This is a genomic window from Thermodesulfovibrio sp. TK110 (genome assembly GCF_054658355.1).
On record NZ_BAAHNB010000001.1, the window covers coordinates 1,129,179 to 1,578,664 of the forward strand.

The following is a 449,486-nucleotide window of genomic DNA, read 5'->3' on the forward strand; positions in this document are numbered from 1 at the left end:
AAAGCGAACTCCAGATGGACATGCCATCATGCAGGATTTACAGACAAGGCAGTTAAAAATAAGTTTCACAAGGGTTTCATCGTCTATGTTAATTTTATCCTCAAGAACAGCCTCTCCAAGAGCAATTTTTCCACGGGCAACAGAGGACTCCTTTCTTTCCACATTGTAAATAGGACATGAGGACATACAGTTTCCACATTTCATACATCTGAGCAGCTCTTTTTTTAAAGTTTCTATGTCATCAAAGACTGTCTTAGTCACTTTACTCCTCCAGAGGAACAAGCTTTCCAGGATTTAATATATTGTCAGGATCAAGTGCCTGCTTGATTCTGCGCATTGTTTCAACACCTGAGCGTCCAATTTCGTTTTTAAGATACTTGAGCTTTGCCACTCCAATTCCGTGCTCTCCAGAAAGAGTTCCACCATAAGACAGTGCCACTTCAAATATTTCATCAACTGCTTTATGAAGCCTTTCCATCTCATCCTTATTAAGGGGATCTATCAGAATGGTTGGATGAAGATTACCATCACCTGCATGACCAAATGTTCCAATCATTAAATTGTATTTTTTTGCAATTTTTTGAATTGAAACCAGCATCTCAACAATCTTTGTTCTTGGAACAGTGGCATCTTCAAGCACTGTTGCAGGCTTTACCTGCGCAAGGGCTGGTAATGCTGCTCTACGGGCTGCCCATAGAGAGTCTCTCTCAGCATCAGTTTCTGCAATTTTATATTTACCATTGTTCTGTTTTATTATTTCAACACATTTTTCCGCTTCCCACTCAACAGAATCCTTACCCATACCATCAACTTCTATGAGTAACAAAGCTTCTACATCAGTGGGAAGCCCGACTTTTGCATAGTTTTCAACAGTCTGAATGGTAACTCTGTCCATTATTTCAAGAGTAGCAGGAATAACATGGGAACGCACAATATCTGTAACTGTTTTTCCAGCATCTTCAAGTTTATCAAAGAATGCAATCATTGATTTACGATATTTTGGTGCAGGAATGAGTTTACATATTATTTCAGTGATAATTCCAAGAGTTCCTTCAGATCCAACAAAAAGACTTGTGAAATCATAGGCTGTAACATTTTTTACTGTTTTTCCACCATAACGGAAAATCTCTCCTGTTGGAAGCACCACTTCCATTCCCATTATATAATGCTTTGTAACTCCGTATTTTAACCCACGAAGTCCTCCAGAGTTTTCAGCAACTGAGCCACCTACTGTGGCAGTAGTCATAGAACCAGGATCTGGTGGATAAAGAAGTCCGTATTTTGCAACAGCGTTATTTAAATCCGCGATAATAACCCCAGGCTGAACAGTTGCAGTGAGATTATCTGGGTCAATCTCCAGAATTCTATTCATTTTTTGAAAAGAAACGACAACTCCCTTGCTGAGAGGCACAGGTCCTCCACTGAGACAGGTTCCTGCACCTCTTGGATATATGGGTGTTTTTGTTTGCCTTGCGAGAAATATGAGTTCCTGAATTTGTTTTTTATTTTCAGGAAAAACAACCACCCCGGGAATCTCCCGAGGAATCCCGGGGGTGGCATCATAGCTGTAAGTTATTAGTTCTGCTTTGTCAGTGAGAACATTTTCATGACCGAAAATGTTTCTACACTTATTTATGAAATTGCTATCAATCATTTTACAGCTCCTTTTTTACCTGCTACTCTTGATAGAATAACTATAAAGATAGATACTGCAAAAGTTATCATAAGATAGTTAAGTCCCTCTGTAGAAGGAGTTCCTGCTGCTGGCTTTGCTGCCTGGGCAGCTGCCTGTACAACCTGTTCCCACTGAGGAATCATCCATGTAAATACATATGCCTGAAGCATTGCAATAATACCCATGAGGAAGGTAAGTATTATAGAGTGTTTGAGAGTAAATCTAAAGATATCACCTTCATGCCCAACATATCCAGTTGCTGCAGTTGCTACTGCTATTGACTGTGGTGAGATCATTTTTCCGAAAACACCACCTGAAGAGTTTGTGGCAACAGTGAGCACAGGGTCTATTCCAATCTGACGGGCAGTAACTTCCTGAAGCTTTCCAAATAGTGCGTTTGATGAAGTATCTGAACCAGTCATGAAAACTCCAAGCCAGCCAAGAAATGCTGCAAAGAATGGGAAAATTACTCCAGTTGATGCAAAGGCATAACCAAGAGTAATTGCCATTCCTGAGAAGTTATAAAGATAGGCAAATCCAAGAATTGTTCCAATTGTTATAATAGGCCACTTAAGCTGATTAAGAGTTCTTCCAGCAACTTTGAGTGCTGTTCCAATTGATGCTCCCATTACTGGAATTGAAAGAATTCCTGCAAAAAGAATTGCGGTTCCTGCTGCTGAGAGAATATTAAAGACATATACAGCAGCTTTAGGTTTTCCAAGATGATCTATTACTGCTTTGTCAAGACCTGTGATTGGGAATTTAAATGTAGCAATTTGATCAAGATAAGCTTTTACTGGCTTTATACCCCATGCAGCAACAAATATTGAAAGAAGAATAAAAGGTGCCCATGCACGGAATACCTGTCCTGCAGTAAATTCAAGTTTTGCTCTTCCTGTTGCTGCTGCTTCATGTTCAAATGTCCAGGATTCCTTTGGATGCCATATTTTAGCAAATATTACTGTTGCAATAATAGAAACAATGGATGAAAGAATGTCTGGTAGATAGGGACCAATATAATTGGATACTAAAAACTGTGTTAATGCAAAAGAACCACCACTTACTAAAAGAATAGGCCAGATTTCAACAGCTTTTTTCCATCCAGCCATAACAACTGCCATATAAAATGGAACAATGATACTGAAAAATGGAAGCTGTCTTCCAACCATCTTACTCATTGCCATCATGTCAACTCCAGAGACTGCAGAACCGACAACAATAGGAATTCCAATTGCACCGAAAGCAACAGGTGCTGTGTTTGCAATAAGGCAGATACCTGCAGCATAAATTGGATTGAATCCCAATCCTGCAAGCATGGCAGCTGAAATTGCCACAGGTGTTCCAAATCCTGCAGCACCCTCAAGAAATGCACCAAAAGAATAAGCAATAATTACTGCCTGAACTCTTCTGTCATCGGAGATTGCAGCAAGTGAGTTCTTGATTACTTCAAACTGTTTTGTTTCAACGGAAAGATTGTAGATATAAACTGCTGTAACAACAATCCAGCAAACAGGCCACAGACCAAAAAGAAAACCATTAAAAACTGAAAGTGCAGAAAGATTCACTGGCATGCCATAAGCAACAATTGAGATTAAAACAGCAATAGCTACAGCTGAGATTGCTGCCCAGTGCCCTTTCATTCTTTTGTAAGCAAGTGCCCAGAATAGATAAAGAATAGGCACTGCCGCAACCAGAGCACTCAAGGCAAGACTACCCAATGGATTAATGTCCATTTTCCATGGCATAGTTTAACCTCCTTAAAAAAGTTTTTAATAAATTATCCACAATTGAAAAAAAGCTGTAAATCAGAAAAATCTTACAGAGTTGTAGGAAAATTCCTACATGGTGAGCAAAAATTCAAGAATTGCCTTTGAAGTATGAAGTCTGTTTTCTGCCTGATCAAGGACAACACTCTGAGGTCCATCAAGCACTTCATCAGTAATTTCTTCTCCTCTGTGAGCTGGTAGACAGTGCATAATGATGGCATCTGGTTTTGCTTTTTTTAATAGCTCTTTGTTTACCTGAAAATTTCTTAGTTTTCTCTTCTTTTCAATATTTTCTTCTTCACCCATGCTAAGCCATACATCAGTATATATTGCATCAGCCATTTTAACAGCCTCTTCTGGATTGTTAAAGATCTTGACTTCAGTGTAAGATCTTGCTTTTTCAATTACTTCTTCTGAAGGTTCAAAACCTTCAGGCGTTGCCACATGAATTTTCACTTCTGTTAAAGCACTTGCTTCAATTAAAGAGTTTGCCACATTGTTGCCGTCTCCCAAATAGGCAAGCTTGATTCCTTCAAAACTTCCCTTTTTTTCAAAAATTGTCATCATATCTGCCATTGCCTGACAGGGATGATGTTCATCTGTTAAAGCATTTATCACTGGAACAGTTGACCACTTCGCAAACTCTTCAACTATGCTATGAGAAAATGTTCTGATTACTATGCAGTCAAGATATCTTGAAAGCACTTCTGCAGTGTCTTTTATTGTTTCTCCTCTTGAAAGCTGAAGCTCCTTTGAGCTTAAACATACTGGATGACCGCCAAGCTGATACACTGCAACTTCAAAGGAAACCCTTGTTCTGGTGGATGGTTTTTCAAAAATCATTCCTATACTTTTTCCAATGAGAGGACATTTTGAGAACTCCTTAATTGTTTTAAACTCAACTGCTCTATTTATCAATGAAATAAACTCAGCTCTGGTTAAGTCAAAAACTCTTAGATAATCCCTCTTCACTGTGTAATCTCCCTTAGTGCCTTATCAAAAATAGAAACTGCTTCATCTACATCATCTTTTTCAATTATCAAAGGAGGAGTAAATCTGATAACAGAGCCGTCTCCTGCCAGTCCTGTTAAAAGTCCTTTTTCCATGCATTTTTTAACAACCTGAGTTCCATTCTGTGTTAACTCTATACCAATTAAAAGTCCCATACCTCTTATTTCTTTAATCATTTCTGAATACTTTTCTTTTAATAAATTCAACTTTTTCATGAAATAGTTTGCAATTCGCTGGCAGTAGTCAAGAAGATAACCATCTTCAAGCAATGTCTCAAGAGTTGCCACTGCAGCTGCACAGGCAACAGGATTCCCACCAAATGTGGAAGCATGGGTTTTTGGAGCAAAAGCCTGAGCAATTTCTTCCCTTGCAAGTATTGCTCCAATCGGTATTCCACCACCAAGACCTTTTGCAAGAGTCATTATGTCAGGTTCTATTTCAAAGTGTTCATAAGCAAAGAGTTTACCTGTTCTTCCCATTCCTGTCTGAACCTCATCAAGAATAAGAATGATTTGATGTTTATCGCAAATCTCACGAACTTTTTTAAGATAGCTTTTATCAGGAATATTAACTCCTCCTTCTGCCTGAATCGGTTCAAGAATTACAGCGCAGGTTTTATCTGTAATTGCTTTTTCTATTGCTTCTGCGTCATTAAAGGGAACAAATTTTACTCCAGGCAGTAATGGTTCAAAGCCATGATGATATTTTTCCTGTCCTGTTACACTGAGGCTTCCAAAACTTCTTCCATGGAAAGAATTCTTTGCTGCAATGAATTCGTATCGTTGCTCACCAAATTTATTTTTCATGTATATTCTTGCAAGTTTTAATGCGCCCTCATTTGCTTCAGTTCCAGAATTGCAGAAGAAAACCCTATCTGCAAAGGAGTTTTCAATTAAAATTTTTGCAAGTTTTATCTGAGGCTCTGTGTAGTAAAGATTTGATACATGTATCAATCTCTGCACCTGTTTTTGAACTGCAACTACAACTTTTCTCGGACAGTGTCCAAGCACATTTACAGCAATACCGGCAAGACAATCAATATACTCTTTTCCATTAACATCCCATACTCTTACACCCCTGCCCTTTCTCAAAACAATCGGAAATCTTGTGTATGTTGGCATCAGAAATTTTTCAGTGAAATGTATGATTTCTCTGGCTTCCATAAAGCTTTATGATACCATAAAATAGCCTGTTAATGCTATAATTTTAAATTGATGAAAAAAGAAATCAGAAAAAAAATGCTTGAACTAAGAAACAAAATTGAGCCAGAGTTAAAAACCAGGAAGGATGAAAAGATTGCTTTAAAATTCATTAACTTTTTGAGAGAAAAACATGTGAAATCTGTGCTTCTTTATGCATCCTTTGGAAGTGAAGTTGATACATGGAGAATTTTTGACTACTGTAGGAAACTCTCAATAAAAACTGCTTTCCCAAAGGTAAAGGGAAAAAATTTAGAAATTTACTGGATAAAGGAACGCTCTCAGTTGGCTAAGGGTTACAAATCAATTCTTGAGCCCTGTAATGCTCAAAAGGCTCAGCTTGAAGATATTGAAGTTATTGCTGTTCCTGGATTGGCGTTTGACAAAAACTGCTTTAGAATTGGATATGGCGGAGGATTTTATGATAAACTTCTTTGCAGAAAAAAAGGGATAGCAGCAGGATTAGCATATGAAGAGCAGATATTAGACAAATTACCTGTAGAATCACACGATGTAAAGCTTGATTTAATTATAACTGATGAAAGGGTGATAAACTGTGTTTGACAGAGAAAAAATTAAAAAAGGTGTAAGACTCATTCTTGAGGGAATTGGTGAAAACCCTGAAAGGGAAGGACTCATTGAAACCCCTGAACGTATTGCAAGAATGTGTGAAGAAATCTTTAAAGGGCTTGAACCTCCAGAGGAAGAATTACTCAAATGCATTGAGGGAGCTACTCACGATGAAATGGTTCTTTTAAGAAATATACCTTTTTACTCAATTTGTGAACATCATTTTTTACCGTTTTTTGGATATGCTCATATTGCCTATATTCCAGATGGAAGAATTGTTGGATTGAGTGAACTTCCACGGGCACTGGATTACTTAGCAAAAAAACCACAGGTTCAGGAAAGACTGACTAAAGAACTGGCAGATTTGATAATAGAAAAATTAAAGCCAAAGGGATGTATGGTTGTTATTGAAGCAGAGCACCTGTGCATGAGTATGAGAGGAATAAAAAAACAAGGAGCAAAAACAATTACTTCTGCTGTTAGAGGTATTTTTAGAAAAAGCCAGACAACAAGACAGGAAGCACTTGAATTAATAAACAAGGATAAATAAATGAGTGCAGAGATTATTGATGGAAAACTCCTTGCCAGTAAGATTAAAGAAGAATTAAAAAAAGAGGTTCATAATCTGAAAGACAAAGGTATTAGACCATGCCTTGCTGTTGTGCTTGTTGGTGAGAATAAAGCAAGTCAAAAGTATGTCGCTTTTAAAGAAATGTCCTGCAATGAATTAGATATTGAGAGTATAGTTTACAGACTTCCTGAAAATACTGATGAAGCAAGCTTGATTAAACTAATTGATGAATTAAATGATAATCCTCAGGTTAATGGAATACTTGTTCAGTTACCTCTTCCAAAAAATTTAAATCAACAGAAAATTTTAGAAAAAATAAATCCATTTAAGGATGTTGATGGCTTTACTCCATACTGTCTTGGAAAGCTTTTAATGGATACTCCTCTGTTTATTCCATGCACGCCAAAAGGAGTTTTAAGAATGCTTGATGAATATAAAATCAATTTAGAAGGGAAAAATGCTGTTGTTATTGGAAGAAGTATTATAGTTGGTAAACCTCTTTCTTTGCTTTTATTAAAAAGAAATGCCACAGTTACTGTCTGCCACAGTAAAACAAAAGAGCTTCATGAGATAACAAAAAGAGCTGATATTTTATGTGTTGCCATAGGCAAAGAGAAATTTATCAATGCTTCAATGGTAAAGGAAGGTGCAGTTGTAGTTGACATAGGAATAAATGTGACAGCTAATGGAAAAGTTGCAGGAGATGTTGATTTTAATGAAGTAAAAGAGAAAGCCTCTTACATAACTCCTGTTCCAGGAGGAGTCGGACCAATGACAATAGCAATGCTTATGGAAAACACGGTTTATGCAACAAAGCTTCAGCGAGGTTTATTATGATTATAACCAGAAAAAAGGATCTGAAAGAAATTGAAAAATACATTGAAAATTTTGATAAATTTTTTCTTATTGGATGCTCAGAATGTGCAACTCTGTGCGGAACAGGCAATGAAGAGGCAATTTTAAATTTAAAACAATGGCTTGAAAGCAATAATAAAAAAGTAACAGGTTGGATGATTGCAAAAACAGGCTGTCAGATTCTTGGAACAAAAAGAGAACTTTCTCAATACAGAGACTCTATTGAGGAAGCTCAATGCATAATGGTTTTGTCCTGTGGTGCAGGAACTCAGAGTATTACAGAGCTTTTTGAAGAAAAGCCTGTTATTCCAATAAATGACACTCTTTTTATTGGGAATATGCGCAGATTCAGAGAATTTGAAGAAAGATGTCGTGCCTGTGGTGAATGTTTTCTTGCCATTACAGGAGTTTGCGTTGTAACCCTCTGTCCAAAATCAATGCTTAATGGTCCATGTGGAGGATATAAAGATGGTAAATGTGAGGTGAATCCCATGAGAAAATGTGCATGGATAGCTGCCTATGACATTCTTGAAAAAAGAGGATTCACAGATAAATTCTATGAAAATATCTTAGGTCCAAAGGACTGGTCAAAGGCTAACTCACCAAGAATGGTTAAGGAGAAATAAATTGAGCAATCTTAAGAAAAAATTAATAAATGGAGATTTTGTAATCACTGTAGAAATAACTCCACCAAAAGGACCTGAAATAACTCAGATGGTAAGTAAACTACAGGAATTAAAACTGCTGGTTGATGCTGTAAATTTTACTGACAATCCCTCTGGCAAAATGAGAATGTGTTCTCTGGCTGCATCTAAAATTTCTCTTGATTTAGGTTTTGAACCTGTGCTTCAGATGACCTGTAGAGACCGAAACAGAATTGGCATTCAATCAGACCTTCTTGGTGCACACGCATTGGGAATCAGAAATCTTCTGGTAATGACAGGAGATCATCCTGCACTTGGAGACCATAAGGAAGCAAAACCTGTTTATGATATAGATTCTTCAATTCTTTTAAAATTAGTAAGTAATCTTAACAATGGATTTGACCTTAACGGAAATAAACTAAATGGAAAAACAGAATTTTTTTATGGAGCTGTGGTAAATCCCAATGCAGAACCTCTAATGCCTCAGCTAAAAAGATTTGAACAAAAACTTAAAATGGGTGCAGAGTTCTTTCAAACACAGATGATATTTGAAACTGCATTGCTTGAGAAATTTATGGAATATGCAGCAAAGTTCAATACAAAAGTAATTGCAGGTATAGTTATTATAAGAAGTAAAAAAATGTTAAACTATCTTAACACTAAGGTGCCGGGTGTCAGTATTCCGAGATGGTTATTAGATAAAATTGAAGAATTAAAGGATGAGGATGTTGAAAAATTCGGAGTTGATCTCGCAGGAAAGCTGATGCTAAATATAATTGAGAAAAAGCTCTGTCACGGAATTCATATAATGGCATTTTCAAAAGTGGAAGAAGTGAAAAATTTACTGAATTTTATTAAAATCAAACTATAATGGGAATTGTTGGTATAACTTCCTTAGGAGAATATCTTGTTAAAAAAGGAGCTATCACAGAGGAACAGCTTCTTTATGCATTGAAAGTTCAAAAAACAGAAAAAATTAAGATTGGCGAGGCTCTTACTCGCTTAGGATATGCTTCTGAAGATCAGATCTTCTCTGCATTAAGTGAAATATATGGCTACCCACTGGTTCATCTTACAGCTCAATCAATAGACAAAAGCGCTTTTAAGTTAGTTCCTGAGGAGTTCATAAAAAAGTATAAATTTATTCCCTTCAGCAAAACAGAAAACACCATAAAAGTAGCAACTTCAGAAGTTGCAAATTTGAATTACATAAAATCCATTCTAACTGGATTTAATATACAGATTTATCTTATAAAAAACTCTGAATTAGCAGAACTTATATACAATCTAATTAAAACAGAGAGTGAGGAAAAAGCTGTTGTTAATTTAGTAGAAAGTGCTGTTACAGAAGTAGCTGAAGATGAACCAGAGCTAAAAGAGGAAACTGTTCAGACAGAAGCTCCCATTATAAAGCTTGCCGATAAAATAATTCTGGATGCATTAAAAATGAGAGCATCTGACATTCATATTGAACCCTATGAAAAAGGTGTTTTTGTAAGGTATAGGATAGATGGAGTTCTTCATAATGTCTTAAATCTTCCACTTCAAATAAAAAGTTCGCTAATTACAAGATTTAAAATAATGGCTCATCTTGATATTTCAGAAAGAAGACTTCCACAGGATGGCAGAATAAAGTTAAAAATTTCAGGAAAAGAGGTGGATTTCAGAGTTTCAACTCTTCCAGTTATGCATGGAGAAAAAGTGGTCTTAAGAATACTTGAAAAAGGAGCTCTTCAGCTTGATCTCACACGCCTTGGATTTGAAAAAAAATCCTTAGATTTTTTCCTTGAAGCTCTCAGCAAACCCTATGGAATGATTCTTGTTACAGGACCTACAGGCTCTGGAAAAACAACAACTCTTTATTCTGCTTTAATGAAACTTAACAAACCTGAGGTTAATATAATGACCGTTGAAGATCCTGTAGAGTATAGTTTTCCAGGAATAAATCAGGTTCAGGTAAAAGAAGATATTGGGCTTACCTTCGCATCTGCACTTAGAGCATTCCTGAGGCAGGACCCTGACATTATAATGGTAGGTGAGATAAGAGATTTTGAAACTGCAGAGATTGCTATAAAAGCAGCTTTGACAGGACATCTTGTTCTGAGCACACTTCATACAAACGATGCTGCAAGCACAATAACAAGACTCATAAATATGGGAATAGAGCCTTTTTTAATTTCCTCTTCAGTGATTTTAATTGTAGCTCAAAGACTTGTAAGAAAATTGTGTCCCCATTGCAAAAAAGAGGAAAACTATTCAAAAGAAAAACTTCTTAAGATAGGATTTCCAGAAGACGAAATTGAGCAGATTAAAATTTATGGACCACAAGGTTGCAACAGTTGCAATAACACAGGATACTCAGGACGAGTTGCTCTATATGAAGTAATGCCAGTTAAAGATGAAATAAAAGAGCTTATTTTAACAGGTGCTTCAGCATCAGAAATAAAAAAAGAAGCAGTAAGGCTTGGAATGATAACATTAAGACAGAGTGGAATATATAAGGTTTTGCAGGGTATTACATCAATTGAAGAAGTATTCAGAGTAACCTTTGAGGATTAATATGTCTGAAAAAATTTATACTGATTATCTCATTATTGGAAGTGGTGTAGCAGGACTGAGAGCAGCAATTGAACTTGGTAGTAAAGGAAATGTTATTGTGGCAACAAAGGATTTGCCCACTGAGAGTTCCACTGAATATGCTCAGGGTGGTGTGGCAGTTGCTTTGAGTGATGAAGATGAAATAGGAATCCATTTTGAGGATACAATCAAAGCTGGTGATGGATTATGCAATGAAGAAGCAGTTAAAATCCTTGTAAGTGAAGGTCCTGAAAGAATTATAGAGCTTATTAACTGGGGTGCTGAGTTTGATAAAGAAGGCTCTAAGCTTGCTTTTACCTTAGAGGCGGCTCATTCAAGAAAAAGAATTCTTCATGCTCATGGAGACTCCACAGGAAGAGAAATAGAAAGAGTTCTGATAAACAAAGCTTCAACCCTAAAAAGAGTTACTAAAGCCTCTTTTACAATGGCTGTTGATCTTATCATTGAAGAAGGCAGGTGTTACGGAGCATTGCTTTTAAAAGGTGATAAAATTATAAAATGTTTTTCCAGAGCAACTGTGCTTGCTACTGGTGGTGCAGGACAGGTTTATGCAAGAACAACCAATCCAAAGGTTTGCACTGCAGATGGGATGGCAATGGCTTTTCGGGCAGGTGCTTATCTAAAAGATATGGAATTTGTCCAATTTCATCCAACAGCACTTTATGCTCAGGGTGTTCCTGCCTTTCTTTTAAGTGAGGCCATGAGGGGAGAAGGAGCCCGTCTGAGAAATATTCATGGACAAGAATTCATGAAAAATTACCATCCCTCTGGAGAGCTTGCACCAAGAGATGTTGTTTCAAGGGCTATATTATCTGAGATGGTAAGAACACAGGCAACTCATGTATACCTTGATATGACCCATCTTAATGAGGAGTTCATTAAAAAAAGATTCCCCTCCATATACTCTACATGTTTGAGATTCAATTTTGATATAACAAAGCAATGGATTCCTGTTTCTCCAGCAGCTCACTTTATAATGGGAGGAGTTGAAACAGATATCTGGGGCAGAACAAATATTGAAGGATTATTTGCAGCAGGTGAAGTAGCATGCACAGGAGTTCATGGAGCTAACAGGCTTGCAAGCAATAGCCTTCTTGAAGGACTTGTTTATGGATACCGCGCTGCATGCGGAGCAATAGAATATGTTGAGGGTTCACAGGATAAATTCAGCTCCATTAATTTTGAGCCTTATATAGATAAACAGAGCATCAATAGGTCAGAAATAAACAAAATGAGAGAAGAATTAAGGCAAACAATGTGGGAAAAGGTAGGTGTAATAAGATGTGGTGAATCCCTAAGTGCAGCAAAGGCTAAAATTATTCCATTTTATGAAAAACTTGCTGAAAGATTTTTTATTGATCCCTATGCTATAGAGCTCAAAAATATGGTAATGGTTGGCTTAATAATTACAGAGGCAGCCTTAGAAAGAAAAAACAGTGTTGGTGCTCATTACAGAACTGATTATAAAGAAAAGCTTCCAGGATGGGAAAAACATCTGAGAATTAGAAAAAAAGATACAAAAGCTGAGGTATTTTAGTTTTATGAGAAAAGCCAAAATTGTCTGCACAATAGGACCTTCCTCTGAGCAGAGAAAAATAATCCATCAGATGATAGAAAATGGAATGGATGTGGCAAGGCTTAACTTTTCACATGGAAATTATGAATGTTTTAAAAATGTTGCAAATATAATTCGTGAAGAATCAAAAAAACTAAAAAAAGCAGTAGCAATTCTCGGTGACCTTCAGGGAATCAAAATCAGAATAAGTGATGTTGAAAATAATGAAGCTTTGCTGCAGGATGGGAAAATAGTGGAAATCTATCCTGGTAATGAACTTTCAAATAATAAAAGAATTTTCATTTCCTATCCGCTTTTGCTTGAGGATGTTAAACCTGGTGATGATATTTTAATAGATGACGGAATATTAAAAATCAAAATAATTGAAAAACTCAAAGATAGATTAATGGGTAGAGTCATTGAAGGAGGAGTTCTAAAATCAAGAAAGGGAGTAAATCTTCCATTTACAAAAACTTCTATAAGTTCATTTACTGAAAAGGATAAATCTGATCTTGCCTTTGCGATCAAGCTTGATGTTGATTATGTTGCTGTATCCTTTGTAAGAAATGCCCATGACATTGAATTAATTAAAAAATGGGCAAAGGAGCAAAATATTACGCTGCCACCATTGATTGCCAAAATAGAAAAAAAAGAAGCAGTTGAAAACATTCATGAAATTCTTGATGTTACTGAAGGAATTATGGTGGCAAGAGGAGACCTTGGAGTTGAATTGCCTCCGGAAGAAGTTCCTTTTTATCAAAAAATGCTTATAGATATTGCAAACCAGAGAAAAAAAATTGTTATAACAGCAACCCAGATGCTGGAATCAATGACAGAACATTCAAGACCAACAAGAGCAGAAGCAAGTGATGTAGCAAATGCTGTGCTTGACGGAACAGATGCTCTCATGTTGTCTGCAGAAACAGCCACTGGACGATATCCTGTTGAATCAGTTAAGACAATGAATTCAATTATAAGTTTTACTGAAAAAAATCTCTCAGATAAAATTATGACAGCCTTTAAAGTAACTAAATATTTCCCTGAAGCCATTGCTTCAGGTGCTGTTAAAGTCGCTCAGGACATAGAAGCAAAAGCTATTGTTGTTTTCACACACTCAGGATTTTCAGCATTGCTTATATCTAAACTTAGACCTTTAATGCCTGTGATAGCTTTTACTCCAGATGAAAAAGTATGGAGAAGACTTTCTCTTCTGTGGGGCATTATCCCCAAACACATACCTCAAAAAATTGATATGATAGACAATTTATTTTTAAAGAAAACTGAAACAGAATTAAAAAACCTAAATATTGTTAAAAATGGTGATGCAGTTGTGTTTGTGGCAAGTTCGCCTTTCTTAGGCAATAGAAATGTTGTGAGGCTTCATAAAGTAGGTGATCCTCTATAAAAGCAAGTCTGAATATGGATAGTTTTTAAGATAAGTAATAAATTCTTCAACTGCTGGAGAAAGAATTGTATTTTTAGGCAAGACAATATAAAAATCTCTGGTTATCTTACCCTCTTTTAGTTTAAGAATTCTCAGATTACCACAGGATACTTCTTTACGAACAGCCCATTTTGATATAATGGACAGACCTATACCTCTTTCAACTGCTTCTTTAATTGAACCTGTACTGCCAAGAATAAGTGATATATGCAAATCAGAAATACTGATACCGTGCTCTGCAAGAAATTTTTCAATTATAACCCTTGTGCTTGAGCCTTCCTCCCTTATTACAAAAGGCTCTTTCACCACATCATATATGGAGACTGATTTTTGATTATTTAAAGGATGATCTGAAGAGCAGATTACACATAACTCATCAGATATAATTGAGTCAACAATGAATTTGCTTTTTCCAGGCATCTCAGAAATAATTCCAAAATCTATCATGCTTGAATTGAGCATTTCCAGAACTTTTTTTGCATTACCGATTGAGACACTTACTCTGATTTTTGGATGTCTTTTTTTGAAGTCTACAGCTACAGCTGGCAGGATATAGTTTCCAACAGTTGTGCCAGCTCCTATTTTAACGCAGCCTTTTATTAATCCAGTTATCTTGCTTATTTCTTTTGCAGCCTCTGCATATAAACTTAAAATCTGTTTTGCATATTTATAAAGAATTTCACCTGCTGGAGTCAGAGTGATGCTACCTGAGGAACGGTCAAATAATTTGGTTTCATAAAGTTCTTCCAATGCCTGAATCTGAAGACTCACAGCCGGCTGTGTAAGATGAATAATCTCTGAAGTTTTTGAAAAACTCTTTGTTTCAGCTACTGTGCAGAATACTTTTAATTTATGATCTTCCATTAGCAAATTTATTCTATCATAAAAATTTTTAATATGCAAGATAAAATATACCTTTACACTTGACAATAATTACATACTTTATTTTATTATAAAAATAAAATAATAGGGGGGTTAGGTATAATGGAAAAAGATAAAACTAAACTTATCCAGAGATTTAGAAGAATTGAAGGACAGATCAGGGGACTGCAGAGAATGATAGAAAACGGAAGAGCCTGTGAAGAAATTATAACCCAGTTTGCCTCAATTAATGGAGCTTTAAAAAGTGCAGGATTTTTAATTGTAATGTATTATCTTAATGAATGTTTAATGCGTAATGCTGATTCAGTACAGAACCTTGAAAAAGAAATTGAAAAAGTTATTAAAACCTACATTTCTTCAATGTAAGGAGGAGGTGGGTTATGCCTTTTTATGAGTATAAGTGCAAAGAGTGCAATATAACTTTTCAGGTGTTAAAATCTATTAGTAAAAGAGATGAGCCTGAGAAATGTCCAAACTGCGGAAGCAGTCAAACAGAAAGACTAATTTCTCAATTTATGAGTAATACTCTATCTTGTAATACCCTCAATTATGCAGGCGGTTGAAAAATAAGATAAATGGCAGGTTGCCAGAGGAGGTATAAAATGAATATATCAAGGAGAGGATTTTTAGCTTTATCTGGAGCAATATGTAGCTCATTAATCTTAGGAAATGATGTAGAAGCACGGGAAGGCAAATATGCTATGCTTGTGGATCTTACAAAATGCGATGGTTGCAAAGATGAGCCCATTCCAAAATGTGTAAAAGCATGCAGGGAGTATAATAAAGAAAGATTTCCAGAACCCAAAAAGCCAATTCAGCCATACTGGCCCAGAAAAACCTATGAAGACTGGTCTGACAAAAGAGGGAAAATTGATACTTTAACTCCCTATAACTGGATTTTTGTTCAGAGGATTAGTATTGATGGACAGGAACTCTACATTCCAAGAAGATGTATGCACTGTGACAATCCACCATGCGTCAGAGAATGCCCTTTTGGAGCACTTACAAAACAACCAGAAGGCAATTCTGTAATCAATGATAAACTCTGCTTTGGTGGAGCAAAGTGCAGGGATGTATGTCCATGGCACATTCCGCAAAGGCAGGCTGGAGTTGGAATATATCTGAAAATTCTTCCAAAATATGCAGGTGGTGGTGTGATGTATAAATGCGATTTGTGTAAGGATAAAATAAAAAAAGGTGAAGAGCCAGCCTGTGTAGTTGCCTGTAGAGAAAGGTTAGGACAGCAGGCAGTTTTTACATTTGGTGAAAGAAAAAACATTTATGAACTTGCATACAGAAAAGTTAAAGAAGAAGGACTTTATATTTACGGAGACAAACAAAATGGAGGCACTTCAACCCTTTATCTTTCAAAAATCCCGTTTGAAAAAATAGATAAAGCATTAAAACAGAATAAAGAAAGATTTCAAATGCCTGTAAATGTGGAAAATAAAATAGAATCAAAATTTAACCCTATTGGTAAACTGGTTTTAGCTTCAGGATTCCTTTCAGCTGCTGTAGCCAGCATAGCAGCTTTCTCATCTAAAAAGACAAAAAAGGAGGACAACAATGAAAAATAAGATAAAAAGACACAGCATCATTGAATTAATTGAACACTGGAGCATTGCTTTGTCTGGCATAGTTTTACTCTTTACAGGACTTGGCTGTCTTCCTCTTTATAAAAGGTATTACATAACGGAAATTCCTGGATTTGCCTGGACTGCTGACTTTTACTATGTCACCACAGTTCATTATGCTGCCTCTATTGTTTTTGTTGCTGGTGTAATTTTTCACATTTTCTATCATGGTTTGAGAAAAGATTTTGCACTCTTACCAAAAAAGGGAGATTTATCAAAAAGTATTAAAGTTCTTGCAGCAATGATAGGAATTGGTAAAGAGCCTCCGTCAGACAAGTATTTACCTGAGCAGAGAATTGCATATCTGGGGATTGGAGCAATAATTTTAATTTTAACAGTGACTGGCATCATAAAAGTTCTTAAAAATCTTCAGTGGATTGTGCTTTCACCCACAATGGAGTCAATAAATACACTGATTCATACTCTTACAGGATTTTTATTTATGATAGCTTTTATTGTTCATGTAGGAACAGTTCTTTTATTTAAATCAAACTGGCCTCTTCTTAAAAGCATGTTTACAGGATGGATTGATGAAGAGTATATAAAGCACAGGCATTCATTATGGTATGAGAAAATTAAGATGCACTGATTTTAGGCAAAGAATAAATTTTTATGGTTTTATCTGAAGTTTCCTGAAAGATTAACAAAGTTTTTAACAAATTTTGTTTAAAACTGAAAATCTAATAAATTTCAAGAAATTTCTTTCTTATGACCTCTCTGATTTTTTCATCAGAGGGGTCTGGTTCTGATAAAAATAACTCAATTAGTCTCACAGAGTTATTTGAAAGACAATTTGGACATCTGTCCTGCATATGAATTGTAAAGCAGTCCATACAGAAACGAGCCAATCTAAAAGGTATAAGACATTTGCCAAATTTTTGTTTCAATGTGCATTTTTCTTCAATCTCGTAAACTTTTATTTCCATAAAACATTATAGCAGATATTGCAATAATACAATTAAAATTTTTAAAATATATTTATCTTGCGCCTGTAGCTCAGTCGGATAGAGCAACTGCCTTCTAAGCAGTGGGTCGGGGGTTCGAATCCCTCCAGGCGCGCTGGCGGATGTAGCTCAACGGTTAGAGCACTGGACTGTGGCTCCAGGTGCTGCGGGTTCGAGTCCCGTCATCCGCCCCATTTTTTTATTTCTGAGGGGGCTAATAGTTTTTCTTTCTATGAAAGTTAAAGAATTAATGACCTCTAATCCTATTACCTTAAATTTTTTTGATAAAATCCAAAACTTGGTAAAACTATATGTAAAACATAAAATAGGAAGTATTATTATTACAAATAATAACAATGAACCTGTGCAAATTATAACATTAAGGGACTTACCAAAAATTTTTTTCTTTCAACCTCCTCCTGAAACTATTGGTGAAACATTAGAAAAATTGAATAAAAATAAAACTTCTTTAATCACTATTTTTTCTTCAGCGTCTTTTCATGAAGCTCTCTATTTAATGAAAAAATTTGATATCAGCCATCTACCTGTTATTAATAAAAACAATAAATTAGTAGGAATTTTAAGCTTGAAAGACATAATAAAAAAATTTCCAGAAATTGTTTATATAGACCCTCTTACAGGCATTCATAATAGAGCCTATCTTAATTTTTTAAAAACTAAACTCAAAAGATTAAAAAGTTCCACTGCTGTTTTAATGATTGATTTAGATAATTTTAAAGATATAAATGATATATATGGACATTCAACAGGCGACATTGTTCTCAAAAAAGTTGCCCAGATTTTAAGAAATAATATCAAAACTACCGATGAATTAATAAGATACGGAGGAGAAGAATTTGTTATTATAGCTTACAGATGTGGCTTTATAGAAAGTAAAAATTTAGGAGAAAGATTAAGAAAAAGCATTGAAAAAATAAAACTTAAAAATATGCCTGAAATTATAATTACTGCGAGCATAGGAATAGCACCTTATAATCCGGAAGAAGAAATCTCAGAAATTATAGAAAAAGCTGATAGAGCAATGTATAAAGCTAAAAAACTCGGGAAAAATAGAGTGGAATTTTATAACAGTTAATCAGACTTGCATGATATTAATCGCCATGTCCTGCGTTAGCTTCACTGTTTTATCATACCAAAAATAAAGTGATAGATGCACTATTTCTGTTTTCATGTAAAATAAAATAATACTGAAATCGGAGTAAATATGTATAAAAAAGTTCTTGCTGAAATTGGCAGTGGTATTACTGCTTCAGTTTCTGCCCGATATGCATTAAAGTTTGCAAGGCTCAATAATTCCTCATTTTATCTATGTTTTATCCATAAAAAAGAGGACAAATTTGAAAAAGCTGAGGCTATACTGAAAAGAGTTTTCATTGAAGCAGAAAAAAACAATCTCAAAGCTGAATGCATTATAAAGGAAGGAGAAAGGCTTGAGCAACTGACAGATATTATAAAAAAAGAAAAAATTGAGATTGCTTTTTTGCTTTCCAATGAGTTTAAAAGACTCTCAAAACTTCCATGCTCAGTGGCGGTTGTAAAGATTATCAATATGGGGAAAATAACTCCCAGAAGAATTCTTTTCATTCTGAGAGGAAAGCTTGATTATTTAAAAGAAAAAACAGATTTTATAATGAATATTTCAAAAATTTTTCATGCAAAGGTCTTTATCAATTATTTTGGAAAGGATGAAAATATTGAGAAAATTTTTTCATCTTTAAGAAAACATGATATAAAGATTGAAAGCAAAGTCTTCTCAAAATTTTCTTATAAACTTATGATGTTTCAGGCTCTTTCAAAAAAAATTGAACTTCTTGTTGTTGAGCAGAAAAGAGAAGGATTTCTTAGAATTTTCAAGCCTGATTCAGTAAGCAAATTAATTGAAAATCCACCCTGCAATTTAATTGTTTTTAAACCATACCATAAAAAATGAAAATAACAGAGGCCACCAGAGAAGAAGTTTTTAAACTGCTTGATACATCTGAGGCAGGGCTTAAGGAAGATGAAGCAAAGCAAAGGCTTATTCATTTCGGTTACAATGAAATTAAAGAAATCAAAAAGATTCCCCTTATTTTAAAATTTCTTCGTCAGTTCACGCATTTTCTTGCAATAATTCTATGGGTTGCTGCTGTTTTAGCCTTTATTTCTGACTACCTACACCCTGGTGAAGGAATGAGGCATCTTGGATTTGCAATTATTGGAGTTATCTTTATAAACGCTGTTTTTGCCTTTGCACAGGAATACAAAGCTGAAAGGGCAATTGAAAAGCTTAGACTGATGCTGCCTTTTTATGTAAAAGTTTTAAGAAATGGTGCTCAGAAAGAGATTCCTGCAAGGGAGATTGTTCCTGGAGATTTGATTATTCTTTCAGAGGGAGACAAGGTTCCAGCAGATTCAAGAGTAATTGAGTCAAACTTTCTTACAGTTAATAATGCACCGCTTACAGGTGAATCTCAGCCTGTTACATTAACTCATGAACCTGTGCAGGAAGAGTTGATAGAAAGTAAAAACATTGCCTTTGCTGGTGCAACTGTTGTTTCAGGAAATGGCAGAGCAGTTGTTTTTGCAACAGGAATGAATACAGAGTTTGGAAGAATTGCCCATCTTACAGAAACTGTTCAGATTCAGGAAACTCCTCTTCAAAAAGAGATTGCAAGAACATCAAAGTTTGTGGCTACTTTTGCCACACTGGTTGGAGTTGTATTTTTTATTATCGGACATACAATTGGAAGAAGCTTCTGGGAAAATTTCATCTTTGCAATTGGCGTAATTGTTGCACTTGTTCCTGAAGGAATGCTTCCAACAGTAACACTTTCACTTGCCATAGGAAGTCAGAGAATGCTTAAAAGAAAAGCTCTTGTAAAAACTCTCACCGCAGTTGAGGCTCTTGGCTCAATCACAGTTATATGCACTGATAAAACTGGAACAATTACCCAGAACAAAATGGAAGTTAAAAAAATCTGGACAATTGACTCAGAGGCATTAGAGATGCTCTTGAAAATTGCATATCTATGCAATAATGCAAAATTTGTTGATAATCAATACAGGGGAGACCCCACTGAGGTAGCACTTCTAAGGTATGTAAGGGAGAATACTGGAGATTTTATAGCAGAAAGGCTTTCAGAAATTCCCTTTGATTTTGAGAGAAAAAGAATGACAACTGTAAACATCATAGATGGTGTTAAATTTTGCCTTACAAAAGGAGCAATAGAGACTGTTTTGCCTTTATGCAACTATGCAATGATAAAGGGAGAGAAAGTTGAACTGAATGAGGAGATAAAAGAAAAAATAAACAATGCCAGTCATTCACTGATGGATGAGGGATTGAGGGTTCTTTGTTTTGCCTTTAGTCATGATGAGCCTGAAAGAAAAATGATATTTACTGGACTCATCGGACTTGAAGATCCGCCAAGACCTGAAGTAAAAGATGCAATTAAAAAATGCCATGAAGCAGGAGTAAGGATAATCTTAATTACAGGAGATGCAAGCAGAACTGCGGTTGCAGTATCAAAAGAAACAGGACTTGTTAAAAATCCTCTGGTCATTGAAGCAGAAGAGTTCCATAAGATAAGTGATGCAGAGCTTAAGGAAAAGCTTAAAGAAAAAGAACTACTTTTTACAAGAATGACGCCAAAGGATAAGCTAAGGATTGTTACACTCCTTCAGGAAATGGGAGAAAGGGTTGCAGTTACAGGAGATGGAGTGAATGATGCACCTGCTCTTAAAAAAGCAGACATAGGAGTTGCTATGGGAAGCGGAACAGATGTTGCAAAAGAATCTGGAGAGATAATACTTCTTGATGACAACTTCGCAACAATTGTTAACGCTATTGAAGAAGGAAGAGCAATCTATGAAAATATAAGAAAATTCATATCATACTTTTTCACATCAAATGTTGCTGAGCTTGTCCCTTACATTGCCTATGCTATTTTAAAAATTCCTCTTCCTCTCACTGTTATGCAGATTCTTACCATTGATCTTGGAACAGACATACTTCCAGCACTTGCACTGGGAGCAGAAAAACCAACAGTAGAAGTAATGAAAAAACCACCAAGAAGCCATAAAGAGAGACTTTTAAATTTAAAGCTTCTTTTACGGGTATTTTTAGTTCTCGGACCAATTGAAGCAGCTGCAGGGCTTTTTGGATTCTTTTATGTTTTGCACTCTGGTGGATGGCAGTGGGGTCAGGCTCTTTCAGCAAAAAGCATTCTTTATATGCAGGCAACAACTGCATGTCTTACTGGAATAGTCATTACACAGGTTGCAAATGGTTTTGTATCACGCTCTTTCAGAGAATCACTCCTGAGCATAGGAATATTTTCAAACAAGTTTTTGCTCGTTGGAATAATCTTTGAAATTGCTTTACAGCTTTTTATTGTCTATCATCCACTGGGAAACAGTGTATTTTCAACATATCCAATCCCATTAACTGTATGGCTTGTTTTAATACCTTTTGCAATCTCTTTATTCATTGTAGAAGAAGCAAGAAAGAAATTTTTGAAAACAACATAAAATTGCGATCTTCTTCTTTTTTAAAGCTATTGAGCCTCTCAGACAAATAAAATATCATTTTTATTTAACAGCTAAATGCTTAAAAAATTTCAGATAATATGCACTTTTTCATGAAGAATTCAAACCGATCGGCTCATATTCTACGGATATATGAAATTGCAAAAGGCAATTTTTGGCGAAACGGAATGAAGCCTTTTATCTGGTGTTATTTACCCCTTTTCATTTTTTAATCGCCACCAAATATATCCGATAAAATATTAATTCAACAAATCCATTCTCTTTTGTTTGATTATTAAAAACTTCTTTAATAATCCTCTTGAAGTTTTCAATATATTCTTTATCAATGGGGATATCATAGAAATCTTGATTAAGATAACCCGCCGCTGCTCCGGACTCAAAAATTTTGAAAACTTCTTCTGGCGTATGCAATGTTTTTATTTCTTCTATTTTCGAAAAAGGAACACTAAACCCAACTTGTTCGAATAACAACTTATATTCTTCCTCAGTTTCAAGAAAAAACCAGGGGTCTTTAAAGTAAGCAAAGGTTTCTTTGGTAGTTGGATCATTCTTTACCAGTTATATTCCTTGAATAAAATTGGGACAATAAATCTTTTTAGCAGGTGCCTGAATTCCCATTCGTCCATTTTTTCTTAAAGCTCGATAACAGCTTTTAATTATAGGTTCTGGATTCTTAAACCATTGGAAAGAAGAATTACAAAATATTACATCAAAAAACTCTACGTAGTCTAATTCCTCTGCCTTCTTGATTTCAAATATTATATCAATCCCTGCGTTTCTTCTCTGTGCCTCTTTTATCATCCCTTCCGAAGAATCAATCCCAATGACTTTACCTTTCGTCATTTCTCTTATTCTCTTTGTCAGATGACCTGTCCCACATCCTAAGTCCAAAACATTATCATTTCTACTGATCCTGAGAAGATTAATAAGTTTTTCCGCAGCGGATTTTTGCACTAAAGAATCTCTCTCATATTTAGAAGCAATTTCTGAAAAATTGACATTGCTCATGTTTACCTTCCTGTGTGTCAATTTCCATATAACGCTCCGCGGCTATGCTTTAATTTTAATTAGATATAAACGCTGTTAGACAAAATATCGAGTAATTTAAAGCCTTTTCAAAACCTATAATGCCCATAGCCCCTTCGCACCATATAATATCAAATTCTTCATTTTGAAATGGTAAATCATCCATTGAACCGATAATTCCTTTTACTCTGCTCTGCAAGCCGAGCTTTTCAGCGTTCTTATTAAATTTTTCAATAAAATCTGGACAAATATCAAGCCCAATAATAGTGCTTTTTGTATTTTGTGCAAGAATCATTGTTTGTCCACCTGTTCCACAACCTAAATCAGCGATTTTTACTTCATTTGAAATACTGTCAATAAAACTTAATGCTCTAATAGTAGATTCGGCACTACCATGTCCCTGCCGTTCCAATCTTTCAAAATAATCACTAATTAAGCCGAAATCAAAATCGTGAATTAATGTTTTTTCGTTTTCCATTGATAAGCTCCTTTAATTTTTATCATTTTAGCCGCCAGTTCGCCTATCATCAACCAATAAATAGTTATCAAATAACCTTTTCCCATAAAGAAGAAACTACATTGGATACTTCAATCCCAACCAATATTTTACTCTCTGCGATTATCAAAGTATACTTTTTCACATTTCAAAATAGCAAGGTAAAATCTTAATACTGCAGCCTGCTCTTAAAATCATTTGAGCATATTGATGCAAAATTAAATAATTCATAGAAAAGACCTCACTTTTTTGCCGTGTAATGGCAGACAACTTTCCCAGCATAAAAGGTACTGCAAGACGAGATTTAAGTAAATGCCATAGGTGTCATAGTCAAGATTAAATCTGACATTTCCTGAATAAAATGTTATACTATGCAGAAAGAAAAAGAAGGAGGGAAAATTCATTACCATGATTTCTTTACGAAGGCATCATTTTATATGTCTACATTTCTTTACGGGAGAAGGATATAACAGAGAGTTTATTGAAAATCTCTATGCAGTTCTTGATAGGGCAAAGGATGAACCTGTAGTTGTCATTGTGCGACTAATAGCACCTTTGCAACATCTTCCATAAAAGAAAAATTAAGCTTATCAGGGGTATTCTGTGATGTATGATAATAGGGATTTCTGATCAAAAATTTCTTCAATATCCATATTAATCATGAAAAAGTAATAATCTTTGCTCCATGATTCTTGTTTTATGTTCATAAACCCTGTTTTTTTCAACAATATGTAACACTCTCCAGCCTCTCTCTGAAAGCACTTCTGAAATAAATCTTCTGTGACAGCGAAAGAAAAGCTTTTCAGCACAGAAAAACAAAGCTAAACTTTTATCAGCAATTTCTTCAAGCTTTTCAATGCTGCTTTTAAACTCCTCTGTGTTCATGTAGGCTTCATAGCCACCTTTTCTGAATCCACCAAGCTCTCTGCCAAGATAAATATACTCAAATCCTTCATTCTTTAAAATCTCGGATAGATTATCTTTACTGAAATGGGGAAACTTCTTTGAGATGGGAAAACTTCGCACATCAATTACAGTTTTTATCCTGTAAGTTTTTAAAATCTCAATGAATTCCTCAATTGAACGATTGCTTGTTCCAATTGTATAAATAAGTTTTTCAGACAATTTTTATGATGGCTTCATCAAGGGATTTTACTTTTTTGGGTGAGGGAGTCTCGTCAGGATAGCCTATGCCAATACATGAGATTATTCTTAAATTTTCAGGGATATTAAGAATTCCTCTTACATAGTTTTCCCTTTCTCTGTTTTCAGGATTGTAAATTGCACCCCAGCAAGCACCCAATCCAAGAGAGTGAGCTTCAAGCAAAAGAGCCATAATAGCACATCCCATGTCTTCAAGCCAGTGATTGCTTTTCTTTTCATCAGCAACTGCTACAATAACATAAGGGGCGGCTTCAAGAAACTTTGTAAAAGGCTGTGCTTTGCTTAATTTTTGAATTGTTTCTCTATCTTTAACAATAATAAAATACCATGGCTGGGAGTTTCTTGCAGATGGAGCATAAAGAGCTGCTTCAATGCATTTTTTAATTAACTCTTCTTCTGGAGCTTGTCTTTTGTATTTTCTTATGCTTCTTCTTGACTTTATTATTTCAAAAATGTCCTGCATAAAAATATTATATCATAACTCATCGCGAAGATTGGTAATTGAATCTTTAATCATCTTTAATTCATAATATGCAATTGTATGAATAATTTAATGAATTTAGTCATAGCAAGACTTGACGGGGATAAAATCAATGATTCCCAATACAGGCATTATATTGAAAAACTTGTCAAAGATGGAATTGGTGGATTTGTAGTATTTGGAGGAGACTATGAGGAAATAAAAAACTTCATTGCCCATCTTCAAAGCATGGCGTTAAAGCCTCTCATAGTTGCTTCTGACATTGAAAGAGGAGTTGGACAGCAAATAAAAGGTGGAAAATTGATTCCTTCTCAGATGGGAATTGCAGCAGGATTTGACTTAACTAAAGATAAAGCCTGGCTTGAAGCATTGTATTCAATAGTGATAAAAGAGGCACTGGATGTGGGAATAAATCTTGCACTTATTCCTGTGATGGATGTGAATACAGAGCCTGATAATCCAATAATTTGCACGAGAGCTTTTTCAGATAATTCTGAAGTTGTTTCAAAATATGGCAGTTTCTCTATAAAATTCTTTGAATCTCATGGATTATTAACATGTGCAAAACACTTTCCAGGTCATGGCGCAACACAAACAGACTCTCATCTTGCTTTGCCCTATATTGGAGATAACATTGAGACACACCTTAAACCCTTTGAAGAAGCAATTAAAGCTAAGGTTTCTTCAATTATGGTAGGGCATATAGTTGCATTTGATACAAAGCCTGCATCACTTTCAGAAAAAACAATTAATGAACTACTTAAACAGAAACTCGGATTTAAAGGAGCAGTTATTACAGATGCAATGAATATGAAAGCTTTAATGGAATATAAAAATCCTCATGTTCTTGCTTTTATAGCAGGAGCAGATATAATTCTACATCCTCAGGATCCATATGCTGCTTGGGAAGAAATAAAAACAGCATATAAACAGGGGGTGATTACTGATATAAGAATAAAAGATGCTCAAAGAAGAATTAGCAGATTAAGAAAAAAGATAAAGAGGAAACTCCCTATTGGGGTCCCCAAAAAATCTACGATTAGGGTACCCCAAAAAGTCTTTGACTTTTTGGGGACCCCGTTTGGGGGTGCCCCTATTGTTAATGATGAAAACATTTCTTTAATTCACAGGGCATTTAAAAAAACTGTTACTGTTATAAAAAATGAAATAGACAGTTTAAATTCCAGGCAAATCATTCCCTATCTTGTAGGAACCTATACTGAGGAGATTAAAAAGACATTTCAGAGTTATTTTGGTTTTGCCTTTGACTTAAAGGATTATAAACCATCAAATGCAATACCTTTAATTGCAGCATTCACAAACATCAAAGCAGCAGGAAGGGAATACTTATTAAAGGAAAATCAGAATACAATGATTAGGAAAATTATATCAAATAATGAAACAGTTGTTGTCTCGTTTGGTAATCCCTATGTTTTAAGACCTTTTAAAAAAGCAAAAGCAATAATCGCTGTTTATGATTCCCATGAACTTGCTGTGCTTGCTTTTCTTGATGCATTCAGTGAAGGTTTTAAAACCAGTGGGGGTCGCCCCACGAGTCCCCAAAAAGTCTATGACTTTTTGGGGTGCTCCAGTGGTAGACTACCTGTAAAAATTGAATGGATTGATGAATAAACGCTCAAAAGATATAGCAGTTGTAACAGTTCTTGGATTTGCTTCAGGACTTCCTTTTCCTCTCATAAGTGGAACACTTCAGGCATGGCTTACCACTGAAGGAATTGATATAAAAACAATTAGCTTTTTAACAATACTCACATTTCCATATAGTTTTAAGTTTCTATGGTCTGCCTTATTTGACAGATTCAGCATTGCAGGACTTGGAAGAAGGCGTGGATGGATTATTATTTGCCAGATTTTGATTTTAGTTGGAGTGTTTCTAATGATAGCATTCACTCCAGAGCATCTTTTAATTTTCAGTATAATGGCAGCAATGGTTGCATTTTTCTCCGCATCTCAGGACATCTCAATAGATGCTTACAGAACAGAAATCCTAAGAGCAGAAGACAGAGGAATTGGTGCATCTTTTGCAGTAACTGCATATAGAATTGCATTAATTGTTGGAGGAGGTCTTTGCCTTTTAGTTGCAGATCACCTTGGATGGCAGATGGCTTTGACAATAGTAAGTTCACTGTTAATTTTTGGAATAATTACAACTCTGTGGGCAGATGAACCAGATAATATAAAAAAACCAGCTACATTGAAAGAGTCATTTATTGAACCTTTCAGGGATTTAATACAAAGAGAAAAAAGCTTTATTTTGCTGTTATCAATTGTTCTATATAAAATTGGCGATGCCTATGCAACTTCACTGAGTACAGCATTTTTTATAAGAGGTGTTGGATTTTCTCTCACTGAGGTAGGAACAGTTAATAAAATTGGCGGACTTATTTCAGCAATTGCTGGTTCAATAATAGGTGGTTTTTTGCTTAGAAAAATAAGTCTTTATAAAGCATTAATTTCATTTGGAATACTTCAGGCAGCATCAAATCTCATGTTTATGGCTCTATCAATAGCAGGCAAAAACTTTATTTTATTTGTGTTAACAGTAATCATTGAAAACTTTACTGGTGGTATGGGAACAACAGCATTTTTAGCTCTTTTAATGGGATTGTGCAATCGCAGTTTTGCTGCAACACAGTATGCTCTTCTTTCATCCCTTGCATCTGCTGGAAGAGTAATCATAAGTCCAACAGCTGGTTTTGTTGTGGAAACCATTGGCTGGACAGCTTTTTATTTTCTAACCTTCCTTGTAGCAATTCCAGGAATTTTTTTAATTATTTTTTTAAAGAATGAGATTTTTCTATACGCTCAGAATGATAAAAAAATGAGATAAGCCTATGTTGGTTGTTTATTACCTTCCTTTAACAGGTATTTTTATTATAAATGTGCTGCCTTTTCCTGGTTCACTCTCAACAGATATAAAACCTCTGTAATACTGAATAATCGTAAGAGCCACTGTAAGTCCAAGACCTGGACCATATATTTTTGATGTGAAGAAGGGATCAAAAATCCTTTTAATCAGCTCTTTAGGGATTCCTTTACCTGTATCAGAAATCTTTATCAATATCTCATTGCCAGCCTGTTCAAGAGAAATCCTTAATAATCGCTTTTCTGACTTTTCCATTGCTTCTATGGCATTCTTTATTATATTGCGGAGGACAATTTTTAAATGTTCTTTATCTATATAAACATTTGCTACATCCCTGAAATCTGTTTCCACTTCAACTATTTTATCCTCTATTTCTCTACCAAATTCACCTAAAACCTCTTCTATAGCAACTTTTGGATCAACATTTTCCATAAAGCCAATTGCTATCATTTTTAGATTCAGAATTTCTCTTAAAAGCCTTTCCAGTCTTTCTGACTCCTGAAGTATGGTCATCAGATAGGGTTTATTTGGATCACCTGGAGGAAGATTGTCATATACTTTTTTGGCAAATCCTGCAATACTTACAATAGGATTTCTTATTTCATGCGAGAGACTGTCAATAAGTTTTCTTACTGCTTCTGTTCTTTTTTCTTCAATAGCTTTTTCAGAAGTCTCTTTTCTGGCAAGTAAAGAACGGATTCTTGCTGATAGTTCCCTGTAATCAAATGGTTTAGGTACATAATCATCTGCACCAATATCAAATCCTTTAACTTTGCTTTCCACATCAGTTTTAGCTGTAAGCATAATTACTGGAATAAACATAGTTTTTTCATCAGTTTTAAGTCTCTGACAGACCTCATATCCATCCATCTTTGGCATCATAACATCAAGAACTATCAGATCAGGAAAGCTTTCATATACCTTTTTTAAAGCTTCCTCACCATCATAGGCTTCTTCTGTATTGTAACCTTCTGCTCTTAATCTCTTTCTTAAAAGTTCCACAGTATCTATATTGTCATCAACAATTAAAATAGTTTGCTTCTGCTCTTTCATTTTTCCTTCAGATACATCTTTATTTGCTCAGGAAACTCTCTTACATTAATAGGTTTTGCAATATAACCATCACATCCAGCCTCCAGTGCCTTTTCCTGATCACCTCTCATTGCATGAGCAGTAAAAGCTATTATCGGAGTGTCTTTAAAATCAATTCTTGATTTAAGCCTTCTTGTGACTTCATAACCATCTATCTTTGGAATTGATATGTCCATAAGTATAAGGTCTGGTCTGTATGCTATAGCCTTAGCTAAAGCATCTTCGCCATCTACTGCTTCAATTATCTCAAACCCTTGTTTTTTCAAAATCTTTTTTACAAGCTCTCTTGAATCCTCATTATCGTCAACAACAAGAATTGTTTTCACATTAACCTCCTCCTACTACTTCGGTGATTCAACACCCTTTGGGTGATTCAAAGTTCAAGGTTCAAAGTTTATTTAAACTATTTTTCAGTTCTGTTATAAGTTCTTCTTCTGAAAAGAGATTCTTGTTTATTATTTCCTTTATTCTACCATTGAGAGCCTGTTTTTCTTCATCTGTTAATTCTTTATTTGTAAGAGCAATGATTGGCACTTCCTTTAATTCAGAAGATCCCTTTATAAAATCAAGAAAATCAAAGGCACTGCTGTCAGGATCTGTGATATTAACTATCAAAAGGTCTGGTTTCTGAAGTTTAACAAGGTTTATGGCTTCTTTGCTGTCTCTGGTAGCTGTAATATCATAGCCTGTTTCTTTTAGAATGCTAATCAAATCTTTTGAAGTTCTCTCATCTCTTTCAAGAACAAAAACTCGTCTCACAGGACGATATGCTTCAATTGATTTTATTTTTTTAAGTAGAGAATGCCCATCAAGAGGTTTTACAAAATAATCTGCTGCTCCAAGGCTGAATGCCAGTGTTTTATTGTCTATTATTGAAACAATAATTACAGGAATATCCTTTGTTTCTTCATTCTGTTTCAGCTCCTTTAAAACCTGCCAGCCGTCTTTCTTTGGCATCATTATGTCAAGAGTTATCGCAACTGGTTTAATTTCTTTTACCTTATTAACTGCTTCCTCACTACTGAGAATTCCTATAACTTTATAGTCCTTTTCAAGATATTTTCTAATTAAATCAATTGCATCAGGATTGTCATCAATGGCAACCACAACTTTTTCTTTTTCCGATGGTTTAGTCTCTATCATTACTGGCTCTTTATGTAAAACAAGATCACGAACAACCTCACAAATTCTGCAGGCTTCAACTTTTTCTGGCCATGAAGCTATTTTCATACCTTTACAATGAGTTCCAAGAACAAGCCAGCAACGCTTTTCAGGAGAACCATATTCAGGGCAGTTTACATGCCCGCATTGAGTATAATCCCAGCATCTTACTGATTTGCCTTCATAAGTGGGCTCCTGCAGAAAAACTTCCTTTGGAACTTCAAAATACTGAGCCAGAGCCTCAGCCATTTTCTCTTCTATAACAGGACCTGGAATTTCAAAAACTTCCTTTTTAAAAGGTAAAAGAACATAGAAAGTGCTTCCTTTTCCTACTTCGCTTTCAGCCCAGACCATTCCCTTATGAAGTGCCACAAGTCCTCTTACAATGCTCAGACCAAGACCTGTTCCCTCATATTGTCTTGTGGTAGATACATCAGCCTGGGCAAATTTATCAAAGATTTTGTCAAGGTCTTCTTTTTTAATACCAATTCCTGTATCAGCTACGGAGATCTCAACAAACTGCGGATTTCCCTGTCTATCTAATCCCTTTTCTGAAATTCTTGCTCTTAGTGTTATACCACCCTGATGTGTAAATTTGACAGCATTAGATATTAAATTTATAAGAATCTGTTTAGTTTTATCCTCATCAACATAGAGTTTTTCTGCTCCATCCTCTATATTCATAAAAAAGCTCAATCCTTTTTTAGCTATCAATGGTTCAAAACTAACCATAATGCTCTCAATTAATGCTCTCAAATCAACTTCCTTTGGTTTTAATTCAATCTTTCCTGATTCAATTTTTGAAATATCAAGAACATCATTTATCAATTGCAATAAATGTCTTGCGTTTGCAGCCACTTTTTTCAATGAAGCTTTCTGGTCCTCATTCAATGGACCGTCAACTTCATCAAGTAATAAATCTGTATATCCAATTATTGCATTCATTGGTGTTCTCAGTTCATGAGACATATTGGCTATAAAAGCAGATTTAAGAGTATCAAGCTCTTTTAATTGTTTATTTGCTTTCTGAAGCAATGCCACAAGCTCATCTCTCTCTTCAAGAAGTTTTGCTCTGCGTGTAAGTTCTTTTTCCAGTTCCATCTTTGATTTGGCTACTTCATTAACCATGTAATTGAATGTTTCACATAGACTTCCTATTTCATCCTTTGGATAGTTTACAATGGTAACCATCTCACCTTTTGCAAATTTGTGAGTGGCTTCAACTAAATTATTAAGAGGATTTTTAATCAACTTCTTCACCAATAAATTAACAGTAATTACAGCAAAAACAAATGCAAATATTGTGAGAATTAATGATCTTCTCATCTGGTATATGACAGTTTTATATACATCCTCCACATCTGTTTTCATTACCATAGCACCTAAAATTTTTCTTGAAGAACCATGACAGTGAAAGCATTCTGGTGAGTTTTTTATTGAAAAAATGGAGATTAAATTTCTTTTACCCTGAACTTTAAAAACTTTTGAAAAAACAGCCTCATTTTGCTCTTCTTTGAGAGATTTATTAATGCTTTTAGAAAAATCTTCGTTATCAATTACATAATCAATTTTCTTATTTATGCTTTTTTTATCCGTTGAAAAGGAAATCAGTTTATTAATGTCGCATAAATAAACATCTATTTTTTCGTATTTATTTCCAATTTCTTCAAGGTCTCTATGAATTGTTTCACTGTCTCCAACTGTAAGAGGATGTTTTATGGTTGCAAAAATCGTATCCATTACTTCTTTACTTCCTGCTTCTGCTATTTTAAGCCTGTCTGGCAGTCCAAAATAAATTCTGAAACTTATTTCAATGAACATGACTAAAAATAATATACCTACAAAGGCAACTAATAACTTATTTCCAATTTTTCTGGCTATAAAATCAAACATCAATGAGCTCCTCCATAAAGAAGAGGTTTAAATCTAAAGGCTCTGATTCTTTCCTCAGTATGACAGGATTCACAGATCTGGAGATTGATCTTTCTCTTAATAAATTCAGGATTTTTTGTCTCTGCGTGTTTCTTACCAGGACCGTGGCATACTTCACAACCTGTATTTTTAAGGTATGGTGTTTTTTCTATTGAAACAAATCCACCTTTTTTACCATATCCTGTTGTATGACATTGAAAACAGCTTTTCAACTCTTCTTGCGTAAGTTTATTCTTCATTTTTTCAATTGCATCAAAGGAACGGGACATTCTTGAATACTTTATAAAATTTTCATATTGCTTGATGTGGCATTTTTTACAAACTTCTGTTCCTACATACTCAGAAAATACAATGCTGGGAAAAATCAAGATCAAGATAGAGATGATTAAATTTTTCATAATTTAAGATTATCAAAAACAAAGAAAATTGTAAACTGCTACTGTCTTAATTTTAATCTTATAATGCTTTTTGCAGTTGCTGTGGCTTTATCAACCTTAACTACAACAGCAGAAAATATTGATGAAGTGGAAGGAACATCAAATTTTTTAGGCATCTGAGTTAGAAATTTATCTATAACTTCATCTTTCTTAAACCCTATTACAGAGTCTTCAGGACCTGTCATCCCAACATCAGTAATATAAGCAGTGCCTTCTGGAAGTATTCTTTCATCTGCAGTCTGAACATGGGTATGAGTTCCAATTATAGCACTTACTTTGCCATCAAAATAGTAGGCAAAGGCTATTTTTTCAGAGGTTGCCTCTGCATGAAAATCTATAAAAATGAATTTTGTTTGCTCTTTGATTCGCTTTATTTCTTCTTCTGTGCTTCTAAATGGACAATCAAGTAAATTCATAAACACTCTTCCTGAAACATTTATTACAGCTATAACATTGTTTTTTCTTGTTTTTATTACAGCACTGCCAAATCCTGGAACACCCGGTGGATAGTTCAATGGTCTAAGGATTCTTGACTCTTTTGCAATATATGGAATAGCTTCTTTTTTATCCCATACATGGTTTCCTGTTGTGATTAAATCAATTCCATATGAAAAAAGCTCCTGTGCAACTTTCTCTGTTATACCAAATCCACCGGCAGAATTTTCTGCATTTGCAATTACAAATTCAATCTGATGCTCTTCCACAAGCCTGGGCAGTATCGTTTTTACAATTTGTCTGCCTGACTTACCAACTATATCACCGATAAAAAGAACATTCAATGTTTCATTATTTTGCATATTCTATGAATCTTGATTCTCTTATTACAGTTACCTTTATCTGTCCAGGATAGCTAAGTTCCTTTTCTATTCTCTTGCTTAACTCCTTTGCAATTAAAGCACACTCCTCATCTGAAACCATATCAGGTCTTACAATTAACCTGACTTCTCTTCCTGCCTGAATTGCATAGCAATTCTGAACTCCCTGAAAAGACATGGCAAGTTCCTCAAGTTTTGTGAGTCTCTTAATGTAGCTTTCTATTGTTTCTCTTCTTACTCCTGGACGGGCTGCTGAAAGAGCATCTGCTGCTGCAACCAATGCAGATTCAACACAACTGAACTCCACATCTTCGTGGTGGCTGAGAATCGCATTTATTACTTCTTCGCTTTCACCATATTTTCTTGCAAGCATTGCACCTATTTCCTGGTGAGAGCCTTCCATCTCATGATCCACTGCCTTTCCAATGTCATGTAAAAGTCCTGCTCTTTTTGCAAGTTTTACATTTACTCCAAGTTCACCTGCCATAATTCCACTGAGCCATGCAACTTCTTTTGAATGTTGCAAAACATTCTGTCCATAAGAGGTTCTGTATTTTAATCTGCCTATGAGTTTTATAATTTCAGGATGAATTCCGCTAAGTCCAAATTCAAATACTGCTTTTTCTCCTTCCTCTTTTATTGCTATGTCTACATCTCTTCGGGCTTTTTCCACTACCTCTTCTATCCTTGCTGGATGAATTCTACCATCCATAATTAACCTTTCAAGAGCTATCCGTGCAACCTCTCTTCTTATTGGATCAAACGATGAGAGAATAACAAGTTCTGGTGTATCATCAACAACGAGATCAACACCTGTAAGCGCTTCAAAAGCTCTAATGTTTCTTCCTTCTCTACCAATTATTCTTCCTTTCATCTCATCATTTGGAAGGCTTACTGCAGTAACAGTAGCATCAACAACATAATCACTTGCATATCTTTGAACAGCAAGGCTCAAAATTTCTTTTGCCTTTTTATCAGCTTCCTGCCTTGCTTCATCTTCTATTTTCTTGATGAGTCTTGCTGCCTCAAAACGAGCTTCCTGTTCTATTTTTCTGAAAAGCTCCTGTTTTGCTTCTTCTTCTTTCATCCCTGCTATTTTTTCAAGAAGTTGTTGTTGCTCAGAGATGAGTTTGTTATAGTAATTCTCCTTTTCCTGTAAGAGTTTCTCTTTTGAAACTATATCCTTTTCTCTTTTATTTAGTTCAATTTCTCTTTTTTCAGCCTGCTCAATTTTGCGGTCAAGAAGTTCTTCCTTCTGCCTCAGTCTTTTTTCTTGATAGCTAATTTCCTTTGTTTTTTCTTTTATTTCTTTTTCAGCTTCAAATTTTAATTGATATACAACTTCTTTTGCTGCAAGATGGGCTTCTTTTTTTACTGTTTCTGCCTCTTTTTTAGCATCTTCAAGAATTCTCTGCGCTTCTTCTTGAATTTTTATCTTTTCTTCTTTAAGTTTATTTTTATGGACAAGATAAACTACATATCCAGAGACTGCACCAATGAGAATTGCAATGAAAATGTATAAAAACTCCATCAGGATACCTCCGAAGAATATATTTTAAAGGCTTGCAAGGGGTTATGATGATGGAATAGAGATTAGCTATAAAATCTATTTAAACTCACATTAAAAATTTAAATAACTTTACATCTATCTAAAGTGGAACTCTCCACCATCATCATAACCCCGCCCTGCCGTGTGATAAGGAAAGTTAGATCCCCCTCAGACAAGTGGGTGCCTTCTAGGTAGGTTAGGCTTCCTCCGAAGAGGCATGCACACCGCTACCTACGCTGGCTCCCTAACGGATCTAACTGCCGGATCCCCTTTCCCTTCCATCACGAGCAGGGCAGGAAGCCTTTAATTATTTTATAACAAAAACTAATCAACATATGCAATCTTTATTTTTTGAATGTAAATCCTTAACTTTTTCAGGTATAATTAAAAAAATGCTATTTTATCTCATAGACATAGACGATTCTTCTGATGGGATTCTTCTCTTTGGAATAACAGAGAATGGGAAAAGAGAAAAATTTATTGATTCATCATATCGTCCTTATTTTTTAGTGCTTCCATCAGATAAAAAAAAGGCTCTTGAAGAAATTGAAAAAATCATTAAGGAGAATTCTCTTCCAGTTACAGAAATAGCTGAGGATAAAAAAATTTTTTATGGTCAGGAAAAGGAGTTCATCAAAATTTATACAAAAAGACATCAGGATTTACAAAAGGTAAGGGATGCAATAAAAGTTCTTGAAGCAAAAAGAGGTGGCTCAGGTTCAATAATTGATGAGTTTGAATATCAAATGGGTGCATACAGAGTGTATCTTGCAGAAAAGCAATTGTCATGTCTACAGTGGCTTGAAATTGAAACTCATGGCAATCAGGTTAAATCAATTAAAAAGGCTGATGCAGCTTCACCAAAACTTAAAATTCTTGCCTTTGACATGGAAGTTCTTGAAGTACAAAGAGGAACTCCATCTATTGTGATGATTTCCCTATTCGGAGAAGATCTATCCAAGGTAATTACATATCAGGAAGCAAAATACACTGTAGAGACAGCAGTTGTTAAAAATGAAAAAGAACTTATAAAAAGCTTTATTGAAACTCTCAGGGATTATGATCCTGATATAATTGTTGGATACAATACAGATTTGTATGACATGCCAATACTGAGAGAAAGAGCAAGACAACTTAAAGTGGACATTGGTATTCTTTCAAGGGATAACTCTGGAATAACTCTTTCAAAAAGAGCACGATTTACAACTGCAAGACTTATTGGAAGAGTTCACATTGACATATTTAATTTCGTCTTTAATATTCTCTCTCCTATGCTTCAGAGTGAACAGCTTACTTTAAAAAATGTCGCCCAGGAGCTGCTTGGAGATACAAAGCTTGATATGGAGTATGAAGATATTTTGCACGCATGGGATAAGGGACATGAGCTTGACAAACTTGCAAGATACTGCTTAAAAGATAGTGAGCTTGTTTATGAACTTACAAAAATGCTTTTACCTGATATTGAGGAACTAACAAGAATTACAGGGCAGTCTCTTTTTGACACATCAAGAATGCCATATAGCCAGCTTGTTGAATGGTATTACATTAAAAAGGCAAAACAACAAAACAGAGTGATTCCAAATCAACCAAAGTTTGATGAAATAAAAGAACGCCAGAAGACCACTTATGAGGGAGGATTTGTGAAAGAGCCAGAAGTAGGTCTTCATAAAGGAATTGCTGTTGTTGACTTTGCTTCTCTTTATCCATCAATAATTGCAACATACAATATATCAATTGATACTCTTAATTGCAGTTGCTGTAAAGACAGTGGATACAAAATTCCTGATTTTCCTTACTGGTTCTGTAAAAATAATAAAGGCTTTGAATCTCAGGCAGTGGAAGAACTTTTAATTGAAAGACTTGAACTAAAAAAACAATTAAAGAAACTTAACCCTGAGTCTCATGAATACATAGAGCTTGATACAAAACAAAGAGCACTGAAAACAATCATAAATGCATCATATGGTTACTATGCCTATCCTGCAAGCAGATGGTATTCAAAGGAATGTGCTGAAGCAATTACAGCTCTTGGAAGATACTGGATTAAAGAAGTCTTAAAAAAAGCTTCTGAGAAAGGCTTTCATGCCATATATGGAGATACGGATTCAGCATTTTTGAAAATTGACAATAAAAAGGCAGTTGAAGAATTTATTAAAGAAATAAATCAAAGTCTTCCAGGACTTATGAGGCTTGACCTTGAGGATTTCTATGTTAAAGGGCTTTTTGTTCCAAGAGAAGCAGGAGGTGTGGCAAAGAAAAGATATGCCCTGCTTGATGAAAAGGGGAAACTAAAAATAAGAGGTCTTGAAGTGGTAAGAAGAGACCTCTGTAGATATGCAAGAACTACCCAGCAGGAGATTCTTAAAATATGCCTTATTGAGGAAGATATTGCAAAAGCCTTTAAATATCTTGATGAAAGAGTTAAAGCATTACGGGAAGGCAACTATGATTTAAAAGACCTAATCGTTTACGAGCAGCTTTCAAAGCCTGTTTCAGAGTATAAATTAATATCTCCCCATGTAGTAGCTGCTAAGAGATTGCTTGAAAAAGAGATTCCAGTGGGGGAAGGAAGCGTGATAGGATATATAATTCAGAAAGGCGCTGGCTCAATAAGTGAAAGAGCATATCCAGTAGAGCTTGCTGATCCTGCAAAAATTGACATTGATTATTACATTGAAAATCAGGTTTTACCTACTGCAATGCGAATTTTGAAGGTTTTTAAAAAAGAAAGCAAATTATTTTAGAGTTTGCAAGATTTCTTTTTTCAGTTTATCAATCTTTTCCTTATGCGTTCCCTCCCAGTAAATCTTACCACAGGACTTGCATATAATAAATGCCTGGCTGGAAAATAAAACATAATCAGGTACTTCTCCTTTAATTTCCTCTTTTTTAATACTCTCAGTCTCTCCATTACAAACAGGACATCTTGGTTCAAGATCTAAAAGATTTAATTCAGGATAAAAAGAAAGCAAAACCTCTCTAATCTGCTCTTTAACTTCTTCTGATTGGATCAGTAAAACTTTTTTTAGTAACTTTGATTTAGCAAGAGCGTTATCTCTGGTTAAAAGCACTCTGTCTTCCTGTAAAGAGAGCTTTATCAGCTGGCTATCTTTAAAATCATTCCTGTATAATGTATCAAAACCAAAAAGCCTGAGCCAGCGGCTCAGGCTTCCAAGCATTACATCTGCTATAAAACGAGGTAAATCAGTTTTCTTCAAGTTCTTCTTCACTTGTGTGTTCTATCTGCATACTGTAAAACTCACCTTTAATCAATGTATCTTTATACACTGGAGAGCCTGTTCCAGCAGGAATAATTCTTCCCATTATGACATTTTCCTTTAGTCCTCTCAACTCATCAATCCTTGCCTCAATTGCTGCGTCAGTAAGAACCCTGGTAGTTTCCTGGAATGAAGCTGCTGATACCCATGATTCAGTTGAAAGAGCTGCTTTTGTAATTCCCAATAAAAGTGGTCTTGCCTGAGCAGGTCTGCCTCCACGAGCTATGACTTTTTCATTTTCCTCCATAAATGTGATTCTATCAACCTCATCACCTATAAGAAAAGATGTATCTCCGGGGTCTTCTATCCTTACCTTTTTCATCATCTGCCTTACAATCACCTCAATGTGCTTGTCATGTATTGAAACACCCTGAAGTCTATATACTTTCTGAATTTCATCCACAAGATATCTCTGAAGTTCTGTAGGACCCAGGATCTCAAGTATACTATGAGGATTAATAGAGCCATCAATTAATGGCTCGCCTGCTTTAACCCAGTCTCCATCGTGAACTATTACATGTTTACCTTTTGGAATAAGATATTCTCTTGTTTCATCTGCTCCTCTTACAACTATAACTCTTGAGCCTTTCTGACTTCCCTTAAATTCCACTATACCATCTATTTCACTTACAATTGCTGCTTCTCTGGGTCTTCTTGCTTCAAAGAGTTCTGCTACTCTTGGCAGTCCTCCTGTTATATCCTTTGTTTTAATTGTTTCTCTTGGAATTTTTGCAAGGATATCTCCTGGCTCTACTATATCTCCTTTGTCAACTACTAAAATTGCTCCTGCTGGAAGAAGATACCTTGCAGGCGTTCCTGAGGGAAGCTTGGCTGTTTTTCCATCTTTATCTTTTATCGTGACACGAGGTCTGTAAGTTGCTGGATAATCAATTACTATTTTGTGAGAAAGACCTGTAGTAGGGTCTGTTTCTTCTTTAAATGTTACCCCCTCTAACATGTCACCAAGAGCTATCTTACCTCCGATTTCAGTAATAATTGGCGTTGTATAGGCATCCCACTCAGCCAGTCTTTGCCCTGCTTCAACCATCTGTCCTTCTTTAACAATAATTTTAGCACCGTATACGAGATTATATTTTTCTCGTTCCCTTCCTGAGGCATCTATGATAGCAATCATAGCATTTCTATTAAGAACAACCAGTGAGCCATCTTTTCTTTCTACATAATGAATATTTTTAAATACCACTGTTCCTGAAGTTTTGGCTTCAAGAACAGCCTGTTCAACTATTTTTGTTGCTGCTCCACCTATATGGAAGGTTCTCATTGTAAGCTGGGTACCTGGTTCTCCAATAGACTGTGCAGCAATAACTCCAATTGCCTCACCTATTTCAACAGGTTCACTCCTTGCAAGGTCCATTCCATAACACTTTGAGCAAACACCAAATTTTGTTCTACAAGTGAGAACTGAGCGAATTTTTACTCTATCAACTCCTGCATCTACAATTTTCTTTGCTACCATCTGATCTATTAAACTGTCTCTTTTTGCAATTATTTCACCTGTCAGAGGATCCTTAACATCTTCTGCCAGTGTTCTACCATATATTCTCTCTTCAAGGGGCATTACTATTTCGCCACCTTCTACCAAAGCAGTGATATATATTCCTTCTTTTGTTCCACAATCATGTTCTGTAAGGAATATGTCCTGAGCAACATCAACAAGCCTTCTTGTTAGATAACCAGCATTTGCTGTTTTCAGTGCTGTATCTGCCAGGCCTTTTCTTGCACCATGTGTGGAGATAAAGTATTGTAAGGGAGTGAGTCCTTCTCTGAAATTGGCTGTAATTGGCGTTTCTATAATTTCACCTGAAGGTTTTGCCATAAGTCCTCTCATACCAGCAAGTTGCCTTATCTGTGCAATACTACCACGAGCACCAGAATCAGCCATCATGAAAATACTATTAAATGACCTTCTTTCAGCAAGCTCTTCTGGAGTAAACTCTTTGCCTTTTTCTGCTCCCAGCTCTTTCATCATCTCATCAGCAACTTTTTCTGTAACATTTGCCCATATGTCTATAACTTTGTTATATCTTTCACCCTGCGTAATCAATCCTTCAGCATACTGTTTCTGGACTTCCATTACCTGAGCTTCTGCCTCTTTAATCAACTCTGCTTTCTTTGAAGGGATGTGCATATCATCAATACATATAGAAATTCCTGATTGCGTGGCGACTTCAAATCCTAATTTTTCAAGCTTATTCAAAAATAAAACCGTATCCCTTTTGCCAAAATTATAGTGAATATATTCAATTAGCTTTCCAAGTTCTTTTTTTGTTAACTCTTTATTAATCATCTGGAAAGGAACACCCTCTGGCACAATCTCTCTAAAAAGAATTCTTCCTACGGTAGTTTCAACAAGCTTTCCATTCAATTTGACTTTTATTGGAGCATGCTTTTCCACTGCTTTACTCTGATAAGCGAGAATAACTTCTTCAGGATCGGAAAAAACTTTACCAGCGCCTTTTGCTGCCTTCTTTTCCTTTGTAAGATAATAAATTCCTAATACCATATCCTGAGTTGGCACAACAATAGGTTTACCATTTGCAGGAGAAAGTAAATTTCCTACTGACATCATTAAAACTCTTGCTTCAATTTGAGCTTCATATGAAAGAGGAACATGAACAGCCATCTGGTCACCATCAAAATCTGCATTGAAAGCTGTACATACAAGAGGATGAAGCTTAATTGCCTTTCCTTCTACAAGAACAGGATCAAAAGCCTGAATGCCAAGTCTGTGAAGAGTTGGAGCTCTGTTTAAAAGCACAGGATGTTCCTGAATCACCTCTTCCAGAGCATCCCACACTTCAGGCTTTTCTTGCTCAACAAGTCTTTTTGCCTGTTTTATTGTGGTTGCATAACCCTTTTCTTCAAGTTTATTGAAAACAAATGGTTTAAAAAGCTCAAGAGCCATTGTTTTTGGCAATCCGCATTGATGCATATCAAGTTCAGGACCCACAACAATTACTGATCTACCAGAATAATCAACTCTTTTACCAAGAAGGTTCTGCCTGAATCTTCCCTGTTTCCCTTTTATCATATCACTTAAGGATTTAAGAGGCCTGCGGGTGCCTGCTTTCAAAGCTTTTGAACGCTTGGTGTTGTCAAAAAGTGTATCCACTGCTTCCTGAAGCATTCTCTTCTCATTTCTTATAATTACACTGGGAGCTTTAAGCTCCATCAATCTTTTTAATCTGTTATTTCTATTTATAACTCTTCTATAAAGATCATTTAAATCTGAAGAGGCAAATCTTCCACCATCAAGAGGCACCAGTGGTCTTAGCTCTGGAGGAAGCACTGGAATAATGTCAAGAACCATCCATTCAGGGCGATTACCTGAATTTTTAAAAGCTTCAACAACTTTGAGTCTTTTTGTAAGTTTTCTCTTAATTCCTGTGGATGTGGCAGTTTCTATCTTTTCTTTAAGTTCCTTTGCAAGGGCATCAAGATCAATTTTTTTAAGAAGTTCTCTGATAGCTTCTGCTCCCATTCCAGCTTTGAATTTGCTGCCATATTGGGAAACATACTTTTTGTATTCCTCTTCAGTGAGAATATCCTTTTCCTTTAAAGGCGTGTCTCCAGGATCTACAACAATGTAGTCTTCATAGTAAATAACTCTTTCAAGCTGCCTGACAGAAAGGTCAAGCAACAGTCCCATTTTGCTTGGAACGCCTCTGACAAACCATATATGCGCTACAGGAGCAGCAAGTTCAATATGTCCCATTCTTTCTCTTCTTACCTTACTCTGAATTACTTCAACTCCGCATTTGTCACATATAACACCTTTATGCTTCATTCGTTTGTATTTGCCACAAAGACATTCCCAGTCTTTTATAGGACCGAAAATTTTAGCACAGAAAAGTCCTTCAGGTTCTGGTTTAAATGTTCTATAATTAATAGTTTCAGGCTTCTTTACCTCTCCATAAGACCATTCCCTTATTTTTTCTGGTGAGGCAAGCTTTATCCTTATTGCATCAAAATCTCTTGGATTTTTAGGTTTTTGAAAAAGTGAATAAATATCTTCTGTCAAGGTTTATACCCCCTTTAAATTAATTCAAAGTTCAAAGTTTAAAGTTCAAAATAAAAAGTTCAAAGTTCATATTTTAAGTCTTTTTCTTTTTCTCCAGAAGATCAACATCAAGACAAAGACTCTGGAGTTCTTTTATTAAAACATTGAATGACTCAGGAACTCCTGGCTCCAGCACTGGATGTCCTTTAACAATAGCCTCATACATGCGGGTTCTACCTGTTATATCATCGCTTTTTACAGTTAAAAATTCCTGAAGTGTATAGGCTGCTCCATATGCTTCCAGTGCCCATACTTCCATTTCTCCAAGTCTCTGCCCACCAAACTGTGCTTTGCCTCCAAGAGGTTGCTGGGTTACAAGAGAATAAGGACCTATGGAACGAGCATGAATTTTATCTGCCACAAGATGATGCAGTTTGAGCATATACATATAGCCAACTGTAACAGGCCTTTCAAAAGGCTCGCCTGTTCTTCCATCATAAAGAGTTACCTGACCTGTGGTAGGAAATCCAGCTTTCTTGAGCATATCTTTTATCTCATCTTCTTTTGCACCTTCAAAAACAGGGCTTGCAACATAAAGACCAAGAGCCTTGGCAGCAAGTCCTAAATGAGTTTCAAGAATCTGTCCAACATTCATTCTGGAAGGAACGCCAAGAGGATTAAGCACAATATCAACAGGTGTTCCATCTTCAAGATACGGCATATCCTCTTCAGGCAGAACCATAGAAACAACACCTTTATTTCCATGTCTACCTGCCATTTTGTCTCCAACCTGAATTTTTCTTTTCATGGCAATGTAAACTTTAACTATCTGATTAACACCAGGAGGAAGCTCATCTCCTTTACGAATTCTTTCAATTTTTTCATTGTATTTTGCATAAATCTGCTTTATATTCTGCTCCACTTCTTTGTTAACTCTGCTTACTTCTGCCTTAACATCAGGGTCTTCTACCTTCAATTTGAGTAGTTGATTTACATCAAGAAGATTAACAATCTGTTCTGTAAGTGCTTTTCCTTTTGGGCAGAGTATTTTATCACCTTTTTTTACATCTTCAAGAACAACTTTACCCTGAAGTATTTTTCTGATTCTGCTTGCCTTTGTCTCTTTAAGAATCCTGATTTCATCTTCTCTATCTCTTTCTATTCTCTTTATCTCTTCCTCTTCTATAGCAAGAGCTCTTCTGGACTTTTCTTTTCCTTTTCTTGTTAAAATTTTTACATCAATAACAACTCCTTCAATTCCTGGTGGAACATAAAGACAGCTTTCCTTAACATCTTCTGCTTTTTCACCGAATATAGCATAAAGAAGCTTTTCTTCAGGCGTATAAACTTTTTCTCCTTTGGGCGTTACTTTCCCCACCAGGATATCGCCAGCTTTTACTTTTGCACCTATTCTTATAATTCCATCCTCATCAAGATTTCTAAGAAGCTCTTCATTTACATTCGGGATTTCTCTTGTAATCTCTTCAGGACCAAGCTTTGTGTCTCTACATTCAATCTCGAATTCGTCAATGTGAATGGATGTGTAAACATCTTCTTTCACAAGTCTTTCACTGATCAGTATAGCATCCTCAAAGTTATATCCACCCCATGGCATAAATGCTACAAGGACATTTCTACCCAAAGCAAGCTCACCTTTGTCCATACTTGGTCCATCAGCTAAAATTGTTCCTCTTTCTACAATCTGTCCCACTTTAACAATAGGCTTCTGAGTCATACATGTTCCCTGATTAGATTTGTGAAACTTTATAAGATTATATATATCAACTCCTCCACCTTCTTCAGTAACTCTCACAACGATTCTTGTAGCATCAACATTTTCTACTATTCCTGCTCTTTTTGCAATCACAAGCCAGCCACTGTCCCTTGCTGCATACAACTCCATTCCTGTACCCACTATGGGAGCTTCAGTTTGAATTAATGGAACAGCCTGCCTTTGCATGTTAGAACCCATGAGAGCTCTGTTAGCATCGTCATTTTCAAGAAATGGAATTAAAGAAGCAGATAAACTAACAATCTGTTTTGGAGAGACATCCATATATTCCACTTCATCGCGTGATACCATTTTGAAATCTCCCTTAACTCTTGCTGAAACTGTCTCTCCAATGATATTTCCATCTTTATCCACAGGGGTTGTTGCCTCTGCAATAACATAGTTTTCACTTTCAAGAGCGCTTAAATAATGAACCTCATTTGTAACTTTTCCATTAACCACTTTTCTGTAAGGAGATTCTATAAAACCAAACTCATTGATTCTTGCATAAGTGGCTAAAGAGGTTATAAGTCCGATGTTTGGTCCTTCTGGAGTCTCAATAGGGCATATTCTTCCATAATGAGTTGGATGAACATCTCTTACCTCAAATCCTGCTCTTTCACGTGTCAGTCCTCCAGGTCCTAAAGCACTGAGTCTGCGCTTGTGTGTAATTTCACTTAAAGGATTTGTCTGATCCATAAATTGACTGAGCTGACTAGTACTGAAAAATTCTTTAACTGCTGCCATTACAGGCTTTGTATTTATCACATCATGAGGCATTGCTGTTTCAACCTCTGTAATTGTCATCTTCTCTCTAATTGCCCTTTCCATTCTAACCAATCCTATACGGAACTGGTTTTCAAGAAGTTCACCAACCCCTCTTACTCTTCTGTTGCCAAGATGATCTATATCATCAACCTCTCCTTTGCCTGTTCTGAGATTGAGAAGATATTTAACAATTTCTATAATATCTTTGTCAGTAAGTACTCTCACATCAAGAGGAATGTCAACTCCCAATTTCTGATTCAATTTAAGTCTTCCAACTGCTGAAAGATCATATCTTTTTGGATCAAAAAACAATCCGTAAAATAGTTCCTCTGCTGCCTCTTCAGTAGCAGGCTCTCCAGGTCTTAATTTTTTGTATATTTCTCTTAAAGCATCCTTTTTGCTGGTAACTCTGTCAGTAAGTAATGTTTCCCGTAATGATGGAAGATAATTGACATTATCTATGAAAAGCAGGTCTAATTTCTGAATTCTGGCAGCTATAATTCTATGAAATACCTCTTCTGTAATCTCTTTATTACTGTCAACTATAACTTCTCCTGTTTCAGGATCAACAATATCTGAAAGAGTTATTCTCCCTATGATTTCACTTTTTGAAATCGGTATTTCCTGAATTCCAAGTTCTTTCATTTTCTTCAGTGCATACCTTGTAATTTTACTGCCTTCCTTTACTATAATCTCACCATCAGGACCAACAATATCTATTTTTGTTCTAACTCCTGCCAGAATATCACTTACCACTCTAGTGCAAGTTTCGTCTTTTATTCTTATTTCCTCTATTGGGTAAAAGATTCTCAACAGATCTTCATTTGTATATCCCAATGCTTTAAGAACAATGGTGGCTGGTAATTTTTTTCTCTTGTCAATTCTCACATAAAGAAGATCCTTTGAATCAAACTCAAAATCAAGCCAGGAGCCTCTTACAGGAATAACTCTTGCTGAATAGAGAAATCTTCCACTTATTCTGCTTTTACTTCTATCTGGTGCAAAATAAACACCAGGAGATCTGTGCAACTGGCTAACAATAACTCTCTCAACTCCGTTTATTATAAAGCTACCTGTCTCGGTCATCATTGGAAGGTCGCCAAGAAAAACTTCCTGTTGTCTTGATTCTTTAAGAAACTTTCTTCCCTCTTCATCCTTATCCCATATATTTAAACGAACCTTCATCTTTATAGGAACTGAATAAGTTAATCCTTTAACCATGCATTCATAAGGGCTTAGTTTAGGTTCTCCAACTGAGTAGGAAATAAACTCTATTGTAGTTGTTCCATTGTAATCACTTATTGGGAAAACACTGTTTAAAGCTGCCTGAAGTCCCTCATCAACTCTTTCTTCAGGTGGAACATCTTTCTGAAGAAACTTCTCAAAAGATTTTTTCTGAAACTCTAAAAGATAAGGTACCTCCACAAGTGGAGGTACCTTTCCGAAGTTTATTCTCTCTCTTAAAGGCTTTATCATGGTTCTCCTTCTTTTTTAAGATTTTTTACTGTATTTCTACAGTTGCTCCTTCAGCTTCAAGTTTTGCTTTGATTATCTCAGCTTCCTCCTTGGACACACCTGTTTTAACTGGCTTTGGAGCACCATCAACCAGATCTTTAGCCTCTTTAAGACCCAGTCCAGTAAGTTCTCTTACCACTTTAATTACTTGAATTTTCTTGTCTCCTGCTGCCTTTAAGATTACATCAAAACTTGTTTTCTCCTCAGCTGCTGGAGCTGCTGCTTGAGCTACTGGTGCACCGGGTGCTGCTGCTACTGCTACTGGTGCTGCTGCTACTACACCGTATCTTTCCTCAAACTCTTTAATGAACTGACTGAGTTCAAGAATTGTTAGATTGTCAAAAAATTGAAAGACTTCCTCTTTTGTAATTGCCATAATTCTTCCTCCTTTTATTGAGCTTTCTTATTTTTCAATGCTTCTAATGCATAAAGTAATTTAAGAGTAACTCCATGCATTGCATAAGCCATTTTTTGCAGTGGAGAACTCATTCCACCAACAAGCATACCAAGCAAGACATTCTTTGAAGGTAACTTTGAAATCTCTTTGAGTTCTGCTGGAGAGTATACTTTACCTTCAACAACACCCTGTTTAATTTTAAATTTTTCATTCTTTTCAGAAAAATCAAGGGCTTTTTTAACTATAACAACAGGGTCATCATAACCAAAAACAACGCCAGTACATCCCTTTAAAGAGCTTTCTAACTGCTGCCTTAAAGATGCATCTGTCATGGCGATCCTGAAAAGAGTATTTTTACATACCTTATACTCTCCACCAGAGTCTTTAATTGCCTGCCTTAATTCTGAAATTTCAGCAACAGTCAAGCCCTGAAAATCAGTTAAGATAAAAGACTTGGCTTTAGATAGCCTGTCAACAAGCTCTTCAACTCTTTTTTTCTTTGTTTCTTTTGTAGTGCTCAGATTATACCTCCTTTCCCAGACAGCGGTGCAACTGAAGGCTTCATAAATCTATTACTCCTCTAATCTCGGCAGGCGGTTGTACCATTAAGCCTCATGGCACCTGCTGTCTCAGATTATTAATAACAGGCAAAGCCTGTTTTAAAGTTTAAGCTTTGATATATCTATTTTCAAACCAGGTCCCATTGTAGAAGAAAGAACTACTTTCTTAATATATTTTCCCTTTGATGTTGGTGGTTTTGCTTTAATTACTGATTTCAAAACCGCTATAGCATTCTCAACAAGCTTTTCTTTATCAAAGGAGAGTTTACCTATAGGAACATGAACAACTCCGCCTTTATCAGTTCTGTATTCAATTTTTCCTGCCTTTGCTTCTTTAACTGCTTTTGCAATATCAAAAGTTACTGTACCAAGTTTTGGATTTGGCATTAATCCTCTTGGACCAAGGATTTTTCCAAGTTTACCAACCTGTCCCATCATATCAGGTGTTGCAATAGCTCTATCAAATTCAAGCCAGCCCTGCTGAATTCTCTCTATTAAATCTTCTGCTCCCACATAATCAGCTCCAGCCTGTTCTGCTTCTTTTTCTTTTTCACCTTTAGCAAAAACCAAAACCCTCACCTGTTTTCCTGTTCCATGGGGAAGAACTACAGTACTGCGAACAACCTGATCTGATTTTCTTGGATCTACTCCTAAATTTATTGCCATCTCAACAGTCTCATCAAATTTAGTAAAGCTGTTTTCTTTAAGAAAATCAATTGCTTCTTCAAGAGTATACTCTTTTGTGGTATCTAATTTTTCTTTCACAGCAGCTAATTTTTTACCCATTTATATTACCCCCTTATCTCCACACCCATACTTTTTGCAGTGCCAATAATCATTTTCATTGCTGCCTCTAAGGATTTTGTATTTAAATCTGGTAGTTTTGTTTTCGCTATTTCTTCAACCTGTTTCATTGTCAGGGTGCCTACCTTTTCCTTTCCTGTTGCACCAGAACCTTTTATAATTCCAGCAGCTTTTTTAATAAGCTCACTTGCAGGAGGGGTCTTAAGTATGAAAGTAAAGGACCTATCCTTATAGATAGTTAATACAACAGGAATGAGAGTGTCTCCCATATTCTGTGTTTGGGCATTGAACTGTTTACAAAATTCCATAATGTTAATACCATGTGGACCCAATGCTGGTCCTACCGGTGGAGCAGGATTTGCTTTACCTGCAGGTATTACAAGTTTTACCTGTGCTGTGACTTCCTTTTTTGCCATAATTTATTCCTCCTTTAAACCTTTTCAACCTGTGAAAAATTAAGTTCTACAGGTGTCTGTCTTCCAAAAATACTTACCATAACCTTGACTCTTTCATGTTCAGAATCTACTTCATCAATGTATCCTGTAAAATTAGTAAACGGACCATCGGTAATTCTAACTGTTTCTCCTTTTTCAAAATGAGTTTTTATCTGTGGAGACTTGCCTTTTTCAAGTTGCTGCAAAATCATTTCTACTTCTTCTTCTGGAATAGGTGCAGGTTTTTTACCACCCACAAATCCTGTTACTCTCTGAGTGGTTCTTATCAGATGCCATGTATCTTCATTTAGTTCCATCTCTACAAGAATATATCCTGGATAAAATTTCTTTTCCTGTTCCTTTTTCTTTTTCCCTTTGACTTCAATTATCTTTTCAGTGGGGATCAAGATTCTTGAGATTTTATCCTCAAGCCCTTTGTTTTTAACTCTTTCTTCAATGGAAGCTTTTACCTTTTCTTCAAACCCTGACATTGTATGAACTACATACCACTGTTTTGCCATTTTTTTCACCTGATAAATGCAGTTACAACTTTTGATAAAACAAAATCTATTAAACCGAGGAAAAAGGAAATTAAAAAAACTGTTACAATTACTACCCATGTAGAAGCTATCACCTCATGCTTTTTAGGATAGTTAACTTTTTTTGCCTCTATTTTTACTTCATTAAGAAAATTCTTAAGTTTTGATATCATTTCTCACCTCAAAAAAACATAATGAACAGGCCAGGAGGGATTTGAACCCCCATCCCCCGGATTTGGAGTCCGGTGCTCTATCCGTTGGAGCTACTGGCCTATTCTTAAGCTTTTGTTTCTTTATGTAATGTATGTCTTCTACAATGCTTACAGTATTTTTTTAATTGCAACTTATCAGGCGTAGTCTTTTTATTCTTTGTTGTGGAATAGTTTTTACTTTTACATTCAGTACACTGAAGTAGAATTATATCTCTCATTTTTTACTCCAGCACCTCTGTGACTACACCTGCACCTACTGTTCTTCCACCTTCTCTTATTGCAAACCTCAATCCCTCTTCCATAGCTATCGGCGCTATCAGCTCCACTGTCAGATTCACATTATCTCCAGGCATTACCATCTCCACTCCCTCTGGTAGCTTTATCACTCCTGTTACATCCGTTGTCCTGAAATAAAACTGAGGCCTGTAACCATTGAAAAAAGGTGTATGCCTCCCCCCTTCTTCCTTGGTCAATACATATACTTCTGCCTTAAACTTTGTATGCGGAGTAATACTCCCAGGTTTCGCCAGTACCATACCACGCTCTACTTCATCCTTGCCTATCCCCCTTAACAACACTCCTATGTTGTCTCCTGCTCTTCCTTCATCAAGTATCTTCCTGAACATCTCTACTCCAGTTGCTACTGTCTTCCTTGTCTCCCTTAATCCCACTATCTCTACTTCATCCCCTACTTTTATTATCCCTCTTTCTACTCTCCCTGTCACTACTGTCCCTCGCCCAGATATGCTAAATACATCCTCTATGGGCATTAAAAATGGCTTGTCTATAGGCCTTTCAGGCTCTGGTATGTAACTGTCCAGTGCATCAAGTAGTTCCTGTATAGGCTTGTACTCAGCTGCATTCGGATCCCTGCTACTGCTCTCTAATGCCTTCAATGCACTGCCCCTTATTATCGGTATCTCATCCCCAGGAAATCCATACTTGCTCAGTAACTCCCTCACTTCAAGCTCTACTAAGTCCAGTAACTCAGGATCATCTACCATGTCTGTCTTGTTCATGAATACTACTATGTATGGTACACCTACCTGCCTGGCAAGCAGTATGTGCTCTCTTGTCTGTGGCATCGGTCCATCATTCGCTGCTACTACAAGTATAGATCCATCCATCTGCGCTGCTCCTGTTATCATGTTCTTTATGTAGTCCGCATGCCCAGGACAGTCTACATGCGCATAATGCCTCCTGTCTGTCTCATACTCTACATGAGCTGTGTTTATTGTTATTCCCCTTGCTTTCTCCTCAGGTGCATTGTCTATCTGGTCATAACTTTTGTACTGAGCTAATCCCTTCAGTTCCAGATACTTCGTTATCGCTGCTGTAAGCGTGGTCTTGCCATGATCAATATGCCCAATTGTACCTACATTTACATGCGGCTTCTTCCTCTCAAACTTTGCCTTACCCATCGTCTCCTCCTTAAAATCTTTAAAACTTTATTTATTTCTTCTTAAAGCCCATGACCGGGATCGAACCGGTGGCCTCGTCCTTACCAAGGACGTGCTCTGCCAACTGAGCTACATGGGCATAAAAAAGCGGGAAACGGGATTTGAACCCGCGACCCTCAGCTTGGAAGGCTGACGCTCTACCGCTGAGCTATTCCCGCATCTATGGAGGGGGAAGGATTCGAACCTTCGAAGGCAAACGCCAACAGGTTTACAGCCTGTCCCCTTTGGCCACTCGGGTACCCCTCCGTTATTAATATTATATCTTTTTATTTTCAAGCAATTCAAGCCACCGAAGGGATTCGAACCCCCGACCCGCTGATTACAAATCAGCTGCTCTACCCGCTGAGCTACGGTGGCATCTATAACTTATAATATAAGAACTTTTAAACTGGATTGTCAACTTTTCATGAAAACTGTATAATAATTTTAACAAAATAATCTCGTGGAGGTAAAGTATGAATACAAAGGTAAAGGAAATAATGAACACTAAGCTGGAAACAATAAAACCTGAGGCAACTGTTTATGATGCTATTGAAAAACTTGTTGATAGAAGAATAAGGTCTTTGATAGTTCTGCCAAGGGATGAAAAGGATGTATATGGAGTAATAACTGTCAGAGACATTGTTTTTAAAGTAATTGCCAAAAACCTTGATCCGCACAAAATCAGAGTAGAAGAAATTGCATCAAAACCTATTATAAGCATTGATAAAGAAACAGAGCTGGAACATCTTATCAAACTTATGGAAAAGTTCAACATTGCAAGAGTTTTTGTTCATGAAGGCAAAGAAATTGTAGGAGTTGTATCCCTCCTTGATGTAATGGGTGCTTCTTTAATAGAAAGGGCAAGGAGACAGTAATGCTCAATAAAATTATTTCCGGTGGGAAATTAGAAAAGAAAGTAATAGAAGATATAAAAACACATATAAAAACTTTATGCTTGGCAACCGAATGTTTTAAAAATGCTATAACAACGACTAACAAAGAATCTACATTCTGCGTGGCAGACCTTGAAAGAGAGGCAGATTCAATTAGAAGAGATATAATCTCCACAATACATGAAGGAGCTTTTTTGCCATTCATAAGACCAAACATCTGCAGATTTGTAGAAATGGTAGATGAAGCATTTGATATTCTTGAGGATGCTGCATTTGAATTTAGATATATTAACATGGAAATTTACAAAATAATTGAACCAGAATGTGTAAAAATTGCTTCTATAAATGCTAATATATGTGAACTACTTTCAATTGCTTTTGATAGCCTTCTCACTAAAGGAGACCTTAAAGAGAAAAATCTCGCCATAAGAGTATATGAAAAGCAGGTTGATGACCTCAAATTGGATATAACGGAAAAATTAAGAAAGATTGAGATAAAAAACTTCTGGGAGGGGAAAATAATAACTGATTTTGTTGAGTATTTAACCAAAATAAGTGATTTAATAGAAGATGCAAGTGACTATTTATACATAATTGAGATAAGCCTGAGATAATTTTATGACAGAAATTGCAGTTGTAGCGAGTCTTCTTATTGCTTTTGGAATAGGTTCAAATGATGCATCAAATGCTCTTGGTATTTGCATAGGAGCAGGAATAATAAAATTAAAAAGAGCCATATTTCTCTTTGGATTTCTTGTTTTTCTTGGTATTCTTCTTCAGGGGCAAAAGGTCATGAAAACAGTAGGGAAAAACATTGTTGATGTTAATTCATCAATTATTATAGTTGCATTAACTATTTCTGCAATTTTGATTATTGTTTCAAACTGGCGCAGGCTTCCTCTTTCAACTCATCAAGTAATAATAGGCAGTCTCATAGGTGCTGCAGTTGCATCAGACAGCAGTGTCAACTTTTCATCTATCTTAAAAATTGTAGGTTCCTGGCTCATTTCACCTTTTGTAGCCATGGCTTTTTCATTCTTTTTATATAAACTCCTTGAAAAAACTCTATCAAAAATTCCTTTCTTTCAGATTGAAAAACTCTTAAGGATTTTTCTTCTCTTAAGTGCCTCTTTAATTTCCTACAACACAGGAGCAAATGAACTTGCAACTGTTGTTGGACCTGTGATGCATTCTGGAATTGAGATTAATAAAATACTGCTTTTCTTTATTGCTTCAATCATGGTTTTTTCTGGTGCTATTCTTCTTAGTCACAGGGTTATTGAAACCGTAGGAAAAGGAATTACCACTTTAGACCCTTACTCTGGTTTTGCTGCCCAATTTGGTGCAGGTGCATGTGTTTTATTCTTTACTTTCCTTGGTATGCCTATTTCAACCACTTACTGCATAATAGGTGGAATAAGTGGAGTTGGAATGACCAAAGGTATTGCTACAGTTAAACTCAACCTTTTAAAGAAAATTGCAATTAATTTCGTAATTACTCCTTCTGCTGCTTTTATAATAAGTTATCTTGCTTTAAAACTCTTTTATTCCTAAATATTCCTTAATTTTTGATATCACATCAGGTATTGCTGCCTCAACAGAAGGGCTCAACTGCCTGCTTAAGGTTTCCACATCCTCTACTTCTACACCAATAATTTTTATTTCCTTTGGCATTTCATCGGAAAAGAGGGAGTAACCAATTCTTAAAATCTCAAAAATTGAAAGATTATGTGTCCCGCTTGCGTATATATCTCCCCAGTAATCAGTATTAAATTCTAAGATACTTCCTGGTTCAGCTCCTGATTTAACTCCATCAACGATCACAGCTTTGTCATAACCAAGTATAGAATCAATAATTTGAAAACTTATGTTTAAAAGAGAAACTGTATCTACCAATCCATTAAGTTTTTCTACAATGTTAAGCCCAACTCCATCATCTTTAAAATTTGGATTACCAATTCCCACAACTATAGCTTTCATTTTTTGTCCATGGTTTTATATATTTGTATTTGAAAGCGGAGGCATACACCTCCGCTTGGACTGATAGCTTAAGATATTTCAAAATTTCTGAGGCTTTTTACAAGTTCACCGTGGTGATCAATGATGTCAATTCTTACAGGGATTCTTCCAGGAAGAGTATGAGTTGAACAGGCGAAGCAAAGGTCATAGGGACGATAAGCAATTTCAACAAGATTGAGAATTCCATCATCAACTTTGCCATTCTTTATAAAGTTCTGGGCAGCTCTCTTAACTGCAATGTTCATCGGACCTTTATTATGAGTTGTTGCAACTATAAGATTAGCATCAGTGACTATACCTTTTTCATCTGTCTTATAATGATGTATCAATGTGCCTCTTGCTGCTTCAACAATTCCCACACCTTCACCAACAGGAGTACCAAGTTCCTGACGAACATTGGGATCTGTAATGGATTCATCTGAGGCAATTTGTTTTACCTTCTCAGCTGCATGCATTAACTCAATAGCTCTTGTCCAGTGATAGGCAAGTGTGTTATGAACAGGTTTACCACCAAAGGCAGAAACCATCTTTTCATATGCTTCCTGTGCCAGAGGTGTATCAAATCCGCTTCCAACATTAAATCTTGCAAGAGGTCCTACACTATAAATGCTTGTTCCATCTCCATCTACGAGACCTTTCCAACCAATTTTCTTTAAATATGGAGCTTTCTGATAACTCCATGGAAGAGTCTTTTCTGCAATATAGTCCAGATATTGAATACCTTTAAATCTTCCTATTTCATTTCCTTTTGTATCAACAATCTTTTGAGTTCCATCATAATAGGTAACCTTATCGTTCTCATCAACTGTTCCAATATAATTGGTCACCACCTTATAAACATCGCCTGTGACCAAAGCCATGTATTCTTTATTTTGCAGTACAACTTTATCAAATACATCAAGAGTCAACTTTCCGAGTTCAATACAGTCATCAGCACATTTAAGAATCTCCTGCCTTTCTTCTTCTGTTATTCTCTTTGCCCATCCTCCTGGTAATGCAGCAACTGGATGGCTTGTTCTTCCACCAGTTATCTCAAAAATTCTTACAGCTGAAAATCTTTTCTTTAAAACAAGCTTACCAACATCTGCACCCACTTTCAAAATAAGTCCTATAAGATTTCTCTCAGCAGGTGAAGCTGTTGGACCACATACAAAATCTGGGAAGCCAAGAGCATAAAGAATTCCAGTGTGATCCTCTACATAATGGGCATTATAAAAAAGTTCTCTTATCTTTTTTGCAGTAGGAGTTGGTTCAACTCCATAAACTGCATCTGCAGCCTTCACTGAGGCTGTAAAATGCACACCCCTTCAAACTCCGCAGATAGTGCTAACAGTTCTTGGAACTTCCTCAATAGGCATACCTATGAGGAATTTTTCGTATCCCATAAATTCAACAACCTGCATAAAAGCATTCTCTACATTTCCCTGTTCATCAAGGAATATAGTTATTTTTCCATGGCCTTCAAGCCTTGTCATAGGATTAATTTCAATTTTCTTCATTCCCTTTCCCCCCTTCTGGGTTATTTTTCTTATTATATCCTTCAGGCTCATTTTTTCATCTCTTTATTCTCTTGCCAAGAAAAGAGCTTGGCAGTGTATATCTATAAAATAGATGCACTGGATCCGGAATCTTATCCACAAGTTCTTCATTGTCAAGCATGCTTGCAATAGCACTTATTGCTCTGAGACCAAAATCTTTGACTCCTGGAATTGGTCCTCCACAGCCTCTGCATGGAATATTTGCAGAAGGGCACTTTGCACCACAATCTCCCTGTGTTACAGGTCCAAGACATAGATATCCTTCCTCAAGAAGGCAACCATCTTCACTTGGTGCTCCATCAATAGTTCTTTTTACCTCAGTTGCAAGCTTCTTTGGTTTGCCTTTTAATACAGGATTTCTATCACATACCTCACAAACAGCCTTCCCCATAGTAATCCATGAACCTGGAGGTGGAAGCTGTCCTGAAAGTAAAGCTGTAAATGCCTTTGCTATATGTTCATGATAGGGAGGACATCCACCTATGTAATAATCTACCTTTACAACTTGATCAAGAGGTCTTGCATCCATCAGAGTTGGCAATGTTAATTCATATTTTCCATCCACTAAAACAGTTGTTTGAGGAAGTATCTTTTCTGGATTGTCTGTGCTGAATGTATTAATGTATGCTTTTTCAAGTAACTGTTCTGTTGTATGTAAATTTACAAGCCCTTTTATTCCACCACATGATGCACATATTCCAAAAGCAATAAGAACTTTACATTTCTGTCTTAACACCTTTGCGATATGCTCATGCTCTGAATTCCTTACATTACCACTAAAAAGCCCTACATCAATTGAACCGTCTGGCATTGCTTCAAGGTCTTTATATTTTGCGTCTGCCACTGTTGGTGCCCAAAATACTATATCTAATTGCAAGGCAACATCTACCAGTGCTTCAGATAAATCTACAACAGCAATATCACAGCCACCACAACCACCGGCAAGATAATATGCAAGTTTAGGTTTGCTCATTGTGCCCCTCCTTTCAATGGATTTGGTCCAAGCTCCCTTATCTTAGCGTCAAATTCTGTCATGGCTTCAGAAAATCTCTTTCCTTCACTTCCTGAGATCCATTCAAGCTGAATTCTTTCAGGCTCAATTCCAAGGTCTGTTGCAACTCTCTTAAAGAGCTTAAATCTTCTTATTGCTTTGTAATTGCCTTCTTTATAATGGCAGTCACCAAAGTGACATCCACCTATAAAAACTCCATCTGCTCCTCTTCTGAGGGCTTCTGCTATAAATTCAGGTTCAACTCTTCCACTACAGGGCACTCTCACAATATGCACTGTAGGAGGATAACTGTAACGCAGACTTCCTGCCAGGTCTGCCCCCTGATATGTACACCATTGGCAGGCAATAACAATAAGTCTTGGCTCCCATGCCATGTTAATTCCCTCCTTTTATCTTAGTTATTACTCCATTCAAAGGTATTGATGCCTGTGCAGTGGCTTTTTCCACATCTGCACCCATTGCTATAGCAGCAAGTTGAACAATATGAAGGGCTGGAATTTTATAGTCAAGCTTTTTCTGTTCTACTAAAAGCGCTTGTCCTGCATCAAACTGAAGTAAACAGGAACTACAGCCCATAACAGTGAGATCTGGGTTTAATTCCTCTTTTATTACATCAAGTTTCTTTTTAAACAATGCAAGAGATTTTTCAGAGGCAGCAGATCTCAATGCTCCCATTCCACAGCAGTCAGTTATTGTGCTGTAATGGGGTGCTACGCCTCCCATGGCTTCACAAATCTCTCTCAGTCTTGTTGGGAAGAATGTATTATCTTCATTTGTTGAATAAGCTTTACTGGGCCAGAGATTGTGACATCCTGTCTGGACAGCACACTTTAAGCCGTTGAGATTGTATTTTATTTTTGATTTAAGATTGCCAAGTCCGATTTCTTCATAGAGAAAATTAATAAAGTTCCATACCTTTGTAGTTCCTTTATATTCCTTACCAACCTTGGCAAGAATTTTATTAACCTGCTCCTTTATTTCAGGATGCTTTTCCATATGATATCTTGCTTCATTGAGAGAGCCATAGCATGAGCCACATCCAGTAATTATATCAACACCCTTTTCTTCAGCAATGCTTAAATTCCATGCTGATGCAGCTGCCCATCCTACAAGATCAACTGATGGCATTGTTCCAAAAGCAGGACAGCATGCAGCTCCTTCAAGCTCTACAATTTCCACACCCAGTTCATTTAACATATATCTTGCTGAATACTCAACATCTGGTCTATTAAAGGGTATATTACATCCAAGGAAAAATCCTATTTTCTTCATTTTTATCCTCCTTAATCAAGCGGGAATGGTGCTATTTCTTCCAGGATAGTTTGTTTTAAAACTTCCTGGTATTTCTTCCTTAACTCATCAAAACTCAATGCTGTTGGTGGTTTCTCTGGCAATCCTGCTTTCTTTCTTCTTTCTTCAAATCCTTTCGGAAATACTGCATGACCGAATCTGTATAAATTTCTCAATCCTTCATATGTGTTTGCAGGACAGGATTCAACCTTAATTGCTGCTCTTCTTACAGCCTGAATAACTTCATAGGGCTTTATATCCATCGGGCATATCTCTACACACCTGTTACAGGACTGACATCCCCAAACTGAAGAATCTTCAAGCAAAACATCCCTTAAGCCCAAGTTTGCAGCATGAACAATTCTTTTAATAAAAAACTCCAAACCTGCTAATGCCATTGGACAGGTTGCTCCGCATTTTCCACACTGAATGCATTCTCTAAGCTCATCAGCACCTAATGCTTCCAATTCCTTTACAAAACTTTCATCTCCCTGTGTAAGATCAATGACATTTACGCCACCCTCTTCCATTTTTCCCTCCTTTTATTTTTTATGCTTCGGCTAATGCATCAATCTGTGCCAGAATCTGCTCTGTTGTGAATCCATGGAATGTAATTGCCCTTGATGGACACGCACTGGCACAGACTCCACATCCTGCACACAATGCAGGCTCAATGTATGCTTTTTCTTTGCCTTTATATTCTTCAAGCCTTATTGCTCCATAAGGACAGAGCGGTACACAAACACCGCAGGAACTGCATTTTTCTCTATCAACTTCAGAAATAATTGCTTCAAATTTAATCTTACCAGGAATAACCAGAGCAGCTGCTGCAGAAGATGCTGCACGTGCCTGAGCAATGGACTCAGGAATATCCTTTGGACCCTGAACACATCCAGCAAGGAAAACTCCTTTTGAAGCTGTTTCAACAGGATAAAGTTTTGTATGAACTTCTCTTAAGAATCCTTCTCTTCCACAGGTTGCTGCAAAAAGTCTTCCAAGTTCTTCTGTTCCTGCTGGAGGTTCAATGGCTGTTGCAAGCACAACCATGTCTGCCTCAAGCTCAACAGGAGAGCAAAGATCAACATCAAAACCTCTTACTCTCAATTTTCCATTTGGCTTTACATCAACTGCTGAAACTCTTCCGCCCCTTATTACCTTTACGCCAAGTTCTCGTGTATAAACATAAAACTCTTCAAAGTCTTTACCAGCTGTTCTTACATCTATGAAGAAAAGATAAAGCTTGATATCTGGATATTTTTCCTTAAGAATTCTTGCATGTTTTAACATATACATACAGCATACCTTTGAACAATAAGAATGATATCTTTCATCACGGCTTCCAACGCAGGAGATAAAAGCAATTGTCTTTGGCTTTGTTCCATCAGAAGGTCTTTTGAGTTCTCCTTCTGTTGGACCTGTTGCTGAGAGAATTCTTTCAAACTCCATTGCCGTAACCACATCTGGACTATGAGGTGAGTATTCTTTGAAGTGAGTTTTTTCCATTACTTTATATCCTGTTGCAATAATCACTGCTCCAACTTTGAGATTTATATACTCATCTTTATCATCAAACTTAATTGCTCCTGCTGGGCATCCTTGTATTCCCTTGGGTGGTATTCCTTTTTCGCAGATCTGACAGGCAGGCTTTCCAGTTTTATCCATTGATTTAAAATACAGGCAGTTTGCTCTGTCAATAACTGCTTTTTTAGGCACTGCCTGTGGAAATTCAATATATGCTGCCCTTCTCTGGTTCATGCCAAAGTTATACTCATTTGGTACTCTTGATGGGCATATCTGTGTGCAAACACCGCAGCCTGTGCACTTATCCCAGTCTATATATCTTGCCTTTTTCTTTACTGTGATATCAAAATTACCAACATAACCTTTTACAGCATCAACTTCTGCATAGGTAATGAGCTCAATATTTGGATGCTGGGCTACTTCAACCATCTTTGGAGTGAGAATACAGGCAGAACAATCCATTGTTGGGAAGGTTTTGTCAAGCTTTATCATCTGACCACCAATAGAAGGCTGTCTTTCAACGAGATAAACCTTCAAGCCCATATTCGCAAGGTCTATAGCTGCAAACATTCCTGCAACTCCACCACCTATTACCATTACTGACTTTTCCATATCTCCATAACGATCCACAAGAGGTTCAGCCAATCTTACCTTAGCAACAGCACTGCGAATCAGTCTTTTTGCTTTTTCTGTAGCACCACTTTTATCATGCCAGTGTGCCCAGCTATCCTGGTCTCTTATGTTTGCCATTTCAAGAAAATATCTATTAAGCCCTGCTGACTCCACTGCATCTCTGAAGATTGGTTCATGAGTTCTTGGCGTACATGCAGCCACTACAACTCTATCAACTTTTCCTTCCTTAATATCCTGTTTAATAATATCCTGACCAGGATCAGAACACATAAATAAGTAATTCTTTACCACTACAACATCTTCAAGGGTTTCAGCATACTTCATAACTTCTTCAATGTTAACAGCGCCGGCAATATTCTCTCCACAGTGGCATACATAGACCCCTATCTTTGCCATTTTAAGACCTCCTTTGAATGGAATTTTTTAATGTGGTTTAACCCTTTATAGCATTTTTGACAAAATTTGTCAAGAGGTATTTTAAAATATTCACAAAGTATTGATTTTTTTTGATTTTTTATGGTATTGTTTTTTATAGCCGGTGTGGTGGAACGGCAGACGCGGCGGACTCAAAATTCGCTGGGAGCAATCCCGTGTGGGTTCAAATCCCACCACCGGCACTCTGGTTGGAGGTGATTGAAAATTAAAATGATTTATAGATTATTAATTCTCAAGAAAATGCGAATTTTTGAACAGTTGCATCTATATTTTTTTATAGGTGAAAGAGAGATATATCCGAAATCCTGTAATAGAAAGCTAAAATCATACTTACCCCCCCCCCCCCAAGAGTAGCAGGCATTTTCAATATTTGCATGAGTTCTTCAAATAATCTTATTTTTTTAATTCAATGAAATCACTGCAATTTAAATTAACAGAAGAATCTTTAGTTTCAATCTTTGAAAACATTGAATACAACATCTCTATTATGGATAAAGAGTTAAATGTTCTATGGAGTAACAAAGCCTATGCTGAAAGATTAGGCATGAATCCTGAGGATGTTAAAGGTAAAAAATGTTATAGCCTGTGGTATAAAAGAAGCAGTCCATGTGAAGGATGTCCATGCGTTAAAGCCTTGAAAACTGGTAATATTGAAAATGCTGAAAGAATATCAGATGAAGGAAGGCACTATATTTTAACTGGAATTCCTCTTAAGGAGAATGGAGAAATAAAGGCTGTATTTGAAATAGGGAAAGAAGTAACAGAGAAGAAAATAATTGATGAAAAAATTAAGGAAGCTATAAAACTTGAAGGAATTTATGAAGTTCTGGATAATCTCACACATCAGTTCAACAACATATTTAACGGTATTTACGGATTTGCCCAATTAGTGAAAGAAAAAGTTGCGAATAAAAATTATTCTTTATACATTGAAAAATTGATTGAATCTGTTGAAAAAGGAGCTAAATTGATTCAAGCTCTGCATGCTCTGTGGAAAATTCCTTCTATAGCAAAGGTTTTTGATCTGAATTTTCTTATTATTTCAACTAAAGAAGTGCTCAAAAATATAGCTGGTGAAAAAATAAATCTTGAGATTTATTTATCTAAGGAAACTCCTTTAATTAAAGGAGATCCCCAACAGCTGAGAGAAGTTCTCGTTGAGATTGTTCAAAATGCCAGGAATGCTATCCCTGAGCATGGAGTTATTTCAGTTTCCACTGAAAAAATCAGAACTGACTCAGAAGAAAAAATTGTTCTTACAATTTCTGATACAGGACATGGCATGGATAAAGAAACACTACAAAAATGCTTTGAACCTCTGTTTACTCAAGATCCAAGAAGATTTGGATTAGGACTATCAATTGTAAAAAATATAGTTCAAAAGCATAATGGCTTTATTGAAGTAAAAAGCTCTCCTGATGCAGGAACAACAGTAAAAATATTTTTCCCTTCTGCTACTTTACCACAAGAACAGGACATTTAGAATATTCAACAACCTTGGCTGATACGCTTCCAATAAGAAATTTTTTTGTTCCGTGTTTTCCATGAGAGCCTGTAACAATCAGATCAACTTTCATTTTATGAGCTGTCTCAAGTATTTTTTCAGCAGGATCTCCTTCTCTTACAAGAAACTTAATCTCAATCGGTTTTCCTGAAAGAGATTTTCTTATCCTTTCCATATTTTCTTCAGTTTCCCTTTTGAGCACCTCTGTAATTCTCTGTCTGTCAGCATCAGAAAGCTCTGTAAGATAAAGCTCTGGAACTACTGCAAGCACAGTGAGGGATGAATTCATGCTTAAAGCGATCTCCAATGCCTTTCTCAATGCTTTGTCTGATGCCTTTGAACCATCATGAGCTACTAAAATTCTCTGCATCTTTTCCTCCTTTATATCTTGATTGCCTTTAGTAAATCTCTATTTTTCTTAAACCACTCAACAGTAATCTGAATTCCCTCTTCTATTGAAACCTTTGGAGACCATCCTATGTATTTTTTTGCCTCAGAAATGTCTGCCCATGTTGCATAAATATCCGCTGGATGTCTTGGCTCCCACTGAATTTTTGCTTTTTTTTGAAGAAGTTCCTCTATTAAATTTATTACATAAATGAGTTCAACAGGTCTGTCATTACCAAGATTCATAATCTTATATCCTTCAAGATTAAGGCAGCGCACTGTTGCCTCTGCAATATCTTCAACAAATGTAAAATCTCGTTTCTGCTTTCCATCTCCATATACAGTTATTGGCTGTCCTGAGTCTATTTTCTTGATAAATCTAAAAATGCTCATATCAGGTCTTCCAAAAGGTCCATATACTGTAAAATATCTTGGAATTATTGTATTTATACCATAAAGATAGTGATAGCTATAGCAGAAAAGCTCTGAAGCCTTTTTTGAGGCAGGATAGGGAGCAAGAGGTTTATCTGTGGCATCAGAAACCTTAAAAGGTATCTTTTCTGTATTCCCATAAACGCTTGATGTGGAAGCAAAAACAAATGTTTTAATTCCATGCTCCTTAATGCATTCAAGAAGATTAATTGTTCCTTTAACATTTGTATCAAGATATCCCCAGGGATTTTCAACAGATGCTCTGACACCAGCTCTTGCTGCAAGATTAATAACTGCATCTATCTTATGAGTTTTAAAAATGTTTTTAAGTATTTCAAAATTCTCAATGTCTGCTTTGTAAAAAATAAAATTCTGGAAAATTCTAAGATCCTGAAGCCTTAATTCTTTAATTTTCGGATCATAATAGTCATTCACATTGTCAATCCCTATAACAGTAAAACCCCTGTTTAGAAGTAATCTGCACGTTGCCCATCCAATAAAACCAGCGCTTCCTGTTACAAAAATTGTCTGCATAGTTTTTTATTTTAACATAAAAAGTTATTTTCTTTGTTTGACTTTTATGCTTATGGGAGAAAACTCAAACTTGAATGTCTCTCGCAGAAGTTTTTCAATAAATTTGATATGATGCTGTTTAACTGCTGTTTGATCATTAACAAAAGCAACAAATGTAGGTGGTTCTACATCAACCTGAGTTATATAATAAAACTTTAACTCCTTTCCACCTGAAGAAAGCACCACATCTTTTAATTTTTGATTAAAAAGTTTATTCAACTCAGATGTGGAGACTCTTTTAGAGTATTCCTCTAAAATCTGGTCAATAAGTGGAAAAATTTTTGAAAGTCTTGTTTTATCTACTGCAGAAACAGTCAGATATGGAGCATAATCCACAAACCAGAGTTTGCGTTTTATTTCATCTGCAAAAAATTTTGCCTTTCTGTCTCTTTCATCCCGTGGAATTAAATCCCATTTATTGATTAAAACTATCAATCCTTTTTTCTGCTCAGCCACTATGCCTGCAATTTTCTGATCCTGATTAACAATGCCTTCTCGGGCATCTATAACAAGAACTGCCACATCAGCTCTCTCAATACTTCTTAATGCTTTAAAGTATGAAAGCTTTTCAACATAAGCTTGCCGGGATTCTTTTTTATAATAAGAAAGCCTTTTTATACCCGCTGTGTCTATCAATAAATATTTTTTACCGTAGTATGTGCATACTGCATCAATAGCATCTCTTGTGGTTCCAGGTAATGGACTTACTATCATTCTTTTTTTACCAAGCAACGCATTAATAATAGTTGATTTGCCCACATTTGGTCTGCCAACAATAGCTATTTTGGGCAGTTCTTCTTGTGATTTTATTGATTGAGTTACAGGAACTTTTTCAATAATTTTTTCAATCAGTTCTTCAAATCCATAACCTGTAAGGGCAGAAATCGGTATTAGATGTTCTGTGCCTATGCTATAAAAATCAAAGATTCTACTGAGTTTTGAAGGATCATCTATTTTGTTCACAACCCACAGAATCTCTTTTCCTGTTTGCCTTAACCATCTTGCTATTTCAATATCATCTGGAAGAACTCCTTCTTTTCCATCAAGAAGATGAATTATTAAATCTGCCTCTGATATTGCCATTTCAATCTGTTCAAGCATCTGTTTCTGAATTATGTCTTTTTCTTCAGGGAAAAAACCTCCTGTATCAACTACAGTAAATGCTTTATTATCCCATCTTGCAACTCCATAGTTTATATCTCGGGTTACTCCGGGAAGTTTATCTATAATTGCTTTAATTTTATTATCAGACTTAATCATTCTATTAAAAAGCGTTGACTTGCCAGCATTAGGACGACCAACAATAACTACTGTGAACATTTAAATCTCCTTTAGTTTTCTGAAAACTCTTTGGGAAGAATTATGCCAAGAGATTTGATTTTTTTATAGAGATTGCTTCTCTCTATTCCTATAATTTCTGCTGTTTTTGTCATATTCCAGTTATTCTCTTTAAGTTTTCGCAGAATAAATTCTCTTTCAAAGGCATCTCTTGCCTGTTTCAATGAAGTATAACTAAAACATGTTTCTTCTTTTGCCTTACTCATTATTATTCCAGTATTTTCAATATCTGAAATCTCTACCACATCTTTTGAAACCATTATCATAAGTCTTTCTACAGCATTCCTCAGTTCCCTCACATTTCCAGGCCAGTCGTAATTCTGAAGAATTTTCATTGCTTGATGCTCCACTGTCTTTTTCTTCCATCCTTTTTCCCTGTTAAATTCATCTATAAAGTAATTAATCAACTCTGGAATATCTTCTTTTCTCTCTCTTAAAGGAGGAATATAGATGGGAACAACATTGAGTCTCCAGTAAAGGTCCTCGCGGAAATTGCCTTTTTTAATCTCTTCTGTGAGATCTTTATTTGTTGCTGAAATAATTCTAACATTTACTGTTATATCCCTTGTCCCCCCCACTCTCTGAAACTTCTGTGTTTCAATTACCCTTAAAAGTTTTGCCTGCGTAAGTAAAGACATGTCCCCTATTTCATCAAGAAATAGAGTTCCTTCATTGGCAAGCTCAAACTTACCAATCTTTCTGTCTATTGCTCCTGTAAAAGCTCCTTTTTCATGACCAAACAGTTCGCTTTCTATAAGCTCCTGAGGAATTGCTGCACAGTTTACTTCAACAAAAGGAGCACTGGCTCTATGACTCAATAAATGAATCGTTCTTGCTACAAGTTCCTTACCTGTTCCAGATTCACCAAGTATTAAAACTCTGGAGTCTCCTCTGGCAATCATTTCAATTTGAGTTTTTATTTTTTTCATTGCCTGAGAACTTCCAATAAGTTCATACTTTTTAGTTGCACTGCTGCGAAGCTTTATGTTTTCTTTTTCAAGGCGTTTAAATTCTAATGCCCTCTCTGCAGTCAATATAATCCTTTCCATTGACAGAGGCTTTTCAAGAAAATCAAATGCTCCAAGCTTTACAGCCTGAACAGCAACCTCCACATTCCCATGCCCTGAAATCATAATAACTGGAATATGAAGATCCTTTTCTTTTATCTTTTTTATTGCTTCAATCCCGTTCATCTTAGGAAGCCAGACATCAAGAAAAATTAAATCTATCTCCTCTTTATCAAGGATATCCATAGCAGTCTCTGCATCCACTGCTGTAATGGTTTTATATCCCTCATCTTCTAAAATGCCAGAGACTGTGTCAAGAATTCCCATTTCATCATCAACTATTAAAACTTTTCCTTTCAAGCAGGCACCTCTATTTTAAAGATCGTTCCATGCGGTTGATTATCCATAACATATATCTTTCCACCATGTTCATTGACAATTTTTCTTGCAATAGTAAGACCAAGACCTGTGCCCTCCTTATTTTTTGAAAAATATGGCAAAAACAGCTTTTCTTTTATTTCATCATCCACACCAGGACCAGTATCAGCCACTTCTATCTCAAGGTTATTATTTAGTTTAACAGATATTGTTATTTCACCTTTAGCATTCATAGCTTTTATTGCATTGTCAATTATGTTTATCAAAACTCTTTTAAACTCCTGAGGATCAAGCAAAACAGGTTTCATCTCATCACACAATACAAGATTTATCTTCACATCTTTATATCCTCTATAAAGCTCTATCACATCTTCTATTAAATTTAGCGGATTTACAGACTCCTTTTTAATCTCAGGAAGTTTACCCAGTTTCTGAAAAGCATCAATTAAATTTTTAAGAGACTCTACTTCTGATATAATTGTCTGGGTTGATTTTTCAAAGACTCTGTCAAAATCCTCATCTTTATTTTTCCATTTTTTAATCAGTCTTTCAGTGGCAAGTTTAATTGGAGTAAGAGGATTTTTTATCTCATGGGCAAGTCTTCTTGCAACTTCTTCCCATGCAATTGCCTGTTGTGCCTTAACAATCTCTGTAATATCATCAAATACCACAAGAATTCCTGTAGCTTCGCTTTCCTGAGATTCTCTTAATGAGATAAATCTTGACTTGATTATTTTATTTCTACCTTTTATTTTAATGTTTAAATCTTTGGAAATCTCATAAATTTTCTCCTCAGAAAGCTTCTTTATAAATTGTTTTAATTCATCAGATTCAATAAATTCAAGAATTTCTTTATAGTGTTTGCCTTCTATTTTATCTTTTGGAATTTGAAGTATTTCCTCTCCTGCTTTGTTTATTTTGAAAATTTTACCACCCTGTCCAATAAAAATAATTCCCGAAGTAATATTGGAAAACATTCTTTCAAGTAAAATGTTTCTTTCTGATAGATCAAGATAAGCTCTGTCAAGCTTTGCTATCATTTCATTGAAAGAATTAACGAGAATTCCTATTTCATCAGAGCTTTTAGTGAGAATTTTCACCTTAAGGTCTCCCTTTGAGACAAGCTCAGTTGCCTGAACAAGCTCTTTAAGAGGATTTGTAATCTCCTGAGAGATTTTTAAGGATGCCCAGAGAGCTAAAAAAACAATAATAAGACTGAGAAATCCAAGAAACATGAAATAGTTTGACTTAATAGCTTTTCTCATAGAGCCCATCTTGAGATACTCTTCGTGATGAGTCTTAACCTCTTCAACTTTTTTTGTTATATAAGAAGGAATCCTCATCTTTAAAAGCAGAATTCCTTTTTCATCAGGTACTGCAGCAATGATTACATCTCCATCTGAAGAGGAAATAACCTGAGCTGATTTCTTACCATGAAAAGCATCTCTTACTGATTCTGGCATATCAGTAAGAGAAGTTTCTATTCTTTCAACAGAAATTCCATGGGGAACACCCTTTATTTTGCCATTTCTTAAATCTTCAGCAAGATTAAGCAGCTTTTCTTTTTCAAAATCGTAAAAAGCCTTAACTGTATTTACTGTTTTTGATATAATTTCTTTGTTTGATTTTGAAAAAATTCTCTCTATTGAATTTTCAAGAACTCCGCTAAAGGCAATAAATAAAAGAGCTGAAGGGATGAGCACCAATCCCACAAAGATTGTCACTATTTTTATCCTGAATCTGTATCCAGGAATTTCTCTATGCTTTTCAAGATAAAGCCTGAAGATACTTCTTATGACAAAAAATCCCAGAGTTATAATGGAGATTATGTTTATTACAAAAAGTGAAACAATTATAAATCTTGTAGGAATCTGTTCAGGTGGAAGTCTTAAAAGATATATTTCAAAACCAAGAACTATAAAAAGTAACGCTGTTAGAAAAACAGGAAAAAAGTATTTTTTCAGTCTCTCTTTCATGGCAATCTAAAGTTTTCTGATTCCTTTGTTATTTTTTTTTCATATGTGGGTATAAAAAACAAAATATGTTCAAGAACTGAAGGAAGCTTTTTTATGTTTGATTCAACCGTAATTTTTATATAATATTTACCTCTTTCAACATTATTAATATTCACAATTTTTAAAGGTTCTATATTCAACGCCCAGTCCAGAGCTTCCTGCCAGTTTTTAAACCTTTTTTCTGTTAAAGTCTCACCTTGCAAGGTTTTTACAATAAATTCATCTTTTATTGGATCAGAAACTAAAACTCTCTGTATCTGAACTCCACTTATAAACTCATCTGGAATAATTGACCACCTTCTGTAAAGCTCTATAAGTATAAAAATATTTTTACTCAAGCCATTTTTAAAATCTTCAATAAATTCTTGAGAAGGAATAATGCGAGCTTTTACTATGAGGAAAGAACTTTCTCTATGAATCTCCATGTTTATGTTTTCAATTGCCTGTGCATAAGCAGTAAGAAGTAAAAATCCTCCAATAATAATCAACCTTATCATGAATTTTTTCATCAGTTTTATTATATTATTTTTTCCTTTACTTTTTCTTAATCTTTGTGATAAAAAAACAAAATTAAAAGCTTTGGAGGTGAGCGATGAAAAAGTTTTTAATCATTGCGGGAGCAACATTTATTTTTTTGAGCGGTTGTGCAACAAAAGAGTATGTAAAGGAGCAAACAGACCCAATTTATCAGAAACTTGAAAAAATTGAAAAACAACTGGAAAACATGAACAAAGAGATTTCTTCCTTAAGAACAGATATTAAAACAGTTGACTCAAAAGTAGATTCTGTTCAGTGGACAGCAAAGGAGGCATTGAAAAAATCAGAAGAAGCTGTAAAAGAGTCTCAGGCTGCAGTGATACAGGCTCAGGATGCTGCAAGAAAAGCTCAGGCTGCAGCTGAAACATCTAAAAAAGCCTTTGAACTACAACAAAGAAAGTAAATTTGACATTTTAGCTTAATAAGTATTAAATTTTTTGATTGTGAAAAATCAGTTTATCCATTCGCTATGGATAGGAGTCGTTGCTGGCTGTTTTGGTGGACTTGTTGGAGTTGGTGGTGGAGTGGTCATGATTCCATTGATGGTCGCTGTACTCAGGCTTACCCAGCACAAAGCTCATGGAACAAGTCTGTTTGCACTGGTATTTACAGGCATTACAGGTGCTATTACTTATGGAATTAAAGGTTCTGTTGATGTTTTTGCTTCTTTGATTCTTGCTTTAACAGCAATATTTACTGCTCGGGCAGGTGCACGATTTGCCCATAGTCTTAGAGAGTGGAAGCTTAAAAGAAGTTTTGGTGCTTTCTTAATATTTGCTGCTTTAATTCTTGTTGCAAAACCTTATCTTACTGAATTATATCATTTTGAAATTACAGGCATTGCAAAGATTATCACACTTCTAATAATTGGAATTTTTGCAGGTTTTCTTGCTGGTATGATGGGTATAGGCGGAGGAACTGTTATGGTTCCTGCCCTGGTTATTATTCTCAATTATGGCCAACATATAGCTCAGGGAACATCTCTTTTATGCATGGTTCCTGCTGGAGCAGTTGGTGCTTATACACATTTAAAGCTTGGTAATGTTATTAAAAAGCTTCTTCCCGGATTGGTTTCTGGAATTATTGTTGGAACTTACATTGGATCTAATATTGCTCATGCTCTTGCTGATGCTTATTTAAGAGTCATATTTGCTTTAATTATAATATGGACAGGAATAAGATTCTTAAAAACACCAAAGCCTGTTAAATGATTAAAAGAATCGTAGTTTTTATTATTTTTTTCATTTTATCAACTGCCCTTGCACAAGAGGACATCCATAAAATAGTTTTAAAATATGGCAAGCATCAGGATTTTTATAGATTTGTCTTTGTATGCGAAAAACCCGAGATTACATACTCAATAAATGTAAATTTGCTTAATGATGGGAAAATAAAACTAACCTTTACATCACCCTTTGAGATTGAGTTTGAAGGAAAAGTACTGTCTCAACAAGATAGAATAAAGGATTTAAAAATTTTTAAGAATGAAAGCAGTTTTATTATCGGCACTTCAAACATAAGTAAAATAAAAGTCTCAAAATATGAATCTCCTTCAAGGCTTGTAATAGATGCTTTTTGGGGAGAGCCTTTAGAGGAGGAAAAAATTAAATCTGCATCAATACTAATTGATCCAGGACATGGTGGCCAGGATTCAGGCATAAAGGAAAAAGACAGCAGTGAAAAAGAGCTGGTTCTTTATGTCTCTAAGGAGATAGCATCAAGGCTTGCACAGAAAGGCATAAAAGCTTCTTTAACAAGGGCTACTGATGAAGATATTTCACTTAGAAAAAGATTAAAAATTCAAAATAGTCTGAACCCTGCCTTGTTCTTGAGTGTGCATCTATCAAGTGGAGATTTCTTTGTTATTTATACATCTCCAGAGAAAATAAATGTATCAAAACATGATCCATCAAAAATTTTTCTTAAAGAAGACAGCCTGGCAAAAATTTTTGTAAGAAAAATAAAAGAGAACTTTTCAGAAGCTGTTCATACTGAAAAGCTACCTGCCACTGTTCTTAAAGAAGCTTCTGCACCAGCTTTGATGATTGAAATTCCTAAAAGAGCTTTATTTTCTGATAAAAGCTATGTAAATAAAATTATAGACATGCTTGTTCAAGGAATTCTGGAAAACTTTAAAACAAAAGTGCAGAAAACCAGCAATGAATAAAAAATTTATCACAACCTTAGCTATATTTATATTACTGATTGCCATATCAGCAACTATAGCTTATTTCACTTTGTTTAAACATAAAGAGAAAACTTCTGGAAAAATTCAAACAGAGCAAACTATGGTAAACTTTAAAATATACCTGCCTTCTTCAAACTCTATAGTTGTTAAAGAAATATACCTGCAAAAAGAGAACTCAGAATTAAAAAATATTGAAAAAATTCTTGAAATTTTTTTATCAGAACTGCCCTTAAAGGAAACAAAAATTCTTGGCATATACAGAGACAGGGAAAATGTGGTTTATATAGATTTATCAAAAAATTTTGCCATACCTCAGAGCATGCGTGAGGAGTATTTTATGCTCAAATCTCTTTATAAAACATTAAAAGAGAACTTTCCATGGATAAAAGATATTAAAATATTGATAGAAAGCAAAGAAATTGAAACTATATCAGGACATATCTCAATTGCATCATCTTTAAAAGAAGCAGTGGAGGAAAATTAATGCGAGAAAAACCAATAGGAATTTTTGACTCAGGAATTGGAGGCTTAACAGTTTTAAGAGAAATTGCAAAGCTGCTTCCAAATGAAAACCTGATTTATCTTGGAGATACTGCGAGGGTGCCTTATGGAATTCGCTCTGCTGAAACTGTTATTAAGTATTCCCTTGAATGCGCAACATTTCTTTTTAAAAAAGAGATAAAAATGCTTGTCGTGGCTTGTAATACCTCTTCATCTGTAAGCCTTGAATTTCTGAGAGAAAAATTACCAGTACCTGTTATTGGTGTTATTGAACCTGGTGTGCGGGCAGCGTTAAAAGTTACAGAAAACGGAAAAATTGGTATAATTGGAACAGAAGCAACTATTCAGAGTGAAGCCTATCCTAAAAAAATTAAATCAATAAAACCCAATGCAGAGGTTATCTCAAAAGCCTGCCCCTTATTCGTTCCATTAGTGGAAGAGGGGATTTTAGAGGGCAGCATTGCAGAACTGGTGGTAGAAAGATATCTTAAAGATTTAAAAAACAGTGGTATTGACACTTTAATTCTCGGTTGCACCCATTATCCATTGCTTAAAAAAACCATTCAGAAATATATGGATGGTATAAGGCTTGTGGATTCTGCTCAGGAAATAGCACTGGAAGTAAAAAATCTACTTATTAATCAAGAGCTTATAAATAAAAGCACTAAGTTAGGTTTAAAAACGTTTTATGTAACTGATGCACCGGAGAGATTTAAAAAAATCGGTGAAATATTTTTAAACTATGAAATCAACAACATTTTTAAAGTATCTCTTGAGGGGGAAAACTAAATGAGACCTGATGGAAGAAAAAATGATGAAATGAGAAGTTTAAAAATTGAAAAGAATTTTATTAAAAATGCTGACGGCTCAGTTTTGATTGAACTTGGTAATACAAGAGTAATATGCACAGCATCAATAGAAAATAAAGTTCCACCTTTCTTAAAAGATCAGAAAAAAGGATGGATCACAGCTGAATATGGAATGCTTCCTCGGTCAACTCCTGTAAGAATGTTAAGGGAATCAACTGCTGGAAGGGTTGGAGGAAGAACTCATGAGATTCAGAGACTCATTGGAAGATCACTGAGAGCAGTTATTGACCTTGAAAAGCTTGGAGAGAGAACAATATGGATTGACTGCGATGTTATTGAGGCTGATGGAGGAACCCGAACAGCTTCAATAACCGGAGGTTATTTAGCTTTAAGAGAAGCTATTAAAAAAGCAATGAATGCTGGAATGATTACTGAAAATCCAATTAAAGATAGCATAGCTGCCATAAGCGTTGGAATAGTATCAGGTGAGCCCAGGCTTGACCTCTGCTATCAGGAAGACTCTCAAGCAGAGGTTGACATGAATATAGTAATGACGGGATCTGGAAAGTTTGTGGAAATTCAAGGAACAGCAGAATTAATGCCTTTCTCCAGGGAAAATCTGCTTCAACTAATTTCTCTGGCAGAAAAAGGAATAAGGGAGATAATAAGAGTTATAAATATTGAGTGAGTATGTATCATGTATTGATACTTCATTTTGATGATACATACTTTTATCAGCGCGATTTAAGAAAGAAAGCTTTTAGAGAGATAGATTTGCGATCTGTTAAAGAAACAAAATTCATGTGCTCTGAAGAGCGGTTGAAGTTTATTGAAAAAAGAGTTCCTTCTCATAAATCTTCAATAACTTTTATTGGTAAAGGAGATTATCATTACATCTCTTTGCTTTTTCTTAAAAGAATAAAAGAGCAGTTTGCCCTTATAGTAATTGACAATCATCTTGATATGAAAGCCTCTGATGGAAATTTTATAAGATGCGATTCATGGATTTACAGGGCAGGTTTTCTTAAAAACCTTAAAGAAATATTTTACATAAACTCTTCAAAGATTGAAACAAATCCTTATTTTATGCTTCCAGTATATCTGAGCATAGACAAAGACATTATTGATAAAAACTATTTAAAAACACAATGGACTCAGGGGAAAATAACACCGCAGCAACTTTTTAATTTTATTTCAAAGATTAATCTAATAACCAGAATAATCGGTGCAGACATTTGCGGAGAACCAGAGCTTGATATGGAAGAATTAAGAAAAAGTGAGGCAATAAATATCTCAATTGTTGAAATTCTACAGACAATGAGCATGAAAAAATCCGCATAATTTACTAAAATCAACCCAATCATATATAATACTCAACATGAAGGTTGCTATTGGTTCTGATCATGCAGGTTTTGAATTAAAAGAGATTATATCCCGTATGGTAAAAAATATGGGATACGAACTCATTGATATGGGAACAGGTTCTTCATGCTCTGTTGATTATCCAGACTATGCAGAGGCTGTTGCAAAAGCTGTATCTCAGGGTAGTGTGGAAAGAGGAATTTTGATATGTGGTACAGGCATAGGCATGTCAATTGTTGCAAACAAGTTTAAAAATGTTCGTGCAGCTTTGTGTAACGATCTTTTTACAGCAAAAATGTCAAGACTTCACAATGATGCCAATATTCTCTGCATTGGTGGAAGAGTTGTGGGAAAAGACCTTGCAATGGAGATAGTAAATGTCTGGTTTAATACACCTTTTGAAGGTGGAAGACATTCAAGAAGGATTGAAAAAATAAATCTTATAGAAAGAGAGGTTTTGATAAATGAAAACAAAATCATTAAAAGAAGTTGACCCTGAGATTTATTCATTGATACTTAAAGAAAAAAAGAGAGAGAGTAACAAAATCCTCATGATTGCTTCAGAAAACTATGCAAGCAGAGCAGTTATGCAAGCTCAGGGCAGTCTTTTTACAAATAAATATGCTGAAGGATATCCTGGCAGAAGATACTATGGTGGTTGCGAATATGCTGATGAGGTGGAAAGACTTGCTCAGGAAAGGTGTAAGCAGCTTTTTAATGCTGAGCATGTAAATGTTCAACCCCATTCTGGAACACAGGCAAATATGGCAGTTTACTTTGCTGTATTAAAGCCTGGAGATACAATAATGGGAATGAGTCTTCCTCATGGTGGGCACCTTTCTCATGGTTCTGCTGTAAACTTTACAGGTAAGCTTTACAAAACAGTATTTTACGGTGTAAATAAAGATACTGGATACATTGACATGGACGAAGTTCGTAGACTTGCCCATGAACACAAACCAAGAATTATCATCACAGGGGCGAGTGCTTATCCAAGGATCATTGATTTTAAAGCCTTTGCTGAAATAGCAAAAGAAGTAGGTGCATATTTAATGGCAGATATTGCCCATATTGCTGGACTTATTGCTACTGGAATTCATCCTTCTTGTGTTCCCTACTCTGATTTTATAACAACAACAACTCATAAAACTCTCAGAGGTCCAAGAGGCGGAGTCATAATGTGTAAAGCAGAGTTTGCAAAAGCCATTGATAAATCTGTTTTCCCTGGAATTCAGGGTGGGCCACTGGTTCATGTAATTGCAGCTAAAGCTGTTGCTTTTAAAGAAGCCCTGACAGAGGAATTTAAAGAATATCAGAAAAAAGTTGTAAAAAATGCAAAAACCCTTGCAGAGGCATTAAAAAGAAAAGGCTTTAGATTAGTCTCTGATGGAACAGATAATCATCTTATACTCGTTGATCTTACAAATTTTAACATCACTGGAAAAGAAGCTGAAGAAGCCCTTGATAAAGCTGGAATAACAGTAAACAAAAATACCATTCCATTTGATACAAAGCCTCCTACAGTGACTTCTGGCATAAGAATAGGAACTCCCTGTGTAACAACAAGGGGTATGGGTGAACAGGAGATGGAGGAAATTGCTGAGATTATTGAAAGAGTTATAAAAAACATATCAAATGAATCAGTGATAAAAGATATGAAGAAGAAAGTTCAGGCACTCTGTAAAAAATTTCCCATTTATTGATTTCTCAATTCCTTAAAAAATCTCTGCAAAACAGCACGGCATTCTTCCTCAAGAATGCCGGCTGTTATTTTGACTTGATGATTGAGTCTCGGGTCTTGAAGAATTCTGTAAAGACTTACTGCTCCTCCACCTTTTGGATCATTGCAACCATAAACAACTCTTTTTATTCTTGCATGAACTATGGCACCAGAACACATTATACACGGCTCTTTTGTTACATAAAGAGTTGCCTCTGTAAGTCTCCATGCACCAAGAGCAATTGCTGCCTGTCTGATCGCCAGTATCTCTGCATGGGCAGTAGGATCATTGGTTGTTTCTTTTATGTTATGAGCTCTTGCAACGATCTGACCATCCAAAACTATTACAGCACCAACAGGAACCTCACCCAATGCATATGCCTTTTCAGCTTCTTTTAATGCTTCTTTCATGAAATATTCATCAGAAGCCAGTTGGTCCACTCATCAATACCTTGCCCTGTTTTGCATGATACTTCAAATATTTTGATTTTGGGATTTAAAAATTGAGCATCCTTTTTGATTTTATCAATGCTTACATCAAGTAAATCCTTAAGATCAATTTTGTTAATAATCAACACAGAAGATTCCTGAAACATAAGAGGATACTTAAGAGGCTTATCATCTCCCTCAGTGAGACTTAAAATCATTACTTTAACATCTTCTCCCACTTTAAATTCTGCTGGACATACAAGATTACCCACATTTTCAATAAATAAAACATCCAGATCTTTAAGTGGTAGCTCTTTTGCTGCATCAGCTATCATATTTGCATCAAGATGGCATGCTCCTTCAGTATTAATTTGAACCACAGGAACACCAAGACGGTCTATTCTTTCAGCATCATTTGTTCCAGTAATATCACCTTCAATAACTCCCACTCTTAGTTTATCCTTGATTGCTGCAATTGTTTTCTCAAGTAAAGATGTTTTACCTGCACCTGGAGAACTCATAAGGTTTATTACATAAACTCCTGCTTCTTTAAACATTTTTTTGTTTTCTTCTGCTATTCTTTCATTGGCATCAAGAATTTTTGTTGTTAACTTCACCTTCATTGGCTAACCTCCATTTCAGTTATATTAAGTTCTTTTCCTGAAATCAAATTTACTGAGAAGCTTCCACAGTGCGGACACTCAAAAATAATATAATTTTCATTGCTTTCAAACTCTTTTCCACACTCCTTACAAACTCCTCTGACAGGAAGTTCCTCAATTATTAATCTGGCATTTTTTGCAATTGTCTCTTCTTTTAAAACATTAAATGCGAAGAGCAGAGCATCGGTCATTACACCTGTTGCTCTGCCTACTACAACTTTTATTGTGTCTATCCTACTGTATCCATTTTTAGAGCACTCATTAACTGCAATGTTGAGCAATTCATAGGCAATGGATGCCTCGTGCATTAGCTTTCTTGCTCCTTTTCCTTAGAAAGCTCCTTTTCATAAGCTTCTTTCCCTGCCAAGGCTGCCTTTGTAATGGCTGATTTTTTCTCTTCAAGAGTTTCTTTAGCTTTATCAAGAACGTCAGCTATTTTTTCCTTTGCTTCTTTCAGGTAACTTTCAGCTTTTTCTTTTACATCCTCTGCTGTCTCTTTAATCTTTGCTCTTGTTTCTTTCCCAGCCTGAGGAGCTAAAAGTAAAGCCAGTCCAGCTCCTACGATACCACCAAGTAAAAATGATAAAAATACTGATTTTGCGCTGAATCCTCTTTCTTCATCCATTTTTATTTACCTCCTTTCTTTAGATGTTCTAAAAAAACATTGACTGCCACACTTAATGCTGTTTTCAATGCACTGCTTCTTAAAGAAACAGAGCTTTTTATCCTTTCAACAGCATTTACAACCTCAGACATAAGAAAGCTGACTTTCTCCACAGCCTGCGAAAGTTCTTTAACTTTTCTGGTTACTTCATTTACATCATCCACCGATAATCTGACACCTTGAATAACTTTTTCAGCTTCAAAAATAGCAGGATCTAATTTTGATTTTGTTGAATCAATAAATTCTTTTAATGCATTAATGCCTCTTCTTAATTCAACTGCCACAACAATAAGAAAAATAAGTGCTGCGATAAGACTGAGTGTGGCAAGAAAATATCCAATACTCAGCAAAACTATCAATGTGTCACTCATTTTTGCCTCCTTTAGAAAAAGGATAACATTTTAAACTTCATTGAGGCAAATGTTTAATCTGTTTTCTGGCATAAAGAATTCTCTGAATCACTGTTATCCAGCTCAATACTGAAAGAATGATTAATACAGGATATATGAGAGTTGTTAAACAACCAAAAGCAAGAAAAATCAATCTTTCAGGCCTTTCTATTATGCCCACATTACAGGATACTCCTAAACCTTCTGCTCTTGCTCTCACATAGGAGATTAAATAAGAGGCTATCATGCATAAAATAGTGATAACAAGAGCAATATCATAATTGAGTCTTAAAAAATACCAGGCTATACCAAGAAATATAAATCCATCGGCAATTCTGTCAAAAGTAGAGTCAAGCAAAGCGCCAAATTTTGTTGCTCTTCCATTAACCCTTGCCACTATTCCGTCAACAAGGTCAAAAGCACCTCCAGCAAGAATAAAAATTCCACCCAGAAAAAGATTAAATGGAATAATAAATCCTGATAATGCTGTAACAAGCATTCCTATAAAAGTAATGATATTGGGATTAACAGGTAAGGCTTTTGCTAAAGGTGTTAATGGCTTGTCTAATAGATGACTGAATTTCTCACTGAGCAAGTTATCGTTCCCTCTTGCCTTCTATAAACTCCTCCACCATAGTTCTTGCCACTTCGTCAGGATATTGAACTCTTGGATGCTTCATAAAGTAAGCAGATGCTGATATGAGCAGTCCGCCAATTTTTCTGTCAAGTGCTAATTTACAGCATCTTATTGCATCAATTACAACCCCAGCACTATTAGGAGAATCCTCTACAGAAAGTCTGAGTTCAAGATTAATCGGAACATTTCCAAAAATTTCACCTTCTATTCTTAAAAAGCATATTTTATTGTCATTTAACCATGGAATGTAATCAGAAGGACCGATGTGGACATGCTCAGCAGTAATTTCATGCAAAATCTGACTTATTACAGCCTCTGTTTTTGAAATCTTTTTTGATGCAAGTCTTTCACGATTAAGCATATTAAGAAAGTCTGTGTTGCCTCCAACATTTAGTTGATAGGTATTTGTTATTCTTACTCCTCTATCCATGCAAAGCTTTGTAAGTACTCTATGAACAATTGTTGCACCGATCTGGCTTTTAATATCATCTCCTATTATTGGAAGATTTTTGCTTTCAAATTTCTTAATCCATTCATCATCAGACGCAATAAAAACAGGAATACAGTTTATAAAGGCAACACCTGCATCCAGGGCTGCTTGTGCATAAAAACGAGTGGCTTTTTCTGAACCAACAGGCAAATAACTTACCAAAATCTGAGCACCTGAATCTTTCAGAACCCTGACAACATCTACAGGCTCTTCGTTGGCTGGAATAAATCTTTTGTCTGGAGGATAATTATTCATGTGTTCAGCAAAACCATCAAGAACAGGTCCCATACATACTTTTACAGAATAGTCTGGCAAATCTGGATAAAATATCTTTGTGCAGTTTGGCTTTGCAAAAACAGCTTCCCTAAGAGGCTTGTTCACCTTTCTTTCATCTATATCAAAAGCTGCTACAACTTCTATGTCTCCTGGAACATAACCTCCTAAATTGAAATGCATAAGACCTGGAATCTGTTCCATAGTATTGTATTTTTTATAATACTCAATTCCTTGAATAAGAGCACTTGCACAGTTTCCCACTCCCACAATAGCAAGCTTTATTTTACCCATTCCCTGCTCCTTATTTTTTTCTTTAGAGAAATGCTAAAACAAATTTTTATAAACTAATAAATGCCTTTATGTCAAGCACAAAGCTGTTGATTTAATTTATCATCGGATTTTACAATATTTTTTAAAGATGAATAAAACTGACTCTTGTATAAATAATTTTTTAAATTACATAAGACTGCAAAAAGGAGACTCTGTGCATACCCTTAGAGCATACAAAAAGGATCTGGAAGAGTTTTTTAACTTTGCTAAAACAGAACCTGATCAGGTTGAACCTGTTACAATCCGAGGTTTTATTTCAGAGCAGATATTAAAAGGCAAATCAAAAACAACTGTGGCAAGAAAACTTTCCACATTGAGATCCTTTTTTTCCTATCTTTACTCAGAAGGAATTATAAAAATTAACCCTGCAAGGGTTGTTGCCTCAATTAAGACAAAAAGGAGCCTTCCAAAATTTCTTACTGTTGATGATGCCTTCAGGCTTGTTGAAGCAGCAGATGAGGATAAATTTACAGTTCAAAGAGACAGGGCAATTCTTGAACTTTTTTATTGCAGTGGAATAAGAGTAAGTGAGCTTTGTGGATTAAACATGGACGATGTAGATTTAAAAGAAGGATTGATAAAGGTTAAAGGAAAAGGAAACAAAGAAAGAATAGTTCCCATTGGACAGAAAGCAAAAGAAGCATTGAAAAAATATCTTGCAGTAAGACAGCTTTTGCGAATTAAGAAAAAATTGATTTCCGAGGAGCCTCCACTTTTTATAAACAACCGTGGTAAAAGAATTTCCGATAGACAGGTACGTAGAGTTGTTGAAAAATATGCAAAAGCCATTGGAATTCTTGAAAAAATCGGACCACACACCTTAAGGCACACCTTTGCCAGTCATTTGCTCATGGAAGGTGCTGATTTAAGAGTAATTCAGGAACTTCTCGGACATGCATCTCTTTCAACAACTCAGATCTATACTCACATTGATTTAAAACATCTAATGGATGTGTATGATAAATCGCATCCGCTTTCAAAGGAGGAAGAATAAATGGAATTTCATGGAACAACAGTGTTATGCGTGAAAAGAAATGATTCTGTAATTATGGCATCTGATGGACAAGTAACAATGGGAAATACTGTGCTAAAACATAATGCAAAAAAAATAAGAAAACTTTATAATGGTCAGGTTCTTACAGGTTTTGCAGGATCTACTGCAGATGCTTTCACACTTTTTGAAAGATTTGAAGGAAAGCTTGAAACATACAAGGGCAATCTTCTAAGAGCTGCTGTTGAGCTTGCAAAGGACTGGAGAACTGACAAAATCCTTAGAAGGCTTGAAGCACTTTTAATTGTTGCAGACAGACAGCACATCTTAATTATTTCCGGAAATGGTGATGTAATTGAACCAGAAGACCCTGTAGCAGCAATTGGCTCTGGAGGTCCATATGCATTTGCAGCAGCAAAAGCACTTTATGACAATACTGAGCTCACAGCAAGGGAAATTGCTTTAAAAGCAATGGAAATTGCTTCAAAAATCTGCATTTATACCAATAATCAAATAATACTGGAGGAATTAAGTTGATGGAAAATCTTACACCTAAAAAAATTGTTGAAGAGCTTGATAAATTTATTATTGGACAGGAACAGGCAAAGAAAGCAGTGGCAATAGCATTGAGAAACAGATTCCGCAGGCAGATGCTTCCGAAAGAGTTGAGAGATGAGATTTTACCTAAGAATATATTGATGATTGGTCCTACAGGAGTTGGGAAAACTGAAATCGCAAGAAGACTTGCAAGGCTTGTAAACGCTCCATTTGTAAAGGTTGAGGCATCAAAATTTACAGAAGTAGGATATGTCGGAAGAGATGTGGAGTCAATAATCAGAGACCTTACAGAAGTGGCAATGAATATGGTTAAACAGGAACATACTGAGCGTGTTCAGGAAAAGGCAAAACAGATGGCAGAAGAGAGAGTTCTTGACATACTTTTACCTCAGCCAAGATATTCAAGAGAGATGAATGAAGCAGCAGAAGAAAAAACAAGGTATAAAGAGACAAGGGAAAAACTCAGAAAACAACTAAGACAAGGGCTTCTTGATGACCGTTACATTGAGATTGATTTAAAAGAAAAAGTCGTGCCTTTCGGCATCATATCAAATGTTGCCATGGAAGAAATAGAGATAAATCTTAAAGAAATGCTTGGCAGTTTCTTGCCAGAGCGTGTAAAAAGAAAAAAGGTAAAAATTTCAGAAGCCTTACATTTATTCACTCAGGAAGAGGCAAATAAACTTATTGATATGGATAAGGTAACAAAGGAAGCAATTGAAAGAGTTGAACAAACAGGAATTGTCTTTATTGATGAAATTGACAAAATTGCTTCTCGTGGAAGCTCTTATGGTCCTGATGTATCCAGGGAAGGAGTTCAAAGAGACCTTCTTCCAATTGTTGAGGGCTCTACAGTAACAACAAAATATGGACCTGTGAGAACTGATCATATTCTTTTTATAGCTGCTGGAGCCTTCCATGTGGCAAAACCATCTGATCTTATACCGGAATTGCAGGGAAGATTTCCAATAAGAGTTGAGCTTAACTCCCTTGGTAAAGAAGAATTTGTAAAAATTCTTACAGAGCCTGACAACGCACTTATAAAGCAATACATAGCACTTTTAGAAACAGAAGATGTCCATCTTGAGTTTACAAGTGATGGAATTGAAGAAATTGCAGAAATAGCCCAGCAGGTAAATGAAAAAACTGAAAACATTGGAGCAAGAAGATTGCATACTGTAATGGAAAAACTTCTGGAAGATATTTCTTTTAATGCTACAGAGCTAAAAGGGCAGAAAATCGTGATTAATTCCAGATTTGTAAGAGAAAAACTGAGTGAAATAATCAAAAGTGAGGACCTTAGCAGATACATTTTATAGGTTAAAGATAATCCTGCTGGTATTTATACTGGTTTCCTGTGCTCCTAAGAAACCACCTGAAATAGAATATGTGCCACAGGGAGCACGGAAAGGTGTTGCATCGTGGTATGGAGCAGATTTTCATGGCAGACCTACAGCATCAGGAGAAATATACAACATGTATGATTACACATGTGCGCACAGAGAATATCCCTTTGGAACAAAGCTGAGAGTTTTAAATCTTCAAAATGGAAAAGATGTAGTATGCACAGTAAATGACAGAGGACCTTTTATTCCAGGAAGAGACATTGATTTATCCTATGCATCGGCAAAAAAAATTGGACTGATCGGACCTGGCACAGCAGAAGTTATGATGCAACCTATTGGAAGAGACACAAGCTATGTAAGATATGTAAAATATACTCCTTCATCTGGTGTATTAACAATTCAGGTTGGTGCTTTCCATGAAATTGAAAATGCAATGAGACTAAAGCAGGCTTTGAATCTTAAATATCAAAATGTTTACATAAATAAAGCAGTGCTCAAAGGAGAAACCTTTTACAGAGTCAGAGTTGGAAAGTTTACAAACTATGATGAAGCATACAATTTAGCAAAATTAATGGGACAGGAAGGATATAAGGTAATTATTACTAATTTTACTGGAGGGAAAGATGAAATTTGAAGATGTAGTAAAATTTCACGGGCATAGCTGCCCTGGACTTGCACTGGGATATAGAGTTGCCACTGCTGCAATGGAAGAACTGGGAGTTAAAGATCGCTCCAATGATGAAGAAGTTGTATGCATTGTAGAGAATGATTCCTGCGCTGTTGATGCCATTCAGGTTCTTACAGGATGCACCTTTGGAAAAGGAAATCTGATATTTAAAGATTATGGCAAACAGGTTTACACATTCTTTAACAGAAGAAATGGTAAAGCTGTAAGAATCTCAATTGATTTTGAATTCAAGGAAACTGAAGAAGAAAAAACACTGTGGCAGAGATTTATGCAAGGAGACAGATCCTCTCAGGTTGTTGAATTTGTCAATAAAAGAAAAGTAGAGAAAATAAAAGAGATTCTCAATGCAGAAAAAGAGAAAATTCTTAAAATAACCTATCCTCAGATTGCTCCACCAAAGGAAGCAAAAATTTTTAAAAGCTTAAGATGCGCAAACTGCGGAGAAAAAGTTGCTGAGGCAAAAGCAAGAATACTTGATGGAAAAATCCTTTGCATACCCTGCTTTGAGGCATATTTATGAAGGAGATAGAAATTCAGCTTACAGGCATAGCCCATCTTGGTGAAGCAATTGGTAAATATGATGGTAAAGTGGTATTTGTTCCCTATGGAATACCAGGAGAAACAGTCCGAGTTAAAATAATAAAAGATGAAGGAGACTATCTCAAAGCAGAGATAGTTGATGTAGTTACACCTTCATTTTTTAGAGAAGAACCACTGTGTAAACTCTTTGGAGTGTGTGGTGGCTGCAGTTTTCAACATGTGGCATACAGTTATCAGATAAAATTAAAAGAAATTGTTGTGATGGAGCAGCTTAAAAGAATTGGAGGTTTTGAAAATCCTGAAGAATTTACACTTCTTACAATAAAAGCAGAGTCTTTTTACAATTACCGCAATAGAGCTGATTTTTCCATAAACACTCAAAGACTTCTTGGATTTAAAATGCGAGCAAGTCATAAATTTATTCATGTAGATTACTGCTACCTAATGCATCAAAAAATAAATGAAATTCTTGGTGTTCTTCAGGGGAAAACACCCAGGAGAAAAACCCATAATGTTACAATACGATATGGAGTAAACACAGGGAAGTGGCTTGTTCAACCTGAAATGGATACTGAAGAAATTGAAACAGGTCAAAAAAATTATACGGAAAAACTTCTTGGACATGAATTCATCATATCAGCACCTTCGTTCTTTCAAGTAAATACCTACCAGGCTGAAAAACTTATTGAGACAGTTCTTAATTACATAAACAAGGATGATAGAGTAATTATAGATGCCTATGCTGGAGTGGGCACATTTACTGTGTTTTTGGCAAAAAAAGCAGAAAAAGTGATTGCCATTGAAGAGAGTCGCTCTGCGTGGAAAGATGCTCAGATAAATATCAAAAATTTTGACAACATCATTTATCTCTGCAAAAAAACAGAAGAAGCTTTATATGAACACAGCATTGTTGCAGATGCTATAGTTCTTGACCCGCCAAGAGCTGGATGTATGAAAGAAGTCCTTGAAGCCATTGCTGAAAAAAGAATTAAAAAAATAATCTATGTATCCTGTGAGCCCTCCACCTTTGCAAGAGACTTGAAATATTTAAAGGAAAAGGGATATAAACTCATAGAAGTTCAACCAGTTGACATGTTTCCGCAGACATATCACATTGAAAATGTGGCTTTAATGACAATTGAATAAAGGAGGAAGTAGTCATGGCATTAAAAATCAATTTAAGTGATGTTCAGATGCAACCCCATCCAAAATTTAATGGAGTAAGGATTGGCTATGTGGTTACAAAGGAGAGACACCCTGAGTTAAGCATCATAATACTTGAACTTGATTCTGGAGTTGAAATTCCCTTACATACCCATGAAAAAGAAATAGACAGCATTTTTATCATTGAAGGTAAAGGTGATATGTATATGAATAATGACTGGCAACCAGTAAAAAAAGGTGATATTATAGCCATTGGCAGTAAGGAACTGCATGGACTGAAGGCTAAAACAGCCTTAAAATGCTATGTTGTTCATGCTCCAGCGCTATGGTAGAATTTAAAAAATTATTTGAGAAGCTTTAATATAGCAGTTGCAAAGGCTTCTGCTGCATGTGGACCAGAAGCTGTAACAACTTTTCCATCCACTGTAACATCTTCGCCTGTATATATTGCTCCTTTTCTTTTCAAAGCAGAAGCCTCTGAACTCCAGACAGTGGATTTTCTATTTTGAAGAACACCTGCTTCAGCTAAAATTCTTGGTGCAATGCATATAGCTGCAAGAACTTTATTCTGTTTTATAGTTTCCTGAGCAATTTTTAATGCTACAGGATTATTAAAATACTCAGTAGCACCTGTCCCACCAACAAATACAACAGCATCATAATCTTTCACATTCACTTTATTAATCAATAAATTAGGAGTAATTTTTGCTCCAAGCATTCCCGTAGCAGTATTCAAGGAGGAAGAAGCAATTGTAACTTTAAAGCCTCTTTTTTCAAAAATTTCCTTAGGTTTTAAAAGTTCCTCATCTCTGAAATTTTGCGAGGCAATAATCATAAGAATGCTTTTATTTTTTTCAGCTGAGGCAAGATTAATTAGAATAAAAAGAAGTAAAAAAACTATGAAAAATTTTTTCATCATTGATTAAAAAATATCAAAAATTAACGAACTCTGTCAATTACCTGAAATTGCTTAAAAGTGGTATACTTACTAATTAGAGGGTAGTTATGCAAGAGTATAAGTTCAAGCCAATTGGTTATGTAAGGACAAAGGCAGATACTGTACCAAGACATTGGAGTGTCTCTGATTTAGAGGGAGAGATTGTCATTGAGCCAGAATATAAGCTTGGTTTAAGAGATATAAAGGCAGGAGATAAGATCATCGTCATTTTTTGCTTTCATAAGGCTCCTGCCTTTACTTCTGAAAAACTAATTCAAAAGCCTCCACATTTAAATGAAACAAAGGGAGTTTTCAGCACCTGTTCACCCCATAGACCAAACCCAATTGGGCTTTCAGTGCTTGAAGTTCTTGATGTAAGAGATAACATAATAAAAGTAAAAAGAGTTGATATGTATGACGGAACTCCTGTTCTTGATATAAAACCCTACGTTGAATACACACCTTAAGTTTGTGATAATATATTCAATATGATTGAAAAATGGATTAATGAAATAAAAGCACATCCTGAAAGCAGTTCTATTGGAATGATTCTTATCCATAATGGAGTTGTTAGAGCAACTTCCAAAAGTGGCAAACCTGTGAAAGGCATGCGTCTTTCTTATGATGCTCAAAAGTTAAATAAATTCATTGAAGAGATTAAAAAACGAGAAGGAATTGTAGAAGTTAAGGTCTGGATAAATGAAGGAGATTTGAAGATTGGTGATGATATAATGAAAGTGCTTGTAGCAGGCAGGCTTCGCACAGATGTTTTTCCTGCATTACAGGAGCTTGTAAGCAAAATCAAAAATGAAGTTGTCAATGAAGAAGAAATTTTTTAAATTTTTCATTCTTTTTCTACCTTTACTACTTTTTGCCTGTATTCAGGAGATAGACCCTCTTTCTGGAAAAAAAGTTTATACACTGCTTTCAACTGAACAGGAGATAGCTATTGGACAAAGAGTTGTTCCATCTGCAATAAATGAAAATGATGGTTTATATCCTGACAGAGAAGTTCAGAGCTATATAAGAGAGATTGGAGAAAAGATTGCTTCAGTTACGCCAAGAAAAGTTGATTACCGTTTTTATGTGGTTAATTCTTCTGAGATTAATGCTTTTGCCTTGCCTGGAGGACCTGTTTTTATAACAAGAGGAATTTTACTAAAAATGCAGAAAGAAAGCGAACTTGCAGGAGTCCTGGCACATGAACTTGGACATATCAATGCAAGACATCATGCCAAATTTCTGGAAAAAACTTATGGAATGAATATGCTTTTAAACATTCTTGGTATTGCATTGCATGACTCTAAATATGCTGGGGCAGTAATGAGTCTTGCTCAGGTTTCATCAGGACTTCTTCAACTCAAATTTAGCCGTGATCAGGAAAATGAAGCAGACTCCCTTGGAGTAAGATTCAGTTATCAGGCAGGATATGATCCAGAAGGTCTTATAAGTATGTTTAACAAGTTCAAAGCAATGGAAAGAGGTGGAACTGTTGAGTGGCTTAGGACCCATCCTCTGCCTGACACAAGAATAAAAAATGTTCAACAAATGATTTCAAGACAGTATCCTGATTCTTATAGACTTAAGCAGGACAGTGAAAGTTTTCACAGAATTCAATCAATTCTTAAATCCACTAAAGAATCCTATGATTATGTTGAAAGAGCAAAGAAATACATAAAATCCCGTAATTACTCAGAGGCTTTAACTCTCCTTGATAAAGCAATAGCAGTTTATGGAAGCAATCAGGCATACACTTACAGAGCAGTTGTGAACTTAAATTTAAAAAGATACTCTGATGCAATAAACGATGCCAATAAAGCTATACAACTTGACAGTCTTTATTTCTATCCAGTACTTATAAAAGGAGTAGCTTTGACTCAGATAGGAAGATGGAATGAAAGTATAAATACTCTTGAAAGAGCAAAAAAATTGATCAGTGAAAATCCTGATACTTATTACTATCTTGGTATTGATTATCAAGCAGTAGGGAACAGGACTAAAGCTATAGAAAATCTTTCCACAGCACTTGAACTTAGTGATGGATTGCGTGGATGGGAAGCAGATGCACAGAGAAGATTGAAAGTTTTAAGAGGATATTAAGGAGTAAAACTATGAAAAGAGCACATCTTTTTATAAGTGGAAGAGTTCAGGGAGTTTTTTACAGAGCATTCACTCAGGAAGTCGCCCAATCCTTAAAATTAAATGGCTGGGTAAGAAATTTAAGAGATGGAAGAGTGGAAGCAGTATTTGAAGGAGATGAGAATGCAATCTCTATTGCCATACAACGATGCAAGGAAGGACCACCTTATGCAAAGGTTGAAAATATTGAGGTAAAATGGGAAGATCCAGAGGGATTGAATGGATTTGAAATAAGAAAAACAGCTTGACTAAACTGAAGCTTAAAAGTTTTAATAAATGCTAAAGAACAAGAGGTATTCCAATGAAAACACTCATTAAATTGTTTATTTTAATTTTTGTCTTTTCTTTAGTTGTGAGTTGCGGAGGAAAAGAAGCTGTTAAAAAAGAAGAGTTTGATCCTGTAGTGTATCTTAAAAAAGCAGATGAACTTATAAGCAAAAAAGAGTATGAAGAAGCAAGAAAACTTCTTCTTGAAATAAAAAACAGAGAATCAGCAAAGGAGTATGCTCCAGTTGCTCAGCTTAAGATAGCAGATTCCTATTTAAAAGAAGACGAACCTGAGCTTGCAATTACTGAATACAGAAGATTTCTGGAGCTTTACCCTGAATCTACCTATGCTCCTTATGCCCAATACAGCATTGCAATGGCATATTTCAGACAGATAGAAAGTCCTGAAAGAGGAGCGGGGACAGCCCAAAAAGCACTGAATGAATTTTTAAAGCTTGAAAAGATGTATCCAAGACATCCGTATGGAGAAATTCTTCCTTTGAGAATTCAGAAATGCAGAAACATTATTGCAGAGGGAGAGCTTTTAATTGGCAAATTTTATTACAAAAAAGGCTCTTATAAAGCTGCTATTGGAAGATTTGAGGGAATTGTGAAAAACTATCCAGATTTTAAAAATCTTGATGAAACTCTTTACTTGCTTGCAGATTCATATAAAAATCTTAATATGATAGACCTGGCAAAACAATATATCCAGCTTTTAAAGGAAAAATTTCCAGACAGTCATTTCACAAAAAAAGCAGAAGGATTTAAAATTCAATAAATGGCTAAGCTTTTCCCTGCTTTTATTAATATAAAAGGTAAAAAGTGCGTTGTAGTAGGTGGTGGTAGAGTTGCTGAAAGAAAGATAAAGACACTGCTTCAATATGGTGCTAAGATAACATTAATAAGTCCTGAAATTAACGAAAACATCCGAAGAATCATTGAAAAAGGCCAAATAGAATATATAAAAAAGCAATTCAGTAAAGAAGACATTAAAGATGCATTTTTAGTTGTGGCAGCTACATCAGATGAGAAACTTAATGCTGAGATAGCAAAGAATGCTAAATTTTTGATAAACTGTGTAACTGCTTTACCTGGCTTAGAAATTAGCGGTTTGTTGTATAATGTTCCTGCAGTTTTTCATAATGCAGATTTAACCATAGCTATTTCCACTGAATTTCCCGCATTAAGTAAACTCCTCAAGAATGAAATTTCAAAATCATATGGCAAAGAATTTGCATCGTATTTGAAATATCTTAAAAAGCTTAGAATAGAAATTCAGAAGAAAATCCCTGAAACTAAAAGAAGGCAGGAAATTTTTAGAAAAATTGCTTCAAAAGAAATTGTGTCAATTTTGAAACAGTATGGTTTTAAAAAAGCAAAACAGGAGGTGGAAAAAATCCTGAATGAAACTTAAAGTGGCGGTGATAGGTGCTGGATATTTTGGACAAAGACATATAAAAATGCTTACTCAGATGCCTGATGTGGAGATTGTTGGCATTGTGGATAAAGATATAGAAAAAGCTAAAGAAGTTGCAAGACAGTATAAATTAAAATATTATGTTGATTATGCAGAGTTATTGAAATTTACTCCTGTTTTTTTTGTTGTAACTCCAACAATTACCCATTTTGATATTGGAATGGATTTAATAAAACATAGCAAAGCAATTTTTATAGAAAAGCCTTTAACTGAAAGACATGCCTTTGCTGAAATACTTCTTGATGAGGCAAAAAAAAGAAATGTAATAATTCAGGCTGGATTGATAGAAAGATACAATCCTGTAGTAAAAGCTCTTTTTGAGTATTTGAAAGAGCCTCTTTTTATTCAAACAAAAAGAGTATCGCCTTTTCTTGGAAGGGCAACTGATACAGATGTTACTTATGATCTTATGATACATGACCTTGATTTAATATGGATGATGCTTAAAAAATCTGGAGATTTTGAATTAAGGAATCTAAAAGTCTTCACACAAAGTATTATAACTTCAAGAATTGATTATGCCTCTGCCTGGATGGAGTTTAAAACAGGGAAAGGAATTATTAAAGCACATCTTACAGCAAGTAGAGTTTCCTCTGAGTTTTGCAGAGAAATATCAGTAGTGCAGCAAAAAAGTATAGTTTATGCTGATCTGATGAATAAAAAATTAAAAGAAGTGGATGAAAATGGCAAGATTAATGAAATTCCTGTACAGAATATAGAGAGTCAGCCTCTGTATGAGGAAATAAGAGATTTTTTAAACTCAGTAAAACAGAAAAAGCTTTCTCAACAGGCACCATCTCCGCAGGAAATAATTGAAGTGCTGAGAATAATAGATAAAATAAACGAAGGGAAACAGAATGAGACCATTTGTTGACTTGCAAAAACAATACAAAAATATCAAGGATGAGGTCATCACATGCATAAATGAAATCCTTGAAAGTTCCCATTATATACTTGGTAAAAATGTAAAAGCCTTTGAAGAAGAAGTTAAATCATATCTTGATGTAGCAGATGCAATTGGAGTTGCCTCAGGCACAGATGCCCTTCATCTTGCTCTTAAAGCTTTAGACATAGGGTATGCTGATGAAGTAATAACAACTCCTTTTACTTTTTTTGCCACAGTTGAAGCAATTCTTTATGTGGGAGCAAAGCCTGTTTTTGTTGACATTGAAGAGGATACTTACAATATTGACCCTGAAAAAATTGAAGAAAAGATTACTCCAAAAACAAAGGCAATTATTCCAGTTCATATATTCGGTGCTCCAGCAGATATGATAAAAATAAATGAAATTGCCAGAAGATATAACTTAAAAGTAATTGAAGATGCTGCACAGGCTTTTGGTGCAAGAATTGGCAATAAAAAGGTAGGAAGTTTTGGTGATGCTGGTTGTTTTAGTTTTTATCCAAGCAAAAATCTTGGATGTTTTGGTGATGGTGGAATTGTTGTTACAAATGATTTAAAAGTTGCAGAAAGAATAAGGATACTCAGAAATCATGGTTCAAGAGGAAGATATCTCCATGAAACTATTGGGTTCAATTCAAGGCTTGATGAAATTCAAGCAGGAATTTTAAGAATTAAAATGAAACATATAGAAGAATATAACGAGCAAAGAAGAAAAAAAGCATCTCTTTACACCAAACTTTTAAGTGATGCTGTAATAACTCCAAGGGAAAAGAATAATACCTATCATGTATATCATCTTTATAGTATTCGCTCTTCAAAAAGAGAGAAAATAAAAGAAACTCTATCAAATCATGGAATTCCCTCTGTTGTTTACTATCCTCAACCAATGCATTTACAGAAAGCTGTCAGTTTTCTTGGCTATAAGAAAGGAGATTTTCCTGTTGCAGAGTCTGTAGCAGAAGAGATTCTCTCTTTGCCCATGTATCCTGAACTTGCCGATGAGGAAGTTTATGAAATATCACAGATTATAATAAGATGTCTAAGAAACTCCTGATAGTTGCAGGTGAATCATCAGGAGAGCTTTACGGCTCTCTTCTTGCTTCATATCTGAAAGAAGATTTTGAACTTATCGGAATAGGCGGTAAATACATGGCTCAGTCAGGAATCAAGCTTATCGGAGAGATTACCCATTCTTTTGGTGGCTTTGAAGTAGTCGGGCAGATAAAAAAATTAAGAAAAAATATGAAATCAGCCACAAAATCTCTGAAGGAAGTTCAGGGAGTTATACTAATTGATTTTCCTGATTTTAATCTCGCTCTTGCAAAGAAAGCTAAGGAAATGGGGAAAAAGGTTCTTTATTATGTAAGTCCTCAGATCTGGGCATGGAGACAGAAAAGAATAAATATCATCAAGAAAGTTGTTGATTTTATGGCTGTTGTTTTACCCTTTGAAGAAGAAATATACAAAAAAGCAGGTGTTCCTGTGAAATTTGTTGGTCATCCCATGTTTGAAGCCATGATAGAGGAATTGCCAGGTGAGGAATCTACAAACTATAAAAGATTTTTAAGAGAAAAATACAGAATTAATCAGGATACAGTGATCACATTAATGCCTGGCAGCAGACCTTCTGAAATAAAAAGAAAGATGCCTTTAATGTTAGAATTGATAAAAATTTTTCCTTCCTATCATTTCATAATTCCAAAAGCACCAAATATTGAATTCAGCGAAAGCATTCTTAAGAATATCACATCTTTAGGAAATGTAACGATTTTGAAAGAAAAAGCCTTTACTGCACTGGCAATGAGCGATGTTGCAGTAATTACATCAGGCACATCCACACTTCAGGCAACTTTGCTTAAAACTCCCATGGTTGTTGTTTACAGGTTAAATCCTTTATCCTACATTATTGGCAAAGCCATTATTAAAGGTGTAAAACACATTAGTTTGCCCAATGTAATTGCTGATTTCATGAATCTGGGCGATGTTAGAGTGCCTGAATTTATTCAGAAACTTGATTTGAAAAAAATCGCAGAACAGGTTAATCTTTTAGTTTATGATAATGATTACAGGGAAAAAATTATTAACTTCCTTGACAGTATAAGAGAATATTTCGTGGGGGAAAAAGCTTCTCAGGAAGTTGCAGAGATATGCAAGCGACTTTTTTAATTTATAGCTTTTTATATTTAATCGTTCTAATATTTCTGCTTCCCTTTGAATACTTTAAAAGACCTGCTTCGTTAAGAAAAAGATGGATAAGAGAAAAATTTGGCTTTTTTAAAAAAAATAGTCAGACTGAAACATGCTGCTGTAAAATATGGATTCATGCTGTCTCAGTGGGAGAGGTAGTGGCTGTATCAAGGATGATTAAAGAGCTTTCCAGTAAATATGAGATAGTTCTAAGCACCATCACTGACACTGGACAGAAGATAGCTAAAGAGAGATTTAGGAACTACAATGTGAAAGTCATTTATATCCCTTTTGATATACCCTTTGCAATTAATAAAACTTTAAAACATTTTAAACCTGTTGCATTGATTCTCACTGAAACAGAGCTCTGGCCTAATTTGATAAGAATCGCTTCAAAAAAAATGGCTGTAATCCTCGTAAATGGAAGGATGAGTAATAAATCCTTTAAAGGTTACAGCAAGATCAAGTTTTTCATTAAGCCTTTACTTAAAAGATTTAGTCTACTGTGTGTTCAGGAAGAGCAATATAAAGAAAAATTTTTATATCTTGGCGCAGAGAAACAAAAAATCCATGTTACTGGAAATATGAAGTTTGACATTGAGTTAAGAGAAATTCACTTTCCCTGGGAAAATGCTATTACACAACCTGTTATCCTTGCAGGAAGCACCCATGAACCAGAAGAGGAGATTATTTTAGATGCTTTCCTCAAACTTAATATGACTGGCACGCTGATGATTGCACCAAGACATCCAGAAAGATTTGAAGAAGTTGAAAATCTTATAAAGAGAAAAATTGCTGAATCAAATAGAGAAATCTCTTTTTCAAAATTAACTAAAATGAATTCTGCTTTCAGTCTTCACCCTTCAGCATATGTTGTTCTTGTTGACCAGATGGGAATACTTGGTAGCCTTTACCGCATCTGTGATATTGCGATTATAGGAGGAAGCTTTATTCCACATGGAGGACAAAATCCACTGGAGCCAGCTTACTGGAGGAAACCCATAATCTCGGGTCCCTATATGCATAATTTTCCGTTTATAGAAGAATTTTTAAAACACAAAGCATGCATAATGATTGATAAAGCTTCTTTGCCAGAAATTTTGAAAGAATTAGCAGAAAATTCAGAACTCAGACAAATAACAGGAAGTAAAGCCTATCAGCTTTTCTTAAGTAAATCAGGTGCTACAGAAAAAACTCTTAGACTACTTGAAACTCTCATCCCTTAGCAAGTTTTTCAAGCAAAGAGAGTTTATCAATCTGTCCTATTACAATCAATGTATCTCCTTCTTTAATCATAGTTTGCGATGTGGGATTGAATTTCATTCTTCCATCTGCTCTTTTTATTCCAACTATGATTACTCCAATGTCCCTTCCTATACCGCTCTGCGCAATTGTTTTTCCAACAAGACTTGAGCTTGGGGAAACTTCTATCTCCTCTATTTGAATTTCAATGTGTTCAGAACGGGTTGCAAATTCAAGAAAATCTACTACAGTAGGTCTTAAAACTGTATGTGCAATTCTAAGTCCACCTATAAAATATGGAGATACTACTTTGTTTGCTCCAGCTCTCTTAAGTTTAGGTTCTGCCTCCTTATCAACTGCCCTTGCTACTATGAATAGCTGAGGATTTAGTTCCCTTGCACTTAAAACTACATAAAGATTTTCCGCATCTGATGGCAATACTGTAATAAGCCCCTTAGCTTTTTCTATACCTGCAGATTTTAAAACATCATCATGAGTGGCATCACCCTCAACATATACAAACTCTTCATCTTCAGGGAGATTATTTTTATTTTTTTCAATAACCACAACAGGCATATTGTTAGCTTTAAGTTCTTTAACTATAATACTTCCCATTCTTCCATATCCACATACAATATAGTGTTGTGCCAACCCCTCAATTTTTTTTCTCATTTTTCTTTTTTTGAAAACCTCCTTTATTTCTCCTTCAATTATTATTTTAGCTCCTGTGGTAAGAGTATAAGTAAAGACTCCGAAACCACTCAATATAAGAATGATTGTAAAGATTTTACCAGGCTCATCAAGCTCTTTAACTTCTTTAAATCCCACTGTTGCAAGAGTAATTACAGTCATATAAACTGCATCAATAAACTTCATATCTTCAATAATCATGTATCCTGCTGTTCCGAAAGCAAGAACACCCATAAGAAGAAAAAAAATCAAAATAAATTTCCTTTGTATAAGATTCATTATAACTACATGAAATAAAGGTATCATAGCCTGAGTTTTACCTCCACAATACTGCAATTATATCACAATTTGGATATTTTAACTTCAGGTTATAATATAGAATGTCATTACATGAGTTAATCAACTCACAGATAAAAAATTTTCAAGGATTAAAAACCCTTTGTGATCGCTGTTTAAATTCTCAGCGATGGAGTGGAAATGTTGCCTTAATGATTCTTGATGTAGCATTCACATCTGTTGGAGTCAACTACTTTCAGGTTGTGGTGCCCAAGGTTAAAACCTTTGAATCTGAATTTGTAAAAACAGGAAAAGTAAGCACGCTTTCTTGTCTTGCTCATTTTGAGTTTAAAGAGGCTTTCCATATATGGAAAAACTTAAGAGCATGGAATGTGGCAAAGGAGATAGCAAAATACCTTTCAAAGCTTTCTCCTAATGATAGAAAATCGCTAAGACTCTGGGCAGAAACCTCATCTCTTGATGACTGGAAAAAAGATCCAATCGGAAGAATCAAAGGTGTTGGACTGATTACCTATCAATATTTAAGGATGATGGCAGGCATTGATACAGTAATGCCTGATAAAATTGTTAAAAAAGTGATAAATGAGATTCTCATTAAAGCAGGAGATTTACCTGTCTATGATGATATGGAATTCATAAAAAAAGTTGAAATCCTTGCTAAGCAGATAGGCTACCGTCCTATAGAACTCTGCTTTATGACATGGTTTATTGGAAACAGTGAGAGAATCCATCAAATGCCCTGATAACCGTTGTAAAAATATAAGGATTTTTGGTGGAGGCGGCGGGAATCGAACCCTCCTCAATAATGTCTAACTTATTGATTTTATTAGACTTAATTTTTAGCTCGGATAGACTCCGGATAGAATTGAAAAAAACTAAATATTTATCTCAAAAAATTCTTTTGGCTTTAATATCATTGTTTTAATAATTTTCTTGCCATATAAGTGTTTAAAATCTTTGGTATTGCCTGTTATAAAAAAATCCATTTTGTTATATATTGCAGTTGACAAAATAATTTTATCAGCTTCAGGTAAGTTTTGTATTTCGTTTAATGGTACATAGATATCTCTTAATTTATGAAAATATTTCAAGACTTCTTCCAACAGAGGCAATTTTTCAGGTTTTTTTATTAATAAATTCTTTCTAACCTCTATCTCTACAAGATTGGAGATATACAGTTCAAAAAATTTTGAGTTTCCAAAATTTATAATTAAAGAAGGATACGAACCTTTAAGCTCTGTAAATATGGCAGCAAGTAGAATATTGCTGTCAATGAAAACTTTATGCATTTTTATTCCATTTGTTCATTATTTTTTGTTCCTCCTCTGGAGTGAGTTTATTTTCCTTGATTATTTGTTCTAAAACCTCATCAGAAAACTCTCTTGCATACTTTTCAAGTTCTTTTTTAGGAATGACAATTACAGGTTTTATTACTATTTCTCCATCTCTGTCCTCAATGATAACTGGCTGTTTTGCTTTTATGTTGTATTTTTTTCTCAGGGATTTTGGAATTGTAACCTGCCCTCTTTCTCCAACAATTATTGTCTCCATTTATTTCCCCCTGATTTTTCTATATTTTATACATATTTTCTGAAAATATGTCAAATTTTAAAAATGAAGGTTGTTGAAATTGCGTTAGTTTCTATCGTCAATAAATTTAAAAGGTTTTGAAAAATACCTCTTTATAAATGGGCAGGATTTTTTGGTGGAGGCGGCGGGAATCGAACCCGCGTCCGAAGGTGCTACTTCTAAGCTTCTACATGCTTAGTGGAAGTTTTAAGTTTCGGAACTTAGCTCGCCCTTCCACAGGCTTTCCAAGTTCCTACAACCCTGAGAATTCCTCTTAAGCATCGGGTTCAATGCTTAAGAGTAGCTCTGATGTATGACGCCTTTCCCAAGCCTCAGAGCAGAACTCAGGAAGACGGCTGCTTTTAATTAAGCAGCGAGTGCCAATTCTGAGTTGGCAGTTGTGTTTTCCCCACCTGTTTTACGTGGTGATGGGAACCACGGCATGCAGCTTAGCCCTCACTACCTCCGTCGAGTCCTTTCGCCCCCTTGTTAAAGATCATTTATTCTTAAGGGCACGCTCAATCTCTCTTTGAGCTTCTTTCTTTTTAATTATATCTCTTTTTTCATACTTCTTTCTACCCCTTGCAAGAGCGATCTCAACTTTCACATAAGGACCTTTAAAGTATAGCTTTAATGGTATAAGAGTATAACCCTGTTGCTGTATCTTGCCTCTAAGTCTTTCAATCTCTTTTTTGTGAAGCAGTAATTTCCTCGTTCTCAATGGGTCATGATTATAAATATTTCCGTGACTGTAAGGACTAATGTGACAGTTAAGAAGTAAAGCTTCTCCATCCTTAATTATTACATAACTGTCTTTTAAATTAGCTTTGCCTTCCCTTAAAGACTTTACTTCAGTTCCTGTAAGAACAATTCCAGCTTCAAGTGTCTCTTCAATATTGTAATCAGCGTATGCTTTTTTATTCTGAGAGATTATTTTCATTTAAATTTTCTCTGCTTACAGCAGAGGATTTCTTCTTCAGGCAACTACTTTATTAGCCTCAAGGATACACTTTTCAGTAACCACTCCATCAGGCGTAAAAATTTGGAATTTACTGTCTTCAACATATTCAGAAACCTTTAATGCATGCAGAATCTCAATAAGTATTTTCTGAATTTTTTCTACAGGCAAATCTTTAAACTCTATTTCAACAATCGCTTTCATAAAAATATATTATACCAGAAGTTTGCCCTGTTCAAGAATTTTTATTTTTTCTCCCTTCTCATTAATGCCATATAAAGTGGGGTTGAAAAATATAAAATCCTGATGAAATGGTGTTCTTATCTTGCCACCAAAGGATGAATTATCACCCAGAGCAATATGTATCGTACCAAGAATTTTTTCTGACTCAAGAATGTTGTCAGGCTTAGTCGCTTTATCATTAATGCCTATGCCAAGCTCTGCTATATTTTTATTTTCATCTGTTTTATTTAATTTTTCTTCAAGTTCTCTCCTGTAAGGCTCATTCCCTTCTATGGATGTAACTTTACCGTGCTTAACATTTAAAATCAAAGGTGAATTAAGCTTTCTCGTAGGTGCCCATTCTATGACAACTCTTCCTTCTGTTAAACCTTCCAGAGGAGCAAAAAACACTTCTCCAGCAGGTAAATTTCCAAAGGAACCTTTTCTGCTTAAAATTCCTGAATCAATATAAACTTTTCTTTTTCCTTTAAATAATGCAACTTCTGTTCCATTTGGTGTTTCTACATGGAGTTTTGAAATGCTGTCAAGAATTTTCTTTATTGCACGCCCTCTTTTATTGAGTTTTATCCAGTCAGTGCACATAGCTCCATCAAGCATTGAAACATCAAAAAGTGGCATGCTTGCATATCTTGCACCACAAACTTTTGTAAGCAAGTCTCTGAAGTTTGTGTGACTCGTTGAAAAATTGGAAAGAGCAATCACTGCATTGACAACTCTGCAATGCTCTTTGAGTATTTTTTTAATCTCACTTAGTTCTTTTCTGGAAATATCTTTCTTAAGGAGTTTCTCAAATAAACTCATCTTTTTAAGATTATCTATTGCTTTCTCTCCAAAAGCAAGTCTCCATATTTTTTCTGGTGGCTCCATACCATGAACTCCCAGTGCTGGATATTCTGCATAAAGAACTTCTTTACAAAAAGTTTTACCAATTTCTTCAAGATTTTTTGCAACAGCGACTAAAGCATTTCTTCTTGCCTTTTCATTTTCTGGAATAACTTCATCTTCTCTTATAGTGTCAGTAAAGATAAGAACTCTCTCATCTTTTTTGATTTTAAGATTTATTCTGTAAATGTTTATAAGAGGCTGTGTATTCATGAAAAAAGCTCCATCTGGCTTACTTTTCTGGATTCAAACTCAATGGGATATTTACAATTAAAACATGCCATACAGTAAAGCTCTGAATTGGGAATAATCTTTTTCAATCCTTCAATGCTTAAATACCCAAGTGAGTCTGCTGTTATGTATTTTCTTATTTCCTCAATTTTATGGGAAGAAGCAATTAATTCCTGCCTTGTTGGTGTATCAATTCCATAAAAGCATGGTCCTATTGTTGGCGGTGAACTTATTCTCATATGAACTTCCTTTGCTCCACCAACCTCCCTTATCATTTTTACAATTTTTTTTGAAGTGGTACCTCTTACAATTGAGTCATCAATTACAACAACTTTTTTCCCCTGTAAAACTTCTCTTACTGGATTAAGCTTTATTTTAACACCAAAATGTCGGATGCTCTGTTTTGGCTCTATAAATGTTCTTCCCACATAGTGATTTCTGATCAAGCCAAATTCAAAGGGAATTCCGCTTTGCTCAGCATATCCCAGTGCAGCAGGAACTCCTGAGTCTGGAACAGGAATAACTATATCTGCTTTAATAGGATGTTCTCTTGCAAGCTGTCTGCCGAGCTCTTTTCTTATTGTATTTACACAGATATGGTCAAATATATAACTATCAGGTCTTGCAAAATAAATAAATTCAAATACACAATGAGCTTTTGGAGCAGAATTAAATATTTTTAAGGATTTTACTCCTTCTTCACTTATTATCAGCATTTCTCCCGGTTCAATGTCTCTTATATACGTTGCCCCAATTAAATCAAAAGCACATGTCTCAGAAGCTATTACATAGGCATCTCTCAGCTGTCCCAGTGACAATGGTCTAATTCCATAAGGATCCCTGATAGCCATTAATTCTGTTTCATTCATCAAAAGCAATGAAAAAGCACCTCTTACCTGTCTTACTGCATTTGCAATTCTTTCGTGTATCTCACCATCCCTGGCTCTTGCAATAAGATGCAAAATTATTTCACTATCCGAGGTTGTTTGAAATATTGCTCCATCTTTTTCAAGTCTGCTTTTCAATTTATCTATGTCCACGAGATTTCCATTATGGGCAATTGCAATGCTTCCAAGAGAGTAGGTAGCCATAAGTGGTTGAACATTTTCTATGGTGCTTGAACCTGTTGTTGAATATCTATTATGTCCGATTGCAATGTGTCCTGGTAGATTTCTTAAAACTTTTTCATTGAATATTTCAGCAACAAGTCCAAGGGATTTTTCAAGATAAAGTTTTGTTCCATCGGATGAGCAAATTCCAGCACCTTCCTGTCCGCGATGCTGAAGAGCATAAAGTCCCAAATAGGTAAGATTGGCAGCTTCAGGATGACCGAAGATACCAAAAATTCCGCACTCTTCACGAATTTCATAAAAAAGGTTATTGCTCATCTTTATGTAAAGTCTTTATTAATTTTAACACAGGAGTGCTTCTGATTACTATAAAATTTTGATATAATTAAAATGTAAATGAGGCTGATTGTGGAAAAAGATTTTGATAAAATCACTGCTATTTTTTCCTCTTATCCTGGAATCTTAAAAAATGCTATTGCCTTGGTTGAAAAACTGAAATATTCTCCTTATACTTCAGAGATAGCTCAGGAAATAGAAAGCCATTATATAAAATATGCAAGTTACTATCTTAAAGATACTCATGGACATGAGGCAACCTCTGCCTTAATTCACTATCTCATTGAAGGCTTTCAGCAGAGTGAGCAAAAGAACGCATTTTTAAAGACTATTTTAAAAATTATTCTCAAGCTTTTTGAAGAAGGTGATGCTGCTGAAAACTATTTCTATATAAACACTGTTTCAGAGGTTTTTGAATATTTCTATACAATCCCTCTTGACCGCTACATTGCTCAGCTTGGAGTTCTAAAAAACATAGGAAGAGAAATTTTAAAAAAAGGCATTAAAGAGTCTCAACTGATAAATTCCTTTACAGCTCTTTATAAGAAATATCTCTACATATTTTATTCGTCCTTTCTTTCAATCCCACGAGTTGATGAATATTTTAAAAAATTCTTTCCACAGGGAATGAGCTTCATAAAGCATGCTTATGAATCTTTATTCAATGAAGTAAAAATAATGGTTCATGAAATTTCAAAAACCAATGACCTTAGTAGCCTGCTTGGTATTCCTTCAGATACAGAATTTTTCAATAAATTGAGAGAGTTACCAAAAAATTTCTCCGATTCTACTGATTCATGGATTAATCTGCAAGTTATGGTTTACTACTATTTCTGGATACTGGATACAGAAGATTTAGAAGAGCTTCATGAGTTTTCTTTACGCGAACTCGGGCGTGCTGTAAGGAATTTTTTATTGCAGTTCAAAAATATTGATGTTAAAAAATTCATTCATCTTTTAGATGCTGTTTTTTCTAAATTTGATAAGTTTTTCTATATCCTGCCTGCAGCGGTAATGTTTTGTCTTGAGGAAATTGGCAGTGCTGTTTATAAATTGAAAATACCTGAAATTTTAAACTCCTATATAGAAGATTTAATTTTGCTGGGTTTTCATGCCCCTCAGTTTAAAGGATTCTATAGAGATTACACTATAAATGTTAATCAATACCATGTAAGTAACCTCAGGTTATATTTTGATTTGATTTCCCAAAATCCTTCAGAGTCAAAAGAGCTTATTGCAGCACTCAGTATTTATCTATTTTTTGGTGGTATTCATATAAAAGATACTGATCTTTTTCAGAGAGATATAACAAAGCTTCTTAATTCAGATATTTCTCAGGTATTTTATCTTGTTAAACCGCTTCTCAGAAAAATTCCTGTTTACTTTAATGAAATAAATGCAGAAGGTCAATTAAGAACAGTTTCTACTCAGGTTGATGAAATCTTTAAGAGAAAAGATCCTCTTATGCATTTTATAAGAAAACAGATTCATGTAGAAAGCAGTCCCATTTTGCTTGATTTAGTGGAGAAAACAATACAATTCTGGATTACTGGTGATAGAAAAATTCTGGAGCCTTATCTTTCTGAAGAAATCTTGAAAGATTTTGATTTAATTGAGCAACATCTGAAAGAGCTTCAATACTTATTTCAAAGGCTTTTACAGGATTCCTCCTTAGTGAGAGTTCTTGCCACTCCATTAGATGTGCTTGTAAGTAAGGTTGAATCCTTTCCTGGAAGTGAGATTGTTAAAAACAAAGCGATGTTAACAATAAGGCTGTATCAACTACTTCATGCAAAATACAAAACAGAAATTGTTGAAATTGAAAGTTTTTTAAAAGAGGCTTTTTATCATGGTTTGCCAGATGCAAGTTTTTTAATTGATGTTTTGAGAGATAGTTCTTTATCCAGAAAGGTTGAATCCCTTGTAACATATCTTGAGAGTCTCAAAAAAATTATACTTTCACAGGAAAAATATGAGGCTTTTGAGGATATAACACATAAAAGACATATTGTTGCTGGAATTCCCTCTGTATCAGGAAGATACAGTGAGAGAAAATTTAATGCTCTTTCTGTTTTTCTGAGACTTGAAAGTTTGCTTAACAGTCTTCTTGATGAAATTGAACAATCCATAGACCTGAGTTTTATTACACGGGCAACTCTTTTCAGAATAGAGAAGTATCTTAAACTTTTTGGTAGGATTCTTGAACTCAATGGAATTTCCTCCCAAAAATACATTAATACTCTCTCAATGCTTTCTGTTGCTCTGGAGATAAGAAGATTTACATTCTCACAGTACATGGATATCTTCAGAAATCTTGCAGAATCTGTAAGTGATATTGTAAATACATACTGCACAGCACCTTATAAAAAATGGCTAAAAAAGATAATAATGAAGTTTTCAAATAATATTGAAGGTACAGAACTGAAAGACTTTGAAGTTGTCAATGCCCAATCAGAAAGATTTTTAAGAGAAATGGTTATTCAATATCCTGGATTAAGCCAGCTTGACAGACTAATCAGTAGAATTATTAAGGCTTCTTATAATCAGGCAGAAAAGTTAACTTACAGAGACCTTGACCTTTTAATGACCTATGACCCAAAGAAAATTCTGTGCGATATCTATCATCCCAGAGAAGAAATTAATGACAGAATTCATCTTGGGAATAAAGGACACAATTTAATAAGGCTTACAAATAAAGGGATACCTGTCCCTCCAGGATTTATTCTGACAACAGAGGTTTTCCGCTGCAGAGAAGCAATAAACAATTTTGAAGCAGTTAAAGAACATTTAAGCAGAGAGATTCATTCAGCCATGAAAAGACTTGAATCAATTACAAAAAAAACCTTTGGAGATGTAACAAATCCTTTACTGGTTTCTGTAAGAAGTGGTGGCGCTTTATCAATGCCTGGCATGATGAATTCTTTTTTAAATGTTGGAATAAATGAAAAAATCATAGAAGGACTTATAAAACAAACAGGCAAGCCCTGGTTTGTATGGGACAGTTACAGAAGATTTCTACAGTGCTGGGGAATGTCCTTTGGAGTTGATAGAGATGATTTTGACAATATTATCAATGATTTTAAGAAAAGATACAAAGCAGAACTTAAAATTCAGTTCACACCTTTACAGATGAAAGAAGTAGCAATGGCATATAAAGAGTTTATTCTATCAAAAGGTATCTACATAGAGGAAGATCCATGGAGGCAACTGGAGATAGCAATCTCACAGGTTTTTAATTCATGGTATTCAGGTAAGGCAAGGGCTTACAGAGAAATTCTCGGAATTTCTGAAGACTGGGGCACAGCTGCCATTGTTCAGAAGATGGTATTTGGAAATCTTGATACAAATTCTGGCTCCGGTGTTCTGTTTACAAGAAATCCTAAAGAATCCACAGATACGCTCGTATTGTGGGGGGATTATACTCCAGGAGCTCAGGGTGAAGACATTGTTTCTGGACTGGTAAAAACTTATCCTGTTTCAGTGGAGCAGAAAATTATTGAAGGAAGAGAGAGTGAAAAATCGCTTGAAGAGGCTTTCCCTGAAATTTACGAATCTCTGCTTGAAATTGCTGAAAAGTTGATTTACAAAGAAAGATGGGATCATCAGGAAATTGAGTTTACCTTTGAGGGAAGGGGCAAAAATGATTTATACATTCTTCAGACAAGAGAGATGAGTTATGCTAAAAGACAGCTTATGACCGTATTCATTCCAGGAGAATCTTTGACGGAAAGCAAACTCGGAACAGGTATAGGTGTAAGTGGTGGAGCTCTTTCTGGTAGAATTGTTTTTGATATTGATGACATAAAGGAGTTTAAAGAAAAAGATCCGCTTGCCTCTGTTATTCTTGTTAGAGCAGATACTGTTCCTGATGATATTGTTCATATCGCTTCAGCAGATGGAATACTTACAGCAAAAGGCGGCTCTACATCCCATGCCTCCATAATTGCTACAAAACTTGGTAAAACCTGTGTTGTTGGTTTTTCAAGAATGATTGTTTATCAAAACGAGAAAAAATGCAGGATCGGGAAAAAGATAATCAAAAAGGGAGATTTTATAAGCATTGATGGAAGAAATGGACTTGTGTATCTTGGAAAGCATCCAACACAAACAATTTATCTTTCATCTGATTACTTTTAAAACTAAAAGGGAGGTTTAAAAATGATTCTGGGAATTAATGGTTTAGGAAGAATTGGTAAGCTTACTTTATGGCATCATTTGGGAAGAAAGCAGTTTTCTCAGATTGTTGTTAATCTTGGCAGAAAAGTTGGACAATCTCTAAGAGATGTTGCCTTTTATATTGAGCACGACTCCACTTATGGCAGACTTCATAATTATCTTTACGGTTATCGTTCAAAATCAGTTATAGAAAAAATTGATGAAGCAAATTCTACAATTGTTATTGACGGAATCCCGGTAAAAATTCTTACAGAAAGTAGAAATCCTAAAGACATTGGATGGGAAAAACACGGTGTAAGGCTTGTTGTTGATACAACTGGAAAATTCCTTGATCCTACTTTGCCTTCTGATGCTAAAGATGGTTCAGTAAGAGGACATATTGAATCAGGAGCTTACAAAGTACTGGTTAGCGCACCTTTTAAAATAAAGGATAAAGCTAAAGAGATTCCAGAAGACTCTGTTACAATAATAATGGGGATTAATGAGGAAATGTATGACAGCAAAAAACACATTATTATTTCAGGTGCATCGTGCACTACCACATGTTTAGCTCATATGATGAAACCTCTTCTTGATTATTTTGGAGCTGAAAGAATCCTCAGTGTTTCAATGGCAACTGTTCATGCAGTAACAGCTTCTCAACAAGTTCTTGACAGAGTTCCAAAAACAGATGCAAAGGATTTTAGAAAAATTCGCTCTGCCATGAACAACATAATTCTTACAAGCACAGGAGCTGCAAAAACTCTTGCACTTGTTTTACCAGAAATGAAAAATATAGGATTTATTGCCCAATCTGTAAGAGTGCCTGTTGTAACAGGTTCTTTAATAATACTTGTTGTGGCTTTTAGAGATGAAGAGAACAATATAATTGATGGAGATCTTATAAACAAAATTTACAAGGAAGCTCAAGAAAGGGAAAAAAGAGGATATCTGCTTTTTACAGAAGATCAGAAAGTATCGACTGATATAATTGGATTTTTTGGTCCTGCCGCAATAATTGAAGGAAGTGAAACTCACACAAGAACAGCAATGATTACTCTGGATATATCAAAAATGTGCAACATTGGTGCACCAGTTACTGACAAATTACAGATTCCTGTGACTCAGGCAGTTATCTATGGCTGGTATGACAATGAGCTTGGTAGTTACACAAATATGCTCGGTGATCTTACAGTAAAAGTTGCTGAAGATGTTTACTGAAAGGAGGTAATATGCTTGCACAATTCAGCATAGTTCCCTTAGGAGCTGGCGTAAGTGTAAGTGAATATGTGGCAAAGGTAATCAAAATTGTTGATGACAGTGGAATTCCCTATAAACTTCATGCAATGGGAACAATCATAGAGGGAGATTGGGATGAAATAATGGATCTTATAAAAAAATGTAGAGATGCATTAATGGAAGAAGTAGAAAGAGTAGTAATTGATATTAAAATTGATGACAGAAAAGATGCCAGAGGAAGAATTGAGGCAAAGGTTAAGTCTGTTGAAGAAAAACTTGGAAAATCGGTGAAAAAATGAATCCAGAAAAAATTTATGTTGCTATAGATTTTAAACCTGCTACCTGGAGTGTGCTATCATATGCAGTGTGGCTTAAGGACACATTTGATTGTGAAAACCTCTGTCTCTTTCATATCATGGAGTATACCCTTACTCCACCTGCTTATTTAATGCCTTATATTAGCAAAGAAAAAAAGAAGATTGAAGAAAAACTGAAATCACTTGGGGAAAAGCTTGGCAGATACCGGTTAAATGTGGATTTTAAAGTTGTTTTTGGAAGGCTCATTGAAAGCATAAAAGAAGTTATAAAAGATGAAAAAGCCTGTGCAGTAATGGGATTTAAAACACACATTACAAGACCTTCCACTTCTGAGAGAATTCTTAAAGGATTGAAAGTGCCTGTTTTGATTGTGAAAGGAGTGGATTTTAATGAAATCAGTCCTGAAGCTATAAAAATAAAAAAAATTCTATGCCCTTTGGATTTTTCTTCCTATTCTCTAAGAGCTTTAAAAATTGCTCAAAAAATAGCAGAAAAATGGAATTGTGAATTAAAAATTTTACATGTCGTGCCAGAGCAAAAGATAAGAGGGATCATTGAAGAACCTTCAGAGATAGAAAAATATATTGACAACCTGAAAGAAGAAGCTTGCCAGCAGATTCAAAAAATTGATAAAACCCTGGATTATGAGGTTGTATCAGGCAGTGCAGCAGAAGAGATTCTTAAAAAATCAAAAGATGTAGATTTGATTGTAATGGGTTCTAAAGGAAGATCATATACAGAGGCAGTAATAATTGGAAGTGTTGCTGAAAGTGTGATAAAAAATTCATGGAAACCTGTTTTGCTTATTCCTTAATTTTGTTTTATAATGCTATTATGATTGGTAAGGTGGTTTCAATAAACATAAGCAAAAACAAAGGAACAACAAAAAAGGCTACCTTAGAAGCAATGGTTATTGAAAACTTTGGAATTGAAGGAGATGCTCATGCAGGCTCGCACTCATACAGGCAGATTAGTCTTCTATCTGTTGAAAGCATTAAGAAAATGCGAGCAAAAGATTTAAATCTCAACTATGGAGATTTTGCAGAAAACATCACAACTCAGGGAATTGATTTGCTAAGCCTTCCTGTTGGAACAAAGCTAAAGATTGGAGAATGTATCCTTGAGATTACTCAGCATGGTAAAAGCTGTCATAGTAAATGTGAGATTTTTAAAGCTGTTGGTGACTGCATTATGCCAAAAGAAGGAGTTTTTGCAAAGGTTTTAAAGGGAGGAAAAATTAAAGTAGGAGATGAAATATTAAGGCTATGAAATACAGAGTTGCTATAATTACTGTTTCTGATAAAGGTTCGAAGGGAGAAAGGGAAGACAGAAGCGGAAAAGTTATTGAAGAAATGGTCTCTTCCTGGGCAGATGTTGTTTTTTACAAAATAGTTCCTGATGAAAAGGAAGAGATAAAACAGGCAATTCTGGAAGCTTCATCCACAGCAGATTTAGTTTTCACAAATGGTGGAACAGGGCTTCATCCAAGAGATGTTACTCCTGATGCAACTCGTGAAGTTATTGAAAAGGAAGTATCAGGAATTGCAGAGGCTATGAGATGGGAAGGATATAAAAAAACAAAGACCGCAATTTTATCAAGAGCAATTGCTGGTATAAGAGGAAAAACCTTAATAATAAATCTTCCCGGAAGCCCTAAGGCTGTAAAAGAATCCCTGGAAATAATAATGGATGCACTTCCCCATGGAATAGACAAACTCAAGGGAGATCCTTCTGAGTGCAGTAGATGAATGAGATAACATTAACTGCAGCTTTTGCAGGAGGATTTTTAAGCTTTTTTTCTCCCTGCATTTTGCCCTTACTTCCAGTATATATTTCACTATTTTCAGGGCTTTCAGTAACTGAATTTTCTCAAGGTGGATCTAAGCTTCGTATTTTATTTCACACTCTCGTATTTATTGCTGGTTTTTCCACTGTATATCTTGCTCTTGGTGCTGGAAGTTCTCTTATTGGAAGCATTTTTTTTGATTATCAGGATTATCTGAGGATAATTGGTGGAGTTTTCTTAATTTTATTTGGTTTGCTTCTTATTGGGTTGATAAGAACAGGTTTATTGATGAGAGAATTCAGGCTTAACATAAAATTACAAAAATTTGGCACACCTCTTGGAGCTTTCCTTATCGGAGTTGGTTTTGCAGCAGGATGGTCACCCTGCATAGGAGCTGTGCTTGGAAGTATTTTAATTTATTCAAGCATAAGTGGCAATATATTAACTGGTATAAAAATGCTCGGAGCTTACTCCCTTGGAATAGCAATACCATTTTTAATTTCTTCTCTCTTAATTGATACAGCGATGAGATATCTGAAAAAGTTTATGAAGCTTTTCAAATGCCTCAATTACATAATTGGATTTTTATTAATAATTTTAGGACTTATAATGATTTTAGGAATGGCAACGGTCTGAGTTTCTGGCTTTTTTCTAAGAATAATTTAAAGACTGTTCAATAAAATTTTTCATTCTGAGAGACTGAATGTCTGTAGGAATCTGAGATGAAAGGGGCATTCAAAGGAGATATATGTTATAATTACATATAATTTCACAGGGAGGCGCACACAATGGAATGGTCACAGGTACTGGCAATAGTATTACCCATATTTTTTGCAATAGTCATAGGAATTTTTTACCAGAACAAACGCTTTGAAGATGTAAACAAAAGCATAGATGATTTAAGGGATGAAGTAAAAGAATTGAAAAACGATGTGAGAGAACTGAAAACTATTGTTATACTCTTAATTCAAAGGGATGCAGGACTAAAGAGCCGAGAAGAAGTAGAAAAAACAATCTCCTCAATGAAGTAAATTTTTAAGATGAAGACGATGGAGTCCAAATACTGACAATTTTCAGAAACACAGAGATTGCCACACCCGAGCTTATGGGGCTTGCAATGGCAGGAAAATAATTAACAAAAACGGGAGGCATTATGAATCAAAACTATGATTTTAAAAGCATAGAAACAAAATGGCAGAATGAATGGCTTAAAAACAGAGTGTTTGAAGTAAATGAAGAGCCTTCAAAAAAGAAGTTTTACTGCCTTGAGATGTTTCCCTATCCATCAGGAAAAATTCACATGGGACATGTTCGTAACTATGCAATTGGCGATGTTATTGCAAGATATAAGAAAATGAAAGGTTTCAGTGTGCTTCATCCAATGGGTTGGGATGCTTTTGGACTTCCTGCGGAAAATGCTGCCATAAAACACGGAGTGCATCCTGCAAAATGGACCTATGAGAACATAGACTACATGAAATCACAGCTTATAAAGCTTGGTTTAAGCTATGACTGGAGGCGTGAGGTAACCACATGCACTCCTGAATACTACAGATGGAATCAATGGATATTTTTGAAGCTTTACGAAAAAGGGCTTGCATACAGGAAATCATCCTTTGTTAACTGGTGTCCTTCCTGTGCCACAGTTCTTGCCAATGAGCAGGTAATTAATGGAGCCTGCTGGAGATGCGATTCTCCTGTTGAGCAGAAAGAGCTTGAGCAGTGGTTTTTAAGGATTACTGCCTATGCTGAAGAGTTGCTCAAAGACTGTGACACACTCACAGGCTGGCCTGAAAAAGTTCTCACAATGCAGCGTAACTGGATTGGAAAAAGTGAAGGCGTTGAGGTTGATTTTCCCATTGAGGGAATGAATGAAGCATTAAGAATCTTTACAACCCGTCCTGATACAATATTTGGAGTAACTTTCATGTGTATCTCACCAGACCATCCTCTTGCAGAAAAGCTCTGTGAGGACAAGGAGGCTTTAAAAAGAATAAGAAAAATTCAGCGTGAACCAGAGATTAAAGAAGGCGTATTCACTGGAAGATATGCAATAAATCCTCTTAACAGCGAAAAAGTTCCAATATGGATTGCCAACTTTGTTCTTATGGAATATGGAACAGGTGCAATAATGAGTGTTCCAGCCCATGACCAGAGGGATTTTGAATTTGCCGTAAGATATGGAATCCCCATAAAAGTGGTTATAAAGCCTTTTGACAGAGATTTGCCTGAGCCTTTAAAAGAGGCATACGAAGAAGAAGGAGTTATGATTAATTCAGGAGCATTTTCAGGAGTTCCATCATCAGAGGGTAAGAAAGCAGTTGCAGACTACATTGAGGAAAAAGGCATTGGCAAGAAAACAGTCAATTACAGGCTTCGTGATTGGGGAATCTCAAGACAGCGCTACTGGGGAACACCTATTCCCATAATCTATTGCGACCACTGCGGCATTGTTCCAGTGCCTGAAAAGGATTTACCAGTGATACTTCCTGAAAATGTAAGCTTAACAGGCAAGGGTGAGTCCCCTCTTAAATATGTTGATGAATTTTACAGAACAAAATGTCCTCTATGTGGTGATGATGCTTGGAGAGAAACAGACACAATGGATACCTTTGTGGATTCCTCATGGTATTTTATAAGATACTGCTCCCTTCATAATGAAGAGGCATTTCACAGGGAGAAAATAAAATACTGGATGCCAGTAGATCAATACATAGGTGGAATTGAGCATGCAGTGCTACATCTTCTTTATGCAAGATTTTTTACAAAGGTGCTTCGTGACCTGGGAATTGTTTGCTTTGATGAGCCATTTAAAAGGCTTCTTACACAGGGAATGGTTTGCATGGAAAGCTACCGCTGTCCAGAGCATGACTGGCTCTTTCCAAAGGAAGTGAAGGATGGAAAATGCATTCACTGTGGAAAGCCTGTTCAGACTGGAAGGGTGGAAAAAATGTCCAAGTCAAAGAAAAACATCGTTGATCCTGATGAGATGATTGAAACTTATGGAACAGACACAGTAAGGGTCTTCACACTCTTTGCAGCACCACCTGAAAAAGACCTTGAATGGTCTTCTCAGGGCGTTGAAGGTGCTCATAGATTTTTAAAAAGAGTTTATGCCCTTTTTTATAAACATCACGGCTGGCTGAAAGATGAGCATGACACTGAAACCATTGATCCCTTAAGCCTTCAGCCTAAAGCCTATAGCCTCCTAAGCCTTATTCACCGCACAATAAAAAAAGTTACCCTTGACATAGAAAAGGAATACCAGTTTAACACAGCCATTGCAAGGCTCATGGAGTTTGTTAATGAGGTTTACAGCTATGAACCAAAAACCGATGAAGAACGCAAAATATTCAAGTTTGCACTTAAAAACTTCCTCCTTCTTCTAAGTCCCTTTGCACCTCACATTGCTGAGGAACTCTGGCATGAAATAGGTGAAAAAGACTTTATTCTCAATGAACCATGGCCTTGTTATGATGAAGAGCTTGCAAAAGAGCAGATGATAGAGCTTGTTGTTCAGATAAATGGAAAAGTTCGTTCAAAGATAATGATTCCACAGGGATTGAGTGATGAAGAAGCGGTAAAAATTGCCCTTGATGACGAAAAGGTAAAGCAATGGATAAACGGTAAAGAAATCCTTAAAGTAATACCTGTCAAAGGTAAGCTTGTCAACATTGTGGTTAAGGGATGATTTAAAAATCCTGAAGGAGTTCTTCAGCATGAAAAAGGGAGCTTTCTGTGATCCGTCCGCTCAGCATACGGGCAATTTCTTCTTTTCTCTTTGCTTTATTTAGCAATTCAACCTTTACAACTGTCTTTTCATCCCATATAATTTTTTCTACCTTCAAATGATGCTGAGCCTTTGCTGCAATCTGGGGAAGATGAGTTACGCAGAGCACCTGATGATGCCTTGCAAGCTCACGAAGTCTTCTGCCAACATTTTCTGCCACACTTCCTCCAATCCCTGCATCAATTTCATCAAATATCAAGGCACAGGATTTTATATCCTTTTTTGCCTCCTTAAGCTCAACACACTTTAGAGCAAGCATTAAACGGGATAGCTCTCCTCCAGAAGCAACTTTGTTTAAAGGTTTTGGAGGCTCTCCTGGATTTGCTGAAAAATAAAACTCCACATCATCTTTACCTTTTGATGAAATCTCTTTTTCCCTGATTTTTATTTCAAATTGAGGATTACTGAATCCAACTCCTTTAAGCTCTTCATTAATTTGAGCTTCAATTCTTTTTGCCAGCAGTTTTCTTTTTTGTGAAAGCTCCTCTGCTCTTTTGTGCATCTCAACCTGAGCAGTGTTAAGCTCTTCCTCAAGTCTTTTAACTTCTTCCTCTGAAATACTGAGAATACTAAGTTGTTTCTCAATGTTTTTTGCGTATTCAAGAATTTCTTTTATTGAGCTTCCATATTTTGATTTGAGTCTGTTTATTAGCGTAAGCCTTTCCTCTATCTTTTCAAGAGTAAATGGATCTGGTTCATAGCTTTCCTTCAGTTTTCTTAAGGAGTAAATAGCTTCATCAATCTGGGCAAGACCTGATTCAACAAGATTTTTTATCTCCTCTGTTTTTGAGTCAAAGCGGACAAGCTCCTTAAGAGCTACAACTGTTTGAGACAGATTTTCATGAACTGAGTTTTTTCCATCATAAAGAAGACTGAAAGCATTTTCAGCAAGCTCTTTAAGCTTTAAAACATTTTTAAGTATCTTTCTTTGTTCATTCAGTTCCTCTTCCTCTCCTTCTTTAAGTTGAGCAGATTCAATCTCTCTCAGTTGAAACTCCATAAGCTCCTTTTTCTGCCTTTTTGTTATAAGTTCCTGCTGAAGTAACTCCATTTTTTTTCTTACTGTCAGAACTTTTTCATAAATTTCAGCAAAGCCATTTACTTCTTCATTTAATCCTGCAATTGTATCAAGAAACTCAATATGATTTTCCTTTCTTAAAAGATAGGTATGCTCATGTTGACCATGAATGTTTATAAACTGAGAGGCGATTTTTACGAACTCCTGAGATGTGTAAAGTGAATCATTTATGTATGACTTTACCTTTCCCTGAACTGGAAGAACCCTTTTAAGAATTATTAGCTCATTATCTGAGTCTGAAAGCTTTACATCACTGAGTGCTACTTCTATGACAGCCTCATTTTTACCGTGTTTTACAAAATCAGAGGCTGATACTCTTTCCTTAAGTAAAACTCCTATAGCATCAACAATTATTGATTTTCCTGCTCCTGTTTCACCTGTAAGAACATTAAACCCCTCTGCCAGCGGAATTGAAAGACTGTCAATAATTGCAAAGTTTTTAATTCTTAGCTCTTCAATCATTTAATAAGACCTGCGCTACGCAAAACCTCCGCAAGTTTTTGTTTATTCGTTTCAGACATCTCACATAGAGGAAGTCTGAATTCCTCTTTTATTTTACCCATCATTGCAAGAGCAGTTTTAACAGGGATTGGATTCGTTTCAATAAACATTGCTTTATTAAGAGGCTCAAGCTTGTAATGAAGTTGTCTTGCACGGTTAATGTCTCCTCTTTCCCATGAATTAAATAGCTCTGCCATGTCTTTTGGACAGATGTTTGCCGTTACCGAAATAAAGCCTTTTCCACCAAGCGACAAAAGAGGAAGATTTGTAAAATCATCTCCTGAAATAACAGCAAACTCTGGTCCGCAGAGTCTTATAAGTTCGCTTACCTGCTTCATATCTCCTGTAGCCTCTTTAATTCCAACAATTCTCGGATGCTCAGCAAGCCGAGCCACTGTTTGCGGCAACATATTCACTGAAGTTCTTCCAGGAACATTGTAAAGAATCATTGGCAGTCCTGTTTTGTCTGCGATTTCTTTAAAATGTCTGTAAAGTCCTTCCTGAGTAGGTTTATTATAATAAGGAGTTACAGAAAGAGAGCCGTCTGCACCGAGTTTTTCTGCTTTACGAGCAATCATTATTGCCTCTTCTGTTGAGTTTGAACCTGTTCCTGCAATAACAGGAATTCGTTTGTTTACAACTTTTACAGTAATTTCAATAACTCTGTAATGCTCTTCATAATCAAGAGTTGATGCTTCACCAGTTGTACCGCATGGAACAATAGCATGAGTACCTTCCTTTATATGCCATTCTATAAGCTTTTCAAGTGCCTCCTCATCCACTTTACCATTCTTAAAAGGTGTTACGATTGCAACCATTGAACCTTTAAACATCTTGGTCCTCCTTATTTAATTTGTTTTTGTCTAATTCTTTTCTATCTGACCTGAGTTTGTCAAGTGAGATCTTTTCATTACTTTGAATAGCTATGGTTTTGAAAGCTTCCCTTTTCCTTCAGTGAAAATTATCTTCCCAATCTTAGTTTGCCATTTATTGTTTTCATCTGCTAACATTAAATAATGAAACTCTGGAAAGCTGTGGCAGTTGTTTTTGCTGGCTATTTTTTGTTTTTTACGATTTACATAACAATAGAACTTACAAAACCAATAAACATCTCCGAGGATACAGAAGTTTATATTCCTAAGGGCACGAGTTTTTCGTCAATAGCCAGAATTTTTAAGGAAAAAGGCATCATTAGAAATGAAACGATTTTTATTATTATGGGAAGAATTTACGGAATTGAGAAAAAAGCAAGAGCTGGATATTATTTGTTCACTAAAGAAGAGACTCTTCTTGATGTTATTAAAAAGCTTCTTCAGGGAAAAATCACAGAATATACTATTACAGTTGTTGAAGGTGATAGTCTATACGAGATTGCTGACAAGCTTTCAAAAATTAATCCGGATTTTAAAAATCAACTATTTCAACTGGCATATGACAAAACATTTCTTAGTTCTTTAAAAATTAATGCGCCTTCACTGGAAGGATATCTTTTCCCCGATACTTACAACATTCCGAAAGGACTGGAACTTGAAGAGATTGTGAGAGTTATGGTAAAGAGATTCTGGGATGTTTATGACTCAAAATTAATGGAAAAAACGAAAAAAATTGGCTGGACTGTAAATGAAGTGATTACCCTTGCATCAATAATTGAAAAAGAAGCAAAGGTTGATGAAGAAAAGCCTTTAATTTCAGCAGTTTATCACAATAGATTGAAACTTGGAATGCCTCTTCAGGCTGATCCAACAGCAATTTATGGAATTAAAAGATATAAAGATGGAGTAACAAAAAAGGATCTTAAAAATCGATCTCCCTACAATACCTATTTAATAAAAGGACTTCCTCCAGGACCAATTGCTTCACCGGGATTGAAATCAATTTTAGCTGCTCTGAATCCGGCCAAGGCTTCCTATCTTTATTTTGTTTCTCGTGGAGATGGAACTCATGAATTTTCCTCTGATTACAAAACACATATTTCAGCAATAAATCAAATAAGAGGAAACAGAGTTGATTGAAAGAAAGAAAACAAGAAGAATTTATGTAGGAAATGTCTCAATCGGAGATGGTGCTCCTGTCAGGGTTCAGTCTATGACAAAAACAGATACCCGAAATATTCAGACAACAGTAAAGGAGATAAGAAGGCTTGAAAAAGCAGGCTGTGAAATAGTAAGAGTTGCAGTTCCTGATGAAACCGCTGCAAAAGCCTTAGGAGAAATAAAAAAGAGAATAAAAATTCCATTGATTGCAGACATACATTTTAATTATAAACTTGCAGTTGAAGCAATTGCTCAGGGAGTTGATGGATTAAGAATAAATCCAGGAAACATCGGAGCAAAATGGAAGGTTAAAGAAGTTGTCATCGCTGCAAAGGACAGAAAGATACCAATAAGAATAGGAGTTAATGCTGGATCTTTGCCAAAAGATTTGGTTGAAAAACATAATGGTCCCACCCCTCAAGCAATGGTTGAGGCAGCGGAAAGGCATATAGAGATTCTTGAAGAACTTGATTTCCATGATATTAAAGTTTCCCTTAAAGCATCTGATGTTATGAAAACAGTTGAAGCCTACCGAGCTTTTAGCAGTAAATATGATTATCCACTCCATGTAGGAATTACAGAAACAGGACCCATACCAGAAGGTGTTGTAAAGAGCTCTATTGGATTGGGGCTTCTTCTTCTTGAAGGAATTGGAGACACAATAAGAGTTTCTCTCACAGATTCTTCAGTTGTTGAAGTTGATGTAGCCTATGAAATATTGAGAGTAGTAGGATTAAGAAATGTTGGAGTTGAGATAATTAGCTGCCCTACTTGTGGAAGATGTGAAGTGAATATTAAGAAGATGGTAATGCAGGTAAAAAGAGCACTTAAGAACGTAAAAGAACCCATAAAAATAGCTGTAATGGGATGCGCAGTGAATGGTCCTGGAGAGGCAAAAGAAGCAGACTTTGGAATTGCAGGTGGACGAACTCAGGGAATAGTTTTTGCAAAAGGAAAAATTATAAAAACTGTAAAGGAATCCGAACTTGTCAATGCTTTAATAGAGGAGATTAAGAAAGCAATTGCTTGATAAAAAAATATTTTTCAAGATAAAATTAAATATTAAACTTTTACGGAGGGAAAAATGAAGGAGAAAATTCATCCTGAATACAAAGAAGCAAAGGTAATATGTGCCTGTGGTGAAACTTTTATTACTCGTTCAACAAAGCCTTTAATTAAAGTGGATATTTGCTCAAAATGTCATCCTTTTTATACAGGAAAACAGAAAATTGTAGACACAGAGGGCAGAGTAGAGAAGTTCATGAAAAAATACAGTAAAAAGTAGATTCAAAAAGTTCTTTAAGGGGTTAGAACTGAATTTTAATTTTTCTAACCCCTTTTTATTTGTAATAAAGGAGAAATTCAGAGATGAAAGATATTACCATTGGTGGACAGGCTGTAATTGAGGGTGTGATGATGAAATCTAAAAATGGATGGGCAGTAGCTGTAAGAAACCCTCAGGGAGAAATTGTTCTGAAATCAGAAAGCTTTAAAAAACAGAGCATCTTTTCAAAAATACTCATAATAAGAGGTTTTTTTATTCTTCTTGAAACTCTATGGCTTGGTATGAAGGCAATAGATTTTAGCAGCAGGATAGTGTTTAAAGAAGAAAAATCAACTCCATGGAGTCTCACTTTATCACTACTTATTGCCTCTGTTATTGGAGTATTTCTTTTTATCCTTTTACCACTATATCTAACAAAATTGTCTGCCTATTTTATTGAGATGATATCAACAAATTCATTTGTTTTTAATCTTATTGATGGTATTTTAAGAGTCTTTATTTTCATATTTTATGTGCTTGCAGTAAGCAAGTTCTCCATGATGAAAAGAATTTTTGCCTATCACGGAGCTGAACACAAAACAATAAATGCCTTTGAAGCTGGTGAGGCTCTGATTCCTGAAAATATTAAAAACTATTCAAGACTGCATGTAAGATGTGGAACAAGCTTTATTTTTATCGTGCTTGTAATAAGCATCCTTGTATTTTCCATGATTCCCTCTTCATGGAATTTTATTTTAAAGGCTATATCAAGAGTGATACTTCTTCCATTAATAGCAGGTCTGTCTTATGAGATATTAAAAATTTCTGCCAGATGGCGTAATAATATAGTCATTAGGATTATTACATTTCCTGGCTTGATTTTTCAAAAAATAACAACCCGTGAGCCAGATATTGCACAGATAGAAGTTGCCTGTGAATCATTAAAGGCAGTGCTAAATCTTTCCGACAAGGAGGTGAGACTAAATGCTTGAAAAATTAATGGAAGTGGAGAATAAATATGAGAGAATAACGCATGCACTTTCAGATCCAAAAGTGCTTTCAAATAAAGATGAATATATGAAATATTCCAAAGAACAGGCAGAGCTTGAGCCTATTGTTACAAAATTCAGAGAATACAAAAAAATTATTACACAAATACAGGAAGCTGAGGAGATAATTAAAGGTGGGGAGTCTGATTTAAAAGAACTTGCTGAAGAAGAATTACAGAAACTTAAAAAAATAAAGCCTCAGATTGAACAGGAACTCAAAATCCTGCTTTTACCAAAAGATCCAAGAGATGAAAAAAATGTAATTCTTGAAATCAGGGCAGGCACAGGTGGTGAAGAAGCAGCACTTTTTGCAGCAGACCTTTTCAGAATGTATGTAAAGTATGCTGAATCAAAGGGATGGAAAGTAGAGATTATTGACAGCCATCCTACAGGATTAGGAGGATTCAAAGAAATAATTGCTTCTATATCTGGCAAAGGAGCTTTTAGTAAACTAAAATACGAAAGCGGAGTGCATAGAGTTCAAAGAATTCCTGTAACAGAAGCCTCAGGAAGAATTCATACATCTACTGCAACGGTAGCTGTGCTTCCTGAAGCAGAAGAAGTTGATATAAAAATTGATGAAAAGGACTTAAGAATAGATACTTTTTGCTCTTCAGGTCCTGGAGGACAGTCTGTAAATACAGCTTATTCAGCAGTAAGAATTGTTCATATTCCAACAGGAATAGTTGTTCAATGTCAGGACGAAAGATCACAGATTAAAAACAGAGAAAAAGCCATGAAGGTTCTGAGAGCTCGTTTACTTGAGATGGAAAGGCAGAAAAAGGAAGCTGAAAGGGCAGCTGAAAGAAAAGGACAGGTTGGAACAGGTGAAAGAAGCGAGAGAATAAGAACTTATAATTTCCCGCAGAACAGAGTTACAGACCATAGAATAGGACTCACTCTTTATAAACTTGAGCAGATTTTAAATGGAGAGATTGATGAGATAATTGATGCCCTGATTGCCCACTGTCAGGCTGAAAAACTAAAAGAAATGTGAAAGCCCTTGAAAAAATAAGAAATCTTACCGATAAATTTTCTATTAATATTAAAGAAGCACAGGAAATTGTCTGCCATGTTTTAAAAATTGGAAAAACTCAACTTTACACTGAAAATCCAGAAATAGCTCCTGATAAAGATCAACTCATTGACTGTCTTGCTGAAAGAAGGCTCAAAAAAGAACCTCTTCAGTATATTCTTGGAGAATGCTTTTTTTATAATATCAAAATAAAAGTGGGTTCTGGCGTGCTAATCCCAAGACCAGAAACGGAAATCCTTGTTGAAGAAGTTATAAAAAGAAAAAACCTAATTGCAGATACAGGACACAAAATAGTTGATTTATGCACAGGTTCAGGATGTATTGCCTTGTCTATAGCCAAGAATATTCCTGAATTTCATGTTTTTGGTATTGATATTTCAGAAAAAGCAATAAGATATGCCATTGTAAACAAAGCATTAAATAATATAAAAAATGCTGATTTTCTTGTGGGTAATTTATTTGAACCCTTCAGGGGAAAAATATTTTCCTGTATTACTGCAAATCCTCCTTATGTGAAGACAGAGGACATCTCTAAATTGCAGCCAGAGATTAAAAATTATGAACCCTTTGAAGCACTGGATGGAGGAGAAGATGGACTCAGGTTTTACAGAGAGATTATAAAAGAGGCAATGAAATATCTTTTAAATAATGGATTAATTTTTCTGGAAATTGGAGCAGGTCAGTCAGATGCAGTTCATACTGAAGCAATTATGAAAGGTTTTGAAGTAATTGATGTGGTGAAAGACCTTGCAGGAATTGAAAGAGTTATGATATTAAAAAGTGAGAGGTAAAATGTGAAAAGGAATAAAAGCATACTTTTATTGGTTATTTTAGTTGTCTTAATCTCTACTGCTTATGCTCAGGAGTATATAATAAACTCTGTTGTTTTTTTCCCTTCAGAGGATTTTCAATGCGGTCCTGCATCCTTAGCCATGGTTTTAAATTTCTTGGGTTTGAGAATTACTCCAGAAGAAATAGCAAAAGATATTTACAGCAAAACTGCTCGCGGAACAGCAGATTTTGACATGCTCATGTTTGCAGAAAAAAAAGGATTTAAAGCCATCCAGTACAGTGGAAGCATTGAAGATATAAAAGAAAAAATAAAGGCTCATAAACCTTTAATAGTGATGACTGATGAGGGTTTCTGGTTTTATAAAAAGTATCATTACATGGTAGTTGTTGGATTTGATAATCATGGTGTTATAGTAAATTCAGGCACAGAGCAACACAAAAGAATAGATTTTGAAAGCTTTATAAAAAAATGGAAAAAAACAGACTTCTGGACAATGTTAATAGAGAAATAGGGAGGAGTTATGGCAAAGGTCTTAGCAATAGTTCTTGCAGGAGGAAAGGGTGAAAGACTTTTTCCTTTAACTTCGTTTAGATCAAAACCTTCTGTTCCCTTTGGTGCAAGATATAGAATTGTTGATTTTGTTTTAAGCAATCTTGTCAATTCTCAGATTTATTCAATCTATCTTCTTGTTCAGTATAAATCTCAATCACTTATAGAACACATCAGGCAGAACTGGTTTTTTTCTTCTGTTGGACGAGATCACTTTGTTACTGTTGTTCCGCCTCAGATGCGAATGGGACCTGAATGGTTTCAGGGAACTGCTGATGCAGTTTTTCAGAACATAGGATTAATAAAAGAACATAAGCCAGATATTGTTCTGATTTTCGGTGCTGACCACATTTACAGAATGGATATAAGACAGATGATAAGATTTCATATGGAAAACAATGCTCAGGTTACTGTAGCTGCAAGACCTGTTTCATTAAAACAAGCTTCAGCATTCGGAGTAATTGTTACAGATTCACAGCAGAGAATTACAGGATTTCAGGAAAAACCAAAACAACCTCAACCAATGCCTGACAATCCTGACATGGCTTATGTTTCAATGGGAAATTATATTTTTAATACTGATATTTTAATTGATGCTTTAATCCGTGCTGAAAAGAAAAAACAGCATGATTTTGGTGCTCATGTTATACCTGATCTTGTTGAAAGAGGCTCAAGGGTTTATGCCTATGATTTTGCTAAGAATGAAGTCCCTGGTATAAAATCCTATGAAGAACCTGGTTACTGGAGAGATGTGGGAACAATAAAAACATATTTTGATGCCCATATGGATATGCTTGGAGAAACTCCGGTTTTTGAAATTTACAATAAAATGTGGCCTATCTATCCTGCAAGATATGAAGGACCACCTGTAAAAATTCTTGATGGAGAAATAAAAAACAGTGTTATTGCTGATGGAGCATTAATCTATGGAGGTAAAATAGAAAACTCTTTCATAAGAAGTGGTTGCATAATAGAAAAAGGAGCAGAGGTAAGAGATTCTCTCATTATGGATGATGTTATTGTAAAAAGAAATAGTAAACTTTACAGGGTAATAGTGGATAAAAAAAATGTGGTTTATGAAGGAGAACAGATAGGTTTTTCACCTGAAAAAGATCGTTTTCGCTGTCATATTGACTCTTCAGGAATATGCATTATTCCAAGAGCAGCAAGATATAATGACTGGATTAAAGAATTTACCAATGTTTAGAAATTGTTTGATTTTTATATTTTTATTCATCTTTTGTCTTTCAACTACTGCTCAAACCCGGGATAAGAAAAAGATCTTGATTCTTAACTCCTATCATCAAGGATTAAGCTGGACAGACAATATAGTTAAGGGAATTAGAGAATCATTGGAGCCTGCGGAAAATTATATTGATTACTATATTGAGTACATGGATACCAAACGTTTTTATGGTGAAAAATACTTTGAGAAAATTTTTAATCTTTTTGAACAAAAATACCGTGGGATTAAATTTGATTTGATAATTGTTTCAGATAATGATGCTCTTTTGTTTACTATGAAAAACTATCACAGATTGTTTAAAGGAGTGCCTGTAGTTTTCTGTGGAATCAATAATTACAGGGATAGCATGATAGAAAAGTATAGAAAATGGTTTACAGGAGTTGCCGAGGAAACAGATGTGGAAGGAACAATTGATATAGCCCTTAAGCTTCATCCAGATACCAGGAGAGTCTATGTTATCAATGACATTACAACCACTGGACTTGCTATGAAAAAGGGGCTCCTTGAAATAGTTCCTAAATTTGCCAATAAAGTCACTTTCATAATGCTTGAAAATCCTGACATGAAGGAACTTGAGAGAGAAGTTGAGAAAATTCCCTCAAAAAGTATCATACTCCTTTTACTTGTAAATCGAGACAAAACAGGTAATTTCTTTGCCTATGAGGAAAGTCTTGATTTGCTATATCCCCATACTAATGCTCCCATATACAGTGTCTGGGATTTTTACCTTGGCAGAGGTATTGTTGGTGGCAAACTAACAAGCGCATATTTACAGGGCAAAAAAGCTGGTGAACTGGCATTGCAAGTTTTGCATGGCAAATCTCCTTCAGAAATTCCAGTTGTTAAAGAAAGCCCAAATGAATTCATGTTTGATTATAATGAACTCAAAAGATTTAATGTTTCTTTAAACAAGCTTCCAAAAGAAAGTAGGGTTATAAATCTTCCTGAAAGCTTCTGGATAAAATACAGAAAAACTTTGATAGGAATTATTTTAATTTTTATTGGATTATCCTTTGTAATAGTTGTTCTTTCAATAAACATTTCAAAGAGAAAAAAATTTGAAAAAGAGTTAAGAATCTCAGAAGAAAAATACAGAGACCTCTATGATAATGCTCCTGATATGTATCACTCTGTTGATAAAAACGGAATTATAATTGAATGCAATGAAACAGAAGCAAAAATTCTGGGATACAAAAAAGAAGAAATAATTGGTAAACCAATAACCTATTTTATGACAGAAGAATCAAGAAAAGCACAGGAAGAATTTTTCCCAAACATAGGGAAATACAGTTTTATTCAAGTGGAAAGAGACTTTGTCCGAAAGGATGGCTCAGTTTTTACTGCTGCTTTAAATGTGTATGTGGAAGTGGATGAAAAGGGAAATTTTGTTAAGACGAAAACAATAGGAAGAGATATTACATACAGAAAAAAAATTGAAGAAGAACTCAGAAAATCAAAAGAAGCTCTGAGAAAACTTTCTGTATATTTACAGAATGTGAGAGAAAAAGAAAGAAAAGAAATTGCCAAGGAAATTCATGATGAAATGGGACAGACTCTTACTGCATTAAAACTGTCTCTGTCATGGATTAGAAAAAGGGTTGAAGATAAACTGTTACATGAAAAATTTGATGAAACATTAAGCATAGTAAATGCCCTGATAAGACAGGTTCAGAATATATCAAATAGACTTCGTCCTTCTTTAATTGACCATTTAACCCTGGAGGATGCTATAATGTGGCAGGTTAAAGAATTTGAAAGAAATACTTCAATCCCATGCAATGTTGAGCTTTCAGAAGACAGCGCCAAATTATCAAGAAACATATCTTTAAACATTTTCAGAATATTCCAGGAAGCACTTACAAATATAGCAAGACATGCCAATGCAACCCTTGTGAATATTAAAATGTTTCGTTCAAATGGAAGTATTTTGCTAATCATTAAAGACAATGGCATAGGTATATCAGAAGAAAAAATCAAAAGTCCTGAATCATTTGGTTTAATGGCAATGAGAGAGAGGGCTTATTCCATAAATGCAACCTTTGACATACGAAGAATTCCAGAGGGAGGAACTGAGATAATTCTCTCAGTTCCCTTAAAAGATAATGAATAAAAAACTAAAAATTTTAATTGTTGATGACCATACTCTCTTTAGAAAAGGCTTAAAAGAAATTCTTCTTGATACTCTTTATATCAAAGAATGCAAAGAAGCTAAAACCGGTTACGAAGCCCTTGATATTCTTTCAAAAGAAAGTTTTGATATAGTATTTCTTGATATAGCAATGCCTGATATGGATGGAATAGAGACCCTGAAAAAAATTAAAACTGAGTATCCTGAAACAAAAATACTCATGCTCAGTATGTATCCTGAAGAGCAATATGCCATAAGATCATTAAAATTTGGAGCTTCAGGTTATTTAACAAAATCAGCTGATCCTGAAGAGCTATTAAAAGCTATCATTAAGATAATGAAAGGGGGGAAATATGTACCACAGGCTTTTTCAGAAAAATTGATTCATTATATTGATAAATCCAGGGAAATTCCACCTCATGAAAAGTTATCAGAAAGAGAATTTCAGGTTTTTCTTATGATAGCCAGAGGCAAAAGTCTCATAGAAATTGCTAAGGAGCTTTCCATAAGCATTAAAACTGTAAGCACATACAGAGCAAGAATTCTTGAAAAACTTGGATGCGAAAATAATGCTGAGATTATAAATTATGCTATTAAGCATGGTCTGATAGTTTAGTGACCATAAAAAAACCAGCAACTACCAGAATAAATAAACTGATTATAAAACTCTGCCATCCAAAATTTTTATATACAATTCCAGGTAAATAAGAACCTACAACACCACCTGAATAATAAAATGCTATATATGCTCCATTTACAAGGCTTTTCTGCATTGTTGTGATTTTATTTAAATAACCAGAAGCCACTGAATGAACAAGAAACATGCCTGAGCAAAAACCAAACATTGTAATAAATATCAAAAATATATCTGGCAGACTCATTATTAAAAGAAAAAAACCATAGGCAGAAAAACCAACAAGCATTGTTTTTCTCTCGTTTCCTATTAATTTTATGATTTTTGTCGCAATAAAGGACATGAAAATCCCTGTAATGTAACCTGAATAAATAAACCCTATAAGCATTTCACTGGCTTCTTTGTGAATGCTTTTTATTCTAAAAGGTAGAAAGTTTGTTATTCCTGAAAAAACAAAAAAAAGACTGAAAACTGCAGTGTAAATACAAAAGTTTCTTTTATCAAAAACAACAGATTTAAAGTTTTTGAAACTGAAATAATTTCTTTGTTGTATTTTTGGCAACTTCAAATCCTCCATAAGATAATAAACTATGGGAAGCACCAGAAGAAGACTTATTGACATAATCTGGAAACAGATTTTCCATCCAAAATAATTGGCAATTATACTGCCAAAAATTCTTCCAGAAAGCCCACCAATTGTTGTGAAAGCAATATAATAGGACATAAAAACAGGAATTCGCTCCTTAACAGATTTTAACGAAATATATGTTGTATTTGAAGTAAGAATTGCAGAGATTAAAAAACCCTCTATAAACCTGAAAACTATAACCAGATAAACATTTTCTGCCATAGATATTGAAAATACAACAAAAGAGTGCAGGGTAGCTGCAACAAGAATCATCTTTTTTGGAGGTAAAAAATTAAGTAAAATTCCTGAAATAACAGGAATTACTGTAAGAGGAATAAATGTAGCACTCATAATAAGAGATATTGTATCCATTTCAACTTTAAAAGAATTTCCCATTAAAGGCAGAAGAGGCTGAGGCATGTGCAATGCTGAAATTGTAAGTATTGTAGTATAAATTATGGTAAGAAAATCCTTAATTGGCATGTATCAGAGTTCTTTTAGAAAAAATCCTCTTCCCCTATTTATTTTTAATCCAGCTTTATCGCTCAAGGTGGCAAAAATAATAAAAGCTACAATGTTATTTTTACCAGTTTATCAAAAATGTGAATTGTATCAACAAATCTTACAATTCTCTGATATGATTCTATTACAATTGAATGGGTTCTTGCACCTCCACCAAAAAATCTTACTCCATTAAGAAGATCACCTTTTGTTACACCTGTGGCAACAAAAATTATATTATCACTTGGAACAAGATCATCAAGAGTATAAACTTTGTCTTCATCAATATTCATTCCATAGGTTATAGCACGTTTTTTTTCTTCCTCATTTCTCCAGCGCATTCTTGCCTGCATCTCTCCACCAAGACACTTAACTGCTGCTGCAGAAAGCACTCCTTCCGGTGCTCCACCAATTCCCATCAGGGCATGAATACCTGTTCCTTCCACTGTTGCTGCAATTGCTGGAGTAATATCACCATCTGAGATAAGTTTTATTCTTGCACCTGCAGCTCTGATTTCTTTAATTAAATTTTCATGACGGGGTCTGTCAAGAACAACCACTACAAGGTCATCAATATCTCTTCCAAGAGCTTTTGCAAGGGCTTGAAGATTTTCTTTCACAGGCTTTCTTATGTCAACCATTCCCTTTGCCTGAGGACGAACTACAAGCTTTTCCATATAGGTATCAGGGCAGTGAAGAAGTCCCCTTCTCTCTGTAACAGCCATAACAGTCAATGCATTTGGCATTCCTGTAGCACATAAATTTGTTCCCTCAAGAGGATCAACAGCTATATCAACTTCAGGACCAGTTCCATTACCAACTTCCTCACCTATATAAAGCATGGGAGCTTCATCTCTTTCACCCTCACCTATTACTATTCTTCCTTTAATCGGTAAATCATTCAGTGATTTTCTCATTGCTGTTACAGCTGCCTGATCTGCTTCTTTTCTATTCCCCTTTCCCATAAGCCTTGCAGCCTCAATTGCTGCAAGCTCGCAAACTCTTAAAATTGCCGGAGTTAATGAGCTGTTCATTTTAATTTCCTCCTAAGATTTTTTTGACGTTATTGAATAAAATCCTGAAATAACCTTTTTTACCTTCTGAGATTTACACTTTGGACATTTTACCTTTGTTTTTTCCATTTCGCTTATGCTCATCTTCTTTGTAAAAGTTTCATTGCACTTTTGACATTGAAACTCATACAAAGGCATAAGCCACCTCCTAAATTATTTTATTTTCCTTCATGCTAAAATATCTTCCATTTCCTATAATTACATGGTCTAAAAGAGAAATTTCAAGTATCTCTGAAGCTTTTTTGAGCTTTTTTGTTATCTCCACATCCTGCTCTGATGGAGCAGGATCTCCACTTGGATGATTATGAACAACTATTACTGCATAAGCTGACTCCTTTACTGCTTCTTTAAAAATCTCTCTCGGATGAATCAGTGTCTGTGTTAATATACCTTCTGAAACTTTAATCTCCTTTATAAGCTTTAATTTTGTATCCAGTAAAAGAGTGATAAAAACTTCTTTTTTCAAACCATTAAGTTTTGGATATAGATAATTATAAACCAAATTTGCAGAATTAAATATTTTTTCTTGTGCCGGCTGACTTAAAAGCCTTCTACCAAGTTCAAAGGATGCTTTAATTTGAGCAATCTTTGCAATTCCTACTCCAGCTATAGACTGAAGTGCATTAATTGATGCCTCCTCAATTCCCTTTAATCCGCCAAATTTATTTAAAAGTTCAATAGCTGTTTCCATTACTGTTTTTCCATTACTGCCTGTTCTGAGAATAATTGCAAGCAACTGGGCATCAGTCAGGCTCTGAGCACCATGTTTTAAAAGTCTTTCTCTTGGTCTTTCAGTTTCTGGCCATTCCTTAACGGATTTCATTTTATACTTGCACCAGGATTAACTTCTCTGTCAACAGTAAGTATTGATATTGTTCCATCAGAACCAGTTGCTGCAAGAAGCATTCCCTGAGATTCAACTCCCATAAGTTTTGCAGGTTTAAGATTACTTACTACAACAATTGACCTGCCAACAAGCTCTTCAGGACAGTAGGACTTCCCAATGCCTGCCACAATCTGTCTTTTCTCTCCAATATCTACAATAATCTTTATAAGTTTTTCTGAACCCTTTATTCTTTCAGCTTCTAAAACTCTGCCCACTTTGAGTTTTATCCTTGCAAAATCTTCAATACTTATAAGCTCTTCCATTTTGTTCTCCTTAGTTAATGTTTCAGTTTTAGCCTCTATTCTTGGGAAAATTTGTTCAATCTTTTCAGTTCTTACCTCTTTTGTCTCTATGTTCCAATTTAACATATTACAGTTAATTTTGAAAGAGCTTAGTCCTAAAGCATTCCAAATTTTCAATGCTGTCTGAGGCATAAATGGATAAAGAAAAACTGTAATAATTCTAAGCACATTCCATATATTAAAAAGTATCAGAGAAAGCTCTTCAGAGTTTTCCTTTGCTACTCTCCAAGGTTCTGTCTTTGCAATGTAGGTGTTCGTAAGGGATATAATCCCCCAAATTTTTTCAAGAACAATATTAAATTTGAATTCATTCCAGAGGTTTTCATTATCAATCTCCTGAATTAAATTTTTAACTTCCTCTGTCCATTCATCATTTGCCATGGCAGGTTTTATCTGACCATTCATATATTTTTCATTCATAACAAGGAAACGATTTACAAGATTACCTAAGTCATTGGCAAGATCATTGTTTATCCTTCTTATAATTGCCTCTTCTGAGAAATCTCCATCAAGACCAAAGGAAACCTCTCTGAATAAAAAGTATCTGAAAGCATCTACTCCATATTTTTTTATAACTTCATAGGGATTTACAACATTGCCAAGAGATTTTGACATTTTAGCACCCTGCACAGTCCACCATCCATGAGCAAATATGTTTTTAGGAAGTGGCATTCCCAGAGCCATAAGCATTGTTGACCAGTAAACCGCATGAGTTATAAGAATGTCTTTGCCAATTAAATGATGATCAGGAGGCCACCAATCAATGTCTTTTGGTGCAAGATAATTCAATGCTGAGTAATAATTAACCAGTGCATCAAACCATACATAGGTTGTATAATTTTCATCAAAAGGAAGAGGAATTCCCCACTGAAGTCTTTGCCGAGGACGGGAAATGCAAAGATCACCAAGAGGTTTATTTTTAAGAAATGACAAAACCTCATTCCTTCTCGTTTCAGGTAGAATGTAGCCAGGATTTTTCTCAATGTAATCAATGAGAGAGTTTTGATATTTGGACATAAGAAAAAAATAGTTTTCCTCTTCAATGCACTCAACTTCTCTTCCGCAGTCAGGGCATTTTCCTTCTATTAAGTCTTTCGCTGTCCAGAATCTCTCACAGGGAGTACAATACATTCCACAGTATCTTCTTTTTTCAATCTCACCTTTATCATAAAGCTTCTGAAGTATAGCACTAACAACTTTTTTGTGTTCTTCATCAGTGGTTCGTATAAAAGCATCATTGCTTATATTTAATTCCTTCCATAATGCTTTAAAGTTTTCAACCATTTCATCCGCATGTTCCTTAGGAGCTCTGCCACGCTCACGAGCTGCTTTTTCAACCTTCTGCCCATGTTCATCTGTTCCTGTAAGAAAAAAAACTTTTCTGCCTTTAAGCCTCATATATCTTGCAAGTATGTCAGCAGCCACAGTGGTATAGGCATGTCCAATATGGGGTATGTCGTTAACATAATATATGGGGGTTGTAATGTAAAATCCCTTATTTTGATTCATCTTTTCCTCCAGAACTTTCCTCTGTTAATTCTTCTGTCTCCCTTATAATAAAAGACAGCTTTTTGATTTCAGGCTCCTTTTCTTCCTGAACAATAATTTCTTCATCCATAGTAATTTCTTCTGGTTCACCATAGTATTCATGTCTGAGGCAACATTTCAATCTTCCGCAAATACCTGAAAGCTTGGAAACATTAAGCACAATTTCCTGATCTTTAGCCATCTTTAAAGAGACTGGCTTAAAGAAACTAACAAATCTTTTACAGCATATCTCAAAACCACAAACTCCAATACCACCAAGGAATTTTGCTTCATCCCTTACTCCTATCTGCCTCATTTCTATTCTTGTTTTAAATTTTGCTGCAAGATCTTTTACCAGTTCTCTGAAATCAATCCTTCCTTCTGCAGTAAAATAAAAGATGATTCTTTTTCTGTCAAGGCAGGATTCAACTACTAAAAGTTTCATTGGTAACTGTCTTTCATTTATTCTTTGAAGACAAAAATTCCATGCTTCTTTTTCCAGAGAAAGATTTTTTTGAAATGTCTCCATATCTTCCTGAGTTGCTTTTCTGAGCACTGGCTTAAAGGTGTTTTCACTCTGAGAAGAAGTTTTCAAAACATATCCTAAGGTTAATCCAAAATCACCTTCTACAACAACAAAATCACCTTTTTTTAATTCTATACCAAGATTGTTTAAATAACGATAAACCTTACCAAAAGGTCTGATTCTTACATATACTGTATTGTTCATCCTGTGTCTCCCTATTGTTCAAACTCAGTTTTTTGCTTGTTTGCAGTTATCAAATTATTAAGCATACACACCATATAATTCCATACAATTGACTTGTTTAAATTTAAATCAATGCTTTTTTTGATGTTTTGCACCTCTTCATACAGATTAAACAATTCCTCTATAGATACATTCTCTTTTAGTTTAAAATCTGATGGTAAAATAGGGCAATATGGAGTTTTAAGAAAAAATCCAACAAGGCAGTCTCTAAGAAAAATACATAAAAAATCTATCCACCATTTCACATCTTCATTGTCTTTCCATAGAGATTTTTTATTTTTTTCTTTCATACTTTTTAATGTGGTATTAAACCACTTAATTTCTTTTAATATATCCATTGATATAAGAAGTCCTGGCTTTCCCATAATAATTCTGATTAAACTGTCTTCAATATGAGGGAGTATCTTTTTTACAGCTTGATCTGAAAGAGGTGTAAAATATATTTTAAAACATCTTGAAATTAAAGGTTCAGGTAGATTATAAATATTTTCGCAGATAAGAATTATCACTGTATTAACAGGAGGTTCTTCAACTGTTTTAAGAAAGGCATTCGCTGCTGCATGATTCATTTTATGTGCTTCTTTTATAATAACAACTTTATATCTTCCTTCAAGAGGACGAAAAGAAACAAACTCTTCAACCTCTCTTATGCTGTTCACTGTGATTATGTCCTTTTCAGGAGCTACTATTTTAATATCTGGATGCACACCCTGCTCAATTTTTTTACATGATGTGCACATATCACAGGCATCTTCTTCAGAGTTTAAACAATTTAAAGCTTTAGCATAGACAATAGCTGCCTTTGTCTTTCCAATATAAGCATCTCCAAGAAATAATAAAGCACTGGGAATCTTTTTTGTTCTCAATGTGCCTTTGAGTAGTTTTACTGCTTTCTGCTGAGATATGATTTCATTAAAACCCATTTTAATGTATTACAGAACCGTATTCAATAATATAGGCAGCCCAAAAACTTTGCGAGTTTTTTGGGACCCCTGATAGATTTAACTTTTTTATATATTTTTTCAGCTATTTCATTTATTGGCTTGATGGCATCCAGAACAAAAAATCTTTCTTTATTTATTCTTGCAAGTTCAAGATAACCATGCCTTACTTTTTCATGAAAAGATAAATTTTCCATCTCAAATCTATCTTTCTTATCAGCTTTCTTATTTCTTTCCAGTCCGATTCTTGCTGGACAGTCAAGCAATACTGTCAAATCAGGCATGAATTCACTGAAAACTTCTTTGTTCAATTTTTCAATTAAATCAATTGATATGCCTCTTGCATATCCCTGATAAACTACAGTTGAATCAGTAAATCTGTCGCATATTACAATGAAACCTTCTTCAAGATATGGCTTTATTTTCTCATCAATGTGTTGAATCCTGTCTGCAAAATAAAGAAAGAGTTCGCATAAAGGATTTATTTTAATTTCTGAATTAAGAAGAATCTCTCTGATATACTTTCCAGCTTCTGTATCTCCTGGCTCGTAAGTATAAACAACTTTAAATCCTTCATTCTTCAGCCTCTGAGCAAGCAGTCTTGCCTGAGTTGTTTTACCAGAACCTTCTATGCCTTCAAAAGTTATAAAAATTCCTTTATTCATCTACCAGTCTATTTTTTAATTTTTTAAGAAGTTCGCAGACTCTTTCAGAGTTTGAAACATCAAGAGAGCCCATTCCACATGATGGAGTAATCAGTGAGTTTTTAATAGTTAAAGGTAAAATTTTTGATATTTCCTCAATTTTTCTTATTGCCTGTTTTATTATTTCTTCATCACTCAGAGCATTCAAATCATCTGTTGTTGGAATAAAACCCCATGCAATATAGCCATTTCTGCTCAGAAATTCTGAAATTTCATCCCTGTAAATTTTGAAAAAATCAAAAAAGGAAAAAGCATCAAAGCTTAAAATGTCTATATCAAGAGCTAAAACCTCTTTCCAGTCAGTTCTTCCACAACAGTGAATTCCTGCTTTGACATCAAGAGATTTAATAAAAGAAACAATTTCCTTTATTAACCTTATTGCTTCAGCTTGCTCAACAGAGATATATGCAGATGTGCCAACTGCCTGAAGTATGGGCTCATCAATAAAAATTATTATATTTTCAGCAAAATTTTTTAAAAAATTAATCTGCCACCTTACTTTTGCTTTAATATGCATGAGAGAAACTTCCCTTAGAGTTTCATCAAAATAAATAAGTTTACCCTCATCATCTTTAAGAGATAAGGTAAATGTAACAGGTCCTGTAATCTGTCCTTTAAAAATCTTTATTTTTTTGTTTTTTATCAATCTTTGCATGCTGTAAAGACCAATTGCAAATTCTTCACTTACATGAGATAACATTTCATCATGATAATTACTTAACCATTCAGTAATAACTTCTTCATTTTTTTTGATGTAAACTTTCCCTGATTCAAAGGTTACTCCAGGAAATCCCTCACAGAACTGTGCAATCATCTGTTCATTAACTGAATATTTTGGCATCTGAGGCCAGAATGGGATATCAAAATATTTCAAAATAAGTTCACATGCAGGCAAAACCTCTTTATGAGGCATGCTTCCTATGCCTGTGGTGCTAAATGGTTCAAACATAATTACTCCATTGAGCTGAGTTTTTTCAGAATATCAGGGTACTCTTTCTTAAAATCAGGGAAAACTCTCTTTAAAAACATTTTAATTGCCTTGATTTCAATGGCAATCTCATTGACTTTCTCTAACTTTTTATCAATTTCATCAATCTTTTCTGAAATTACTTTTATTTCAGCTTCTATCAAGGCAATGTTTTCTTTTAAACTCATTAAGTCTTTCATAAAAACTACCTCTTATTTATTTTTTCTTTGAGCTCTCATTTTCTTGCGAAGCTTTCTATATTTGTGTTTTTTTATCTTTTTCTTCCTCCACTTAAGAACACTTCCCACTCAATTCACCTCCTTTTTTTGATTGTTTCTATAAAAGCTTCCAGCCACAGTTCATTCACAGTTGATTTTGTGCCATCATAGGCAAGTGATATAACAGGAATATTATAATCCCTTTGGATAAATCTCAATAAAGCAGTAACTATAGCACCAGGCATGCATCCAAAGGGCATTGCATTAACAATGCCACTTACTCCTTTTTTAATCAAATCAACAGTTTTACCAATACTCAAAACAGTCTCTCCTTCAAAGCTATCAGGAACATATGGTGATGCGAACTTAAAAATTTCATTTATGGAGGGCTCATGTAAAAGCTTTATTGCTCCTTTAAAACCATAAGAAAACTTTCTTTCAACCCTCCACTGGAAAAATTTATTAATAAGAATTTTTATAATAGCAGATTTATCCTTTTTTATCAAGGCTTTTCTTAAAGCCATTTTATTAACATAGTGAATCCATTCTTCAATTGGCGTAAGATAAACCTCTGCGCCTAATGCCTCAAGTCTTCTTATCAGATTCTCATTGGAAAACGAATGAGAACGCACAAATATCTCTCCTACAATTCCAACAAGAGGTTTTTTCTCTTTATATTTTGGGATATTTTCAAAATCCCTCCTCATGCTCTTTAATAGGCTATCAATACAGCCGTTTCTACTCTTTAATGTATCATAAATTTTTGCAAGATATTTTTCATACAAAGCATCTGTTTCACCTTTATTTTTTTCATAAGGTCTTGTCTGTAAAAGCAATTTTGTAAGTAAGCCATAAGCAACAACTCCCTGCCATGCCCTGAGGGAAAACTCTCCTCCTGCAATGTTTAAATCTCTGTAAAACTGAGCATCCTGCTGGGGTGAATAAACAGGAACAGTTTCAAATCCCAATTTTTTAAGCATCATCCTGTGAGAAACATTATACTGACCAAATCTACAAGGACCTGCTCCAGAGGGCATGAAAAATGCTGCCCTCTGAGGATTGAAATCTTTTGAAAAAACGATCTTTAGCATATCACCAAGTGTTACAACATAGGGAAAACATTCTCCTCCTGATACATATTTTCTTGCAAGCTCAACTGACTGCCTGTCAGAAGGAGGCATTACTTCTGCATCAATTCCACAGTAGTTAAAGGCTGCCTTTAAAGCAAAGGCATGTTCAGACATTCTTGGAATGTATATAGTTTTTTTTGACAGGTCTGAACTCTTAATCAATAATGGAATGAATCTTTTTGCTGAATCCTGTTTTTCTATATCTTTTAAACTATCTATAAAAGCCTCAAGTCTTGTAACAACTCCAGCATCAGCACTGTGTTCATCAATTTCAAGTATTAAGTAGGGCTTTTGAGCCATTTCTTCTCTGAAATAATTTATAATGAAGGAGTCAGGTCCGCAGGAAAAGTTGGTTATAAATACAGGATATACTTTGTCCAGCTTATGAATAAATCTTGAAGCTCTTATAATTCTCTGTCCTGAACGCCAGTATAAATTGCTCCAATCATCCTTTATGTTTATTCCCTCAAGTGGAAGCATATCCATTGGAATGGGAAGAACATTAAGACAAGTGAGCTTTCCTGAGATATCAAGGCTAACTGCCTGATCAAAGGAGTTATATGCCCTGCCTAAAATAACTACAGTAGCTTGCTGACCAAGGGATCTGTCCTTTGCTGTCTCAAGAAGCTTTAACCCTTCCTTCTGAAGAGAACTAACAAATTCTCTCTGCTTCTGCTTTGCACTGGCTATTTTTTCATCAATGTTTTTTATTTTTATAATACCCTTAAAAGCCTCAATCAGTTCCTTCTTAAGGTAATCAAATCCCCTTGAGAAATCTATTCTCGGTATAACTATTTTTGCTTCTTTAAATAGCTGTTTGCTTACATAGGGAATTGTCTGCACAAGAGGACACGCAAGACCTCTTTCGTACTCATCATAAAGATTAAGATTTATAAAGCTCGGGAGAAAGATCAAATCAACTCCTTTTTCAATTAAGTCTGCTATGTGTCCATAGGCAACCTTAAGAGGAAAACATGCCTCAGATAAAACCTTTTCAACGCCTTTATTAATAATCTCTTTGTTCGTTTTATCTGAAACCTTTACATTAAAACCAAGCTCCCATAGAAGTGTACTCCAGAAAGGAAGATGGTCATGAAAGAAAAATATGTAAGGTATTCCAATTACAGGTGCTTTTCTATCTTTGTATTGAGTCTCATATTCTTTATGTGCCTTCCATAGTAATTCCTCTCTCAGTTTTACAGGGTCTGGAAGTCTTGAAGCCACATTCTTTTTTTCATATTTCTCGCATCGTCCGCCATAAAAAAAATAGTTTTCTTCACCCTCTATCTTAACCTTGTTTATTTCACAGTAGTTGGCACATCCTTTACATTCAAAGGAAGAGATACTGTAAACTCTATCCTTTAAAGAAAAGCCTTTGAATTTGCTTTCTTTACCGTTTTTCATAAAATCTTTTGCAATCAGTGCTACACCTATTGCACCCATGACTTCATGATGAGGTGGAACAATTAGTTCCAATTCACTATCAACTCTCTCTTTTAAAAAATTCTCAAAGGCTGCAACAACTGCCTTATTAAAAGCAACACCACCCTGAAAGAATATTTTTTTACCAAACTGTTTTCCAGCTAAAACTCTGTTTATGTAGTTTTCCACAATACTGTAACAAAGACCTGCCACAATGTCTTCTTTGCGAGCACCTTTATGAAGGTTTATGACAAGGGAGTTTTCCATAAATACAGTGCATCTTTCACCGAGTTTACAGGGAGTTTTAGAGCTAAAGGCAAGGTTCTGGAACTCCTCAAGGGTTATACCAAGTTTGTCAGCCTGTTCTTCAATAAATGAACCTGTTCCTGCTGCACAGGCTTTATTCATCTCAAAATCAACAACTTTGCCATCTTGAAGCCTTATATATTTTGAATCCTGTCCACCAATCTCAAAAATTGTGTCAATGCTTGGATCAAAATGAATTGCACCTCTGGCATGGGCTGTTATTTCATTTTTTACCACATCTGCGCCTACAAAATCTGCAATCATATAACGACCCGAACCTGTAACACCAACACCTTTTATATGGATATTCTGAATTTCTTTGCTTATCTCACTTAAGCCTCTTTTTACTGCATCAATTGGTTTTCCTGCTGTGGCAAGATATTTTTTTGTGATAATCCTGCCCTGTTCATCTATGAGAACAATGTTTGTGCTTACAGAACCAACATCAATACCAAGATAGGCATGCTGAGGATGATAGCTGAGGGATGATGGCTGAAGGCTGAAGTGAGAAAAGAAAGTTTTAAGTGGAGCAAGACCGTATTCAATATCTGCTTTTATCTGACTGATTTTTTCAATAATTGCCTCACTTAGATAAACTCCATCTTTTTGAGCCTTAATTGCTGCACCAATTGCACCTGTCACCTCAAAGTGCTCTGGTATGAGTATTTCATCTATTCCAAGCACCTTTTTAAAAGCCATTATCATTCCCTTGTTTGCTGCAACTCCACCCTGAAATGAAACCTCTTTTTCAATGCTTCTACCCTTAAACATCGTTGCCTTGAAGTTTCTTGCAAGGGCAAAACACAATCCTGCAATTATGTCTTCCACTGGAGTTGCAATCTGCTGAAGATGAATCATGTCTGACTTGGCAAAAACACTGCAACGACCAGCGATCTTTGATGGTCTTTTTGATTTTGTGGCAAGCTCACTGAACTCTTCTATTGTAAGCCCCATTCTTTCTGCCTGCTGTTCAAGAAAAGAGCCTGTTCCTGCTGCACATATGCTGTTAAGAGAGAAATCCTTTATTCTTCCTCCTTTATCAAGAAAGATAAGCTTTGAATCCTCTCCACCGATTTCAATAATAGTTCTTACTTGAGGATAGAAAAATGATGTTGCCGTTGCCTGTGACACAATCTCATTTACATAAGGTGCACCAGAAGTTTTTGCAATAAATCTTCCTGAGACCCCTGTAAAACATAGCTTTAAATTACTGTATCTAAAGATAATCTCGCTTAAAATACGGGATACTATATCAGCAGGCTTTCCAAAATGTTTCAGATATAACTTTTCAAGAATTTTAAAATCCCTATCAACAACTGCTATCTTGGCTGTCTCACTTCCTATGTCAATACCAAGATAAAAGTCAGAACCCATACTCATGCCATCTTTTAGTAACAAGCTCTTTTATTTCTTCTGCCTGAGTAATCTCTTCTGGCCAGTCTCTCATCATTCCTTCTTCACGGGTTTTGCGGGTTGCATCAATGCCCATTTTACCGCCAAATCTTGCCATACTTGATGCATGGTCAAGCTCATCAACAGGACCTTCTGAGATTATTACATCTCTTCTCCAGTCCACATTATTAAGAACCTTCCATGCAGTAGTTGATAAATCCTGAACATTAACATCTTCATCCACGACAATTATAAGCTTTGAAAACATCATTTGTCCCATTCCCCATAATCCGTGAATTATTTTTTTTCCATGCCCTGGATACTGCTTTTTTATTGAAACTATGGCAGCATTATGAAAGACTCCTTCCATGGGAAGATTCATATCTACAATCTCGGGAAATTGCATCCTGAGCAAAGGCAAGAAAATTCTTTCAGTAGCCTTTCCCATATAACAGTCTTCCATAGGAGGCTTTCCAACAACTGTTGCAGGATATATGGGCGATTTTCTATGAGTAATGCAGGTTACATGAAAAACAGGGAATTTATCTACCGGAGAGTAAAAACCTGTATGATCGCCAAAAGGTCCTTCATCCCTTAATTCATCAGGCTCTACATAACCTTCAAGGACTATCTCAGAATTTGCAGGCACTTCTATATCAGAAGTTATACACTTAACCATCTCAACAGGGCTTTTTCTTAAAAATCCAGCAAAAACCATTTCATCAACTCCATAGGGAAGAGGTGCTGTAGCAGAATAAATAACTGCTGGGTCAGAACCAATGGCAACAGCAACTGGCATTGTCCTGCCAAGTTCTTTATATTTTCTGAAATGTACTGCTCCATCTTTATGAATATGCCAGTGCATGCCTGTTGTTTTTTCATCATAAACATGCATGCGATACATTCCGCAGTTCTGTTTGCCTGTTTCAGGATCACGGGTAAAGACCATGGGAAATGTAATAAATCTTCCTCCATCCTTAGGCCAGGTTTTAAGAATAGGAAGCTTGCTTAAGTCAGCATCATGATTGATAACCTCCTGACATGGTGCTTTGTTTACTCTTTTTGGCAGGTATTTGCTAATCTCAATCAGTTCAAAAACTGCTTTTATCTTTTCTTTCAAAGTCTTTGGTGGAGTCTGATTGAGAAGTTTTTCAATTCTTTTACCAACATCATCAAGGTTTTCAACCTCAAGGGCAAGACACATTCTCTCAAAGGAGCCGAAAATATTGGTTACTACAGGTATGGATGAGCCTTTAACCCTTTCAAAAAACAAAGCCTTTCCACCGTTTGCAGATTTGCACATTCTATCAGTAATCTCAGCAATCTCAAGAACAGGATCAACCTCTACCTTAACTCTATGAAGCAATCCTTTTTTTTCAAGCACGTGCAGAAATTCTCTTAAATCTCTATAAGCCATATAAAGTTATTATCCATACTCATGTAAAATTCTGTCAATCATTGACAGAGTCAGTTATAAATTTATACAATTAATTAATCCCTGGGGGAGGTCAAAGGACCTGAGAGTTCCCGATGAGGGAAGACCCCTTGAACCTGATCCGGGTAATGCCGGCGTAGGGAAAGGGAGAGACTGAGCTAAAACCAGCCTCTATCCTTCAGGGATAGAGGTTTTTTGTTTTGGAGGTTTTATGAAGGTAAGGGTAAATGGCAGTGAGATGGATGTGAAAGCAACTACAATAGCAGAGCTTTTAGAAGAGCTTGAAATAAATCCTCAGAGGGTTGTTGTTGAGGTTAATCTTGAAATAATTAAAAGAGACAGATTCAGTGAGCACAAAATAAAAGAAGGCGACTCAATTGAGATCGTCAATTTTGTGGGAGGAGGATAAAATGAATGACCCATTAATTATCAGAGGAATTGAGTTTAAGTCAAGGCTATGGGTTGGAACAGGCAAATACAAAAATTTTGAGGAAACTGCCCGTGCAATTGAAGCTTCTGGAACAGATGTGGTAACAGTGGCAGTAAGAAGAGTAAATATAATAGACAGAACAAAGGAAAATCTTCTTGACTACATTGATCCAAAAAAATACAAAATTCTTCCCAATACTGCAGGTTGTTACACAGTGGAAGATGCCCTGAGATATGCAAGACTGGCAAGAGAAGCAGGGGTTTCAGATATGGTTAAGCTTGAGGTAATTGGTGATGAAAAAACACTTTTCCCTGATGTATGCGGGCTTCTTAAGGCAACGGAGATTCTTGCAAAGGAAGGCTTTATTGTTTTTCCATACACAAATGATGATCCTATTACAGCAAAAAGACTTGTTGATGCAGGTGCTGCAGCAGTTATGCCTCTTGGTGCGCCCATTGGCTCAGGGCTTGGAATAAGAAATCCCTACAATATAAAGATAATTCTTGAAACTGTAAATGTTCCTGTAATTGTTGATGCAGGAGTGGGTACAGCCTCTGATGTATCCATTGCTATGGAGCTTGGCTGTGATGCAGTTTTGGTAAACACTGCCATTGCAGGTGCTAAAGATCCAATTATGATGGCTCAAGCACTGAAACATGCTTGTATTGCTGGAAGGCTTGCATACAAGGCAGGAAGAATTCCAAAGAAGCTCTATGCCTCTGCAAGTTCGCCAATTGAAGGAATGCTTATATGAAGCATAAGCTTTATCTCATAGGTGACAGAAAGCTCTTTTCCCATGAAGAAGCCTTTTTAGATGCAGTTGAAAGGGCTGTTAAGGCAGGTGTTAAAGCTTTTCAGCTAAGGGAAAAGGATTTGACTGCAAAGGAGCTTTATTTTCTTGCAAAAAAAATGCGTGAGATAACAAAAAGAAATGATGCTTTGCTATTTATAAATGACAGGATTGACATAGCTCTTAGTGTGGATGCTGATGGAGTGCATCTCCCTCAAAGTGGTTTTCCTGCTCATGTTGTAAGAAAGGTATGGAAGGATAGATTTATCATAGGTGTATCAACCCATTCAGTTGAGGAAGCAAGAGAAGCCTCAGAGTGGGCTAATTTTATAACCTTTAGCCCAGTTTTTTATACTCCGATGAAGGGAAAACCACAGGGAGTGGAGAAGTTAAAAGAGATAAAAGAGGCTGTTAAATGCAAAGTTTTTGCTCTTGGAGGAATTAAGCTTGAAAATCTCCATGAAGTAATGCCTTACTGCGATGGGATTGCCATGATTAGCGGAATTTTAGGACAGAAGGACATTGAAGGAACAGTGAAAAAATTAAATGAAATTTTAGGAGAAAAGCCATGACAAGAATTGAGTTAGCAAAAAAGGGAATAATCACCGATGAAGTAAAGGAAGTTGCAAAAGAGGAAGGCATCTTGCCTGAAATGCTTTCTCAGAATATAGCAGAAGGAAAGGCAGTTATAACAAGAAATGCTCTTCATAATATAAAGCCTCTTGGAATAGGAAAGGGACTAAGAACTAAGATAAATGTCAATATTGGAACGTCCAAAGATAAAACAGACATCAATGAAGAGCTTGAAAAGCTTGAAATAGCTGTCAAATACGGTGCTGATGCAGTAATGGATCTTTCCACAGGAGGTCCTCTTACAGAGATAAGAAGAGCAGTTATAAAGCATTCTCCTGTAAGCATTGGAACTGTTCCAGTTTATGAAGTTGCTGTAAGAGCAATTGAAAAGTATGGAAGCATAGTAAAAATGACTGTTGATGATATATTTGAAGTAATTGAGGAGCATGCAAAAGATGGAGTAGATTTTGTAACAGTTCACTGCGGTGTCACCATGAAGATTGTTGAGATGCTTAAATCTGGTGAGAGAATTTTACCAATTGTAAGCAGAGGAGGCTCAATCCTTGCGGACTGGATGTGTTATCATGGAAGAGAAAATCCCCTTTATGAGCAGTTTGACAGACTTCTTGAGATTGCTAAAAAATATGACCTTACACTTAGTCTTGGAGATGGATTAAGACCTGGATGCCTTGCTGATGCAACAGACAAATATCAGTTAATGGAACTTATAACAATTGGCAAACTGAAGGAAATAGCTGTATCAGAAGGAGTTCAATGCATAATTGAAGGACCTGGACATCTTCCTTTGAATCATGTGGAGACAAACATTAAACTTCAGAAAAGCATATGCAGGGAAGCACCTTTTTATGTTCTTGGTCCTCTTGTAACAGACTCTGCAATGGGTTATGACCATATTGCAGCAGCAATTGGCGGAGCTGTTGCAGGAATGTATGGTGCTGATTTTCTATGCTATGTTACTCCTTCAGAGCATATAAGGCTTCCTGATAAGGAAGATGTAAAAGAAGGTGTTATTGCATCAAAGATTGCTGCCCATGCAGCAGACCTTGCAAAGGGTTTACCTCAAGCATGGCAGAGAGACAACAAAATGGCAGAGGCAAGAAGAAACTTTGACTGGCAGACTCAGATTGCTCTGTCCTTTGATCCTGAAAAAGTAAGCTCCATGCGCTCTGAAAGACCACCTTTTGAGGATGAAAGGGTCTGTAGCATGTGCGGTGAGTTCTGTGCAATAAAGATTTCACGGAGGGCTGTGGAACTTTAAACTTTGAGCTTTGAACTTTGAATTATACTTATAAATAAGCGTGATACTTCTCAATAATTCTTTTTACAGCCTTATGAGCTGAATTAAATGCATGAATTATACTTCCTCTCTTTACTGCTATATCACCAATAAGGAATACTCTTTCAAGATTGCTTTCTCCAAATTCATCAATCTCCGGGATTGAATCTTTAAATTTTATCCCCATTTTCTCAAGAAAGTTTCTTGGTGTGCTTCCTCCAAGACAGTAAAAAATCTTTGAAAATACATCAGTATGTCCATCAGTGAAAATTACTTTTACTCCTTCCTTTTCAGACTCCAGTGCTTTTATCTCTGAACCCAAAAAAAAGGTTATTTTATCTTTTCTTTTTTCAAGCTCTCTAAGGTTTTCTTCATTTATCCTGAAAAATTCAGGTCTTCGGTATGATAAATATACCTCACATTTTCCTGATAAAATACAGGCAAGTTCAGCTGCTGTATTACCTCCTCCCACCACTAATATTTTTTCTCCTTCAGGCAACTCTCCTGGAAGTTCAAAAAAAACTCTGTTTTTTACTTCTTCAGGAATTGGATATGATGGCTTTTTAGGCTTATCAAAAACTCCTGTAGCAATAACCACCACATACGCTCTGGCAACAGGATATAGTGCAGCTTTAATAATATAAAATTCTCCATCCTTGTGCAACCCATTAACTTCTGTGTTATAAACAATTTCTACCTGATAATCTCTGATGTATTTTTCCATCCGTTCAAGAAATTTCTCTTTAGTTTCTGTTTCAAAAAAACAGACTCCCTCTGAATTTATGCTCATGCCTTTATAATTCCTATCCACTCTTTTACCTTCAGGATAAAGCCTTCGTATTGTGTAACAAAAATTACTAGCTTTCTCAAAAACTGCAATATTTTTTATGCCTGCAGTTTTCAATTCTACTGCTGCAGCAATACCTGCAGGACCTGCGCCAATTATCGCAACTGATACCTCTTTCATAAGTTTTTATTATACCTTAAAAAACCTGCTTCTTTACAGATGTGAAAAGTTTTTTCCAGGTTCATTTTAAAATTTTAAAATATTGACTTTTTTATAATTATTATTTTATAATTATTTTAAAATAAAATTTGGAGGTGGAAAAAATGGATGTAAGAATGCCTTTATTAGGCGAGAAAATTGAAAACAGAAAAGTGAAAACAACACATGGAATCATTAATTTCCCTGATGATTATGCAGGAAAATGGGTAGTTTTGTTCAGTCATCCAGCGGATTTTACACCTGTTTGCACAACAGAGTTTGTTGCTTTCCAGAAGCGAATTGATGAATTCAAAGGATTAAATTGTGAACTTGTTGGACTTTCAATTGATCAGGTATTTTCTCACATCAAATGGATTGAATGGATCAAAGAAAAACTCGGAGTGGAAATAACCTTTCCAATTATTGCAGATGACATGGGAGAAACAGCAAAATCTTTTGGAATGATTTCACCGGCAAAAGGGACAAATACAATCAGAGCTGTCTTTGTTATTGATCCTCAGGGTGTTTTAAGACTTGTGCTTTATTATCCTCAGGAAGTGGGCAGAAACATTGATGAGATTGTTAGAGCAGTAAAGGCTTTACAAACATCTGATGCTAACAAGGTTGCAATACCTGCAGGATGGCCTAATAATGAGTTAATTGGAGACAAGGTGATCATTCCACCAGCTTCTGATGTGAAAACAGCTCAAGAAAGAGTTAAGCAGTATGAAAATTTTGATTGGTGGTTTTGCTATAAAAAATTATAGAATCATTGAGCCTGCTTATGCAGGCTCTTTCTTAAAAATTCTTACCTGATTTTTATTATTTATCCTCTGAAAAATTCACAACAACAAACAGAAAAAGTTTAATTTAAACTATTAAAAAAAATGATAAAATAAAAAAACATATCAAAAGGAGAGAAAAAATGAAGAAGATGAAAATATTTATTGAAGGAATGAGTTGTGAACATTGTATTAAAAGAGTTTCTCAGGCACTTGAAAAAGCAGGGGTTGCAGAAGCAGATGTAAAAATCGGAGAAGCTACGATTGTTTTTGATGAAAACAAAACAAATCTTGCAAGGATTGCAAAAGCTATTGAGGAAGCAGGTTATAAGCTTAAAAATTAGGCTCTGACAGTAGCTCCTGTTTCAGCAATAATTTTTTCTATTAACTGACCATGAAGTCGTTCAATCTCCTCTGCAGTTAATGTCCTGTCAAAGGCTCTATAAGTTATCCTGAAGGCTATACTTTTACAGCCTTCAGGAATTCCTTTACCTTGATATACATCAAAGATAAAGACATCCTCAATAAGTTCACTGCCATAAGAACTTACAACATCAAGTATTTTCTGTGATTCAAAATCAATGGGTAGTATTAATGCCACATCTCTTTTAACTGGAGGATATGTGGAAAAAGGTTTATATTTTATTTCTGTCTGAACAAATGAAAACAGCTTATCAAGGTCAAGCTCTGTCATGCATATGAATGGCTTTGTCTTAAAATCAAGTTTTGATAAAACCATTGGAGAAATAACTCCCATGAATCCAATTTTTTCACCCTTTACAAAAATATCCGCTGATTGTCCAGTATGTAAAAATGTCTCTTTAGATCTGATATATTGAACATTGTTTATTTTGAAATACCTGAAAACTCCGTCAATTAAACCCTTCATAGCATAAAAATCATAGGGATCATCTTTAAAGGGAGATTTAAAATCCTCTTTCTTGGTTATTATGGCAAGATGAATAGGTTCTTCAGGAAGAGAGGAGCTGTCCTGAGCTATAAATACTTTTCCTATCTCAAAAAGTTTTAGATTTTCTATACCACGGGCAGTATTTTTTTCAGTATTCTTCAATAAATTTGGAAGAAGCATGGTTCGCATTATTGATTCTTCCTGCCTTAAAGGATTAAGAAGTGAGATAAACTTTCTTCTTCTGTCATTTTCTGGAATTTCAAATAAATCAAGATCATTAGTTGACATAAAGCTGAAATTAACAGCCTCGCTGAAACCAAGAGAAATCATGTAATTTCTTAAAAGATTTAAAAACTTTCTTTTTTTTGAAAGTTCATAGTTTTCTTCAACATATTTAAATACCTGAGGTAGCTCAGCAGGAATTCTATCATAGCCATAAATTCTTGCTACTTCCTCTGCAATATCTTCTTCAATTAATATATCCTGTCTGTGAGATGGAATTTTAGCGATATAAAGCTCTGAGTCCTTTTTTCTAACTTCTATTTCAAGAAGTTCAAGGATTTTTAAGATTTCCTCGTCTGAAAGATTGAGACCTAAAAAGTTACGAATTTTTTCTGTGTTAAACAGAACTTCTCTCACTGGAATTTTTACTGGATAAACATCTATGGGCTCATAGATTTCACCACCTGCAATCTGCTGAATTAAAAAAGCTGCCCTGTCAAGAGCTTCCTTAAGAGCCTCTATATCAGTGCCTCTTTCAAATCTATAAGAGGCTTCAGTGGAAAGTCCGAGTTTTTTTGATGTCTTTCTTATTCTTTCAGGCTTAAAATAAGCACTCTCAAGAAGAATATTGACAGTTTTATCACTAACCTCAGTATTTGCACCACCCATAATTCCTGCAATTGCAACAGGTTTTACTCCATCCCAGATTAAAAGGTCATACAAGCCAAGCTTTCTTTTTACTCCATCAAGAGTGGTAATTTCAACAGAATCCATACCAAAATCTTCCGCAGTTCCAACTCTGATTTGCTTTCCTTCAAGAAGGTCAAGATCAAAAGCATGAAGAGGATGACCATATTCGAGAAGAACATAGTTTGTAACATCAACAACATTGTTTATTGAACGAATTCCTGATGCCTCAAGCCGTTTTTTTAACCAATCAGGTGAGGAAGCAATCTTTACATTCCTGATAATTCTTCCTGCATATCTGAAACAGAGGTTTTGATTAGCAATAGAAATTTTAAAATTCGGTTCTTTCAACTCCTTTTGAATTTTAAAATTTGGTTTTTTGAGTTTTAATCCGAAGATGGCTTTAATCTCTCTTGCTATTCCAATGAGACTAAGACAGTCTGCTCTATTAGGTGTTATTTCAAGATCAAGAACCGCATCTCCTTGAAAATCTTCAACTGCTCCCACTTCAACTCCTGCCATTGTAAGGGAATCAATAACTTTTTTTAATTCTATCTCTCCCTCAATGTATTCTTTTAACCAGCTAAATAGAACTTTCATCAGAATTGCCTCAAAAATCTTATGTCATTTTCAAAGAATAATCTTATATCATCTATTCCATATTTAAGCATTGTAAGCCTTTCAACGCCCATTCCAAAAGCAAAGCCTTTGTATTTTCCTTCAGGATATCCTGCAAACTTAAATACATTGGGATGAACCATTCCAGCACCAAGAACTTCAAGCCATCCACTGCCCTTACAAACCCTGCATCCAACTCCACCGCAAATAATACAGCCAATGTCTATCTCTGTTGAAGGCTCTGTAAAAGGGAAAAAACTTGGTCTAAATCTTATGGGAATGTTTCCAAAAAGTCTTCTTAAAAAATAAACAAGTACGCCTTTTAAATGGGAAAAGGAGACATTTTCGTCAACCATTAAACCTTCAACCTGATGAAACATTGGAGTATGTGTTACATCTGAGTCACAACGATAAACCTTTCCAGGAGAAATAAACCTGAGCGGAGGCTTTTTCTTTTCCATAACTCTTACCTGAACAGGTGAAGTATGAGTTCTTAAAACAACATCTTCACTTACATAAAAAGTATCTTGCATGTCTCTGGCAGGATGGTTCTTTGGAATGTTTAATGCTTCAAAGTTATAATAATCAAGCTCTACTTCAGGACCTTCTTCAACAGTAAAACCCAGTTCCATGAAGATGTCTATGATTTCCAGAAGAGTTTTGTTGACTGGATGACTTCCACCAGAGTAAAAATCCTTTCCTGGTAGTGTGATATCAATGAATTCTCTTTTTAAAACCTCTGATATTTCCCTGCGTTTAAGTTCTTCTTCTTTGTTTTTAATAGTTTCTTCAATAAAATTTTTAAGTTCATTGAGGATTTTTCCCTGTGATTTTCTTTCTTCCGGTGGAAGTTTTCCTAAATTTTTGATTTTTTCTGTAATTATACCCTTTTTACCAATATATTTTGCTTTTAGATTAAAAAGTTCAACAGCAGAATTAACCTCATTTATTTCTTTTACAAAGGCTTGTGCTAAAGGATCTTGCATTTATGCTACTTTTACAAAGGGTTTTACCTTTTCTACAAGTGCTCCAAAAGCATTTATATCATTGTAAGCAATATCAGCAAGAGCTTTTCTGTTAAGTAAAATATTAGCCTTTTTAAGTCCATTAATGAATTGATTATAGGTAAGACCAAACATTCTTGCAGCGGCATTTATTCTTGTAATCCAGAGAGCTCTGAAATCTCTCTTTTTAAGTCTTCTGTCTTTATATGCATGTTCTAATGCCTTTTCTACTGCTTTGGCAGCCACTTTATATGAGCGATGTCTGCCACTGTAGTATCCTTTAGCCATTGAAAGCACTTTTTTATGATATCTTCTTGTTTTAAATCCACCTTTTGCTCTTGGCATCTATTCCTCCATTAATTTTAATTAATTAAGAATATTCAAAAAATAAAATTTAAACTCCTGGGGAGGGATTCGAACCCCCGACCAAGTGGTTAACAGCCACCCGCTCTGCCGGCTGAGCTACCCAGGAATTATTTAAAGTTATCAAATTTTGCTAAGTTATGTCAAATTTCAAAAGCTCTGTTATTCTGATTTTTTCTCTTCTTTTTCAGGTTTCTTATAATCTACAAATTCCAGTATTGCCATTGGTGCACTGTCTTTAATTCTAAATCCTGTTCTTACAACTCTTACATATCCACCATTTCGGTCTGCGAAGCGAGGTGCAATCTCTGTAAAAAGCTTTCTTATTAAATCTTTATCCGGCAAATAACTGAGTGCAAGCCTTCTTGAGTGCAGATCCCCTCTTTTCCCAAAGGTAACAAGTCTATCAGCAAGCTCTTTAACAGCTTTTGCCTTGGCAACAGTTGTTTCAATTCTTTCATATTTAATAAGAGAAGCCAGAAGTCCTCTAAGAAGAGCCTTTCTCTGATTTGCTGTTCTTCCAAAATGTCTTCCATCAACTCTATGTCTCATCCATTACCCCCTCTGAGCTTTTTCCTTAAATTTTTCAAGTAAATCTTGATTTATTCTCATTCCCAGCTTTAAACCTAATTTGCTCAATACTTCCTTTATTTCCTCCAGTGAGCGCTTACCAAAGTTTTTTGTTTTTAACAACTCATTTTCATTCTTCTGAACAAGTTCAGCAATAGTGTTTATTCCTGCGCTCTTTAAACAATTATACGCTCTCACAGATAATTCAAGATCTTCAATTGGTTTAAAAATATTTTCATTTAGTGTATCAAATGTTAAACTTTCTTCTATATCAGTAACATCCTCTTCTGACTGTTCATTTTGAATTTCAGATTCTTTGAAAAAAATTAGATACTCAAAATGTTTGATCAATATGTTAGATGCCTCGCTGATTGCTCTCTCAGGAGTTATACTTCCATCAGTCCATATCTCTAAAATCAATCTATCATAATCTGTAAGTTCTCCAACTCTGGTCTTTTCCACTCTAAAATTGACTTTTTTAATGGGGCTGAATATAGCATCAACAGTAATCGCATCTACAGGCAAATCCTCATCTTTAATTATCTCTGAAGGAACATATCCCCTGCCTCTACTCAAATAAAGAGTCATCTCCAGTGAAGCATCCTGGTCAAGGGAACAAATATATTGGGATTTATTCAAAACTTCATATGTTCCATCTGTTTGAATAGCTTCTGCAGTAACTTCAGCTGGTCCTTTTACATTAAGGGTAGCTATTTTTTTATCAGCACTCTGAGAATAGTATTTAAATCTTAATTTTTTAACATTTAAAACAATATCTAATATGTCTTCCTTTACCCCTTTTATTGAGCTAAACTCATGTAGAACACCATTTATTCTTATGGCATAAACTGCTGCTCCTTCCAAAGAAGAAAGCAACACTCTTCTTAATGAATTGCCCAGTGTTATTCCATATCCTCTTTCAAGGGGCTCTATTATAAGCTTTCCATATGTATTGGTCAAAGTTTCCTGCTCAAATGCAACTTTTTTGGGCATTTGAAATTCTTTATATAAATTCATTTACTGCCTCCCAATTTTTATGTAAATTATTTTGAATAAAACTCTACAATTAACTGTTCCTGCACTGGAAGCTGTATTTCATCTCTTTCTGGAAGTCTCACAAATTTGCCTTTCATTTCTTCAATATTCACTTCCACCCATTCAGGGAATCCTCTCTGCTCAGCTAAAGCAAGGCTTTCTTTGATTATCTCTAATTCTTTACCTGACTGAATGATTTCAATTATATCTCCAGGTCTTACCAAATAAGAGGGAATATCAACTTTTCTGCCATTAACTATAAAATATCCATGGTTTACTAACTGCCTTGCCTGTCTTCTGTTTAAAGCAAATCCCATCCTGTAAACCACATTATCAAGTCTTCTTTCAAGAAGTTTCAATAGATTTTCACCAGTAACACCCTTCATTTTAGTGGCTTTTTCAAAGTAGTTCTTAAACTGCCTTTCCATAACACCATAAATTCTCTTGACTTTCTGTTTTTCTCTCAACTGTAATCCATAATCTGACAGTTTACCTCTGTTATGTCCGTGTTGCCCAGGAGGATATTTTCTTCTTTCAAAGGCACATTTTTCTGTATAGCATCGTGTACCTTTTAGAAATAGCTTCATACCTTCTCTTCTGCAAAGTCTACAAAGAGGACCTGTATATCTTGCCATTTTTAAACCCTCCTTCTTTTTGGAGGTCTGCACCCATTATGAGGCACAGGGGTTACATCTTTAATTAAGTTAATTTCAAGCCCTGCTGCCTGTAGTGCTCTTATTGCTGTTTCTCTTCCTGCTCCAGGACCCTTAATTAAAACATCTATCTGCTTCATTCCCATCTCTATAGCTCTCTTTGCGACTGTCTCTGCTGCTATCTGAGCTGCATAAGGAGTTCCTTTTCTTGAACCCTTAAAGCCACAACTACCTGCAGAAGCCCATGCTACAACATTACCGTTTGGATCTGTGATTGTTATTATTGTATTATTAAAACTCGTCTGAACATGAGCCACTCCATATGGAACATTCTTTTTAACTTTTTTTATACCTTTTCTTTTCTGTGCCATTAATTTATATAACCTCCTTTAATTTTTTATTTTTTCTTCATAATCTTTCTTCTTGGACCTTTGCGAGTTCTTGCATTTGTGCGTGTCCTCTGTCCCCTTACAGGCAAATTAGCCATATGTCTCAGTCCTCTATAACAGCCTATATCCATTAATCTTTTTATATTCATGGATATTTCTTTTCTGAGCTCACCTTCAACCTTGTAGTTTCTCTCTATCTCACCTCTGATTTTTACTATTTCTTCATCTGTAAGGTCTTTTACTCTTTTGTCAGGATCCACTCCTGTTTCTTTCAATATTTTATTTGACAAGCTTCTGCCTATGCCGAAAATTCTTGTTAATCCGATTTCAACCCTTTCATTTTTTGGTATATCAACGCCTGCTATTCTTGCCATATTACGCTCCTTTCTTATCCCTGTCTTTGTTTATGCTTTGGATTTTCACAGATAACTCTAATAACTCCTTTTCTTTTAATTATCTTACACTTTGAACAAATCTTTTTTACTGAGGCTCTTACTTTCAATTGACACCTCCTATTTAAATCTATAAATTATTCTACCTTTGGTAAGGTCATAGGGAGATATTTCAACCAGGACTTTATCGCCTGGTAAAATTTTTATAAAATGCATTCTCATTTTCCCAGAAACATAAGCAAGTATAACATGGCCATTTTCAAGCCTTACCCTGAACATAGCATTAGGTAAAGCTTCCTCAATGATTCCTTGCATTTCTATATGTTCTTCTTTCGGCATATAACTTGTTAATATATCTATATTTTTATAGTTTAGTCAAGATTTCTGGTTCACCTTCAGTAATTGCAATAGTATGCTCAAAGTGAGCAGAAAGAGAACCATCTTTGGTAACAGCTGTCCAGCCATCTGAAAGAATTTCTACTTCATATGTCCCTGCATTGACCATTGGTTCAATAGCAAGAGTCATACCTTTTTTCAGTTTTGGACCAACTCCTTTTGCGCCAAAATTTGGAATCTGAGGCTCTTCATGAAGAGACCTTCCTATCCCATGACCTACAAAGGCTCGCACAACTGAAAATCCATTAGATTCAACATGCATCTGTATAGCATTAGATATATCACCAATTCTTTTGCCAGGAATTGCTTCAGCAATTCCTTTATATAATGCTTCTTCTGTAATTTTAAGTAGTTTCTGAGCCTCCTCTGAAATCCTGCCAACAGGATAGGTATATGCAGCATCACCATAAAAGCTTTCACACAAAACTCCTACATCAACGCTTATGATATCTCCTTCTTTAACAAAAACTTTTTCTGATGGTATTCCATGAACAACCTGCTCATTTATTGAAATACAAGCACTGGCAGGATAACCTCTGTAACCTTTAAATGCAGGAATTCCTCCCATCTTAATTATCAAATTTTCAATAAATTGCTCTATATGCTTTGTTGTCAATCCTTCTTTAATATATGTTTTAAGCTCATCAAGAACTGTTGCCACTATCCGGCAGGATTTCCGCATTTTTTGTAGTTCTTCAGGGCTTTTTATTATAATCACTCCTTGATTAGTCCTTCCTGCCCTTTATTCTGAATCTTTTGAAGAATCCTTCATAGGATCTGCTTATCATGTGAGTTTCAATTTGAGAAACTGTATCAAGAGCTACACCAACAGCAATGAGAAGTGAAGTCCCTCCAAAATAAAAGGGAACTTTAAATTTAGCAATAAGAATCTCAGGTAAAACACAAACAGCACTCAGATAAAGAGCACCAATGAAAGTAAGGCGTGAAAGCACACGATAAATATACTCAGATGTTTTCTGCCCTGGTCTTACTCCTGTAATATATCCTCCATTTTTCTGAAGGTTTTCAGCAATTTCCACTGGATTGTAAATTACAGCTGTGTAAAAATATGTGAAAAAGATTATCAACCCAACATAAAGTATGATATGAAGAAAACTTCCTGGAGAAAGCTGTTTTGCCAGTGCTTGAACCCATGGAACAGCTATAAATCCTGCTACAGTAGCAGGAAACATCAATACTGAAGAAGCAAAAATCGGTGGAATAACTCCTGCTGAATTAATCTTCAATGGAAGATATGTGGTATATCCACCATACATCTTTCTTCCAACAACTCTTTTTGCATATTGAATGGGAATTCTTCTTTGTCCTCTTTCAATAAATATAATTCCTGCCACAACTCCGACCATAACAACAATTAGAATTAAAACAAAAAATATTGATAATTCACCTGTTCTGACAAGATTATATGTATAAAAACAGGCATTGGGAAATCTGGCAACAATTCCTGCAAATATTATTAAAGAGATACCATTACCTATTCCTTTTTCTGTTATCTGCTCTCCAAGCCACATAAGAAAGGCTGTTCCTGCTGTAAGAGTAATCATTGTTACAAGTCTAAATGACCATCCTGGCTCTTGAATAAACTGCCCACCACCCATACCTTCAAGTCCAATAGCTATGCCAAATCCCTGAATTGCAGCAATTACAATTGTTGCGTATCTTGTATATCTTGTTATCTTTTTTCTGCCTTCCTCTCCTTCTTTTGCAAGTTTTGCCAAAGAAGGAATAACAACAGTCAAAAGCTGAAAAATAATTGATGCACTGATATAAGGCATTACACCGAGAGCAAATATGGTAACCTTAGAAAGTGCTCCGCCTGTAAAAATATCAAAAAAGCCCATAACAGCTCCACCGCGCTCAAGCAAAAACTTGCTCAATGCTTCACCATCTATGCCTGGTGTTGGGATATGAGCTCCAATTCTGAATACAGCAAGCATGGCAAGAGTAAATAAAACTCTTGCCCTTAATTCTGGTATCTTGAGAATGTTTCTGAAGGCTGTTATAAGTCCCACTATATGACCTCTACTTTGCCACCAATTGATTCAATTTTTTGAAGAGCTGTTTTGCTTATAGCATGAGCTTTAATTGTGACAGGCTTTTTTATTTCACCATTTCCAAGAATTTTCAATCCATCTTTTAATCTTTTCAAAACACCTTTCTGTAAAAGAATCTCTGGAGTGATAACATCAACTTCATCAATAATTTTATTTAAATCTCTAAGATTTACTATTGCATACTCTCTCCGAAAAGGTGCATTGGAAAAACCTCTTTTGGGAACTCTCCTTTGAAGTGGCATCTGTCCGCCTTCAAATCCTGCTCCTTTAGCACCTCCAGAACGGGATTTCTGTCCTTTAATTCCCTTTGTTGAGTATCTGCCATGTCCAGAACCCAGTCCTCTTCCAATTCTTTTTTCTCTTTTTTTGCTTCCAGGAGCTGGTTTTAAATCATTTATTTTCATAAAACTTTTTCCTCCTCAACTGCTTGATTTTCTTCAGGGACTTCTATTTCAGAAGGCTTTACTCTGAGTTTTACCACTGAAGAAGGCTCTTTTAAACTGCTTAATGCTCCTATTGTTGCCTTAACTGAATTAAAAGGATTATGACTTCCAAGAACTTTTGCAACTACATCTTGAACTCCTGCAACTTCAAAAACCGCTCTTGCAGGACCGCCAGCTATTATACCAGTTCCTTTTGGAGCAGGGTTTATTACAATCTTTGTAGCACCATATTTGTATTCCACACGATGTGGAATTGTAGTATCTTTCAAGGGAAAACTTATAAGATTTTTTTTAGCTTTATCTATTGCCTTTCTTATTGCATCAGGAACTTCTGCTGCTTTCCCTTTACCAACTCCAACAATACCTGCTTCATTACCCACCACAACCAGAGCACTGAAAGAAAATCGTCTGCCACCTTTTACAACCTTAGCAACTCTATTTATGTAGACTACTTTGTCCTTTAAATTCAGTTCCTGAGCATTTATTCTCTCCTGCTTCATTACTCCTCCCTAAAATTGTAATCCCTTCTGTCTTGCAGCATCTGCAAGAGCTTTAACACATCCATGATATTTATAGCCTGCTCTGTCAAAAACAACTTTTGTTATACCAGCCTTAAGAGCTCTTTCTGCAATCAGTTCTCCTACCTTTGCAGCAAATTCTTTATTACCCTTATGACCTGGTAAATCTCTTAATTCTTTATCAATAGTTGAAGCAGATACAAGTGTATGTCCCTTTGTATCATCAATAATTTGTGCATATATATGATTGAGACTTCTAAATACACAAAGTCTTGGTCTCTGAGGAGTGCCAAAAACCTTTTTTCTGATTCTTCTGCGTCTTCTTTCTCTTAATTCAGTTTTATCTCGCAATGCTGAACCTCCTTATTTCTTTCCAGTCTTTCCAGGTTTTAATTTTAAAACTTCATCAGCATATCTAATTCCTTTGCCTTTGTAAGCATCTGGAGGTCTGATAGCCCTTATGTTAGCAGCTACCTGTCCAACAAGCTGTTTGTCTATTCCATACAGTGTAATAGTTGTTTGTTTCTCATCAACAGTAGCTTTAATCCCCTCTGGAAGAGGAAACTCCACTGGATGAGAATATCCTACATGAAGTATAAGTTTATTTCCACTTACCTGAGCCCTGTAACCCACACCATAGATCTGAAGAGTCTTTGTAAATCCCTGAGAAACTCCTGTAACCATATTTGATATCAAGCTTCTTACAAGTCCATGCATGGCTTTTTGTTTAGCAATATCAGAATCTCTTGTAATAGTTACAGCTTTACTGTCTAAGGTTACTCCTATCCCCTCAGGTAGTTCATAGCTTAACTGTCCTTTTGGACCTTTAACAATGATTTTTCTATTTTCTACTGCTACACTCACTCCTTCTGGCATCTGAATTGGCTTTCTTCCTATTCTTGACATCCTTTCACCTCTTACCATACATAACATATTACTTCTCCACCGACTCCTCTATGTCGGCACTCTTTATCAGTCATAACACCCTGAGATGTGGTCAATATAGCTATACCAAGTCCTCCCATGACATGAGGAACTTCATCTTTACTGACATATACTCTTCTACCAGGTTTACTGATTCTCTGAAGATTTGTAATCACTGAATCACCTTCTGGTGTATATTTCAAATTTATTCTTATGATACCCTGCTTTTTATCTTTTACAATCTTGTAAGATTTGATGAAGCCTTCCTCCTTAAGTATCTTTGAGATTTCAATCTTCATTCTTGAAGCAGGAATATCAACTTTATCTGCCTTTACTTTTATTGCATTTCTAATCCGAGTTAGCATGTCTGCAATTGGATCTGTCATCATAATTACCACCTCTTACCAGCTTGCTTTTACAACTCCAGGGATTTTCCCTGAGTTGGCTAAAAATCTGAAGCAAATTCTACATAGCCCAAAGTCTCTCAAGTATCCTCTTGGTCTGCCGCATATTTTACAACGATTTCTCACTCTCACCTTAAATTTTGGTGGATAATTTGCTCTTTCTATTTTACTCTTCCTTGCCACAGCTCCTCCTTATCTTATTGGCATTCCAAAGGCTTTCAATAATGCTAAAGCCTCTTCATCGGACTTAGCTGTTGTACATATGGTTATATCAAGTCCGTGTATCATTTCAACTTTATCATAATCTATTTCAGGAAATATGAACTGCTCTTTAATTCCAAAGGAATAATTTCCTCTGCCATCAAAAGACTTCGGTGAAATTCCTCTGAAATCCCTTATTCTTGGTAAAGAAAGGGAAATTAATCTATCTAAAAATTCATACATTCTGTCTCTTCTTAATGTAACCTTACAGCCTATAGGCATACCCTTTTTAAGTTTAAAAGCTGCCAGTGCTCTTTTAGCCTTTGTTATAACAGGTTTCTGTCCTGTTATCATGGCAAGCTGTTTTTCAGCAGCATCAAGAAGCTTTATATTCTGAATTGCTTCTCCTAAGGTAACATGCACAACTATTTTATCAAGGCGTGGTACTTGCATCACATTTTTATAATTAAACTTTTTCATTAATGCTGGAACGATTTCTCTGTCATATTTTTCTTTGAGACGAGGAATATATTTTTTAACTTCAGCATTCATCAGTCAATAACCTCCTTACACTTCTTGCAAATCCTCACCTTTCTACCATCTTCTAAGATTCTCGCACCTATCCGCGTAGGTTTATCACACTTTGGGCAGATGAGCATTGCCTTTGATATATGAATAGGATGCTCTCTTTCAATAATTCCACCCTGTGGATATTTGCGCGAAGGTTTTTGATGCTTTTTGACAATATTAACTCCCTCTACTACAACTTTTTCATCCCTGGGAATAACCCTTAGAACTCTTCCCTTTTTATCCTTATCTTTTCCTGATAAAACTAAAACAGTATCTCCTTTTTTAATCCTTAAACTCACTTTCCTCCTCCACCTAAATAACTTCTGGAGCAAGAGATACTATTTTTGTAAACTCTTTCCATCTCAGTTCCCTTGCCACAGGCCCAAATATTCTTGTACCAATTGGTTCAAGTTGATTATTTACCAGCACAACAGCATTCTGATCAAACCTTATATAAGAACCATCAGGTCTCCTGACAGATCTGCGCAATCTAACAATAACAGCTTTCACCACAGAACCTTTTTTTATATTACTATCTGGTAAGGCTTCTTTAACACTAACAACAATAACATCTCCTAAGCTTGCATATTTTCTATTTGAACCTCCAAGAACTCTTATGCACTGCACTCTTTTTGCACCAGAATTATCAGCAACCTCAAGAATACTTCTTGGCTGAATCATTGAGTATCACCCTCCTTAATAATTCTTAAGATCCTCCATCTTTTTGTTTTGCTTATAGGCCTGCTTTCAATTATTTCCACCATATCTCCAAGTTTGCACTTATTCTCTTCATCATGGGCTTTATACTTCTTTTTTGTTTTAATAGTTTTTTTGTAAAGAGGATGCTGAAAAATTCTTTCCACAGAAACCACCACTGTTTTATCCATTTTATCGCTTACAACTGTGCCTTTTAATATCTTTTTCGGCATATCACTAACTCCTTATTCCTCTTTGTTTCTCTGTAATAATAGTTAAAATTCTTGCAATGTCTTTCTTTACTGCCCTAATTCTTTTTACATTCTGAAGTTCACCTTTGGCAAGTTGAAATCTTAAATTAAACAACTCCTTGCGTAACTCCTGCTCTTTTTTCTTTAACTCTTCTATTGAAAAATTTCTAAGCTCTACAATCTTCATACAAAACTCTCCTGCCTTTTTACAAATTTCGTCTTCACTGGTAGTTTATGGGATGCCAGTTCAAAAGCTTCCTTTGCAATTTCCTCTGAAACTCCTGATAGTTCAAAAAGAATTCTGCCTGGTTTAACCACTGCAACCCAGAATTCAGGGTTACCCTTTCCTTTACCCATTCTGGTTTCAGCAGGTTTACGAGTAACTGGCTTATCAGGGAAAATTCTTATCCAGAGCTTACAGCCTTTTTTAGCATGCCTCATTATGGCAACTCTTGCTGCTTCAATCTGCCTTGCTGTAATCCATGCTGGCTCTAAAGCCTTAAGTCCATATTCACCAAAGGATATTGTACTGCCTCTGTAGGCAATTCCCTTCATTCTGCCTTTTTGCATCTTACGAAATTTCACTTTCTTTGGAGCTAACATAATTTATTCCTCTCTGTTTCTAAATTATAAGTTTATATATTGCCCTGGTTGAACTTCACCTTTAAAAATCCATACCTTTACACCAATCACTCCATAGGTAGTTCTTGCCTCTGCAAAACCGTAATCAATATCTGCTCTGAAAGTGCTTAAAGGAACTCTTCCTTCTCTATACCATTCAGTTCGTGCTATTTCTGCTCCTGCCAATCTTCCTGCGCAGGATACCTTAATACCCTTAGCACCAAACCTCATTGAAGAGGCTACAGCTCTTTTCATTGCTCTTCTGTAGGCAACTCTTTTTTCTATCTGAAGAGCTATGTTTTCAGCAACAAGCTGTGCATCAAGCTCTGGTCGTCTTACTTCCTGTACATCAACATGTGCCTGTTTATGAGTTATTGCTTCAACTTCTTTTTTTAGTTTGTCCACTTCTGCACCTTTTTTACCTATGATTATCCCGGGTCTGGCTGCAAATATTAAAACCTTTATTTTTTCTCCAACTCTCTCTATCTCAATTCTGGATATTCCAGCATGATAAAGCTTTTCTTTTAACATTTTTCTAAGCTTCAGATCCTCTATTAACTGATCAGCATATCTTTTTTTAGCAAACCATCTACTTTCCCATGTTCTTATTATTCCCAGCCTGTTACCTATTGGATTTGTTTTCTGTCCCAAATCAACACCCCCGGTTTAATTTTCTTCAACTCCAACATATATTGTAATATGCGAAGTTTTTTTCTTAATAATATTTGCTCTTCCCATAGCTCTATGTTCAATCCTTTTCATCATAGGACCCTGATCCACAAAAGCCTTAACTACTTTTAATGCATCAATATCTATTTTTGGGTTTTTCTGCTCAGCATTTGCCAGTGCAGATCTTAAAACTTTTTCAATTATTTTAGCTCCTCTGTGAGGCATATATTTCAGCATCAGTAAAGCCTCACCTGCTTTTTTACCACGAATTAAATTTATAACTCTTCTTGCTTTAGTTGGAGTTATCCGAGCATATCTTAATATAGCCCTTGCTTCCATTTTTTATTTCCCCTTAGCCTTTTTCTTTTCTTCAGAGCCTGCATGCCCTTTAAAAGTTCTTGTTGGAGCAAATTCTCCAAGTTTGTGTCCGATCATGTTTTCAGTTACATATACAGGAATAAACTTTTTGCCATTGTGAACTGCAAATGTAAGACCAATAAATTCAGGAATAATTGTAGACCTTCTTGACCATGTCTTTATAGGCTTTTTATCTCCTGTTAAGACTGCTTTTTTTACCTTTTCCATAAGTTTAGCATCAACAAATGGACCTTTTTTAAGCGATCTTGGCACGTTTAACCCCCTTTACTTCCGCCTCTTTATTATAAACTTATCAGTTCTTTTGTTTTTCCTTGTTTTAACTCCTTCAGGTTTACCCCATGGTGTGCATGCAGGTCTTCCTCCAGAGGATTTACCTTCTCCACCTCCAAGAGGATGATCCACAGGATTCATAGCAACTCCTCTAACAGAAGGTCTTCTTCCCATATGCCTCATTCTGCCTGCTTTTCCAATTATGATATTTTCATGTTCAAGGTTGCTTACCTGTCCTATGGTAGCAAAGCAGTTTACATTTATCAGCCTTACTTCTCCTGATGGTAGTTTAACATGAGCATATTTCCCCTCTTTTGCCATAAGTTGTGCTGCAGTTCCTGCACTTCTGACAAGTTTTCCTCCTCCACCAGGATAGAGTTCAATATTATGTATCATTGTCCCAAGGGGGATCTCCTTAAGAGGCAAACTATTACCAACTTTTATATCAACGCCTGAGCCACTTATTATTTTATCGCTCACATTTAATCCATCGGGTGCAAGAATGTATCTGTATTCACCATCCACATACTTCAAAAGAGCTATCCTAGCTGATCTGTTTGGATCATATTCAATGCTCACAACTGTTGCTGGAATACCGTGTTTATCCCTTTTAAAATCTATAATTCTATAAAGCTTTCTGTTACCTCCTCCTTTAAGCCATGATGTGATTCTACCCTGATTATTTCTTCCCTTTCTCTTTTTAATGCATACAGTTAAAGGCTTATAAGGCTCTTGCTTTGTTATTTCACTAAAATCAGAATATGTTACAAATCTTCTACCTGCTGATGTTGGTTTACATCTTCTTATAGCCATTTATACACCCTCTATCAAATCTAATTTTTCCCCTGGTTTCAGGGTGACTATTGCTTTTTTTATCTTCCTGGTTTTTGTAAAGCGAAGCCCCACTCTTTTTAATTTAGGTTTAACATTGATAACATCAACGCTGTCAACTTTTACTTTAAAAATTTGCTCAAAAGCCCTCTTAATCTGAACCTTGTTTGCATCTGGATCAACTTCCACAATGACTTTATTCTGAGTTTCTTTAAGATTCAAAGCTTTTTCTGTAAAAATAGGCTTTCTTATTATACTGTAAATATCCATCAGGAAACCCCCTTAATGCTGAGCAACTTATCAAGCCCAGCAACTGTGAATATTACTTTATCAAACATTGCCACATGATAAGCATTAAGATCCTCTGCTCTTACTACGCCTACATATGGAATGTTCCTTGCCGAAAGAAGTATTTTTTCATCCTTCTCTGCAAGAGCTATAAGAACAGATTTTCCATTGAGCTGCAACTTCTTTAAAATTTCTACCATATCTCTGGTCTTTATTCTATCAAGAGATAGATTATCAACCAACAAAATCTCACTATCTCTGTATTTCATTGTCAAGGCTTTAAATAAAGCTGTATCTTTCATCTGCTTTGGTAGCTGCACATAGTAGTCTTTTGGTTTAGGACCAAATACTATTCCACCTTTTCTCCATAAAGGTGAGCGTATACTTCCATGCCTTGCCCTTCCTGTATGCTTCTGTCTCCATGGCTTTCTTCCACCGCCAGAGACTTCAGCTCTTGTTTTTGTAGAATGTGTGCCCTGTCTTTGATTTGCCATATAGGCAACCACCACTGTATGAACAATAGATTCATGGGCTGGATTGTTAAAAACAATTTCTGGAACTTCTTTTTTACCAACTATGTTGTTATTAATATCTCTTATCTCAATCTCCATCATGCTTCTACCTTCCATATTTCTAAGATTCCATTTTCACCGCCCGGAACAGCACCTTTCAGAAGAACTAAATTCTGTTCCGGAATAATATCCACAATTGTTAAATTTTTCACAGTAACTGTCTCATTTCCCATATGACCTGCCATTCTTTTACCTTTCCATACTCTTGAAGGAAAGGAACTTGCACCAATAGAACCAGGTGCCCTGTTAAACATAGAACCATGACTGTCAGGACCACCTGCAAAGTTATGCCTTTTCATAACACCCTGAAATCCTTTTCCCTTTGAAGTCCCTCTCACGCTTACCACATCACCTTTTGAGAATATCTCCACAGTAACTTTATCTCCCACACTGTATCCTGTCATTCTAAATTCCCTTAAGACTCTACATGGAGGAACCCCGGCTTTTTTAAAAACTCCAAGCAAGGGCTTAGGTATATTTTTTTCTTTTCTTATTTCCTTAAAACCAAGCTGAACTGCTTCATACCCATCTTTCTCAGGAGTTCTTACCTGCACAACCCAGCAAGGTCCTGCTTCTATAACAGTTACAGGAATAATTCTACCTTCTTCATCAAATATTTGAGTCATTCCTACTTTTCTACCTAAGATTCCCTTCATAGCTTTATCTCCACATCTACCCCTGCAGAAAGCTCTAATTTCATAAGAGCCTCCACTGTTTCGGGGGTGGGATCATGTATATCTATTAATCTTTTATGCACTCTTATTTCAAATTGTTCCCTTGATTTTTTATCCTGATTTGTTGACCTTAAAACCGTATATCTGCTTATCTTTGTGGGCAATGGCACAGGTCCAGCGATCCTTGCACCGGTTCTTTTAACTGTATCAACTATTTCCTTAACAGATTGATCCAGAACTCTGTGATCATAAGCTCTTAATTTTATTCTAATTTTTTGGTCCATTTTACTCCAGCACCTCTGTGACTACACCTGCACCTACTGTTCTTCCACCTTCTCTTATTGCAAACCTCAATCCCTCTTCCATAGCTATCGGCGCTATCAGCTCCACTGTCAGATTCACATTATCTCCAGGCATTACCATCTCCACTCCCTCTGGTAGCTTTATCACTCCTGTTACATCCGTTGTCCTGAAATAAAACTGAGGCCTGTAACCATTGAAAAAAGGTGTATGCCTCCCCCCTTCTTCCTTGGTCAATACATATACTTCTGCCTTAAACTTTGTATGCGGAGTAATGCTCCCAGGTTTCGCCAGTACCATACCACGCTCTACTTCATCCTTGCCTATCCCCCTTAACAACACTCCTATGTTGTCTCCTGCTCTTCCTTCATCAAGTATCTTCCTGAACATCTCTACTCCAGTTGCTACTGTCTTCCTTGTCTCCCTTAATCCCACTATCTCTACTTCATCCCCTACTTTTATTATCCCTCTTTCTACTCTCCCTGTCACTACTGTCCCTCGCCCAGATATGCTAAATACATCCTCTATGGGCATTAAAAATGGCTTGTCTATAGGCCTTTCAGGCTCTGGTATGTAACTGTCCAGTGCATCAAGTAGTTCCTGTATAGGCTTGTACTCAGCTGCATTCGGATCCCTGCTACTGCTCTCTAATGCCTTCAATGCACTGCCCCTTATTATCGGTATCTCATCCCCAGGAAATCCATACTTGCTCAGTAACTCCCTCACTTCAAGCTCTACTAAGTCCAGTAACTCAGGATCATCTACCATGTCTGTCTTGTTCATGAATACTACTATGTATGGTACACCTACCTGCCTGGCAAGCAGTATGTGCTCTCTTGTCTGTGGCATCGGTCCATCATTCGCTGCTACTACAAGTATAGATCCATCCATCTGCGCTGCTCCTGTTATCATGTTCTTTATGTAGTCCGCATGCCCAGGACAGTCTACATGCGCATAATGCCTCCTGTCTGTCTCATACTCTACATGAGCTGTGTTTATTGTTATTCCCCTTGCTTTCTCCTCAGGTGCATTGTCTATCTGGTCATAACTTTTGTACTGAGCTAATCCCTTCAGTTCCAGATACTTCGTTATCGCTGCTGTAAGCGTGGTCTTGCCATGATCAATATGCCCAATTGTACCTACATTTACATGCGGCTTCTTCCTCTCAAATTTTGCCTTACCCATCGTCTCCTCCTTAAAATCTTTAAAACTTTATTTATTATTACCCTTTATCTTGGCAATTATCTGCTCTGTAAGATTTTTTGGGACCTCGTCATAATGGGAAAACTGCATTGTGTATGTACCTCTACCCTGCGTTTTTGACCTTAAATCAGTTGCATACCCAAACATTTCTGATAGAGGAACCATTGCTCGTATAACCTGTGCTTTACCTCTTTTTTCCATAGACTGAATTTTACCACGTCTTGAATTCAAATCTCCTATTACTTCACCCATGTAGTCTTCAGGAACTACCACTTCAACATCCATAATTGGTTCCAGTAAAACAAGTTCAGCCTTTTTACATGCATCTTTAAATGCCATTGATGCAGCAATTTTGAATGCAAGCTCTGAAGAGTCAACCTCATGATAGGAACCATCAAAAAGCGTTACTTTCACATCAACAACAGGATATCCAGCAAGAACTCCTCCCTCCATAGCTTCAATAATCCCTTTTTCAACAGCTGGAATGAACTCCCTGGGAATAGTGCCTCCAACAATCTTGTTCACAAACTCAAAACCCTTTCCTCTCTCAAGTGGCTCCACTTCAATCCATACATGTCCATACTGACCTCGTCCACCAGTTTGCCTTATAAATTTTCCTTCAGCCTTTGCTGGCATTTTAATTGTTTCTTTATATGCAACCTGTGGCTTTCCAACATTTGCTCCCACTTTAAATTCTCTTGTAAGTCTATCAACAATTATTTCAAGGTGAAGCTCTCCCATTCCAGAAATAATTGTCTGACCTGTCTCTTCATTAAAGCTTACCCTGAAAGATGGGTCTTCCTGAGAAATTTTCTGCAATGAAAGAGATAACTTTTCCTGATCTGCCTTTGTTTTTGGCTCTATGGCAACAGAGATAACAGGCTCAGGAAACTCTATGGATTCAAGAACAACAGGATTGTTTTCATCACAAAGAGTATCTCCTGTTAAAGTATTCTTTAAACCTACAACAGCAGCAATATCTCCTGCACAGATTTCCTTTATTTCTTCTCTTCTATTTGAATGCATTCTGAAAATTCTTGCAACTCTTTCCTTTATGTTTCTTGTAGAATTGTACACATAACTGCCAGAAGTTAAAATACCTGAATATACTCTCACATAAGTAAGACTGCCCATATATGGGTCTGCCATAATCTTGAATGCAAGAGCTGTCAATGGTTCATCTATACTTGCTCTTCTAAAAACTTCTGTTCCATCCAGAGGATTAACTCCTTTAACTGGAGGAATATCAAGTGGAGATGGCAAATAATAAACAATGGCATCAAGAAGCATCTGAACTCCTTTATTTTTAAATGCAGAACCACATAAAACAGGAGTAATCTTCATCTGTATTGTTCCTTTTCTCAGTGCAGCCCTTATTTCCTCAGAAGTAATCTCCTCGCCGGAAAGATATTTTTCCATAATTCTGTCATCTATATCGCATAGAGCTTCTATCATTTTTTCTCTGTATTTTTTTGCCTGGTCAAGATACTCAGAGGGGATCTCATCTTCTACAAATTTAGCACCAAGTGTTTCATCGTCAAAATAGTAAGCTTTCATCTCAATCAGATCTATAGGACCTCTGAATGTATCTTCCTTGCCAATTGGAATCTGTACTGCAACAGGATTTGCACCAAGTTTTTCTATCATGCTTTCAATGGACATAAAAAAATCTGCTCCTATTTTATCCATCTTGTTCATGAAAGCAATTCTTGGCACCTTGTATTTATCAGCCTGTCTCCAGACAGTTTCACTCTGTGGCTCAACTCCTGCTGAGGCATCAAAAACAGCAATGGCTCCATCAAGAACCCTTAAAGATCTTTCCACCTCAATTGTAAAGTCCACATGGCCTGGAGTGTCTATTATATTAATTTTATGCTCCTTCCACATACAGCTTGTAGATGCTGCTGTTATTGTTATTCCTCGTTCCTGCTCCTGTGGCATCCAGTCCATTACAGCAGTGCCTTCATGAACTTCTCCTATTTTATAGGTCACGCCGGTATAATACAGAATTCGCTCAGTAGTTGTTGTTTTACCGGCATCAATATGAGCCATAATACCAATATTTCTCGTTTTTTCAAGCGGAAATCTTTCCATAATACTCCTCTAATAGATTACCACCTATAATGGGCAAATGCCCTGTTGGCTTCTGCCATTTTGTGGGTTTCTTCTTTTTTCTTTATTGAAGAACCTACATTATTGTAGGCATCAAGTATTTCCCCAGCAAGTCTTTCTTTCATTGTTTTTTCTTTTCTTTGCCTTGCATATGTTTTAAGCCATCTTAATGCAAGACTTAATCTCCTGTTAGGTCTTACCTCCATAGGAACCTGATATGTAGCACCTCCTACTCTGCGAGGCCTTACTTCAAGAACAGGCTTAATGTTTTCAATTGCCTGCTTAAAAACTTTTAATGGGTCCTGACCTGTTTTTTCTTTAATTATTTCAAATGCACCATAGCATATCTTTTCACTTATGGATTTTTTGCCATCTTCCATAATCACATTTATTAATTTAGATACCAGCTTACTCTGATATTTTGGATCAGGCAAAACTTCTCTTTTTGGCACATAACCTCTTCTTGGCATCTTATACTCCTAAGTTATTTTGGTCTTTTAGTACCATATTTTGAGCGACTCTGTCTTCTATTATTAACACCTGCACAGTCCAGTGTTCCTCTTACAATATGGTATCTCACACCTGGCAGATCCTTCACTCTTCCACCTCTTACAAGAACTATGGAGTGCTCCTGTAAATTGTGTCCTTCTCCTGGTATATAAGCTATTACCTCAACTCCATTTGTGAGCCTCACCTTTGCCACTTTTCTTAAGGCAGAATTAGGCTTTTTGGGAGTTGTAGTATATACCCTTACACAAACCCCTCTTCTCTGAGGACATGATTGCAGAGCAGGTGATTTTGTTTTCTTTTCAACCTTTTCCCTGCCCTTCTTTACTAACTGTGAAATTGTCGGCACCTTTTCACCTCAATAATAAAATTAGTTTAACAAAACTTTAACATTTGCAGACAAGACTTTTTAGTTTATCAAAAAATAAAAAGTCTGTCAAGTAAGTATCTATGAAAAATTTTGGAATATATAAAAAATAATTTAACTAATTTCCTGTAAAAAAAGCAACAAAAGTTAGAATTTTAACCTGGTAAATTTCTGTGATATTTGGTTTTTCTCTTTTTTATTTTTTCAATTTCTTTAGGGATGCCTAAATATTCTTTTAATTTTTCCACAAGCATTCTACGTGCAAAAAAGCGATTTAATCCCTGAGATCTTTCCTTTGTGCATTTTACCTCAATCCCTGTAGGTTTATGCTTTAAATAAACTCCAGTAGAAGCTTTATTAAGCTTTTGTCCTCCGTGTCCTGAGCATCTGATAAACTTTTCATCTATATCTGATTCCTTTATCCCAAGCTTTTGCATTTCACTTAAAAGCTCTTTTTCTTTCTTTTCAGTTACTGGAAATTTTCCCATATCAGGAAAGAAGTGGTAAAATTTTATTGATTTCTGCAAGAGTTTCAACAACAATGTCTGCCTCTGTATCTTGTAATTTTTCAACACTGTAAGGACCTGTTGCAACAGCAATTACTCTGGCTCCATATGGCTTTGCGCAGGCTACATCTCTTGGAGTATCGCCGATAACAATACAGTGATGGAAATCCAGATAATTATTGAATATTCTTAAAAATCTCTTAACAGCTATTGGCAGAAGCTGATTTCTATCCTCATGGTCACTACCAAAAGCACCAGTTGGGAAAAAAGAATTTAAACCAAAAGGATCAAGCTTAATTCTTGCACCTTTTTCAAGATTTCCTGTAAGAAGTCCCATTGGGTATTTTAATTCGTAATGGATAAATTCTATAAAATCCTTTACTCCTGGTTTTAAGTGCTTTGAGTTATTATTGATCTGGACTGTGAGATTTTTAAGATAACTTTCAATCAGTTCATTAACCAGAGAAATTGAAGGCTCAATTCCATTAAGCATGAGTCCTTCTTTTATTATCTGGACATCAGTTTTACCAGCCATTTCAAAGTCTTTAAATGCATCTTTAATTCCAAGAACTTCTTCAAAAGCTCTATTAAGAGAACGAGTTCCTGCTCCACCAGCGCTGATCAATGTTCCATCAATATCAAAAAGAATTAGCTTCATAAATCCTCCTGGGAATTAACTTTTCTTTTAAAAATTTTGCAGTTTTTGATGTAGGCTTCGGCTCTTGGTTCCATTCTGTTGAATCCTTTTTATTTAAAGCTTCATCAAGCAAAACAAGAAAAACTCTTCGTGGCAGTTCATAGGCTCCAAGACTTAATAAGTGTCTGTTTGTAATCTGGCAGTCAATGAAATGAAAATCATTTTTAATTAGATGTTCCACAAGGCAGGCAAGAGCTACCTTTGATGCATCCTTCATAAGTGTAAACATTGACTCACCAAAAAAAGCTTTACCAATGGAGACTCCATATAGTCCTCCTACTATTTTACCCTCAAACCAGACTTCCACTGAATGAGCATATCCAAGTTTATGAAGCTTTATATAAGCCTCCATCATTTCTGGCAGTATCCATGTCCCCACAGAACCCTTTCTTGGAGCTGTAGCACATCCCTTAATAACAGAAATGAAATCTCTATCAAAGCTAACTCTGTAAATGTCTTTTTTTAAAATCTGATAAAGACTTCTTGACATTTTAAAAAGCATGGGAAATATCAGAGGTCTCTCTGGAGGTGACCACCATAGAATTGGTTTATGATTGTACCATGGAAATATTCCTGATCTGTAAGCAACTATAAGTCTTTCAGGACTAAGGTCTCCACCAATTGCAAGCAGTCCATCAGGCTCAGCAAATTCTGGATGGGGAAAAACCAGTTTCTCACAAAGCAAATACACTGTCATCTATCTCAAAGGAAAGGCTTCCTTCATGTAGATTTACAATAACTTTTCCACCGTTTTTAAGTCTTCCAAATAAAATTTCTTCAACAAGCGGTACTTTTATTTCCTTTTGAATAATTCTCTGAAGAGGCCTTGCTCCAAATTTTGGGTCAAAACCCTTTTGAGCAAGCCATCTTCTTGTTTCCTCTGTAATTTCAACGAAAATATTTTTTGATGCAAGCTGTTCATTAAGTTCCTTTATAAATTTATCCACAATCCTGAAGACAATCTCTTCTGGTAAAGGATTAAAGGTAACTATTGCATCAAGTCTGTTGCGAAACTCTGGGCTAAAAACTCTTTCAACTGCCTCTTTAGTTTTTCTGAGTTGATCAGAACTTCTGTCCCCAAAACCAATTACAGGTCTTTCCATTTCTCTTGCACCAATGTTTGATGTCATAATAAGAATAACATTCCTCATATCTGCCTTTCTTCCTGTATTGTCTGTAAGAGTTCCATAGTCCATTACCTGAAGAAGCACATTAAATATATCTTCATGGGCTTTTTCTATCTCATCAAGTAAAAGCACGCAATGAGGATTTTTTCTTATCTGTTCAGTAAGAAGCCCACCCTGTTCAAACCCGATATATCCTGGAGGAGCACCAATAAGCTTTGCAACAGAGTGTTTTTCCATATACTCACTCATGTCAAATCTTATAAAATTGATTCCCAGTATGTTTGCCAGCTGTCTTGAAAGTTCTGTTTTACCAACTCCTGTAGGACCTGTAAAAAGAAAGCAACCTATTGGTCTCTGAGGCTCTTTAAGTCCTGCTTTAGCAAGTTTTATTACTCTTGAAACCGCCTCTATTGCTTCATCCTGCCCAAAAATTACAGATTTTAATTCTGATTCAAGATTTTTAAGTCTATCAGCATCACTGGATGTTATCTCCTGAGAAGGTATTCTTGCTATCTTTGCCACTGTCTGCTCAATTACTTTTTCAGTAACAACAGGATTATCACTTTGGTAAAGTCTTACAACAGCACCTGCCTCATCAATAACATCAATAGCTTTATCTGGTAAAAATCTCTCAGTTATGTATTTTGCTGAAAGATGAACTGCTGAGCGTAATGCCTCTGGAGTATAGATTACACCATGATATTGCTCATAGTAGGATTTGAGACCTTTAAGAATCTCAATTGTTTGTTCCTCAGAAGGCTCAGAAATATCTATTTTCTGAAATCTTCTTGAAAGTGCCCTGTCTTTTTCAAAATAGTTTCTGTATTCCTCATAGGTTGTAGCACCTATGCAGCGAATTTTCCCTTCAATTAAAACAGGTTTTAAAAGATTTGAAGCATCCACAGTACTTCCACTTGCAGAGCCAGCACCAACAACTGTATGAATCTCATCTATAAAAAGTATGCAATCTTTGATTTTGTAAAGAGAGTTTATCAAAGCCTTCATTCTTGCTTCAAAATCTCCTCTATATTTTGTCCCAGCAAGTAGTGAACCCATATCAAGAGCAAAAATTTTAACAGTTTTAAGATGCTCTGGCACCTCACCATGAGCAACTTTTAATGCCAGTCCTTCAACAATTGCTGTTTTTCCAACCCCAGGTTCTCCTACTAAAATTACATTGTTCTTTCTTCTTCTTGATAAAACCTGAATAACTCTTTCAAGCTCATTTTCACGACCAATTATTGGATCAATCTCTCCTCTTCGTGCTTTTTCAACCAGTTCTATTGTAAATGTTTTAAGAGGATCGCCCCGTTTTTCCTCTGTTTTTACAGTTTCTTCAGAGCCTGTTTTAGTAATACCATGAGAAATATAATTTAAAATATCAATTCTTGTAATTCCATATGACCTGAGTAGATTTACCGCGTAAGTGTCTTCTTCAAGAAAAAGGGATGCGAGAAAATCTCCTGCATCAGCCTCTTTTTTCTCTGCACTTTTTATATGATTGAGAGTTCTTTCCATTACTCTCTGAAAACTTACTGTGGGATATGTCTGTCCTTTGGTTTTTCTCTTTGGAACCTGTTCTTCAAGAAATCTTTCAAGATTTCTTTTAATCTGTTCAGGATCTCCACCGCAGTTTTTAATTATCTCCATACCAAAATCATCATGAAGAATAGCATAAAGAAGATGTTCAACTGTAAGATATTGATGACCTCTTTCAATGGCATCTTCAACAGTGGCGGATATAATAATCTGTAAATCTTTATTGATCATCTCTTTCTATACTGCATTTTAACGGAAAACCATTGGCTCTTGCAAGGCTTTCCACCTGAGCTACCTTTGTTTCAGCAATCTCCTTTGGATAAATGCCTGCAAGACCTTTTCCGTGTCTATGAACATAAAGCATTATTCTGGTGGCTTCTACCTTTGATTTGTCAAAAATTGTCATTAAAACATGCACGACAAAATCCATTGTAGTATAATCATCATTAAGAAGATAAACTCTGTAAAGTGCAGGTTTGTCAATTGAGATTTCCTCTTCTTCTTCAAAAAAGATTTTCTCTTTCATGTTTAGAGAAATTACTTAATGTCTGATTAATCCAAAGATAGCAATAAGAATGCTTATGAATGTAAAGCCTACTCCCATAAACCACTGTAAAAATTGAAATCTTTTCTCTATTGCGTCAAATCTCTTATCTATTGCCTCAAATCTCTTCTCTGTTGATTCAAATCGTGCATTTTCAATTTCTCTTAATGCCTTAATTTCTTCTTCTACTCTGATTACTCTTTCAATAATGGACAATTCCCTTGCCTTTTGTTCATTCTGACGAACAAAGTTTTCAATAATTTCCTTTACAAGGATTTCCAGTTCTTCTTTTGAGATTTTTTCTATAATTTCAGGCATAATCAATTATATCATAATTTATTTTATGTTGTGTATGCAGAGTTTATTCGCACATATTCTTCTGATAGATCAGTTGTGAAGATAGTTGCTTTTGCTGTGCCAAGATTTAAGTTTATCAAAATCTCAATCTCACGCTGTTTAAGAAATTCCTTGAGTTCCTCCTGTCTCATTGTAGGAGAGCCTCTATCAAAAAGGCAGATACCATTTATATAAATCTCAACTTTTTCTTCCTTTAGTGAAACTCCAGAGTATCCCACAGCAGCAATCACTCTGCCCCAGTTCGGATCACATCCATAAAAGGCTGTTTTAACAAGAAGAGAATTTGCTACAGCCCTGGCAACTCTTTTTGCATCCTGAGCTGTTTTAGCTCCTTTAACATTAATTGTTATAAATTTTGTTGCTCCCTCTCCATCTTTCACTATCATTCTTGAAAGCTCAATGCAGAGGTCAGTGAGAGCATCTTTAAACTGCTTCCATAGAGCAGTCTTTCTTTCAATCTTCATATTAGATTCTCCATTTGCAAGCATCAAAACTGTATCATTTGTTGACATGTCTCCATCAACTGTAATTGAGTTAAAGCTCTGTGCCACAGCATCTCTTAAAATCTCTTTCATTAAATCCGAATCTATCTTTGCATCTGTAAGTATTGAACACAGCATTGTTGCCATATTTGGAGAAATCATTCCAGCACCTTTACATATTCCAAGAATTGTTACTGCAGTATCCTGTCCAATCTGCCTGTATGTAAGCTTTGGAAAAGTATCGGTTGTCATTATTGCTTCTGCAACCTGTAATGGCTGAGCATTGCCAAGACTGCTTACAAGTTCATCAACTGCTTTAATGATCTTTTCAACAGGCAAGGGCAGTCCGATAACTCCTGTTGAAAGTGGTAAAACATGTTCTTTATTGATGTTAAGTTTGTCTGCCAGATAATCAGTTATCTTTAATGCATCCTCTATTCCTCTCTGTCCTGTGCAGGCATTAGCATTTCCGCTGTTTAAAATCAATGCCTGAGCCTGTCCTGAGCGTATTCTTTTCATACAAATTTTTACAGGAGCAGCCTTTATCTGATTTGTAGTGAAAACCCCTGCAACATGAGCAGGCTTTTTAGAATAAATTAATGCGATATCATACCTGTCTGGATACTTAATCCCTGCTTTTGCAACTGAATAAAGAAATCCTTCAGGTGAAACAATATCCATTACTGCTCACCTAACTTAAATGTATCATGAAGGACTCTTACAGCAAGCTCAGTATATTTAGCATCAATAAGGCATGAAATCTTTATCTCTGATGTGCTTATCGCCATTATGTTTATTCCATGATTTGCAAGAGCCTCAAACATCTGAGCTGCCACTCCTGAATGTGTTCTCATACCAACGCCTACAATGGAAATTTTCGCTATTGTCTCATTTAATAGAACTCCCTCAGCTCCCAGGTCTCTGGAAATTTTCTCAGTAAGCTCAAGAGCTTTCTTAGCATCAGTTTTTGGAACTGTAAAAGAAATATCAGTTGCCTTGCCGTCACTACTTATGTTTTGAACAATCATGTCAACAACAATGTTGGCATCTGCCACTGCTTTGAAAAGTTTTGCTGCTATCCCGGGTCTGTCAGGAACTTTAAGAATTGTGATTTTTGCCTGATTTTTGTCATGAGCAATGCCTGATACTACGACTTTTTCCATATCTTTATCCTCCTTTGTAACTAATGTTCCAGGGTTCCAGTTAAAGCTTGAACGAACTACTACTGGAACATTGTATTTCATTGCAAACTCTACAGATCGACTCTGCAAAACCTTTGCTCCCAGTGAAGCAAGTTCAAGCATTTCTTCATAAGAAATCTTATCAAGCTTACGGGCATTGGGGACAATATTTGGATCAGCTGTAAATACACCATCAACATCTGTGTAAATCTCACATAAATCAGCATTTAATGCAGCTGCTATGGCAACTGCTGTAAGATCAGAACCACCTCTGCCAAGTGTTGTTACATCCTCTGTTTCTGTAATCCCCTGAAAACCTGCAACCACTACAATATAACCATCTTCAAGAGCTTTCAAAGCCCTGGTTGCAATAATCTTTTCAATTCTTGCCTTTGTATGCACTGCATCGGTAATTATTCCCATCTGTCTGCCAGTAAAAGCAATTGACTTATGTCCCAGTTCGCATAAAGCCATTGCTGTAAGCGCAGAAGTAATTCTTTCTCCAGAGGAAAGAAGTAAATCCATCTCCCTTTCTGGAGGATTTGAACATACCTGATGAGCAAGCCCAATAAGTTTATCTGTTTCTCCAGCCATTGCAGAAACAACTACAACCACTTTATTGCCTTCTTTAACAGTTTTTGAAACCCTTTCTGCAACAGCTTTTATTCTTTCAATGTTTGCAACAGAAGTTCCACCATATTTTTGAACAATAAGCATAGACGCCTCCATCTGTAAATTTGAGTTTTTCTATTATGTAAAAATTCTTTAGCTTTTTACAATTCCCTAAATTTTTGCCTCCTGTATGGTATAATTTTGATATGAAAGTCGTCACATCCAGTGAAATGGCAGAAATTGATAGATTAACAATTGAGCACTACGGCATTCCTTCAATGCTCTTAATGGAAAGAGCTGCTTTAGCTGTTAGTGAGCATGTGCTTGAACTTAATCCAGAAAATGTGATTGTTCTTGCAGGACCGGGAAACAATGGTGGCGACGGAATTGCCTGTGCAAGAATACTTAAAAATAAAATTAAAAATGTAAAAATTTTCCAGCTTTTCTCAGATGAAAAACTTTCAAGTGATTGCAAGACTCAGCTTGATATAGCAAAAAAATTTAAACTACCAGTAATTGAAGGTTATCCCATAGAAAATGAGATAATGCAGGCAGATGCAATTATTGATGCAATCTTTGGAACAGGACTTAAAAGAGCAATTGAAGGTGATATTGCTCGGTTCATTGAAAATCTCAATTCTTTTAAAAAGCCAGTTTTAGCTGTTGATATTCCATCCGGAATATCTTCAGATACAGGAGAAGTTATGGGAGTTGCTATTAAAGCAAAAATAACAGTCACCTTCGGACTTCCAAAAAGAGGACATTTAGTTTTCCCTGGCAAGGAATATACAGGTAAGCTTTTTATTGAAGATATTGGATTTCCAAAAGAATTAACAGAGTCTGAAAATTTAAAGATTTCCACAATTGAAAAACATTTTGCCTGTTGCCTTATTCCACCAAGACCAGCGTATTCTCATAAAACAAGATACGGGCATGTTCTTGTAATTGCAGGTTCTACAGGAAAAACAGGTGCAGCAGTCTTAGCAGCAAAGGCTGCTTTGCGGGCAGGTTCTGGACTTGTAACAATGGCAGTTCCTGCAGCACTTAAAGTTGTTTTTCAAAGTAAGGTTCTTGAAGAGATGATTCTTCCTCTTCCATGCACAATGAATACTCTTTCAAGAGATGCTTTACCTGAAATTATGGAATTTATAAATGAAAGGGCAAACTCTGTTGCCTTTGGTCCAGGAGTTGGAGTTAATGAAGATATTGAGATTATCTTAAAAGAGCTTATTTTAAACTGTCCATCTCCAATTGTAATTGATGCTGATGGAATAACAGTTCTTGGAAGAATCTCAGATGTACTTAAAAATGCTCGTTCTGAAATTGTTCTTACACCTCATCCTGGTGAGTTAAGCAGGCTTATAAAAATATCAGTAAAAGATATTGAAAAACAGAGAATTGATATTGCTCAAAAAGTAGCAAAAGACCTGGGAGTCATCCTTGTTTTAAAGGGTGTTCCAACAGTGATTGCTGAGCCTCAGGGCAAAGTATATTTAAATACAACAGGAAATCCAGGAATGGCAACAGGAGGTTCTGGAGATGTTCTTACAGGAATAATTGCTTCCCTGATCGGACAGGGACTTACTCCTTTTCATGCTTCTGTGCTTGGTTGTTTTATTCATGGATTAAGTGGAGATATAGCTGCTAAGAAAAGAGGATATCATGGTCTTATTGCAGGAGATTTGATTGAAAGTCTTCCAGAAGCTTTTATTGAGCTTACTCAATGAAATGGATTCAAAGTACAGAAAATCCATTAATAAAAGAGATAAAAAAAATCATCAAAAAACCAGAGAAAATCTTTATTGAGGGAGTCAATCTTGTTGAAGCAGCTCTTAATTCAGAGTATTTTCAGCCTGAGGAAGTGCTTGTAACAGAAGATTTTATTGAAAAACAAAAGGAGTTTTTTAAAAATCTTCAAACTAAAATCTCAGTTACAGGTATTTCTGAAAAGATTGCAAAGACAATCTCTGAAACAGTGACTCCTCAGGGCATATTTGCAGTTGTAAAATTTAAAAATAAAAATATCAATGAAATCAAAGATCCTTCTTTAATCGTTATTGCAGATAGAATTCAGGATCCTGGAAATCTTGGAACAATCATTCGTGCTTCTGAGGCTTTGGGCGCAGAAGCTCTGCTGATTACTTCTGGAACATGCAATCCTCTTTCAGGCAAGGTTTTAAGAGCATCCGCAGGAAGCATATTTTTTATTCCAGTGATAAAAGCTTCTGTAAAAGATATTAAACACTTCATCTTGAAAAATAAGCTTACCTTTGTAGTAACAGATTTAAAAGCAAAACTGCCCTGTTTTAATATAGATTTTACTGGCTCAGTTGCAGTAGCCTTTGGAAATGAATCTTATGGAGTAAGTGAAGAACTAAAAACAATAAAACATATAAGTTGCAGAATTCCTCATAAAGGTAAAACAGAAAGCTTGAATGTGGCTATGAGTGCTACTGTGCTGCTTTATGAAATTCTTCGTCAACGCTCTTTAAAGCCTCTTTAAACTGCTGAATATAAAAAGGTTTAGCAAGACAGAAAGCATTGTGTTTTAAAATTTCTTCTTCCGGACAGTTTAGAGTAGATAAAATTATCACAGGCTTATGAAAAACTATCTTTGCTATTTCTTCTAAGAGATTTAATTCCTTTATTGTTGTATAATCAGCTATAATAAATTTATAGTCTGAAAATGATTTTACAGTTGATGTAGCAAGTTCACCTTCGTAGCCAAAGAATCGTAAATATTCTATTAGGACCTCTCTCACAAGTTGATTATTTTCAATTACCAGAACTTTTTTCATAGTTATAAATTTTACACAACTTTTAATATATAAAGTCAAGATTTTTACAACTAAATATTGATAGATTTTAAAGGGGTTGAAGATTTAATGTTTTAAGTTGATGAAAATAGGTGAAACAATAAAGAAGTTGAGAAAGGCAAAAGGCATTTCTCAGATGGAACTTGCCGATAAGATTGGAATAACCTATCAGCAGCTTCAGAAATATGAAAAGGGAAAAGCAAAAATTACAATAGAAAGGCTTATTGATATAGCAAAAGCCCTTGATGTTCCTGTAAGCGTATTTTTCCCTGAACTATATGAAAAGGAAAGCAAATTTTACTCTGAAGATGAGGTTATTCTAATAGAATTTTACAGAAAAATTTCTGATGCTGAAATAAAAAAGGCATTATTGAGAATCATTAAAGAACTGAGCTCAAAATAGGCAGACTTCCTATAGTTGTTTGCATATGGTATGATATATTTAAGTGAAAATTTTTGAGAGGAGGCAGTAATGAAACTAATTCTCAAAGAAGATGTTCATGGATTGGGCAAAGCAGGACAGATTATCAATGTAAAAGATGGATATGCAAGAAACTATCTTCTTCCAAGAGGGCTTGCATTAATTGCTGATGAAAAAAATTTAAAAGCCCTTGAGTATCAAAAGAAAAAATTTGAAGAAGAAGCAAAGAAAAAGCGCCAGGATGCAGAATCAGTAGCAGAAAGACTCACTGCCCTTGAGCTTACAATTAAAGCAAAGGCTGGTGAGGATCAGAAACTTTTTGGCTCCATTACAGCAAAAGATGTAGCAGAAGCCTTGCAAAATCAGGGTTTTTCAATTGACAAAAAGCAAATCAATATTTTAGAGCCCATAAAAAGATTAGGAGAGCATGAAGTAGAAGTTAAACTTCATTCAAATGTGAATGCAAAATTAAAGATTAATGTTGTAGGAGAATAATGGCTTATTTAAAAGAAATAGATACTACTGCTCTAAGGCTTCCACCTCAGAGCCTTGAGGCTGAACAGGCTGTACTGGGTGCAATAATTCTTGAAGGAGAATCAATAACTAAAGTAATTGAAATAGTTTCACCAGAAGATTTCTACAGTGACAGACACAGAAAAATCTATCATGCAATGCTTGAACTTTTTGATAAAAATGAGCCAATTGACCTCATCACTCTTACAGAACATTTAAAAGACAAAGGTGAACTTGAAGAAGTGGGAGGAGTTGGCTATTTAGGAAATCTTACAACAGTAGTCCCTACAGCAGCAAATATAAAATATCATGCAAAATTGGTCAGGGAAAAGGCTTTACTGAGAGCTGTTATTCGTGCTTGCACAGAAATTGTTACAAAAGTTTATGAAGAGCCTGAGGATGCTGAGGAAATGATTGATTATGCTGAGAGATTAATTTTTGAAATTTCAGAAAAACGAACAAATACAAGCTTTTATCATATGAAAGATGTTGTTAAACATACTTTCAAGATAATAGAAAACATGTATGAGAAAAAAGCAGTAATAACAGGCATTCCTTCAGGTTTCAAAGACCTTGACGAGTTAACCTCAGGTTTTCAGCCAGGTGATTTGATAATTATTGGTGGCAGACCGGGAATGGGAAAAACAGCTTTTTCATTGAATATTGCCCAGCATGTGGGAGTAGAGCTTGGAGAGCCTGTTGCCTTTTTCAGTCTTGAGATGTCAAAAGAGCAAATTGCAATGAGACTTCTTAGCAGCATTGCAATGGTAAATTCTACAAGCCTGAGGAAAGGATTTATCAGTAAAAAAGACTGGGAAAGAATTACTGATGCTGCAGTCAAGCTCAGTGAAGCTCCGATTTATATAGATGATTCCTCTCAGATGAGCGTTCTTGAAATAAGAGCAAAAGCAAGAAGGCTTAAAATGGAAAAAGGAAGACTCGGACTGGTTATCATAGATTATTTGCAGCTTATGAGAAGCAGAAACACATATGATGTAAGAGAACAGGAAATAGCTGATATATCTCGTTCACTTAAAGCCATGGCAAAAGAACTAAAAGTTCCTGTTATTGCTTTAAGTCAGCTTAATCGCTCAGTAGAAAAAACTTCTGATAAAAGACCTACTCTGGCAAATTTAAGAGAATCAGGTGCAATTGAACAGGATGCAGATGTAATAATCTTCCTTTATAGAGATGAAGTATACAACAGGAAAAATTCTGCAAATAAAGGAAAAGCTGAAGTAATAGTGGCAAAGCAGAGAAATGGTCCTACTGACACTGTGTATCTTACTTTTCTGGATGATTATACAAGATTCCTTGATTATACTGATAAATACACAGGCACAGAGATAGAAGAGGAAGTGTAAAATGCTTAGAAGAAAACCAGCAGTTTCAGGATATTTTTATCCATCAAATCCTGAGGAACTTTTATATGAAATTGAAGAATACATGCCTTCACAGGTAAAACTAAGGGCTTTTGGCGCAATATGCCCTCATGCAGGATATGTTTATTCAGGTCATGTAGCAGGTGCAGTATACTCAAAAATTATCCCTGTTGAGACTTTTATTCTTCTTGGACCAAATCATACAGGTTATGGAGCAGATATTTCTCTGATGACTGAAGGACAGTGGGAAATCCCTCTTGGAAGTTTAAAGATAAATGAAAAGCTTGCAAAAAAAATCATAGAAAACTCTTCAGCTAAAGAAGACATTCAGGCTCATGTTTATGAGCATTCACTGGAAGTTCAGCTTCCTTTTATTTATAAGTTAAATCCTCAGGCTCAGATTATACCTATAACATTAAAAATGCTTTCACTTAAAGACTGTCTCAGTTTAGCACAGAGTATTGCCAGAGCAATAGAAGAACTTGCTCTTATGGATAAAGTTATTATTATTGCAAGCACAGATATGAGCCATTACTTACCCGATGACATGGCAAGAAAGCTTGACTCCCTGGCAGTTGAAAAAATCAAAGCCTTTGATCCAGAGGGAGTTTATAATACTGTATTAGAGCATAGAATATCTATGTGCGGAGTAATTCCCACCACAGTTATGCTTCAGGCAACAAAGCTTCTTGGTGCAAAGGAAGTTCAGATTATTAAATATGCAACCTCTGCTGAGGTTAACAGAGACTATAATAAAGTTGTAGGATATCTCGGTGCAATTGTCATCTAAATTGCCTCTTACATGTGTAATACTTGCTGGTGGAAAATCTTCACGAATGAAAACTAACAAGTGTTTGCTTTCTTTGAATAACAGGAAGCTTATTGAAATTCTTATCATAAACTTGAAAGAAATATTTGAAGAGCTTTTCATTGTTACAAACTTTCCTGAAGCATATTTTTATACTGGTGTTCCTCTGCTTGGAGACATTTATGCTTTTAAAGGACCTATGGCAGCAATTCATGTTTCTTTGAAAAATTCAAAATACGATGTCTTTGCCTTTGCCTGCGATATGCCATTTGTAAAAAAGGAAATCATTTATCTTCTTGGCGAAAAACATCTTAATCAAAAAAACAATATAACTGTTGCCTGTTATAAAGAAAAAATTTATCCTTTACCTGGGATTTACTCAAAGCATATACTGAATGAGTTAGAAAATTTACTTAAAGAGGACAAACTGAGCATGATGAAACTTATTAAAGATTTTCATGCTCAGGTCATTGATGTTGCAAATTTAGATGAAGAAGGGTTATCTTTTATTAATGTAAACACAGAAGAGGATTTAAAATTGCTTAAAAAAGGAGGCAAAAAATGTTTGGATTAGGAACACAGGAATTAATGCTTATTCTTATAATAGTGGTTATTCTTTTTGGAGCAACAAGACTACCCCAGATTGGTAAAGGGATTGGAGAGGCTATAAGGAACTTTAAAAAAGCAACATCTGAAAAAGATGAGATTGATGTAACTCCAAAAAAGGATGAAGAGAAAAAATAAATGTGAGACTTCTTGAAGCAGAGATAGATCTAAAAGCATTAATTCACAACTTTTATATAGTTAAAACTGTTCTGAAACCAATTAATCCATCCTGTAGAACAATAGCAATTATAAAAGCAGATGCCTATGGACATGGAGCAAGAGAAGTTGCACTTGCGCTTGAAAAAAGATGCTTTGCCTTTGGAGTAGCTTTTTTTGAAGAAGCTGTTGCATTACGAGAAGCAGGAATAAAATCAAAAATTATTGTTCTCTTTGATAGAGAAGTTGAAGGCTTATTTAAATACAATCTTACTCCAGTAGTATTTGACTTAAAACATGCTCAGGCTCTTTCAAAACATGCTCAGAAAAAAGGAGTGAATCTCTCTATTCATGTTAAAGTTGAGACAGGTATGGGAAGACTTGGAATTTATAATGCACCATGCGAAACAATTAAAAAAATAGCTCAGCTACCAAATATAAAAATTGAGGGCATCATGAGTCATCTTTCAGAAGCAGAAAACAAAGAATGGACAACAGAACAGATAAGGAGATTTAAAGAGATTCAAAGATGCGTGATTAATCTTGGAATTAATCCTGCTTTCCACATCTCAAACTCTCAAGGAATCATATATCCAGAGGCTTTATTTGATGCAGTAAGACCAGGATTAATACTTTATGGATACACTCAAAACTTTGAAAAAGAATTAAAACCCTGCATGAAAGTTAAAACGAAAATTATTGATATAAGAAAGCTTCCAAAGGGCTCACCAATAAGTTATGGAAGAACCTTTATAACAAAAAGAGATAGCCTTATTGGAGTTATTCCTGTTGGATATGCTGATGGATATTTCAGAAAATTAACTAACAGAGCAAAGGTTATTGTAAGGGGCAAAAAAGTGCCTGTTGTTGGAACTGTTTGCATGGATCTTACAATGATAGACCTTACAGATATTACAGAAGCTGAAATTGACGATGAAGTAATCTTGCTTGGAGAATCAGGAAATGAAAAAATCACAGCTCAGGATATTGCAGAATGGGCAGAAACTATAACCTATGAAGTATTAACATCCTTAGGAAGCCGAGCAAAAAGAAAATATATTAAGGAGGAGACATGATAGCAGAGAGAACAAAAAGAATTAAACCTTCAGCAACTCTTGCTGTTGACAGCCGTGCAAAAGAGTTAAAAGCAAAAGGAATGGATGTTGTAAACTTTGGAGTTGGAGAGCCAGACTTTGATACTCCTGAACATATTAAAGAGGCTGCAATAAAGGCAATCAAAGAAGGTTTTACAAAGTATACTCCTGTTGGTGGAATTGATGAGCTTAAAGAGGCAATAATTGAAAAACTTGAAAGAGATAATGGATTAAACTATGAAAAAGCAAACATTTTAGTATCCTCAGGTGCAAAGCATTCTTTATATAACATTGCCCAAGCATTATTTGGTCCAGGAGATGAAGTAATAATTCCTTCACCTTACTGGGTTTCTTATCCTGATCAGGTTTTACTTAATGATGCCCAGCCAGTAATTATTGAAACAAGACAAGAAGATGATTTTATGCTTCGTCCTGAAGTTTTAAAAGAAAAGATTACTTCTCGCACAAAGGCAATTATTATTAACTCACCATCAAATCCAACAGGCTTTATTTACACAAAAAAAGCTTTGGAAGAAATTGCAGAAATTGCTTTAAAACACAATCTTTACATTATTTCTGATGAGATATATGAAAAACTGATTTATGATGGTGAAAAGCACATAAGTATTGCCTCTTTAAGTGAAGAGATTAAAAATAAAACCATTGTTGTAAATGGATTGAGTAAATCCCATGCAATGACTGGCTGGAGAATTGGATACGCAGCAGGACCTGAAGAGATTATAAAAACCATGACAAAAATACAGAGTCAGTCCACATCAAATCCAACCTCTATTGCCCAGAAAGCAGCAGTTGCAGCTCTAAGAGGACCTCAGGATTGTGTGGAACAGATGCGTCAGGAGTTTGAAAAAAGAAGAAACTATCTTGTGAAAGAGTTAAACAGCATTCCTCAAATTTCCTGCAAAATGCCAAAGGGTGCTTTTTATGTTTTCCCGAACATAGGAAAAATTCTTGGCAAAAACGGAATAAATTCATCAGTGGATCTAAGCATCTACCTTCTTGAGAAAGCTCTTGTAGCTGTGGTTCCAGGCTCTGCCTTTGGTGCTGAAGAATATATAAGAATATCCTATGCAACAAGTATGGAAAATCTATCAAAAGGTATTGATAGAATACGTAAGGCATTGGAAGAACTTAGATGAAATGTGGATATGTGGCATTAGTTGGAAGACCAAATGTTGGTAAATCAACACTTCTTAATGCAGTTGTGGGAGAGAAAATTGCCATAGTAACTGAAAAACCTCAGACAACAAGAAATAGAATCATTGGAATAAAAAATCTTCCTCATGCTCAAATTATTTTTGTTGACACTCCGGGAATTCATAAGCCAAGACATAAACTTGGTGAATTCATGGTTAAAGAAGCTCATCAGGCAATGGATATGGTTGACTTAATAGTTTTTATGGTAGAACCATGCAATCCCTTGGAAATTGAATTTTCAATTATTGAAAAACTAAAAAATCTCAATAAACCTATTATTCTTGCAATTAACAAAATAGATACAGTCTCAAAGCAGAGCCTTCTTCCATTAATAGATCTGTATAAAGATTTACACTCATTCATGGAAATAATTCCTATTTCTGCCCTTAAAAACGATGGAGTTGAACGGCTGGTTGAAAGAATTATTTTTTATCTTCCAGAGTCTCCAAAGCTTTACCCAGAAGATATGCTTACTGATCAGGCAGAAAGATTTATGGTTGGTGAGCTAATTAGAGAAAAAATTATGAAATACACCTATGATGAAATTCCATACTCAGTGGCTGTTGAGATAGAAAAATGGGAAGAAACTGGGAAACTCCTGAATATTGGAGCAAATATTTATGTTGAAAGAGAAGGTCAAAAAATTATTATAATAGGGAAAAAGGGTGAAAGATTGAAAAGAATTGCTCAAGAGGCAAGGCTTGATATTGAAAGATTTCTGGGAACAAAGGTTTTTCTTGAAGTTTGGGTAAAGGTTAGAAAAAAGTGGAGACAAAGAGATATAATATTAAAATCACTGGGGTATTGAGATGTTAATTGAGATGAAAGTAGAAGGACTGTTATTTGATCCAAGAAGTGGAATGTATATTCTACTACTGCAACAAATAGATGGAGATGAGACCCTTCCCATCTGGATTGGTAAACCAGAGGCTGACTCAATTGCGCTGGCACTTGGTAAGGTGCTTACTCCAAGACCTTTAACACACGATCTGATAAAAAACATTCTTGAGGAGCTTGAAGTTCGCATTACTAAGGTTGTTATAACTGACTTAATTGACAATACCTACTATGCTCTAATCTATGCTCACGATGGAGTAAGGGAAAAAGCAATTGACTCTCGTCCTTCTGATGCTGTTGCTATTGCTTTAAGGGTTCAGGCACCAATATTTGTTGAGGAAGGAATATTTGAGTTGAGAAAAGCAGATGAGCTTGAAGAATGGCTCAAAAATCTTAAACCTGAAGATTTTGGCAATATAATGTAGTGATTTATTCCACTGAAGGAATTGTCCTCAAAAATACAGATTACTTAGAAGCAGATTTAATTGTTACATATCTCAGTAAAGATTTTGGATTAATAAATCTCTTTGCAAAAAGCCCTCGCAAAATAAAAAGCAGATGGGGAAGTTCTTTTGAACCTCTGACCTATGCAAGAATCTCATTTATTGGAAGAGAAGACAAACTTCAGAAAATAATTCAATCCGATATTATACAGAGCTTTCAAACAATAAGGGAAAACTATAAAATCTTTTTAAAGCTTTCAGAGGTTTTAAGACTTTTTTTAGATATTCTTCCAAAAAGAGAGCCAAATAATGAACTTTTTTCTCTTTTTTTAGAAACTCTTTTTTTTATGCAAAAAACTCAAAAGGCAGAAAACTATATTGTTTTTCTTAAAATAAAAACACTAAAAATTCTTGGCTATCTTCCTGACTTCAACCATTGTGGAGTCTGCCATGATGCTTTAAATGGAGAATCCTTTTATTCAGATGGTTTTGTAATGTGTAGGAAATGTGCATCAAAAAAAGAGTTTTATATACTGCCCGAGGGAGTTTTAAAGCTTCTCAATAAAATCTCTCAATGGAAGTTATCATATCTGGAAAGGGTTAAAATTGCAGAAAAATTAATAGATGATATGGAAAAGTTTTTAAAAAATCATATTTCAAGCACTGTTAAGGTATAATAGAAACATGGGATACAGGCAAAAATATTACAATTTTATTGAAAAGCTCTCAAAAGCAATAATGAATTTTTACTGTGATAGACTTATCAGCATAGTTATTTTCGGTTCTGTTGCTTCTGATACTTTTAGACCTGACAGCGATATTGATATTTTAATCATAGCAAAAGAGTTACCAAAAGGCAGAGTAAAAAGAGTAGAAGAATTTATGAAAAACATAGAAAGCAAACTTGAGCAAGATATGATGAAACTTTCCAAGGAAGGCATTTATATAACACTTTCTCCAGTTTTTAAAACTCCTGAGGAGGTTCATACTGGAAGCCTTCTATTTCTTGATATGACAGAAAATGTAAAAATTTTGTTTGACAGAGATGATTTTTTTAAAAAATATCTGGAAACACTAAAGATAAAATTAAAAAATCTTGGTGCAAGGAAAATCTACAGCAAAGGTGGGTATTATTGGGAATTAAAGCCTGATTACAAATTTGGAGAGATAATTGAATTATGACCACTCATCAGCTTGCAAAAGAATATATGAAAAAAGCTATAACGAGGTTAGATGTATTAGAGATCTTTTTACAAAAAGAGGATTACTCTGATGTCATAAGGGAAGCACAGGAGGTTGTTGAACTTGCACAAAAGGCAATGTTAAGACAGGTAGGCATTGATCCACCAAAGTGGCATGATGTGGGAGGAATAATTCTTGAGCACATAGAAAAATTTCCTGAGGAGATTCATCAGAGCCTACTAGAAATAGCTGAAATATCAAAGTGGTTAAGAAAAGAAAGAGAGCTATCTTTTTATGGCGATATAGATTTTATCCCTTCTGAAGAGTATACTCGGGCTGATGCATTAAAAGCTATAGAAGGTGCAAGAAACAAGAAAAGTAGTTGAAATTGCTAAAAAGTAATAAAACTTTAGGAGGTAGCAATGGCAGAGCAAAAACCAATGTGTATTATCTGTGCATGGAGAGCAACATGCCAGAAGCAGTTTTCCCTTAAAGCAGGGCAGAGATGTCCTGACTTTGTAAAAGATGTAACAGTGAAAACTGAAGAGGAAGAAAAACAAAAGGAAAAAGAAGAAAAAGAATAAGTGGAAATAATAAAAACATTTTTACTCACTTTTATACCTCTTTTTGTGGCAATTGATGCTCCTGGAATTTTGCCTCTTTATATTTCTCTTGTTGAAGGAGTCCCTGATGCTCAAAGAAAACAAATTGCAAGGCAGTCAGTAATTACAGCCTTTCTTGTGGCAATCTCTTTCCTTTTTCTTGGAAATTTTATATTTTCTTTGCTTGGAATAAAGCTTGAAGACTTCATGATTGCTGGAGGAATTCTGCTTTTAATACTTTCAATCTCAGATATTCTCACAGTAAAAAAAGAGCTTTCAATTAGTGAAACTCTTGGAGTCGTTCCCATTGGAACCCCTCTACTTGCAGGTCCTGCAACCCTTACAACTTTAATTATTCTTTCAGGAAGTTACGGATATCCAGTGGTGATTTTTTCCCTTTCTCTTAATCTTTTAATTGCATTGATAATGCTTGAAAAAGCAGATTTTGTGATAAAGGTAATGGGAATTCATGGAATAAAAGCCTTTGCCAAAGTAATGGCTTTACTTCTGAGTGCCATTGCTGTAAGCCTCATTAAAAAGGGATTGACAAAAATCTTAGGAGTCAGTTAATGATACATCTTTATACAGGTGATGGAAAAGGTAAAACAACAGCAGCAGTGGGAGCTACAGTAAGGGCAATTGGAAATGGTTTTAAAGTGTTGTTTGTCCAGTTTATGAAAGGTGCCCACACTGGTGAGATTGAAGTATTTCAGAAATTTCCAGATTTGATTAAAGTTTACCGCTGTAGCACTGGCTTTGTTTATGAAAAGCCTAAGCCATCTCAGATAGATTTTGCAGTTGAATGCATTAAAGACATTGAAACTCTTATTAAAAGAGACCACTATGACTTGATTGTTCTTGATGAACTTTCTGTGGCATTAAACACAGGTTTAATATCAAAGGAGCAGGCACAAAAGCTAATTGACCTTGCCCAAGATGCAGAGCTTATAATTACAGGAAGAAATGCGCCAGAATGGCTCATTGAAAAGGCAGACCTTGTTACAGAGATGAAAAAAATTAAACACTACTTTGACAGAGGAATAAAAGCAAGAAGGGGAATTGAATACTGATGGAACCAACAGTTGTTATTTATCTTCTGAGACATGGACAGACAGAAGGAGCAAAAAAAGTCTATAAAGGTCATATTGATGTTCCTTTAAGCAAGGAAGGAGAGGCTCAGATTGAAAAAACTGCCATTTTTTTAAAAGAGTATGTAAAAAAATACAGTCTAAAGCCTGAAATCATTTATTCATCTCCCCTTAAAAGATCCATTGCATCAGCAGAAATCTTAAGCAAAACTCTTTCATTGAAACTAAAACCAGAGGAGATTTTAAAAGAAAGAAGCTTTGGAAAATGGGAAGGTTTAAGTATAAATGAGATTATATCCCTTTATCCCGATGATTTTGAAAGATGGAGGCTCAACCCAGCAGAGTTTTCACCTCCAGAAGGTGAATCCACCATAGAAGTAAGCAAGAGAGCTACTGAGGCATTGAAAAAAATTATTAAAAATCATAAAAACAGCCAGATTTTTATCACAGCCCATGGAGGAATAAACAGAGTAATTTTATGCAATCTCTTAGGAATGCCACTTGAAAACATATTTAGAATTGAGCAGGATTTTGCCTGTGTAAATATAATTGAATTTTACGAAACTCAGCCTGTCCTTAAACTCATAAATGGCGTTTTCTGGAAAGATGAATATTTTTGAAAGATTATATCTATTTTTTTACCTTCTTAAAAAAAAGAAAGCCTTAGAGTGTCAGAAAAAGCTTCCATTTCCTGTAATCAGTGTGGGAAATCTGACAGTTGGAGGAACAGGAAAAACTCCTTTTACAATTGCCCTTTCAAAGGAATTAAAAAAAGCAGGCTATGAGCCTGTTATTCTTACCCGTGGATACAAAGGAAGCCTTAAAGGACCTGTAATTGTCTCTGAACATATGAATGCAGAACATACTGGAGATGAGCCAGTGATGATGGCTATGGAAGGGCTTAAAGTAGTAAAAGGTGCTGACAGATACACTGCTGGATTATATGCCATTGAAAAACTCAGACTTAATGAGCATGAAAAAGTAGTATTTATTCTTGATGATGGATTTCAGCACTGGAGGCTTTACAGAGATTTAAATATCTTACTCATTGATGGATATAAAGGTTTTGGCAACTGCTGTTTTATCCCATTTGGACCTTTAAGATCTCCTTTAAGTGAAATCACTGAAGCAGACATTATATTTATAACAAAAAAGGAAAATGAAAAATTGAAAGAGATACTTAAGGCATATGAAGTTAAAGAAATATATTTTACACCATTAAAAATTGAAGGGATAAAAGACAGCGAGGGACAATACATTGAACCATATGGTAAAAAAGCTTTTGCCTTTGCAGGGATTGGCAATTTTCAAAGCTTCATAGACTGTCTTAGAAAGCTTAATCTTAAAATTATCGGGCAGAAAAAATTTATTGACCATAAGAGATACACTGAAAAAACCATAAAAAAAATTGAAAAACTCTCTAAAGATGCAGAACTCCTTATCACAACAAAAAAGGATTTCGTAAAAATAAAAGATAAAACTTTAAAACCCAACCTGTGCTATCTTGAAATATCTTTAAAAATCAATGAAAAATTTATTGCCAACTTAGTTGATTTTTTATTAAAATTGAAACATGAAAGAAAAAATCTCCAGAGTTGAAGCAGTCATGACAATTTTATTAATTTTTCTGATTTTTACTGGCTCAGCAGTTTTTGCAAAGGATTTTTCTCAGGAAGACAAAGAAAGACTGATAAGGCTTGAAGAAGGACTTAAGGCTGTAAATCAGAGAATTGACTCTCTTGATAAAAGAATTGACGATTTAAAAAATCTTATGTATGTTTTAATTGGTGCTGTATTTGCTCAAACAATTGGTGTTGTTGGCTTTGTTTTATGGGATCGTGGGGGCACCCCAAAAAGTTTGCAACTTTTTGGGGACCCGTGTAGAACAGCACTTCAGCCTGCATTGAGAAAGAATAAGGAGCTTGAAGAAAGGCAGGACAGAATTGAAAGAACACTCAGGGAGCTTGCGAAAATTGATAAGAAAGTTGAAGAAGTGCTAAAAAATACTGGTTTACTATAGGAGAATTTTCAAATGTTTGGCAGACTGACCAGAATCTTAGTCATAGTTTTAGCTGTTCTGGTAGCAACTTCACTTATTTATGCTGAGGACAAATCTTTCACTCAGGAAGACAAAGAAAGGCTGATAAGGATTGAGACAACTTTAAAGGAGTTCAAAGAATCTGTTGACAAAAGATTTGAACAGATTGACAAACGTCTTGAGTTCATTCAGAATATTATGATAGGAATGCTTGGAGTATTTGGAGGACTTTGCGGAGTATTTGTTGGATTACTTTTATGGGATAGAAAAACTTTTAAAGAGAAAGCAAAAGAAGAAGCAATGAAAGAGATTGAGGCAAAATACAGGATAGGAGACTGGATTACTGCATTAAGGGAGTATTCAAAGAAAAAAAAAGGAGCTGCTGGTCCCAAAAAAGTCATGGACTTTTTGGGGTGCCCCTATCAGATATTTTAAGGAAACTAAACTTATTGTAGAAAGGAGGTGAGAGAGAAATTTCTGGAGGAAGGAGGGGTCCCAAAAAGTCATGGACTTTTTGGGGTGCCCGATGTCATAACTGCCAACATGGGCGTCATGGTAGTTATGACAGATTCCGAGTGACGCAACCGGCCTCCTCTGTATGTAACTTTATTTTTACTGTTTTTCCGAAAACCTTGAATCGGAAGTAGGGGAAATGGTATCAATCCCTACAGAACTTGATGTGGCATTTAGTTTGCATTATGAAAATTAAAAAAACAAAGGAGGTCAGGTTATGAAGCATTTAAAAAGTAACAGAGGTTTTACCCTTATTGAATTAGCAATTGTTCTTGTAATCATTGGAATCATTCTCGGTGCTGTGCTAAAAGGTCAGGAGCTGATTCAGAATGCAAGACATAAGAAGTTTATCAATGATGCTGGTAGAAAATTTGAAGTTGCAACATGGACATTTTTTGACAGAAATGGAAGATTCCCTGGAGATCCAGACAGAAATGGAGTCATAAATGATGGCTCAGGAACACCTAATGTCTATGCAGACCTTGTTACAAACTCAAAATTGCTCAGTGATAGTGATAATCCAGTAACTCTTGGAGGCTTCAGCTTTTATGTTGGTTTAGGAAATGATGGTACTCCTAAGAGAAATGTTCTTGTAATATGTCCAGTAGGCACTGGTGGTAATTGCAACGACAGCATTACATATGATGAGTTAGAATTCTTTAAATCCTTTGATGCAGCAATTGATGGAACAACTGATGCTGGTTCTGGCGTAGTAAGAGGTGCAACAAGTGCTGATTTTACTTCAGGTACCTGGATAATGGCACCCAGCGGTATACAAAACACTCCTAATACTGACTGGACTTCTACAACTAAAGCACTTGTTTACTACTTTGATAGAAAACCGTAAACAGCAGAGGGAGGCTTAATGCCTCACGGGCATCCCAAAAAAGTCTACGACTTTTTGGGGTGCCCCTAACCTTTTATAAAATGCTTTTAAATAAGCTTTCACCTGAAAAAATCCTGCTTTTTATTCTGAGCTTTATTTTTCTATTTATGATGCATATATTTCTTCCAAATATTGGAGGAGTTATTGCAAAGCAGGTTGAGCAAGGCATTTGGTTCTTTTCAGGAGCAATTGTTTTTATTGCAGCACTTAAGGCAATTGAGAGAAAAGCTCTAAAAGAGTCTCCGCTAAAAATATACATTCTTCTTTTTATTGCTTTATGGATTGGTAGCATAGTTTTCAATCCAATAAGAAATCTTGATTATTTTCTAATAAGCTCAGCATGGCTTTTTGGCGGGTTTATTCTCTGGTTCGCTATGCTTCAATATGAAATCTCAGGAAAGCAGAAGCTTTTTATTATTTTTTTGATATTTTTATCTGCTTTAATTGAATCCATTATAGGAATAATTCAGTTTTTTGGAGTTTACAGATACATTCCTGTTACTCCATCACCTGAGGTAGGAATGGTTGGAGGAGTATTTCAACAAAAGAATCTTTTTGCATCATGGATAGCAACAGGGCTTATTATAAGTCTTTACCTTATTTCAACAGCATGGTTTAGAGGCTTTTCAAAATTTAAAAAAATATTATTTCTTTCAGGAGTCTTTATTTTATCAGTAAGCCTCATCATTGCTCAATCAAGAACAGGACTTCTTGGTGTCACATCTGCAATAACTTTAATGTTTATATTTAGATGGAAAAATTACAGAGCAATAAAAAAGAGCGTTTTTGTCTGGCTGATGATTTTCATTGCAGGGTTTTCAACAGGATTTTTCCTTCTTTCTATTCAAGACCAGCTTGGTATAGAAAAACTTGCATTGAAAAAAATAAAGTGGTTTTCTGATCCTGAGCAGATCTCTTATAAGGAAAGAATTCTCATGTATGAAACATCATTTGAGATGTTTAAGGAAAAACCGATCACTGGGCATGGATTTTCCAACTTCGGTAGTCTTTACATGTATTATCAAGCAAAGGTTAAAAAACTGCATCCTCAGTATTATAAAGCAACTGGAAATCAGTATACCCATCATCCTCACAATGAGCTTTCTTTGATAATAGCTGAAAGCGGAATTATGGGAATTGGAGGATTTTTAATTTTTTTATACGGGTTATTGAAATTCCTGAGTAAAATGGGAAAAAAAGCAGGAGTTTATCTCTCTTTGCTTGCACCTTTTTCAATTCATATGATGCTTGAGTATCCTCTTCATCTTTCAGTTGCTCACTGGTTTGCCTTTATTCTTATTGGAGCAATTGCAACATCTCACTTTTTAAAGAAAACTGAATTCAGAATCAAAAAGCCTTTAAAAGTTTTTCTAATGGCAATAGTTTCACTCTTATTTATTCTATTTTCGGTTTTTATAGTGAAAACCTTTATTGCCTATAATCAGCTTGTTATATGGTACATAGATTACACTGAAGGAAAACAGGCTTCCATTAAAAACCTCACTGCTGCAAAAGAAAATATTTATCTGAGAAACTGGGCTATGCCAATGTATATGTTTTACAGTGCTGAGAATGCATTGAAGGATATTGATAAAAACAAAAAATTTTTGCTTGATTTTTTAGATTGGTCAGAGGCTGAAAAAAGAAGAATTCCCATACCTCAGGTTTTTCAGTATGATGCCCTTGTTTTATTTAATCTTGGTAAACATTTTGATAGGCTTGAATACTTAAATGAAGCAGTAAAATCAACTGAAGAAGGACTCAAGCTGTATCCTGATAATGAGGAACTTAAAAATCTGCGCAAGATTATTTTAGTTGAGGCATTTAAGGAGATATTCAAAAATTTTAAAAATAACCCGAATGAGAAACAATATTGACTTAAGCTTAATAGCATAGTAGTATAGATTATGCCAGAGGTAAAAGAAAAACCAGAAGAAATTATTTATCGTGCTGATCCTTTTACTTTTGTTTTCAGGGAACTTGATCTTCTTCATGCTGAAATAAGAGAGATAAAACTTATAAAGACTATCTTTTTTTAATATTATGCTTCTTGCAGCCATTATTCTTATTTTAATTGGTTACTTTCTTTTATTTTCAGTCCCTTCAGAGGTATCAGTAGAAAGAGTTATGAATCAGGCAATAGCTGGCATGGGATTAAGCATTGCAGGTGCTATTTTTTTAATGATTTACATTTATAGAAAAACCTGAACTTATTATAAAATCCTGCAAAATCTCTTGACTTTTCAACCTCATCTATGTTTTTAATAAATAAATTTTCAGAGCAATGAGTAGATATAAAGAAGTCCTCGTTTGTGTCATAGGCGGAACTCCGCAGATTATTACTGAGACTCTTTATGCTCTTGCCAATAAAGAGCCTCCAGTTTATATTGATGAAATATTCATAATAACAACATCCATCGGCAAAAAACAGATAGAGAATGCGTTGATTAAAAAAGAGATTTTAAAACAGTTTCTTGTGGAATACAATCTTCCTTATATTGAGATCAAGCCTTCGCAGATCATTGTAATAAAGGATAAAAATAATAATGAAATTGACGACATAAGAGATTCTTCGCAGAGTGAAGCAACGGCAGATACAATCATATCTTTAATAAAAGAGCTCACAAATGACAGTTCTATAAGGCTTCATTGCTGTCTTACAGGAGGAAGAAAAACAATGAGTTTTTATCTTGGATCTGCTATGGAGCTCTTTGGACGCCAGCAGGACAGGCTTTATCATGTGCTTGTCTCTCCAGAGTTTGAATCAAATCCTGAGTTTTTCTATAAACCGAAAAAAGAAAAATTTATAAACTGCAGGCTTCCTGATGGAACGGTAAAAGAAATAAGCACAGAGAATGCAAAAATTGAGCTTATGGAACTTCCTTTTGTAAGGCTTTCAGGAAAAATTCAGATTCATGGAGAAAGCTTTAAAGAACTCATAAAAGAAACTCAATCAGAAATTAATCTTGTAGTGTCCCAGCCTGAAATAATCCTTTATATAAAAGAGCGAAAGATAGAGATTGCAGAAGTTTGTTTTAACATGAATCCAGCTTTAATTGCTCTGTATGCCATATTTTTACAACAAAAACTCTCATGCACCAGAGAGAGAGTTTGTGGTAATTGTACTGACTGCTATGTATCTCTTAGTCAGATTACAGAGGAGCCTCTGGTAAAAAGATTTGCTCAGTTTTATTCAGTAGCTTATAAACCTTTAGCAGTTTCAGAAGAAGAAATAGAGGAAAAAATTAGAAGAAAAATAAGTCCATACACTATAAGAAGTTACATAAGCAAAATAAATAATGCAATTTTTCAGGCTTTAAATGATAAAGCAATGCAGTGCAAAATTAACTCTGTCAGACGATATGGTGCAACAACTTATGGTATTGCTGTTGACAAAAGAAAAATAAAAATCATCAAATGAAATATTGCAGCAATATTGTTTTTAAAAAGATTGAAAAAATTTAAGATATAATAAATTTAAACTTTGAAGCTTGAATTTTAAATACCCCTCGTGGTGGGTGCGATAAAGGAGACCAGAACCATGGATACTAAAACCTTAAAAATCGCATTAGCAGGCTTACTTCATGACATTGGAAAATTCATGGAAAGAGCAGGATTGGATATTCCCCGGGAATATATAAATAATAATCAGGCAATATATCAACCAAAAACTCACTCGCGCTATACTCACAAGCATGCTCTCTATACAGCTTACTTTATTGATGAAATGAACAAATACTTTCCTCGCCAATTTATAGAACATTCCTCTCCAGAAGATTCAATAATCAATTTATCTGCAAAACATCATAGACCCGATTCTGCTCTACAACTAATAATTCAGGAAGCTGACCGCATAAGCAGTGGCATTGAAAGGAGAGAGTTTGAAGAAAAGGAAGAAAGCCTGAGAAAAGCAAAGGAAATTCCTTTACTCTCAATATTTGAGGACATTTCTATCAGTGAAAACTGGAAAGAAAATAAACCTGAAGAATTTCGTTTTTCCTATCCTGTAAAAGAAATTTCTCCCATAAACATTTTTCCAATAGAAAAGCAGAGTTCTACAGAGCAAATTTATTCTGAGTTATATCAGAAATTTGTTAGAGTTTTTAAAAATCTCCCTCATAAAGATTCTCCCAGACTCTGGATGGAACATCTTGACTCTGCACTTTTTGTTTTCACCACATTAATCCCTTCAGCCACACTAAAAGAGGCTTATGGCAGGTTTGAAGAGATTATCTCAGACATCTCTCTTTATGATCATGGAAGACTTACTTCTGCTATAGCAGTTGCTCTGTATCTTTATCATCTGTCAACAAATTCAATGGATAAAAACTCAATACAGGCAAGAGATACAAAGAAATTTCTTTTGATTGAGGGAAATTTCTATGGAATTCAGGATTTTATATTTTCAGAAGGTGGCTCTACTGCTAAACATGCAGCAAAACTACTTAGAGGAAGATCTTTTTATGTATCCCTATTAAGTGAGCTTTCTGCAGATATTATCCTTGACAAACTCAACTTACCTTTTACATCCGTTGTTACAAATGCAGCAGGAAAATTCAAAATTTTAGCTCCCAACACCGAAAAACACATTAATGAAATTAAAAATGCAGAAGATGAGATAAATAACTGGCTTGTAAAAAACTTTTATGGAGAGGTAAGCATTGGTTTCAGCTGGATTGAAGCATCACCAGATGACTTTATTTGCAGCGGAGACAGTCTTAGCAGACTTTTAAGAGCTATAGGAAGAGCTTCTGAGGAAAGAAAATTCAGGAAAATAGATCTTAATCAATATGGAGGCACTAAATCTACTGCAGGATATCTTGATACATTTTCCCATGCTGGAGTATGTCCCCTTTGCAATCGGAGAGCAGCAAAGCTTGAGAATCAAATGAAAGAAGACTACCTTTGTGATATTTGTTACGACCATATAAAAATAGGAGAGAATCTCGTTAAAAAAGACCTTCTTGTTGTAGCAACAGCTGATGCAGAACTTCATGAAAAACTCAGAATGCCAGTTTTTGATAAATATCAGGTAAGTTTTGTCACAGGAAAACTCTCAGAACTTGTAAAACAAGACAAAATAATTCATTACTGGAACATTAATTCTCTGTGGAAAAATGAAAATATTCTTGATAATTTTGCTTCAGTTAAACTTATAAACAGCTATGTTCCGAAATTTACACCAGAGTATGAAAAAGAGATTGAAAAAATAACTTATAGTGAATCAGATAAAGATGAAACCATTGAAGCTGTTAAAGAAGGAACAATTCTTAGTTTTCATCACATTGCAAGGCTTGCACTACAAAAAACAGAACAGGGATTTACAGGAATAGACGCTCTGGGAGTTTTTAAGGCAGATGTTGATAATCTTGGAACCATATTTGTAAGAGGATTAAGACCAGAGAAGAGAACTTTTTCAAGATATGCAACACTTTCACGACAGCTTAACCTATTTTTTACACTTTATCTATCATACATCTGTAAAACAGAATTTAAAAACATTTATACAATTTTTGCAGGAGGAGACGACCTCTTTCTCATTGCTCCATGGAATGAAATAATTAAATTTTCAAGGAAACTTTCAGAGGATTTTTACAAATATTGCTGTAACAACAGTGAAATTACTCTCTCAGCAGGAGTGTATATCACTCAACCTGATACACCTGTGCTTAGAATGGCTGAGGCTTCAGAGAAAGCATTGGAAAACGCCAAAATTAGAGGAAAAAACCGAATAACAATATTTGGTTGTCCTATTGAATGGAGCAGTATAGAAGAATTGGAAGAAATTAGAAAAGAATTGGAAAGCTGGCTTAATGAAGAGATCATAACCAGTTCATTTCTATATAAATTGAATGAGCTTAGAGAGCTTGCAGAAGAGGAAAAAGAGATATTAAAAAGACAATTACTCCATGAAAGACTTAATCCTCTTACATGGAGAGCTAAACTTCATTACTTTGCCATAAGAAACATTGCAAAGGGAACAAACAAAGAGGAGAGAATTAAAACTGCAGAGAAAATCTTATCAAAACTCGTAAGCTGGATAGAAACATACAGGGAATCTTTCAGGATTCCTTTATGGCAAACAATTTACATGAGGAGGAAAGCATGAACAGCAAATTACCAGAAATCAAATTCTGGAAAGATGAAGCTAAAGGCATTGTTAATCCAGAACTATTCTCAGAAGTAGCGAATAAATGGGCGGAGCAAATTAAAACTTCGGGTAAAAACAACAGAGACAGAAACAAAATTTCTCAGCTAAGAAAGTTTTATGATGAAGTTTTATTATTTCATGGAAGAGTAAAAAGCGAGGAAGAATTCCAGAAAATGCTTCCTTACATTAAAATTCTCAATGCCAAAGCTTATTATGCTGAAGGTAGAAGACTCATCACAAAGGATTTCAGGGAGTTTATACAAAAAAGCTTAAGTCAGATTAATAACAAAAAAGACTTTGATGTTTTTGTAAAATTTTTTGAAGCATTCATGGGTTTTTACAAATACTACGATGAAATGATGAAAGGAGGAGTTCAATGAAGCTCAGAGAGATTAAAACAATAAAAGGCAAAATAATTCTTAAAACAGGACTGCATATTGGTTCTGGCAACATGGAAATGCAAATAGGTGGCACAGACAATCCAGTGATAAAACACCCCCATACACATGAGCCCTATATTCCTGGCTCATCATTAAAAGGCAAAATGAGAAGTCTTCTTGAATACTACTACGGGATTGTTGCAGAATCAGCAAAGTCTGAGGATTTTAAAAAATCAGGTGGTCTTGCCACCTGCGAACTTTATAAGAAAGTAGATAGCGATGTTAAGGAGCACATAAAAAACATACTCAAAGTATTTGGTTCAGGTGCAGGAGAAACTGATGAAGAATTACTTGTAGAGCTTGGACCAACCAGAGTCTCTTTCAGTGACTGTAGCCTAAGCGAAGACTTTAAAAAAGAAGCTGAGGAGAAACAGTACAGTTACATAGAAGTTAAATCAGAAAACAGAATAAATCGCATTACAGGAACAGCAGAGCATCCAAGATTTATTGAAAGAGTTCCAGCGGGTACGAGATTTGATTTTGAGGTTTATTTCAAAATTCTTGACGATGAAGATGAAAAGCTTTTTGAGCAGTATTTGCTTACTGGACTCAAACTTCTTGAGATGGACTCCATTGGAGGTTCAGGAAGTCGTGGATATGGAAAAATTGAGTTTCAGTTTGACGATAAACAATTAAGAGAAAAAATCAACTCTTTAAAGCTCTGGGGGTAACTTTGAAAACTTACATTTTTAAGATAAAACCTCTCACTGGTTTTGGAAGTTTGATTAAAGGAGACAGTCTCTTTGGACATCTATGCTGGCAGGCTCTTTATGATCCTCAACTTTTTGGGAAATCTCTTGAGGAGCTTCTCAAAGACTATGACGAAAATCCATTTATAATTGTCTCCTCTGCATTCCCTGTTATTGACGAAAAAATCTATCTAAAACGTCCGTCATTGCCTTTGTATAGGCTTTTTAAAATTGCAGAGGAAGAATTTGTACAAAAAAGAAAGGAATTAAAAAGCAGAAACTACTTTGCCTTTGAAATACCTCTTAAGCCACTTAATGAGATTAACTATGAAAAAATAAACTTCATTGAAGAAGATACTCAGACAAGATGCACAATAAATAGAATCAGTGGAACAACAGGCGAACCTCCATTTACTCCATATACAATTGACAAAATTTATTTCACCTGTGAACTTGCAATATTTGCAGGAATAAGAGAAGATATAAATATTGATTCCTTCAAAGAAGCTCTGTCAAGAGTTGGAAAATATGGATATGGTAAAGATGCAACTGTTGGATATGGCAAATTTGAAGTAGGAGATGTAAGAGAAATACAGCTTTCAAAAACTTCTAATAACTGCAATGCCCTGTATACCCTTTCTCCTTCAGTCCCTAAAAAAGAACAAATAAAAGATATTTACTTTACCCCTTTTATACGGTTTGGAAGACATGGTAGTATTTTTGCAAAGTCAAAAAATCCATTCAAAAATCCTGTTATATTTGCCGATGAAGCAGCAGTAATAATTCCCGGCCAATATAATCAGAAGCCTTATATTGGTATGAGTGTGAAAAATCTTTCAAAGGCAGTCCCTGAAACAGTAACACAGGGATACTCATTGGTTTTACCTGTGGAGGTGCAAAGTGTATGAAGTAAAACTCCATCTTTTAAGTCCCGTTCATATTGGCTGTGATGAAAGTTACAAACCTACAGAGTTTGTAATAGATGTAGACTCCAGCACGATGATTCACTTTAATCTATGGCAATTCATAGAAAGCCTTAATGATAAAGAATCGCAGGAACTAAAAAAGATATCTGAAAAGCCTTCAGCTACAGCTCTTATTGAATTATACAGATTTTATACAAATTGTAAAGGAAAAATAAAGGGCAGAGTTATTCCAGTTCCAAAGCAATTAGCTGAAAGATACAGAGAGGTAAAACAATTAAGAGATGAAAGAGAGATTTTAAGGAATTTCAATGAATTTGATATTCCAAGAACTTTTTACAATCCCCATACACAAACCCCTCTAATTCCTGGAAGTTCTTTAAAGGGTTCTCTGAGAACTGGTTATCTTGAAGGATTACTTAAAGAATCCCAGGACAAAGACAATTTCAGAGAAACTGCTGATCCCAAAAAACCGGAAGAACTGGAAGAAAAACTTCTTAAAGGGAAAATGTCCACAGATCCTTTCAGGCTTTTGAAAATTTCAGATTTTGAACCTGTAAATGATGTCAAGACAGAGATTATCTATCAGATAAATGTAAATAAGCTTAGAAACAACATTCGTTCAACACTTTCAATTCCTCTGGAAGTTATCCCAGAGGGAAGTATTTTCAGAGGCACTGTAAGATTAGACAGCCCAGTAGAGAACTCTGGCATAAGAGAGCCTCTTGAGTTTCATAATCTCCTTCTTAAAGTGCATGCTCATTATGCTGGTATATTTAACCGTGAAATTGATTTGCGAAAGGATAAAGGCTTTAGAATGCCTACTTTAACGCAATTTAAAGAAGCACTTAAAACCAGATACTTTATAATTCGTATAGGGAAACACTCTGGTGCAGAGGCTGTTACAATAGAAAACGTAAGAAAGATTAGAATAAGAACTGCAAAAGGTTGGGAATACAGTTCAAAAGCAACCACTATCTGGCTTGCCAGTGCTGATAAAAGACCAACAAATCTCAGTCAAACAATACCATTTGGGTGGGTTATGCTTGAGGTTGTAAATGCAGATAAACTATAAAGTTCTTGATTTTACCATAAAAGCTGAAACTGAGATAAAACTACCAGATTTCAAAGGCTCTGCTTTCAGAGGAGGCTTTGGGAATGTGTTCAGACAGATTACATGCGTTCTTAAAAGATATAACTGCGTAGAATGTCCTCTCAAGGCAAAATGCATCTATGCCTATGTATTTGAAACCGTATCTGATGGAACAGCTGATTTTTTTAACATGCATAAATACGAGAAAGTTCCTCATCCTTTTGTTTTTGAACCTCCATTAAATAGAAAAAAAATATTTCAGACAGAAGAAGAGCTTAACTTCAGGGTAATACTCATTGGAAATGCCATACAGTATGCTCCATATTTTGCTTTTACATTTAAAGAACTCGGCAACTTAGGCATTGGCAAAAATATGGGTAAATTCAGCATTTCAAAAATTTTATCAACCAATGAGAAAACAATATCGCTGCAACCTCAAGAAATGTCTAAAAGAAGTTTTACAAAGTTATCTTTAAATATCCTTACTCCTATCAGAATAAAGTATGAGCGAACACTTGTACAGAGACTTGATTTTCACATTCTTATTCGTTCACTTATAAGAAGACTTACTCTACTTTATTACTTTCACTGTGGAAAGCAGCCACCTCAACTTGATGTAAAATCACTTATTGAAAAAGCAAAAAAAGTAAAAATTTTAAACGACAATACCCGCTGGTATGATTGGGAAAGATACTCATCAAGGCAAAATACAAGAATGAAACTTGGTGGAGTCATTGGTGAGATTACCTATGAAGGAGAGATCATTCCCTTTATGCCCTTTGTTAAAGCTGGTGAAATTCTTCATGTAGGCAAAGGAACAAGCTTTGGATTGGGCAAGTATGAAATAGTTGATAGCAGCCTATTTCAATAACTTGTGAGTTTTTCCACAGTCTTACAAAATTAAATCCGAAAAAGAAATATTGCTGAAATATTGTTTTCAAACAAATTTTCCCAGTGCAGCTTTTAAAATTAATTATGAGGGTTCTTTTTATAATAGCCTATGATATAACTGATGAGCGAAGGCTGGCACAGGTAAGATATTTCTTGAAAGGTTATAGTACTGGTGGTCAACGATCTGTTTATGAATGTTTCTTACTGCCTGAAGAGGTTAGATTCATTATAAGTAAACTTAAAAGATTAATAAATCCATATGAAGACAGAGTTCATATATTCAGGATTGATGGACACTGCATAGTACATACACTTGGAAGAGCAGTCTTACCCAAAAATCCATCTTACTTTTACATAGGTTAAAATGGGCACAGTTTTCATAGATAGAAAAGATATTTATTTAAAAACTGATGGAAACTCAATTGATTTTTACTCAAAAGGCAAAAAACAAGGCAGTCTTCCTATTTCTCCACTTAAAAGAGTTGTAATAATCGGAAATATTAAACTTCAGACAAGTGTAATTCATAAATTAATAAAAAATGATGTCACAGTGGTTTTCTTTACTGGCAAACTTAAATACACTGGCATAATTTACGGACCTATGCATAATAATGGACATTTAAGAGTAAAACAGTATGAAAAATCAATCAATCCATCTGCTCTTCAGTTAGCAAAAGAAATTGTAGCGAGAAAAATCCATAGTCAGATTGAATTTTTAAAAGACTTTGTATATATTAAACCTATTCTTTCAATGAACTCTCAAGAAATTAAAGAGAAGTTATTGAATAAAATTGAAACACTAAAAACTGTATCATCCATGGACTCATTAAGAGGAATTGAAGGCACTGCTCAGGCATTGTATTTTTCCATATACACAAAACTATATCCTGATTCATACGGCTTTAACAAAAGAACCCGCAGACCTCCACAAGACCCTGTAAATGCTATGCTTAGTTTTTGCTATACTTTGCTTCATTATGAAACAGTAAGAGAGATTCAATTTATAGGGCTTGACCCAACAATTGGTTTTTATCATCAGTTTGAATATGGGCGTGAATCTCTTGCCTGTGACATTGTAGAAATGTTCAGAGTGGATGTTGACAGATTCGTATATGAACTTTTCAAAGAAAGGCATATTACTGTGCGAGATTTCATGAAGGATATAACTCAGGGTGGAGTTTATCTAAAAAAATCAGGAAGGAAAAAATTTTATCCTCTTTATGAACAATGGGCACAGCCAATAAGGCAAAAATTAAGAGACTCTGTAAGAGAGCTGGCAAAGAGGATAATCAATGAAAAAGACATTGTATTTGATTGAACAAGGAAATAGAATAAATTTACATGCTGATGGTCCTTCATTTTTAATAACTTCCCGAAATAAGGCAGCACGAAGAATTCCTGTAAGTGCAATTGATAAAGTTGTAATAATCGGAAATATAAGAATTGATGCTGATTCAATTACTCTTTGTGCTGACAATAACATTCCAGTGCTATTTATTTCACAGAGAAACACAGAAAAAGCATTTATTTTACCTTACAATCATAAACTCCCCAGACATTACAAAGAGCAGAGAATAATTATTCAATCAGAAGATACTCAGAGGCGATACAAAAATTGGATTCAAACAAGAAGAGCCATGATGCAGATAGAGATTTTCAAAGAAATATTTAAAAAATACAGTCTTCCCAATGAAATTGGCGAGGGAAATTATCAGTTTATTATCAATAAAATTAGCCAGAGCTATTCTTCCTGGAGCATGATAAAAGACATAATTGAAAACTTTATTAGAGCAATAATTTTAGGAAGAATTCTACATGCAGGGTTAGATCCTCATTTTGGAATAATCAACAAAAGATTTAATTTTGGTTTATTACTTGATTTTTCCTTAATTTTTGAGCCAGAGGCTGATTTCCAGACAATAAAATTTTTTCAATCCCACAAAGTAGAGATTGAAAATTTTGAGCTTTCAGAAAACAACATAAAAAGCATTATTGACAGATTTGAATCAAGAAGGCAGAGAATATCTCAGCAGGTTGAAACTGTTATTGATGAACTTTTTGAAATCATAAAAGATTTAAGAAAATGAAAGTACCATATCTTGTCTGTTATGACATTGCCGATGAAAAAAGACTTGCCAGAATATACAGATTCATGAAAGGAAAAGGACTTCATCTGCAATATTCTGTTTTTTATTGTGTTCTTACTCCGCAACAACTTAAAAGTTTAAAAAATGAAATAAGAAAACTTATTAATCCACGCTATGATGATGTGAGGATTTATCCACTTTCTAAGGATTCTTGTGTAGCAGTTTTGGGCTGTGGAGCCAGAATTCCCGAAGGAGTAGAAGTTTTTATATAATTTATGGAATTCATTCTAAGCCCTTTAGCTACGCTCAGGTTAAACTTCACGAAATGTTTGATAGTTCTATCGGCAATGTCAGGAATGGATTTAAGGTTGACTTTTTTACTCATTATTTGATTTAATTTTAAAAATTAGGATCTTTGACAAGTCAGTAATTAAGATTAAAGATCGGTGATGAAAATTTATTAAAAAATCTGCACAATCTTGCTTATAACTTATTGAAAAACAAGAGAAAAACTAATGGAGTCCGTAGGAATCGTGACCTCATTTAAAAGGGATTGCGACAGAATAGCGTATTCTTCTTTATTTTCTATGAAGTTTGTAGGAATCGTGACCTCATTTAAAAGGGATTGCGACCTTTTCTTGAAACATACATATTTCTAACCACACCCGTAGGAATCGTGACCTCATTTAAAAGGGATTGCGACTTAAAAGAACCACAACATTCTATATCTATGCCTTTATGTAGGAATCGTGACCTCATTTAAAAGGGATTGCGACCCACTATATTGCCATAGGCATCCATAGCTATGGCATTGTTGGAATCGTGACCTCATTTAAAAGGGATTGCGACCTTCTTCCATTTTTTAATCTTTCCCATCCTAAATTGTTGGAATCGTGACCTCATTTAAAAGGGATTGCGACCCGCCTGACCTTCTTCATCTTGTAACAAAATTTGGTTGGAATCGTGACCTCATTTAAAAGGGATTACGACACTTTTCCGTATTTTTCCGTATCCACTATCATCTGAGCAAGGTTGGAATCGTGACCTCATTTAAAAGGGATTGCGACATCCGGTGAAAGCTTTGTATTAATTACTAATGCAGGAAGTTGGAATCGTGACCTCATTTAAAAGGGATTGCGACACTGTCGCCTCGGCAGCTTTGCCGAAGACAATAGTGTGTTGGAATCGTGACCTCATTTAAAAGGGATTGCGACAGGGTGGTGCTCCACTGGGCCTGCAGGGATATCTTTGTTGGAATCGTGACCTCATTTAAAAGGGATTGCGACGCTGCCCTCATTTTTAAGCTCCTCCTTGAGCTTAAAAATGTTGGAATCGTGACCTCATTTAAAAGGGATTGCGACATATGGATAAAAACTTAGATTTTTTGAAAAATTTTGTTGGAATCGTGACCTCATTTAAAAGGGATTGCGACAGTCTCAGGGATGATGTCTATCATTTTCGTAATTAAGTTGGAATCGTGACCTCATTTAAAAGGGATTGCGACGCTGATACAAGGCATCAATTATTCTTCTTTTAATAGTTGGAATCGTGACCTCATTTAAAAGGGATTGCGACATCTATATGAAACAATCTGTTATTCAATGGTGAGGGGTTGGAATCGTGACCTCATTTAAAAGGGATTGCGACTTCCAAAATATCCAGCTAACCAGTGGCTTATACGTCGTAGGAATCGTGACCTCATTTAAAAGGGATTGCGACGCAAAGGACTGAATATTAACCACGCTGGCATGTGCAGATTCAAGTAGGAATCGTGACCTCATTTAAAAGGGATTGCGACGGGCATCCTTGTCAAGCTTTTTAAGCCTACGGTATATACCGTGTAGGAATCGTGACCTCATTTAAAAGGGATTGCGACCTTACTTCGCCGTCCACGAGGTTCCTAATGTGGTATTGTAGGAAACGTGATCTCATTTAAAAGGGATTGCGACAGCACGCTTTTGCCGGGAATGGAGTTGGTGAATTAATTAATTAGGAAATCAGGATTGAGTCAGGTTTTACTGTTTAGTCAACAATGCCAGAAAATTTTTTGAAATCAGAACAGCCATTTATCCCCCAAACATGCTAAGCAAGCATTGAGCATTTTTGATAGCTTTGAAATAGGTGACGCAGTTGAGATTTTTTAAGAATATGTCATGTAGTGTAAACCCTTGATTTTACTATGGGCGATAAGGGATTTGAACCCAGACCTCTTCCGTGTGAGAGAAAAACTATATCAAGAAATGGCTTGCATACTTGATCTGTCAGATTGTAGTAAAACAGGAACTATCAATGCTTTGTTACAGTAATCCGACATTCTTTAAAGCTTCAGCTACTTTGGAGTCAACCTTTGCTATTTCTTTTAGAGCTTTTTCTACCTTATCCTGTCTTTCCTCAAGTTCTTTGTTTTTCCTTAAAGCTGGCTGAAGTGCTGTTCTACGATCCCATAAAACAAAGCCAATAACACCAATGGTTTGAGCAACTACCACGCCAATCAGTATATATATCAACTGTTGCAGGCTATCAATTCTTTGATTTAAAGCTTTACTGCTTTCTTCAACTTTAACTTCAAGCCTTATAAGCCTATCTCTGTCTTCCTGAGTAAAGGAAACATCTTTTGCAAATGAAAATGTTGATATAAATAGAACCATCAGAATTGATGCTATAACCAGTGGTGTTTTCATGTTTAATTTTACTCTACCAGTAGTAAGAAAATCAATTGTCTCATTCAGGTTAGGACATAGTAGCCAGGGTAAGAATAAGCCATGGAATAGCAGATATATTAAGCCAACCATTACCAACGATCAAAGTTAATCAGGTAAAAAATATCGTCTTTACTCAAAATAAAATCTCTTCGAAATAGAATTATGCTTGTTCACTGTTAATCCTCCTGAGTTTTTTCTCATAGGCATTAGATAGTTCGTCTGAAAGCCTCTCTATCTCTTCTGCAAGCCTTACTATATCTATGGAGCGTCTTAATTTTACCAGTTTATCCTTAGTGGATGCATCTGCATCAGGAAGGTTTAAAACCCTTCTAAATAGTATCTCCATCTCATGTGTCCTTGTGACATGGCTACCTTCTCCATGCCTTGAGATTAGCTTCATCTGGGGCATAAAGAGTTTTGTGGAAGTTAAAATAATTTTGTGTCTATGGATAAAATATATGAATTTGAAAACTAAATAAAAAGGAGGAAAGAGGATATGGAAAATCAAAAGGAGATGTATGAGGCAGTAAAAGAGGAGCTATTCAGGGAAGCAGCCATGAAAGTACTTGGAGATGATGTTTTAACAGGTAAACATCTGGGACTAAAGAAGCTTTTTGAAGAAACATTAAACCAGATAATGAAATCTGAAAGAGAGATATATCTAAAAAATAGCCCTGGCAATAAGGGCAATGGCTATTATCATCGTCAGTTCTCTGAAGGCTCATTCTGCCTTGACCTCACTGTTCCAAGAGACAGACATGGTGAGTTTCGGCCTTACATTTTACCTCAGCCATACCAGAGAGTAGGTGCATCTTATACAGATGTCCTTTATTCTTTAATAATAAACGGATACAGTCCCGCTCAGCTTCACAGGACACTCAGTGAGTTAGGACTTCCTTATACTCAGGATGAGATGAAAAAGATAATTGAAGACCTGAGGGAAAGACTTGAGGATTTTAAGACAAGGCAATTACCCTCTGAAGTATTTGCCCTTTTCATAGATGGCTATCACACGGATATAAAGCAATCAAAAAAGGTAAGACGAGCCTGTGTATATACAGTGCTGGGCATAGACCTGACTGGAAAGAAGGACATCTATGGATTTTATGAATTTTTTGGTTCAGAGAGCAAGGAAGGCTGGCTGCAGGTGTTGAACGATCTACTTGACAGGGGACTACAGAAGGTAGTTGTGGTAGTAAGCGATGATTTCCCAGGGCTAAGTGAGGCTCTTGAGGCACTTTATCCACTTACAGAGCATCAACTCTGTTTTGTACATTTAAAAAGAAACATCAGAAAAAACATGGGGAAACTGGCTTCTCAGGAATTTCTTAAAATGCTTAATCAAATAAAACAGCTAAGCTCAGGATTTGAGGATGCATTAGAGAGGTTTAAATCTCTCTGTGATAGATACGAGAAAAACTATTCTTATTTTATGAAGGAACTAAAGAAAAAGGCAGAGAAGTATTTTAATTTTCTCAAATATCCCGAAGAGATAAGAAAATATATATACACAACTAATGCAGCAGAGAACTTTAACAGAAGAATAGAGGAAATAAGACTGAGGCTTGGAGGATATTTTCAATCAATTGAAATACTTGAGACAAATCTGTTTTTGCAGAGAGAAAGGTTGTTACAAGGCAGATGGAAAAATCCTGTACCTATACTGAAAGCTAATACCTATGAACTTAGACAAATTTTTAATAGAAAATTCTATGCCCAAACACAAAATTCTTGACAAATGCCATAACCTCTGTCCTTGACTTTCTTATTAACTTCTTGCCTGAGTTCCTTAAAAGACTGGAAATATATTGTTTGTTCATGTGAAGTATAAGGGAAAGTTCCTTAAGTAGCTGGGACTTCTGTTTCTTGTTAGCCTTTCTGTATAGCTCTGCATTGTTAAGGATGATGACTAATTTGTTCTTCATGGTGTATACTCCTTTAGGTATACTGGCAAGCATCCTGTAAACCTCCTTTTTGTAAGATTTTTGCTTAAACCATAAAGGTTTAAAGGATGCTTGCCCTTTTTGTCAATTTTGAGGAAACAACACCTCTTCAAAGAGATTATTTTTGAGGAAACGCGCAAAGTTGACAAAATTAATTCTCAAACACTATAATTGACTACTTTTGTTTTTTTGGGGCAAAGAATGAAAGTGGAACAATATAAAATAATTGAAAAAACAAAAATTAATGATTTCATAAACTTTTTAATTTCTTTTTCCAAAGTAGTTGCTCCTGTATACAAAGGTTATAACAATTATGTGTTTCAGGAGATAAAATCTGCTGATGAAGTAAGTCTTAAATATATTCCGACCATAATTCCTCCAAAAAAATATTTTATGCCGCAAAAGGAAACTTTGCTAAAGTTTGATTTAAAAGAAGATTTAACAATTGAACCTGTGGTTGAATACGAAAATTTAATCCTTTTCGGTGCCCATACCTGTGATATAGCAGGAATAAAATGCTTGAATATGGTTCTTTCAGATAAACCAAAAGACACAGCATATCTTATAAGAAAAAAACATATAACAATAATCGGGCTTGAGTGTAATGATTACTGCGATGAGTATGCAAGCTGTTCATTTGTAGGTGCTCATATCCCTACAACAGGATATGACTTGATGTTCACAGAACTTGATGATTATTTTATAGTTCATATTCATTCTTCAAAAGGCTCTGATATTGTTGAAAAAACTGATTTATTTAAACCTGCTAAAGCTGCTCATATTGAAGAACTTAAGGCATTGCGAAATAATAAACTGAAAATATTTAATAATGAAGTTCCCACAGAAAGAAGATATCTTCCAGACCTGTTTGACCGTTCCTTTAATGCATCTGTATGGAAAGAGCTTGAGAGTAAGTGTCTTAGTTGTGGAAACTGCACAGCAGTGTGTCCAACATGTTACTGCTTTGATATAAAAGAAGATGTGGATTTAACTCTTAATGCAGGTGAAAGATACAGAGTTTGGTTTTCCTGTCAGCTTGATCCATTTGCAAAAGTTGCAGGAGGCATTGATTTCCGAAGAGAGCGTTCAGCAAGACAGAGACATAGATTTTATAGAAAATTCAGATATCACATTGACCGTTACGGTATGGTTTTTTGCACAGGTTGTGGAAGATGCTCTAGAACATGCATGGCAAAAATTAATCTTAAAGAAGTTTTAACATCCCTCATAAAGGAGTCAGAGACAAAAATATGGCGCAAGTGGTTATAAAGGATTCACCCTATAATCTAAAAAAAGCAAAAATTCTGGATATCAAACCTCTCACAGAAAAAGAAAAACTTTTCAAATTAGTTTTTGAAGATAGCACATGGCTTGATTTTGAACCCGGACAGTTCATAATGGTTTCTTTAATGGGAATTGGAGAAATTCCGGTTTCTATATGCTCTTCTCCTTTAAACAGACATTATTTTGAAATATGCGTAAGAGCAGTTGGAAAAGTTACTAACTCACTTCATAAATTAAATGTCGGAAGCCTTATCGGAGTTAGAGGACCATACGGAAATGGTTTCCCGATTAAATTAATTGAAGGGCATGATCTCTTAATAATAGCTGGTGGATTAGGACTTGCACCTCTTAGGTCATTGATACTCTATGCTATTGATAATAGAAGAGATTTTGGCGAAATACACATACTTTTTGGATGCAAAACTCCTGCAGAAATTCTTTTTGCCGATGAAATTGAAGAATGGGGTAAAAGGCTTGATTTACACTTTGCCTGTACCGTTGATAGAGCAGACCCTGATTGGAAGGGAAATGTGGGACTTATTACCTCTTTAATCCCTGGAGTTGATATTGATCCTCTGAGAACTTATGCTGCAGTAGTAGGACCTCCTGTTATGTATAAGTTTGTTATAAAAGAGCTCATTGCAAAAGGATTGCCGGTGGATCAGATTCTTCTAAGCTTTGAAAGACACATGAAATGCGGGATGGGTAAATGTGGAAGATGCCAGATTCAAAATCTTTATTGCTGCAAAGATGGTCCAGTTTTCACATTTAAAGAAATAATGGATATGGCAGAGGCACTTTGATGAGTAAACCAAAGGTTGCATTTTTTGATTTTGCCTGCTGTGAAGGATGTCAGCTTCAGGTGGCAAACATAGGTGAGCCACTTATTGATGTGCTTGATATTGTTCAGGTTGTTGAATTCAGAGAGGTAATGTCTGAAAAGTGGAATGGAGAGTTTGATGTAGCCTTTGTTGAAGGAAGCATTACAGACGAGCATGCTGTGGAAAGAGTTAAAAAAATAAGAGAAAAAAGTAAAATCCTTGTTGCTCTTGGTTCCTGTGCTACAATTGGTGGTGTTAATGGTATGAAAAACTCCTTTGACCTTGAAGAAGTAGGCAAATATGTTTATGGAGAGTCATATAAATTTTTCCCGACACTGCTAACAAAAGCAGTGCATCAGGTGGTGAAGGTGGATTACTTTATTAATGGTTGTCCAATCTATCAGCCAGAATTTCTTAATGTTGTTAAATGCATACTTCAGGGAATACCCTATTATGTGCCTGAGTATCCTGTTTGCGTTGAATGTAAACTAAATGAAAATGTTTGCATGTATGACAGAGGACTTACATGCATGGGACCTGTCACAAAGGCAGGATGTAACTCATGGTGCATAAATAATGGGAATATATGCTATGGTTGTAGAGGACTTACAATCAATCCCAACATTGATGGATTTAAAGAAGTTCTTAAAAAATATAACATACCTGAAGACTTTTTAATGAAAAAAATAGAGATGTATAACAAGTGCAAGGAGCTGGATAAGTCGTGAGTCAAAACCTTAGCATTAATGTTAATTATCTAACAAGAGTTGAAGGACATGGCAACATTGTAGTGGAAGTTAAAGATGGAAGGCTTGAAATTTGCAGGCTTGAAATCGTTGAGTCTCCACGATTTTTTGAAGCATTCCTGAGAGGTCGTTCCATTTATGAAGCTCCTCACATAACCTGTAGAATCTGTGGAATTTGTTCATGTGGACACACACTTGCATCAATTCAGGCAGCTGAGGACGCCTTAGGAATAAAGCCAACTGAGCAAACCATTCTTTTAAGAAAGCTCCTCCTTCACTATGAACAACTTGATAGCCACCTTCTCCATATATATCTTCTTGTTGCACCAGACTTAGTCGGAGTTCCGAGCTTTGTTCCTCTTATAAAATCTAACCCTGATGTTGTTAGACGTGCACTTAGAATGAAAAGGCTCTGCAATGAACTCTGTGATATACTCGTTGGAAGGCATGTTCATCCCATTAGTGCAGTTATCGGTGGATTTACAAAGCTTCCTCACCCTGGTGAGCTTGAGGAAATGCATAAAAGGCTTCTGGAACTAAAGCATGATATAGAAGCAACTGTTGAACTTTTCAGTAAACTTACTTTTCCTGAGTTTGAAAGAGATACAGAATATGTAGCACTGGTTAACGATGAAGATGAGTATCCCTTTCTTTACGGAGATATTGGTTCAACAGATGGATACAGAGTGAGCAAATATGAATATAAAAATGTCACAAATGAATTCATAGTTCCTTATGCCTCTGCTAAAAGAACAAAGTGGCATAGAGATTCATACGCTGTAGGTGCACTTGCAAGGTTTAATCTAAATCATGAAAAGCTTCATCCAAAAGCAAAAGAAGCCGCCACATTTTTAAATCTGAAACCAAAATGTATAAATCCTTATTTTAATACCGTTGCTCAGATTGTTGAGTGTGTTCACTGTGTTGAAGATGCCATAAGAATTGTAGAGAATGTCTGGCAAAAGGGAATAAACTATGATGAGATAGTTGTTCCTGATATAAATGAACTTGGCAAACTTCCCCAGCGTGCTGGAGAGGGAGTTGGTGCAGTTGAAGTTCCCAGAGGGTTATTGATTCATCACTATGAGTGTGATGAAAGAGGAATATTCAGAAATGCAAACTGTGTAATTCCCACAAATCAAAACACACACAACATAGAGCTTGACATGTTAAAGCTTGTTCCAGAAATTATAAATCAATCTCAGGAAGAGATAACCCTTGCCCTTGAAATGCTCGTAAGAGCCTATGATCCCTGTATATCCTGCTCAGTGCACATGGTTAAGGTTAATTTTAAATAATCTTACCTATCAATCCTTCAATCTCCTTTGCTAAACTGTTTTTTGTAAACTCCAAAAATGGCTTTCCTGTCTTCACTGAAGTTAAAATATCTTCTGAGAAAGGAATTTTACCACAAACTTCAATGCCTGAACTCTCAATAGCCTTTACAATCTCTGAACTCATCTCAATATTCAGGTCATACTTATTTATCACAACTTTTACAGGTATATTGAAATATCTTGCAAGCTCAATGACTCTACTGAGGTCATGCATTCCTGAAAGAGTTGGCTCTGTTACTGCAACAACAAGGTCAACACCTGTCATTGAAGCCATCACAGGGCATCCAACACCTGGAGGTCCATCAATTACTACATAGTCACAGCCCTTTTCTTGAGCAGTCTCCTTTGCAAGCTCTCTCAGCTTTGTAACAAGCTTTCCAGAGTTCTCCTGAGCAATTCCGAGCCTTGCATGAATCAGTGTTCCATATCTGGTTTCAGAGATAAAATACTGCCCTGAAATCCTGTCATTGAGAGTTATGGCTTTCTCAGGGCATACATAGCTACAGATTGTGCAGCCTTCACAGGACAGTTCATCAACCTGAAAACTATCAATTATTGCGTTAAACTTGCAAGCCTCTTTACATGCTCCACATTGAATGCATTTAGTCTCATCTATTGATGCGATTTTACCTCCTATAAAATCGTGCGTTTCTATTATCTTTGGATGCAAAAGCAGATGAAGATTTGCAGCATCAACATCGCAATCAACAAGGATTTTATTATTTAATGCAACCGCAAGACATCCTGTAAAAAATGTCTTTCCTGTTCCGCCTTTTCCACTTATTATCAAAATCTGTTTCATATGATTTCCTTTATATCTTTGCAAATCTTCTGAAAAATTTCTTTATACTCAGGCATTGCTTTTACAAGGGGAATGCCTTTTGAATAAGCTTCTGCTATTTCTCTGTGAAATGGAATTTTCAATAAAACAGGGATTCTATTTTTACTGCAAAACTCCTCTATAAGCCCATCATCTCCACTTTTGTTTATAATAACGCCTGATTTAATTCTGACTGCCTTTGTTACTTCATAGGCAAGCTCAAGGTCATGAAGTCCAAAAGGAGTTGGCTCTGTAACAAGAATGCAAAAATCAGAGCCTTTAATAGCAGCCACAGCAGGGCATGATGTTCCAGGAGGTGCATCAATTATTGTAATTTTATCCTTTTTTGCGTATGTTTTTGCTTCTTCAATAACCTTTGGAGCAAGCACTTCTGAAATATTAAGCCTTCCCTCAATAAATTCAACACCTTTAAAGTTGCCGATTTTTATCATTCCAATGCTTCTATGAGCAGGCTTCATTGCTTTTTCAGGACACAGCAAAATACATCCCTCACATCCATGACACAGATGTGGAAATAGTAGAACATCGCCTGAACTGTCAAGCTTAATTACACTTAAAGCATTATAAGCGCAAATTGTGCTACAGTAACCACAAAGATTACACTTTTCTTTATCAACCTCGGGAATAACAGAGGTTACCTCAATCTCCTGCTTTATTTCAGGATTTAAAAAAAGATGAACATTCGGCTCTTCCACGTCACAGTCAATTATCTGAGAGTTTTCAAGGCTTAATGCTAAAGATACAGCAACTGTTGTCTTTCCTGTTCCGCCTTTTCCACTTGCCACTGAGATTACCATTTTTTTATCTCCATGCAGACAAACCCAGGCAATTCTTTAAAATTTTTAGCTATTTCCTCAGGTTCTTCAGGCTCAGAATTCTGAGATGAAATATTTTTCAGTGTTCCAAAGAGTTTCTTAATTTTTAAACCGCATTGAGAGAGTATTTGCTGAAATTCCTTAAAATGATAAAATTTTGCAAATCTATAAAAGAGATGTCCCTGTTTTTTCTTTTCTTCATATAGTCTTCCAAGATGGGAATCAAGAAAAATTTCTCCAACAATTATACTGCCTTCATCTTTTAAGACCCTTTTTGCTTCGTTCATTGTAAGGAAAATATCCTCAACAAAAGGTAGAGTTACAATAAACATTACACAGGAAAAAGTTTTATCTCTGAAAGGTAAAAACTCTGCCTTTGCTCTTACCACTGGAATTCCTCTTAGTTTTGCTATTTTAAGAGGAGAAAAAGCTTTATCAACTCCTATAAATTTTTCAGATAAAACCGCAAATCTTCCTGTTCCAACTCCTACTTCAAGAATTCTATCTTTACAACTGTCAAGAAGCTTTTTAATACATTTTAGTTCGTTTTCATATATAGTTTTCCCTTTTTCCGATTCATACCATTGATCGTACTCAGTGACATACGATTCAAAGGGATCAAACATAGTCACAGGAGCCTCCAATGTAAATATGACTTCCTACCCCTGCCTCTATAAAACCTTTACCAAAAGCTTGTTTAAATAGCTCTCTTGCAGTATCTCCTGTGCAATGCGAAGGAGCAATGTATTTTACTCCTTCATTTTTAAGAAATTCAATCAAATCAGCTATTTCTTTCTCTTTTTTATCTTTAAGATGTAGACCTCCCACAACAGCAAATATTTTATCATTTACTATCTTGTGAGCTTTTTCTATGATTTCCTTTATTCCTGGATGAGCACAACCTGTTATGATAACCAGACCTCCACCTGTATCCATAATAAGAGAGATTTCCTTTATTCTGTCACCAAGCTCACCAGTAAGATAAACTCCATTCATTATCTCAAGAGGCTCAGATGCTACTTTATGAATTCTTGCTGAAGGAAGAGATTTTTTTATTTCCTCATACTGGGATGCACCGACATAGATTTTAGCTTTATTGTTAATTGCTACAATTTCTTTTAAACCACCTGAATGGTCCCTATGAAAATGAGAGATAACAACTTTTAAGATTCTGTCTGGCCTTATCTCTGCTTTGTGGATATTTCTGAGTAGTTTCTCTCCATCTGCTCCTGTATCAAAAAGAATTCCACCATAGCCTTTTTTTACAAAGCAGCTATACCCCCAGCCTGTTTCAAACCCTTCCTCTGCAGGATAGTTGTCAAAAAGCACAGTCAGGTCAATAATCATAATTTTAAAGCTTCCGTAATTTTGTTGATTATATTTGAGAAAGCCTCTGCTGGTTTGCTATGGGGGTAGTAAATCATTAAAGGTTTTCCATCATCTCCAGCCTGCACAATTGCTGGATCAATGGGAATTTTACCGAGGAAAGGAACTTTGTATTCCTGAGCAAGTCTTTCAGCTCCACCTGATTTAAATATTTCAACAGTATTTCCACAATGAGGACATACAAAGCCGCTCATGTTTTCAACTATTCCAAGCACAGGGATTGAGCCTTCAATACAAAATTTAATACTCCTGCGAACATCAGCTAAGGCAACATCCTGTGGTGTAGCAACAATCACTGCTCCGTCAACCTTATCAAGAAGCTGAACAATTGATATTATTTCATCTCCTGTTCCAGGAGGGGAGTCAACAACTAAATAATCAAGCTCTCCCCACCGAACATCGCTCAAAAATTGCTCAATCATCCTGTGTTTTAGAGGTCCACGCCATACAACAGGAGTATCCCTTTGTTCAAGAAAAAAGCCTATTGAAATCACCTGAAGATTATCATACACTTTAATCGGAAAAACACCCATATCAGTTATCATCGGAGGAAATCCCTCAAGTCCGAGCATATTTGGAATATTTGGTCCGTGAATATCAATATCAAGAAGTCCAACATGATATCCTTTTTGAGATAATCCTACAGCAAGATTTGTTGATACAGTGCTTTTTCCCACTCCACCTTTCCCTGATAAAACAAGAATTTTTTTCTTGATTGCTGAAACAGTTGCTTTTAATGCAATTTCTTTTTTAATAGCTTGTCTCTCATCGCACTGGCAGCTTTCCTTTTTCTCTGTCATCTAACCTCCTCCTGAAGTTTATTTATTACATCTGTTATTTTACCATGAGCTTCAAAAATTTTTATTCCTGCTGCTTTTATAACTCGCTCTGCACCTGGTCCAATTTTCCCAGTGATTAAAGTCTTCACGCCTTTTGATGCCACAAACTGTCCAGCCTGAGTACCTGCTCCCTGCTGAGCATCTCTCCATGGATTTTCAACTACTTCATACTGCATTGTATCTGTATCAAGAAAAATAAAATACTTACAACGACCAAATCTTGGGTCAATCTCTGAATTTAAATCTTTACCCTGTGATGTAATGCATATTTTCATGATTTTTTTCTCCCTTCAATGTTGACAGTGATGTTCACCATGTTCACAAAGGCTTTCTCCACCAGTGAGGGTGCCGCTCAGAAATTGAGTAATAACATCTTCCACTTTTCCTGTAACTCCAACAATTACCTTTATACCAGATGCCTGAAGATTCATTACAGCATTTGGACCCATTCCACCTGCTATAACACAATCAACATTCTGATTTCTCAAAAACATTGGAACAGCTCCTGGCTGGTGAGCTTTATAACCGGGATTTTCAATTAAATTTTTACTGATAACCTTTCCATCTTCAATATCTACTATTGTAAAGCCAGGACATCTTCCAAAATGTTGAGCTACATATTTATCTTCTGTTGCTATCGCTAATCTCATTTTAACCTCCTATTTACCAAAAATTGTTGGTGGGGCATATTTATGTGTTCCTTCAATTACTTCTATACCTGCCTTTTCTTTTATAGCGGATATTATATCTTCTTTTCTCGGACAAAACTTCATTATGCATGTTCCAATGTGTAAAACATCAACATTTTCACCAAAAGCAGCAAGCTGCAACTTTAAAAGAAGAAGGCTACATATTGCTCTTGTTTTATTACCTTCACAGCCACCGCAATCCATAATTCCAACAATAGCAGCATCCTCATTTTTATAACGCTCAAACTCTCCTTCTTTACGCATAAAAGCAACGAGACATTTTGCATCACCAGGACATAAATTTTTCTCCCCAATCATTGAACATTTAAGTATGGCTATCTTTTTCATATAAAAACCTCCAAAAAAATTTAACCGGAGGCAAAGCCTCCGGTTTAGTTTGTTTCACCTTTTTCAAGCTCGCTCAGACGCTTCTCGACTGCCTCAAGATTTTTTCTAAGTATTTCTGCCTCTTCTCTGAGTAAATCCACCTCCTCTCTTGAAGAACCTCCGAAAAAAGGCCATCTCCAAAACCATCTAAATCTAAATCCTCTTCCAAAACCTCCAAACCAACCAAAGCATCTCCATCCTCTGCCTCTTCCAAATCCCCTTCCTGGTGCAGGATTCATATATCCTGGAGTTGCAAATCCACTACAAAATCCAAGACCTCTACCTGTTCTTGGACCCTGTCCTAAAGGTCCTGTTCTGTCACCCCATGGCATAATTATCACCTCCAAAAATTTATTCTATTTTCATATTAATGAAAATCATTCTCATTTGTCAAGAGAAATTGAGAATAATTTAAACTTTACCTGTTTTTCTTACAGGAATATATTCCACAGACTGTCTTACAGGTTGAGGATAAAGATTCATAAGAAGCATAATTTCTTTTGGCATATCAATGCTTACAGGAAGCCCTATCTGTTTTGCCTCTTCTGTGCTTATTGGATAATCATGAGTCCATTTTCCAGAGACAAGTTTTTCTGCAATATCTTGAGCTTTTTCAATCGGATGCTTATGGGAGAGAATCTCTATTATTGTTTCTTTCATCTGCCTTATTGCTTTTTCAGCCTGGTCAGCTAAAATTAGAGTATTATCATCAATCTCGCTTAAAGGTTTTTTCTGAAGAACACTTAAAACTGAAACAGCAGGTTGACCTCCAATCTGCGGATCAAGCGGACCAAGCACTGCATGTTCACACATTACAATCTCATCTGCTGAAAGGGCAATCAAAGTTCCACCTGACATTGCATAGTGAGGCACAAAAACTGTAACTTTACCTTTCTGCCTTGAAAGAGCTCTTGCAATCTGTGTTGCAGCAATAGCAAGACCTCCTGGGGTATGAACAACAAGATCAATTGGAGTTTCATCATCAGTTAAATGAATTGCTCTTAAGACTTCTTCAGAGTCATTAATGTCTATGTACCTCATTATTGGAAAACCAAGAAAACTCATTGTTTCCTGTCTGTGAACAAGAAGGATTACCCGACTACCACGTTGTTTCTCAATTTCAGCAATAAGTCTCATTCTTGCATTTTCAAGAAGTTTTTGCCTGATAATTGGTTGAATTGCTACTATTATGAGAAAAATCCAGAAAAATATGGTTGGATCAAAATGCACTTTTTTCCTCCTTTAATTAGATAATTGGGTTATTCAACTGCCTTCAGCAATTCAAATTTTAAGAAATTTTATCACTTCTTCCCCAGATTATTTCAACTGCTGAGTATTTAATAGCTTTTTTGATTAGTTCTTCAAGGTTAATTTTGTTTTTTCCCTTTACTGCAATGGCATACTGAAAGTTGCCAAGTAAACGGGAGTTAAAATAAAGAGGTTTAAGAGTTTCTAAGACAATTGCTTTTGTCACATTTGCATCAATGTTTATAGTTTTTCCATCAGGAAGTTTAAGATCAATACCGAAGGGAGTTACTCCTTCAAGAACTGTTCCCGGGATTAAAGGCTCTGTAAATAGGTGCACTTCATCAAATCCTGCTTTTTTAAGGGCATAATGAAGTGTCCAAGGCTTCCATCTTGTTACATGATGTGGTGGATAGTCATTATACCACCATTTATACTTTCTATATCCTTTAGCTGTATTTTCAAATTTGTAAAAAGGTGGACAGCTTAAAATAAGAATACCATCTTCTTTAAGAAGCAAGTATATATCACTTAAAAATTTCATGGGCTCATGAACATGCTCTAAAACTTCAAATGCAGTTATAATGTCATATGGATTTTTGAACTCCTCAGGAAGCTCATCAAAAGATAAAGCCTGAATAACATTAAGATTGAATTTATCCTTTGCTATTTTTACTGTCTTTCCCGAAGCTTCCATTCCATAAACTTCATAGCCGAGTTTTCTTGCAATAAGCATAAAAAATCCAGTGGAACAGCCAACATCAAGAAGTCTTCCTTTTGGAAGAATTGAAAGAATTGGAAGCAATAAATTAAATCTTGGTAGTCTACTCCATCTTTCTATTTCAGTTTTCCCATCTTCCAAATTAAGAAACGATTCATAAGAAGTATTTGCAAATCTTAACAAGTCTTCATAATGTTTTGCATAAGCCTCTTCATAATCCATAACCTTCATTGGATATGTAAACTGTAAACCGCAGGAAGGACACTCAAATACTCTTGAGCCATTTATTACTTCAAATAAAGGTATATCTCCTTTAAAATCACATACAATGCATTTCTCAGGCTTTTCATATTCTTTCTGAAGAGTAAGTTCAGCATCTTTCAGGGCAAAGTAAATTACTTTTGGTGGAATACTTTCAATGCAGGGACTGTAAAACTGCCCCTTTATCTGAGCTTCAATGCAGGGTTCTGTAGTGGCATGCTTCATACAGGGAGAAATACATGTCTGGCCTTTATAGTTTGGTGAAACAGGTATGACAGTAGGATAATTTGAAACTCTTAGCTCTACATCAATGGCTCCTGAAATAAGCACAGTAGGCTTATTCAGTCCTGCAGCTATATGTAGTGTTGCTGTATCAGCTGTAATAACAGCATCTGACAAAGCAACAGAAGCAATAAGATATTTAATATTCTTCATGAAAACTGAAAAGTTCGCAGCCCTTATCCCATATACATCAAGAGCTGTCTCAACAGTTATGTCTTCTTCAGGAAGAGCGCATATTACAGGAACATACTCATTCCAGATAAGATCTTCAATCTCTTTAAGAAGTTTAGGCGGCAATGTTCTATGCACAGATGAAGCAAGGTAGTGAAAAAGCAAAACCTTTTTGCTACCTGAGGCTTCCCTTATTCTGTCAAATCGCTCTTTCATCTCATTTAAAATTGCTTTGTCCACAATTACATCAGGAGTCTCTTTTTCTGCCTTATAAATGTAAAGCTTCCATAAATAGTAATCAACCAAAGAGAGATTGTCAAACTGAGGTGTATTAACCATCTCAACAACTTTAACTATATAGTCAGCTCTTGATACTTCTTTAAAAGGAACAGGCATTGGAAAAAGATTATCAATATAAGACAGTCCTTCCAAAACAGGCTTTGCTCTTTGTGAAATTGTTACATTAAGTGTCATATCTGGATACTTCTTTTTTATCTCTCTTAATGCAGGCGTCATACATAAAGCATCACCAATGGCAGCGTGAGCTATTACAAGGAGAGTTTTGCCATTGAGGGGCTCACCTCTGTAAAAAGGTGGAAGCACGCTATGTGCCTGCTCAAAGGCTGATTTAACATTTTCAGGAAGAAGGTTAAACACATCATCAGCAAAAAGAAATTTGTCTCCAGGTTTGATGTGAAAATCATACCCATTGAAATTAAGCTCAATCTTTCCTTTTGCCTTCCAGATCTTCATTCAATCTTCGTACAAAGCCTTTTTAATAAATGTTTTAAACTTTTCTGCTTTCTCCAAATAATATTTTATATCAACAGTTTCTTCCATTATTAAACCATATCTGAACTCAACTGCAAAAGGAGTTAAATCTATAAAATCATCAACATAATCAGGAAGTTGAATATTATTTTCATTACAAATCTCAATTAGTTTTTCAATATCATGCACTTTTGGGAATTTAATATTGTTTCTCGATAGAAGTGCCTTTAAAAACTTCTCTATAGCTTGTTGAAGATGAAAGAGTAAAAGTTGCTGACGAATTTCTTCATCATTTAAGTTTTTCTCTACTAATTTAAGATCTGATTTTCCAAGTTCAAAAAAATTTTCAAATTCAGGAATTTCTTTCATATACTATTTTCCCTTTTTCATTCGCTTCTGCTATGACACTATTTTGCCATCTTAAGGAGTAAAAATTAAATTCTTCAGGGGAAATTACAATTATGTCAAATGGATATTTAAGTCCTTTCAAGCTTTTTCTGATTTTTCTGTATTCCTCAATTTTTGATTTAATGTCTGATTTTATAACGATTATATCAATATCACTGTCTAAATGAGGCTTCCCATATATGTAGGAGCCAAAAAAAATAATTTTGTCAGGAGAGATTACAGATAGAATTCTTTTGACGATTTCCTGAATTAATAAACTATTTATCTTTGAAGAATCATTTTTCATATTTTATTATATCAAACTTCATTTTCTTATTGGCTCCTTAAAACTGTAACGCTCATCTTCAAGGAGAATCTGAACCCCTATTTTTTTATTTTTGTTTATTACAAAAGGAGACTTAAGATTGGCTGCTACACCGTCATTGTATTTTAACAGAGCCACATAAACCTCCATATCTTCTTCCTTTTCTGCTTCAAGGATTGATGCAATCTCCTCACTGAGCTCAAATCCATATGTGGGGAAATACTTAAAGGGAGATACAACAAGCATTGCCACATCAGGATCATCCACGGCAATAAGCCATTTTACAGGCTCTATAAGCTCTTTTAAAATAAATCTCTCAAAGGGAACTCCAGGAATCCCGTAGGGGAAGTTAATTATCTCATCTTCATCAATCTGAAGTTCACCAAATCTTTCTGTCTTAATCTTTATCACTTTATTAAGTCCTCCGCTTTTAATTCTTTTGAAGATTTTAATGCCTCTATGTTACTTTCTTTAAGTTTTTCATATAGTTCTTCTCTAAAAATGGGAATGCCTTTTGGTGCTTCAATACCAATTCTTACCTGTGAACCATCAACATCAATAATTTTGATAACAACATTATCACCAATTCTAATAGACTGACCTGTTTTTCGTGTAAGTACTAACAAAACTACCTCAGAAAATCAAAGAGATTGCTACGGAAAAACTCAGTTAGTGTGACTCTTAATGCCTGTAGCACTGTCATTCTCTGATTGAGCTCTGAAATAACCTGAACAGCATCTACATCCCTATCATTTGAAAGAGACTGTTTTGTGTTTGTTTCCATATCAAGGTTATAGTCTGAAATGCTTTCAATTTTGCTAAGCCTTGCTCCAATTTGAGACTGCTGTGTGTAAACTCTGTCTGCAATCTTGTCAAGATATCCAACTGCTTTCTGAATTCTTCCCTGATCATTGTTTTCAAGGGCTACTTTAAGAAAATGAAGAGCTCTGAGATAGTAATTTTCATTGAGATAATTATTGTTAAAGCTGTAGTAGTTGGGATCAGCTGGATCAGTTATGTAGTTGTATCCATTTATGTTTTCTTTAATGCTCATCTCTGCATTTCCAGCTTCTGGATCATAGGAGATTAAATTAAGCCCTGTGTTTGGAGCATCTGTTGTATTTACATCAATTCTTATCTTGTCTGCCTTTCCATTGGGAACGCTTGATATAACCAGTCGGTAGTCAGGAGAGCTTGAAGTTCCTGTATTCACAACCCATGCTTTCACGTATCTGGAAGCCTGCGGATCATTGTTTATTGCATCTCTAATATCATTTAAAGAAGCATTAGCTGAAATATTAACAGCTATAGCCGGATTATCAGCAAACCTGATTGTGAGAGTGCCTCCGTTTGTTGTAAAAGCTGAAGTTGGGTCAGTAATTGCTCCAGCTGAGGGCTTTGGCATGAGCAAAGCAGAAAGAGGGTCTGCATCATAGGGTGCATTAGGGTCTGAACTAAAATTATAATTGTATGGAGTGAAGACCTTTATATTTCTATTAGGATCTGTTGAGTCTATTTCGTAAGTAAAAAACTCTGTTGCTGGAAGATTTACTGGCACATCAAGGAAAAAGCTTATGTCAACATGTTGGAGATTTGTATCTGATTGATAAAGCCCTGTCTGAGAATTAACAGGAGCAATATCTGCTTTATAACCTGCAAAAATATACCTTCCTGCCACTTTTGTGTTTATTGTTTCAATGCTTCGCTGAATTAATGTATTAACTTCCTGTGCCAGTGCTACTCTATTAGTGGCTGAAAGAGTGTCTGTTGAACCCTGAACAGCATATTGTTTTGCCTTTATCAGCATATTTTTAAGGTCATCAATCGCTGTTTCAATTAAGGAGTTGTAGTTTTTTGCAGTATCCATCACTCTTTTGTATTCATCAAGTGCAGAGATTTCAGAGTTATATTTGACAATTCTTGATACAGCTACAGGATCATCCCCTGGTGAAAGCACTCTTTTGCCTGTGGAAAGCTTCTCTTGAGCTTTAAACATTGCATCAAGCTGTTTATTAAGGTCATTCAAAAATGTTTTGTAAAAAAAGCTTGTTGTAACTTTCATGGTTACCTCACCATATCAAAAAGTGTTGAAAGTATTTCATCGGCAACTCTTATAACCCTTGCTGAGGCTTCATACATCTTTTGATATTTAACAAGATTTACAGCTTCTTCATCAAGGCTTACTCCTGAAAGATTTTGCCTTCTTTTTTCCATCTCCTGAACCAGAGCATCCTGAAATTTTTTTTGAGTTTGAGCACTTGAAGAGTAAACACCAATTTCTGAAACAATTGACCTGTAGAAATCTATTGGCTTTGCATTTCCGATTATTTGCGCATCAAGCAATCCATATATTGCCCTTGCATTTTCATTGTCCATTGGTCCGCTATTTGAACCTGTTGGATCACCCTTAGCAGCAGCGATTTTAGCTGTATCTTTAATTGCAACATCAAAGTAAAAAGCTGTGTTTGGCTTTATCTGAAAGGTGAAATCAAGATTATTTGAAGGATTTTTTAAGGTTATCTCCATATCATTAAAGCTTAACTTATAGTATGTGTCTGTTCCTTCTGTCCATGAAGTTACTGTAGGAGTAATAGAAGAACCAGTTGTGTTGTCTGTAACAGTCCAGTTAGTTCCATTAAATTGAATTCTATATTCATCATAGGTGTTTTTGTTCATGCTATTTATTTTAAAGCTAACATCATCATATGAACCTGCTGTTAAAGTTAAATCATAAAGCTTAGCAAAAAAATTATTTCCCGTTGAACCATCCACTCCATATCCCTGCCTGTGCTGGGCATTTAATGCTTCTGTTAGATCAAAAACAAACATGTTAAGCTTATTCATATACTCAGGAATTACATTATCCCTTAAATCAATCTCAGCTTTAAGTTTTCCTCCTTTAATTAATTCTGTTGCATCAATACTGCCTGAGGCTGTCTCAACTCTGAACTGCATTTTCTGGTTACTGTCAAGTCCAACACTCATGTGATAAACCTTTCCACCATCAACAAGAGGCATTCCACCAACTAAAATTGAGTATCTTCCTGCATTATCTTCAAAGTATGTTATTTGGACGATGTCATTAAGCTGTTTTACAAGGTTTTCTCTTTGGTCTTTAGCATCAAGAGAGCCAGGGCTTGCAGCAATCTTTTCATTAAGTTCATTTATCTGGTCAAGATACTGATTTATCTGATTAACAAGATTCTGACTGTCCTGATATATTTCGTATCTTTCATCAATCAGTGATTTATAGGATACATTAACTCTCTGTACAAGATAATTTGCTTTGTCAAGAAGCAGTGAGCGCTCTGCTGTTCCCTGTGGATTCTGGCTCAGTTCCTGCCATGCATTAAAAAAGTCATTTATTACATTGCTGAAAGCTACATCTGAAGTATCGTTAAATATGTTTTCAAGTCTGAGCATTCCATTCTGAAGAATATCCCAGTAAGCAGAACGAGAACTTTCTGTTTTAAGCTGAAGCTCTATAAAGGAATCATACATTCTTCGTATATCTGAAAGTTTTACTCCTCTACCTGAAACTCCCTGAGCAGTTATCACGCCTGATGGCATATTTTCAAATATCACATCCTGCCTGGTATAACCCTCTGTTGTTGCATTTGCAATATTATGGGATACAACTTCAAGAGCTTTCTGATATGTTAAAACACCTGTTTTCCCGATATCAAAAAGAGCAGTGAGTGCCATTTTATGCCTCCCTTGAAAGGCTCTGCATTGGTTCTATGCCGAAAGTTTCAAGAAATTTGATTGCTGTTGCAATCTGAATTGTTGAGCGATCAATAAGCTGCTCGTTTATTTTCTGAATTTCTCCAATAGCAGTTAAAAGAGTCTTCATTGCTGAATATATTTCCTTCAGGCTTTGAGCATCCTTAATGTTTTCAATCTGCAAGATTATCTCAGAGAGAGATTTGTCAGATAAATCATGCTTTGCAAGAAGCTTTTTTCTTTCATGTTCCCATAAAGAAAGTTTTGTTAAAACTGTTTCTTTCTCTCTCACTATTCTTTCCAGCTCATTAGAGCTTAATGCTACAATAGCATCTCTTTCTTTTGAGACAATTTTATAAAGAGATTCAAGCAGGTTTTTTTCTTCCTGAAGAATTTTTAAAAGCTCTTCATGCAAGTTTATCAATTAAAGCCTCCTTAATCATCTTTCCTGCAATTTCACTTCCTTTAACTTCATAGGTGCCTGAATTTATTGCATTTTTAATCTCTTCAACTTTATCAGTTCTTATATCTGGAATGTTGCTTACTTCTACCATAAGCCTTGCAATATTTTTGGCTGCTTCAGAGAGAGTAACTTGATCTTTTGTAAGAACCTCTTCGCCTCTTTCTGCAGTCTTTCCTTGTGCTTTTTCAGATGCAATCGGAGCATTCGGTGCTATTCCATCTATTCTTATTGGTCCTCCTATCATTTAAAACACCTCCTCTCCGCCCTGCGGGCAGCAGCCCTTCGGGCTATTCAAACGTCTTCGGCTAATTCAAAGTTCAACCGCCCTACGGGGCTTAGCCCTGCGGGCTATTCAAAGTTCAAAGTTCAAGGCTCAAATAGTCTTTTTTTATGAAATCGGCGATTTTTCAGAATTATTTAACATAGCCACAGGATTCACAGCCACTCCATCTTTGCGAACTTCAAAGTGAAGATGAGGACCTGTTGTTCTTCCTGTTGAACCTGATAAAGCAATAACGCTCTGAGAGGTAACAGTATCTCCAGTTTTAACAAGATTTTTTGAATTATGGGCATAAACTGTCTGAATTCCATTTTCATGTTCCACTATAACACAGTTTCCATATCCACCCATCCATCCAGAATAAATAACCTTTCCAGATAAAACAGGTTTAACAGGTGTGCCTTCAGGAACTGCTATGTCTATTCCATTATGATGCCTTAGTTTCCCATCTATTGGGTCAATTCTTAATCCAAAGGATGATGTTATTCTGCCTGACACTGGTAAAGAGAGCTTATCAGGCAAATTATTGTGTTTTTCTGAAGGAGGTTTAAGTTCAATTTTCTGGTTTTTTGAAATACTGTTTAAAAAGGTTGGATTCTCAGTTAAAAATCTACCAATTCCTGCATTACCAGCCATCATTTCTGCTATCTGGGGGATAATAACTGTCATATAGGTTGAAGTTGTTCTACCTTCAGAAAAAGATGTATTTTCAAACATAACCTTTAACAGCTCAGTAAGAAAAACTGTTTCAATTTTTTTTGAAAGTTCTTTTGCATCCTGCGATGTATTCAATGTTTGATTATTAACTCTGCTTATCACAGTAACCTCACATTATGACTAAATCTGCTTTCAATGCACCGGATGTTTTTAATGCCTGAAGTATTGATATTAAATCCTTAGGTGTCACTCCCAGTGCATTTAATGCTTTTACTAATTCTCCTACTGTGGAACCCTGCACTTCTAACAGAGATGCCTGCTTTTCTTCAGTTTTTATTTCAGTTCTCGGCTGAGTCTCTGTTATTGCTCCTCTTGGAGCTAAAGGAGGTGGCTGAATAACTTCAGGAGTTTCCTTAATTGTAATTGTTAAACCACCATGAGCCAGTGCTACAGGAGTTATTTTTACATGAGAACCAATAACAACAGTGCCTGTTCTTTCATTTATAACAACGCGTGCTGGTAAATCAGTGGAAACTTCAACTTTCTCAACTTCAGCCATAAAATCAAGCACATCTCCTCTGTAATTTGATGGAACATTAACTGCCACAGTGCCTGGATCTAGGGCTTTTGCAATACCTGCTTTAAAAGTTTCATTTATTTTTTCTGCAATATTTCTTGCAGTAGTTATATCAGGAAATTGAAGGAGAAGCTGAAGTTCGTTCTTTGCATTTAAATTAACAGAAACAGTCTTCTCAACAATAGCTCCTTCAGGAATATATCCAACATTTTGATGATTTTTTATAGTCTGGGCAGCTCTTCCTGCAGCAATAAAACCACCTATTGAAATAGGTCCCTGCGCCAGTGCATAAACTTCTCCATCAGGACCTATAAGAGGAGTCATAAGAAGTGTTCCACCCTGAAGAGATTTAGCATCACCAATAGAGGATACCTGAACATCTATCTTTGCACCTGGCTTAACATTTGTAGGAAGCTTTGCAGTAACCATTACAGCTGCAACATTTTTAACTTTACCTTTTAAATCCTTTACATTTATTGTGATTCCCATTCTGCTGAGCATATTGGCAATTGGCTGATAAAGATATGTTCCATCCTTGTCTCCTGTGCCGTTTAATCCTACCACAAGACCATAGCCAACAAGCTGATTTTCCCTTATTCCAGCCCAGTTTGCTATATCCTTTATTCTTTCAGCAAAGGAGGTGGATACAAGAAAAAGAATTAAAAATATAGTGAGAAAACTTCTTCTGACTAACACTCTCTACCTCCTTTAAAATGGCCAGATTTTATCAAGTAATCTTACAAGCCAGCCTTGAGACTGTTTGTCTCCAACTGTGCCTTCACCAACAAGATATATCTGAGCATCTGCCACATACTGACTGAGAATCGTGTTATTCTGACTTATATCGTCAGGTCTTATAATACCTCTCAAGACAAGAATCTCCTTTTCATTGTTAACGATGATCTCTTTTCTTGATTCAATAACAAGATTTCCATTTGGCAAAACCTCAACTACCTTTGCTGTAATTGTTCCAGTAATGCTGCCTGCTCTTTCTGTATCTCCATTTCCTTTAAAATCGCTATTTGCAGAGCCTTTAACAGATGGTGAAAAAACATTCCCTGCCTTATAAAATCCGTTTATAAGTGGAAGATTCTGTATGTTAAAATCTGTGTTCATACCAAAAAATGTATCAACTCCGTAGTTGGTAGAAGAGTTTCTTGATGCAGTGGTTGAAGCCTTTTTCTGTGCTGATGTTGATTCATTTATTAAGATTGTTACAAGGTCATTTACTCTTCGTGCTTTTTTATCTTCATAAAGGGAAGCCCTGTTTTTCCATAAAGAGCCTTCGTTTGTTATCTGAGCCTGTGGAGGTTCTGGATAATACTTTGGAGGCATACCAGCATTTTTGATCTCTCTTACCTCTTTAAGCTCTGAACAGGATGTAAGAAAAACTATAAAAAGGCTTGCTAAAATTAATTTTCTCATAATGACACCCTCACTTTGTCTTTATCTATGAGTTTACCTACAATTTCCTTGCCAGTTTGAATGCAAATAATACGAGCATTCCCTCCAACTACAGCGTCAGATTTTAAAACACCTTCTGTCACTATGGTGACCTTTCCAGCATTTATTATTACATTTACCTTACTTCCTTTTTTAACTGGAGTGTTAGGATAAAGATAGTCTTCTTTAATAATTAAACCTCTGGCAAGACTTCTTTTTACAACCTTTCCTATTATTAACTCACGCTCTGTAATAGCTCCAGAAGGAATTCTGCTCAAAGGTTGCTTTATTTCTATGATGTCTTCTTCTGTAACAGGCTCACCTCTTTTTAATGACCTTTGAGTCACATAAACTGTGGTTAAAATTTCATAATTTGCCAGAGCTCTATGCTGTCTCTTCCCACAATTAAATGTGAACTCTACAGAGCTTGGTCTTTTTATTTCCCGAATTTTTACATTTTCAGGGATGCAGCTTCTCTCAGGTTCAAATCCTATAAATTTTATCTGTCCAATCTGAACTTCTTTGCTGAATGATAATTTTTTCATCTCTTTTGCAAGAAGTTGAGACAAAACAGCAGTATCAAAGGCAAAGCCTGAGAAACTCATTAAAAAAGAGAGGGAAATTATTAATAATGTTAAAACCTTACGCATTTTTACCTCTTAAGTGCTGCTACAGTTTGTAACATTTCATCAGATGTCTGCACTGCTTTTGAGTTGATATCAAAGGCTCTCTGAGCAATTATCATATTTGCAAGCTCTTCAACGATGTTTACATTTGACATCTCAAGAAAACCCTGAACAATTCTTCCTCTTCCTTCTGTTCCAGGAGCTCCAGTTGTTGGAGTTCCAGAGGCATCTGTTTCAATAAAAAGATTTTTACCAATTGCCTGTAAGCCCCCTGGATTTATAAATCTTGCAAGTTCTATAGTTCCGATCTGAACAGGTGCAACTGTTCCAGGCTGTAGCACAGTAACGGTTCCATCTGCTCCTACTGTTATTTTTAAAGCATCAGAGGGCACTGTAATTCCTGGTTCAATTGGATATCCATCATTTGTCACAATCCTTCCATCTTTGTCAATTCTGAAATTACCTGCTCTTGTATAGGCAATTGTTCCATCAGGAAGTGTGACCTGAAAAAATCCATCTCCATCAATTGCCAGATCAAGGTCATTACCTGTGTTCACAAGATCACCTGGAGTGAAAAACTTTGCCACTGCAACAGGTTTTACACCAAGACCAATCTGAATTCCAGTGGGATACTGTGTTCCATCATCAGATGGTGCACCTGGATTGATAATGTTTTGATAAAGTAAGTCTTGAAACTCTGCTCTTCCTTTTTTGAATCCTGTAGTATTAACATTAGCAAGATTATGGGAAATCACATCCAAATTCAACTGCTGAGCATACATTCCTGTTGCTGCTGTAAAAAGAGACCTTAACATGGTTTACCTCCTTTCAGATTCTTGCAATTTCACTTACAGCTCTCTGTGCAAGCTGATCAAAATTCATGGTAACTCTCTGAGTTATATCAAAGTTTCTTATAGCCTGAATCATCTGAACCATCTCACTCATTGGATTTACATTTGAAGACTCTATCCAGCCCTGCAAAATCTGACCACTTGCTTGACCAGATTCTATTCCTTCATAAAGGGACTGCCCAATGTGTCTCAGACTATTTAGTCTCACAATTTTAATGCGTCCAGCAGGATTTCCATCAATAAAGAGACTGCCGTCCTTTGCAATCTCTATTTTTGTTCCATCTATTACTATTGGATTGTTGTTTTCATCAAGAACCCTTAATCCTGCCTGTGTGACAAGATAGTTTTCCCTGTCTCGTGTAAATGAGCCTTCACGAGTGTATAAAATTTTATTACCCTGTCTTACAGTAAAAAATCCCTCTCCCTGTATGGCAAGGTCAAAGGGATTTTGTGTTTGTTTTAAAACACCCTGAGATGTATCAATGTATTGAGTTCCAAAATATGTTTGAGCTCTTGCATCCTGATAAATAGCATTAGGCTCATAAGGTTTTCCTGAAAGCAATGGATAAAGCCTGCTTGCAAACTGCTGTCTTTTATATCCTGTGGTATTAATGTTGGCAAGATTATTGGCTACAGCATCAAGTTCATACTGCCTCATGCTCATTCCAGTCATTGTTATGTAAATTCCTTTGTACATTCTAACACTTGTAAAAGCAATAAATATGCCAGGGCAATGCTTTTGAGAATTTTTATTTTACTTAGAAGTGAAAAATGCTGGAGTGGGAAATTTTTTCCTGAATGGAATTTTATGCTTCTATATCTATTTTATGTTCTGAAGATTCTTTATGTGTAGTTTTTTCTTCAGGCTGTGCTTCTTTCTTTTTAAACTTTTTCCTCAGTTTGTATTTTGCAAAAACAGAACCCTCCCTTACAGGTTTTATGCCTCTGTAAGGTCCAAGAGGATCTATTCTGTCTTCAGGGCTCATTTTTTTAGCTCAATAAATAATCTTTTTGCTGTTCAAACTTAATTTTAAAAAGTCCTATAAGTTCATTTATAGAATCTTCTGTCATACCGAGGGATTCAAAATCTATTTTAGTCAGGAAAGGTTCTTTTAATCCTATTCCGAGATTGAGACATATCTGATCTGCAACCCTTACAATATTGCAGATATCGGCAAATGCCTGATCTTCGTAATCTGGATAGGGATATGTATGATGATAGGTTATAACTATTTCAAGTTTTTCTGGAAGTCTCCATTTCTTCGCAATGAGATTGCCTATAATTGTATGGTTAAATCCCAGTATTTCATCCTCAATTTCTATTATTGGACGATTTTCCTTATACATTTTTTCATAAATTTGAATGTAGATTTCAGGCATAGTATTGTTTATAACTGTTTTACCCACATCATGGATTAATCCACATACCAAAGCCTCATCTGAAGTTGCCATATGAGTTACCATGGCAATCAAACTTGAACAGAGAGCTACTCCAAGACTGTGCTCCCAGAGTCTTTGCTCAAAAACACCGAAATTTCTGTGTAAATCTTTTAATGAGGTGGCAATAACAAGGGATTTAAGAGTTTCAAACCCGATAAGAAGTATTGCCTGTGGAATATCTTCAATTTTTCTGTCACGGCCATAATAGGGAGAATTTGCTATCCTCAAAAGTCTTGTGGCAAATCCCTGATCGCGGGATATTATTTCCTCAAGAGCCCTTAAAGAAGCATAATCATCATGAATAAGATTCATAACTTTCATAGCAATTGGTGGTAAAGAAGGAATATCAACTGTCTTAAGAATTATTCTTTCTATAATCTCTTCCTGCAAAAATACCTCCTATACTGCGTTTATTATTTCACCTGCCATTTCTTCAAGGGGCACTACTTTGTCAGCAATTCCAGCATCCACAACTGCTTTTGGCATACCATATACTACACAACTGTCTTCACTTTGTGCAAATACTCTTCCGCCTGTTTCCTTAATTTTCTTACATCCCTTTGCTCCATCATTACCCATTCCTGTAAGTATTACTCCAAGACTTCTACCAGGAAAACATTCTGCAACAGATAACATTAAAACATCAACGCTTGGACGATATATGAATTCTTCTTTGTCTTCTGAAATGGAAACAAAGATTTCAATCCCTCTTCTTTTAAGTCTCATATGTCCTCTGCCTGGAGCAATGTATACAATACCAGGTTTTACAGTTTCTCCTTCTTCTGCTTCTTTTACTGAAAGCTGACTTAATTGATCAAGTCTTTCTGCAAAGGGCTTTGTAAAATTAGGTGGCATGTGCTGGGCAATAACTACTGGAACTGGAAAATCCTTTGGCAGATTTGGAATAATCTCCTGAAGTGCCTTTGGACCTCCTGTGGAAGTTCCAATGGATACTATTCCAACTTTTCTTTCCGTAGTTATTCTCGTTTTAGGAACCTCCACCTTAGGAACTTCAATTTTAGGCTCTGTGGTTTTGACTGCTGGTTTTCTTTTTGCAATTCCTCGTCTGCCAATTGTTTTAATTTTGTCAATCAGCATTCCTTTAATCTTAACAATGTTGACAGAAAGTTCAGCAAGATTTTTAGGTATAAAATCTATTGCGCCAAGTTCCAGTGCTTCAAGAGTTACCTTTGCTCCTTCTGTTGTAAGGGAGCTAACCATAAGAACAGGAACAGGGCATTTTTGCATTATCTCTTTTAATGCAGTTATGCCATCCATTCTTGGCATTTCCACATCCATTGTTACAATATCAGGCTTGAGTTCCTGAACCATCTGAACAGCTTCAACTCCATCCCTTGCTGTTCCAACTACTTTAATTTCAGGGTCTTCCTGTAACATGGCTGTTATTGCCTTTCGCATAAATGCAGAATCATCAACAACCAAAACTTTAATCATAATTGAATCTCCTTAAAAACCAAATTCTTTAAGAAGCTCATCAACATCTTCCTGGGAAACTTTCTCAACTTCCTTTTTAGCTGCTTCCTTTTCCTCAATTTTCAGTCCAAAGGTGGTTATAAGACGAATAAGCTCTATCTCAAGGTCTCCTACAAGAGTAATCACCTTTTTGAGAACCTGCCCTGTCAAATCCTGGAAAGATTGAGTTGTAAGAATTTCTGTTAAATCATCTTCAAGAGAGTTTTTAAACTCTCTAAGGAATTCTACACTTTCTGAAGGTCCCTGAAGTCCTCTTATATGATTTGCAAGGTCATCCATTTTTAAAATATATTTTTCAACAATTTCCATCGTCTTATTTGCTGCTTCCTCTGTTTTGTCAATGACCATCTGAAGCTGATCAACTGCTCTCGGCATCTGCTGAGTAGCAATTTCTCTAAGTCTTGGATCAAGTGCTTCTCTAAAACTCTTTAAAGAATCATGAAGCTTTCTTGCAACTTTTCCCACTTCTTTAAATAAATCACTCTGACTTTTCTGAATTATGTTATTCATTATTCTGTCTGCCTGCTCATAATCTCCCTGAGTTACTGCATTCATAAAATTTGTTATTTCTTCCAGCAATATATATTTTGGGTCATCCTTTGCTATACCCTTTTGTTCATAAAATTTTACAGGATCTATAACCTCAGTAACTGTTACTTCTCCTCCAATTCCACTGACTTTTTTCACAACCTCAACTCTATCTCCTTCATTATGAACCTCTACAATTTCCTCTTCAAAAAGGCTCTGGTCTTCTGAAGGAATTAATTTCTTCGTATCAAGCAAAATAAACAGTCTATCATTTAAACGGGCAACACCTTCTATCTGAGTCTGTCCATGCTGCATAAACTCTTCAGCAGGTTCAATATTTGTTTCATCTATGTTTACCACTCCAGTAATATCATCTACCAGTGCGCCAAAGGTTATCTTTCCTGAGGAAATAACAATCACTTTTCCTCCATTTTTTTCTTCTGCAATCCCAAGAATTCTTTTCAGGTTTACAATAGGAATGACTCTACCACGAAGATTTGTAACTCCTTCAACATAAAACGGCACTCCAGGCATTTTTGTAATTTGAGGCAGTTTAATAATCTCCTGAACTTTAAGAATAGGGACTGTGTATTCGTTTTTTTCCAGAATAAATCCAATGTACTGTTTCATTTTCTCTCTCTCCCTTTAATTTATTTTACAGTTAAAACTTTTCTTGAAAGCACAGCAAGGTCAAGAATTAATACAACCTTGCCATCTCCTGTTATTGTGGCACCCATTATTCCACATTCTTCAGAATCTACACCATTTATGGTTTTTATAACAATTTCTTCCTGTCCTAAAACAGAGTCCACAGAGATACAGAATCTTCTGTCTCCCACACTTGCTACAAGAATATATTTTCTATCACCTTCAGCACTACCTGTTGCTCCAAGAATTTCATTTAACATGAAAAGGGGTAAAACTCTGTTTCTTATTGTAAGAACTTTCTGTCCTGTTACCTCTTTTATTTCATTGATGTTTATTCTTAATGTCTCTTCAATCATGGATTGAGGTATGGCATATGTTTCTTCTCCCACTTGCACCATCATAGCCTGAATTATTGCCAGCGTAAGAGGCAAGCTTATTCTGAAAGTTGTTCCCTTATCTCTTTCAGTAAATATTTCCACATATCCATTTAGTTTTGCTACATTTGATTTAACAACATCCATTCCCACTCCTCTGCCACTCAGCTCTGTTGAAACATCCTTTGTGGAAAAACCTGGCAGAAAGATTAAATTTATTATTGCCTCTTCAGACATTTTTTCAGCTTCTTCAAGTGTGATAAGCCCTTTTGTAATTGCCTTTGCTTTAACAGCCTCAACATCTATTCCTTTACCATCATCTGAGATATCTATAACAATCTGAGTTCCCTTCTGATATGCATTTATGACAATTTTACCTTTTGATGGCTTTCCCTTTGAGATTCTCTCTTCAGGAGACTCTATTCCGTGATCTATTGAATTCCTTATGATATGAACAAGAGGATCTCCAATATGTTCAATAACTGATTTGTCAACCTCTGTATCTTCACCAATAATCTCAAGGTCAACTTCTTTTCCAAGAGTTCTTGCAAGGTCTCTTACCATTCTCGGGAATTTTACAAATACTTTTTGAAGAGGCTGCATTCTCATCTTCATTACAGCAAGCTGAAGATCTGAAGTAACTCTGTCAAGAAATGCAGTTGTTTCAATAAGTCCTTCTATATGCTCATCGCCTCCATATTTTGCTTCAAGTTTGTTTGAAAGATTAAGAAGCCTGTTACGAGCAAGAACTATCTCTCCTGCAAGGTCCATAACCTTGTCTATTCTTTCAACATCAACCCTGAGAGTGGATACCTCTTTTTCCTTTTCTTTTGGAGCCTGTGCAGTTGGTTCTAAAGTTTTTGTTTCAACCTCCTGAGGTTCAATTTTTTCAACCTTTTCAATAACTTCACCGGTTTCTGAAGCCTCTTTCTTTGAAGCTTTCTGAAGAGCGATGTCAAGTAAGTCAAGAACTGGCTTAATATCTTCTTTAGGTTCTTCTTTTGCTTTAATATGAGAAATCAACATTTTTAATGTATCTACCGCTTTAAGAATTGCATCAGTGAGTTCTGAAGAAATTGAGATTTCACCTTCCCGAACTTTTTTCAGAATTGTCTCAGCTCTGTGAGCAACATCTACAACATTCTGAAATCCAAGAAATCCTGCAGCTCCTTTAAGAGTATGCATTCCTCTGAATATCTCGTTTATAATTTCAGGATCTTCACCCTTACTTTCAAGTTCTACAAAAAGAGGATCAATCTGTTCAAGGATCTCCTCAGCTTCCACTATAAATTCATTTATTATCTCATCCATCTCATCAGCCATTATTGTCCTCCTTTAAGAGATGGTTTTTTCTGAGCAATTTTTTCAAGCTTTTCTTTGAGAACCTCTCCTGTAAAAGGTTTTACTATGTAGTTGTCAACTCCTGCTTTAATAGCCTCAATGACCTTTTCTTTTTCTGCCTCTGCTGTAACCATCAAAAAGGGAATATCCTTAAGTTGAGGGTCACTTCTTATATGTTTCAAAAGCTCTAATCCTTCCATTACAGGCATGTTCCAGTCTGAAACCACAAGCCCATAATCACCACTTCTTAACTTTCTTAAAGCATCTTCTCCATTTTCTGCTTCTTCTATATTTTCAAACCCAAGCTGTTTTAAAAGATTTTTTACAATTCTTCTCATTGTAGGAAAATCATCCACTACAAGAACTTTTATTTTAAAGTTAAACATATCAAATCCTCCTCATTTATTGAAGATTTTTTTTATTATTCTTTTCATGCTCTCTGTAATCTGCTCAGCATTCGTTGGCTTTACAAGATAGTCATCAACTCCTGCTTCAAAGGCTCTCTTTTTTTCATCTTCATCAGCTTCTGTTGTTATCATAACCACAGGAATATTAGAAAAATCAGGATTTGCTCTTACCTGTCTTGTTAGCTCTATTCCATCCATGTATGGCATATTCATATCTGTAAGAATTAAGTTTATTTTCTCAAGCCCGAGTTTCTGCAATGCTTCAAGTCCATTTTCAGCAGTAACCACTTCATATCCTTTGTTTTTCAGAATTAGAGATATCATTTTTCTTGTTGTTTTATCATCATCCACTACAAGAATTTTCATAAAACCCTCCTTACTAAACTTTTTGATATACAACAACTTTATTAATCACAACAGGACGAAATGCTCTTGTTATGTTGTGAAGACTCTCTGATGTTCCCACAAAAAGATAACCCTTTGGACGCAAAACATCATAAATAAGGGAAACTGCTTTCTTTTTTGCTTTATCATCAAAATAAATTAAGACATTTCTGCAAAATACAACATCTATGCCTTTAAGTTGCTTGACTTCTTTTTCTTCTATAAGATTTATGTTCATAAATTTTACCATTGATTTTACTGTTTCAGAGAGAACATAAATGCCACCTGAGTCTTTAAAATACTTTGCCATATACTGTGGTGGAACGTTTCTTACAGAATACGAGCCATACATAGCTTTTCTTGCAGACATTAAAACCGATTCACTTATATCAGATGCATATATCTCTTTTCTAAAAGAAACTAACTCAGGTTTATCAAGCAGTATCATTGCAATTGTATAAGCTTCTTCTCCTGTTGAACAGGCAGCAGACCATATCTTTATATCCCTTCTTCCCATCTGATTATTCTCTTTAATTATCTGCGGAATAAGATTATTTGAAAATACTTCAAACTGTTGAGGTTCTCTGAAGAAAAAGGTTTCATTTGTTGTGACCGCATCAAAAAGCCTCGCTATATCATTTCTGTTTGCACTGTATTTTAAAAAATAAAGATAGTCTTCAAAATTACGCAAATTTTTTTCCTTTAAAATTCTGCTCAGTCTGTTTTCAAGAAAGTATTTTTTATTGTCAGGAACATATATTCCTGTTTTTTCATAGATAAAATCTCTCAACTGTTTAAAAACTTCATCATTTATTGTGATGGAAGAGGAAGTAGTTATCATATTCTTTGTAAAACCTCCTCTATTTTTTCTTTAACTTCCCTCTGAGGATGCTCCCTCTTAGATGCAAGAATGTCATAAACCTGAGCACCACCTATCTCTCCCAAAGCCTCAACCGTAGCAATTACAACAGGAGGAAATGGATCATCTAAGAGAGGAGTGAGTTTTTCAAGCAAGATTTCAGGTTCACAGGCTTTACTAATGGATTTTACAGCATAGTATCTTATCCATGGGTCTTCATCTTCAAGGCATTGAAACAATACATCAGAGCAGAAACTGGCTTCTCCAAGAGCTAAAATCGCTGCCTTTTTTAGATCTTTATCATTAGATTTAATAAATTCAAGAATCCTATTTATAGCTTCTTCTGTAGCAACTCTGCCAAGTCCATATATGGCTGCTTTTTGCACATCCCTGTCTTCGCACTGAGAAAGCATATTTAAAATATCCATTGAATAAGTCATTCCTGCCAGAGCCTGCTTTACTTCTTTTTTGTAAGACTTTAAATTTTTTAAAAACTTCTCCTGATCAATTGATATGAGAGCTGAAACAATTGCTTCAATAATGTCTGGATATGCTTCTCTTTCAAGCAAATGATAAAGAGGTTCATAGGCTTCTGGAGCTCTTATCATTCCAAGAGCTTGTATTGCTGCCTTTCTGACATTTGCATCCTGATCTTCATTGCTTTTTTTAATAAGAGGTTGAATAATTTCAGTGCCTCCAATTTCGCCAAGTGCCTTTGCTGATGCGATTCTTATGTCTCTTTTTATATCTTCAAGAAGTCTGATGAGAATAGGAATGGCTTTTTTACTTCTTAATTTACCAAGCAGTTTTATAACAAAAGCTTTTGCTCTATATTTAAGTTTATTTTTTTCAATCATAGAGATTAGCTCATCTTCTGAATCTATTGAAAGTAAGACTTCCTCTAAAGCCTCTATTTTTTCTTCATAATCAAAACAGCCCGGATCAAGAGCTCCTGCTTCTTCCACAACTAAAGGAACTGCTTCTACAAGATTCAATAGTTTCACTCCTTTCAGAGCTATAAGTTTATCCTCCCATTCCTGTTCTTTAAAAATTGAAAGAATTTCTTCCTTTATTTCCTGTCCATCAGGGATTATTCCTATTCTTATTAAAGCTTTAACGATCTCTTTCTTTTCATCCTTTGTACCAACAGGAAAATATTTTAAAAGAGGCTCTGCAACCTTTTCAGTTCCAATTTTCCCGAGAGTATCAATTGCTTCTGATTTAATTAAAAGCGAGTCTGTGCTTAAAAGAAGCTCACCAATTTTATCTATAGCCTCTTCTGCATGAAGTTGAGCAAGAGCCTGTAAAACATAAAATACAACCCATTCTTCATCCTGCAGATTTTCTATTAATGCAGGAATAGCCTCTTTATATCCAAGTTCTCCCAATGCATGAGCAGCAGCAGCTCTTACATTTCCATTTGGATCTTTAAGCAGAGGGAGTATCTCACTTCCATCAAATCCTTTTTTAATGTCTGCAATTAGATCAAGTGCAAACTTTCTTATATCAGGGTCTTTATCCTTAAGAAGTTTGTAAATAAGCTGGGGTGCTCTGTATCCAATTTCTTTAACTATCAAAATTGCCGTATTTCTTAAATATGCTTCTTCTTCTCTTAATAAAGGAATCACCATATATGTAACAACTTCTCCAGAATTTATTAAAAATCTGTTTTCACTGCCAAGAAAAATTAGAGACTGAGTTGCTGCTTCCTGAACTGCTGTGCTTTCATCTTTTAATGCCTTAATTAATGGATAAACTGCTCTTTCATCACCATTGCCAAGCTCTTCTGCTGCCTGCCTGCGAACTGAAGGATCAGGATCATTAAGTAGCTTAAAAACTATCTGCTTTATGTTTTTCATTATTAAACCTCCAGAAGCAATTGATAATATTATACAAAATTTTTTCTTTAATCAACCTATTTTTCAAGAAAATTTTTCAATTTTAACAATGTCTTTCCGTGAATTTGACTCACTCTTGATAGAGAAACTCCAAGAATCTGTGCAATTTCTTTCATGTTTAACTCTTCATAATAATACAGAGAGATAACAACTTTTTCAATTTCTGAAAGACTCTCAATAGCAGTAGTAAGCTTTTCTTTAAGTTCACGAAGATTTATCTCTTCAAAAATATCTTTTTCATCAGATATAACTTCAAGAAGATTTAATCTGTCTCCGTTTTGAGTGATTAAAGAATTATCCAGACTTATAACATCAGAGGCTGTGATACTCTGATAAACCTGCTGTAATTCCTCAGAAGTAATATTTAAAGAAGCTGCCAGCTGCTCATCTGTTGGCTCTCTGCCAGATTGTTTAAGAGTTTTCCATGCTTTTTTTACATCCTCTACTTTTTTCCGAAATTCCTTTGAAAAAACATCAAGACAGCGAATTTCATCAAGTATAGCTCCTCTTATCCTGTATTCTACAAAAGAATGAAGGGGAACATTTAATGAAGGATTATATTTATTTAATGCTTCAAGCAATCCCTTTATGCCAGCAGAAATTAAATCGTCCAGTTCAAGAACAGATTGAACAATATGATGGTATCTTAAAGCATGGTGCTTTATTTTTGGCAAAAACTCTCTGATAAGTTTTTCTTTTTCATCATCAGAATAAAACATACATTTATTCAGTTAAAGCTTTTTTGAGGAAAAACTGCATGCCTCCTTTTAATAGGTCAACCTCTCTTTTCAGAAACTGTTTTGCAATTTCTGTAAGTTTCTTTGAAAAATCAGATGTTGGGTAAAGGGTTATGTATGGTTTCTGTGCAATTACAGCTTCTTTTATTTTTTCATCATAGGGAAGTTCTCCAAGCCAATCAATGGATATTCCAAGAAATCTTTCAGTAACCATGGATAGTTTTCTGAATGTTTCTTTTGCCTCCTTATGATTTTTTGTATTATTAACAACTATCCGAAAGTTCATTTCCCCATGTTCTTTATAAAGCACCTTAATTAATGCATAGGCATCGGCAATTGAAGTTGGCTCAGGAGTAACAATTACAATTGTGTCATGGGCAGCAGAACAGAAAAATGTCACATTATCTGAAATGCCTGCTCCTGTATCAATAAGAAAGATATCATAGTCTTTATCAAAATTTTCAAGCTCTTCAATAATTCTCATTTTATGACCATAAGTAAGCTGGGTAAGCTCTCTTATTCCAGAACTGGCAGGAATAATATCAATTCCTTCAGGAGTTTTAACAACTATATCTTTCATTGATTTTTCACCTGAAAGCAGATGTTTTATGTTAAATTTTGGAGCTATTCCGAACATTATATCAATATTGCTTAAACCAACATCAGCATCCATAAGAAGCACTTTCTTCTGCATGCTTCTGAAAACCAGAGCAATGTTTGTTACAAAGTTGGTTTTTCCCACACCTCCTTTACCGCTTGAAACAGCCACAATTCTTGGTATATTAGTTTTCACAGACTCCTCCTACAATAAGATTTGGTATTGTACATGGAGGAAGTAGTCGAGCCTGAGGCTCTCCATAGGCTCCTGAGGTAATAAAACTTACAGGTTTACCTGATAAAACTGACAGGTTATATAAAGAACCATAGTTTTGCGCTAAATCAATTTTGCTGAAGCCTATACAATCCACTGAAGCAGTATCCATTGTTTTTAACACTCTGATACTTGAGTGTGTTGCCATTGATGCGTCCATAATAAGACATTTTTTTACAGGCATATCCTTTAATATATCTTTAATTTCTTCTGCTATGCTTATGTTTGCATCTCCAGGAGTATCAACAAATATTTTTTTTCTGTCAATCTCTTTGTGCATTATTTTATAAAGTTCTCCTAATTCACTTACAAATTTTGCTTCACATTTTAACTTTAATGCTATTTCTTTTATATAAGCAACAGAGGAAATTCTTGAATCAAGAGAAAGAATCATAATTTTTTGATTATTTGCCCTTAAAATCTGCCCTAATTTAAAAATTGTTGTTGTTTTGCCAACGCCTGGCAGTCCATAAAAAACAAATCCCCTTTCCTCATCAAAATTATTTTTACAGATTTTTAAATCCTTTTCAATTGCCTTCCTTAACTCATTCATATCATTAGCTTTTTCTATAAGCATCAAAGCAAGATATGGTTCCACATTATTTTTAATGAGAAAATTATAAAGTCCTCTTTTTGAGAGATCATCAAGTGAGGGAAATAGTTTTATAACACTTTCTCTTAAAAGGCTTACTTCAGCTTTAAGCCTTTCTATTTCCTTAAACACTCCAGAGTCAAATTCATTATGCAGTCTGTTACCCAGAACATCCTGAACAGAGTCTATTCCATCATCTATTGCAGCAGTAACCTCTATATAAGAATGGTTTGAAAGAGGCTCTTTTTTAGAAGAACTTGAAAGAATCACTGCATCTGGACCCATTTCTTTTTTAACTGTTTCTAAAACCTCCTTAAAGCTTTTACCCTGAAATTTTTTTATTTTCATAGTTCCCTCCTGCTTAATCAGGCTTTACTGTAGCAAGCATAACTATTTTTACTCCTTGAGATATTTCCTGCGGCGATAGCACAGGCAAATAAGGAGCAATTCTTTCCATTGCCCTTTTTACAAACCTTCTTATTGCCTGCGAACATATTAAAACTGGTTGATACCCTTTAATTGTTGCTTCATCTGCCAGTGCCTTTACCTTTTCAATTGTTTTTTCCACTAATACTGGATCAGGAGCAAAAATTGTGCCTTGAGGTGTTGTTTGCAAAGACTCAATAAATGTTCTTTCAAGGGAAGGTTCAAGTAAAATTGCAGTTATTGAACCGTCAGGATTCTGAACACTTTTTGTTATTCTTCTTGACAGTGCCTGTCTAACATATTCTGTTAAAATATCTGGATCCTTTGTAATACTGGCGTACTCTGCAAGGCTTTCAAGTATAGTCTGTAAATCCTTTATTGAAACTCTTTCTCTTAAAAGATTCTGAAGAACTTTCTGAACCTGTGAAAGAGTTAAAAGATTAGGGATTAAATCATCAACTACTCTTGGATGGGTTTTTGCAAGATTGTCAAGAAGTCTCTGAGTTTCCTGTTTCCCAAGAAGTTCATAACCATAATTTTTAAGAATTTCTCTAAGATGGGTAACAATAACAGAGGGTGCATCAACAACTGTAAATCCAAGCATCTGTGCCTTTGATATATCCTTTTCCTCAATCCACAGAGCATCCACTCCAAAAGCTGGATCCTTTGTTGGAATTCCTTCAATTTCCTGTGAAGGTTTAGCACCAATTGCAAGAAATCTTCCAGGAATTATCTCTGAAGTGGCTATCTCAACTCCTTTTATGAGAATACTGTATTGAGAAGGCTTAAGCATTAAATTGTCTTTTATATGAATAGATGGAACTATGTAACCCATCTCCATAGCAATCTGTTTTCTCAGAGAGCGAATTCTTTCAACAAGAGAGCTTTCTCCTTCAACAAGCGGGATAAGAGTATATCCTATTTCAAGGGAAATTGGATCAACTCTCAGAAAACTTTCAAGCTGAGCCTCCATTGTAGGAGGTTTTTCCTCTGGTAAAGCAGATGGAATCACTTCTTTTTCTTTTCTCTCTCTGGTTATCATCAGATATGCAATTGCGCCCGAGACCACTGCAATAATTATAAAAGGAAGATGGGGAAGCCCTGGAATTAAACCAAGCAAAAGAAGCACTCCTGATGCTGTGGCAAGAGTCTTTGGATTTTTAAAAAGTTGATTTAAAATATCCTGTCCAAGATTTGACTCAGTAGCTGCTCTACTTACTACAATACCTGCTGCAGTTGATGTAATAAGTGCAGGAACCTGAGCTGCCAATCCATCACCAATTGTGAGAATCACATATGTTTGAACAGCATCTCCTATTGCCATTCCCTTCTGTAACACTCCAATCAAAATTCCACCAATGATGTTTATAATCATGATAATTATCGCTGCAATAGCATCACCACGAATGAACTTACTCGCACCATCCATTGCTCCATAAAAGTCTGCTTCTCTGCTTATCTCTTCTCTTCTACGCCTTGCCTCCTTTTCATCAATAAGCCCAGCATTAAGGTCTGCATCTATGCTCATCTGTTTACCTGGCATTGCATCAAGGGTAAAACGGGCTGAAACCTCTGCAATTCTTCCAGCACCTTTTGTAATTACAATGAAGTTGATTATTACAAGAATTAAAAAGACAATTAATCCAACCACAAAGTTTCCGCTTACAACAAACTCTCCAAATGCTTTAATAACTTTTCCTGCTGCTTCAGTCCCCATTTCACCCCTTGTAAGAATAAGCCTAGTTGATGCGATATTCAGGGATAGTCTCAGTAGTGTGGCAATTAACAAAACAGAGGGAAATACTGAAAAATCAAGGGGTTTTCTCACATAGGATGCCACAAGAATAATAAGGATTGAAAGCGTTATGCTCATTGTAAGAGAAAGGTCAAGTATAAAGGGAGGAACTGGCACAATCATGAAAATGAGTATTAAAATTATGCCTACTGCCACTAAAATATCACTTCTTATGTAATTCATTATATTCATGCAATCTTTCTTCCTTTAAGCTTATAAACTGTTGCTAAAATTGTGGCAACTGCCTTATAAAGTGCTTCAGGAATTTCTTCTCCAACAGGAATTCTGTACAATGCTCTTGCAAGTGGTTTATTTTCATAGATTGGTACACCTGCTGTCCTTGCAATCTCTTTTATTCTTTCAGCAAGAATATTTGCTCCCTTTGCAACAACTTTTGGAGCATTCATAGTTTGAGAATCATATTTTATACATACAGCAATATGAAGAGGGTTTGTTATTACCACATCTGCCTTCGGAACTTCCTGCATCATTCTTCTTCGTGCAATTTCTCTCTGTAAGCTTCTTATTCTTGCTCTTACCATTGGAGAACCTTCTGTTTCTTTAAATTCTTCCTTTATTTCCTGCTTGGTCATTCTCAAATTTCTCTCATACTGCCATCTCTGATAAGCAAAATCTATACCTGCAAAAACTGTAAGCATTATAAGGCATGCAAGAAAAAACTGATAAATCTTTTGAAATGAAACTCCTGCAATAGCTTTTATATCCATGTCTACTAAAAGTGGCATAATATTGACATCTTTTTCTAAAACAAAGTATATCACAGCACCAAGAGCTATCAGCTTTAAAATACCCTTTATTGTTTCAAACAAAGCATTAAGGGAAAACATTCTTTTTATACCCTTTATTGGACTTATTCTTGAAATATCAGGAACCAATGGAGCAGTTGTAAAAAGAAAACCTGTTTGAACAAAGTGAACGACTAAAACGCCAAAAATAAGTAACGCTCCAACTGGAGCAAACTGAAGAAAAAACCATTTTATCTCATCTTTTATTATGGCAAGGATAGCACTACTTACAAAATCAGGATTCAGTCTTGTAAATGCTTCTTTTAAGTGTTTTTCTGCTGCGATTAAAAAAGTACCGAAGAAAACAAAATAAAGAAAAATCATCCATGGACTAACTATACCTGTAAGTTCTCTGCTTCTTGGAACTTCACCTTTCTGCCGAGCCTTTTCCCTCCTTCGCGGGGTAGCCTGCTCTGTTCGTTCCTGAAGTTCCTCTGGCATCTTTTACCTCAATAAACCAGACAGAGCATCTTTAAGATTAATAAATACCTTTGATAAAACCATTGTGAAAATTGGAACGCTCAACCAGATCACAGCAATTCCTGTGGCAAGTAAAAGAGGGAATCCAACGAAAAAAACATTTGCCTGAGGCATAATTCTTGATAAAAATCCGAGCCCCATATTCATTAAAACCTGAACAAGGAGCACAGGAGCTGAAAGCTTCAATGCCAGAGGGAACAAAAGATAGGAAAACTCTATTACATTTTTTGCAAAGGAAAACTTTGCTGGTACTTCAAATGTTTTAACCATAACTTCAACAAGACTGAGATGCAGATCAAGAGAAAAAAATAGAGCAATCATAAACATTTCATAAAAAACTGTGAGTGGTCCCATAAGTTCACCAAATTGAGGATTAAAGATGTTTGCTACTGCAAAACCTATCTGCATGCTCATCCATTGAGATGCTGTCTCAACTGCTGCAATTATAACCCTTACCATCAAACCAATGGCTAATCCAAAAAGCACAGCATTGAAGAGAGAGAGCAAAAAGTTTTCTTCTCTCTGAGGTATAAAAGACATTATTGCAAAAGATACTGAAAGGGCAAAAAAGAATCTGAAAATTAAAGGAATGGTTCTACTTCCAATGTATGGCAGAAAAAAAAGAATTACAGAAACTCTGATAAAAACAGGAATAAATTTATAAATCTGCGTTGTAAGCAACTCTAAGTAGTTCATTTCACATACAATGGAAGATTTTCAAAAATTCCTCTTGTAAACTTTGTCATTATATTGACCATCCATGGAATTGTAAGAAGAAGTGTTAAAAATACAGCAATTACCTTTGGAACAAAGCTTATAGTCATCTCCTGTAGCTGAGTTATTGCCTGAAATAAACCTATCAGAACTCCTACAATAAGGCTTACAAAAAGAACAGGACCACCAACCAGAAGTATTGTTTCCAAGGTCTGTTTTGATATGTAGTTTAAAAACTCCACTGTCATTTAAATCCTCCTGCCAGTGAACCAATTATTAACTGCCATCCATCAACTAAAACAAAAAGCAATAATTTAAAAGGCATTGATATCATAACAGGCGGTACCATAAACATACCCATTGATAGCAATATGCTTGCCACAACAATGTCAATAACAAGAAAAGGCAAAAAGATTAAAAATCCTATTTCAAAAGCTCTTTTTAACTCTCCAAGAGCAAAGGCAGGGACAACAATCTTCATTGGTAAATCCATAGGAGTTGCAGGTTTTACTTCAGTTTTTGAAAGTTTAAGAAACAGTGCAAGGTCTTTCTCCCTTGTCTGTTTTAACATGAATTCTTTAAATGGAACTGATGCTCTATTGATTGCCTCTTGCATTGTGATTTCTTTTTTTGAAAGAGGGATATAAGCTTCATTGTAAACTCTATCAATGGTTGGAGACATAATAAAAAGTGTAAGAAACAATGCAAGTCCTATTATCACCTGATTTGGTGGAACAGCTGGTGTTCCAAGAGCCTGTCTTAAAAGGGATAAAACTATCACAATTCTTGTAAAAGAAGTCATCATAATCAAAATTGCAGGTAAAAAGCTAAGTAAAGTGATAAATACAAGGATATCAACTGCAGAGGAAAATCCAAAAATTCCACCTCCAGCATCTCTCTGAGGTGCTGCAAAGCAAATGGCAGGAATCATGACAAAAGCAAGACAGAACACTCCACCTTTAAATATTCTCTGCCATACAGGTTTTTTTTCTTCTTGTTGTGTCTCAAAAATTGCCTTAATCTTTGAAGAATCCAGTTTAGTTATGAGATTAATTCCATTTTCTGATATTCCCACTAAGAGATATTCATCAAAAGCTTTTACAACTCCTATACCTTTTTTATAACCTACTGGTTGATAGTAAACAATCTGAATAAATCCTTTGCCTGGATTTATCTTATTTTTCATCAATCTGACAACTATGTAAAGGGCTACAATAATAAAAATTAAGGATGCTATTAGTTTAAAATACTCCACTGCACACCTCATCCAAGCTGTTTTACTCTTTCCTGCGGACTTATAATATCTGTGATTCTAATTCCAAACTTTTCATTAACCACAACCACTTCTCCTCTTCCAATAAGCTTTCCATTAACATAGACTTCCATTGGTTCTCCTGCAAGTTTATCAAGTGCTACCACAGACCCCTGTGTTAACTGAAGAAGTTCCTGAACGAGAATCCTTGTAGAACCAATAATAACTGTTAATTCAAGCGGAATATCAAGAATAAATTCAATATCTCTTATCCTGGGTTTTTCAGCAGTTGGAGTAAATTCATCTATCTGTGGAGTTTGCACTGCCTGCTGCTTCATTGCTTTCTCCATTTCAAGAGCTTTTGCCATGTCAAGATCTTCTTCTAAGTTTTCCTGTTGTTTAACTTCTTTTTCTTCCATTCTATGCCTCCCCTGATATTTTTATTGCATAGTTTCCTTTATAGGTGCCAAGTTTGCCTTTAAACTTTGGCACACCTTCTACAAGCACATCCAGATCCTCATCTATTCTTTTTTGAAGAGTTATAATGTCACCTGCTTTAAGGTCTATTAGAGTTTTAAAATCTATTGTTACCTTGCCTAAAACTGCCTCTATCTTAACAGGAGATTGTTTTATCTGTGCCTTAAGTCTTCCTATCCATTTCATGTCTATTTCATCTCTGTCAGCAAGAAATGCACTGTAAAGTTTTTCTTTTATAGGTTCCACAGAGGAATAGGGAATACAGACCATAATTTTACATTCCCTTGTTTCAATCTCAAGGGTAAACTCCGTTTCTATGACCACATCTACAGGTGTAACAATTGTAACGAACTGGGGATTCATCTCACTGCGGATGTATTGAGGTTTTACAGGAAATACTGGCTTCCAAGCCTCTTCCATAGATTCAAGAAACATCATTACAACTTTGTGAATAATTCTTTGCTCTATAGGAGTAAACTCCCTTCCCTCAGGCTTATAATATCCTTTGCCAGAGCCTCCAAAATAAAACTCTATAAGAGAGAAAATCATTGATGCATCAAAAACTACAAGGCTGAAGCCTCTTAAAGGCTCAAGTTTTATGATATTTAAACTTGAAGGGAAAGGAACAGAACGAAGAAAATCGTAAAACTTTGTTATGTTTACATTCACATTGACAATTTCTACAATTTTTCTTATATCTGAAGAAAGAGAGATTCTAAAGGCTCTTGCAAGCCTCTCATTAATGATATCAAGAGAAGGCATTTTACCACGAACAATCTTCTCCTGTGACGTAAAATCATAAGGTCTTATTCCAGAAGGAGCTTCTGCTGTCTCGGTTTCAACTTCTCCTCCTGAAATACCTTTTAGCAGGGCATCTATTTCTTCTTGAGATAGGATTTCGTCGTCTGGCATGGCTACTGCATTACAAAATCTGTAAGATAAACATTTGTAACAGTGTTTTCACCAAGAATCTGGCTTACCCTTTGCTTTATCTCGTCCTTAAGAATAAGTTTCCCCTCAGGAGTAATCAATTCATCGGATGTTTTATTTGTTAAAAGAGTTATAATGGCATCTCTTATCTGAGGTGTTTTATTTTTTGCCTGTTCTGTAAGTTTTACATCAGAAAGCTCAAGCTGAATAGTAACCTTAAGATACTTCGTTCCACCCTGATCCATTAAGTTTACCACAAAAGGTTCAAGAGAAAAATTTACACCCTGAGATTCCTTTGCAGTGGAGCTTTTAGTATGCTGAGTGCCTTTGCCAAGCAGGAAAAAGTAAGCTCCTGCTGCAGCAGCTATAAGAACTACTGCAGCAATAATAATCATTAATGGAAGCTTGCCTTTTTTCTTAGATTTTTCTGGTTGTTCCTTTGGCTCAGCTTCATCATTCTGTAATTTTGCTGTTTCTTTTGGCATATCTTACCTCCTTCAGCTCTTTTCTAAGTTTAAAACATTTAGCATAATTTATGCCAAATAGCAGAAAAAAGGAGATTACTCACCTGCTTTGCGGATTCAGAATAACATTACGCCAAATTTTTGACAATCTACAGTGTCTTTTTGACAGTACTACCTTAAAAACCACTTTTTTATTTCATCAATTGCAAAATACCTTTTTACTGGTCTTCCGTGAGGACAGTGTTCAGGATCAGAGGTTTTTTCAAGCTCCTGCAATAAGGTCTTTATTTCCACATAATTAACTTTATCATTTGCTCTGAGAGACCTGTGACAGGCAATAGTAGCTGCAATTTTTCTTTTTATCTCAACAAAATCTGGTTTGCCAATCTCTTCTTTAATGGTTTTAGCAATGCTTTCAATTATTCCTGCCACATCACCATGCTGGATAAATTCAGGCAATGCTCTTATTATTATTGAGTTTTTACCAAAATCATCAGCTTCAATGCCAAGCTCATGAAGAATTGGCAGATTTTCTTTTATTAAAATATAATCATCAGAGCTAAGATTTACAATAACAGGAAAGACAAGATTTATAACCACTTCATTCATTTTATTTAAAATTTTTTCAAAATTTACTCTCTCATGCGCAGCATGATAGTCAAGAAATACCACACCATTAGACTCCTTAATAACCACAATAGAATCACCAAGAGTTAAAAACTCTGGCTCTTTACTAAAAACTGGCTCTGTATGAAATACAGAAATTTGCTCTAGAGCCTCTCTGTGAAACTCCCACTGAGATGGCTTTTCTGCAATTATGTTTTCTGCAACTTTAGACGATACAGGCTTTTCTTCTGCCATGCTAAAAATAAGCTGATGAATTTTCTGCGGGTTACAGAATCTAACTTGAGTTTTAGCTGGATGAACATTGAAATCTGCCTCTTGTGGAGGAATGGTTATGAAAATAATAAACTGCGGATAACTGAGCTGGAAAGCTTTATATATACTGCCCAGAATAGATTGTTCTTTCACAGGTCTTCGGTTCACAAAAATTTTAGATTTTCCTTTAAGCCCCTCACCTAAAAAAATTTCAATTTTGTAGCCATCCTTTGAAATCGTCTTAATCTTAAGGTTTTCAGCCAATTCCATACCAAAAACCTGGCATACTCTTTTATAAATGCTATCTGCTTGTGGAATATTTAAAATCTCTTCTTCATCAATAAATAAGGAAAAAGAAATTTCTGGAAAGGCAAGACAGTAATTTTGAAAGGTTTCAATAATATGTGCTTTTTCAGTATAGGGAGATTTAAGAAACTTTCTTCTTACAGGCGTGTTAAAGAAGAGGTCTGAAACCTGTATTGTTGTTCCCTTGGTAATTGCTGGTTTCTGCCATTTTAGAGTGCCAGCAACAAAATAGGTTTCTGTGCCTGTATTTTCTGTTACATGCTGAGTAATTATTTTTATTTTGCTTACCTGTGCAATAGAGTAAAGAGCTTCACCTCTGAAACCAAGAGAGGAAATTCTCATAAGGTCTTTTTCATCCTTTATCTTGCTCGTTGCATGTCTTTGAAAGGCAGTCAAAACATCCTCAGAACTGATACCCTCTCCGTCATCAATTATTTTTATTTCAGCAACTCCTGATTTTTTAATAAAAACAGAGATTGAACTTGCACCAGCATCTATTGAGTTTTCAATAAGTTCTTTCACAACACTGGCAGGTCTTTCAACAACTTCTCCTGCGGCAATTTTTCCTACAATACTTTCAGAAAGTATCTGAATTTTTCCCATTATTTTGTAAGTTTACCACCATTAAGGTCCATATTCAAAATACCATGGAGGATAACTAAGACAACTTTGAAAGAGTTTCTTTAAAAAGTTTGTATGTTTTTTGGTGTTCCACATAGGCTCTCTTAAAAATTGCTGGAAAATTATTTATATCTTTAACATTTACGATAAAATCAACACCCTTTACAAAAGCAGAAAGCCTGTCCATTGTGGGAATTGATAGAGATAACAAAATAGCAATAAGATCTCTTCTTTGATACATTGGCAGGGAAGATGTAGCTTCAATTATTTCATTGAATTGTTCTGCTATTATAATTAAAGATGCATCTTCCATTGCATTAAGAGCTTCCTTAGAATTGGAAAAAGTGAAACATTCAAATCCTGCTGATTTTAAATAATCAGCTAAAAATTTCTGAACTTCCTCGTTTGGTTCACATATAATCGCCTTTGGCATGTTTTATCCTTTTACCATAATCAATGTCAAGTTTTAGTCCCTCAATATCTGTTGTTTTTTCTCCCTTTGCCGCCTTCATTTTGTCAATCTCCATAATCACATAGGACCTTCTTGATGCATAGGCTACTGCAGTTTCCTCTGTAATTAATCCCTGTTTATAAAGTTCAAGTATGGACTGGTCAAAGGTATGCATACCAACTGCTCCACTTGTAGCAATTACATCATAAAAGGTTTTCTCAGCAGTTTCTCCATTTATAATTAACTCTCTTATTCTGAGATTTTTCCTCATAATTTCTGTTGCTACTATTCTTCCTCCGCCAATTTTCGGTAAAAGTCTCTGGCTAACAACCCATTTAAGTGTATCAGAAACTCTAAGTCTTATGTAATTTTCATCCTGTGGTGGAAACATTCCAATCATTCTTCCAATTGTTTGTCCTGCATCAGTTGTATGAAGTGTGCCAAGAACAAGATGACCTGTCTCTGCTGCTTGAATTGCTATTTCAAGGGTTTCTCTATCTCTTATTTCTCCAACAAGTATTACATGAGGAGCCTGCCTTAATGCAGCCCTGAGCCCGTCTGCAAAGTTATGGAAATCTATGCCAAGCTCTCTTTGGTTAAATGTAGATTTTTTATGCTGATGAACAAATTCAACAGGATCTTCAAGAGTTATAACATGACATGCTCTTGTTTCATTAATAATATTTAAAATTGCTGCAAGAGTGGATGATTTACCAGAGCCTGTTGCTCCTGTAACTAAAACAAGCCCCATTCTTTCATTGGCTATTTCTTTAACAATCGGAGGAAGTTTTAATTCCTCAACTGTTGGTATCTTCACTGGAAGCTTTCTCATTACAATTGAGTAATTTCCTCTTTGAGAAAAGATATTCACTCTGAATCTTGCTTTTTGGATAGCATAACTGGTATCGCAATATCCTTCTTTTATAAGATTTTCAATGAGCCTTTTTTGATTCATCAATGCTAAAGCTATTTTTTCTGTATGATAGGGTGTAAGAGACTGAATAGGAATATTCTGCAGATAAACAGGCTTTATTTCACCCCAAATAAGCACCTGAAAGGGCCTTCCCACTGTAAAGACAATATCTGAAAGATCAGGATAGGTCTCACAGATTCTGTCAAGTATGTAGTCAAGCTCCTGTTTTCTCATGCAATAGCTTCCTGAGGAACTTCTTTAAGAAATTTAGCGAATTTTTGTTTGTCTGTTGCCCTTTCATAGGCATCCTCTGGTGTGATTTTGCCTTCTTGAAGAAGTTGCAGTAAAGCATCATCCATTGTCTGCATACCTATTTTTTTGCTTGTCTGCATTATTGAAAGTATCTGATGGATTTTTCCCTCCCTTATAAGATTTGAAACAGCATAGGTATTAATCAGAATCTCACAGGCTGCAACTCTTCCTTTTCCATCTACTCTTCTTAAAAGTGTTTGAGCAATAACTGCCTGTAAAGACTCACTCAGTGAGGTTCTTACCTGTGCCTGCTGTTCAGGCGGGAAAACATCAATAATTCTATCAACTGTTTTAATTGCTGATGATGTATGAAGGGTGCTAAAAACAAGATGCCCTGTTGCAGCAGCCTCCAAAGCAAGTTGAATTGTCTCAATGTCACGCATCTCACCAACGAGAATTATGTCAGGATCCTCTCTTAAGGCTGCTCTCAGAGCTTTTGCAAAGGACTCTGTATGAGTTCCCACTTCTCTGTAGGATATAACGCATCCTTTATTTGGGTGAACAAACTCAATTGGATCTTCAATGGTGATTATTCTTTCTTTTCTATTGGTGTTTGCATAATCAATAATTGAAGCCAGGGTTGTAGACTTTCCAGAACCAGTAGGTCCTGTAACAAGAACAATTCCTTTTTTGAGCATTGCAAAGCGTTTTAGCACCTGTGGCAAGCCAAGCTCATCAATTGTTTTTATTTCATTGGGAATGTGTCTAAATGCCGCACCAATTCCTTCTTTATGCATAAAATAGTTAACACGAAAACGGGCAACACCTGGAATTTCATGGGCAAAATCAAGATCACCTGTTTCTTCAAATATTTTGATTTTTTCCTCCGGTGTGATTTCATAAAGAAGAGACCTTAATTCCTGATTATCAAGAATCTTATACTGAACCCTTACAAGCTCACCATGAATTCTTAATACAGGCTGACTTCCAGCAACAAGATGAAGGTCACTGGCTTTATTTTCAAGCATGAGTTTAAAAAAAGCATCTATCCGAGCCATGTTTAAATTATAGCACGATTCAATGAAGAAGTGAAGTCATGTTATACTAAAAACTACCATGATTGAGCTTATTATTTTTGATTTGGATGGCACGCTTGTTGATTCCTGTGAGGACATAACTCAGGCATTGAATTACTGTTTTGAAAAATTAGGAATTTCAGAATTTTCAAAGGAAGAAGTGAAAAAAATGGTTGGAGAAGGGGTTAATCGTCTTATAGAAAAAGCTTTGCAGGCAAGAGGTGTTAATTTTCCATCTCAAGAAATTATTAAGTGCTTTGTAAACTATTACAGAGAGCATATAACAGATTTTTCAAAAGCTTATCCTGAGGTAAAAGAAACACTTGAAGAATTAAAGAATATTAAAAAAGCCGTAATTTCCAATAAACTTACTGAATTGAGCATTAAAACTCTTGAAAATCTAAGTCTTTTAAAATACTTTGATTTTGTAGCTGGAAGCGATCTCTTCTCAGAGAGAAAACCTTCAGCAATACCCATTACTGAAACAGTTAAAAGATTTTATACTACCCCGGATAAAACATTAATTGTTGGAGACAGCGAACTTGACATCATGGCAGGTAAACAGGCAGGTGTTAAGACTGTAGCGGTTACATACGGATACAGGGAAAGAGAACTATTAAAGGACGCTGATTTTATAATTGATAAATTCAGCGAATTACTAAAAATTGCGAAAGCTCAATGAGTTATTTTATAGTTTTTGCAGGAAAAGGAGGAACAGGAAAAAGCACCCTTGCTGCCTTCACAGTAAAATATCTTTCAGAGAGGAAACTCAGCCCTGTTTTAGTTGTTGATGCAGATCCCAATTACTGTCTTCCAGAACTTTTAGGAGTGGAAATCAAAGAGACAGTGGCATCAATAAGGGATAATGCATTGAAACAAAAACCTGAGGGAATGAGTCTTGATGAATGGCTTGAAATTCAGATAAATAGAGTTATTGAAGAAGCTAAAGGATTTGACCTTATTGTCATGGGAAGGCCTGAAGGAAGTGGATGTTACTGTGCTGTAAACAATGTTTTAAAGAGAATTTTACAGGAGATTGCAGAACATTACAGATATATTGTTGTTGATAACGAGGCTGGCATGGAACACATAAGTAGAGGAATTCTTAATAAAGTTGACCTTTTATTCATAGTAAGCACATTTACTAAAACCAGTATTCAGGCTGCTTTAAGAATAAATGAACTGATTAAAGAGCTTAACATAACTCCTAAAAAGAAAGTTTTAATTATAAACATGGCTTTCAGAGAGTTTGAAGAATCTGAAGAAGAAGAGCTTTTAAAACACTTTGACAGCATCTATTATGTTTTCTTTGATAAAGATTTTCTTAAACTCAGTGAAAAAGGTAGAAATGTATTCAGTCTTCCTAAGGCAGAGGCAATATGGGTAAACTTTGAATGGATTCTGGAGGAGATAATTGAGCAAAAAATTTGATGAACTTGTCAAAATAATGGAAACCCTTCGCTCTGAAAAGGGATGTCCCTGGGATAGAGTTCAAACCCATGATACTCTTAAAAGATACCTTCTTGAAGAGGCTTATGAACTTATTGAAGCCATTGAAAATAAAGAGCCAGAAGCAATCAAAGAAGAGCTCGGAGATTTGCTTCTTCAGATTGTCTTTCACAGTCAGATAGCAAAGGAAGAAGGAAATTTTGATATAAACGATGTAATAAAAAGCATAATTCAGAAAATGATAAGCAGGCATCCCCATGTATTTGGAGAGGCTGAGTTTAAAACTCCAGAAGAAGTTTTAAATCAATGGGATGAAAGAAAGAAAGAAGAAGGTAAGCTTAGTAGTTCAATTCTTGAAGGAATTCCATTGGCATTGCCAGCCTTGCTGAGAGCATACAAAATTCAGTCAAGAGTATCAAAAGTAGGATTTGACTGGGATAATGCTCAAGGAGTTATTGAAAAAATCAAAGAAGAGCTGAAAGAGGTTGAAGAAGCAGTTGAAACTAAGGAAAAAGATAGAATAGAAGAAGAAATCGGAGACTTACTATTCAGTATTGTGAATCTTGCGCGTTTTCTAAGAATTGATCCAGAGACTGCTTTGAGAAAAACAAACAGAAAATTTGAAAAAAGATTTAAAAGCATGGAAAAACTTGTCAGAAAAAAGGGTAAAAGCCTTAAAGATATGAGTCTTCAGGAGATGGACAACCTATGGGATGAGATAAAAAAGGATATAATATAGAAAAAATTGAGGATTCAAAGATGCGACTTAAAATTAAGTTCCATCATGCAGAAAAACCCTTCATAACCTTACCATGCCATTATAATGAAGCTGTTCAGGGATTTATTTATCATCACCTTGAAGCTCACATTGCAAAAAAGATTCATGACAGAGGCTTTAAAGATCCTGAAACAGAAAGAAGATTTAAATTTTTCACATTCTCAAGACTTATACCTGATGATGGAGCTCAGATTAAAGATGGAAAAATAAAGCTACATGGTCCTTTAAACCTTGTCATTTCATCTCCAATAAACGATTTTATCCAGTCCTTTGCAATGAACTTAATGAAAGCTGGAGAATTTGTGTTCGCTGAAGAGAAAATGATTCTTACCTCTGTTCAGGTTGAAGCAATACCTGAATACAGAGAAAAAATCTATGTTAAAACTCTTTCACCAATAACTGTTTACAGCACCCTTAAAACATCCGATGGCAGAAAGAAAACCTACTACTACAGCCCCTTTGAAAGAGAGTTTGAAAAGCTTGTTATTGATAACTTAAACAAAAAACTGAGAGCATTAACAGGGAAGGAAGCTCAGGAAGGCTCTATAAAGCCATTCAGAGTAAACTCCAGAAATCAGAGAATTGTAATATATAAAAATACTGTAATCAAAGGCTGGGATGGAGTTTTTGAGATGACCCTGCCACCTGAACTATTTACCATTGCCTTTGATACAGGAGTTGGAGCAAAAAACTCCCAGGGCTTTGGATGTATAGAGGTTTGGAGGATTGAAGAGAAGATGAATATTTGATATAATTCAGGAAAATATTGAAATCAGGTTTTAGTAGATGAAGGAAAAACAAGAATTTTACAAAAAATATTTTAATATTCCCAATCCCTATAAGCATCAAATAAAGATATGGGAAAATATTGAGAATTTCAAATTTCCAGTTCTTCTCAGAGTTCCAACAGGTTCAGGAAAAACAGAAGCAGTTTTAGCTCCCTTTTTTGCACAGTTCATTAAAAATGAATTTTTCATTGCTCCAAGACTGATTTATGTCCTACCCATGAGAGTGCTTGTTAATTCAATTGCTGAAAGAATAGAGAAATATGCAAAGAAAGTCTCTCCCTATATAAGTATAAAAATTCAGCATGGCGATTTACCAGGATCACCCTTTTTTATAGGTGATATAATTGTAACCACTTTAGATCAATTTGTTTATGGATTTGCAAGGGCAAGTAAAGAGGTTGGGCACCATATTGATATGCCAGCTGGTGCTATTGCTTCATCTATGGTGGTATTTGACGAAGCCCATATGTATAGGGATGGATTTACATTTTCAATAATGAGAGCAGTTATGGAAATTCTATATCATACTAACATTCCTTTTGTAGTAATGACCGCCACTATGCCCGAAAGCCTTGAAAACAGCCTTTTTGAAAATATTAAAGATTATAGAAAAATCATAGGCAAAAATGTTGTAAACTCGAAAATAAAAATAAAAATTAGTAAAAAACCAATTTATTGTGATGGAAAAGTAAATATTTCAAAAGATCTTTTGAAAAAAATAAAAAATAAAAAAACTCTTATAGTTTTAAATCAAGTTAAAAGAGCACAAGAGGTTTATAATGAAATTAAGAGGCGTTTAAAATTATCAAGTGAAGAGATAGTTTTACTACATTCAAGATTCACGAGAATAGATAGAGCGGAACATGAGAGAAAGGCTCTTTCATTAATTCCTCATAAAGAAAATGGGAAAATAAAAATTCCAAAGGGCATAGGGATTGTTGTATCAACTCAAGTTCTTGAGGCAGGCATAGATTTTTCAGCAAAACTTCTTTTAACAGAACTTGCTCCCGCAGATGCATTGGTTCAAAGAGCTGGAAGATGTGCAAGGTATAAAGGGGAGGCAGGGGAGATGATAATCTTTCCTGTAGAAGATGATGGATATAAACCTTATGAAAAAAGACATTTAGAGAAAACTTTAGAATGGTTAAAGAAGCATACAAAGTTCAATATAAAAAACTTCAAAGAAGTTTCTCAATTTGTAAATGAGACCCTTGATTATTCCGCCAAAGACTACGAGGCAGTAGATACCTTAATTGATCTTTATGAGTGTGTCCTCTATGCAGATACAAACCCAGAGAATATCCAGATAAGAAAGGATAAATCAGCAAAAGTTATAGTAGTTGAACCCAAAATTGGTGAAAGAAGAAGGGAAAGCAAGGAAGAACAGCTTAAAAACGGTGTTAGAGATATTCTTAAAAATCATAAACTAAATGATTTTTCCTTTGATGTAGACATCAAAACACTGTGGAAATGGTTTAAGGATGGGATTTTGAAATATGAACTCAGGTGGAACGAGAATGAAAAAGGTAAATATGAGCCAGATGTTGTTAATCTAAAAGAAAGAGAGGGTGAGATTACAGAGGAAGATAGGAGAATCTCACCTTTTAAGACCTATATTATTGAAAGTTCTTATTACACCACAGATTTAGGAGTAACAAAAGATGAATCACAGTTTATTTAGTGCTCCGGAAGAAGATTACTCAGAGCATATTTTAAAGTGTAAGGAAAAACTTGAAATAATTCTACCCCAATTTTTGGTTGTAACTAAGCGCATTTTTGATAATTCAATAGATGAAACATGCTTAAAAAGAAGTTTTTCAGATATGCTTTTATACCATGATCTTGGTAAACTCACCAAAAAATGGCAGGAAAACATTGGTAAAGGTAAGAGTTTACCATCCCATGCCCCTATAGGAGCCGGGTTTGTTTATAAAAAATTATCAGAAGAAAGTGTTCCAGAAGATTTACGAAATGCCACAGCTTTTGCAATAGCTATCCACCACACTGATAAAGGACTTCTTGGAGACAATATTGAAAGACCGGATGTTCAAGCAATAATAGATGGGATTGTGGGTTATGATGGAAAAATTATTTGGCATGAGAATATTAATGAACTTAATGCGGAACTTTTTCCTGAAGATGCTAAAAATTTAAATGTCAACGACTTAAAAGATATGGCAAGGACCTTAAGAATATGGTCAAGGGGTGGAGGCATCCTTGAACAGCACAAAAGAAGGCTTCAGGCAATGCTCTGTCATCATATTTTAAAATTATGTGATATTTCCGCAGCAGTAGAGAGAAAAGAATACCAGAAAGAGAGCGATAGGGATTTTTATGGTGGCTGGCTTATGGTAGAGGAAATAAGAAGATATATGGAAGATTTTCAAAAAATAAGAGGGTGAAAAAATGACGGCACTAAAGTTAAATTGTAAACTTATAACTCCCATGTTTATGTATGGAGCTGATGGAATGACTCCAGAGTTGAGACCATCAGAATTCAAAGGCATGATAAGATTTTGGTGGAGAGCAATAAAAGCGGAAGATAATATAGAAAAGTTAAAAAAAGAAGAGTCTGAAATATTTGGAGGAAGTGGTGAGGGACAAGGAAAAAGTAAAATAAAAATAAGATTTTTAACCGAATTAAATGAATCTGATATAATGGATTATCAACCACTACCACATCACCAAGAAAATAATTGCCCTATTGATTCCCAAAAAAGATGCAGAAAAGCATTTAAAATAAAAGCAATAAAACCTGGAAAAGAAATAAAAATTATTTTTTTTGTAACACAAATGGAATTTAACATGATAAGAAACTTTGTCTATTTAATGTTTATTTTAGGAGGTTTTGGAAAGCGATCAAGAAGAGGTTTTGGAAGTTTAGAAATAATCGAACCAAAAATAAATATTGGGAATTTAGATAATATTTTAAATTTATTAAACGATATAAGTAATGGAAGATACAAAATAGATAATTCACGAATTCTCGATAATGTGCAATCAATAATAAACAAAAATCCAAAGGGAGGACCCTATCCTTGGATTAAGGAAATTATTATAAGTAAAAAAGAATTTAATAATTATGATGATATTCTTAAATTTATTGGTAATACCTCACACAAATATAGTGATCCTTCATTAGGTAATGCAAATCCGAGAATGGCTTCCCCAGTTTATGTTTCTGTAATTAAAACTGAAAATAAATTAAAACCCATAATTACTTTATTGAACTCGAATTTTCCTTCTTCTAATTATCCCAGATGGGATTTTGGCAAACAAAAAGATTTCATAAAGGAGTTAATAATATGAGTGGAAATAGTAAGTTTTCTAATTTTTCAGAAAAACTCAAATTATTTTTTCACGACCCTATTGATAAATGTTTTGATATTAAAAATCATGAAGAAAGAGCAAAAAAATATGCTAATAAACTTGGCATAAGCGGGCTTGAAGATGCAAAAGGGTCGGACTGGATTGCTTCCTGTATGGAAAGAAGTTTTCTTCCAAATGAAAAAATATATCAAAAGTTTAATGAAGTAAAACATCCTCTATGTGAAGGAAAATTAAATACTTCCAAATCTATTAATGAAAATGAAATCTTTAATCTCATAGAATCTGTATTCTCAAATCTTAATGTTCTTGAAGATGACGATAAAAAGAAGTTCTTTTATCTATGGAGAAATCTAGAGGATGAAATCCTTGAACCTTTAAAGGAGGAGAAATATAAAGACTGGATTAAATATCTTTCAATACTGCCAGCAGATACAAGAATTCCGGATCACTCTATCTGGGAACATTTGAAAGTTACTTCAGCAGTGAATGCATTTTGGGATAATAAAAATAAAATATTGCATCAAAGTAACTCTCTTTTTCTCTTTACAATTGGGCCAGTTCAATCCTTTATCTCTCAAGCAAGAAAAACTCAAGACTTCTTTATGGGCAGTTTTATGCTCTCTTATCTAACTTTTGTAGCAATGAAGGAAATTATAAATGATTTTGGACCAACCTCAATAATTTATCCAGACCTTTATAAACAGCCACTTGTGGATTGGTTTCTGAAAAATGAGTTAAATATAACAATTAAAAATTCTTACTCTTCTTATGTTGATTTACCGACTATTCCAAATAGATTTGTGGCAATTATTTCATTAACTAATGAAAAAGAGTTAAAAGAAACTGCTGAAAAAATGAAAGACAAAATAAAAAATGAGATAAAACAAGCAAAAGAGCAAATTTTGAAAGGATTACAAATAAATTTATCTGAAAAGCAAAAATCTCTCTTTGAAAATCAGTTGGCTAATTTTTCAGAAATATATTGGGTTGCAGTTCCTTGGAAGCTTGAAAATAAAGATATAACAATTGATGACTTAAAGGACTTTTTTGAAGAGAATGAAATTAAAAAATTGCAAGAAATATGTGATTTTGCTCAACAAAACGAAAAAAATCCCCCAAATATAGGACTTCTGTATCAGCTTCTTTATACAGCCCTTGAAAAATCTCTTGGTGCAAGAAAGAACTTAAGAGAATTTAGTTGTTTTGAAGAAAAAGGAAGAAAATGTTCTCTATGTGGAGAAAGAAATGTTTTATTTTTTAGAGAAGAAAAAAATCCACAAAAGTTTTTGCGGTATAATCCAGAAGCTATTAATGTAAAAGATATTAAAAATTTTCCTTTAAAATATTTAGCTGACGGTGAAGGATTATGTGGGTTATGTTTCATAAAGAGGACTTTTGAGATTTATCTTAAATCATTAAAAGGAGAAATGCAAGAAAAATTTAAAGACTTTGGATTCCCTTCAACTGCTGAAATTGCAGTATCAGATTTTAAAGAGAATGCTTTAGAAAATGCTAAAGATGAGTTTAAGAAATATCAGGAAATTATGTTAGAAAAAGAATTTCCTGAAGGGACTCCTATTCCTAAAGTAAAAGCCATGTTAGTTAAATCACTTGAAGGGGAATGGTTCTTTGAAGAAAACTTAAGAAGAGATTTTATAAAAAAAGAGTTAGGATTAGATATTGATGAAAAAGATTTAAAAGAGATAAAAAAACGCTTAGAAGATATAACAAACAAAATTGGTAAGCCTAATCCTTATTATGCCATCATTCATCTTGATGGGGACAATATGGGAAAATGGCTTTCAGGAGAACTTCTACCAGAAATTGAACATGCTTATAACAGTGAAACATGGGATCAATTACCTGATGAATTTAAAAATGAGCTGAATCAAAAAATCACAAAAAAATTCTTAACACCTGCAATACATTCTGCTATCTCCAAAGCCTTAAGAAACTATGCTATTGAATTTGTTAGAAAAATTGTGGAAGATGAGCATCTTGGAAAACTTGTTTATGCAGGTGGTGATGATGTTCTGGCTTTTGTCAATTTAAAGGACTTATTAGATGTAATGGAAAAATTAAGATTGGCTTTTTCAGGTCATATAAAGTTTGAAAACGGAAATATTAAGGTTGATTTAAAAAATGATAATGGTTTTGTTGAGAAAGATGGAACTTATCTTTTGACAATGGGAAAAAAAGCAACTGCATCTATGGGTATTGTTATAGCTCATTATAAAGAGCCCTTAAAAATTGTAATTGATAAAGTGTTTAAGATGGAGAAATTGGCAAAAAAAGATGAAAAAAATAGGTTTGCTATATCTTTAATGAAAAAGTCAGGAGAAGAGAGAATTTCAGTTTTTGAATGGTTATATGAAGATAAATTATTAACAGATATTATGAAAAATATAAAAGAAAAGATGAAAGAAAGTGAGGAGGGATATATTTCTGACAGTTTTATTCAGAAATTTAAGATAGAATTTATGAAGCTTAAAGATGAAAAAGATCAAAAAGGTCATTTTTCAGGTTCTGAAGGAATTGCAAAAACAGAACTCAAAAGGCTAATAGAAAGGGCTTACAACGGAGACAATGATAAAGAAAAAAAAGTAAAAGTATGTAATAGTTTTTTTGACAATGCATGGGCATTGTTTACCGCTTCAGGAATGAACATTGATAATTTTGCTAATATGATTGAAATTTTATCTTTTATGAACAAGGGAGACTGATATGTGGTATGAAATAATTCCAAATGATACTTTATTTTTTAGAGATGGAAAACCATTTACCATGGGATCAGAAACTTGGGCAGATTCAATATTCCCACCTTATCCGTCCACTGTTTATGGAGCTATAAGAAGCTGGTTAATTTTTGAAAAAGGTGGCTTGAGGAAGTTTAAAGAAGGAGAGTTTAAAGAAGAATTAGGAACAGAGAATGAAAAAGGTTCCTTGTTAATTAAAGGTCCTTTTCTGAAAAAAAATGATGAGGTGTTTCTACCATGTCCACTTGATTTAGTTAAAATTAAAGATAAAAAGGCCCGAGATGAGAAAAATAAATTATATCAATTACCGTTAATAGAGAAACCACCAATTTTTATTTCAGATTACCCGTTTGATAATGTTTTATTGTGGCAGAGACAAGAACAAGTAGAAGATGCAGAAGGTTATTTGAGTTTAACTTATTTGAAAGATTATTTAAAGGGGGAAGGTGATATTAAATTATTAATGCGAGAAAAGTTTTTTAAGTCTGAACATAAAATAGGCATTGCAAGAGAAAGAAATACTTTTGTTTCAAAAGAAGGACATTTATACAGGATTCCATTGATACGATTAAAAAAGGGAGTTTCTATTTTAGTAAAAATTGAAGGTGTTAAAGATATTCCAGAAAGTGGAATATTACAAATTGGAGGGGAAGGCAAGACTGCAAAAATTCAAAAAATTTCCAATCCAATAGACGATTTTGAAAACTTTGATGTGGAGTTAAAGGACAAAATATTTAAAATTTACTTTGCAACACCTTGTATTTTTAAAAAAGGTTGGCTTCCAAGCTGGATAGACGAGAATTCTTTTGAGGGAGAATATAAAGGAATAAAACTAAAACTTATTTGTGCTTGTATAGGAAAATATAAAGCTATTGGAGGGTGGAATATGGCCAGTAATGAACCAAAGCCACTGCAAAGAGCTGTTCCACCTGGTAGTGTGTATTATTTTCAGATACTTGATGACGGCAATATAGACAAAATTAAAGATGCCTTTCATTTTAAAAATATTTCAGATGTATTTCCTGAAGAAGGTTTTGGATTAACTTTTATAGGAGGGGTTAGTGATGAAAGTAGTAACAATGGTTGGAACTTCTATTTTTGAAAATTTTTTTGAAAATAATGATAACTCAACAGTTAGAAATTATTACGAGGATTTAAAAAATAAAAGGGAAAACGAATATGCAAGAAATGAAACAAAAATTAACGCTATTAAAAAAGCAATTACAAATTGGATAAATAAAGAAAAAGAAAAATTTAATATAAGTGCAGAAATTAAAAGTCTTACAAAAATATCAGAGGAACTAAATGAATATTTAGAGGTTTATCTTTTGGCATCAGATACTGTATTAAGTAGAATTGGTGGTGAAATATTGCAGGAATGGATACCTAATATAGTATCCAAATGTGAGATTAAAAAGCTGGAAGTAATTAAAGACCTTCAAATCTGGAACAGAAAAGACTTTAATAAAGGAATGAGTGAACTAATCGGCAAAATTTATAAGATATCTAATGAATATTGGGATAATGTTATAATAAATATAACAGGTGGATATAAAGCAACGATCCCTTATCTTACGATATTAGCTCAAGTTAATCAATGCCCAATATACTATATATTTGAAGATACTGATGCTATAATAGAAATTCCTCACATTCCCATAGATATAAAATGGGAAATATTTGAAAAATATAAACATTTTTTTTACAAACTTGAAAGGGAAGGTATTATAGAGTTTAAAGATGTGAACAATAAAGATTATCAAGAGGTTAAAAGTATTTTAGAACATGCAGACAGTTTATTTTCTCTCAATCCACTTGGAGTTACTCTATGGGAAAGGTATAAAAGAAAATTTGACTTATTTTATGTTTCAAAAGAGTATGATGAATATATAAAAAATAACAAACAATATCAGAAAATAGCTGAAAAATCGTTGCTTGAATTGAAAAGACGTCTTAAAGAAAATCCTTCTAACCCAGACCTTGACCATAAATTAAAAAATGTAAACTTTAAAGAATTTAAATGCTTTAAGCATAAAGAAGAAGATTTACAAGTTAGAATTTTGTATAAAGCAATTCCAAGAGAAACAAGATATGGCACTCGGGAATTTGATATTTATATTGGTTCATTAAGAATAGGAAGAGATGTCCACAATGCGGAAAGCGAATACGTAGAAGATTTTAATAGAATTTTTGAAAAAATTAAAGATACTCAAAATTATAAACTACTTAGTATCCAAAAAAAGGAGGTCCAAAATGTTTAAAAAAATTCAACCATTCTTCATAATTGTAGAGACACCCCTTCATGCAGGGAGTGGTTCTGAATTAGGGCTGGTAGACTTGCCAATTCAGAGGGAAAGACATACAGATTATCCAAAGATTGAAGCATCTGGATTAAAAGGAAGCCTAAGAGAGGTTTTTGAATTTAGAAGTCCTGAAATAGAAATAAACTCTCAAAAAATAAATGCAACAGATAAAATTAAATATAAAGAGAATGATAAAGAAAAAGAAATAGATTATCTCTCGCTTGTTTTTGGACCTGAGGGAAACGATATCCATGCAAGTGCTATAGCCTTTACTGATGCAAGAATTTTACTTTTCCCTGTTAAATCTTTGAAAGGTATTTTTGGATGGATAACCTGCCCTGATGTTTTAGAGAGATTTAAAGAGGATTTAAAATTAGCTAATGTAAACCCTCCAGTAGAAGATTTTTCAACTCTGAAAAACACATATCCTCAAAACTCAAACTTAATAGTATCTTCAAAAGTTGTTTTTGAAGAATACACTTTTGAAGTAAAACCTGATGAACAAACAACAAAACTTGCTCAATGGCTTTCTGAAAAGATATTCCCCAAAAAAGGAAATAATGATCCTTATAAATACTGGAGGGAAAAGATTGAGAAAGATCTTGTTATTTTATCTAATGACGATTTTAAAGAGTTTGTTACATCATCAACAGAGGTTATTACACGAACAAAAATTGACTCAAAAACTGGAACTGTTGCATCTGGAGCACTCTGGACAGAGGAGTATCTGCCCACGGATACCATTCTTTACTCACTTGCAATGGCATCACCTTTAAGGGTTGATAAAGATGAAAAAAAGGGTGTGTTAAAGGCTGCCAATTCAGAACAAGAAGCAGAAAACATTATGGAGTTCTTCAAGCAGGGATGTCCTGAAGTCCTTCAAATAGGTGGCAATCAAACTATTGGAAAAGGAATTGTTAGAATTGAATTTTTGAAGGAGGGCAAAGATGAACAGAGAAAGTGAAATAAGAAAACTTGAAAGAGGAAGGGCTGAATTTGCTTATAGATGTGTTGAAGAAGTAATAGAACTTCGTTCATTAAACAATTTGGGATTTGTTGAAAAAGTAGTAGAAAATTTTAAGAATAAAGTTTTTGAAGAATTAAAAAAAGAAATTGAGAAAGGAAGTATAAAAAAAGAAAGAATAGAAGAAATATTAAGTTTTCCTCGCAAGATTGAAGAAAAAAGATTAAATGATCATGAGAAAAAAGTTTTCGAAAAATATAAAAAATATAAAGAAAATTATAGTTCTTATACCAAGAAACTACCCACTATGATTCTTTCCAATGGACTTGGTCAAACCCTTGCTTTTGTTAAATCTAAAGCAAAAGATGGAAATGCTTATGAATTATTATATGCTCAAATGAGTGAGTATATGAAAAGCAATTCAGTGATACGAATTCAAATGCCACCTGATAAAAATGAACTTATTGAATGGGTTATAAGCTGTAATAGTAAAGAGTATCGCTGGATAACTCAGGAATTGCTTGCCTTTTTAAACTGGCTCAAAAGATTTACAGAAGGAATGATTGAGGAGGAAGGAGAATGAAAATAAAGAATGAACAACCAGGAAAGGATTACAGGTTATTAAATCCGTCAGATACATTAAGAATTTTGTATTCAGAAGTTTTAAAACAAGGGAAGTGGGAGTTTAATAAAAAAAATGAAGAAGTAAAGACAGATTGGTGGTATCAAAGTCATAATAACTATGAAAAAAATATAGCATTACTTTTTGGAAAATTTATACCTGAAACATTAATATCAAAAGAAGTAGAAGAAAATAAAGGCAAATTTTTGGAATTTATAGTAAAAGAATTTGATAACTTTCAAAAGAAAAGTAATTTAACTAATCTTTTTTTAGAGAGAAATAAATATATCCTTGAAGTTATAAAAAAAGATTATTTCATTGAAAATTTTTCTGCAACATTATCTTGGCGAATGGTTATTGGGCTTGGGGCATCTCATCCTCAAGAGACATCAATGACACTTCACCATATATATGGTATTCCTTATATACCAGCAAGTGCAGTAAAAGGTGTAACAAGACATTGGATGATTTTAAAGTTTGCTGGTGAATTGGCTAAAAGTAACGATTATGATATAAAAAAGGCAATTGAAGAACTTCAAAAAAAATTAGAAAATGGAGATAAAAGTTTTAATTTTTCAGTAAATAATATAAATTTTCAAGATTTAATTAATATATTTGGAACTCAAAAAGAAGCAGGGAAAATTATTTTCTTTGATGCATACCCTGTAGGTGAAATAAAATTAAAACTTGACATTATGAACCCTCACTATCCTGATTATTATAGTGGGAATACTCCCCCTGCGGATTGGCAAAGTCCAGTGCCAATAAAATTTCTTACTGTTGAAAAAACAAAATTTTCTTTTTATCTTGCTGCTAAAAAAGATGCTCAGGACTTACTAAACACTGCTGCAACCTGGTTAAAAGAGGCTTTAGAAAATTACGGTATAGGTGCAAAAACATCTCTTGGTTATGGAATTTTCAACCATTTGGAGGGATAACCATGAAAGAGTTCCACATTATAAATGTTGGTGCAAGCATAATAACGAATTATCAAAAAAGTTTGCCCGAGGGTGACGAAACAAAAAATAAACTGCTTTCTGACAATAACTTTTGGGAATCAAAATTAAATGATAGTGAATTTTTAAAATCAATTTATACCTTTGTTAAGGAAAAACCAATGGAAAGATCTGCTGAGTTAAATAGTTTTCTCAGAAAAGTAGAAGGGTCAAATAATCAAATAGAGGTCTATTTTGTTGGGACAAAAACACCGGTTAATGAAATATGTGTAAGAACCCTTGAAAGATTTATGAAGGAAAGGGGCTATACTGTATATATGGCAAAAGAGGTTCCGGGTTATTTCATGGAAACAAGCTACGGTGGGGACAGAGTAAAAAGCTTCATTGAAGGTATTTCAGACATGCTGGATCACCTCATAAAAATTGCTGAAAAGAAAAAAGAAGAGGCATACAAAGTTTATTTCAATCCAACAGGTGGTTTTAAGGTCCATGTAGCGACAATGGCTCTTGCCGGCTTTATGACAGGATGTGAAGTTTATTATATTCATGAGGAATTTCAAGATCTAATAACTTTCCCGCCTCTTTTTTATATTCCAAAGGGGAAGGAGCGAGAGGTTTTAGAAATTCTTATGGGGAAATCTGAAAGATATGTTACAGGCGAAGAATTTGATCAGTTAATTGATAAATTTAATGAAGAAATGGACAGATTAGCATTTTATGGTCTTGCAGAATATGAATTTGATGAAAATAATAGACCTTTCCGATTTAGAATTACATATAAAGGCAAGCTTATTTTTAAACAATTAAAGGAAGGAAAATGATTCTTTTATATACCCCCTCAACAGGCTTTCCTGATTTAGAAGTGAAGATTGCCTATGGGCTTGCAAGGGTAGGGATTGAGTCGGGAATCAATTTTGAAATAACACCACAAGCAGGTTTTTATATTATTAATTTTGAGACTAACTCCCTGGATAAAATTCATGAAACTTTATTGATGCTTCTAAAAAGGCTTTTAACGAGCAACAGATTTTACGAACTCGGTGTTAAAGCAAAAGATAAAGGGAAGTACACTGCTGATGAAGAAACAATAAAAAAAATCTCAAAAAATTTAAACTTTGCTTCTATATATTCACCAAGAACAATAATAAACTTAAACTTTAAAAAAGACACATTTTGTGGTCATGAAGAATTACCAAAATTTGGAGGGAGAACAGGTTTAATCCTTTTATCATCCTTTCATGCAGGTAAGCCTTATGAAAGAGATAAAAGGTTTTCTACTTTTAATCAATCCCTCTGTTCAGTTTGTGGGTATCTTGCAGTTCTTGGTTTGTATTCTTTTGGATTTATAATCCAGCTTGGCACAGGTAAAAATAAAAAATATGTTTTAGTTTTACCCCTACCTAAAAAAACACTTAATAAAGAGTCATTTATCAGATTACTTTCTTTACAGAAAACCCTTCATAATTTCTGGCTCTCAAATATTTTGCCACTTCGCACTTTTACTATAGGATTATTAGCAAAGGTTCCATCGCTGTGCGAGATTGTAAATGAGCTGGAATTATCTTTTTACCTGATGATGTTGTCAAAGGACAACAGGGGTGATACTGCAGTAGAGCAAAATTCTCTTGTTGAAACTTTTCCTTTCTCAAGATTTATTGCCCAATCTTCTTATAATTCTGCTACCGTTGAAAAGTTATTAGGAAGTGTTAGAAAAGATGATTTGCCTAAAATAACTACACTTTTAGAATTAGTTGAGTTAATCGAAAATAGAAGCAAAGATTCACTTTTAAAATTCCCTCGCCTTTATGTTCAGGAGACATCACCAAAAAATGGGAGTTATGTTAACCTTTTATATCCTGAAACAGCAAAATACCTTTTAAAGGAGGTGGCTATGATAAGCCAAAATATTATTGAAAATCCCTCATTGAGTAGTCTTGCAAAGACTTTGAGATATTTTATAAGAGAGAGAAAATATGGCTATGCTGATGATATTAGGAATGCAAGGGAAGATTCAAGAGATTTTGAAGAGACGATAGCAAAGATGTTAAGAGAAGGACGATTGAGGCTTGAACAAAAAGAGATGATACATTTGCCAACGGATAGTGAAATTCAAGAAGTCTTCAGACTTGCCAATCAGGATTTTGAGGCAACCAAAACAGCCCTTGTAATACTTGCCTTTTCATTCCCATCAGGAACAAAGGAAGAGGTTATTGAAACCACAGAGGGGTGATAAATGAAGAATAAGATAACTGATAAATTAAAAAAGCACCTACCAGAGATAAAGACAAGATTTAAGGTTAAAGAGATAGGTATCTTTGGTTCTCAAATAAGAAATGAAGCTAAAAGAAAAAGCGATGTAGATATCCTTATTGAATTTGAAGAAGGCGGTGAAACATTTGACAATTATATGGACCTTAAATTTTATCTGGAAGATATTTTTCAAACAAAGGTTGATTTAGTTATAAAAGATACCTTAAGGGAAGAAATAAAAGAAGATATACTCTCAGAGGTTAAATATGTCTAAAAGAAAGTATATCCACTTTTTACACGATATTTTAACAAGTTCAGAAAAGATCATATTTCTTATTGAGAACAAATCTTTTGATAAATTTGTTCAGGATTGGGTTATTGTTGATGCTACTATAAGGAATCTTGAAATAATAGGAGAGGCTGTAAAGAACTTACCCGATGAAATAAAGCGAAAATATCCATTTGTTGAATGGAAAAAGATTGCTGGATTAAGAGATATATTGATTCATAAATACTTTGGGGTAAACTACAATATTTTGTGGGATATTGTGAAAAATAAAATTCCAGAGTTAAAAAACCAAATTACAAAAATTATAAAAGAACACAATAAAAAAGATAAGGAGGAGTAAAATGCTTAGGTTTGTAACTTTTGCAGTAAAGACCCAGATGAATGTCCATGACTTAAATAATGAAACTGTGGCAGGCAATGTGACGGACATCAGGATTATGGAGTTTCTTGATGAAGATGGCAAAAGGGTTGAGGCTCCAGCAGTATCAGGAAGAATGCTGAAACATTGGCATTTTGAAGGGATGAGGAAGTTGATATTGAATGGTACATATTCATCCATTCCATTATGTGATGGCTGTAAAGCAGGTGAACCAATTAGACCAGGTGAAATTAAAAATGGAAATTTAACTCAAGTTGCAAAGCCAGAGCAAGATGCAATTTTATCTTGTGCTGTCTGTGATATTCACGGATATCTTATAGCGAAGGGAGCTGAAGGCGAAAAAGGAGTTTCTGCACGCCGAACATCACGGACAATGTTTTCCTGGCTTATGCCTGTTTTAGGAGTAGATACTGCCCAAAAACAGGTCCTTCATACCCGTGTTTCACAACAGCAGGAAATGGCAGAAGGAGAAGGTGCTGCTCAGATGATTTTCAATAAATCCTATGCCTCTGGCATCTATGCCTTTGTCTCTGCCCTTGATGTAGATAGAATTGGTCTTGTCGAGCTAAATCTCGGAAGCCCTAATCCATATGCAGTTGATGATAATAATGGACGAAAAGACAGAATAAAAGTTGCCATAGAAGCCTATCGTTTAATGCTTTCTGGTCAAATTGGGGCTTCTCTTTCTCATGCTCTTCCTCATCAAAATCCAGAAGAAATTCTTGTAGCTTATTCAGAGGAAGGACCTTTGCCGTTTCCAGTCTCTCCGATGTATAAGGATTACATAGAAAAAACAATTGGCTTAATGCCAAAGGGTACAAACTTTTTATACTGGGGATCCGAGTCGCCCTCCGGAGTTAGTAAGAAAAATACAATTGATGATATATTTCAAGAAGTTTTGAGTAAGGTTTAATATGAAAGCCCTAATATTCAAACTCGGATTAAACTCTCTTTATTCCATCAGAATTCCTTTTACATGGCAGTCTGCCCTCACATATCCTATATTACCGCCTTCTGCTGTAATTGGTCTTATCGCAAATGCCTTACAAAGATACAAGAACGACAAACATCCAATTGAGTATCTTAAAATAATAGAGGGAAAAGTTATCTGGGCTGGATCAAGACTTCTAACCCCATGTGTAATAAAAAGTTATATAACATCAGCTATAGTTAAATGGGAAGACATCTTAGGTGGGAAATTTACCAATGCCCTTGGAAGAGAATATGCCTATACAAGAGAATTAGAATGCCTTATAATATTCAGTGATGAATCTCTTATTAAAGATTTAGAAGTAGCCCTTATCAGTTCACCTTTAACTTGCGGAGATAGTGAATCTCCAGCATATGTTGATGGTGAGCCTAAAACTTTAAATGTGTCAGAACCACAGGTGGATAAAGTAGAAACCTCGTTCCCTGTTCCTTTTAATCCAACTATCCAGATTACCGAAGGTAGGGGTAAGATATATCTTATGCATGAGAGATGCCACAAAAAGGATGAATCATTCCCTTTAAAAAGTTTTATAGTACCTATTGAAGAAAAAGGCAGGATACTTTATCCAACCACTATTAAAGTTCCTGTTGAAAATTTAATAGTATTGAACACTGAAAATGGTTTATCTGTGTTAATCGATGTTGTCCATGAAGAATCACTGGTTAAAAAGACAAAACATAAAAAGAAAAGAAAAAAACGCTAAATGCATCCCATCCCCACTCTCATCTGGTATTACTACATCTGTCCACGAGAAGTTTGGCTTATGAGTAGACAGCTTGAGCCATATCAGGCAAATCCATTTATAGAGATTGGACGGCTTCTTTCTGAGGAGGCATACAAAAGAGAAAGAAAAGAGATAATGCTTCAAACTCCTGAACAGGCTGGTGGAATGGTTATAGACCTCCTTAAAGCAGAAGGAGAAGATGTAGTTGTTGGCGAGATAAAGAAAAGCTCTCGTTTTGAGAAATCTGCCAGAATGCAGCTTGCCTATTACCTGATGAGGCTTAAAAAGCTTGGCATTCATGCGAAAGGCATATTACTGTTTCCTAAAGAAAAGAAAAAAATTGAGGTAACACTCACAGAAAAGCTTGAACATGAACTTATTGAAGCACAGAAGGAGATAAAGCGAATCATTGCACTTCCCATGCCACCAGAGGCAAAAATGATAAAATTCTGCAAAAAATGTGGCTATCAGGAGTTTTGCTGGTCTTAATTTATACGATAATTTTGGCATTGATATTTTAAAATTCTCGTGCTAAAATTTAAAGATGATAAAAAGAAAACTTATTAATGAATTAAGAAAGCATATCAAAAAGCCTGAAATTACTCTTATTGTTGGTCCAAGACAGGCAGGGAAAACAACTATAATGAAGGCTCTTGAGGAAGAGCTAAGAAAAGCTGGGGAACGAACACTCTTTCTCAATCTTGACATTGAATATGACAAAGAACATTTTAAATCTCAAGCCTCATTACTCAGGAGAATCAAGCTTGAGTTTGGAGAAAATAGGGGAATTGTATTTATTGACGAGATACAGCGAAAGGAAGATGCAGGAGTATTTCTTAAGGGCATCTATGACATGGGGCTTCCTTATAAGTTTATTGTGTCTGGTTCAGGAAGTGTTGAATTAAAAGAACGAATTCATGAGTCTCTTACTGGAAGAAAGAGGATTTTTGAACTCTTAACATTAAGCTTTGAAGAATTTTTTAATTATAAAACTGCTTATAAATACGAAAATAACCTTGTTGAATACTTTGAAGTTGAAAAGACAAAAGCCATGAGTCTTTTCGAAGAATATTTAAACTTTGGAGGTTATCCTCGTGTTGTCCTTGAAGAAGAACTGTCTGAAAAGTTGAGCCTTATGAATGAAATTTACCAAAGCTACATTGAAAGGGATATTTACTATTTATTAAAAATTCAAAAACTACCAGAATTCAGTAAACTTGTAAAAATTCTTGCTGACTCAGCAGGAAAAATATTGAGTTTTAATGAAATATCAACTACTGTCATGCTTTCAGTGAAAACACTTAAAGAGTATCTATGGTATCTTGAAAAAACCTTTATAGTATCAAAGGTAACACCCTTTTACAGAAACATAAGAAAAGAGTTAAGTAAATCACCGGTTTACTACTTTAATGACCTTGGTTTAAGGAATTTTTCCATTGGAGAGTTTGGCAGGATAAGAGAATATAGCTTCCTGTTTCAAAATTTTGTCTATCTAATTCTCCTTGAAAAGATCAAAAACACCTCTTACCAGATTAATTTCTGGAGGACAAAAGATAAGGCAGAGATAGATTTTATCATTGATACAGGCACTTCTTTAATACCTGTAGAAGTAAAATATAAAGAGTTAAAAACTCCTGAAATACCCCGTGCTTTGCAAAGCTTCATTAAAAGATATGCTCCTGACAGAGCGCTAATTATCAATCTCTCCCTTTATGAAAAAAGCAGGATAAATAATACCGATGTTATTACAATGCCATTTTACAGGCTTTTTGAGTATAATTTAGCATAATGAAAAACTCAATTTACATATTTTCCGACGGTGAACTTAAAAGAAAAGACAACACCCTGTATTTTGAGACAGAGGAAGGTAAAAAATACATCCCGGTAGAAAACACTCAGGAGATATTGATATTTGGCGAGGTAACAATAAACAAGCGTTTGCTTGAATTTCTTACAGAATCAGAGATAATACTTCACTTCTTTAACTACTATGGCTACTATGTGGGCTCATTCTATCCAAGAGAACATCTTAATTCAGGATATATGATTCTCAAGCAGGCAGAGCACTACCTTGACCATGAAAAAAGGCTTATCATTGCAGAAAAGTTTGTATCTGGTGCTATTGAAAACATCAAACGGGTGCTCATCTATTATGCAAACAGAGGAAAACCTCTCAATGAAACAATTGATAAAATAAATTCAATAGCCCAATCAATTAAAGACTGTGAAAGCACAGAAGAATTGATGGCAGTTGAAGGCAATATCCGTGAACTGTATTATCAAGCCTTTGACACTATCCTTGACAGTGAACACTTTGTATTTGAAGCAAGAACAAAGAGACCACCTAAAAACAGGCTTAACGCACTCATCAGCTTTGCAAATTCACTTGTCTACACAACAGTCTTAAGTGAGATTTATCATACCCATCTTGACCCAAGAATAGGATACTTACATGCAACCAACTTCAGGAGATTCACCCTTAATCTTGATGTTGCTGAAATCTTTAAGCCTATAATTGCAGACAGAATTATATTCAACCTTGTAAACAAAGCCATTATAAAACCTCAACACTTTGAGAAAAAGCTTGATGGAATTGTTTTGAATGCCTTAGGGAAACAGCTCCTTATTCAGCAGATGGATGAAAGACTTCGCAGCACAATTCAACATAAAAAGCTTGGCAGACACGTATCTTATCGGCAGTTAATAAGGCTTGAGCTTTACAAAATTCAAAAACATCTAATTGGCGAGGAAGAATACAAACCATTTCAGAGTGGCTGGTAATGAAAGTCATACTGGTATACGATATAAATGAAAAAAGAGTGGCAAAGGTGCTTAAGACCTGCAGAAAATATCTTAACTGGGTTCAGAACTCTGTTTTTGAGGGAGAAATTACTGAGGCAAAGCTTGTAAAACTTAAGATGGAATTAAAAAAAATAATTAACGAAGAGGAGGATTCAGTAATAATCTACACATTTAGGTCTGCATGGTATACCAACAGGGAGACAATAGGAATTAAAAAAGGAGGAGAGGAGTTGATAATTTAAACTTTGAACTTTGAACTTTGAATTTTGAATCTTGAATCTTGAACCTTAAACTTTAAACCTTGAATATTAAATACTCCAAATGCTTTGTGATTCAGTCAAAGCCTTCTGAGCAGGCGAGAAATCTCCTCCTTATAGAAACATTAAATTTTCGTCTACCTCCAATAATGTAAAAATCCTTGAGGTACGACGACAAAATTTTTCTTGCAAAATCAATAAAATTTTGATAAAATTGATAAAAATTCAAACGATCATTGACAAGGCAATTTCCTTGATTTTATTATATTTTTATAGGGTTGCGAGCCTACCTATGAGGAATTGAAACACCTTTTTACCTATACCCTTACGTCTGGAAGAGAATGTTGCGAGCCTACCTATGAGGAATTGAAACTTTCTTCTCGTGACTACAATAGGATTCAGAAGTCCCTGGTTGCGAGCCTACCTATGAGGAATTGAAACTTTTAGCAGGAAAGCAGGAACCACGCTAAGCTTAAAAGTTGCGAGCCTACCTATGAGGAATTGAAACGAAAGTATAAGTAAGAATAAAAAAGCAGAAAGGAGGTGAGTTGCGAGCCTACCTATGAGGAATTGAAACTTTTAGTCACGAAGATATACACGACAGCATACTAAAGTTGCGAGCCTACCTATGAGGAATTGAAACCTTCACCACCATATGCCCATTCTAACCTACCAAGATAGTTGTTGCGAGCCTACCTATGAGGAATTGAAACAAACATCAAACAAAGAATGGCGAGCCTTTGATACTTAGTTGTTGCGAGCCTACCTATGAGGAATTGAAACTTCCACTTTTGTTCCAGAAGCTACAGGGAAAAAACAGTTGTTGCGAGCCTACCTATGAGGAATTGAAACCCTTCTTCCGGTAGCTGTAAAAGCAGGTCCTTTCTGGTTGTTGCGAGCCTACCTATGAGGAATTGAAACAAACTGTTGGAAAAACAGAAAAAGCCAAAACAATAAGGTTGTTGCGAGCCTACCTATGAGGAATTGAAACATCACCAAATTAAAGAGGCTGAAAGGAGAGTAGAGCAGTTGTTGCGAGCCTACCTATGAGGAATTGAAACGGTCTAATCTCAATCTGATCCCCCGCTCCATCAGCCCAGTTGCGAGCCTACCTATGAGGAATTGAAACCTGCAAGATAAATTAATTTTTACAACACAGAATAGAGTTGCGAGCCTACCTATGAGGAATTGAAACCCAAAAGACCCATTTGCACATGGAATAAGTGAGTGCAAAGTTGCGAGCCTACCTATGAGGAATTGAAACTAAAAATGTCTATTGCTCTAAACCCATGCTTGTCAAGCGTTGCGAGCCTACCTATGAGGAATTGAAACAATCTTCTTGCAATAAAAGATGAAATGTTTTTGTTGTCCAGTTGCGAGCCTACCTATGAGGAATTGAAACTAGTTTTCCAGTGTAATATATTCATGTGTGTTGTATTTTTGTTGCGAGCCTACCTATGAGGAATTGAAACCTGGTGTAAAAAACCAATAAGAAGTGGGTCAACCTTGTTGCGAGCCTACCTATGAGGAATTGAAACCCTATAAGGAAACCCGACCTCTCCAGAGTCTGCTTTGCGTTGCGAGCCTACCTATGAGGAATTGAAACATTCTTGAAGGTTCCAAAAAGTAATTCAATGCCTTTTGAGTTGCGAGCCTACCTATGAGGAATTGAAACCCAAAAAGCATGTTTGGAACGCCTCTGATAAGAAAGTTGTTGCGAGCCTACCTATGAGGAATTGAAACTTCTCCTATTTGGACAATATATGGCATCTTGATTCGGTTGCGAGCCTACCTATGAGGAATTGAAACTACACTTTTAACTACAACTAAAAAAGAGGTAATTTTGACGTTGCGAGCCTACCTATGAGGAATTGAAACATCTCATGAACATTTGCAATTTGATTATTTCTGTTACTTGTTGCGAGCCTACCTATGAGGAATTGAAACCTTTTATAGGATGCACATCTTTTACTGAGATCAGGTTGCGAGCCTACCTATGAGGAATTGAAACGTTTAGTCACGAAGATATACACGACAGCATACTGAGTTGCGAGCCTACCTATGAGGAATTGAAACCTTTATCACAAGATTTTTAGGATTCACAAGCAATGAGTTGCGAGCCTACCTATGAGGAATTGAAACTGAAATGTGGACGGAAGGTATCATCTTCTTTAATCCAGTTGCGAGCCTACCTATGAGGAATTGAAACAATACTGGATACAGCAACCTGCTTTTGTTCTGCAAAGTTGCGAGCCTACCTATGAGGAATTGAAACTATCTTCTGAATATTTTTCTTCATCGGCTAACTTAGAATCAGGTTGCGAGCCTACCTATGAGGAATTGAAACTATTGAATAGAAATTCTTGCATGCATTGTTTTACTTGGTTGCGAGCCTACCTATGAGGAATTGAAACTATTGAATAGAAATTCTTGCATGCATTGTTTTACTTGGTTGCGAGCCTACCTATGAGGAATTGAAACGTTATTTCTGTTGATTACAATAGGTTTATAGCTTTAAGTGTTGCGAGCCTACCTATGAGGAATTGAAACTTTGCAAAACTAAAAAGACTTTTTCCAATCTTTTTAGTTGTTGCGAGCCTACCTATGAGGAATTGAAACTTGTTCTTGTGTCCTTTGTCGTAAGAGCTTCAGGAAAGGTTGCGAGCCTACCTATGAGGAATTGAAACCTCGGAGCATATTTTTATTACCTTGCGTCTATGTTGTGTTGCGAGCCTACCTATGAGGAATTGAAACTCTTATCTCAGGAGTTATTACAGGAATAATTACACGTTGCGAGCCTACCTATGAGGAATTGAAACTCTTTAAAAGCAATTGCCAGAGGATAATTTGCTTTATCAGGTTGCGAGCCTACCTATGAGGAATTGAAACAACTTCTCCACTGCTTCAATCACCTCTCTCGCCAAGTTGCGAGCCTACCTATGAGGAATTGAAACAGAATATTATAACTGGTAACGGCAATCAATTGCCATCGTTGCGAGCCTACCTATGAGGAATTGAAACAGGTTTTCAAAGTCAATCATTTTTTTTCTTCTTCTGCAAGTTGCGAGCCTACCTATGAGGAATTGAAACATGTAAAATTCTACTTCAGATGTCATGTTGAGTCTGCGTTGCGAGCCTACCTATGAGGAATTGAAACGATAAAATTGATAAACTTGCCATATTCTCTCTCTTTAGTTGCGAGCCTACCTATGAGGAATTGAAACCATGCTTGGAATTCTCATAATCAAGATATAAAGTTGTAGTTGCGAGCCTACCTATGAGGAATTGAAACTTAGATAAAGCTAAGACAATTAGATTTGAAAATTTTGTTGCGAGCCTACCTATGAGGAATTGAAACTCTTCTGCACATGCTACAATGAGAGCAATGAGAAGCACGTTGCGAGCCTACCTATGAGGAATTGAAACAAGGAACATGTGCATGAGGTAGTGGAGAGCATTATCGGTTGCGAGCCTACCTATGAGGAATTGAAACAAATATTGCAAGATATATATGAAAATATTACAAAAAACGTTGCGAGCCTACCTATGAGGAATTGAAACCAGCAAAAACAATATGCTTACCGCTTTCGTTCTTTACTAGTTGCGAGCCTACCTATGAGGAATTGAAACTCTTTTTCTTGCCACTATCTTTCCCTACTGTCCCATCGTTGCGAGCCTACCTATGAGGAATTGAAACCATTAAGGGTCTCTCGGACAATGAGATTAGAAAAATCGTTGCGAGCCTACCTATGAGGAATTGAAACATAAAACAGTTGCCTCTTCTTTTCCTATCATTCCTCTTTGTTGCGAGCCTACCTATGAGGAATTGAAACCATAAAATGTTATTTGATAAAAACATTAAAAAGTCAGTGTTGCGAGCCTACCTATGAGGAATTGAAACAAAAAACAACTCCACCACCAACTTTAAAAAAGCCAGGGTTGCGAGCCTACCTATGAGGAATTGAAACTTCAAGTTTTTGTCAAGATGCTGCATTTTGTTTTTCTGTAGTTGCGAGCCTACCTATGAGGAATTGAAACGGATTTCATTTGAAGGCACCGACTGTTATTCTGCCACAGTTGCGAGCCTACCTATGAGGAATTGAAACATGTCTCAGCTTTTACGATATGGGATAAGAGATGTTCCTGTTGAGTTGCGAGCCTACCTATGAGGAATTGAAACAGTATGAAAGTGTTGGCGTTTCCTTGGGACCTAAGCAAGTTGCGAGCCTACCTATGAGGAATTGAAACCATTTTAAACGAGCGCGTTTCCTCAAAAATAATCTCTTCGAAGAGGTGTTGTTTCCTCAAAATTGACAAAAAGGGCAAGCATCCTTTAAACCTTTATGGTTTAAGCAAAAATCTTACAAAAAGGAGGTTTAAAGAATGATTGCCAGGATACCTGAAGGAGTATACACCATGAAGAACAAATTAGTCATCATCCTTAACAATGCAGAGCTATACAGAAAGGCTAACAAGAAACAGAAGTCCCAGCTACTTAAGGAACTTTCCCTTATACTTCACATGAACAAACAATATATTTCCAGTCTTTTAAGGAACTCAGGCAAGAAGGTAATAAGAAAGTCAAGGACAGTGGTTATAGCTGACCCTACCCTTTCTTGCGTATCAAAAAGGGGCAGAAAGAAGGTCTATGATGACTCTGTAGAGAAGGCATTAAGGATAAAGGCACTACTGTTAAAGATATCTCATAGCACAGTAGACAGACTTCTTAAACCCTACAGGGACAGGATAAAACTGAAGCAGAAATATCGTAGCAATCCCTTTAGCAGCAACCTTAAGAAATCTATAATGGTAGAATCCTGGTTTGACAAACCAAAACAACCAGGTTATCTTGAGATAGACCTTGTCCATCATTCAGGGGCATCAGGGAAGGGAGAATTCATCTATACCCTTACAGCAACAGAGGTATCAACAGGATGGACAGAACTGAGACCGATAAAGAACAAGGCAATGATATGGACAGTTCAGGCTCTTGAGGAGATACTTAAGGTTATGCCAGTGCCTGTGAGGGCAATACATTCTGACAATGGCTCTGAATTCATAAATGCCCATATGGAGAGATTCTGCAAGGAAAGGGGTATAAGATTTACAAGGTCGAGGCCTTACAGGAAGAATGACGCACCCTATGTAGAGAGCAAAAACTGGTCAATGGTGAGGGCATATACAGGATAGAGGAGGTATGATACAGAGGAAGAATTAAAGATCCTTAGGAGGCTTGAGATGCTGATAAGCATAAGGCAAAATCTGGCACTTGTCAATAATTTTGTGTTTGGGCATAGAATTTTCTATTAAAAATTTGTCTAAGTTCATAGGTATTAGCTTTCAGTATAGGTACAGGATTTTTCCATCTGCCTTGTAACAACCTTTCCCTCTGCAAAAACAGATTTGTCTCAAGTATTTCAATTGATTGAAAATATCCTCCAAGCCTCAGTCTTATTTCCTCTATTCTTCTGTTAAAGTTCTCTGCTGCATTAGTTGTGTATATATATTTTCTTATCTCTTCGGGATATTTGAGAAAATTAAAATACTTCTCTGCCTTTTTCTTTAGTTCCTTCATAAAATAAGAATAGTTTTTCTCGTATCTATCACAGAGAGATTTAAACCTCTCTAATGCATCCTCAAATCCTGAGCTTAGCTGTTTTATTTGATTAAGCATTTTAAGAAATTCCTGAGAAGCCAGTTTCCCCATGTTTTTTCTGATGTTTCTTTTTAAATGTACAAAACAGAGTTGATGCTCTGTAAATGGATAAAGTGCCTTAAGAGCCTCACTTAACCCTGGGAAATCATCGCTTACTACCACAACTACCTTCTGTAATCCCCTGTCAAGTAGATCGTTCAACACCTGCAGCCAGCCTTCCTTGCTCTCTGAACCAAAAAATTCATAAAATCCATAGATGTCCTTCTTTCCCGTCAGGTCTATGCCCAGCACTGTATATACACAGGCTCGTCTTACTTTTTTGATTGCTTTATATCCGTGTGATAGCCATCTATGAAAAGGGCAAATACTTCAGAGGGTAATTGCCTTGTTTTAAAATCCTCAAGCCTTTCCCTCAGGTCTTCAATTATCTTTTTCATCTCATCCTGAGTATAAGGAAGTCCTAACTCACTGAGTGTCCTGTGAAGCTGAGCGGGACTGTATCCGTTTATTATTAAAGAATAAAGGACATCTGTATAAGATGCACCTACTCTCTGGTATGGCTGAGGTAAAATGTAAGGCCGAAACTCACCATGTCTGTCTCTTGGAACAGTAAGGTCAAGGCAGAATGAGCCTTCAGAGAACTGACGATGATAATAGCCATTGCCCTTATTGCCAGGGCTATTTTTTAGATATATCTCTCTTTCAGATTTCATTATCTGGTTTAATGTTTCTTCAAAAAGCTTCTTTAGTCTTACCTGTTAAAACATCATCTCAAAGTACTTTCATGGCTGCTTCCCTGAATAGCTCCTCTTTTACTGCCTCATACATCTCCTTTTGATTTTCCATATCCTCTTTCCTCCTCTTTATTTAGTTTTCAAATTCACATATTTTATCCATAGACACAAAATTATTTTAACTTCCTGCCTGTGGGTATAAGACAAAGAGTAGGCGATTAGCATTGGATTTTTTGAAGAAGTTTCAGGAGGTAAGAGCAATGGGTTTATCAAAATATTATAATGAGCTGATTGAAGATTGGGCATTAGGCATTGACATAGAAGAAGCAGATGGACAAGCCTTTTTTATCTTGGTGAAAACATAAATTAGAAACAATACTGCCATGATGGGCATGAGAAATAAAATAAATTCACTAAGGGCATATCCAATTATTTAAGGATAACAAATGAACTTTAAAATTGCAATAAGGATCAAAGAATGCCGAAGGCGGGATTTGAACCCGCACGGCGTTGCCACCACCAGATCCTGAATCTGGCGCGTCTGCCAGTTCCGCCACTTCGGCTTAACATCTTAATTTTATCTTTATTGTATAATTCTTAGCAAGTCCAGAATGTTACATACTTGAAAGTTGATAAATTCAATAATTTTTGCTATACTATATTAGCATTCTTTATGATTAGCTGCTACTAAGAGTTTTCTTAGGAGGTGGCTAATGAGGAATGCGGGCTGGTGTTTTCACTCCAAATTTCTTTATTTCTCAATTATTTCTGGATATGTTTTTTATATATTTCATCTGAATTTTTTTGAAGCAATCATAAACTCCATTTCTTTATTCCTTTTGTCTTTTGAACTTTTTCTCATTTTTGATACTACAAAGAAACAAAGATTGAGGAAAACGGATTTTATTGAGTTACCACCTGATTATAAACCTTTTGTTTCTATTCTTGTCCCCATATGTAGAGAACCAGCAAGAGTAGTTAAATCCACGTTAACCTCTTTGAGTAATCTTGATTATGAAAACTATGAAATATATGCATTAGTTAACAATACTCCTTACAATAAAGATGTAGAAAGTATTAAAAAAATCTGTAATGCTCTTGGTGAGAAAGTAAAATTTTTTTACATTCCAAAAATTGAGGGATTTAAAGCAGGAATTCTAAATTACGCTTTAAAACTCATATCGCCTCAGACAGAAATAATCGGAATTATAGATTCTGATTATGTAGTGGAAAGAGATTTTCTCAAAAAAACAGTGGGATACTTTAAAGATCCAGAAATAGCAGTTGTCCAGCTTCCTCAGGACTATTTCCTGGATAATACTCCTTTATCAAAGGGAATGTATTATGCTTACAGATACTTTTTTAGCACTGTAATGAATACATGCAATGAATACAATGCCGCCTCTTTTATGGGAACAATGGGTCTCATAAGAAAAAATGTTCTTGAGAAAATCGGAGGATTTTCAGAGGAAGTCATAACAGAAGACAGTGAAATTGGGATGAGAATTCATGAGCTTGGTTATAAAACAGTTTATATTGATCATTCAAAAGGTAAAGGACTTATGCCCTATAGCTACAAAGCTTACAAGAAACAAAGAGCAAGATGGGTATTTGGGAACATGCAAACCATAATGAAAAACTTTAAATCTTTTATCTGGGGTAAACTCAATTTCATGCAAAAGCTCTGTTATTTAGCACAAAATACAATATGGTTTAACAATTTATTTATACCTTTCTTGATTATAGTTTCCAGCAGTATTGGTCTATTTTCATTCAGCTTTGCTTTTGTAGTTCCCTATTTTGCATTCCTTTTAAGCAGGATTCTTGGTTTATTTTTTGCAATGCCTGTTAATACTGTTGTAAGTTTAAAAGAGCGTATCTATGCATTTATCTCTTTTCTTTCCCTGAGCCTGCCAATGGCAACTGAATGGATTAAGTGCTTGATTTATCCCAAAAAAGGATTCTGGAGAACCCCTAAATTTAAGGAAAACTCTGGAATGCTGGGATATATTCAGGAAGGCTTCTCAGAGTTTTTAGTATTGCTCTTGAGTGGGTTTGCCTTTATATCAGGAATCTCAAAAAATCAAATTATATTAGCTATGGGAGCTCTTATAAATGCCTTGATATACTCTTCAGCAGTGTGGCAGATATATGGATTTTTTAAACTCTCAAGGAAAGAGAAAGATGAAAATTGGATTAATTTCGCCACTGTGGAAGAAACTGCCTCCTGAAAAATACGGAGGAACAGAACTTGTTGTTTATGACCTTGCATGCGCATTAACTGAAAAGGGTCATGAAGTAACTGTTTTTGCTTCAGGAGATTCAAATCTTCCATGCAAATTAATACCGATTATAGAAAAAAATCTTTATGAGATGCTTGGACAGTTTAAATGGGATTTCTATGACTATGATATTTTACAAACTGAAATAGTAGGGAAAATGAGTGATGAGTTTGATGTTCTTCATAATCATAATGGATTTATCCCTTTGACTATTAGTCCTCTAACAAAAACTCCAATATTAACAACAATCCACAGTTCTTTACCACCAGAGCCTGCTGTGCTCAGAAAAGCATTTAAAGACAGATTCTATGTCTCCATAAGTAATGCTCAAAGAGAGCTTGCACCAGAGCTCAACTGGATAGCAACAGTTTATCATGGAATAGATGTAAAAAAATATCCCTTTTCAGAGGAAAAAGGAGAGTATATTGTTTTTCTTGGCACTTTTTCTCCTCACAAAGGTCCTGATATAGCTATTGAAATAAGCAAAAAAGCTGGAATTCCTATTATTCTTGCTGGAGAAATAAGAAAAGAGTTTGAAGAGTTTTACAGAGAAAAAATTCTTCTCAAGCAGGACGGAAAGCAGATTAAAGTATTTGGAGAGCTTACATTTCAAGAAAAGGCAGAACTTTTAAAAAATGCTTTAGCACTGATATTACCTGTAAGATGGAAAGAAGCCTTTGGACTTGTAATGATTGAAGCAATGGCTTGCGGAACTCCTGTTATTGCTTTCAGAAAAGGCTCTACACAGGAAGTTGTAGAGCACGGTATTACAGGATTTTTAGTTGATTCTGTTGATGAAGCATGTGAGGCTTTACAGCAAATTGAAAAAATTGACAGAAACGTTTGCAGAGAAACCGTTCAGCAGAAGTTTTCAAGAGATACAATGGCTGAAAATTATTTAAAAATTTATAAAATTCTGGAGGCAAACCGATGAAAATAGCCCAAGTTGCACCACTTATTGAAAGAGTTCCACCACCAATGTATGGAGGAGTGGAACTAATTGTAGGAGAACTCGTGGAAGGATTACACAACAAGGGATATGAAGTAACGCTTTTTGCAACAGGAGATTCTATCTGCCCTCAAAAACTTGTTTCTGTTGTAGCTTCTGCAATGAGAGGAAAACCAAGAAGAGAAATATGGAAGTACGAGTTTTTGCAGGCTGCAAAACTAATTGAAATGAGTGATGATTTTGATATAATTCACTGTCATTTTGGTCCAAATATTTTTCCCTGGGGATGGATTGTGGATTTAATAGAAAAACCCATAGTTTTTACTCTTCATTGTAGACTTGATCTTCCTGAACTTAAAAAAATATATAATGAAACAGATTTGTTTAAAAGATGTTATCACGTTTCTATCAGTAATGACCAGAGAACACCGCTTCCAGAAGCCCACTATGTGGCAACTGTTTACAATGGGATAGAAGTTGAAAAATATCCATTTAATGATAAAAAAGAAGACTTTTTAATATTTCTTGGAAGGTCTTCTCCTGAAAAAGGAATTGTTGAAGCAATTAAAATTGCTAAAAAAGCAAAACAGAAACTTATGGTTTTAACAAAGGTTGATCCTGTTGATGAGGAATACTTCACGAAAGAAGTAAAACCATTGATTGATGGTAATGATATAGTTTTAATTGGAGAAGTTCCATTTAAAGAAAAGGTGTCATGGTTAAGTAAAGCAAAGGCAATGCTTTTTCCAATCCAATGGAAGGAACCTTTTGGACTTGTAATGATTGAAGCAATGGCTTGCGGAACTCCTGTTATTGCTCCAAGAAGAGCTTCTGTCCCTGAAATAGTAGTTGATGGGACTACAGGTTTCATTGTTTCAGTGGAAAACATGATTGATGAGATGGTTGAAAAAATTAAAGAGATTAAAAAAATAAATCCTATGGATTGCAGATTGCATGTGGAAAAAAATTTCACTGCAGATAAGATGGTAAATGAATATTTAAAAGTATATGAAAAAATTCTTAAGCTACATAAGCCCTTTTCTTTAATAGAAAAAATCTGGTAAATCTGAAAGCCTCATCTTCTTCAGAATAAACACAGGAGTTTTGTCAACTCTATAGAAAAATTGATATAATCAAATCAACTAATTCTCTGGAGGGGTCAATTATGGTTATCTTAGGAGTAAATGTTGACCATGTTGCCACTGTAAGGCAGGCAAGAAAAACTTTTGAACCAGACCCTGTAATGGCTGCAACTCTGGCAATAGTTGGTGGAGCTGATGGAATAACGGTTCATCTAAGAGAGGATCGCAGGCACATACAGGACAGAGACCTTAGAGTTCTAAGAGAAGTTGTTCCTTGTGAGCTAAATCTTGAAATGGCTGCAACTGAAGAGATGATTAACATAGCACTTGATGTAAAACCTGATATGGTAACACTTGTTCCAGAAAAAAGACAGGAACTTACAACAGAAGGTGGCTTAAATGTTATTGAACGTAAAGATTCTCTTAAAGAAGCAATTAAAAAAATCAAAGAAGGTGGAATTCCAGTAAGTCTTTTTATAAATCCTGATAGAGCTTCTATTGAGTGCTCCAAAGAAGTGGGAGCAGACATGGTAGAAATTCACACAGGATATTACTCTGAAACAAAAGGAGAGAGTCAGCTTAAAGAACTTGAAAGAATTAAAGATGCTGTTTCCTTTTCTTTAAGTCTTGGACTTAAAACAAATGCAGGACATGGATTAAATTATTACAATGTAAAACCTGTTGCAGCAATAAAAGGATTAAGAGGACTTTATATTGGACACAGCATAATTGCAAGAGCTGTTTTAGTTGGAATTGAAAGAGCAGTAAGAGAAATGAAAAATCTTATTAAAGAGGCTTGTATGAATGCTTAAAGTAGATGTAACTTATCAAACTCTTTCACAATACTTAATTGAAATAAGAGAATATATTCAGGAAATCTCTGATTATCAATGGATTGTTGCTGAGATAGCAAAAATAGATCTTGATAAAAACGGAAACTACTGGATTGAACTTGTTGAGAAAACGAACAATGAAATTGTTGCAAAATGTGATGCTGTAGTATGGAGCAGGAATGCTGATACTGTTTTGAACTTCTATATGAAAACAGGTATGGAGATTCAAAAGGGTATAAAAATTCTTTTTCTCGGCAAAGCAACTTTTCACGAAAAGCACGGTTTTAAGATAAGTATTTATCAAATTGATCCCTCCTTCAGTCTTGGAGAGATGGCTTTAAAAAAGAAAGAGACAATAGAAAGGCTCACAAAAGAGGGACTTATTGAAAGAAATAAACATCTTGAAGTTCCTGTTATAATTCAAAGGATTGCAATTGTATCCAGCGAATCTGCAGCTGGATACGAGGATTTTTTAAAAATTCTGATGGGCAATAGATACGGTTTTAAGTTCTATACAAAACTTTTTGATGCCTTTGTTCAGGGAGACTCTGCTGTAAATTCTTTAATAGAGGCTTTTCAAAGATGTGCGTTTGAAGCCAAAGCTTTTGATGCTGTTGTTTTAATTCGTGGTGGTGGTTCGGTTGCTGATCTTGCAATTTTTAATGACTATGAACTGGCAAAAACAATGGCTTTAATGCCAATACCTGTATTTACAGGAATAGGACATACAAGAGATGAAACTGTTGCAGACTTTGTTGCCTCAATGTCTTTTAAAACTCCTTCTGAGGTTGCTAAATTTATACTTGACAGAGCACTGGATTTTGACTCAAGGCTTGACACCCTGAGGCAGAGAATTATTCACAGGATTGAGAGTTTTCTTAATGTTGAGACTTCAAGGAATCAAAGCCTTGAGGAAAGATTCCAGCTGGTTGTGAAAAACTCAAGAGAGAAAATTTTACAGAAAATGAATCTGATCATAAGCGAAGTTCATAATAGTGTTTTAAAAAAGGTTCACGGTCAAAAAGAGCTACTTTTCAAAGTTAAACAGCAGCTTTATAAAAAGACAAATACAGTACTGACAACAGAGGAAGTAGAGCTCACAAACATAAACAATAAGGTAAAAATGAAAATTAACGAAAACTTGACAAAACAGAATTTCAGAATAAGTTCTTACATGGAGAGCCTTTTTACAAAGTTGAAAAACGTGATCTCATTGAAAAATATTCAGATAGAAAGAGTAAATGAAAAGCTTCGTCTTCTCAGTCCTGAAAATATTTTAAAAAGAGGTTACAGTATTACCTATTTAAATGGAAAGGTTTTGAAAAATTCTCAGGAAGTTCCTCTGAGGGCTAATATACAGATTCAGCTTTATAAAGGAAATCTTACAGCAGAAGTAACGCAAAAGGAGGAAAACAATGGAGAACTTAAGCTATTCTAAGGCAATGAAAGAGATTGAAGAAATTCTTAAGTTTATAGAATCACAGGAAGTTGATGTGGATGTTCTTGTTGAAAAGGTAAAAAGGGCAACAGAACTTATCCGTTTTTGCAAAAGCAAGCTAAAAACTGCAGAAGAAGAACTTCATAAAACCTTAATTGCTCTTGAAGAACCAGATTCTACAGAGGTTGAACCATTTTAAATGAGTTTATGGAAAGAAAATGTCTATTTTGTTTTAGTTGAGCCAAAAGAGCCTGGAAACATTGGCTCTTCTGCAAGAGCAATAAAAAACATGGGTTTCAGGAAACTCACCCTTGTAAATCCTTCTGCACTAACAGATGAAGCTTATTGGATGGCATGGGCAAGCAAGGATGTTCTTGAAAAAGCTGAAGTTTATAAAAAACTTGAAGATGCGCTTATAGATAAAGCACTTGTGGTGGGTGTAACTCGTAGAAGAGGCTCAAAAAGAGGAGCAATTCTTGATGTAAAGGATGGAGTAAAAAGAATTTTTGAAGTAGCTCAGAATAACAGGGTTGCCATACTTTTTGGAAGAGAGGACAAAGGACTTTTTAATGAAGAAGTGGAAAAATGCGGATATCTTATGACAATCCCCTCATCAGAACTACAACCTTCATTAAATCTTGCTCAGGCAGTTTTAATAGTTGCCTATGAACTCATGAGATGTGAAGAAATAAAAGATTTTCACATGCACAGGCAGTTTTATGTGGATCAGCAGGAACTTAACAAACTTTATGAAAGACTTTTTACAGTTCTAAAACAAATTGGATACATGCCTGATAATCCTGATCTTGAAAAAAGAATAATGAACAATTTCAGGCATCTTTTTGGAAGAACAGGTCTTACTTTCTGGGAACTAAAACTCCTTCATGGAATCTGCACACATATAGAGGAAAAGCTTGAAAATTCAGGTTGAAATCCAGCAGATTATCTGATATAATTTTAGCAAAATGGATATTAAAAATCTTATTCCATATACTGAAAGCATTCCAGCACCTGCACAAATTTTTATTCTGCTTGAACAGTTATTTTTTCTGATTCACATTGTGCTTATAAATTCTATATTTGGTTTGAGTTTTATAACAGTTTACAAACTATTAAAATCCTCTGACATGATTGAAAGCCTGCAAAGGGATAAATCAATTGCAAAGCAAATCCCGATTCTTTTTGCCCTTGCAATAAACATGGCTATTCCAGCACTTTTATTCATTCAGGTTGTTTTTGGACATTTCTTTTATACAAGTTCTGTTCTTTTAGGAACTTTCTGGATACTGATTATTCCCCTGCTTATAATCGCTTACTATGCATCATATTTTCATTACAGAAAATTTGAGAACCTCAGATTAGCAAGGCTTTCTCTTTTAACTGTAATTTTTATAATGCTTTACATTGCCTTTATTCTTGTTAACAATCTATCTCTTATGGAAGAGCCTGAACAGTGGAAAAAATACTTTGAAAACAGAAGTGGAACAATTCTTATGTGGAATACATTGAGCATATACCCAAGATATTTACATTTTATAGTTGGTAGTATTGCCATAGGCGGCTTCTTTTATAGCCTCTATTACAATTTCAGAAAAGATATGGAGCAAAAATTGCAATACCTGAAAATTAAAGAGGGCTTAAAAATTTTCAGTTATGCCACCATGTTGCAGATTTTTGTTGGAATTCTATTTCTTATGAGTCTTCCTGAAAAAGTTATGCGTAACTATGTTGGTGGTGATTTTCTGGCAACCACAATATTTGTTTCTGGAGTAATATTTGCTATAATTACACTATTTTCAGGGCTAAAGGAGAAATTGACTACTACAGCTTTTTTTCTTCTTTTAACCCTATTTACCATGATAATAAATCGTTACTACCTAAGAGTATTTCAGCTTGGCGAGAACTTCCGTATCTCTGAGCTTAAAATTATGCCTCAGTGGGATGTTTTTGTTACCTTTCTTCTAATTTTTGGTGCTGGCATAGCAGTTATATTTTACATGATTAGAATTGCCTTTTATAAAGAGGTCAAAAAATGAACTATCCTGTCTGGGAACTTTACTATCTTAACTCTGGTACACTGATAGCAATAATTGCTGTGCTTCATGTGTTTATCTCCCACTTTGCCGTAGGTGGTGGCATATTTCTCTGGCTTACAGACCTTAAAAGCGTAAAAGAGAGCAATATTGCTTTAAGACAGTATGTGCGGAAACATATATGGTTTTTCCTGCTTCTTACAATGGTTTTTGGTGGAGTCTCAGGTGTTGGAATATGGTTTATAATTGCTCTTTCAAATCCATGGGCTACTTCTGTGCTCATTCATACATTTGTTTTCGCATGGGCAATTGAGTGGGTTTTCTTTCTTGTGGAGATTGTATCACTGCTTATATATCACTATAAATTTGATAAACTTTCAGAGAAAAAGCGCCTGAGAATTGCCTTTATCTATGCAGCTTCTGCATGGTTAAGCCTTTTCATAATCAATGGAATTATAACATTTATGCTCACACCAGGGCAGTGGCTTAAAACTTACAATTTCTGGGACGGTTTTTTCAATCCCACCAATCTTCCAGGACTTTTTTTCAGAACTGCTATCTGCATAATGTTTGCAGGACTTTTTGGTTTTGTTACAGCAGTATTTGAAAAGAATGATAATTTGAGACAAACACTTCTTAGATACTGTGCAAAATGGCTTTATGTTCCCCTTCCCTTCCTCATGTTTTCAGGTTTATGGTATTTTTATTCAGTCCCAGAAAATGCAAGACTTACAAACTTTGTCCTTAATCAACAAACTGCCTCTGCTTTAAATGTATTCATAGCTACTTCTGTCTTACTCTATCTTTTTGCGTTAATCATGATAATGAAAACCTCCAGGGCATTGAATCGTGCTGCTGTTTTTTTGCTATTAGTTATTGGACTTTTATGGATTGGTGGATTTGAATACATGAGAGAGTATGCAAGAAAACCTTATGTTATATATGGATATATGTATTCTCCTTCTATTTTGGTTTCCAATGAAGAAAGACTTAACAAAGAAGGATTTCTCAAAAACGCAAAATGGAGTCCTGTTAAAGAAGTAACAGAAGAAAATAAACTTCTTGCAGGTAGAGAACTCTTTAATTTTCAGTGTCTCAGTTGCCATACAATCAGAGGTGTTAAGAACGATATAGTTGAAAAAACAAAAGGACTTACAAAACTTGGAATACTTTCCCAGCTTTATGGTCAGGGTAAAGTCCGTGATTACATGCCTAAGTTTATTGGAACAGAAAAGGAGATGGAGGCTCTGGCAGAGTTTATAGCAAGCCTTCATGTTAAAGGAGACAGTAAAACAGCTGATTTCAAACCCATCCAGGAGGAAATATCCATTCCATCTTTCAATCCTGAAAAGGATGATTATGTATTGCTTGCATGGAGCACACTTGGTGAAAAATGCATAACCGATTCAGATAGATGGTTTTCATTTCTTTATCCGGGAAGCTCCTTTCAGGCAATACTCATAAAAAGAGGGCTTAAGCCAGAGATTGTATCACAGGACATAGAAATTCATTATGAGGTTCAGAAAGGCTATGAAAACCCTTCTAAACAAATTGAATTTTGGAAATATTCAGAGTATTTGAAAGGTAAAAAGCTTCCTGAAAATACAGGAGTTACTGGTAAAACTCTCAGCGGAATCTTTGATTATAACAGAGAGAAAAACATATTCTCAGTTGAAGGCGTTCCAGTCTTACCTTACAGAGATGACGGAACATTCAATCCCTATCCAGTTTTTGAAGCAAAGGCAATACAGAAATCTACAGGCATGGTTCTGCAGAGCACAAAGTTTGTTGCTCCTGTCTCAACAGAGCTCAGATGCTTTGAGTGTCATGGTGGCACTCCACGATGGAAAGGCATTTCAGGTATTTCCGATGAGACTGCCATAAACATCTTAAGAGTTCATGATAGAAATCATAGAACAAAGCTCCTTGAAAGTGCCCTTAAAGGAAAACCAATGATGTGTCAGAAATGCCATGAGGATTTTATTGTAAAATCAAAGGGAATAAAGGGACACAATAGTTTCTCAGCCTCAATGCATGGCTGGCATGCCAACTACATACCATGGAAAGATGAAAGAGCCTGTAACTACTGCCATCCCAATGATGCAAAAGGCAATACAAGATGTAATAGAGACATCCATGCAAAACTTGGAATTGGCTGCACACAATGTCATGGAAGGCTTGATGAGCATGCCTCAGCAGTTTTACTATCTCAGCAAGGAACAAAAACTGCCCAACTTCTTCTTAGAAATCTAAAGCCTGAAACACCAATATCAAATATAAATCCAAGAAAGCCATGGATACAGCAGCCAGATTGCCTTAATTGTCATGTGGGATTTCAGAAGCCTGAGAAAAATGTAAGAGCCTTCAATAGATGGACAACTGATGCTGAAAGTCTTTACAGAAACAGAAAAGAAAACACAGGGAAAATTCCCTGCATAGCCTGTCACAGCTCTCCCCATGCAATTTATCCATCTTTCAATGAATTCGGAAGAAATAGAGATAACATTCAGCCCATGCAGTATCAGGAAAAGCCTCTTCCAATCTCATCGGAGATGAAGTGTGAAGTCTGCCATAAAGTTAAAATGCAGGGTTCTCCTCATCATGCAAACATGTTAAGAATCTTCAGAAATAAAAAAGCTTTACAGTAATAAGTGAATTTGATAAAATGAAATTAAAATAATTCTAATCTGGAGGATAAAATATGCCTGCATTGAACAAAGAAGTTGATATTGTAAGAGGAGACACAATTTATGATGATGGCACTCACAAGTTTATCTGGCTTGGATGGGAAGAACATGAAGAGGAAGGGCTTGTTCAGGTCAATCAATATCTCATAGAAAACAGAGGCGTGGGAGTTATTCTTGATCCTGGAGGAGTTCATGTATTTCCAAGGGTTGTGGCTAATGTTTCAAGATATGTTGATCTTGAAAGAATTGAACATCTCTTTTTCTCCCATCAAGATCCTGATGTTTCATCAGGTGTAGCTTTGTGGCTAAGTGTGACCAATGCAAAGGTTTACATATCAAAGTGGTGGGTAAGATTTCTTCCCCATTACGGAATTTTTGACATGTCAAAAATTGTTCCTCTTGAAGAAGGTGGTGGAAGAATTCAGCTTCCTTCAGGTGATTACCTTGAAATAATACCAGCTCATTTTCTTCACTCAGTGGCTAATTTCCATGTCTATGATTCCCGCTCTAAAACTCTTTTTACAGGAGACCTTGGCGCTGCTATCTTTCCCAAAGGACAAAGATATACCTATGTGGAGGATTTTGACAGTCATTTAAAGCTCATGGAAGGATTTCATAGAAGATACCTTGCTTCAAACAGTGTGGTTAAAAAATATCTTGAGAGAGTAAGCAAGCTTAACATTGATGTTATAGCTCCACAACATGGAGCAATAATTTACAAAAAAGACCATATACAGAGATTCTTTAACTGGCTAAGTGGATTAAGATGCGGTGTTGACATTGCTGATGAATTCTATAAATAGGAGGACTGAATATGTTTTTTAGAAAAAAGAAAGCAAGCATTGATAATAAAAAAATGGTTGACATCAATCTTTCACTGATTAAAACCCTTTCATCTGGAATTATAAAGTCAAATCTTGTGGGTTCAACTATATCAAATACAATGGGGCTAATTGATTCCAACTTCACGAGAATAAAGGATGAGGTATCCTCAATAGCAACAGCAATGGAAGAGATAGATACAACAATCAGAGATATGTCAAGAAGTGTGGCATCCATAAATGAAGAAGTCAAAACAATGGTTACCCAGAATGAGACAATGGATGAGGAACTGGAAAAAAGAGTAAAGGACATAGAGTCTCATAACAGTAAAATTATTGAAGTGGTTAACAACATAAAGGACCTTGGACATGCCACAGAAAACATTGGTAATGTGGTAACTGCCATATCAGATGTGGCTGATCAGACAAATCTGCTTGCATTGAATGCGTCAATTGAGGCAGCAAGGGTTGGAGAGGCAGGAAGAGGTTTTGCTGTAGTTGCTGATGAAATAAGAAAGCTTTCGCAGAAAACAGAAGCTCTGACAAAGGATATTGGAAAAATTCTCGGAAATCTTAAAGATCGTGTAATTTCTGCAGTGGGAGAGGTTGAAAAAATTAGAGAATTATTTTCAAGCATAGAGGAAGACATGAAAAATATAAGAAAATCCTTTGAAAAGACAAAGATAATGTCTGATACAGTAGGTGATGCTGTTAACACTCTTTCAACAGCCATTGAAGAACAAAGTCAGGTTCTCACAGATGTCTCAAAAAGAATCACAAACACCGCCTCCATGCTAAATGAAACCTATAAGGTTTTCTCCACAGTGATTAAAGTTAATGATGAGATTTCAAAGCTGACAAAGTTCTGATAGGGATAAAGAAACTTTATTTTTTGCTTTATGTCCGCATGTGGGAGAAAAGGAACTTCTAAAATGGCAGTTGATAAAATGCTCTCAGAATGGGCTTATTATGACATCTTAGAGACTTTGATAGCTTCGCCCAATATGGGTGTTATTATTTATCACGAAAAAATACTCTTTTTCAATGAATATGCAAAAAATTTCCTTGGATATTCAGAACATGAACTTTACACCATGAGCAGCATTGATATTGTTTATCCTGAAGACAGGAAATTGATAATTGAAAACAGGGAAAGAAGATTGAAAGGTGAAAAATTTTCAAAAATTTATGAGATTCGTTTTCAGAAAAAGGATGGCTCTGTAGCTTTTGTTGAGTGTATTATACATACCATACTTTTCAGAGGAGTTTATTCAGAACTTATAGTTTTCTATGACATCAGCTCAAAAAAATATTCTGAAAACATTAAAGCAATTCTCCAGGAGATAAACAGAATAATAACTAAATCATTAACTGAAGAAGAAATATACATGGGAATCTGCAACTGCCTTGTGAAAAATTTAAATTTTAAACTTGCATGGATAGGAGTTATAGATGAAAAAAGCAATAAAATTATTCCAGCATACTATTCAGGAGATGATAAAGGGCTTTTCCAAATATATGATTATGAAATACATACAGATACTCTCTCATATGAGGCTTTACTTAGAGGAGAAATCACTATTAATCCAGACTCAAGAGAGTATGCTAAAAAGAATCAATTTGCTCTGGAACTGATAAAAAGAGGTTTTATTTCCTCCTGCACCATTCCTCTTTTTAAGAATGGAAAGGTTGTTTCTTTGTTAAAAATTTATTCAGAATTTCCAAATTATATTAATGATACCGTCATTGATATACTTAAAGAGATTCAGCATGACATATCCTTTGCTATTGAAAGAGTTGATACACTAAGACATAACATAATTATTTCAGAGGCAGTTAAACACTCTGATATGTGGATACTGGTTACAGATGAAAAAGGTGATATTCTTTATGTAAATGAGACAGTTGAAAGAATTAGTGGATACAAAAAAGAAGAACTCATTGGAAAAAATCCGAGAATATTTAAATCCGGGCTCAATCCTCCAGAATTTTACAAAGAAATGTGGGATACAATTCTTTCAGGGAAAATATTCAATGCAATAACTCCAAATAGAAAAAAAGATGGAGAAATTTTTCATGTTGACCTAAAAATTATTCCTGTGAGGCTTCCGGGAAATATCTTAAGATTTATTGCTGTTGCAAGGGATGTAACAGAAAAAATAAGACTTTCCGAAAGAATACAGAGGCTTCAGAATTATGATGCCCTTACAGGATTATTGAATATGAATGGATTTGCAGCAACTGTATCCCAGAAATTAAATGAAACTTCAGGTTTAGGCTTGTTTATTATGATAGATATTTATGATATGAGCTATATAAACAAAGTCTATGGTATCAATATTGGAGACCAGCTTCTATTCAAATTTGCAGAAAGAATTAAAAAATCCTTTAAAAACACCGATACCGTAGCAAGAATCTCCTCTGATACTTTTGGAGTTTATATGATACTGGAAAGTTCTGATGAGATATACAAAGCTTACTCCAAGCTACACGAACTTAATAACTCTGTTTTTAACTTTAATGATAGAACAATTTCTATCAATATCAATGCAGCATTTTCAGTTTATCCAAAGGATGGAGGGAATTATAACACTCTTTATGAAAAGGCAGACATTGCCCTGCAGAAAGCTAAAAAAGCAGGAGCTGGAGCAATTCTGTTTTTTGACTCTGAAATTGAAAAGGAAGCTGAAAAACGATTGCAAGTATTTACTCTCCTTAAAAAAGCCTCTGAAGAAAAACTTTTTACCTTCTATTATCAACCCTATTTTTATACAGAGTCATTAAAATTTGCAGCAGCTGAAGCTCTTGTAAGAATTATTGACAGAAACGGTAAGATATATACGCCAGATTTTTTTATTGATTATCTAGAAAATAGTCATTATCTTAGTAGTTTTGAAAATTGGGCAATTAGTGAAATTGTTGAGAAAATTAAAAAATGGAGAATAAGTCTTTCTCTTAACATTTCGGGACAAACATTCAGTAATCCCATTATTCTGTCCCTTTTATCAGCGATTCCATCTGATATAAGAGATAAACTTATTATAGAGATTACTGAAAGAACTTTCATCAATGACCCTGAATATGCCATGGAGATACTCAGACAGATAAAATCAATGGATAATCCACCTAAAATTGCCATAGATGACTTTGGAACAGGTTATTCATCAATGATTTATCTAAGAGATTTACCTGTTGATATTATAAAAATAGATAAAATCTTTATTAAAGACATGGTTAAAGATAAAAAAAGCCTTGCCATTGTTCAGACAATAATAGAACTTGCCAGAAGACTTGACAAGAAAATCTTAGCTGAGGGGGTTGAAACTCGGGAACAGTTTGAAATTTTAAAATCAATGGGATGTGACTTTGTTCAGGGATTTTTATTTTCAAAGCCTGTCCCAGAAGACAATCTCGTCTCTTTTATTGCTTAAAAAAGCCAATCTCTGTTTTAATTAAATAATGAATCTTCTTTATTTTGAAAAACCCACAAGATACATAAATCACGAGATTAATGCTGTTTACAAAGAAGGTAACCTTATCAGGTTTGCCCTCTGTTTCCCTGATGTTTATGAAATAGGAATGTCTCATCTTGGCTTAAAAATTCTTTATCACATTTTAAATAGCCATCCAGAGGTTTATGCTGAAAGGGTTTTCTCTCCATGGATTGATATGCAGGATTATATGGTAAAAAACAATATCGCACTCAGCTCTCTTGAGACAAAAACTCCTCTTAAAAATTTTGATATTATAGGTTTTTCCCTTCAATATGAACTTGCCTATACAGCTGTCCTGAACATGCTTGAACTTGGTAGGATTCCTTTAAAATGGCAGGATAGAATGAACAATAGGTATCCTCTTGTAATTGCTGGAGGTCCATGCACTGTTAATCCTTTGCCACTCAGTGAATTCATAGATGCTTTCCTGATCGGAGAGGCAGAAGAGGCAATTGTGGAATTTATAAAGGTGTTTTGTGAATGGAAGGAGTCAAATTCTTCTAAGGAATCGCTTCTAAAGGCATTATCAGGGATAGAAGGTTTTTATGTTCCCTATGCAGGCAAAAAAACTGTTAAAAGAAGATTTGTCAATGACTTAGAAACTGCTCCTTTTCCAGATGCTCCTGTTGTTCCCTATGCAAAAATTGTTCATGATAGAGTCTCCATTGAGGTCTCCCGAGGATGTCCTTCAGGATGCAGATTCTGTCAAGCAGGTTTTATTTACAGACCTTTGAGATTCAGAAGCCCTCAGAAAGTCTTTGAAATTGCAGAAAATTTAATAAAAAATACAGGTTATGAAGAACTATCTCTTCTTTCATTCAGTATAGGACATTATCCATGTTTAACTGAGCTTGTTAAAGATCTAAATAAATGTTTTTCAAAAAAAGCAGTTGCTGTCTCCCTTCCTTCAATAAGAGCTGATAAGGTAACAAAGGATTTACTTCAGGCAATCAAGTCAGCAAGAAAAACAGGATTTACAATTGCACCTGAGGCTGCCACTCACAGACTTCGCAGTGTTATCAATAAAAATATATCTGATGAAGATATTGATAAAGCCTGCAGTTTTCTCTTTGAAGAAGGCTGGCAGAATATAAAGCTTTACTTCATGATAGGACTCCCAACTGAGACAGCTGAGGACATAGAAGAAATTGTTAATCTAACAAGAAAAATAATAAAAACTGCAAAAAAATTCACAAAAAAATTTATTGAAATAAATGTTACTGTATCTCCCTTTGTTCCAAAACCTCATACACCCTTTCAATGGCTTGGACAGATTAATTTTGATGAAATGGTTAAAAAACTTGATTTTATAAAAAAAGCTTTCCATAAAAGTAAAATCCATTATAAAGGACACAATCCACAGATGAGTGTTCTTGAGGCTGCTTTATCAAGGGGAGATGAAAAAACTGGTGAGGTATTATACAGGGCATGGCTTAATGGAGAAAGGCTAAGTGCATGGTCTGATTTATTTGACTTTAACAGATGGCTCAAAGCAATGGACGAAACAGGAATTGATTTATTTAATTATGCAAAGAAAGAGTTTTCTCTTGATGAGGCTCTGCCATGGGACTTCGTTGATACAGGAGTAAAAAAGGAGTTTCTTAAAAGAGAGTTCAAGAGAGCATTTAATTCTGAATTCTCAAAGGAATGCACCTTGAAATGTGAAGGATGTGGATTGAAGTGCTCTTCCATAGGAGCTAATGAGGAAGGAATTTCCTACCCTCGGATTGGAATAACTGAAAAATCTCTGGATGAGAAATTTTCTGCCACAATGAACGATAGCAAACTATCTCAGGCTAACTTTACAGTAAGATTTTCTCATAGAAAAACAGGACTGATGAAGTATCTTTCTCAGCTTGAAATGAGCAATCTTCTTACAAGAGCATTGAGAATAGCAGAGATTCCTTTCATTGTTTCAAAGGGATTCCATCCAAAGCCTGAGATTTCCTTTGGTCCTTCTCTGCCTGTAGGAGTAGAAAGCGAAAAGGAGTATTTTGATTTAAAGATTTCTGGTGAGTTTAAGCAGGAATACATTGAAAGATTAAATAAAGTTTTGCCTGAAGGCTTAGAAATAATTGAGGCAAAAACAATTCCACAGGGAAGTCCTTCACTCAGTTCCTTTATTCAACGATACAGATATCTTGTTCAACTTGAAGAGAAGTTTATCTTTGACAAAATAGAGAATTTAACCATAAAAAGAGAAGGCAAACAGCTTCCTGTCAAGGATTTTTTAGAGGAAATTCAAATAAATGGTAATCAAGTATGTATAATAATAAAAGATTCTGTTGATAAAGCAAGAATTTCTGAGATAGTAGAGATTGTTTTTCATAAGCCTCTTAAGGAGTTAAACATAAAAAGAATTGCCATGTATGGCTTTAAAGGAAGGTGGATAGAGCCTTGAGCAATGAATTATTAATAAATGTAACAAAACAGGAATGCAGAGTTGCTCTTCTTGAGGGTGGTCAGGTCGTTGAGTTTTATATTGAAAGAAAGGGTGATTCAAGCTATGTTGGAAACATCTATAAAGGCAGAGTTGTAAAGGTTTTGAAAGGTATGCAGGCATGTTTTATTGATATAGGACTTGATAAAGCAGCATTTCTTTATGTTGATGATATAAAAGGTGGAATTAAAGATCTTTATCCTTTTCTTGAAAGTGATGAAGAAACAGAGATTGCAAAAATTGATTTTAAAGATATTTCCATAGAAGAACTTGTTCAGGAAGGACAAGAAATACTTGTTCAGGTTGCAAAGGATCCAATGGGAACAAAAGGAGCAAGGGTTACCTCAAGAATTACTCTTCCTGGTAGATATGTGGTGCTTATGCCTGGAATGGAACATATTGGAGTATCAAGAAAAATAGAAGATGAAGAGAAAAGAAAACAACTGAAAGAACTGGCAGCAAAAATTAAACCATCAGGGTTTGGATTAATTATGAGAACTGTAAGTGAAAATGCTACTGAAGAAGAGATTCAGAAAGATATAGATTTTCTTTTCCTTTTGTGGGATAACATTCAAAAGAAAAAAGATAAGGCTCATGCTCCTTCATTAATTCACAGTGAGTTTGATCTTGTCTTAAGAAGTCTTAGAGATTTTATGAGCCAGGATGTGGATCGCATGATAATTGACAGTTATGTGGAATGGCAAAGACTCAAAGAGTTTGCGCAGGTTTATTTTCCAAGAATTGCAGATAAAATTGAACTTTATGAAGGAGAAGAGCCAATATTTGATGCCTTTGGAATAGAGGTTGACCTTGAAAGAGCACTTCACCGCAAAGTATGGCTTAAGTCTGGAGGATATATTGTTATTGATCAGACAGAAGCAATGACAGTAATAGATGTAAACACAGGCAAATTCGTTGGTAAGGAAAATCTTGAAGATACAATTCTCAGAACAAATCTTGAAGCAGTTAAAGAAATTGCATATCAAATCAGGCTGAGGAATCTCGGTGGTATTATATTGATTGATTTTATAGACATGGAAAAAGAGGAAAATAAACAGAAAATCATAAATGCCATGATAGAGGCTATGAAGAAAGACAGAGCAAAAACGACAATTTACAACATTACAGAATTAGGAATAGTTCAGATGACAAGAAAAAGGACAAGAGAAAGCCTTGAACACATTCTTTGTGACAGCTGCCCATATTGCGAAGGAAAAGGAAGAGTAAAAAGCATAAGAACTGTAGCATATGAAATTCTGAGAAAACTCAGATTCATGTCAGTTCCGCAAGGAACAGAGCTCACAGTAATTGCAAACACTGCTGTTGCTGATCTGCTTACTGATGAAGAAAGAGACTCAATAGAGGAGATTGAAAATACCAGAAAATTAAGAATTACAATAAAAAAAGATCCAATGCTACATCAGGAAAACTACTCAATTCATAAAAACTTACCATAAAATGGATTTTCTCACTGAATGCAATAAATGCGGAAAATGTAAAGAGTCATGCCCCAGTTATCAGGTTTTCCTTAACGAATCCTTCTGCCCAAGAGGAAGGCTGAGGCTTATTAAAGCCTTACATGAAAATGAAATAATCTGTGAGGAATCTTTTACGCAAAGAATCTTTAGCTGCCTTCTTTGCGGAAACTGCGAAACTTCCTGTCCTTTGAATGTAAATGTAACGAGTATGATATATAAAACAAGAGCAAAGGTAAAAAAAGGGATTTTTCAATATTTATTCAAGTATTTTTCCCTTTATCCTGGTATATTTTTCTCAATTTTTTCCATCATAAATCGTTTTAAAAACTTTTTAAATATAAAAAATTTGCCTTACCTCAACAGATTTCCAACTCTTAATATTAAACAGCAATCCAATTCTCTTCAGGTTTACAGCAGATTAAAATCAAAAGGAAGAATAGCACTATTTTCAGGATGCTCATCAAACTATTTGATGCCATCAATCACTGAAGCTCTAATTTACATTCTGAACTGGTTAAACTATGAAGTTATTGTGCCAAAACAGCACTGCTGTGGTGCACCACTTTTAAGTGCAGGTTTTGAAAAAGAGGCAAAAAAACTTGCCATAAAAAACCTAAAAATTTATAAATCTTTCAATATTGACGGTATAATTACACCATGTCCAACCTGTGCTCATTTTATTGGAGATGTTTATAAAGAACTTACTGGAGATGGACTCAATGTATTGAAGTTTCCAGATTTATTTGAAGAAAATCTTGAGGAGTTCAAAGGAAAAAGCAGGGATAATGTTTTTTTTCATGTTTCCTGCCATACCTCTAACTATGTGAAAGATTCGGATAACACTTTGAAATTGCTGAAAAAATTCGGAATTGATGCTGAGAAAAAAACAGGTTGCTGTGGTTTTGGAGGAGTTTTTTCTTTTTTATTTGAAAAACAATCTATGGATATTCTAAGAAGAAAAGTTTTAGAATATGAAAAAGCAGATATGATAATAAGTTCTTGTCCAAATTGCATAATTCAGTTTAAATCATCTATGAAGGATAAAAAAATACTTCATTATGCAGAGGTAATTCAAAAAATTTTATTGAAAGGAGAAAAAGATGGAAGATCCCTTTGAAATAATCTTACCTGATGGAACAGTTTACAAGCCAAAGAAAGAGTCTGTTGTGCAGGGTTATGATTCTTATGGGAATCCAAAGAAAATGAAATTTTCCTTAAAAACAAAATGTGAACGATGCGGAGAATGCTGTAGAAGAGACACTCCTGTAATTCTTAAGGAAGATATTGAGCTTCTTAAAAAAGGTGTCATATCTGAAAAAGAGATTTACACAATAAGAGAAGGTGAAAAGATTCGCTCTTTTATTGATGGTGATATCTATTATTCATCAATGGAACTGATAAAACTGCGTCCCATCTTTGGAAGTTCTACATGCATTTTTTATGATCCTCAATCTGGATGCACAATTTATGAGATGCGACCCACTGTATGCAGAGAGTTTGAATGCTGGAGCCAGAACATTACAATTACAGGTATTGAGGCAAGAAGACTGACAAGAGATAATCTTTTTGGAAGTATTGATATTATTAGAGAAGCCATAAACAAACATGAAGAAAAATGCTCTCTCAATAAATTTAATACCTTGGTAGAAGAATTCACACCTGGTAAAGAAGAAAACTTTGAAAAAATTGTTGAGATGATTTTGTATGATAATGCTATAAGGGAGTGGGCAAAAGAAAAACTGGAGATTGAGGATGATCTTTTGCCTTTGATTTTTGGCAGATCCCTTTTGGAACTTGCTCCACTTTATGGAGTTTTAATAGAGAAAGAAGGAGAAAATTTTATAATTAAAGTTATGAAGGAGGCAGAAGAATGAAATTCTTCATTGACACAGCCAATATTGAAGAGATCAAAAAAGCATGGGAAGCTGGAGTTATTGATGGCGTGACAACAAATCCTTCACTCATCGCAAAAGAAAATCGAGAGCCAACTTCTCTTCTTAAAGAAATATGTCAGATAGTAGATGGTCCTGTGAGCGCTGAGGCAGTATCTCTTAAATTTGATGATATGGTGAAAGAAGCTTATGAATTAAGTAAAATTCATCCAAATATTGTTATTAAAATTCCCATGACTGAAGATGGACTTAAGGCAGTAAGAAAGCTTTCTCAGGAAGGGATAAAAACTAATGTAACTTTGGTTTTTTCACCAATGCAGGCAGTTTTGGCTGCAAAAGCTGGTGCTACCTATGTAAGTCCTTTTGTTGGAAGACTTGATGACATAAGTCACTTTGGAATGGAGCTTATAAGAGACATTCAGATTATCTTTGAAAACTATGATTTTGAAACTCAGGTAATTGTTGCAAGCATTCGCAATCCTTTGCATGTTCTTGAGGCTGCAAGAATTGGTGCAGATATTGCAACTATTCCATATTCTGTAATAAAACAGCTTATCAAACATCCATTAACTGACATTGGTATTGAGAGATTTCTCAAGGATTGGGAAAAAATCAAAAGATAAAGGAGGAGAAAAATGAGAAAAAATAAAAAGATTCTTCTTTCTGCTATCTTTTTTCTTTTGATAGGTATTACAATCGGACTGGTAATTGCTTCAAGATTTGACCTGCAGACTAAAGGATTTTCAGAGGATTACCAGATTTCAAAGGAATCTCAGGAACTTTTATCAAAAATTAGCAATGCAATGGCAGAAGTTATTCAGGCTGTAAGACCTTCTGTGGTAAATATTTACACAACAAAAAAAATCAAAAGACCAGGAATTCCTTTTCCTTTTGATGATCCCTTTTTCAGAAGATTCTTTGGTGAAGAGTTTGGCGATATATTTGAAAGACCCAGAGAATACACTCAAACCTCACTTGGTTCAGGAGTAATTGTTGATCCTTCAGGATACATTCTTACAAACTATCATGTCATTAAAGGAGCTGATGAAATCAAGGTAAAGCTTTATGATAAAAGGGTTTTTGATGGAACAGTAATTGGTTATGATGCAAAAACCGATATTGCAGTGATAAAAATAAAAGCAGATGGCTTACGTGCCATAAAATGGGGAGACTCTGACAAACTTAAAGTTGGTGAGACAGTAATTGCAATTGGCAATCCCTATGGACTAAATCTTACTGTAACAAGTGGAATTGTAAGTGCTACTGGAAGAGCCAATGTGGGAATATCTGATTATGAAGACTTCATCCAGACAGATGCAGCAATTAACCCTGGAAATTCAGGAGGTCCTCTGGTTAATGTTAGAGGCGAGCTTGTTGGCATAAACACTGCTATATTCAGCACCACAGGAGGATATCAGGGAATAGGATTTGCAATTCCAAGCAATATGGCAAAAACAGTTATGGATAGCCTTATCAAACATAAAAAGGTAATTCGTGGATGGCTTGGAGTAACAGTTCAAGATTTAGATAGTGAAATGGCAAAGGTAGCAAAACTTAAAGAGATAAAAGGTGCTGTTGTTACAGATGTTCAGGAAGGAAGCCCTGCTGAAAAAGCTGGACTTATGAGAAAAGACATTATAATTAGCTTTGATGGTAAGGAAGTTGAAGATTCTGCCCATCTAAGAAACATGGTGGTAAACACTCCTCCTGGAAAAACAGTTCAAATAGAGATCATAAGAAACGGAAACCGTTATACAAAAACTGTTACCATAGGTGAGCTTCCACCAACACAGCAGCTATCTCGGGCAGAATCTGTCCTGGCAGGTATTACTGTTGATAATCTAACAAATAAACTAAGAAGTGAGCTTAATATTCCTAAGAAAATCAATGGAGTTGTTATAATATCAATTGATCCTGATTCGCCTGCTGAAGGACTGCTCAAGAAAGGAGATGTGATTATAGAGATTAACAATGAAAAAATCAACAGTGTTAAAGACTTTCTGAGAGTAGCAAAAAAATCTCAGAGTGAGGCTATTGTGTGGTTTTACAGAAACGGAAGAGTATCATACATCACTCTTAGTATAAGAGAGTGATTGAAAGAAGGAGTTCAGCATCTGCTGTCTTAAGTGAAGCATTTTGTTGAAGGTATTTGAAAATTCTCTAAAGGCACGAGGAGGTGCTGTTTCCATCTCCTGTAAAAAGTCTTTACAAAAATACCAGTTGCATCTAAGAGGTCTTAAGTAGCGGGGAATTTTACACCCCTTTTCTGTAAGAAGATAACATGGTTCTTTTTCCTTAAGATTTCTTTCAGGAACAGGAAATTTTTCTCTTAGAGCCAGAATATAAATAAGGTCATCATATTCATAGCGACTGTTTTTGTTAAGACAGCAGATGTTAACACACTTTGAACAAACTTTTTTAGCATAAATATCAACAAAGGGATCAATTTTTAAAATGAGATTTTTAACCTCATTTGCCTGAACCTTTGTTTGATTAAAAACTTCAGGAAACTTTATAAAAAGCGAATCAAGCTCTTCTATAAGTTTTTTTAATTCATCAATGTTATTCCAGAGAAGTTCTATTTTCTCACCCAAAGAAAAGTTTTGCATTTTACAGATGAAGATGCTTTAAAGCAATTTTTACATAGGATTTTTTTATTTTATACGAATTCTTAATATATCCCACCATCAATGCTCTTGAACATATGAGATTTATAACTCTTGGAATTCCCTTTGATGCTTTATATATTCGCCTTATAGCTGATTTTTTAAAATAAACAGGGGTTTCTACTGCCCTCTTAAGCCTGTAGTTTATGTACTCACTAACTTCTTCCTTTGTAAGAGGATACAGTCTAACTTTAAGGCTTATCCTCTGATTTATCTGTGAATACCTGGGTTTTAAGAGAAGATCTTCAAAATATGGTTGAGCAAAGAGAATAATCTGAAGAAGTTTTTCCTTTTCTGTTTCAATATTTGAAAGATGTTTTATCTCAGTAAGGGTTTCCTCGGGCATATCCTGTGCTTCATCAATTATAAGAAGATTTTTATATCCTGAAAGCTTTTTATTTTTAAGATATTCTGATAAAAACTCAACCATTGAAAGCTTGCTTTGAAACCTGCTTAAATCAATTGATCTATCCTCGGTCTTCTCAATTATTCCTCTAAGCAATTCCTGAGGAGTAAGTGAAGAGTTATAAATAACAATTGGTAGAATATTTTCTTCCTTAAAGTTTCTTAAAACTTTTCTTATAAGTGTTGTTTTTCCTGTTCCTGGAGAGCCTGTAACAAGCATAAAACCCTCACCTTTCTGAATAAGATATCTAATGGATTCAAGAGCTTCCATATGACTTTTTGAAGGATAAAAGAAATCAGGATCAGGGGTAATTCCAAAGGGATCTTCTTTAAACTTATAAAAATCAAAATACTCCATTGCTATCTCCCGAGTTTTGATATTAAATCATAAAGAGGAGTTAAAAGACTTATAAAGACTACAGCAAAGAAAAGCCCAATAAATAAAATCATTACAGGTTCTATTATTTTGCCAAGCCTTGTAGAGTATTCCTGAAGTTTTGATGTATAGTAATTATTCAAAAATCCAAGCTGCTCATCAAGATTTCCGGAAGTCTCTCCAATATCTATTAGCCTTATTGCCATTGGAGGAAAAATCCGCTGTTCTTTAAGAGACTGTGAGATTCTTTCTCCTGTAATGATTTTTTCTTTTGCATTATTTATTGCCTTTTTCATGATTTCATTATTAACAACTTCTGCTGTCATTTCCAGAGCATTATCTATGGGCACACCTGCTGCTGTAAGAATACGTAACTGCTCTGCAAACAGAGCAACGGCTCTATTGTAAAATATCTCTTTTATTATTGGCAGTTTAAAAAAAAGAAAGTCTCTTGTCCATCTCAATTTTTTATTTTTTTTAATCACAGGCATGAAGAGAATAAAAATTAAAGGAAAAACAGGCAAAAGATAAAAAAACTTTGTTAGTAACCCTCCTGCTTGAACCAGAATTTGCGTAATAAAAGGAATCTTAACTCCCATACCCTGCATAGCATTTACAATTTTTGGTAGAACATAAACAAGCCAGAAACAAACAGCACCAAAGGAAACCACTGTAGCAAATATGGGATAAATAAGGGCTCTTTTTATTGCTGTTCTTAAATCTTCAATTCTTTGAAAATAATCTGCTATTTCACTGAGGCTACTGTCAAGCCTACCTGTTTCCTCTCCAATTTTTATGAGATACTGAACCACAGGAGGAAAAACTTCCCTGTGCATTGATATTGCCTCATTAAAAGACATTCCTTTTTCAATCATGTCTTTCAAATCCAGGACAATTCTTTTAAATCTCTCCTTTGTTATATTTTCAGCAATATCTGCCAAAGCTACAGTAAGAGGTACTCCTGCTTTAAGCATTATTGAGAGGTTTTTGGCAAACTCAATTAATTGAACATTTTTTATCCTGCCTGAGAAAAAATTTATAAGAGGTGAAAAAATTCTGGGTATTTCTGATACAGAAAGAATATAAATGTTTTTCATTGCAAGCATATTCATGGCATCTGTGTAACTGTCTGCCTTAACAAAACCTTTAAAAACTTTGCCTTCTTCAGTAACTGCCCTGTATATAAAAATGCTCATCCTACCACCCTTTCAACTTCTTCAAGTGTGGAGAAGCCTTCTGCAACCTTTGTTAATCCATCAATTTTAAGTGGAATCATGCCCTGCTGAACTGCAGCCTCTGTGAGAGCATTGAATGAAGCTCCTTCATAAATCATATCTCTTATTTTTTCATTTACTGTCATAAGCTCTCCTATGGCTATTCTTCCTAAAAAGCCTGTGTTTCTACACATTTTGCAGCCCTTGCCATAATAAATCCTCTCTATCTTCATTTGAAAAGAAGCAAAAAGATTCTTTTCTCTTTCGTTTAAATCTCTTGATGTTTTACAGAAAGGGCATATTTTCCTTATAAGTCTCTGGCTGAGCACAGCAAGAAGGGATGAACTAAGAAGAAATCTATCAGCACCAAGATCAAAAAGTCTTGGAATAGCACTTACTGCATCAGAAGTATGAAGCGTGCTTAAAACAAGATGTCCTGTAATTGATGCTCTTATTGCAATGCGTGCTGTTTCTTCATCACGAATCTCTCCAAGAAGAATTATATCAGGGTCATGCCTCATAAAGTTTCTTCCAGCAAGAGCAAAGTCATAGCCAATTTTTTCATTCACTTCGCTTTGTTTAACAAAAGAGATTCTATATTCAACAGGATCTTCAATTGTGATAACACTTCTCTGAAGCCTATCTATTTCTCTTATTAATGCATAAAGAGTTGTACTTTTTCCAGAACCTGTAGGTCCTGTAACGAGAATTATGCCACTTGGTTTCTTAATAAGAGCTTTAAGGCTTGAAAAAAGTGCTTTGCTGAAGCCAAGTTTTGAAAGGCTATAGAACTCCTCTGAACCTCCAAAAAGCAATCTAAGGACAACGCTTTCTCCTTCCACAGTTGGGATAGTTGATACTCTTACTTCATATTTTTTCCCTATAAAAGAGAAAATAAATGAACCATCCTGAGGGAGTCTCTGCTCAGCTATATCAAGCCTTGAAAGAATCTTTATTCTTGATACAACTCCTGTATGCATTGACCTTGGAAGAAAATAACCTTCAGTCAGAATTCCATCAACTCTGTAACAGATGGTTAAAACACCAGCATTAATATTTATATGTATGTCTGTTGCACCTCTTCTTATTCCTTCTGCTAAAACAGCATCAACAATCCGTGGAAAATAATCAGGAGGAGTTACTCCTGTTGTTAAAGTTGTATTTATTGCTTCTTCTATAATCTTTTCTGTTGGATTTTCCAGAAAATAATAAGCTTTCTCAAGTGTATCTATGAAACTATCCTCATCTGTAAGATAAGGCTTTGCTCTTTTTCCTGTGATTGATTTTACTTTATCAAGAGCAACAACATTGCTTGGATCAGTAACAGCTATTTTAACAACTCCATCTGCTTCTTCAATGGGAAGAAATCTTGCTGTTTCAGTAACATTTTTTGGAAATTTTTTAAGAACAGATGAGTCAATGGGATACTGCCTGATATCTATATATTCAATTCCATGCTGAACTGCAAGAACCTCTGCAAGCTCTGAAGATGTAATGAATCCAAGTGATGTTAAACATTTTCCAAGAACCTGACCTGTGATTTTTTGAACATTAAGAGCAATGCTTAGTTGCTGTTCAGTTATTAATTTTCTTTCTAATAAAATATCACCAAGTCTCATTGGGGAATAATCCTTGGCTGTAAAAGTATTACAAGTTCAGTATTTGTTTCTTCCTTGTCTTTACTTTTAAAAAGTTCACCTACCACAGGAATATCTCCTAAAAGGGGCATTTTATTTTCTGAGAGACTCTCTTCTTTTTTAATCATTCCACCAATTATTATAATCTCTCCATCCTTTACTTTAACTGTTGTGCTAAGTTCTCTTAAATCAACACTTGGAAGCTGAATTATTGTCTGGGCATCTGAAGAACCAAAAGTTGCAGACCTCATTTCTATAAGCTTTGAAACTATTGGAGTAATTGTAAGGGAAATCTCTCCATTGTCATCAATGTAAGGGACTATACCGATTATCAGTCCTGACAGAAGATTGCCTGTTTCCACTGTATAGGTTATAATTGGTGAACCTGTGGCAGATGTTGTAACATTGCTCTGAGCTTTTGATATAAATGAGTAATTTCTTCCCACTGTAAAAAGAGAGGTCTGTCCATTCATTATACTTACCCTGGGATTTGAAAGGGTTCTTACATCTCCAAACTCAGAAAGAGCCTTAATTAAAGCTGAAAAATCCTTTATAGCCGTTGTTGTTAATGAAAACTTTCCAGTGGAATAGGGACTATCAGGACTTATTACATTGGTAAAGCCTGATGTTTGAGCACCAATGCTCCAGGTATGTGTACCATGACTCCACTCTCTTAAAAAGGACCAGTCAATTCCGTATTTTAAAGATTTTGAGAGTGCTACTTCTATAACTTTGGCTTCTATAAGAACTTGCCTTGCCATGACCTTTTTCACTGTTTCAAGATACTCTTCAACCTTTTTCATATTTTTCTTTGTTGCTGTAACCATCACTGTTCCTGTCATTCTATTTATTACATAGTTTTCACGACTGCCTCCCACAATGGGTTGAACTTGCCCACCTGCTACAGAAGAAACTGTTTTAGGTGCAGATGTTCCAAGAATTGAAGAAAGTGCTTTTTCTATGGAATCCCAGAATTTATATGCTATATCATCTGTTTTTTCGGATTTTGATACATTTCCTTTAAGAACAGTCGTTCCTGTTGTTCCTGTGGTGCCTGTGGTTGTAGTCATTCCCGGCAGTTGACCTATTACTCCACCAAGAATGTCTCCTCCCACATCTGTTGAATAGTTCTGCTGAATGGGAATTGTGCTTAGATGAAATATTCTTGTATCTGTGTCTTTTACAAGAAGCATGTTTCTTTCAATTTTATAGAAATAATCAGTGGAGGAAAAAACTGCATCAAGAGCATCTTTTAGCGTTACATTACTTAAAACCATTGTTATTGGAACATTTGGATCCACGTCTTTTTCAATAACAAGATTTAAACCAGCATCTTTACATAAAACAAGCAAAATATCCCTCATCGGAGTCTGCCTTGCATTTACAGAAACCCTTTTCATCTTAAGAGGTGTTATATCTTCTGTTTCTATTCTGAAGTCTGGAGGAACTTCTTTTTTTACTGCTTCTTCTTTTTTGGGAAACTCAATCTGGGGAATCTTTATCTCTCCTTTCATCTCCATGCTGCTACAGGCATTTAGCATTAAAAGAAGCAGTATTAATAATTTTCCAGTTTTAACCATCTTAATTCTCCTTTTTTGTCTTTGATCAAAACCCTGTTTTTATAAATGCCCTTTATCTGATATCCATTGATAATGTCACCTTCTCTCACAATTGAGTTTCCTATCACAGCATATTTATTCCTGCCTTCATAGATAAATGATAGCACAGGAAGAGGAGTTTCTGTAACTGTTGATTCTTTAAGCTTTTTTTCATTCTCTGCTATTTTTAATGTTTCAAAAAGATTATTTAAACTGTACTCAGGAAAACGAATTTTCTCCTTAACTGTTATCTCTGGTAAGGCATACTCTGAGATATTTTTTTCAAAGGGAGTAATAAATGATGGTGGTTTGATTTTTAGAGAAAGCCCGAAAAATAAAAGAGAAACTATAAAAATGACAGCAGATATCTTAAACTCTTTTGTCATCTTCCTGATAAATTAACCTTAATTCTGTTTTGATATCAATACTTATTAAATTGCCCTTCTGAGAAACTGAAATTGATTTAATGAAAACAAAGGGATATCCTGTTTCCTCAAGAAAGCTTAACAGATCGGTGAATCTTTCCCACGAGGCTTCAGCTTTCAAAGCCATATCAAGACTTAATTGATTTTGTTCCTTTTTCATCTTTGATATCTCTATGTTAATTTCAGGAAATTTTGTTTTTAACTCATCAATAAATTGGGCTACGAGGATTTCTGAGTTTTTCTTTTCAGGTATACTGATGCTTTCAACTGTTTTCTTTAATCTAATGCTCTGGTTTATCTTATGCTCTAATTTTTTTATAAATGCCGCCTCTTCTGTGATAGACTTTTCTGTTTTATTAAAATAAATTAAAATAGACAAAAGAAGCATAACAATAGCATAAAGGCAAGATATAAAAATAACTTTTTTACCTATTTTTTTACTGTAAAACTCTCGGATGCTCATAAACCGCATTTATGATCAGCTCTCCTTTTGTAATATCCCAGTTTTCACTGGTAATTTTAAAACCTTGCTTAGAAAGAGATGATTTAAAATTCAAATAAGAAAACTGTCTCTGAGAAAAAGTTTTGCCTGTGCTTTTACCTTTTATTTTTATTTCAGGCCTTTCATAGTTCAATATCTCTAAGGAATCCAGTTGAATCAAGCCTGTTTTAGCCTGAGAAACATTCATAATAATATATCTTGTATCAAGCATGGAGTTTCTTTTGTTTTGCAATTCAACAAAGGGTTTTAACTCTGTTTCAAATTTTTTCATAATTTGTTGAATATTGATAAACTCTTGCTCATGCTGCAGTATATATTGCTTTTGAGAGGCTAATGAGTTGTAAAGGGATTTTAACCTATAAAAGGACTCCAGATTATAGCCTGATAAAAACAGAAGCGTTATTGTAAGAAGAGAAACTGCATAGTTTAAATATTTAACTGTTTTTTTAAATCTTCTGTAATCCTCAGGTAGAATGCTACTATTTTTTAAGTTATCTTCAAACAATACCATGCTCAAAGGCAATGTATATTTCTCCTTTTCTGGTAATACTGATAAAAATCTATGAGGAAGAATAAGTCCTGAAATCTCTTTATGTTTTGTCCCGGTAAAAATAATCTCCTCAGGAGTTATCCTGAGATTCTGAATTGCATAGTTCACTGTCATATTGATATTTATTGTATCTTCCTCTGTTAAATCCTCGCTTACTTCAAACTCTCTCATAAGAATCATCTCAGATTTTTCAAAAATGAATAAAAATCTTGATTTTCCGGAAACAAAGCATACTATTTTGTTTTTTTCTGCAAGATCTGAGTCAGAGTTTATGAAAGAAATTAAAGGAATATGCGTTGGATAAAGAGCTTTTATATTAACCTTTGCCTCTATAAACTCCTCAATAAACTGATAAGAGGCTTCAGGTATCACATAACATCTTATATAGCTTCTTGCCTCACTCATGTATTTTTCATAGATAAATGAAAACTGCTCAGATGATGGATATCTTTTTCTTATTTCATTAAATACCAGCTTTTCAAGAGTTTTTTTCTTTTCAGGGATTTGAAAAGGTAGAGAAAATTTAAATGTGTAGAGATCTGAGAAGAAAACTGAAATATACAGCTCTTTTATTGAATTTTGTTTAATAAACTTGAGAATCTCATCCCTGGGAAATTCTAAAAATTCAGCATCTTCAATGCCTTTTTTAGCTATAATAGCTTTTACAATTTCTGCTTCTATACTTAGATAAGCCTTTTTCATTATTAAAAATTATACCATAGTTTAAAAAATTTCAGGGTTTTTCTTTAAATCTCGCAAAAACTTTTCAAATTTTGATATATTAAAAATTAATCCTTAAAGGAGGTCATAGAAATGACAACAAAAAAAGAAACATTCAAATTCAATACAATAGAAGAAGTTCTTGAAGATGTGGCTCAGGGAAAGATGATTATACTTGTTGATGACGAGGATAGAGAAAATGAAGGAGACCTTTTTATTGCAGCTGAGAAAGTAACTCCTCAGGCAATAAACTTTATGGCAAAATATGCAAGAGGCTTGATATGCCTGGCTTTAACTCCTGAACGGGTTGAAGAACTGAAACTTCCCATGATGGTGGATATAAATGAAACACCCCATCAAACAGCCTTTACAGTATCAATTGAAGCAAGAAAAGGTGTAACAACAGGAATTTCAGCTCATGACAGAGCTCACACAATTCTTACTGCAATTGATCCAAAAACAAAACCTGAAGATCTTGTAAAGCCAGGTCATGTGTTTCCATTAAGAGCTCAAAGAGGCGGAGTATTAAAAAGAGCAGGTCATACTGAAGGAGCTGTTGATCTTGCACGTCTCGCAGGGCTTTATCCAGCAGGTGTTATATGTGAGATTATGAACGAAGATGGAACAATGGCAAGAGTTCCCCAATTGATGGAGTTTGCCAAAAAGCATGGATTAAAAATTACAACGATTAAAGACTTAATTAGATACAGAATGCGGAATGAAACTCTTGTAAGAAGAGTTGCAACAGTTCAGCTTCCAACAGACTATGGAGAGTTTAAAGCAATAGCATATACTACATTGATTGATGACAAGGTTCATCTTGCATTGGTAAAAGGAGAGATTAAACCAGGAGATGAAGTCCTTGTAAGGGTTCACTCAGAATGCTTAACTGGTGATGTATTTCTTTCAAAAAGATGTGACTGTGGTGCACAGCTTCATAGAGCTTTGGAAATGATTGAAGAAGCAGGTAAAGGAGTTCTTCTTTATATGAGGCAGGAAGGAAGAGGAATTGGTTTACTGAATAAACTTAAAGCCTATGAGTTACAGGAAAAAGGCTTAGATACTGTTGAAGCAAACATAAAACTTGGTTTTAAACCTGATTTAAGAGACTACGGTGTGGGAGCTCAGATTTTGGTTGATCTCGGTATAAGAAAAATGAGACTCATGACAAATAATCCCCGTAAAATTGTGGGATTGGAAGGTTATGGACTTAAAGTTGTTGAAAGAGTTCCAATTGAAATAAAACCAAATGAAAAAAATCTCTGCTATCTCAAGACAAAAAAACAGAAACTTGGACACCTGCTTAAAGAAGTATGACGCGCCTGAGAGGATTTGAACCTCCGACCCTCGGCTCCGGAGGCCGATGCTCTGTCCACTGAGCTACAGGCGCATCTTAAATTGATTATAGCAAAACTGATATAATTTATAATACAACATTAACAAAGGAGATATATAATGAAAGAGCTTGAAATTCCATTAGGATTAACCTTTGATGATGTATTACTACTTCCGGCAAAATCTGATATAGTTCCTGCAGAAGTTGATGTAACAACTTATCTTACTCCAAATATAAAGCTCAACATTCCATTAGTCAGCGCTGCAATGGACACAGTTACAGAGGCAAATCTTGCAATTGCTATTGCAAGAGAAGGAGGCATTGGAGTAATTCATAGAAATATGCCTCCTGAAAAGCAGGCATCAGAAGTTGATAAGGTAAAAAAATCAGAAAGTGGCATGATAGTAGATCCAATAACAATTTCTCCAGACGCTCCAATTTCAGAAGCTCTGGCATTGATGGAGCGATATAGAATTTCAGGTGTTCCAGTTACAGTTAATGGAAAGCTCGTTGGAATAATAACCAATAGAGACCTGAGATTTGAAAGAGATTTCACAAAAAAAGTAGAACAGGTAATGACAAAGGAAAGGCTCATAACTGCCCCTGTTGGTACAACACTTGAAGAGGCACAGGAGATTCTTCATAAATATAAGATTGAAAAATTACCAATTGTTGATGATGAGTTTAATCTCAAGGGTTTAATAACAATAAAAGATATTGAAAAAAGAAGAAAATATCCAAATGCATGCAAAGACCATCTTGGAAGGTTAAGAGTTGCTGCAGCTGTTGGAGTTGGTGAACCTGCTATTTATAGAGCAGAATTGCTCGTGAAAGCAGGAGTTGATGCAATTGTAATTGATACAGCCCATGGACACAGCAAAGCTGTGATTGAAACACTGAAAGAGCTTAAAAGGAGATTTGATATAGATGTAGTTGCAGGTAACATTGCAACAGCAGAGGCTGCTGAAGAACTTATTAAGGCAGGTGCTGATGCAGTAAAAGTAGGAATCGGACCAGGATCTATATGCACAACCAGAATTGTTGCTGGTGCAGGAGTTCCACAGCTTACGGCAATTATGAACTGTTATGCAGTAACATTAAAATATAACATACCTCTTATTGCTGATGGTGGCATAAAATACTCAGGAGATATTACAAAAGCTCTTGCAGCAGGTGCTCACTGTGTTATGATAGGAAGCCTTTTTGCAGGAACAGATGAAGCACCAGGTGAAATCATACTTTATCAGGGAAGAAGTTATAAAACATACAGAGGAATGGGCTCTATTGGTGCTATGCAAGGAGGCTCCCGTGACAGATATAGACAGGAAACTACATCTCCTGAAAAGCTTGTCCCTGAAGGTGTTGAAGGAAGAGTTCCTTACAGAGGACCTCTTTCAAAGAGTGTTCATCAACTTGTTGGTGGACTTAAATCAGGAATGGGATATTGCGGTTGTAGAAACCTTGAGGAATTAAGAACTAAAGCAAGATTTATCAAAATCACCAATGCTGGATTAAGGGAAAGCCATGTTCACGATGTAACAATAACAAGAGAATCACCAAACTACTGGGTTGAAGACTAAATGGAAAAAATTATAGTAATTGACTTTGGATCTCAATATACTCAGCTTATAGCAAGAAGAATTCGTGAGTTTAATGTATATTCTGAAATAATTCCCTGTAACGCATCTTTTATTGAGATCAAAAAAAGAAAACCAGCTGGAATTATTCTTTCTGGTGGACCTGCAAGTGTTTATGAAGAAGGTGCTCCATCCATTGATAAAGAATTATTCAGTCTTGGCATACCAGTTCTTGGAATATGCTATGGAATGCAGCTTATTACCTATATTCTTGGTGGAAAGGTTTCAAGAGCTCAGAAAAGAGAATATGGTAAAGCTGTTTTAAAAATTGATGATTTTTCTGATATTTTCAGTGATGTTTCTCAGGAAACAGTTGTCTGGATGAGTCATGCTGATAAAATTACAGAAATGCCTGAAGGCTTTATAAGGCTTGCTCATACTGAAAACTCTCCCTATGCAGCAATGGCTCACAGAGACAAAAAAATATACGCATTACAGTTTCATCCTGAGGTTGTGCATACTGAGGAAGGCAAAAAAATACTTCATAACTTTGTATTCAAGGTATGTGGCTGTGGCCCCTCATGGAACATGCATTCCTTTGTGGAAAGACAGATAGAGGAAATAAGGAAAAAAGTGGGCTCATATAAAGTTGTCTGTGCTTTAAGTGGAGGAGTTGATTCAACTGTCACAGCAGTTTTGGTTCATAGGGCTATAGGAGATGCTTTAACCTGCATTTTCGTTGATAATGGACTTTTAAGGGCTGGTGAGAGACAAAAGGTTGAGAAGATGCTAAGAAGTAATTTTCATATAAATTTAAAAGTAATTGATGCATCAGAGAGATTCCTTAAAAGGCTTAAAGGAGTGCGTGATCCTGAAAGAAAAAGAAAAATAATCGGTGGAGAGTTTATAAAGATATTTGAAGAAGAAGCTAAAAAAATTGAAGGAGTTAAATTCTTAGCACAGGGAACTCTTTATCCTGATGTAATAGAAAGTGTCTCATTTAAAGGTCCTTCTGCAACCATAAAGAGTCATCACAATGTGGGTGGCTTGCTTAAAAGAATGAAGCTTAGATTGATTGAGCCTTTAAGAGAGCTTTTTAAGGATGAGGTAAGAGAGCTTGGCAGGGAACTTGGAATACCTGAAGAGATTCTATACAGGCATCCTTTTCCTGGACCAGGTCTTGCCATAAGATGCGTTGGAGAAGTTACGCGTGAAAGACTTGAAATATTGAGGCAGGCTGACAAAATTGTTCTTGAAGAGATTAAAAACTCAGACTGGTATAAAAAAGTATGGCAGTCCTTTGCAGTTCTTCTTCCAATAAAAACAGTGGGAGTTATGGGAGATGAAAGAACATACGAGCATGTTATTGCTGTAAGAGTGGTCCACAGTGTGGATGGAATGACAGCAGACTGGGTAAGGCTTCCATATGAATTACTTGAGAGAATTTCCAATAGAATAATCAATGAAGTAAAGGGAGTAAACAGGGTTGTCTATGATATAACTTCAAAACCGCCAGGAACAATTGAGTGGGAGTAAAATGTTTGATCTAAAAAAATACATTGCTGAAAAAAAAGAGAAAGTTGAAGAATTTATCAAATCCTATTTCACTCCATCTATAAAACCTTCTATACTTCATAACTCTGTCCTTTATTCTTTAACTGCTGGTGGAAAAAGACTTAGACCAGTTCTCTGTATTGCCTCCTATGAAGCCTGTGAAGGTAAAAAAGATATAACTCCATACGCCACTGCTATAGAGTTCATTCATACTTATTCTTTAATTCATGATGACCTTCCTTCAATGGATAATGATGATCTAAGACGAGGTAAACCAACAAATCATAAAGTCTTTGGAGAAGGAATTGCAATACTTGCAGGTGATGGCTTGCTTACAGAGGCTTTTAGAATTCTATCAAATCCAGCATATGCAGATGTTGAGCCATCAAATCTTATAAAAGTCATTCATGAATTAAGCAGTTCAGCAGGTGTTTACGGAATGGTAGGAGGTCAGGCAATGGATTTAATCTCAGAGGGGAAAGAGCCTGACAGAGACAGCGTTGAATTCATTCACTTAAATAAAACTGCAAAGCTTATTTCTGCATCCGTTAAATCAGGAGCAATACTTGCCAGTGCTGATGAGGAGAAAATAAAAAGAATTGAAAAATATGGGTTAAGCATTGGTCTTGCCTTTCAAATAATTGATGACATCCTTGATATAGAAGGCAGTACTGAGGAGATAGGAAAACCTAAAGGCTCTGATATTGAAAGAGGAAAGATGACATATCCAAGAGTATACGGAATTGCTCAATCAAAGAAAAAGGCAGAAGAACTGATTGATAAAGCCTTAAATGCTCTTGAAACATTTGATCACAAAGCAGAACCACTAAGAGAGATTGCAAGATACATAATAAAGCGCACATCGTGAAGCTTCGTCTGGATCAATTACTTTGTAAAAAAGGCATCACAGAAAGCAGAGAAAAAGCCCGTGCACTTATAATTGAAGGGAAAGTCATTGTAAATGGAAATAAAATTGAAAAGCCAGGCACACAGGTTGATGAAAATGCAAAAATAGAGCTTTGTGGTGAGACTCTTCCATATGTAAGCAGAGGTGGATTAAAGCTTGAGGCAGCATTAAAAGCTTTTTCTATAGATGTGAAAGATAAAGTAGCAATGGATGTGGGTGCAAGCACAGGAGGATTTACTGACTGTCTTTTGCAGCATGGTGCAAAGCGTGTTTATGCAATAGATGTGGGATATGGTCAGCTTGCATGGAAACTTAGAACAGATCCAAGAGTTATTCCAATAGAGAAAACAAATATAAGATATATGAATAGAGACAGAATCCAAGAGGATATTGATATAGCAACAGTTGATGTATCTTTCATATCTTTAAAGCTTGTAATTCCGAAAGTTATAGAGTTTTTGAAATCAAAAGGAGAAATTATAGCATTAATTAAGCCACAGTTTGAAGTTGGTCGTAGGGAAGTTGAAAGAGGAGGAATAGTAAAGGCTACAGAAAAAAGAAAAAAAGCAGTAGAGGAAATCAAAGGATTCTTTGAACTTATGAATCTCAAAGTAATTGGCATTATAGAGTCTCCCATTAAAGGGCAAAAAGGCAATATTGAATATTTAATTTATGCTAAGGTCAATCAACAATAGCACCAAAAACCATGCCTGTAATTGTTGCCATTATGATAACAAGGGATACATAGACTGCGGTTTTTTTGAATCCTATTGTTCTCATTATAACAATCATGCTTGGAAGACTCAGAGCAGGTCCTGCAAGCAAAAGCGCAAGAGCAGGTCCTTTTCCCATTCCTGCACCGAGCAAGCCCTGAATTATGGGAACTTCTGTAAGGGTTGCAAAATACATAAAAGCTCCCACAATACTTGCAATAAAGTTTGCCTGAAAAGAGTTTCCACCTACCACTGAGTCTACCCACTCTGATGGAATAATTCCTTCGTGTCCTACTCTGCCAAAGAAAAATCCAGCAACAAGAACACCGATAAAAAGAAGAGGAATTATAAGATAGGCATAATACCATGTCTGATAAATCCACTGAGTAAGTTCATCTTTATTGAACCATTTAAGGCTAAACAAAACTACCAGTGTAAAAAATAATATAGCAAGAACCCACTTTATATTATAAACAGTCCACCAGAAAGCAATTGTGCCTTCCTGAGGTTTCCCCCAGTTTGCAAAAATTAAAAATCCTATCATAAAAAATAAATGTAATGCTGTTTGATAAAGAGGTTTAGATGGAATTCCTGAAACATCAAAATCTTCGTCTGCCTGTCTTTTTTTCTCTTCTTTTATAAAAATAAGATGCATCAGCAACCCGATAATTATACTGAACATCACTGCTCCTACTGCCCTTGCAACTCCAATCTCCCATCCAAGAATTCTTGCAGTCAGAATTATTGCCAGAACATTTATTGCAGGACCAGAATAAAGAAAAGCAATAGCTGGACCAAGCCCTGCTCCTCTTTGATAGATACTCATAAACAGGGGCAAGATTGTGCAGGAGCATACAGCTAAAATTGAACCAGATACAGATGCCACGCCATAGGAAAGAAACTTATTTGCCTTTGCACCGAAGTATTTCATTACAGCAGCTTTATTTACAAAAACAGCAATTGCACCTGCAATGAAAAAAGCTGGAATAAGGCATAAAAGCACATGCTCCTGAGCATACCATTTGGCAAGAGCTAAGGATTCAAAAATCGCATTGGTAAATCTTTGATTCTCTACTGGGAGGAAATAAAATACAAGAAAAATAAGAACAATCCATACAAACTTAGTTCTTTCCTTCAATTTTGTCCTCCTGAATTTTTAGTTAAGTTTTACAAAAGCGAGGATCCTGACTATCTTTAAAATTTTTTAAACTTTCAAGCTCTTTTCTGATTTCCTCATCTGAAATCTTTTCAAGCACAGAAAGAATTAAAAATCTCTTAAACAGGTCTGTGTCATCAAGGCTGTAAAGAATCCATTTTCCCTTTCTTTTTATTTTTACTATACCTGCTTCCTTTAAAACTCCAAGATGAAACGAAACTTTTGGCTGAATCATATCAAGCGCATTAACTATCTCACATACGCAAAGTTCACCTTTTTCAAGAAGTTTGAGAATTTTAAGTCTCGTTTCATCAGATAAAGCATGAAATATCTTTGCAAGCTCAGATGTAGTTAAATTTTTCATAAAAAAGTATAAAAAAATTTTTATATGTTTGTCAACTTATTTTGGGTTACAGAATAAAGCCAAATTTTGGTAGAATAAAAAATTAAACTACTTTGGAGGTAAGATGTGGGTTACATAATTGTCACTGGCGGAGCTGGATTTATCGGTTCAAATGTGGTAAAAAGACTTAATGAACTTGGGGAAGGAAAAATAGTTATAGTTGACAATTTAAATATATCTGAAAAATGGAAAAATCTTGTAGAACTCAATTTTGAAGACTACATTCACAAAGATGAGTTTATTGAAAAAATAGAAGAATTTAAAAATTCAACTAAAGCAATAATCCATCTTGGTGCAAGAAGCAGCACCACTGAAAAAGATGTTGATTTTCTTATGAAAAACAACTATGAATACACTAAAAAGCTTGCTAAATGGTCATTACAAAACAATGTTAGATTCATATATGCATCAACTGCAGCCACCTATGGAGATGGTTCTAAAGGATTTTCTGATGAACACAGTTTAATCCCTTTTTTAAGACCTTTAAATGCTTATGGTTATTCAAAACAGATCTTTGACCTGTGGGCATTAAAAAATGGAATTCTTGATAAAATAGCTGGCATAAAATACTTTAATGTTTATGGTCCAGGAGAGGCTCATAAAGGTGAAATGAGAAGCATGGTTTTGAAAGCCTATGAGCAGATTAAAAGAGATGGCAAAATAAGACTTTTTAAGTCCTATCATCCAGATTACAGAGATGGCGAACAACTGCGAGATTTTATTTATGTAAAGGATGCTGTAGAGATGACTTTGTTTTTCCTTGAAAAGCCTGAAATAAATGGAGTTTTCAATGCTGGAACAGGTATACCCCGTTCATGGAATGACTTAGCAAATGCAGTTTTTTCAGTATTGAGGCTTAAACCCCAGATTGAATACATTGAGATGCCAGAGGAAATCAAAGGAAAATATCAATATTTTACAAAAGCTGATATAACTAAACTTAAAAAAGCTGGCTACAATAAACCCACTTTATCTCTTGAAGAAGGAATAAAGGACTATGTTGTTAACTATCTTGAAAAGGCTTAAATTATTTCTGAATTAATCTCATTAGAATATAAATTTTACAAAGTTTTTCAAGAACTTCACAAACTGAAAAAGCTTCGTCAAGATTAGAACCTACACTAACAGCTCCATGCCTTGATAAAAAAACAGCTTTTTTATTACCTAAGGTTTTTACAGCTTCCTTAGCAAGCTCTCTTGTACCTGAAGGGGCATATCTTGTAACATCTATCTCACCACCAAGAACATCCAGCTGTTCATCAAGAATTAAAGGAAGAGAAAGACTCAAAGCAGCCATTGTGCATGCAAAAGTAGAATGAGTGTGAATAACTGCATTTACATCCTTTCTTGCTTTATAAATTTCTATGTGAAGCTTCCTTTCAGATGAAGGTTCTCTGTGTCCTTCTATGACATTTTCATTAAAATCAATAATTACAACATCAGATGCTTTAAGTTTATTATAAGATTTGGAGCTTGCCGTAATAGCAATAAAATTTTCCTTCAATCTCATACTGATGTTACCACTACATCCAGTAACGAATCCTTTCTTATAAATTTTTTTTGCTATATTTAAAATTTTTTCTCTTTCTTTTTTCCATTGCATATTTTTATTATAAAATAATAAGAAGTGTTAGGGAGGATTTTATGAAAAATTTTTTGAAATTTCTGATTTTAATCTTTCTGCTTTTGCCCTTTACCAATGTTTACAGTCTTACAATTAATGAACTTCTTCAAGAGCTTGATACTCCCCAATGGAGAGACAAGATTGTAGAACCAGCATTTGTTGAAAAATTCAAAAATCCTGAAATGCTTTCAACGGTTATAAAACTCGCAAATGCCAATGGTTATGACTGGAGATACAGAATTCGTGCCATAAGATTTCTTGGAAGCATCGGCACTCCTGAGGCTCAGGAGGCTTTATTGGGAATGTTTCAAGATCCTTTTTTTCATCATGAATGTCCTTCTTTAAAATCCTATGTAGCAGATGCATTAGGAGACTTTAAACCCAGTATGAGACTTCTTGAAATTCTGAAAGAAGGCTTAAATGATCCAGAAACTCTTGTAAGAGAAGCTACTGCAAGATCACTGGGTAGAATTAAGATGGCTGAAGCAGTTAAATACTTAAAGGAAGCTTTTCTATCAGAAAAAACTCTGGCAGTCAGAATAGCAATTATCAATGCATTAAAATCAATAGGAACACCAGAGGCAAAAAATTTTATAAAGGAAATAGCCTCTGACGGAAACCATAGAGAATTGATAGATGCTTTTGGAGGTTCTTTATAATCCTGATTTATTACGTGATTTCGGAGTTCAGGATATTATTGAGATTTTCAAAAATGTATCTGAGGTTATGGCAAAAGAGCCTGCCTTTATAAAACTGAACATTCAGCAAGGTGAAGCAATGTTTGTAGGAGATACTCATGGAGATTTTTCAACTACAAAATATATTGTTAAAAAATTTTTAAATGCTTCAGGCAATCAATATCTTATATTTCTTGGAGACTATGTGGATAGAGAACCTGAACCTGAAGGTTCTCTCTGGAATCTTGTTTATCTGTGCTTGCTGAAAATAAACTTTCAAGCCAGGGTTTTTCTCTTAAAGGGTAACCATGAAGCAAACTATGCAGTGGAATGTTTCCCATATGAATTTAATGAAGAACTCATTGAACTCTTCGGTAGCAGAGGAACAAAAATTCACGATGCCGCTGTATCTGTTTTTCAGGAGATGCCTTTGATGCTTCAGACACTAAATGGAGTTGTAGCTGCTCATGCTGGATTTCCTATGAGAGGACAAAAAATAGATGATAAATCCCGTAAAGATTTAATTATAGACATTTTATGGGCAGACCCTGATGTTTCTCCCATGTTTAGAGGATACGAAATTCCTAAATTCACAGAAGATCAACTCATTAATTTTTTAAATTCCTCAGGTGCTTCATGCTTTATAAGAGGACATGACTACAATGTGGCAGGTAAAGCTATATATTCAAATAAGTGTATAACTGTATTTACCTGCCGTAGATATGCTTTCAGGGCAGGTATGACTGTAGCAAAAGTTGATTTATCCAGAAAAGTTAAAGATGCAACAGATATTGTTTTAGAAGATCTTACTTTTTACCTTGATACATTAAGATAAATCTTTTTATGCTTCTGTCATAGGTAGCTTCCACTTCTGGAGTAAAATAACATGCTGGCAGCTCTCCTCTTTTTCTATGGTAATGTAAGCACTCACAGCATATGCCTTTTTTCTCACAGGGTTCATAACTGCAGCTACAGATTTTTTTGTTTCTGTCAATTTTGCATTCCATAACTCTACCTCCTTAATTAAAGTTTATTTTTTAAGCAATTCCGAAAGCCCTTCTATATCTTTTACGATAATTTTACGTTTTTGTTCAGTTATATAGCCTTCTTTTTTTAATCTGCCTATTATTCTTATTGCTGTTTCAGTGGTTGTGCCTGCCATTTCTGCAATCTCCTGCTTGGTAAGTTTTAAATCTATTAAAATACCTTCTGCCAACTTTTTACCATACTTTGTGGCAAGCTTGAGGATTTGATAAACAATCCTTGATAAAACATCTTCCAGTGCAACACTTTTAAGGCTCTCAATTCCTCCTCTAAGCCTCATAGTAATATGATGAAGAATCTTATTGTTTAAACCAGGATAGTTATTGAATACTTCTAAAAAAATATCCCTTCCAATCTTTCCAATCTCGCAATCTTCTATAGCTATTGCAGTAGCTGGATAAGAAAAATTTTTTATTACTGCAAGGGCACCAAAGAAATCAGGTGCATCAATTATTTCAAGAACTATTTCTCTGCCATCAGCTGAAAATTTTGATATTTTAACCTTACCTTTTAAAAGAATATAAAACCACTCTGGCTTGTCTCCCTCATAAAAAATTACCTGACGTCTTTTTAATCTTTGGATTATTAAGTTTTTTTCAAGATTTCTTATGTCATCATTGCTCAGCTCATTAAAAATGACAACTTCTGTAAGCATTAATAATTTTAACAAAAATTCATGGTTTCTATCTCATTCTTCCATCTCCTTAAAGTTAAAGAATTGAGGAACATCTGCCATAGCATTAACGACTAAATCCACTAATCCAGAGTAATTAATCTTGAATTTCTCAAAAAGTCCGTAAGTTTTTATCATATCTCTTAATGCTCCCTTACAGTTAGAGCATGTGGCAACAACAAGTTTAGGAATATCCTGATTTAGAACATCACTAAAAGTATCAAGAATCTGTCTGGTTTTTAATCTGAAAGAGACTTTATTTCTCCAAACAGGAAAATTAAGTGATCTTATTATTGCAAAACCGCTTCCACCACCACAACAATAGTTATAAGGACCATGAGGATTCATCTCTCTAAATGTTCCAGGAGAAACTGCTTTTATAATCTCTCTTTGAGGATTTACAATTCCCATTAATCTAACAATATTACAGGAATCATGGAATGTTATTGGAAAATTGTTTCTCATTGGATCTAATTTAATTCTTCCACTTCTTATAATCTCCCACACTAAAGGTATACAGCTTTCTCTTTTAATATTCCACAGCGGAGAACTTGCAGGAAGAATTCTATCAAAAATTATAGAATAAACCTTATGAGAATGACCGCATTCTCCTATTACCAGCTTTTTTGCTCCAAGCTCATGGGCAATCTGTAAATGCCTTAATCCAACTCTTGCCAGTTCAATATCATCATACCACGCACCATAATTAACTCCATCATATCCGAGGGTTTCACTGCTTAAGGTATAATTAACTCCTGCAGCATCTAAAAGTATTGCAAAAGCCGCTATGTGATCAGGCCAGGAAAGATATTCTCCACCATTATGTAATAACATAATATCAGCTCCCTTTTTATCTACGGGAATGGTGATTTTTCTTCCAGTTCTTTCATGAATATCTTCTTCAATGAATCTTATTATATCTTTAAACGCATCAGTTCCCATTCCAGTTGATGAGCCAGCTTTTAAATGAAGTCTTGTTCCTTTTTGATAAACCTCTACAGGAGCCATACCAAGTTCCTGGCTGAACAGTTTTCTTAATTCTCTTGCAATTAGTCCATTATCAACTCCAACAGGGCAGTATAAAGCACATCTTCTACAAAGAGTACATCTATAAGAAAGTTCTAATAGTCTTCTTATCAGAGAATAAGTAATTTCTATATCTGCTCCGATAAAAGATCTTAACATTTTACCACTTGAAGTGAAATATCTTTTATGAATTCTACGAAGTATTTCTGAACGAAAATTGGGTCTATATATTTCTTTCTTGCCACTGCCAATATATACATGGCAAGCTTCTGCACAGGTATTACACTTCACACAGTGGTTCAGGGAAAGATAAAATGGTTTATAAAAAGTCCAGTTGGATTGATAATTCAGGAGTTTTCTAATGCCATTAAGAAATTTTTTTACAACTTCTTTTTTCTGTTCTTCTGAAGGATTTAGAATCTGAAAACCAGAGAAACCATCAAGAGAAAGGTCATATTTATTAAACCAATCATCAGGAGCTTTGTAATTGTCTTTTTTTTCATCAATATAAGGAGATAAGGATAAAAGTTCATTTTCATTTATATCAATAATTGGCTGTTTTGACTCCTTTGCAATTTCTTTTAGTTCTCTCATTGCTCTACCTCCTATATTTTTTCATGAAGATTGATGTTTTGGGCATTTTCAAGCCAGGTTTGATCAGGAAGTATATGCGGACCTGCCCAGACAACTTTGTAATTAAGTTGTTCAGAAATTTTTTTCTCTTCTGCAGAACCTTTTATCTGATACATATCGTTCCATAAGATTCCGTGAAAGGTTGCATATTTTACAGGACCATGAAAGAATCTTGAAAAGGGAATGTAAATCAAAAATAATTCAAAAATAACAAAGTGAACAATTGTAATTACAGATAACTCATCAACTGGAATACTTCCTCTTAATAATCCTGTTAGATAGGCTGAGAATTCTTTAACTCCATTGTCCTTCATTATTGCAAATAAACCTGTGGTAAAAAGAAATAGAAGAAATAAAAGATTTATATAATCAATGCTTGATGTGTATATTTTTAAATCATGAGTGGAAATTCTTTTGATGATTAATCCAGTAACTCCCAAGATTCCAAAGACATAGGAAAAATAAGCTATAAAATTAAGCTTTGAAGCAATCTCCCAATTAAAAATGCCATTAATTAAAAGAATTCCCATCCATAGGAATATTAACCAGATTCCCCAATGTAAAGCCATTGACCAGAACCATATCCCGTAGGGATTGAATTTTTTTACTCTGTGTAGATAAAAAATTTCTTTAAGAGGTTCTAATATTTCACCCATAAAGTATTTCTCTGGCTTTTTATCCTGCCAGTCAATTTCTTCTAAATAGGAACCGCCGTATTTTCTTTTTTCTCCTGCTTCATGAGGCACTGGATAAATCTCCCATCTAAGATTAACTGGCATTTTTGATATTCTGTAAAACTTTATTAAAATGCCAAAAACCATTATAATAGGAGAAGCTAAGGCGATGATAAATAATAAATTTCCCATCTTTCCCTCCATAAAAATTTTTTATAAAAATATAAATTTTTTTATAATATAACAAGGGTTTTGAAAGAGTCAATATTTGATTGAGATTCTTTTAAAATTATTGAAGATTTTTTAAGATTCTAAATTATCCATTCTTCTTGCCAGTTCAATCCATGGATAGGTTTGAATAACTCTGACAAGTGAATTAAGTCTGCCAGAGTTTATAAAATCAATTCTTTCATCATCATTATAAACATTGTAAAATGGTGTTGTCTCATAAAGGGCTTTACCAAGATAGTGCTCTGAAGGCTTTAAAACATCATCAGGTCTTGTATAAAAAGGATCTTCACCAGGACTGCAAGATTTATTAAATACATTGAATTGTCTGCATGCAAGAGGCCTCATCGGATAAATTGCACATACCTCATCAATTAAAAAAGGGCAGGATTCGCCTTTTTTATGGGATATGAGTGAGGCTTTTATTTTTGCTCGTAAGGGTTCTTTTACTTTTTCAATTACATACCAGTAAATTCCTACAATTTCAATAGGATAAACAGGAATGTCACGATGGGTTTTACAGCAAAAGCTACATCCACGATAACATGCCAGATTTTTACCCTTTTTTTTATATTTATCAATATCTTTTTTAACTCCTTCATCCATTATTGCATAAGCATTAAGAAGCAAGCGTAGCCAGCTGTGAAGTTTTTCATCTTCAGGAAAGCTAAGCCTTGATTTATTCTTTTTCAATTCTGATTTTTTTTGCTCCCTTCAGAGTTTTTAAAATGGCAGGATCATCAATCACTTTTCCCACTATATTTACTTCACTGGCTGCAACAGGATCCTCTCCTGTGCTTAAAGGAGTTTTTCCAAAAAATACTGCCAGAGCCTTACCTGGAGGCCAGTAACCAATGTCTCCTACTGCTACACAAGTTGTTGCTGTGCTGTCAAGAGGCATAGTTATACCTATTGAAAAGTAAAATTCCTCTCCCCATTCATTGATTTTGCTTTCTATTGGAAGTGCTTCAAGAATTTTTTTAGCACATTCAGTATCATATAATTCTGCTTTTATTTCTTTTCCATCAATAATTAATCTTACTTTTGTATTCATGCCTGTTTTACTTTCTTTTCTCTATAAATTAAAAGTGGAGATGTCTTTTTATTTACCACATCCTCATTTATAATGCACTCTGAAATACCCTTTTCAGAAGGAATAAGATACATTACATCAAGCATTATGTCTTCAAGTATGCTTCTTAAAGCACGTGCACCTGTTTTTCTCTCAATTGCTTTTTTTGCAATGGTCCGTAAAGCATCTTCAGTGAATGTAAGTTTTACTCCATCAATGCTAAACAGTTTCTGATACTGCTTTACAAGGGCATTCTTTGGTTTGGTAAGTATTTCTACAAGAGCATTCTCATCAAGTTCATTTAATGTGGCTACAACAGGAAATCTTCCTACAAACTCTGGGATCATCCCATATTTTATCAAATCCTCTGGCTCAACATAACTTAAAACATTTTCCTTATCCATCTTAGCTGTCTCTGAAAGAAATCCAATTGTTCTTTTACCAATCCTCTTTTTTATAATTTCTTCAAGCCCTACAAAGGCTCCACCACATATAAAAAGTATGTTCGTAGTATCCATCTGAATGTAATCCTGTTGAGGATGTTTTCTCCCTCCTTGAGGTGGTATGTTTGCCATTGTTCCTTCCACTATTTTTAAAAGAGCCTGTTGCACTCCTTCTCCTGATACATCACGAGTAATAGAGGGACTGTCAGATTTTCTGCTTATTTTATCAATTTCATCAATATAAATTATTCCTATTTGAGCACGCTGTATATCATAATTGGCATTCTGAAGCAGTTTAAGAAGAATATTTTCCACATCCTCGCCAACATATCCAGCCTCTGTAAGCGTTGTAGCATCAGCAATTGCAAAGGGAACATCAAGAAACTTTGCAAGAGTTTGTGCTAAAAGAGTTTTCCCTGTTCCTGTAGGACCAATAAGCATTATATTGCTTTTCTGAATCTCATCAGAGGAACTGCCTTTAAAAATTCTTTTGTAATGATTGTAAACAGCAACTGAAAGAATTTTCTTTGCTCTTTCCTGCCCGATAACATAGTCATTCAAAAATTTGTGAATTTCCTGAGGAGTTGGCAAATCTGTTTTTATTCCTTCAAGGCTGTTAAATCTTTCCTCTTCAAGAATCTCATTACACAGGGTGATACATTCATCACATATGTAAACTCCATTGCCTGCAATAAGTTTTTTTACCTCTTTCTGTGACTTACCACAGAAAGAACATCTCAGTATCTCTTCATTCTTTTTTGCCATGCTCACACCTTATTACTTTTTTATTGATGTAATAACTTCGTCAACAATTCCGTAGTCTTTCGCTTCTTCAGCAGACATAAAAAAGTCTCTTTCCGTATCTTTCTGTATTTTTTCAATTGGCTGTCCTGTGTGCTTTGCCAGGATATTATTTAGTAAATCCTTCATTTTTAAAATCTCCCTTGCATGAATCTCCACATCAGTTGCCTGACCATAAAATCCACCAATTGGCTGATGAATCATAACTCTTGAATGAGGAAGAGCAAACCTTTTACCTTTTTTGCCTGCTGCAAGAAGAACACATGCCATTGAAGAAGCCTGCCCAATGCAGTAAGTGGCAATATCAGGTTTTACATACTGCATTGTGTCATAAATTGCAAGCCCACTTGATACCATACCTCCTGGTGAGTTTATGTAAATATGAATATCTTTTTCAGGATCCTCAGTCTGAAGGAAAAGCAACTGTGCTATTACAACATTAGCAACCTGGTCATTTATTTCTGTACCAATAAAAATAATTCTATCCTTTAAAAGTCTTGAATATATATCATAAACTCTCTCAGTTCTTCCTGTCTGTTCTATTACTATTGGAACAATACTCATACTTCCTCCTGTTTTTTAATCTTATTTGATTTCTGTAAAAGTATGTCAAAAACCTTTCTTTCAAAAATACTGTTCTGCAAAGCCTCCAGAGAACCATCCCTTGACATGTAGTACTGTAAAACTGCCTGGGGAGTTATGCTGTATCTCTTTGAAATATTTATAATTTCTTGTTTAATCTCTTCTTCTGAAACAGTAACTCCCTCTTTCTCACCTATAGCTTCAAGAAGAATATAGGCTTTAACATTTCTTTTTGCTCTTTCTGAAATTTTATCCATATGTTGTGTTATATCAAATCCCAATGATTCGTATTCTTCTGAGATTCTTTTCATTTCCATTTCAACCAGACCTTCTGGAAGTTCAAATTCATGTGTATCAAGAAGTTTCTTAAGTATATCATACTTTTGTTTTTCAAGAGCCTGTTCTTTTTTATTAGTTTCAAGTCTTTGTCTTATATGATTTTTAAATTCCTCAGAGTTGTCAAAGCCAAACTCTTTATGAATTTCTTCATATGGAATGTTCTGTTTTCTTTTGACTTCTTTTAAGGTAATCTCAAAATTAACTTTTTTCCCTGCAAAATCAGCAATAGAGTCTTGTGGAAAATCAATGGTTAAATTGAAAGTTTCTCCTTTTTTCTTGCCTTCCAATGCTTTTGAAAAATCCTCTGGAAAAGGTCCTGCACCAACTTTATAGACATAGTCTTTTGCTTCTTTTCCAATGTCTGTTTTATAATCAATAACTACAAGATCTTCTTCCCGGACAGGTTCTTCTGTTGGTTCATAACTGCCTCTTTCTTCACATAATTTTTTAATTACCTCTTCAATCTCTTCATCTTTCACTTCTGTTGATATTTCTTCTATCTCTATATTTTCGTAATTAAGATTTTTAATTTCAGGGCTTACCTCAACAATTAATTCAAAAGAAAGAGGCTCTTTCCTCTTTATATCAATGGCATCTTCAGCCATTGGAGGAAGAAGAGGTTTTAAATTAGCCTCTTTAATTGCCTTTTTGTAAGATTCTGAAACAAGCCTTTCAAGCACCTCTGATGTAGCATTTTGACCGAACTTTTTCTCAATAATTGAAAGTGGTGCCTTTCCAGGTCTGAAACCAGGAATTTTTGCATCCCTTTGAATTTCCTTTAATGCCTTTTGAATTTCTTCTTCCACTACATCTGCTGGTATTTCAAATTTCAGTCTTTTTTTGGTAGCTGAAATCTCTTCAATTCCTTTTAACACATTCCCTCCTTCGTATGATTTTAATTTAAGTTTAAAAGTCAAGGTGAATTTTTGTCAATTTTTCTTAAGTAACAAATCCTTATAAATAGCTCTTGCAAGATTAAAAAGTTTTATGTATTCCTCTTCTGCATAATCTCTGTATGTGTTTATGTTTGGTCTGAAGGAATTATCTTTAAAAATCAAGGTAACTTCTGCATAAATTCCATCCCCTATATAAATCCTGTGTGAGTAGTCCTTTGTGGTTGCAAGAACAAGCTTTGCAAGCCCTATGTAACCAGGGTCAAGATTAATTGAGCGTTTTCCATCTCGTGAAAGTTTTTCTTCAATCTGATTTGTTTGAATTTTTATCTGCGCAATATCACCTTCAGAAATCAAATTTTTAAAAAATATGAATCTCCTCACTATAGGGCTACCAAGTTCTGCAGTATAGTAATCTGAATAATTCCAGTATCTCGGACTTGATTCTAAAACTATTTCGCCGAATTTTTCTTCCAGGATTTTTCTTGCAGTGTAGTATGCTTCTTTATCCTTGAAAAGCGTTCCAATAAATAGTAAAACCTTTTTTGGTTGCCCTATCTTACCCATTAAGATAATACTTGTCTTAGATGAGGAACTATATGAGGATTACTCCAATCAACAGGTCCTATGATTTTGTGCCTTAATACTCCTTTTTTATCTATAAGAAATGTTTCAGGAACTCCTTTTATTCCATAAATGGTTGATACAACTCCATCATCAACAAGCACAGGGAAAGTAAAACCCTCTTTTTTTGCCATTTCATAAGCAGTCAGAGGATTATCCTTGTAAAGAACTGTAAGAAATAGGAGGTCATCAGAAGCTCCATTTTTATTTAAATAAGCCTGTATTGACTTTTTTTCTACTTTACAATCATTGCACCATGATGCCCAGAAGTTGAGAATAACAATTTTACCTTTTAAATCTTTAAGACTCCATTTTTTACCATTAATATCCTTGAGTTCAAAATCAGGAGCAGGAAGTCCAATCTCTGCATTTTCTTTTATAGAAGTCTTGCCTTTTTTTAACAAAATACTTCCTGCAACAATCAAAGCAAGCAAAACAAATAAAATTAAAAATACATTCTTTTTCATCACTCACCTCAATTAACAGATGCTGTTACTTCTTCACTAACTTCCTTAAACTCTATCTGATTGTTATTCAGCTCAATTTTTATAAAGCTTGCTCCTTTAAAATTACCCTTCAGAATTTCTTCTGAGAGAGGATCTTCTATTTCTTTTGCAATAGCTCTTCTCATTGGTCTTGCTCCATAAGCTGGCTGATAATATTTGTTCAAAATCCAGTGTTTTACTTCATCAGAAACAGCAATAACAAAACCGTATTCTGCAAGTTTTTTATTTGTTTCAGCAATCAAAAGATCAATAATAGCAAGTAAATGAGACTCTTCAAGAGGGTGGAATACAACAATGTCATCAACTCGGTTCAGAAATTCAGGATTAAAGGTTTTTTTAAGTTCATCAAAGACACTGTCTTTGATTTTCTGATATATATCAGTAGTTTGAGATTTGTGAAAACCAAGAGGTGTTGATTTTTCAATCAATCTTGCTCCGATATTGGATGTCATTATTATAATCGTATTTCTGAAATCTACTTTTCTTCCAAAACTATCAGTAAGTACACCTTCATCAAGTATCTGCAAGAGCAGATTAAATACATCAGGATGAGCTTTTTCAATTTCATCAAATAAAACAACAGAATAAGGTCTTTTACGAATTCTTTCTGTAAGTTGACCTCCTTCTTCATAACCAACATAACCAGGAGGTGCTCCTATTAGTTTTGATACATTGAATTTTTCCATATACTCAGACATATCAAATTTTACTAACGCATTCTCATCATTGAACATGAACTCTGCAAGAACCTTTGCAAGTTCTGTTTTCCCAACTCCTGTAGGACCTAAAAAGAAAAATGAACCAATTGGTCTGTTTTTTGTTTTCAATCCTGCACGAGAACGTCTTATTGCCTTACAGACACTTTTTATTGCCTCATCCTGCCCGACAATTCTTTGATGTAAAATTTCCTCCATATGAAGCAGTTTTTCAGACTCTGTCTGTTCAAGCTTATAAAGTGGAATTCCTGTCATCTTGGAAACAGTATATGAAACATCCTCTGCTGTAACAAGGGGGACTTCCTTATACATTGAGTCTTTCCATTTTTTGTAGTTAGCTTCATAAATTCTTTTTAATTTATCCTCTTCATATTTTACCTTCTGTGCTGCAGGCAAATCGTGAAGTTTTATGTATAAAGACTTTTCCTTAGCAATTCTGGCAAGCTCAAACTCAAGATCTTTGAGCTCCTGAGGCATTACAGATCTTCTCAGTTTAATTCTTGAAGCTGTCTCATCAATAACATCTATTGCTTTGTCTGGTAAGAATCTATCTGTGATATATCTGTCTGAAAGTTTTACAGCAGCTTCTACTGCCTCATCTGTGATTTTTACCTTATGATGGGATTCATATTTTTCTCTTATTCCTTTTAAAATCTCAATTGTTACTTCAACAGTTGTTGGTTGAATATATACAGGTTGAAATCTTCTTTCAAGAGCTCCATCTTTTTCTATATATTTTCTATATTCCTGCGGAGTTGTCGCACCTATACACTGCATTTCTCCTCTTGCCAGAGCAGGTTTTAACATATTTGATGCATCCACAGAGCCTTCTGCTGCACCTGCTCCAATTATTGTATGAAGCTCATCTATGAATAAAATAATATTGTCTGATTGAGTCGCTTCTCTTATTACTGCTTTAAGCCGCTCTTCAAACTGTCCTCTGTATTTTGTTCCAGCAATCAATGCTCCAAGGTCAAGAGCAATAATTCTTTTCCCAAGTAAAATATCAGGCACATTCCCCTCAATAATTTTCTGAGCAAGACCTTCTACTATTGCTGTTTTTCCAACTCCTGGTTCACCAATTATTACAGGATTATTTTTTATTCTTCTTCCAAGAATCTGAATTACTCTTTCTATCTCATCTTCTCTTCCAATCACAGGATCAAGTTTGCCTTCCATAGCAAGCAAAGTGAGATCCCTTCCAAATTCATCAAGAGCTGGAGTATTTGTCCTTCTTTTTTCTTTTTGAGGTGTAGTCTGAAAATGAGGTCTTATGGAAAAGTTAATTGTCAATTGCCTGGCAGCTAAAAGATTAATCCCAAAACTTCTTAAAATTTTACCTGCAATTCCTTCTTCTTCTTTAATTAAACCAAGAAAAAGATGCTCACTGCCAATATATGGATGTCCTAAAAGTCTTGCCTCCTCCACTGCATTTTCAAGAACCTTTTTAGCTCTTGGAGAAAATGGTATTTCTCCATAGGTAAGGAGATTGCCCTCGGTATTTACTCTTTTTTCAATTTCATATCTTACATTTTCTGGAGGAATCCCGATTTTTCTAAGTATAGCCACTGGAATGGAATCTTCTTCTCTTAAAATTGCAAGAAGTAAATGTTCTGTATCAAGAAACTCGCTATTTCTTTTTTCTGCTTCTTCTCTGGCATAAAGAATTATTTTACGCCCTTTTTCTGTAAACTTCTCAAACATTTTAAAGCTCCTGTAAAAGTTTTTTAGTTTCTAAAATCAATATTAATTTTTTTGCTTGTTTTGTGTCAACCAGAAGGGATAAATCCTTTACATCAAATAAAACAAATATACTGCAGAGACAAACTGAATAAACTTATAAAAATTTTGTGAAAGCTCTTCAGGAGTTGATTCAAGAAATAACTCTTCTTCTTTAATTTCTATACCCAATCTCTTTGCAGCAAAAATCACCCTTTCTCTCTGCCCTCTTTCATGGGGACGAAAACTTCTGAGTATCAATCCATCATCACTGAAAAAATAGTCTCCTGTGTCCTTTTTTCTTAATACTACTTTTATTATTTTTGATTCTTTCCCAGCTATTGGAATAGTCAGAACATAGGCACCTTCAGCTGTTATTCTGTATTGAAATGATGAAGCAAAAAATTCTACGAAATCATGAAAAATTTTTTCAGCTTCCTCAGCTTCTATAGGTTCTGTTGTAGCTAATAGAGTACCAAATAAAAATTCTTTAATAAAATTTTCTGTCTCTTCTTTTATCTGACTGTCCTCTGGAGCATCACTCCACAGGATTCTACACGAGCGGAATACAGGACTGTAAACTATTTCTCCTAAGGCTACCTTTTCATTCAGTTGAAGATCAAATGGTAAAGAGATTGTTGTTTTATCTTTTGTAATTTTTCTTCTGTCACGGTAAAATGTTATTCTCGTTTTTCCAATTTTTGGAAGAAAAACTGTTTTTGTAATCAGATTCATGAAAAACAATATAACACATTTTACTACTGTTGAGCTACAATAACTGTAAATGTTATCATAAAACCTATATGAGCGTAATCAAACCTTTTAAGGGAATTGTTTACAATCCTGAAAAAGTATGTGGAGATGATGTAATGTGCCCTCCTTATGATATCATCTCCGATGAACTTAAAGATTTTTTCTATAATAAAAGTCCATATAACATAATAAGAATTGATTATGGAAAAAATTCACCGGGAATAAATAAATACAGTCTCGCAAAAGAGTATCTGGATAGATGGCTTGAAGAAGGTATTCTTGTACAGGAAAAAAAACCCTGTTTTTATGGTTATGAAATTCAGTATTCTTATAAAAATAAAACTAAAATATTGAGAGGAATCATAGGCACTGTAAAGCTTGAAGAGCCTGGCAAAGGAATTTATCCTCATGAACAGACTTATTCAAAACCCAAAGCAGACAGATTAAATCTCATGAAAGCCTGTATGGCAAATACATCATTGATATTTTCTATCTATCGCTCAAAAGAAAGAATAACATCGCAAATACTTGAAAATCTTCAAAATCCTTATATTCAGGCAAAGGATTTTGATGGAAACATTCACAGGCTTTTTAAAATCAATGATCAATCTCAAGTAAAAAAAATAGTGGAAGAGTTCAATAACAAAGCCATATTTATTGCTGATGGTCATCATAGATATGAAGTTGCCCTTGAGTTTAAAAAACAGATGACAGAAGCCTATCCACACATTGAGAACCCTCCGTGGAATTATGTTCTTATGTTTTTGACCAATATTGAAGATGATGGTTATTTAATTCTGCCAACTCACAGACTTCTAAGCACTCCTTTACCTGTCAAGCATCAGCTTGAAAAACAAAATCAGTTTTATTTATTTGAATTCAACAAAAATGAAGATATTCAGGAAGCAATTGAAAAAATGGGAACTAAAAATATTGGAGTTTATCTAAAGGATAACAAATTCTATATTCTTCAATACAAAGGACAATCCCTTAAGCATTTACCTGAAGAGTTAAGAGACCTTGATGTTACAATTCTTGAAGAAATAGTTCTAAAAGAAATCTTTCCTCAGAAAGAAGTCTGTTATGATATAGATATAGAAAAAGGTATAAAAATGGTTAAAGAAGGAAAATGTGATGCAATTTTTATATTGAGGGCAACAAAAGTAGAGGAAATAGAACGAGTTGCACTTGCAGGTCTAAGGATGCCTCCAAAATCCACATATTTCTATCCAAAACTTCTTACAGGAATGATTATTAACAGTTTTAGAGAAAATTTTTAATGGAGGTTTAATATGGCATTAAAAGTTGCCATTAACGGTTTTGGCAGAATTGGAAGACTTTTTTTCCGTGCTTCCTATGGGTATCCAGATATTGAAATCATTGCAATTAATGATCTTACAGATGCATATACTCTTGCTCATCTGCTTCAGTATGACTCTGTGCATGGAAAGTTTAAGGGAAATGTTAAATCTCAAGGAAATAATATTGTAGTTGATGGAAGAGAAATTCAGGTTTTTGCTGAAACAGATCCTCAAAAACTTCCATGGCAAGATTTAAAAATTGATGTTGTTATTGAATCAACAGGAAGATTTACAGACAGAGCAGGAGCATCAAGACACATCCAGGCTGGTGCAAAATGGGTGATAATCACAGCGCCTGCCAAAGAAGAAGATATTACAGTTGTGATGGGTGTTAATCATCATCTTCTTGATCCTGCACAGCATAAAATAATCTCAAATGCTTCATGTACCACCAACTGTCTTGCTCCTGTGGCAAAGGTTCTTCATGAAAACTTCGGGATTGAAAAAGGCTTTGCAACAACTGTTCATGCCTACACAAATGACCAGAGAATCCTTGATCTTCCTCATAAGGATCTAAGAAGAGCAAGAGCTGCTGCTGTTTCAATGATTCCTACCACAACAGGTGCTGCAAAAGCTGTAGGAAAAGTTCTTCCAGAACTTAAAGGAAAGCTTGATGGACTGGCAATAAGAGTTCCAACTCCTAATGTTTCAATGGTTGATTTTGTGGCTCTTCTGAGTAAAGATGCTACAGAGTCTGATATTAATGAAACATTGAAAAAGGCTTCCCAGGAGCATCTTAAAGGAATTTTGCACTATGTTGAGGAGCCTCTTGTTTCTATTGATTTCAACGATTCACCATATTCATCAATAGTTGATGGACTTCTCACAAAGGTTATAGAAGGAACACTTGCAAAGGTAATCTCCTGGTATGACAATGAATATGGATATAGTTGCAGAGTAAGAGACCTTATTCTTTATTTAATGGAAAAAATTTAGGAGGACAGCATGGCACCATTTAATAACTCTTTTGATAAAATGACGATTGAGGATTTGCCTGTAAAAGGGAAAAGAGTTTTTATCAGGGCTGACTTCAATGTTCCCCTTGATGCAAATTTAATGATAACTGATGACAGAAGAATTCGTTCTACTCTGCCAACTATAAACTATGCAATTGATGAAGGAGCAAAAGTAATTTTAGCTTCTCATCTTGGCAGACCAAAAGGAAAAGTTGATCCAAAGCTTTCTCTTGCACCTGTAGCAAGAAGACTTCAAAGACTACTTAACAAAGAAGTAATTTTTGCACCTGACTGCATTGGTCCTCAGGTAGAACAACTTGTCTCAAAAATGAAGGAAGGAGATGTGCTATTACTTGAAAATCTTAGATTTCACATTGAAGAGGAGAAAAATGATGAAAAATTTGCCAGAGCTTTAGCATCATTAGCTGATTTTTATGTAAATGATGCCTTTGGTGCATCACACAGATCCCATGCTTCAATTGTGGGTATCCCAAAATTCATTCCATCTGCTGCTGGGTTTTTACTTAAAAAAGAGATTGAATACCTGAAAGGTGCAGTGGAATCTCCAATAAGACCCTTTGTTGTAATACTTGGTGGAGCAAAGGTTGGAGGCAAAATTGGAGTACTTGAAAATCTTGCAGATAAAGCAGATAAAGTCATAGTTGGTGGAGGTATGGCTTTTACATTTATAAAAGCCATGGGATATGAAGTCGGAGACAGTCTTGTTGAGCCAGATATGATAGATTTTGCTCTTAAAATTATGGAAAAACTCCGCAATAATAAAGTTAAATTTTATTTACCCGTTGATGTTGTTATTGCTCAAAGTATAGAGCATGGAGCAGAAACAAAAATTGTTCCTATTCAGGAAATACCACACGGCTGGAGAGCACTTGATATAGGTCCTGCCTCAGTAAAGCTTTTTACTGAAGCACTACAGGATGCAAAAACAATTCTTTGGAATGGACCAATGGGAGTTTTTGAAATAGATGCATTCTCAAGGGGAACTTTTGCAATTGCCCATGCAGTTGCTGATTCCTATGCTTTTACAATAGTTGGTGGTGGAGATACAGATTATGCAGTACATAAAGCAGGTGTAAGTGATGCTATTTCATTTATCTCAACTGGTGGTGGTGCTGCTTTACAACTTCTTGAAGGTAAAGAGTTACCAGGACTTGCTGTACTGCCTTCTAAGAAGAAAGATTAATAAAAAGAAAGAGGGGAGTCATCATGGATGACTACCCCTTGTTTTTCAAGAGCTTTTTTAATATGTTTTGGAAGACAAAACATTGCAGTATGTGCATCTATATCATAAAACTTTAAACTATCCTCAATGAAAATAATTTTTTCATTTATTTTACTCATGGAATCTTCAGGATTTATTTTTTTGGAAACAAGAACAAAACCCCATGGAGCAAAAAAAGAAGGAATATAAGCAATGTAAGGTTTTACATATGGGAATACTTGCTTGAGAGTAGTAACAATTGAGACAAATACTCTTAGATTATTCACAGAGGTAGAAGCAGATTGGGTAACCATCATTCCATTTTCTGTTAAAGCTTCATTAACTTTTTCATAAAACTCTTTTGTATAAAGAAGATAAGCAGGTCCTCCTTCTGCTGGTTCTGGCAAGTCTATTATTATTACATCAAAATAGTTTTTCGTTCTCTCAATATAAACTCTTGCATCATCTATAACCAACCTGACCCTCGGATCATCAAAAGCGCCATTATGCCATTCTGGAAGATATCTCTTAGCAGTTTTAATAACTGATTCATCAAGCTCAACCATTACAACTTCTTTAACAGGATATTTTAAAACCTCTCTCAAAGTAGCTCCTTCTCCTCCACCTGCTATAAGAACCCTATCTACTGTCTCACTTAAAAGCATCACAGGATGAACCAGTGCTTCATGATAAATAAATTCATCAGCCTCAGCAGACTGCATCTTACCATCAAGAAGAAGACATCTGCCAAGATTGCCAGAATAAATTACTTCAATTCTCTGATAAGGAGATGTTTCAGAATATATAATCTCCTTCAGAGAATGAAGTATAATCTCATCCTCTGATGTTTGCTCAATATACCATTTGCAATTCTTCATAACATACCTTATGTGGCAATTTCTCGTTTTTATAAGAAATTATACCTCTTTTCATTTCAACAATTGATGGAGATTTACATTCAAAGGCTTCAATAATATATTGAGCTGCAACCTCTGGCTTTAAAGTGTCTCCACAGGTAAATACATCCACTGCAGCAAAACCATACTCTGGCCATGTATGAATTGTAAGATGAGACTCAGCAATAACTATTACTCCACTAATACCAAAAGGATTAAATTCATGGAAATTTACATTAATGATTGTTGCATTTGCTTTTTTTGCAGCATCTACAAGAATTTTTTTGACGCTTTCGAGATCTTTGAGGATCTCGGGATTGCAATTTTTTAATTCAATTAAAAGATGGGTCCCTAAAGCATACAATTTTTCGACCTCCTCCCACAGAGATGAAAACAGGGACAAAGCCCCTGCAAACTTTATATATTAAAGCAAAAAAAATTTTTTTGTCAAACAAATTTTTTATCTCCTCTTTTTAAAGCTTCTCATTAATTCAAAAAGTTTTTGACTTCATTGTTACCAAAAAGTAACAGAAATGATATAAAAAATGTTACTTAAAAGTAACTTAGATATAAAAATTCTTTGATTTTTCTTTATTTTTATTTGGTATGTAATTTGCATATGTAATATGCAAAAAACCTTAAGAGGAGGTGATAAAACAGTTCTATATTTTTTCAACAAAAAAATTTTTTAAAAAGGAGGTTGAAGTATGGAGGAAAAAAAGAAAGGTGTTAGTGAGGACTGGTTAGCGTTCTGGTTAGCAATTGTTATCTTTCTCATCTCTCTTCTTTCATACACAGGATTTGATCCTCTGGGCTGGGTTGTAAGTACAAAAGAATGGACAGACTCAAGCAAGGCAATAGCTCCGACAGGAAAATTTTATCAAACTCTGAAGGGTGAAATTACCAAGATTGATGGTAACAAGCTCACCATTAAAAAAGCTGATGGAAAGGAAGAAACTGTAACTGTAGCAGATCCAACAAAGTATAAAGTGGGTGATATTTACGAAAAGAAAGGGCTTTCTGGATTTGCTTCCTTGGTACTTACCTATATCTTCATGGCTGTGGTTTTCTCAATTGGTGCAGCATTAATGCGAGCTAATATAGTAAAGTTCAATATAGGATTCTTCTTTGTCTTCTGGCTAAGTTATCTGTGCTGGTTTATTGGTCACTATGCCTATTTTGCAGCAACAGATACTAAAAAGTTCAACATTCCATGGTCATTAAAACTTACAGGTGAAGGTGGATTTATATTTGCACTTTTATTTGGTTTGATAGTTGGCAACTTCTTCAGAGGCTTTGCAAAGTTCATTGGTGAGGCATTAAAGCCAGAGTTTTACATTAAAACAGCCATTGGTTTAATGGGTGCATTGTTGGGATTGAAATCTGCACAGGCATTTGGACTTGCCTCAGCAGTTCTTTTCAGAGGACTCTGTGCTATAATTGAAGCCTACCTCATTTACTGGGCACTGGTTTACTGGATTGCAAGAAAGTGGTTTAAATTCAGTAAAGAATGGGCAGCTCCACTGGCATCAGGAATTTCCATCTGTGGCGTGTCTGCAGCCATTGCAACAGGTGGAGCAATCAAGGCAAGACCTGTTGTTCCAATTATGGTAAGCTCTCTTGTTGTTATATTTGCCGTTGTTGAGCTCATTATTCTTCCATTTTTTGCACAGGCTTTCCTCTGGAAAGAGCCAATGGTTGCTGGTGCATGGATGGGATTAGCAGTAAAGACAGATGGTGCAGCCTTTGCATCCGGTGCTGTTGTTGATGCACTTATAAGAGCAAAGGCTGAGACAGCTGCTGGAATTAAGTATGAACCGGGATGGATGTTAATGGCAGCATCTACAACAAAGCTCTTTATTGATATATTCATAAGCATTTGGGCATTTATTCTTGCTTATATCTGGTGTGCAAGAATTGAGTGCAGACCAGGTGAAAGAGTTTCTGCAGCAGAAATATGGAGAAGATTTCCAAAATTTGTTATGGCTTACGCTGTAACATTTATTGTAATTCTTCTTATTTCTGCTCCCCATGCTCCAAAGATTGAACCGGTGGAAGCTCAGATTAAAAATGTAAATAAAGAAATAACAGCAATTGAAAAACAACTTGCCACTGTTACTGATGAAACACAAAAAGCTCAGCTTGTAGCCAAAATTGATGAGAAAAAGAAACAGATTAAAGACCTTGAAGCAAGCATTAAAGATTCAAAGAAAATAATCTCACAAACAAGTACTGCTACAGCAGGAACAAATGCCTTAAGAGTGCTATTCTTCTTGATTACATTCTTCACAATTGGAGTAATGTCTGACTTCAGAAAACTCTGGGAAGAGGGAATTGGAAAACTTGCACTTGTATATCTAATATGTCTGTTTGGATTCATTCTCTGGATTGGTCTATTGATATCTTATATATTCTTCCACGGAGTAAAACCTCCGGTAATAACTGGATAAAGGAGGAAGGAGCATGGCTGAAGAAGCAAAACTTAAAGAAGAACTTGAAAAAATGGAGTATGAGCCTTTACTTCCAATTGAGAAAAAGCTTATTGTATGGAGCGTAGGGCTTGGTATAGTTTTGTTGATTGTCCTTGTATGGATTAGCTACACATTCTTTCCAGCATCCCACGGATAAAAAAAAGGGGGATAATCCCCCTTTTTTTTAAAACTTTATTTTTTCTCTTTAGCTTTTTATCTTGGGATAAGTTTTGTAGCCAGTTGAATTCTTATGGTTGCTCTTTCCAGGGCTGCCTGGGCTCTTGCAAGGTCAATGTCTGTTTCTCCAGCCTGGGCTTTGCGAATTCTTTCCTCTGCACGGGCTAATGCTGCCTTTGCTCTTTCAATATCAATCTCTTCAACTCTCTCAGCACTTCCAACCAGCACCAGAACTCTGTCATTAAGCACTTCACAATATCCTCTATTAACAAAAAGATAATGCATCTGCCCATCTTTCTTGTAAGAGAGAGAACCAATCCTTATGGCTGTCATGAAAGCACAATGACCTGGAAATACTCCAAAATCTCCTTCTACGCCAGTAGTATATACTTCATCAACTTCTTCGTTTATTAGTTCTCCATAGGGAGTTATAACTTCTAACTTCAATTTATCCGCCATTCTTCACTCCTTTAATTTATACCTGTCTTGTATATCCCATCTTCTTTGCTTTTTCCTCAACTTCTTCAATTGGACCAACCATGTAGAATGCCTGCTCTGGCAGGTCATCATATTTACCATCAAGAATTGCTTTGAAACCCTTTATTGTGTCTTCAAGCTTTACATATTTTCCTGGTGTTCCTGTAAATGTTTCAGCAACATGGAATGGCTGACTTAGAAATCTCTGAAGCTTTCTTGCTCTTGCAACAATAAGTTTATCATCTTCAGAAAGTTCTTCAATTCCGAGAATTGCTATAATGTCCTGCAATTCTTTATATCTCTGAAGAACTGCCTGAACACCTCTTGCAACCTGATAATGCTCCTCACCAATTATTCTTGGATCAAGAATTCGGCTTGTTGAATCCAGAGGGTCAACAGCAGGATAAATTCCTAACTCTGCAATCTGACGGGAAAGAACAACAGTTCCGTCAAGGTGAGCAAAAACTGCTGCAACTGCAGGGTCTGTTAAGTCGTCTGCAGGAACATAAATTGCCTGCATAGAGGTAATTGATCCTTTTGCTGTTGTTGTAATTCTTTCCTGAAGGGCTCCCATTTCTGTGGAAAGCGTTGGCTGATAACCAACTGCAGATGGCATTCTTCCAAGAAGTGCTGAAACCTCAGAACCTGCAAGAGTATACCTGAAAATGTTATCTATAAAGATAAGAACATCCTGTCCTTGATCTCTGAAGTATTCTGCAACTGTAAGTGCTGTAAGAGCAACACGTGCTCTAACTCCTGGAGGCTCATTCATCTGCCCGTAAACAAGAGCAACCTGAGGCAAAACTCCTGAATGCTTCATTTCAAGATAAAGGTCATTTCCTTCACGTGTTCTCTCTCCAACACCTGCAAAAACTGAAACACCACCGTGTTTCATTGCAATATTATGAATCATCTCCATAATGATAACTGTTTTCCCAACTCCTGCACCACCAAACATTCCCATTTTACCACCTCTGACAAATGGAACAAGGAGGTCAAAAACTTTAACACCTGTTTCAAACTGCTGGGTTGTTGGTGACTGGGCTGTAAACTCAGGAGCTGGTATATGAATTGGATAATACTCATTAGCCTGAATTGGACCTATTTCATCAACAGGTTCACCAATAACATTTATAATTCTTCCAAGAACAGGCTTACCAACAGGAACTTTAATTGGTGCGCCTGTGTCAACAACCTTCATCCCTCTGACAAGTCCGTCTGTGGAACCCATAGCTATTGTTCTAACTCTATTTTCACCGAGATGCATGGCAACTTCCAGCGTTAGATGAATCTCTGGAATACCTTTCTGAGGATCACCAGGTTCATCTATTCTTAGAGCATTCAAAACTTCAGGTAACTGCCCTTCAAATTCACAGTCAACCACTGTTCCAATGACCTGTACTACTTTGCCTACGTTCATAATCTTTAAACCTCCTTTTATTCTTTTTTTAAATTTTTATCCTTCACTTTGTTTTAAAGCTTCCACACCACCAACAATATCCATAAGCTCTTTTGTGATTGATGCCTGTCTGACTTTGTTTGCTAATAGAGTTGTTTTCTTAATCAACTCATCACAGTTCTTTGTGGCATTATCCATTGCAGTCATTCTTGCTGCCTCTTCTGCTGCCTGAGATTCTAAAAGAGCTCTGTAAATCTGGATTTCTATATAAATCGGAAGAAGCATGGCAAATAACTCAGGTGCACGTGGCTCGTATGTAAAGGGAATAAATGCAGGCTGTTCTGAAGGCTCAGATGCTATTCGTCCAATGGGTAAAATTCTATTAACTACAACCCTTTGAGATATTACAGATTTAAATTCATTATAAATAATCAACACTTCATCAACTGCTTCGGTAACATAGGCATTAATCATCTCCTGTGCTATTATCTGAGCGTGAGTGTATTGAAGTTTTCCAGAAATTCCTGTCCATATATTTTTAAGCGGAATCTCTCTTCTTTTGAAATAATCCCTTGCTTTTCTACCAACCACTGAAATTGTGGTATTCAAACCTTCTTTCTTTAACCTGTCTATCTCTTTTGTGGCAACTCTTAAAATATTCGTATTAAATGCTCCACAGAGTCCTTTGTCAGATGTAATAACAAGTACTTCTACTGTCTTAATAGGTCTTCTTAAAAGCAAGGGAGGAAGATCACTTCTTGTTTCAACTGCTCCAGCCAGATCAGATAAAACCTGTTGCATTTTTGTAGCATATGGTCTGTATCTGAGCATGCTATCCTGAACCTTACGAAGCTTAGCTGCTGCCACCATCTTCATAGCAGAAGTGATCTTTTTTGTTCCTTGTATTGCCTTTATTTTTTTCCTTATATCTCTTAATGTTGGCATTTAACTGCTCCTACCTTCAGATTTTAGTTATTAAGGCTGAAATGTCTTTTTAAACTCTAAGATAGCATCTGTAATCTTCTGTTTTAATGTATCATCAAGCTCTTTCTTTTCTCTAATTTCCTTTCTCAGGTCTTCTTTCTGACTTCTGATAAAGCTCAAAAATCCCTGTTCAAATGCTTTAATTGAAGAAACGGGTAAATCATCAAGATGTCCCTGAGTTCCAGCGAAAATTAACATGATCTGATCTTCTACAGGCATTGGAACATACTGGTCTTGCTTGAGAAGCTCAACCATTCTCTGTCCTCTTTCAAGTAATGCTCTTGTAGCTTTATCAAGGTCTGCAGCAAACTGTGCAAATGCTGCCAATTCTCTGTACTGTGCAAGGTCAAGTCTTAACATTCCTGCAACCTGCTTCATTGCTTTAATCTGCGCTGCACCACCAACACGGCTGACTGATAGACCAACATTAATAGCAGGACGAACACCTGCATAGAAAAGCTCAGGCTCAAGATATATCTGACCATCTGTAATGGAAATAACGTTTGTTGGAATATATCCTGAGACATCACCAGCCTGAGTCTCAATAACTGGAAGTGCAGTAAGAGAACCTCCGCCTTCTGCATCTGAAAGCTTAGCTGCTCTTTCAAGCAATCTTGAATGCAGATAAAATACATCACCAGGATATGCTTCTCTTCCTGGTGGTCTTCTCAGAATCAATGAAATCTGTCTGTATGCATAAGCCTGCTTTGTAAGATCATCATAACATACAAGAGCATGCATACCTTTGTCTCTGAAATACTCACCCATTGCACAACCAACATACGGAGCTATATACTGCATTGCAGCAGGTTCTGAAGCAGTAGCTGCAACAACAATTGTATGATCCATTGCCCCATATTTCCTCAAAGTTTCAACAACCTGGACAACGCTCTGACGCCTCTGACCGCATGCAACATATATACATATACAATTCTGACCTTTTTGATTGATTATTGTGTCAAGCAGAATTGCTGTTTTACCAGTCTGACGGTCACCAATGACAAGCTCTCTCTGACCTCTTCCTATTGGAATCATTGCATCTATTGCCTTAATACCTGTCTGTAGTGGCTCCTTAACAGGTTGTCTTTTAATAATTCCAGGAGCAATTACATCAACTTTTCTAAAGTGTTTTGCATTAATTGGACCTTTACCATCAATTGGCATTCCAACTGCATTAACAACTCTTCCAATAAGCTCTTCTCCAACTGGTGTTTCCATAACCCTTCCAGTTCTTTTAACAATATCTCCTTCCTTTATCAGTTTGTCATCACCGAACAGAATTGCTCCTACATTGTCTTCTTCAAGGTTGAGAGCCATTCCATAAACACCATTTGGAAGCTCAAGCATTTCAGAAGCCATACAGTTGTCCAGCCCATAAATTCTTACAACACCGTCACCAACAGAGGTAACAATTCCTACTTCGCTGACATCAGCTTTCTTTTCAAAGTCAGCAATCTGCTTTTTAAGGTACTCGCTAATTTCTTCCATCTTAAGTTCCATAGTTTTTCACCCCTTTATAAGCTTATCTCTTAAAAGACCTAACTGGCCTTTTATGCTCAAATCATACATTGTACTGCCCACCTTAACCCTGACTCCACCAAGTAATGATGGATCAACCTCATACTGTAATTCTATATCTCTTCCAGTAATTGTCTTGAGAGCCTCAATAATCTTTTGCTTAATATTTTCAGGAAGCTCTACAGCAGATGTAACAATGCCTTTTGCCTTTTTCTTGGCTTCCAGATAAAGTGCATTAATATACTTTACAATCTCTCCCAATCCAACAAGCACTCCTTCAATACTCAGGAAGGTAAGAAATTTCTTTGCTTCTTCTGGAAGTGCCAATTTCTCACAGAGATAATTAATTACTCCAATTCTTTCTTCCTCATTAAATGAGGGTGAAGTAAGCATGTTTCTGAACTGCTTTTCTTTCTGCATGAGCACTGCTATTGATTCTAATTTGCCTGCAATTTCAGGAACCTGGTCAAGATTCACCAGGCTTAAAAATTTTTTTGCATATTTTTTTGCCTTAGCTCCTCTTACCTTTCTCAATTTTTCCGCCCCTCTATTATTTTTATTGATTCCTGAAGAAGCTTTTCCTGCTCTTCAGGTGTTATTTTCTCTTTCAGTTTTTGCTCGCTGAGCTGGATTGCAAGCTCTGCTGCCTCAAGTCTTAACGCATCCTTAGCCATTTTAACCTCAAATTCAATGTTTGTTTTAGCCTGCTCAAGAATTTTTTCCTTTAATTTATCAGTTTCCTGCATAATCTGTAATTTTTCTTGCTCACCTATTTTTTTAGCTGTATCTAAAATATCCTGAATCTCTCTGTCCTTTAGTTTAAGCTTTTCTTCTACTTCCTGAAGAGCTTTCTGGGCAAGCTCTTTAGCTTCCTGTGATTCTTTTATACTTTTTTCAATTAATTCTCTTCTCTGAGCAAAGAATTTTTTAAGGGGTTTACCTAAAAATTTAACAATAAGAAAGACAAGTATAGCAAAGTTAATGAATTGAAAAATCCAACTTTTTAAACTTCCTCCTGCATGCTCTGCTTCTGCTGCCATTGCTGAAGAGGCAAACATTACTATCATTAATATCAAAATCATTAATCTCTTCATATTACCTCCAATCAAACTTTTATCAGTTTATTCACGATCTCTTCAGAGAGTCTTTCAACTTCCTGCCTGAGCGCTGCCCTTATTTTTTCTGTTTCTGCTTTGATTTCTGCTCTTGCTTTTTCAATCATCTGAACAGCTTCTTTTTCAGCATTTGAGACAACCTCTCTCTGATAAGAAAGCCCTTCCTCTCTTAAAGCATTGATGATACTTTTTGCCTGAGCCTTTGCCTGAGCCAGATCTGCATTCATTTGAGCAATGGCTTTTTCTTTCTTTTCATTCATAGCTTGAGCTTCTTCCAGAGCACCTTTAATTGTCTGCTCCCTCTGTCTGAAAAGCTCCATCATGGGTTTGAACAGAATAGTATTAAGAATAAACATCAATACAAAAAATTGAATCATTAAGACAAAAAACCAATTGTTAAACTCTAACATACCCCACCTTCTTTCTGTTAGATTTTTGTGGCTATAAAAAACAACTGCACAAAAGAATACCATACAAACTCTATTTTGTCAAGAAATTGTTAATTTTAAATTTTTATGGATTTCTTAAAATTTACTTATAAATCTCTGTGAATCACTACAGGACTAAGAGAAAGGCTCTTTATATACTTGGCTATTTCTTCTGCTAAAACCACTGACCTGTGCCTACCTCCAGTACATCCAATTGCTATTGTTATATAAGCTCTGCCTTCTTTTTTATATCCTGAAAATGCAAAACTCAGAAAATTCTTAATATATTTCAAAAATTCAATTGTTTCCTTTTGCTTCAATACAAAATCTTTTACTGGTTCATCTTTTCCGCTTAGTTCTGTTAAAGAAGGTACAAAATAAGGATTTGGCAAAAATCTTGCATCAAAAACAAGATCAGCATTCATGGGAATGCCTTTTTTATAACCAAATGAAATAATGGTTACTGAAGGCAATATTTCTTCTTCTGCATAAATTGAACGAATTAATGATCTTAATTGATGGGGATTAAAATTTGATGTATCAATTATTCTTTCAGAAAAACTTCTGAGAGAATAAAGTAGAGCTCTTTCCTTTTTGATCGCTCCAATTAAATCACTGCTATAACTTGAAAGCGGATGAGGTCTTCTTGTTTCTTTATACCTTAAAAGAATTGCCTCATCATCAGCCTCAAGAAATAAAATTTCTATTTTGTATATGCTTTTGAGTTTCTCAATAACTTTTGTTGCTTCTTCTAAAAACTGCTGAACTCTTATGTCAATTCCTATTGCAATATTCTTAAAGGTGGTGTATCTCTCAAGCAACTTTAAAAATTCCAGTACAACAGGAGGCGGAAGATTATCTACACAGAAAAATCCGATATCCTCCAGTGTCCTCAGAGTTACGGTTTTACCTGCACCAGAAAGCCCTGTTACTATTACTATAAATTTTTCAGATTTTAACTTATCTGGCTGGCTCAATTAAACCAAAATTGCCATCCTTTCTTCTGTAGACAACATTAACATCTCCAGTAAATGAATTAAGAAAAATAAAGAAATCTTTATCTAAAAGCTCCATCTGATCAACTGCTTCCTCAGGAGACATAGGTCTTAAATCAAATTTTTTATATTTAACGATTCTCTTTGGCTCCTCTTTCTCTTCAAAAGATGCGGAGGGATATTTGATTGCTTCTTTTTTATTTTTATTTTGAACTTTCTCTTTATACTTCAACACCTGTTTTTCAAGTTTTTCCACAACCTGATCCACTGCTGAATAAAGGTCTTCTGTTTTACCTTCAGCCTGAATTAAATGCCCATTTACTTTTAACAAAACATCTATTTTGTGAGTAAACTTTTCTGTACTTATTGTTACTATTGCCTCTGAGGCGTCATTTAAAAATCTTTCAAATTTGCTCACCCTTTTCTCAATATACTGTTTTAATGCTTCTGTAACATCAATGTTTTTCCCTCTGATTGTTATTTTCATTCTGTGTCCTCCTTAATAATTTTTTAGTTTTCTCAATGACTTTGGTGGTATTTTAAGCTCTTCTCTATACTTTGCAACAGTTCTTCTCGCAACATCAATACCCTGTTTTTTTAATATCTCTGAAATCTCATGATCAGAAAGAGGCTTTGCTGGATTTTCTTCACTTATAATTTTTTGAATTAAATCTTTTACAAAAGTAGTGGAAACACTTCCATGATTTGATGGTAAAGCATTACTGAAAAAAAATCTGAAGTTAAATACACCATGTTCGCAAGCAAGATACTTATTTGAAGTTACCCTACTTATTGTGCTTTCATGAAGTCCAAGATCAGTTGCCACATCCTTCAAATTAAGAGGCTTTAAATAGCTTATGCCTTTATCAAAAAACTCTCTCTGAAACTTGATCAGACTTTCAGTTACTCTGTAAATGGTCCTGTTTCTCTGCTCTATGCTTTTTAAAAGTTCTACAGCATTTTTAAACTTTTCTTTAAGATATTTCTTCTCATCAGAAGATAAAGCTTTTTCTGTGAAAAGCTTTCTGTAAAGTTTGCTTAATCTGAGCTTTGGAATTCCTTCGTCATTCAATATAATTTGATATTCACCTTCAACCCTGTTTACATAAACATCAGGAACTGGAATCTGCACATGTGTTTTAGAAAAGTTTCTACCTGGTCTTGGCTCAAGCTTTTCTATATTTTTTACTGCTTTAATAACCTCATCAACGGAAACATTAAATTTCTTCGCAATGGCTTCATATCTCTTCTTTCTTATATCTTCAAGATGCTCTTCAACAATAGATTGAACAAGTGTATTTTCCAGAGCAAACGCTTTTATCTGCAAGATTAAGCATTCTTTAATATCCCTTGCACCAACTCCTGGAGGATCAAAGCCCTGAACAAGTTCAATTGCTTTCTTTACAGTTTCCATATCTGTAGCTGAGATTTTTGCTATTTCTTCTTCTGTTGCCTTAAGATATCCATCTTCATCAATGTTTCCAATAATTATCTCAGCCACTGCTCTTATTTCATCTGGAGCTCTGCTTAATCTTAATTGCCACAGAAGATATTCCCATAGGTCAGAAGTTGTTGAGTAAAAGAGTTCAAAGGAAGGCTTTTCTTCTATACCAGGATTAAAATAGCCAAGATCTCTGCCGTCATCAGCTCTCTCAGCAAAATATTCATCTATCATTATCTTTTCTAATTTATCAACTGCTATGGGCTCTTCATATTCTTCTAAAATTTCCTTTTCGTGATTGTTTTCCGTTTCTTCATCCAGTTCAAGCATAGGATTTTCCATTAACTGAAGCTCAATGAACTGACTGAGCTCAAGCTGTGGCAACTGTAAAAGCTTAAGCTGAAGCTGAAGCTGTGGAGTAAGTGCCAATTTCTGTGTAAGCCTTAGTTCAGTTCTCTGTTCAAGTGCCATTATAGTTTAAAATCCTCCCCTAAGTAAGCTTCTCTTACCACAGGATCATTGATCAATGTATCAGGACAACCCTCGGCAAGCAATTTACCGCTGTGTATTATAAATGCTCTATCAGTTATGGAAAGAGTTTCCCTCACATTATGGTCTGTTATTATTACTCCAATTCCTTTATCCTTGAGATGCTTTATCGTTTTTTTTAATTCAACCACAGCCAGAGGATCTATACCTGCGAATGGTTCATCAAAAAGCATAAAAATAGGTTTTAAAGCAATTGCTCTTGCAATCTCAGCTCTTCTACGCTCTCCACCAGAAAGCTTATACCCCTCTCTATCAGCAAACTCTGTTAAATTGAATTCTTTAAGAATTAAATCAACTTCCTCATCAATTCTGCTTAAAGCAGATTTATCATCTTCATATTTAATTTCAAGAACAGCTTTCAGATTGTCCCTGACTGTTAGTTTCCTGAATATAGAAGGCTCTTGAGGGAGATATCCCAATCCAAGTCTTGCTCTTTCGTAAATTGGCATTGATGAGATATTTTTATCATCAAGAAAAATACTGCCACTGTCTGGTTTTATTATTCCTGTTATCATATAAAAAGTGGTTGTTTTTCCAGCTCCATTGGGACCCAATAAACCCACAACTTCTCCACTTTCTACATTGAAGCTGATACCTTTAACAGCCTCTTTCTTGCCAAAGCTTTTTTTTAAATTTTCCACTTTAAGAATGCTCATTTTCCTGTTTTTTTCTCTTTTAAATAAACTTTGCTTTTTTCCACCAGTGATCTGTCATCTTTCAAAAAATATGTTATCTTTTCACCTGTTACAAGATTTTTGCCCTCTGTTGCTCTTGGTTCACCTGTGAAAATCACTCTTTCCTCTGGCTCAGGAAGATATGTTGCCTTATGTGAAGTAATAACTCTATCTGCCTTTACAAGCTTTACATCTCCTATTGCCTCTATCATCTTTATGTTCCCACCTTTTTGTTCATCTTCATAATAAACAATCATTTTATTTGCATACAATGTAACCTCTCCTCTTTTAGCAACCACATTCCCTTCAAAGGTAGCTGTTTTTGTTTTACTATCATTTATAAGCGTTCTTGAGGTTATTATTATAGGCTCTGGCATTTCTTTTTTTTCTTGAGCTAAAACTGGGTTAATAAAAAGAAACAGAGCTATTAAAACTATAAGACTACTTTTTAGAATAAACAATTGCTGTCACCCCTTTCTTTAATTCTATCAAATTTTCACTGGCTTTACCAGAGTTCCCCTCTATAAGAAATCTGCTTCCTTCAATCTTAAGTGGATTATCGGAATAAAGAGTTTTATCCTTTGCACTGTAGTATGCCTCTGTGCCATAAATTTTATAGTCCTTTGAAATTCCTTCTATTCCTTCACTTAAAATAAGGTCACCTGATTCTGTCCAGTAAAATCCCTTTTTCGCTTTTACAGTAAAATTTTTTTCAGGAAAAAACATTGTAAGCTCTCGTAAATCCATTAACTTGCCATCATCACTCATTAAAGCTTCTTTTGAGAAAAGTTGTAGTTTTAACTGTCCATCTTTTTTCTGAATAAACTGAGCATCTCTAAAAAAAGAACCTTCCATTGAAACCTTTACCTTAACAGAAGATTCTCTTTCCAGATAATTAAGAACTACGAGTAAAATTATAACAATAATTATGCCAGCAAAAACTAATACCAGTTTTTTCATCTATGATTAAATATACCATAAAAAAGCTTTCAGGTGCGATTATGGTAAACCTGAAATTGCTGTTAGAACTCACCTTTATAAACTTTCTATTGAATTCAACAGAAACTTTTGACTTGTAAAAGCAATTTAGTTTAAACTTTAAAATGCATTTTATAAAAAATGGAGTGATGCTATTTTTTGTGCTATGTTTAATCTATGCGAAACCATGTTATGCAGAAGCTGACTATTTTAAAAATTTTAAAGAAACTCTTTTATCCTATTTCCCTATCATTTCTGGTAAAGTTGTAAAACTGGAAAACAACAAACTTACTCTTGATAAAGGATCTAAAGATGGAGTAAAAAAGGGACAGAGGATAGTTATTTTTGAAGAGACTGTTCCTTTAATTCACCCTGTAACAAGACAGGTTATAGGTAAATCAGAAAAAATAGTTGGTTCTGCTGAAGTTATAAGCGTTGAAGAAAATTCTTCAGTAGCTGAAGTTTTAGAAGGAAATATTCCCTCAGCAAATTCCCTTTTATTTAAGATACCGAAATCAAAAATTAAAATTTTATATGCCCAGACAGATACTGAATGGGCAGTTGGCGAAGGTTATTACAGAGAGCTGAAAGATACTGAAAGATTTGAACTTATTGATGCTCCTGTAAATGTAACAGAAGTGGAAAAACTTTTAAAACAGTCAGGGAATGCTGATGTTTTACTTTTAGTTAAACAATCAAAACAGAATGGAAACCTGAAGCTTTCTCAAGAGCTTTACTGGATTAAAGATAAAAAACTTTTTTCTCGCTCAGAAATTGAACTGCCTGCATTAGCTTTGAATGAGTTAAGAAAAAAATATGCTTCATTAATAGTTCCTGAAGGGCACACTCTTCTTTCTTTCAGACTTTCAAGAAGCATTAACAGGATTGCTGTGGGCAATTTTGATGGAATAAGCTCAAATCAAATTTTAATTGCCTCAGACAGTGAGATAAGCCTCTACAGTATAGATGTTGACCTGAAACTAAAGAGCAACTACTCAGTTTCAGTAAGTGGTGATGTTCTATGGTTTGATACAGGTGATATTGATGGGGATGGTAAAGATGAGATAGTGATAACAATAAAAAAGGATGATAGAGTTATCTCATTAATAATAAAGTGGGCTAAAGATGGATTCAATGAAATTGCCAGACTTAATGATATATTCTTAAGAATCTATGAAGGAAAATTAATTGCCCAGAGGTATTCTCCTTCCTCTGGTTTTGATGGAGAAATCTTTTATATAAATCCTCAAAACTTAGGTTATCAGGCTCAGGGTGTATTGAAACTTCCAGTTAAAGCAAATATTTACGATTTTTATCTTTTCGGCAATATTATGTTCAAATGGGAAGATGACGGCTTCCTTGCAGTATACAACAACAAGGGTGTTTCTCTGTGGCGCTCACAGGAACCTCTTGGATATGGACTTCAATATGAAAAACAAACTGGAATTGCCATGTTAAGTCTTGGAAAATGGAAAGTTCAAAGCAGAATAAAGCCTTTGAGTAATGGAATAATAGTTATAGAGAAAAAACCCCTTTTAGGAGTTGTAAATGTTTCAACACTGGGATACAAAAGCTCTACATTACATCTGCTTCAATGGACAGGAATGGGAATTGAAGATACATCCATTACAGAAGAGATGTCAGGAGAAATAATTGACTATGCTGTTTCATCAGATAAATTGTTTGTTCTTGTAAAGCCTCCTTTTGGCTTCAATCCTAAGAGGCTTCTTCAGGGAGAAAGCCCTTTTGAGACAATTCTACATATTCTTTCCTTCAAATATTAAAAATGGGTAGATTTATAAGGCATGTTGGAATAATAATGGATGGAAATGGAAGATGGGCACAGATGAGAGGACTGCCCCGTTATGAAGGACATAAAAGAGGAGTTGAAAAAGTAAAAGAAATTATCAATGCTGCAATAAGATTGAATATTGATGTTGTTACCTTCTATGCTTTTTCAATAGAAAACTGGCAAAGACCAAAAAAGGAAGTTGAAATAATTATGGAGTTACTACAAAATCATCTAAAAAAGGAAACTCAACTGTTTCTCTCTCAAGGAATCAGGTTCAAAATGATAGGAAATCGTCAGTTGATACCCTCACATATACTTAAAATAATTGAAGAAACAGAGCAAATAACAGAGCATTGCACTAAGCTTACCGCACAGTTTGCCATAAGTTATAGTGGAAGGGATGAAATCTTAAGAGCAGTAAAAAAAATAATTGAAAATCAAATCAAATCTGAGGAACTCAATGAAAGCCTATTCTCATCAATGCTTGATACAGCCGGGACTATAGAACCTGACCTTATAATCAGAACTTCAGGGGAACAAAGACTCAGTAATTTTCTGATATGGCAGTCTGCCTATTCAGAGTTTTACTTTACGCAAACTCTCTGGCCAGATTTCACTGAAGAGGAGTTTACAGAGGCAATTCTTGATTTTCAAAAAAGACAGAGGAGATTTGGAAAAGTAAGTGAGTTTACAAGGTCATAAAAAAAGAATTCTTGTTGCACTGATTGCTTTACCTCTTCTGGTTCTACTTATTGTAAAGCTACCGGCATACTTCTTTTTAGCACTTCTCACAGTAGTGTGTGCAGTGGGAATGTGGGAATTTTTAAAAATGTATAAGACTCACTATTTCTGGATTGGTTTTGGAGTTTTATCCTCTGTAATCCTTTTTTTACTTAACTGTTTTTATCCCCAGCTTGCATTGCATTATTATGCTACAGCCTTTGTAGTAATAACTACCACTCGTTTAATAACAAAAAAAAACCCTCAGCATGCCCTGTCTGAAATTTCTTCTATTATGATCGGGCTTTTATACATTCCTGCTTTACTTGCTTTCCAGTGGTTTTTAAGAAATCATGGCTGGCAATGGATTATATATCTTTATGCTGTTGTGTGGTCAGCAGACTCCTTTGCCTATTACATTGGAAAGGGATTCGGGAAAAAGAAGCTTTATCCAGAAGTAAGCCCAAAAAAAACATGGGCTGGTGCTTATGGTTCTTTAATAGGTGGAATGATTGCTTCTTTATTATTTGGACATTTTTTACTGTCAAAGCCTCTTATTAAACTTCTAATAGCTGGCTTCTTAATCGGCTTTATCAGTATATTTGGTGACCTTGTGGAGTCAATGTTTAAAAGAGAGGCTCAGGTAAAGGATTCAAGCTTTCTCTTTCCAGAGCATGGTGGAGTTCTTGATAAAATAGATAGTATGCTTTTTGCAGGAGTTTTAGTCTATTTTTTTATGAAGCTTATGTAGGAGAAGGCATTGAAAAAAGTTGTAATACTTGGTAGCACAGGCTCTATAGGAAAAAATGCTCTTCAGGTAATACGACAATTTCCTGAAAAATTTAAGGTTTTAGGAGTTGCTGCCAAAAGCAGTATTAACCTTCTTAAAGAGCAAATTAAGGAGTTTAAACCAGAGTATGTGGCAGTTTATGATAAAAAAGCCTGCGAAAAATTAAAGAAAGAAATAAAATCATCAAACATACTCTGCGGAGCTCAAGGAGTATGCGAAATCGCTGCACTTAAAGAGGCAGATATTGTTCTTTCAGCCATTGTGGGTGCAGAAGGTCTTTTGCCCACATTTGAAGCAGTAAAGGCTGGCAAAGTAATTGCTCTTGCAAACAAGGAAAGCCTTGTAATGGCTGGTGATTTAATAAAAAAACAAGCCAACCAAAGCAAAGCTCAGATAATTCCTGTTGATAGCGAACACAGTGCTGTTTTTCAATGCATTAATGGATGCAATAAACCTTACATAAAAAAAATATGGCTTACTGCCTCTGGAGGACCATTTAGAGGAAAGAAATCCTATGAAATAGAAAATGTAACTCCTCAGGAAGCATTAAATCATCCAAAATGGAAGATGGGAAAGAGAATTACCATAGATTCAGCAACTCTTATGAATAAAGGATTTGAAGTTATTGAAGCTCATTTTCTTTTTGACATACCTGTTGAAAACATTGCAGTATTGATTCATCCTCAAAGTATTGTGCACTGTCTTGTTGAATTTATTGATGGAACCTACCTTGCTCAGATAAGCAATCCTGATATGAAAGCACCCATTGCCCTGGCACTTTCCTTTCCAGAGAGACTTCCAGATATAATTTCTCCAATAGATTGGAACACCTTAGGCAAGCTTAATTTTGAATTACCTGATACAGAAGTTTTTCCATGTCTTAGCCTTGCCTACGAAGCAGCCAGGCTTGGAGGCAGTATGCCAGTAGTTTTAAATGCTGCTGATGAAATTGCTGTTGAAGCTTTTCTTTCAGGAAGGTTAAAATTTAATGAAATACCCAAATTGATTAAAAATGTTATGGATGCTCACAGGGTTTCTCATCCTGACAGTATAGAAGAAATCCTTGAAATTGATAACTGGGCGAGAAAAAAAGCAATGGAGGAAATAAAAGAATGAATTTAATTTATGCAATAATTCTTTTTGGTTTTTTAATTTTCATTCATGAAATCGGCCATTTCCTGGCTGCTAAAATATGTGGAGTAAGGGTTCTTAAATTCTCAATTGGCTTTGGTCCAAAACTAATTGGTAAAAGAATTGGAGAAACAGAGTATCTTCTGAGCGCTGTTCCTCTTGGTGGATATGTAAAGATGTATGGTGAAGAGTTGACCGATGAAGTAATTGATGAAAGATACTCTTTTAAACATCAACCGGTTTATAAAAAAATCTTCATTGTTTTTTCAGGTCCTCTTTTTAACATAATTGGCGCAGTCTTTCTCTTCTGGATTGTATTTGTTCACGGAGTTCCTGTACTTAAACCTGTAATAGGAGAGGTTATGGAAAAATCACCTGCATACATGGCAGGATTAAAGAAAGGTGATAAAATCTTAGAGATTGAAGGACAAAAAATCTCAAACTGGTTTGATATGGCTCAGTTTATACAGCAGAATCCAGATAAAAATCTCAATTTTAAAATTGAAAGAAACGGTGAAATCATTCAACTTCAGATAACACCTCAGGGAAAGAAAGCTAAAAATATCTTTGGAGAAAACATTTTTGTTGGGCAAATTGGAATAAAGCCAGATGAAAAAGCAGTCTTTATAAAAAAGGAAGATCCTTTCAATGCTCTTAACAAATCTATTCAGAAATGCTATGAAATTGTAGAGCTTACCTATCTTACCATTGTAAAAATCTTTCAAAGAGTTGTTTCAACAGAGGTAATAGGAGGTCCTATTCTTATATTCCAGGCTGCGGGGAAAACAGCTGAGCAGGGATTTGTAAGTTTCTTAAGCTTTGCAGCAATAATCAGCATAAATCTTGGAGTGCTTAACTTGCTTCCAATTCCTGTCTTAGATGGTGGTCATATTTTATTTTTCTTAATTGAGGCAATAAGAAGGAAACCATTAAGTGAAAAATTTATTGCTGTTTCACAAAAAATTGGCATAGCCTTTTTAGTTGCCTTAATGATGCTCGCTTTTTACAATGATATTTTAAGAGTTTTAACTGGAAGGATGCCCTGATGAAAAGGATTTTTTCTGCTGGTGGAGTTGTTTATAGATTTGAAAATGGAGATTTAAAAATATTGCTAATTTCAACAAAAGAAGGTAAAGCATGGGCTTTACCAAAGGGATTGATAGAAAAAGGAGAGACCTCTGAAGAAACTGCCTTAAGAGAAATAAAAGAAGAAACAGGCATAAGTGGTAAAATAGTTGATAAAATTGGAGAAACTTCTTACTGGTTTGTCATGGAGGGAGAAAAATACTTTAAGACTGTAAAATATTTTCTTGTGGAATACACAGGTGGTGAAATAACTCCTCAATGGGAGATTAATTCCGCAGAATGGTTCAAAGCTGAAGAAGCAATCAAGAAAATTACTTACAAGACTGACAGGGAAATTTTAAAAAAAGCCCTAGAGAAAATTTATGGGCAAAATATTAACTCCTGAAAAACTGAAAAAAGAGATAGAGAAATTAAAAAAAAAGGGTAAAAAAATTGTTTTTACAAATGGATGCTTTGATATAATCCATGTTGGACATGTAAGATATTTAAAGGAAGCAAAAAAACTTGGAAATGTACTGATAGTTGCCATAAACTCTGATAGCTCTGTAAGAAAAATCAAACCACTCAGACCAATTAATGTAGAAAATGAGAGAGCAGAAGTGCTTTCTGCAATGCAATTCGTTGATTTTGTTACATTTTTTAATGAAGACACACCCTATGAACTTATTAAATATATTCAGCCAGATGTTCTTGTTAAAGGAGGAGACTGGAAGATTCAGGATATTGTAGGAGCAGACCTTGTAAAGGAAGTTTACAGTCTTCCCTATGTTGAAGGAGTTTCAACAACTGAAATAATCAATAAAATTTTAAATAAATACAAAACTTCCACTATTCAGCCTTCAGATGAAATTATTGAAAAGGCAAAAAAGGTAAGATTTCTTATTCTTGATGTGGATGGAGTTTTAACTCGTGGAGACATCATTCTTGATGATGAAAATAATGAATTTAAAATTTTCAATGTAAAAGATGGACACGGGCTTGTAATGCTTCATAAAGCAGGAATAAACATTGCTGTAATAACAGGAAGACACTCAAAAGCGCTTCAGAGAAGAATGAAAGAATTGGGGATTACAGAGGTTCATCAGGGTACAAGAGAAAAACTCAAAATTTTCAATGAAATAGTTGAAAAATTTGATCTTAAAAAAGATGAAATTGCAGCAATCGGAGATGATATAATTGATTTATCTATTTTAATGAGGGCAGGACTATCAATTGCTCCACAGGATGCTCATGAAGAGGTGAAAAAAAGAGTTGACATGGTAACTCAATGTAAAGCTGGGCAGGGTGCTGTAAGAGAAATCTGTGATATAATTTTAAAAGCAAAAGGACTCTGGGATAAATTTATAGATGAATACTCAAATCTTTAATCTTCCTACAACATTAACGATTATACGCATACTTATTATTCCGATTTTTATAATAGAGGCACCAACAAATCCACAATTTGGTGCATTTCTATTTTTTATAGCCTCTGTAACGGATTTTCTTGATGGATATCTGGCAAGAAAATTTCGTCAGATAACAAAATTAGGAATTATATTAGACCCTATTGCTGACAAGCTTCTTGTAATATCTGCCCTGATCATTCTCGTTGATATAGCAAGAGTTCCTGCATGGATAGCCACTGTTATTATTTTAAGAGAATTTATAATCACAACAATGCGATTTTATGCTTTATCCCGTGGAGTTGTTATTCCTGCTGAAACTGCTGGTAAGGCAAAAACTGTGCTTCAGATGGTATCAATTTTGCTTCTTCTCATTGCAGAGGAGATATATGGAGTAGATCTTTACGATTTAGGAGTTATTTTAATATACATTGCCACATTTGTGGCTGTATTTTCTGGGATTCAATATATCTTCCACTTCTGGAGGAATATAAAATGAGTCTTCTTTTCTGTGTATTAGCCTTTTTTCTTGGCTCCATTCCATGGGGATATCTCATCGGTAAATCAAAGGGTATTGATCTTAGAAAAACTGGAAGTGGAAATATCGGAGCAACAAATGTAATGAGAGTTATTGGTAAAAAAGAGGCATTGATCACTTTATTGCTTGATATAGCAAAGGGTATTATTCCTGTTTTGATTGTAAAAGCCACTTTCTATGGAGAAAATTCAATTTTAGCTGGTGCAGTGGGAGTGTTTGCCATACTTGGACACTGTTTTACACCTTTTCTTAAGTTTAAAGGAGGCAAAGGAGTAGCTACCTCTATAGGAGTCCTTTTAGCCTATATGCCTTTAGCTGGACTTATTACAGTTGTTATCTGGATAATGACTGTTAAAATCAGCAGAATCTCTTCTATGGGAGCTCTTGTCTCCTTTGCTTTACTTCCTTTGAATGTGAGCATTATAAATTATCCAAAGGAGTTTTTGGTTTTTGCATGGCTCTTTACAATTCTCATTTATACAAGGCATATTTCAAATATAAAAAGATTGATCAAAGGAACTGAACCAAGAATTGGAGAAAAGAAATGAAAGCTGTTGTACTTTTAAGTGGAGGAATTGACTCCTCAACCACTCTTGCCATAGCAAAGCATGAAGGATTTGCCTGTTATGCTCTTTCCTTTGATTATGGACAGAGACATAAAGTAGAGCTTGAATCTGCTAAAAAGGTGGCAAAACATATAGGAGTAAAGGAACATTTAATTATTTCCTTTGATTTAAGAAAAATCGGAGGATCAGCATTAACATCAGAGCTTGATATGCCATCTGGAACACAGGAAGGAATCCCTGTTACCTATGTTCCAGCCCGTAATACCATATTCCTAAGTTTTGCCCTTGCATGGGCTGAGGTTTTAAAGGCATCGCATATCTTTATTGGTGCCAATGTTGTTGATTATTCAGGATATCCTGATTGCAGACCCGAATATCTTCAAGCTTTTGAATGCATGGCAAATCTTGCAACAAAAATCTCAATAGAAGGTAAATTGCAATTTAAAATTCATGCTCCTCTTCTTTATCTTACAAAAGCAGAGATAATTAAAAAAGGAGTTGAACTCGGAGTTGATTATTCTCTTACATGGAGCTGCTACAACCCTCAGGGTGAACCTCCAAAACCATGCCTTACATGCCCCAGTTGCATATATAGATTGAAAGGCTTTGAAGAAGCTAACTTAAAAGATCCTCTAATAAAATGATTACAATAAAACTTCACACGAATGTCATAAAAAAAATAATTCTCAGTGCAATTAAAGCCAATAAAGGTAAGTATACATATGAAGAACTGGTAATTGACGGCTTGAAAATTCTTGACATGATGAGAGATGTGGGTTGCAGAATTATAATTAAAGGAAAAGAAAACCTTAAAGATCTAAAGCCTCCATGCGTTTTTATAGCAAACCATATGAGTACCCTTGAAACACTGGTTCTTCCTGGTGTAATTGGGAAAGAATTCAGAGTAACCTTCGTAGTGAAGAAATCTCTACTTAAATATCCATTTTTTGGAAGGATTCTGTCTGCTCTGAATCCAATTCCTGTTACAAGAAAAAATCCCAGGGAAGACTACAAAGTAGTAATAACTGAAGGATTAAAAAGGCTTCATGAAGGAATATCTGTAATAGTTTTTCCTCAAGCAACACGTGAGATTATTTTTGATCCTGCGAAATTCAACACTCTTGGAATAAAGCTTGCAAAAAAGGCTCAGACACCTGTTGTGCCAATAGCGTTAAGAACAGATGCATGGGGAATAGGCAAAATCTTTAAGGATTTCGGTAAAATTGATTCTTCAAAACCTATTTGTTTTTTTATCGGTAGCCCTCTTTATATTGAAAATAAAGGACTTAATGAGCATATTCAGATTATTCAATTCATAGAAAACTCTCTTAAAAAATGTTATAATTAGATATGCAAGTTAAAGCCAATGACAGAATTGAAACTTTTCATGATCTTGTCAGAGTTCTCAAAACTCATCCTGAATGGCTTGAGGAACTGAGACAACTTATTTTAACTACCGAGCTCATTGAACTACCGAAAAAATTTGAGGAATTTATAGAAAATGAATTTAAACCTTTAAAGAAAAAGGTAGATAAATTAGAAGAAGATGTGGCTGTGCTTAAACAAGATGTGGCTGTGCTTAAACAGGATGTGGCTGTGCTTAAACAGGATGTGGCTGTGCTTAAACAGGATGTGGCTGTGCTTAAACAGGATGTAAAAATATTAAAGGATGATGTGGGAATGCTTAAAGGTGATATGTTTGAAATGAAATTAAAGGATAAGGCACCTTCTCGTTTTGGTTATATTATCAGAAGATGTAAGGTTTTAAGTGCTGAAAAATATGTAGAAATCTTAGATGATGCCCTTGATGAAAACAAAATTACCTTTGATGAAAGAGAAGATGCTCTTGATGTTGACCTTGTTGCAACCGGTGTTCTGACAAAGGATCCTTCAAAAAAAGTCCTCCTCGTTGCTGAAGCTTCTGTAAAAGCTGATAAAAGAGATGTAGAAAGGGCTTATAGAAGAGCCCAGATTTTTAAAAAAGCTACTGATACTGAAACACTGGCTGTTGTAGTCTGTAAAGAAAAAACACAGGGTGCCATAAAAAAAGCTAAAGAACTTGATGTTATTCTAATAAATGTTCTACGCTGATCTTCATATTCATTCCAGATTCTCCAGAGCAACAAGCAAAGAGATGACCCCTGAGGTAATTGAGCAGTGGGCTCAGCTCAAAGGTATAAAACTAATTGGAACAGGTGATTTTACCCATCCAGAATGGCTCAGGGAAATAGAAAAAAAATTAAACGAGGAAGGAAACGGACTTTTCACCTTAAAAAAACAATATTGCCTTGATGTGCCTGATTCCTGCAAAGAGAAGATATTTTTTATTCTCTCCTCTGAAATAAGCTGCATTTATCAAAAAAATAATAAATTAAGAAAAATCCATCTCGTAATTTTATCTCCTTCAATAAAGGATGTTACAAAAATAAATCACGCTTTATCTCAAATTGGAAGTCTTGGCTCAGATGGTAGACCCATTCTTGGAATAGATGCAAAAGAAGTTATGAAAATAATTCTTGATATTTCACCATCTTCAATGATAATTCCAGCCCATGCATGGACTCCTCATTTTTCTGTGTTTGGTTCTCAGTCAGGTTTTGACAGTCTAACTGAATGCTTTGAAGAACTTACTCCTTACATCTATGCAATTGAAACAGGTTTGAGTTCTGATCCACCAATGAACTGGCGTCTCAGTGAACTTGACAGAGTAGTTCTTGTTTCAAATTCTGATGCCCATTCACCAGGAAAAATTGGCAGAGAAGCAAACATCTTTGATACAGCAATGGATTACAATGCCATTATTCAGGCAATAAAAACAGGTAAAGGATTTCTTGGCACAGTAGAGTTTTTCCCTGAAGAAGGAAAATATCATTATGATGGACACAGAGCATGTGGAGTAAGACTTTCACCTAAGGAGACAATAAAAAGAAATTATCTATGTCCTGTATGTGGTAAAAAAGTTACTGTTGGAGTAATGCATAGAGTTGAACTCCTTTCCGATAGACCTGAAGGATTTAAACCTCCCCAATCCCTTCCTTTTCAATCCATTATTCCTTTACCTGAGATAATTGCAGAAATAAAAAATAGCTCTGTGCAGTCTAAATCAGTATTTGATACATACATGAAAGCCCTTTATAAATTAGGAAATGAATATGATATACTTTTGAAAAAAGATTTATCGGAGATTGAAAAATTTGATTCAAAACTGGCAGAAGCAATTAAAAGAATGAGAGATGGAAAAGTTTATGTAGAAGCTGGATATGACGGAGAATATGGCAAAATAAGAGTTTTTGGTGAATCTATTGAAACAGAGATTAAAGGGCAGGCAATCCTTTTTTAAATGAATCTTAATAAAAATCAAAAAATAGCAGCAGAAACCTCAGATAGAATATGCTGTGTTCTGGCAGGTCCTGGTACTGGTAAAACTCTCACAATAACTGCAAAAATCATTCATCTACTGCAAAAGGGGATAAATCCACAAGAAATTGCTGCTCTCACATTCACACAAAAAGCAGCTATTGAAATGAAACAGAGAGTTATAAATAGCCTGAGACAAAAAGAAAACATACCTTTTATAGGAACCTTTCATCTTTTGTCTCTAAAACTTTTAAGAGAATTTTTACCAGATAAGGAAAAACATTTTCAATTATGTACCAGAACAAAACAGAAAGAAATAATCTCTGCTTTATATGGAGAAAATGCGGACAAAATAATTGAAAAAATAACAAAATTCAAAAACACAGGTGTTCCACTTGATGAAAAAATCTTACCATTGTACGAAAAATATGAAGAAAAAAAGAGCGAGCTTAATCTTCTTGATTTTGACGACCTATTGCTAAAAACTCTTCAGTTAATCAATAAAAAACAGATTCCAGCTCTTTTTTCTTATATAATCATTGATGAATTTCAGGACATAAATAAGATTCAGTATGAACTTATAAGAGGATTGCTTAAAGAGAATGGCTTTCTTGCAGTATTTGGTGATCCTGATCAGGCTATTTATTCTTTTAGAGGCTCAGAAATTGAACTTTTTTTAAAACTCCCAGAAGATTTTCCAGATTTAACTCTTATAAATCTTTCTCTTAATTATCGTTCTCAGAAAAATATAATAGAAGCTTCAAATAAGTTTATCACAGCCAACACCAGGAGATTTTCCAAAAGAGTTGAACCTACAAGAGAAACAAATTCTCCTGTAATGGTTTTTGAAGTTGAAGATGAATATGAAGAAGCAAAAACCATTCTTAAAGAAATAAAACTAAGGCTTGGTGCAACAGATTTTACAGAACTATATAAAAATAAAGAAGAAACACCTTATAGTTTTTCAAGTTTTGCAGTTCTTACAAGAACAAATAATCAGTTAAAAATCATTAGAGATTTTTTAAAAAGAGAAGGAATTCCTGTAAAAACAATTAAGAAAGATATAGAACACTGGATATCTTCTATTATAAAAAAACTTACCGAAGCAATAACTAAGTTGTCGGAAAAACTTTTTACAAATATGCCGTTAAACGATTTTCTTGAATTATCTGGAATCTATGAAGGATTATCAGACATAGAAATCTTTATGTTGAGCAACATGACAAAAACATATAAAAATAGCAAACTTATAGATCAGATTCATGCATTCATTGATGAACTTTCAGCAATGACGCCTCTTGATCTATTTCCAGAAAGCCTTAATGCAGTAAGCCTTCTTACTCTTCACACTTCAAAAGGTCTTGAATTTCCTGTTGTTTTCATTGCAGGTTTTGATGAAGGTCTGATCCCGTATACTCTGGCATCTGATACTGATTTAGAGGAAGAAAGAAGGCTCTTTTATGTAGGAATGACCCGGGCAATGGATGACTTAATACTTATTCATTCAAGGCAAAGAGTCATAAATGGGAAAAAATTAAATATGTCTGTTTCTTCTTTTCTTAAAGATATACCAGCAGAATACATAAGAATAAAAAAGATCCGGTCAGACAGAACCGGACCAAAGCAAAAAGATCTTTTTTAAGCTTTTATTTCTGTACCAAGAAGCTCAAGAAACTTTCTTATCCATTCTGGATGAGCTGGCCAGGCAGGTGCAGTTACAATATTTCCATCTACACAAGCATTTGAAAATGTTGCATTTACTTCACACCATTTTCCACCGGCAAGTAAAATTTCTGCCTTTACTGCTGGATAGGCAGTAAGAGTTCTGCCTTTTATAACATTTGTCGCAGTTAAAAGCTGAATTCCATGACATATGGCAGCAACAGGTTTACCTGATTCAACAAAATGTTTTACTATTTCTAATACTTTATCATTAAGTCTCAGATATTCAGGAGCTCTCCCGCCTGGAATTACAAGGGCATCATAATTTTCAGGTTTAATTTTTTCAAAATCAGCATTTAACATAAAATTATGACCTCTTTTTTCTGTATATGTCTGATCTCCTTCAAAATCGTGCACAGCAGTTTTTACAGTCTCACCTGCTTTTTTCCCTGGACAAACTGCATGAACAGTATGTCCCACCATCTTGAGCATCTGAAATGGCACCATTGCCTCATAGTCTTCCACAAAATCTCCTATAAGCATTAAAATTTTTTTAGACATACTACCCCTCCTCTGATTTTGTTTATTTTATTATAAACCTTTTATGTTAAGATATTGTTACGCCTTATGAGTAAAGACAGCAAGTTAAAAAAAACAGTGGCAGACTTACAGGACTTTTACTTTCTTTCTATAAACTCATTTTTAAAACTTTTTAAAAGACCTCTATACTTTGATGACATAATTGAGCAGATGGAATATGCTGGTTCTGCCTCTGTTTTTATTGTATCTCTGGTCTGTCTTTTTGTAGGAATGGCTCTCAGTCTTCAACTCAGTGCTGAACTCAGCAGACTTGGATTAAAAATGTACACAGGTAAAATTGTCGGGATCGCGGTGATAAGAGAAATTGGTCCTCTTGTAACAGCATTGGTTTTTATAGGCAGAGTTGGTGCTGGACAGACTGCTGAAATTGGCTCAATGATTCTTGGGCATCAGATAGACACCTTAAGGGTTTACGGAATTGATCCTGTTAAAAAAGTGGTAATTCCAAGAGTAATTGCCTCAGTTGTAATGCTTCCATGTCTTACAATAATAGGAGACCTTGTATGTCTTATTGGAGGCTACTACATAGCAGTTTTTGTAAGTAATCAGAGTGGCTCATTTTATTGGTCAAGCATTATTAGAGAATTAAATTTTCAAAATGTCTTTTCCGGTTCACTAAAACCCTTTATATTTGGATATCTTATATCTTGCATAAGCTGTTTTTACGGACTTAAAACCCATGGTGGAGCAAAAGGCTTAAGAACCTCAACAACAAAAGCAGTGGTTACATCAATTGTTGTTGTAATCGCTACTGATTTCATACTAACAAGAATTTTACTTTATGCATTGGGGTTTACTGTATGATAATATTTAATGACGTATGGTTTTCTTACGGAGATAGAGAAGTCCTTAAAAATATAAGCTTTACTGCAAAATTTGATGAACGAATAGCTGTTCTTGGCGAAAGTGGTGGAGGGAAAACTACAATCTTAAAATTAATTCTGGGTTTAATCACACCTGACAGAGGAAAAATTATCATTGATGGTATTGATATAACCAAACTAAGCGAAGAAGAACTTATTCCTGTAAGAAGAAAGTTTAGCATTGTTTTTCAGGAAGGGGCTCTTTTTGATTCTTTGCCTGTAAAAGAAAATGTAGCTTTTTTCATGAGGGAACTTTTAAAACTTCCTGATGAAGAAGTTTATCGCAGAGTAAAAGAATTGCTTAAACGTGTTGGAGTGGAAGATGCAGAGGAACTTATGCCAGAGGAACTCAGTGGAGGTATGCACCGAAGAGTAGCCATTGCCCGTGCTCTGGCAGTTGGGAAAACAAAGATGTTTCTTTATGATGAACCAACTGCAGGACTTGATCCTATCAATTCTGAACGAATTATCCAGCTAATTAGAGATTTAGCAGATAGGGAAAATATAGGTTTTATGATAATAACTCATGTGGTTTATGTAGCATGGCAACTATGCAATAGATTTATTTTTCTTAAAGATGGAAAGATTGTGTTTGATGGTGGTAAAGAGGAACTTATTAAAACCAAAATCCCAGCTGTAAAAGATTTCATTAAAGAGTTATTTTTTAAAGTTTAGCAATATCTATTGCAAGAATTTAAAAAACTTGAGATTTTTGGCTCAGGCTTGCTACTATAAAAAGATTTAAAAATTTTGGAGGTGGATTATGAGCTTTTTAAATTTAATATCAGATGCTTATGCAATGGGACCTGCACCACAGGGAGGAGCACAAGGCGATCCAATTATGAGCCTTATTGCCAGCATTTTACCATTAGTTTTGATTATAGTTGTTTTCTACTTTCTGCTTATCAGACCCCAGCAGAAAAGAGCAAAAGAACACAGGCAGATGCTTGAAAATCTTAAAAAAGGAGACAAGGTAATCACAGTGGGTGGAATATATGGAGTTGTTGAAGCTGTAAATCCAAATACAGTGGTTTTAAAAATTGCTGAAAATGTAAAGGTTAAATTTTCAAAACAGTCAGTTGCTGCATTGAGACCACCAACAGATGAGGATTAACAAGGATTTATGAGAAAAAGCATTTACCTGAGAATTGCACTGATACTGGCAACGGTCATTATAGCATTCATTTTCTTTTTGCCAAATACTCCTTTTTTTGATTCTTTGCCTGATTGGTGGAAAAAGAGTATGCCTCATAAAGGAATTGTTCTGGGACTTGATTTAAGAGGAGGTTCTCATCTTGTTTTTGAAGTAGACCTCAAAAGAGCACGTGATATAACTATTGAAAGAATTGGCATGCATCTTCAAACTCTTCTTGAAAAAAAGGGGATAAAAGCAACAGTAAAAACAGAAGTTGAAAAAATCTTTATCCAGCCATTAAACGATGAAGTAAAAAAGCTTGTAAAAGAAAACTATCCTGACCTTTCTATTTCCGCTCAGGGTAATAATCTTGTATGCGAACTTCCAGAAACTGCATTTAAAAGGATTGAGACTACATCAGTTGAGCAGGCAATTGAAGTAATTCGTAACAGAATTGACCAGCTTGGAGTTTCTGAACCAACAATACATCGTCAGGGAGAAAATGAGATAGTGGTTCAGCTTCCAGGAGTAAAGGATCCTAAAAAAGCCCTTGAAATTATAGGCAAAACAGCACAGCTTGAGTTTAAACTTCTTGATGAAGAAACTCCTCTGTGGAAAGAACTTCCATCACTTATAAAAGCTAAAGAAGAAGAAACATTTTTAAATCAGTGGAAAAACAGGCTTCCTGAAAGTGATGAGATAGTTTTTCAGAAAATTGTCAATAAGGAAACTGGAGAAGTTTATAAAAGACCATATATTGTTAAAAAAGAAACTCTGCTTACAGGAGACCTTCTTAGTGAAGCTCATGTAAGTATTGACCAGAGATTTAATGAACCATATGTATCTCTGAGATTCAATGATGCAGGAGCAAAAATTTTTGAAGAAATAACAGCAAAATATGTTAAACACAGACTCGCCATAATACTTGATGGAAACCTCTATTCAGCACCTGTAATTCAGGAAAGAATTGAAGGCGGTAATGCCCAGATTACAGGAAGCTTTACTCTTGAGGAAGCAAAGGATCTGGCAATTGTTCTCAGAGCTGGTGCTCTTCCAGCACCTGTTAAATTGATTCAAAATGTAACAGTTGGTCCTACACTTGGAAAAGACTCAATTGAAGCAGGTAAAATGGCTGTAATCGTTGCAGCGGTATTTGTTTCATTGTTCATGGTTTTTTATTATCGCTTAAGTGGAGTTATTGCTGACCTTGCCTTAATTTTAAATATTATTCTTCTTATCGGTGCTCTTGCAGCTTTAAATGCAACCCTTACATTACCTGGAATTGCAGGAATTGCTCTTGCAATCGGAATGGCTGTGGATTCTAATGTTCTCATGTTTGAAAGAATAAGAGAAGAACTAAGACTTGGAAAAACTCCAAAAGCTGCGATTGAGTCTGGATACAAAAAAGCATTCTGGACCATATTTGACTCCCATATTACAACTCTTATAACAGCAGTCGTGCTCTTTCATTTTGGTTCTGGACCTATTAAAGGATTTGCAGTAACGCTGTCATTGGGTGTTGCAATAAATCTTTTTACAGCTTTAATCGGAACAAAAACAGTTTTTGACTTTATATACACTGGAAAAGAGCGCAGGAGCTTGAGCATATGATACAGATACTGGGTAAAACAAATATTGATTTTCTCGGTAAAAGATACATTGCACTTGGTTTGTCTTGCATAATGATAATTCTTGGAGTATTTGCAATTTTTCAGATTTATTCTGGCAGAGCAAATCTTGGTGTGGACTTTGCAGGAGGATTAAGTCTTCAGGTAAGATTTTCTCAACCTGTAAGTCTTGCTGAAGTTAGAGCAGTAGTTGATAAAACAGGAGTAAAAGATGCTGATATACAAGAACTTCCAGCAGAGAGAAAGATTCTTATAAAGCTAAAAAAACAACAGGAAGGTGCTCAGGAAGTAGTTGAAAAAGCCCTTAAAGAAAATTTACAGGACAAAGAACCCTTAATAGAGTCAATTACTGAAATTGGACCAAAAATTGGAGAAAGAACAAAAAGAGACGCTCTCCTTGCAATTGCTGCTGCCACTGCGGGAATCCTTTTATACATTGCCATAAGATTTAGATTCCATTTTTCAATTGGAGCAACAGTGGCAACATTTCATGATGTTATGGCTGTGCTTGGAATTTTTTACATTCTTAACAAAGAGATAAATCTAATTTTTATAAGTGCTCTTTTAACAATCGCTGGATACTCTCTTACTGATACTGTTGTTGTCTTTGATAGAATTCGTGAAAATCTTGGTAAAGTGGCAAAAGGCACAATGACTCTTGAAGCATTGATGAATAAAAGCATAAATGAGGTTTTATCAAGGACAATCATAACTTCTCTTACCACATTTCTGTCAGCAGCAGCACTCTTTTTCTTTGGAGGAGAGGTTTTGCATGACTTCGCCCTTGCAATGATGATTGGAATAGTGATTGGAACTTATTCATCCATATTTGTGGCAAGCCCCATAGTTTTATTGCTTGGCAAAAATTCTTTATTAAAAAGATAAAATGCAATACAGCGATTGGATTGTTGTCAAAACAAATCAGGATTATCTTCACTATCTGTCTAAGTCTTTAAATATATCAATTCCTATTGCACAGGTTCTTGTATCAAGGGGGCTTAAAGATGTGGATGAAATTTATTCCTTTTTAAATCCCTCAATTGATTCAATTGATCCTTTTAGCATTTCAGGAGTTTATGAAGCTGTAAAAATAATAAAGGAGGCAGTAAAATCAGGCATAAAAATTTTTATAAATGGAGATTATGATGCTGATGGATTGACTGGTACTGCAATTCTCTATGATATTTTGAAAAAGATGAAAGCTCAGGTTTTTTATCACATTCCCCATAGAATTCATCATGGATACGGTTTAACCATTACAAGCATTGAAGAGGCAAAAAAAATAGGGGCAAAGCTCATCATAACTGTTGACTGTGGAATAAGGGACTTTGAAATGGTTCAATATGCAAAAAAAGAAGGAATTGAAACAATCATCACAGACCATCATGAACCATTGAGAATAGATGGGAACATAATGCTTCCTCAGGCTCTAACCATAATCAATCCTAAAATTGATGAAAATTCACCATATATATCTCTGGCAGGCGTTGGAGTTGCTTTTATGCTCGCAATGGCTTTAAATCCTGAAGAAGCTATACAGTATCTTGATCTTGTAACACTTGGAACATATGCTGATATGGTGCCTCTTAATACTACAAACAGAGCATTAATAAAACATGGCTGGGAGCTTATTGAAAATCCACACAGAGCTTCAATTAAGATATTGAAAGAAATATCAGGAGTCAATTCAACCAGTCTCAAAAACTTTCATTTAAGTTATTGTCTTATACCAAGAATCAATGCGCCTGGAAGAATTGACCATGCTCAAAATGTGGTAAAATTTTTCACCTCAGAGGATATCGGAGAAATTGAACACATAGGACAGTGGATAAATCAGATAAATTCTTTAAGACAGAAAACAGAAGAGAAAATTATGGAGGAAATTGAAAAAAAACTGTCAGAAGAGTTTAATGATGACTCTGTTGTTGTACTATGGGGAGACTGGCATCTTGGAGTTGTTGGAACAGTGGCAAGCAAACTTCTTGAAAGATTTAATAGACCTGTATTTATAATGGCAATATACGAAAACAAAGCAAAGGGTTCTGCAAGAGCTCCCAATGGTTTTGATTTACAGAAAATGCTCGGTAGTTGTAAAGACCTGCTTATACGCTTTGGAGGACATAAGCAGGCAGCAGGAGTTATGCTTTACAAAGAAAAGCTTAATGAATTCAAAGAAAGAGTTTGCAAATTAGTAGAAAGCATGGATACAGAGCGAAAAAATATACTTCAACTGGATGCTGCTGTCAGTCTATCGGAGGTTAATGAAAAACTAACAGAAGAAATAAAGCTTCTTGAACCCTTTGGAGAAGGCAATCGTGAACCACTTTTTGGAGCAAAAGAGCTTACTGTGGTAAATTTAAGAAAGGTGGGCAGTAATCATCTTAAAATGTCATTAAAGCAAAACGGAAAATATATTCCAGCAATAGGTTTTGATATGGCAGAAGAACCAATAGTTGAAGGATGCCTTATTGATGCAGCATTCACTCCTGTAATAAATGAGTGGGAGGGAATAAAAAGCCTTCAACTGCAACTTAAAGCAATTAGAAGGACACAAAAATGAGGTTTACTGTTACTGACTTACTTGCCAAAAAAAAGCAAAAACAAAAAATTACTATGCTTACAGCATATGACTATCCCTTTGCCCATATTATTGATGAAGCGGGAATAGATATGATTCTTGTGGGAGACTCTCTTTCAATGGTGGTTCAGGGCAATGAAACTACACTGCCTGTAACAATGGAAGAGATGCTCTATCACACAAAAATCGTTGTAAAATCAACAAAAAGAGCAATGATTGTGGCTGACATGCCGTTTATGTCCTATCAGGTAAGTGTTGAAGAAGCTGTAAGGAATGCGGGAAAACTTATAAAAGAAGCTGGTGCACAAGCTGTCAAACTTGAAGGTGGAAGGGAAATTCTTTCTCAGGTAAAAGCTATTACAGAAGCAGAGATTCCTGTTATTGGTCATCTCGGGCTTACTCCTCAGGCAGTGCTCAGAATGGGAGGATACAGGCTTCAGGGCAAAACAGAGGAACAAGCAAAGAGAATAAAGGAAGATGCATTAAGACTCCAGGACAAGGGTGCAGTGGCAATAGTCCTTGAAGTAATTCCTTCAGAGCTTGCACAAGAAATTACTGAAAATCTTGAAATTCCAACAATAGGCATTGGCGCTGGTCCATATTGTGATGGACAGGTTTTAGTAATACACGATATACTTGGACTTTTTGAGAGATTTACACCAAAATTTGTGAAAAAATACGCCAGTTTAAAAGATGAAATTCTGAAAGCAGTAAAACAATTTAAAGAAGAAGTTGAAAAGGGAGTATTCCCTGACAGAGAGCATTCTTTTTGAACTTTGAATCATTTGTTAAGTGCAGAATTGCATGAAAGGTAAGGGAGGACAAATGATGATACCTGAAAAACAGCTTGAAATAATAAAAAGAGGCATTGTTGAGATAATTCTTGAAGAAGACCTCAAAAAAAAGCTTGAACGCTCATATAAAGAAGGAAAACCCTTAAGAGTAAAAGCTGGATTTGATCCAACTGCACCAGACATACATCTTGGACATACTGTGTTACTTGAGAAAATGAGACAGTTTCAGGAACTTGGTCATGAAGTTATATTTCTTATCGGCGATTTTACTGGAATGATAGGAGATCCATCAGGTAAAACAGAGACAAGAAAGCCTCTTACAAGAGAGGAAGTTTTGAAAAATGCTGAAACATACAAAGAGCAGGTTTTCAAAATTCTTGATCCAGAAAAAACAGTAATAATGTTTAACAGTGAATGGTTTAACAAAATGACAGCACTTGATATGTGCAGGCTTGCAGGTGCAGAAACTGTTGCAAGAATGCTTGAAAGAGAAGACTTTAAAAAACGCTTTACAGAAGGCCGTCCTATAACAATTCTTGAGTTTCTCTATCCTCTGCTTCAGGCTTATGACTCCGTTTACTTGAAAGCAGATATAGAGCTCGGAGGCAATGATCAGAAGTTCAATCTTCTTATGGGAAGACAGTTAATGAAGATTTTTGGAATGGAAGAACAAGTAATAATCACAATGCCACTTCTTGAAGGGCTTGATGGTGTGCATAAGATGTCAAAAAGTCTTGGTAACTACATTGGAATAAATGAAGCACCTGATGAGATGTTTGGAAAAATAATGTCCATCAATGATGAATTAATGCTTAAGTATTACGAACTCCTCAGTCACATATCCCTGGAAGAGCTCAATGCGCTTAAAAATGGTATAAAGGAAGGAAAAATTAATCCAAGAGATGCTAAGGAAGCTCTTGCAGTGGAAATTGTTACAAGATATCACAGTAAAGAGCTTGCAGAAAAGGCAAGGGAAAACTTTGTTAAACTTTTCAGAAAAAAAGAAATTCCTGAAGACATTGAAACTGTAGAGGTAAAAGATGAAGGAGAAGGAGTATGGCTTCCAAAAATAATGAAAGAATATAGACTTACAACAAGCACCTCAGAGGCAATAAGGCTCATCAAACAAGGTGCTTTGAGAATTAACAATGAGCATATAATGAATCCCGATATAAAACTTAAAGCTGGCGAATATATTGTAAAAGTGGGCAAAAGAAGATTTATCAGAATAAAAGTAAGCTGAAAGACTTAACCTTGAACTTTAAACCTTGAATAGCCCCCAGGGTGTTTGAATCACAGGAAAGCGAAAACAGAGAAAATCCCAGGTATCACCGGGGATAACATAATAATTAGTAATGACCCCATCACGGTTATATTCTTCTGAATATTGAGCCCAGCCAACATTTATAAAGTTCAAAGTTCAAAATTCAAAAGAAATATTATCTCACTATATTCATTAATTCATTTAACATATTGTCAGTTGTTGTAATTACTCTTACATTTGCCTGATAAGCTCTCTGTGCTGCAATCATTCTGATAAACTCCTCTGCAAGATCAACATTGCTTGATTCCAGTGAATTTGCATAAACAGAGCCAACCCCCACTGTTCCAGGAGCTCCATAAGTAGGTCCACCAGAACTATAGGATTCAAGAAATAAATTTTTTCCAACTTTTGTAAGATTATGAGCTGCAACAAATTTTGCAAGAACAACCTGAGCAACTTTTTTTACCTGCCCGTTTGTAAATACACCTGATATAACTCCATCCTGATCAACAGTAATAGCAATCAGATTTCCTGCTGAATAACCGTTCTGTGTTTGAAATACAACAGCATTTGGAGAACCATACTGAGTTGAGTTCGTGAAATCAAAAGTAATATTCTGAGCTGCTGTAGCTCCCCATGCAGTAAAATTAAAAGTTGCTGTAGGATTAGCAGGTGAAACTGAAGTGAGCTTCCCATCTGTATCAAATGTTAAAGTAATGGGCTGTGTTCCTGCAGTGCCAGAATCAAAATCTATTTCTTGATAATTGGGGGTTCCTGTTGCATTTGTATTATAAATTACATGAGCTTCCCATTGATTTGGCGTTGAAGTTTTTACAAAATATGTATAAACAAGATGAGGATTCCCAAGACTGTCATAAATTGTTATTGCTGTTGAAAAATTATATACTGCTGAATTTGGCAGGTTTGCTCCTGGAGTGAAACTCCATGTTCTGGTATCATCCCTTGAATCAAGATTTACCTGCATGTTTATTTTATTGGTTGCTGAAGGCTCACTCATTAATCCTGCGAGATATACATCATTAATCTCACCTGTAACATTTCCATTTGCATCCATCTGATATGCCTGAAGTCTATATCCATTAGGATCTACGACATAGCCGGCTTTGTCAAGTCTAAACTGTCCTGCTCTGGTATAATAGGTTGGTCCATTAAGTTGCTTTACAACAAAGAATCCGTCTCCCTCTATTGCCAGATCAAGAGGATTTGATGTGGTTTCAAGAGTTCCCTGTGTAAACATCTTCTGAATATCTATAATCATGGTTCCACGACCAACCTGCATTGCAGATGCTCCACCAAGTGTCTGACTGAGAATGTCTCCAAAGTTAGCTCTGCTTGCTTTAAAACCAACAGTATTTGCATTGGCAATATTATCTCCTATAACAGAAAGGGCAAGTCCATTTGCGTTCAGTCCACTTATTCCTGTAAAGAGTGATGTTAACATAGTATCACCTCCTTAAGCTTTTATACCATTTATTTCATCAATCGTTAAGCTTTTACTTCCTACATCAACTTTAAGCTTTCCATCCTCATAGCTTACTCCTTTTACTGTGAATTCTTCTGAAGAGGTGGTTGTGATAGTTTTGCCAATTAGAGTTGCTCCAAGCAGAATGGCATCATTCTTTGTTTTAGTAGAGACAAAACTATTTAATGTGTCTCCAATATTAATAACTTGCTCAAGTGCTGAAAACATTGCAAGCTGTCCCACAAATTCTACATTATCTATTGGATTAAGAGGATCCTGATATTTCAGCTGTGCTGTAAGAAGCTTTAAAAATGCTTCTTTGTCTATCTGATTGTTTCCAGTTCCAGTTGTTTTTTGCTGTACTGTGTAAAGTGGATTATCAAATATAGTTGTTATCTCTGCCATTTTTATTCCTCCTTATCATACAAAGTATTCAAAAAATTTATGATTACCTCTGTATTTTCTCTGTCCCTGACTATTGTAAGAATCAGAGTATCCGTGATTGTCTTTCATTAAATCAAGAAGAAAATCCGAAACCTTTAGTCCTGTTGCCTCAAGATTGTTTTTAATTTCTGGAATAAGTGCTGAAAGAGCTTCTTTTACATGAGGATAATCAACCCTCATATCAGCTCTTAGACCTGCATTATCCATAGAAAGCTTAATCAGTATTTTACCAAGCTCTGGTGGTTCAAGCTGCACTATTATAGTTTTTTGAGAACTGGATAATGCCTTGAAAACTATATCTGAGACTTCCCTTAACTGAGTAAAGGGAAGATCAATTTTGTGCTGTATATATTGAATCCCATTGTTTTTTTCTTGAGTACTGTGAAAAATATTTAATGGTAATGATATTTCTTCGTTATTTAGAACTTTCTTTATTATGGGAGCATTTGGAAACTCTGAGTTATTACCATTGCTTTCTGAATAGGCTTTAACAATATCTAAAAGAAAAGTAGAAGGAAACTCTTCACTGAGCTTACCCTGACTGTAAAGCTTGGAATTAAAGAGAAGTTGCTCGGAATGACCTTTGTTTGAATAATTTTGAACCACTTCTGGTAGTTTTGAACTATACAAGTTGGGATTTTCTTTGTTTAAAAGAATTTTTCCATCAAAATCTTCAATAAGACTCTGAATTTCATTCTTATTATTCTGGGATTTAAGATTTTGCAAAAGACTGGCCAATTCATTTATATCTATCTGCCCTGACTGCAAAAGGGCTTTTACTTCAGGAGAAAGCTCTGCAGATTGAAAATTTTTAATCTCCTGAAATAAGAAGTTCTGGAAAGAGGCAAAAGGGAAAATAAAGAGAGTGTTATCTGCAGAAGCATTAGTTGAGGTATCTTTATTTTCAAAGAGAAGCTTTAAAAGTTCATTAAAAATCTCATCAAATCCTGTAAATTGACCTGTTACCGATACCTGATTTTTGATTATGTTTAATGAATCCAGATTTATATTTCCTATTAACATCATGCCAGAAATAATTCAATCTTTATGCCAGTTTTAGTTTATTGATTTTGAAGGATTTTTATATTGAAAAAGCAGAATTATGAAGGGAAAAAATTTCCTACCTGGATGGCTTTTCCTTTATGGAAACAATTCTTTTGGAAAGAGTTGCTGCTTTGTCAGGAGTTATATTGGCAAGAATTTTCCCTGCCTGACGGGGCTTTATTGCAAGAAGAAGCGTTACAGCAGTATCTTCATCAAGCTTTTCAATTCTTGATGCAGCTTCCTCTGGAGGCATTGCTTCGTATATTTTAGCAAGTCTTTGATAGTTTTCTTGCTGAGCTTTTTCAAGCTGTGCTTTAAGTTCCTCCTGTTGTTTAATTTTCGCATCAATTTCACTTTTAAGTTTTTTCAACTCCTCTGTCTTTTTAGCAAGGTCTTCGTGAAGAATCTTCAGTCTGTCTTCTTCTATAGTTGTAGACTGTTTATTTGAGGTCTGCTGGCCAATTAAACTGCCCGCTGCCAGTCCTAAAATGAGAATTAATATTGAAAAAATAATCGCTCTCTTAAACATCATTGTCTCCTTAACCGACTTATAAAACTCTCGGAGATTAATTTTTCTTCAAGTTTTTGCCGATCTGCTTTTATTTTGTTAATCAGTTTATCATAAAACTGCTCAATCTTTTTTCTTTCTTTGAAAGCCTCTTCATAAACCTGCCTCTGCGCTTGCAGTTTTTCATCTATTTTTTGCATGATTTGTTGAGTTTCCTTTAACTTTGTTAAAAGATACTGCATTTTATTATAGATTGAAAGAAGTTCCTCTGAACTTGCCTCATTAAAAAAACTAACAGAGATGAATCTTTCCTCAAGCTCTTTCAAGTATATTTCTATTTTTTGCCTTTCAGAGAGAATCCTGATAAAATTCTGTTTTTCAAGCTCCTCCTGCCATTCTCTTAATTTAAATATCATATTTAAAGTGTTCGTATTCATTGCTCTTCAAATAAGCTGTAAAGCTGTCTTAGACTTTCCTGAAAAGTAGCCTTTTCATTTATATCCTGCCTTAAAAAGCCATTTATTCTATCCATCATCTTAATGGCAAGATCAACCTGCGCGTTTGTTCCTTCTTTATATGCACCAATATTTATGATGTCCTCATATCTTGCATAGGTTGCAAGAAGTTCAAGAAGCCTTTGAGCATACTTAAGCTGCTTATTGTCTACAATATCTTTCATTAGTCTGCTTATACTTTTTAGTGGATCAATTGCTGGATAATGATTTCTATTAGCAAGCTCTCTACTGAGAACTATATGTCCATCAAGAATTGCTCTTGATGCATCAGCAACAGGATCTGTAAGGTCATCTCCTTCAACAAGCACTGTGTATATTCCTGTTATGGAGCCACCATTTTTTGTAACTCCAACTCTTTCAAGAAGCTTTGGCATTAAATTGAAAACACTTGGTGGATATCCTTTCATTGTGGGAGGTTCACCTGCTGCAAGCCCTATTTCTCTCTGTGCCATTGCAAAACGGGTAAGAGAATCCATAAGTAAAAGCACATGTTTGCCCTTTAATCTGAAATACTCTGCTATGGCAGTTGCTAAAAAGGCACCTCTAATGCGAGCAAGGGCTGGAGTATCAGAGGTTGAAACAACAACAACTGACTTCTTTAATCCTTCTTCTCCCAGGTCATTTTCAATAAATTCTCTTACTTCTCTACCACGCTCACCAATCAGTGCTATTATATTTACATCTGCTGAAGTATATTTTGCAATCATTCCAAGAAGAACACTTTTTCCAACTCCGCTTCCTGCCATAATTCCAATTTTCTGTCCCTTACCGCAAGTTATAAGAGCATTTATAGCTCTAATACCGAGGTCAAGTGGTTCCTTAATGATTTCTCTTTCAAGAGGATTAATAGCATCTCTGTATATTGGGAAAGGCTTTCCTCTTAGTGGTTCTTTCCCATCAATGGGATTTCCTGCTCCATCAATTATTCTTCCAAGAATTTCATCACTCAGAGGAACATAACTCTGCTTACCCTTTACAGTAATTTTTGCTCCTGTTCTTATTCCATAAATCTCACCCAGTGGAGAAAGCAATATGTTTCCATTTTTAAAACCTACAACCTCAGCTTCAATCCTGTTTTCTTCACTAATAATTTCACAGATATCTCCAATGCTTGCATTTATTCCGATACTTTCAACAATGAGTCCAACAGCCTTTGTTACTTTACCGTAAATCTTTACAGGTTTTATTTGTTCCAGAGCTCTTTCAGCTTCACTGAGAAAGGACTGAATTGAGAGCATTCTCTATCTCCTTAAACCTCTGCTCAATTGTTGATACAATATACTGAGATTGGGTTTCAATTGAACAACCTCCTTGGGTAATCTCAGTGGAAGGCTCTATCTGAAAGTGAATAGCTTCAATTTCAAGTTCTTCAATTTTTTGAGAGATAAAACCATAATCCTCTGGATTAACTTTTATAATAATTTTTTCCTCATTCAAAGGAACGGCTTTCAAAGCTTCTTTAACAATTGAAAGAGTTACTTCTTTGTCAAGGGAAATTTTTGTAGCCACGATTTTCTCTGCTATCTGAAAGGCAAGCTTTAAAATTTGAGGAAGGAAAAATTCTACCTGCTTTTGCTTAAATTCTGTTAATTCTTTTATAAGATTTTTAAAGATTTCTGCGGCTTTTACAAATTCATAGGATTTTTCCTTTATTTCCTTCTGACTTTTTTCAAAACCCTCCTCATAGCCTTTTTTTAAACCTTCATTAAATCCAGCTTCATAGCCTTTTTTTAAACCTTCTTCATAACCTTTTTTTATAAATTCTTCACTAAACTCCTGCCTTTCAACAACTTTTTTATTTTCATCAAAGCATAGAAAGTTGTAAGGTTTTATTTCTTTAGGTAACAATTGCCTCTCCTCCTCGTTTGCCCACTACAATTTTGCCTTCTTCCTCAAGTCTTCTTGCAACTCTTACAATGTTCATCTGAGCTTTTTCCACATCACTTACCCTAACTGGTCCTTTTGCCTCCATTTCTTCTTTAAGTATCTCAACTGCCCTGCTTGACATATTTTTAAATATCTTTTCCTTTAATTCTTCAGAAGCCATCTTAAGTGCAAGTGCAAGGTCATCAGTGGAAATTTCTTTAAGAATTGTCTGAATTCCTCTGTCATCAACATAAAGAAGATCTTCAAAAGTAAACATGAGCTTTCTTATTTCATCAGCAAGAATTGGGTCTTTTTCTTCAATGTTTTTAAGAATTAACTCTTCACTTGTTCTGTCCATCTGATTAAGAATCTCAGCAACTGTTTTTACTCCACCAATCCTTCTTGATTGTGTGTATGAGCGAAGTTGATTCTGCAGGACATCTTCAAGCTCAGTGAGAATTGCAGGAGAAATCTGGTCAAGATTGGCAATTCTTTGAGAAACTTCTATTTTAAGCTGCTCAGGGAATCTGCTTAAAACCTCCGCTGCCTGAGTTGGTTCTAAATGAGCCAGAACTATTGCAATTGTTTGAGGATGTTCTCTCTGAAGCATTGTTGCTATTGCTGATGAATCAAGCCACCTTAAAATATCAAAAGCACTTGCTCCACTTTCAATCTTACTTATGAGCTTTGCTGCCTGTTCCTCTCCAAAAGCTTTTGTAAGAATTGTTTTTATGTACTCTTCATCAACCATAACAGGAGCAGTACCCACTTTCTCTGAAAATTCTTTAAGTATTGCTTCAGCTTCCTCTGGAGTAAGTTTTATTCTTGACATCATTGGAATAATTCTGGCAAGTTCAATAGGATCAAAATGTTTAAACAACTCTGTTGCTGCATCTTCACCAATTAAAGAAAGAAGAGCTGCAACTTTTTCTATGCCTGAAAATTTTCTCATTTATTCGCTTATCCACTCTCTAAGAATGGCAACAACTTTTTTAGGATTTGTTTTTGCTATTTGCCTTATTTCTTCTTTTATATCTCTTTCTGGCACAGGAGGAACAGCTTCCTCAGAGATAATGACTTCCTTCTTTTTGATTTTCTCTTCCACAGGTCTTTTAAGCAATTCAATTATCGGTTTTACAATAAAAAGAATTATAAGGGCAACAATAATAAGAGGTATCAGGTATTTAAGAACTGTTTTTGCTATACCAATATAATCAATCCCTGGTTTTTCTTCAGGTATCACTTCAAAGGGCATACTTTCCACTATCACATAATCACCTCTTTCTTTATTATATCCTATGGCTGCCTGAACAAGCTCTTGATATTTTTTAATTTCCTCGTCAGTTCTTGGAACATAAACTTTTTTGCCCTTTTCTTCTTTATAAGTTCCATCAACCAGAACAGCCACAGATATTTTCTTTATCTGACCTGTAGACTGCAGAATTTTACTTATACTTTTACTCACCTCATAGTTTATGCTTTCCTGCTGTCTCTGAGATTGCACATTCTGAGAAGTTGTTGCAGGTGGTGTACCTGGTTGATTTGAAAGAACTCCTGGAATTCCTCCTGTCTGAGGTCCCATTGTTTTTTCCTGTGTACGCTGTTCCTGTCTGATTGCTATGGTGTCAGGATCATATTTTTCTTCCACCTTTTCAACCTTTGAAAAATCTATATCTGCAGAAACCCTTACTATTGCTTTTCCTTTGCCAACAATATTTTCAAGCATGCTCTGAATATTTTTCTCATAGGTTTTTTCAATGTTTCTTTTGTATTCAATCTGAGAAGCCTCAACAAGCTGTGTTGGATCTTTTGGTGCAGAAAGAAGATTGCCATACTGGTCAACAACAGTTACATACTGAGGAGAAAGACCTTCCACACTGCTTGATACGAGATGAACTATGCTTGTTACCTGCTCCTTTGTAAGAGTTCTTCCTGGCTTGAGTTTGAGCACAACAGATGCTGTTGGATGGTCTTCCTTTTCTGTAAATATTGTTTTTTCCGGGATAGCTATGTGAACCCTTGCCTCAGCAACTTCCTGAAGCTGTTTTATTGTTCTTTGAAGTTCACCCTGCAAAGCTCTTATATAGTTTATACGCTGAGAAAACTCTGTAAGTCCTATCTGAGTTTTATCAAATATTTCAAAACCAACGCCACCTCCTGAAGGAATTCCCTGAGCAGCCAGTTCAAGCCTCAGTTCATAAACTTTCCCTGAAGGAACATATATGGCATTGTCCTTAACCTGATAGGGCACCTTTTTCTCTTTCAGTTTATTTATTACATTTCCTGCATCTTCTGCTGAGAGATTGCTGTATAAGACCTGATAATCCTCCTTTGGTAGCCATAAAATTAGTGTTAAAATAAGTGCAAAAACAATAACAACAAGACCACCAAACGCCAGCTTTCTATTGAGAGGCATGTTTTTAATGTTTTCTATAGCTGTCTTTATTCTGTCTGTAATTGGCATCTTTTATTAAACCTGCATGCGAGAGATTTCCTCATATGCTGTTATTACCTTGTTTCTGACCTGTATTAGTGTTTGAAGTGTAAGGTCAGCCTTTTGCATTGCCATAACAACCTGATTAATACTTAATTCACCTTTTGCAAAAGCTTCAATTGCATTTTGAGCCTCCTGCTCTACCTCAGATGCTTCTTTTATGGCATCTTTTAAAGCCTTTTCAAAGGATTCCTTCTGAGCTCCCTTTAGATTCTTTATCTCTTCCAGGCTTTTTCCTAAAACTTCGCTTATGTTCTTTATCTCTGTCATTTAAAACCTCCTAAATCCTCAATATATCAATGGTTTTCATAAACATATCCTTGTATGAGTTTATCATCGTAAGATTTGCTTCATAGGCACGGGATGCAGAAATGAGATTGATCATTTCTTCCATCGGATTTACATTTGGATATTTCACATATCCATTTTTATCTGCATCAGGATGTGATGGATCATAGACAACTCTCAGAGGTCTCTGGTCTTCCACAACTTTAACTACATCAACACCCTGAGAAATCTGGTCATATATGTATGTCATGAATATAACATCTTTTCTGCGATAGGGACCTCCTTCAGGAGTTCTCGTTGAATTAATGTTTGCAAGGTTTGAAGCAATTACATTGAGCCTTATTTTTTGCGCTTCAAGCCCTGTTGCTGATACCTTGAGAGGTAAAAATATATCCTTCATCATCTACCTCCTTTGATTGCGTCTTTGAGCATGCGAATTCTTGTTGAAATAAGTTGCGTTGCAGTATTATACATAAGCATTGTCTCTGCAACTTTTGTCATTTCCAGTTCTATATTCACTGTATTTCCATCTCTGTTTGGCATAGTTGTTGATGCCTCAATAACCTTATAATTATTCTCCGTATCATTTTCAATTGCTCTTTTCAATTCATCCTGAAAATTTATGTCCCTTGCTTTGTAACCTGGAGTGTCAGCATTTGCAATATTTGAAGCAAGAATTTTTTGCCTGTAGGCACATATATCCATTACTTTTTCAAGAATTTTTATTGCCCTATTCATAGTTTTATTCCTTCCTTAAGATATAATGCAAAATGAATGCCAGAATCATAAGTATTTAAGTCCATATTCATTTATTTTGTTCCTCAATGTTCTCACACTTATTCCAAGAATCTTTGCAGCTTTTGTGCGATTTCCTTGAGTTTTTTTAAGAGCGTCAATTATTAAATCCTTTTCTATATCTTTTATTTTGCCAATTTTTACTGATTTTTTCTCCTCAAAAAAAACTTCATCATCAGGAATCCTTAACTGTCCATCTGTACTAAGAACAGCAGACCTGTATATGAAATTTTCAAGTTCACGAACATTGCCCTGCCAAGAGTTACTGAGCAGGTATTTTTTCATTTCTTCTGTAATTGTAAAATTTTTTGACATCTTATTTGAAAGTCTTTTTACAAAAAACTCTGCAAGTGGAACTATATCTTCAGTTCTTTCCCTTAAAGGTGGAATTCTCAATGGAAACACATTTATTCTGTAAAAAAGGTCTTCCCTGAAATTGCCTTTTTTCACTTCTTCCCAAAGATCTCTATTTGTTGTAGCAATTATTCTTACATCCACCAGGATAGGTTTCGTACCACCAACTCTGTCAACTTCTTTTTCCTGAATAACTCTTAAAAGTTTTGCTTGAAGTCTGTATGCCATTTCACTTATCTCGTCAAGAAGAATTGTTCCTTTGTTTGCAAGTTCAAACTTACCAGGCTTTCTTTCCGTTGCTCCTGTGAAAGCTCCTTTTTCATGACCAAAAAGCTCTGCTTCAAGAAGTGTTTCAGTAATGGCTGCACAGTTTATTGCCACAAAAGGTTTATTTGCCCTTGGGCTATGTTTGTGAATGTATCTTGCAATAACTTCTTTACCAACACCGCTTTCTCCTGTGAGCAATACTGTAATGTCTGTTTTTGCTATTTCTCTTGCAATTTCAAGGAGTCTTCTCATCTGAGGCGATTCTGCAACAATTTCATCCTCTTCAGGGATGAGTCTAAAAACAAGAGATTTTAAACTATCCATTGAAAAGGGTTTCATAATGTAGTCCACTGCACCAAGCTTCATTGCTTTCACAGCATCTTCAACAGAACCATATCCTGTGATTACGATTACAGGAGTGAAAATGCCTCTTTTTCTTATCTCAGCAAGAAACTCAATGCCATTCATCCTGGGCATCTTTACATCAGTTATGATCAAGGAAAAATCACTTAAGTTAACTGTGGAAAGAACATGGCAAGGATCTCTATAATAATGAGGAGCAAAGCCAAAACGAGACATTGCTTCCTTAAGAGCAAAGCCCATGTCAGGTTCATCATCTATTATCAGAACAGACTTCATTTCATAGGTAAATATATTGCAAATTCTGTGCCTTCATTAATTTCACTTTTTACTTCAATTCTTCCTGAATGAGCAGAAATTATACTTCCTGTAATGCTAAGCCCAAGCCCTGTACCTCTGTCTTTTGTGGAGAAAAAGGGATCAAAGATTTTATCTATTATTTTACTGTCAATTCCATGACCTGTATCTTTAATACTAAGCCTGATAAAATCACCATCATTACATGCATCAATAGTAATTCTTCCGCCCTCTGGCATTGCCTGATAGGCATTAACAATAAGATTTATTAATGCCTGCCTCATAAGAGCATGATCAAGATGTAGAAAAATTCTTTCTTTTATTCTATTCTCAATTTCTATCCCTACTCTGCTAAACAGTTCCTGAAACTCCTTTATTATTTCATCTATCAATTCATTAAGGCATATAAAAGTTTTTTTCGGAGTTATTCCCCTTGTAAAACTCAGCATGTTTTCAAGAGTATTTCTTAACATCTTTACAGAGCTTGAGATTCTTCTTGCATAATCTCCATGAATTCCTTCTTTAAGGTCTTCAGATATCATATTGGCAAAAAGTTCAATGCTTCCAAGAGGATTTCTTATTTCATGTGCTATTTTCATAACAAGACTGCCCATTGCACTGAGTCTTCTGTTTTTTTCATTTTCTGCTTCAAGTTCTTTTATTCTCGTAATGTCTTTGCAGAGAAAAACATGCCCAATTTTGTTTCCTTCAGAATCAACAACCTCTGATTTTGAAACTATTGCATAAAAAGGCTTCCCGGATACTGGATAAATCATGTCTTCTTGAACTTTTATTGGTAAATCTTTTTTACCAATAACATCTTCTGCTTTTATATTAAAGAGATTCTCACATGCCCTATTGATTAATCTGATGACACCTTCGCTGTCAAAAAATACAACAGCTATGTCAATGCTTTCAATTATGCTACTAAGCAGCCTTTTCTTCTGCTCAACTTCCTCGGTAAGAAGTTTTACTTTTTCTTCAAGAAGGCTGTAATATTTAATCAAAGCCTCAGAGGCTGTGTTAAATCTTAGTATTGCTTCTTTTAAAAGTTCTTCCTTCATTGCTAATGAAGAAGCTCTTTTGCTGCTTCAGAGAGCTCTCCCTTTGAAGCAGCAACCTTTTCAAGATATGTTTTATCATGAGCAAGTTTACCATACTGATAATATGCCCACATCAAAGAATCATTGTCCTTTATTCCTGCATCTATAGCTTTTTTATAATATTGAATCGCCTCTTTTATTTTTTTTGAAAGATAAAAGTAGTCAGCAGCCTTAAGTGCTGCTTCTGCATTACCAAGCCTTGAGGCTTCAAGCCAGTAATGAATAGCTTTTTTTCTGTCTCCATTTGAGTATTCAAGATCTCCTAATAAAGTTAAAATCTCAGTGTCCTTTATTGTTTTTGATATGTTTCTTAAATAAGAAAGTGCAGTAAGTTTATCTCCTTCCTGAGCAAGAATCTGAGCATACAGAGCAGTTGCCTCAGAATTTTTATCTTTAAGAGGCTCTAAGATTCTTTTAGCTTCTTTATACTTGCCCTCTTTTATCAGAATCTTTGAATATGGAATCACTGCCTCTTTTCTTCTTGGGCCTGTTTGAACTTTCCTCAATAGATTTTTAGCCTCATTGTATCTGCCCTGAGAAATGAGAAATTGAGCTGATTGAAGTAATAGAGATGAATCTGCTGGCAAAAAGGGATATAGTTTAACAATGTAAGCTGAAGCTTTTTCTGGAGCTTCATTAGTAATGGTTTTTAAAAATTCCTCAATTTTCTTATTTTTAAGCTCTTTATCTCTGAATACGAAAAGCATTCTCAATGCTTCATCATAGTTCTTACTATTCATGTAAATTGAGTAAATTTTTAGTCTCACATCATCTGTGGGAATATAAAAATAAATCTCTTTTCCTATTCTTAGAGCTTCCTGTGTTCTTCCCTGAGTAAGATACATATCAAAGAGCATTTTTTTTGCCTTTATTGTATCGGAAAGTTTATTTGATTTTTCAATGAACTTTTTCAAAATATTTTCCGCTTCTGTAAATTTACTAGCTCTTATTAAAACATCAGCTCTATCAAGGTCATAAAGAGTTTTTCTCAGTTTCAGATTTTTATTAAACTCCTTTAAAGCTTGGTGAGCTTTGTCTGTCATGGCAAGATATTTTATCCTTAACAAATCAGTTTCCGGATCTTCAAAATCTTTTCTATCAAGCCTCTGCAAAACTGCTTGTACGGTTCTTAAATCACCTTTATAAAAGGCGATCCAGCCTTTGCCAATCATTGCCTGCTTTTCAAGAGGTTGTTGAACTTTTTCAAAATAATACTCTGCATCCCTTAGTCTTCCAATTTTTAAATATGTTAATCCCATGTAAAGATTTGCCTCGTTTAAGGTAGAAGAATTTTTAAAGTCTCTTAAAACTCTCTTAAGAGGAATTGTGGCTTCATAGTAATTTCCAAGGAAGTATTCTGCCTTTGCAAGACCTAAAAGTGCTCTGTCAGCAACTTTTGCATCTTCAGTAAATTTTTTAAAAAACTCCTTAGCCTGTAAATAATTTCCATTTTTTAATAACTCCTCACCCTTTTTAAGAACATCATCAGCACAGGCAATGCTGAAAAATAAAACAATGGCAATGATATTAATCAGAGTTTTCATTGTCTTTAATGCCGAGTCTTTTCATTTTTTCAATAAGTGTTGTTCTATTTATATTCAAATATCTGGCTGCTCTGCTTTTAATCCAACCGTGCAGGTTTAATGCATGCAAAATTAATTTTTTCTCATACTCCTTTAAAACCTCATTAAGGTCTATGCCTGCACTAAAAGGATTTAAATCCTCAGAAATCTCCTTTGGCAGTAAACTTTCTCTAAGCCTTATTCTTTCAGGAATATCCTCTACATCTATAACTCCACCATCATTTAAAACATAAAGTCTTTCAATTAAATTTTCAAGTTCACGAACATTTCCAGGCCAGTGATAGTTTAAAAGAATATCCATAACTTCTGATTTAATTTTCAATGAATAGCCAAATTTTTTTGAAAACTTATCAATAAAATACTCACAAAGAAGCGGTATATCTTCTTTTCTTTCTCTCAATGGAGGAATTACCACAGGAACAACATTCAGTCTCCAGAAAAGGTCTTCTCTGAATCTTCCTTCCCTTACTTCATTTTCTAAGTCTTTATTTGTGGCTGCTATAATTCTCACATTTACATGAATGGACTTTGTCCCTCCTATTCTTTCAAAGGCTTTGTCCTGTAAAACTCTCAATATTTTTACCTGAAGATGAAGGGGCATGTCACCTATTTCATCAAGAAAAATTGTTCCTTCATTAGCAATTTCAAATCTTCCAAGACGCTGAGCTTGTGCTCCTGTGAAAGCTCCTTTTTCATGACCAAAAAGCTCAGATTCAAGAAGCTCAGAAGGTATGGCAGCACAGTTAACAGGAATAAATGGCTTTTCTGCTCTCAGACTTTTCTGATGAATCATCTTTGCAACAAGCTCCTTACCTGTTCCAGACTCTCCCATTATCAAACAAGTGCTATCAGTTCTGGAGAGTTTATCAATAAGTGTCAAAATTTTCTGAATTTGCATTGATTGACCTACAATCACAATTTTATCCTTCATGTCATAAATATGACATATGGAAAAACAAAATTTCAATAAAAAATTGAAGTTTCAGAAGTCTTTTTGAAAAAATATGATTTAAATCATAGTTATCTACTGATTAAACATAGTAAAATTAATGCATAAAAATACTTTTAAGGAGGTTTAACTATGTTTTGTAGACAGTGTGAACAAACAGCAAATCAGTTAGCATGCACAAAACTGGGTGTATGCGGGAAACAGCCAGATACAGCATATCTTCAAGATCTGTTAATCTACTGTCTTCAGGGACTTTCTACCTATGCAAAGGAAGCACTCAGGGAAAACAGGCTGGATAATAAAATCAAAAGATTTACAGTTGAAGCTCTCTTTGCAACCCTAACAAATGTTAATTTTGATTCTGAAGCAATAAGAAATTTTATTTATGAAGCAGTAAAAATCAGAGAAGAACTCAAAAAACGAGGTTACACTGTTAAGGAGACAGATGCCTGCCACATAGTCCCTTCTGATTCAATGGAAGAACTGATAAAGCAGGGTGAAGAGGCAAATAAAAATTTATTTCAGAATTCTCCGGATCCTGATATTCAATCTCTTAAAGAGATTACCCTTTATGCAATAAAAGGAATTGCAGCCTATGCTGACCATGCAGCAATTCTTGGCAAAGAAGATGACTCTATTTATGCCTTCATTTATGATGCCATTGATGCCATGCAAAGAGATGGAGACATGAATTACTGGCTCAATATGGTTTTAAAAGCTGGAGAGGTTAATCTCAAAACAATGGAACTTCTTGACGCAGCCAACACAGGCAAATACGGACATCCTGTTCCTACAGCAGTTCCACTGGGTTATAAAAAAGGCAAGGCAATTGTTGTCTCCGGTCATGACCTTAGAGACCTTGAGATTCTTTTACAGCAAACAGAAGGAAAGGGCATATATGTTTATACGCACGGAGAAATGCTTCCCTGTCATGGATATCCTGAACTAAAAAAATATAAGCATTTTTATGGACATTACGGCACAGCATGGCAAAATCAGCAAAAGGAGTTTGCTCAGTTTCCTGGAGCAATTTTAATGACAACAAACTGTATAATTAAACCGCAGGATTCTTACAAAGACAGAATCTTCACAACAGGAGTTGTTGGCTGGCATGGAGTAAGACATATTAAAGATAAAGATTTTACAGCAGTAATTGAAAAAGCACTTGAACTGCCAGGCTTTCCAGAGGACCAAGAAGGAAAAACAGTCATGGTAGGCTTTGCAAGAAACACTGTTTTAAGCATAGCTGACAAGATAGTTGAGCTCGTTAAAGCTGGTAAAATCCGCCATTTCTTCCTTGTAGGAGGCTGTGACGGAGCAAGACCCGGGAGAAGTTACTACACAGAGTTTGTTGAAAAAGCACCAAAAGACACTGTCATTCTTACCCTTGCCTGTGGGAAATTCAGGTTTTTTGATAAAGAGCTTGGCTCAATTGATGGAATTCCAAGACTTCTGGATATAGGTCAGTGCAATGATGCCTATTCAGCAATTCAAATAGCTCTGGCACTTTCAAAGGCTTTCAATGTAAGTGTAAACGAGCTTCCACTCTCTTTAATCCTTTCTTGGTTTGAGCAGAAGGCAGTTGCAATTCTTACTACATTGCTTTATCTCGGCATTAAAAACATCCGTCTTGGACCAAGTCTCCCTGCTTTTGTAAGTCCTAATGTTCTGAAAGTTCTTGTTGACAATTTTAATATAAAACCAATCAAAACAGCAGATGAAGATCTAAGAGAAATACTGGGATAAAGCATGTAGATAAAAAGCATTTTTTGAGGAATCTCCTCTTTAATGCATCTGGGGAGATTCCTCGCAAAGCTTACCCTGAGCGTAGCTAAAGAGAGTGAATGGGAGATAGAGGTTCAAAATTCAAAGTTCAAATAACATTTCAATTTTTAATGTCAGAGGAAAAGTGGCAGGTTCGGAAAACTGCGGAGGTTTGTTAAAATATTTAGATGCAATTTAAAATTCTCAGAAAAGACGGATTTGCCCGCAGTGCAATAATTGAAACTCAAAGAGGAATTATTCATACACCTGCATTTATGCCTGTAGGGACAAATGGAACAGTTAAAGCAATGACTCCTGAGGAGATTAAAGAAATCGGTTATGAAATAATACTTTCAAATACCTATCATCTTTACTTAAGACCAGGGCATGAAACAATTAAAAAACTTGGAGGAATTCATAAATTTATCAACTGGAATGGACCTATACTTACTGACAGTGGAGGATTTCAGATTTACAGCCTTGCGGCTTTAAGAAAAATAAATACTGAAGGAGTTGAATTTCGTTCTCACATTGATGGCTCCCTTCATTTTATAACCCCTGAAAAAGCTATTGAGATTCAGCTTGCTCTGGGCTCAGACATAATAATGGTTTTAGATGAATGTGTTCCCTATCCATCAGAAAAAGATTATGTTGAAAAATCTCTCAAGCTCACAGCAGATTGGGCAAAAAGATGTAAAGATTATTTTGAAAAACATCACAATTATCCCTCACTTTTTGGTATTATTCAAGGAGGCATTTATGATGACCTAAGACAAAAGGCAATAGAGGAAACTGTGAAAATAGGCTTTGACGGATATGCTCTTGGAGGTTTAAGTGTTGGAGAACCAAAGCAAGACATGTATAGGGTGATAAAAAACATTGTTCCTCTAATGCCTGAAGACAAACCTCGTTATCTCATGGGAGTTGGTGATTTGATGGATGTGCTTTATGCAGTTGAGCATGGAATTGATATGTTTGACTGTGTAATACCAACAAGAAATGCAAGAAATGGAACACTTTTTACATCTCAAGGAAGAATCAGTATTAAAAAAAGTGAGTTTAAAGAAGATGACTCTCCCCTTGATCCAGAGTGTGCCTGTTATACATGTAGAAACTATACAAAAGCTTTTTTAAGACATCTTTACATGTGCAGAGAAATTCTTTCAATGCGGCTTAATACAATTCATAATCTTTACTTTTACTGCAGATTCTTTGAAAAAATGAGACAGGCTATAGCTGAGGGAAGATTTCAAGATTTTAAAAAACTCTGGATACCTCTGCTTGAGAAAAACTTTTCTCCCCAATGAGATAACTTCCATCACAGCTTGAAGAACTATTAAGCTCTGGGAAACCCTCTCTGCATGAAGAAAAGGTTAAAGAAAAGGCATCACAACTTTTTCTTATTTTAAGCATCAGAGCTTTTCTTAATGACTCTGGTAAATACCAGGAGTTTGAAATCTTTGTTCCTTCTCTGAAATAAAGGTTTTTAATTTTTTTAGCTATCTCAGGAAAGACCATTGAAAACCTTTTCCAGCTATCCCATCTTGGTTTAAAGGTGCTTGCTGTGATGTGTCGTACACCACAGTTTTTTGCCTCCTTTAAAATTGCTTCAATTTCCTCTTCATTAAGAAACGGAATAACAGGGTCAAGTCTCAAACCAGCAGGAATGCCTTCTTTACTCAATCTTTCAATTGCTTTAAATCTATCAAATGATGAAGGAGCATTTGGCTCAAGTTTTCTATCATGTTTAAAAGTGGTTACAGTAAAGGTTACACATGCTGGCATTTCTCTTAGTAAATCCATATCTCTTAAAACTATATCACTTTTAGTTATGATAAGTACTCGCATATGGTGTTCTTTAAAAATTTCAAGACATTTTCTCGTAATTTTTTTGCTCTTTTCTATTGGTGGATAGGGATCTGAAGTGTTGCATAGGGAAATTAGTGATTTCTCAGGGATTTTTTTTATATCCCTTTTAAGGCTTTCAATGAGGTTGTTTTTTTCTCTTAAATGAAAAAAATCCTTTATGTATGAAGAGGCATAACAGTAAAGGCATCCATGAGCACATCCTGTATACGGATTAAGTGAATACTTTGGCGGACATGTGCAAAGCTCATTCTTCCACGGATCAAAGGAGCGAAGATACATAGTTTTATTATGAAATATTTTGGTTAAAAATATTAAAGCTAAATCCTGAAATTTGCAGAGATTGTATAAACTCTATTAAAATTTAAAAGATGAAGCTTAAAAATCTTTCACTGAATACAAAATTCACTCTTTCAATCAGTTTGATAATTTTTGCTTTTTGTGTAATGTTTTCCTTTCTTATTTATTACCACCTTAAGCAAAAGGTAATAGAGGATGCAAATGAAAAAACAAGAATAATCATTACTCAGATTGATGCACTGGGTAATTATGTTAAAGAAGAACTAAGACCTGCCATTTTTAAACTTCTTCATGAAACAGGGAAAAAAGATGAATTTATCGTTGAAGGAATGTCAACAACCCATGTGAGACTAAGTGTAATGAAAAGATTTAATAATAAAATAGGAAATTATATTTATAAAAGAGTCTCTCTTGAGCCTATAAATCCATTGCATAAAGCGGATGCACTGCACATTAAGCTGATTGAGTATTTTCAGAGAAATCCAGATAAGGAATCCTGGAGTGGAATAGTGAAATCACAGGGGCAGGAACTTCTTATAATGGCAAAACCGATTTTAGTTGAAAAAGGATGTTTAATCTGTCATGGAAAGATTAAAGATGCACCAAAGGCTTTACTCAAGATGTTTCCTCGCAACAGGGACTTTACATGGAAAGATGGAGAAATAATGGGAGTGGAGTCAGTATCTCTTCCTATTGCATCAACATTAGGTGAAATAAAAGGGGTTGCTATCTCTACATTTCTTTTTGGTGTGGTGTCTTTAATCTTTCTTTTTGTTGCCCTTCAAGGTGCTTTCTGGAGCTTTGTAATTAAACCGCTGAAAAGATTGAGTTCATTATTCAGGGGAATTGTCAATGGAACAGAGCCCCTTAATCAAACAATTGAAGTAAAAACAAAGGATGAAATTGGTGAACTAATTTTTTCATTTAATCAGATGTCAAAATATTTGTTTGAAGCTCAGGAAGCCACTAAAAAATACGCTGAAACTCTTCAAACAATATTTGAAGGTATAACAGACCCTCTTGCGCTTGTTAATCCTGATTGCACAGTAGAGATGACAAATCATGCTTATAGAACATGGATGATAGAAGGAAGAGCTGCTGTATTTAATGAAAAATGTGATCCTGAAAAAGTTGATCCAGATAAATTCTGTCCTGTTTATTTTCTTAAGAAGGTAATAGATATAAAAAAACCATTTTCAGAATACTGGGAAGGTGAAGATCAAAAACATTATTTTATTCATCTCTATCCAATTTTTGATGATAAAGGAAATGTGATAAAAGTGGTTCATTATGTTAAGGATATTACAGAAAAAAGAAAGATTGAGGAACAGATGAGAATTACTGAAAAACTTGCAGCCATTGGACAGCTTTCAGCAGGATTAGCTCATGAAATCAATAACCCTCTTGGAGGGATCAGACTTTGTTTTAATAATTTGATCAGCACAGAGATGGATGAAGAAACAAAAAACAAACACATTGAGGTAATAAATCAGGGTCTTACAAAAATTCAGGAAATAATAAAACAACTCCTTGATTTTTCAAAGCAAAGCGAGCTTATCATTTCTCTGGTTTCTATTAATAGCCTTATAGAAAATGTTTTAAAATTAACCGATTATTTAATATCAAAGAAGAGAATAAAAGTTATAAAAAAGCTTTCTCCAGATATACCAGAAATCATGGTTGATTCAAATAAAATAGAACAGGTATTTTTAAACATTGTTCTTAATGCCATTCAAGCAATGGATGGTAAAGAAGGAACTTTAACTGTACATAGTTACTTAAAAGATGGCTATTGTTACATTTCTTTCACTGATACAGGTCCTGGAATTCCTGATGAAATCTTGCCAAAAATTTTTGATCCTTTCTTTACCACAAAGCCTGTTGGACAGGGAACAGGGCTTGGGCTTTCAGTAAGCAAATCTATTGTAGAGCAACACAATGGAAGAATTCTCGTTGAAACTTCTAATAATGGCACTACCTTTACAGTAGAGTTGCCAGTTAAATGAAAGAGAAAATTCTCATAGTTGAAGATGATCCTGCAATGAATCTTGGAATGAATCATTTTCTCAGAGCCTGTGGCTATGAAGTAAAATCTTGCGAAGATGGCAATAAAGCTCTTACCATACTTGATTCAGAAAGATTTGATATTGCCATAATTGATCTTAAGCTTCCAGGAGTGGATGGTCTCACCATACTTAAACAAATAAAAAATAAAACTCCACAAACAGGAGTAATAATCATAACTGCTTTTGCTGAGGTAAAAACTGCTGTTACAGCAATAAAGGATGGTGCATTTGATTACATTGCAAAACCATTTACAAATGAAGAACTTTTTTTAGTAATAGAAAGATTTTTAAAGTTTCGTGACCTTGAAAAGGAAGTAAAACACCTTACTGAGCTTGTCAAAAGAAAAGAGGAATTTGAAGAAATAGTTTGTAACAGTCCTGCAATGAAAGAAATTCTTGATAAAATTGAAGCAGTGGCAAAAACTGATGTGCCTGTTTTAATTCAGGGTGAGAGCGGAACTGGAAAAGAACTTATAGCAAATGCAATCCAGAGAAGAAGTTTAAGAAAAGATAAACCCTATATCAAAATAAACTGTGCTGCAATTCCTGAGAGTCTTTTTGAATCTGAGCTTTTTGGTCATGAAAAAGGAGCTTTCACAGGAGCAACGGAAAGAAAGCCTGGTAAGTTTGAACTTGCAAACGGAGGTACCATATTTTTTGATGAAATCGGTGATATGCCAATGTCTTTACAGGCAAAACTCTTAAGAGTAATTGAAGATGGAACTGTATATCCTCTTGGAGGCAAAGAACCAATAACAATTAATGTAAGATGTATTTATGCAACAAGCAAAAATCTTAAAGAATTGATAAAAAATGAAAGATTCAGAGAAGACCTTTTTTACAGAATAAATGTTATTCCTGTGGTAATACCACCTTTAAGAGAAAGGAAAGAAGATATTTCCGCTCTCATTGAACATTTTTTGAAAATTTTTTCAGAAAAATACGGCAAAAAAAATATTACTATCTCTCCTTCAGCCTATGAAGCTTTATTGAGTTATGATTATCCTGGAAATGTGAGAGAACTAAAGCACGCAATTGAAAGAGCTGTGCTTCTTTCAAAGGATGGCGTAATTGATATTAAACATCTTCCAGAAGAGTTTTCTCCAATTGCGTCATTTCAAAAACAGTGTCTGATAAGTAGTTTTTCCCTTAAAGAATGTCTTGAAAACTTTGAAAGAAATCTTATAATAAAAGCTCTTGAAGAATGTGGCTGGAAAAAATCAGAAGCAGCAAAAAAACTCGGAATAAGCAGAAAAGCTTTATGGGAAAAAATTAAGTTTTACAGAATTGGACAACCCTGATTATAAACTAACGGAGGGGGAGGGATTCGAACCCCCGGTAGGGTGTAACCCTACAGCGGTTTTCAAGACCGCCGCCTTAATCCACTCGGCCACCCCTCCAGATTTTTTATTATAACAAATTACTCATACCTCAATGCATCAATGGGATTAAGCATGGAAGCTTTATAGGCAGGATAAAAACCAAAGAAAATACCTACAAAGGCTGAGAAAGAAAAGGCTATTAAGGCTGAAAAAGGTGAGATACTTACAGGCCATTTCATTAAATCAGAAACAATTAGAGACCCTGCAATTCCTAAAAGAAGTCCAAAAACTCCTCCTATCATCGTTAAAAAAACAGATTCAATGAGAAATTGCATTCTTATGTCCTTTGGCTTTGCTCCCACTGCCATTCTTATTCCAATTTCCCTTGTTCTTTCAGTAACTGATACAAGCATAATATTCATAATTCCTATCCCTCCTACAATTAAGGATACAGAGGCAATTGCACCAAGAAGGATTGACATGGTTCTGGTTGATTCTTCAGCAGTTTTAAGTATCTGTGTCAGATCCATTACTGTGAAGTCATCTTCCTGACCCTGTCCAATTCTATGCCTTTGTCTCAAAAGTGATTTAATCTCATCTGTTGCCAGAGGAATTGACTCAATAGATTGAGCTTTCGCATATATTAATCTTACTCTGCCTGGCAAAATGTTACCAAAAAGTGTTCTCTGGGCTGTTGTAATGGGAACATATATTATGTCATCCTGATCCTGACCTGTTAGGGATTGTCCTTTTTTCTCAAGAACTCCAACAACTTCAAAGGGTATTTTTTTTATTCTTATTAACTTTCCAATGGGCTCAAGGTCACCAAAAAGTCTTTCACTAACAGTCTGTCCTATTACTGCCACCTTTGTTCCGCTTCTTACATCCTGTTCTGTTATAAATCTTCCTGAAACAACTTCCCATTCTCTAACAGTAGCCATCTCAGAGGTTGTTCCAAGCACAGCAGTTGACCAGTTCTGATTTCCAAATACAACTTGTGCTGTGCCAGATATTACAGAAGCAACTGCAGAAACATGGGAACACTCTTTTGCTATAGCCTGAGCATCTGCCATTGTAAGTGTTTGCTGAGTACCTGCTCCCATTCTTATGCCACCCTGTGTTGTTGCTCCTGGAAGAATAAGTATTAAATTGCTTCCTATGCTTGAAATTTGAGCTGAAATTTTTTCACTTGCACCCTGACCAATTGCAATCATTGTAACAACAGCACCAACACCTATGATAATTCCAAGTATGGCAAGGAAAGAACGCATGGCATTAGCTATGAGGGAACGGACTGCAATGTTAATTATGGATGAAATCGCTATCATGACTTTGTATCACTTACAATTTTACCATCAAGAAATCTTATTTGCCTTTTTCCAAAAGCTGCTATATCTGGCTCATGGGTGACAATAATTGTTGTAAGTTTCTGCTCTTCATTAAGTCTTTTGAAAATCTCCATTATCTCCATGCTTGACTTAGAATCAAGATTTCCTGTTGGTTCATCAGCAAGCATTATTGATGGATTGTTCACAAGTGCACGGGCAATTGCAACTCTCTGTTGTTGTCCTCCGCTTAGCTGTCTTGGATAATAATTTGCTTTTTCTTTAAGACCAACCCAGGAAAGAGTCTTCATTGCTCTTTCTTTTCTTTCTTTTGCAGGAACTCCTGCATAAATAAGTGGAAGTTCAACATTTTCTAATACTGTAGCTCTTGAAAGAAGATTGAATTGTTGAAAAACAAAACCTATTTTTTTATTTCTTATCTCTGCAAGTTCGTTTACATCCATTGTTGAAACATCTACCTCTTCAAGGTAATACTTTCCAGTTGTTGGAGTATCAAGGCATCCAACAATATTCATAAATGTTGATTTTCCAGACCCACTTGGTCCCATGATGCAAACAAATTCACCTTTTTCAATGAGAACAGAAATTCCGTCAAGAACAACCAAATCCTGTTCACCAACTTTGTAAATCTTCGTTACATTTTCAAGCTTTATAACTGGCATATTTAAAATCTTGGCGGAGGATGTCCTGTTGGAGTAGTAGATGTTTTTTTAACAGTTTGAATCTCAACAATCACATCATCACCTTCCTTTATATCTCCCTGTAGAACTTCACTCCATTCACCATCACTTATCCCTGTTTTTATTTTAACTCTCACAGGTTTACCTCCTCTTAAGACCCATACTCCCTGTTCCTTTGAAGGTGCTGTATTGGGCATTCTAAATCTTAAAGCAGCATTTGGAATTTTGAGAATATTTTTCTTTTCTTGGGTAATAAATGTAACATTTGCAGTCATACCTGGTTTAAGAAGCAGGTGAGAGTTATCCACTGCTATTACAACATCATAAGTTACAACATTCTGAGTAACTGTAGGAGAAAGCCTTATCTGAGCTACAACTCCTTTAAACTTTCTCTCAGGATAAGCATCTACTGTAAAGCTTGCCTCCATTCCATTTTTGATTTTTGATATATCTGCTTCATCCACATTTGTATCAACCTGCATTTTTGTAAGGTCAGGAGCTATTGTGAAAAGTGTGGGAGTTTGAAAGCTTGCTGCTACTGTCTGACCAACCTCAACATTTTTTGCAATAACAACACCATTAACAGGTGAAACTATTCTTGTATATCCAAGATTTGTTTTTGCTTGTTTGACTCCTGCCTGAGCTTTTTTAACCTGTGCAAGAGCAATCTCATACTGAGCTCTGGCAGTATTATACGCTGTCTCAGCGTCATCAAGCTCACTGCGAGCAATAAGATCACGCTTCCATAGCTCTTGTTTTCTTTTAAAAGTCCTTTCTGCATCTTTCAATGTAACATCAGCCTTGAAAAGATTTGCCTTTGCATTGTAAAGATCTGCTTCAGCTTGTTTTAGATCATTTTCAAAAGGGGTTGGATCAATCTGAGCAATGAGCTGTCCCTTTTTAACAAGAGAGTTATAATCAGCATAAAGGGCTACAATTGTTCCAGAGACCCTTGTTCCAACAAGAATCATTGTTACAGGATTTACATTTCCTGTAGCAGTAACTGTCTGAACAATGTCTCCTCTCTGAACCTTAACAGTTTTAAACTCTGTTTTTTTTGAGCCTGACAGAAGAGTAATTAAAACAACTGCTAAAATAATTAAAAATCCAGCTGAAATCAATACTATTTTTTTCATTCTAACCATCCCACAGTCTTTTGTATTTGTGCATAGGTTATATTATAGTCATAAATTGCTTGCCAGTATTGAGTATTTGTCTGTTCATAAAGAACTATGGCATCAACAACTTCTATTGAGCTTCCAATACCAACTTCATATCTTCCCATTGCAAGGTCAAGATTTTCTTTTGCCTGTTTTAAAGCAATCTTGAGGGTTTCTATCTTCTGCGAAGCTTCTTTAAGCTGAACAAAAAGATTTTTTATCTGTGATGTAATCTGCTGTTTTAAAGATTCTTCTTTGTATGAATAGTATGCTATATCTGCTTTTGCCTGTTTAAGTTTATATGTTGTTGACCACCCACTAAACAGTGGAAGAGAGAGCTGAAAAAACACTGTCCATTTTTTATTGAGAGGAAATTCTTCATTGATGTATCCATAATTTGCTGAACCTGTAAAGAGAGGAAAATATTCCTTTTTTACCAATTCTTCTGTGGAAATTGAAGCCTGTTTATTAAACTTTATTGCCTGAAGTTGAGAATTTCTTTCAATGGCTATTTGAATAGCCTCATTTTCATTAAGTTTTCTCACAACATAGTCTTCTTCTTTAATGTCAAACTCTGGCATATCCACTGTTCCCATTGCCACTTTAAGATTCAACAATGCTTGAGAAAGCTGTTTTTCAGCTGTGATTAAGTTAAGCTTTGCATTGCTCAGCTCAACTTCTGCTTTTGTCACTTCAATTTTTGGCTTAACTCCAACCTCATAAAATCCTCTTGCAAGGTCAAGATGTCTTTGAGCCTGTCTGAGCACTTCCTGAGCTGTTTCCTTTTGTTTTTTTGCCTTAAGAACTCCATAATAAGCTTCTTTAACATTATAAATTGTTTGTAAAACTGTGTCTCTTTCCTGCCACTGTGTTGCTTTGTATAACTGCTGTTGTACTTCTACCTGTTTAGAAGTTTTTCCAAAATCAAAAATAGTTTGAGTGAGGCTTATCTGGGCTGAATACTGTTTTGAGTATTCTTCACCTATTCTGTTTTCCAGATAACTTCTTTGATATCCTAAGGATAAATCTATTTGAGGAAAATAGCCTGAATGGGCCTCTCCAATTTTAAAAAAGCTTTTGTTAACATTAGCCTTAGATGCAAGAATCTCAGGATTTTTCTTTAATGCAATATTAATACAGTCCTGAAGACTGTAAACAGGCTGAATGCTTAATGCTGAAGAAATAAGACTGAAAAAAACAAACAGGGAAATTAACAGTACTCTGAAGATCATTGCTTACCCATAATATCTTTCAACTTTGCGCCTGTATTTACTGTAACATCCACATAGGGAATTACTGACATGCCTGGCCAGAGAGGGTAATCAGGATCAAAGGGTGTATCAATTATTATTCTAACAGGAATTCTTTGAACAACTTTAACAAAGTTTCCAGTGGCATTTTCAGGTGGAAAAAGGCTGAAAACAGCACCTGTTCCTGGCTGAAAACTCGCAACATGACCTTTAAAGATCTTGCCAGGATAGGCATCAACTTTGATTTTTACCGGCTGTCCCACTCTCATTTTTTCTATCTGTGTTTCTTTAAAGTTAGCACCTACCCATATATCCTGTTCATCAACAACTGCCATGAGAAGCTGTCCTGGTCTGACATACTGTCCTACTTCAACGGACTTTTTCGCAACTCTTCCATCTCTTGGAGAAACAATCAAAGTCCTTTTTAAGTTTATCTCTGCAATCTTTAGTTCCTCTTGAGCTTTTCCTATCTGATACTGCTGAGTCTTTAATTTTACTGTAAGAGTATTTATTAATGATTTAATCTCCTTTATCTGACTTTCTACAGCTTTCTCCTGGGCTATTGCTACTTTCAGAGCTGCTTCCTGAGAATCAAACCTGCTTTTTGAAACAAGGTCTTCCTCATAAAGTCCTTTAATTCTCTGAAACTCCTTTTCAGCAAGCACTTTCTGGGCATGGGCTGCCTGAAGATTAGCTTCCATTGTTTTAAGTTTTGCCATTGCTTCATTCAATTGACAGTTCAGTTCTTTTAATTGATTGGACAATGTGTTTACATTTTCTTTTTTTGCTCTTACATCTGCTAAATAGTCATCAGGTTCTATTTCAACAAGGGGTTCACCTTTTTTTACTCTCTGGTTATAATCAACATAAACCTTGATAACTTTTCCTGAGACCTGAGGAGATATGGGCACTATTGTTCCTTCAATGTATGCATCGTCTGTTCTTTCATAAACAATGTAGTAATAAATTTCTTTTGCCATAAAAATCAAAACACCAATGGCAATAATAATCAACAGGCTTATTTTAATTTTTTTGGAATTTTTGAATTTCTCCCTAAAGCCTTTAAGATTCATTTGCTTCCGCCCTGAGCAACAAGCTCATTGCTTATAAATGCTTTAAGCAATGCTCCTATTGCCTGTCTAAGCCTCAGAATAGCAAGCTGATAATTATACTGAGCTTCCATAAGCTTTTTTTCAGCAGTCACCAAAAATGTGTTTGCATCAGTGACATCAAGACTTGAAGCAAGACCAAATTGATACTGTTTGAATATGGAGTTAAAGTTATCTTTTGCATAGGTCACTTCATCCTGAAGAGATTTAATGGTCTCTCTAAAGGTTACATAATCATGATAGGCTGACTCCACATCAATAAAAACTTCTTTAACTGTATCTTCATATTGAAGTTCAGCCTGTCTTAGTTTTGCTTTGGCTTCTGCAACTTCTGCTCTTCTCAGTCCTCCTTCAAAAATTGGAAAGTTAATTGAGGCAATTGCATAACTTGATTCTTTATTTGTCATCTGGTTTGAAGGGTTCTGATCAAGTTTTTGATAGGTAGCAGAAAGACTGAAATAGGGGAAAAAGGAGCTTATTGCATAATTTACATTTTTTTTAGCTATTTCCTTTGCAACTAAAGCAACCTTTATCTCTGGTCTTAACTCCTTTGCAAGAGCTTTAACATGCTCAACAGTAAGACTTAGATAAGGATCGTAAAGCTTGCTTTCTATGATTTCAAAATCTCCTTCAATTCCTGCATCCCTTGCTAAAACAGCCTTTGCAATCTTTAAATTATTTTTCGCTGATATTAAATCAGCTTCTGCTCCACTAAGCTCAGCTTCTGCTCTTAAAAGGTCAGTTTTTGTCACCTCTCCTACCTTAAGCCTTATCTTTGCTGCATCTCTGTGCTTTCTTAATCTCTCCACATTGCTCTCAGCAATCTCTAATGCTCTTTTTGCTTTAAGATAGCTATAAAAGTCTTGAGCAACCCTGAGAAGATACTGCTCTTTAAAGGAATTCACATCAAATTCTGTTTTTGTAAGAGTATCCTTTGATATTGCATAATTTATAAATTCTTTGCCTCCAAGAGAAAGCTTTTGTTCAATTGTTACAGCCCACAGTGTGGTTTTATCTGGCTGAATTATCTGATTGTTGAAAACTTTTTCTCTGCTGTAGTCAGTATACTTACCAGAAGCTGTTAAAGTTGGAAGAAGCCCTGCCAGTGCTTTATATTTTCCTTCCTTTGATATGATTATATTTTCCTCAGCGATTCTAATTTTTTCAGCTTTTTTTAGAGCAAGGGAAAAGACATCTGAAATTGTTAAACTTTGTTCTGCAAATGTTTGCTCAGTAAAAATGAAAAACAACAAAAAAAGTAATATTTTAATTTTCATTCATTCCTCCTGGTCCCTTCATAGAATATCTCAATGTAAGTTTGTAAGGCTTTTTTTGAATCTATTTTTTTCCTGAGAAGCTCTTTTTTAATGAAAAGATTAAAGAGCATTCCAAAGTATGCAAGTGAAGCATATGTGGTGTTTAAATCTTTTCTTATTATTCCATTCTTTTTAAGCTCATCAAGATAGGAAGCAAAAACAAGATATACTTCATGAATCATTTTGCTGTGAATTGCTCTTATCTCAGCAGGATATTGAAAAATTTCACTATGCATTATGCATATCAGATCTCTCTTTTTTTTCAGCAAATTAAAATAATACTTGGCAGTGGTATTCAATGCTTCTTTATAATCCATATTTTTCAATCTTGGAAGAAGGTCTTTAAGTGTGGGCAAGAAAGATTGATTTTTAAGAACCTCAATAAAAAGTTTTTCCTTGGATATAAAATATCTAAAAAGGGTTACTTCAGCAACATTTGCTTCCTTTGCTATCTCTTTTGTAGTTGTTCCAAGATATCCTTTCTGGGAAAAAAGCTTGAGTGCAGATTTGAGTATTTTCCCTTTTGTATCTCTCATGGTAGTAATTACTAACATACACCAACAAAAAATACAATGTCAAGACGAATTTTAAAAAGTAGTTGATTACTATTTGATTTATACAGTAAAATTATAAATTATTTTAATACAAGGAGATGCTTATGAAAATAAGAGGAAGAATCTGGAAATTTGGTGACAACATTGACACAGATGCGATTATTCCTGCCAGATACCTTAATACATCTGATCCGAAAGAGCTTGCAAAGCATGTTATGGAGGATGCTGATAAGGAGTTTCCATCAAAAGTTAAACAAGGAGATATAATAATTGCAGGGAAAAATTTCGGGTGTGGCTCATCCCGTGAACATGCTCCAATTGCAATTAAGGCAGCTGGAATTCAGGCAGTTGTTGCAAAAAGCTTTGCGAGGATTTTTTTTAGAAATGCCTTCAATATCGGACTTCCAATCTTTGAAGTCCCTGAACTCATTGATGAATCAAGCGAAGGAGATGAAATAGAGATTGATATGGATAGTGGTGAGATTGTTAATTTAACAAAGGGAAAAAAATACAGAACCAAGCCTATTCCTTCATTCATGCAGGAATTAATTAAAGCAGGTGGGCTTGTTGAATGGACAAAAAAGAGATTAACAATGGAGGGCATAAAATGAAAAATTACAGAATTGCTGTAATCCCGGGAGATGGTACAGGACCTGAAGTTATCCGTGAAGGAGTAAAAGTTCTTGATGCAGTAAGCAGTCGGATAGGATTTAAACTTGACTACACCTACTACGATTTTGGCGGTGAAAGATACCTTCGTACTAGTGAGACTCTTCCAGATGGTGCAATTGAAGAATTAAAAAAATTTAATGCCATATATCTTGGTGCAATTGGTCACCCTCAGGTTAAACCAGGGATTCTTGAAAAAGGAATTCTTTTGAGACTCAGATTTGAGCTTGACCAGTATGTAAATTTGCGTCCTGTAAAGCTTTATCCAGGAGTTGATTGCCCCCTTAAAGATAAAAAACCTGAAGACATAGATTTTGTTGTTGTGAGGGAAAACACTGAAGGTTTATATACAGGTTCTGGTGGATTTCTTAAAAAGGGCACACCCGATGAAGTGGCAATTCAGGTTTCAATAAACACCCGTAAAGGTGTTGAAAGATGCATAAGGTTTGCCTTTGAATACTGTAAAAAAAGAAATAAAAAGAAGAAACTTACTTTATGTGGAAAAACAAATGTTTTAACCTTTGCCTTTGATTTGTGGGAAAGAACTTTTTATGAAGTGGCAAAGGAATACCCGGACATCACAACAGATTATGCCCATGTGGATGCTATAACAATGTGGTTTGTGAAAAATCCTGAATGGTTTGATGTTATTGTTACTGATAACATGTTTGGAGACATAATCACTGACCTTGGTGCAATGATTCAGGGAGGTATGGGAATAGCTGCTGGTGGGAACATAAATCCAGAAGGTGTGTCAATGTTTGAGCCAATTGGAGGCTCTGCACCAAAATATACAGGCAAAAATGTAATAAATCCTCTTGCTGCCATATGCGCTGGAGGAATGATGCTTGAATATCTTGGTGAGGAGAACGCTTCCAGATTAATTGAACAAGCAGTTATTGAAGTAACAAGCAAGCATCTTAAAAGTCTTGCAGCTGGTAAGATGGGATATACAACAACAGAAGTTGGTGATCTGGTTGCAAAATATGTAACAGAACTACCATTGAACTTTGAACTTTGAATAACCCGGAGGGTTTTAGGAGGGATAAAAATGCTTAAAAAGAAAGAAAAATATGTGGTAGCAGTGGTTGGAGCAACAGGTGCTGTTGGAAATGAGATGATAGCAGTCTTAGAGGAAAGAGATTTTCCTGTTGAAACTCTCAGACTTTTTGCTTCAGAAAGAAGTGAGGGAGTGAGACTTAACTTTAAAGGACAGGAAATTGCAGTAGAGACTTTAAAAGAGGACTCCTTTAAGGGTATAGATATAGCTCTTTTTTCAGCAGGTGCAGAAAGATCTAAGATTTGGGCACCAATAGCAGTTAAAAGCGGTTGTGTAGTTATTGACAACTCAAGTCAGTGGAGAATGGATCCTCAAGTTCCTCTTGTTGTTCCTGAAGTAAATCCCAATGATTTAAAATGGCATAAAGGAATTATTGCCAATCCCAACTGTTCCACCATTCAGATGGTGGTTGCATTAAAGCCAATTCATGATGTAGCAAAGATTAAAAGAGTGGTGGTTACAACCTTTCAGGCAGTATCAGGAACAGGTAAAAAAGCAATGGATGAGCTGCTTCAGCAAACAGTGGCTTTACTTAATTTTAAAGATATAGAGATAAAGGTTTATCCTCACCAGATTGCCTTTAATGTTTTACCCCACATAGATAAATTCCTTGAAAATGGCTATACAAAGGAAGAGATGAAAATGGTTAATGAAACAAAAAAGATTATGGGAGACCCTTCAATAAGAGTTACTGCAACAACAGTAAGGGTACCTGTATTTAGAGGGCATAGTGAAAGCGTAAATATAGAAACTGAAAAGAAAATCACAGCACAACAGGTAAGAGAACTTCTTAGCAAAGCACCAGGTGTGGTCGTCATAGACAATCCTGAGAAAAATGAATATCCTCTGCCAATCTATGCATCAGGCAGAGATGAAGTCTTTGTTGGAAGAATTCGTGAGGATGAATCCATTGAAAATGGAATAAATATGTGGATTGTATCAGACAACCTCAGAAAAGGTGCGGCACTGAATGCTGTTCAGATTGCAGAAGAATTAATAAAGATGCTTTAGGAGGAGAAAATGTTAGGAGACAGGAAGGATTATATTTTCACATCAGAATCAGTAACAGAAGGGCATCCAGATAAAGTGGCTGACCAGATTTCCGATGCTATACTTGATGCAATGATTGCAAAAGACCCTTATTCAAGGGTTGCCTGCGAGACTCTGGTTACCACTGGACTTGTAATGGTTGCAGGAGAGATTACAACAGAATGTTATGTTGATATCCCTTCAGTAATAAGAGAGACAGTAAAAGAAATTGGTTATACCCGTGCAAAATATGGATTTGACTATGAAACCTGCGCTGTTATCACATCAATTCATGAACAATCTCCTGATATTGCCATGGGAGTTGATCCTGGTGGGGCAGGAGACCAGGGACTTATGTTTGGATTTGCCTGCAATGAAACAGAAGAACTTATGCCAATGCCGATAATGCTTGCCCATAAGCTTGCAATGAAGCTTGCTGAGGTGAGAAAAAAAGATATTCTTACATACTTAAGACCTGATGGAAAAACTCAGGTTACAGTAGAATATAGAGATGGTAAACCCTATCAGGTTCGCAGTGTGGTTGTTTCAGCCCAGCATGCACCAGACATCACTCTGAGAGAATTAAGAGAAGATATAGTTGAAAAGGTTATAAAACCTGTTATACCAAAGGAACTGCTTGATGAAGAGGCAGTTCAGTATTTTATAAATCCCACAGGCAGATTTGTAATTGGTGGTCCAATGGGTGATACAGGACTTACAGGAAGAAAAATAATAGTTGATACCTATGGAGGAGTTGCAAGACATGGTGGAGGATGTTTTTCAGGTAAAGATCCTACAAAAGTAGACCGGTCAGGTTCATATATGGCAAGATACATCGCAAAAAATCTTGTTGCTGCAGGATTGTGCTCAAGGGTGGAGATTCAGATTGCCTATGTAATTGGTGTTCCTGAGCCTGTATCAGTTTATGTCAATACATTTGGAACAGGTAAAATTGAAGACATCAAAATAGAGGAAATAGTAAAGAAAGTCTTTGATTTAACACCAAAGGGAATTATTGAAAAACTTAAACTTCGCAGACCAATATACAAAAAAACCGCTGCCTATGGTCACTTTGGAAGACTTGATCCTGATTTTACATGGGAACAGACTGACATGGCAGAAACACTCAGAAAGGAGGCAGAGCTTTGTTAAAGCACCACATAAAGGATATAAAACTTGCTCAAAAAGGCAAACTTAGAATTGAATGGGCAGAGATGGACATGCCTGTTTTAAGGATGATAAGAGAGAGATTTAAAAAACAAAAACCACTTAAAGGAGCAAAAATTGCAGCATGTCTGCATGTAACCACAGAAACAGCCAATTTAATGATAACCCTTAAAGAAGCGGGAGCAGAAATCGCCCTATGTGCATCAAATCCATTAAGCACCCAGGATGATGTAGCAGCTGCACTTGTTAAATTCTACAAAATCCCTGTTTTTGCAATTAAAGGTGAAGATAGAGACACATATTATAAACACATTTATCAAGTTCTTGAGCTGAACCCACATATAACAATGGATGATGGAGCAGACTTAATATCAACGCTTCATAAGGAAAAAAGAGAGCTTCTTAAAAATGTGCTTGGAGGAACAGAGGAAACAACTACAGGAGTAATTCGCCTGAGAGCAATGGCAGATGACAAAGCTCTAAACTATCCTGTAATTGCTGTAAATGATGCATATACAAAGCATCTTTTTGATAACCGCTATGGAACAGGGCAAAGCACCATAGATGGAATTCTCAGGGCAACAAACAGACTTCTTGCTGGAAGCATATTTGTAGTCTGTGGTTACGGATGGTGTGGTAGAGGAGTTGCAATGAGAGCAAAGGGAATGGGTGCAAGGGTAATTGTTACAGAGGTTGATCCCCTTAAAGCACTTGAAGCAGTTATGGATGGATTTGATGTAATGCCTGCTCTGGAAGCAGCAAAATCAGGAGATATTTTTGTAACTGTAACGGGGAACATTAATGTGCTTACAGATAAACATTTTCTTAAAATGAAAGAAGGTGCAATAATAGCAAATACAGGACATTTTAATGTGGAGATAAACATTGAAAGCCTTGAAAAAATTTCAAAATCAAAAAGAACAGTAAGAGATTTCGTTGAAGAGTACACTCTCAAGAATGGAAAAAGAATTTATCTTCTTGCGCAGGGTCGTCTGGTAAACCTATCTGCTGCAGAAGGACATCCCGCAGCAGTTATGGACATGAGCTTTGCAAATCAGGCTCTTTCTGCTGAATATATCTATAAAAATGCAAAAAAACTTGAAAAAAAGGTGTATCCTGTTCCTGAAGAGATTGACAGAGAGATTGCCAGATTAAAACTTGAATCTATGGGTATAGAGATTGATACTCTGACTAAAGAGCAGTATAACTATTTACACAGCTGGCAGATGGGCACATGAATTTTCCTGAAAGACTATCTGTAGAAATTACGACAAAATGTAATCTTAATTGTGAAATCTGCCCCAAGCAAAGTCCCAATTATCACCAGCCTGACACTGATATGGATTTTGAGATCTTTAAAAAACTTAAAACAGTCTTCCCTCATTTAAAAAGTCTTGTGTTAAATGGAATTGGAGAGCCTCTTTTACATCCAGACATTGAAAAATTTATTGCCTTTGCAAAAAATTATATGCCTGAGAATTCTTTTATCGGGTTTCAAACCAATGGAGTATTTTTAAGTGATGAAAAATTAAAAGAGCTTATTAAGGCAGGTTTGAATAGAGTCTTTGTTTCTATTGATAGCCTTGTGCCTCTTAGAGGACTCCATATTCCAGAATTTGGAGAAAAAGCCCTTGAAGTTATTGCCCGGGCAAAATCAAATGGAGCAAAGAATCTTAAAAGCGGGATAGAGATTGTAATAACTACTGATAACCTTGATCAGATTGTTCCTACAGTAAAAGAGTCTTTAAAATACAGAATTGATTTCGTAATTCTTTCGCATCTTATTCCTTACTCTCCTGAAAATTCAAAGAAAGTTGCCTATGAAACGAACAATGTAGAAGCAGTAAAAATATTCAAGAAGTGGGTTAGTTACCTTGAAAGCGCAGGATATACAATAAATGACTGGCTTGAACTTATGAAAAAGAAAGCCCTGCCAGAATTTTTCCCGGATGAAAACGAGCCAATGAAACTTTTTAAAGCTATGTATGACGAAGCTGCGGCAAAGGGACTTACTCTTCACATGCAGAATCTTATAGCCAGAAATGATGAGTTAATCAATACTGTCAGAGCAGTGCTTGAAGAGGTAGAACATCTATGCAGAAAAATGAATATTTTCTTTCAGATTCCAGGAACAAATCCAGCATCACTTAGAAAATGTGATTTTCTTGAAGAAAAATGCATGTATGTTGGAGTTGATGGAGAAGTCTCGCCATGTTACTTTTTATGGCACAGTTTTACATGTTACATTGGTGGCTTGAAAAAGGCAGTTAAAAGATGGAGCTTTGGAAATGTAATAGAAAAGGAACCTATAGAGATTTTTAATTCTCCTTCATATCGTCAATTTATTGAATCTGTTTTAAAATATGATTTCCCCTACTGCTATGACTGCAACTTTGCCCTCTGTGACCTTATGGAATTTGAAGAATTTCTTTATGACTGCTACACAAACACTGTTCCCTGTGGAGCATGCCTGTGGTGTGGCGGATTGTTTTACTGTATGATATAATTGAACAAAAATTTTAAAACCAGGGAGGTGTAGCATGAAGATTTTAAGAATTAACATGGCTGGAAATCCCACTGCAAAGTTTGAGGAATTGGGTGATTATGAAGGACTTGGTGGAAGAGCTCTTACCTCTGCAATTATTTCAAAGGAAGTTGACCCACTGTGTCATCCATTAAGTGCTGACAATAAGCTTGTAATTGCCTGTGGACTTCTTGGTGGAACAGCAGCTGCCATGTCTGGAAGAACCTCTGTAGGATGTAAAAGTCCGCTTACAGGCGGAATTAAAGAGGCAAATGCAGGTGGACAGGCTGGACAGGTTCTTGGAAGACTTGGCATTGCAGCAATTGTTCTTGAGGGAAAACCTGAAGGAAACGATACCTATAAAATTTACATTAATAAAGATGAAGTCAGGATTGAAAAAGACAACTCCCTTAAGATGCTTCCTAACTATGATCTTATTGAAAAGATGAAAAAGGAATACGGAGAGAAAATTGCCTGCGTAAGTATTGGTCCTGCAGGTGAGATGAAACTTTCAGGAGCTTCAGTTGCCATAACAGATATGGAACTAAGACCAACCAGACATGCTGGAAGAGGCGGTGTTGGAGCTGTAATGGGCTCAAAGGGAGTGAAGGTAATTGTTCTTGATGATACAGGAACAACACCAAGACAGCCAAAGAATGCAGATGCATTTAAGGATGCTAACAAACGCTTTGTAGCAGGGCTTCAGAAACATCCTGTTACAGGTCAGGGACTTCCTGCTTATGGAACAAATGTATTAACAAACATAATAAACGAAGTCGGCGCATATCCAACATACAACTTTAAAGAAGGACGTTTTGCAGGAGCAAGAAAGATAAGTGGTGAGGTTGAGGCAGAGCTTGAAAAACAAAGAGGTGGAAATCCAACGCATGGATGTCACCGTGGATGTGTGATTCGCTGTTCAGGAATTTATCATGACAAAGATGGACATTATCTTACAAAACAGCCAGAGTATGAAACAGTATGGGCACTAGGTGGTAATTGCGGAGTGGATGACATAGATAAAATAGCAATGATGGATTTTCTCTGTGACAACTATGGACTGGATACAATTGAGATGGGTGCAACAATTGCAGTTGCAATGGAAGCAGGGCTTCTTAAATGGGGTGATGCTGACGGAGCAATAAATCTTTTACATGAAGTAGGAAAAGGTACGCCACTTGGAAGAATAATTGGAAATGGTGCAGCCTTCACTGGCAGAGCTTTTGGAGTTGAAAGAGTTCCTGTTGTTAAAGGGCAGGCACTTCCTGCCTATGATCCAAGAGCAGTGCAAGGCATAGGCGTTACCTATGCAACAAGCCCAATGGGTGCTGATCACACAGCAGGATATTCTATCGCACTTAATGTCTTGAAAACTGGTGGATTTGTTGACCCTCTTAAACCCGAAGGACAGGTTGACCTATCCCGTAATCTTCAGATTGCAACAGCTTTCATAGATTCAACAGGAATGTGTCTGTTTATTGCCTTTGCCCTGCTTGATCAGCCAGAGACAAATCAGGCTTTGCTTGACATGCTCAATGCCTTTTATGGATGGAACATGACTGATAAAGATGTTGTTGAGTATGGTAAAAAAGTTCTTAAATTTGAAAGAGATTTTAATACCCGTGCAGGATTTACAAAACAGCATGATAGACTCCCAAGATTCTTTTACAAAGAGCCGATTCCACCACATAACGTTGTTTTCCAGGTAAAAGACGAAGAACTTGATCAGCTTTTTAACTGGTAAAATAAATCTGGAGCCTGCTTTCATGCGGGCTCCAGTACCTGTTATGAAAGTCACTGTAAAACTATTTGGAGGAATAACATCAGCAAAAGAATTTCCAAAGAATAAAGAAGGGGATCCTATTGTAGAATTTCCATCAGAGATTTCTGTTGCTAAGCTGCTTGAAGAGCTTTCGTTAAATAAAAAACCTTTTATAATTGTTCTCAATGGAGTGATTATTCATGACCTGAGCATAAAACTTAAAGATGGAGATGAATTAAGTCTTTTCCCTCCAATAGCAGGCGGAGCGTTAAATTGAAAATCCTTTTCATAATAAAAATTTTTTATTTGTTCTTGACAAAATCTCTTTAAAATTTTTAAACTCCATTTAAGTAAATTAAACAAAGGAGGTTTTGTTATGGACAGAGAATTGTTAAACAAAATGTTTGATTTTCATGGGCACAGATGCTGGGCTTCTGCACTGGGGTTAAGAGCTGGACTTCTTGCATTAGAAAAACTCGGAGTGAAGCGTTCAAATGTGAAGGAGCTTTTTGTAATTCTTGAAACAGGATACAATCATGCAGCAGGATGTTTTGGAGATGGAGTTCAATTTGCCACAGGCTGTACAGCAGGCAAGGGCAATCTCATTAAAAAACCAAGAGGCAAACTTGCTTTTACACTGATTGATCCCGAGCAGGGAAAACAGATAAGGCTTTGCTTTAATCCAAAAATAAGGGACAAGATTGCAAACTCAAGTTTTATGAAGAAAAGAGCAGCAGGAGTTCCTCCAACAGAGATTTCTCCTGAAGAAGTTATGGAAGTTGTAAATCTTGTGCTTAACTCTCCAGTAGAAGAAGTGCTTTTAGTTGGAAAGGTAGAAGACTCCCATTTTGAGCCACCAACAGAAGTTATGGGAATGGCTATCTGTGATATATGTGGAGAGATGGTGGCAAGACCCTACCTCAGGCTTATTGGTTCAGGACAGGCTTGCGAGGTTGGAGAGCTTAAAAAGGTATGCATAGACTGTTCAGGATATGAAGAGGGTTTTGAAAAATGACCTATCTCATAGCATTTTTGGTCACTTTTATCTTTACAACAGTGCTGACAATAGCAGGAGTTGGAGCTGCCTTTATTCTGATTCCAGTATTTGTTGCTCTTGGAGTTCCTCTTCTTACAGCCATGTCAACTGCTTTGTTACTAAACAGCATTGCCATGGCTGTTGCTTCTTTTTATAATGCCAGAGCAGGGCTAATTGTTTACAAAACAGCTCTGCCAATTTTAATCTTTGCCTCTATTTTATCTCCTCTTGGTGCGATTACAGCAGAACATCTTTCAAGAACTCTTCTTTTATGGCTTTTTGTTGGATTTCTTATCTTTGCAGGCTCAATGATGCTATGGTATAAACCCAAGAAAAGAGAGGTTTCAGATCACAAGAAATTGATCACCTATGGAGTGGGAGTTGGTGGATTTGCAGGTTATGTTGGAGGACTTTTAGGCGTTGGTGGAGGAAATCTGATTGTTCCTGCATTAGTATGGCTTGGCTTTGACCCTAAAAAAGCCTCTGCAACAACATCTTTCATAGTTATTTTTTCATCTTTTTCAGGATTTTTAGGGCACATTTCACTTGGAAACATTGACTTCAACTTACTGGTTTTATGTGCCATTGGTTCAATTGCTGGTGCTGTTTTAGGAAATTATCTTATGAGAAAAAGGCTTTCTGCTCCGCAGGTAAAAAAAGTTATTGGTATAGTATTATATATCATAGCAGCAAAAATGATATGGGATTTGCTAAAATAAAAAGAGGGTGATTTAAATGACAACTGCAATAAAAGAAGAATTAATCAATACAATTGAGACTCTCCCATTAGAAATTCAGTTAAAAATTCTTGATTTTGTGAAAGCCCTTATTCCTAAAGGCATAGATGGTAAAACGCTTTTGTCTTTTAAAAATTCTATTTCTGATGATGATTTAAAATTAATTTCACAATTTATAGAAGAGGAATGCGAGAGGATAAATCTCGTTGAATGGTAAAAAAATTTTTACTGGATACAAATATAATAATCGCTCTTTTTGCTGGTGATGAAAACATCTGTAAATTCCTGGAGAAATCAAATGAAATATTTATTCCTGTTATTGCAGTTGGAGAACTGTACTTTGGCTTTTTAAAATCAAAAAGAGCAAAGAAAAATATTTCGGTACTGGAAAAATTTTTGCAGTCTAATACTGTTCTATATTGTGATTCTATGACTGCTAAATTCTATGGGGAAATCAAGAGAACTTTAAAAGAAAAAGGACACCCAATTCCAGAAAATGATATATGGATTGCTGCAATTGCCAAACAGTATAATTTGAGTTTAGCAACCAGAGATAATCATTTCAAGTTTGTTGAAAATCTAAACATTGAACTCATGTAGTTTCTGAGCTATGATTAAAATAACAGCCCTGTTTTTCTCTTTCCTCAAGCTTGGACTTACTGCATTTGGTGGTCCTGCTATGGTTGCCTACATTAAGGAGCTTGCTGTTCAGAAGAAGAAGTGGCTTGATGAAAAAACATTTCAGGAAGGAGTTGCACTTGCTCAGGCAATTCCCGGTGCAACGGCAATGCAGGTTACTGCTTATGTGGGATTAAAGACAAGAGGGATAATTGGCGGCATTGCAAGCTTTACAGGATTTGGATTACCTGCATTCATATTTATGCTTATTCTTTCAGCACTATACGAAAAGACTCATTCGGTTTCGCAGGTAATAGCAATTTTTACAGGACTACAGGTGATTGTTGTGGCAATAGTTGCCAATGCCACATTAAGCTTTACAAAACCCATTATTAAATCAATTGGTGAAATAGCGGTAGCTTTTTTCTCATTTTTACTTTTTTTCTTAAAAATCAATCCATTTTTGATAATCATAGCCTGTTTTCTGCTTTCTCAGTTGATCTTTAATCACAGAGCAACTCCTTTCAGCAAAAATTCAAAGGGATTAAATTTCAAAGGTATTGGCATCCTGATTTTGATTATAATTGCAGGGATAACTTTCCTTTTTTTCTTTGATAAAACCCTTTTAAGAATTGCTTTGATTATGATGAAAATAGACCTTTTTGCCTTTGGAGGTGGATACGCATCTTTACCATTGATGCTGCATGAAGTTGTACATAGGCTACAATGGCTTGATAGTAAAACATTTATGGATGGGATAGCTCTGGGACAGGTAACCCCTGGACCAATTGTAATAACCGCAACATTTGTTGGATATTTATTGAAAGGTCTGGCTGGAGCATTTGTATCAACAATAGCGGTTTTTACTCCATCCTTTTTAATTATGGCTTTTGCCTCAGAACTAAGTGAAAAAATAAAGAATTCAAAGGTATTTATCAGGGCAAAAAGAGGGCTTTTAGCATCCTTTGCAGGACTTTTACTTTTTGCCACAATTAAGTTTGCAAGTTTAGTGACTTGGGACTGGATAAAACTATTTATGGTTTTAATAAGTTTTTACTGCCTCTTAAGAAAAATCAGTATCTTTTATGTGGTAGTCATCGCAGGAGTTTTTTCTATTTTCATTTTTCAATAAAAACTGTTAAATAAAAATTCGTTGTCCTGTAATAGTGGCGGTTATAATAGAATTGTTTCCTTCCTTTATTCTCTGCCAATTTTACACATAAAAATTTTACGCTACCATGTTACAATATTTAATGGAGATTCATCTTATTTTTCTTTATCTGGCAGTTTTGCTGTTTTTTGCAAGGCTTACAGGAGACATTTTTGCAAAATTTGGCATTCCTTCTGTTATTGGTGAGATATTTGTAGGAGTGCTTCTTGGACAGAGTGTTCTTGGAGTAATTCCTCTGAGTGATGTTTTTCGCCTGCTTGCAGAACTTGGAATAATACTTTTGCTTTTTCATATAGGGCTTGAGGCTGATTTAAAGCAATTAAAACAGGTCGGTTTGTCTGCTGCAGCTGTTGCAATTACTGGAGCATTAGCTCCTATGATTACAGGATTTCTTGTTTCCTATTACATTTTTAATTTCCCATTTATGACTTCTCTTTTTATTGGAGGGACTCTTACTGCCACAAGCATTGGCATTACTGTAAGAGCACTTGAAGATTTAGGTAAAATGAAAGAACGCTTTGCTCAGATTGTGCTTGGTGCAGCAGTGCTGGATGATATATTTGGTGTTGTTGTGCTCGCAGCACTGTTTGAGTTTTCAAAAACTCAGGAAATAAATGTAAATGCTACATTGCTTCTAATACTATATATTGGAACATTCTTTCTCTTTGCACCGATAATAGGAAAACTTTTTGCCTATTTCGTAAGCTTTATTGCAAAAAAGCTTAATACCCTTGATTTTGTTCCTCCTGTTGTGGTTGCCATAATTCTGCTGTTTGCCTTTGCTGCACATGAAATAGGCTCACCTGAAATACTGGGTGCTTTTACTGCAGGGATTGCCTTTTCAAGAAGGTTCACCATTCCCTTTGCTGCAGCTTTTCAGGCAGACAGAGAGATTATCCATAAAATTGAGGAATCTCTCAATCCATTAATTTGGCTTTTTACTCCCATATTCTTTGTTTATGTGGGATTGCAAATTAATTTGAAAGCAATTGATTTTCAGTCTCCCAATTTCTGGGTTTTAAGTGCTGTCCTTTTTATAGTTGCTCTTACAACTAAATTATTAGCCGGGTTATTTGTCAAAGGAACAAAAAAAGAAAAATTAAGCGTTGGCTTTGCCATGCTTCCCAGAGGTGAGGTAGGTCTTATTTTTGCTGAATTTGGAAGATTAAGCGGAATTTATGACAGCACCCTTTATGCAGTTATAATATTTGTAGTTGCCCTTACCACTTTGATTGCTCCTGTTGTGTTAAAAACTCTATTAAAAGAAGAAAGGGGAGACTCTGATGGTAAGGTATGATGTAAGTCTTTTTACTGATTTTGATATTTATCTTTTTAAAGAAGGGAATCATTTCAATCTCTATGACAAGCTTGGCTCTCATATCATTGAGGTTGATGGACAGAAAGGAACATATTTTGCTGTTTGGGCACCGAATGCAGAGCAAGTCTATGTTATAGGAGATTTTAATGGATGGAAACCATTACATCCTCTTTCAGTAAGATGGGATAGCTCTGGTATATGGGAGGGTTTTATCCCTCAAGTTGGTAAAGGCTCAAAGTATAAATACTATATCATATCCAGATACGGTTATCATCTGGAAAAAGGAGATCCTTATGCTTTTTTATGGGAAACACCTCCACTAACTGCATCAATAGTTTGGGATTTAGAATATCAATGGAATGATGAAAAATGGATGCAAAACAGGACTCGCAGAAACTCTCTTTATTCACCTATATCCATATATGAGGTTCATATTGGTTCATGGAGACGAGGTGATGGAAATAGATTTCTTACATACAGAGAACTTGCTGAATGGTTACCAAAATATGTAAAGGAATTAGGATTTACCCATGTGGAATTTTTACCTGTTATGGAGCATCCCTTTTATGGTTCATGGGGGTATCAAACAATTGGATATTTTGCACCCACAAGTAGATATGGCACTCCCCAGGAGTTTATGTATTTGATTGATAAGCTTCATCAGCATGAAATCGGAGTAATTCTTGACTGGGTTCCATCTCATTTTCCCGATGATGGACACGGACTCAGCTTTTTTGATGGAACCTATCTTTATGAGCATCAGGATCCAAAAAAAGGATATCATCCTCACTGGCACAGCTATATTTTCAATCATGGAAGAAATGAGGTTAGAAACTTTCTTATAAGCTCAGCAATATTCTGGCTCGAAAAATATCACATTGACGGATTAAGAGTGGATGCTGTTGCTTCTATGCTTTATCTTGATTATGGAAGACAGCACGGAGAATGGATTCCAAATAAATATGGAGGCAAGGAAAATTTAGAGGCAATAGAATTTATAAGAAGACTCAATGAAACAGTTTATGAAAAATATCCTGATACTCAAACAATTGCTGAAGAATCAACGGCATGGCCTCTTGTTACCCGTCCTACCTATATTGGTGGACTCGGATTCGGGATGAAGTGGAATATGGGATGGATGCATGATACACTTAATTATTTTTCAAAAGATCCCATATACAGAAAATATCATCATGGACAGCTTACTTTCAGCATCTGGTACGCTTTTTCTGAGAACTTCGTTCTTCCGCTCAGTCATGATGAGGTTGTTTATGGTAAGGGTTCTCTTTTAAATAAAATGCCTGGAGACAGCTGGCAAAAGTTTGCTAATCTGCGGCTTCTTTTTGGATATATGTATGCTCATCCAGGTAAAAAACTTATTTTTATGGGAGGAGAGTTTGGGCAATGGGATGAGTGGTATCATGAAAAAAGCCTTGACTGGCATCTTCTTGAATTTCCCCAGCATCAGGGCATTCAAAGATTGATAAAAGATTTGAACAATCTTTACAGAAATGAGCCAGCCCTTTATGAGTTTGAGTTTGATCCATCAGGTTTTGAATGGATTGATTTTAGCGATGCAGAGCAGAGTATAATAAGTTTTTTGAGAAAAGCAAGAGATGAGATGATTTTGATTGTCTGCAATTTTACGCCTGTTCCAAGATTGAATTATAGAACAGGAGTACCCTTTAAAGGCTACTGGAGAGAGATTTTGAATACTGATTCAGAGTTTTACGGAGGAAGTAATTGCGGAAATATGGATGGAGTGTTCTCAGAAGATATACCTATGCATGGAAGACCTTATTCTTTAAATTTAACCTTGCCTCCTCTGGGAGTTTTATTTCTAAAAAGGGAAAATGAATAAAATTGTTTTTGCAATCATTATATTTATATCCCTATTCAGACTTGGTTCTGTAAAGCTTTTTGATGTTGATGAAGCAGTGTTTGCACAGTCAACAAAAGAAATGATTCAAAGCGGAGACTGGATAACTCCCACATATAATGGTGAGCCAAGATATGACAAGCCCATTCTTTTTTACTGGCTGATGGCTTTTTCATTTAAGATATTTGGAGTTAATGAGTTTGCTGCCAGATTTCCTTCAGCATTATCAGGCTTGATTTTATGTGCTGTTCTTTATTTTTTTATTAAAAACCTGAAAGATGAGAAACAGGCTTTTTACACTGTTTTATCATTTGCTTTTTCTTTGTATTACTTCATTTATACCCATGCTGCTGTGACAGATATGGCATTAAGTTTATTTATAAGCGTTAGCCTTATCTGCTTTTACATATCAGAAGAAAAAAATAAAAAGTTTATCTATGGCTTTTATATTTTTTCAGCCTTTGCTTTTCTTACAAAAGGATTAGTTGGTATAGTGTTTCCATTTGGTATAGCTTCAGTTTATTTATGCATTAAAAAGGGCTTTAAAGAATTAAAGACGCTTTATAACTTCTGGGCAATTTTGCTTTTTCTTTTAATATCAATACCATGGTATGTTGCTCAAATACTAATAAATGGTAGAGAATTTATTGAGCAGTTTTTCATAAAGCATCATTTTATGCGATATACAGGAGTGATCTCAGGACACAGAGGTCCGATTTATTTTTTTATACCTGTATTAATAATCGGATTGTTTCCATGGATCTCTTTTATTGCAAAGGCTTTTAAAGATTTTAAAAGAGATGCTCTTATACAGTTTTCTTTTGTCTGGGCTGGATTTATTTTTTTATTTTTTTCTTTTTCAACAACAAAGCTTCCAAACTATATTTTACCTGCTGTTGCTGCTTTTTCAATCTTAAATTCCTATGGCATGATTGAAGTTAACAAAAATTTTTCAAGAATTCCCTATATTTTTTCAGCAGTTATTTCAATTTTAATTGCAGTTTCTTTAATTGTTGTAAAAGTAAAGATAGCTACTATACTGCCTTATTTTAATATGAAATGGCTTAACATAATGATATTAATAATGAGTTTATTTGCTGTGATAAGCATTTACGCATTCTTAAAAAAAGACAGAGTCTTTTTATTGTTTGCAGGATTGAGTTTCAGTTTAATTTTAGCTATTTCAATAAAAGTCTTGCCTATCATAAATGAATATATGCAGGGAACGCTTTATAAATACAGCATCTATGCTAAACAGAATCTTCAAAAAAATGATATTTTAATTACATACAAAATAAACAAGCCAAGTATTCCTTTTTATTCGGACAGAAAAATACTTAAGATTGACTCTGAAAAAGAGCTTATTGAAAGCATTAAAAATGAAAGCATTGCAGAACGAAAAATAAAAGGAGTTGTTATATCCCAGGTTAAAGATGTAGAATTTTTAAAGAGTATCGGATTAAACTTGATAGAGGAGGACAGAGATTATGCAATTTTTACATTTCCGGGTTAAAATTCTTTTTCTGGTTGTTCTGTTTCTTATTCCGTTATTTATTTTCATTTTTGATAAAGATATAATGCTATTTATTAAGCATTTCCAGAGAAATCATGTTAATCTTAATCAATTTTTTGAGGGACTGGATGTGATAATGGATTTTGTCTATAAAGGTGCTATCGTAGTAACAGCTGTTTTTGCAATCTATACTTTATTAAAAAAGAAAGAAGTTGGTAAATCCTTATCTATGGGCATTATAGCTGTTTCTATAGTTATTCAAATAAAGCATCTTATTGGAAGGGCAAGACCGAAGCTTGGATTTGATACATTTTTTGCAGGTCCTTCTTTAAACTATCTGTATTCATCATTTCCTTCTGGACATACTACTTTTGCTTTTATGCTTGCCACAGTATTTTCGCACCATTATCCAAAATATCGGTATTTATTTTATGCTTTTGCAGTTTGGGTTGGATTTGAAAGAATTGAAGATTTTGCACACTTTCCTTCTGATGTTTTAGCGGGAGCAATTTTGGGTGCTATTATTGGACGATTTGTTCTGTTTAAATTTTTAGTAAAAACAGACCAGAACCGTTCAACTTAGCTTTTTATTTTCAATTTCTTCTGTCCCTTTGTGCCCATCACGAGATTCAGCATCTGAGACAGCTTTTTTAAAGCCTCTAATAGCTTCTCCAAGACCTTTACCTATTTCAGGAAGCTTGGAAGAACCAAAAAGAACAATTATAATTATTGAAAAAAGAAATATGTCCTGATAACTGAGCATATTACCTCCTTTTTTTTCTAAATCTAAAAAAAAAATAATAATTTTGTCAACCATATCTTCCGATGAATATTATTGACCGATTAATGAAAAAGATTTTAAAATCTTTCAGATAATAAAATTAACAAAAGGAGCTCTTAAAGCATTGGAAGAAAACAATAGCATTCATCCAAGAGTTCGTAACAGAAGAGTTCATCTTGCCAATGAAAGAACTTTTCTTGCATGGATTAGAACAAGTATTGGAATAATGGCATTTGGATTTGTTGTTGAAAAGTTTGCACTTTTTGTAAGGCAACTCTCCATTTTTCTTGGCAGGGATATGCCTCAGCCAACACACACAGGATATTCTTCATTTTTTGGAGCCTTCCTTATTGCTCTTGGAGCAGTAATGGGTTTTCTTGCATTTATAAGATATAAAAAAGTGGAAAAACAGATTGATGAAGATAGTTATAAGCCCTCTATGTTACTTGATATACTTTTAGTGATTTCACTCCTTGCAATTGCAATTTTTTTGATAATTTACATGCTTCATAGTATTTAGGGAACTATGGCATTCAAGCAGTAAGTTTTCCTTTTTTAAGAAAAAGAAAGATGTCTCCAGTTCTTTTTGCTGATTGAGAATCATGGGTTGCCATGATAATTATTGAATTAAGTCTTTGTTTTAACTGAACAATAATTTCTTCAATTATTTTAGTATTTTCGTGATCCACTGATGCTGTTGGTTCATCAAGAAATAAAACCTCTGGTTCTAAAACAATTGCACGCGCAATCCCCATTCTTTTTAGTTCTCCACTTGAAAGACTGAGAGCATTTTGATTTTTCTTGTGTAACAATCCAACAAAATCAAGAGCTTTTTCAACCTGTTCCTTTATTTCTTCTCTATTCATTCCTCTTACTTTTAAGCCATAGGCAACATTTTTAAAAACTGTTGTATTGAAAACTCCGATGTTTGGTAAAACCAGAGTAATCCTCCTTCTAAGATTTAAATCATTTTCAATAATTTTCCCTCCATCAGAATATATAATTTCACCCTTATCAGGGCTTTCTAAGAGTGCACAAATTCTTAAAAAAGTTGATTTTCCGGAGCCATTTGGTCCCATTAAAACATATACTCCGCTTTTTTCAAATGAAAAAGAAATACCATCAAGAACCATCTTACCATTATAAGATTTATGAATATTTGAAATAATGAGGCTTAAAGCCACTGTATTGACTCCCTTATGCCTTTTTTCTGAATTAAAAATAAAACAATGTTTATTGTAAAGGAAATTAAGAGAAGAATTATCCCAAGTGCCATTGCAAGCTCAAAGTTACCTTTGTCTGTTTCAAGAGCGATTGTTGTTGTCATTACTCTGGTATATCCTGCAATATTTCCTCCAACAATAAGTATTGCTCCAACCTCAGCCATCACTCTTCCAAGAGCTGCACAGACTCCAGCCATTATTCCATATCTTGCCTCTTTTATTACTGTAACTGCTATCTGAAAGGAAGTAGCTCCAAGAGTTTTTGCAGCAAGTTTCAATGCAGGGTCAACTTTAACAATTGATGAATGGGTAATTGCTGCAACAATTGGAAAAGCAAGAATGCTCTGGGCAATAATCATTGCAGAGGGAGTATAAAGAAGGCTTAAAAAACCAAGTGGTCCGCTACGGGATAGCATTAGATAAAGAAATAATCCTACAATAACTGGAGGAAGCCCCATAAACGTATTAACCAGTGTTATTAATGCATTCCTTCCTAAAAAATTCTTTAATCCAAGAAAAGCTCCAAAAGGTATCCCCAAAATTGTTGCTATTAAAAGAGCTGTAAGAGAAACTCTCAGAGAAAGAAAGATTATTTCCACCAGCTCTTTATCAAGATGCAGAATAAGATAAAATGCCTGCTTAAAGGACTCTACGATAAAGTTCATTTTGCATTTGGGATAAAAAGTTGATTCCCAAACTTATCCTTAAATGATGCTATAGCAGTCTGACCTTCCTTTGATATTATCCAGTTTACAAACTGCATTGCCTCTTTATATTTTACATGTTTATGTTTTTCAGGGTTAACTGCCATAACGCCGTATTGATTAAATAAAAAAAGGTCTCCCTGAAACAGTGTTGCTAAATCAAGCCTATCTTTTATTGCAAGCCATGTTCCTCTGTCAGTAAGGGTATATGCCTGTTTTTCATTTGCAATTCTTAGGGTCTTTTCCATTCCCTGCCCTGCTTCAAGATACCATTTCTGTCCTTTTGGTTCAATTCCTGCTTTTTGCCATATCTGTAACTCTTTAACATGAGTGCCTGATTTGTCACCTCTTGAAACAAAAAGGCTCCTTAAAGAAGCAATTCTTTTAAAGGCATCCACTGCCTTTTTAACTTCCCTTATTTTTGCAGGATCATTTTTTGGACCCACAATAATAAAATCATTGTAGCAAACATCGTGTCTGTTTACAAAGTATCCCTGTTTTACAGCCTCAAGTTCAAGCTCCTTTGCATGGACAAAAACAGCATCAGCATCACCTCTTTTACCCATCTCAATCGCTGCACCTGTTCCCCTTGCAACAACCTTGACCTTGATACCTGTCTTTTTCTCAAAAACAGGCAGGATATGACTTAGTAATCCTGAGTTTTCCACAGAAGTGGTTGTTGCAAGAACAATTACACTGTCCTGAGCTAATGCAGTGTTTACCATAAGTAAAAATGAAAATATCACTACTATAATTTTCATTTCACACCCCCTCTATGTTTATTTAAATTATAACGTTGATTATAAAAAGCCTCAACTTTCAAATATAGTTCATTTAATTCGCTCTCAGGATCTGAATCCCAGACAATACCACAACCTGCATAGTAGGAAAGATTATTTTTCAAACCTATTGCAGTTCTGATTAGCACTGATAGAGTAAAGTCGGTTTCATTCCTTATAATTCCAGCACATCCGCAGTAGTATTCCCTGTTATGAGATTCAAGCATATCAATCATCTCAACAGCTTTTCTTTTTGGTGCACCTGTGACACTGGCAGGAGGAAAGGTCTGTTTTATTATCTCAATTATAGATTTATCAGTCTTTCCTTCAACTGTGGAGTGCATCTGATAGAGGGTTCTGTATCTGGTTATTTTAAAAAGCTCAGGGACACTTACGCTTCCAATCTGGGAGATTCTGCCAATGTCATTTCTCATCATATCTGTAATCATGATATTTTCTGCTCTGTCTTTTTCACTGTTCTGGAGGAATTTGAGAGATTTAGATGTGCCTTTAATTGGCTTACTTATGATTGTCCGTCCTATTTTTTCTAAAAAGAGTTCCATTGAACCAGAAATTATGAAAAAATTCCCAACATCAAGAAAAAATCCATAAGGAACAGGCTGATTTTTATAAAAATTGAAAAAAAGACTTAAAGGTCCCCCAAGAAGTTCAAAATCAAAACGATTTGTCAGATTTATCTGATAAACTGTTCCATCCTCTATAAGGCTAAGTATTTTAGAAACTCCTGCTTTAAATTCATCATCTTTGAGCGTTTTTCCTTTCAGTATAAGCTTTGTTGTTTCAAGTTTTGGATTGATTTTTTTGAACTTTTTAATTTTCATTATTAAAACAGCTGGTAATTTAGGCTTTTTAATGTTTAAATCAAGGATTTGTTTTGCAAGATGATAGGAAAATAAAGCAAAACTCAGCGGAGTAATCTCTTTAATATCATCCAAACTATTGTAAAATTTAATATCTTCAATTTCTGCCTCATAAAAGCCTCTTTTGTCAAGCCAGTTACCAGACAATACAAGTTGCATTTATGGTTGGTTTTCCTCATCAATAAGGGAATTTAAATATTGTAAAATTTCATTATCAACAGGATATTTTTTATCCATAATCTGAAGCACAGGCAATGCTGCTGTTAGACTGTTTAGTATAAAAACAGCTCTGGCAGTGTAAATGTCTTTTATTTTAATTTTTTCTTCTTTTACATCTGCTTTTTCAATCAGAATCTGAAGTGTTGTTCCTGAAAGCAGTCCACATTCTTTTGCAGGAGTCTGAAGGCTTTCTCCCTTAACAACTAAAATATTTGATGAGGTACATTCCGTTATCTCATCATTTTCATTAAGCATGATCGCATCATCAAAGCCTTGTGAAATGGCTTCTCTTTTTGCAAGGATATTTGTCAGATAGTTCATTGTTTTATGGTAAATTACAGGATTTCTGCTGTGTCTTTTAATGCTTGATATAAAAAGTTTTCTTGGATTTAAATCCGGTTTGTAATCTCTGACTATAACGATAGATTCACTTCCTTCAGGGTATGAATGATAGATAGCCTTTCCCTTTGATAGAAGGCAGAATTTAACATATAGATTTTTTCTTCCTTCTGTTTTTTCTTCAATTAGCCTGTAGAAACTCTCAAAATCAGGGCATGGAATATGAAAAAATTGAGATGAATTTTTAAGTCTTTCATAATGCCTGAGAATTTTCTTTGTTTCTCCCTGCCAGAGAATTGTCTCAAAAAGACCTTCTCCAAATAAAAGAGTTCTGTAATTCACAATAAAGTTATTTTTCCTCCGGGAAAAGAGTTGAAAGCTGAATGCAGGATTTTCCCTCAAATTTTCCACCTTCTTCAATAGAAAGCTTAAGGGTATAGATTTCGCCTGTTACACTACCTTTGTGAGTTATAGTGATTATTTCTGAAGCATTTATAACTCCATTGACATTGCCACCAATTATTATACCTCTACATGTAATATTTCCTGTGATTTTCCCTGAGTCACCAACTGAAATCCAGTCTGCTTTTACTATACCTTCCACTGTTCCATCAATTCTTATACTGCTGTTTGATGTTATTTCTCCATTAATAAAAGTTTCTGCTCCAATAACTGTTTCCATTTTCTGTTGTTTTTTAAAAAACATTAGAATCCTCCTTCAAATAAGGCAAAGGATTAACAGGAGAGTTGTTTTTCCATACTTCATAATGAAGATGTGCTCCTGTGGTATAGCCTGTATTTCCTGAAAGAGCTATAATGTCCCCCCGTTTTACCTTTTGTCCTACATCTACGAGATTTTGTTTATTATGGGCATAAACAGTGGTAAAGCCGTAACCATGTTTAATCATTACTACATTTCCACTGTCTCTCTGATATCCTGAAAAAACAACTATTCCGTCTGCTGTTGCTCTGACTTCTGTACCAGAAAGCACAGAAATATCAACACCTGTATGGATTGATTCATATCCATATTTTGGGTGCTCTCTTTTACCAAAAGGAGAAGTTATTTCTCCTTTAACAGGCCAACCAAGCGGAGTTGACCTGTATATATCATGCTGCTCTAATAAAAAATTTTTTATTTCACTCACTGAGTCTATAGCTTTCTGAGCACTTCTTTTTAACTCTTCTATCTCAATATCGCCAGAAGGATGAAAGTTCACAGATTCAAGAATTTCTTTTTTTGATTTCAATGAAAAAATTCTGTTAAATTCGGCTTCAGCATTTTTTAAAGCAATGATTGTGGATTTAAGTTCATTGAATTCGTTCATTATTAAGGAAACATTCTGCTTCATACGATAATATTCAATTGTGTTGACAGCCATTGATAGAACATAAACATTAAAAGTAAATGCAGAAAAAATAAATAAAAAAATTATTAAAAAAGGAACTTTTAATCCATAAATTTTTGTTCTGCCATGCGGAATGAACATAATTGTGACAGGAGAAAAAATTTTTGATATTATTTTTCTCAGTTTATACACCATAACCATCACCTCCCTTACTTAAGGATAAATTATTATTTCAAATTTTGAATCAATATTCAAGTACTTTACTCTTTGAGAACTTGTCTAAATTTCCTTAAGCTTAATATAATAAAAACATGATTAAAAACACCTTTATTCTTCTTGATGGAATTGGAGAAAAAAGAGAGCGAAGACTATGGAGAGAAGGGATTCTTACATGGGAAGATTTTTTTAATTGTAAAGAAGTTTTAGATGTAGATTACGAGAAAAAAAGAGCCTATGATGAGTTTCTTTACAAAGCTTATGATGCGCTAATTTACAAGAACTGTTATTTCTTTGCAGAAAACTTAAAAAAAAGAGAGCACTGGAGACTATTTGAGGAGTTTATCAATGATACTGTATGTCTTGACATAGAAACCAACGGACTGACACCGGAAAAAGGTGGATATGTAACAGTTGTTGGTCTGTATTCAATAAAAGGATATAAAGCTTTAATTAAAGGAGAAACTCTCACTGAAGATACATTGCAACAAGCCATTGATGAGCATAAATATTTGATAACCTTTTACGGAAGCATCTTTGACATCCCTTTTCTTAAAAAAGAGTTCCCCAATTTAAAAATTGAACACATTCCGCATTTTGACCTATTTTTTGCTGGAAAAAGACTCGGGATTCAGGGCGGGCTTAAAAAGCTTGAAACATTATTTCTGATTGAAAGACAAGAAAATCTTAAAGGACTTAATGGATATGATGCTGTAAAGCTATGGAAAGCCCATTTAAATGGAAGTATTGACAGTCTTGAACGCCTTATTTCGTATAATAGGGCTGATACAGAAAATTTATTTCAATTGGGAAAGATTTTTTATGAGATGTTGCGTTCGCAGGTGGGCATTGAAGAGTTTATAGATAATGGAACAAAAAGAGCTTCTCAAAAAGTTTATTAATTATTGTCTTACTGAAAAAGCCTTATCTATAAATACAGTAAAATCTTACGAAAATGATTTGAAGGGATTTATAAAATGGCTTAATGAGCAAAATATTTTAATTCTTGATTGTAAAAAAGATGAGATAGTGCACTACCTCTTAGGTTTGAAGGAAAAAGGCTACACTTCTTCATCAATTGCAAGAATCCTTTCTTCTTTAAAGCAATTTTTTAGATTTTTGATTTTTGAAAATTTAATAAACCATGATCCAACAGAGGGGCTTAAATCACCAAAACTATGGCTCAGACTTCCAAAGGCTCTTGAAATGGATGAGGTAAAAAAACTTCTTTCAGTGATACTTCAAAATAAATACTACTTAAGAGATATTACCATGCTTGAATTAATGTATGCTTCAGGATTAAGGGTCAGTGAGCTTGTTAATTTAAAATTGAGCGATATAAATTTTGAAGCAGGATTTATAAGAGTTAAAGGTAAAGGAGATAAAGAAAGAGTTATTCCAATAGCTCATCGCTCAATAGAGAAAATTAAAAACTATTTAATAGAGCTAAGACCAAAGCTTCTTAAAAACAGAGCTTCTGATTATGTTTTTTTAAACAATCGCGGACAGGCTATGACCCGTCAAAGGTTCTGGCAGAATCTTAAAGTTATAGGGAAAATTGCTGGAGTGAATGTAACTCCTCATATGATAAGACACAGCTTTGCAACTCATTTGCTTGAAGGTGGTGCAGATTTAAGATCACTTCAGAAAATGCTCGGTCACAGTGATATATCCACAACGCAAGTTTATACAAAAGTTTCAATGGATAGACTTCGCAAAGAGTATCTTAAACACCATCCAAGAGCTAAATAAAAATCTACAATTTTTTAATTAATGATTTGATTTTATCAGCTGGCACTTTATTTTTATTGAGGAGAGGCAGTACTTCCAATAATGCTTCTTTAACCCATTCTGAATAAGCTTTTACCTCTTCCTCTGTGAACTCACTTCTACGCAGAGGGCTGTATTCAGCAGTTGTTCTTCTATCATAAAGGTTTCCAAGATATCTTCCTATTTTGGGTGAGACTGCACCTGATTTAATAAAATGCATGCTGAACATGATTTTTACGCCTTCATGGGATTTTGGTTCAATACCAACACTTGCAAGAAGTGCTTTTACTGCATGTTCCAGAGCAAAGTAAAGGTTTACTGTTGCATTTCCCCATCTCTTTGCTTTTCTGTCATCTAAAAAAGCTTCAAGCTTTTCTTCTGCTATTTCAATCTCAGCTAATGCTAACTCCTTTCCCAAAGCAATACTCCATCTTTTTTTATTTCTCTTATCAGAGCTGTGTCTGAATTAAATTCCTCCTCAGATAATAATGTAAGGGACAGAGGAAATTCTTCTAAAAAGAGTTCACTGAGTAATTCCCATTTTATACTCCAGATTATGTCCCATAAACTTTTATTTACTGAAGATTTAACCACCACAGCAACATCAAGGTCACTTTCCTCATTGGAAAGACCGCGAGCACGAGAGCCAAATAGAATAATTTTTGTTGCTTGAGGCATGCTATATTTTATAGCTGAAGAAAACAGTTCAAGAATCTTTTCTTCAGCAAAGGAAAGGCTTAAATTTTTTGTATCAATCATGAATTAATTATATCATTTTTAAGCCATACAACTCTCTGAGGAAAGGGAATGTCAATTCCTTCTTCTCGGAAGCGTTTGAATATTCTTTTTCTTAACTCATGCTGAATTTTATATTGATCAACAAACTCTCTTATCTGCAGGACAAGAGTAAAGTCTAATGAGTTTTCACCAAAGCCAGGGATAAATCTTACAAATGGTTCAGGTTCGCTAAGTAATCCATCAATCTCCTCAGAAGCCTTCTTTGCCTCCTCAATCAGTATCTTTTCAACTTTTTCTGGATCTGATGAGTAACTTACACTTACAGGAATCTGTAAAGACATTCTTTTTTCAGGAAGAAAGTAGTTAATAACAATGCTTTGAGCGAGCTTACTGTTTGGTATTACTATCATATTGTTTGGAAGCATTCTGATTCTTGTTGTTCTCCATGAAATATCCTCCACATATCCTTCCTGTCCTGTCTCAAGCCTTATAAAATCACCAACCCTTATTGTTTTTTCTGCCATAATATGTATTCCTGCAAAGAGATTCTCAAGGGTATCTTTAAGTGCCAGAGCAACGGCAAGTCCTCCTATTCCAAGAGCTGTTATAAGTGGTGCTATGGAAATTCCGAGAATATTAAGGATTATTATAAATCCGATTAAATATACAGTGATTTTTATGATAAAATTTAAAAGACCTGTTGATTGAACAGAGACTGAAGAACGCTCCACATACTGAGTGAAAAGTCTGTTAATGAGATTAGCAGCAACTACTGTAATTGATAGAATTATCAATATATGAATTGCCCTGACTACATATAAGTTGTATTTTGAAGGAAATTCCGAGCTGTCAACTCCAATATAAAGGGCTATTCCAATGCACCAGAAAATAGAAGGAAGTTTAATTGTTTCTATTATTAAATTGTCTAAGCCTGTTTTAGTTTTTTTAGCCCAGTGATGAACTATCTTAAACAGAAAAGATCTTGCTAAAAGTAAAACTACAGCTGAGACTACTACTATAAAGGAGGAAACCGCAACTTTTTCAATATTCATAAATTATCCAAAATTCTTTTCGCTTCCTGGATAATAGATTATAGAAAACAATCTTAAAAAATCAAGATATTGTTTAATCACAGATAGCAGATTCAGGATTTTTTATATTCTCAATTTCAGGTATAATAAAAATCTATGACTGGAATAATAAAAGCAATGGGGCTCGTTTTTGGAGACATAGGAACAAGCCCCATATATACATTAACTGTAGCATTTTTAATTCTTGAACCTACCCATGAGAATGTTCTCGGTGTTCTCAGCCTTGTTTTCTGGACACTTGTTATTATACCAACTCTTCAATACAATATCCTTGCAATGAGACTCAGTATAAGGGGTGAAGGTGGTACAATAGTTCTTGCTGAGATATTTAAATCCCTTGCAAAATCAAAAAAAGCAAAGGGTGTGGTCACATTTTTATCATTTATAGGAATCTCTTTTCTCATGGGTGATGGTGTTATAACGCCATCAATAAGTATTTTAAGTGCTGTTGAAGGTTCAGCTTTTATCCCAGGCATAACAGTATCACAGGAAATAATTATTTTAACTGCAATGATTATTACTATATTTTTATTTCTCTTTCAAAAAAAAGGAACTGAAAAGGTTGCCTCTGCTTTTGGTCCTGTAATGGTTGTATGGTTTTCTTGTCTTTTTGTTATCGGTGTTTATGGAATTTTTAAAAATCCTGATGTTTTGAAAGCTGTAAATCCCTATTATGCCATTGATTTTCTTTTAAAAAATGGCTGGAAAGGCTACTTAATCTTAGGAGAAGTTATTCTTTGTGCAACAGGTGCTGAGGCAATGTATGCAGACATGGGACATCTTGGTTCAAAGCCCATAAGAAAGGCATGGGCAATACTGTTTTTTGTTCTTTCAATTAATTATTTTGGGCAGGGTGCTTTTATTCTATCTCATCCTGAAGTTAAAAACATACTTTTTGAACTATCTTTAAATTTTTCATCTTATCTTTATGTTCCTTTTTTGATTTTGAGCATAGCTGCAACAGTTATTGCTTCTCAGGCAATGATAAGTGGAATGTTTTCAATTGTCTATCAGGCAATCACCACAAGAATAATGCCTCTGTTAAAGATTGATTATACTTCAAAGGAATTAAAATCCCAGATATATATTGGCAGTGTTAACTGGCTTTTACTTATTGCAGTTTTATTCATTATGCTGGAGTTTAAAAGTTCTTCTAATTTAGCATCAGCTTATGGAATTGCTGTAATATCAAACATGTGCATAACAGGAATTATATTAATTTCTATTTTTTCCCTCCAAAGAAACTATATAGCAGTGATAGCTGCTGTGGTTGTTACAGCTGTTGATTTTATATATTTCAGCTCCTGTTTACATAAGATTCCCCAGGGTGGATATTATTCAATTGTCCTTGCATTGTTCCCACTTTTAACTATTCTGCTTTTTACTAATGGACAGAAAAAACTTTACACTGCCATGCAGTTTATGGATAGAGAAGACTTTATTTTAAAATTTGAGAGAGTGTATAAAACCAATCCAAAGATAGCAGGAACAGCTATTTTCTTTATCAGAGATACAGGTAAGATTTCACCCTATATAGTTGAAACAATGTTCTATCATGGGATAATTTATGAGGACAATATATTTCTTTCAATAATCATAAGACCTGATCCATTTGGAGTAACTGGTTATTTTAAGGAAAATCTCTGTCAGGGCATAAGAGTGTTTGAAATTGAAATGGGTTACATGGAATTTGTAAATATTGAAGAAATACTCAGGGAAAATGGAATTGATGAAAGGGCAATATTTTATGGTCTTGAGGATATTGTTGCAAAAGGACACTGGAAGTTATTCGCTTTTATAAAAAGAATAACTCCAGCTTTTATAAGCTTTTTCCGTTTACCTTCAAGAAAGCTTCATGGTGTTTTAACAAGAATTGAGATGTAAGTTATTTCACTATAACCACAGGGCATGTTGCATAGGTTGCAACCCTGCGGGAGACTGAACCAAGAAGCCATCTTTCAATCTTTGACATTCCTCTCTGTCCCATGATTATTATGTCAAAGCCATTTTCAGAGGCATATCTTACAATCTGGTCTGCTGGATGTCCTGCAACAATCTCTGTGTTTATTTCTATGTCATATTCTTTAGCTATTAAAAATATTTTTTCAAATTCTTTCTTGTAGTATTCTGTGGCGCTGTCAATAACTGCCTTTACCTCTATTATGTCTGCAGGCTCTGGTGGCTGAGCAACAGAAAGAATCGTTATCTGTCTTTGTTCTGCCGGGCATTCCTTAGAGAGTTTCAAAGCAAAATCAAAGGCTTTGTAAGATTCCTGAGAGCCATCAAAGGCAACTAAAATTTTTTTAAGCATTCTTAATCCTCCTTTTTGGTTTTAGGTAATAAATACTTTGGTAAATAAAAAGCATTGGCTATAATTGTTGGAATTACAGCACTTCCAATTACTGCTGCAATGAGGAGTGAATACTGGATCTGGTCAATTATTCCATGCGTTAATCCAAACAATGCTGAAATAGAGCCGAATGTAAGTCCCGTTGACATGAGAAGCGTTGTATACATTCCCTCTTTGTGTCTGAACTTAAATAGTTTGGTTACAGGATAGACACCAGTAATTTTGGTTATCATTTTCCCACCCAATAATACCAGAAGTGCCAGAGGTGCTGCAATAATTGAAGGAATTGAAACAAAATATCCTGCTCTTAAAAAATAAATGGGAGTAAGAAATCCTATTGTAAGTGTTCTTAATCTTCTTATTAATTGATAGTCTTTCCCTACAGTTCCTGCTAAAACCATACCAATAATATAAGCAGGAAGTACGGCTTCGCTTCCTGACCATAAAGCAGTAGCACCAAGTCCAAAAAGCATAAATAAAAGATATTTGGTTTCAAATTCTGATGGTTTATTGCCAAATTTTTTAAATATTTTTGGAGTTATGATAGGAACTAAAATGGCAAGAACAATGGTAAGTCCGATAAAAATTAAGGATTTAGTTGTAAATGGCGAGAAAATCAATCCAAGGGCAATAACAGTTCCGAGGTCATTTACAAAACATGCTGCAAGAATAACCTTACCAAACTCAGTTTTATTAAGTCCGAGCTCAAGCATTACAGCATAAACAACTGCCACAGAGGTTGTTGAAAGAGCAACTCCTGCAAGCCAACTTGCCTTTGTGCTCCAGTCAAGAATGTAATAGGCAACTGCTGTGCATCCAAGAAAAGGAGCTAAAAAAGCAATTAATCCTATTCCAAGAGTCTCTTTCCATCTTGTTTTTAATACATCTGGTTCAAGCTCTGCACCAGCCAAGAATGTAAGCATTATAGCACCAACACCTGCAATAAATTTAATCCATATGTCATTTTCACCAGGGGATATTCCTGTTGTAGCAATAACAAGACTTGCAACTGCGCCAACTGCAATTTCAGTTAAAGCTGTTGCTAAGCGAAGTTTTGTTGCGATTACTGTTGAAACTAAGGCAAGAAAAAACCAGAAAGAAGCTTTTAAAAGGATTTCAAACATTTTTGCCTCCTTTTTCAGTGCATAACCCTACCTTTACTGGTAGGAGTTATCAGCCACTGAAAATCAGAGGCAGTTAAAGGCGAACTCCATCGCCTTTTTTAGGATAAAAAAATTTGAAACTATATGTCAATATTTGGTATAAAATTAAATAGTATGGATTTAAGAAAAGTTCTTTATGAGTGCTATCAGTTTGTTATGCAGAGAAGAAAACAGGATGGCGGTTTTGCAGCAACTCCATTATTACCTGCAACAGTTGAAGATACTTATCATGCATTAAAAATAATAAAATCTTTAAAAGAACTTGGTTTAAATATTAATTATAAGCCAGATGAGGATAAAACTTTAAAGTTATGGCTTTATTCAAATAAAAAATGGAATGAGCCTAAAGTTTTTTATCAGCTTTTGAGAATATCCATGATTTGTAATGTGCAAATTGACAAAAAATTCTTAAAACAATATATGAAAGCAGGAATAGTAACTCTGGAAAGAGCATTTTATCTATCAAAAATCTCAGAATTAATAGATTTCCAGATATCAGATATAGGGAAATTATCTGAACCCAGAACAGTAAAAGATTTATATATGTTTCTTTATCTCTCCTGTAGAGGATTTATTAAAGAACGAATTGAAAAAAACAGACTGATTGAATATTTTAAAAAATGCCAGAATCCTGATGGAGGATATGGATTTTCACCAGGGACAACTTCTTATGTTGATAACACATACTTCTGTCTGAAGGCTCTGGATTTTTTAGGTTCATTACCTGAGAAACCAAAAGAAACTCTTGAATTTATCTTATATTGCCAGACAAAATCAGGAGGATTTGCAAGAACTCCCAATTCAGCAGCTTTCTTAGATTCAACATTTTATGCAGTGGAGAGCTTAACCCTTTTAAAAATTTAAATTTTGATTTTCTGCTTTGCTTTATCTAAAAATTCCTTAGCTAAGGCTATTGCTTCTCTGGAATCTTCATAATCAAACTTTCAACACCTTCGTGGGTTTTGGGATCAACACATTTCATAAGTAAAAGAGCCTTTGCAGCATGATAAACTGTATAATAAGCAGATACAATACTTTTATAGTAAAACTCTTTTTCCTGTAACATCTGGGATGAAAAATTATAACATAATTTTTAATTTAATGTAACAGTTGTCACTGAAAATTTCTTGACAATTTAGTTTTATTAATGTAACAATAGTTACATTATATTTTGAGGAGGGGAAAATGGAAACTTTTTATATTGTTGGAATGATCATAGCAGGATTGTTTTTTGGATGGACAATTGGTTCGCATTATACTGGTGCAGTTATGGGAACAGCATACGGAGCAAAAATATTTAATGTTAAAACTGCTACTATTTTAATTGCTATATGTGCTTTGCTTGGGGCAACCTTTCAAAGTCATGAGGTTATTAAAACTGTTGGAGCTGGCATAATACCAATTGAATATCTTAATCCTTTTAGGGCAATGGTAATGATGCTTAATGCAGCTCTGGTTACTGCTGTAAATACCTGGCTTAAACTCCCAATATCTACAGCTCAATTAGCCTGCTTTTCCATAGTCGGGGTTGGTATTGCTACAGATGCTCCCATTGCCTGGGAACACACTATGTTACCTCTTGCTATTACATGGGTGGGAACTCCATTAGTTGGATGCCTCTTAGGTTTTATTTTTACAAAAACAGTAGGAACTGTTAAAGCAAAAAAAGCAGAAGCATTCAAAAAGTTTATCCTCATTCTTGCATGCTGTTACGCATCCTTTACATTGGGAGCTAACAATAGCGGACTTGCTGTAAGCGTTCTTTATGGTAGTGGTGTTGTTAAATCCTTATTATTTGCAGGATTTATAGGAGGATTTGTTGTTGGAATAGGTGCTCTTACATGGGGAAGACCCCTTTTAGAAAAGGTAGGGCTTCATCTTGTTCAGCTTGAAATCAATAGTGCCATAGGAGCACAGTTTGGACAAGCTACTACTGTTTATATAGCAGCCCTATTAGGTTATCCTACATCCATGAATCAGGCAATTGTAGGAGCACTTGGTGGTGCAGGTCTTGCAAGAGGAATTAAATATGTTCAAATTAAAATCATAAAAGAGATTGTTATAAACTGGTTTGTTTCTCTTGTGGTATCAGGAGTTACTGCATATATTTTATATAAAGTTTTATCATTCCTATTAGGAGTAAAATAAAAAATGAAACCTGCAACAGTATTTATTGTTTTACTCGGACTTGTAAGTCTATTTTCTGATATGACCTATGAGGCTGCAAGAAGTATAACAGGTCCTTTTCTTGCTTTTTTAGGTGCAACTGCTACTGTGGTTGGATTTATTGCAGGTTTTGGTGAGTTTATTGGATATGCACTCAGGCTTTTTGCAGGATGGCTTGCTGACAAAACAGGTAAATACTGGAGTATAGCCATCGCAGGATATTTAATCAATCTTTTGAGCGTTCCTGCATTGGCGCTGGTTGGACAATGGCAGCTTGCAGCTTTATTAATTATGGCTGAAAGAACTGGAAAGGCAATACGAACTCCCTCAAGAGATGCCATGCTAAGTCATGCTACAGTTCAGATTGGTCGTGGATGGGGATTTGGACTTCATGAGGCAATGGATCAGATTGGAGCAATGGTTGGTCCATTGATTGTTGCAGCAGTATTTTATTTTCATGGAGGATACAAAGAAGCTTTTGGAGTATTGCTTATCCCAGCTGCTATTGCAATAAGTATACTAATTTTTGCAAGGTTTCTCTATCCATCACCAAGAGACTTAGAAATATCAAAGCTTCAGATAGAAACAAAGAGCTTGAGCAAAGTCTACTGGCTTTATCTCATAGCAGTTGCTTTAAATGGGGCAGGATATGCTGATTTTCCTTTAATTGCTTACCATTTCAAAAAAGTAGCAACGGTTTCTGAGCATTGGATACCTGTTTTTTATGCTATGGCAATGGGTATTGATGCTCTGGCAGCTTTGATTTTTGGATATCTTTTTGATAAAAAAGGGTTGTCAATACTTATTTTTTCTGTTCTCATCTCAGCAGGTTTTGCTCCGTTTTGTTTTCTTGGTGGATTTTATTCTGCTTTGTTTGGAATGCTACTGTGGGGAATAGGAATGGGAGCTCAGGAGTCTATTATGAGAGCTGCTGTTGCGGTTTTAGTTCCAAAGGAAAAAAGAGGTATTGGATATGGCGTATTCAATACAGGCTATGGTTTATTCTGGTTTTTAGGTAGCACTGCTTTAGGTCTCTTGTATGATTTTTCAGTCTCTGCTTTAGTAGTTTTTTCAGTGCTTCTTCAACTTTCCTCCATACCCTTTCTTATCAGAGTAAGAAAAATGTTACACTAAAAATTAATGAAATGGCTTTTTATATCATATACATCTCCTTCAAACCCTTCAAGGGCAAGGGTTTTTATATGGAGGGAACTCAGAAAGCTTGGTGCTATAAACTATCAAACAGTATGGGTTCTTCCATATTCAAAAGAGATTATTGATAAAGTTCAAAATCTTCAGAAATTTATAGAAAATTATGGTGGGCAGGCTCTTTTAGTAGAAGGTAAGGTTTTAAACAAACAGGATGAAGATAAAATACTCAATGCTTTTGTTGATGCAAGGAACAAAGAATACAAAGAAGTAATTGAAAAATGCGAGGATTTCTTTAAAGAAATATCCTTTGAGATTGAAAGGCAGAATTTTATATTCGCAGAGGTTGAGGAAAATGAAGAAGAACTTGAAAAACTTAAAGCATGGCTTAAAAAAGTAGAAAAAAGAGACTTTGTAAATGCTCCTTTAAAAAAAATAGCAACGGAAAAGATAAAAAAATGTATACGGCTTTTTGAAGAATTTTCAAAAAGAGTCTATAAAGAATCTCAGAAAGAATAAAGTAAATGGAGGTTTTGAAATGAAAACATGGTTTGTATATGTATTTGGTCGATGGATAGTGCTATCAGGTATTGCAGGAGCACTGCTACAGTTTGTTTTAAGTGACTATTTAAAAATACATACAATTCCAGCATTTTTGCTGAATCAGTTTTTACTTGCCAATGTATTCTGGTTTGTTGACAAGGCAATATTTAAATCCCACTTCAACATCCCTGCTTTTTATCCTCTATGGGAAATTAGAAAGAATGTTGTATGTGCTGACTGTGGAAAGATTTGTGAAGGATACAGGGTTGTAAAAACAAAAAACTATGACAGGCTTCATGATCCTGAACCAGAGTTTAGATGCAAAGAATGCAAAGAAAAGAAGTTAGAAGAATTAAGGAAAAGAGGCATAGAAGTATAAAATAAAAAAAAGGTGGAGGATTATGCCTCCACCTTATAACTTAGAGAAAGCTTACTGTTTCTTTTCAGCTGGTTTTTCTTTAGCTTTTTTCTCAGCCTTGGCTGCTACTTTCTTTACGCTCTTTGCTACTGCCTTGCCGTCTTTCTCAGTGTATTTTACTACTACCTTGTCACCAGCCTTTACATCCTTAATCTGCTCGTCTGTTACTGCTATTGTGAGCTCCTGTTTTTTGCTTTTTACTGTGATAGTTTTGCCAACTGTGTCAACAGCTGTAACCTCACCAGTAATGCTTTTTACTTTTTCCTTAGCTGGTTTTTTTGCTGGTTCAGCTGGTTTTGCTGGCTCAGCCTTCTTTGCTGGCTCGGCTGGCTTTGCAGCAGGCTGCTGAGCAAATGCTGCTGTCACTGTGAGAGCAAATACCAATGCCATTACTATTGCTAATATTTTCTTCATCCTCCTTTGTCACCTCCTTTCTTTTCTATTTTTTCAAAGGGATTTCAGTCTTTAGCTCTGAAAATTTGTTATACAAATTTTATGCCAGCCTGTATAAGGCTATTTATCTACCTTTTATTTAATAAAAATTTTCTCATTTGAGGAAATTTCCCCTTTTCGGGAAGTTTTCAGAAAGTCCAAATTTTTCAAGCCTGTACCAGAATGTTTTATAACTCATTCCAAGCAATCTTGCAGCCTTTGCAATGACATAATTGGATTTAACCAGTGCTTTTTTTAAAAGCTCCTTCTCCAGCTCTTCATAGTTTATTCCTTCATCTGGTATATCTATTTCAAAGACATTTTTTGACATGGAAACTTTCAATTCATCCTTAATATCTTTCAGAGTAATTTTTTCTCCTTCGCAAATAATTATTGCTCTCTCAATGACTGTCTCCAACTGTCTTATGTTGCCAGGCCAGGGATAATTAATTAAAGCATCCAGTGCTGAATTATCAATTCCATTAATTCTTTTTCCAAATTCTCTTGAGTATTTTTCAATAAAAAAGTTTACAAGCTCTGGTATATCTTCTTTTCTTTCTCTTAAAGGTGGTATTTCAACTGTTATAACTTTTAATCTGTAATAAAGGTCCTCTCTAAATCTGTTTTTTTCCACCTCTGCAGAGAGATTTTTGTTGGTTGCTGCAATTATTCTCACATCAACCTTGATTGTATCTTTACCTCCAATTCTTCTTACTTCTTTTTCTTGAAGCACTCTGAGAAGCTTAGATTGAGTTGCAAGAGGAATCTCGGCAATTTCGTCAAGAAAAAGTGTACCCTTGTCAGCAGCTTCTATAAGCCCTATTTTCCTTGTATTAGCACCTGTAAAAGCCCCTGGTTCATATCCAAAAAGCTCACTTTCTATTAATGTTTCAGGGATTGCTGCACAATTTATTGCAATGAATGGTTTGTCTCTTCTATAGGAGTTATAATGGATTGCTTTTGCGATAAGTTCTTTTCCTGTTCCTGATTCGCCATATATTAGCACTGTTGCATTTGTGGGAGTTACTTTTTTAACTATATCAAGAACTTGAAGCATTTTTCTGGATTTTCCAATAATGCCATTTATTTTAAATTTTTCGTAAAGCTCTTTTCTCAGCCTCAGATTTTCTTTAATAAGATTCATTCTTTCTTCTGCTTTTTTTACAGTAACTAAAAGAACCTCTTTATCAAGAGGTTTTGTAAGATAATCAAAGGCTCCTTTTTTAATTGCCTCAACTGCTGATGAGATTGTTCCAAATGCAGTAATAACAATTACTGCAGGTTTGAAAGGTTCTTCTGGTAGGCTGCTAAGAATTTCCATTCCATTTTGATTGCCCAGCTTTAAATCAGAAAGAATTATTTCAGGTATGACTTCATTAATTATTTTTCTTGCTTCCTCTAAGCAAGAGGCAGTATAAACATCATAGCCCTCTTCTGAAAGAATTGTTTTGAGAATCTCTCTCTGTAACTGTTCGTCATCCACTACCAATATTGTTGTCATTGATTAAACCGGAATATAGATTTTTACTTCACTACCCTTTCCTAATTTGCTTGAAAATTCTATGGTTCCACCATGCTCTTCTATAACTTTTTTTGCTAAAGGAAGCCCTATTCCAAGTCCTTCTTTTTTAGTAGAGAAAAAGGGTTCAAAAATTTTATCAATAAGCTCTTCAGGCACTCCAGAGCCTGTATCAGATACTGTGATCAGAAGGTTTTCTTCTACAAGCTCTGTTTTAATAAAAAGATTTTTAACTTCAGAATTTTTCATTGCATATACTGCGTTTGTTATAATATTTAAAAGGCAGCTTTTTATCAAATCTACATCAAGATTGAGAGTAAAATCAACTGTGTAGTCTTTATAAATATTAATTCCTTCTTTTTCTGCTGTTGCTTCAATAATTGAGACAACATCATCTATTATCTCTAAAATACTTGCAAATTTTCTATTTAGTTTAAGCGGTCTTGTATATTCAAGATACTCTGTAATGAGATTGTTTACTCTATAGATTTCCTGTTTCATGGCTTCAAGCAGTTTTACATGGTCATTGTTGTTTTTTTCTTCTTTTTTTATTTTTTCTACAAGATGGTCAATGCTTAAGTTTATGAAATTAAGAGGATTTCTTATTTCATGAGCAATTGTACGGCTGAGCTGTCCGATTGCTGCAAGATGTTCTGCTTCTCTAAGTCTTTCCTGTAGCATATGGTTTTCCTTAAGTTTCTGAATCATAAAATTAAAACTTTCTGCTATTTTGCCTATTTCATCTTTCCTGTTAATATCCAGTCTATAATTAAAATCACCCTGTGCAACTTTTATTGCAGCTTCAGTAAGGGCATCAATTGGTCTGGTATATCTTAAAGAAATCATGTAGGTCACTATTATGCCTAAGGAAAATATAATTAAAGTTGTTATGATTCTTTTTATCGCATTGGTTTTTAAAATTTTTGAAAAATCATCTTTATTAATTCTCAGATGAATATATCCATATTGAACATTACCAGCTATTACAGGAACTATTACATTATACACATTTTCTTCTTCAAATACTGGCTCTCCAAGTTCAGCCTTGATTATTAACTCCTTTTTCCTGTGAGTTATTGCTTTGCCTATATTTTGTGGATTTGTGCTTGCGATTATTTCCTGCTTATTGCTAATTATAGAGACCTCTTTTATGCCTTTTGTATTAAGTTTTTTAATATAGTCTGCAAGTTTATTTGAACCACCACGGGTAACCTCTTCAACTCCTATCTGGATCGCTTTTGTAAGATCTGCAGTTTGAGATTCTATTTCTTTTAAAAGTCTTTTTTCAGTCTGAGTATAAAATACATAAAGCGATGACATTAAAGTAAAATTAAGCAAAAGCAGAAGCACAATAAGTTTCCACTTCAGAGAAAGCCTATCAAGGATATTCATAATCATGTATAATGTATTATAGTATGCTTTCAGAAAGAATATCATCTGTCTTTAAAAAAATAACCTATGCTGCTTTAAGAGCAGGTAGAAATCCAGAAGAAATTAAACTTATTGCTGTAACAAAATCTCAAACTATTGATAAAATAAAAGAAGCAGCTCAGCTTGGTTTAAGAGTTTTTGGAGAAAACAGAGTTCAGGAAGCAAAAAATAAAATAGAATCTTTAAAGGAGTTTATGGCACAGTGGAACATGGATATTCAATGGCACATGATAGGGCATCTGCAGAGCAATAAAGCAAAGGATGCTGTCAGCCTTTTTGAATTAATTCATTCAGTGGATTCAGAAAAGCTTGCAGCATTGATAAATAAAGAAGCAGAGAGAATTGGCAAAATTCAAAGAGTTTTAATTCAGGTAAAGTTGTCAGAGGAGGAATCCAAATTTGGAATAAAGCCTGAAGATACAGAAAAATTAATAGAATTTTGCTCTAATCTTCCAAATATTAAAGTAGAAGGACTCATGACAATTCCTCCTTATTTTGAAAATCCTGAAAATGTAAGACCCTATTTTAGAAAGCTGAAGCAGTTAAGGGATTTTTTATCCGATAAATATCCTTTTATTAAAGAACTTTCAATGGGAATGTCTCATGATTTTGAGATAGCCATTGAAGAAGGTGCAACAATGGTAAGAATAGGCACAGCCCTTTTCGGGCAGAGAATAAATTGAGGAGGCAAAATATGATAGGATTTATTGGTGGTGGAAATATGGCTGAAGCCCTTGTAAGAGGGCTTGTTAAAGAGGGTAAAAAAAATATAGTTGTATCTGAACCAATTGATGAAAGAAGAAGATACCTTGAAAACTGTTATGGAGTAAAAACAACACCTTCAAATCGGGAAGTTGTTAATTTATCTGAAATTATTGTGCTGGCAGTAAAACCTCAAAACATAAAAGAAGTTCTTGAAGAGATTAAAGATACTGTTTCTGAGAAACATACTGTAGTTTCAATAGCTGCAGGAATTCCTCTTGAATTCATTCAGAAATATCTTAAAACAGACAAATTAATCAGAGCAATGCCAAATCTGGCAGCCACAGTAGGAGAGGCAGTAACGGTTCTTGCACTTTGTGAGTGTCTTGAGATGAAAATTATAGCTCCTGTTAGAGACATATTTATGAGTGTGGGAAAAGTAATTACACTGCCAGAACAATATATGAATCTTGTCACTGCTTTGTCAGGCAGTGGACCAGGATTTTTATGTTACATAGTTGAACAGTTTATAGATGTGGCAACAGAGCTTGGATTTGCTGAAGACATAGCAAAGGAGCTCATAGTGCAAACATTTATTGGAACAGCAAAGCTCCTTGATAGTGGACTTCCACCTGATAAAATCAGACAGAAAGTAACATCTCCTGGTGGAACAACAGAAGCAGGACTGAAGATTTTATCTCAGGGAGCATTAAGAGAAATAATTTTAAAAACAGTGCAGGAAGCAGCAAAAAGAGCAAAAGAACTCAGCATCCAGGACTGAGGTTGGAAAATGTTTATAATTGGAAATCTTATAATTGCACTTGCAAGTATTTTAGATATTGTATTTACGATTTATACTTTTATCGTTATTATTGCAGCAGTCCTGAGCTGGGTAAACCCTGATCCTTACAATCCTATTGTTAGATTTCTTTATGCAGTTACAGAGCCTGTATTAAGACCCATAAGAAGACTGTTACCCCTGAGACTTCCCATTGATATTTCACCATTAATTCTTCTGCTTTTAATATATTTTTTGCAGAGATTTTTAATCCCAACTCTTATAGAGCTTGGTTACAGAATTAAAGGAGGCATTGTATGAGAATCACACCACTGGACATTCAGCAAAAGCAGTTTAAGGTTAAATTCAGAGGTTTTGATATGGAAGAAGTATACTCTTTCCTTGAGCTTATAAGGGAAGAGTTAGAAGAACTTTTGAAAGAAAATTCCATGCTAAAGGAAAAGGTGGCAATTCTTGAAAATCAGATAGAGGAATACAGAAAGATTGAGCAATCAATCAGAGACACATTGATGACTGCACAGAAGCTCGTTGAAGACTATAAAGCAAATGCTAAAAAAGAGGCTGAACTTATAATTAAAGAGGCTGAAATAAAGGCAGAGAATATCATTAAGGAAGCACAAGAAAAAGTGGTTAAAATTCATGAGGATATTGTGGACCTTAAAGGAATAAGAAGGCATTTTAAAGAAGAGATAAAAAGACTCATAGAGAGTCATTTAAGAATGCTTGAATTTGATAAAGAAAGAGAAGGAGAAGAAGAAAGTGAAATTTAGTTCTCTCAGAGGAATGCAGGATATTATAGAGCAAGTTTACCTGTGGCAGCACATTGAAGAAAATGCCAGAGAAATATTTGAAGTTTACAACTTTAAGGAAATCCGCACCCCTGTGGTAGAAAATGCTGAAATTTTCTTAAGAAGTATTGGTGAGGATACAGATATAGTGGAAAAAGAGATGTACATCTTTAAAGATAAAAAAGGTAGAACTGTTGCTTTAAGACCTGAAGGAACTGCTTCTGTGGTTAGAGCATACATTCAACACAGCCTTTTTAATAATCCAGCCCCGCAGAAGTTTTACTATATTGGTCCAATGTTCAGATATGAAAGACCTCAGAAGGGAAGATTTAGACAGTTTCATCAGATTGGGGTGGAATGTTTTGGAGTAGGCTCTTCATGGATAGATGCTGAATTAATTTATATGGTCAAACTATTTTTTGAGAGATTAAAAATTAAAAATTTAACCTATGAGATAAACTCTCTTGGATGCAAAAAATGTAGATCCGAATACAAAAAACTGCTTTTTAATTTCCTGTCTGATAAACTATCCCTGTTATGCAATGACTGTCAAAGAAGATTTCAAAGGAATCCTTTAAGAGTTCTGGACTGCAAGGTGGAATCCTGCAATGAAGCTCTTAAAACTACTCCCTTAATACTGGATTTTTTATGTGAGGATTGTAAAGAACACTTTCTCAGTTTGCAAAGAGAGCTTGATGAAATGAATATATCCTACACTGTTAATCCAAAGATAGTAAGAGGACTTGACTACTACACAAGGACAGTTTTTGAAGTTACAACCAGTGCTCTTGGTGCACAAAATGCTGTTGCAGCAGGAGGAAGATACGATGATCTTGTTGAGTCCTTTGGCGGACCACCAACTCCAGCAGCTGGATTTGCTATAGGTATTGAAAGATTAATAGAGCTTTGTTCAGCTGGGTTGTCAATACAGCCTAAAAAGCCTCTTGCATATGTTGCTTACATTGGTAGTGAATCCAGAAGAGAAGCAAAAAAAATCATCAATCTTTTAAGAGAAAACAAAATATCCACTGAAACTGCATATGAAGAAGTTTCTTTAAAAAGCCAGATGAGAAAAGCTGACAGGCTGGGTGTTAACATTGTTATAATTATCGGTGAGGATGAAATCAAAAAATCAGTCTATAAATGGAAAAATATGAAAACAGGCTCAGAAGGCGAGTGTTCTTTCAATGAATTGATTGAGTTAATAAGGAGGAGTAATGACCAAATCTAAAGCAGAACTTTTTTTTAAGAAATTTAAAGATAAAAAGATTCTGGTAATTGGTGATATTATTCTTGACAGATATATTTTTGGAAAAGTTTCAAGGATTTCTCCTGAAGCACCTGTTCCAGTGGTTGAGGTTACAGAGGAGTCTTACAGACTCGGAGGAGCAGCAAACGTAGCTAATAATATTACTGCTCTTGGCGGAAAAGCTTATATTTCAGGAATTATTGGGAAAGGTCCTGCTGGAAAAATAGTAAGGGATTTGCTTGAAGAAAAAGGCATCAGCATTGATTATATCTTTGAAGATTCCAGAAAAACCACAGTTAAAACAAGAATAATTGCTGGAAATCAACAAATTGTAAGATTTGATATAGAGGACCGTAAAAGACTTGAAGGTAAAGCAAAAGAAAATTTTCTTTCTATGATAAAAAATGCCTTAAAGGATTTTGATGCTGTAATAGTATCTGATTACAAAAAAGGCGTTGTTTCTGAAGAACTGTTCAGGCTTCTGGTTAATCATAAAAAGAAAAATGGTAATTTTGTTGCTGTTGACCCAAAAGTGGGACATTTTAGACTTTACAAACAGGTATCTCTTATAACTCCAAATATTGCTGAAGCTTCTCATGGAGCAGAAATTGAGATCAAGGATGAAAAAACTCTTATAAAAGCTGGATATAATCTTTTAAAGAAACTTCTTTGCGATTCTGTTTTAATAACAAGAGGAGAAGAAGGCATGAGTCTTTTTGAAAAAAAAGACTCTGATGTTATTGTTACCCATCTTCCAACAGTTGCCAGAAAAGTATTTGATGTAACAGGTGCAGGAGACACTGTAATTGCCACTGTTACACTTGGTTATATTGCAGGTGCTGATATGGTCTCTGCTGCAAAAATAGCCAATGTAGCAGCAGGAATTGTGGTTGGCAAGATTGGAACTGCCACTGCTACACCTGAAGAGATACTGGAAGTTCTGAAAACCCATCCCTATGCATAGAGCTCTTGCCCTTTATTCTGGAGGTCTTGATAGTCTTCTTTCAATAATCATTTTAAAGCAACAGGGCATTGATATAATTGCCTTAAAATTTTTAACAGGCTTTACATCTTTTTTAAAGGAATCTGATTTAAAATATGCTAGGAAGTTCGGCTTTGAAATAAAAGAGATTGATATAAGAGAGAAATTTATTGAAGTTTTAAAAAATCCAGAGTATGGATATGGGAAAAATCTCAATCCCTGTATAGACTGTAAAATTCTCATGCTCAGAGAAACAAAGGAAAGACTTTCAGAATACAATGCCTTATTCGTAATTACAGGAGAAGTGCTTTCACAAAGACCTATGTCACAGAAAAAAGAATTCCTTAAACTTATTGAAAATAAAGCAACATTAAAAGGATTGATTTTAAGACCTCTTTCTGCAAAACTGCTTTCTCCTACAAAACCTGAGGAAGAAGGAATTATTAACAGAGAGCTTTTATACGATATCTGTGGAAGAACGAGAAAACCACAACTTGATTTAGCAAAGAAATTTGGTATTGAAAAACCTCCACAACCAGCAGGTGGATGCTTGCTTACTGATCCAGGCTTTTGTAGAAAAGTGAAAGATCTTATAGAACATAATGAACTTAGTGTAAAGAACATTGAGCTGCTCAAAATAGGAAGACATTTCAGGATTTCAGAAAAATGCAAGGTAATTGCTGGAAGAGATGAAAAGGAAAATGAAGTTCTATTAAGCAAATATCATGGAACATTTATCTATCCCCATGATTTTAAAGGTCCTGTTGTATTAGTTTCTGGAGAGTATTCAGATAAGGATATTGACATGGCAGCATCAATATGTGTGTATTATTCAAAGAGAAAAACTTTGGAGGTTGTTGTCAAAACTGGCAGTACAGAGAAAAGAAAAATTTATGATGCAATTACACAAGACAGAATAGTAAAATACAGACTGTAATAAACACTCTGGAGGTAGAGATGAAAAAGATAATGATTGCTTTTTTAATATTACTTATTTTTGGTTGTGGAGGGAAAAAGCAGGTCAAACCACAATCCTATGAATACTCATATACCAAAGAAGCATTTAAAGTTGTAGATGAAATAAGGCAGGCTTACCAGAATAAAGATAATGCAGGAATAAGAAAAAACTGCTCAGATTCAGCTTATAGAGAGATAATTGCGTCAATAAAACCCTTTGATAAAGCAGAGCTTGAATTTACTCCAGTTCTTGCTGAGATGGAAAAGGATGGATACAGACTTTATGTTTCATGGAATGGAAAATGGAGTTATTTAGGCAAGGAAACAGAAGAAAGAGGGCTTGCAATTTTTTTGATGAAAGGCAATCCTCCAAGGGTTGAAAAAATCCTGAGAGGAAATCCTTTCAGATATCCTGATTAACCAAATCTACCGGTGATATATTCTTCTGTGAGTTTGTTTGATGGAACAGTAAATATTTTGTCAGTTTTATCATACTCAATAAGTTCACCAAGCATCATAAATCCTGTCCAGTCAGATATTCTTGCTGCCTGCTGCATATTATGAGTCACAATTATAATTGTTACTTTATCCTTTAGAGAGACAATTAATTCTTCAATCTTTCCTGTTGATATGGGATCAAGAGCACTTGTAGGCTCGTCAAATAAAATAATTTCAGGCTCCACTGCCAGCGCTCTTGCAATGCAGAGGCGTTGCTGTTGTCCTCCGCTCAGCCCAAAGGCATTTGTATTCAGTTTGTCCTTTACTTCATCCCATAGTGCTGCATCTTTTAAAGCTTTTTCAACCCTTTGTTTTAATTCTGTCTTATTTTTTATTCCTTTAAGTTTTAATCCATAGGCAATGTTGTCAAATATTGTCATTGGAAAAGGAGTGGGTTTCTGAAATACCATGCCGATTTTGCTTCTCAGTTCAATAACGTCTGTATCTTTTGAAAGTATATTCTGCCCCTGAAAAATTATTTCTCCTTCATATCTATTTCCAGCATAAAGATCATGCATTCTATTAAAACATCTCAGTAGAGTGGTTTTTCCACATCCACTGGGACCAATAAGTGCTGTAACCTTGTTCTTATACACCGTCATATTTATATTTTTAAGAATATGAATGCCTCCAGTATAGTAAAAATTAAGATTTCTCACCTCAATTTCAGGATTCAATATTTATACCTCCTTTTTATAAGAATCCTTCCAAGTATTGTTGCAAAAAGTATAAATACAGTTATCATTAAAGAAGCACCCCATGCCTGTGTATGCCAGTCTTCATATGGTCCCATAGCATACTGGAATATGGTTACAGTAAGGGATGCTATTGGTTCATTCATGTTAATGGAGAAAAAGGCATTGTTAAAAGAAGTAAACAAAAGTGGTGCTGCTTCTCCTGTAACTCTTGCAATTGCAAGAATAATTCCAGTTAAAATTCCAGTTGCTGCACCACGGTATACGACCTGAATAATTACTTTATAGTATGGTGCTCCCAAAGCAAACGCTGCTTCTCTTAGTGTCCATGGAATAAGAGAAAGCATATTCTCAGTTGTTCTTAAAACTGTAGGAATCATAATAATGCCAAGAGATACAGCTCCTGCCCATCCGCTAAAATGTCCAAGAGGCTTAACAATAACTGCATAAACAAATGCACCAACAATTATTGCAGGTACACTCACCATAATGTCTGCAAGAGTGCTTATTAATTTTGAAATTTTATATTTTCTTCCATACTCAGCAAGAAATGTTCCTCCAAGAACGCCAACAGGAACACCGATTAATGTAGCACATATGGTAATCATAAAATGTCCAACAAAGGCATTTCTTAAGCCTCCACCTTCTACGCCCGGTGGTGCAGGATCATTTAAAAAAAGGGCAGGATTTATTGCAGAAATACCATGCCTTAAGACGTCAATAATTATAAAAAATAACCAGAAAATACCCCATAAAGCAGTAAGAAAACATGCAAAAAGTGCTAAACTGCTCATTATTTTTCTTCTTTTTCTATTCATCTTTTTTCAGCTTTTACAACTAAAAATTTTGCCATTGCAAGAATTGCAAAGCTCATAATAAATAAAAGAAAAGCAAGGTAATAAAGAGAGCTCAGATAAATATCTTTATCAGCTTCTGTAAATTCATTGGCAAGCTTTACTGTCACAGTAGCAGCAGCTTCAAAAAGTGATTTTGGGATCTGGTTTAAATTTCCAAGAACAAAGGCAACTGCCATTGTCTCTCCCAGAGCTCTTCCCAAAGAAAGCCCAACTCCACCAAGAACTCCTAATTTTGAATATGGCATTACAACATCTTTTACAACTTCCCACTTTGTAGCTCCCATGGCATAAGCAGACTCTTTAAGCACAGCAGGAGTAAGGTTAAAGGAGTCCCTTGCAATTGATGCTGTAAAGGGAATAATCATGATACTTAAGATGATGCTTGCAGTAAAAAGATCAACACCAAGTGGGGTTCCTTCAAAAAGCTTACCAATTAAAGGAAGTTTACCGATTGTGGATTGAAAAAATGGCTCAATATGCTGACTCATTATTGGTGCAAGGGTAAACAATCCCCACATTCCGTAAATTATACTGGGGATTGCAGCTAAAAGTTCTATGCTTGTGCCAATAATACCTTTTAAAAAAGAAGGTGCGATTTCAGTAATGAATATTGCTATTCCAATGGCTATTGGTGTGGCAAGTAGCAGTGCTAAAAAAGCTGTAATAAGAGTACCAGTTAAAGCAGGCAATGCACCAAAAACTTCTTGAACAGGATCCCATTCTGTTGAAAAAATAAATCCTTCAAATCCAAATTTATTCATTGCTGGAAGAGATTCTTTAAAAAGCACTAAAAAAATACCTGCTGTAATGATAATAACACTGAAGGCTGTTAATGCTGTAAGCATTAAAAAAACAAAATCTGTTAACTTAACTTTCTTTCTGGACATAATCAAAATATTATACACAATGTTATGTTACAGGAATGTTAAAATGTTCTGGATTTAATGATATAAGAATAAAATGAAGCTGCTCTTGTTGGCGTTCTCCTGTAATTTCTGAAATCAACCCTGTAAAGTCCGAATCTTGCATCAAGACCGTGCAGCCACTCATAGTTGTCAATTAATGACCAGTAAAAGTATCCTTTTACATCAATTCCCTCTTTTATAGCACTTTCAAGAACATCAACATGGGCTTTGATGAATTTTATTTTTCGGTTATCATCCTTGGTAGCAATCCCATTTTCTGTAATAATAAGAGGAACTTTGAGTCTGGATGCATATCTCAATACCTTTTTCAGTCCCTTTGGATATATTTCCCATCCCATGTCTGTAAGCCCTCCTCCATCAATGTCTTTATGCCTGAACTCAACAAAAAGTTTTCTAAAGGGATTAAATCTCATGTGAACTCTTGTGTAGTAGTTAATTCCAAAGAAATCAAGTTTTCCTTGAATGGGCACATCCGCCTCAATGGTTTTTCTAAATGGGATGGAAAGCCTGATTTTACCATCCATAAAGCCTTCAATAATTGAATGATTATAAAATCTTTTTGCCATTTTAGCAAGAATTCTATCAAGGGGATTCCAGTTAAGCCATGGTGCAAAAACTGCCATATTGTGAGCTATGCTTACCATGGCATTTTTATTTATTAAATGAATCATGTCATAGAGTTGTCCGTGACAGATGAGTATATTTTTTAAAGCCTTTATGGCAAGATTAAGATCTTTCTGTCCAGGAGGAATGCATCCTTCAATATAGCCACCCAGTATCAGTAAATAGGGTTCATTGAAAGTAATCCAGTAATCCACTCCCTTTATATTTTCTATAAGTTTTTCCACATACTCTTTAAATTTTTCAATTGATTTACGGGTATGCCATGGATACTTTGTGATAAACCATACAGGATGGGTAAAGTGATGAATTGTAACCATTGGTGTTATATTGTTTTCCCTTAAAAGGTCAATTATTTTCTGGTAATGTTTTACCACATCTTTGTTCCAGTAGTTCTCTGAAGGCTGAATTCTGCTCCATTCAATGGAAAATCTGTAGGCATTGACACCAAGATTTTTGATAAGCCTTATGTCTTCTCTGTAAAGCTCATAGTGATTGGTAACCTTTGGATTGAGGTTAAAAATGCTGTCCCATGTTGACCAGTCTGCATAGGGAGAGCCTTCAAGCTGAAAAGCTGAAGTGGCAACTCCCCAAAGAAAGTTATTTTTTGTAATTCTTTGGGATGGTGATATAAACTGTTGTTCCTTTTCCATATTCGCTTTCTATTGATATTTCTCCTTTTAGCAGGCTTAGTAATTGCCTTGTTATATATAAACCAAGCCCGGTGCTGTCACATTTTTTTTCATAGGAGTTTTCTAATTTACAAAAGGGATGAAAAAGTCTGTTAAGATCTGTATCCTTTATCCCATTGCCTGTGTCTTCCACTTTTATGGTTACATAGTCTGCATTATCATAGAGGCTAAAAGTAATTGAGCCTTCTTTTGTAAATTTTGCAGCATTTGATGCAATGTTAAGTAGTATCTGTTTTATTTTCAATGGATCTGAAACTATGTAAAAACTTTCCCGAGGATAATTAATTTTTACCTCCACGGGTTTTATACCTACCATTATCCTTGTTAAATCAACCATTTCAAATAGAGTTTCCACAATATTAAACTCTTCAGGATAAATTTCCAAATCCCCATGATTGATCTTACTGATTTCTATGGTATTGTTAATCAGTGTTTTAAGATACAATGCCGAAGACATGATTAAAGATAGATACTTTTTCAGTTTCTCTTCATCTGCCTCCTGCATGCTCAACTCAATAAGTTTTGTAAGATTAATAATATTGTTTAAAGGTGTTTTCAATTCATGAGAAAACATTGCAAGGTAGGAAGAAATTTCTCTATTAGTCATTCCTTCTTTCCTTAAAAATGACAGAGCACTTGTTAATCTTTGCTCTTCTCTTTGTTTCTGCCTTTATTTCTGCTGCAACAGAGGCAAGTTGAGCATAAGATTTAATATAGCGAGTTTCAGTACTTACAATCGCGCAAGAAATAGAAAGAAGAGGGAAAACCTCTTCCTCTCCTTTTCTGTTCTTTGAAATATAATATCCCTTAACGAAGTCCACTCCATGAAGTTCAGGAAGGTAGGATTCAAAGTTTTCAACTATTGATTCCGCTATGGAAATTGAATCCTCTGGCAGACACAGCACAATAAAATCATCTCCACCAATATGTCCAGCGAAAGTTTCTCTGTAATTTATCAGAGTCTCTGAAATAATTTTACCAAGAATAATTATTACTCTATCACCACTGCTGAAGCCGTAATGATCATTGTAAGGCTTAAAATTATTAATATCTATGTAAATGGTATCAAAACTTTTTCCATTTGAAATTCTTCTTTCT

Annotated in this window: 487 protein-coding genes, 12 tRNA genes, 2 other RNA genes, 4 pseudogenes, 2 CRISPR repeat arrays and 2 riboswitches (2 of these 509 cut by a window edge); of the genes and pseudogenes, 236 read left to right on the forward strand and 269 right to left on the reverse strand. The window is 35.2% G+C overall.

Annotation, left to right across the window (positions count from 1 at the left end; translation table 11 throughout):
- From ACYQ3X_RS05845 to ACYQ3X_RS05865, 5 genes are all read right to left on the reverse strand, one after another.
- Nucleotides 1–261 carry the beginning of a (Fe-S)-binding protein gene (locus ACYQ3X_RS05845; RefSeq protein WP_460180883.1) on the reverse strand. The gene continues 1,035 nt to the left of window position 1, outside the view, so the window shows 261 of its 1,296 coding nt (coding positions 1–261); its start codon is at nt 259–261; its stop codon lies beyond the left edge, outside the window.
- A gap of 1 nt (nt 262) precedes the next feature.
- Nucleotides 263–1,654, reverse strand: a complete 1,392-nt coding sequence (locus tag ACYQ3X_RS05850) for an FAD-binding oxidoreductase (protein WP_460180884.1) — start codon at nt 1,652–1,654, stop codon at nt 263–265.
- On the reverse strand, nt 1,651–3,420 hold the full coding sequence (locus ACYQ3X_RS05855; RefSeq protein WP_460180885.1) for an L-lactate permease: 1,770 nt from the start codon (nt 3,418–3,420) through the stop codon (nt 1,651–1,653). The genes ACYQ3X_RS05850 and ACYQ3X_RS05855 overlap by 4 nt, the downstream gene beginning before the upstream one ends.
- A gap of 93 nt (nt 3,421–3,513) precedes the next feature.
- Nucleotides 3,514–4,413: an ornithine carbamoyltransferase gene (gene argF, locus ACYQ3X_RS05860; protein ID WP_460180886.1), complete on the reverse strand. Its 900-nt coding sequence runs from the start codon at nt 4,411–4,413 to the stop codon at nt 3,514–3,516.
- Nucleotides 4,410–5,615 carry an acetylornithine transaminase gene (locus tag ACYQ3X_RS05865; protein WP_460180887.1) on the reverse strand — a complete coding sequence of 402 codons (1,206 nt, stop codon included), beginning with the start codon at nt 5,613–5,615 and terminating at the stop codon, nt 4,410–4,412. Before ACYQ3X_RS05865 ends, argF begins: the two co-directional genes overlap by 4 nt.
- A 51-nt stretch (nt 5,616–5,666) precedes the next feature.
- On the opposite strand from ACYQ3X_RS05865, the gene ACYQ3X_RS05870 reads away from it, so the two are divergent.
- From ACYQ3X_RS05870 to pyk, 8 genes are read left to right on the forward strand one after another with little or no spacing between them, the layout of a single operon-like run.
- Nucleotides 5,667–6,215, forward strand: a complete 549-nt coding sequence (locus tag ACYQ3X_RS05870; RefSeq protein ID WP_460180888.1) for a 5-formyltetrahydrofolate cyclo-ligase — start codon at nt 5,667–5,669, stop codon at nt 6,213–6,215.
- Entirely contained in the window at nt 6,208–6,771 is a 564-nt protein-coding gene (gene folE, locus ACYQ3X_RS05875; protein ID WP_460180889.1) for a GTP cyclohydrolase I FolE, read from the forward strand. Before ACYQ3X_RS05870 ends, folE begins: the two co-directional genes overlap by 8 nt.
- Nucleotides 6,772–7,629 (forward strand): bifunctional methylenetetrahydrofolate dehydrogenase/methenyltetrahydrofolate cyclohydrolase FolD, encoded by an 858-nt coding sequence (gene folD, locus ACYQ3X_RS05880; protein ID WP_460180890.1) that lies wholly within the window; start codon nt 6,772–6,774, stop codon nt 7,627–7,629.
- Nucleotides 7,626–8,273 carry a methylenetetrahydrofolate reductase C-terminal domain-containing protein gene (locus tag ACYQ3X_RS05885; protein ID WP_460180891.1) on the forward strand — a complete coding sequence of 216 codons (648 nt, stop codon included), beginning with the start codon at nt 7,626–7,628 and terminating at the stop codon, nt 8,271–8,273. Before folD ends, ACYQ3X_RS05885 begins: the two co-directional genes overlap by 4 nt.
- A gap of 1 nt (nt 8,274) precedes the next feature.
- Nucleotides 8,275–9,162, forward strand: coding sequence for a methylenetetrahydrofolate reductase (locus ACYQ3X_RS05890; protein ID WP_460180892.1), 888 nt, complete (start codon nt 8,275–8,277; stop codon nt 9,160–9,162).
- Entirely contained in the window at nt 9,162–10,850 is a 1,689-nt protein-coding gene (gene pilB, locus ACYQ3X_RS05895; protein ID WP_460180893.1) for a type IV-A pilus assembly ATPase PilB, read from the forward strand. The genes ACYQ3X_RS05890 and pilB overlap by 1 nt, the downstream gene beginning before the upstream one ends.
- Before the next feature lies 1 nt (nt 10,851).
- Nucleotides 10,852–12,426, forward strand: a complete 1,575-nt coding sequence (nadB, locus tag ACYQ3X_RS05900; protein ID WP_460180894.1) for an L-aspartate oxidase — start codon at nt 10,852–10,854, stop codon at nt 12,424–12,426.
- A 4-nt stretch (nt 12,427–12,430) separates the two neighbouring features.
- Complete coding sequence (gene pyk, locus ACYQ3X_RS05905; protein ID WP_460180895.1) at nt 12,431–13,849, forward strand: pyruvate kinase; 1,419 nt, start codon at nt 12,431–12,433, stop codon at nt 13,847–13,849.
- Here the strand turns inward: pyk and ACYQ3X_RS05910 are convergent.
- Nucleotides 13,844–14,752: a selenium metabolism-associated LysR family transcriptional regulator gene (locus tag ACYQ3X_RS05910; RefSeq protein WP_460180896.1), complete on the reverse strand. Its 909-nt coding sequence runs from the start codon at nt 14,750–14,752 to the stop codon at nt 13,844–13,846. The genes pyk and ACYQ3X_RS05910 overlap by 6 nt on opposite strands.
- Before the next feature lie 120 nt (nt 14,753–14,872).
- Between ACYQ3X_RS05910 and ACYQ3X_RS05915 the strand changes: the two genes are divergently transcribed.
- From ACYQ3X_RS05915 to ACYQ3X_RS05930, 4 genes are read left to right on the forward strand one after another with little or no spacing between them, the layout of a single operon-like run.
- Nucleotides 14,873–15,136, forward strand: a complete 264-nt coding sequence (locus ACYQ3X_RS05915) for a metal-sensitive transcriptional regulator (RefSeq protein WP_460180897.1) — start codon at nt 14,873–14,875, stop codon at nt 15,134–15,136.
- 14 nt (nt 15,137–15,150) lie between these two features.
- Nucleotides 15,151–15,333 carry an FmdB family zinc ribbon protein gene (locus ACYQ3X_RS05920; protein WP_460180898.1) on the forward strand — a complete coding sequence of 61 codons (183 nt, stop codon included), beginning with the start codon at nt 15,151–15,153 and terminating at the stop codon, nt 15,331–15,333.
- A 39-nt stretch (nt 15,334–15,372) separates the two neighbouring features.
- Nucleotides 15,373–16,347, forward strand: a complete 975-nt coding sequence (locus tag ACYQ3X_RS05925; RefSeq protein WP_460180899.1) for a 4Fe-4S dicluster domain-containing protein — start codon at nt 15,373–15,375, stop codon at nt 16,345–16,347.
- Complete coding sequence (locus ACYQ3X_RS05930) at nt 16,337–16,993, forward strand: formate dehydrogenase subunit gamma (protein ID WP_460180900.1); 657 nt, start codon at nt 16,337–16,339, stop codon at nt 16,991–16,993. Before ACYQ3X_RS05925 ends, ACYQ3X_RS05930 begins: the two co-directional genes overlap by 11 nt.
- A 91-nt stretch (nt 16,994–17,084) precedes the next feature.
- Here the strand turns inward: ACYQ3X_RS05930 and ACYQ3X_RS05935 are convergent, their stop codons facing one another.
- Entirely contained in the window at nt 17,085–17,330 is a 246-nt protein-coding gene (locus ACYQ3X_RS05935) for a hypothetical protein (RefSeq protein ID WP_460180901.1), read from the reverse strand.
- A 59-nt stretch (nt 17,331–17,389) separates the two neighbouring features.
- On the opposite strand from ACYQ3X_RS05935, the gene ACYQ3X_RS05940 reads away from it, so the two are divergent.
- The 5 genes from ACYQ3X_RS05940 to ACYQ3X_RS05960 all read left to right on the forward strand — a co-directional run bounded on the left by ACYQ3X_RS05940 (nt 17,390) and on the right by ACYQ3X_RS05960 (nt 21,878).
- Nucleotides 17,390–17,463 (forward strand) — tRNA-Arg (locus tag ACYQ3X_RS05940).
- A 3-nt stretch (nt 17,464–17,466) separates the two neighbouring features.
- Nucleotides 17,467–17,542, forward strand: a tRNA-His gene (locus ACYQ3X_RS05945).
- Between the two features lie 56 nt (nt 17,543–17,598).
- Nucleotides 17,599–18,444, forward strand: coding sequence for a diguanylate cyclase (locus ACYQ3X_RS05950; protein WP_460181696.1), 846 nt, complete (start codon nt 17,599–17,601; stop codon nt 18,442–18,444).
- 129 nt (nt 18,445–18,573) lie between these two features.
- Nucleotides 18,574–19,299, forward strand: a complete 726-nt coding sequence (locus tag ACYQ3X_RS05955) for a universal stress protein (protein ID WP_460180902.1) — start codon at nt 18,574–18,576, stop codon at nt 19,297–19,299.
- The gene (locus tag ACYQ3X_RS05960) at nt 19,296–21,878 is read left to right on the forward strand and encodes a cation-translocating P-type ATPase (protein ID WP_460180903.1); all 2,583 of its coding nucleotides are present in this window, start codon (nt 19,296–19,298) and stop codon (nt 21,876–21,878) included. The genes ACYQ3X_RS05955 and ACYQ3X_RS05960 overlap by 4 nt, the downstream gene beginning before the upstream one ends.
- Before the next feature lie 219 nt (nt 21,879–22,097).
- Here the strand turns inward: ACYQ3X_RS05960 and ACYQ3X_RS05965 are convergent, their stop codons facing one another.
- The 3 genes and pseudogenes from ACYQ3X_RS05965 to ACYQ3X_RS05975 all read right to left on the reverse strand — a co-directional run.
- The gene (locus ACYQ3X_RS05965) at nt 22,098–22,367 is read right to left on the reverse strand and encodes a hypothetical protein (protein ID WP_460180904.1); all 270 of its coding nucleotides are present in this window, start codon (nt 22,365–22,367) and stop codon (nt 22,098–22,100) included.
- Nucleotides 22,368–22,454: 87 nt separating this feature from the next.
- Nucleotides 22,455–22,904, reverse strand: a complete 450-nt coding sequence (locus tag ACYQ3X_RS05970; protein ID WP_460180905.1) for a class I SAM-dependent methyltransferase — start codon at nt 22,902–22,904, stop codon at nt 22,455–22,457.
- Between the two features lie 94 nt (nt 22,905–22,998).
- Nucleotides 22,999–23,400 (reverse strand): annotated as a pseudogene (locus tag ACYQ3X_RS05975) (class I SAM-dependent methyltransferase); the annotation flags it as partial.
- 426 nt (nt 23,401–23,826) lie between these two features.
- On the opposite strand from ACYQ3X_RS05975, the gene ACYQ3X_RS05980 reads away from it, so the two are divergent.
- Nucleotides 23,827–23,991: a hypothetical protein gene (locus ACYQ3X_RS05980; RefSeq protein ID WP_460180906.1), complete on the forward strand. Its 165-nt coding sequence runs from the start codon at nt 23,827–23,829 to the stop codon at nt 23,989–23,991.
- 81 nt (nt 23,992–24,072) lie between these two features.
- Here the strand turns inward: ACYQ3X_RS05980 and ACYQ3X_RS05985 are convergent, their stop codons facing one another.
- The gene (locus ACYQ3X_RS05985) at nt 24,073–24,543 is read right to left on the reverse strand and encodes a DUF488 domain-containing protein (protein ID WP_460180907.1); all 471 of its coding nucleotides are present in this window, start codon (nt 24,541–24,543) and stop codon (nt 24,073–24,075) included.
- Nucleotides 24,536–25,045, reverse strand: coding sequence for a nitroreductase family protein (locus ACYQ3X_RS05990; RefSeq protein ID WP_460180908.1), 510 nt, complete (start codon nt 25,043–25,045; stop codon nt 24,536–24,538). The genes ACYQ3X_RS05985 and ACYQ3X_RS05990 overlap by 8 nt, the downstream gene beginning before the upstream one ends.
- 90 nt (nt 25,046–25,135) lie before the next feature.
- On the opposite strand from ACYQ3X_RS05990, the gene ACYQ3X_RS05995 reads away from it, so the two are divergent.
- Both ACYQ3X_RS05995 and ACYQ3X_RS06000 read left to right on the forward strand, forming a co-directional pair.
- A complete protein-coding gene (locus ACYQ3X_RS05995; protein WP_460180909.1) occupies nt 25,136–26,695 on the forward strand; it encodes a glycoside hydrolase family 3 protein in 1,560 nt (519 codons plus the stop codon).
- On the forward strand, nt 26,688–27,914 hold the full coding sequence (locus ACYQ3X_RS06000) for an AmpG family muropeptide MFS transporter (protein ID WP_460180910.1): 1,227 nt from the start codon (nt 26,688–26,690) through the stop codon (nt 27,912–27,914). The genes ACYQ3X_RS05995 and ACYQ3X_RS06000 overlap by 8 nt, the downstream gene beginning before the upstream one ends.
- An 18-nt stretch (nt 27,915–27,932) precedes the next feature.
- Here the strand turns inward: ACYQ3X_RS06000 and ACYQ3X_RS06005 are convergent, their stop codons facing one another.
- The 7 genes from ACYQ3X_RS06005 to ssrS all read right to left on the reverse strand — a co-directional run bounded on the left by ACYQ3X_RS06005 (nt 27,933) and on the right by ssrS (nt 35,238).
- A complete protein-coding gene (locus tag ACYQ3X_RS06005) occupies nt 27,933–29,003 on the reverse strand; it encodes an ATP-binding response regulator (protein WP_460180911.1) in 1,071 nt (356 codons plus the stop codon).
- A complete protein-coding gene (locus tag ACYQ3X_RS06010) occupies nt 29,000–29,368 on the reverse strand; it encodes a response regulator (protein WP_460180912.1) in 369 nt (122 codons plus the stop codon). Before ACYQ3X_RS06010 ends, ACYQ3X_RS06005 begins: the two co-directional genes overlap by 4 nt.
- Nucleotides 29,369–29,429: 61 nt before the next feature.
- Nucleotides 29,430–32,096, reverse strand: coding sequence for an ATP-binding response regulator (locus ACYQ3X_RS06015; protein WP_460180913.1), 2,667 nt, complete (start codon nt 32,094–32,096; stop codon nt 29,430–29,432).
- A complete protein-coding gene (locus tag ACYQ3X_RS06020; RefSeq protein ID WP_460180914.1) occupies nt 32,096–32,533 on the reverse strand; it encodes a multiheme c-type cytochrome in 438 nt (145 codons plus the stop codon). Before ACYQ3X_RS06020 ends, ACYQ3X_RS06015 begins: the two co-directional genes overlap by 1 nt.
- Nucleotides 32,534–32,571: 38 nt before the next feature.
- Entirely contained in the window at nt 32,572–33,369 is a 798-nt protein-coding gene (locus ACYQ3X_RS06025; RefSeq protein ID WP_460180915.1) for a TIGR00282 family metallophosphoesterase, read from the reverse strand.
- A complete protein-coding gene (rny, locus tag ACYQ3X_RS06030) occupies nt 33,359–34,918 on the reverse strand; it encodes a ribonuclease Y (RefSeq protein ID WP_460180916.1) in 1,560 nt (519 codons plus the stop codon). Before rny ends, ACYQ3X_RS06025 begins: the two co-directional genes overlap by 11 nt.
- A gap of 143 nt (nt 34,919–35,061) precedes the next feature.
- Nucleotides 35,062–35,238: non-coding RNA, 6S RNA (gene ssrS, locus ACYQ3X_RS06035), on the reverse strand.
- A 90-nt stretch (nt 35,239–35,328) separates the two neighbouring features.
- Between ssrS and ACYQ3X_RS06040 the strand changes: the two genes are divergently transcribed.
- On the forward strand, nt 35,329–37,680 hold the full coding sequence (locus tag ACYQ3X_RS06040) for a DNA-directed DNA polymerase (protein WP_460180917.1): 2,352 nt from the start codon (nt 35,329–35,331) through the stop codon (nt 37,678–37,680).
- Here the strand turns inward: ACYQ3X_RS06040 and ACYQ3X_RS06045 are convergent.
- The 16 genes from ACYQ3X_RS06045 to ACYQ3X_RS06120 all read right to left on the reverse strand — a co-directional run bounded on the left by ACYQ3X_RS06045 (nt 37,672) and on the right by ACYQ3X_RS06120 (nt 51,052).
- On the reverse strand, nt 37,672–38,166 hold the full coding sequence (locus tag ACYQ3X_RS06045) for a Mut7-C RNAse domain-containing protein (protein ID WP_460180918.1): 495 nt from the start codon (nt 38,164–38,166) through the stop codon (nt 37,672–37,674). The genes ACYQ3X_RS06040 and ACYQ3X_RS06045 overlap by 9 nt on opposite strands.
- On the reverse strand, nt 38,141–42,256 hold the full coding sequence (gene rpoC, locus ACYQ3X_RS06050) for a DNA-directed RNA polymerase subunit beta' (RefSeq protein WP_460180919.1): 4,116 nt from the start codon (nt 42,254–42,256) through the stop codon (nt 38,141–38,143). Before rpoC ends, ACYQ3X_RS06045 begins: the two co-directional genes overlap by 26 nt.
- Before the next feature lie 73 nt (nt 42,257–42,329).
- Nucleotides 42,330–46,250, reverse strand: coding sequence for a DNA-directed RNA polymerase subunit beta (gene rpoB / locus ACYQ3X_RS06055; protein ID WP_460180920.1), 3,921 nt, complete (start codon nt 46,248–46,250; stop codon nt 42,330–42,332).
- Nucleotides 46,251–46,275: 25 nt separating this feature from the next.
- Nucleotides 46,276–46,665, reverse strand: coding sequence for a 50S ribosomal protein L7/L12 (gene rplL / locus ACYQ3X_RS06060; RefSeq protein WP_460180921.1), 390 nt, complete (start codon nt 46,663–46,665; stop codon nt 46,276–46,278).
- A gap of 14 nt (nt 46,666–46,679) precedes the next feature.
- Entirely contained in the window at nt 46,680–47,255 is a 576-nt protein-coding gene (gene rplJ, locus ACYQ3X_RS06065; RefSeq protein WP_460181697.1) for a 50S ribosomal protein L10, read from the reverse strand.
- Between the two features lie 90 nt (nt 47,256–47,345).
- On the reverse strand, nt 47,346–48,032 hold the full coding sequence (rplA, locus tag ACYQ3X_RS06070) for a 50S ribosomal protein L1 (protein WP_460180922.1): 687 nt from the start codon (nt 48,030–48,032) through the stop codon (nt 47,346–47,348).
- A gap of 5 nt (nt 48,033–48,037) precedes the next feature.
- Nucleotides 48,038–48,466: a 50S ribosomal protein L11 gene (gene rplK, locus ACYQ3X_RS06075; RefSeq protein ID WP_353684210.1), complete on the reverse strand. Its 429-nt coding sequence runs from the start codon at nt 48,464–48,466 to the stop codon at nt 48,038–48,040.
- Nucleotides 48,467–48,480: 14 nt separating this feature from the next.
- Nucleotides 48,481–49,005, reverse strand: coding sequence for a transcription termination/antitermination protein NusG (gene nusG / locus ACYQ3X_RS06080; protein ID WP_460180923.1), 525 nt, complete (start codon nt 49,003–49,005; stop codon nt 48,481–48,483).
- A 5-nt stretch (nt 49,006–49,010) separates the two neighbouring features.
- Entirely contained in the window at nt 49,011–49,196 is a 186-nt protein-coding gene (gene secE, locus ACYQ3X_RS06085) for a preprotein translocase subunit SecE (RefSeq protein WP_460180924.1), read from the reverse strand.
- 26 nt (nt 49,197–49,222) lie between these two features.
- A tRNA-Trp gene (locus ACYQ3X_RS06090) sits at nt 49,223–49,296 on the reverse strand.
- A 4-nt stretch (nt 49,297–49,300) separates the two neighbouring features.
- Entirely contained in the window at nt 49,301–49,453 is a 153-nt protein-coding gene (gene rpmG / locus ACYQ3X_RS06095) for a 50S ribosomal protein L33 (protein WP_353684207.1), read from the reverse strand.
- Nucleotides 49,454–49,456: 3 nt separating this feature from the next.
- A complete protein-coding gene (tuf, locus tag ACYQ3X_RS06100) occupies nt 49,457–50,656 on the reverse strand; it encodes an elongation factor Tu (protein WP_460180925.1) in 1,200 nt (399 codons plus the stop codon).
- A 45-nt stretch (nt 50,657–50,701) separates the two neighbouring features.
- Nucleotides 50,702–50,774 (reverse strand) — tRNA-Thr (locus ACYQ3X_RS06105).
- A 7-nt stretch (nt 50,775–50,781) separates the two neighbouring features.
- Nucleotides 50,782–50,853 (reverse strand) — tRNA-Gly (locus ACYQ3X_RS06110).
- 5 nt (nt 50,854–50,858) lie between these two features.
- Nucleotides 50,859–50,941, reverse strand: a tRNA-Tyr gene (locus ACYQ3X_RS06115).
- A 38-nt stretch (nt 50,942–50,979) separates the two neighbouring features.
- Nucleotides 50,980–51,052: transfer RNA gene (locus ACYQ3X_RS06120), tRNA-Thr, on the reverse strand.
- 98 nt (nt 51,053–51,150) lie between these two features.
- Here ACYQ3X_RS06120 and ACYQ3X_RS06125 point away from each other — a divergent pair.
- The 3 genes from ACYQ3X_RS06125 to ACYQ3X_RS06135 are packed head-to-tail and all read left to right on the forward strand — an operon-like array spanning nt 51,151 to nt 53,124.
- Nucleotides 51,151–51,552 carry a CBS domain-containing protein gene (locus tag ACYQ3X_RS06125; RefSeq protein WP_460180926.1) on the forward strand — a complete coding sequence of 134 codons (402 nt, stop codon included), beginning with the start codon at nt 51,151–51,153 and terminating at the stop codon, nt 51,550–51,552.
- The gene (locus ACYQ3X_RS06130; RefSeq protein WP_460180927.1) at nt 51,552–52,184 is read left to right on the forward strand and encodes a TIGR00153 family protein; all 633 of its coding nucleotides are present in this window, start codon (nt 51,552–51,554) and stop codon (nt 52,182–52,184) included. Before ACYQ3X_RS06125 ends, ACYQ3X_RS06130 begins: the two co-directional genes overlap by 1 nt.
- A 4-nt stretch (nt 52,185–52,188) precedes the next feature.
- Nucleotides 52,189–53,124: an inorganic phosphate transporter gene (locus tag ACYQ3X_RS06135; protein ID WP_460180928.1), complete on the forward strand. Its 936-nt coding sequence runs from the start codon at nt 52,189–52,191 to the stop codon at nt 53,122–53,124.
- Here ACYQ3X_RS06135 and ACYQ3X_RS06140 read toward each other — a convergent pair.
- The 7 genes from ACYQ3X_RS06140 to ACYQ3X_RS06170 form a co-directional block, all read right to left on the reverse strand.
- Nucleotides 53,104–53,550 (reverse strand): hydrogenase maturation protease, encoded by a 447-nt coding sequence (locus ACYQ3X_RS06140; RefSeq protein ID WP_460180929.1) that lies wholly within the window; start codon nt 53,548–53,550, stop codon nt 53,104–53,106. The genes ACYQ3X_RS06135 and ACYQ3X_RS06140 overlap by 21 nt on opposite strands.
- A 68-nt stretch (nt 53,551–53,618) precedes the next feature.
- Complete coding sequence (locus ACYQ3X_RS06145; protein WP_460180930.1) at nt 53,619–55,088, reverse strand: Ni/Fe hydrogenase subunit alpha; 1,470 nt, start codon at nt 55,086–55,088, stop codon at nt 53,619–53,621.
- 55 nt (nt 55,089–55,143) lie between these two features.
- Nucleotides 55,144–56,100, reverse strand: coding sequence for an NADH-quinone oxidoreductase subunit B family protein (locus tag ACYQ3X_RS06150; protein WP_460180931.1), 957 nt, complete (start codon nt 56,098–56,100; stop codon nt 55,144–55,146).
- Entirely contained in the window at nt 56,097–56,519 is a 423-nt protein-coding gene (locus ACYQ3X_RS06155) for a hydrogenase iron-sulfur subunit (protein WP_460181698.1), read from the reverse strand. The genes ACYQ3X_RS06150 and ACYQ3X_RS06155 overlap by 4 nt, the downstream gene beginning before the upstream one ends.
- Nucleotides 56,515–57,411 (reverse strand): CoB--CoM heterodisulfide reductase iron-sulfur subunit B family protein, encoded by an 897-nt coding sequence (locus ACYQ3X_RS06160; protein ID WP_460180932.1) that lies wholly within the window; start codon nt 57,409–57,411, stop codon nt 56,515–56,517. Before ACYQ3X_RS06160 ends, ACYQ3X_RS06155 begins: the two co-directional genes overlap by 5 nt.
- A gap of 11 nt (nt 57,412–57,422) precedes the next feature.
- A complete protein-coding gene (locus ACYQ3X_RS06165) occupies nt 57,423–57,959 on the reverse strand; it encodes a 4Fe-4S dicluster domain-containing protein (protein ID WP_460180933.1) in 537 nt (178 codons plus the stop codon).
- A gap of 19 nt (nt 57,960–57,978) precedes the next feature.
- Nucleotides 57,979–59,979, reverse strand: a complete 2,001-nt coding sequence (locus ACYQ3X_RS06170) for a 4Fe-4S binding protein (RefSeq protein ID WP_460180934.1) — start codon at nt 59,977–59,979, stop codon at nt 57,979–57,981.
- 138 nt (nt 59,980–60,117) lie between these two features.
- On the opposite strand from ACYQ3X_RS06170, the gene ACYQ3X_RS06175 reads away from it, so the two are divergent.
- Nucleotides 60,118–60,200, forward strand: a tRNA-Leu gene (locus ACYQ3X_RS06175).
- Nucleotides 60,201–60,427: 227 nt separating this feature from the next.
- Complete coding sequence (locus ACYQ3X_RS06180) at nt 60,428–61,501, forward strand: two-component system sensor histidine kinase NtrB (RefSeq protein ID WP_460180935.1); 1,074 nt, start codon at nt 60,428–60,430, stop codon at nt 61,499–61,501.
- Here the strand turns inward: ACYQ3X_RS06180 and ACYQ3X_RS06185 are convergent.
- From ACYQ3X_RS06185 to ACYQ3X_RS06210, 6 genes are read right to left on the reverse strand one after another with little or no spacing between them, the layout of a single operon-like run.
- Entirely contained in the window at nt 61,473–61,892 is a 420-nt protein-coding gene (locus ACYQ3X_RS06185) for a universal stress protein (protein ID WP_353684195.1), read from the reverse strand. The two genes, ACYQ3X_RS06180 and ACYQ3X_RS06185, sit on opposite strands and share 29 nt — an antisense overlap.
- 11 nt (nt 61,893–61,903) lie before the next feature.
- Nucleotides 61,904–62,875 (reverse strand): SDR family NAD(P)-dependent oxidoreductase, encoded by a 972-nt coding sequence (locus ACYQ3X_RS06190; RefSeq protein ID WP_460180936.1) that lies wholly within the window; start codon nt 62,873–62,875, stop codon nt 61,904–61,906.
- A gap of 24 nt (nt 62,876–62,899) precedes the next feature.
- Nucleotides 62,900–64,234: a ribosome biogenesis GTPase Der gene (gene der, locus ACYQ3X_RS06195; RefSeq protein ID WP_460180937.1), complete on the reverse strand. Its 1,335-nt coding sequence runs from the start codon at nt 64,232–64,234 to the stop codon at nt 62,900–62,902.
- Between the two features lie 11 nt (nt 64,235–64,245).
- Entirely contained in the window at nt 64,246–65,619 is a 1,374-nt protein-coding gene (locus ACYQ3X_RS06200) for a sigma-54-dependent transcriptional regulator (RefSeq protein WP_460180938.1), read from the reverse strand.
- The gene (locus tag ACYQ3X_RS06205; protein ID WP_460180939.1) at nt 65,616–67,613 is read right to left on the reverse strand and encodes a sensor histidine kinase; all 1,998 of its coding nucleotides are present in this window, start codon (nt 67,611–67,613) and stop codon (nt 65,616–65,618) included. The genes ACYQ3X_RS06200 and ACYQ3X_RS06205 overlap by 4 nt, the downstream gene beginning before the upstream one ends.
- On the reverse strand, nt 67,610–68,149 hold the full coding sequence (locus ACYQ3X_RS06210) for a DUF4390 domain-containing protein (protein WP_460180940.1): 540 nt from the start codon (nt 68,147–68,149) through the stop codon (nt 67,610–67,612). The genes ACYQ3X_RS06205 and ACYQ3X_RS06210 overlap by 4 nt, the downstream gene beginning before the upstream one ends.
- 95 nt (nt 68,150–68,244) lie before the next feature.
- On the opposite strand from ACYQ3X_RS06210, the gene ACYQ3X_RS06215 reads away from it, so the two are divergent.
- The 9 genes from ACYQ3X_RS06215 to ACYQ3X_RS06255 are packed head-to-tail and all read left to right on the forward strand — an operon-like array spanning nt 68,245 to nt 74,752.
- Nucleotides 68,245–68,592, forward strand: a complete 348-nt coding sequence (locus tag ACYQ3X_RS06215) for an alanine-zipper protein (RefSeq protein ID WP_460180941.1) — start codon at nt 68,245–68,247, stop codon at nt 68,590–68,592.
- A gap of 40 nt (nt 68,593–68,632) precedes the next feature.
- On the forward strand, nt 68,633–69,400 hold the full coding sequence (locus ACYQ3X_RS06220; protein WP_460180942.1) for a sulfite exporter TauE/SafE family protein: 768 nt from the start codon (nt 68,633–68,635) through the stop codon (nt 69,398–69,400).
- Complete coding sequence (locus ACYQ3X_RS06225) at nt 69,397–70,356, forward strand: N-acetylmuramoyl-L-alanine amidase (protein ID WP_460180943.1); 960 nt, start codon at nt 69,397–69,399, stop codon at nt 70,354–70,356. The genes ACYQ3X_RS06220 and ACYQ3X_RS06225 overlap by 4 nt, the downstream gene beginning before the upstream one ends.
- Nucleotides 70,349–70,861: a GerMN domain-containing protein gene (locus ACYQ3X_RS06230; RefSeq protein WP_460180944.1), complete on the forward strand. Its 513-nt coding sequence runs from the start codon at nt 70,349–70,351 to the stop codon at nt 70,859–70,861. The genes ACYQ3X_RS06225 and ACYQ3X_RS06230 overlap by 8 nt, the downstream gene beginning before the upstream one ends.
- The gene (murI, locus tag ACYQ3X_RS06235; protein WP_460180945.1) at nt 70,861–71,667 is read left to right on the forward strand and encodes a glutamate racemase; all 807 of its coding nucleotides are present in this window, start codon (nt 70,861–70,863) and stop codon (nt 71,665–71,667) included. The genes ACYQ3X_RS06230 and murI overlap by 1 nt, the downstream gene beginning before the upstream one ends.
- A complete protein-coding gene (gene rph / locus ACYQ3X_RS06240) occupies nt 71,668–72,375 on the forward strand; it encodes a ribonuclease PH (RefSeq protein ID WP_460180946.1) in 708 nt (235 codons plus the stop codon).
- A 2-nt stretch (nt 72,376–72,377) separates the two neighbouring features.
- Nucleotides 72,378–73,028 carry a hypothetical protein gene (locus ACYQ3X_RS06245; protein WP_460180947.1) on the forward strand — a complete coding sequence of 217 codons (651 nt, stop codon included), beginning with the start codon at nt 72,378–72,380 and terminating at the stop codon, nt 73,026–73,028.
- A gap of 37 nt (nt 73,029–73,065) precedes the next feature.
- A complete protein-coding gene (gene rpiB / locus ACYQ3X_RS06250) occupies nt 73,066–73,542 on the forward strand; it encodes a ribose 5-phosphate isomerase B (protein ID WP_460180948.1) in 477 nt (158 codons plus the stop codon).
- Nucleotides 73,514–74,752, forward strand: a complete 1,239-nt coding sequence (locus ACYQ3X_RS06255) for a serine hydroxymethyltransferase (protein ID WP_460180949.1) — start codon at nt 73,514–73,516, stop codon at nt 74,750–74,752. The genes rpiB and ACYQ3X_RS06255 overlap by 29 nt, the downstream gene beginning before the upstream one ends.
- Here ACYQ3X_RS06255 and tadA read toward each other — a convergent pair.
- From tadA to ACYQ3X_RS06290, 7 genes are read right to left on the reverse strand one after another with little or no spacing between them, the layout of a single operon-like run.
- Nucleotides 74,746–75,180, reverse strand: coding sequence for a tRNA adenosine(34) deaminase TadA (gene tadA, locus ACYQ3X_RS06260; RefSeq protein ID WP_460180950.1), 435 nt, complete (start codon nt 75,178–75,180; stop codon nt 74,746–74,748). The two genes, ACYQ3X_RS06255 and tadA, sit on opposite strands and share 7 nt — an antisense overlap.
- Nucleotides 75,177–75,821: a hydrogenase nickel incorporation protein HypB gene (hypB, locus tag ACYQ3X_RS06265; protein ID WP_460180951.1), complete on the reverse strand. Its 645-nt coding sequence runs from the start codon at nt 75,819–75,821 to the stop codon at nt 75,177–75,179. The genes tadA and hypB overlap by 4 nt, the downstream gene beginning before the upstream one ends.
- Nucleotides 75,818–76,168 (reverse strand): hydrogenase maturation nickel metallochaperone HypA, encoded by a 351-nt coding sequence (gene hypA / locus ACYQ3X_RS06270; protein WP_460180952.1) that lies wholly within the window; start codon nt 76,166–76,168, stop codon nt 75,818–75,820. The genes hypB and hypA overlap by 4 nt, the downstream gene beginning before the upstream one ends.
- Nucleotides 76,168–76,485, reverse strand: coding sequence for a YtxH domain-containing protein (locus ACYQ3X_RS06275; RefSeq protein ID WP_460180953.1), 318 nt, complete (start codon nt 76,483–76,485; stop codon nt 76,168–76,170). The genes hypA and ACYQ3X_RS06275 overlap by 1 nt, the downstream gene beginning before the upstream one ends.
- A 2-nt stretch (nt 76,486–76,487) precedes the next feature.
- Nucleotides 76,488–76,895, reverse strand: a complete 408-nt coding sequence (locus ACYQ3X_RS06280; protein ID WP_460180954.1) for a DUF948 domain-containing protein — start codon at nt 76,893–76,895, stop codon at nt 76,488–76,490.
- A 37-nt stretch (nt 76,896–76,932) separates the two neighbouring features.
- Nucleotides 76,933–77,508, reverse strand: a complete 576-nt coding sequence (locus ACYQ3X_RS06285) for a CDP-alcohol phosphatidyltransferase family protein (RefSeq protein WP_460180955.1) — start codon at nt 77,506–77,508, stop codon at nt 76,933–76,935.
- A gap of 1 nt (nt 77,509) precedes the next feature.
- Nucleotides 77,510–78,607, reverse strand: a complete 1,098-nt coding sequence (locus tag ACYQ3X_RS06290) for an inositol-3-phosphate synthase (protein ID WP_460180956.1) — start codon at nt 78,605–78,607, stop codon at nt 77,510–77,512.
- A 127-nt stretch (nt 78,608–78,734) separates the two neighbouring features.
- Between ACYQ3X_RS06290 and xerC the strand changes: the two genes are divergently transcribed.
- The 7 genes from xerC to ACYQ3X_RS06325 are packed head-to-tail and all read left to right on the forward strand — an operon-like array spanning nt 78,735 to nt 84,265.
- On the forward strand, nt 78,735–79,640 hold the full coding sequence (gene xerC / locus ACYQ3X_RS06295) for a tyrosine recombinase XerC (protein WP_460180957.1): 906 nt from the start codon (nt 78,735–78,737) through the stop codon (nt 79,638–79,640).
- Nucleotides 79,641–80,174 carry an ATP-dependent protease subunit HslV gene (hslV, locus tag ACYQ3X_RS06300; protein ID WP_460180958.1) on the forward strand — a complete coding sequence of 178 codons (534 nt, stop codon included), beginning with the start codon at nt 79,641–79,643 and terminating at the stop codon, nt 80,172–80,174.
- Nucleotides 80,165–81,514, forward strand: coding sequence for an ATP-dependent protease ATPase subunit HslU (hslU, locus tag ACYQ3X_RS06305; RefSeq protein ID WP_460181699.1), 1,350 nt, complete (start codon nt 80,165–80,167; stop codon nt 81,512–81,514). Before hslV ends, hslU begins: the two co-directional genes overlap by 10 nt.
- Nucleotides 81,486–82,175, forward strand: a complete 690-nt coding sequence (locus ACYQ3X_RS06310) for a septal ring lytic transglycosylase RlpA family protein (RefSeq protein ID WP_460180959.1) — start codon at nt 81,486–81,488, stop codon at nt 82,173–82,175. The genes hslU and ACYQ3X_RS06310 overlap by 29 nt, the downstream gene beginning before the upstream one ends.
- On the forward strand, nt 82,165–82,749 hold the full coding sequence (locus ACYQ3X_RS06315) for an FmdE family protein (protein WP_460180960.1): 585 nt from the start codon (nt 82,165–82,167) through the stop codon (nt 82,747–82,749). Before ACYQ3X_RS06310 ends, ACYQ3X_RS06315 begins: the two co-directional genes overlap by 11 nt.
- Nucleotides 82,746–83,915, forward strand: a complete 1,170-nt coding sequence (locus tag ACYQ3X_RS06320; RefSeq protein ID WP_460180961.1) for a class I SAM-dependent RNA methyltransferase — start codon at nt 82,746–82,748, stop codon at nt 83,913–83,915. Before ACYQ3X_RS06315 ends, ACYQ3X_RS06320 begins: the two co-directional genes overlap by 4 nt.
- A 14-nt stretch (nt 83,916–83,929) precedes the next feature.
- A complete protein-coding gene (locus tag ACYQ3X_RS06325) occupies nt 83,930–84,265 on the forward strand; it encodes a cupin domain-containing protein (protein WP_460180962.1) in 336 nt (111 codons plus the stop codon).
- A gap of 11 nt (nt 84,266–84,276) precedes the next feature.
- Here ACYQ3X_RS06325 and ACYQ3X_RS06330 read toward each other — a convergent pair whose 3' ends face one another.
- Nucleotides 84,277–84,852 carry a DJ-1/PfpI family protein gene (locus ACYQ3X_RS06330; RefSeq protein WP_460180963.1) on the reverse strand — a complete coding sequence of 192 codons (576 nt, stop codon included), beginning with the start codon at nt 84,850–84,852 and terminating at the stop codon, nt 84,277–84,279.
- Nucleotides 84,853–84,938: 86 nt separating this feature from the next.
- Between ACYQ3X_RS06330 and tsaA the strand changes: the two genes are divergently transcribed.
- Genes tsaA through ACYQ3X_RS06380 form a run of 10 tightly spaced genes read left to right on the forward strand, consistent with a single transcriptional unit; the run spans nt 84,939 to nt 93,073 of the window.
- Nucleotides 84,939–85,337 (forward strand): tRNA (N6-threonylcarbamoyladenosine(37)-N6)-methyltransferase TrmO, encoded by a 399-nt coding sequence (tsaA, locus tag ACYQ3X_RS06335; RefSeq protein ID WP_460180964.1) that lies wholly within the window; start codon nt 84,939–84,941, stop codon nt 85,335–85,337.
- Nucleotides 85,338–85,358: 21 nt separating this feature from the next.
- Nucleotides 85,359–85,709, forward strand: a complete 351-nt coding sequence (locus ACYQ3X_RS06340; protein ID WP_460180965.1) for a molybdenum cofactor biosynthesis protein MoaE — start codon at nt 85,359–85,361, stop codon at nt 85,707–85,709.
- Entirely contained in the window at nt 85,690–86,970 is a 1,281-nt protein-coding gene (locus tag ACYQ3X_RS06345; RefSeq protein ID WP_460180966.1) for a beta-barrel assembly-enhancing protease, read from the forward strand. The genes ACYQ3X_RS06340 and ACYQ3X_RS06345 overlap by 20 nt, the downstream gene beginning before the upstream one ends.
- Before the next feature lie 11 nt (nt 86,971–86,981).
- Nucleotides 86,982–87,257: an acylphosphatase gene (locus ACYQ3X_RS06350; RefSeq protein WP_460180967.1), complete on the forward strand. Its 276-nt coding sequence runs from the start codon at nt 86,982–86,984 to the stop codon at nt 87,255–87,257.
- Between the two features lie 53 nt (nt 87,258–87,310).
- Nucleotides 87,311–88,057: an outer membrane protein assembly factor BamD gene (locus tag ACYQ3X_RS06355; protein ID WP_460180968.1), complete on the forward strand. Its 747-nt coding sequence runs from the start codon at nt 87,311–87,313 to the stop codon at nt 88,055–88,057.
- Nucleotides 88,058–88,693 (forward strand): precorrin-2 dehydrogenase/sirohydrochlorin ferrochelatase family protein, encoded by a 636-nt coding sequence (locus ACYQ3X_RS06360; RefSeq protein WP_460180969.1) that lies wholly within the window; start codon nt 88,058–88,060, stop codon nt 88,691–88,693.
- Nucleotides 88,683–89,630, forward strand: a complete 948-nt coding sequence (locus ACYQ3X_RS06365; RefSeq protein ID WP_460180970.1) for a Gfo/Idh/MocA family protein — start codon at nt 88,683–88,685, stop codon at nt 89,628–89,630. Before ACYQ3X_RS06360 ends, ACYQ3X_RS06365 begins: the two co-directional genes overlap by 11 nt.
- Nucleotides 89,614–90,714 carry a DegT/DnrJ/EryC1/StrS family aminotransferase gene (locus tag ACYQ3X_RS06370; protein ID WP_460180971.1) on the forward strand — a complete coding sequence of 367 codons (1,101 nt, stop codon included), beginning with the start codon at nt 89,614–89,616 and terminating at the stop codon, nt 90,712–90,714. The genes ACYQ3X_RS06365 and ACYQ3X_RS06370 overlap by 17 nt, the downstream gene beginning before the upstream one ends.
- Entirely contained in the window at nt 90,696–91,826 is a 1,131-nt protein-coding gene (gene lpxB / locus ACYQ3X_RS06375) for a lipid-A-disaccharide synthase (RefSeq protein WP_460180972.1), read from the forward strand. Before ACYQ3X_RS06370 ends, lpxB begins: the two co-directional genes overlap by 19 nt.
- Nucleotides 91,808–93,073 (forward strand): 3-deoxy-D-manno-octulosonic acid transferase, encoded by a 1,266-nt coding sequence (locus tag ACYQ3X_RS06380; RefSeq protein ID WP_460180973.1) that lies wholly within the window; start codon nt 91,808–91,810, stop codon nt 93,071–93,073. Before lpxB ends, ACYQ3X_RS06380 begins: the two co-directional genes overlap by 19 nt.
- On the opposite strand, the gene ACYQ3X_RS06385 is transcribed toward ACYQ3X_RS06380, so the two are convergent.
- The gene (locus tag ACYQ3X_RS06385; protein WP_460180974.1) at nt 93,063–94,085 is read right to left on the reverse strand and encodes a potassium channel family protein; all 1,023 of its coding nucleotides are present in this window, start codon (nt 94,083–94,085) and stop codon (nt 93,063–93,065) included. The genes ACYQ3X_RS06380 and ACYQ3X_RS06385 overlap by 11 nt on opposite strands.
- 182 nt (nt 94,086–94,267) lie before the next feature.
- Between ACYQ3X_RS06385 and ACYQ3X_RS06390 the strand changes: the two genes are divergently transcribed.
- Nucleotides 94,268–94,819 (forward strand): hypothetical protein, encoded by a 552-nt coding sequence (locus ACYQ3X_RS06390; protein ID WP_460180975.1) that lies wholly within the window; start codon nt 94,268–94,270, stop codon nt 94,817–94,819.
- A gap of 132 nt (nt 94,820–94,951) precedes the next feature.
- Here the strand turns inward: ACYQ3X_RS06390 and ACYQ3X_RS06395 are convergent, their stop codons facing one another.
- The 7 genes from ACYQ3X_RS06395 to purF all read right to left on the reverse strand — a co-directional run bounded on the left by ACYQ3X_RS06395 (nt 94,952) and on the right by purF (nt 99,347).
- Nucleotides 94,952–95,365, reverse strand: a complete 414-nt coding sequence (locus ACYQ3X_RS06395) for a PIN domain-containing protein (protein WP_460180976.1) — start codon at nt 95,363–95,365, stop codon at nt 94,952–94,954.
- Nucleotides 95,358–95,627, reverse strand: coding sequence for an AbrB/MazE/SpoVT family DNA-binding domain-containing protein (locus tag ACYQ3X_RS06400; RefSeq protein WP_460180977.1), 270 nt, complete (start codon nt 95,625–95,627; stop codon nt 95,358–95,360). The genes ACYQ3X_RS06395 and ACYQ3X_RS06400 overlap by 8 nt, the downstream gene beginning before the upstream one ends.
- A 152-nt stretch (nt 95,628–95,779) precedes the next feature.
- Nucleotides 95,780–96,131: a transfer-messenger RNA gene (ssrA, locus tag ACYQ3X_RS06405) on the reverse strand.
- A gap of 10 nt (nt 96,132–96,141) precedes the next feature.
- Nucleotides 96,142–96,585, reverse strand: a complete 444-nt coding sequence (gene smpB / locus ACYQ3X_RS06410; RefSeq protein WP_460180978.1) for an SsrA-binding protein SmpB — start codon at nt 96,583–96,585, stop codon at nt 96,142–96,144.
- 36 nt (nt 96,586–96,621) lie between these two features.
- Nucleotides 96,622–96,807, reverse strand: a complete 186-nt coding sequence (locus ACYQ3X_RS06415; protein WP_460180979.1) for a hypothetical protein — start codon at nt 96,805–96,807, stop codon at nt 96,622–96,624.
- Between the two features lie 9 nt (nt 96,808–96,816).
- Complete coding sequence (locus ACYQ3X_RS06420; RefSeq protein WP_460180980.1) at nt 96,817–97,941, reverse strand: aminopeptidase; 1,125 nt, start codon at nt 97,939–97,941, stop codon at nt 96,817–96,819.
- Nucleotides 97,938–99,347 (reverse strand): amidophosphoribosyltransferase, encoded by a 1,410-nt coding sequence (purF, locus tag ACYQ3X_RS06425; RefSeq protein ID WP_460180981.1) that lies wholly within the window; start codon nt 99,345–99,347, stop codon nt 97,938–97,940. Before purF ends, ACYQ3X_RS06420 begins: the two co-directional genes overlap by 4 nt.
- Nucleotides 99,348–99,425: 78 nt before the next feature.
- On the opposite strand from purF, the gene ACYQ3X_RS06430 reads away from it, so the two are divergent.
- From ACYQ3X_RS06430 to leuS, 9 genes are all read left to right on the forward strand, one after another.
- A complete protein-coding gene (locus ACYQ3X_RS06430; protein WP_460180982.1) occupies nt 99,426–103,502 on the forward strand; it encodes a PEP/pyruvate-binding domain-containing protein in 4,077 nt (1,358 codons plus the stop codon).
- A 21-nt stretch (nt 103,503–103,523) separates the two neighbouring features.
- Nucleotides 103,524–104,741 carry a type I glyceraldehyde-3-phosphate dehydrogenase gene (locus ACYQ3X_RS06435; protein WP_460180983.1) on the forward strand — a complete coding sequence of 406 codons (1,218 nt, stop codon included), beginning with the start codon at nt 103,524–103,526 and terminating at the stop codon, nt 104,739–104,741.
- 11 nt (nt 104,742–104,752) lie between these two features.
- Complete coding sequence (locus ACYQ3X_RS06440; RefSeq protein ID WP_460180984.1) at nt 104,753–105,058, forward strand: MTH1187 family thiamine-binding protein; 306 nt, start codon at nt 104,753–104,755, stop codon at nt 105,056–105,058.
- On the forward strand, nt 105,055–105,891 hold the full coding sequence (locus tag ACYQ3X_RS06445) for a universal stress protein (RefSeq protein WP_460180985.1): 837 nt from the start codon (nt 105,055–105,057) through the stop codon (nt 105,889–105,891). Before ACYQ3X_RS06440 ends, ACYQ3X_RS06445 begins: the two co-directional genes overlap by 4 nt.
- 20 nt (nt 105,892–105,911) lie before the next feature.
- Nucleotides 105,912–106,346 carry an MOSC domain-containing protein gene (locus ACYQ3X_RS06450; RefSeq protein ID WP_460180986.1) on the forward strand — a complete coding sequence of 145 codons (435 nt, stop codon included), beginning with the start codon at nt 105,912–105,914 and terminating at the stop codon, nt 106,344–106,346.
- Nucleotides 106,343–106,825, forward strand: coding sequence for a MogA/MoaB family molybdenum cofactor biosynthesis protein (locus ACYQ3X_RS06455; protein WP_460180987.1), 483 nt, complete (start codon nt 106,343–106,345; stop codon nt 106,823–106,825). Before ACYQ3X_RS06450 ends, ACYQ3X_RS06455 begins: the two co-directional genes overlap by 4 nt.
- Entirely contained in the window at nt 106,822–107,499 is a 678-nt protein-coding gene (locus ACYQ3X_RS06460) for a cytochrome c biogenesis CcdA family protein (protein ID WP_460180988.1), read from the forward strand. Before ACYQ3X_RS06455 ends, ACYQ3X_RS06460 begins: the two co-directional genes overlap by 4 nt.
- 152 nt (nt 107,500–107,651) lie before the next feature.
- A complete protein-coding gene (locus ACYQ3X_RS06465) occupies nt 107,652–107,894 on the forward strand; it encodes a hypothetical protein (RefSeq protein WP_460180989.1) in 243 nt (80 codons plus the stop codon).
- Nucleotides 107,895–108,016: 122 nt separating this feature from the next.
- Nucleotides 108,017–110,554, forward strand: a complete 2,538-nt coding sequence (leuS, locus tag ACYQ3X_RS06470; RefSeq protein ID WP_460180990.1) for a leucine--tRNA ligase — start codon at nt 108,017–108,019, stop codon at nt 110,552–110,554.
- A gap of 1 nt (nt 110,555) precedes the next feature.
- Here leuS and recN read toward each other — a convergent pair whose 3' ends face one another.
- Both recN and dapA read right to left on the reverse strand, forming a co-directional pair.
- The gene (recN, locus tag ACYQ3X_RS06475) at nt 110,556–112,193 is read right to left on the reverse strand and encodes a DNA repair protein RecN (protein WP_460180991.1); all 1,638 of its coding nucleotides are present in this window, start codon (nt 112,191–112,193) and stop codon (nt 110,556–110,558) included.
- Nucleotides 112,190–113,065, reverse strand: coding sequence for a 4-hydroxy-tetrahydrodipicolinate synthase (gene dapA / locus ACYQ3X_RS06480; protein ID WP_460180992.1), 876 nt, complete (start codon nt 113,063–113,065; stop codon nt 112,190–112,192). The genes recN and dapA overlap by 4 nt, the downstream gene beginning before the upstream one ends.
- Nucleotides 113,066–113,248: 183 nt before the next feature.
- Between dapA and mltG the strand changes: the two genes are divergently transcribed.
- The 10 genes from mltG (at nt 113,249) to ACYQ3X_RS06530 (ending at nt 122,946) form a co-directional block, all read left to right on the forward strand.
- Entirely contained in the window at nt 113,249–114,244 is a 996-nt protein-coding gene (mltG, locus tag ACYQ3X_RS06485) for an endolytic transglycosylase MltG (protein ID WP_460180993.1), read from the forward strand.
- Nucleotides 114,237–115,295: a flavodoxin-dependent (E)-4-hydroxy-3-methylbut-2-enyl-diphosphate synthase gene (gene ispG / locus ACYQ3X_RS06490; protein WP_460180994.1), complete on the forward strand. Its 1,059-nt coding sequence runs from the start codon at nt 114,237–114,239 to the stop codon at nt 115,293–115,295. The genes mltG and ispG overlap by 8 nt, the downstream gene beginning before the upstream one ends.
- A gap of 54 nt (nt 115,296–115,349) precedes the next feature.
- Nucleotides 115,350–115,550, forward strand: coding sequence for a 50S ribosomal protein L31 (rpmE, locus tag ACYQ3X_RS06495; RefSeq protein WP_353686505.1), 201 nt, complete (start codon nt 115,350–115,352; stop codon nt 115,548–115,550).
- Nucleotides 115,551–115,633: 83 nt separating this feature from the next.
- The gene (locus tag ACYQ3X_RS06500; protein WP_460180995.1) at nt 115,634–116,521 is read left to right on the forward strand and encodes a DUF1385 domain-containing protein; all 888 of its coding nucleotides are present in this window, start codon (nt 115,634–115,636) and stop codon (nt 116,519–116,521) included.
- The gene (gene prfA / locus ACYQ3X_RS06505; RefSeq protein ID WP_460180996.1) at nt 116,514–117,575 is read left to right on the forward strand and encodes a peptide chain release factor 1; all 1,062 of its coding nucleotides are present in this window, start codon (nt 116,514–116,516) and stop codon (nt 117,573–117,575) included. Before ACYQ3X_RS06500 ends, prfA begins: the two co-directional genes overlap by 8 nt.
- The gene (gene prmC / locus ACYQ3X_RS06510) at nt 117,572–118,405 is read left to right on the forward strand and encodes a peptide chain release factor N(5)-glutamine methyltransferase (RefSeq protein ID WP_460180997.1); all 834 of its coding nucleotides are present in this window, start codon (nt 117,572–117,574) and stop codon (nt 118,403–118,405) included. The genes prfA and prmC overlap by 4 nt, the downstream gene beginning before the upstream one ends.
- A gap of 3 nt (nt 118,406–118,408) precedes the next feature.
- Nucleotides 118,409–118,918, forward strand: a complete 510-nt coding sequence (locus ACYQ3X_RS06515) for a C39 family peptidase (protein ID WP_460180998.1) — start codon at nt 118,409–118,411, stop codon at nt 118,916–118,918.
- 9 nt (nt 118,919–118,927) lie between these two features.
- Nucleotides 118,928–120,163 (forward strand): glucose-1-phosphate adenylyltransferase, encoded by a 1,236-nt coding sequence (glgC, locus tag ACYQ3X_RS06520; RefSeq protein WP_460180999.1) that lies wholly within the window; start codon nt 118,928–118,930, stop codon nt 120,161–120,163.
- Between the two features lie 76 nt (nt 120,164–120,239).
- Entirely contained in the window at nt 120,240–122,312 is a 2,073-nt protein-coding gene (locus ACYQ3X_RS06525; RefSeq protein ID WP_460181000.1) for a sensor histidine kinase, read from the forward strand.
- Nucleotides 122,305–122,946, forward strand: a complete 642-nt coding sequence (locus tag ACYQ3X_RS06530) for a response regulator (RefSeq protein ID WP_460181001.1) — start codon at nt 122,305–122,307, stop codon at nt 122,944–122,946. Before ACYQ3X_RS06525 ends, ACYQ3X_RS06530 begins: the two co-directional genes overlap by 8 nt.
- Here the strand turns inward: ACYQ3X_RS06530 and ACYQ3X_RS06535 are convergent.
- The 13 genes from ACYQ3X_RS06535 to ACYQ3X_RS06595 all read right to left on the reverse strand — a co-directional run bounded on the left by ACYQ3X_RS06535 (nt 122,924) and on the right by ACYQ3X_RS06595 (nt 137,147).
- The gene (locus ACYQ3X_RS06535) at nt 122,924–124,075 is read right to left on the reverse strand and encodes an MFS transporter (protein WP_460181002.1); all 1,152 of its coding nucleotides are present in this window, start codon (nt 124,073–124,075) and stop codon (nt 122,924–122,926) included. The two genes, ACYQ3X_RS06530 and ACYQ3X_RS06535, sit on opposite strands and share 23 nt — an antisense overlap.
- Before the next feature lie 86 nt (nt 124,076–124,161).
- The gene (gene glpX / locus ACYQ3X_RS06540) at nt 124,162–125,127 is read right to left on the reverse strand and encodes a class II fructose-bisphosphatase (protein WP_460181003.1); all 966 of its coding nucleotides are present in this window, start codon (nt 125,125–125,127) and stop codon (nt 124,162–124,164) included.
- 12 nt (nt 125,128–125,139) lie between these two features.
- The gene (locus ACYQ3X_RS06545) at nt 125,140–125,304 is read right to left on the reverse strand and encodes an FmdB family zinc ribbon protein (RefSeq protein WP_460181004.1); all 165 of its coding nucleotides are present in this window, start codon (nt 125,302–125,304) and stop codon (nt 125,140–125,142) included.
- A gap of 10 nt (nt 125,305–125,314) precedes the next feature.
- Entirely contained in the window at nt 125,315–125,989 is a 675-nt protein-coding gene (gene radC / locus ACYQ3X_RS06550; protein ID WP_460181005.1) for a RadC family protein, read from the reverse strand.
- On the reverse strand, nt 125,986–127,863 hold the full coding sequence (metG, locus tag ACYQ3X_RS06555) for a methionine--tRNA ligase (protein ID WP_460181006.1): 1,878 nt from the start codon (nt 127,861–127,863) through the stop codon (nt 125,986–125,988). The genes radC and metG overlap by 4 nt, the downstream gene beginning before the upstream one ends.
- A complete protein-coding gene (locus ACYQ3X_RS06560; RefSeq protein WP_460181007.1) occupies nt 127,850–128,611 on the reverse strand; it encodes a PSP1 domain-containing protein in 762 nt (253 codons plus the stop codon). Before ACYQ3X_RS06560 ends, metG begins: the two co-directional genes overlap by 14 nt.
- Before the next feature lie 11 nt (nt 128,612–128,622).
- Entirely contained in the window at nt 128,623–129,573 is a 951-nt protein-coding gene (locus tag ACYQ3X_RS06565; RefSeq protein ID WP_460181008.1) for a DNA polymerase III subunit, read from the reverse strand.
- Between the two features lie 23 nt (nt 129,574–129,596).
- Entirely contained in the window at nt 129,597–130,256 is a 660-nt protein-coding gene (tmk, locus tag ACYQ3X_RS06570) for a dTMP kinase (protein WP_460181009.1), read from the reverse strand.
- The gene (locus tag ACYQ3X_RS06575) at nt 130,249–131,244 is read right to left on the reverse strand and encodes a uroporphyrinogen decarboxylase/cobalamine-independent methonine synthase family protein (RefSeq protein ID WP_460181010.1); all 996 of its coding nucleotides are present in this window, start codon (nt 131,242–131,244) and stop codon (nt 130,249–130,251) included. Before ACYQ3X_RS06575 ends, tmk begins: the two co-directional genes overlap by 8 nt.
- Nucleotides 131,245–131,246: 2 nt before the next feature.
- Nucleotides 131,247–131,462 (reverse strand): hypothetical protein, encoded by a 216-nt coding sequence (locus ACYQ3X_RS06580; RefSeq protein WP_460181011.1) that lies wholly within the window; start codon nt 131,460–131,462, stop codon nt 131,247–131,249.
- Nucleotides 131,463–131,474: 12 nt separating this feature from the next.
- Entirely contained in the window at nt 131,475–131,570 is a 96-nt protein-coding gene (locus tag ACYQ3X_RS06585) for a 30S ribosomal protein bS22 (protein ID WP_460181012.1), read from the reverse strand.
- A 5-nt stretch (nt 131,571–131,575) separates the two neighbouring features.
- Nucleotides 131,576–135,712 (reverse strand): acyl-CoA dehydratase activase, encoded by a 4,137-nt coding sequence (locus ACYQ3X_RS06590; protein WP_460181013.1) that lies wholly within the window; start codon nt 135,710–135,712, stop codon nt 131,576–131,578.
- Nucleotides 135,702–137,147, reverse strand: coding sequence for a menaquinone biosynthesis decarboxylase (locus tag ACYQ3X_RS06595; protein ID WP_460181014.1), 1,446 nt, complete (start codon nt 137,145–137,147; stop codon nt 135,702–135,704). Before ACYQ3X_RS06595 ends, ACYQ3X_RS06590 begins: the two co-directional genes overlap by 11 nt.
- Nucleotides 137,148–137,220: 73 nt before the next feature.
- A riboswitch (TPP riboswitch) is annotated at nt 137,221–137,326 on the forward strand.
- Nucleotides 137,327–137,376: 50 nt separating this feature from the next.
- On the opposite strand from ACYQ3X_RS06595, the gene thiS reads away from it, so the two are divergent.
- The 4 genes from thiS to thiC are packed head-to-tail and all read left to right on the forward strand — an operon-like array spanning nt 137,377 to nt 140,237.
- Entirely contained in the window at nt 137,377–137,574 is a 198-nt protein-coding gene (gene thiS, locus ACYQ3X_RS06600) for a sulfur carrier protein ThiS (protein ID WP_460181015.1), read from the forward strand.
- A 1-nt stretch (nt 137,575) separates the two neighbouring features.
- Nucleotides 137,576–138,349: a thiazole synthase gene (locus tag ACYQ3X_RS06605; RefSeq protein ID WP_460181016.1), complete on the forward strand. Its 774-nt coding sequence runs from the start codon at nt 137,576–137,578 to the stop codon at nt 138,347–138,349.
- Nucleotides 138,346–138,957: a thiamine phosphate synthase gene (gene thiE / locus ACYQ3X_RS06610; protein WP_460181017.1), complete on the forward strand. Its 612-nt coding sequence runs from the start codon at nt 138,346–138,348 to the stop codon at nt 138,955–138,957. Before ACYQ3X_RS06605 ends, thiE begins: the two co-directional genes overlap by 4 nt.
- Nucleotides 138,954–140,237 carry a phosphomethylpyrimidine synthase ThiC gene (gene thiC / locus ACYQ3X_RS06615; RefSeq protein WP_460181018.1) on the forward strand — a complete coding sequence of 428 codons (1,284 nt, stop codon included), beginning with the start codon at nt 138,954–138,956 and terminating at the stop codon, nt 140,235–140,237. Before thiE ends, thiC begins: the two co-directional genes overlap by 4 nt.
- 28 nt (nt 140,238–140,265) lie before the next feature.
- Here the strand turns inward: thiC and ACYQ3X_RS06620 are convergent, their stop codons facing one another.
- The gene (locus ACYQ3X_RS06620; RefSeq protein WP_460181019.1) at nt 140,266–141,222 is read right to left on the reverse strand and encodes an NAD(P)-binding domain-containing protein; all 957 of its coding nucleotides are present in this window, start codon (nt 141,220–141,222) and stop codon (nt 140,266–140,268) included.
- Between the two features lie 143 nt (nt 141,223–141,365).
- On the opposite strand from ACYQ3X_RS06620, the gene ACYQ3X_RS06625 reads away from it, so the two are divergent.
- Both ACYQ3X_RS06625 and ACYQ3X_RS06630 read left to right on the forward strand, forming a co-directional pair.
- On the forward strand, nt 141,366–142,007 hold the full coding sequence (locus ACYQ3X_RS06625) for a peroxiredoxin (protein WP_460181020.1): 642 nt from the start codon (nt 141,366–141,368) through the stop codon (nt 142,005–142,007).
- Between the two features lie 158 nt (nt 142,008–142,165).
- On the forward strand, nt 142,166–142,366 hold the full coding sequence (locus tag ACYQ3X_RS06630) for a heavy-metal-associated domain-containing protein (RefSeq protein ID WP_460181021.1): 201 nt from the start codon (nt 142,166–142,168) through the stop codon (nt 142,364–142,366).
- On the opposite strand, the gene pheT is transcribed toward ACYQ3X_RS06630, so the two are convergent.
- The 45 genes from pheT to ACYQ3X_RS06855 all read right to left on the reverse strand — a co-directional run bounded on the left by pheT (nt 142,363) and on the right by ACYQ3X_RS06855 (nt 171,285).
- The gene (pheT, locus tag ACYQ3X_RS06635) at nt 142,363–144,441 is read right to left on the reverse strand and encodes a phenylalanine--tRNA ligase subunit beta (protein WP_460181022.1); all 2,079 of its coding nucleotides are present in this window, start codon (nt 144,439–144,441) and stop codon (nt 142,363–142,365) included. The two genes, ACYQ3X_RS06630 and pheT, sit on opposite strands and share 4 nt — an antisense overlap.
- Complete coding sequence (pheS, locus tag ACYQ3X_RS06640; RefSeq protein ID WP_460181023.1) at nt 144,441–145,445, reverse strand: phenylalanine--tRNA ligase subunit alpha; 1,005 nt, start codon at nt 145,443–145,445, stop codon at nt 144,441–144,443. Before pheS ends, pheT begins: the two co-directional genes overlap by 1 nt.
- Nucleotides 145,446–145,808, reverse strand: coding sequence for a 50S ribosomal protein L20 (rplT, locus tag ACYQ3X_RS06645; RefSeq protein ID WP_460181024.1), 363 nt, complete (start codon nt 145,806–145,808; stop codon nt 145,446–145,448).
- Nucleotides 145,809–145,862: 54 nt separating this feature from the next.
- Nucleotides 145,863–145,935 (reverse strand) — tRNA-Asn (locus ACYQ3X_RS06650).
- A 53-nt stretch (nt 145,936–145,988) separates the two neighbouring features.
- Entirely contained in the window at nt 145,989–146,378 is a 390-nt protein-coding gene (gene rplQ / locus ACYQ3X_RS06655; RefSeq protein WP_460181025.1) for a 50S ribosomal protein L17, read from the reverse strand.
- Between the two features lie 3 nt (nt 146,379–146,381).
- Nucleotides 146,382–147,413: a DNA-directed RNA polymerase subunit alpha gene (locus ACYQ3X_RS06660; RefSeq protein WP_460181026.1), complete on the reverse strand. Its 1,032-nt coding sequence runs from the start codon at nt 147,411–147,413 to the stop codon at nt 146,382–146,384.
- A gap of 26 nt (nt 147,414–147,439) precedes the next feature.
- Nucleotides 147,440–148,066, reverse strand: coding sequence for a 30S ribosomal protein S4 (gene rpsD / locus ACYQ3X_RS06665; RefSeq protein WP_460181027.1), 627 nt, complete (start codon nt 148,064–148,066; stop codon nt 147,440–147,442).
- A 2-nt stretch (nt 148,067–148,068) separates the two neighbouring features.
- A complete protein-coding gene (gene rpsK, locus ACYQ3X_RS06670) occupies nt 148,069–148,455 on the reverse strand; it encodes a 30S ribosomal protein S11 (protein ID WP_460181028.1) in 387 nt (128 codons plus the stop codon).
- A 26-nt stretch (nt 148,456–148,481) separates the two neighbouring features.
- Nucleotides 148,482–148,847 (reverse strand): 30S ribosomal protein S13, encoded by a 366-nt coding sequence (rpsM, locus tag ACYQ3X_RS06675; protein WP_460181029.1) that lies wholly within the window; start codon nt 148,845–148,847, stop codon nt 148,482–148,484.
- A 14-nt stretch (nt 148,848–148,861) separates the two neighbouring features.
- Complete coding sequence (gene rpmJ / locus ACYQ3X_RS06680; protein ID WP_353684018.1) at nt 148,862–148,975, reverse strand: 50S ribosomal protein L36; 114 nt, start codon at nt 148,973–148,975, stop codon at nt 148,862–148,864.
- A 10-nt stretch (nt 148,976–148,985) separates the two neighbouring features.
- Nucleotides 148,986–149,204 (reverse strand): translation initiation factor IF-1, encoded by a 219-nt coding sequence (gene infA, locus ACYQ3X_RS06685; RefSeq protein ID WP_460181030.1) that lies wholly within the window; start codon nt 149,202–149,204, stop codon nt 148,986–148,988.
- 25 nt (nt 149,205–149,229) lie between these two features.
- Nucleotides 149,230–149,979 (reverse strand): type I methionyl aminopeptidase, encoded by a 750-nt coding sequence (map, locus tag ACYQ3X_RS06690; RefSeq protein WP_460181031.1) that lies wholly within the window; start codon nt 149,977–149,979, stop codon nt 149,230–149,232.
- A 7-nt stretch (nt 149,980–149,986) separates the two neighbouring features.
- Nucleotides 149,987–151,294, reverse strand: a complete 1,308-nt coding sequence (gene secY, locus ACYQ3X_RS06695) for a preprotein translocase subunit SecY (protein WP_460181032.1) — start codon at nt 151,292–151,294, stop codon at nt 149,987–149,989.
- Nucleotides 151,294–151,740, reverse strand: coding sequence for a 50S ribosomal protein L15 (gene rplO, locus ACYQ3X_RS06700; protein ID WP_460181033.1), 447 nt, complete (start codon nt 151,738–151,740; stop codon nt 151,294–151,296). Before rplO ends, secY begins: the two co-directional genes overlap by 1 nt.
- Complete coding sequence (gene rpsE / locus ACYQ3X_RS06705; protein ID WP_460181034.1) at nt 151,737–152,279, reverse strand: 30S ribosomal protein S5; 543 nt, start codon at nt 152,277–152,279, stop codon at nt 151,737–151,739. The genes rplO and rpsE overlap by 4 nt, the downstream gene beginning before the upstream one ends.
- Nucleotides 152,280–152,288: 9 nt before the next feature.
- Nucleotides 152,289–152,648, reverse strand: a complete 360-nt coding sequence (gene rplR, locus ACYQ3X_RS06710; RefSeq protein ID WP_460181035.1) for a 50S ribosomal protein L18 — start codon at nt 152,646–152,648, stop codon at nt 152,289–152,291.
- 12 nt (nt 152,649–152,660) lie between these two features.
- Nucleotides 152,661–153,203, reverse strand: coding sequence for a 50S ribosomal protein L6 (gene rplF / locus ACYQ3X_RS06715; protein ID WP_460181700.1), 543 nt, complete (start codon nt 153,201–153,203; stop codon nt 152,661–152,663).
- Between the two features lie 11 nt (nt 153,204–153,214).
- The gene (rpsH, locus tag ACYQ3X_RS06720; protein WP_460181036.1) at nt 153,215–153,610 is read right to left on the reverse strand and encodes a 30S ribosomal protein S8; all 396 of its coding nucleotides are present in this window, start codon (nt 153,608–153,610) and stop codon (nt 153,215–153,217) included.
- Between the two features lie 12 nt (nt 153,611–153,622).
- Nucleotides 153,623–153,808 carry a type Z 30S ribosomal protein S14 gene (locus ACYQ3X_RS06725; protein ID WP_460181037.1) on the reverse strand — a complete coding sequence of 62 codons (186 nt, stop codon included), beginning with the start codon at nt 153,806–153,808 and terminating at the stop codon, nt 153,623–153,625.
- Nucleotides 153,809–153,817: 9 nt separating this feature from the next.
- A complete protein-coding gene (gene rplE / locus ACYQ3X_RS06730) occupies nt 153,818–154,378 on the reverse strand; it encodes a 50S ribosomal protein L5 (protein ID WP_460181038.1) in 561 nt (186 codons plus the stop codon).
- A complete protein-coding gene (gene rplX / locus ACYQ3X_RS06735) occupies nt 154,378–154,695 on the reverse strand; it encodes a 50S ribosomal protein L24 (RefSeq protein ID WP_460181039.1) in 318 nt (105 codons plus the stop codon). Before rplX ends, rplE begins: the two co-directional genes overlap by 1 nt.
- Before the next feature lie 13 nt (nt 154,696–154,708).
- Complete coding sequence (gene rplN / locus ACYQ3X_RS06740) at nt 154,709–155,077, reverse strand: 50S ribosomal protein L14 (protein ID WP_460181040.1); 369 nt, start codon at nt 155,075–155,077, stop codon at nt 154,709–154,711.
- Nucleotides 155,074–155,325: a 30S ribosomal protein S17 gene (gene rpsQ / locus ACYQ3X_RS06745; protein ID WP_460181041.1), complete on the reverse strand. Its 252-nt coding sequence runs from the start codon at nt 155,323–155,325 to the stop codon at nt 155,074–155,076. The genes rplN and rpsQ overlap by 4 nt, the downstream gene beginning before the upstream one ends.
- A 4-nt stretch (nt 155,326–155,329) precedes the next feature.
- Nucleotides 155,330–155,530, reverse strand: a complete 201-nt coding sequence (gene rpmC / locus ACYQ3X_RS06750) for a 50S ribosomal protein L29 (RefSeq protein WP_460181042.1) — start codon at nt 155,528–155,530, stop codon at nt 155,330–155,332.
- Nucleotides 155,527–155,946, reverse strand: coding sequence for a 50S ribosomal protein L16 (gene rplP / locus ACYQ3X_RS06755; RefSeq protein WP_460181043.1), 420 nt, complete (start codon nt 155,944–155,946; stop codon nt 155,527–155,529). The genes rpmC and rplP overlap by 4 nt, the downstream gene beginning before the upstream one ends.
- 24 nt (nt 155,947–155,970) lie before the next feature.
- On the reverse strand, nt 155,971–156,615 hold the full coding sequence (rpsC, locus tag ACYQ3X_RS06760) for a 30S ribosomal protein S3 (RefSeq protein ID WP_460181044.1): 645 nt from the start codon (nt 156,613–156,615) through the stop codon (nt 155,971–155,973).
- 15 nt (nt 156,616–156,630) lie between these two features.
- A complete protein-coding gene (rplV, locus tag ACYQ3X_RS06765) occupies nt 156,631–156,972 on the reverse strand; it encodes a 50S ribosomal protein L22 (protein WP_460181045.1) in 342 nt (113 codons plus the stop codon).
- A gap of 3 nt (nt 156,973–156,975) precedes the next feature.
- A complete protein-coding gene (gene rpsS / locus ACYQ3X_RS06770) occupies nt 156,976–157,263 on the reverse strand; it encodes a 30S ribosomal protein S19 (RefSeq protein WP_460181046.1) in 288 nt (95 codons plus the stop codon).
- Nucleotides 157,264–157,275: 12 nt separating this feature from the next.
- Nucleotides 157,276–158,094, reverse strand: a complete 819-nt coding sequence (gene rplB, locus ACYQ3X_RS06775; protein WP_460181047.1) for a 50S ribosomal protein L2 — start codon at nt 158,092–158,094, stop codon at nt 157,276–157,278.
- Complete coding sequence (rplW, locus tag ACYQ3X_RS06780) at nt 158,095–158,382, reverse strand: 50S ribosomal protein L23 (protein ID WP_460181048.1); 288 nt, start codon at nt 158,380–158,382, stop codon at nt 158,095–158,097.
- Nucleotides 158,382–159,014 carry a 50S ribosomal protein L4 gene (gene rplD / locus ACYQ3X_RS06785; RefSeq protein WP_460181049.1) on the reverse strand — a complete coding sequence of 211 codons (633 nt, stop codon included), beginning with the start codon at nt 159,012–159,014 and terminating at the stop codon, nt 158,382–158,384. Before rplD ends, rplW begins: the two co-directional genes overlap by 1 nt.
- The gene (rplC, locus tag ACYQ3X_RS06790; protein WP_460181050.1) at nt 159,011–159,628 is read right to left on the reverse strand and encodes a 50S ribosomal protein L3; all 618 of its coding nucleotides are present in this window, start codon (nt 159,626–159,628) and stop codon (nt 159,011–159,013) included. The genes rplD and rplC overlap by 4 nt, the downstream gene beginning before the upstream one ends.
- A complete protein-coding gene (gene rpsJ, locus ACYQ3X_RS06795; RefSeq protein WP_460181051.1) occupies nt 159,625–159,930 on the reverse strand; it encodes a 30S ribosomal protein S10 in 306 nt (101 codons plus the stop codon). The genes rplC and rpsJ overlap by 4 nt, the downstream gene beginning before the upstream one ends.
- Before the next feature lies 1 nt (nt 159,931).
- Nucleotides 159,932–161,131: an elongation factor Tu gene (tuf, locus tag ACYQ3X_RS06800; RefSeq protein WP_460180925.1), complete on the reverse strand. Its 1,200-nt coding sequence runs from the start codon at nt 161,129–161,131 to the stop codon at nt 159,932–159,934.
- Nucleotides 161,132–161,158: 27 nt separating this feature from the next.
- Nucleotides 161,159–163,243, reverse strand: coding sequence for an elongation factor G (gene fusA / locus ACYQ3X_RS06805; protein WP_460181052.1), 2,085 nt, complete (start codon nt 163,241–163,243; stop codon nt 161,159–161,161).
- A gap of 17 nt (nt 163,244–163,260) precedes the next feature.
- Nucleotides 163,261–163,731 carry a 30S ribosomal protein S7 gene (gene rpsG, locus ACYQ3X_RS06810; RefSeq protein ID WP_460181053.1) on the reverse strand — a complete coding sequence of 157 codons (471 nt, stop codon included), beginning with the start codon at nt 163,729–163,731 and terminating at the stop codon, nt 163,261–163,263.
- 14 nt (nt 163,732–163,745) lie between these two features.
- Complete coding sequence (gene rpsL / locus ACYQ3X_RS06815) at nt 163,746–164,117, reverse strand: 30S ribosomal protein S12 (RefSeq protein ID WP_460181054.1); 372 nt, start codon at nt 164,115–164,117, stop codon at nt 163,746–163,748.
- 173 nt (nt 164,118–164,290) lie between these two features.
- A complete protein-coding gene (locus ACYQ3X_RS06820; RefSeq protein WP_460181055.1) occupies nt 164,291–164,623 on the reverse strand; it encodes a peptide chain release factor family protein in 333 nt (110 codons plus the stop codon).
- 1 nt (nt 164,624) lies between these two features.
- Nucleotides 164,625–165,299, reverse strand: coding sequence for an HAD family hydrolase (locus tag ACYQ3X_RS06825; protein ID WP_460181056.1), 675 nt, complete (start codon nt 165,297–165,299; stop codon nt 164,625–164,627).
- Complete coding sequence (gene aat / locus ACYQ3X_RS06830) at nt 165,280–166,035, reverse strand: leucyl/phenylalanyl-tRNA--protein transferase (RefSeq protein WP_460181057.1); 756 nt, start codon at nt 166,033–166,035, stop codon at nt 165,280–165,282. The genes ACYQ3X_RS06825 and aat overlap by 20 nt, the downstream gene beginning before the upstream one ends.
- Nucleotides 166,013–168,235: an ATP-dependent Clp protease ATP-binding subunit ClpA gene (clpA, locus tag ACYQ3X_RS06835; protein WP_460181058.1), complete on the reverse strand. Its 2,223-nt coding sequence runs from the start codon at nt 168,233–168,235 to the stop codon at nt 166,013–166,015. The genes aat and clpA overlap by 23 nt, the downstream gene beginning before the upstream one ends.
- On the reverse strand, nt 168,225–168,530 hold the full coding sequence (gene clpS, locus ACYQ3X_RS06840; protein ID WP_460181059.1) for an ATP-dependent Clp protease adapter ClpS: 306 nt from the start codon (nt 168,528–168,530) through the stop codon (nt 168,225–168,227). Before clpS ends, clpA begins: the two co-directional genes overlap by 11 nt.
- A gap of 15 nt (nt 168,531–168,545) precedes the next feature.
- The gene (locus ACYQ3X_RS06845) at nt 168,546–168,866 is read right to left on the reverse strand and encodes a hypothetical protein (protein ID WP_460181060.1); all 321 of its coding nucleotides are present in this window, start codon (nt 168,864–168,866) and stop codon (nt 168,546–168,548) included.
- A 23-nt stretch (nt 168,867–168,889) separates the two neighbouring features.
- The gene (gene argJ, locus ACYQ3X_RS06850) at nt 168,890–170,068 is read right to left on the reverse strand and encodes a bifunctional glutamate N-acetyltransferase/amino-acid acetyltransferase ArgJ (protein ID WP_460181061.1); all 1,179 of its coding nucleotides are present in this window, start codon (nt 170,066–170,068) and stop codon (nt 168,890–168,892) included.
- Complete coding sequence (locus ACYQ3X_RS06855) at nt 170,068–171,285, reverse strand: aspartate kinase (protein ID WP_460181062.1); 1,218 nt, start codon at nt 171,283–171,285, stop codon at nt 170,068–170,070. The genes argJ and ACYQ3X_RS06855 overlap by 1 nt, the downstream gene beginning before the upstream one ends.
- Before the next feature lie 101 nt (nt 171,286–171,386).
- On the opposite strand from ACYQ3X_RS06855, the gene ACYQ3X_RS06860 reads away from it, so the two are divergent.
- Nucleotides 171,387–172,907, forward strand: coding sequence for an NAD(P)H-hydrate dehydratase (locus tag ACYQ3X_RS06860; RefSeq protein ID WP_460181063.1), 1,521 nt, complete (start codon nt 171,387–171,389; stop codon nt 172,905–172,907).
- Nucleotides 172,904–173,683 (forward strand): TrmH family RNA methyltransferase, encoded by a 780-nt coding sequence (locus ACYQ3X_RS06865; RefSeq protein WP_460181064.1) that lies wholly within the window; start codon nt 172,904–172,906, stop codon nt 173,681–173,683. Before ACYQ3X_RS06860 ends, ACYQ3X_RS06865 begins: the two co-directional genes overlap by 4 nt.
- Here the strand turns inward: ACYQ3X_RS06865 and ACYQ3X_RS06870 are convergent.
- The gene (locus tag ACYQ3X_RS06870; protein WP_460181065.1) at nt 173,631–173,978 is read right to left on the reverse strand and encodes a hypothetical protein; all 348 of its coding nucleotides are present in this window, start codon (nt 173,976–173,978) and stop codon (nt 173,631–173,633) included. The two genes, ACYQ3X_RS06865 and ACYQ3X_RS06870, sit on opposite strands and share 53 nt — an antisense overlap.
- Nucleotides 173,979–174,078: 100 nt before the next feature.
- On the opposite strand from ACYQ3X_RS06870, the gene ACYQ3X_RS06875 reads away from it, so the two are divergent.
- The 35 genes from ACYQ3X_RS06875 (at nt 174,079) to cas2 (ACYQ3X_RS07045) (ending at nt 200,326) form a co-directional block, all read left to right on the forward strand.
- On the forward strand, nt 174,079–174,399 hold the full coding sequence (locus tag ACYQ3X_RS06875) for a helix-turn-helix domain-containing protein (protein ID WP_460181066.1): 321 nt from the start codon (nt 174,079–174,081) through the stop codon (nt 174,397–174,399).
- 69 nt (nt 174,400–174,468) lie between these two features.
- On the forward strand, nt 174,469–174,912 hold the full coding sequence (gene rplI / locus ACYQ3X_RS06880; RefSeq protein WP_460181067.1) for a 50S ribosomal protein L9: 444 nt from the start codon (nt 174,469–174,471) through the stop codon (nt 174,910–174,912).
- On the forward strand, nt 174,912–176,294 hold the full coding sequence (gene dnaB / locus ACYQ3X_RS06885; protein ID WP_460181068.1) for a replicative DNA helicase: 1,383 nt from the start codon (nt 174,912–174,914) through the stop codon (nt 176,292–176,294). The genes rplI and dnaB overlap by 1 nt, the downstream gene beginning before the upstream one ends.
- A gap of 1 nt (nt 176,295) precedes the next feature.
- Nucleotides 176,296–177,102 carry an AmmeMemoRadiSam system protein B gene (gene amrB, locus ACYQ3X_RS06890; protein ID WP_460181069.1) on the forward strand — a complete coding sequence of 269 codons (807 nt, stop codon included), beginning with the start codon at nt 176,296–176,298 and terminating at the stop codon, nt 177,100–177,102.
- Nucleotides 177,086–177,694 (forward strand): molybdenum cofactor guanylyltransferase, encoded by a 609-nt coding sequence (gene mobA / locus ACYQ3X_RS06895; protein ID WP_460181070.1) that lies wholly within the window; start codon nt 177,086–177,088, stop codon nt 177,692–177,694. Before amrB ends, mobA begins: the two co-directional genes overlap by 17 nt.
- Nucleotides 177,682–177,864 carry a twin-arginine translocase TatA/TatE family subunit gene (locus ACYQ3X_RS06900; RefSeq protein WP_353683977.1) on the forward strand — a complete coding sequence of 61 codons (183 nt, stop codon included), beginning with the start codon at nt 177,682–177,684 and terminating at the stop codon, nt 177,862–177,864. Before mobA ends, ACYQ3X_RS06900 begins: the two co-directional genes overlap by 13 nt.
- A gap of 2 nt (nt 177,865–177,866) precedes the next feature.
- Nucleotides 177,867–178,958: an alanine racemase gene (alr, locus tag ACYQ3X_RS06905; protein WP_460181071.1), complete on the forward strand. Its 1,092-nt coding sequence runs from the start codon at nt 177,867–177,869 to the stop codon at nt 178,956–178,958.
- Nucleotides 178,955–180,133, forward strand: coding sequence for a pyridoxal phosphate-dependent aminotransferase (locus ACYQ3X_RS06910; protein ID WP_460181072.1), 1,179 nt, complete (start codon nt 178,955–178,957; stop codon nt 180,131–180,133). The genes alr and ACYQ3X_RS06910 overlap by 4 nt, the downstream gene beginning before the upstream one ends.
- Nucleotides 180,130–180,999 carry a GTPase Era gene (gene era, locus ACYQ3X_RS06915; RefSeq protein ID WP_460181073.1) on the forward strand — a complete coding sequence of 290 codons (870 nt, stop codon included), beginning with the start codon at nt 180,130–180,132 and terminating at the stop codon, nt 180,997–180,999. The genes ACYQ3X_RS06910 and era overlap by 4 nt, the downstream gene beginning before the upstream one ends.
- A gap of 1 nt (nt 181,000) precedes the next feature.
- Nucleotides 181,001–181,453, forward strand: a complete 453-nt coding sequence (locus ACYQ3X_RS06920; protein ID WP_460181074.1) for a bifunctional nuclease family protein — start codon at nt 181,001–181,003, stop codon at nt 181,451–181,453.
- Nucleotides 181,453–182,148 carry a DNA repair protein RecO gene (recO, locus tag ACYQ3X_RS06925; protein ID WP_460181075.1) on the forward strand — a complete coding sequence of 232 codons (696 nt, stop codon included), beginning with the start codon at nt 181,453–181,455 and terminating at the stop codon, nt 182,146–182,148. Before ACYQ3X_RS06920 ends, recO begins: the two co-directional genes overlap by 1 nt.
- A 7-nt stretch (nt 182,149–182,155) precedes the next feature.
- Nucleotides 182,156–182,653 carry a nucleotidyltransferase domain-containing protein gene (locus ACYQ3X_RS06930; protein ID WP_460181076.1) on the forward strand — a complete coding sequence of 166 codons (498 nt, stop codon included), beginning with the start codon at nt 182,156–182,158 and terminating at the stop codon, nt 182,651–182,653.
- Nucleotides 182,650–183,039, forward strand: a complete 390-nt coding sequence (locus ACYQ3X_RS06935; protein WP_460181077.1) for a HEPN domain-containing protein — start codon at nt 182,650–182,652, stop codon at nt 183,037–183,039. The genes ACYQ3X_RS06930 and ACYQ3X_RS06935 overlap by 4 nt, the downstream gene beginning before the upstream one ends.
- Before the next feature lie 36 nt (nt 183,040–183,075).
- Nucleotides 183,076–183,237, forward strand: coding sequence for a hypothetical protein (locus ACYQ3X_RS06940; protein ID WP_460181078.1), 162 nt, complete (start codon nt 183,076–183,078; stop codon nt 183,235–183,237).
- Nucleotides 183,238–183,825, forward strand: a complete 588-nt coding sequence (locus ACYQ3X_RS06945; protein WP_460181079.1) for a MarC family protein — start codon at nt 183,238–183,240, stop codon at nt 183,823–183,825.
- Complete coding sequence (locus tag ACYQ3X_RS06950) at nt 183,825–184,325, forward strand: cob(I)yrinic acid a,c-diamide adenosyltransferase (RefSeq protein WP_460181080.1); 501 nt, start codon at nt 183,825–183,827, stop codon at nt 184,323–184,325. Before ACYQ3X_RS06945 ends, ACYQ3X_RS06950 begins: the two co-directional genes overlap by 1 nt.
- A complete protein-coding gene (locus tag ACYQ3X_RS06955; RefSeq protein ID WP_460181081.1) occupies nt 184,325–184,963 on the forward strand; it encodes a histidine phosphatase family protein in 639 nt (212 codons plus the stop codon). Before ACYQ3X_RS06950 ends, ACYQ3X_RS06955 begins: the two co-directional genes overlap by 1 nt.
- Complete coding sequence (gene lpxK, locus ACYQ3X_RS06960) at nt 184,950–185,942, forward strand: tetraacyldisaccharide 4'-kinase (protein WP_460181082.1); 993 nt, start codon at nt 184,950–184,952, stop codon at nt 185,940–185,942. The genes ACYQ3X_RS06955 and lpxK overlap by 14 nt, the downstream gene beginning before the upstream one ends.
- A 7-nt stretch (nt 185,943–185,949) precedes the next feature.
- Nucleotides 185,950–186,363 (forward strand): hypothetical protein, encoded by a 414-nt coding sequence (locus ACYQ3X_RS06965; protein WP_460181083.1) that lies wholly within the window; start codon nt 185,950–185,952, stop codon nt 186,361–186,363.
- 12 nt (nt 186,364–186,375) lie between these two features.
- On the forward strand, nt 186,376–186,816 hold the full coding sequence (locus ACYQ3X_RS06970; protein ID WP_460181084.1) for a hypothetical protein: 441 nt from the start codon (nt 186,376–186,378) through the stop codon (nt 186,814–186,816).
- Nucleotides 186,817–187,111: 295 nt separating this feature from the next.
- Nucleotides 187,112–187,741 carry a prepilin-type N-terminal cleavage/methylation domain-containing protein gene (locus tag ACYQ3X_RS06975; RefSeq protein WP_460181085.1) on the forward strand — a complete coding sequence of 210 codons (630 nt, stop codon included), beginning with the start codon at nt 187,112–187,114 and terminating at the stop codon, nt 187,739–187,741.
- Between the two features lie 146 nt (nt 187,742–187,887).
- Nucleotides 187,888–189,657: a PglL family O-oligosaccharyltransferase gene (locus ACYQ3X_RS06980; RefSeq protein ID WP_460181086.1), complete on the forward strand. Its 1,770-nt coding sequence runs from the start codon at nt 187,888–187,890 to the stop codon at nt 189,655–189,657.
- A gap of 30 nt (nt 189,658–189,687) precedes the next feature.
- Nucleotides 189,688–189,819, forward strand: coding sequence for a hypothetical protein (locus ACYQ3X_RS06985; protein ID WP_460181087.1), 132 nt, complete (start codon nt 189,688–189,690; stop codon nt 189,817–189,819).
- Nucleotides 189,820–189,823: 4 nt separating this feature from the next.
- A complete protein-coding gene (locus ACYQ3X_RS06990) occupies nt 189,824–189,988 on the forward strand; it encodes a hypothetical protein (protein WP_460181088.1) in 165 nt (54 codons plus the stop codon).
- A 76-nt stretch (nt 189,989–190,064) separates the two neighbouring features.
- Complete coding sequence (csm6, locus tag ACYQ3X_RS06995; protein WP_460181089.1) at nt 190,065–191,201, forward strand: CRISPR-associated ring nuclease Csm6; 1,137 nt, start codon at nt 190,065–190,067, stop codon at nt 191,199–191,201.
- 120 nt (nt 191,202–191,321) lie between these two features.
- On the forward strand, nt 191,322–193,889 hold the full coding sequence (gene cas10, locus ACYQ3X_RS07000) for a type III-A CRISPR-associated protein Cas10/Csm1 (protein ID WP_460181090.1): 2,568 nt from the start codon (nt 191,322–191,324) through the stop codon (nt 193,887–193,889).
- Nucleotides 193,886–194,311 carry a type III-A CRISPR-associated protein Csm2 gene (gene csm2, locus ACYQ3X_RS07005; RefSeq protein WP_460181091.1) on the forward strand — a complete coding sequence of 142 codons (426 nt, stop codon included), beginning with the start codon at nt 193,886–193,888 and terminating at the stop codon, nt 194,309–194,311. Before cas10 (ACYQ3X_RS07000) ends, csm2 begins: the two co-directional genes overlap by 4 nt.
- On the forward strand, nt 194,308–195,042 hold the full coding sequence (gene csm3 / locus ACYQ3X_RS07010) for a type III-A CRISPR-associated RAMP protein Csm3 (RefSeq protein ID WP_460181092.1): 735 nt from the start codon (nt 194,308–194,310) through the stop codon (nt 195,040–195,042). Before csm2 ends, csm3 begins: the two co-directional genes overlap by 4 nt.
- A gap of 2 nt (nt 195,043–195,044) precedes the next feature.
- Complete coding sequence (gene csm4 / locus ACYQ3X_RS07015; RefSeq protein WP_460181093.1) at nt 195,045–195,968, forward strand: type III-A CRISPR-associated RAMP protein Csm4; 924 nt, start codon at nt 195,045–195,047, stop codon at nt 195,966–195,968.
- Nucleotides 195,961–197,058, forward strand: a complete 1,098-nt coding sequence (csm5, locus tag ACYQ3X_RS07020) for a type III-A CRISPR-associated RAMP protein Csm5 (RefSeq protein WP_460181094.1) — start codon at nt 195,961–195,963, stop codon at nt 197,056–197,058. Before csm4 ends, csm5 begins: the two co-directional genes overlap by 8 nt.
- On the forward strand, nt 197,042–197,947 hold the full coding sequence (cas6, locus tag ACYQ3X_RS07025) for a CRISPR system precrRNA processing endoribonuclease RAMP protein Cas6 (protein ID WP_460181095.1): 906 nt from the start codon (nt 197,042–197,044) through the stop codon (nt 197,945–197,947). Before csm5 ends, cas6 (ACYQ3X_RS07025) begins: the two co-directional genes overlap by 17 nt.
- 104 nt (nt 197,948–198,051) lie before the next feature.
- Complete coding sequence (gene cas2 / locus ACYQ3X_RS07030; protein WP_460181096.1) at nt 198,052–198,330, forward strand: CRISPR-associated endonuclease Cas2; 279 nt, start codon at nt 198,052–198,054, stop codon at nt 198,328–198,330.
- Between the two features lies 1 nt (nt 198,331).
- Nucleotides 198,332–199,285: a CRISPR-associated endonuclease Cas1 gene (gene cas1 / locus ACYQ3X_RS07035; protein WP_460181097.1), complete on the forward strand. Its 954-nt coding sequence runs from the start codon at nt 198,332–198,334 to the stop codon at nt 199,283–199,285.
- A complete protein-coding gene (locus ACYQ3X_RS07040) occupies nt 199,260–200,054 on the forward strand; it encodes a CRISPR-associated endonuclease Cas1 (RefSeq protein ID WP_460181098.1) in 795 nt (264 codons plus the stop codon). Before cas1 ends, ACYQ3X_RS07040 begins: the two co-directional genes overlap by 26 nt.
- Nucleotides 200,051–200,326: a CRISPR-associated endonuclease Cas2 gene (gene cas2, locus ACYQ3X_RS07045; protein ID WP_460181099.1), complete on the forward strand. Its 276-nt coding sequence runs from the start codon at nt 200,051–200,053 to the stop codon at nt 200,324–200,326. Before ACYQ3X_RS07040 ends, cas2 (ACYQ3X_RS07045) begins: the two co-directional genes overlap by 4 nt.
- A 252-nt stretch (nt 200,327–200,578) precedes the next feature.
- Nucleotides 200,579–202,003: direct repeats of the CRISPR family, unit length 36 nt; unit sequence GTTGGAATCGTGACCTCATTTAAAAGGGATTGCGAC.
- Between the two features lie 348 nt (nt 202,004–202,351).
- Here the strand turns inward: cas2 (ACYQ3X_RS07045) and ACYQ3X_RS07050 are convergent.
- Nucleotides 202,352–202,846 (reverse strand): hypothetical protein, encoded by a 495-nt coding sequence (locus tag ACYQ3X_RS07050; protein WP_460181100.1) that lies wholly within the window; start codon nt 202,844–202,846, stop codon nt 202,352–202,354.
- A 70-nt stretch (nt 202,847–202,916) separates the two neighbouring features.
- Complete coding sequence (locus ACYQ3X_RS07055; RefSeq protein ID WP_460181101.1) at nt 202,917–203,156, reverse strand: hypothetical protein; 240 nt, start codon at nt 203,154–203,156, stop codon at nt 202,917–202,919.
- 96 nt (nt 203,157–203,252) lie between these two features.
- Here ACYQ3X_RS07055 and ACYQ3X_RS07060 point away from each other — a divergent pair, with 96 nt between their 5' ends.
- From ACYQ3X_RS07060 to ACYQ3X_RS07080, 5 genes are all read left to right on the forward strand, one after another.
- Nucleotides 203,253–204,491, forward strand: coding sequence for an IS256 family transposase (locus tag ACYQ3X_RS07060; protein WP_460181102.1), 1,239 nt, complete (start codon nt 203,253–203,255; stop codon nt 204,489–204,491).
- A gap of 409 nt (nt 204,492–204,900) precedes the next feature.
- Nucleotides 204,901–205,968, forward strand: coding sequence for a 4Fe-4S dicluster domain-containing protein (locus ACYQ3X_RS07065; RefSeq protein ID WP_460181103.1), 1,068 nt, complete (start codon nt 204,901–204,903; stop codon nt 205,966–205,968).
- Nucleotides 205,950–206,786, forward strand: coding sequence for an FAD/NAD(P)-binding protein (locus ACYQ3X_RS07070; RefSeq protein ID WP_460181104.1), 837 nt, complete (start codon nt 205,950–205,952; stop codon nt 206,784–206,786). The genes ACYQ3X_RS07065 and ACYQ3X_RS07070 overlap by 19 nt, the downstream gene beginning before the upstream one ends.
- Nucleotides 206,786–207,532 (forward strand): NADH-quinone oxidoreductase subunit B family protein, encoded by a 747-nt coding sequence (locus tag ACYQ3X_RS07075; protein ID WP_460181105.1) that lies wholly within the window; start codon nt 206,786–206,788, stop codon nt 207,530–207,532. The genes ACYQ3X_RS07070 and ACYQ3X_RS07075 overlap by 1 nt, the downstream gene beginning before the upstream one ends.
- The gene (locus tag ACYQ3X_RS07080) at nt 207,529–208,848 is read left to right on the forward strand and encodes a Ni/Fe hydrogenase subunit alpha (RefSeq protein ID WP_460181106.1); all 1,320 of its coding nucleotides are present in this window, start codon (nt 207,529–207,531) and stop codon (nt 208,846–208,848) included. Before ACYQ3X_RS07075 ends, ACYQ3X_RS07080 begins: the two co-directional genes overlap by 4 nt.
- On the opposite strand, the gene ACYQ3X_RS07085 is transcribed toward ACYQ3X_RS07080, so the two are convergent.
- From ACYQ3X_RS07085 to ACYQ3X_RS07325, 49 genes and pseudogenes are all read right to left on the reverse strand, one after another.
- Nucleotides 208,841–209,689 (reverse strand): ATP-binding protein, encoded by an 849-nt coding sequence (locus ACYQ3X_RS07085; RefSeq protein ID WP_460181107.1) that lies wholly within the window; start codon nt 209,687–209,689, stop codon nt 208,841–208,843. The two genes, ACYQ3X_RS07080 and ACYQ3X_RS07085, sit on opposite strands and share 8 nt — an antisense overlap.
- Nucleotides 209,686–210,525, reverse strand: a complete 840-nt coding sequence (locus ACYQ3X_RS07090; RefSeq protein ID WP_460181108.1) for an ATP-binding protein — start codon at nt 210,523–210,525, stop codon at nt 209,686–209,688. The genes ACYQ3X_RS07085 and ACYQ3X_RS07090 overlap by 4 nt, the downstream gene beginning before the upstream one ends.
- Entirely contained in the window at nt 210,519–211,169 is a 651-nt protein-coding gene (locus ACYQ3X_RS07095) for a class I SAM-dependent methyltransferase (protein WP_460181109.1), read from the reverse strand. Before ACYQ3X_RS07095 ends, ACYQ3X_RS07090 begins: the two co-directional genes overlap by 7 nt.
- Nucleotides 211,170–211,545: 376 nt before the next feature.
- A pseudogene (locus ACYQ3X_RS07100) lies at nt 211,546–211,890 on the reverse strand (MBL fold metallo-hydrolase); the annotation flags it as partial.
- Complete coding sequence (locus tag ACYQ3X_RS07105) at nt 211,887–212,729, reverse strand: P-loop NTPase (RefSeq protein ID WP_460181110.1); 843 nt, start codon at nt 212,727–212,729, stop codon at nt 211,887–211,889. The pseudogene ACYQ3X_RS07100 and the gene ACYQ3X_RS07105, both read right to left, overlap by 4 nt.
- Nucleotides 212,726–213,043, reverse strand: a complete 318-nt coding sequence (locus ACYQ3X_RS07110; protein ID WP_460181111.1) for a NifB/NifX family molybdenum-iron cluster-binding protein — start codon at nt 213,041–213,043, stop codon at nt 212,726–212,728. The genes ACYQ3X_RS07105 and ACYQ3X_RS07110 overlap by 4 nt, the downstream gene beginning before the upstream one ends.
- A gap of 15 nt (nt 213,044–213,058) precedes the next feature.
- Entirely contained in the window at nt 213,059–213,418 is a 360-nt protein-coding gene (locus ACYQ3X_RS07115; RefSeq protein ID WP_460181112.1) for a NifB/NifX family molybdenum-iron cluster-binding protein, read from the reverse strand.
- Nucleotides 213,419–213,427: 9 nt separating this feature from the next.
- A complete protein-coding gene (locus tag ACYQ3X_RS07120; RefSeq protein ID WP_460181113.1) occupies nt 213,428–213,805 on the reverse strand; it encodes a CGGC domain-containing protein in 378 nt (125 codons plus the stop codon).
- 44 nt (nt 213,806–213,849) lie between these two features.
- A complete protein-coding gene (locus tag ACYQ3X_RS07125; protein WP_460181114.1) occupies nt 213,850–214,176 on the reverse strand; it encodes a DUF5320 domain-containing protein in 327 nt (108 codons plus the stop codon).
- A gap of 79 nt (nt 214,177–214,255) precedes the next feature.
- Nucleotides 214,256–215,074: an SDH family Clp fold serine proteinase gene (locus tag ACYQ3X_RS07130; protein WP_460181115.1), complete on the reverse strand. Its 819-nt coding sequence runs from the start codon at nt 215,072–215,074 to the stop codon at nt 214,256–214,258.
- Nucleotides 215,075–215,132: 58 nt separating this feature from the next.
- Complete coding sequence (locus tag ACYQ3X_RS07135) at nt 215,133–217,277, reverse strand: methyltransferase domain-containing protein (RefSeq protein WP_460181116.1); 2,145 nt, start codon at nt 217,275–217,277, stop codon at nt 215,133–215,135.
- Nucleotides 217,278–217,664, reverse strand: coding sequence for a HEPN domain-containing protein (locus tag ACYQ3X_RS07140; RefSeq protein ID WP_460181117.1), 387 nt, complete (start codon nt 217,662–217,664; stop codon nt 217,278–217,280).
- Nucleotides 217,648–217,989, reverse strand: a complete 342-nt coding sequence (locus ACYQ3X_RS07145) for a nucleotidyltransferase domain-containing protein (RefSeq protein WP_460181118.1) — start codon at nt 217,987–217,989, stop codon at nt 217,648–217,650. The genes ACYQ3X_RS07140 and ACYQ3X_RS07145 overlap by 17 nt, the downstream gene beginning before the upstream one ends.
- 18 nt (nt 217,990–218,007) lie before the next feature.
- Nucleotides 218,008–218,418 (reverse strand): flagellar assembly protein FliW, encoded by a 411-nt coding sequence (gene fliW / locus ACYQ3X_RS07150; RefSeq protein ID WP_460181119.1) that lies wholly within the window; start codon nt 218,416–218,418, stop codon nt 218,008–218,010.
- Nucleotides 218,415–218,633: a carbon storage regulator CsrA gene (csrA, locus tag ACYQ3X_RS07155; protein WP_460181120.1), complete on the reverse strand. Its 219-nt coding sequence runs from the start codon at nt 218,631–218,633 to the stop codon at nt 218,415–218,417. The genes fliW and csrA overlap by 4 nt, the downstream gene beginning before the upstream one ends.
- A gap of 2 nt (nt 218,634–218,635) precedes the next feature.
- Nucleotides 218,636–220,069, reverse strand: a complete 1,434-nt coding sequence (flgL, locus tag ACYQ3X_RS07160; protein WP_460181121.1) for a flagellar hook-associated protein FlgL — start codon at nt 220,067–220,069, stop codon at nt 218,636–218,638.
- 2 nt (nt 220,070–220,071) lie between these two features.
- Nucleotides 220,072–221,712, reverse strand: coding sequence for a flagellar hook-associated protein FlgK (gene flgK / locus ACYQ3X_RS07165; RefSeq protein WP_460181122.1), 1,641 nt, complete (start codon nt 221,710–221,712; stop codon nt 220,072–220,074).
- Nucleotide 221,713: 1 nt separating this feature from the next.
- Nucleotides 221,714–222,154 carry a flagellar protein FlgN gene (locus ACYQ3X_RS07170; protein WP_460181123.1) on the reverse strand — a complete coding sequence of 147 codons (441 nt, stop codon included), beginning with the start codon at nt 222,152–222,154 and terminating at the stop codon, nt 221,714–221,716.
- Nucleotides 222,138–222,437 (reverse strand): flagellar biosynthesis anti-sigma factor FlgM, encoded by a 300-nt coding sequence (gene flgM, locus ACYQ3X_RS07175; RefSeq protein ID WP_460181124.1) that lies wholly within the window; start codon nt 222,435–222,437, stop codon nt 222,138–222,140. Before flgM ends, ACYQ3X_RS07170 begins: the two co-directional genes overlap by 17 nt.
- Nucleotides 222,438–222,581: 144 nt before the next feature.
- The gene (locus ACYQ3X_RS07180) at nt 222,582–223,292 is read right to left on the reverse strand and encodes a peptidoglycan DD-metalloendopeptidase family protein (protein ID WP_460181125.1); all 711 of its coding nucleotides are present in this window, start codon (nt 223,290–223,292) and stop codon (nt 222,582–222,584) included.
- A gap of 7 nt (nt 223,293–223,299) precedes the next feature.
- Nucleotides 223,300–224,403 carry a flagellar basal body P-ring protein FlgI gene (locus tag ACYQ3X_RS07185; protein WP_460181126.1) on the reverse strand — a complete coding sequence of 368 codons (1,104 nt, stop codon included), beginning with the start codon at nt 224,401–224,403 and terminating at the stop codon, nt 223,300–223,302.
- Between the two features lie 12 nt (nt 224,404–224,415).
- The gene (locus ACYQ3X_RS07190) at nt 224,416–225,132 is read right to left on the reverse strand and encodes a flagellar basal body L-ring protein FlgH (protein WP_460181127.1); all 717 of its coding nucleotides are present in this window, start codon (nt 225,130–225,132) and stop codon (nt 224,416–224,418) included.
- Nucleotides 225,129–225,800, reverse strand: coding sequence for a flagellar basal body P-ring formation chaperone FlgA (flgA, locus tag ACYQ3X_RS07195; protein ID WP_460181128.1), 672 nt, complete (start codon nt 225,798–225,800; stop codon nt 225,129–225,131). Before flgA ends, ACYQ3X_RS07190 begins: the two co-directional genes overlap by 4 nt.
- Before the next feature lie 2 nt (nt 225,801–225,802).
- On the reverse strand, nt 225,803–226,591 hold the full coding sequence (gene flgG / locus ACYQ3X_RS07200; RefSeq protein WP_460181129.1) for a flagellar basal-body rod protein FlgG: 789 nt from the start codon (nt 226,589–226,591) through the stop codon (nt 225,803–225,805).
- 13 nt (nt 226,592–226,604) lie between these two features.
- A complete protein-coding gene (gene flgF, locus ACYQ3X_RS07205; RefSeq protein ID WP_460181130.1) occupies nt 226,605–227,324 on the reverse strand; it encodes a flagellar basal-body rod protein FlgF in 720 nt (239 codons plus the stop codon).
- A 109-nt stretch (nt 227,325–227,433) separates the two neighbouring features.
- Nucleotides 227,434–227,613 (reverse strand): hypothetical protein, encoded by a 180-nt coding sequence (locus ACYQ3X_RS07210; protein ID WP_460181131.1) that lies wholly within the window; start codon nt 227,611–227,613, stop codon nt 227,434–227,436.
- Between the two features lie 4 nt (nt 227,614–227,617).
- A complete protein-coding gene (locus tag ACYQ3X_RS07215; RefSeq protein ID WP_460181132.1) occupies nt 227,618–228,457 on the reverse strand; it encodes an HDOD domain-containing protein in 840 nt (279 codons plus the stop codon).
- Nucleotides 228,458–228,466: 9 nt separating this feature from the next.
- Entirely contained in the window at nt 228,467–229,522 is a 1,056-nt protein-coding gene (locus ACYQ3X_RS07220; protein WP_460181133.1) for a protein-glutamate methylesterase/protein-glutamine glutaminase, read from the reverse strand.
- A 12-nt stretch (nt 229,523–229,534) separates the two neighbouring features.
- Nucleotides 229,535–230,719, reverse strand: coding sequence for a protein phosphatase CheZ (locus tag ACYQ3X_RS07225; protein ID WP_460181134.1), 1,185 nt, complete (start codon nt 230,717–230,719; stop codon nt 229,535–229,537).
- Between the two features lie 20 nt (nt 230,720–230,739).
- Complete coding sequence (locus ACYQ3X_RS07230) at nt 230,740–232,434, reverse strand: chemotaxis protein CheA (RefSeq protein ID WP_460181135.1); 1,695 nt, start codon at nt 232,432–232,434, stop codon at nt 230,740–230,742.
- A complete protein-coding gene (locus ACYQ3X_RS07235) occupies nt 232,434–232,838 on the reverse strand; it encodes a chemotaxis response regulator CheY (RefSeq protein WP_460181136.1) in 405 nt (134 codons plus the stop codon). The genes ACYQ3X_RS07230 and ACYQ3X_RS07235 overlap by 1 nt, the downstream gene beginning before the upstream one ends.
- A 12-nt stretch (nt 232,839–232,850) precedes the next feature.
- On the reverse strand, nt 232,851–233,225 hold the full coding sequence (locus ACYQ3X_RS07240) for a response regulator (RefSeq protein WP_460181137.1): 375 nt from the start codon (nt 233,223–233,225) through the stop codon (nt 232,851–232,853).
- A 13-nt stretch (nt 233,226–233,238) separates the two neighbouring features.
- Nucleotides 233,239–234,084: a CheR family methyltransferase gene (locus ACYQ3X_RS07245; protein WP_460181138.1), complete on the reverse strand. Its 846-nt coding sequence runs from the start codon at nt 234,082–234,084 to the stop codon at nt 233,239–233,241.
- Nucleotides 234,081–235,961, reverse strand: a complete 1,881-nt coding sequence (locus ACYQ3X_RS07250) for a HEAT repeat domain-containing protein (RefSeq protein WP_460181139.1) — start codon at nt 235,959–235,961, stop codon at nt 234,081–234,083. The genes ACYQ3X_RS07245 and ACYQ3X_RS07250 overlap by 4 nt, the downstream gene beginning before the upstream one ends.
- A 56-nt stretch (nt 235,962–236,017) precedes the next feature.
- Nucleotides 236,018–236,719: a sigma-70 family RNA polymerase sigma factor gene (locus tag ACYQ3X_RS07255; RefSeq protein ID WP_460181140.1), complete on the reverse strand. Its 702-nt coding sequence runs from the start codon at nt 236,717–236,719 to the stop codon at nt 236,018–236,020.
- 4 nt (nt 236,720–236,723) lie between these two features.
- Complete coding sequence (locus tag ACYQ3X_RS07260) at nt 236,724–237,530, reverse strand: MinD/ParA family protein (protein WP_460181141.1); 807 nt, start codon at nt 237,528–237,530, stop codon at nt 236,724–236,726.
- Nucleotides 237,520–238,548, reverse strand: a complete 1,029-nt coding sequence (locus ACYQ3X_RS07265; protein ID WP_460181142.1) for a flagellar biosynthesis protein FlhF — start codon at nt 238,546–238,548, stop codon at nt 237,520–237,522. Before ACYQ3X_RS07265 ends, ACYQ3X_RS07260 begins: the two co-directional genes overlap by 11 nt.
- A gap of 13 nt (nt 238,549–238,561) precedes the next feature.
- Nucleotides 238,562–240,604 (reverse strand): flagellar biosynthesis protein FlhA, encoded by a 2,043-nt coding sequence (gene flhA, locus ACYQ3X_RS07270; protein ID WP_460181143.1) that lies wholly within the window; start codon nt 240,602–240,604, stop codon nt 238,562–238,564.
- A gap of 5 nt (nt 240,605–240,609) precedes the next feature.
- Nucleotides 240,610–241,668: a flagellar biosynthesis protein FlhB gene (gene flhB / locus ACYQ3X_RS07275; protein ID WP_460181144.1), complete on the reverse strand. Its 1,059-nt coding sequence runs from the start codon at nt 241,666–241,668 to the stop codon at nt 240,610–240,612.
- Between the two features lie 3 nt (nt 241,669–241,671).
- The gene (locus tag ACYQ3X_RS07280) at nt 241,672–242,403 is read right to left on the reverse strand and encodes a flagellar biosynthetic protein FliR (RefSeq protein WP_460181145.1); all 732 of its coding nucleotides are present in this window, start codon (nt 242,401–242,403) and stop codon (nt 241,672–241,674) included.
- A complete protein-coding gene (gene fliQ, locus ACYQ3X_RS07285; RefSeq protein WP_460181146.1) occupies nt 242,400–242,669 on the reverse strand; it encodes a flagellar biosynthesis protein FliQ in 270 nt (89 codons plus the stop codon). Before fliQ ends, ACYQ3X_RS07280 begins: the two co-directional genes overlap by 4 nt.
- Entirely contained in the window at nt 242,666–243,676 is a 1,011-nt protein-coding gene (gene fliP / locus ACYQ3X_RS07290; RefSeq protein ID WP_460181147.1) for a flagellar type III secretion system pore protein FliP, read from the reverse strand. The genes fliQ and fliP overlap by 4 nt, the downstream gene beginning before the upstream one ends.
- Nucleotides 243,677–243,684: 8 nt before the next feature.
- Nucleotides 243,685–244,092, reverse strand: a complete 408-nt coding sequence (gene fliN / locus ACYQ3X_RS07295; RefSeq protein ID WP_460181148.1) for a flagellar motor switch protein FliN — start codon at nt 244,090–244,092, stop codon at nt 243,685–243,687.
- 1 nt (nt 244,093) lies between these two features.
- Entirely contained in the window at nt 244,094–245,062 is a 969-nt protein-coding gene (fliM, locus tag ACYQ3X_RS07300) for a flagellar motor switch protein FliM (RefSeq protein ID WP_460181149.1), read from the reverse strand.
- 2 nt (nt 245,063–245,064) lie between these two features.
- A complete protein-coding gene (locus ACYQ3X_RS07305) occupies nt 245,065–245,565 on the reverse strand; it encodes a flagellar basal body-associated FliL family protein (RefSeq protein WP_460181150.1) in 501 nt (166 codons plus the stop codon).
- Between the two features lie 150 nt (nt 245,566–245,715).
- Nucleotides 245,716–247,332 carry a DNA mismatch repair endonuclease MutL gene (gene mutL / locus ACYQ3X_RS07310; RefSeq protein ID WP_460181151.1) on the reverse strand — a complete coding sequence of 539 codons (1,617 nt, stop codon included), beginning with the start codon at nt 247,330–247,332 and terminating at the stop codon, nt 245,716–245,718.
- Between the two features lie 55 nt (nt 247,333–247,387).
- A complete protein-coding gene (locus tag ACYQ3X_RS07315) occupies nt 247,388–247,783 on the reverse strand; it encodes a PleD family two-component system response regulator (RefSeq protein WP_460181152.1) in 396 nt (131 codons plus the stop codon).
- Nucleotides 247,761–248,948 (reverse strand): type IV pilus twitching motility protein PilT, encoded by a 1,188-nt coding sequence (locus ACYQ3X_RS07320; protein ID WP_460181153.1) that lies wholly within the window; start codon nt 248,946–248,948, stop codon nt 247,761–247,763. Before ACYQ3X_RS07320 ends, ACYQ3X_RS07315 begins: the two co-directional genes overlap by 23 nt.
- Nucleotides 248,945–250,024, reverse strand: a complete 1,080-nt coding sequence (locus ACYQ3X_RS07325) for a type IV pilus twitching motility protein PilT (RefSeq protein ID WP_460181154.1) — start codon at nt 250,022–250,024, stop codon at nt 248,945–248,947. The genes ACYQ3X_RS07320 and ACYQ3X_RS07325 overlap by 4 nt, the downstream gene beginning before the upstream one ends.
- Nucleotides 250,025–250,082: 58 nt before the next feature.
- Between ACYQ3X_RS07325 and ACYQ3X_RS07330 the strand changes: the two genes are divergently transcribed.
- The 24 genes from ACYQ3X_RS07330 to ACYQ3X_RS07445 all read left to right on the forward strand — a co-directional run bounded on the left by ACYQ3X_RS07330 (nt 250,083) and on the right by ACYQ3X_RS07445 (nt 276,870).
- Nucleotides 250,083–250,724 carry an HAD-IA family hydrolase gene (locus ACYQ3X_RS07330; RefSeq protein ID WP_460181155.1) on the forward strand — a complete coding sequence of 214 codons (642 nt, stop codon included), beginning with the start codon at nt 250,083–250,085 and terminating at the stop codon, nt 250,722–250,724.
- Complete coding sequence (locus ACYQ3X_RS07335; RefSeq protein ID WP_460181156.1) at nt 250,721–251,473, forward strand: nucleotide-binding protein; 753 nt, start codon at nt 250,721–250,723, stop codon at nt 251,471–251,473. The genes ACYQ3X_RS07330 and ACYQ3X_RS07335 overlap by 4 nt, the downstream gene beginning before the upstream one ends.
- A complete protein-coding gene (gene mazG / locus ACYQ3X_RS07340) occupies nt 251,457–252,230 on the forward strand; it encodes a nucleoside triphosphate pyrophosphohydrolase (protein ID WP_460181157.1) in 774 nt (257 codons plus the stop codon). Before ACYQ3X_RS07335 ends, mazG begins: the two co-directional genes overlap by 17 nt.
- Before the next feature lie 20 nt (nt 252,231–252,250).
- Nucleotides 252,251–253,018 carry a CRISPR-associated endoribonuclease Cas6 gene (cas6, locus tag ACYQ3X_RS07345; protein ID WP_460181158.1) on the forward strand — a complete coding sequence of 256 codons (768 nt, stop codon included), beginning with the start codon at nt 252,251–252,253 and terminating at the stop codon, nt 253,016–253,018.
- A gap of 37 nt (nt 253,019–253,055) precedes the next feature.
- The gene (gene cas3 / locus ACYQ3X_RS07350) at nt 253,056–254,738 is read left to right on the forward strand and encodes a CRISPR-associated helicase Cas3' (RefSeq protein ID WP_460181159.1); all 1,683 of its coding nucleotides are present in this window, start codon (nt 253,056–253,058) and stop codon (nt 254,736–254,738) included.
- Nucleotides 254,719–255,459 carry a CRISPR-associated endonuclease Cas3'' gene (locus ACYQ3X_RS07355; protein WP_460181160.1) on the forward strand — a complete coding sequence of 247 codons (741 nt, stop codon included), beginning with the start codon at nt 254,719–254,721 and terminating at the stop codon, nt 255,457–255,459. The genes cas3 and ACYQ3X_RS07355 overlap by 20 nt, the downstream gene beginning before the upstream one ends.
- A gap of 4 nt (nt 255,460–255,463) precedes the next feature.
- The gene (gene cmr1, locus ACYQ3X_RS07360; protein WP_460181161.1) at nt 255,464–256,366 is read left to right on the forward strand and encodes a type III-B CRISPR module RAMP protein Cmr1; all 903 of its coding nucleotides are present in this window, start codon (nt 255,464–255,466) and stop codon (nt 256,364–256,366) included.
- A 173-nt stretch (nt 256,367–256,539) separates the two neighbouring features.
- Complete coding sequence (gene cas10 / locus ACYQ3X_RS07365; RefSeq protein ID WP_460181162.1) at nt 256,540–259,110, forward strand: type III-B CRISPR-associated protein Cas10/Cmr2; 2,571 nt, start codon at nt 256,540–256,542, stop codon at nt 259,108–259,110.
- 1 nt (nt 259,111) lies between these two features.
- Nucleotides 259,112–260,245, forward strand: coding sequence for a type III-B CRISPR module-associated protein Cmr3 (gene cmr3, locus ACYQ3X_RS07370; RefSeq protein ID WP_460181163.1), 1,134 nt, complete (start codon nt 259,112–259,114; stop codon nt 260,243–260,245).
- Nucleotides 260,208–261,404: a putative CRISPR-associated protein gene (locus ACYQ3X_RS07375; RefSeq protein ID WP_460181164.1), complete on the forward strand. Its 1,197-nt coding sequence runs from the start codon at nt 260,208–260,210 to the stop codon at nt 261,402–261,404. Before cmr3 ends, ACYQ3X_RS07375 begins: the two co-directional genes overlap by 38 nt.
- The gene (cmr4, locus tag ACYQ3X_RS07380; protein WP_460181165.1) at nt 261,397–262,410 is read left to right on the forward strand and encodes a type III-B CRISPR module RAMP protein Cmr4; all 1,014 of its coding nucleotides are present in this window, start codon (nt 261,397–261,399) and stop codon (nt 262,408–262,410) included. Before ACYQ3X_RS07375 ends, cmr4 begins: the two co-directional genes overlap by 8 nt.
- The gene (cmr5, locus tag ACYQ3X_RS07385) at nt 262,394–262,993 is read left to right on the forward strand and encodes a type III-B CRISPR module-associated protein Cmr5 (RefSeq protein WP_460181166.1); all 600 of its coding nucleotides are present in this window, start codon (nt 262,394–262,396) and stop codon (nt 262,991–262,993) included. The genes cmr4 and cmr5 overlap by 17 nt, the downstream gene beginning before the upstream one ends.
- Nucleotides 262,990–263,970 carry a type III-B CRISPR module RAMP protein Cmr6 gene (gene cmr6 / locus ACYQ3X_RS07390; protein ID WP_460181167.1) on the forward strand — a complete coding sequence of 327 codons (981 nt, stop codon included), beginning with the start codon at nt 262,990–262,992 and terminating at the stop codon, nt 263,968–263,970. Before cmr5 ends, cmr6 begins: the two co-directional genes overlap by 4 nt.
- A gap of 2 nt (nt 263,971–263,972) precedes the next feature.
- Entirely contained in the window at nt 263,973–264,809 is an 837-nt protein-coding gene (locus ACYQ3X_RS07395; protein ID WP_460181168.1) for a putative CRISPR-associated protein, read from the forward strand.
- Complete coding sequence (gene csa5 / locus ACYQ3X_RS07400) at nt 264,806–266,218, forward strand: type I-A CRISPR-associated protein Csa5 (protein WP_460181169.1); 1,413 nt, start codon at nt 264,806–264,808, stop codon at nt 266,216–266,218. Before ACYQ3X_RS07395 ends, csa5 begins: the two co-directional genes overlap by 4 nt.
- Nucleotides 266,219–266,221: 3 nt before the next feature.
- Nucleotides 266,222–266,512 carry a nucleotidyltransferase family protein gene (locus ACYQ3X_RS07405; RefSeq protein WP_460181170.1) on the forward strand — a complete coding sequence of 97 codons (291 nt, stop codon included), beginning with the start codon at nt 266,222–266,224 and terminating at the stop codon, nt 266,510–266,512.
- Nucleotides 266,505–266,867, forward strand: coding sequence for a HepT-like ribonuclease domain-containing protein (locus ACYQ3X_RS07410; protein WP_460181171.1), 363 nt, complete (start codon nt 266,505–266,507; stop codon nt 266,865–266,867). The genes ACYQ3X_RS07405 and ACYQ3X_RS07410 overlap by 8 nt, the downstream gene beginning before the upstream one ends.
- Before the next feature lies 1 nt (nt 266,868).
- Nucleotides 266,869–267,819: a DevR family CRISPR-associated autoregulator gene (locus tag ACYQ3X_RS07415; protein ID WP_460181172.1), complete on the forward strand. Its 951-nt coding sequence runs from the start codon at nt 266,869–266,871 to the stop codon at nt 267,817–267,819.
- A gap of 1 nt (nt 267,820) precedes the next feature.
- On the forward strand, nt 267,821–268,600 hold the full coding sequence (cas5, locus tag ACYQ3X_RS07420) for a CRISPR-associated protein Cas5 (RefSeq protein WP_460181173.1): 780 nt from the start codon (nt 267,821–267,823) through the stop codon (nt 268,598–268,600).
- Nucleotides 268,601–269,110, forward strand: a complete 510-nt coding sequence (gene cas4, locus ACYQ3X_RS07425) for a CRISPR-associated protein Cas4 (RefSeq protein ID WP_460181174.1) — start codon at nt 268,601–268,603, stop codon at nt 269,108–269,110.
- Between the two features lie 55 nt (nt 269,111–269,165).
- The gene (locus ACYQ3X_RS07430) at nt 269,166–270,410 is read left to right on the forward strand and encodes an ATP-binding protein (RefSeq protein ID WP_460181175.1); all 1,245 of its coding nucleotides are present in this window, start codon (nt 269,166–269,168) and stop codon (nt 270,408–270,410) included.
- Nucleotides 270,410–271,402: a type I-B CRISPR-associated endonuclease Cas1b gene (gene cas1b / locus ACYQ3X_RS07435; RefSeq protein ID WP_460181176.1), complete on the forward strand. Its 993-nt coding sequence runs from the start codon at nt 270,410–270,412 to the stop codon at nt 271,400–271,402. Before ACYQ3X_RS07430 ends, cas1b begins: the two co-directional genes overlap by 1 nt.
- Nucleotides 271,402–271,665, forward strand: a complete 264-nt coding sequence (gene cas2 / locus ACYQ3X_RS07440) for a CRISPR-associated endonuclease Cas2 (RefSeq protein WP_460181177.1) — start codon at nt 271,402–271,404, stop codon at nt 271,663–271,665. Before cas1b ends, cas2 (ACYQ3X_RS07440) begins: the two co-directional genes overlap by 1 nt.
- Before the next feature lie 292 nt (nt 271,666–271,957).
- Nucleotides 271,958–275,928: a CRISPR direct-repeat array (repeat unit 30 nt; unit sequence GTTGCGAGCCTACCTATGAGGAATTGAAAC).
- Between the two features lie 135 nt (nt 275,929–276,063).
- Complete coding sequence (locus tag ACYQ3X_RS07445; RefSeq protein WP_460181178.1) at nt 276,064–276,870, forward strand: DDE-type integrase/transposase/recombinase; 807 nt, start codon at nt 276,064–276,066, stop codon at nt 276,868–276,870.
- An 82-nt stretch (nt 276,871–276,952) separates the two neighbouring features.
- Here ACYQ3X_RS07445 and ACYQ3X_RS07450 read toward each other — a convergent pair whose 3' ends face one another.
- The 3 genes and pseudogenes from ACYQ3X_RS07450 to ACYQ3X_RS07460 form a co-directional block, all read right to left on the reverse strand.
- Nucleotides 276,953–277,627, reverse strand: coding sequence for an IS256 family transposase (locus ACYQ3X_RS07450; RefSeq protein ID WP_460181179.1), 675 nt, complete (start codon nt 277,625–277,627; stop codon nt 276,953–276,955).
- A gap of 20 nt (nt 277,628–277,647) precedes the next feature.
- A pseudogene (locus ACYQ3X_RS07455) lies at nt 277,648–278,070 on the reverse strand (transposase); the annotation flags it as partial.
- Between the two features lie 479 nt (nt 278,071–278,549).
- Nucleotides 278,550–278,633, reverse strand: a tRNA-Leu gene (locus ACYQ3X_RS07460).
- A gap of 150 nt (nt 278,634–278,783) precedes the next feature.
- Between ACYQ3X_RS07460 and ACYQ3X_RS07465 the strand changes: the two genes are divergently transcribed.
- The 19 genes and pseudogenes from ACYQ3X_RS07465 to ACYQ3X_RS07555 all read left to right on the forward strand — a co-directional run bounded on the left by ACYQ3X_RS07465 (nt 278,784) and on the right by ACYQ3X_RS07555 (nt 301,592).
- The gene (locus ACYQ3X_RS07465; protein ID WP_460181180.1) at nt 278,784–280,301 is read left to right on the forward strand and encodes a glycosyltransferase family 2 protein; all 1,518 of its coding nucleotides are present in this window, start codon (nt 278,784–278,786) and stop codon (nt 280,299–280,301) included.
- Nucleotides 280,255–281,286, forward strand: a complete 1,032-nt coding sequence (locus tag ACYQ3X_RS07470) for a glycosyltransferase family 4 protein (RefSeq protein WP_460181181.1) — start codon at nt 280,255–280,257, stop codon at nt 281,284–281,286. Before ACYQ3X_RS07465 ends, ACYQ3X_RS07470 begins: the two co-directional genes overlap by 47 nt.
- Nucleotides 281,283–282,365, forward strand: coding sequence for a glycosyltransferase family 4 protein (locus ACYQ3X_RS07475; RefSeq protein ID WP_460181182.1), 1,083 nt, complete (start codon nt 281,283–281,285; stop codon nt 282,363–282,365). Before ACYQ3X_RS07470 ends, ACYQ3X_RS07475 begins: the two co-directional genes overlap by 4 nt.
- 101 nt (nt 282,366–282,466) lie before the next feature.
- Complete coding sequence (locus ACYQ3X_RS07480; RefSeq protein ID WP_460181183.1) at nt 282,467–283,195, forward strand: pyridoxine 5'-phosphate synthase; 729 nt, start codon at nt 282,467–282,469, stop codon at nt 283,193–283,195.
- Complete coding sequence (gene xseA / locus ACYQ3X_RS07485; protein ID WP_460181184.1) at nt 283,188–284,654, forward strand: exodeoxyribonuclease VII large subunit; 1,467 nt, start codon at nt 283,188–283,190, stop codon at nt 284,652–284,654. Before ACYQ3X_RS07480 ends, xseA begins: the two co-directional genes overlap by 8 nt.
- Nucleotides 284,632–284,853, forward strand: coding sequence for an exodeoxyribonuclease VII small subunit (gene xseB, locus ACYQ3X_RS07490; protein WP_460181185.1), 222 nt, complete (start codon nt 284,632–284,634; stop codon nt 284,851–284,853). The genes xseA and xseB overlap by 23 nt, the downstream gene beginning before the upstream one ends.
- Nucleotides 284,854–285,585, forward strand: coding sequence for an RNA methyltransferase (locus tag ACYQ3X_RS07495; protein ID WP_460181186.1), 732 nt, complete (start codon nt 284,854–284,856; stop codon nt 285,583–285,585). It abuts the gene before it with no gap.
- 34 nt (nt 285,586–285,619) lie between these two features.
- Nucleotides 285,620–286,690: a hypothetical protein gene (locus tag ACYQ3X_RS07500; protein WP_460181187.1), complete on the forward strand. Its 1,071-nt coding sequence runs from the start codon at nt 285,620–285,622 to the stop codon at nt 286,688–286,690.
- Nucleotides 286,687–289,335: a cytochrome C gene (locus tag ACYQ3X_RS07505; protein ID WP_460181188.1), complete on the forward strand. Its 2,649-nt coding sequence runs from the start codon at nt 286,687–286,689 to the stop codon at nt 289,333–289,335. Before ACYQ3X_RS07500 ends, ACYQ3X_RS07505 begins: the two co-directional genes overlap by 4 nt.
- A 53-nt stretch (nt 289,336–289,388) precedes the next feature.
- Nucleotides 289,389–290,177: an oxygen-binding di-iron domain-containing protein gene (locus ACYQ3X_RS07510; RefSeq protein ID WP_460181189.1), complete on the forward strand. Its 789-nt coding sequence runs from the start codon at nt 289,389–289,391 to the stop codon at nt 290,175–290,177.
- Between the two features lie 11 nt (nt 290,178–290,188).
- Nucleotides 290,189–291,064, forward strand: coding sequence for a methyl-accepting chemotaxis protein (locus ACYQ3X_RS07515; RefSeq protein ID WP_460181190.1), 876 nt, complete (start codon nt 290,189–290,191; stop codon nt 291,062–291,064).
- 63 nt (nt 291,065–291,127) lie between these two features.
- Nucleotides 291,128–293,626: an EAL domain-containing protein gene (locus tag ACYQ3X_RS07520; RefSeq protein ID WP_460181191.1), complete on the forward strand. Its 2,499-nt coding sequence runs from the start codon at nt 291,128–291,130 to the stop codon at nt 293,624–293,626.
- A gap of 28 nt (nt 293,627–293,654) precedes the next feature.
- On the forward strand, nt 293,655–296,090 hold the full coding sequence (locus ACYQ3X_RS07525; RefSeq protein WP_460181192.1) for a TIGR03936 family radical SAM-associated protein: 2,436 nt from the start codon (nt 293,655–293,657) through the stop codon (nt 296,088–296,090).
- Entirely contained in the window at nt 296,087–297,586 is a 1,500-nt protein-coding gene (locus ACYQ3X_RS07530; protein WP_460181193.1) for an Rne/Rng family ribonuclease, read from the forward strand. Before ACYQ3X_RS07525 ends, ACYQ3X_RS07530 begins: the two co-directional genes overlap by 4 nt.
- 1 nt (nt 297,587) lies before the next feature.
- Nucleotides 297,588–297,791 (forward strand): annotated as a pseudogene (locus tag ACYQ3X_RS07535) (4Fe-4S dicluster domain-containing protein); the annotation flags it as partial.
- A gap of 24 nt (nt 297,792–297,815) precedes the next feature.
- Nucleotides 297,816–298,724 (forward strand): (Fe-S)-binding protein, encoded by a 909-nt coding sequence (locus tag ACYQ3X_RS07540; protein WP_460181701.1) that lies wholly within the window; start codon nt 297,816–297,818, stop codon nt 298,722–298,724.
- Nucleotides 298,708–299,481: a YkgJ family cysteine cluster protein gene (locus ACYQ3X_RS07545; RefSeq protein ID WP_460181194.1), complete on the forward strand. Its 774-nt coding sequence runs from the start codon at nt 298,708–298,710 to the stop codon at nt 299,479–299,481. Before ACYQ3X_RS07540 ends, ACYQ3X_RS07545 begins: the two co-directional genes overlap by 17 nt.
- Nucleotides 299,478–300,122, forward strand: a complete 645-nt coding sequence (gene fsa, locus ACYQ3X_RS07550; protein WP_460181195.1) for a fructose-6-phosphate aldolase — start codon at nt 299,478–299,480, stop codon at nt 300,120–300,122. Before ACYQ3X_RS07545 ends, fsa begins: the two co-directional genes overlap by 4 nt.
- A gap of 12 nt (nt 300,123–300,134) precedes the next feature.
- A complete protein-coding gene (locus ACYQ3X_RS07555; RefSeq protein WP_460181196.1) occupies nt 300,135–301,592 on the forward strand; it encodes a DegQ family serine endoprotease in 1,458 nt (485 codons plus the stop codon).
- On the opposite strand, the gene ACYQ3X_RS07560 is transcribed toward ACYQ3X_RS07555, so the two are convergent.
- Genes ACYQ3X_RS07560 through ACYQ3X_RS07595 form a run of 8 tightly spaced genes read right to left on the reverse strand, consistent with a single transcriptional unit; the run spans nt 301,563 to nt 309,574 of the window.
- Nucleotides 301,563–302,108, reverse strand: a complete 546-nt coding sequence (locus ACYQ3X_RS07560; RefSeq protein ID WP_460181197.1) for a hypothetical protein — start codon at nt 302,106–302,108, stop codon at nt 301,563–301,565. The two genes, ACYQ3X_RS07555 and ACYQ3X_RS07560, sit on opposite strands and share 30 nt — an antisense overlap.
- 1 nt (nt 302,109) lies before the next feature.
- Complete coding sequence (locus ACYQ3X_RS07565) at nt 302,110–302,928, reverse strand: ExeA family protein (RefSeq protein WP_460181198.1); 819 nt, start codon at nt 302,926–302,928, stop codon at nt 302,110–302,112.
- A gap of 2 nt (nt 302,929–302,930) precedes the next feature.
- The gene (locus ACYQ3X_RS07570) at nt 302,931–304,142 is read right to left on the reverse strand and encodes a type II secretion system F family protein (protein ID WP_460181199.1); all 1,212 of its coding nucleotides are present in this window, start codon (nt 304,140–304,142) and stop codon (nt 302,931–302,933) included.
- Entirely contained in the window at nt 304,139–305,779 is a 1,641-nt protein-coding gene (locus ACYQ3X_RS07575; protein WP_460181200.1) for a GspE/PulE family protein, read from the reverse strand. The genes ACYQ3X_RS07570 and ACYQ3X_RS07575 overlap by 4 nt, the downstream gene beginning before the upstream one ends.
- Nucleotides 305,776–307,377 (reverse strand): pilus (MSHA type) biogenesis protein MshL, encoded by a 1,602-nt coding sequence (gene mshL, locus ACYQ3X_RS07580; protein WP_460181201.1) that lies wholly within the window; start codon nt 307,375–307,377, stop codon nt 305,776–305,778. The genes ACYQ3X_RS07575 and mshL overlap by 4 nt, the downstream gene beginning before the upstream one ends.
- Nucleotides 307,353–307,781, reverse strand: coding sequence for a hypothetical protein (locus ACYQ3X_RS07585; protein WP_460181202.1), 429 nt, complete (start codon nt 307,779–307,781; stop codon nt 307,353–307,355). The genes mshL and ACYQ3X_RS07585 overlap by 25 nt, the downstream gene beginning before the upstream one ends.
- Nucleotides 307,765–308,283, reverse strand: coding sequence for a hypothetical protein (locus tag ACYQ3X_RS07590; protein WP_460181203.1), 519 nt, complete (start codon nt 308,281–308,283; stop codon nt 307,765–307,767). The genes ACYQ3X_RS07585 and ACYQ3X_RS07590 overlap by 17 nt, the downstream gene beginning before the upstream one ends.
- A complete protein-coding gene (locus tag ACYQ3X_RS07595) occupies nt 308,258–309,574 on the reverse strand; it encodes a hypothetical protein (RefSeq protein WP_460181204.1) in 1,317 nt (438 codons plus the stop codon). Before ACYQ3X_RS07595 ends, ACYQ3X_RS07590 begins: the two co-directional genes overlap by 26 nt.
- Nucleotides 309,575–309,685: 111 nt before the next feature.
- On the opposite strand from ACYQ3X_RS07595, the gene ACYQ3X_RS07600 reads away from it, so the two are divergent.
- On the forward strand, nt 309,686–310,909 hold the full coding sequence (locus tag ACYQ3X_RS07600; protein ID WP_460181205.1) for a bifunctional 3,4-dihydroxy-2-butanone-4-phosphate synthase/GTP cyclohydrolase II: 1,224 nt from the start codon (nt 309,686–309,688) through the stop codon (nt 310,907–310,909).
- On the opposite strand, the gene ACYQ3X_RS07605 is transcribed toward ACYQ3X_RS07600, so the two are convergent.
- Nucleotides 310,910–310,982 (reverse strand) — tRNA-Arg (locus ACYQ3X_RS07605).
- A 65-nt stretch (nt 310,983–311,047) separates the two neighbouring features.
- On the opposite strand from ACYQ3X_RS07605, the gene guaB reads away from it, so the two are divergent.
- The 4 genes from guaB to ACYQ3X_RS07625 are packed head-to-tail and all read left to right on the forward strand — an operon-like array spanning nt 311,048 to nt 315,661.
- Complete coding sequence (gene guaB / locus ACYQ3X_RS07610) at nt 311,048–312,508, forward strand: IMP dehydrogenase (RefSeq protein WP_460181206.1); 1,461 nt, start codon at nt 311,048–311,050, stop codon at nt 312,506–312,508.
- Nucleotides 312,509–314,041 carry a glutamine-hydrolyzing GMP synthase gene (gene guaA, locus ACYQ3X_RS07615; protein WP_460181207.1) on the forward strand — a complete coding sequence of 511 codons (1,533 nt, stop codon included), beginning with the start codon at nt 312,509–312,511 and terminating at the stop codon, nt 314,039–314,041.
- A 1-nt stretch (nt 314,042) separates the two neighbouring features.
- Nucleotides 314,043–314,927, forward strand: a complete 885-nt coding sequence (locus ACYQ3X_RS07620) for a polyprenyl synthetase family protein (RefSeq protein WP_460181208.1) — start codon at nt 314,043–314,045, stop codon at nt 314,925–314,927.
- Nucleotides 314,924–315,661, forward strand: coding sequence for a TlyA family RNA methyltransferase (locus ACYQ3X_RS07625; protein ID WP_460181209.1), 738 nt, complete (start codon nt 314,924–314,926; stop codon nt 315,659–315,661). Before ACYQ3X_RS07620 ends, ACYQ3X_RS07625 begins: the two co-directional genes overlap by 4 nt.
- On the opposite strand, the gene ACYQ3X_RS07630 is transcribed toward ACYQ3X_RS07625, so the two are convergent.
- Both ACYQ3X_RS07630 and ACYQ3X_RS07635 read right to left on the reverse strand, forming a co-directional pair.
- On the reverse strand, nt 315,648–316,817 hold the full coding sequence (locus ACYQ3X_RS07630) for a permease (protein WP_460181210.1): 1,170 nt from the start codon (nt 316,815–316,817) through the stop codon (nt 315,648–315,650). The genes ACYQ3X_RS07625 and ACYQ3X_RS07630 overlap by 14 nt on opposite strands.
- Before the next feature lie 22 nt (nt 316,818–316,839).
- Nucleotides 316,840–317,199 carry an ArsR/SmtB family transcription factor gene (locus tag ACYQ3X_RS07635; RefSeq protein ID WP_460181211.1) on the reverse strand — a complete coding sequence of 120 codons (360 nt, stop codon included), beginning with the start codon at nt 317,197–317,199 and terminating at the stop codon, nt 316,840–316,842.
- Nucleotides 317,200–317,304: 105 nt separating this feature from the next.
- Here ACYQ3X_RS07635 and rfaD point away from each other — a divergent pair, with 105 nt between their 5' ends.
- On the forward strand, nt 317,305–318,264 hold the full coding sequence (gene rfaD / locus ACYQ3X_RS07640; RefSeq protein ID WP_460181212.1) for an ADP-glyceromanno-heptose 6-epimerase: 960 nt from the start codon (nt 317,305–317,307) through the stop codon (nt 318,262–318,264).
- A 1-nt stretch (nt 318,265) separates the two neighbouring features.
- Here rfaD and ACYQ3X_RS07645 read toward each other — a convergent pair whose 3' ends face one another.
- A complete protein-coding gene (locus ACYQ3X_RS07645; RefSeq protein ID WP_460181213.1) occupies nt 318,266–318,841 on the reverse strand; it encodes a class II aldolase/adducin family protein in 576 nt (191 codons plus the stop codon).
- Nucleotides 318,842–318,882: 41 nt separating this feature from the next.
- On the opposite strand from ACYQ3X_RS07645, the gene ACYQ3X_RS07650 reads away from it, so the two are divergent.
- Complete coding sequence (locus ACYQ3X_RS07650; RefSeq protein ID WP_460181214.1) at nt 318,883–319,521, forward strand: HEAT repeat domain-containing protein; 639 nt, start codon at nt 318,883–318,885, stop codon at nt 319,519–319,521.
- On the forward strand, nt 319,499–320,374 hold the full coding sequence (locus ACYQ3X_RS07655) for a metallophosphoesterase family protein (RefSeq protein WP_460181215.1): 876 nt from the start codon (nt 319,499–319,501) through the stop codon (nt 320,372–320,374). The genes ACYQ3X_RS07650 and ACYQ3X_RS07655 overlap by 23 nt, the downstream gene beginning before the upstream one ends.
- On the opposite strand, the gene ACYQ3X_RS07660 is transcribed toward ACYQ3X_RS07655, so the two are convergent.
- From ACYQ3X_RS07660 to ACYQ3X_RS07720, 13 genes are all read right to left on the reverse strand, one after another.
- Nucleotides 320,346–320,546 carry a DUF6485 family protein gene (locus tag ACYQ3X_RS07660; RefSeq protein ID WP_460181216.1) on the reverse strand — a complete coding sequence of 67 codons (201 nt, stop codon included), beginning with the start codon at nt 320,544–320,546 and terminating at the stop codon, nt 320,346–320,348. The genes ACYQ3X_RS07655 and ACYQ3X_RS07660 overlap by 29 nt on opposite strands.
- 23 nt (nt 320,547–320,569) lie before the next feature.
- The gene (locus tag ACYQ3X_RS07665; protein ID WP_460181217.1) at nt 320,570–321,253 is read right to left on the reverse strand and encodes a Crp/Fnr family transcriptional regulator; all 684 of its coding nucleotides are present in this window, start codon (nt 321,251–321,253) and stop codon (nt 320,570–320,572) included.
- Nucleotides 321,254–321,271: 18 nt separating this feature from the next.
- Nucleotides 321,272–322,876 (reverse strand): (Fe-S)-binding protein, encoded by a 1,605-nt coding sequence (locus tag ACYQ3X_RS07670; protein ID WP_460181218.1) that lies wholly within the window; start codon nt 322,874–322,876, stop codon nt 321,272–321,274.
- 11 nt (nt 322,877–322,887) lie between these two features.
- Nucleotides 322,888–323,781 carry a respiratory nitrate reductase subunit gamma gene (locus ACYQ3X_RS07675; protein ID WP_460181219.1) on the reverse strand — a complete coding sequence of 298 codons (894 nt, stop codon included), beginning with the start codon at nt 323,779–323,781 and terminating at the stop codon, nt 322,888–322,890.
- A gap of 111 nt (nt 323,782–323,892) precedes the next feature.
- Nucleotides 323,893–324,510, reverse strand: a complete 618-nt coding sequence (locus tag ACYQ3X_RS07680; protein WP_460181220.1) for a YkgJ family cysteine cluster protein — start codon at nt 324,508–324,510, stop codon at nt 323,893–323,895.
- The gene (locus ACYQ3X_RS07685) at nt 324,497–324,871 is read right to left on the reverse strand and encodes a cyclophilin-like fold protein (protein WP_460181221.1); all 375 of its coding nucleotides are present in this window, start codon (nt 324,869–324,871) and stop codon (nt 324,497–324,499) included. The genes ACYQ3X_RS07680 and ACYQ3X_RS07685 overlap by 14 nt, the downstream gene beginning before the upstream one ends.
- On the reverse strand, nt 324,868–326,097 hold the full coding sequence (gene clpX / locus ACYQ3X_RS07690) for an ATP-dependent Clp protease ATP-binding subunit ClpX (protein WP_460181222.1): 1,230 nt from the start codon (nt 326,095–326,097) through the stop codon (nt 324,868–324,870). The genes ACYQ3X_RS07685 and clpX overlap by 4 nt, the downstream gene beginning before the upstream one ends.
- Nucleotides 326,098–326,109: 12 nt before the next feature.
- Entirely contained in the window at nt 326,110–326,697 is a 588-nt protein-coding gene (gene clpP, locus ACYQ3X_RS07695) for an ATP-dependent Clp endopeptidase proteolytic subunit ClpP (protein WP_460181223.1), read from the reverse strand.
- Nucleotides 326,694–327,929: a trigger factor gene (gene tig / locus ACYQ3X_RS07700; RefSeq protein ID WP_460181224.1), complete on the reverse strand. Its 1,236-nt coding sequence runs from the start codon at nt 327,927–327,929 to the stop codon at nt 326,694–326,696. Before tig ends, clpP begins: the two co-directional genes overlap by 4 nt.
- A 54-nt stretch (nt 327,930–327,983) precedes the next feature.
- Nucleotides 327,984–328,514 (reverse strand): DUF4416 family protein, encoded by a 531-nt coding sequence (locus ACYQ3X_RS07705; RefSeq protein WP_460181225.1) that lies wholly within the window; start codon nt 328,512–328,514, stop codon nt 327,984–327,986.
- Nucleotides 328,514–329,038, reverse strand: a complete 525-nt coding sequence (locus ACYQ3X_RS07710; protein WP_460181226.1) for a TlpA family protein disulfide reductase — start codon at nt 329,036–329,038, stop codon at nt 328,514–328,516. Before ACYQ3X_RS07710 ends, ACYQ3X_RS07705 begins: the two co-directional genes overlap by 1 nt.
- 8 nt (nt 329,039–329,046) lie before the next feature.
- Nucleotides 329,047–331,497 (reverse strand): ATP-dependent Clp protease ATP-binding subunit, encoded by a 2,451-nt coding sequence (locus ACYQ3X_RS07715; RefSeq protein ID WP_460181227.1) that lies wholly within the window; start codon nt 331,495–331,497, stop codon nt 329,047–329,049.
- 87 nt (nt 331,498–331,584) lie between these two features.
- A complete protein-coding gene (locus ACYQ3X_RS07720) occupies nt 331,585–332,247 on the reverse strand; it encodes a DUF1828 domain-containing protein (protein WP_460181228.1) in 663 nt (220 codons plus the stop codon).
- 68 nt (nt 332,248–332,315) lie between these two features.
- Here ACYQ3X_RS07720 and ACYQ3X_RS07725 point away from each other — a divergent pair, with 68 nt between their 5' ends.
- The 3 genes from ACYQ3X_RS07725 to ACYQ3X_RS07735 are packed head-to-tail and all read left to right on the forward strand — an operon-like array spanning nt 332,316 to nt 335,786.
- Complete coding sequence (locus ACYQ3X_RS07725) at nt 332,316–333,545, forward strand: DUF1015 domain-containing protein (protein WP_460181229.1); 1,230 nt, start codon at nt 332,316–332,318, stop codon at nt 333,543–333,545.
- Between the two features lie 12 nt (nt 333,546–333,557).
- Nucleotides 333,558–334,562, forward strand: coding sequence for a type I glyceraldehyde-3-phosphate dehydrogenase (gene gap, locus ACYQ3X_RS07730; protein ID WP_460181230.1), 1,005 nt, complete (start codon nt 333,558–333,560; stop codon nt 334,560–334,562).
- A gap of 9 nt (nt 334,563–334,571) precedes the next feature.
- A complete protein-coding gene (locus ACYQ3X_RS07735) occupies nt 334,572–335,786 on the forward strand; it encodes a phosphoglycerate kinase (RefSeq protein ID WP_460181231.1) in 1,215 nt (404 codons plus the stop codon).
- Here the strand turns inward: ACYQ3X_RS07735 and speE are convergent.
- Both speE and speD read right to left on the reverse strand, forming a co-directional pair.
- The gene (speE, locus tag ACYQ3X_RS07740; RefSeq protein ID WP_460181232.1) at nt 335,783–336,682 is read right to left on the reverse strand and encodes a polyamine aminopropyltransferase; all 900 of its coding nucleotides are present in this window, start codon (nt 336,680–336,682) and stop codon (nt 335,783–335,785) included. The genes ACYQ3X_RS07735 and speE overlap by 4 nt on opposite strands.
- The gene (gene speD / locus ACYQ3X_RS07745; protein WP_460181233.1) at nt 336,657–337,064 is read right to left on the reverse strand and encodes an adenosylmethionine decarboxylase; all 408 of its coding nucleotides are present in this window, start codon (nt 337,062–337,064) and stop codon (nt 336,657–336,659) included. Before speD ends, speE begins: the two co-directional genes overlap by 26 nt.
- Before the next feature lie 343 nt (nt 337,065–337,407).
- Here speD and ACYQ3X_RS07750 point away from each other — a divergent pair, with 343 nt between their 5' ends.
- Together ACYQ3X_RS07750 and ACYQ3X_RS07755 are read left to right on the forward strand one after the other, a co-directional pair.
- Complete coding sequence (locus ACYQ3X_RS07750; RefSeq protein ID WP_460181234.1) at nt 337,408–339,150, forward strand: putative sulfate exporter family transporter; 1,743 nt, start codon at nt 337,408–337,410, stop codon at nt 339,148–339,150.
- 13 nt (nt 339,151–339,163) lie between these two features.
- A complete protein-coding gene (locus tag ACYQ3X_RS07755) occupies nt 339,164–339,328 on the forward strand; it encodes a hypothetical protein (RefSeq protein WP_460181235.1) in 165 nt (54 codons plus the stop codon).
- A gap of 56 nt (nt 339,329–339,384) precedes the next feature.
- On the opposite strand, the gene ACYQ3X_RS07760 is transcribed toward ACYQ3X_RS07755, so the two are convergent.
- From ACYQ3X_RS07760 to lptC, 13 genes are all read right to left on the reverse strand, one after another.
- Entirely contained in the window at nt 339,385–339,807 is a 423-nt protein-coding gene (locus ACYQ3X_RS07760) for a F0F1 ATP synthase subunit epsilon (protein ID WP_460181236.1), read from the reverse strand.
- Between the two features lie 16 nt (nt 339,808–339,823).
- Nucleotides 339,824–341,245, reverse strand: a complete 1,422-nt coding sequence (atpD, locus tag ACYQ3X_RS07765) for a F0F1 ATP synthase subunit beta (protein ID WP_460181237.1) — start codon at nt 341,243–341,245, stop codon at nt 339,824–339,826.
- Nucleotides 341,246–341,281: 36 nt separating this feature from the next.
- Nucleotides 341,282–342,169 carry an ATP synthase F1 subunit gamma gene (gene atpG / locus ACYQ3X_RS07770; protein WP_460181238.1) on the reverse strand — a complete coding sequence of 296 codons (888 nt, stop codon included), beginning with the start codon at nt 342,167–342,169 and terminating at the stop codon, nt 341,282–341,284.
- 30 nt (nt 342,170–342,199) lie between these two features.
- Nucleotides 342,200–343,708 (reverse strand): F0F1 ATP synthase subunit alpha, encoded by a 1,509-nt coding sequence (atpA, locus tag ACYQ3X_RS07775; RefSeq protein ID WP_460181239.1) that lies wholly within the window; start codon nt 343,706–343,708, stop codon nt 342,200–342,202.
- 6 nt (nt 343,709–343,714) lie between these two features.
- Nucleotides 343,715–344,260 carry an ATP synthase F1 subunit delta gene (gene atpH, locus ACYQ3X_RS07780; protein WP_460181240.1) on the reverse strand — a complete coding sequence of 182 codons (546 nt, stop codon included), beginning with the start codon at nt 344,258–344,260 and terminating at the stop codon, nt 343,715–343,717.
- Nucleotides 344,257–344,820, reverse strand: coding sequence for a F0F1 ATP synthase subunit B (gene atpF, locus ACYQ3X_RS07785; protein WP_460181241.1), 564 nt, complete (start codon nt 344,818–344,820; stop codon nt 344,257–344,259). The genes atpH and atpF (ACYQ3X_RS07785) overlap by 4 nt, the downstream gene beginning before the upstream one ends.
- Nucleotides 344,821–344,831: 11 nt before the next feature.
- Nucleotides 344,832–345,251 (reverse strand): F0F1 ATP synthase subunit B, encoded by a 420-nt coding sequence (atpF, locus tag ACYQ3X_RS07790; RefSeq protein WP_460181242.1) that lies wholly within the window; start codon nt 345,249–345,251, stop codon nt 344,832–344,834.
- A 125-nt stretch (nt 345,252–345,376) separates the two neighbouring features.
- Nucleotides 345,377–346,246, reverse strand: coding sequence for an RNase adapter RapZ (rapZ, locus tag ACYQ3X_RS07795; RefSeq protein ID WP_460181243.1), 870 nt, complete (start codon nt 346,244–346,246; stop codon nt 345,377–345,379).
- The gene (gene hpf, locus ACYQ3X_RS07800; RefSeq protein WP_460181244.1) at nt 346,230–346,751 is read right to left on the reverse strand and encodes a ribosome hibernation-promoting factor, HPF/YfiA family; all 522 of its coding nucleotides are present in this window, start codon (nt 346,749–346,751) and stop codon (nt 346,230–346,232) included. Before hpf ends, rapZ begins: the two co-directional genes overlap by 17 nt.
- A 12-nt stretch (nt 346,752–346,763) precedes the next feature.
- Nucleotides 346,764–348,176 (reverse strand): RNA polymerase factor sigma-54, encoded by a 1,413-nt coding sequence (gene rpoN, locus ACYQ3X_RS07805; protein WP_460181245.1) that lies wholly within the window; start codon nt 348,174–348,176, stop codon nt 346,764–346,766.
- Entirely contained in the window at nt 348,176–348,910 is a 735-nt protein-coding gene (gene lptB / locus ACYQ3X_RS07810) for an LPS export ABC transporter ATP-binding protein (protein WP_460181246.1), read from the reverse strand. Before lptB ends, rpoN begins: the two co-directional genes overlap by 1 nt.
- Nucleotides 348,907–349,389 (reverse strand): LptA/OstA family protein, encoded by a 483-nt coding sequence (locus ACYQ3X_RS07815; RefSeq protein ID WP_460181247.1) that lies wholly within the window; start codon nt 349,387–349,389, stop codon nt 348,907–348,909. Before ACYQ3X_RS07815 ends, lptB begins: the two co-directional genes overlap by 4 nt.
- Nucleotides 349,370–349,888, reverse strand: coding sequence for an LPS export ABC transporter periplasmic protein LptC (gene lptC / locus ACYQ3X_RS07820; RefSeq protein WP_460181248.1), 519 nt, complete (start codon nt 349,886–349,888; stop codon nt 349,370–349,372). The genes ACYQ3X_RS07815 and lptC overlap by 20 nt, the downstream gene beginning before the upstream one ends.
- A 143-nt stretch (nt 349,889–350,031) precedes the next feature.
- On the opposite strand from lptC, the gene ACYQ3X_RS07825 reads away from it, so the two are divergent.
- The 14 genes from ACYQ3X_RS07825 to ACYQ3X_RS07890 are packed head-to-tail and all read left to right on the forward strand — an operon-like array spanning nt 350,032 to nt 362,913.
- Nucleotides 350,032–351,690: a hypothetical protein gene (locus tag ACYQ3X_RS07825; RefSeq protein WP_460181249.1), complete on the forward strand. Its 1,659-nt coding sequence runs from the start codon at nt 350,032–350,034 to the stop codon at nt 351,688–351,690.
- A gap of 2 nt (nt 351,691–351,692) precedes the next feature.
- Nucleotides 351,693–352,400, forward strand: a complete 708-nt coding sequence (locus tag ACYQ3X_RS07830) for an isoprenyl transferase (protein WP_460181250.1) — start codon at nt 351,693–351,695, stop codon at nt 352,398–352,400.
- Nucleotides 352,381–353,169, forward strand: coding sequence for a phosphatidate cytidylyltransferase (locus ACYQ3X_RS07835; RefSeq protein WP_460181251.1), 789 nt, complete (start codon nt 352,381–352,383; stop codon nt 353,167–353,169). Before ACYQ3X_RS07830 ends, ACYQ3X_RS07835 begins: the two co-directional genes overlap by 20 nt.
- Nucleotides 353,170–353,178: 9 nt before the next feature.
- Entirely contained in the window at nt 353,179–354,324 is a 1,146-nt protein-coding gene (locus ACYQ3X_RS07840; protein WP_460181252.1) for a 1-deoxy-D-xylulose-5-phosphate reductoisomerase, read from the forward strand.
- Nucleotides 354,321–355,385: an RIP metalloprotease RseP gene (gene rseP / locus ACYQ3X_RS07845; protein ID WP_460181253.1), complete on the forward strand. Its 1,065-nt coding sequence runs from the start codon at nt 354,321–354,323 to the stop codon at nt 355,383–355,385. Before ACYQ3X_RS07840 ends, rseP begins: the two co-directional genes overlap by 4 nt.
- Entirely contained in the window at nt 355,385–355,810 is a 426-nt protein-coding gene (locus ACYQ3X_RS07850) for an NUDIX hydrolase (protein WP_460181254.1), read from the forward strand. The genes rseP and ACYQ3X_RS07850 overlap by 1 nt, the downstream gene beginning before the upstream one ends.
- Nucleotides 355,788–356,792, forward strand: coding sequence for a D-glycero-beta-D-manno-heptose 1-phosphate adenylyltransferase (gene rfaE2, locus ACYQ3X_RS07855; RefSeq protein WP_460181255.1), 1,005 nt, complete (start codon nt 355,788–355,790; stop codon nt 356,790–356,792). The genes ACYQ3X_RS07850 and rfaE2 overlap by 23 nt, the downstream gene beginning before the upstream one ends.
- Nucleotides 356,773–357,309: a CDP-diacylglycerol--glycerol-3-phosphate 3-phosphatidyltransferase gene (gene pgsA / locus ACYQ3X_RS07860; RefSeq protein ID WP_460181256.1), complete on the forward strand. Its 537-nt coding sequence runs from the start codon at nt 356,773–356,775 to the stop codon at nt 357,307–357,309. Before rfaE2 ends, pgsA begins: the two co-directional genes overlap by 20 nt.
- Complete coding sequence (plsY, locus tag ACYQ3X_RS07865; protein ID WP_460181257.1) at nt 357,306–357,896, forward strand: glycerol-3-phosphate 1-O-acyltransferase PlsY; 591 nt, start codon at nt 357,306–357,308, stop codon at nt 357,894–357,896. The genes pgsA and plsY overlap by 4 nt, the downstream gene beginning before the upstream one ends.
- Nucleotides 357,893–358,558: a 7-cyano-7-deazaguanine synthase QueC gene (queC, locus tag ACYQ3X_RS07870; protein ID WP_460181258.1), complete on the forward strand. Its 666-nt coding sequence runs from the start codon at nt 357,893–357,895 to the stop codon at nt 358,556–358,558. The genes plsY and queC overlap by 4 nt, the downstream gene beginning before the upstream one ends.
- On the forward strand, nt 358,555–359,262 hold the full coding sequence (locus ACYQ3X_RS07875) for a lysophospholipid acyltransferase family protein (protein ID WP_460181259.1): 708 nt from the start codon (nt 358,555–358,557) through the stop codon (nt 359,260–359,262). Before queC ends, ACYQ3X_RS07875 begins: the two co-directional genes overlap by 4 nt.
- 2 nt (nt 359,263–359,264) lie before the next feature.
- Nucleotides 359,265–360,005: a hypothetical protein gene (locus ACYQ3X_RS07880; protein ID WP_460181260.1), complete on the forward strand. Its 741-nt coding sequence runs from the start codon at nt 359,265–359,267 to the stop codon at nt 360,003–360,005.
- Complete coding sequence (locus ACYQ3X_RS07885; RefSeq protein WP_460181261.1) at nt 359,992–361,254, forward strand: endonuclease Q family protein; 1,263 nt, start codon at nt 359,992–359,994, stop codon at nt 361,252–361,254. The genes ACYQ3X_RS07880 and ACYQ3X_RS07885 overlap by 14 nt, the downstream gene beginning before the upstream one ends.
- Complete coding sequence (locus ACYQ3X_RS07890; protein ID WP_460181262.1) at nt 361,255–362,913, forward strand: ATP-dependent helicase; 1,659 nt, start codon at nt 361,255–361,257, stop codon at nt 362,911–362,913.
- Here ACYQ3X_RS07890 and ACYQ3X_RS07895 read toward each other — a convergent pair.
- The gene (locus ACYQ3X_RS07895; RefSeq protein WP_460181263.1) at nt 362,910–363,494 is read right to left on the reverse strand and encodes a DJ-1/PfpI family protein; all 585 of its coding nucleotides are present in this window, start codon (nt 363,492–363,494) and stop codon (nt 362,910–362,912) included. The two genes, ACYQ3X_RS07890 and ACYQ3X_RS07895, sit on opposite strands and share 4 nt — an antisense overlap.
- Nucleotides 363,495–363,560: 66 nt before the next feature.
- On the opposite strand from ACYQ3X_RS07895, the gene ACYQ3X_RS07900 reads away from it, so the two are divergent.
- From ACYQ3X_RS07900 to tyrS, 8 genes are all read left to right on the forward strand, one after another.
- Complete coding sequence (locus tag ACYQ3X_RS07900; RefSeq protein ID WP_460181264.1) at nt 363,561–364,337, forward strand: MlaE family ABC transporter permease; 777 nt, start codon at nt 363,561–363,563, stop codon at nt 364,335–364,337.
- Nucleotides 364,334–365,071: an ABC transporter ATP-binding protein gene (locus tag ACYQ3X_RS07905; RefSeq protein ID WP_460181265.1), complete on the forward strand. Its 738-nt coding sequence runs from the start codon at nt 364,334–364,336 to the stop codon at nt 365,069–365,071. The genes ACYQ3X_RS07900 and ACYQ3X_RS07905 overlap by 4 nt, the downstream gene beginning before the upstream one ends.
- Before the next feature lie 88 nt (nt 365,072–365,159).
- On the forward strand, nt 365,160–365,510 hold the full coding sequence (gene yajC / locus ACYQ3X_RS07910; RefSeq protein WP_460181266.1) for a preprotein translocase subunit YajC: 351 nt from the start codon (nt 365,160–365,162) through the stop codon (nt 365,508–365,510).
- 9 nt (nt 365,511–365,519) lie between these two features.
- Entirely contained in the window at nt 365,520–367,142 is a 1,623-nt protein-coding gene (secD, locus tag ACYQ3X_RS07915) for a protein translocase subunit SecD (protein ID WP_460181267.1), read from the forward strand.
- Entirely contained in the window at nt 367,139–368,044 is a 906-nt protein-coding gene (gene secF / locus ACYQ3X_RS07920; protein WP_460181268.1) for a protein translocase subunit SecF, read from the forward strand. The genes secD and secF overlap by 4 nt, the downstream gene beginning before the upstream one ends.
- 1 nt (nt 368,045) lies before the next feature.
- Nucleotides 368,046–369,719 carry a single-stranded-DNA-specific exonuclease RecJ gene (gene recJ / locus ACYQ3X_RS07925; RefSeq protein WP_460181269.1) on the forward strand — a complete coding sequence of 558 codons (1,674 nt, stop codon included), beginning with the start codon at nt 368,046–368,048 and terminating at the stop codon, nt 369,717–369,719.
- The gene (gene panB, locus ACYQ3X_RS07930; RefSeq protein ID WP_460181270.1) at nt 369,716–370,510 is read left to right on the forward strand and encodes a 3-methyl-2-oxobutanoate hydroxymethyltransferase; all 795 of its coding nucleotides are present in this window, start codon (nt 369,716–369,718) and stop codon (nt 370,508–370,510) included. Before recJ ends, panB begins: the two co-directional genes overlap by 4 nt.
- Before the next feature lie 55 nt (nt 370,511–370,565).
- Nucleotides 370,566–371,774, forward strand: coding sequence for a tyrosine--tRNA ligase (gene tyrS, locus ACYQ3X_RS07935; RefSeq protein WP_460181702.1), 1,209 nt, complete (start codon nt 370,566–370,568; stop codon nt 371,772–371,774).
- A gap of 196 nt (nt 371,775–371,970) precedes the next feature.
- On the opposite strand, the gene flgE is transcribed toward tyrS, so the two are convergent.
- The 16 genes from flgE to ACYQ3X_RS08015 all read right to left on the reverse strand — a co-directional run bounded on the left by flgE (nt 371,971) and on the right by ACYQ3X_RS08015 (nt 386,127).
- Entirely contained in the window at nt 371,971–373,257 is a 1,287-nt protein-coding gene (gene flgE / locus ACYQ3X_RS07940; RefSeq protein WP_460181271.1) for a flagellar hook protein FlgE, read from the reverse strand.
- A 12-nt stretch (nt 373,258–373,269) separates the two neighbouring features.
- Entirely contained in the window at nt 373,270–373,683 is a 414-nt protein-coding gene (locus ACYQ3X_RS07945; RefSeq protein ID WP_460181272.1) for a flagellar hook assembly protein FlgD, read from the reverse strand.
- 15 nt (nt 373,684–373,698) lie between these two features.
- A complete protein-coding gene (locus ACYQ3X_RS07950; RefSeq protein ID WP_460181273.1) occupies nt 373,699–374,748 on the reverse strand; it encodes a flagellar hook-length control protein FliK in 1,050 nt (349 codons plus the stop codon).
- Between the two features lie 94 nt (nt 374,749–374,842).
- Complete coding sequence (locus ACYQ3X_RS07955) at nt 374,843–375,298, reverse strand: MotE family protein (protein ID WP_460181274.1); 456 nt, start codon at nt 375,296–375,298, stop codon at nt 374,843–374,845.
- The gene (locus ACYQ3X_RS07960) at nt 375,295–375,711 is read right to left on the reverse strand and encodes a hypothetical protein (RefSeq protein WP_460181275.1); all 417 of its coding nucleotides are present in this window, start codon (nt 375,709–375,711) and stop codon (nt 375,295–375,297) included. The genes ACYQ3X_RS07955 and ACYQ3X_RS07960 overlap by 4 nt, the downstream gene beginning before the upstream one ends.
- Complete coding sequence (locus tag ACYQ3X_RS07965; protein WP_460181276.1) at nt 375,708–377,027, reverse strand: FliI/YscN family ATPase; 1,320 nt, start codon at nt 377,025–377,027, stop codon at nt 375,708–375,710. The genes ACYQ3X_RS07960 and ACYQ3X_RS07965 overlap by 4 nt, the downstream gene beginning before the upstream one ends.
- Nucleotides 376,999–377,637, reverse strand: coding sequence for a FliH/SctL family protein (locus tag ACYQ3X_RS07970; protein WP_460181277.1), 639 nt, complete (start codon nt 377,635–377,637; stop codon nt 376,999–377,001). The genes ACYQ3X_RS07965 and ACYQ3X_RS07970 overlap by 29 nt, the downstream gene beginning before the upstream one ends.
- Nucleotides 377,627–378,607 (reverse strand): flagellar motor switch protein FliG, encoded by a 981-nt coding sequence (gene fliG, locus ACYQ3X_RS07975; protein WP_460181278.1) that lies wholly within the window; start codon nt 378,605–378,607, stop codon nt 377,627–377,629. Before fliG ends, ACYQ3X_RS07970 begins: the two co-directional genes overlap by 11 nt.
- Nucleotides 378,608–380,119, reverse strand: coding sequence for a flagellar basal-body MS-ring/collar protein FliF (gene fliF / locus ACYQ3X_RS07980; protein WP_460181279.1), 1,512 nt, complete (start codon nt 380,117–380,119; stop codon nt 378,608–378,610).
- Between the two features lie 6 nt (nt 380,120–380,125).
- Complete coding sequence (fliE, locus tag ACYQ3X_RS07985) at nt 380,126–380,419, reverse strand: flagellar hook-basal body complex protein FliE (protein ID WP_460181280.1); 294 nt, start codon at nt 380,417–380,419, stop codon at nt 380,126–380,128.
- A gap of 10 nt (nt 380,420–380,429) precedes the next feature.
- Nucleotides 380,430–380,837, reverse strand: coding sequence for a flagellar basal body rod protein FlgC (gene flgC / locus ACYQ3X_RS07990; protein WP_460181281.1), 408 nt, complete (start codon nt 380,835–380,837; stop codon nt 380,430–380,432).
- Complete coding sequence (gene flgB / locus ACYQ3X_RS07995) at nt 380,837–381,175, reverse strand: flagellar basal body rod protein FlgB (RefSeq protein WP_460181282.1); 339 nt, start codon at nt 381,173–381,175, stop codon at nt 380,837–380,839. The genes flgC and flgB overlap by 1 nt, the downstream gene beginning before the upstream one ends.
- Before the next feature lie 45 nt (nt 381,176–381,220).
- Complete coding sequence (locus tag ACYQ3X_RS08000; protein ID WP_460181283.1) at nt 381,221–382,492, reverse strand: sigma-54-dependent transcriptional regulator; 1,272 nt, start codon at nt 382,490–382,492, stop codon at nt 381,221–381,223.
- Nucleotides 382,489–383,574 carry a two-component system sensor histidine kinase NtrB gene (locus ACYQ3X_RS08005; RefSeq protein ID WP_460181284.1) on the reverse strand — a complete coding sequence of 362 codons (1,086 nt, stop codon included), beginning with the start codon at nt 383,572–383,574 and terminating at the stop codon, nt 382,489–382,491. The genes ACYQ3X_RS08000 and ACYQ3X_RS08005 overlap by 4 nt, the downstream gene beginning before the upstream one ends.
- A gap of 2 nt (nt 383,575–383,576) precedes the next feature.
- The gene (locus tag ACYQ3X_RS08010; RefSeq protein ID WP_460181285.1) at nt 383,577–385,157 is read right to left on the reverse strand and encodes a tetratricopeptide repeat protein; all 1,581 of its coding nucleotides are present in this window, start codon (nt 385,155–385,157) and stop codon (nt 383,577–383,579) included.
- Nucleotides 385,141–386,127: a sigma-54 interaction domain-containing protein gene (locus tag ACYQ3X_RS08015; RefSeq protein WP_460181286.1), complete on the reverse strand. Its 987-nt coding sequence runs from the start codon at nt 386,125–386,127 to the stop codon at nt 385,141–385,143. The genes ACYQ3X_RS08010 and ACYQ3X_RS08015 overlap by 17 nt, the downstream gene beginning before the upstream one ends.
- Before the next feature lie 150 nt (nt 386,128–386,277).
- Between ACYQ3X_RS08015 and hcp the strand changes: the two genes are divergently transcribed.
- A complete protein-coding gene (hcp, locus tag ACYQ3X_RS08020; protein ID WP_460181287.1) occupies nt 386,278–387,891 on the forward strand; it encodes a hydroxylamine reductase in 1,614 nt (537 codons plus the stop codon).
- 206 nt (nt 387,892–388,097) lie between these two features.
- Nucleotides 388,098–389,216 (forward strand): tRNA guanosine(34) transglycosylase Tgt, encoded by a 1,119-nt coding sequence (gene tgt, locus ACYQ3X_RS08025; RefSeq protein ID WP_460181288.1) that lies wholly within the window; start codon nt 388,098–388,100, stop codon nt 389,214–389,216.
- On the opposite strand, the gene ACYQ3X_RS08030 is transcribed toward tgt, so the two are convergent.
- Nucleotides 389,167–390,057, reverse strand: coding sequence for an SPL family radical SAM protein (locus ACYQ3X_RS08030; protein WP_460181289.1), 891 nt, complete (start codon nt 390,055–390,057; stop codon nt 389,167–389,169). The genes tgt and ACYQ3X_RS08030 overlap by 50 nt on opposite strands.
- Nucleotides 390,058–390,146: 89 nt before the next feature.
- On the opposite strand from ACYQ3X_RS08030, the gene ACYQ3X_RS08035 reads away from it, so the two are divergent.
- Nucleotides 390,147–392,081 carry a c-type heme family protein gene (locus ACYQ3X_RS08035; RefSeq protein ID WP_460181290.1) on the forward strand — a complete coding sequence of 645 codons (1,935 nt, stop codon included), beginning with the start codon at nt 390,147–390,149 and terminating at the stop codon, nt 392,079–392,081.
- Nucleotides 392,078–393,442: a sigma-54-dependent transcriptional regulator gene (locus ACYQ3X_RS08040; RefSeq protein ID WP_460181291.1), complete on the forward strand. Its 1,365-nt coding sequence runs from the start codon at nt 392,078–392,080 to the stop codon at nt 393,440–393,442. Before ACYQ3X_RS08035 ends, ACYQ3X_RS08040 begins: the two co-directional genes overlap by 4 nt.
- 11 nt (nt 393,443–393,453) lie before the next feature.
- Here the strand turns inward: ACYQ3X_RS08040 and ACYQ3X_RS08045 are convergent.
- From ACYQ3X_RS08045 to ACYQ3X_RS08080, 8 genes are all read right to left on the reverse strand, one after another.
- Nucleotides 393,454–393,541 (reverse strand) — tRNA-Ser (locus ACYQ3X_RS08045).
- Between the two features lie 20 nt (nt 393,542–393,561).
- Nucleotides 393,562–394,791 (reverse strand): ABC transporter permease, encoded by a 1,230-nt coding sequence (locus tag ACYQ3X_RS08050; RefSeq protein WP_460181292.1) that lies wholly within the window; start codon nt 394,789–394,791, stop codon nt 393,562–393,564.
- Nucleotides 394,788–395,471, reverse strand: coding sequence for an ABC transporter ATP-binding protein (locus tag ACYQ3X_RS08055; protein ID WP_460181293.1), 684 nt, complete (start codon nt 395,469–395,471; stop codon nt 394,788–394,790). The genes ACYQ3X_RS08050 and ACYQ3X_RS08055 overlap by 4 nt, the downstream gene beginning before the upstream one ends.
- A 2-nt stretch (nt 395,472–395,473) precedes the next feature.
- Entirely contained in the window at nt 395,474–396,625 is a 1,152-nt protein-coding gene (locus ACYQ3X_RS08060; protein ID WP_460181294.1) for an efflux RND transporter periplasmic adaptor subunit, read from the reverse strand.
- The gene (locus tag ACYQ3X_RS08065) at nt 396,622–397,881 is read right to left on the reverse strand and encodes a TolC family protein (RefSeq protein ID WP_460181295.1); all 1,260 of its coding nucleotides are present in this window, start codon (nt 397,879–397,881) and stop codon (nt 396,622–396,624) included. Before ACYQ3X_RS08065 ends, ACYQ3X_RS08060 begins: the two co-directional genes overlap by 4 nt.
- A complete protein-coding gene (locus ACYQ3X_RS08070; RefSeq protein WP_460181296.1) occupies nt 397,878–398,879 on the reverse strand; it encodes an HlyD family secretion protein in 1,002 nt (333 codons plus the stop codon). Before ACYQ3X_RS08070 ends, ACYQ3X_RS08065 begins: the two co-directional genes overlap by 4 nt.
- Before the next feature lie 89 nt (nt 398,880–398,968).
- Complete coding sequence (locus ACYQ3X_RS08075; protein ID WP_460181297.1) at nt 398,969–400,285, reverse strand: TolC family protein; 1,317 nt, start codon at nt 400,283–400,285, stop codon at nt 398,969–398,971.
- Nucleotides 400,282–400,878 carry a TetR/AcrR family transcriptional regulator gene (locus ACYQ3X_RS08080; RefSeq protein WP_460181298.1) on the reverse strand — a complete coding sequence of 199 codons (597 nt, stop codon included), beginning with the start codon at nt 400,876–400,878 and terminating at the stop codon, nt 400,282–400,284. Before ACYQ3X_RS08080 ends, ACYQ3X_RS08075 begins: the two co-directional genes overlap by 4 nt.
- Before the next feature lie 104 nt (nt 400,879–400,982).
- Between ACYQ3X_RS08080 and leuD the strand changes: the two genes are divergently transcribed.
- From leuD to ACYQ3X_RS08165, 17 genes are all read left to right on the forward strand, one after another.
- Nucleotides 400,983–401,489 (forward strand): 3-isopropylmalate dehydratase small subunit, encoded by a 507-nt coding sequence (gene leuD, locus ACYQ3X_RS08085; protein ID WP_460181299.1) that lies wholly within the window; start codon nt 400,983–400,985, stop codon nt 401,487–401,489.
- Nucleotides 401,486–402,568: a 3-isopropylmalate dehydrogenase gene (locus ACYQ3X_RS08090; protein WP_460181300.1), complete on the forward strand. Its 1,083-nt coding sequence runs from the start codon at nt 401,486–401,488 to the stop codon at nt 402,566–402,568. The genes leuD and ACYQ3X_RS08090 overlap by 4 nt, the downstream gene beginning before the upstream one ends.
- A 30-nt stretch (nt 402,569–402,598) precedes the next feature.
- On the forward strand, nt 402,599–403,618 hold the full coding sequence (locus tag ACYQ3X_RS08095) for an aspartate-semialdehyde dehydrogenase (RefSeq protein ID WP_460181301.1): 1,020 nt from the start codon (nt 402,599–402,601) through the stop codon (nt 403,616–403,618).
- 9 nt (nt 403,619–403,627) lie between these two features.
- Nucleotides 403,628–404,788 (forward strand): methionine adenosyltransferase, encoded by a 1,161-nt coding sequence (metK, locus tag ACYQ3X_RS08100; protein WP_460181302.1) that lies wholly within the window; start codon nt 403,628–403,630, stop codon nt 404,786–404,788.
- Nucleotides 404,782–406,041, forward strand: a complete 1,260-nt coding sequence (gene ahcY / locus ACYQ3X_RS08105; protein ID WP_460181303.1) for an adenosylhomocysteinase — start codon at nt 404,782–404,784, stop codon at nt 406,039–406,041. The genes metK and ahcY overlap by 7 nt, the downstream gene beginning before the upstream one ends.
- Nucleotides 406,038–407,309 (forward strand): radical SAM/SPASM family putative metalloenzyme maturase, encoded by a 1,272-nt coding sequence (locus ACYQ3X_RS08110; RefSeq protein WP_460181304.1) that lies wholly within the window; start codon nt 406,038–406,040, stop codon nt 407,307–407,309. Before ahcY ends, ACYQ3X_RS08110 begins: the two co-directional genes overlap by 4 nt.
- Nucleotides 407,310–407,343: 34 nt before the next feature.
- Entirely contained in the window at nt 407,344–409,071 is a 1,728-nt protein-coding gene (locus tag ACYQ3X_RS08115) for an aldehyde ferredoxin oxidoreductase family protein (protein ID WP_460181305.1), read from the forward strand.
- 22 nt (nt 409,072–409,093) lie between these two features.
- A complete protein-coding gene (locus ACYQ3X_RS08120; RefSeq protein WP_460181306.1) occupies nt 409,094–409,366 on the forward strand; it encodes a MoaD/ThiS family protein in 273 nt (90 codons plus the stop codon).
- A gap of 99 nt (nt 409,367–409,465) precedes the next feature.
- Nucleotides 409,466–410,104: an FmdE family protein gene (locus tag ACYQ3X_RS08125; RefSeq protein ID WP_460181307.1), complete on the forward strand. Its 639-nt coding sequence runs from the start codon at nt 409,466–409,468 to the stop codon at nt 410,102–410,104.
- Nucleotides 410,101–410,844 (forward strand): sulfite exporter TauE/SafE family protein, encoded by a 744-nt coding sequence (locus ACYQ3X_RS08130; protein ID WP_460181308.1) that lies wholly within the window; start codon nt 410,101–410,103, stop codon nt 410,842–410,844. Before ACYQ3X_RS08125 ends, ACYQ3X_RS08130 begins: the two co-directional genes overlap by 4 nt.
- Before the next feature lie 16 nt (nt 410,845–410,860).
- The gene (locus ACYQ3X_RS08135; protein WP_460181309.1) at nt 410,861–411,079 is read left to right on the forward strand and encodes a hypothetical protein; all 219 of its coding nucleotides are present in this window, start codon (nt 410,861–410,863) and stop codon (nt 411,077–411,079) included.
- Nucleotides 411,073–411,462: a PIN domain-containing protein gene (locus tag ACYQ3X_RS08140; RefSeq protein WP_460181310.1), complete on the forward strand. Its 390-nt coding sequence runs from the start codon at nt 411,073–411,075 to the stop codon at nt 411,460–411,462. Before ACYQ3X_RS08135 ends, ACYQ3X_RS08140 begins: the two co-directional genes overlap by 7 nt.
- 10 nt (nt 411,463–411,472) lie before the next feature.
- The gene (gene chrA, locus ACYQ3X_RS08145) at nt 411,473–412,612 is read left to right on the forward strand and encodes a chromate efflux transporter (protein ID WP_460181311.1); all 1,140 of its coding nucleotides are present in this window, start codon (nt 411,473–411,475) and stop codon (nt 412,610–412,612) included.
- A gap of 121 nt (nt 412,613–412,733) precedes the next feature.
- Nucleotides 412,734–413,948, forward strand: coding sequence for a cation:proton antiporter (locus ACYQ3X_RS08150; RefSeq protein WP_460181312.1), 1,215 nt, complete (start codon nt 412,734–412,736; stop codon nt 413,946–413,948).
- The gene (gene glgB, locus ACYQ3X_RS08155; protein ID WP_460181313.1) at nt 413,935–415,830 is read left to right on the forward strand and encodes a 1,4-alpha-glucan branching protein GlgB; all 1,896 of its coding nucleotides are present in this window, start codon (nt 413,935–413,937) and stop codon (nt 415,828–415,830) included. Before ACYQ3X_RS08150 ends, glgB begins: the two co-directional genes overlap by 14 nt.
- Nucleotides 415,823–417,361, forward strand: a complete 1,539-nt coding sequence (locus tag ACYQ3X_RS08160) for an ArnT family glycosyltransferase (RefSeq protein WP_460181314.1) — start codon at nt 415,823–415,825, stop codon at nt 417,359–417,361. Before glgB ends, ACYQ3X_RS08160 begins: the two co-directional genes overlap by 8 nt.
- A 64-nt stretch (nt 417,362–417,425) precedes the next feature.
- A complete protein-coding gene (locus ACYQ3X_RS08165) occupies nt 417,426–417,944 on the forward strand; it encodes a phosphatase PAP2 family protein (RefSeq protein ID WP_460181703.1) in 519 nt (172 codons plus the stop codon).
- Here ACYQ3X_RS08165 and tatA read toward each other — a convergent pair.
- Nucleotides 417,936–418,124 (reverse strand): twin-arginine translocase TatA/TatE family subunit, encoded by a 189-nt coding sequence (gene tatA / locus ACYQ3X_RS08170; RefSeq protein WP_460181315.1) that lies wholly within the window; start codon nt 418,122–418,124, stop codon nt 417,936–417,938. The two genes, ACYQ3X_RS08165 and tatA, sit on opposite strands and share 9 nt — an antisense overlap.
- 142 nt (nt 418,125–418,266) lie before the next feature.
- Between tatA and ACYQ3X_RS08175 the strand changes: the two genes are divergently transcribed.
- Entirely contained in the window at nt 418,267–418,662 is a 396-nt protein-coding gene (locus ACYQ3X_RS08175; protein ID WP_460181316.1) for a YidH family protein, read from the forward strand.
- Between the two features lie 13 nt (nt 418,663–418,675).
- Here the strand turns inward: ACYQ3X_RS08175 and ACYQ3X_RS08180 are convergent, their stop codons facing one another.
- The 7 genes from ACYQ3X_RS08180 to ACYQ3X_RS08210 are packed head-to-tail and all read right to left on the reverse strand — an operon-like array spanning nt 418,676 to nt 423,831.
- Entirely contained in the window at nt 418,676–419,326 is a 651-nt protein-coding gene (locus ACYQ3X_RS08180) for an ATP-binding cassette domain-containing protein (protein WP_460181317.1), read from the reverse strand.
- Nucleotides 419,317–420,030: an ABC transporter permease gene (locus tag ACYQ3X_RS08185; RefSeq protein ID WP_460181318.1), complete on the reverse strand. Its 714-nt coding sequence runs from the start codon at nt 420,028–420,030 to the stop codon at nt 419,317–419,319. Before ACYQ3X_RS08185 ends, ACYQ3X_RS08180 begins: the two co-directional genes overlap by 10 nt.
- On the reverse strand, nt 420,027–420,830 hold the full coding sequence (locus tag ACYQ3X_RS08190) for an ABC transporter substrate-binding protein (RefSeq protein WP_460181319.1): 804 nt from the start codon (nt 420,828–420,830) through the stop codon (nt 420,027–420,029). Before ACYQ3X_RS08190 ends, ACYQ3X_RS08185 begins: the two co-directional genes overlap by 4 nt.
- Complete coding sequence (locus tag ACYQ3X_RS08195; RefSeq protein ID WP_460181320.1) at nt 420,827–421,888, reverse strand: chorismate-binding protein; 1,062 nt, start codon at nt 421,886–421,888, stop codon at nt 420,827–420,829. The genes ACYQ3X_RS08190 and ACYQ3X_RS08195 overlap by 4 nt, the downstream gene beginning before the upstream one ends.
- Nucleotides 421,889–422,629, reverse strand: a complete 741-nt coding sequence (locus ACYQ3X_RS08200; RefSeq protein WP_460181321.1) for an aminotransferase class IV — start codon at nt 422,627–422,629, stop codon at nt 421,889–421,891.
- Nucleotides 422,630–422,636: 7 nt separating this feature from the next.
- A complete protein-coding gene (locus ACYQ3X_RS08205) occupies nt 422,637–422,993 on the reverse strand; it encodes a bactofilin family protein (protein WP_460181322.1) in 357 nt (118 codons plus the stop codon).
- The gene (locus ACYQ3X_RS08210; protein ID WP_460181323.1) at nt 422,983–423,831 is read right to left on the reverse strand and encodes a M23 family metallopeptidase; all 849 of its coding nucleotides are present in this window, start codon (nt 423,829–423,831) and stop codon (nt 422,983–422,985) included. Before ACYQ3X_RS08210 ends, ACYQ3X_RS08205 begins: the two co-directional genes overlap by 11 nt.
- Before the next feature lie 116 nt (nt 423,832–423,947).
- Between ACYQ3X_RS08210 and ACYQ3X_RS08215 the strand changes: the two genes are divergently transcribed.
- A complete protein-coding gene (locus tag ACYQ3X_RS08215) occupies nt 423,948–424,754 on the forward strand; it encodes a ribonuclease H-like domain-containing protein (protein WP_460181324.1) in 807 nt (268 codons plus the stop codon).
- On the forward strand, nt 424,720–425,604 hold the full coding sequence (xerD, locus tag ACYQ3X_RS08220) for a site-specific tyrosine recombinase XerD (RefSeq protein ID WP_460181325.1): 885 nt from the start codon (nt 424,720–424,722) through the stop codon (nt 425,602–425,604). The genes ACYQ3X_RS08215 and xerD overlap by 35 nt, the downstream gene beginning before the upstream one ends.
- 4 nt (nt 425,605–425,608) lie before the next feature.
- On the opposite strand, the gene ACYQ3X_RS08225 is transcribed toward xerD, so the two are convergent.
- The 3 genes from ACYQ3X_RS08225 to ACYQ3X_RS08235 are packed head-to-tail and all read right to left on the reverse strand — an operon-like array spanning nt 425,609 to nt 427,412.
- A complete protein-coding gene (locus ACYQ3X_RS08225; protein WP_460181326.1) occupies nt 425,609–426,040 on the reverse strand; it encodes a HEPN domain-containing protein in 432 nt (143 codons plus the stop codon).
- Nucleotides 426,025–426,381: a nucleotidyltransferase domain-containing protein gene (locus ACYQ3X_RS08230; protein WP_460181327.1), complete on the reverse strand. Its 357-nt coding sequence runs from the start codon at nt 426,379–426,381 to the stop codon at nt 426,025–426,027. The genes ACYQ3X_RS08225 and ACYQ3X_RS08230 overlap by 16 nt, the downstream gene beginning before the upstream one ends.
- On the reverse strand, nt 426,378–427,412 hold the full coding sequence (locus ACYQ3X_RS08235) for a mechanosensitive ion channel family protein (RefSeq protein ID WP_460181328.1): 1,035 nt from the start codon (nt 427,410–427,412) through the stop codon (nt 426,378–426,380). The genes ACYQ3X_RS08230 and ACYQ3X_RS08235 overlap by 4 nt, the downstream gene beginning before the upstream one ends.
- Nucleotides 427,413–427,547: 135 nt before the next feature.
- Between ACYQ3X_RS08235 and ACYQ3X_RS08240 the strand changes: the two genes are divergently transcribed.
- On the forward strand, nt 427,548–429,335 hold the full coding sequence (locus tag ACYQ3X_RS08240) for a KUP/HAK/KT family potassium transporter (RefSeq protein WP_460181329.1): 1,788 nt from the start codon (nt 427,548–427,550) through the stop codon (nt 429,333–429,335).
- A 1-nt stretch (nt 429,336) separates the two neighbouring features.
- Here ACYQ3X_RS08240 and ACYQ3X_RS08245 read toward each other — a convergent pair whose 3' ends face one another.
- Together ACYQ3X_RS08245 and ACYQ3X_RS08250 are read right to left on the reverse strand one after the other, a co-directional pair.
- Nucleotides 429,337–429,762: a universal stress protein gene (locus ACYQ3X_RS08245; protein ID WP_460181330.1), complete on the reverse strand. Its 426-nt coding sequence runs from the start codon at nt 429,760–429,762 to the stop codon at nt 429,337–429,339.
- 2 nt (nt 429,763–429,764) lie between these two features.
- On the reverse strand, nt 429,765–430,925 hold the full coding sequence (locus tag ACYQ3X_RS08250) for a cation:proton antiporter (protein ID WP_460181331.1): 1,161 nt from the start codon (nt 430,923–430,925) through the stop codon (nt 429,765–429,767).
- 33 nt (nt 430,926–430,958) lie between these two features.
- A riboswitch (Fluoride riboswitch) is annotated at nt 430,959–431,028 on the reverse strand.
- 50 nt (nt 431,029–431,078) lie between these two features.
- Here ACYQ3X_RS08250 and ACYQ3X_RS08255 point away from each other — a divergent pair.
- Nucleotides 431,079–431,828 (forward strand): prenyltransferase/squalene oxidase repeat-containing protein, encoded by a 750-nt coding sequence (locus ACYQ3X_RS08255; protein WP_460181332.1) that lies wholly within the window; start codon nt 431,079–431,081, stop codon nt 431,826–431,828.
- Nucleotides 431,829–431,874: 46 nt separating this feature from the next.
- On the opposite strand, the gene ACYQ3X_RS08260 is transcribed toward ACYQ3X_RS08255, so the two are convergent.
- Nucleotides 431,875–432,030: a HEPN domain-containing protein gene (locus ACYQ3X_RS08260; RefSeq protein ID WP_460181333.1), complete on the reverse strand. Its 156-nt coding sequence runs from the start codon at nt 432,028–432,030 to the stop codon at nt 431,875–431,877.
- Nucleotides 432,031–432,149: 119 nt separating this feature from the next.
- Between ACYQ3X_RS08260 and ACYQ3X_RS08265 the strand changes: the two genes are divergently transcribed.
- Genes ACYQ3X_RS08265 through ACYQ3X_RS08280 form a run of 4 tightly spaced genes read left to right on the forward strand, consistent with a single transcriptional unit; the run spans nt 432,150 to nt 435,201 of the window.
- Nucleotides 432,150–433,112, forward strand: coding sequence for an inorganic phosphate transporter (locus ACYQ3X_RS08265; protein WP_460181334.1), 963 nt, complete (start codon nt 432,150–432,152; stop codon nt 433,110–433,112).
- 3 nt (nt 433,113–433,115) lie between these two features.
- Nucleotides 433,116–434,264, forward strand: coding sequence for an MFS transporter (locus ACYQ3X_RS08270; RefSeq protein WP_460181335.1), 1,149 nt, complete (start codon nt 433,116–433,118; stop codon nt 434,262–434,264).
- A gap of 6 nt (nt 434,265–434,270) precedes the next feature.
- Complete coding sequence (locus ACYQ3X_RS08275; protein ID WP_460181336.1) at nt 434,271–434,798, forward strand: Chromate resistance protein ChrB; 528 nt, start codon at nt 434,271–434,273, stop codon at nt 434,796–434,798.
- Between the two features lie 19 nt (nt 434,799–434,817).
- The gene (locus tag ACYQ3X_RS08280) at nt 434,818–435,201 is read left to right on the forward strand and encodes a hypothetical protein (protein ID WP_460181337.1); all 384 of its coding nucleotides are present in this window, start codon (nt 434,818–434,820) and stop codon (nt 435,199–435,201) included.
- Nucleotides 435,202–435,252: 51 nt separating this feature from the next.
- Here ACYQ3X_RS08280 and ACYQ3X_RS08285 read toward each other — a convergent pair whose 3' ends face one another.
- From ACYQ3X_RS08285 to ACYQ3X_RS08295, 3 genes are all read right to left on the reverse strand, one after another.
- A complete protein-coding gene (locus tag ACYQ3X_RS08285) occupies nt 435,253–435,654 on the reverse strand; it encodes a hypothetical protein (RefSeq protein WP_460181338.1) in 402 nt (133 codons plus the stop codon).
- Between the two features lie 133 nt (nt 435,655–435,787).
- Nucleotides 435,788–437,173, reverse strand: a complete 1,386-nt coding sequence (locus ACYQ3X_RS08290) for a sigma-54-dependent transcriptional regulator (protein ID WP_460181339.1) — start codon at nt 437,171–437,173, stop codon at nt 435,788–435,790.
- A 3-nt stretch (nt 437,174–437,176) separates the two neighbouring features.
- Nucleotides 437,177–438,628, reverse strand: a complete 1,452-nt coding sequence (locus tag ACYQ3X_RS08295) for a sensor histidine kinase (protein ID WP_460181340.1) — start codon at nt 438,626–438,628, stop codon at nt 437,177–437,179.
- On the opposite strand from ACYQ3X_RS08295, the gene ACYQ3X_RS08300 reads away from it, so the two are divergent.
- From ACYQ3X_RS08300 to ACYQ3X_RS08335, 8 genes are read left to right on the forward strand one after another with little or no spacing between them, the layout of a single operon-like run.
- A complete protein-coding gene (locus ACYQ3X_RS08300; RefSeq protein WP_460181341.1) occupies nt 438,607–439,305 on the forward strand; it encodes a YggS family pyridoxal phosphate-dependent enzyme in 699 nt (232 codons plus the stop codon). The two genes, ACYQ3X_RS08295 and ACYQ3X_RS08300, sit on opposite strands and share 22 nt — an antisense overlap.
- Before the next feature lie 11 nt (nt 439,306–439,316).
- A complete protein-coding gene (gene proC / locus ACYQ3X_RS08305) occupies nt 439,317–440,105 on the forward strand; it encodes a pyrroline-5-carboxylate reductase (protein ID WP_460181342.1) in 789 nt (262 codons plus the stop codon).
- A 9-nt stretch (nt 440,106–440,114) separates the two neighbouring features.
- Entirely contained in the window at nt 440,115–440,423 is a 309-nt protein-coding gene (locus ACYQ3X_RS08310; protein WP_460181343.1) for a YggT family protein, read from the forward strand.
- A complete protein-coding gene (locus tag ACYQ3X_RS08315) occupies nt 440,420–440,893 on the forward strand; it encodes a DivIVA domain-containing protein (RefSeq protein WP_460181344.1) in 474 nt (157 codons plus the stop codon). The genes ACYQ3X_RS08310 and ACYQ3X_RS08315 overlap by 4 nt, the downstream gene beginning before the upstream one ends.
- Complete coding sequence (gene hisS, locus ACYQ3X_RS08320; RefSeq protein ID WP_460181345.1) at nt 440,883–442,142, forward strand: histidine--tRNA ligase; 1,260 nt, start codon at nt 440,883–440,885, stop codon at nt 442,140–442,142. The genes ACYQ3X_RS08315 and hisS overlap by 11 nt, the downstream gene beginning before the upstream one ends.
- The gene (gene rfaE1 / locus ACYQ3X_RS08325) at nt 442,129–443,124 is read left to right on the forward strand and encodes a D-glycero-beta-D-manno-heptose-7-phosphate kinase (protein WP_460181346.1); all 996 of its coding nucleotides are present in this window, start codon (nt 442,129–442,131) and stop codon (nt 443,122–443,124) included. Before hisS ends, rfaE1 begins: the two co-directional genes overlap by 14 nt.
- Complete coding sequence (locus ACYQ3X_RS08330; RefSeq protein ID WP_460181347.1) at nt 443,117–444,079, forward strand: tRNA 4-thiouridine(8) synthase ThiI; 963 nt, start codon at nt 443,117–443,119, stop codon at nt 444,077–444,079. Before rfaE1 ends, ACYQ3X_RS08330 begins: the two co-directional genes overlap by 8 nt.
- A 20-nt stretch (nt 444,080–444,099) precedes the next feature.
- Entirely contained in the window at nt 444,100–444,519 is a 420-nt protein-coding gene (locus tag ACYQ3X_RS08335; RefSeq protein ID WP_460181348.1) for a hypothetical protein, read from the forward strand.
- Here ACYQ3X_RS08335 and pstB read toward each other — a convergent pair.
- The 6 genes in view from pstB to ACYQ3X_RS08365 are tightly spaced (at most 38 nt apart) and all read right to left on the reverse strand, a layout consistent with a single transcriptional unit that may run on beyond the window.
- Complete coding sequence (gene pstB, locus ACYQ3X_RS08340; RefSeq protein ID WP_460181349.1) at nt 444,516–445,274, reverse strand: phosphate ABC transporter ATP-binding protein PstB; 759 nt, start codon at nt 445,272–445,274, stop codon at nt 444,516–444,518. The genes ACYQ3X_RS08335 and pstB overlap by 4 nt on opposite strands.
- Nucleotides 445,271–446,110: a phosphate ABC transporter permease PstA gene (pstA, locus tag ACYQ3X_RS08345; RefSeq protein WP_460181350.1), complete on the reverse strand. Its 840-nt coding sequence runs from the start codon at nt 446,108–446,110 to the stop codon at nt 445,271–445,273. The genes pstB and pstA overlap by 4 nt, the downstream gene beginning before the upstream one ends.
- Entirely contained in the window at nt 446,107–447,036 is a 930-nt protein-coding gene (gene pstC, locus ACYQ3X_RS08350; RefSeq protein ID WP_460181351.1) for a phosphate ABC transporter permease subunit PstC, read from the reverse strand. Before pstC ends, pstA begins: the two co-directional genes overlap by 4 nt.
- Before the next feature lie 38 nt (nt 447,037–447,074).
- On the reverse strand, nt 447,075–448,349 hold the full coding sequence (locus ACYQ3X_RS08355; protein WP_460181352.1) for a glycoside hydrolase family 1 protein: 1,275 nt from the start codon (nt 448,347–448,349) through the stop codon (nt 447,075–447,077).
- Nucleotides 448,297–448,995, reverse strand: a complete 699-nt coding sequence (locus tag ACYQ3X_RS08360; RefSeq protein ID WP_460181353.1) for a sensor histidine kinase — start codon at nt 448,993–448,995, stop codon at nt 448,297–448,299. Before ACYQ3X_RS08360 ends, ACYQ3X_RS08355 begins: the two co-directional genes overlap by 53 nt.
- Nucleotides 448,988–449,486: the end of a GGDEF domain-containing protein gene (locus tag ACYQ3X_RS08365; RefSeq protein WP_460181354.1), read on the reverse strand. It continues 518 nt past the right edge of the window; the window shows 499 of its 1,017 coding nt (coding positions 519–1,017); the start codon falls outside the window, past its right edge; its stop codon occupies nt 448,988–448,990. Before ACYQ3X_RS08365 ends, ACYQ3X_RS08360 begins: the two co-directional genes overlap by 8 nt.

What these genes read in the sequence shown, in the direction of transcription:
- ACYQ3X_RS08280 (WP_460181337.1), top strand. Translation starts at nt 434,818, where the DNA reads ATGAAAACATGGTTTGTATATGTATTTGGTCGATGGATAGTGCTATCA.
- ACYQ3X_RS06560 (WP_460181007.1), bottom strand. Translation starts at nt 128,611, where the DNA reads ATGAACAATACAGTATATGTAAGAATCAGACCTTTTGGTAAGGTTTAT.
- ACYQ3X_RS06380 (WP_460180973.1), top strand. Translation starts at nt 91,808, where the DNA reads ATGCAAGCGACTTTTTTAATTTATAGCTTTTTATATTTAATCGTTCTA.
- ACYQ3X_RS06575 (WP_460181010.1), bottom strand. Translation starts at nt 131,244, where the DNA reads ATGTTTGAACCATTTAGCACCACAGGCATAGGAAGCATGCCTCATAAA.
- ACYQ3X_RS07895 (WP_460181263.1), bottom strand. Translation starts at nt 363,494, where the DNA reads ATGTCTAAAAAAATTTTAATGCTTATAGGAGATTTTGTGGAAGACTAT.
- ACYQ3X_RS07590 (WP_460181203.1), bottom strand. Translation starts at nt 308,283, where the DNA reads ATGAGCATCCGAGAGTTTTACAGTAAAAAAATAGGTAAAAAAGTTATT.
- ACYQ3X_RS06015 (WP_460180913.1), bottom strand. Translation starts at nt 32,096, where the DNA reads ATGTTTGATTTTATAGCCAGAAAAATTGGAAATAAGTTATTAGTTGCC.
- atpA (WP_460181239.1), bottom strand. Translation starts at nt 343,708, where the DNA reads ATGGAACTTAAGATGGAAGAAATTAGCGAGTACCTTAAAAAGCAGATT.
- chrA (WP_460181311.1), top strand. Translation starts at nt 411,473, where the DNA reads ATGATTAAAATAACAGCCCTGTTTTTCTCTTTCCTCAAGCTTGGACTT.
- ACYQ3X_RS08005 (WP_460181284.1), bottom strand. Translation starts at nt 383,574, where the DNA reads ATGAAGGAAGAACTTTTAAAAGAAGCAATACTAAGATTTAACACAGCC.
- ACYQ3X_RS07445 (WP_460181178.1), top strand. Translation starts at nt 276,064, where the DNA reads ATGATTGCCAGGATACCTGAAGGAGTATACACCATGAAGAACAAATTA.
- ACYQ3X_RS08215 (WP_460181324.1), top strand. Translation starts at nt 423,948, where the DNA reads ATGATTAAAAACACCTTTATTCTTCTTGATGGAATTGGAGAAAAAAGA.
- ACYQ3X_RS06605 (WP_460181016.1), top strand. Translation starts at nt 137,576, where the DNA reads ATGAATGACCCATTAATTATCAGAGGAATTGAGTTTAAGTCAAGGCTA.
- hslV (WP_460180958.1), top strand. Translation starts at nt 79,641, where the DNA reads ATGGAATTTCATGGAACAACAGTGTTATGCGTGAAAAGAAATGATTCT.
- ACYQ3X_RS06340 (WP_460180965.1), top strand. Translation starts at nt 85,359, where the DNA reads ATGATTGAAAAATGGATTAATGAAATAAAAGCACATCCTGAAAGCAGT.
- ACYQ3X_RS07220 (WP_460181133.1), bottom strand. Translation starts at nt 229,522, where the DNA reads ATGATTAAAGTTTTGGTTGTTGATGATTCTGCATTTATGCGAAAGGCA.
- flgB (WP_460181282.1), bottom strand. Translation starts at nt 381,175, where the DNA reads ATGAATAGGGCAATAAAAATTCTTGAAAAAGTAATGGATATATGTGCC.
- rplK (WP_353684210.1), bottom strand. Translation starts at nt 48,466, where the DNA reads ATGGCAAAAAAGGAAGTCACAGCACAGGTAAAACTTGTAATACCTGCA.
- ACYQ3X_RS07670 (WP_460181218.1), bottom strand. Translation starts at nt 322,876, where the DNA reads ATGAGAGAACTAAAAGAAATTGCAAAGGAGTCAAAACAGCCAATTATT.
- ACYQ3X_RS06990 (WP_460181088.1), top strand. Translation starts at nt 189,824, where the DNA reads ATGCTTCTTGCAGCCATTATTCTTATTTTAATTGGTTACTTTCTTTTA.
- atpF (WP_460181242.1), bottom strand. Translation starts at nt 345,251, where the DNA reads ATGTTAGAGTTTAACAATTGGTTTTTTGTCTTAATGATTCAATTTTTT.
- ACYQ3X_RS06350 (WP_460180967.1), top strand. Translation starts at nt 86,982, where the DNA reads ATGAAAAGAGCACATCTTTTTATAAGTGGAAGAGTTCAGGGAGTTTTT.
- ACYQ3X_RS06385 (WP_460180974.1), bottom strand. Translation starts at nt 94,085, where the DNA reads ATGATACCTTTATTTCATGTAGTTATAATGAATCTTATACAAAGGAAA.
- ACYQ3X_RS08120 (WP_460181306.1), top strand. Translation starts at nt 409,094, where the DNA reads ATGCGGGCTCCAGTACCTGTTATGAAAGTCACTGTAAAACTATTTGGA.
- nusG (WP_460180923.1), bottom strand. Translation starts at nt 49,005, where the DNA reads ATGGCAAAACAGTGGTATGTAGTTCATACAATGTCAGGGTTTGAAGAA.
- aat (WP_460181057.1), bottom strand. Translation starts at nt 166,035, where the DNA reads ATGACAGTGTATTTGCTTTGTGAGAAACTGGTTTTTCCCCATCCAGAA.
- ACYQ3X_RS07125 (WP_460181114.1), bottom strand. Translation starts at nt 214,176, where the DNA reads ATGCCATGGGGTGACAGAACAGGACCTTTAGGACAGGGTCCAAGAACA.
- rplE (WP_460181038.1), bottom strand. Translation starts at nt 154,378, where the DNA reads ATGAATGCTGAAGTTAAAAAATATATTCCTCGTCTCAAAGAAAAATAT.
- glpX (WP_460181003.1), bottom strand. Translation starts at nt 125,127, where the DNA reads ATGAACAGCTCATTAACTCCGGCAATTTTAAGAGTTTGCGAGCTTGCA.
- ACYQ3X_RS07475 (WP_460181182.1), top strand. Translation starts at nt 281,283, where the DNA reads ATGAAAATAGCCCAAGTTGCACCACTTATTGAAAGAGTTCCACCACCA.
- csm2 (WP_460181091.1), top strand. Translation starts at nt 193,886, where the DNA reads ATGAACAGCAAATTACCAGAAATCAAATTCTGGAAAGATGAAGCTAAA.
- ACYQ3X_RS06900 (WP_353683977.1), top strand. Translation starts at nt 177,682, where the DNA reads ATGTTTGGATTAGGAACACAGGAATTAATGCTTATTCTTATAATAGTG.
- purF (WP_460180981.1), bottom strand. Translation starts at nt 99,347, where the DNA reads ATGAGCAATAACCTTTTTTATGAAATTCGTGAAGAGTGCGGAATTTTT.
- ACYQ3X_RS07705 (WP_460181225.1), bottom strand. Translation starts at nt 328,514, where the DNA reads ATGGGTAAGATAGGGCAACCAAAAAAGGTTTTACTATTTATTGGAACG.
- ACYQ3X_RS05910 (WP_460180896.1), bottom strand. Translation starts at nt 14,752, where the DNA reads ATGGAAGATCATAAATTAAAAGTATTCTGCACAGTAGCTGAAACAAAG.
- rpsJ (WP_460181051.1), bottom strand. Translation starts at nt 159,930, where the DNA reads ATGGACCAAAAAATTAGAATAAAATTAAGAGCTTATGATCACAGAGTT.
- hypA (WP_460180952.1), bottom strand. Translation starts at nt 76,168, where the DNA reads ATGCACGAGGCATCCATTGCCTATGAATTGCTCAACATTGCAGTTAAT.
- ACYQ3X_RS06420 (WP_460180980.1), bottom strand. Translation starts at nt 97,941, where the DNA reads ATGAATACACAGCCTCTTATAAACATTTACAGAATAAATCTTAAAATC.
- ACYQ3X_RS05925 (WP_460180899.1), top strand. Translation starts at nt 15,373, where the DNA reads ATGAATATATCAAGGAGAGGATTTTTAGCTTTATCTGGAGCAATATGT.
- ACYQ3X_RS07650 (WP_460181214.1), top strand. Translation starts at nt 318,883, where the DNA reads ATGAAAAATTTTTTGAAATTTCTGATTTTAATCTTTCTGCTTTTGCCC.
- ACYQ3X_RS08000 (WP_460181283.1), bottom strand. Translation starts at nt 382,492, where the DNA reads ATGAAGTCTGTTCTGATAATAGATGATGAACCTGACATGGGCTTTGCT.
- ACYQ3X_RS06390 (WP_460180975.1), top strand. Translation starts at nt 94,268, where the DNA reads ATGATTCTTGATGTAGCATTCACATCTGTTGGAGTCAACTACTTTCAG.
- ACYQ3X_RS06400 (WP_460180977.1), bottom strand. Translation starts at nt 95,627, where the DNA reads ATGGAGACAATAATTGTTGGAGAAAGAGGGCAGGTTACAATTCCAAAA.
- ACYQ3X_RS06920 (WP_460181074.1), top strand. Translation starts at nt 181,001, where the DNA reads ATGTTAATTGAGATGAAAGTAGAAGGACTGTTATTTGATCCAAGAAGT.
- ACYQ3X_RS07600 (WP_460181205.1), top strand. Translation starts at nt 309,686, where the DNA reads ATGACAACAAAAAAAGAAACATTCAAATTCAATACAATAGAAGAAGTT.
- metG (WP_460181006.1), bottom strand. Translation starts at nt 127,863, where the DNA reads ATGAATCAAAATAAGGGATTTTACATTACAACCCCCATATATTATGTT.
- ACYQ3X_RS06565 (WP_460181008.1), bottom strand. Translation starts at nt 129,573, where the DNA reads ATGGGTTTTAATGAAATCATATCTCAGCAGAAAGCAGTAAAACTACTC.
- ACYQ3X_RS07090 (WP_460181108.1), bottom strand. Translation starts at nt 210,525, where the DNA reads ATGGTAATCTCAGTGGCAAGTGGAAAAGGCGGAACAGGAAAGACAACA.
- ACYQ3X_RS06025 (WP_460180915.1), bottom strand. Translation starts at nt 33,369, where the DNA reads ATGCAAAATAATGAAACATTGAATGTTCTTTTTATCGGTGATATAGTT.
- ACYQ3X_RS08060 (WP_460181294.1), bottom strand. Translation starts at nt 396,625, where the DNA reads ATGAAAAAAATAGTATTGATTTCAGCTGGATTTTTAATTATTTTAGCA.
- fliG (WP_460181278.1), bottom strand. Translation starts at nt 378,607, where the DNA reads ATGAGAAAATTTTCAGGCATAGAAAAAGTTGCAGCTCTTCTTTCTTTA.
- rpmG (WP_353684207.1), bottom strand. Translation starts at nt 49,453, where the DNA reads ATGAGAGATATAATTCTACTTCAGTGTACTGAATGTAAAAGTAAAAAC.
- ACYQ3X_RS07720 (WP_460181228.1), bottom strand. Translation starts at nt 332,247, where the DNA reads ATGAATCTGATTACAAAAACAGTTTTTCTTCCAAAAATTGGAAAAACG.
- pstC (WP_460181351.1), bottom strand. Translation starts at nt 447,036, where the DNA reads ATGTCCAGAAAGAAAGTTAAGTTAACAGATTTTGTTTTTTTAATGCTT.
- rplV (WP_460181045.1), bottom strand. Translation starts at nt 156,972, where the DNA reads ATGGAAGCAAGGGCTATATTAAGATATGCTCGGATAACTCCAACTAAA.
- ACYQ3X_RS07585 (WP_460181202.1), bottom strand. Translation starts at nt 307,781, where the DNA reads ATGACAAAAGAGTTTAAGATATCTGCTGTCATTTTTATAGTTTCTCTT.
- rplW (WP_460181048.1), bottom strand. Translation starts at nt 158,382, where the DNA reads ATGGATATTTACAGTATAATAAGAAAGCCTATTTTTACAGAAAAAGCT.
- ACYQ3X_RS07880 (WP_460181260.1), top strand. Translation starts at nt 359,265, where the DNA reads ATGCAAGTTAAAGCCAATGACAGAATTGAAACTTTTCATGATCTTGTC.
- ACYQ3X_RS08265 (WP_460181334.1), top strand. Translation starts at nt 432,150, where the DNA reads ATGGAAACTTTTTATATTGTTGGAATGATCATAGCAGGATTGTTTTTT.
- tadA (WP_460180950.1), bottom strand. Translation starts at nt 75,180, where the DNA reads ATGAAAGAAGCATTAAAAGAAGCTGAAAAGGCATATGCATTGGGTGAG.
- ACYQ3X_RS08070 (WP_460181296.1), bottom strand. Translation starts at nt 398,879, where the DNA reads ATGGCAAAAGAAATTTATTACTACATTGTTTATGAAAGAACAGACGAT.
- tgt (WP_460181288.1), top strand. Translation starts at nt 388,098, where the DNA reads ATGCAATTTAAAATTCTCAGAAAAGACGGATTTGCCCGCAGTGCAATA.
- ACYQ3X_RS06980 (WP_460181086.1), top strand. Translation starts at nt 187,888, where the DNA reads ATGATGCATATATTTCTTCCAAATATTGGAGGAGTTATTGCAAAGCAG.
- ACYQ3X_RS08270 (WP_460181335.1), top strand. Translation starts at nt 433,116, where the DNA reads ATGAAACCTGCAACAGTATTTATTGTTTTACTCGGACTTGTAAGTCTA.
- ACYQ3X_RS06865 (WP_460181064.1), top strand. Translation starts at nt 172,904, where the DNA reads ATGAAATGGATTCAAAGTACAGAAAATCCATTAATAAAAGAGATAAAA.
- ACYQ3X_RS07735 (WP_460181231.1), top strand. Translation starts at nt 334,572, where the DNA reads ATGGCACCATTTAATAACTCTTTTGATAAAATGACGATTGAGGATTTG.
- mltG (WP_460180993.1), top strand. Translation starts at nt 113,249, where the DNA reads ATGAAACTCTGGAAAGCTGTGGCAGTTGTTTTTGCTGGCTATTTTTTG.
- ACYQ3X_RS07060 (WP_460181102.1), top strand. Translation starts at nt 203,253, where the DNA reads ATGGAAAATCAAAAGGAGATGTATGAGGCAGTAAAAGAGGAGCTATTC.
- rplI (WP_460181067.1), top strand. Translation starts at nt 174,469, where the DNA reads ATGAAACTAATTCTCAAAGAAGATGTTCATGGATTGGGCAAAGCAGGA.
- ACYQ3X_RS07430 (WP_460181175.1), top strand. Translation starts at nt 269,166, where the DNA reads ATGATAAAAAGAAAACTTATTAATGAATTAAGAAAGCATATCAAAAAG.
- ACYQ3X_RS06150 (WP_460180931.1), bottom strand. Translation starts at nt 56,100, where the DNA reads ATGAGCAAACCTAAACTTGCATATTATCTTGCCGGTGGTTGTGGTGGC.
- ACYQ3X_RS06450 (WP_460180986.1), top strand. Translation starts at nt 105,912, where the DNA reads ATGATTGGTAAGGTGGTTTCAATAAACATAAGCAAAAACAAAGGAACA.
- ACYQ3X_RS07325 (WP_460181154.1), bottom strand. Translation starts at nt 250,024, where the DNA reads ATGGCTCGGATAGATGCTTTTTTTAAACTCATGCTTGAAAATAAAGCC.
- rplC (WP_460181050.1), bottom strand. Translation starts at nt 159,628, where the DNA reads ATGAAGGGAATCTTAGGTAGAAAAGTAGGAATGACTCAAATATTTGAT.
- ACYQ3X_RS07395 (WP_460181168.1), top strand. Translation starts at nt 263,973, where the DNA reads ATGAAAGAGTTCCACATTATAAATGTTGGTGCAAGCATAATAACGAAT.
- ACYQ3X_RS08300 (WP_460181341.1), top strand. Translation starts at nt 438,607, where the DNA reads ATGCTTTCAGAAAGAATATCATCTGTCTTTAAAAAAATAACCTATGCT.
- ACYQ3X_RS07955 (WP_460181274.1), bottom strand. Translation starts at nt 375,298, where the DNA reads ATGATGTTTAAGAGAGCGATTATTTTTTCAATATTAATTCTCATTTTA.
- fsa (WP_460181195.1), top strand. Translation starts at nt 299,478, where the DNA reads ATGAAATTCTTCATTGACACAGCCAATATTGAAGAGATCAAAAAAGCA.
- ACYQ3X_RS07405 (WP_460181170.1), top strand. Translation starts at nt 266,222, where the DNA reads ATGAAGAATAAGATAACTGATAAATTAAAAAAGCACCTACCAGAGATA.
- ACYQ3X_RS07095 (WP_460181109.1), bottom strand. Translation starts at nt 211,169, where the DNA reads ATGTTTGATCCCTTTGAATCGTATGTCACTGAGTACGATCAATGGTAT.
- ACYQ3X_RS07085 (WP_460181107.1), bottom strand. Translation starts at nt 209,689, where the DNA reads ATGAAACAGATTTTGATAATAAGTGGAAAAGGCGGAACAGGAAAGACA.
- ACYQ3X_RS08185 (WP_460181318.1), bottom strand. Translation starts at nt 420,030, where the DNA reads ATGAACTTTATCGTAGAGTCCTTTAAGCAGGCATTTTATCTTATTCTG.
- ACYQ3X_RS08250 (WP_460181331.1), bottom strand. Translation starts at nt 430,925, where the DNA reads ATGTTTGAAATCCTTTTAAAAGCTTCTTTCTGGTTTTTTCTTGCCTTA.
- speE (WP_460181232.1), bottom strand. Translation starts at nt 336,682, where the DNA reads ATGAAGAATTGCAAATGGTATATTGAGCAAACATCAGAGGATGAGATT.
- ACYQ3X_RS07465 (WP_460181180.1), top strand. Translation starts at nt 278,784, where the DNA reads ATGAGGAATGCGGGCTGGTGTTTTCACTCCAAATTTCTTTATTTCTCA.
- ACYQ3X_RS06355 (WP_460180968.1), top strand. Translation starts at nt 87,311, where the DNA reads ATGAAAACACTCATTAAATTGTTTATTTTAATTTTTGTCTTTTCTTTA.
- ACYQ3X_RS07570 (WP_460181199.1), bottom strand. Translation starts at nt 304,142, where the DNA reads ATGAGCATTTTTATATACAGGGCAGTTACTGAAGAAGGCAAAGTTTTT.
- lpxB (WP_460180972.1), top strand. Translation starts at nt 90,696, where the DNA reads ATGTCTAAGAAACTCCTGATAGTTGCAGGTGAATCATCAGGAGAGCTT.
- ACYQ3X_RS06330 (WP_460180963.1), bottom strand. Translation starts at nt 84,852, where the DNA reads ATGATGAAAAAATTTTTCATAGTTTTTTTACTTCTTTTTATTCTAATT.
- yajC (WP_460181266.1), top strand. Translation starts at nt 365,160, where the DNA reads ATGAGCTTTTTAAATTTAATATCAGATGCTTATGCAATGGGACCTGCA.
- ACYQ3X_RS07515 (WP_460181190.1), top strand. Translation starts at nt 290,189, where the DNA reads ATGTTTTTTAGAAAAAAGAAAGCAAGCATTGATAATAAAAAAATGGTT.
- panB (WP_460181270.1), top strand. Translation starts at nt 369,716, where the DNA reads ATGAGGTTTACTGTTACTGACTTACTTGCCAAAAAAAAGCAAAAACAA.
- ACYQ3X_RS07245 (WP_460181138.1), bottom strand. Translation starts at nt 234,084, where the DNA reads ATGATAACTACTTCCTCTTCCATCACAATAAATGATGAAGTTTTTAAA.
- ACYQ3X_RS08235 (WP_460181328.1), bottom strand. Translation starts at nt 427,412, where the DNA reads ATGAATATTGAAAAAGTTGCGGTTTCCTCCTTTATAGTAGTAGTCTCA.
- ACYQ3X_RS07540 (WP_460181701.1), top strand. Translation starts at nt 297,816, where the DNA reads ATGATATATAAAACAAGAGCAAAGGTAAAAAAAGGGATTTTTCAATAT.
- dapA (WP_460180992.1), bottom strand. Translation starts at nt 113,065, where the DNA reads ATGTTTAAAGGTTCAATGGTTGCAATCGTAACACCTTTTAAGAATGGT.
- thiS (WP_460181015.1), top strand. Translation starts at nt 137,377, where the DNA reads ATGAAGGTAAGGGTAAATGGCAGTGAGATGGATGTGAAAGCAACTACA.
- rplO (WP_460181033.1), bottom strand. Translation starts at nt 151,740, where the DNA reads ATGAAAATAAATGATTTAAAACCAGCTCCTGGAAGCAAAAAAAGAGAA.
- ACYQ3X_RS08095 (WP_460181301.1), top strand. Translation starts at nt 402,599, where the DNA reads ATGCTTAAAAAGAAAGAAAAATATGTGGTAGCAGTGGTTGGAGCAACA.
- plsY (WP_460181257.1), top strand. Translation starts at nt 357,306, where the DNA reads ATGAGTCTTCTTTTCTGTGTATTAGCCTTTTTTCTTGGCTCCATTCCA.
- ACYQ3X_RS08075 (WP_460181297.1), bottom strand. Translation starts at nt 400,285, where the DNA reads ATGAAAATTAAAATATTACTTTTTTTGTTGTTTTTCATTTTTACTGAG.
- rplA (WP_460180922.1), bottom strand. Translation starts at nt 48,032, where the DNA reads ATGGGTAAAAAATTAGCTGCTGTGAAAGAAAAATTAGATACCACAAAA.
- flgA (WP_460181128.1), bottom strand. Translation starts at nt 225,800, where the DNA reads ATGCGTAAGGTTTTAACATTATTAATAATTTCCCTCTCTTTTTTAATG.
- ACYQ3X_RS08010 (WP_460181285.1), bottom strand. Translation starts at nt 385,157, where the DNA reads ATGAAAACTCTGATTAATATCATTGCCATTGTTTTATTTTTCAGCATT.
- ACYQ3X_RS06005 (WP_460180911.1), bottom strand. Translation starts at nt 29,003, where the DNA reads ATGAAAGAGCAGAAGCAAACTATTTTAATTGTTGATGACAATATAGAT.
- ACYQ3X_RS06935 (WP_460181077.1), top strand. Translation starts at nt 182,650, where the DNA reads ATGACCACTCATCAGCTTGCAAAAGAATATATGAAAAAAGCTATAACG.
- ACYQ3X_RS07050 (WP_460181100.1), bottom strand. Translation starts at nt 202,846, where the DNA reads ATGGTTGGCTTAATATATCTGCTATTCCATGGCTTATTCTTACCCTGG.
- pheS (WP_460181023.1), bottom strand. Translation starts at nt 145,445, where the DNA reads ATGCAAGATCCTTTAGCACAAGCCTTTGTAAAAGAAATAAATGAGGTT.
- ACYQ3X_RS07190 (WP_460181127.1), bottom strand. Translation starts at nt 225,132, where the DNA reads ATGAGAAAATTAATTTTAGCAAGCCTTTTTATAGTTTTTCTTACATCC.
- ACYQ3X_RS07750 (WP_460181234.1), top strand. Translation starts at nt 337,408, where the DNA reads ATGGAGGAAAAAAAGAAAGGTGTTAGTGAGGACTGGTTAGCGTTCTGG.
- ACYQ3X_RS07140 (WP_460181117.1), bottom strand. Translation starts at nt 217,664, where the DNA reads ATGAAAGAAATTCCTGAATTTGAAAATTTTTTTGAACTTGGAAAATCA.
- secD (WP_460181267.1), top strand. Translation starts at nt 365,520, where the DNA reads ATGAGAAAAAGCATTTACCTGAGAATTGCACTGATACTGGCAACGGTC.
- ACYQ3X_RS07495 (WP_460181186.1), top strand. Translation starts at nt 284,854, where the DNA reads ATGAGTTTATGGAAAGAAAATGTCTATTTTGTTTTAGTTGAGCCAAAA.
- pilB (WP_460180893.1), top strand. Translation starts at nt 9,162, where the DNA reads ATGGGAATTGTTGGTATAACTTCCTTAGGAGAATATCTTGTTAAAAAA.
- rpsE (WP_460181034.1), bottom strand. Translation starts at nt 152,279, where the DNA reads ATGAAGCAGGAGAGAATAAATGCTCAGGAACTGAATTTAAAGGACAAA.
- tyrS (WP_460181702.1), top strand. Translation starts at nt 370,566, where the DNA reads ATGATACCTGAAAAACAGCTTGAAATAATAAAAAGAGGCATTGTTGAG.
- ACYQ3X_RS06580 (WP_460181011.1), bottom strand. Translation starts at nt 131,462, where the DNA reads ATGAAAGACTTAATGAGTTTAAAAGAAAACATTGCCTTGATAGAAGCT.
- rplL (WP_460180921.1), bottom strand. Translation starts at nt 46,665, where the DNA reads ATGGCAATTACAAAAGAGGAAGTCTTTCAATTTTTTGACAATCTAACA.
- nadB (WP_460180894.1), top strand. Translation starts at nt 10,852, where the DNA reads ATGTCTGAAAAAATTTATACTGATTATCTCATTATTGGAAGTGGTGTA.
- ACYQ3X_RS06970 (WP_460181084.1), top strand. Translation starts at nt 186,376, where the DNA reads ATGTTTGGCAGACTGACCAGAATCTTAGTCATAGTTTTAGCTGTTCTG.
- cas10 (WP_460181162.1), top strand. Translation starts at nt 256,540, where the DNA reads ATGGAAAGAAGTTTTCTTCCAAATGAAAAAATATATCAAAAGTTTAAT.
- ACYQ3X_RS05995 (WP_460180909.1), top strand. Translation starts at nt 25,136, where the DNA reads ATGAATTTAGTCATAGCAAGACTTGACGGGGATAAAATCAATGATTCC.
- flgG (WP_460181129.1), bottom strand. Translation starts at nt 226,591, where the DNA reads ATGTTAAGGTCTCTTTTTACAGCAGCAACAGGAATGTATGCTCAGCAG.
- rplD (WP_460181049.1), bottom strand. Translation starts at nt 159,014, where the DNA reads ATGATGGAGATTGAGATAAGAGATATTAATAACAACATAGTTGGTAAA.
- cas2 (WP_460181099.1), top strand. Translation starts at nt 200,051, where the DNA reads ATGAAAGTACCATATCTTGTCTGTTATGACATTGCCGATGAAAAAAGA.
- fliF (WP_460181279.1), bottom strand. Translation starts at nt 380,119, where the DNA reads ATGCCAATTACAGACAGAATAAAGACAGCTATAGAAAACATTAAAAAC.
- radC (WP_460181005.1), bottom strand. Translation starts at nt 125,989, where the DNA reads ATGAAATCCGTTAAGGAATGGCCAGAAACTGAAAGACCAAGAGAAAGA.
- cas10 (WP_460181090.1), top strand. Translation starts at nt 191,322, where the DNA reads ATGGATACTAAAACCTTAAAAATCGCATTAGCAGGCTTACTTCATGAC.
- pgsA (WP_460181256.1), top strand. Translation starts at nt 356,773, where the DNA reads ATGAATACTCAAATCTTTAATCTTCCTACAACATTAACGATTATACGC.
- fusA (WP_460181052.1), bottom strand. Translation starts at nt 163,243, where the DNA reads ATGGAAAGATTTCCGCTTGAAAAAACGAGAAATATTGGTATTATGGCT.
- flhB (WP_460181144.1), bottom strand. Translation starts at nt 241,668, where the DNA reads ATGCCAGAGGAACTTCAGGAACGAACAGAGCAGGCTACCCCGCGAAGG.
- recJ (WP_460181269.1), top strand. Translation starts at nt 368,046, where the DNA reads ATGCAATACAGCGATTGGATTGTTGTCAAAACAAATCAGGATTATCTT.
- murI (WP_460180945.1), top strand. Translation starts at nt 70,861, where the DNA reads ATGCGAGAAAAACCAATAGGAATTTTTGACTCAGGAATTGGAGGCTTA.
- metK (WP_460181302.1), top strand. Translation starts at nt 403,628, where the DNA reads ATGTTAGGAGACAGGAAGGATTATATTTTCACATCAGAATCAGTAACA.
- ACYQ3X_RS05920 (WP_460180898.1), top strand. Translation starts at nt 15,151, where the DNA reads ATGCCTTTTTATGAGTATAAGTGCAAAGAGTGCAATATAACTTTTCAG.
- ACYQ3X_RS07135 (WP_460181116.1), bottom strand. Translation starts at nt 217,277, where the DNA reads ATGAAGATCTGGAAGGCAAAAGGAAAGATTGAGCTTAATTTCAATGGG.
- infA (WP_460181030.1), bottom strand. Translation starts at nt 149,204, where the DNA reads ATGCCGAAAGAAGAACATATAGAAATGCAAGGAATCATTGAGGAAGCT.
- hpf (WP_460181244.1), bottom strand. Translation starts at nt 346,751, where the DNA reads ATGAAAATAACAATCAGAGGGAAAAACATTGATGTTACAGAAGCATTA.
- ACYQ3X_RS07875 (WP_460181259.1), top strand. Translation starts at nt 358,555, where the DNA reads ATGATTACAATAAAACTTCACACGAATGTCATAAAAAAAATAATTCTC.
- ACYQ3X_RS05885 (WP_460180891.1), top strand. Translation starts at nt 7,626, where the DNA reads ATGATTATAACCAGAAAAAAGGATCTGAAAGAAATTGAAAAATACATT.
- ACYQ3X_RS06860 (WP_460181063.1), top strand. Translation starts at nt 171,387, where the DNA reads ATGAAAGTCGTCACATCCAGTGAAATGGCAGAAATTGATAGATTAACA.
- ACYQ3X_RS07075 (WP_460181105.1), top strand. Translation starts at nt 206,786, where the DNA reads ATGAGTAAACCAAAGGTTGCATTTTTTGATTTTGCCTGCTGTGAAGGA.
- lptB (WP_460181246.1), bottom strand. Translation starts at nt 348,910, where the DNA reads ATGAGCATTCTTAAAGTGGAAAATTTAAAAAAAAGCTTTGGCAAGAAA.
- ACYQ3X_RS07645 (WP_460181213.1), bottom strand. Translation starts at nt 318,841, where the DNA reads ATGCAATGGAAAAAAGAAAGAGAAAAAATTTTAAATATAGCAAAAAAA.
- ACYQ3X_RS05955 (WP_460180902.1), top strand. Translation starts at nt 18,574, where the DNA reads ATGTATAAAAAAGTTCTTGCTGAAATTGGCAGTGGTATTACTGCTTCA.
- ACYQ3X_RS07890 (WP_460181262.1), top strand. Translation starts at nt 361,255, where the DNA reads ATGAATCTTAATAAAAATCAAAAAATAGCAGCAGAAACCTCAGATAGA.
- ACYQ3X_RS07065 (WP_460181103.1), top strand. Translation starts at nt 204,901, where the DNA reads ATGAAAGTGGAACAATATAAAATAATTGAAAAAACAAAAATTAATGAT.
- ACYQ3X_RS07710 (WP_460181226.1), bottom strand. Translation starts at nt 329,038, where the DNA reads ATGAAAAAGAATGTATTTTTAATTTTATTTGTTTTGCTTGCTTTGATT.
- cmr6 (WP_460181167.1), top strand. Translation starts at nt 262,990, where the DNA reads ATGAAAATAAAGAATGAACAACCAGGAAAGGATTACAGGTTATTAAAT.
- ACYQ3X_RS07410 (WP_460181171.1), top strand. Translation starts at nt 266,505, where the DNA reads ATGTCTAAAAGAAAGTATATCCACTTTTTACACGATATTTTAACAAGT.
- rpmE (WP_353686505.1), top strand. Translation starts at nt 115,350, where the DNA reads ATGAAGGAGAAAATTCATCCTGAATACAAAGAAGCAAAGGTAATATGT.
- flgL (WP_460181121.1), bottom strand. Translation starts at nt 220,069, where the DNA reads ATGAAAGTTACAACAAGCTTTTTTTACAAAACATTTTTGAATGACCTT.
- ACYQ3X_RS05980 (WP_460180906.1), top strand. Translation starts at nt 23,827, where the DNA reads ATGATTTCTTTACGAAGGCATCATTTTATATGTCTACATTTCTTTACG.
- ACYQ3X_RS07120 (WP_460181113.1), bottom strand. Translation starts at nt 213,805, where the DNA reads ATGAAAAAGATAGCCATACTTAAATGTTCAATGATTGGGGAGAAAAAT.
- ACYQ3X_RS06125 (WP_460180926.1), top strand. Translation starts at nt 51,151, where the DNA reads ATGAATACAAAGGTAAAGGAAATAATGAACACTAAGCTGGAAACAATA.
- ACYQ3X_RS08260 (WP_460181333.1), bottom strand. Translation starts at nt 432,030, where the DNA reads ATGTTACAGGAAAAAGAGTTTTACTATAAAAGTATTGTATCTGCTTAT.
- cas2 (WP_460181177.1), top strand. Translation starts at nt 271,402, where the DNA reads ATGAAAGTCATACTGGTATACGATATAAATGAAAAAAGAGTGGCAAAG.
- ACYQ3X_RS07330 (WP_460181155.1), top strand. Translation starts at nt 250,083, where the DNA reads ATGATTGAGCTTATTATTTTTGATTTGGATGGCACGCTTGTTGATTCC.
- ACYQ3X_RS07850 (WP_460181254.1), top strand. Translation starts at nt 355,385, where the DNA reads ATGAAAAGGATTTTTTCTGCTGGTGGAGTTGTTTATAGATTTGAAAAT.
- ACYQ3X_RS07675 (WP_460181219.1), bottom strand. Translation starts at nt 323,781, where the DNA reads ATGGGAAATTTATTATTTATCATCGCCTTAGCTTCTCCTATTATAATG.
- tsaA (WP_460180964.1), top strand. Translation starts at nt 84,939, where the DNA reads ATGCAAGAGTATAAGTTCAAGCCAATTGGTTATGTAAGGACAAAGGCA.
- ACYQ3X_RS05915 (WP_460180897.1), top strand. Translation starts at nt 14,873, where the DNA reads ATGGAAAAAGATAAAACTAAACTTATCCAGAGATTTAGAAGAATTGAA.
- ACYQ3X_RS07685 (WP_460181221.1), bottom strand. Translation starts at nt 324,871, where the DNA reads ATGAATACAAAAGTAAGATTAATTATTGATGGAAAAGAAATAAAAGCA.
- ACYQ3X_RS06325 (WP_460180962.1), top strand. Translation starts at nt 83,930, where the DNA reads ATGGCATTAAAAATCAATTTAAGTGATGTTCAGATGCAACCCCATCCA.
- ACYQ3X_RS07040 (WP_460181098.1), top strand. Translation starts at nt 199,260, where the DNA reads ATGAAAAAGACATTGTATTTGATTGAACAAGGAAATAGAATAAATTTA.
- ACYQ3X_RS08040 (WP_460181291.1), top strand. Translation starts at nt 392,078, where the DNA reads ATGAAAGAGAAAATTCTCATAGTTGAAGATGATCCTGCAATGAATCTT.
- rpsG (WP_460181053.1), bottom strand. Translation starts at nt 163,731, where the DNA reads ATGCCAAGAAGAGGTTATGTGCCAAAAAGAGAAGTTTTGCCTGATCCA.
- ACYQ3X_RS07265 (WP_460181142.1), bottom strand. Translation starts at nt 238,548, where the DNA reads ATGAAAATAAAAAAATTTCAGGGTAAAAGCTTTAAGGAGGTTTTAGAA.
- ACYQ3X_RS07145 (WP_460181118.1), bottom strand. Translation starts at nt 217,989, where the DNA reads ATGAAAAATGATTCTTCAAAGATAAATAGTTTATTAATTCAGGAAATC.
- rpsK (WP_460181028.1), bottom strand. Translation starts at nt 148,455, where the DNA reads ATGGCACAGAAAAGAAAAGGTATAAAAAAAGTTAAAAAGAATGTTCCA.
- ACYQ3X_RS06660 (WP_460181026.1), bottom strand. Translation starts at nt 147,413, where the DNA reads ATGAATTTATATAAAGAATTTCAAATGCCCAAAAAAGTTGCATTTGAG.
- xseA (WP_460181184.1), top strand. Translation starts at nt 283,188, where the DNA reads ATGCTTAAAGTAGATGTAACTTATCAAACTCTTTCACAATACTTAATT.
- ACYQ3X_RS06040 (WP_460180917.1), top strand. Translation starts at nt 35,329, where the DNA reads ATGCTATTTTATCTCATAGACATAGACGATTCTTCTGATGGGATTCTT.
- ACYQ3X_RS07830 (WP_460181250.1), top strand. Translation starts at nt 351,693, where the DNA reads ATGGGTAGATTTATAAGGCATGTTGGAATAATAATGGATGGAAATGGA.
- secF (WP_460181268.1), top strand. Translation starts at nt 367,139, where the DNA reads ATGATACAGATACTGGGTAAAACAAATATTGATTTTCTCGGTAAAAGA.
- ACYQ3X_RS07825 (WP_460181249.1), top strand. Translation starts at nt 350,032, where the DNA reads ATGCATTTTATAAAAAATGGAGTGATGCTATTTTTTGTGCTATGTTTA.
- ACYQ3X_RS06395 (WP_460180976.1), bottom strand. Translation starts at nt 95,365, where the DNA reads ATGCATAAAGTTTTCATTGACAGCAATATTCTACTTGCTGCCATATTT.
- ACYQ3X_RS07225 (WP_460181134.1), bottom strand. Translation starts at nt 230,719, where the DNA reads ATGAAACAGTACATTGGATTTATTCTGGAAAAAAACGAATACACAGTC.
- ACYQ3X_RS06165 (WP_460180933.1), bottom strand. Translation starts at nt 57,959, where the DNA reads ATGGAAGAGGGTGGCGTAAATGTCATTGATCTTACACAGGGAGATGAA.
- ACYQ3X_RS07525 (WP_460181192.1), top strand. Translation starts at nt 293,655, where the DNA reads ATGAATCTTCTTTATTTTGAAAAACCCACAAGATACATAAATCACGAG.
- ACYQ3X_RS06210 (WP_460180940.1), bottom strand. Translation starts at nt 68,149, where the DNA reads ATGATAAGGTTGATTATTATTGGAGGATTTTTACTTCTTACTGCTTAT.
- ACYQ3X_RS06435 (WP_460180983.1), top strand. Translation starts at nt 103,524, where the DNA reads ATGATTCTGGGAATTAATGGTTTAGGAAGAATTGGTAAGCTTACTTTA.
- ACYQ3X_RS07110 (WP_460181111.1), bottom strand. Translation starts at nt 213,043, where the DNA reads ATGAAAATATGCATTACATCACAGGGTAAAGATTTAAATTCAGAGATT.
- smpB (WP_460180978.1), bottom strand. Translation starts at nt 96,585, where the DNA reads ATGAAAATAATCTCTCAGAATAAAAAAGCATACGCTGATTACAATATT.
- ACYQ3X_RS08140 (WP_460181310.1), top strand. Translation starts at nt 411,073, where the DNA reads ATGGTAAAAAAATTTTTACTGGATACAAATATAATAATCGCTCTTTTT.
- clpA (WP_460181058.1), bottom strand. Translation starts at nt 168,235, where the DNA reads ATGATCAATAAAGATTTACAGATTATTATATCCGCCACTGTTGAAGAT.
- ACYQ3X_RS06215 (WP_460180941.1), top strand. Translation starts at nt 68,245, where the DNA reads ATGAAAAAGTTTTTAATCATTGCGGGAGCAACATTTATTTTTTTGAGC.
- ACYQ3X_RS08275 (WP_460181336.1), top strand. Translation starts at nt 434,271, where the DNA reads ATGAAATGGCTTTTTATATCATATACATCTCCTTCAAACCCTTCAAGG.
- ACYQ3X_RS06185 (WP_353684195.1), bottom strand. Translation starts at nt 61,892, where the DNA reads ATGCAGAGAATTTTAGTAGCTCATGATGGTTCAAAGGCATCAGACAAA.
- ACYQ3X_RS07500 (WP_460181187.1), top strand. Translation starts at nt 285,620, where the DNA reads ATGGATATTAAAAATCTTATTCCATATACTGAAAGCATTCCAGCACCT.
- ACYQ3X_RS06440 (WP_460180984.1), top strand. Translation starts at nt 104,753, where the DNA reads ATGCTTGCACAATTCAGCATAGTTCCCTTAGGAGCTGGCGTAAGTGTA.
- ACYQ3X_RS05855 (WP_460180885.1), bottom strand. Translation starts at nt 3,420, where the DNA reads ATGCCATGGAAAATGGACATTAATCCATTGGGTAGTCTTGCCTTGAGT.
- ACYQ3X_RS08035 (WP_460181290.1), top strand. Translation starts at nt 390,147, where the DNA reads ATGAAGCTTAAAAATCTTTCACTGAATACAAAATTCACTCTTTCAATC.
- ACYQ3X_RS07965 (WP_460181276.1), bottom strand. Translation starts at nt 377,027, where the DNA reads ATGCTCTCAATTCAGTCCTTTCTCAGTGAAGCTGAAAGAGCTCTGGAA.
- ACYQ3X_RS05865 (WP_460180887.1), bottom strand. Translation starts at nt 5,615, where the DNA reads ATGGAAGCCAGAGAAATCATACATTTCACTGAAAAATTTCTGATGCCA.
- ACYQ3X_RS08050 (WP_460181292.1), bottom strand. Translation starts at nt 394,791, where the DNA reads ATGATAGCGATTTCATCCATAATTAACATTGCAGTCCGTTCCCTCATA.
- tatA (WP_460181315.1), bottom strand. Translation starts at nt 418,124, where the DNA reads ATGCTCAGTTATCAGGACATATTTCTTTTTTCAATAATTATAATTGTT.
- rseP (WP_460181253.1), top strand. Translation starts at nt 354,321, where the DNA reads ATGAATTTAATTTATGCAATAATTCTTTTTGGTTTTTTAATTTTCATT.
- folD (WP_460180890.1), top strand. Translation starts at nt 6,772, where the DNA reads ATGAGTGCAGAGATTATTGATGGAAAACTCCTTGCCAGTAAGATTAAA.
- ACYQ3X_RS06430 (WP_460180982.1), top strand. Translation starts at nt 99,426, where the DNA reads ATGAGGCTGATTGTGGAAAAAGATTTTGATAAAATCACTGCTATTTTT.
- ACYQ3X_RS07480 (WP_460181183.1), top strand. Translation starts at nt 282,467, where the DNA reads ATGGTTATCTTAGGAGTAAATGTTGACCATGTTGCCACTGTAAGGCAG.
- ACYQ3X_RS06135 (WP_460180928.1), top strand. Translation starts at nt 52,189, where the DNA reads ATGACAGAAATTGCAGTTGTAGCGAGTCTTCTTATTGCTTTTGGAATA.
- cmr3 (WP_460181163.1), top strand. Translation starts at nt 259,112, where the DNA reads ATGTGGTATGAAATAATTCCAAATGATACTTTATTTTTTAGAGATGGA.
- ACYQ3X_RS07315 (WP_460181152.1), bottom strand. Translation starts at nt 247,783, where the DNA reads ATGCCAAAGGCGATTATATGTGAACCAAACGAGGAAGTTCAGAAATTT.
- ACYQ3X_RS06345 (WP_460180966.1), top strand. Translation starts at nt 85,690, where the DNA reads ATGAAGAAGAAATTTTTTAAATTTTTCATTCTTTTTCTACCTTTACTA.
- ACYQ3X_RS07555 (WP_460181196.1), top strand. Translation starts at nt 300,135, where the DNA reads ATGAGAAAAAATAAAAAGATTCTTCTTTCTGCTATCTTTTTTCTTTTG.
- ACYQ3X_RS06280 (WP_460180954.1), bottom strand. Translation starts at nt 76,895, where the DNA reads ATGAGTGACACATTGATAGTTTTGCTGAGTATTGGATATTTTCTTGCC.
- mutL (WP_460181151.1), bottom strand. Translation starts at nt 247,332, where the DNA reads ATGGGAAAAATTCAGATACTTTCTGAAAGTATTGTAGGAAAAATTGCC.
- csa5 (WP_460181169.1), top strand. Translation starts at nt 264,806, where the DNA reads ATGATTCTTTTATATACCCCCTCAACAGGCTTTCCTGATTTAGAAGTG.
- ACYQ3X_RS06365 (WP_460180970.1), top strand. Translation starts at nt 88,683, where the DNA reads ATGAAACTTAAAGTGGCGGTGATAGGTGCTGGATATTTTGGACAAAGA.
- ACYQ3X_RS07655 (WP_460181215.1), top strand. Translation starts at nt 319,499, where the DNA reads ATGCTTTTGGAGGTTCTTTATAATCCTGATTTATTACGTGATTTCGGA.
- cas6 (WP_460181095.1), top strand. Translation starts at nt 197,042, where the DNA reads ATGCAGATAAACTATAAAGTTCTTGATTTTACCATAAAAGCTGAAACT.
- ACYQ3X_RS08360 (WP_460181353.1), bottom strand. Translation starts at nt 448,995, where the DNA reads ATGACTAATAGAGAAATTTCTTCCTACCTTGCAATGTTTTCTCATGAA.
- rfaE1 (WP_460181346.1), top strand. Translation starts at nt 442,129, where the DNA reads ATGACCAAATCTAAAGCAGAACTTTTTTTTAAGAAATTTAAAGATAAA.
- prfA (WP_460180996.1), top strand. Translation starts at nt 116,514, where the DNA reads ATGCTTGAAAAATTAATGGAAGTGGAGAATAAATATGAGAGAATAACG.
- cmr4 (WP_460181165.1), top strand. Translation starts at nt 261,397, where the DNA reads ATGTTTAAAAAAATTCAACCATTCTTCATAATTGTAGAGACACCCCTT.
- ACYQ3X_RS07250 (WP_460181139.1), bottom strand. Translation starts at nt 235,961, where the DNA reads ATGAAAAACATAAAGCAGATAGTTTTTAAGCTACTTAATGATCCTGAT.
- ACYQ3X_RS06455 (WP_460180987.1), top strand. Translation starts at nt 106,343, where the DNA reads ATGAAATACAGAGTTGCTATAATTACTGTTTCTGATAAAGGTTCGAAG.
- ACYQ3X_RS05990 (WP_460180908.1), bottom strand. Translation starts at nt 25,045, where the DNA reads ATGCAGGACATTTTTGAAATAATAAAGTCAAGAAGAAGCATAAGAAAA.
- ACYQ3X_RS06360 (WP_460180969.1), top strand. Translation starts at nt 88,058, where the DNA reads ATGGCTAAGCTTTTCCCTGCTTTTATTAATATAAAAGGTAAAAAGTGC.
- ACYQ3X_RS07505 (WP_460181188.1), top strand. Translation starts at nt 286,687, where the DNA reads ATGAACTATCCTGTCTGGGAACTTTACTATCTTAACTCTGGTACACTG.
- ACYQ3X_RS07660 (WP_460181216.1), bottom strand. Translation starts at nt 320,546, where the DNA reads ATGGAATGCAAAATTGACAGAAACAAAAAAATCTGTAGCTGCAGTTAT.
- rny (WP_460180916.1), bottom strand. Translation starts at nt 34,918, where the DNA reads ATGGAGTTTTTATACATTTTCATTGCAATTCTCATTGGTGCAGTCTCT.
- ACYQ3X_RS07230 (WP_460181135.1), bottom strand. Translation starts at nt 232,434, where the DNA reads ATGGCTGATGAGATGGATGAGATAATAAATGAATTTATAGTGGAAGCT.
- ACYQ3X_RS06825 (WP_460181056.1), bottom strand. Translation starts at nt 165,299, where the DNA reads ATGAAGCTAATTCTTTTTGATATTGATGGAACATTGATCAGCGCTGGT.
- ACYQ3X_RS05850 (WP_460180884.1), bottom strand. Translation starts at nt 1,654, where the DNA reads ATGATTGATAGCAATTTCATAAATAAGTGTAGAAACATTTTCGGTCAT.
- fliE (WP_460181280.1), bottom strand. Translation starts at nt 380,419, where the DNA reads ATGACAGAGATAAAGAACATAAGCGAAGTTTTAGGAAAAAGCCTGGAA.
- ACYQ3X_RS06320 (WP_460180961.1), top strand. Translation starts at nt 82,746, where the DNA reads ATGAAGGAGATAGAAATTCAGCTTACAGGCATAGCCCATCTTGGTGAA.
- ACYQ3X_RS05960 (WP_460180903.1), top strand. Translation starts at nt 19,296, where the DNA reads ATGAAAATAACAGAGGCCACCAGAGAAGAAGTTTTTAAACTGCTTGAT.
- ACYQ3X_RS08310 (WP_460181343.1), top strand. Translation starts at nt 440,115, where the DNA reads ATGTTTATAATTGGAAATCTTATAATTGCACTTGCAAGTATTTTAGAT.
- ACYQ3X_RS06535 (WP_460181002.1), bottom strand. Translation starts at nt 124,075, where the DNA reads ATGCCAATTAAGGATTTTCTTACCATAATTTATACTACAATACTTACA.
- ACYQ3X_RS07560 (WP_460181197.1), bottom strand. Translation starts at nt 302,108, where the DNA reads ATGCAAAACTTTTCTTTGGGTGAGAAAATAGAACTTCTCTGGAATAAC.
- ACYQ3X_RS06985 (WP_460181087.1), top strand. Translation starts at nt 189,688, where the DNA reads ATGCCAGAGGTAAAAGAAAAACCAGAAGAAATTATTTATCGTGCTGAT.
- ACYQ3X_RS08210 (WP_460181323.1), bottom strand. Translation starts at nt 423,831, where the DNA reads ATGGTGTATAAACTGAGAAAAATAATATCAAAAATTTTTTCTCCTGTC.
- ACYQ3X_RS06140 (WP_460180929.1), bottom strand. Translation starts at nt 53,550, where the DNA reads ATGAAAGCTATAGTTGTGGGAATTGGTAATCCAAATTTTAAAGATGAT.
- ACYQ3X_RS07115 (WP_460181112.1), bottom strand. Translation starts at nt 213,418, where the DNA reads ATGAGATTAGCGATAGCAACAGAAGATAAATATGTAGCTCAACATTTT.
- ACYQ3X_RS07620 (WP_460181208.1), top strand. Translation starts at nt 314,043, where the DNA reads ATGTTTGATCTAAAAAAATACATTGCTGAAAAAAAAGAGAAAGTTGAA.
- ACYQ3X_RS06255 (WP_460180949.1), top strand. Translation starts at nt 73,514, where the DNA reads ATGAAAACAAAATCATTAAAAGAAGTTGACCCTGAGATTTATTCATTG.
- ACYQ3X_RS08030 (WP_460181289.1), bottom strand. Translation starts at nt 390,057, where the DNA reads ATGTATCTTCGCTCCTTTGATCCGTGGAAGAATGAGCTTTGCACATGT.
- ACYQ3X_RS07635 (WP_460181211.1), bottom strand. Translation starts at nt 317,199, where the DNA reads ATGAAAAATTTAACTACATCTGAGCTTGCAAAGATATTTCATGCTTTA.
- thiE (WP_460181017.1), top strand. Translation starts at nt 138,346, where the DNA reads ATGAAGCATAAGCTTTATCTCATAGGTGACAGAAAGCTCTTTTCCCAT.
- recN (WP_460180991.1), bottom strand. Translation starts at nt 112,193, where the DNA reads ATGATTGAAGAGCTAAGAATTAAAAACTTTGCAATTATTGACAGTCTT.
- ACYQ3X_RS07715 (WP_460181227.1), bottom strand. Translation starts at nt 331,497, where the DNA reads ATGTTTGAGAAGTTTACAGAAAAAGGGCGTAAAATAATTCTTTATGCC.
- rplB (WP_460181047.1), bottom strand. Translation starts at nt 158,094, where the DNA reads ATGGCTATAAGAAGATGTAAACCAACATCAGCAGGTAGAAGATTTGTA.
- ACYQ3X_RS06445 (WP_460180985.1), top strand. Translation starts at nt 105,055, where the DNA reads ATGAATCCAGAAAAAATTTATGTTGCTATAGATTTTAAACCTGCTACC.
- ACYQ3X_RS07070 (WP_460181104.1), top strand. Translation starts at nt 205,950, where the DNA reads ATGGCGCAAGTGGTTATAAAGGATTCACCCTATAATCTAAAAAAAGCA.
- ACYQ3X_RS07240 (WP_460181137.1), bottom strand. Translation starts at nt 233,225, where the DNA reads ATGAAAATTCTTGTAGTGGATGATGATAAAACAACAAGAAAAATGATA.
- cas1 (WP_460181097.1), top strand. Translation starts at nt 198,332, where the DNA reads ATGGGCACAGTTTTCATAGATAGAAAAGATATTTATTTAAAAACTGAT.
- ACYQ3X_RS07255 (WP_460181140.1), bottom strand. Translation starts at nt 236,719, where the DNA reads ATGTTTTATTCTGATGATGAAAAAGAAAAACTTATCAGAGAGTTTTTG.
- fliN (WP_460181148.1), bottom strand. Translation starts at nt 244,092, where the DNA reads ATGGAAGAAAAAGAAGTTAAACAACAGGAAAACTTAGAAGAAGATCTT.
- ACYQ3X_RS06180 (WP_460180935.1), top strand. Translation starts at nt 60,428, where the DNA reads ATGAAATCACTGCAATTTAAATTAACAGAAGAATCTTTAGTTTCAATC.
- ACYQ3X_RS07945 (WP_460181272.1), bottom strand. Translation starts at nt 373,683, where the DNA reads ATGGCAGAGATAACAACTATATTTGATAATCCACTTTACACAGTACAG.
- rpsD (WP_460181027.1), bottom strand. Translation starts at nt 148,066, where the DNA reads ATGGCAAGATATACAGGTCCTCTTTGTAGACTTTGCAGAAGAGAAGGT.
- ACYQ3X_RS06910 (WP_460181072.1), top strand. Translation starts at nt 178,955, where the DNA reads ATGATAGCAGAGAGAACAAAAAGAATTAAACCTTCAGCAACTCTTGCT.
- ACYQ3X_RS07375 (WP_460181164.1), top strand. Translation starts at nt 260,208, where the DNA reads ATGAAAGTAGTAACAATGGTTGGAACTTCTATTTTTGAAAATTTTTTT.
- ACYQ3X_RS07950 (WP_460181273.1), bottom strand. Translation starts at nt 374,748, where the DNA reads ATGATGTTAATAGGAAATATAAATCTGGATTCATTAAACATAATCAAA.
- flgM (WP_460181124.1), bottom strand. Translation starts at nt 222,437, where the DNA reads ATGATAGGAGGACCAATAAGAATAGATGGAATAGCACCGAATGCTCCG.
- ACYQ3X_RS06460 (WP_460180988.1), top strand. Translation starts at nt 106,822, where the DNA reads ATGAATGAGATAACATTAACTGCAGCTTTTGCAGGAGGATTTTTAAGC.
- amrB (WP_460181069.1), top strand. Translation starts at nt 176,296, where the DNA reads ATGCTTAGAAGAAAACCAGCAGTTTCAGGATATTTTTATCCATCAAAT.
- rpiB (WP_460180948.1), top strand. Translation starts at nt 73,066, where the DNA reads ATGAAGGTTGCTATTGGTTCTGATCATGCAGGTTTTGAATTAAAAGAG.
- xerC (WP_460180957.1), top strand. Translation starts at nt 78,735, where the DNA reads ATGAATAAAACTGACTCTTGTATAAATAATTTTTTAAATTACATAAGA.
- clpS (WP_460181059.1), bottom strand. Translation starts at nt 168,530, where the DNA reads ATGAAAGAGAAAATCTTTTTTGAAGAAGAAGAGGAAATCTCAATTGAC.
- ACYQ3X_RS07320 (WP_460181153.1), bottom strand. Translation starts at nt 248,948, where the DNA reads ATGAGAAAACAGGAGCTTGACTACATACTTGACAGAATCTGTGAGACC.
- ACYQ3X_RS08240 (WP_460181329.1), top strand. Translation starts at nt 427,548, where the DNA reads ATGACTGGAATAATAAAAGCAATGGGGCTCGTTTTTGGAGACATAGGA.
- ACYQ3X_RS08230 (WP_460181327.1), bottom strand. Translation starts at nt 426,381, where the DNA reads ATGATTGATACAAAAAATTTAAGCCTTTCCTTTGCTGAAGAAAAGATT.
- ACYQ3X_RS06950 (WP_460181080.1), top strand. Translation starts at nt 183,825, where the DNA reads ATGATACATCTTTATACAGGTGATGGAAAAGGTAAAACAACAGCAGCA.
- rpsM (WP_460181029.1), bottom strand. Translation starts at nt 148,847, where the DNA reads ATGGCAAGAATAGCAGGCGTTGATATACCAAAAAATGAAAGGGTTGAA.
- ACYQ3X_RS07960 (WP_460181275.1), bottom strand. Translation starts at nt 375,711, where the DNA reads ATGAATACGAACACTTTAAATATGATATTTAAATTAAGAGAATGGCAG.
- csm3 (WP_460181092.1), top strand. Translation starts at nt 194,308, where the DNA reads ATGAAGCTCAGAGAGATTAAAACAATAAAAGGCAAAATAATTCTTAAA.
- ACYQ3X_RS06530 (WP_460181001.1), top strand. Translation starts at nt 122,305, where the DNA reads ATGAATAAAAAACTAAAAATTTTAATTGTTGATGACCATACTCTCTTT.
- clpX (WP_460181222.1), bottom strand. Translation starts at nt 326,097, where the DNA reads ATGGCAAAAAAGAATGAAGAGATACTGAGATGTTCTTTCTGTGGTAAG.
- rpsH (WP_460181036.1), bottom strand. Translation starts at nt 153,610, where the DNA reads ATGATGACAGATCCAATTGCAGACATGCTAACTCGGATTAGAAATGCA.
- lpxK (WP_460181082.1), top strand. Translation starts at nt 184,950, where the DNA reads ATGAATATTTTTGAAAGATTATATCTATTTTTTTACCTTCTTAAAAAA.
- gap (WP_460181230.1), top strand. Translation starts at nt 333,558, where the DNA reads ATGGCATTAAAAGTTGCCATTAACGGTTTTGGCAGAATTGGAAGACTT.
- ACYQ3X_RS08015 (WP_460181286.1), bottom strand. Translation starts at nt 386,127, where the DNA reads ATGAAGGATAAAATTGTGATTGTAGGTCAATCAATGCAAATTCAGAAA.
- ACYQ3X_RS07105 (WP_460181110.1), bottom strand. Translation starts at nt 212,729, where the DNA reads ATGACAGAGAAAAAGGAAAGCTGCCAGTGCGATGAGAGACAAGCTATT.
- ACYQ3X_RS06855 (WP_460181062.1), bottom strand. Translation starts at nt 171,285, where the DNA reads ATGCTTATTGTTCAAAAATATGGTGGAACTTCTGTTGCAAACATTGAA.
- mshL (WP_460181201.1), bottom strand. Translation starts at nt 307,377, where the DNA reads ATGGTTAAAACTGGAAAATTATTAATACTGCTTCTTTTAATGCTAAAT.
- glgB (WP_460181313.1), top strand. Translation starts at nt 413,935, where the DNA reads ATGGTAAGGTATGATGTAAGTCTTTTTACTGATTTTGATATTTATCTT.
- ACYQ3X_RS08335 (WP_460181348.1), top strand. Translation starts at nt 444,100, where the DNA reads ATGAAAAAGATAATGATTGCTTTTTTAATATTACTTATTTTTGGTTGT.
- ACYQ3X_RS06465 (WP_460180989.1), top strand. Translation starts at nt 107,652, where the DNA reads ATGGAATGGTCACAGGTACTGGCAATAGTATTACCCATATTTTTTGCA.
- ACYQ3X_RS08065 (WP_460181295.1), bottom strand. Translation starts at nt 397,881, where the DNA reads ATGATCTTCAGAGTACTGTTAATTTCCCTGTTTGTTTTTTTCAGTCTT.
- ACYQ3X_RS06870 (WP_460181065.1), bottom strand. Translation starts at nt 173,978, where the DNA reads ATGAAAAAAGTTCTGGTAATTGAAAATAATCAACTTGTGAGAGAGGTC.
- dnaB (WP_460181068.1), top strand. Translation starts at nt 174,912, where the DNA reads ATGGCTTATTTAAAAGAAATAGATACTACTGCTCTAAGGCTTCCACCT.
- ACYQ3X_RS06940 (WP_460181078.1), top strand. Translation starts at nt 183,076, where the DNA reads ATGGCAGAGCAAAAACCAATGTGTATTATCTGTGCATGGAGAGCAACA.
- lptC (WP_460181248.1), bottom strand. Translation starts at nt 349,888, where the DNA reads ATGAAAAAACTGGTATTAGTTTTTGCTGGCATAATTATTGTTATAATT.
- ACYQ3X_RS08165 (WP_460181703.1), top strand. Translation starts at nt 417,426, where the DNA reads ATGCTATTTATTAAGCATTTCCAGAGAAATCATGTTAATCTTAATCAA.
- fliM (WP_460181149.1), bottom strand. Translation starts at nt 245,062, where the DNA reads ATGCCAGACGACGAAATCCTATCTCAAGAAGAAATAGATGCCCTGCTA.
- cas1b (WP_460181176.1), top strand. Translation starts at nt 270,410, where the DNA reads ATGAAAAACTCAATTTACATATTTTCCGACGGTGAACTTAAAAGAAAA.
- guaA (WP_460181207.1), top strand. Translation starts at nt 312,509, where the DNA reads ATGGAAAAAATTATAGTAATTGACTTTGGATCTCAATATACTCAGCTT.
- ACYQ3X_RS07280 (WP_460181145.1), bottom strand. Translation starts at nt 242,403, where the DNA reads ATGAACTACTTAGAGTTGCTTACAACGCAGATTTATAAATTTATTCCT.
- ACYQ3X_RS06230 (WP_460180944.1), top strand. Translation starts at nt 70,349, where the DNA reads ATGAATAAAAAATTTATCACAACCTTAGCTATATTTATATTACTGATT.
- ACYQ3X_RS07725 (WP_460181229.1), top strand. Translation starts at nt 332,316, where the DNA reads ATGAGCGTAATCAAACCTTTTAAGGGAATTGTTTACAATCCTGAAAAA.
- thiC (WP_460181018.1), top strand. Translation starts at nt 138,954, where the DNA reads ATGACAAGAATTGAGTTAGCAAAAAAGGGAATAATCACCGATGAAGTA.
- ACYQ3X_RS08055 (WP_460181293.1), bottom strand. Translation starts at nt 395,471, where the DNA reads ATGCCAGTTATAAAGCTTGAAAATGTAACGAAGATTTACAAAGTTGGT.
- rph (WP_460180946.1), top strand. Translation starts at nt 71,668, where the DNA reads ATGAGACCTGATGGAAGAAAAAATGATGAAATGAGAAGTTTAAAAATT.
- ACYQ3X_RS07355 (WP_460181160.1), top strand. Translation starts at nt 254,719, where the DNA reads ATGAATCACAGTTTATTTAGTGCTCCGGAAGAAGATTACTCAGAGCAT.
- ACYQ3X_RS06000 (WP_460180910.1), top strand. Translation starts at nt 26,688, where the DNA reads ATGAATAAACGCTCAAAAGATATAGCAGTTGTAACAGTTCTTGGATTT.
- ACYQ3X_RS05870 (WP_460180888.1), top strand. Translation starts at nt 5,667, where the DNA reads ATGAAAAAAGAAATCAGAAAAAAAATGCTTGAACTAAGAAACAAAATT.
- ACYQ3X_RS08295 (WP_460181340.1), bottom strand. Translation starts at nt 438,628, where the DNA reads ATGATATTCTTTCTGAAAGCATACTATAATACATTATACATGATTATG.
- ACYQ3X_RS08315 (WP_460181344.1), top strand. Translation starts at nt 440,420, where the DNA reads ATGAGAATCACACCACTGGACATTCAGCAAAAGCAGTTTAAGGTTAAA.
- ACYQ3X_RS07575 (WP_460181200.1), bottom strand. Translation starts at nt 305,779, where the DNA reads ATGAGACTTGGTGATATTTTATTAGAAAGAAAATTAATAACTGAACAG.
- cmr5 (WP_460181166.1), top strand. Translation starts at nt 262,394, where the DNA reads ATGAACAGAGAAAGTGAAATAAGAAAACTTGAAAGAGGAAGGGCTGAA.
- cas3 (WP_460181159.1), top strand. Translation starts at nt 253,056, where the DNA reads ATGAAGGAAAAACAAGAATTTTACAAAAAATATTTTAATATTCCCAAT.
- fliQ (WP_460181146.1), bottom strand. Translation starts at nt 242,669, where the DNA reads ATGACAGTGGAGTTTTTAAACTACATATCAAAACAGACCTTGGAAACA.
- ACYQ3X_RS08150 (WP_460181312.1), top strand. Translation starts at nt 412,734, where the DNA reads ATGGAGATTCATCTTATTTTTCTTTATCTGGCAGTTTTGCTGTTTTTT.
- rplQ (WP_460181025.1), bottom strand. Translation starts at nt 146,378, where the DNA reads ATGAGACATAGAGTTGATGGAAGACATTTTGGAAGAACAGCAAATCAG.
- pyk (WP_460180895.1), top strand. Translation starts at nt 12,431, where the DNA reads ATGAGAAAAGCCAAAATTGTCTGCACAATAGGACCTTCCTCTGAGCAG.
- ACYQ3X_RS08110 (WP_460181304.1), top strand. Translation starts at nt 406,038, where the DNA reads ATGAATTTTCCTGAAAGACTATCTGTAGAAATTACGACAAAATGTAAT.
- xseB (WP_460181185.1), top strand. Translation starts at nt 284,632, where the DNA reads ATGGAGAACTTAAGCTATTCTAAGGCAATGAAAGAGATTGAAGAAATT.
- hypB (WP_460180951.1), bottom strand. Translation starts at nt 75,821, where the DNA reads ATGAAGGTGAAGTTAACAACAAAAATTCTTGATGCCAATGAAAGAATA.
- ACYQ3X_RS06630 (WP_460181021.1), top strand. Translation starts at nt 142,166, where the DNA reads ATGAAGAAGATGAAAATATTTATTGAAGGAATGAGTTGTGAACATTGT.
- ACYQ3X_RS07415 (WP_460181172.1), top strand. Translation starts at nt 266,869, where the DNA reads ATGCTTAGGTTTGTAACTTTTGCAGTAAAGACCCAGATGAATGTCCAT.
- ACYQ3X_RS07900 (WP_460181264.1), top strand. Translation starts at nt 363,561, where the DNA reads ATGAGTAAAGACAGCAAGTTAAAAAAAACAGTGGCAGACTTACAGGAC.
- argJ (WP_460181061.1), bottom strand. Translation starts at nt 170,068, where the DNA reads ATGGATATTGTTTCACCTGAAGGATTTCTTTATTCAGTTGCAAAAGCA.
- ACYQ3X_RS08205 (WP_460181322.1), bottom strand. Translation starts at nt 422,993, where the DNA reads ATGTTTTTTAAAAAACAACAGAAAATGGAAACAGTTATTGGAGCAGAA.
- rplP (WP_460181043.1), bottom strand. Translation starts at nt 155,946, where the DNA reads ATGTTAGCTCCAAAGAAAGTGAAATTTCGTAAGATGCAAAAAGGCAGA.
- rpsQ (WP_460181041.1), bottom strand. Translation starts at nt 155,325, where the DNA reads ATGCCGAAAAAGATATTAAAAGGCACAGTTGTAAGCGATAAAATGGAT.
- ACYQ3X_RS07565 (WP_460181198.1), bottom strand. Translation starts at nt 302,928, where the DNA reads ATGGAGTATTTTGATTTTTATAAGTTTAAAGAAGATCCCTTTGGAATT.
- hcp (WP_460181287.1), top strand. Translation starts at nt 386,278, where the DNA reads ATGTTTTGTAGACAGTGTGAACAAACAGCAAATCAGTTAGCATGCACA.
- ACYQ3X_RS07210 (WP_460181131.1), bottom strand. Translation starts at nt 227,613, where the DNA reads ATGAGCCCTGAAGACAGAATAGATCCTCTTGGACCTTACAGAGGCATA.
- ACYQ3X_RS07335 (WP_460181156.1), top strand. Translation starts at nt 250,721, where the DNA reads ATGAGTTATTTTATAGTTTTTGCAGGAAAAGGAGGAACAGGAAAAAGC.
- cas6 (WP_460181158.1), top strand. Translation starts at nt 252,251, where the DNA reads ATGCGACTTAAAATTAAGTTCCATCATGCAGAAAAACCCTTCATAACC.
- clpP (WP_460181223.1), bottom strand. Translation starts at nt 326,697, where the DNA reads ATGAGTATTGTTCCAATAGTAATAGAACAGACAGGAAGAACTGAGAGA.
- csm6 (WP_460181089.1), top strand. Translation starts at nt 190,065, where the DNA reads ATGAGTAGATATAAAGAAGTCCTCGTTTGTGTCATAGGCGGAACTCCG.
- ACYQ3X_RS07055 (WP_460181101.1), bottom strand. Translation starts at nt 203,156, where the DNA reads ATGAAGCTAATCTCAAGGCATGGAGAAGGTAGCCATGTCACAAGGACA.
- ACYQ3X_RS06020 (WP_460180914.1), bottom strand. Translation starts at nt 32,533, where the DNA reads ATGAAAAATTTAATCATCTCTATCTTGATCTTGATTTTTCCCAGCATT.
- ACYQ3X_RS06275 (WP_460180953.1), bottom strand. Translation starts at nt 76,485, where the DNA reads ATGGATGAAGAAAGAGGATTCAGCGCAAAATCAGTATTTTTATCATTT.
- ACYQ3X_RS08125 (WP_460181307.1), top strand. Translation starts at nt 409,466, where the DNA reads ATGGACAGAGAATTGTTAAACAAAATGTTTGATTTTCATGGGCACAGA.
- rpoN (WP_460181245.1), bottom strand. Translation starts at nt 348,176, where the DNA reads ATGGCACTTGAACAGAGAACTGAACTAAGGCTTACACAGAAATTGGCA.
- ACYQ3X_RS06245 (WP_460180947.1), top strand. Translation starts at nt 72,378, where the DNA reads ATGTATCATGTATTGATACTTCATTTTGATGATACATACTTTTATCAG.
- ACYQ3X_RS07305 (WP_460181150.1), bottom strand. Translation starts at nt 245,565, where the DNA reads ATGCCAAAAGAAACAGCAAAATTACAGAATGATGAAGCTGAGCCAAAG.
- ACYQ3X_RS07595 (WP_460181204.1), bottom strand. Translation starts at nt 309,574, where the DNA reads ATGAAAAAGGCTTATCTAAGTATAGAAGCAGAAATTGTAAAAGCTATT.
- ACYQ3X_RS07755 (WP_460181235.1), top strand. Translation starts at nt 339,164, where the DNA reads ATGGCTGAAGAAGCAAAACTTAAAGAAGAACTTGAAAAAATGGAGTAT.
- ACYQ3X_RS08090 (WP_460181300.1), top strand. Translation starts at nt 401,486, where the DNA reads ATGAAAAATTACAGAATTGCTGTAATCCCGGGAGATGGTACAGGACCT.
- ACYQ3X_RS06955 (WP_460181081.1), top strand. Translation starts at nt 184,325, where the DNA reads ATGGAACCAACAGTTGTTATTTATCTTCTGAGACATGGACAGACAGAA.
- xerD (WP_460181325.1), top strand. Translation starts at nt 424,720, where the DNA reads ATGGAACAAAAAGAGCTTCTCAAAAAGTTTATTAATTATTGTCTTACT.
- cas5 (WP_460181173.1), top strand. Translation starts at nt 267,821, where the DNA reads ATGAAAGCCCTAATATTCAAACTCGGATTAAACTCTCTTTATTCCATC.
- flhA (WP_460181143.1), bottom strand. Translation starts at nt 240,604, where the DNA reads ATGAATTACATAAGAAGTGATATTTTAGTGGCAGTAGGCATAATTTTA.
- ACYQ3X_RS06965 (WP_460181083.1), top strand. Translation starts at nt 185,950, where the DNA reads ATGACAATTTTATTAATTTTTCTGATTTTTACTGGCTCAGCAGTTTTT.
- era (WP_460181073.1), top strand. Translation starts at nt 180,130, where the DNA reads ATGAAATGTGGATATGTGGCATTAGTTGGAAGACCAAATGTTGGTAAA.
- tuf (WP_460180925.1), bottom strand. Translation starts at nt 161,131, where the DNA reads ATGGGTAAGGCAAAATTTGAGAGGAAGAAGCCGCATGTAAATGTAGGT.
- ACYQ3X_RS06875 (WP_460181066.1), top strand. Translation starts at nt 174,079, where the DNA reads ATGAAAATAGGTGAAACAATAAAGAAGTTGAGAAAGGCAAAAGGCATT.
- rpmC (WP_460181042.1), bottom strand. Translation starts at nt 155,530, where the DNA reads ATGAAGATTGTAGAGCTTAGAAATTTTTCAATAGAAGAGTTAAAGAAA.
- secE (WP_460180924.1), bottom strand. Translation starts at nt 49,196, where the DNA reads ATGATATCAAAACTTAAGAATTTTCTTAATGAAGTAAAAATAGAGGCA.
- ACYQ3X_RS08080 (WP_460181298.1), bottom strand. Translation starts at nt 400,878, where the DNA reads ATGTTAGTAATTACTACCATGAGAGATACAAAAGGGAAAATACTCAAA.
- cmr1 (WP_460181161.1), top strand. Translation starts at nt 255,464, where the DNA reads ATGACGGCACTAAAGTTAAATTGTAAACTTATAACTCCCATGTTTATG.
- der (WP_460180937.1), bottom strand. Translation starts at nt 64,234, where the DNA reads ATGTTCACAGTAGTTATTGTTGGTCGTCCTAATGCTGGCAAGTCAACG.
- ACYQ3X_RS05970 (WP_460180905.1), bottom strand. Translation starts at nt 22,904, where the DNA reads ATGAGCAATGTCAATTTTTCAGAAATTGCTTCTAAATATGAGAGAGAT.
- ACYQ3X_RS08255 (WP_460181332.1), top strand. Translation starts at nt 431,079, where the DNA reads ATGGATTTAAGAAAAGTTCTTTATGAGTGCTATCAGTTTGTTATGCAG.
- ACYQ3X_RS06930 (WP_460181076.1), top strand. Translation starts at nt 182,156, where the DNA reads ATGGGATACAGGCAAAAATATTACAATTTTATTGAAAAGCTCTCAAAA.
- ACYQ3X_RS07520 (WP_460181191.1), top strand. Translation starts at nt 291,128, where the DNA reads ATGGCAGTTGATAAAATGCTCTCAGAATGGGCTTATTATGACATCTTA.
- ACYQ3X_RS08115 (WP_460181305.1), top strand. Translation starts at nt 407,344, where the DNA reads ATGAAGATTTTAAGAATTAACATGGCTGGAAATCCCACTGCAAAGTTT.
- flgC (WP_460181281.1), bottom strand. Translation starts at nt 380,837, where the DNA reads ATGAAGGATATATTTTTACCTCTCAAGGTATCAGCAACAGGGCTTGAA.
- ACYQ3X_RS05935 (WP_460180901.1), bottom strand. Translation starts at nt 17,330, where the DNA reads ATGGAAATAAAAGTTTACGAGATTGAAGAAAAATGCACATTGAAACAA.
- ACYQ3X_RS08245 (WP_460181330.1), bottom strand. Translation starts at nt 429,762, where the DNA reads ATGCTTAAAAAAATTTTAGTTGCCTTTGATGGCTCTCAGGAATCTTAC.
- glgC (WP_460180999.1), top strand. Translation starts at nt 118,928, where the DNA reads ATGGCAAAGGTCTTAGCAATAGTTCTTGCAGGAGGAAAGGGTGAAAGA.
- ACYQ3X_RS06820 (WP_460181055.1), bottom strand. Translation starts at nt 164,623, where the DNA reads ATGGGAAAATTTCCAGTAACTGAAAAGAAAGAAAAAGAGCTTTTAAGT.
- ACYQ3X_RS07235 (WP_460181136.1), bottom strand. Translation starts at nt 232,838, where the DNA reads ATGTTTAACTTTAAAATAAAAGTTCTTGTAGTGGATGATTTTCCTACA.
- ACYQ3X_RS06590 (WP_460181013.1), bottom strand. Translation starts at nt 135,712, where the DNA reads ATGGGTTCTGACTTTTATCTTGGTATTGACATAGGAAGTGAGACAGCC.
- ACYQ3X_RS06620 (WP_460181019.1), bottom strand. Translation starts at nt 141,222, where the DNA reads ATGAAAGAGGTATCAGTTGCGATAATTGGCGCAGGTCCTGCAGGTATT.
- ACYQ3X_RS08330 (WP_460181347.1), top strand. Translation starts at nt 443,117, where the DNA reads ATGCATAGAGCTCTTGCCCTTTATTCTGGAGGTCTTGATAGTCTTCTT.
- ACYQ3X_RS07510 (WP_460181189.1), top strand. Translation starts at nt 289,389, where the DNA reads ATGCCTGCATTGAACAAAGAAGTTGATATTGTAAGAGGAGACACAATT.
- ACYQ3X_RS08290 (WP_460181339.1), bottom strand. Translation starts at nt 437,173, where the DNA reads ATGACAACAATATTGGTAGTGGATGACGAACAGTTACAGAGAGAGATT.
- rplN (WP_460181040.1), bottom strand. Translation starts at nt 155,077, where the DNA reads ATGATTCAGCCAAGAAGTATTCTTGAGGTTGCTGATAATTCTGGTGCA.
- ACYQ3X_RS08190 (WP_460181319.1), bottom strand. Translation starts at nt 420,830, where the DNA reads ATGAAAATTATAGTAGTGATATTTTCATTTTTACTTATGGTAAACACT.
- ACYQ3X_RS07885 (WP_460181261.1), top strand. Translation starts at nt 359,992, where the DNA reads ATGTTCTACGCTGATCTTCATATTCATTCCAGATTCTCCAGAGCAACA.
- ACYQ3X_RS06315 (WP_460180960.1), top strand. Translation starts at nt 82,165, where the DNA reads ATGAAATTTGAAGATGTAGTAAAATTTCACGGGCATAGCTGCCCTGGA.
- ACYQ3X_RS08160 (WP_460181314.1), top strand. Translation starts at nt 415,823, where the DNA reads ATGAATAAAATTGTTTTTGCAATCATTATATTTATATCCCTATTCAGA.
- rfaE2 (WP_460181255.1), top strand. Translation starts at nt 355,788, where the DNA reads ATGGGCAAAATATTAACTCCTGAAAAACTGAAAAAAGAGATAGAGAAA.
- ACYQ3X_RS06625 (WP_460181020.1), top strand. Translation starts at nt 141,366, where the DNA reads ATGGATGTAAGAATGCCTTTATTAGGCGAGAAAATTGAAAACAGAAAA.
- ACYQ3X_RS05950 (WP_460181696.1), top strand. Translation starts at nt 17,599, where the DNA reads ATGACCTCTAATCCTATTACCTTAAATTTTTTTGATAAAATCCAAAAC.
- ACYQ3X_RS08135 (WP_460181309.1), top strand. Translation starts at nt 410,861, where the DNA reads ATGACAACTGCAATAAAAGAAGAATTAATCAATACAATTGAGACTCTC.
- rplT (WP_460181024.1), bottom strand. Translation starts at nt 145,808, where the DNA reads ATGCCAAGAGCAAAAGGTGGATTTAAAACAAGAAGATATCATAAAAAA.
- ACYQ3X_RS06205 (WP_460180939.1), bottom strand. Translation starts at nt 67,613, where the DNA reads ATGAAAGAGAGACTGAAAAAATACTTTTTTCCTGTTTTTCTAACAGCG.
- ACYQ3X_RS08130 (WP_460181308.1), top strand. Translation starts at nt 410,101, where the DNA reads ATGACCTATCTCATAGCATTTTTGGTCACTTTTATCTTTACAACAGTG.
- ACYQ3X_RS06130 (WP_460180927.1), top strand. Translation starts at nt 51,552, where the DNA reads ATGCTCAATAAAATTATTTCCGGTGGGAAATTAGAAAAGAAAGTAATA.
- ACYQ3X_RS07545 (WP_460181194.1), top strand. Translation starts at nt 298,708, where the DNA reads ATGGAAGATCCCTTTGAAATAATCTTACCTGATGGAACAGTTTACAAG.
- ACYQ3X_RS06545 (WP_460181004.1), bottom strand. Translation starts at nt 125,304, where the DNA reads ATGCCTTTGTATGAGTTTCAATGTCAAAAGTGCAATGAAACTTTTACA.
- ACYQ3X_RS08285 (WP_460181338.1), bottom strand. Translation starts at nt 435,654, where the DNA reads ATGAAGAAAATATTAGCAATAGTAATGGCATTGGTATTTGCTCTCACA.
- ACYQ3X_RS06595 (WP_460181014.1), bottom strand. Translation starts at nt 137,147, where the DNA reads ATGGCTTATAGAGATTTAAGAGAATTTCTGCACGTGCTTGAAAAAAAA.
- cas4 (WP_460181174.1), top strand. Translation starts at nt 268,601, where the DNA reads ATGCATCCCATCCCCACTCTCATCTGGTATTACTACATCTGTCCACGA.
- ACYQ3X_RS07760 (WP_460181236.1), bottom strand. Translation starts at nt 339,807, where the DNA reads ATGGCGGATAAATTGAAGTTAGAAGTTATAACTCCCTATGGAGAACTA.
- pstA (WP_460181350.1), bottom strand. Translation starts at nt 446,110, where the DNA reads ATGAATAGAAAAAGAAGAAAAATAATGAGCAGTTTAGCACTTTTTGCA.
- flgF (WP_460181130.1), bottom strand. Translation starts at nt 227,324, where the DNA reads ATGTACAAAGGAATTTACATAACAATGACTGGAATGAGCATGAGGCAG.
- ACYQ3X_RS06170 (WP_460180934.1), bottom strand. Translation starts at nt 59,979, where the DNA reads ATGGCAAAGATAGGGGTCTATGTATGCCACTGTGGAGAGAATATTGCC.
- ACYQ3X_RS06845 (WP_460181060.1), bottom strand. Translation starts at nt 168,866, where the DNA reads ATGCCTGAAATTATAGAAAAAATCTCAAAAGAAGAACTGGAAATCCTT.
- proC (WP_460181342.1), top strand. Translation starts at nt 439,317, where the DNA reads ATGATAGGATTTATTGGTGGTGGAAATATGGCTGAAGCCCTTGTAAGA.
- atpD (WP_460181237.1), bottom strand. Translation starts at nt 341,245, where the DNA reads ATGAACGTAGGCAAAGTAGTACAGGTCATTGGAACAGTGGTTGACTGT.
- leuS (WP_460180990.1), top strand. Translation starts at nt 108,017, where the DNA reads ATGAATCAAAACTATGATTTTAAAAGCATAGAAACAAAATGGCAGAAT.
- guaB (WP_460181206.1), top strand. Translation starts at nt 311,048, where the DNA reads ATGAAAGAGCTTGAAATTCCATTAGGATTAACCTTTGATGATGTATTA.
- atpF (WP_460181241.1), bottom strand. Translation starts at nt 344,820, where the DNA reads ATGAAGAGATTAATGATTTTGATATTAATGATAGTAATGTTTGCCTCT.
- ACYQ3X_RS06290 (WP_460180956.1), bottom strand. Translation starts at nt 78,607, where the DNA reads ATGGGTAAAATAAAGCTTGCTATTGTGGGAGTGGGAAACTGTGCAAGT.
- ACYQ3X_RS06370 (WP_460180971.1), top strand. Translation starts at nt 89,614, where the DNA reads ATGAGACCATTTGTTGACTTGCAAAAACAATACAAAAATATCAAGGAT.
- ACYQ3X_RS06975 (WP_460181085.1), top strand. Translation starts at nt 187,112, where the DNA reads ATGAAGCATTTAAAAAGTAACAGAGGTTTTACCCTTATTGAATTAGCA.
- leuD (WP_460181299.1), top strand. Translation starts at nt 400,983, where the DNA reads ATGAAAATAAGAGGAAGAATCTGGAAATTTGGTGACAACATTGACACA.
- ACYQ3X_RS08355 (WP_460181352.1), bottom strand. Translation starts at nt 448,349, where the DNA reads ATGGAAAAGGAACAACAGTTTATATCACCATCCCAAAGAATTACAAAA.
- ACYQ3X_RS06225 (WP_460180943.1), top strand. Translation starts at nt 69,397, where the DNA reads ATGATTAAAAGAATCGTAGTTTTTATTATTTTTTTCATTTTATCAACT.
- ACYQ3X_RS07470 (WP_460181181.1), top strand. Translation starts at nt 280,255, where the DNA reads ATGAAAATTGGATTAATTTCGCCACTGTGGAAGAAACTGCCTCCTGAA.
- tuf (WP_460180925.1), bottom strand. Translation starts at nt 50,656, where the DNA reads ATGGGTAAGGCAAAGTTTGAGAGGAAGAAGCCGCATGTAAATGTAGGT.
- rplF (WP_460181700.1), bottom strand. Translation starts at nt 153,203, where the DNA reads ATGTCAAGAATAGGAAGAAAGCCAATTCAGATGCCAGAAGGAGTGAGT.
- pheT (WP_460181022.1), bottom strand. Translation starts at nt 144,441, where the DNA reads ATGAAAGTTCTATTTAGCTGGTTAAAAGAATACATTGAGGGAGAGATA.
- ACYQ3X_RS08195 (WP_460181320.1), bottom strand. Translation starts at nt 421,888, where the DNA reads ATGCAACTTGTATTGTCTGGTAACTGGCTTGACAAAAGAGGCTTTTAT.
- cas2 (WP_460181096.1), top strand. Translation starts at nt 198,052, where the DNA reads ATGAGGGTTCTTTTTATAATAGCCTATGATATAACTGATGAGCGAAGG.
- queC (WP_460181258.1), top strand. Translation starts at nt 357,893, where the DNA reads ATGAAAGCTGTTGTACTTTTAAGTGGAGGAATTGACTCCTCAACCACT.
- atpG (WP_460181238.1), bottom strand. Translation starts at nt 342,169, where the DNA reads ATGCCAACATTAAGAGATATAAGGAAAAAAATAAAGGCAATACAAGGA.
- tmk (WP_460181009.1), bottom strand. Translation starts at nt 130,256, where the DNA reads ATGAATAAAGGAATTTTTATAACTTTTGAAGGCATAGAAGGTTCTGGT.
- ACYQ3X_RS07905 (WP_460181265.1), top strand. Translation starts at nt 364,334, where the DNA reads ATGATAATATTTAATGACGTATGGTTTTCTTACGGAGATAGAGAAGTC.
- rpoB (WP_460180920.1), bottom strand. Translation starts at nt 46,250, where the DNA reads ATGATAAAGCCTTTAAGAGAGAGAATAAACTTCGGAAAGGTACCTCCA.
- flgE (WP_460181271.1), bottom strand. Translation starts at nt 373,257, where the DNA reads ATGTTAACATCACTCTTTACAGGAATAAGTGGACTGAACGCAAATGGA.
- ACYQ3X_RS06160 (WP_460180932.1), bottom strand. Translation starts at nt 57,411, where the DNA reads ATGAAGAAAATAGGATTTTTCCTTGGATGTAATATACCCTTTAATAGA.
- ACYQ3X_RS06500 (WP_460180995.1), top strand. Translation starts at nt 115,634, where the DNA reads ATGAAAGATATTACCATTGGTGGACAGGCTGTAATTGAGGGTGTGATG.
- flgK (WP_460181122.1), bottom strand. Translation starts at nt 221,712, where the DNA reads ATGGCACTCACTGCTCTTTTTGATATCGGGAAAACAGGTGTTTTAACA.
- ACYQ3X_RS06190 (WP_460180936.1), bottom strand. Translation starts at nt 62,875, where the DNA reads ATGCAGACAATTTTTGTAACAGGAAGCGCTGGTTTTATTGGATGGGCA.
- ACYQ3X_RS05930 (WP_460180900.1), top strand. Translation starts at nt 16,337, where the DNA reads ATGAAAAATAAGATAAAAAGACACAGCATCATTGAATTAATTGAACAC.
- ACYQ3X_RS06415 (WP_460180979.1), bottom strand. Translation starts at nt 96,807, where the DNA reads ATGAAAGCGATTGTTGAAATAGAGTTTAAAGATTTGCCTGTAGAAAAA.